Genomic DNA, 431,252 nt, shown 5'->3' on the forward strand with positions numbered 1-431,252 from the left:
AATAGTAGTCGTATACGACAATAAAATAATACCTGTAAACGTAATAATAACTCCTGGAATTATAACGAATGAATGACCTTTCGCATCATATAACTTTCCAGAAAATGGACGAGTCACAGCGATTGCAAGTGCATTAAATAAGAAGAAGAGGCTTATATCAGCAATGCCGACTTCCGTAGCAAATAACGTAATAAAGCTTCCGATTCCTCCGTACATTAATGTAATACATAATATTAATAATGAAGGAAGTAAAGCTTTGCGCTCAATAAATCCATCGAGAAAGGTACCGGATGTTTGCTTCGGTGGTTGTGGCGATTTTTTGATTTGAAGTAGTTTCGTTAATATTAATGAAACAATTGTACAGGAAAGTGCACATAAAAAAAGAATCGTGAAGTTATATGTTTGCATAAGCCAAAGTCCGATCAGTGGACCGAGCGCCATTGCAATTGTTCCAGAAAGTCCGAAATATCCCATGCCCTCACCGCGGCGAGCTTGCGGAATTAAATCTGAAACGACAGTTCCGTATGTAGTCGTTGTAATACCAAAACCAGCTCCATGTAAAATTCGAACGGCAAGCAATAGGAAAACAGTTGAAGCGAAAAGATAACTACCCATAGCGAGTAAACAAATAGCAGTGCCAATCATTAAAATGATTTTTTTATTGAATTTCTGCAAGGCGTTCCCAGTTAGCGGTCTAACAAAAAGTGCTGCAACGGTAAACATACCGACAACAAATCCGATATTGGAACTTGTGCCGCCAATTTCTTTCACATAAACAGGTAAAGTCGGAATTAACATTTGAAACCCTAAAAACATACATAAGTTTGCCAGAATTAGCGCGAAAAACTCTTTCGTCCATAACGGTTCTCGTTTTACGAGTATTGCTTCTCCCATATATTCATCCCCTATATAAAAAAATTCTCTTTTCTTTCGAGTATATGTATTGGTCAATGTAACAGTCAAGGAAGGTGCCTTGAAAACGTACAACAATTTTCGAGGTAAAAAAACTGACAAATTTGTGGAAAGACTACACAACTATGAAAAAAAGATGTAAAGTATAGATGTATAGACTAGTAATTATTATGAATGATAGAAATTATTTTTTCTTTAACGAAAGCGGATTCAAAGGATAGTGGAAGAGAAGGGGATATATACTTTTTCGCTACATATATTTGAAAAGGTTTACAATATGATGAAGAAAGAGGCGTGTACATATGAGACGATTAGGTATTTCTATTTATCCAGAACATTCAACAGTAGAGAAAGACAAGGAGTATTTAACATTAGCAAGTAAATACGGATTTAATCGTGTATTTACATGTTTATTATCTGTAGATGGTGAAAAAGAGAAAATTATAGAAGAGTTTAAAGAAACGATCTCTCATGCAAATGCATTAGGTTTCCAAGTGTTAGTTGATATTAGTCCAGCTGTTTTTGAACAACTAGGTATTTCGTATAATGATTTATCGTTCTTCCATGAACTAGGTGCGTACGGTATTCGTTTAGATGTTGGATTCTCTGGTTTAGAAGAATCGATTATGACTTACAATCCATACGGCTTAAAAATTGAGATTAATATGAGTAACGGTACGAAGTATGTAGATAATATTATGAGCCATAGACCAAATCGCGAAAATTTAATTGGTTGCCATAATTTTTATCCGCATCGTTATTCAGGATTATCATACGATCATTTTATTAAATGCTCGAAACAATTTAAAGATTACGGTATGAGAACGGCTACTTTTATTTCATCATTTGATGCCACATATGGACCTTGGCCAGTAACAGAAGGATTATGTACGTTAGAGAAGCATCGTGAATTACCAATGACAACACAAGCGAAGCATTTATTTGCGACGGAATTAATTGATGATGTTATTATTGCGAATGCATATGCGTCAGAAGAAGAATTAGAGGAACTAGGTGCATTAAATAAAGAGAAACAAACATTTGATATAGAGTTATATGATACAACGACAGAACTAGAAAGAATTATCGTATTAGACGAACCTCATTTTTATCGCGGGGATGTATCTGAATATATGATTCGCTCGACACAAAGCCGTGTGAAATATAAAAAAGAAGAGTTTAAACCTCATAATACGCGCGAAATTAAGCGTGGCGATCTTTTAATTGATAATGAGCAATATGGTCAATATAAAGGCGAATTACAAATTGCATTAAAAGACATGGTGAATACAGGAAAAACAAATGTAGTTGGCCGAATTGTGGAAGAGGAAATTTTCTTATTAGATTATTTACAAGCATGGGATAAATTCGGATTTACATTAAAGAAATAGATAAAATAAAAGGGAAAAACTACTGACTTCAGCAGCTTTTTCCCTTTTATATATATAGAGTGAGAGGAAGAGCTATGACAAAGGTGCATCAGCGATTAATTTCTATTTTAGAAGAGTTTTTAGAAGAGAAATCGATGTTAAATCGAGCTTTTTTAGCAAGCCGTTTACATGTATCAACGAAGACGATTCAAAAAGATATAAAATTATTAAATGATATATTGGTAGAAAACGGAGCGAAAATTGAATCGCAAAGAGGGACTGGATACGAACTAGAAATTATACAAACGAAGAAGTTTGAAGAGTTTTGCATGAGTCTATTTCAAAAGCAGACGGAAAAGATCCCATCTTCTTATGAAGAAAGGGTAGCTTACATTCTGCAACGTATTTTAACGACAGAGGGATATGTGAAGCTTTCACAGTTAGCAGAGGAGATTTATGTGAGTAAATCGACTGTGAATTTAATTATGAAAGATGTTACAGATATATGTGGTCGCTATAAACTGCAAATTGAAAAGAGACCGTATTATGGTATACGTATTGTGGGTGAGGAGTTTCATATTCGTTCTTGTTTATCACAATATGGTTTACCGCGTTATGACCATACTCCGTTTCATGAGCAATTTGAGCAGAGTGATACATATTTATCGTTACCTCATATACCGCTTATCCGTTCGGTTATATTAAAGTATATTGAGGGAGGGACGATATATTTATCAGATATAGAAATTGATAATTTAGTTATTCATATTGCAATCGCATTAAAGCGTTGTGAGGATCAGCATTATATGAAAGGGCTGAATAAGGAGCAAGCTGAACTTATAATAAAGAAAGAATATGCAATTGCGAAACAGATTGTAGGGGATTTAGAGAAAGAGTTGCATCTTTCATTTCCAGAAGAAGAAGTTTTATATGTGACAATGCATTTATTAAGCACTGCTGTTACAGCAAAAGATCGTTATGAAAATGTGGAAGAACTATTAGGGAAAGATCTATATGCATTCATGCAACATATTCTTTTTAAAGTAGCAGAAGAACGGAATCTTATTTTTTATTATGATGAAGAATTATTATTTGGATTTGGTGTTCATTTAAAAACGTTATTAAACCGTTTGAAGTATAAGTTAAATACGAGAAATCCTCTTTTGGCAGAAGTAAAAAAGAATTATCCGTATGCTTTTGAAATTGCGGTTCTCGTTGGAGATATAATTGGTGAATATACAGGTGAGTCGATTCCGGAAAGTGAAATTGGTTATATTGCGATTCATTTCGGTGGAGCGATGAGCCGTTTACAGGAACAGAATCAAAAGAAAAGATGCTTATTAGTTTGTGCGACTGGTCAAGGAAGCGCCCAGCTATTGAAATATAAAATTTTATCACAGTTCCGAGATAAATTAGAGATTGTAGGTATTACAGGTTATTATCAATTGAAAGTAGAAGAACTTTATAAAGATAAAATAGATTGTATTATTAGTACAATTCATATACCGAGTGGTTTGCCTGTGCCGGTTATAAAAGTGAACTCAATATTTGATGATAAAGAGATTAAATCGATTGGTCAGCAGTTGTTTACGCATGTGAATAATAGTGTACAGCAATATATTAAGAAAGATTTAATCTTTTTAAATCATAGTGCTTCTACGAAAGAAGAGGTAATTCAGTTTTTATGTGAGAAAGCTGCTGAGAAAAACTATGTACCAGAAAACTTTTATGGTTCTGTTATGGAAAGAGAAAATACATCTCCGACAGCGGTTGGGAATTTAGTTGCGATTCCTCATCCGATGCAGTTATTAAGTGCGGAAACATTTTTGATGTTTTGTACACTTGAAAAGGCTGTTGATTGGGGAGATAAAAAAGTACAACTAATTATTTTATTTAGTGTAAAGCGCAATAATAATGAAGATTTACAACGGCTTTATGATTTTTTATATGATATTATGTCTAGTCAAAGTACGATAGAGAAACTAACTCAAACTGAAGGTATTGAAGATTTTCAAGAGATTTTACTATTGGTTTAAAAAAGTATATAAAAACTTCCGTTACATAACGGAAGTTTTTTATGTTTAATTGTATGCGTTTTCATAATAAGATAAAAATATAGAAAAAAGATAGCTTGGGGGAATTTAAAATGACTGATATGCAAACTCCATTTGCGTTAATTTTACATGGTGGCAACGCGAGAAGCGCATCGCTTGAAGCAATTGCTTTTGCAAGACAAGGAGATTTTGAGAATGCGAGTGAAAAGATGAAACTTGCTAGTGAAGAAATTTCAGCAGCTCATCGTATTCAGACGGATTTAATTCAAGAGGAAGCAAGAGGAAATCATGCAGAAATAAGTTTACTGTTAGTGCATGCACAAGATCATTTAATGAATGCAATTACAGTGAAAGAACTTGCGGAAGAATTTATTACTCTTCATAAACGAGTGGAAGAGAAAGTGACAGTATAAGATGTACATTTTATTATGTTGTGCAGCAGGTATGTCAACGAGTATGGTCGTAAGAAAAATGCAAGAAGAAGCAAAGAAGCAAGGAAAGAATTATAAAATTAAGGCGGTTGATTCAGAACTAGTGAAGCTTGAAATTAAGGAAGCTGATGTCGTTTTAATCGGTCCGCAAGTGAAATATTTATTTCCAGCGGTAGAGTTTCTTGCAAATTCATATAATATACCAGTTGCGATTATAGAACAACGAGATTATGGCATGTGTGATGGTTTGAAAGTGCTTAAGCAAGCAGAACAATTAGTTTTAGCATAATTATATTTTTTTAAATATAAACATTATAATGTTATAACTTTATTTTGTTCTTTCGTAGAAAAGAGAAAGAGGAGGGGTATTGATGAATGGATTTATGAGTTTTATGGAACAAAAGATTATGCCAACAACGCAAAAGATTGCGGGACAGCGACATTTATTAGCAATTCGAAACGGGGTTATTTCTACATTACCGTTAACGATTGTCGGATCATTTTTCGTTATCTTTTTAAATTTACCGATTGATGCATATATGGAGTGGATTGCACCGTTTCGTCATATTTTAGATATTCCATTCCGATTTACAGTAGGATTAATGGCATTATACGCAGCATTTGGGGTAGGGGCTTCGCTCGCCAACTTTTATCAGCTCAATCAATTAAGTGCAGGATTATTATCCGTACTCGCCTTTTTACTAGCATCGGTTGAACCAATTCAAATCACGAAAGCTGTGCCAGGTGTTATTGATGCAGGTAGATATATTTCAGTAGGAACATTAAGTGCAACATCTTTATTCGGCGCAATTGTTACAGCATTAATTGCAGTAGAAATTTATCACTTTATGATTAAGCATAATATCTCGATTAAATTACCAGATAGTGTACCACCAGCAGTTGCAAACTCGTTTGCAGCATTAATTCCAACTCTAGTCGTTATTCTTTTATTCTGGGGCATTCGTTACGGTTTAAAATTTGATGTAAATACAACGATCACATATTTAATCGCACCATTAAAATCAGTATTAGTAGGAAATAATTTATTCGGCGGTTTATTAACAGTATTCTTAATCGTGTTCTTCTGGTCATTCGGTATACATGGACCAGCGATTTTAGGACCAATCATTCGTCCGATGTGGGATTCAGCAATTCTTGAAAATATGGAAGTATTCACAGCTACAGGAAATGCACATCAGTTACCAAACTTATTTACAGAGCAATTTATTCAATGGTTCGTATGGATCGGTGGATCAGGTTCAACGTTAGCTTTAGTAATTATGTTTATGTTCTCTAAATCTAAGTTCCTAAAAGAGTTAGGTAGATTATCATTTGTACCAGGTTTATTCAATATTAACGAGCCGATTATTTTCGGGGCACCAATTGTAATGAACCCAATCTTAATTATTCCGTTCGTTATTACACCGTTAGTGACAACGACAGTATCATATTTCGCAGTTGTTTCAGGTATGATTCCGATGATGATGGCGAAGTTGCCATTTACGATGTTAGCACCAATTGCAGCGATTATTAGTACGGACTGGACAATTATGGCTGGTGTACTTGTACTTGTTAACTTTGTTATCTCATTCGTTATTTACTATCCATTCTTCAAAATGTATGAGAAACAACAATTAGCAGGAGAGGAGAAAACAGAATGCTCGGAGCAATTATCATCTTAATTACATTTGTAGCGGGACAGTGTATCGCACATTATTCAAAATGGGTACAAAGTAAATCGTTATTAGTGTTACTACTCGTATCAATTTTATTTATCGGTAGTTCAATGGGTGCCTATGTAATGCTAAGCTTACAATCACCGTACGTTATCATCGTACCAACGATTTTATGTGCAACATGTTTATCTGCAAAATATAGATTTACGAGCATGGCATTAATACAACGTGTGAAGGAGATGCAAAAGCATGGAGCGTAAATTAGGAATTTCACTTTATCCAGAGCATTCAACGAAAGAAAAAGATATGGCATACATTTCGGCAGCGGCACGCCACGGTTTTTCAAGAATATTTACATGTCTATTATCTGTGAATCGTCCGAAAGAAGAAATTGTAGCTGAATTTAAAGAAATTATTAATCATGCAAAAGATAACAATATGGAAGTTATTTTAGATGTAGCTCCAGCTGTCTTTGATCAGCTCGGTATTAGTTATAGTGATCTATCATTTTTCGCAGAGTTAGGTGCAGATGGTATTCGTTTAGATTTAGGATTTGACGGATTAACAGAAGCGAAAATGACGAATAATCCGTATGGTTTAAAAATTGAGCTAAATGTAAGTAACGATATTGCGTATTTAGAAAATATTCTTTCGCATCAAGCGAATAAGCCAGCTTTAATTGGTTGTCATAACTTCTATCCGCAAAAATTTACTGGACTTCCGTATGACTATTTCATTCGCTGTAGTGAACGCTTTAAAAAACATGGTATTCGCACAGCAGCATTTATTACGTCACATGCAGCTAACATCGGTCCATGGGATATTAACGACGGATTATGTACGTTAGAAGGGCATCGTAATTTACCAATTGAAGTACAAGCGAAACATTTATGGGCAACAGGGCTAATTGATGATGTGATTATCGGAAATGCTTATGCAAGTGAAGAAGAGTTAGAGAAACTAGGAAACTTAAATCGTTACATGTTACAGCTAAAAGTAAACTTTGTAGACGAAGCGACTGAAGTAGAGAAGAGAGCGACACTGCAAGAATTACACGTAAGACGTGGTGACATAACAGAATATATGGTACGTTCTACAGAAGTACGTAAAAGATACAAAGACTATGACTTCCCGGTGCGCGAAAGTGTACTACAGGAAAGAGGGCAAGTTGTAATTGGTAACAACTCATTTGGTAAGTATAAAGGCGAACTACAAATCATTCTAAAAGAAATGCCGATAGATGAACGGAAAAATATCGTCGGCACAATAGCGGAAGAAGAGTTATTCTTACTAGATTATGTAGGAGCTTGGACACAGTTTACTTGTGTGGAATAGGGAAGTATAGGGGGCTGTCCGAATTTTGGGCAGCCTTTTTATCATAAAGTACTTTGTAATGTCAAAGTTTGTCGGTAAATCGATATCCCTTGTCGAATAGTTGATATATTATAAGTTACGATAGATATATTCGAAAAATCGTTGATATATTGTAGGTTACGATAGATATATTTGAAAAATCATTGATATAATTTCAGGTAGAAGTATATTTTCCTTTAGAAGGAATGCAAAAAGAGTCAGCCTCAATGAGACTGACTCTTTTTTATATGGTAACTAGTTTAATACTTTAACTGTAACTGTTTTACGTCCCCAGTTACTTGATGTGCCTTTATCAGGCATTAAAACATCAATTTTATTTCCTTTAATAGCTCCACCAGTATCACCAGCGATTGCTACTCCGTAACCTTCAACCCATACTTTTGAACCTAATGGAATGACACTTGGATCAACTGCGATTAGTTTCATGTTTGGATTAGCTGTTAGGTTGTGACCTAAAGCTGATTTTACTTGGTCGCCTGCTTTATAACCATTTTCAAGTGGATCTGCTGTGTAAGCTGTTGCTACAACGCGTAACTCACGAGAAGATGATGGTGCACTTGTTTCAGTTTCTTTTGCAACAGGTTGTTGTGTAGCTGGTTTTTGAGTTTTAGCCGCTTCACGAGCTTTAGCTGCCTCTTGAGCTTTAACTTCTGCTTGAGCTTCAGCTTCTGCCTGAGCTTTAGCTGCTTCACGAGCTTTAGCTGCTTCTTGAGCTTTAGCCGCTGCTTGAGCCTCAGCTGCTTCTTGAGCTTTAGCTGCTTCACGAGCTTTAGCTGCCTCTTGAGCTTTAACTTCTGCTTGAGCTTCAGCTTCTGCCTGAGCTTTAGCTTCTGCTTGAGCTGAAGCTACTTCACGAGCTTTAGCTGCTTCTTGAGCTTTAGCCGCTGCTTGAGCTTCAGCTGCTTCACGAGCTTCAGTTGCTGCCTGAGCTTTAGCTTTTGCTTGAGTTTCAGCTACTTCACCAGCTTTAACTGCTTCACGAACTTTAGCTGTATCTTGAACTTTAGTTGTTTTTTCAGCTTTAACTACTGGCTGTACTTTAATTGGAGCTTTACCTGTTAAGTAAGGAACATGAACATAAGCTGTTTTTCCGTTATATTCAAATTGGATCCAATCATTTTCAACTTGGTGTGTTGTTTCAATTACATCATCTTGTTTCAATTTACCAAGAATTTCTGAGTCTGTGTTTGCACCAGCACGTACGTTTAATACGTTTGCTGTTACGTAGTAAGTGTCTTTTGTGTAGTCAGCGCTAATGAAAGCTTCTTTACCGCTATTCAATTTCACTTTTGACCATCCGTTTTCTGTATGTAAAACGTTAACTTTATATCCATCTAATAATTTTCCTACAACTTTTGATTCAGTAGTTGGGTTTTCTCGTACATTTAGTACATCAGTCGTTACGATTGTTTCTGCTTTAGCAGATGTTGTGAAAATCCCAAGACCAAAAACCGCTGCTGTTGCTATACCCATAAATTTTTTCATAATAGCCTCCATTGCATTTGTTTTCGTTGACCTCATTATAGCAACCATTATTTTCTTATTTGCGAAAAACATCGAATTACAAAGCTTTCGTAACGGGGCTTTAATATTCTGTAATAATTCCAGTAATATCCTAAAAGCGCTTTCTTATAGTTTTTAGGGGAGGTTTGAGCATGTTATACATAAAATGGATGGTATTTCAATTTCTAATAGGTTAATAGTGTTTCTGTAGTGTTACATAAATATTTCTTAACTGTTACGAAAATGACGTATTTTGCTGTTGGAACAGGTGATTAGTTATGTAAAAATAACTATTTTAGCTGTGGAGGAATATAAATGAGGTGAAATTTAATAAAAAATCGCCGTAATTGTTACAAAATAAGTCGAGGTATGGAAAAAATTACGCCTTGATTTTGGTCTGTCACATATTATTTTTGCAATAATAGGATTCTATAATAGCTTTAGTAGGTTAAAATAATTAAAGGTGTTTATAACGTGAAACATATATAATAGAAGAAACACGATTTAATAGATAAATAAAAAACGTAAGAGTGTAAACTCCTACGTTTTTTATTTATTCATATCGTAAACATTCAATTGGATCCAGTTTTGCAGCTTTGTTAGCTGGTAGTAGACCGAATATGATACCGATTAACATTGAGATACCTACTGCAAGAAGTCCAAGTTCTTTTGAGACAACGAGTGGCCATCCGGCAAAGATTGAGACGATCCAAGCGAAGAAGATACCGAGCATGAATCCGATGAAACCACCGAGTCCTGTTAAAATACAAGATTCGATTAAGAATTGTGTTAACACTTTACCGCGCGTTGCACCAAGTGCTTTACGAATACCGATTTCACGTGTACGTTCTGTTACAGATACAAGCATAATGTTCATTACACCGATACCACCAACAAGTAAGGAAATAGCGGCAATACCACCGAATACCATCTTCATCATACCGATTGATTCATCTAATTGCTTTGTAAATTCACCTAAGTCTTGTGCTTCGAATTTATGCTCAAATTTAGGAGCTTTCATTTCGTTTAAAACAAAAACGGCTTGTTTTTCTACACTTTTACGCTCTGTCGGAGAGGTCATTGTTAATCTTACAGAGTCATACTCATTTACTCCTGAAATGACAGGCGCGTTTTCAAGTGACGTATAACCTTCAGGCATAGGCATTCCGAAGTCGTTTTTCGTTTCGTATACACCGACTATTTTATACGGCTTTCCTTTTATATCTGTGTATTGATTTGATTCCCAACCACTAAATAATTTGTTGAAAGCTTCTTCATTTAATATAACAGCAGGGATTGCTTGGTTTAATTCGCTGTCGTTTAATTCACGACCGTGAACTAATTTTATTTTCGAATCTGTCATAAAGGCGCCTGTTCCACCTTTTAAGTCAAGATTTACATCTTTTGAACCAGAAGATGCTTTTACTTTCATACTTACATCAGGATACACATCTTTAACGCCTGGTACAGTTTGCAGACGGTTTAGCATATCAGCTGTAATTTTGGCATTATCTGTTCCATAGTCAGGATTGTTGTAGTAAATCGTTACTTCGTTATCTTTTCCTTGGCCTAATTCTTTTTTAAACTTTGCGTTAGTACCATCACCCATTGAAATGATAGTAATAATGGCACTAATACCGATAATAATACCTAACATCGTTAAGATAGAACGCATTTTATGAGCAAAGATAGAGGAAAGGGCCATGCGTATATTTTCACTCGTGTTCAAAATTAACCTCTCCAATCTTGGACGATATTTCCGTCACGAATTACAATTTGGCGGGCTGCTGCTTCCCCAATTTCACGATCGTGGGTAATCATAATGATTGTTGAGCCTTGTTTATTTAATTCGTAAAAGAGGTCCATAATCTGTGTACTTGTTTTCGTATCAAGCGCTCCCGTTGGTTCATCGGCTAAGATGAATTTCGGGTTATTTACGATTGCACGTGCAACAGCGACACGCTGCTTTTGTCCACCTGATAATTCGTTCGGCAGGTGAGTGGCACGATCAGCTAAACCTACTTTTGTTAAAGCAGCTAATGAGCGCTCACGTCTTTCTTTTTTATCGACTCCAGCGTAAATAAGAGGTAGCTCTACATTTTGAAGTGCTGTAAGTCTCGGTAATAACATGAAGTTTTGGAATACGAACCCGATCTCTTTATTACGAACGCGTGCAAGTTCTGTCTCAGACATGTTTGAAATATTTTGACCAGCTAGTTCGTATGCACCTGTCGTCGGTTTATCTAAGCAACCGATAATGTTCATTAATGTTGATTTACCAGAACCAGATGGTCCCATAATAGAAGTGAATTCTCCTTGGTTCAGTGTTACGTCAATGCCGTGTAATATTTGAACGGATTCTGCACCATTTTGGAAAGATTTCGTGATGCCTTTTAAGTTAATCATTCAACGACAACCTCCATACCATCTTTTAAGTCTTTTTCAGGTTTAGAGATAATTTGTTCTCCTTTTTTCACTCCAGAAACTTTTGCTTCGCTATCTGTTTCGAATTCAATAGTAACCGCTTGTTCTTTCGCTTTGCCATCTTTTACAACGAAGACAATATTTTTGTCACCTTTTTTCACGATGCTACTTTTCGGAACAATCGTACCAGTTGCTTCGCCAGATTTACTTGTTACGTAAACGTGGAAGCCGTTTTGTAATTCTTCACTATTATCTAATGTGACAGTGAATTGATAGTTAGAAACTGTTTTGTTTTCATCCATACTCTTTAATGGTGTAGAACCGATTTCTGTTACTTTTCCTGTCCAAGTCTTACCAGCGACCGTTTTTGATGAAACAGTTACTTCTTGCCCAACTTTCATACTAGCAAGCTCATATTCAGAAAGTTGACCTTTTACTTTAAATGGACCAGCGTGACGAAGTGTAATGCCGCTCATACCTGTTTTTTCATCAGCAATTTTTACGATATCATCAATTACGCCATCAGCAGGACTTGTTACAGAAAGTGTATTTACTTTCTCTTTTGCTGCTTTAATCATTTCATCAGCTTTTTCAACTTCAAACTTTTTCATTTCAAGTTGTGATTCTAATTGTTGCACTTCGATTTCGGATGCTTTTAATGCTTCAGCGGGAAGGCCTGCATTTTTATCTTTTTGTAATTTTTGTTTCGCTGTATCAATTTGTTTTTGGAACAATGTTACTTCTTTTTGTGCAATTTTCTTTTGCATTTCTGCTTCTGTTACACCTTGTTTCGCAGTAGGGTCATTATATTTAAAAAGGAGTTGACCTTTTTTCACTTCATCATCTTTTTTTACAGATAATTCATACGTACCTTTTGTTGGATCAAATGAAATTGTTTCGATTCCGCTTGGAATGACTTCACCGCCAAATTTTTGCGCGTTTTCAATTTGTTTTTCTGTTACTTTATATCCGCTATATGCCATTGCAACATCTGAACCACCGCCAGAAAATGCAAAATATGATCCAGCTGCAATACCGATTGCTACTACACTAGTAATTAACACTTTATTTTTCTTCTTCATCTATTTATCACCTTTTCGTTCGTTTTAGTATCTACATTCAGTATAGAAGAGGTGAAGAATCTGACAAATCGTTTTAGCTTACAATAACCTTACAGTTTTGTAAGGTATGAATATGTAAATGTAAGGTAGAGGTTGTCCTAGCTTAAGCAAATGAATTGACGCGTCGTTTTTTTCTTACAATAATATTGTAGGAAGGAGAGGAAAAAAGATGGAAGCTTATTTTAGTGCACATCCATTAAAACCGTTTATTCCATACTCAAGGCAACATGCCATTATATTATTTATTATGTTGGTGGGGATCGTTTTTTTATATCAATACCAAGATGTATTACGTCAAAGTGAGTGGAATATAACGGTTCGATATGCGATTGCATTTCTATTTATAGGGAGTGAAATTGGACTTCATATGTGGGAGTGGAAAGCGGGGATTTTTGAGCTAGCCACTTCATTACCGTTTGAGTTGTGTACGATTAGTTTGTTGTTAGCGTCAATTATGATTGTAACGAAAAGTTATCGCATATATGAGATTGTATTTTTTACGGGAATTATTGGTGCATCACAAGCTATTTTAACGCCGAACTTGCAGTATGCTTTTCCGCATTTTCGATTCATTGAATATTTCATCGCGCATGTATTACTCATTTGGGCACCGCTCTTTACGACTTGGGTAGAAGGGTATCGTCCGACAGTACAATCTATTAAACGCACGATGATATTTTTAAACATATTGATTCCAATTGTTTCGTTTGTGAATTACAAAACGGGTGGAAATTATATGTTTTTAGCTCATAAGCCAGAAACTGCTTCATTACTTGATATGTTAGGACCGCATCCTTACTATATTATTTCATTAGAACTCGCAGCGCTTATTGGATGTTTTATTTTGTATATGCCGTTTGCGAAAAGAGAAAAACAGGTACACAAAGAATCGTTAGGGTCATAACCTAGCGATTTTTATATATTGAATATTTACAATTCAGAAAATTAAGAATAAAATTAAGGGGTAAATTATAGAGAGAGAAGGGCGAAAATGGTCAAAAAAGTATTTTTGAATGGAATGGAAGTGACGATTCAATTTCTTATTTCGATTTTGGGTATTATTATTTTAGGGGCTCTGCCGAAATTATTTTATGGATTTGAGCTGAACGCATCGAAGTACATACAGAGTTTAAAAGAAATATTTACGAACTTAATGGATATTTCCAATTTGCAATATGTGAGAGGTAAATTTTTATTTCCGCAGTTGTTCGTCCATTATAAAGAAACGATTATTATTTTTTTAGCCGCTTTTTTCATTTCATTATTGGTAGCATTTTGTATTGTTTATGTAATTATGAGTAGTTCATCGAGTCTACAACATCGAATTAAATCATTTCTCATCTTTCTAGAATCCATTCCAGATATTCTTCTTATTTTAGGTTCACAAATTTTAGTTGTATGGTTTTTTAAACAAACAGGTTTTTTACCTTTTCAAATTGCTTCAATTGGAGGCGAGTCGATTAGGGGGTTGCCAATATTGTGTTTGAGCATCCCGACTACGATTATGTTTGTAAAAATGGTCGTGCTTCGTTTTGAAAATGAACTAGAAAAAGATTATGTACTATTTGCTAAGGCGAAAGGGCTGGGGCGCTTTCATATTTTAAATCGTCATATTTTACGAAATGTGTTGCTTAGTACATTATTCTTTGCGAAAACGAATATCTTTTTTATGTTATCTAATTTATATATTATAGAATGGATTTTTAATACGGGTGGTATTTTTATGTTTTTGAAATCGTATGAGGGTATTAGAGTTGAAGTTTTTATCGTGAGTGTACTGCTTATTTATATTCCGATTTTTATTTTATTTAAATTGTTTCATTATCTCATTCCGGCTGCGATGAAGGAGAGATTATAATATGTGGACGTATATAAAACGTGATAAAAGATTTTGGATAAGCATTGGGTTTCTTCTCATATTAGTTCTGTTGAGCATTGGAAATACGTTATGGAATGATGGGCACATTAGACAAGTTACATTGCAATATGATGCGGATGAAAATCCACAAGTGCCACCTTTTTCACCTTCATTACAATTTTTACTTGGGACAGATCGGAAAGGGTATGACCTGTTACATTTAGTCATTGAAGGCGCGAAATGGACGATTGGTATATCTATTTTAATTGCGGCACTTAGAATGGTAATAGGTGTATTTTTCGGTGTCGTGCTCGGAACGTACATAAAAAGAGGAGTTTCAAAAATTGAAGCTTTCTTTGATAGTTTTACAGTTATTCCGACAGTTATGATTGCGTATTTTTTTCTTCAATTTGCAAGTACATTTGGAAGTGGGGAGGAAACAACAACCTTTTTTGAAAGGGCTTCGTTTCAAGTTATCTTACTTGTAATGCTTGTAATGCCAGTTATTGCACTGTATGTTGCGAAGGAAGTTCGTAAATTGCGAACGGAGGAATTTGTTGATGCCGCGCGCATATTAGGTGGATCGAGAAGACATATTGTTATAAAGCATCTTTTCCCGCATCTTTATATGACGTTTATACTTGTATTTTTTCAGCAGTTTACGCAGACTCTTACTATTTTACTGCACTTAGGGTTACTAGAAATATTCTTTGGCGGAACGGTTAAGTTTTTAGGACCGATAGAAGAAATAGAATCTTACACACATGAATGGTCAGGGTTAATTGGAGTCTATTTTAGATCATTAACAGTGAATCCGTGGATCCCTCTCGTTCCGATTACATTTTTTGGACTTACTATTTTTTCAGGAAATATGATTGTAAAAAGTATCGAAGAGGCGATGATGAAAGTAAGGTTAGGAGGAGAGCTAAAGAAGGATGTTGTAGAAGAGGAACAATCTGTTGTGCAGTCGAAAGAAGAGTTATTTACTTTTAAACATACGATGTGAAGAGAAAAAGAAGCAAGCATGGATTTCATGCTTGCTTCTTTTCTTTATTTTGTAGAAACTTCACCTTCAGCTTCTGTTTGGGGAATGTAGTATCCGATTATACCACCGATGATTGCTGGAATAATCCAACCAATTCCTAAGCTATAAAAAGGAATTGTGTGTACGATATTAGCAATAAAGCTTGGTATCATTTCCACATTATCCAGTGCATGAATACAGCTAATAAGGAATGCTGCGATCATTGCTCCGATGTAGACAGAAGGTTTACGTTTCGTATATTTGTCAATAAATGATACGAAAATTAAAATGATTGTAATTGGATATAAAATAATTAATACAGGTAATGTAATTTTGATTAATAAACTTAATCCTAAGTTTGAAATCACGAAGCTAAAAATACAAACGTATAGTACGAGCTTTTTGTAGGAAACGTTTGTTAGTACTGTTGCAAAATAGTTGGCGAATGCACTTACAACACCAATTGCAGTCGTTAAACATGCAAAAATAATTGCGATACTTAATAAAACATTACCGCTTGTCCCAAAGAACTGGTACATAACAGTAGCTAATAGTTGACCACCGTTCTCGAATTGTCCTAAGTTGCCGTTTGAAGCGCCGATATAACCAAGTAAGAAATAAACAATTGTTAAGAATAGAGCTGCAATGCTCCCACAAATAATTGTATATTTTGCGATCGATTTTTTCTCTTGTATACCGTTTTGGCGAATTGCATTTACAACGATTGTTGATAATACGAGAGCACCAATTGCATCTAATGTTAAAAATCCTTCAAGAAATCCTTTGAAAAATGGAATTTCTTTATAGTCACCAACAGGTTCTGCAAACGTTCCTGGTGAAAGAATCGCTTTTGTTGCCATAATTGCAATAATTACAAGTAGAATTGGCGTTAATATTTTTCCGATATGATCTACTAATTTTGATGGATTTAATGATAAGAAGTAGGCGACTGTAAAGAAAATTGCACTAAAAACTAACATAGAGTACCATTGGTCTGGGAAAAGTGGTGCAATCCCAATTTCGTAAGATACAGATCCAGTTCGTGGAATAACAAATAGTGGGCCGATTGAAAGATAAATAATGATAGCGAATACTGCTGCGAATTTTGGATGAACACGGCTTGCTAAAGTGTTAAAACTACCACCGGCAAGGGCAACAGCGACGATAGCTAGTAAAGATAAACCGACGTCTGTAATAATAAATCCTGTAATGGAAATCCACATATTTTCTCCGGAAGAAAGACCGAGAAGAGGCGGGAAAATCATATTACCAGCACCGAAGAAAACTGCGAATAGTAATAAACTAATCGAAAGTATTTGCGCTGGTTTTAAAGTTGTACGCATATAAAGAAACTCCTCCTAATGAGTGTTTTTGTCGAAAATTCAAACAATTTGTCGAGTAACTGTTATTATTTTAAAGGTCTGATGACTAGAAAGCAATAGGGAATTTTAAAAATATTTTAAAATAATGCGTAAAATTGAATAAATATACTATTTATATGCTTAATATAGGAAGGATTTAACTTTAAACGTAAAAAAACACATATCGCTAGGATATGTGTTTTAAAAAAATATTTTTTTATCACGTTCTTCTTTTAAAATTTCAACTGCTTCTCGGAAACGTTGTGAATGGACAATTTCTCGTTCACGTAAGAATCTCAAGCTATCATTTATATCGGGATCGTCAGATTGGTTAATAAGCCATTGGTATGTGGCCCGTGCTTTTTCTTCAGCCGCAATATCTTCGTATAGGTCGGCAATTGGATCGCCTTTAGCTTGTATATAGGTTGCAGTAAATGGAACACCAGCTGCGTTATGGTAGTGAAGTGCGCTGTCATGGTCGACGTAATGAGGATCGAGACCAGCTGCCTTCATCTGTTCAGGAGTCGCATCTTTCGTCAGCTTATAAACCATCGTAGCAATCATTTCAAGATGAGCAAATTCTTCTGTACCAATATCGGTAAGGAGGCCAATGACTTTATCGGGAATTGTATATCGCTGATTTAAGTAACGGAGTGCAGCAGCTAACTCTCCATCTGCACCGCCATATTGTTCAATTAATAATTTTGCGAGTGCTGGATTGCAAGTTCCTACTTTAACTGGGTATTGCAATTTTTTTTCATAAATCCACATAGTTTCTCTCCTTTATATTTGCCATGGCCAAGGACCTTTGCTCCATTCCCAAGGGGCATTAGAATAGCTATTTCCAAACTGTTGGAGTGGTCCGTATTTTTCTTCCATCTTTTGTTTTAATACTCTTCGTTTATAGGAAAAGTCATTAAATTGATTAATAGCAGCAGTGTCATCTGGATGTGTATCTAAATAAAGAGTAAGTTCAACTAGTACAAAGTCCAGTTCTTGAAGCTCCAGTAAAAGCTGATAGTATTCTTCTGGTAGCGATTGATTCACGTCAATAGTCACCGCCCTTTTTTATAAGGATTTTCATAATAGTCATAAAAAACAGGCCATAAAGTCCCTTTTTGTAGTGCTTCTTTTGGCGTGAATTGCGGTAAGTTTGGCGGTTGAAAGCCTAAAAATAAATTAGGAGGAGTAGAATAATATTTTTTTCCGATAGGAGGACAAGGATCGAGAGGACTATGATAGGGCACGAATGATCTCATATATTGATTCACGAATAAACCTCCTTAAATGTTCATTACTATGTATTCTATTCAGACATAATGAGCATTTATGACACATATAAAAAAGTAATAGGTACGGGGGGAATGAATGTGGAGACTGTGAAACAATTCATTGTATTGAAAGTGAAAAACTTAAAGGAAACTTTGTATTTTTACGAAGGGATTTTAGGGATCAAACCTAGTTTAGAAAGACCACAATCAGATGTAACAGGGGTTTGGTATGATGCTGATTCAACGAGAATTAGTTTTGTTATGAATCGCATGTTGGGTGGACAGGAGAAGAGTGTTATGAATTCATGTGAGGTTATAACATTTTCGATTTCTAACATAGAGAAGTTAAAAAAGAAGCTAGCGTTTTATGAAATTTTATATACAGAAAATAAACGTGAGAAGAGTATTGTAGTACAAGACCCAGATGGATATAAACTTGAAGTAATAGAAAAGGACGAATAAACGGAGGGGATTTAGTGGAGAGGAATTATGAAGAAAGTGCGTTATTTGAGCATCAATTTTGGCTAAAAGTGTTGAGTGATCATTCGCAATTTTTACTTGATGCGTTAGCTCCGAAGGAAAAAGAAGATATAAAAAAAGCTACTTATTTTGTTGAAACATTTACGAATTTGTTAAATAAAGTTCAGAATGTCAATCTTATTGTATTTTCAAAAGAGGCAGAACAAGCTGCAAAGGAAATACGAACGTTTAAATTAAATATTATACAGAAACAGTTGGAAGGGAAGATTACCATTCATTTTACGCCAACTTTTATTAATCATATGGTAAACGAAGTGGAAGAGTATATAATGGTTTTAGAGTTTTTGAAGAAAGGGGAAATTCCACCTGTTTTTCATGAACTGCATTATCATCTCGTTTGGTTAACAGATGCAGCTGGTCATGCAGGCTCTATTTCTGGTGGGTTAGATCTTGTTGAAAAAAGATTAAAAGAGAAAAGTGAAGAATTTGAGAAGCACTTTGAACAATTTTATTTGAAGGCAGTTGAAATGACAGGGTATTTAAGAACAGAGCTTCACCATTTTCCAGCGTTAAAGAAGTTTACAAAAGATGTTTCACTTGAACTAAAATTATTTTCACATTTTTTACATGAAGTTGAAGAATTGGAGTTATCAAATGAAATATTAAGTGAATTATCAGCGAGAATGGCAGATCATATGGCAAGAGAGGAATGTTATTACTTATTAAAATTAGCTCAATCGTCTGGGCTTGAAATGCCGAAGTGTAATCCGCTTTAAAGAACAAGAGGTCAATCTTATTTGGCCTCTTGTTCTTTTTTATTTTCTCTTTTTATTTTTGCTTGTTCAATACTTGCCTGTAATGTCTCCATAATATTGATGATGTTTGGAGCAGGAGAGATTGTTTCCGTTTTTTCCTGTTGTTCAACTTTATTTTCGATTAATTCGGTAAGAGCTTCTTTATACTCATCTGTATACATTTCTTGTTCAAAAGGATTTGTAAGATGGTGGATTAAATTGATTGCCGCGGTGAGTTCTTGTTTTTGGATAGGATAATTCTCGTTACTTGGTAAGTTAGGTGTTTTTGTTATATCGCGAATTTCATTAGGATAGTGAATGGTTTGTAATATAAGCCCATCTTCAAAGTTACGGATAATAGCTAAATGTTGTTTTTTTCTAATGGAAATATGGATCAGACCAAGTTTATTCGTACGTTCAAGAGCTTCTTTTAATAATAGATACGATTTTTCGTGTCCTGGAGTAGGGCCTATAAAATAAGAACGATCATAGAGAACTGAATCAATTTCATTATTTTGGACAAAAGATATAATTCGAATAGATCGTGGTTCGTGAGCTTTTTGCAATGCAGCTAATTCTTTTTCATCCATAATAATGTACTTATGAGGTGCGTATTCATAGGCTTTTACAATATCTTTATCATCAATTTCTTCATCCGTACAATCAGGAGCAAATTTTTTATATTTAATAGGTGTTAAGCATTCTTTATGGAGACTCAAAAATTTTATATCGTTTTCTTCTACGGCACTGTATAGTTTGATTCCTATATTTAATAGTCCAAGTGAGAGTGCACCTTTCCATACGGTATGCAAATAAAGCCTCTCCTTTCCTTAAAAATGATTATGTATATTATGAGATAGTAAGAAATTTCCTATACGTTTTTTGTTTTTACGGAAGGTTAAGCAGAAGGGTGTGGGATATAAAATATATTGACAAGCCCTCCAAAATATTTTAATGTGATTGTATAAAATTGTGTATATAAAGGGGAGTAACTTATTACAGTAAAGTCGTCATTACAGGGAGAAACCCTCGGCTTTATTGGCAACGTTTCGTTGTTAGTGAGACCTTTACCAGCAATGGTAAAGGCCCCTTATTGTCTTTTTTAGGACCCTTACCATATTTGGTAGGGGCCTTTTTGTATACAAGGAGAGGAGATATAAAAATGAAAAAACTTATTAGTAGATTAAGAGTTGTATTTCATGTTCGCCGATTTGTTCCATTCCTATTTGACTTTTTTACTTCAAAAGAGGTTTCAATAAAGAAGAAAATCTTATCCATTGCTTTTTTAGTTGGTTATGTAGTGATGCCGCTCGATTTAATTCCAGACTTCTTACCGTTTATCGGTATTTTAGATGATATTGGAATTGTGTTATTTATTTTGAACCGAATTGTAAAAATGGCGCCAGTTCAATTACAAGAAAAGCATAACGTAAACGTAGGATAGGAGTTGGGATAGAAAATATGGAGCAAATTATTTTAGATATAATTGAGTTTTTAAAGCAGTTTTCTTATTTTGGAGTTGTGTTAGCATTAACTTTTGAATTTATTCCAGCAGAGGTAGTTTTGCCTATGGTTGGATATTGGGTGTACGAGGGTGATATGAATTTTTGGCTAGCTGTATTGGCTGGAACACTTGGCGGAACGACAGGACCATTAACGTTATACGCACTAGGTTATTACGGTGGTCGTCCTCTATTAATAAAATACGGGAAATACTTCTTTATTAAAGAAGAACAAATTCAAAAAGCAGATGATTTCTTTGAGAAGTATGGACCAGTTGTAGCATTTGTTGGCCGCTTTGTACCTGGAGTTCGAACGCTTATTTCTGTTCCATGTGGTATGGCAAAAATGAATATATGGAAATTTAGTATTTATACATTTGTAGCAATGTTCCCGTTAACGACTTTATATGTCTATTTTGGAATGAAATTAGGTCCGCATTGGGCAAAAGCGGCGGATGTTGTTGGACAATATATGTTACCAATATTACTAGTCGTGGTTATTTTTGTAGGTGGTATTTTAATCTATAAATTTATGAAAAAAAGAAATAGAACGGAATCTATCTAGTCAGTAGTAATCAGGTTAAATTTTTGAAAATAGATGAATAGTACAGGCAAAAGACTCTGAAGGACATACACATATAGGGAATATAAAAGAGAGAGGGGAAACAACTATGTCTTGTGAGTGCTCAGGGACAGCATTAACTTGTTGTCCAGATAAAAATTATGTACAAGATAAAGTGTGTAGTCCGTGGTCTGCTACTGTAGTTGCAACAGCAATTGATAATGTTCTCTATACAAATAATATTAACCAAAACGTAGTGGGTACTGGTTTTGTTAAATATGATGTTGGACCAGGCCCAATTACTGTAGAAGCGCTGGATTCTGCTGGTGCTGTAATAGATACACAAACATTAAACCCAGGAACGAGTATTGCTTTTACGTATCGCCGCTTTGATAGTATACAAGTTGTGTTACCTGCAACACCTGCTGGAACGTATCAAGGAGAATTTTGTATTACAACACGTTATCCACTTTCATAGCAGAATAGGAGAGGATCAAAATGGGAATGAGAAGTTCCAGTTTGTCTTGTTGTTCTAATAAAACGCTTGTACAAGATCAAGTATGTACAGACTGGTCTATTACAGGTGCTGGTACTCAAATTGTATATACAAATAATATTACGCAAGAAGTATATGGTTCGGGTTACGTGAAATATGATGTAGGTGCGGCTCCAATTACAGTTGATTTTTTAGTAGGTGCTACAGTAGTTGATACCATTACTGTTCAACCGCAAAGTAGTGGTACTTTCACTGTACGATATTTTACTACCGTTCGAATTACTACAACAGGAACAACTGTTAATCAAGGCGAGTTTTGTATTACAGTACGTTATCCGATTTCATAAAAAAGCATACCGTAAATGGTATGCTTTTTTAATTAAGGAAGTAATGAAATTGGTATTCTATCATGCCTTTCGAGAGGACTCCCACCTCTAAACGTAAGTGAAGGTGGTGAGGTGAATCGAAAGAAATATTTTATTTTCAAGAAAAAAACAGAAACATACGTTCCGTTTTTGCTATAATATCCTTAACAAGGAGGTGAATAAAATGACAAAGGAAAATCCATCAAACTATAAAACTCTTCAAATTTGGATTAAAAAAGGGCATCGTATGTATTCTTATTTTCAAGAATGTTGTCATAACGCTAAGAACATGTACAACACCACAAACTTTTATATACGCCAGGTGTACACTGGATTAACACAAGAAAAAGAGTTGCAGCCTTTGCAAAAAGAAGTTCTGGATAATATTCATAAAAATATTGGTAAGATGAATGACACACAACGTCTTGCCTATCAGAAGAAATTGGAAAAAGAGAAATTAAAGCCTAAAGAAGAACAGAAAGAGATTAAATGTAATTTGTTTTCAGAACCTAATTTTGAAAAACCTTATGTAGATTACAACTTTCTAGATGCACTATTTAAGGCTATGATTCAAAATGATTATCGAGTTTTGCCTACGCAATGTAGCCAGTCAATCATGAAAGGTTTGTTCCAAAATTGGAAATCTTTTTTTGCTAGTTTAAAAGACTATAAAAAGAATCCAAAAAAATATGCTGGAATGCCTAGGATTCCAAAGTATATCCGTTCTTCTGAAAAAGAGATTCTGTATACAAACCAAGATTGCATCATTAAAAACGATAGATTTTTAAAGTTTCCAAAGACGAAATTGCAATTAAATATTGGGAAACTAGGTTTCACTGAAGGTAAACTGAAACAAGTTCGTGTGATTCCAAAATACAATGAATATGTAGTGGAATTGGTAATTGATGTTCCTTCTGAACAACAAATTATTGAAGAGAATGCTCGTTATATGAGTATTGATTTAGGGATTGATAACCTTGCAACCATCGTAACAAACACAGGTATGAAACCTGTCCTTGTTAAGGGCAAACATGTCAAAAGCATAAATCAATATTACAACAAAATGAAGAGTCATTTTACAAGCATTCTTAGAAATGGAAAACAAACTAATGAAGGACCTTTTACTTCTAAAAGGATAGAAAAACTTCATCAAAAACGTTACTTGAAAATAAAAGACGTCTTCCATAAAGTTAGTCACCACATCGTAAAACTAGCTCAAGAAGAAGTTTGTAAAATCGTTATTGGTCAAAACAAAAGTTGGAAACAAGAAACGAATATGGGAAAAAGAAATAACCAATCGTTTTGTCATATCCCGCATAATTTACTGCTTCAAATGATTACATACAAAGCAAATGCTGTAGGCATTCAAGTTGTTGTAACTGAAGAATCATATACATCGAAAGCAAGTTTTCTGGATAACGACTTCATTCCAACGTATGGAGAAAATGACCAAAATACAACTTTTTCAGGAAAACGAATAAAGCGCGGCATATATCGTTCAGCAAATAAAACTTTAATTAATGCAGATGTAAATGCTGCGGCTAACATTTTACGAAAAGTAATCCCAAATGCATGGACAAATGGGATAGAGGGGTTAGGCGTGAAACAGCTCGCTAATGTGTTAACTCCCCTGACGTTAATCGTCCGTTAGGTCGAAACGTTAGAAACCCCCACTTCAAGCTTTGCTAAGTGGGGGAGTGTTCATAAGCAGCATGTAAATTGGCAACAGTACTTGCCTTCTAAATATAGTGAAGGATTATTTTGTATATTAGTAAGACTGACTGACTGTAAGTCTTTTCCTGTGTACGATATTGTATTACCAGGAAACACGGTGAAAATATTGGTTACTGCTCCAACAATTTCAATTGTAATTGCTTCTGTGCTGCTAGTACTATTGTAAACCGAGACAGTACCTGATATAGGTAGTATTCCATCACTTTGCCACAGTATCATCGATTGCGATGCACCTTTGGCAGAGGGAATGGTGTTATTCGTTATGAGGAAATTTCCTGCAAATTCATTCGTTACTCGCTCGCAATTTGGGTTTGGAGGAGGGGTCGGTGGACAAGGGTCTGGGAAAATGATAGATAAAGGAGCAAAACAGCCGGTATTTTTTTTGTTATTCAATACAACCCCTCCTTTTTAAGTAGTCTTTTACTACTATTAAATGTAGAAGCATGGCCGATGTGTTAAAAAAAGAAGAAAATGTTAAAAATTAAGATTGTCTAATAGGCTTAAAACTTAAATTATTATTTATGTTATAGAAAAGATTATATGTGAATAGACATGGGAAAAGAATGCTCAGACTCTTTTAGACAAAAAGTGGTTGTATAAGATAATACAAGGAATGTTGGACTTCATTTCTAATTAACTATATATTTACAAAAGTCTAACAAAATTCATTTGTTATTTAAACGACATTAATATGTTTTAGATAAAATAGCCCTTGTAATGAATTAATTATTATGAGGAGGATTCACGTGGACAGAACTGCTTTACGAAAAGTAAAAGGTCTTATTGTATTATTAATGGTTTTTGTATTAGCGTTTGTATCATTTCCGTGGAGTACATCAGTTAAAGCGGAAGAGAAGAAGCAAGAAAAGGCACCTAGTGAAAAGAAGATAGTTTTTCCAGTTGTAAGTGATGTACATATTAAAAATAGTGGAACGGACGATACGTTTCGCTGGAAGCGAGCGATTGAACAGCTCAATACGCTTGCACCAAAGCAAGATGCTTTTGTTATCGTAGGTGATTTCACAGATACAGGGTCTGTGCAGCAATATGATCGTTTCATGCAAGTGTATAACGAAAATGCAAATAAAGATGCAGTACGAATGAATTCTCTAGGAAATCATGATTATTGGAACGGTTTATCTGTAGAGGGAGCGCAGAAGCGTTTCTTAGAAAAAACAGGTATGGAATCAATTTATTATCATAAAGTGATAAAAGGGTATCACTTCCTTGTTATGTCGCCAGAAAATGGGACAACACACGGATATTATTCAGATAAGCAAATTAATTGGTTAAAAGAAGAGATGGTGAAAGCACAAAAAGATGACCCAGAAAAACCGATTTTCGTATTTTTACATCAACACATTAAAGAGACAGTTTACGGTAGTCATGAATGGGGAACACAAGATAGTGCAAAAATTAATGCGGTATTAAAAGAATATCCGCAGGCTATTACGTTTTCAGGTCATTCACATTATCCGCTAGATGATCCAAGATCGATTCATCAAAAAGACTTTACATCAGTTGGTACATCTTCAGTAAGTTATATGGAAGTTGAAGGTGGTAAAGTACAAGGGAATATCCCGCCAGAAGCTAGCACGTTAAGCCAAGGTTTACTAGTAGAAGTAGATGATGAAGAAGTAACGATTAATCGTCGTGATTTCCATACAAATTCTTGGACAGGCGAGCCTTGGAAAATTAAATTACCATCAAAGAAAGAAACATTTACACATGTAGAAGATCGTGATAAAGAAAAACCATCTTTTTCGGCAGATGCGAAGTTATCAGTATCAAATATAACAGAAAATGCAGCAACAGTAACATTCCCGCAAGCTGTGGACAACCTTCTTGTTCACTCTTATCGTGTACAAGCTAGAGATAAGCAAACAGGAGAAATTAAGAATAAGTTGTTAGCATTCTCAGAGTTTTACCGTGACCCAGTGCCGAAAGACCTTACATTTACACTGGCAGGATTAGATGGCGGAAAAACATATACACTTGAAGTAGTTGCAATTGATTCATTTGGTAATGAAAGTGTGCAGCCTTTAACAGCAGAAGTTACTACGAAGAAAGATAATATTGATCCGAATGTAAAAGTGCCAAAGGCGGACGTTTTTGATGTGAATTTCTTAGACGGTACATTTAAAGATAACTCACCGTTTGGAGTAAAAGGTGATGTGAAAGGAAATGTATCTATTGCATATGATAAAGCTTTAAAAACAAATGTAATGAAATTGAATGGACAAGCTAATACATTTGGATATCTTCCGTTTTCAGCAGCACAAAAAGAGAAAGTAGTAAATACGTTCACGCTAGAAACTGTATTTTCAATGAATGAAATTCGCGGACAAGGTATTTTACAAAATACAGAGAGTGGCGGAGTTGGTTTTGAATCTACAGGAAGTGGAAATGTTGAATTATGGGCTCATATTGGTGGTAGCTATAAACGTGTTGGAGTTCAATTAGAAGCGAACAAAACGTATCACTTAACAGGAACGTATAACGGAAGTGAAGTAGCTATTTATGTCGATGGTAAAAAAGTAAATAGCCAGCCAGCTAAAGGGAAAGTGTCTCATCCGAACGTACCATTTGCATTTGGAGCTGACCCTGATAGTAATGGAAATGGCGGTATTCCGTTAAACGGACAAATTGCGCTTGCAAAATTATATAGTAAAGCGTTAAGTTCTTCAGAAGTATTAGCAGCTTACAATGAGTTTTCTAACCGCACGAAGTTAGAGCAAGTGAACGCGTTATATGAAGAGCTTGGAAAAGTAAAAGAAGTGTTAGCTGGTACGTATGAATTTGGTGATAAGCCAGGTCAATATTCAAAGGAAGCATTTCAAGAATTAGAGAAAAGCTATAATCATGCAAAGCAAGTGTTTGAAAATCTAGCAAGTACTGGGGAACAAATTGTTCAAACATATAATGAACTAAAAACTGCAAATCAAACATTTATACAATCTAAAGTAGTAGAACAACCGAAAACATTGAAAGAAAAATTACAAATTAATATTGAATCTGCAAAAGGAGTAGTGAAAAAAGCGCAAGATGCAAATGTAACGGACGGTTCAGTGAAAGCACTGAGTCAAAAAATTACGGTGGCAGAAGCTGTAGTGAAAGATGTAAAAGTAAAAGATGCACAGGTAGAAACGATGAATCGTACATTAGAGTATACGATTTCACTCGTTGAAAAAAGCATAAACAAATAAGAGAGAAGAAAAAGAAGCTTATCATGATAGGCTTCTTTTTTGTTATACTAAAAATAGCATAGAAAAAGGGAGCGAATAATTTGGAACAGAAAAAGCTAAAAAGAATTCTTGAATATGTATGGATCGCGGTTGTGCTCCTTGTAGGATATTATTTATTAAAAGATAAAAGTATATGGATTCTATTTTTAATGACGTTTTTATTAGCGGGTTTAGGCACGTTATTTATTAACTTTTTCTTTGATAGTTTGAATGCATGGAAGAAGAAAAAGAAGGGAACGAAGTAAAGGAGGGAATATATGCAAAAGTGGAAGCTTATATAACAGGTGAGTATTTTCATAGTACTTGTAGGTATTGGCGTTTTTAAATATTCTACACCAATAGGAAATTGGGCATGGTTTACAGCTTGCATCGGCATATTTTTCACTTTACAATCGTTAACGAAAAAGCATAATCAGACATGAAGAGAGCTCGCCGTTTTATCGGCGAGCTATTTTGTTATGCTTTTTTTTGTTCATCATTCTTTTTTTCGCTAGCTAAGTGACTATGTTTTCTAGAGTAGAAGAAATAGAAGCATAAGCCGACTAGAAGCCAAACTGCAAAGCTAATCCATGTCGTTTTAGACAAATTAATCATTAAATATAAACAGCAAAGAATTGCAACAACTGGTAATACAGGTACAAAAGGTGCACGGAATCCGCGTTTTAAGTCAGGATGAGTTTTTCGTAAAATAAGTACAGCGCAGCAAACGAATGTGAAGGCTGTTAATGTACCGATGTTCACTAAGTTAGCTAATACATGTAAGTCTAAAAGTCCTGCTAATAAAGCCGACACAACGCCAGTAATCCACGTGTTTAATAAAGGGATTTTTACTTTTTTATTCACACGTGCTAACGCTTTTGGAAGTAAACCGTCGCGGCTCATCGCATACGAAACGCGAACTTGTCCATACATAACGACTAAGAGAACGGTTGTCATTCCAGTCATTGCCCCAACAGCGAGTAACCCTGCAATGGCATCTTCACCAACGAAATGTAAAGCAAACGCAACTGGATCAGAAACGTCTAATTGTGTATACGGAACCATACCTGTTAAAACGAAAGATACAATCATATATAAAACGGTACAAATGAGAAGGGAACCGATAATGCCAATTGGTAAATCACGCTGTGGTTTTTTCGTTTCTTCTGCAGCGGTTGCGATTGCATCAAATCCTAAGAAGGCGAAGAATACAGTGGCAGCCCCAGTAATAATACCGTCGTATCCGAATGGAATAAACGGTGTCCAATTTTCAGGTTTTACATATTTTGCGCCTGCTACGATAAAGGCGATAATAACAGCTAACTTGATAAGAACCATAATATTATTAATGCGTGCGCTTTCGCGTATACCAAAGCTTAAAAGACCGGTAATGAGTAGTAAAATACAAACAGCTGGTAAATCGATGAGACCACCTTTTCCTACGCCAGGGGCCGAGGCGATTATGGCGGGCAGATGGATGTTAAATCCTTGTAGTAAAGATTGTAAATAACCAGACCAACCGACAGCCACTGCTGCGACTGCAAGTAAATATTCGAGCATTAAACACCAGCCGACGATGAAGGCGACGACTTCTCCAACTGTCATGTATGCGTAAGTATACACACTTCCTGAGACAGGAATAGAAGAAGCAAATTCGGCATAACAAAAGGCTACACAAGCACAAGTAAATGCAGCAATAAGAAATGATAGCATAATACCAGGACCAGAATGTTTCGCTGCGACAATACCTGTTAATACAAAAATCCCTGTCCCAATTACGGCGCCAATTCCTAAAAACGTTAAATCAAGTGCGGTCAATGTTCTCTCTAATTGCCGTGGTGATTCAGTACTAAGCGGTTTTTTTCGTAATAATGACTTCACTTTGGACTCTCCCCCCGTTTTTTCATTTCCATAACTGCGAATATAGTATGAGCCCACTAGAAAAGAGTATGTAAGTAAATGGAGGTACAGTTATGGTGCGTAGTTTTTTAAAATTGCTGGATTAATTTTAATACAATTCAGAATATTTTGTCAAATAAAAATATGACAAATAAAATGCGGATGAATAGGAGAAACTACTTGCAGGAATGGACGAGGGTTAACAGAGTGAAAAAAAACCACTCATAAAAGTTTCACTTTATAAAGTAGGAGAAGATGCTATGTTATTTTATTTTGAACTTGTCGTCATTTTACTTTGTACGAAATTAGCTGGTGATATTAGCGTGAGACTCGGCCAGCCTTCTGTACTTGGTAAGTTACTTGTTGGTATTATTATCGGTCCGGCTGTACTTGGTATTATTAATAGTTCTGAACTAATTGATGAATTGAGTGAGATTGGTGTTTTACTCCTTATGTTTATGGCGGGGCTTGAAACAGATTTAGAAGAGTTAAATCGAAATTTGAAATCATCATTTGCAGTAGCGGCTGGTGGAATTATTTTTCCTTTCATCGGTGGTTATGTAACAGGATTGTTGTTTGGATTGATGCAATCTCATGCGATTTTCTTAGGTTTATTACTTTGCGCAACGTCAGTTAGTATTACGGTGCAAACGTTACGTGATTTAGGGAAAATGAATACGAGAGAAAGTACAACGATTTTAGGTGCAGCTGTATTTGATGATGTCATCGTCGTTATTTTATTAGCGTTTGTGATGAGTTTTTTAGGAACACAAGATGTGAATATAACACTTGTTATCGTAAAGAAAATTATTTTCTTCGTCAGCATTGTTTTTATCGCATGGAAAGTTGTTCCATGGATTATGAAAATGCTTGTGCCACTTCGTGTAACAGAAGCGTTAATTAGCGCGGCTCTTATTATTTGTTTCTCTTTTTCGTACTACAGTGAAATGATGGGGATTGCAGGTATTATTGGAGCATTTGCAGCCGGAATTGCCATTTCTCAAACAGAGTATAAGCACGAAGTAGAACATAAAATTGAACCGATTGCTTATGCGATATTTGTACCAGTTTTCTTCGTAAGTATTGGAATGGAAATTACATTTCAAGGTATCGGAAGTCAGCTTTGGTTCATTATCATCATGACGCTCGTTGCGATCTTCACAAAGTTAATCGGATCAGGTTTAGGAGCAAGACTAACAGGATTCAACTTACAATCTTCTATTAGTATCGGTGCGGGAATGGTGTCGCGCGGAGAAGTAGCACTTATCATCGCAGCAAATGGACTTACGGCAAATCTATTAGCGAAAGAAAATTTCACAGCGATTGTTATTGTTGTTATATTAACGACAATTATTACACCGCCGCTTTTGAAGAAGTATTTTGTATAGAGGAGAAGAGCTTATCTGATGTAGGTAAGCTCTTTTTTTATTCTAAAAAGCAATGATCCTGTAGCATAGAAGGTTTGTAAGTATGGTAAAATCTATGTATATGATGTGGGCAAGGAGAGGGAAGTGTGAAGGTTATAGGTATAATGATACTCCTGTTGTTGTGCATACCATTTACTGCATGGAAAGAATCAAAAGTGAAAGATTTTCCGGTTTCTATTTTTTCTTTCTATGTAGAAGACGAAAACCTGAAAGACTATAAGTACACTGCTTTTGTACCTGACTTTGCAGTTTGGATAGGTGGTTGGGAAAAACAGCAATCTGAAGGTGAAATAACGTCATATAAAAAAGGGGATCGAACTGTAATTGTTCACCATCCACCGGGTAATGATGGTTTTTATCTTTATGATACAAAAGAGATTAGAGAATATACGCAACCGTAAGAAGTGGAGGTTAAATAGTGAAAGCTTCTACATTACTATTTAAAATTGAAAGTAATATGGATCAATTTTCACCAGCTGAAAAGAAGGTTGCCATGTACATAATGGAGAATGCAGAGATTGTTCCGAATTTAACGACGAAAGAAGTGTCAACGAATGCAGGCGCAAGTGAGGCGAGTGTTGTTCGCTTTTGTAAGTCGATTGGAATCGGAAGTTTTAAAGCATTTAAAATAGCGCTCGTTCGCGAATTAACGATTGCTGATTATAATATTAATGATTTTTCAGTGATGAATACGGAAGATGGACCGTACGACTTGTTTAATAAAGTTACATATGTGAATAAAGCTGCAATTGAGGCGAGCGTTACTGCTATTGATAAGAAGGAGCTTGAGAAAGCTGCAGATCGTATTGTAAATGTGGATAAAATTATATTTTACGGAGTAGGCGGATCAGCTACCCCAGCGATGGACGGGGCTTATAAATTTACAAGGCTCGGATTTACTGCAATGATGCTTTCTGATTTTCATATGATGTTGCCGCTTGTGACAAATTTAAAAGAAGGCGATATATTTGTGGCGATTTCAACATCTGGTCGAACGAAAGATGTACTTGAAATGGCGCAATATGCGAAGAGACAAGGTGCAACAGTTATTGCGATTACGAAGCTTGATCAATCATCACCTCTATATAAAGAGGCAGACATCCGTCTTTGTATGCCAGATGTAGAACAAGATCATCGTATTGCGAGTATTGCTTCAAGAATGACACAATTGAATATGATAGATGCTTTATATGTGATTACGTTTAATCGTATTGGTAATAAAGTGTTGGATCAATTTATGGAAACAAGAGAAGAAGCTTTGCGATTACGGAAGTTAAAATGAAAAGATGGGGAAACCCATCTTTTTTTGTACTGACATAAATTCGTCATGAAAAGAAATTAAATTTCATAAAATAATAAAGTAATGTTGATTTTAAATTTCTTAAAGTTATAATAAAAGTATGAAATTAAATTTCAAAGTGGGTGGTAATATGTTAGAGAATTTATCGACAGAACATCGTAATGAGAAGACGATGAATTTAGACGAGATGAGCATAAAAGAAGTTTTAAAAAGTATGAATGAAGAAGATCGAACTGTTGCATTAGCAGTTGAAAAAGAGATAGAACAAATTGAAAAAGTTGTAGAGGCTGTTATTCAATCTTTTGAAGAAGAGGGACGTTTAATTTACATTGGGGCTGGTACGAGTGGTCGTTTAGGTATTTTGGACGCAGTGGAATGTCCGCCGACATTTGGCACAGATGATAAAATGGTGCAAGGATTTATAGCAGGTGGTTTGAAAGCGTTTACTAAAGCGGTGGAAGGTGCCGAAGACCGCGAAGAGTTAGCAGAAGAAGATTTAAAAAGTATTGGATTAAACGAGAAAGATACTGTGATTGGAATTGCAGCAAGTGGTAGAACTCCTTATGTCATTGGTGGCTTGAAATACGCGCATAGCGTGGGAGCGAGCACGGCGAGTATTTCTTGTAATAAAAATGCTGAAATAAGTAAATATGCAAAACTAAATGTAGAAGTAGAAACAGGCGCAGAAATTTTAACAGGCTCAACGCGTTTGAAGGCTGGTACAGCGCAAAAATTAGTGCTGAATATGATTTCAACAGCTTCTATGATTGGTGTGGGGAAAGTATATAAAAACTTAATGGTAGATGTTCAGTCTACAAATGAAAAGCTAGTAGAACGATCAAAACGAATTATTGTGGAAGCGACAGGCGTCAGTTATGAAGTAGCAGCAGAGCATTATGAGAAAGCAGAACGTAACGTGAAAGCTGCGATTGTTATGGTGTTATTGCAGTGTGAGTATGGGGAAGCACTGAAGAAATTAAAAGAAGCGAAAGGGTTTGTGAAGAAGGCACTATAAAATAATAGGGAGGGGGATTCTATTATGAGGAAAGAAGAGAGAATGGCGAAAGAAATTTCAGAGCAACTTGGGGGAGTAAAAAATATTCGCGGCATTGCTCATTGTATGACGAGACTGCGATTAACACTTCATGATGAAAGTAAAGTAAACATGGACCTTTTGAAAAAGGTTGAAGGGGTTATGGGTGTTATTGAAGATGAGACGCTTCAAGTTGTTGTTGGGCCAGGGACAGTAAATAAAGTAGCAGCTGAAATGGAAGGTTTAACGGGACTCCGAATCGGTGAAGTGGCAGATCATCATCTTGAAGATCTTGGGCAAGAGATGAAGTCAGAGATTAAGAAGAAAAATAATACACCGGTGAAAAACTTTTTAAGAAAAATAGGAAGTATTTTCATTCCGTTAATTCCGGGTCTTGTTGCATCAGGTATTATAAATGGAGTTGCTAACTTTGCGAAAAACGCAGGTGCGGATCCGAATGCAACTTGGCTACAAATGTTACTACTTATCGGCGGCGGTATCTTTACATTTTTAGGGATTTTAGTCGGTTGGAATACAGCGAAAGAGTTTGGCGGGACACCAGTTCTTGGGGCAATTGCTGGTATTTTAATTTTTAACCCGGCGATGGCGAATGTGAAATTATTCGGTGAAGCGCTCGTACCCGGACGGGGCGGATTATTTGCAGTTATTTTTGCAGCGTGGCTTATGGTTGTAGTGGAAAGACAAGTTCGAAAAGCAGTGCCAAATGCAGTTGATATTATCGTGACACCACTCATTACTGTGTTAGTGGTAAGTATCGTAACGATGTTGGCAATTCAGCCGGTAGCAGGTTTCTTATCTGAAGGAATTACTAGCGGAATTAATGGCATTTTAAATATTGGCGGAGCGTTTGCAGGAGCAGTACTTGCTGGAACATTTTTACCGCTCGTTATGGTCGGATTGCATCACGGTTTAACACCGATTCATATGGAGTTTATTAATCAAACGCACGTAACGCCTTTATTACCAGTACTCGCAATGGCTGGTGCTGGGCAAGTAGGAGCAGCCATTGCGATTTTTGTAAAAACAAAAAACAAACGGCTTCGTAACGTAATAAAAGGTGCATTGCCAGTTGGATTTTTAGGAATTGGTGAACCGTTATTATACGGGGTTACATTACCACTTGGGAAACCGTTTCTTACAGCTTGTTTAGGGGCAGCTGTCGGCGGTGCATTCCAAGCAGTTATGCAAACAGCTGCACTCGGAATCGGTGTATCAGGATTATCTTTAATCCCATTAATTGCTGATAATAAATATTTATTATATTTCCTTGGATTAGTAGTGGCATATACTTTCGGATTCATCTTTACGTACTTCTTCGGATTCAAAGAAGAAATGGCAGAAAACATATAGAGAAAGGGATTCCTTTCTCTTTTTCTATTCATAGAAAGGAAGATTCATATGATCGGAGTTTCAATTTATCTTTCAAAAGAACGAGTAAAGAAGCAAGAAGAGTGGCTAAAAGTAGCGAAGGAAAATGGATTTTCATCTATTTTTACATCACTTCATATTCCAGAGGATGACCCTGGTACGTATAAAGATTTAATACAAATACTTGGGAAGCAAGCTCTTGAAAATGAAATGGAATTAATGGTCGATGTTTCTCCAAAATCGCTACAGCATTTAGGAATGACGTACGAAAATGTGGAAGAGTTAGTAGACTGGGGCATTACTGGTTTACGAATGGATTATGGCATCACGCCGAAAGAAATTGCACGCGTATCTCATAAAATGAAAGTAGCTTTAAATGCGAGTACGATTACAGATTCATTTTGGAAAGAGTTACTTTCAGAAAATATACGAGTAGAGAATGTAGAAGCGTGGCATAATTTTTACCCGCGTCCAGAAACAGGACTAGCAAAATCATTCTTACAAAACCAAAACCAATACTTACATGAATGCGGGATAAAAACGATGGCATTTATTCCGGGAGATGGTGAAAAACGTGGTCCGTTACATAAAGGCTTACCAACGTTAGAAAAGCACCGCAATATGCGCCTGCTTGAAGCATACTTAGAACTTGTACAAGATTGTGATGTAGATAAGGTGTTAATTGGAGATATAAGCGGAAGTCTAGAAAGTGTACAAGAAATAGCGAGTGCGAGTAGAGGGATTATTCCGCTGCGGTACAAATCGTTTATATGTGATAAAGAAGTATTAAAAGTGGTGGAGAGAGTGCATACAAATAGACTAGATCCGGCTCGTGATGTCATTCGGTCTGTAGAATCACGAGAAGAACATAAAGTGATGTTACAGCCGATGCATACCATTTCAAGAAAGAAAGGTAGCATTACAATTGATAATGAACTGTACGGTAGATATGCTGGGGAGATGCAAGTTGCCACACATGATTTGCCTGTAGATGAGAAAGTGAACGTCGTTGGCATGGTTGTAGAAGAAGACTTGTCTTTATTGCCGTTTGTTGGCGCTGGAAAAATGTTTCAAATTTTTTGTGCGATAGAGTAAAAGCTTGAATTAGCGCTACTTTGTAAGAAAACATTATCCGTAAAAGGGATAATGTTTTTTGTTTTGGTTAAAAAAGTATTTGACGAATGAAATGAAATACCGTATTGTTTTGACTTGTAAATAAAAGTTCACCATAACAAAACAAAAAGGAGAGAAAAAAATGAATCAATATATTGGGAATTTAATTATTCGTATCGTATTAGGAGTGACATTCTTTGCACACGGCTTAGCGAAGTTTCAATCAGGTATCGATAACGTAGCAGGCTGGTTTACAAGCATCGGCTTACCAGGTGGCCTTGCATATGGCGTAGCAACAGTTGAATTAGTGGGTGGTATATTATTAATTATTGGTTTAGGCGTACGATATGTAGGATTGTTATTTGCTCTTATTTTAGCTGGAGCTATCGTAAAGGTAAATGGAGCGTCAGGATTATTAGGAGATGGAAAGAATCCAGGATATGAATTAGACCTTGCATTATTATCAATGGGTGCGTATTTATTCGTTGTAAAAGCAGAAGGATATGTAGATCGTTTCTTAAAAGAGAAAGTAATGAAAACGAAGTAAACTTATTTATAAATTGTTGACTTGAAGAATGATTGTAACTATAATGATTACAACATATAGATTAAGAATGAAACAATTTAAATATTTTTTTACACAAGTTGTAACTGCAAATGTTACAACTTGTGTAAAAATAAATAAAACAGGAGGAAGTAATATGCCTAAATCAAATTTAGAAATTATTCAAAGCACGTATGAAGGATCCGCTTCTTCAAATGCAAAGCATTTAGCAGAAGCCTTCTCTGAAAAAGTGGAATGGACAGAGGCAGAAGGATTCCCGTACGGGGGAACTTATATAGGTGTAGAAGCAATAATGGAAAATGTATTTAGTCGTTTAGGATCAGAATGGGATGATTATAAGGCAAGTGTAAATACATATCATGAAGTAAGCGGAAAAGATGTAATTATTGCTGAAGGTATGTATTCTGGCGTTTATAAAGAAACGGGAAAATCATTTAAAGCAGAATTTGTTCATGTATGGCAACTTGAGAACGGAAAAATTGTAAAATTCAAGCAATATGTGGATAGTTATATTGTACGAGAAGCAATGAAGGTTTAAAATGAAATAAGGAAACAAATGGAATCGACTGTGCCCAGGCGATTCCATTTGTTTATGTGATTATTAGGGGAATGGGGAGTACATAATATGAAAAAATGGATAATAGGGACAATTACAATGATTGTAATTGTGATAGGAGCTGTATTCGGTACTACTAAACTTCTTAATTATATAGAGGAAGAGGAGAAGAGTCTTAAAACACAAAAAGTAATGGGCCAACAGGAAAAGAAAGTTGAGGCAGAGAAGCCACAATTTAGTGAAGATGAAATTATTTCTACCATGCATAGGATGGTACATCAAAAAGTGAAATCCTCTGAAAAATGGGGATTTATTGAAATGACAAATAAGGAAATTCGTAGTGCGAAGACCGCAGTAGAAAGCAGTACAAATTTTAAACATAAGTCAAAGCTACTTGCCACTTTAGAGCGCTGGGAGAAAGGGGATTTCTCACAAACGGTTGAGGAGCATAACTTTTTGTGGGAAATTCAAGGTGGTGATACTGGAAAGGCAACAGAACGTTTATCGCCAGAAGAAGAAAAGCAGTATGTGAAAGAAATGAAACGTAAATAAAAACATCGCCACTTTGGTGACGATGTTTTTTGATTAAGAATGTTTTCGCATTAAAGCTCTAGTTGGCTGAACAACAACAGTTTTGAAATGAGAAAATAAATAGCATCCTGTCACAACGATAATGGTCCCTAAAATTTGTATCCACGTTAATTCTTCTCCGAGGAACAGGAATGCTAAAATAGCTGTGAAAATCGGATTGAAGTTTAGAAAAATCCCTGATGTAGTTGCTCCTAATTTTTGTACGCCAATATTCCAAAATACCATACAAAGAACTGTGGAAATAAGTCCAGTATATAAAAGTGATGTGATGAAAGAAGTATTTATATTTGAAACAGTGAAACTCCCTATATTAAATGGCAGTAATAAAATAACGCCGAAAATACCAGAATATAATGTCGCCATAAGTGGTGTAGTTGTTTTTGTTGCCCACTTACTGCAAACAGAATACATTCCCCAAATACAAACTGCCCCAATCATCCATAAATCTCCGCTATTAAAATGTAGTGAAAATAATAGTGAGAAATCACCTTTTAATAGAACAAGAATAACCCCAAAGAATGAAAGAATCATGGATAGAATTTGAAGTGTATTTACTTTTTCTTTTAGAAATAATACTGAAAATAGTGCAATTGAAATTGCGTTCAATGTAGAAATAAGTCCTACATTTGTTGCAGATGTTTTTTCTAGTGCTAAAAATTGAAAAATGTTAAAAAGAGCGACCCCTGAAATCCCCATTAGTATTAAAGGAAGTATGGCAGCACGTGGTGGAATGATTTTCTTCTCTTTAAACCATACCATCGGTAATAAACAAACGATGGCAATCATCCATCTTAAGTTTGTAAGTGTCATCGGCGACGCATGATCAACGAGCGATTTTCCAACGACGAAATTTCCTCCCCATAATAAACTCGTTAATAATAGTAAAAAGACATAAAAATAAGGCATACTAAAATCCCCTTTGTTGTAATCAATGTGAATTGTAAATAATTTTAGCATTTTTCTTTATTGTGTAATATATTCTTTTGTATAATGGATAAAAGTCGATAAAATGTTTTGTTATGAATACCATTTGAAGAAAAATATTCAGTTTTATATAAGTTATAAGGTGTTTTTTCGAAGAATCATCGGTAAGAAAAAAGGGGAAATTATAATGGAGTCGTCTGTTATTAAAGTGTTGGATGATTTAGATGTACAAATTCTAGATATATTACAGAAGGAGTCACATGTAAGTAATGCAGAGCTTGCGCGGCGCGTTAATTTATCACCGGCTGCGATGCATGCAAGAATAAAAAGATTAGATGGAGAAGGGTTCATTGATAAGCAAGTAGCCATTTTAAATCAAGAAAAGCTTGGTTTTGATTTGTTATGCTTCATTTTTATGAGTACGAATATTCATCAATCGGATAAACTTGAGGTGTTGGAAAAAGAATTAGAGTCAATGCCTGAAGTGTTAGAATGTCACTGTTTAACAGGGGAGTATGATTATTTATTAAAGGTTGCAAATCGTGATCGTAAAGAATTAGAGCAGTTTATTAGAAAGCTGAATAAGCTTGGTATTACAAAGATACAAACGAGTTTGGCACTTCGTGAAATTAAATATTCGACGGTATTGCCGATACGAAATGAGGAACCAAGCATCGATTAGATTGCTTGGTTTTTTGTTTGTATAAAGTGATTGACGAGGAGAAAAGAGAGATGTATTATTATATGAAATTATGTATTAAAATTCATTTTAGGTTATAAATATTAATATCGGGGGTAAGGGGATAGAATATGAAAATCTGTAATGCGGTTACGAGTGATGTGAAAGGAATTTATAGTCTCATTGAAGTTTATGCAAAAGAAGGAGTGGTTTTACCGCGTTCTCTTTTATCTCTCTATCAATATTTACAGTGTTTATATGTTATGAAAGAAGGAGAGAACATCGTTGGAGTTGCTGGTTTACATGTGTTAGGGGAGGATCTTGCAGAAGTCCGGTCATTAGTCGTTTCGCATACATATGCAGGAAAAGGGATCGGACGTATGTTAGTGAATCATGTCATGAATGAAGCAGCGAAAATAAAAGTGAGTAGAGTTATTTCTTTAACCTATGAAACGGAATTTTTTCAAAAGTGCGGATTTGATTTTGTGAATAGAGATGCATTACCAGAGAAAGTATGGATTGATTGTAGACATTGTCCAAAGGTTGATTATTGTGATGAGGTGGCGATGATTCGGTATGTTGGGTGAAGCAAAAGAAAAAAGAGCAGCTAGCAAAAGCTAACTGCTCTATTTAAGGGATCTCTCCAAGGGGGAGTGGAGAAAATATTATGTTACTAGCAGTATTGACAGATTATTAGGAAATATACAAATCGGATGAAATAAATTTTTAAATAACTTTTCGATATTGACAGTTTTTAAAATATTCATGTACAATACATATGAATGACATTCAGTCATTTTTTGTGGCAGGATGTAGTTAGTTTGAAAACGGAACAAATATAAATGGTAAATGAGGATGATAGTTGTTTATATATAGTAGGGATGAAAGAGTATATTTTTTTAAAACAAAAATGACTGATAGTCAGTCATAAGAGGTGAGAGGTATGAAAAATAAAGCTTGGTTATATGTCATATTAACATGTATCTTTGAAATTTTTTGGGTGTTTGGTTTTAATACAGCTGATACGTGGTGGCATTGGATAATTATTTTAGGAGTTATTGCTGTTGATTTTCACTTCCTTTCTAAAGCGTGTGAACATCTTGCAACAGGGACTGTATATGCTGTGTTTGCCGGAGCCGGTACGGTAGGTACGTTCTTAATGGATGTATTCCTTTTTGGCGGCAGTTTCAGTGTAGGGAAATTATTCTTTATCATGATGGTTGTAGCCGGAGTTATCGGTTTAAAGCTAGCTGATAATAAAGAAGAAACTATGGAAGGAGCTGCTTAAAGATGGGTTGGTTTTTCGTATTTTGTGCTGCAATTAGTGAAATAGTCGGTGTAATCGGTCTTAAAATGTATAGTAAAGATAAGACGTTAGCAAATGGTGCAATTTATATAGGTGGCTTTGCTACATCCTTCGCATTCTTGTATACATCGTTCTTATTCTTACAAGTAAGTGTCGCGTATGCGGTTTGGATTGGTATTGGAACAGCGGGTGCCGTTTTATTAAATATGTTCTTGTTTGGTGAGTCAAAAAGTAAAGCACGTATCATTAGTGTGGCACTTATTGTATGCGGAGTGACAGGATTAAAGGCTCTTTCGTAAAGATATATTACATTTGATCTCCTAATGGTTTGTTAGGAGATTTTTAATATTAAAAAATGATTTCCTCGCAGAGTTCACTATCATTGACAGTACAATCGATTATCTTATAAAATGAGTGACAGTCATTCAATATGTGTGAAAGGGTTTAGATGATGAATAAAAAAGAAAAAATTGTCTATGCAGCGATTGAAGTGTTTCAGGAAAAGGGCGTTGAAAAAACGAAGATTTCTGATATCGTGAAATTGGCTGGCATTGCACAAGGAACTTTCTATTTATATTTTCCTTCTAAGTTATCTGTTATGCCTGCAATAGCAGAAGTGATGGTTGAAAAGATGATACTTACGGTGAAAGAGAAAGTGCAAAATGATGCGCCTTTCTCAAGTAAAGTTACGCAAGTAATAGATGCGGTGTTTCACTTCATAGAGGAATATCGTGAAATACAAGCTTTAATGTATGCGGGTCTTGCATCTACAGAACATATAAAAGAATGGGAAGCTGTGTATGAGCCTCTTTATATGTGGCTAAGTGAATTTTTAAGTGAGGCGAAAGAAGCCGGTGAAATTCGTGAGTCAGTACACGCAGAGCGAACAGCGAAGTTATTTATTGCTCTTGTTGAATCAGCAGCGGAACAAGTTTATTTATATGATCATAAAGATGATGAGCAAGTCGAGCTACAAAAGGCAGAAGTACTAGATTTTTTAACACATGCACTACATATAAAGAAATAGTGGGATGAACCTGTCTGAAAAGGTAGGTTCATTTTTGAGGAAAACTGAATGATAGTCATTCACCTAATACTTATGTATGTGTGGAAGGATAGAGTGAAATTCTAATGAGTGGAGCATCTCCACTCATTATTAGCCCACAAAGAGCAGGATAAAGAAAAAGCTTCTTGGGCATTATTTTTTGAGAGGAATTTACGGGAAGAGGTGTTAAAAAGTGAAGAAACCGATAAAAGAACAAAAGATGGTATTGGTCATTCTTTTGAGTAATATATTTATTGCTTTTTTAGGGATTGGATTAATCATTCCGGTTATGCCGTCCTTTATGAATGATATGGGTTTAACAGGGAAGACGATGGGTTATCTCGTTGCAGTGTTTGCAATGGCTCAGCTTATTGCTTCACCTATTACCGGTCGCTGGGTCGACCTTTATGGTAGGAAGAAAATGATAATCATTGGATTATTTATTTTTGGTGTTTCAGAGCTTCTTTTTGGATTAGGAACAGATGTATGGATGCTCTATGCAGCGAGGGTGTTAGGCGGAATTAGTGCAGCGTTTATTATGCCAGGTGTTACGGCATATGTTGCTGATATTACATCTATGCAGGAACGTCCAAAGGCGATGGGATACTTGTCTGCGGCAATTAGTACCGGATTTATTATAGGGCCTGGAATTGGCGGATTTATTGCAGAATACGGTATACGTGTGCCGTTTTTCGTTGCAGCAGTAATTGCCTTTGTAGCATGTGTGATTTCGATCTTTATTTTAAAAGAACCATTAACGAAAGAAGAGCTTGCAGAGATTTCTTCTAATACGAAAGAATCAAGTTTTATTGGGGATTTAAAGAAATCGTTACATCCAATGTATGCAATCGCATTTATTATCGTATTTGTACTTGCATTCGGTTTATCGGCGTATGAAACTGTGTTTAGTCTGTTTTCTGATCATAAGTTTGGATTCACACCGAAAGATATTGCTGCAATTATTACAATTAGTTCAATCTTTGGGGTAGTTGTGCAAGTATTTATGTTTGGAAAATTAGTTGATATATTTGGTGAAAAAGTGTTAATTCAAATCTGTCTAATTGTAGGTGCAGTATTAGCATTCGTTTCAACTATCGTCTTTAATTATTGGATTGTACTTCTCGTTACGTGCTTTATTTTCCTTGCATTTGATTTACTTCGTCCAGCTTTAACGACGTTTTTATCAAAAGCAGCTGGAAAAGAGCAAGGATTCGTTGCTGGTATGAACTCGACTTATACGAGTTTAGGAAATATCGCCGGACCAGCGATGGGCGGAATATTATTTGATATGAATATTCATTATCCATATGCATTTTCAGGAGTTGTTTTAATAGTTGGTCTCGGTATTACATTTATGTGGAGAGAGAAACAGCTAGCTGAGAGTTTTGCGAAGTAATAAAGCCCCTTACGATAGTAAGGGGTTTTTGTTTTATCCTGGTATTTATGGGAGTCGGGCTGCCCATAAACGCACGATTGGTGTGAACTAATACTGAGTGGGGATGAAGAAAATCCCCCACCGAGTACATTTTGTTTTTCATACAAATAAAAGAGGTTAACCAAAGTAGCTATCCTAATATACGTAAAGATTCTTCAATAAACGCCGGTATATCTTCTGGCTGTCTACTTGTGACCAGCTGATTTTGGCATACGACTACTTCTTTGTCGTGAAAGTTTCCGCCAGCGTTTTTTAAATCGACTTCAATAGATTTATATCCAGTTACATCACGTCCTTCAAGTGTTTGTGCAGTGATGAGTAGCTGAGGTCCGTGACAAATAGCGAAAACAGGTTTGTCCGCATCCATAAATGCTTTACTAAAGCGTACAAAACGCTCATCTGCACGAAGTATATCAGGGGAAAATCCACCTGGTATGAAGAGGGCATCAAAGTTCTCTGGAGAAACATCATCAATACTTTTATCAATCACGACCTCACTTTTTCCTTGCTTACCCTGTACCGTTTTATCCTTTTCCATTTCAATAGTTGTTAATTCATATCCCTTTTGATTAAAAGCTTCTACTGGCTCTGTGTATTCTGTATCCTCGAAATAATCCGTTATTAAAATAGCAATTTTTTTACTCATTCTAATTCGCTCCTTACATTATATTATCGGTTCCAGAATCTTCCTTGGGCAATGCCTTCTATAAATGATTCAATTGAAGTGTTTGTTAAGTTGTAAACTCCTGCTCCATCCAGTTTAATCTTACTATGGTCCAAAGCATGGGGATTACTAAGGACATGAGCTATCGGTTTAAAATGTTTAAAAGTAGTTTCTGCAAATTCTAAAACAGGGGGGTGAATGACAGACTCACTACTAAACACTAATACTGCATCAAAAAGGGAGGAATCTGTTGTTGTATAAGTATCAGTTACTTTAATGGAATCATTGAACTGATAAATTTTATTATCTATGATGCTATAGTTAATTCGGTGTTGTACAAAAGCTTGAATCCATTCGGACAGAAGTGAGACGCTTGGGTCGCCATTTAATAGAATTGCAACATTTTTGGAATCAGATTTAAAAATAGTATTGGACATGCTGAGTGCAGGTGATTTTGCATCTGAATTTACTTCGTGATTTTCCTTAGGTAAAGGGGCTCCAATAATGTTAGCGACTTCTTGTGCTAATTGACGATCGACGTGGTTTAGGAGAGCAATTACATTTGCTTTCACCATGTCTGATTTACACTTCCCAACTTCAAAGCAAAAAGCTTCTTTTATGTGCTGCTTTTCAATAGGGCTCATACTATTGTAGAAAAGTTTAGCCTGAGAATAAAAGTTAAGAAAGCTTTTACTGCGACCTCTAATTTTATGTCCATCAATCTTTTCCTGATAATGTTCATATCCTCCTTGTTCGGCTTGGACGGTTGCTGGTTGATTGTTATTTAAGCCATTAGGATGATAGCTTGTTTGACCGCGATGAATCTGCATTTGATGCATACCATCACGTTGATTATTATGAAAAGGACATACAGGCTGATTGATAGGAATTTGATGGAAATTAGGGCCCCCTAAACGAGATAATTGTGTATCTGTATAGGAGAATAATCTTCCTTGCAGAAGAGGGTCATTTGAAAAATCAATACCTGGTACGACATGACCAGGGTGGAAAGCTACTTGCTCCGTTTCCGCAAAGAAGTTATCAACATTTTTGTTCAATGTCATTTTACCAACTAGTTTTACAGGAACTTCTTCTTCCGGCCATAATTTCGTTGGATCTAAAATATCAAAATCAAATGTATGCTCATCTTCTTCTGGAATTAGCTGTAATCCGAGCTCCCATTCCGGATAATCCCCTTTTTCAATTGCTTCATATAAATCTTGACGATGGAAATCAGGATTTTTCCCAGCAATCTTTTGAGCTTCATCCCACACTAATGAATGAACCCCAAGGGCAGGTTTCCAGTGAAACTTTACGAAATGGGCTTTTCCTTCTGCGTTAATGAGTCGAAATGTGTGAACTCCAAAACCTTCCATCATTCGTAAACTACGCGGAATAGCTCGGTCGCTCATTTGCCACATGACCATATGAGTGGACTCAGGATTATGCGCAACAAAATCCCAAAAGGTATCATGAGCGCTAGCTCCTTGAGGAATATCATTATGTGGTTCTGGTTTAACTGCATGGACAAAATCAGGAAATTTAATAGCATCTTGGATAAAGAATACTGGCATATTATTACCCACTAAATCATAGTTTCCTTCATCTGTATAAAATTTTGTGGCGAATCCGCGTACATCTCTTACTGTGTCGTTGGATCCTTTAGAACCTTGAACGGTCGAAAACCGTACAAATACAGGTGTTTTCTTTGAAGGATTGGTAAGAAAATCTGCTTTCGTATATGTTTCTAACGATTCATAAAGCTGAAAATAACCATGAGCGCCAACTCCGCGTGCATGAACAATCCTTTCGGGAATTCGCTCGTGATCAAAATGGGTCATTTTCTCGCGAAAGTGGAAATCCTCCATTAAGGTTGGGCCTCTTAAGCCCATCTTTAAAGAAAATTCATCTTCGGCTATTTTTAATCCTTGGTTTGTTGTTAAAGCATGTTTGCATTGATTATTGGTAACGTGTTGTTCCAGTTGTTCCATTTTTTTATTCACAATATAGGCCCCTCCTTTGCCCTGTTAATTTAATAAATACCCTTTTTATTAGGACGTAAACATGTATTATTGTTTTTGTATGTGAAAATCATAAAATATCGGTTGTTTCAGTGATTCTTGTTTGAGGAAGAAAAATAAAAAAGCCAAGGAGATCATTTATTTTCTCCTTGGCTTTTAAGATAATTCTTTTCGTTAAAACGAAGAAATGCGTTGCTTCGTTTTTGGTACAATAATAAATTTGATCCAGAGTAACCCGAAGATCATAATGATAAGGCTATGTAAAATTTGTACGGTAGCAATGAGTATAACACTTGAAAATACAACGAGTTGAATGCTTAGTAATATAAAGATTAAGCTAAGAAATTGCTTCGTTTTTTCTTCAGTAGTAATTGGATATAATGCTGCAATAATATTTCCCGAAAAATATTTCCACAGGGAACGGAGCTGCATAGAAATCATATATAGGACGATGTAAGCGATAGCGCCCTTTACGTATATGTTGGGTATAAAATATAAGGCGAAGGCACCGATTAATCCTAAGCGAATATATATACCGAAATAATCATTCCCGCGTAAAAATGCTAGTGTATATAAATAGAAGAAAGTTGCTCGTTTTTTATGTAATAAAGGTTCAACCCAATTGGTAAGCCATTTTCTTTTATTTACTTGTTTATTCAGTTGCGGAACATCGGTGAAAATGCTAGCAAATTGATAGAAACGAACGTTCATTTTTTCTTCTTGTTCAATTATGTAATCCCACGGTATTCGTTTTGTAGGTTGCTTTTTCGTATATAGAAAAAGGAAAGTAAGTAGTAAGAGTAATCCGCCCAATATGAGAACATTTGCCGCATAAAACAGCATGTAAATAATGAGGGCGTTACAAGCAATACGAATAATTAACCATATGCTTTTTTCATGACTATCACGCCATATCCAATGTATGTATATGTTCCAAGCTTTCGTAATCATTAAAACGATAAAGATTGTACATAAGAAAGGCACAGTTAATTGTAATGATTGCAGTGCAAGCGGAACGAGAATAAGGAACGTAAATAATAATGGGAAAAGCTGAATGATGTAATTATATAGAAGAGATTTTTTGAAATAAGAAGTTAATTTCTCTTCTAATGCAAGCAAATAAACAGCATCAGGCTTTTGGATAAATGTACGTATTGGGGTTCTTGATATAACCACGGTTAGGACGATTGTAATAAGCAATAAGGATACTCCTGTAGTAGGAGTTGCCTTAAGAAACTTTGCGTAATAGTAAGCACCTATACAGGAAACAAAGATGAAGCTATATAGTAAACCGTTAATCATACGTGCAAAGTATGTAATGATATTTTGAATATATTGTTGGAAGCGACTGCTCCATAGCGATTCGATTGACATGTTTTTCACCTCTTTGTTCTATTATATATGTTTTACAAAAGAAAAAACGAGCAAATTGCGTTATGCAACTTGCCCGTTTTTCTTTTCGTTATTTTTTTTCTGATCACGATTCATTAATGGATAGAAGGCAAAACCGATTACGAATAAACCAATTCCAAGAAGGAACGTTTTAATATCGGAGGCCCCCGTTTTAATAACCCATAGTGCGTAACAAAGTGCAATAACGGCGACTATGCCATCTGTAATTCTTGCTCGCATTTCATTTTTATACGTTTCACCAGTTGCGACTAGTTTTAACTGGAAGATTGGTGAAACTAGATATGGAATGAGATAGGCCAGTGTTGATACGGTAATAACGAATGTATAAGCTTCCGCAATGGTTCCTGATAATGTTGAGAATAGGAACACTTGCGACATAATGTTTGTTAAGCGTAATGAATAAATTGGACTTCCTTTTTTATTTGTTTTTGTGAAGAAGGAAGGGAAGAAACCTTCTTTTGCTGCTTGATAAGGTACTTCTGAGCTTAATAAAATCCAGCCTAAGATCGAACCGAATAGGGAAGTAAGAGCAAGTAATGCCATCAGTTTCCCGCCGCCATGACCCATTGCAGCATTTAGTGCATCTGCTAATGGACGTTCTGAAGCTTGTAATTTATCAACGTGAAGTACACCCATTGTTAAAATTGTAATTCCTAAGTAAATCGCAACTGTAATAAGTAATCCTGCAACTGTTGCACGTTTTACTGTTTTTGGAGAAACAGCACGGTTTGATAAAAGAACCGCTGATTCAATTCCGATAAATGCCCAAAGTGTTGTAAGAGCAGCTAAGTTTACTTGTGAAAGAAGACCGTGTGATACACCTGATTTATCAATCATCGGTGTGTACCATTGTCCAAACTTAGAAGCTTCGAATGCAAATAACGTAACGACGATGAATAAAAGGAATCCAGTTACTTTCGTTGTTGTTGCTAAGAAGTTTAGTTTTCCAGCTCCGCTTACACCGTTTGTTAATATAATATGAGTTCCCCAAAGTAAGATGGAACAAATCGTAAATGTAATTAGTTTTCCGACTTCTATGTTAAAAGAACCGATTGAAAATAGTAGTCGTGTATCTTTCATAATTGGGAAGAAGAGTGATAAATATCCCGCGAAAGATGTAATAATGGCAACATTACTTGCCCAGTTTGCAACCCAATATCCCCATACCATACTGAAACCAGCCATTTTTTTCTTTTTTGGTGTTGAGAATAAAGCATATGCATGACTTTGTGGTCCTGTCGTTAAATCAGGACGACGAATTGCTAAATTACCGAAAACAAGAGCTAGCATTAAAACACCAAACCCTGTTGTTAACCAAGCTAAAGTGACACCGAGAGGGCTTGCTGTTTGTGCCAACGTACTTGGCACCATGAAAATCCCAGCGCCAACCATGTTACCGACAACGAAAGCTGTTAGTACCCAAAAGCCCCATTTTTTTTGTTGCATAGAAAATACCTCCAAAGTTAGTATAACCAAGTCAAGCGAGGAGATATGTATGTCTTCTTAGTAGAGAAGAGAAGTCCCAAACAAAACAAAAAAAGCACGTAATCTGCCGCTACATGCTTTCTATCTTATAAGAAACCCACGACATACCTCTCGATAGCTCTCCACAAACGAAACGTTTCGTTTGTGACAGTTCTGCACTTATTAAATGCAGACCCAGCAAGCGTGCATGGTGGACACGGGCTTACTTCGGCAATCATTCCTTTCTCATTCCTTCATCAATGCCACTACATCTCCTGAAATGATACTCTTAATGATTGCAACCTCTACCTCACCGAGATACGAATGAGGATTTAAATATTAAATTAACGTCTTTAAGAGTAACAAATGAATTTTTATACGTCAATGGATATATTAATAATCAGATTATAGAGAAGAGTTTGTGATTAAAAGGGAGAGGGATTATTATGTAATATTGAATTTTCATAATATAATAAATGTTATTGACGCTAGAAGATTGAAAAGGGGATGAAGTATATGTCTGTATGTCATAAACATTCAGTGATAGGTGTGTTAGATTCGGGAGTTGGGGGATTAACAGTTGCGAGCGAAATTATAAGACAATTGCCTAAAGAGAGCATTTATTATCTTGGTGATAATGAGCGTTGTCCGTATGGGCCAAGAAGTGTAGAAGAGGTACAATCTTTCGTATTTGAAATGGTTGAGTTCCTCAAACAATTTCCGTTAAAAGCTCTAGTGGTAGCATGTAATACTGCTGCAGCAGCTGCATTGACTGCGCTGCAAGAAGCACTGTCCATTCCGGTTATTGGCGTTATACATCCGGGAGCAAGAGCGGCAATTAAAGTGACAAAGAAAGGGGAAATCGGAGTAATTGGAACTGTAGGTACGATACAGTCTAATATGTACGAAAAAGCATTGCACGAGCTTGATACATATTTGGAAGTACATAGTCACGCGTGCCCGACTTTAGCTACAGTTGTAGAAAATCAATTAGAAGATATTGCATATGTAACGCAGCAAGTGAAACAAGCTTTACTGCCATTAACGAAAGAAGATATAGATACGTTAATTCTTGGATGTACGCATTATCCACTTTTAGAGTCCTATATAAAAAAGGAACTAGGGGAAGATGTAACGATTATTAGTTCCGCAGAAGAAACAGCGATAGAGTTAAGCACAATTTTACAGCACAAAGGAATCCTGTCTGATAACCTGAATCCGAAGCATCGCTTTTTTACAACAGGCTCTGCCTTATCATTTGAACAGATTGCTGAGCGCTGGCTAGGGTATCAAATTTCTGTAGAATGTGTGAATTTACCTATAAAAAAGGCTCGTATCTATAACTAGGATTTGTTAAAGTGCTTTTTGTTCAATTTGTATAAGAAGGAAAAAATGCACCTTTAATTGAAAGGATTAAGGTCATTTCAATTAAAGGAGAGGTTTGATTATGGATTTATCAAGGTCTCAATTATTTGCTTTAGAGTATATTTCAAAATATGCAGAGAACGAAAAACGCGGGGCTAAAGCAACAATTAATCATATACTTAAAATGTCTAATATTACAGATGAAATGTTTGAAGAAGCTGTTGTTAATTTAAAATCTCATGCAAGGATTGCTTTACACTTTCATCCAGACAGACTAGATTCGAATATGAAAAATATTGCTGAAGCACTGCTTGAGCAAGGCATATATAAAAGTCAGTTTGAAACATTGCTATCTAACGGAAGCGTATCTGCTTATCCTGGCGGTGAACGTGACCTTTGGGAAAAGAGAATATTTGGAGGAGCATATCAACTTGAGGGTGTAACGAATGATCAACGGCCAAAGTATGGAGCGCTAAATTTGATGTTACATCCAGATGGGCCTGCTCCGCGTTTTGGGTCATGTTACTTTCTCTTATCTCCAAAAGTTTCTTATCGCTCTACATATACGTATTTAGATTCGCATCAAGATCCAAAAGAAAAGGGGACTTATGAAGAGTTTGATATGATTTTAGCTGCTCTTTTGGAAGAGACATTCGTAAGAGAGTTTGCAATTGGGGAAGGGAATTTGAATCCAACAAGATTCATTAATCATTTACTGGCTAATCTGGAAAGGCCGTTAATAGATTCAGCAGACAAAGAGCCAGCCCGTAATCTTAATCATTATATTGAAGCGCAAGTTCATGGAGATATTTCTCTTAAAGAAGACGTGGAAGCGCTTGTTGCGGATCCTTCATTTAAGGGTACGGATGTAGGAAGAACTTTAGAAGAAATTTGCCTGAAGTATTCTATTGATTTGTATTGGCACATGGGCTTTATACTTATGGTAGACGAAATTCCAATGGATTTTAGAGGTTCAAAAATGCCATCTTTAGCAAGACGCATTGCACGGAATAATTGTATCGATGCAAATATAATTGGCTCTGCTGTAGTGGATTTGAAACAAAATCCATTATCTTGGAGTGATCGTGGAACTTATGAGGAAGTGCTTCAGGAATTAAAATTATTATGGCATGTTTTAGTTCGGTTTGGGAAACCAAATCAGAAGTAGAACTACATACTCTGTTTTTTGAAGTATGTATACAAAAAGAAGCTGATCTAAAACTAGATCAGCTTCTACATATAAGATTAAACGAAGTTTAATACAGTTACTTTTTCGCGTGTCATAGACTCAAGGCTCTTACGAATACCTTGTGCGCCCATACCTGAACCTTTTACACCGATGAATGGGAAGTGGTCAGGGCCGCGCTCTGTGCGTCCGTTAATTTGAACAGAACCAGTTTCGATTTTGTTAGCAATTGCAAATGCTTTGTTAATGTCTTTAGTGAAGACACTTGCTTGCAGGCCGAACTCTGATTTGTTAGCAATTTCAATTGCTTGTTCATCTGAAGAAACACGGATGATTGGAAGGATTGGGCCGAATGGCTCTTCCCAAGCAACTTTCATTTCTTCTGTTACGTGGTCGATTAATGTTGGGTAAATTAAATTACGCTCACGTTTGTTACCGATAACGATCGTTGCACCTTTTTCAACAGCGTCGTCAACTAAACCTTGAACGAAGTCAGCAGATTTGTCGTCGATTAATGGAACGATTGTGCTGTCTTGTTCTGGAGATCCAACTGATAGATCAGCTACTTGCGCTTTTAATAAGCTAACAAGCTCGTCCGCTACGTTTTCGTGTACAAGTACACGTTTAATAGCTGTACAACGTTGACCAGAGTAAGAGAATGCACCGCTTACGATATGGTTTGCAGCGTCTTGTAAGTCAGCATCTTCACGAACGATACCAGGGTCTTTACCACCAAGTTCTAATACAAGTGGAATCATTGAAGCTTTTTTCGCTAAATGTTTACCTGTGTTTGTACCACCTGTGAACGATACCATATTGATGCCTTCGTGTTCTACTAAGTAGTCACCAATTACAGAACCACGTCCTGTCGCTACGTTTACAAGACCTTTTGGAAGGCCAGCTTTATGAAGTGCTTCAACCATTTTAATACCGCTAATTGCACCTTGAGTTGCTGGTTTAAAAATAACAGCGTTACCCATAATTAATGCTGGTGCAAGTTTTGCAGCAGATAAGTTTACTGGGTAGTTAAATGGTGCGATTGCTAATACAACACCAAGTGGTGCACGTTGGATGATCGCAAGTTTAGATTTCGTTCCGCCAGGGAAGCTATCGCCCATCATGCTTTCTCCGTGCATATGTAAAGCTTCTTCGATTGTGTAACGAATAAAGTCAGCTGTACGAACAACTTCTTTCTTCGCATCTTTATATCCTTTACCGACTTCTTTCATAATGATATCGGCAATTTCATCTTGCATATTTACGAGCTCATCAGCCCATTTATATAAATACTTTGCGCGATCTTGTAGAGAAGCTTCCGCCCATGATTTTTGAGCTTCTTTTGCAGATGCAATTGCTTCATCTACTTCTCCGCGAGTAATTGCTTGTACTTGTCCAATTACTTCGTGTAAGTATGGAGATGGAATTTCAATTGTCTCTCCTGAAGAGCTTTCTCTCCATTCTCCGTTTAAATAAAATTTGTACGTATTGCTAGTTGTCATGATTAGTCCTCCTAAAATAGCAACTTGTAAGAGTGAGTATAAGGTGATTGTAGGGGGTTTGATAACATTTTTCAAATGAAATGTTTGTGAAAACGATTTCTTATTCTTTTTTTATTTTGTATGCCCTTTCTTACAGAAGATTCCCTTATTTCAAAATGGTGTATCATATATTTTTGTTTAATGTGTGAAAAAACAATTGACAGAATACTCAATAAAGTTGTAAGATTATAAATGGAAAATAAATGAAGGGGGTGTGCGTAATGATTGTAATCGTAAATGTAAAGGGCTTAGCTCTGTTAAATGGCAGAAAACATTTATATCATTACGCAACCCGTGCGGATATATAGGGCATCTTTGTCTTATAAAAAGCGTACGTTGCGTATATCGTAACGTACGCTTTTTATGCATTTTTGTGCATATCGTCAAGCGACGGTATGCTTTTTTTTGTTTATTTTCCATGTTACTATATAAAATTTTGGAAGGTGGAAAAATGTGATGAGATTGTATGGGTTACGAAATGTAAATGTGATGGGTCTGGATAGCGGATAAAGAAATGAGATTGAAACGAGAACGAGAAGGGAGAGGTTACATTGTTATCAGTATTACTAAAGTTAAAATGGTTTTTTCAAGAGCATTGGAAGAGATATAGTATCGCCATTGGAGCTCTTTTAATTGTGAATATAGTTGAGGTTATTCCCCCGAAAGTGTTAGGGGTTACGATTGATAATATAAAAACAGGAACGTTAACGAAAGAAGCAATTATGCAGTCTATTCTTATTTTAATAGGGGTTACAATCGTTGGATATGGTCTTACTTTTGTGTGGCAACATCAATTGTTTGGCGGAGCATTCGTACTTGAGAAAACGATGCGTTCTAAGTTTATGGGGCATTTACTTAAGATGACGCCAACATTTTATCAAAAAAATCGTACTGGTGATTTAATGGCGAGAGCGACAAACGATTTAAAAGCAATCGCTATGACAGCTGGTTTCGGTATATTAACGCTCGTTGATTCTAGTTTATATATGCTTACGATTGTCTTTATGATGGGATTTACAATTAGTTGGGAGCTTACATTTGCGGCACTTATACCGCTTCCGATTATGGCGTATGCAATGAATATATATGGAAAGAAATTGCATGAAAGATTTACAGTTGCGCAAGATGCGTTCGGTGATATGAACGATAAAGTACTAGAGTCAATAGCTGGTGTGCGCGTGATTCGTGCATACGTACAAGAAAATGCAGATCAAGAAAGATTTCATCATTTAGGAGATGACGTCTACGAAAAAAATATGAAGGTAGCTAGAATTGATGCACTATTCCAACCAACTGTGAAAATGCTTGTTGGCCTTAGTTATTTAATTGGTTTAGTGTACGGCGCATATCTTGTATTTCAATCAAAGGTGACACTTGGCGAACTTGTTTCCTTTAACGTGTATTTAGGGATGATGATTTGGCCGATGTTTGCAATTGGCGAATTAATTAATGTTATGCAAAGAGGAAATGCTTCATTAGATCGTGTGAATGAAACGTTAGCGTATGAACCAGATGTGAAAAATCCCGAAAATCCAAAGCTTGTACAAGAGCCGGATTATATTCAGTTTGATGACGTTACCTTTTCATATCCTTCATCAACTGAAACAAATTTAAAGAAGGTTTCGTTTACATTAAAACAAGGGGAAACACTTGGGGTTGTTGGAAAAACAGGAAGCGGAAAAACGACACTCGTACGTCAGCTTCTTCGCCAATATCCGCTTGGAGATGGGGATATTGCAGTCTCTGATGTGACGTTAGATAAAATAACGAATGAAAATGTACTTGGATGGATTGGTTATGTACCGCAGGAGCATATTTTGTTCTCTAAAACAGCGAAGGAAAATATTTTGTTTGGGAACAGGGAAGCGACGGAAGAAGAGCTTGAGAAAGCAATTGAAATTGCGGCGTTTAAAAAGGATTTAGAGTTTTTACCAGAAGGGTTAGAAACGCTCGTTGGAGAGAAAGGTGTTTCTTTATCAGGAGGGCAAAAACAAAGGATCTCGATTGCGCGAGCTGTTATTCAAAATCCAGAAATTTTAATTTTGGATGATTCTTTATCAGCTGTTGATGCTCGTACAGAAGCAGCGATTATCGAAAATATAAGAACAGAAAGAAGCGGAAAAACGACGATTATTACGACGCACCGTTTATCAGCCGTACAGCATGCGGATTGGATTCTGGTTATGGATGAAGGTGAAGTAATAGAAGAGGGTACGCATGATCAGCTTATCAAAAGCGGAGGCTGGTATGCGGAGCAGTTTGAAAGACAACAAGGTGAAAGTGAAAGTGCAGATAGTGGGGTGAAAATATGAGCGTTTCAAAACGATTGTTTCAATATGCGATGAAAGTGAAAGGAACGATTTTTGCAGCGATGCTAATGTTATTTATTTTCGTCATAGCAGAGCTTGCTGGTCCTTTCGTCGCGAAAACGATGATTGACGATCATATCGTTGGAATAGAGAAACCTTGGTATGAAACAGAAAAGAGTGAAGAGGCTGTTTCGTATAATGGCACCTTTTATAAGCGAAGCGATCGCTTTGAAGAAGGGGAGAAAAAAGGAAAAGAAGTACGCGTGATGCAGGTCGGTTTTCAATATTATTTTGTACCGAATAAAGTGAATGTTGAAGGATCACGTACTGTAAAAGGTGATATGATTACCGTTCAAAATGGTAAGGCAGTGCAAGTGTATAAAGCGAAAGCATTAACGAAAGAAGAAGTATTTGCGTTTTATAAACCAGAAATAAACCGTTTATTATTACTTGGTGGTGGCTATTTTGCTTTATTAGTAGTCGTGTCATTGTTTGCATATGGAAAGCAGTTCTTCTTGCAGAAGGCAGCGAACAAAATTATTCAAATTATGAGGGAAGATGTGTTTTCTCATATTCAAACGTTGCCGATTCGTTATTTCGATCATTTACCAGCAGGGAAAATTGTGTCGCGTGTAACGAATGATACGGAAGCCATTCGTGATTTATATGTAACGGTGCTGGCAACATTCGTTTCTAGTATCATCTATATTATTGGGATATTCGCTGCGCTATTTTTACTCGATGTAAAGTTGGCAACGTTATGTTTACTCATCATCCCAATTTTAATTGTTTGGGCTATTTTATATAGAAAGTATGCGTCTGTATACAATCATAAAATGCGTTCACGTTTATCAGATATTAACGGAACAGTGAATGAATCCATTCAAGGGATGCCGATTATTCAAGCGTTCCGTCAAGAGCGTGAAACGAAAAAAGAGTTTGAAGAATTAAATGGCGATTATTTTAAGTATCAAAATAAAATTTTGAATTTAAATGCCGCAACTTCGCATAACTTAGTGTCTGTATTAAGAAATATCGCTTTCACAGGTGTGATTTGGTATTTTGGTGGTGCTTCATTAAGTGCTACAGGCGTCATTTCTCTAGGGATACTGTATGCGTTCGTTGATTATTTAACACGATTGTTCTCACCAATTACAAATATGGTAAATCAGCTTGCTAACTTAGAACAATCGCGTGTTGCATCAGAACGTGTTTTTGAATTGTTAGAGGAAAAAGGGGAAGCGGTAGAAGAGGAACGTATGCCTCGCTTACAAGGGAACGTGAAATTTGATAATGTGTCGTTTTCTTATAATGGAAAAGATGAAGTGTTAAAAAATATTTCTTTTGAAGCGAAACAAGGCGAGACAGTGGCACTTGTCGGTCATACTGGATCAGGAAAAAGTTCCATTATGAATGTACTCTTTCAGTTTTATGAGTTTGAAAAAGGAAAGCTTACAATTGACGGTCACGACGTAAAAGAGATGCCAAAACAAGCAACTCGTGAACATATGGGAATCGTATTGCAAGATCCGTTTTTATTTAGCGGGACAGTAGCATCTAATGTTAGCTTAGAGAATGAAAAAATTTCAAAAGAGCGTATTGTAAAAGCATTGCGTGACGTTGGTGCTGAAAGATTTGCGAACAATATAAATGAAGAAATTACAGAAAAGGGAAGCACACTTTCTACTGGAGAACGTCAGCTTATTTCTTTTGCTAGGGCACTTGCTTTTGATCCAGCCATTTTAATTTTAGATGAAGCGACATCTAGTATTGATACAGAGACAGAAGCGATGATTCAACAAGCACTAGAAGTTGTGAAAAAAGGAAGAACGACATTTATTATTGCTCACCGACTTTCAACAATTAAAAGTGCAGATCAAATTATTGTGCTTGATAGAGGGACCATTTTGGAAAAAGGTTCTCATGATGAACTAATGAAAAAGCGCGGGCGTTATTACGATATGTACAAAACGCAAATGGAAGGAAATCAGAGCGCTTAATATGCACGGGGGGAGAACTTGCGATTTTCGCAAGTTCTTTTTATATGGGCGAATAGATCGATTCTTCGATAAATCATAATGGTTAAATAAGAAGTATTGTTTTACCTTTTTCTCTATAAATGCTATATTAAAAAATGTTACTTATTTTTTGTATGTAGCATTATTTTTCCCTTTTGTTTGATTATGAAGAAAAAGGATAAACTAAATAAGAACATTTTCATTGAAAAATTGTTCAAGATTGCATACAATCAATATAGTTTTTAAATTCCTATCAGAATACTTGGAGGATTACCATCATGAAAAAATTATTTTCAGTACTTGCAGTAACTACATTAGCGATCGGGATTGTAGCGGGCTGCGGTAAAGAAGAGAAAAAAGATACAGCTAGTCAAGACGCGTTACAAAAGATTAAACAAAGCGGTGAACTTGTAATTGGTACAGAAGGTACATATCCACCATTTACATTCCACGATTCAAGCAATAAATTAACTGGATTCGATGTTGAATTAGCAGAAGAAGTTTCAAAACGTTTAGGAGTAAAGCCTGTATTTAAAGAAACACAATGGGATAGCTTACTTGCTGGTTTAGATGCAAAACGTTTTGATATGGTTGCGAATGAAGTTGGTATTCGTGAAGATCGTCAAAAGAAATATGACTTCTCTAGCCCATACGTTTCCTCTTCAGCGGTATTGGTTATTGCAAAAGATAAAGATAAACCTGCTACATTTGCTGATGTAAAAGGATTAAAAGCAGCACAATCTTTAACAAGTAACTATGCAGATATTGCTAAGAAAAATGGCGCGGAAATCACGAATGTAGAAGGCTTTAGCCAAGCGGCAGAATTATTAAACACTGGCCGTGTTGATTTCACAATTAATGATAAATTATCAGTGTTAAACTATTTAGAAACGAAAAAAGATGCAAAAATTAAAATTGTAGATACAGAAAAAGAAGCGTCACAAAGTGGATTCTTATTCCGTAAAGGTAGCGACAAGCTAGTACAAGAAGTAAACAAAGCGTTAGAAGATATGAAAAAAGACGGTACGTACGACAAAATAGCGAAAAAATGGTTCGGTGAAAATGTATCTAAGTAGTGCATTGGCTTCAGATCGATTGTCTACTTGGATAGATATTATGCAGTCTTCCTTCATGCCTATGCTGAAGGAAGCTGTTTTTACAACAATTCCATTAACGCTTATTACATTTATTATCGGGATTATACTTGCGACGTTAACGGCGCTTGCACGTATTTCAGGTAGTCGTATTTTACAATGGATTGCTCGTATCTATGTATCTATCATTCGCGGAACGCCACTTCTTGTACAATTATTTATTATTTTCTATGGTCTTCCAACTCTTAATATTGAAGTTGAGCCATATACAGCAGCAGTTATTGGATTTTCATTAAATGTCGGTGCATATGCATCTGAAATTATTCGTGCTTCGATTCTTTCCATTCCGAAAGGGCAGTGGGAAGCAGCTTATACAATTGGGATGACATACCCGCAAGCGTTAAAACGTGTTATTTTACCACAAGCAACGCGCGTATCAATCCCGCCGCTTTCAAATACATTTATTAGCTTAGTGAAAGATACTTCATTAGCATCGTTAATTTTAGTAACAGAAATGTTCCGAAAAGCGCAGGAAATTGCGGCAATGAACTACGAGTTTTTAATTGTTTATTTTGAAGCAGGTCTTATTTATTGGGTTATTTGTTTCTTACTATCAATCGTACAGCAGATGTTAGAGAAGCGTTCAGAACGCTACACGTTAAAATAATCCTTTTACAAAAGGAGTTTTTGTTTTTATGATTTCAATTCAGCACTTACAAAAAAGTTTCGGAGATAATACCGTACTAAAGCATATAGATTTAACAGTTGAGAAGGGCGAAGTTGTTGTTATTATTGGACCGTCTGGATCTGGAAAAACGACATTCTTACGCTGTCTCAATGTGCTAGAAACGCCGAACGCTGGTAGTATCAGCATCGGTAATAAAGAGCTCGATTTCTCTCAAAAAGTATCGAAGAAAGATATTGTAAACCTTCGTACACAAACAGGTATGGTATTCCAGCACCATAACTTATTCCCGCATTTAACAGCACTTCAAAATGTAATGGAAGGTCTCGTTACAGTGAAAAAGATGGGGAAAGAAGAAGCGAAGAAAAAAGCAAACTACTTCCTTGAAAAAGTTGGTCTTGCGGATAAAGTAGACTTATATCCGTTCCAATTATCAGGCGGACAACAACAGCGCGTTGGAATTGCTCGCGCGCTTGCGATGGAGCCGGAAGTGTTACTATTTGATGAACCGACGTCAGCACTTGATCCTGAACTCGTTCAAGAAGTTCTGAAAGTAATGAAAGAACTTGCTAAAGAAGGCATGACGATGGTTATTGTAACGCACGAAATGCGCTTTGCACATCAAATTGCGAACCGTGTTATTTTCATGGATGGCGGTGTCGTTGTCGAACAAGGTACACCAGAAGATGTATTTACAAATCCAAAAGAAGAACGCACGAAGAAGTTTTTACAAATGTTGCAGTAAATAAGGAAGGTCTCAAGGCATATGCCTTGAGACCTTTTTGCCATATATATTTATTTTTGGAATCCGCCAAGGCTTTGCTCAGCCATTGCAACTAGACGTTTTGTAATTTCTCCACCAACAGAACCGTTAGCACGAGCCGTAGAATCTGCTCCTAATTGTACACCAAATTCTTGAGCGATTTCGTACTTCATTTGGTCGATTGCAGCTGTTGCTCCTGGTACTACTAATTGATTTGAAGAATTTTGGTTTGCCATAGGAATATATCCTCCTTAGAGTTATAAAAATTTTTTTTGGTTGGACTAGCTGGAGTTGAACCAGATTATCGCCCCGTTGGCGCTAATCCATCGGTAATTAAGTTTGTACTCATAGTATGGATGTTACCTAGAAAGATATACAAAAAAATAATTTGTAAATTTTGTAAAAAAATCTTAGTGATTTCGTAAAGTATGAAATAAGAGTAATCGTTGTATTTTTTAGAAAGAAGGCTAAACTAAGAGCAATATGAAATATATTTTTCTTTTTGTATCCTGCTATTGTGAGGCAAATCATTAACTTCTTATTTTAAGTAAGAATAGGGCAAGCCGCTCCTATACGTAGCTAGATACAATTATATGGAGGAATCGTGATGGGAATTTGCCCGCTTTGCAACGCATTAGAATCACAAACATATTCTTGTCAAAATTGCCAAGGTATACTCCAAGATTATGGGAAGGCTGTAGATTACATAGACGATTATAGTGCGTATATGGACCAAGAATTATTAAGTGCAGTAGATGGATTAACAAATAATAATTCAAATGAATACTGCAATCATATTTTTTATTGCGGAGTATGTAATGTGGAAACAGAGGTTGTAGTAAAACTTGTATAAATAGAAAACTTCCACCTTATGAATGAGGTGGAAGTTTTTGTTTTCGTATTTGTGAGTGAATCATAGGGGACGGGATATGCTCGGTGCTTGAGGAAGACGCTGATTTTATTTGAGACATTTTTTCTTTTGCATCGCGCAAAGAATGCTCAGTTAAGTAGATGGCATATTCGTAAAATAATTGGCGCGTCAGTTCACTTTGTTCTTTTAACTTTTCATCTTGGAATACAGTTCGCCCAGGTTTAGAATTTGCTTCAAAGAGCCACGGGTTTTCCTGCGTGTCTAAACCGATATCAAAACCAATTTCTCCAATATTTCCGGTTACTTGTTCATCGAGCGCGTAACTAATTTGTAAGGCTGTATGTTTTAATTTATTTTCAATTTGAACTTGTTTTGTTGAATCTGGAAAAAGTTCTTGCAGTAATTTTGTATCACCACCGCTATTTACATGCGTTGTTAAGCTACCTTTGCCAGCAATTTTTGCGACGATTGCACTGACCATCCATTGCCCGAAATGATTTTTATTTGTATGAATGCGGAAATCAACAGGTTGCCCGTCGAAGCGAAGTAAGGAAATACCTTGTTGTACGATAAACTTTTTTAAATCATGTCCTTTTAACACATGGTTCAGAAGCGTTTCTAATGATTGGTACTTTCTTAGTTTATTTTCTTCATTTTCGCGATAACGACAGTAGTAGCAATTCTCTGTTTGAGAATAAAATAGTTGATGAATATTTCTACCGAAGCTACCATGAATCGGTTTCATGTAAATGGATTTATACGTTCCAAGAAATCGTTCAACTTGTTCGAAGTGCTGAAATGTTTCTGTGTTTGGTAATAACGGCACAATGGATTCATCTTTCATAAGAAGTTGATGCACTTCCCATTTATTAAAAAAACCTGGGTTAAACCATGGAATAGCATAGTCATGCTCTAATTTTCTTTTTGCCCTTACGATTGGTTTATAATTTTCGGCTTTCCGATTTGGTAATCGGTCATAAATGACATTCGGCAAAGGGACTTTTTTCTTTATCCACTGCTGCTCTTGAAAGAAATATCCCTCAATTGTTTCGTCTTCCCAGTCAATATGTTGCACACCAAAAACAAATACAAATGGTCGCAAAGTGAATGGCGGCGTTAGTAACTCGCCAAGAGAAGTTGAACGGTTTCCTAAAGGATTAGAAGAGTCATCGTTAAAACCAGTTGTAAAAATCCCGATTAATGGTCCGAAAATAATGGTTTCATTTTGAGTGAATGCATGGATAGTAGTGGAATGAGGAAGTAAAAGCCTTTCTGCAATTTGTTGTCCGATAATGATTTCACGAGTAAAGGAATAATGAATTTTTACATCTTCACTTGCAACATGGCGTACGCCGAAGGAAAGGGATGTAATAGGTGGTGTAATGGAAAAAATATAAGGTAAAGTAATACTATTTGGATGCTCATTAGAAATGTTTAATGTATATATGTGCTCTTTCAAAATGGGTTTACCCCCTTTCATTATGGTGTGAAGCGACTAAATTTTAGTGGTCCATGATATATTTTTTCGGCTAATGAATCACTATGACGAATGTAATGTTCGTACGGGGGAATCGTGTTGACATACATAAGCCAAATAGCCCCCTTTTGATCCATAATGGTGGAAAGCTCTAGCTCGAATAATGAAGAGTAAGATTGATCTAGTGTTTGAAACACTTCATTTATAATGTCTTGTAAAGCGTCTTGTAATAGTTGTACACCGGTACTAGATAGTACGTATTTAATTTTTGAAAATGAATGCAGCGAGGAATCATCCGTTGCCGAAAGTAAAAGTTGATTTGGAAATGAGCTTTTTTGTATAAATTGACCGATAACGTTCCACTCTCGTTCTTTATTTTTTTGCAAAATGGTTCGAATATGGAGTGGGTATGTTAATTGATTTGGTGATTGTAGCATGGTATGGGTGATGTAACGTACTGAACGTATATTAGATTTGTACCAAGATATAAATTCATCAGTCCGTTTAATTGGAGTAGAAGTATGATAGGCGTCATTTATTGTATCAATATGAAACGTTTTATTTTTATAAGCGACCCGGTACAGACTATCATTGGAATGTGTATGAGTAGGACGTATAATAATATCTTTTGTTTTTAATAACAGTTTGAAAACGTTTTGTATCGTTGCTATTTCAAATTTTGGTATATAAGGAGATAATTTTTTATTCGTGAGAAATACATCATGTAGTTCGCTTAAGTCAATGAGTGTGTTATTTAAAAAGGTAGTGGAAGGACGGTTGTGTAATGAGTGAATAATTGACTTTGCTTTTTCGAGGTCTGTTTCCTCGTTAAAAGAAGAACGATCGTATATATAAGAAGGAATAGGGAATATTTGTTCTTTCCATTTTCCTGTATCCGTATCATAAATCAGACCAGAAATAAGATCTGTTTTAGGATCAATACCAAATGGCGTAAACTGGGCAACGACATTATGATAAAGCCGAGCACGTTTAGCGATTTCGGTGTAATACGTTTGCTCATAATGAGGCCAGCAAGTTAAAATACCGAGAACCAACGAAATCACTCCTTTACTAACAAAATGTTGACATAATAGGAGAAGCTATATATTGCAAATACGTTTTTATACCATTATACTTTTGTCCGTATGATGATATGCTATAGTTTTGGAGAAGCGAAAGGTTGATTGTAATGAATATATGGTTAAGTATGTTAACGACGACAGGGCTCGGAGCAATTATTGGGGGATTCACAAATCATTTAGCGATAAAAATGTTATTTCGTCCTCATCGCCCTATTTATATTGGTAAGTTTCAAGTGCCATTTACACCAGGATTAATTCCGAAGCGCCGTGATGAGCTTGCTGTTCAATTAGGGAAAATGGTTGTAGAGCATTTGTTAACGCCAGAAGGAATCGGAAAGAAGTTAACAAATGAAGAGTTTCAAAAAGGTTTAATCCAATGGGCACAAGTAGAAGTGGATAAAGTAATTACGAATGAACAGTCGTTAAGACAAATGTTAGAAAAATGGAACGTAGCGCATGTAGAAAAAGAGGCAACCGGGAAAATCGAACATGTGATTACAGAAAAAATAGAGGCATTTTTAGCGGAGTACTATACATATACATGGGAACAAGCCTTACCTCATTCTGTTCATGAAAAAATAGAGAATGCGATCCCAAATGTCTCGGCGTTTATTTTAGAGCGAGGAATTAGTTTTTTTGAAAGTGAAGAAGGGAAAGCTCGTCTTTCCAAAATGATTGATGATTTCTTTGCTTCCAGGGGAACGCTGCTTAACTTAGTCGGAATGTTTTTAGGGAATGTAAGTGTAGTGGATCGTGTGCAGCCAGAAGTTATTAAGTTTTTAGGGCAAGATGGCACGAAACAACTTTTAACTGATGTACTGCAAAAAGAGTGGGAGAAGTTAAAAGGAAAAGATGTAAAAGAGTTAGAAACGTTTGTAGAAAAAGAAATGATTGTAAGCTCCATATTGTCAGCAGTTAAAGTTGAGGAAACAGTGAGTAAGTTTTTAAACCAATCTGTACAGCAAGTATGTGAGCCAGTTCGAGAAACAATTATTGAAAAGGTAGTCCCGAATGCAGTAACGAAAGGCTTGAAGTGGGGAACAGAAAATGTAGCGAGTATATTAAATAATCTTCACCTTGCGGAAATCGTCCAGCAAGAAGTATCCACATTTTCAACGGAGAGACTAGAAGATTTAGTTCTGTCCATTACAAAAAATGAACTAAAAATGATTACGTATTTAGGAGCATTATTAGGCGGAATGATCGGACTCGTGCAAGGATTGCTATTGTTGTTTCTTAGATAATAAGGTGAGTACATAGAAATAAAAGTGAAATTTCTTCACATCTCTTGCATAGTTTGATATGGTAAGAAGAGGTGCGTATGTAAATGCACGTAAAAGGCAGTGCGAGAGAAAAGCGCTAGCCTTCTAAAGGAGGAAAAATAAAATGACAAAAAACATTCATGATGTAGCATATGAATTACAAAAAGCAATCGCTGAAAACGATGATTTCAAAACGTTAAAAGAGAGCTACGCAGCAGTTCAAGCTGATGCAGCTTCAAAGAACTTATTCGATGAGTTCCGTACAATGCAACTTAGCCTACAACAAAAAATGATGCAAGGTCAAGAAATCACTGAAGAAGACAACCAACAAGCACAAGAAGTTGTAGTTCGCATTCAACAAGATGCTAAAATTACAAAGTTAATGGAAACTGAGCAACGCTTAAATACAGTTATCACTGACGTTAACAAAATTATCATGAAGCCACTTGAAGAATTATATAACGCGCAACAACAAGCGTAATGAGAGAAGACGCTCCTAGTATAGGGGCGTCTTTTTTGTTTGTTATTTGTGGAAATACTCAGTCTCAATATTCTTCTCCTTCAAAAACTTTTCAATTTCTTTTTGCTTCCTACCATTAACTTTCTCAAAGCGTTTTGTAAAAGAAAAATCAGTCTTGAACAAGTTACCATCTTCAGCGAGTTTGTCTAATTCTTGCTCTAGTTCTACTGAAAGTGCCGTAGACGCTGAAATGTAATCATGAATTTCCTTTGAAGGCTGTTTATAATCATTAGGGATCGTATTGTTATTAATAAAATTAAGGAAATTCGCATCGTTTTGTTGCGCTAAATCTACTAGTTGTTTTAATTTCTCCCGATCGGATTCCGTGACTTCTTCGTCAGACATGGTTGACGAAAGTGGAACGATGTTTTTGTCTAACTCTCCGCTATAATCTAAATAAGTTTTTATATTTTGTTCCATCTCGTCTTCATTAATAGTTTCATTCTTTTTTGAAGAAGTGAATATAGTTTCTGGAATTTTAACCGTAACATCTTTAATAGATTGTACATCGTTTTCTTTCTTATGTTGTACACTGTTTGAACAAGCTGATAGAAATAAAATTGTAAGTAACGTGAGTAGGTATAAAATATACTTTTTCATATTAATCTCCTTTTACATTCATTAGTATCTTTGTAAAATAGCTATATTCCATTTCAAATACTTTACTAAAAGTGCGTATATATGTTTGACCATTTGATAACATATGACGGATATGAGTAAACCGACGCAAAAAGCGATGAACACATTATAAACATCGGAATAACTAATTTGATGAAACCCTTTAAAGAATCCTAATCCTATTAATAAAATAGGTGAAATAATTAATAATGGAGTGGCAATGATAAGTGCTAGAAGAATCGGTAATAAAAAGAGTAGTACGAAAAAGGTGATAATGATAAAGGTAAAGTTTAAAACACTTAAGCTCATAACAGAAAATAGTGCGGTTATCATATTTTTAACTCTTCGTTTCTTGTCAGCATTGCTTATTGCATAGGAAACAGTAAGTTCTTTAGCAATAGTTTTAGGGTTTCCTAGTTTTTTAGAAATTTCCTCTTCAGATTTTCCATCTTGTTTACCACTGATAAAATGGGTTTCATACTCCGAAATAATATCTTTCTTCTCTGCATTAGGCATATTCCGCAGGGAAGAACCAAGTTGTTCTAAAAATTCACTTTTGTTCATAACAATCACTTTCCTTTATTGAATGATGAATTAAAGTTGAGAATGCTATATTTTGAAAGGGGGATACGAATTATAAAGTGCATTCCAATTAATGGGTATTCCAATATTTACAAATATATCATTTGCTAGTGTTCTTTGCAAGGTACTGTGAAGTTTTTAATACTGTAACGAAATGGAAGTTTCTCTTACATTTATAGAGAAGTTATAAAAATATTATTTTAGGATAAACAAAGAGTTGTAAGCGCATTCTCTATTGGTTGTCAAAATAATGTCATATTCATATTCTTGGAAAAATAATGCATTTGTAATATAATGATAAATAATACTTCACCACATTAATTAACTAGGTGAAATTAAAAATCTTTATTACACACATTATGAAATAAAGGAATGATTAGTTTGAGTACAGATGTAAAAGCAAACGACGTGAAGACAAAAACAAAAGGAGCAGATCTTGTTGTTGATTGTTTAATTAAACAAGGTGTTACACATGTTTTCGGTATTCCAGGAGCGAAGATTGACTCTGTATTTGATGTACTGCAAGAAAGAGGACCAGAGTTAATTGTTTGTCGTCATGAACAAAACGCAGCATTTATGGCAGCCGCGATTGGTAGATTAACAGGGAAACCGGGTGTGTGTCTTGTAACTTCAGGACCAGGGACATCAAATTTAGCGACCGGTCTTGTTACTGCGAATGCGGAGAGCGATCCCGTTGTTGCTTTAGCTGGTGCAGTTCCGCGTACTGATAGATTGAAACGTACGCATCAATCTATGGATAATGCTGCACTATTCGAACCAATCACAAAATATAGCGTAGAAGTAGAGCATCCTGATAATGTGCCAGAAGCACTATCAAATGCATTCCGAAGTGCGACTTCTACAAATCCAGGCGCTACTTTAGTAAGTCTTCCGCAAGATGTTATGACTGCGGAAACGACTGTAGGGTCTATCGGTGCGCTTTCTAAGCCACAGCTCGGAATCGCTCCCACACATGATATTACATATGTAGTAGACAAAATAAAATCAGCGAAATTACCAGTTATTTTACTTGGTATGAGAGCAAGCACAAATGAAGTAACGAAAGCTGTTCGTGAATTAATTGCGGATACAGAACTTCCTGTCGTTGAAACATATCAAGCAGCTGGTGCCATTTCACGTGAGTTAGAAGATCATTTCTTCGGCCGCGTTGGATTATTCCGTAACCAACCAGGTGATATTTTACTAGAAGAAGCAGACCTTGTTATTTCTATCGGTTATGATCCAATCGAGTATGATCCAAAGTTTTGGAATAAACTTGGAGATAGAATAATTATTCATCTTGATGACCATCAAGCAGATATCGACCATGATTACCAACCAGAGCGTGAATTAATTGGCGATATTGCCTTAACTGTAAATAGCATCGCAGAAAAATTACCGAAACTTGTATTAAGTACGAAATCAGAAGCAGTGTTAGAAAGATTACGCGCGAAATTATCAGAACAAGCAGAAGTTCCAAACCGTGCTTCGGAAGGTGTTACGCATCCGCTTCAAGTTATTCTAACACTTCGTTCTTTAATTGATGACGATACAACTGTTACGTGCGATATCGGTTCCCATTACATTTGGATGGCAAGATGTTTCCGTTCTTATGAACCACGTCGACTATTATTTAGTAACGGTATGCAAACGTTAGGTGTTGCACTTCCTTGGGCAATTGCTGCTACTTTAGTAGAACCAGGTAAGAAAGTAGTTTCTGTATCAGGTGACGGTGGTTTCTTATTCTCAGCGATGGAGTTAGAAACAGCAGTACGTTTAAATTCTCCAATCGTACATCTTGTATGGAGAGATGGTACGTATGATATGGTTGCGTTCCAACAAATGATGAAATACGGTAGAACATCAGCTACAGAGTTCGGTGATGTTGATATTGTGAAATATGCAGAAAGTTTCGGTGCGACAGGTCTTCGTGTTAACGCGCCTGATGAATTAGAAAGTGTATTCAAATCCGCGCTAGCAGCAGACGGTCCTGTCATTATTGATATTCCAATCGATTACCGTGACAACATTAAATTAAGCGAGAAATTATTACCAAACCAATTAAACTAATGGAGGCAGATTTGAGATGACTGTTGCGCAATTAATTGATATTGATGCAAAAAGAACGAAAACGAATAACGAAGTATATCAAACATCTACAATGCTTGCGCTATTAGATGGTATATATGACGGTGTGATTAGCTTTGAGGAACTAAAAGAACGTGGTGATTTCGGCATCGGCACATTTGATCAATTAGATGGTGAAATGATCGCGTTTGATAATGAATTTTATCATTTACGTTCAGATGGTTCAGCAGAAAAAGTAGAACCAGAAGAAACAACACCGTTTGCGACTGTAACGTTTTTTGAAAAAGAAATGAGTTATACAGTAGAGCGTCCGATGAATCGCGAAGAAGTTGAAGCATTATTACATGAATTAATGCCTAGTAAAAACTTATTTTATGCGATTCGAATGGATGGTACGTTCCGTGAAGTAAGAACGAGAACTGTTCCAAGACAAGAAAAACCGTATACACCGCTCGTTGAAGTGACGAAATCACAACCAATCTTCTCATTTAAAGATACAGAAGGTACGCTAGCTGGATTTTGGACACCAGATTATGCGCAAGGTATTGGTGTAGCTGGTTTCCACTTACATTATATTGATGATGAAAGAAGCGGAGGCGGACATGTTTTCGACTATGTTGTTGAAAACTGTACGATCCAAATTTGTCAAAAAGCTCATATGCATTTAGCACTTCCAGAAACAGCTGACTTTATGACGGCTGAATTATCTAGAGAAAATTTAGAGGATAATATTGCGACTGCGGAAGGTGCGGAGTAAAAGGGAGGGACTGTTCCATTTTGGAACAGTCTTCTTTTATTCGTAATGTCATTATTTGTCGGTAAGTCGATATTCCTTGTCGAATCGTTGATATATTTTTAGTTATGATAGATATATTTGAAAAATCGTTGATATCGTTTATTTCTTTGAAACAAACGGATGTCCCTCATAATAAAAACGCCACGGATAATGCACAGCTTCTTCTGCATAGTCGATATTAATCCGAGGACCTGCTGTTATTTTATATTGTGATGATATGTGTTCTTCTTCTGGTACGAGTTCAATATGCAATGCGTCACTTTGTAATGATACGCCTCGTTCTTCTAAAGTAATTCCGAGTGCACGGCATAGTTTGCCAGGGCCATTTGTTAAATTTTTATACTGCGCCTTTGTAATGTCGGTTTTGTTGTAGCGTGCTAGTTTTATTTCTTCTATTCCATCTACTGGTTCAAGGGCTCGAATGAGCACGCCTTGCGGGGTACCAACTGGCGCTGTAATGACGTTAAAACAATGATACATACCGTAAATTAAATATACGTAAGCATGTCCTGGTGCACCAAACATAACTTCCGTGCGATCTGTTCGTCTGCCGCCGTAACTATGTGCGGCTTTATCATCGGGACCTTTATATGCCTCTACTTCAACAATGATTCCGCTTCGCCTTATTCCGTCTACAATATGAACCAGCTTTTGTCCGAGTAATTTCTTTGCTATTTCTAACGTATCGCCTTCATAAAAGGAAGGAGGTGCCTGCATTGTACTATCTCCTTTACTAAGTGTATATGTATATAGTAAACCAAATTTTCAGTAGTAATTCTAACTCGTTCTATTTGCTACATTTATTTCATAAATTATGGATAGAGTACAACAGCGAAGAGGGGGAGTGCGACATGATTTATCGCTTACTAGCTCTTAACATAGATGGGACACTACTATACAACAACGGAAAAATTGCAAAAGGATTAAGAGAAACAATTGAATTTGTGAAAAGAAAAGACGTATACGTTACATTATTTACGAGCCGTAATTTTCAATCTGCTCATAAAGTAGCAAAGGCGTTAAAATTAGATTCTATATTAGTGACACACGGTGGTGCTTTCGTTTCAGCAACGTTAGATAAGCCTTATGTTCAAAGAAGATTATCGGAAGAGAAGACGTTTAACATTGTGCAAGTATTAGAGCACTTTGATTGTAACGTCCGCATTTCTCATGAACGTTTTTCAATCGGAAATCGCGAGAGAAATACACCAAACTTAATTGCACGTACTGTGTTATCGAGTGCAGATCCGTTATTTTATCCAGTTCAATTTGTAGATTCATTAGGTGATGCGCTTCGTGATCATCCAGTAGCGGCGCCCAAAATTGATGTTCTTTTCCAAACAAAAGGTGAAAAAGAACGAGGGCTCAATACACTAGGAAAAGCGTTTCAAGATCTAGAGTATGTTGAATGTGATTCAAAACGAATAGAAATTTTGCCGCAAAACGTATCAAAATTACGTGGATTACAATTGCTTGGAGAGCATTTGAATATTTCGCTAAATGAAATGGTTGCGATTGGAGATAGCATGGAAGATTTAGAGGTAATTGAAAATGTAGGTCTCGGGGTAGCGATGGGGAACGCGCCTGTAGAGGTAAAACAAGCAGCCGACTGGATTACACGTTCAAATAGTGAGAACGGCGTAGAGTATATGATTAAAGAACATTTCCGTAAGCAATTCCCGCTTCCGTTTTTGAAAAATCATAAAAATACACCGAAACAATAAAGGAAAAACGTAGCTTTTGGCTACGTTTTTTATTGGTTTTATTCGAAAAGTGAAAGCGTTTTATAAAGGTGAATTGTGTCTAAAATGTATACAATTCACTTGAATCCTTTAGCAAACTATTGTAAAGTGGATGATGTTGCCAAAATAGTTACACCACATGAAATATTCTCCATGTTAATTTTATTGAGCTCCCATACGTAAAAAATACTTCGCATGTTAGTTTAGTTCACGTGTTATTTCAAAAATGAATTGTAGTAATGTTATTAATTAGTTGTAGAGTTTCTTTGGTTTGTTTAAATGGATTATTTTAAGTTAATGTGAGTAAGACCTGGTACATATGAAATGAGCTTCTTTTCGTAAATCTAGGAATTTTAAAAGGGGGAATGAATTTTTTGACGAAATCATATAATCAAAAAATAAAAAAATTAAGTAGTAGTTTTATAGTCGTGTTACTAGTATGTATGAATTTTTTAATCCATTTACCAAATAAAGCAGAGGCAGCTACAACAGAATTAAAAGGTTTAGGTGATGTATCTTATTACAACGCCGTCATTTTTGGAGATCATAGTGCAACGAGTGCAGATATTGAAGGTGCGATGGCCATTCAAAAAAATATGAATGCATCAAGTTATACAGTCTTAGCAGCTGCAACTGGAGCACATAACTTAGCTGGAGCAACATGGGTAGAGGAAGGATATCCATCATTATTACTAGGTGGTCAATTTACGAAAGCGGGAACAGGACAAGTAATTGTTCAAGATGGAACAGTGGCGATGACAAAAGATGGTGACCCAGAAGGTGCAATGAAGTCATCATATGACCGTATTTCTTATAAAGAGCAAGCGGAGATTGATGCTAAATTTAAAGAGTTTAGAAAAGACGTTGATAGCGTAATTGAGGATGCGGGCCAATTACATACTGATAAACCAAAATCGGGTATGACCTTTGGGATCGGTGAAGATGTAAATAATCCTAATATTTACGTTTCTTCAGGACAAAATGGAAAGAAAACATTTGATGTAAAAGACGTTTTCCTTCCGAATGTAGACAATAAAGATTTTATTGTTATTTATTCAGATGCGGAAACAGTTAATTTTGCTAGTGGTGCAATTTTGTATGATACAAAAAACACTGGGATGGCAACAGACTTAATTAATACATCTCAAGCATACGACCCTAATTCATCTTTTACTGAGTTAGCTAGTAAAGTCATTTGGGTATTCCCTAATGCTAAAAAGATAACAACTAAAGGCTATGGTGTAGTAGGGAGTGTATTTGCACCTAATGCAGTTGTAGAGACAAAGGGTGGCTCTATTAACGGACAAGCCTTTGTTGGTGGATTACACCAAAGAGATGGCTTTGAGGTTCATAACTTTAAATTTAATTGGCCGAAATGGAATAAGCCAACAGCTGAAAAAGGAAATTTGCAAATTAAAAAAGTTGATGAAAACAATGAAAACATTGTTTTAAAAGACGCAAAGTTTGATGTTATAGATAAAGAGAATAATGTTGTAGATACGGTTAAAACAAACGAAAAGGGTATTGCGGAAGTTAAAGATTTACCATTTGGTGACTATTTTGTAAAAGAAATAAGTGCACCAGAGGGATATATAAAAATCGATACACCAGTAAAAGTAACAATTGATAGCACAAACGTAATGAAAATTGTTATGAAGAATACAAAAAAAGTAGAGACTGGCCAATTTAAATTATTGAAAAAAGATAGTGAATCTGGTCAACTTCTACCAGGTGCAAAATTTGATGTTGTAGATAAAGATGGGAAAGTTGTGGAAACAATTATTACAGACGATAAAGGTGAAGCTTTATCGAAACAACTTCCAGTTGGAAGCTATACATTAAAAGAAGTAACAGCCCCGAAAGGGTATGAATTATCATCTAGTTCAGCTTCTGTTGATGTAGAGGCTAATAAAGTAGTTACTGTAGATGTGTTGAATAAAAAGATACAAGAAAAAGTAACAGGTCAATTTGAAATCGTAAAAGTAGATGCAAATGATAAAACGAAGCTATTATCGGACGCAGAATTCGCAGTGTATAAAGATGGTAAAAAAGTAGAGACATTACGAACAGATAAAACAGGTAAAGTAATCTCTCAGAAATTAGAACCAGGAACATACACATTAAAAGAAACGAAAGCACCACAGGGATATAAGTTGTTAAAAGAGGAAATTGAAGTCGTTGTGGAAGCAAATAAAGTGTTACAAGTACAAGTAGAAAATGCGAAAGAACTAGGAAGCTTACAAGTAATCAAAAAGGATGCAGAGAATGGAAAAGTTCTAGCAGACGCAGAATTTAAACTAAAAAACGAAGCTGGTCAAGTAGTTGAAGAAGCGAAAACAACGAATAAAGACGGTGTAGTAACATTCGAAAACTTAGTGCCAGGAAAGTATACGTTAGAAGAAACGAAAGCGCCAGAAGGCTACAAAGCAGTAGAAGTAACAGTGGAAGTAAACATTGTAGCAAATGAAGTAGTGAAACAAGAAGTATTGAATGAAAAAGTGAAAGAAAAGATTAAAGGTCAAGTAGAAATTACAAAGGTAGATGCTAATGATATAAATAAAACATTAGCAGGCGCAGTGTTTGAAATTTTGAAAGATGGAATAAAAATAGACACATTAACATCAGATGAAAATGGTAAAGCAACTTCGAAAGAACTGGTTCCAGGAGATTATATTTTAAAGGAAGTTCAAGCGCCAGAAGGTTATGAGTTATCTGATAAGGAAATCGAATTTACGATTTCTAATCAAAAATTTGAAGTTGTAAAACTTCAAATTACAAATAAAAAAGAAACAGAGAAACCAGGTGAAGAAACAGGAAAACCAGGTGAAGAGATAGGAACACCGGGTGAAGAAACAGAGAAACCAGGTGAAGAAACAGGAAAACCAGGTGAAGAGACAGGAACACCGGGTGAAGAAACAGAGAAACCAAGTGAGGAAACAGAAAAACCAGGTGAGGAAACAGAGAAACCAGGTGAAGAAACAGAGAAACCAGGTGAGGAAACAGAAAAACCAGGTGAGGAAACAGAAAAACCAGGTGAGGAGACAGAAAAACCAGGTGAGGAAACAGAAAAACCAGGTGAGGAGACAGAAAAACCAGGTGAGGAGACAGAAAAACCAGGTGAGGAAACAGAAAAACCAGGTGAGGAAACAGAAAAACCAGGTGAAGAAACAGGAAAACCAGGTGAAGAGACAGAGAAACCAGGTGAAGAAACAGGAAAACCAGGTGAAGAGACAGAGAAACCAGGTGAAGAAACAGGAAAACCAGGTAAAGAGACAGGAACACCGGGTGAAGGAACAGAAAAACCAGGTGAAGGAATGGAAAACGTAGATAAAGGAAAACCTACCTTACCAGAAAAAGGACAAGGTGCGTCTCATGCACAACGCCTTCCAGCCACAGGACATGATATGAATTATCTACCATTCATTGGTTTTGCTCTTGTTTTATTAGGAATACGTCTTAGATTTATGATTAAAAATAGCTAATAGTTTTATAAATTTTATAAAAGGCATAAGAGAAATGTTATCTCTTATGCCTTTTAGTTTTGTTGTTTAAGCTTCAATCACTTTAAGCATTCGGTTTAAAAATGCGGCTGATTCAGCGCGTGTTGCTGTGCCTTTTGGTACGAATTCATTCCGTTCGTTACCTTTTACAATTCCATATGCATAAACGTTTTGTAATGCTTTTTTATCGTATGCTAAGTTTTGGTCAGTGAATGGTAATTTCACTTCTTTTCTATAAATCCAGTTATATTCTAATGCACGGTCAATCATAATAACAGCTTCATCACGTGTTATTGTAGCATTGGGATCAAATTTATTATTCCCACGACCATTGATGATACCTGCACTAGCAGCACGTTTAATTCCATCCACTAAAGATGGATGTGCTTCGTTTAAGTCTGTAAATGTAGCGTTTCCAGCAGGTAATTTTAAAGCTCTCGACATTAAATTTGCAAACTCAGCTCGTGTGACAAGACGATTTGGCCAGTAAGAACCATTTCCGTCACCGAACATGATTTTTCTAGCTGCTAACTGACGAATGTCTTGCTCATACCATCCACCTGTAATGTCATCTTTTTCATGAGGGACTTCTGGCGGCGGAATAACATCTTTACGATGTTCATTATAGTAAGCGTTCGTGCCTTTTAAGAAAGCATCCCATTGTCCGCGTTGAATCATAAATGCAGGGCAGTTTTTTCCGCTCCAAAATTGATGTTTTTGAACGTGATCTAGAGATATGTTTAATTCGTTCATTAAATAGGCTGCTAATTTTCGTGCGTTTTCTACCGCTTTAGCATAATTCCCATCACTGTTCACAGCAATTTCAATTCCGATAGATTCATAGTTTCCAGTCTTATTTCCAGCATGCCAACCAACTTCATTTAATGGTAAATGTTGATAAATTTCTTTGTCGTCTACTGTGAAATGCCAAGATGCTGAACGGTCAGTCTTTCCTCGTGCTTGATTATCTAAGTACTTTGCATGATTTAACGCGTTAGCGCCTTTACTCGTATTAGCAGTTTCGTGAATTGTAATGTACTTCGGTTCCATTGCGTAGCCAGGGCGAATGTTTTCATTACCTTTTGGAACGATCATTTCTTTAAATGTAACACCATAAACGTTATTTGTAGGCAAATTAGATGGTGTTTTGAAAAATGTTGCACTTCTATTTTGGGTAGTAATTGGCTTTTCGAATAATGATGCTTTCGTACCTTCGAATGTAGCTGAAGGAGCATAAATCCATTTCTCAGTTCCGTTTATTTGAATTTTAAACCAATTCCCAGCTTGTTCAGTAGGAGCTACTGTTTGTGGCTGTAATTTCATTTCTTCTTTAAACGATTGGAAAGGGAATGAATATACTGATGTTTCTTCTGTTACAATTAGTTTTTGATTCGAGAGTTTATGAATCTCTTGTACTTCTAAACTATTATTTTTCTTATTAACCCAGCCAGAACCAAATGTAGTTTGTATATAATAGGCATGGCCTTTTTTCTTCGTTGCCTTTACTACTGGTTCAGCAATTTCAATATTTGTTTTGGTTTTTAAGTCGTTTGAATCGTATAGTGGAAGTTTTGTTGATAAGTGGAGAAGATATTCACCCGAGATTTCAAGGTCGTTTTCTTCTTCATGTCTATGCTGTTTTGCATGTTCTTCAATGCTTTTTAAAGCTTGTTCATCCATAGACAATTCCGCAGTTTTCTCTATATTTTCTGCGAATGAATGGGTAGGTGCTACAAATGTTTGTAATGCTAAAGATAGTGCTAAAATGTTGTAAAACTTTTTTTTCATAGTTGTTTTAACACGTGATAGTCTTTATTGCGTGTTAAGAGTCCTCCTTTATATGTATTTAAATTAGTAGCAAGTACTAATACGTTCTAGATTGTAACAAGAGTATATTCTAATGTCTATACAACTGGAGAAAGTTCGTTAAAAGTCAATATTCAGTTTGTTTTAAATAGAATATCTAAATAAGGTAAAACCTTCTGTATTGACCTGCAAACGCCCTTCAAGTAAACTAAAGAGAGTTTGCAAATGAAAAGGTGATAATGTTGTTAATTTCAATTAAAACGTTACAAGATGATCGTTTTTTACGTCCGCTACAAAATATTGGCGGCTTATTTTTTGAAGATAGTACGATTGGATTTGAACAAGAGGAAGCAAATCTTATCGTTGATATACACATTGAAGAGAATGTGAAAGCATCAGCTCGTTTAACAGATGTTGCGACTGGAAATGTGTATGAAGAAACATTCGCAAAAGATTTATCTGCTTTCACAGATGAAAAAGAGCGTATGAAGCAAGTGAAGCACGTTGTTTCTTATGTATATCTTTCTGTTCTTCAGCAGTTAACTGGGCTTGAACAAAGCTGGGGTATTTTAACGGGAGTTCGTCCGACAAAACTTCTTCATAAAATGCTTCAAAATGGTATGTCAAAAGAAGAAGCACACCAAGAACTTCGTGAAAGCTATTTAATTCATGAAGAGAAAATTGAGCTTCTTCAGCGTATTGTGGATTGCCAATTAGCAGTAGTTCCGGATTTATACCGTTTGAAAGAGGAAGTAAGTATTTATATCGGTATTCCATTCTGCCCAACAAAATGTGCATATTGTACATTCCCGGCGTATGCAATTAATGGACGCCAAGGATCTGTTGATTCGTTCTTAGGTGGTTTACATTATGAAGTTCGTGAAATTGGTAAGTTTTTAAAAGAAAAAGGTGTAACAGTTACGACGATCTATTACGGCGGCGGTACACCGACAAGTATTACAGCAGAAGAGATGGATATGCTGTATGAAGAAATGTATGAAGCGTTCCCAGATGTGAAAAATGTGCGTGAAGTAACAGTTGAGGCAGGTCGCCCAGATACAATTACGCCAGCGAAGTTAGAAGTGTTAAATAAATGGAACATTGACCGTATTAGTATTAATCCGCAGTCATACCATCAAGAAACACTAAAAGCAATTGGACGTCACCATACTGTAGAAGAAACAATTGAGAAGTATCATTTAGCTCGTGAAATGGGAATGAACAATATTAATATGGATTTAATTATTGGTCTTCCTGGTGAAGGGCTAGATATCTTCAAACATACGTTAGATGAAACAGAAAAGTTAATGCCAGAATCATTAACAGTTCATACGTTATCATTTAAACGTGCTTCTGAAATGACGCAAAACAAACGTAAATATAAAGTAGCAGGTCGCGAAGAAATTACAGCGATGATGCACGAAGCAGAAGAGTGGACGCAAAAGCATAATTACGTACCATATTACCTATATCGTCAAAAGAATATTTTAGGTAACTTAGAGAACGTTGGGTATGCAATGCCGACGCAAGAAAGTATTTACAACATTGTCATTATGGAAGAAGTACAATCGATTATCGGACTTGGCTGTGGTGCATCAAGTAAATTTGTTCACCCGAAGACGGGAGCAATTACGCACTTCGCAAATCCGAAAGATCCAAAATCATATAACGATGGCTTCGTAAAATATACAGAAGACAAACTGAAAATTTTAGAAGAGCTATTTGTATAAGAAGAAGGGGACTGTTCCGAATCGGGACAGTCTCTTTTTTATCCTGCTATTTGCTGGACAGTAAAACTCCCAGGATATCAGTTGCCCGTAACTGCCCGATTGGTGAGGATTGATTAAAGTTTTACTTTATATTGTTAGTTTTTGTCGGTAAGTCGATATAATTGAAAAATCGCCGATATAATTTCATTTACCATCTAGCAACGCTGTTTGTAAAACTATGTCGATAATAATCAGAAAAATTAGTCAAATCGATAGAGGACAATGTCTACTTATGGACGAAATGATAGATTTATGAAAGAGAAAAGGGGGAAATTGTTGGCATGTACATGACAATAGGGAGAATATTTGATTTATCTGTTGGTAAGTATCCGAATAAAGAGGCATTAGTAGAACCAGAAAAAAATATTCGCTGGACGTATAAACAGTGGGATGAGCAAATAAATAAAACGGCGCACGCTCTATTAGAAGAAGGGGTAAGAAAGGGAGAGACTGTATCTGTTTACTTATATAACTGCCGTGAATTTGTAAACGTTTACTTAGCGTGTGCGAAAATTGGAGCAATCTTTAACCCGATTAATTTCCGCTTAAAAGCAAAAGAAGTATCGTATATTCTCCAGGACGCATCCTCGAAAGTCGTTGTTTTTGAAAAAGCCGTTGAATCAACTGTCGCTATCATTGAACGAGATTTCCCAAATTCGTCTTTTTGGTATGTAGAAGACGATACACCTTCCTATGCAAGTTCTTATCATGAAAAAGTAAATGCAGCATCTTCTGAGAAAATAGATATCGAAATTGATGAAATGGATTATTGTTCTATGCTGTATACGAGCGGTACGACTGGTCATCCGAAAGGCGTACTTCATCGGCATCGTGAAATGACTGAGCATAGTATGATTTGTACGTATTTCCTTAAATACAATAGAGATAGTGCGGGGCTTGTCGTTGCACCTTTATATCATTGCGGTGAGTTAAATGCCGGGATTATTCCGCGCATTCAAGTTGGCGGAAAGAATGTTATTTTACATCATTTTGATACAGAAACAGTATTACATACGATTCAAGAAGAAAAGATTACGACGTTCTTTGCAGCACCGACGATGTGGAATATGTTACTGCAAAAAGATTTAGCACAGTATGATTTAACTTCGATGAAGATTGGTATATATGGCGGAGCAGCGATGGCTCCAGCACTAGTAAAGGAATGTAAAGAACGTCTTTATATTGATCTTGTTCAAATATATGGGATGACAGAAATGGGACCTGTTGTTGTGTTTCTCGTAGAAGAGGATCAAATTACGAAAGCTGGTTCAGCGGGAACACCATGCTTTAGTCATGAAATTCGAATTGTAAAACCAAGCGAAGATGCACCGGCAGAGCCAGATGATGTATTGCCTCCTTATGAAGTAGGGGAGATTATTTTGCGCGGCCCAACTATGATGGCTGGTTATCATAACCGAGAAGAAGCAAATGCAAAATCGATGTATAAAGGATGGTATCATTCTGGTGATTTAGGCTACTTCGATAAAGACGGTTATTTATTCGTCGCAGATCGCGTGGATGATATGGTGATTAGTGGCGGCGTTAATATTTATCCACGTGAAATTGAAGATTTCCTTCATAGTCATCCTGGTATATTAGATGTTGCCGTACTTGGTGAACCAGATGAATTATGGGGAGAACGTGTTGTGGCAGTCGTTGTAAAGAAAGATGAAACGATTACAGAAGATGATTTGGAAATATATTGTAAAGAAAGTGATGAATTAGCAGATTATAAACGTCCTCGTCACTATTTATTTGTGGATGAACTGCCTCGTAATGCGAGTGGAAAATTACAAAAATTTGTCCTGAGAGAGTCGTTGAAGGGTACAAAAAAATAGAAAGTGGGGGATACCCACTTTCTATTTTTATTTACGTGAAAAACCTTCTTCATCAAGGTATTCCGCAGCTTCTGGATAAGAGTTGAATGTACCGTCTAAGTTTACACCAGCGTACACGTTCCACATATCATCCTCTTGAATAAGAGTTAGGATGTGGCCATCTTCGTTCTTCCATTCTTCTTCTGCAGCAGGTTCCATTGGTGTAACAATTTCTTCTGGCTCCTGTGATAGACGTTCAATTACTTTTTCAATTAATGAACGCAGTTCTTCTTCTGAAAACTCACGGATGTTAATCATGCCTTTATCATCTGTTTTATAACCTTTAATGAAGTTTGCATATACAAAGCCGTTTCCATTTGGATGTAAGTGATAAACAACGTTCTTTTTATCTAAACGACTTTCTTCAAAGTGAAAGTTCACGCGTTTTAATGATACGTTTTTTCTTTCTAATTCAGGGAAAGATTCAATAATCGATAATTTTTCTTCAAAAGTTAGCATAGTGCCTCCAAATATATAATAAAAGATTTAATTTATCTATTATAGCATAGTTATAATGGTTTCCAAAGATGTGATGGGAGCTTACAATTGAATGCGTTTACGTCACGATACTGTAAAAAGTGGACTAACGAATGTATCTTTTTAGGTGTACAATGGAACGTGGACTTAATGTGAAGGTGGTTATTATATGTTTCAAAAAATAGCAAAGGAATGTTTAGCAGGTTTTACGGTTGCGATCGTTGCGTTGCCACTTGCCATTGCATTTGGTATTGCTGCAACAGGAACGTCTGAGGGAGCGCTAGTCGGATTGTATGGTGCGATTTTTGCAGGTTTATTTGCGGCGTTATTTGGTGGTACACCTGGGCAGGTTACGGGGCCAACTGGACCGATTACTGTTATCGCAACAGGGGTTATTGCGACGCACGGATTAGAGGCGAGTTTTATAGCCTTTATGATGGCGGGACTGTTTCAAATTTTATTCGGTGTATGCAAGCTTGGCTCTTACGTGAGGTACATTCCGTATCCTGTCGTTTCAGGATTTATGAACGGAATCGCATTAATTATTATTTTAGGTGAAATGAAGCATGTGCAAAATAGTTTTCTACTTGTCGTATTAACGATTATTGTAATGATTGTTTCTGGAAAATGGATTAAGGCAATTCCATCTAGTTTAGTTGCATTAGTTGGTGTGACAGCTATGCTTCCTTTATTTTCTTCTGCGTTAGAAGGACTTACAGTGAAGTTACCGATTATCGGAAACCTGTCATTAAATAAGGTGATTGAAAAGATTGGAACGATTCCAGAAGCGATGCCGACGCTTCATATTCCATCTTTAAGTGGAGCAGGCATAGCAGAACTTATTCTACCAGCGCTTAGTATTGCTTTATTAGGATCGATTGACTCGTTGTTAACATCGGTCGTAATGGATAATGTGACGGGTACACGTCATAAAAGTAATAAAGAACTGGTCGGACAAGGTATCGGTAATATGATGAGCGGATTGTTTGGCGGATTAGCAGGGGCAGGTGCGACTGTACGATCTATCGTTAATATAAGAAGTGGCGGTAAAACGGCGCTTTCAGCAAGTATGCATAGTGTTATATTATTTATTTTCATTATGGGACTTGGCTCGGTCGTACAATACATTCCACTTGCTGTATTATCAGGTATTTTAATTTTAACGGGTATTGGAATGTTTGATTGGGAAAGCATGAAGAAAATGCATGTAGCACCAAAAGGTGATGTCATAGTTATGCTCGTAACGATGGTTGTCACAGTGAAGTTTGATTTAATGATCGCTGTTGCGTTCGGAATTATTCTTTCTTTCATTATATACATGGTGAAATGTAAAGAACGTAAAGCTTCTATTGTAAAAGAAAAGGAAGCGACGTATACGATTCAAGGACCGCTCTCCTTCCTATCAGTAGACCGTATTTTTACTACTTTACAAGATGTGAAGTCACCGATTGTTTTACGTATGAAAGATGCGCGCTATATGGATGTATCAGGAGCTATGGCGTTATTGAATTTTATTGAGCAGTCGGATAAATCAGGAGTGAGTGTGACGCTAGAACAAGTGCCTACTCATATTGAAAAAACATTAGTAACGATGGCGAGTAATGAGCAGAGAGATAAATTACAGTTTGTAGAAGCTGATGTTATGTAAGGGAATGCCCTCGTATGAGGGTGTTTTTTTATTGTGTTTAATATCTGTATATAACGTTTTTTTGCGATTATTGACATTTATTAATCTTAGCAGTATAGTAACATTCTAGATTAGGTATGTGATATTATAATAATGTATATGAATTTTGAGATTCCTTTTTTTTAGAAGGAAGAGCTTTAAGCTGGAGGGAATAATTGATGTACAAACAGTTACCACATGGAGTGAAAATTGGGATTACACGCTCAATTGTTGTTTCTTTTGAGAAGTATATGAAAGAAATTGAATGGAACGAAGAAAAGTTTGATATGCAACAATTTGTTGAACAGTGGAAACAGTATTTATACACAAAATCAACTTGGATCAATAAAGTAGATGACGAGTTGAAAGGACATCCAGATTTCCATCAAGCATTGGCGATGAAAGTAAATGAAAAAATTAACGAGTTTATTAATGAAAAACCGAGCGAAGAGCAAGTGGAGCAATTAACGAGAAATAAAGTGAAGCATGCAGATGAAATGTGCAAATTAGAAGCCGAATATCATATTGAACGTTTATTAGTAACGAAATAAATTTTACATAAAGAAAAAGCCTGTCCGAAGAGATATGATGACCATCTTTTTGAACAGGCTTTTTTGTATGTAAAAGAAGAAGAGAGGTAGCTTTGGAAGCAACCTCTCTTTATGATTAGTCTTGTGGTACAAGTGCTTTCCAAGAAGATAGGTCTATATCTTCTTTTAATATAGATGAAGCAGGGAAGACAAATGACCATGGTTTCGTAGTGTTCGCTTTAATTTCAAGGTTAGGTAATGTGAAAGCGCCTTTAACAACAACTGCCCCCGTGGCATCCTCAATATGAAGAGGAAGTTGCTCTAGTTGAATGTTGTCTTTACAACCGTTACGAATAAGAAGCGTTGTATGTAAATCACCGTTTTCTTTTCTTGCAGCTTGCAGGCCTAGGAAGTTAATTTCACCTTCGCTTGGAGGTGTTAAATTGTCTACGAAATTACGTAAAGCTTCTTTGCTTACTTCAGGTAACTGAGCTTCCCAAGATGGATCTAAATCTAATGCATGCTTGCTTTCAAGTTCAAACGCTAATTCCCAATCTGTTTGCGATAATTCAGCATCTGTAATTGTCTCTTGCTCAAATGTAAAAATAAATGGCATATTTACATTTGCAGGAATATCTCCTAATGCAGAAAGGTTAAATGTTTTGCGTGCGCATAGTTTCTTCTCTTTATTTAGAAGAATTAATGTAACCTCTTCGAAAGAAATTGGTTTCGGAACAGTGCTGCGAATAAATACAGCTACGTCATAACCATTATCACGCTTTTCAATCTCAATTCCAGATAAAGAAATTTGATATTCTTGTAAACGTGGTAGTTCTTTATGTAAAAATTGATAGATGTATTTTTGTTCTTGCGCTACTGCACCCCAGCTAGGGTGAAAGTAAAGTGTTGGTTTTACAGTTTTACTTTCAGGGTTTGTTTCTTCTTGTCCAAATAATTGATTACTAGAGACAGTCGTATCTTTTCCGCTTTTCTTAGCTTTTTTTAGGAATGATAACATAATCTTTCACCTCGTTATTGTACGTTTTCAGGAACACCTAAATGTCTTGCAACATAGCGGCACATTTCTTTTTCGAAATTACCATATGTGTATAAAAAGATATCTAAACCTTCTTTTTGATAAAGACGAGTAGGGTCTTCTTGTTGATATTGTCTTAGCCCGATGCCTTCTTTTAAGTGGGTCATTGCATCTAAGTGATTTACCCAGTTCTGATCTAGGAAATGAAGGGCAACATATCGAAGCGACTCTTGTAAATCAGTATGGCTAGTTAGTTCATTTACGCGCTCTTTATAAAGAGATAATGTTTCTTTCAAAACGGATTGTAAATCTTCCGGTGAGTGTACATTATTCGCTGATAGTGATGGCATATTTTCTACCGGTAAAATTTCGTTTATATTTGCTGTTAAACTAGCAAAATCCCATTCTTCCGGAAGCATACCTTCTAAAAGATATTGCTTAGAAATGGCTTCTACAGCATGATCAATCATTGGAATAATAATTTCAATCATATTTGTATCTTCTTGTAACAAGTTATTACGTAATTTATAAATAACGTTACGTTGATCATTAATTACATCATCTAACTTTAAATTGTACTCACGCATTGAGAAGTGGCTACCTTCACAAATTAATTGTGTACGGTTCACGAAGTCATGCACTTTTGAAGTTAGAATAAGTCCTGTTTCATCTGTTTTCAGTGATTTAGTTAATTTCTCGACTTCTTCTTGTGCGAAACGTCGTAACATTTCATCTTCTAAAGAAAGGAAGAATTGAGAACTACCGGGGTCACCTTGGCGACCAGCACGACCTTTTAGCTGATTATCAACGCGTCTTGATTCATGGCGTTCTGTCCCAATTACATGTAATCCGCCAATTTCGTGAACACCCTCACCTAGTAAAATATCAGTACCTCGTCCAGCCATATTTGTCGCAATTGTAATTTGTCCTTTTCGTCCAGCAGTTGCGATTAAATCGGCCTCTTGCTCTACGCTTTTCGCATTTAATAATTGATATGTAATATTTGTTTCATCTAAGTAACGAGCAACGGTTTCAGATTGTAAAATAGACATCGTTCCAATTAAAATCGGGCGTCCTTGTTTATTGTGTTTTAGAACATCTTCACGTACAGCTTTATATTTAGCATCGGCTGTTACGTACACGACGTCATTTTTGTCTTCACGAATGATAGGACGGTTTGTCGGAATCGGCATAACTTCCATGTTATACACTCGGTTAAATTCTTTTTCTTCCGTTTTTGCTGTACCTGTCATACCAGATAATGCTGGATACATGCGGAAGAAGTTTTGAATTGTAATGGACGCCTGTGTTTGGTTTTCTTCGGTGATTTCTAGACCTTCTTTTGCTTCAAGAGCTTGGTGTAAACCGTCACTTAAAGAGCGACCATCCATAACACGGCCCGTGAAAATATCTACAAGTAGAATTTTTTCATCATGTACAATATAGTCAACATCACATTGGAAAGCGACATGAGCTCGTAATGCTTGAATCATATAATGATATAAAGTTTGATGCTCTAAATCATATAGGTTCTCGATATCGAATAAATCTTCTATTTTTGTAATACCGTCTTCTGTAAAACTAGCAGATTTCGATTCTGCATCGTACGTGTAATGAAGGGTATCCTGGAATGATTTAATAACTTTGGCACATAAATAGTGTAAATCAGAGCTGCTTGATTTCTTCCCAGCGATAATAAGAGGCGTCTTCGCTTCATCAATTAAAACGCTGTCAATCTCATCGATAATAGCAAAATGATAGGGACGTTGTACCTGCTCATTTTTTGAAGTAGCCATATTATCACGTAGATAGTCAAAGCCAAATTCTGTTCCAATACCATATGTAATATCAGCTTCGTAAGCAAGTTTCTTTTCGGCAGGATCGATTTGAGGAATATTCAATCCAACCTTTAAACCTAGAAATTCATGAACTTGGCCAATCAATTCTTTATCTCGTTTTGCTAAATAGTCGTTTACAGTAATAACGTGAACGCCTTTTCCTTCAAGAGCACGTACGTATGTTGGAAGAGAAGAAACTAATGTTTTCCCTTCGCCAGTTGGCATCTCTGCAATATTACCTTCCAATAGTACAAGGCCACCAATTAACTGCACATCGTAGTGGCGTAATCCAAGTACACGCTTTGCTGCTTCACGTACAACAGCGAACGCCTCTACTTTTATATCATCCACTGTTTTTCCATTATGTAGCATGTTTTTAAATATGATCGTTTTATTACGTAATTCTTCATCAGATAAATCAGATAGTTTTTCTTCTAGATTATTAATGTCTTGAACAAGTTGTTCATATTTTTTTAGTTTTCTCTTTTGAGAATCTCCTAACAGTTTTTTTACCGAATTCAGCATGTTGTAAACACTCCTCTTACTGACAATAGCTACATTATAGCACATGTTTATACTGAATAAGTAGAAGTAGTAAATTGAAGAAAAAACTGGATAAAAATAAGAAGTTATTGCACATACTATATTTAAAACCTAGAAAGAAAGAGAGTATTCAATATATAAGAAATTTGGTATGATAGCTAAATGAGATAAAGTGAAATTTTTCAAAAAAGAGAAGAATATAGCTATCTCGTTTTATGATGTAGTATGTATGTAAATTATATATTGAAAGAAAAGAGCTAGAAAATGAATAATAAGTTTGTGAAAGGCGCTGCGATTTTAACGATTACAACGTTTTTATCGAAAGTGTTGGGAAGTTTTTTTCAAATCCCATTACAAAATATAGCAGGAGATGAAGTGCTTGGGATCTTCCGCCTTGTTTTTCCTGTATATATGATAGCTTTAACTTTATCAGTAGCGGGAGTACCGCTAGCTATATCACAGTTAATCGCTGAACTTCATGAGAAGAATGATAAAGATGGGATTGCTAAACTATTTACGTCAGCATCTATTATTGGAGTAATATTTGGGGTGCTTGGATTTTCGGTTATTATGATTGGATCAAGTATGTTTGCAAATATGCTTGGTGGACAAGATACGAGAATCCCATTAATTGTTACCTCGTTTGCTTTATTAATTGCACCATATATGGCGGTATATCGAGGGTATTTCCAAGGTTTTGGAGATATGATTCCTACCGGGGTGTCACAAGTAATTGAGCAGTTCATTCGTGTTTTCTTTATGTTAGCAATTGCATTCTTATTTGTATATTGGAATAAAGAGAGTGATATTGTAACAGGCGGCGCAATGATTGGTTCTTGCCTTGGGGTAATTACGTCACTTATCTATTTGAGATTGAAGTATGTAAAAAGTATATATCGTTATAAAAGTAATACATATTCACTGCAAGATTTTAAAGATAATGCAAAAAAAATACTTCGGGTTTCGATTCCAATTGCAATTGGGGCATTATCGATGCCGGTGTTAAATTTAGTTGATTCTGTAACGATTCCACATATGCTACATGGATCCACTACAATGATTCAAGAACAATTTGGTATATATAGTCGTGGCTTTGCGTTTACACAATTAATTGTCGTGTTTGCAAGTGCGATGGTATTTCCGTTAATCCCATTGTTAACTGCTGCATTAACAAAGAAAGATATAGCGTTAGCAAAACAAACAATTGAACGAACAAATGAGCTTGCTCATGTTTTAACAACACCGATAACAATCTGGCTCATGGCACTTGCAATCCCGTTAAATGTTGGATTGTTTACAGATGCTAAAGGGAGCGGAATGTTAGCTATTTTAATTGGTAGTTCGTATTTCACATCACTTATGGTATTATCAATAGGAATTTTGCAAGGAATTAACCGTTCTAAGCAAGCGGCGTGGATAGTTGTTGGAGCGAGTTTTGTAAAAGTCATATTAAATATAGTACTCGTAAGTCAATTTGGCATAACTGGTGCGGCTTATAGTACACTTATCATATATATCATGATTTGTATCGTAAATTATATATACATCCGAAAAGAATTGGCTTATTCGATTCGAGTGAGGAGATTTTTTGCTGTAATTGGAGTATCTAGTATAGTAGGTATAGGATTGTATTTCACATCTACTTTAATAAATGTGGTAGATTCTAGATTTATTGCAATAATATATAGTGGTTTAGCATTTTGTGTGGCCTTGTTCATATATGGCATATGCGCATTAAAGTTGAATTGGATATCAAAAAAGCAAATTCCATTTTTACGTAAGTAAATTTGTTCATAAATGAGTATGGCTATTTATATGTTTGTGAAAGAAATCAATTTAAAGTTATCCAACTTTTCTTATTAAAGAGTTGATAGCAATTTGTTGAATGACAAAAAGTTGATTGCGAAATGTTGGAGGAGATTAAGAGTGCGGTTAGTTTTATCAGGATATTATGGTTTTTATAATGTTGGGGACGAGGCAATTTTGCAATCAATTATTAAAGCGCTACATGAAGAGGATCCTACTCTTGAGCTTGTTGTACTTTCGAATGACCCCGACTATACAAAAAAAATGTACGGTGTAGAGGCAGTAAATCGCTGGGATATAAGAGCGATTTATAAGGAAATCAAGAGAAGTAATGGCTTAATTAGCGGAGGGGGAAGTCTCCTTCAAGATAAAACGAGTATTAAAAGTATTTTGTACTATACAGGTATTATGCGGATTGCTCGTTTTTTGAAGAAGCCGTATTATATTTATGCGCAAGGAATCGGCCCAATTACGAAAAGACAAAATCGTTTATTAGTGAAATGGCAAGTATCAAAAGCGGAATATATATCAGTTCGTGATGAAGATTCATTTTTGTATTTAAAAGAAATTGGTATTAAGAAAGATATCGAACTAGTGCCAGATCCAGTATTGGCATGTCAACCAGAAGGAATGAAGTCGGAGTGGCTACAAAAACATTCGATTCAAGGGAAAGTAATTGCAGTTAGTGTGAGGTATTGGGACGCGAAAGAAGATTATATGAAGAAGCTAGCAGATACGCTGAAAAAATTTAAGCGTGATGGATACCATATTTTATTCGTACCAATGCATGGACCGTTTGATCAAAATGCATCACGCGATATTATTAACTTAATGGGAGAAGAAGCTCATATGCTTCCGTATAAGCTGGATATTCATGAGAAAATTGCAATTTTGTCGCAATGTTCGCTTCTAATAGGTATGAGACTTCATGCACTCATACTATCTGCGGTTGCTAATATCCCTATGGTTGGTATTTCATATGATCCAAAGATTGATTCATTTTTACAACAAGTCAATCAGCCAATCATCGGAAACGTAGATGGTGACTGGACAGCTGAAACTTTGTATAATGTGGCAGCGAAGCAACTAGAACAAAAAGAATATGTGCAAGCAACGTTGGAACAAAGAGTAGAAGAATTGCGAGAGCAAATTTCAACAGCATCTCGATACATCATAAGTGACTTGAATTCAAAAGAGTTTAAAAAAAGAGGAATGGAATCTTAATTTAAGAGGACATCCTCTTTTTTATTTTTTGAAAAAAAGAAAATGTCGAAAGAAAAAATATATTTGTAGAAAAATGTCGAAATATATAAGCGGTTTTAAACATAGGCTCATAAAAAAGAAGTTTGAGAGAAGATGTATGTTTTAAAATCCTAACATTAATATATAGGGAATGTTAGGATTTAGCGTTTTATTTAGTAAATTATAAGAAAATAGGTATGGTAATTTCAAAAAAACGAACGGTAAGAAAAAAGTCGAATCATATAAAAATATGGTGTCGATTAATGTCGTAATATCTTTATAGTTAAATATTGAAATTGGAATTGTTTTTCTGTTATAGTTGTAAATGGTTATAAGAAGATTGTTGGAAATGTAATTCTGACGCGTTTTACTATTTATTTAAAATATTCTGATTTTGTAATCTGGGTTTTTTAAAATGAAAGTCGAAAAAACGCTCGTTTAGAATTGTGAAAATTCACTTTTTTGTCGAATTTGAGATTTTAAATTGGATGAAAAGGGTGTATGATTTCTTTGTGATTCTTTAATATGGGATATTCTATTATTCTGTATAAAGAATATTTTAACCACATTTATATCTACTAGTTTCAAAAATAAATAGAATATCTATTTAAAACATTATGGAACTAGTATTACATTCCTAAGGAGGAAATATATAAAATGGCAAAGACTAACTCTTACAAAAAAGTAATCGCTGGTACAATGACAGCAGCAATGGTAGCAGGTGTTGTTTCTCCAGTAGCAGCAGCAGGAAAATCATTCCCAGACGTTCAACCTGGTTCTTGGAGTGCAGAGTACATTGATTATTTAGTAGCAAAAAAAGCAATCGAAGGTAAACCAGACGGAACATTCGCTCCAACTGAAGCAATTGACCGTGCTTCTGCTGCGAAAATCATGGCAATTACATTAGGTTTAGAAGTTAAAGATGGTGCAAAACCAACTTTCAAAGATGCTCAAGATTCATGGGCTGCTAAATATATCGCAGCTGTTGAAAAAGCTGGTGTAATTCAAGGGGACGAAACTGGTAAGTTTAACCCAAATAACCAAATTAACCGTGCTTCTATGGCAACAATGATCGTAAAAGCATACAAATTAGAAAGCAAAGTAAGCGGAGAATTAGAAACTAAATTCTCTGATTTAGAAAAGCACTGGGGCAAAAAAGCTGCTAACATCTTAGTTGCTTTAGATATCACTAATGGTACTGGTAATGGTTGGGAGCCAGATAAAGCTGTAACTCGTGCAGAAGCTGCTAAATTCATTGCTAAGACTGACAAAGAGTTCGGTACAGAAGCAGTAACAGTTGAATCTGCTAAAGCAGTTACAACTCAAAAAGTAGAAGTTAAATTCAGCAAAGCTGTTGAAAAATTAACTAAAGAAGACGTTAAAGTAACTAACAAAGCTAACAACGATAAAGCACTAGTTAAAGAAGTAACTTTATCAGAAGATAAAAAATCTGCTACAGTTGAATTATATGGTAACTTAGCAGCTAAACAAACTTACACTGTAGATGTAAACAAAGTTGGTAAAACAGAAGTAGCTGTAGGTTCTTTAGAAGCAAAAACAATCGAAATGGCTGACCAAACAGTTGTAGCTGATGAGCCAACTGCATTACAATTCACAGTTAAAGATGAAAACGGTACTGAAGTTGTTTCACCAGAGGGTATTGAATTTGTAACTCCAGCTGCAGAAAAAATTAATGCAAAAGGTGAAATCACTTTAGCAAAAGGTACTTCAACTACTGTAAAAGCTGTTTATAAAAAAGACGGTAAAGTAGTAGCTGAAAGTAAAACAGTAAAAGTTTCTGCTGAAGGTGCTGCAGTAGCTTCAATCTCTAACTGGACAGTTGCAGAACAAAATAAAGCTGACTTTACTTCTAAAGATTTCAAACAAAACAATAAAGTTTACGAAGGCGACAACGCTTACGTTCAAGTAGAATTGAAAGATCAATTTAACGCAGTAACAACTGGGAAAGTTGAATATGAGTCATTAAACACAGAAGTTGCTGTAGTAGATAAAGCTACTGGTAAAGTAACTGTATTATCTGCAGGAAAAGCACCAGTAAAAGTAACTGTAAAAGATTCAAAAGGTAAAGAACTTGTTTCAAAAACAGTTGAAATTGAAGCTTTTGCTCAAAAAGCAATGAAAGAAATTAAATTAGAAAAAACTAACGTAGCGCTTTCTACAAAAGATGTAACAGATTTAAAAGTAAAAGCTCCAGTACTAGATCAATACGGTAAAGAGTTTACAGCTCCTGTAACAGTGAAAGTACTTGATAAAGATGGTAAAGAATTAAAAGAACAAAAATTAGAAGCTAAATATGTGAACAAAGAATTAGTTCTGAATGCAGCAGGTCAAGAAGCTGGTAATTATACAGTTGTATTAACTGCAAAATCTGGTGAAAAAGAAGCAAAAGCTACATTAGCTCTAGAATTAAAAGCTCCAGGTGCATTCTCTAAATTTGAAGTTCGTGGTTTAGAAAAAGAATTAGATAAATATGTTACTGAGGAAAACCAAAAGAATGCAATGACTGTTTCAGTTCTTCCTGTAGATGCAAATGGATTAGTATTAAAAGGTGCAGAAGCAGCTGAACTAAAAGTAACAACAACAAACAAAGAAGGTAAAGAAGTAGACGCAACTGATGCACAAGTTACTGTACAAAATAACAGTGTAATTACTGTTGGTCAAGGTGCAAAAGCTGGTGAAACTTATAAAGTAACAGTTGTACTAGATGGTAAATTAATCACAACTCATTCATTCAAAGTTGTTGATACAGCACCAACTGCTAAAGGATTAGCAGTAGAATTTACAAGCACATCTCTTAAAGAAGTAGCTCCAAATGATGATTTAAAAGCTGCACTTTTAAATATCTTATCTGTTGATGGTGTACCTGCAACTACAGCAAAAGCAACAGTTTCTAATGTAGAATTTGTTTCTGCTGACACAAATGTTGTAGCTGAAAATGGTACAGTTGGTGCAAAAGGTGCAACATCTATCTATGTGAAAAACCTGACAGTTGTAAAAGATGGAAAAGAGCAAAAAGTAGAATTTGATAAAGCTGTACAAGTTACAGTTTCTATTAAAGAAGCAAAACCTGCAACAAAATAATTAAAAATCATTTGATACATTAAATGATTAATAAAAGCTTATGAGAAAATAGACAAAAGTCTATGAGTATCATAGGCTTTTTATTTTGATTTTATTTCATGTACATTTGAGATTGAAAGGAATAGTTTTATTGAGAAACAAATCGAAAACGTTTTCAAAAATAGAAGAATACCTCATCGATATGTAAATTATTTGTAAATTAAAACCTTTTTTTGTTAAAAAATCATTCGAAAAGAAGAATAAAATGTCGAATTATAATATTTTTAGTCAAATAAAGTCTGAAAATTGTATTTATTGTAAAAAATATTTAAGTGATGAAGTGGAAATATGTGCTATAATTCCAATTGTGTATTCGATATGAAAAATATACGAAGCGCAGTGAGAGTGGTTTATAGGAAAACAGTGTATTCATTTCTATATTTAAGTATTATTGACATCCTAATAATACGATTAAAAGACTGAATTATCAGAATGTGTCGAATCTTCTTTTGAGAAAGTTCTTGATAACGAATAGTTTTGTATAGTATGATGAACTTGTTTCAGAAAATGGTATTTAAACCTTATATTTACATCTGACGGTTTGTATCATTTTGTTATGTGAACTACTTTTCATTATAGTATTTTTGTTTATGTTTTTATTGTTTTTATGGCTTTTCTAACTAGCTAGTTTTCTAATTTAATATGATGTGAAACTAGTAGCATATTCCTGAAGGAGGAAATTTATAAAATGGCAAAGACTAACTCTTACAAAAAAGTAATCGCAGGTACAATGACAGCAGCAATGGTAGCAGGTGTTGTTTCTCCAGTAGCAGCAGCAGGTAAATCGTTCCCAGACGTTCCAGCTGGTCATTGGGGATTAGATTCTATCAATTACTTAGTAGATAAAGGTGCAATCGAAGGTAAGCCAGATGGTACATACGCTCCAGCTGAAGAGATTGATCGTGCTTCTGCTGCGAAAATTATGGCAATTACATTAGGTTTAAAAGTTGAAGAGGGTGCACAACCATCTTTCAAAGATGCTAAAAATCATTGGGCTTCTAAATACATTGCAGCTGTTGAAAAAGCGGGTGTTGTTAGAGGTGATGGTAAAGAAAACTTCTCTCCAGATAAAAAGATTGACCGTGCTTCTTTCGCTTCTATGATCGTAGGTGCTTATAATTTAAAAGATAAAGTTAACGGCGAGTTAGTTACAAAATTTGAAGATTTATTAGATCATTGGGGTGAAGAAAAAGCTAACATTCTAATCCACCTTGGACTTTCTGAAGGAACAGGAGGAAACAAATGGGAGCCAAATAAATCTGTATCTCGTGCAGAAGCAGCTAAATTTATCGCAGTAGCAGATAAAAAGTATGGCAAAAAAGATAATGCACAAGCATATGTAACTGATGTGAAAGTTTCTGAACCAACGAAATTAACATTAACCGGTACTGGTTTAGAAAAACTTTCTGCTGATGATGTAACTCTTGAAGGAGACAAAGCTGTTGCAATCGAAGCAAGTGCTGATGGTACTTCTGCAGTTGTAACACTTGGTGGTAAAGTAGCTCCAAATAAAAATCTTACTGTAAAAGTGAAAAATCAATCATTCGTAGCGAAATTCATATACGAAGTGAAAAAATTAGCAGTAGAAAAACTTACATTTGATGATGATCGTGCTGGTCAAGCAGTTGCTTTCAAATTAAACGATGAAAAAGGTAACGCTGATGTTGAGTACTTAAACTTAGCAGACCATGACGTCAAATTTGTAGCAAATAACTTAGACGGTTCAGCAGCAAACATCTTTGAAGGTGGAGAAGCTACTTCTACTACAGGTAAACTAGCTGTTGGTATTGAGCATGGTGACTACAAAGTAGAAGTACAAGTTACAAAACGCGGTGGTTTAACAGTTTCTAACACTGGTATTATTACAGTGAAAAACCTTGATACACCAGCTTCTGCAATTAAAAATACTGTATTTGCGGTAGATGCAGATAAAAACGGTGTAGTATACGGTAATAAATTGACTGGAAAAGACTTCAAACTAAACAGCCAAACGTTAGTTGTTGGTGAAAAAGCACAAATCCATAACGTAGTTGCTACAATTGCTGGAGAAGATAAAGTAGTTGATCCAAACTCAATTAGCATTAAATCTTCAAATCACGGCATTATCTCTGTAGTAAACAACTACATTACAGCTGAAGCTGCTGGTGAAGCTACACTTACTATTAAAGTAGGCGACGTTACAAAAGAAGTTAAATTCAAAGTAACGACTGATTCTCGTAAATTAGTATCAGTAAAAGCTAACTCAGATAAATTACAAGTTGTGCAAAGCAAAACATTACCTGTTACATTCGTAACAACTGACCAATATGGCGATCCATTTGGTGCTAACACAGCTGCAATTAAAGAAGTTCTTCCGAAAACAGGTGTAGTTGCAGAAGGTGGATTAGATGTAGTAACGACTGACTCTGGTTCAATCGGTACAAAAACAATTGGTGTTACAGGTAATGACGTGGGCGAAGGGACAGTTCACTTCCAAAATGCTAACGGTGAAACGCTAGGTTCATTATATGTGAACGTAACAGAAGGTAACGTAGCATTCAAAAACTTTGAACTTGTATCTAAAGTAGGTCAATATGGTGCATCACCTGATACAAAACTTGACCTAAATGTTTCTAACACAGTTGCATATCAATTATCTAAGTACACTTCAGAGCGAGTATACTCTGATCCTGAAAACTTAGAAGGTTACGCAGTTGAGTCTAAAAACCCGGCTGTAGCTGAAGCTAAAATTGATGGAAATAAAGTTGTTGTTAAAGGTTTAAAACCAGGTAAAGTTGACATCCACTTAACGAAAAATGGTGCAACTGCTGGTAAAGCGACAGTTGAAATCGTTCAAGAGAAAATCGCTATTAAATCTGTAAACTTCAAACCAGTTCAAACAGAAAACTTTGTTGAGAAGAAAATTAATATCGGTACTGTATTAGAGCTTGAGAAGAGTAACCTTGATGATATCGTAAAAGGTATTAACTTAACGAAAGAAACACAACATAAAGTACGTGTTGTGAAATCTGGTAACGACCAAGGTAAACTTTATCTTGATACAAATGGTAATGCACACTTCGATATATTTGATCAAGAGCTTGGTCATGTGACAGTATCTCAAACAAGTGATTCTGTACTTCCAAACTTCAATCCAGACATTTACAATACTTTAACTACTAAGTACACTGACAAAGGTACATTAGTATTCAAAGTATTAGGCGAGAAAGATGTTCTAACAAGCGAAATCGGTTCACAAGCTGTACACGTGAACGTGCTTAACAACCCAAATCTATAAGTCGATTATAGATAAAATGAAAAATCAGTGGGGATGAATCCCCACTGATTTTTTAATAGAAAGAAGGCTCTCGTATATATACAAGAGCCTTCTTTCTATTTCTTAAACTTAAACATATCTCCACTCAAATTCGAATCACTATACACAAACAATACCATGTTAATATTGTTGTCTTTAATGTATTGATATACATCTTTTTCGTGATAGTGACGCAGGTCGAGGATAGATGTATGTTTAAAGCTTTGTGCTAAGTGTGGCACGATTGCATTTGCGAAGGAGTCTTTTAGGACTAAGGCGCGTACTTCATTTGGTGCATTGTTATTTTCGATGACGATTTCTGGATAGTCATCCGTGTAATAACCTGCGTATGATGTTGTATCTTTTTGTTTTTCTACGCCGTATATGTCATCTAAATTTTGATGAACAGTACCTTTCACATCTTTTGCGTTTACGCTTGTGAAGTTGAAACCGTCTTTCGGTGTGTAGTAACACAATTTTTCACCATTGGCATCGATGAGTTGGTATAGTTGGTTGTTGAAGCTTCCAACTAAATGTTTATTTTGCGCACATGTACGAATGTAGTCTTCTTTTTTTATTTCTTTACCTTTATATATAGAAGATTGTTGCCCGATTGTGTTCATTATATATTGGTAGCCTAAGAAGGCACCGTCCATATTCCAATGATGATCTGTTTTGAAATACATGTCCTGTATTTCTTCGTTTGTATAGTTCTGTTTAAAGTGTTCCATAAGTTTTATTGGCTTTACGTCTGCTGGAAGTTTCTTTAGAAAGTAATTTAAATTTTCCTCTGCATATGTGTGAATATGAGAAGGTAATTTAAATGATAATGCATTCGTTTTTGACGGTGGTAAAGCAAAGTAAAACTCAACGTTTTGTTCTTTTGAAAACTGAGATAAGTCGTTTATAGCAGGCATGGATTGGTCAATTTCATTATATTTTTTTGTCCACGCCGGGTTTTTAAGGAGCCATTTATCATCAGTTAAAATAATGTCGTTAATGAGAGATTTGCCCATATTAATTTGAGCAATTGTATAGTTTTTAATAAGCTCATCTCGTCCGATTAGTTGATCATTTGTGTATGTTTCAAAATCTTTAAAGAAGCTACCAGTTAGGAGAGCTTCTTTCGTAAGTGCTGGTTTTTGAGCGAGTGGCCGATTTTCAACTGGTGAAATGTCTCGGTCTGTTTTGAGTAACGATAATATGCCAAATGAAAAGATAATGGTGAGAAAACCGATAAACAGGATGAGGTTCCCCAATTTTTTCATAATAACTTTTCCTTCCTACATCAGTTAAAACCTGAAATAAATAAATGGATTATATGTTGAGTTAATCAAGTACATAACCGAAATCATAAATAATGTTAGTAATAATATAGGACGTACAAATTGCATTGTGAACATATACGTGTTTGGCGCAAGTTCTAGTATGTTTTTAATTCGTTTTAAAATTGGTGTCGCGGCGATAAAGGCGATGATAAATACGATAATGTATTCATGTACGTATAACATTGTATTGTCATCGATGAAGGATTGCCCACCTATGCCGAACATCGCTTTTAAATATTGGAACGAGTAAGCGAAATTATCAGCTCGGAAGAAGACCCAACCGATCATAACGATTAGTAATACGTATGCATGTTGCAGCGGCTTCCATAGTTTATTTAATATTTTTTCGAATCCAGCTTTTTCAATTGAAATAATAAAGCCGTAATATAAGCCCCAGGCGATAAATGTCCAGCTCGCCCCGTGCCATAAACCAGTTAATCCCCACACGATGAAGAGGTTACGATAATTCGCTAGTTTTGAAACGCGGTTTCCGCCGAGCGGGATATATATGTAATCGCGGAACCAAGAGCCGAGTGTAATATGCCATCTTCTCCAAAACTCTGAAATAGATTTAGAGATGTACGGGTAGTTGAAGTTTTTCGGGAAATCAAATCCGAACATTTTTCCAAGTCCGATTGCCATATCAGAGTATCCTGAGAAATCGAAATAAATTTGCAAGGTATAGGCGATAATACCGATCCATGCCGTTCCAACACTCATTTCAGATGGTGGTAAGGCAAAGATTTTATCAGCAACAAATCCAACTTGGTTAGCGATTAATATCTTTTTTGCTAGTCCGAGCACGAAAATTTGAATGCCTTCTGTGAATCGTTCAAAAGAATGGATGCGCGTTTTAATTTGCTCAGCAACGATATTGTAACGAACAATTGGTCCGGCAATAAGCTGAGGGAAAATAGAGATATATAGCGCTAAGTTAAGTGGATTTTTTTGAACATCCCCATCTTTACGGTATATATCGATGACATAGGACATCGCTTGGAATGTATAAAATGAAATTCCAATTGGTAGTGGAATAGGTTCCACATGAATAGATAAGTGCAAGACGTTGTTTAAAATGTCTGTAAAAAATGAAATATACTTAAAATAAGAAAGTAATAGTATATTTCCGACCACAGCCATAATTAAAAATGTGACTTTCATATTTTTTCGTTTATCATAATGATGCACAAGTAGGCCAAAGCAGTAGTTTAATACGATGGAAAAGAGCATTAAAAGAACGAAACGCGGTTCGCCCCATGCATAGAAAATTAAACTAAATGCAAGTAATACGAAATTACGTAGCTCGGCACGCACTATAAAATAGAGAAATAATACGAGAGGTAAAAAGATAAATAAGAAAATCGAACTACTAAATACCAAAGGACTCTCCTCACTTTTTCGAAATACATTTCGTACAAAAAAACCGACATATCTATTATATAGTCTTTTTTATAATAGTGCCTTTAATATTTTAGCATGTTAATAATTCGATTAAAATAATTATTCCGTATAAACGGTTTCTAATGTCATACATAAGAAAAGCGGGCAATTAAGTGTTTTTTTATGTTGAATATAGAGGTGGTAAAGGATTGGAATAGAAAAAAGCAGCATCCAAATAGATGCTGCTTCTTTCTATTCTATTTCTAAATCAACAATTAAGTAAGCAAGTATCACAACAAAGAAAATACTAACGGCTGGTGCTGTTAAGACGTGTCCAGACATAAAGCCGATACCGAGCGATAGGACGAGTGTGCTAGCTAGTAGCATATGTTTTACGCTAAATAGTTTCTTGAAGTTTGTGATCAAGCGAATGAATATTTTTATACCGAAATAAAGAAGCGGCAATAGGTACATAAGGAAGCCGACAATTCCGAATGCAAAGAATAGGTCGTGGAAATCCATTTCGACTAACTTCATTTTCGTCGTATAGTTACCAGCGTAGCCCATTCCGAAGAGTTTTTGAGATAGTGGTGCTTCTTTATAGTATTGTTTATATACTTTTAAAAACTTGTCACGATCACTGTAAATTAAACTTTTCATTTCAGAGTCTGTTAGTTCGCCTTGCTTATGTTCTTCTTCTTTAACTACTTTTCCTTCTTTTCGGTCTTTTTCGTCTTGTACTGATTTTTTGTATTCATATATTTGTAAGTGGATACTCATGTTTTTTGCGATAGGGGTTTGCGGTGTAAGAACGAGTAAACCACCTAATACGACAGCAGCAACGATTGTATTTACAAGATATGTGAATCCTTTTCCTTCTTTTTTACGATGCATCATATATTCAATGAATAAGAAGAAAAGAGCGATGCCCAGTGTAATAACGATAGCACCATAGCCTACTTTCGTTCCGATCATAATGCTTGCATACATCGCAAGTACAGTTGGAATCCAGTAATACACTTTTGAGAAAGAAGTTGTTTTATGGACCGAGTATAAGACAACGATTGGGAACATAATTGCGAAAATGGAACTTAAATCATTTCCGGCAAAGAACCATCCTCTTGAACCAATTTTTGAGTTTGGATAACTTGGGAAATCTGTACCAGTTGCCATCGCTGCGATAATCGAAATACTTAAAATTAACGTTGCATATAAGAAATACGTAATAATTTTATGAAACGCAAATTCGTTATTTTTTAATTCTTTTAGTGCGATAATATATCCAAACAGTAGTACAATTGGATATAAACTTTTCATAATGAATTTCACTTCTTCTCCAAATGAAACTGGAGATTTGATCATTAAATTATTCACAAGGCCGATTGCGAGTACGATGCCAAATAGACATAAATAAAGAATATATTTCTTCGCGCCTTGTTGTTTATGATGAAGAAGTAGATAACCTAATGCAAGAAGCATAAAGGCGAAACGGACTACGATTCCGACTGTTGCGCTCATGTGTAATACATAGATTGAAAAAGACGTTAATAAATCTAAAATTGGTTGAAACACGATGAATAGCAGTAGGAAATGCGGGAAGTAGTTATCCGTCTGTTTTAACTTAGTAACCATATGTTCCTCCATTTCTTCATTCCTTTATTTCAGCACCCCTCTATATAATAGGAAGGGGAATGAATTTCTATATTTGATTTTTATATCAGACTTAAGAATACACCATTTCATTGCAATGGTAAATAGATGAAGAGAGGGGAGAAACCGACTTTAATTTCTATATTTTTCAACGAAATTGTATGTTTTATACAAGGTGATATACAAATTACGAGATTATTAGACAGAAAATTAAGAAAAAAGAAGGGTTTTTCACCCCCTTTCTATAATTATATAAGTATAATCTTTGTGTAGAAAAGAGGGGTATATATAATGGAAGTAACAAGTAAAACAGAATCTGTCATTGTGAAATATGAAGGGCACGTAGCAACAGTTATGGTCAATCGCCCAGAGGTGTTAAACGCATTAGATGAGCCAACATTAAAAGAGCTATTACAAAAACTGAAAGAAGTAGCGGAGAGTTCTGCACACATTGTTGTGTTATGCGGGAACGGCCGTGGTTTTTCTGCGGGTGGAGATATTAAATCGATGCTTTCAAGTAATGATGAAAGCAAGTTTGATGGTATTATGAATACTATTTCTGAAGTCGTTGTGACTCTATATACGATGCCGAAGCTTGTTATTAGTGCTATTCATGGACCAACTGCTGGTCTTGGATTAAGTATTGCATTAACAGCTGACTATGTGATGGCAGATATATCATCGATTATTGCGATGAACTTTATTGGAATCGCTTTAATTCCAGATGGAGGCGGCCATTTCTTCCTTCAAAAGCGCGTTGGTGAAAATATGACGAAGCAAATTATTTGGGAAGGAAAGAAATTATCAGCGACAGAAGCGCTGGATATCGGTTTAATTGATGAAGTAATCGGCGAGGACTTCCAAACGGCTGTGAAGCAAAAAATTAGTGAATGGTCACAAAAGCCGATTAAAGCGATGATTCAAACGAAGCAAATTTTATGTGAAGTAAATCGCTCCAATTTAGAACAAACATTGCAGCTTGAAAAACGCGGTCAATATGCGATGAGACAAACAGCGGATCATAAAGAAGGTATTGCTGCATTTTTAGAAAAACGTTTGCCGGCATTTAAAGGGGAATAAAGGGTAGTGGTAGTTTTACTGCCGGTTAATTTAGGGTAAAGGGGAGAAAGTGCTAACACATTTTAGTATAATTGTGTTAGCACTTTTTTTAGGAGTAATATATGAAGAAAATTATTGGTGTTATCGTTATTATCTTACTTACATATTATGCTTTGCATAGTACACCATCTCTTGCGGTACGAACTGCACTATTCTTTGAAGGGCATCCAATTGTTGCTTTCTCAGGTGAAGTGGAGAAAGAACGGGATGTGAAAAAAGAGGCGATTCCTGATGAGTACCAAACCTTATATGGCGATAAGAAAGAAGAACCAGAGCACTATTTCTTTCCGGTAGTAAGGGCGCACGGATCAGGAATTGATATGTTAAGTGCTTGTGTGAAAAAAGAGTGGTTATTTTATAAGGCAGAGCTCGGATGTTATTAAACATAGGAGGATGAATGATGTCAGCATATAACAAGTTAGTAAGAGACCGTGTTCCAGAGAAGATTTTAATGTCTGGAAAAACATATACAGCACAAAAATTAACAGGACAAGCATACATACAAGCTTTAGCGAAAATTGGAACAGAAGAAATTCGTGAGTTTGCTTCTATGAAAGAGCGTGAACATGCGCTTGATTCTCTTGCGGATGCACTGGAAGTGATCATTTCATTAGCGCGTGCAGAAGGTGCGACAATTGAAGATGTAGAACGTCTTCGTAAGCAAAAAGAAATAGAGCGCGGTGGGTTTGAAAGAGGCATTTATTTATTAGATGTTCCAGAAGAATAGTTTTGTAAAGGAAGCATAGCGTTAGTGAGTAACGCTATGCTTTTTTGTTGCAATTAAACTAATAATGAAGAAGGCAGCTGTTAATACCCAGCCAATTGTAATAGAAGTAGTAGTGTGGACTGCATAAGAAACTTGTAAACAAAATAATGATGCTAAAAACCAAATGAGTACAATGTGTACATATTGTTTTGATATATTCATATTGTATAACTCCTTTTGTATACTAAAGTGAATTTTACTATAATTTAGAAAATTAAGCTATATGAGTAGAGGTTTTATAGCAAATTTTGTATACTAAATAATAGAGAAAATGAGGAGGAAACGACAATGGCACATCATACGAAAGAAACGATGGAACTTATTAAGGAGCTTGTCTCTATTCCGAGTCCGTCTGGAAATACAGAGAAAATCATTCGTTTTATTGAAAACTATGTAAGTGAGTGGAATGTAGAAACGAAGCGTAACAATAAAGGTGCTCTTATTTTAACGGTAAAAGGGAAAAATGATGCACAGCACCGTTTATTAACAGCACACGTTGATACGTTAGGTGCGATGGTAAAAGAGATTAAGCCTGACGGTCGTCTGAGTCTTTCTATGATTGGCGGATTTCGCTGGAACTCTGTAGAAGGGGAATACTGCGAAATTGAAACATCAAGTGGCAAGACGTATACAGGGACGATTTTAATGCATCAAACATCTGTGCATGTATATAAAGATGCAGGTGAAGCGAAACGCGATGAGAAAAATATTGAGGTTCGTATTGATGAGCGCGTATTTTCAGCTGATGAAGTACGTGAATTAGGAATTGAAGTAGGAGACTTCGTTTCATTTGATCCGCGCGTTCAAATTACAGGGAGTGGATACATAAAATCACGTCATTTAGATGACAAAGTAAGTGTTGCGATTCTATTAAAATTAATTAAGAGATTACAAGATGAAAATGTAACATTACCATATACAACTCATTTCTTAATTTCTAATAATGAAGAGATCGGATACGGTGGTAACTCTAACATTCCAGAAGAAACGGTTGAGTATTTAGCAGTTGATATGGGAGCGTTAGGTGATGGACAAGCATCTGACGAATATACAGTATCTATTTGTGCAAAAGACTCCAGTGGTCCGTATCATTATGCACTACGTAAACATTTAGTAGAGCTTGCGAAAACGAACAACATTGAATATAAAGTAGATATTTATCCGTACTATGGATCGGATGCATCAGCTGCGATTCACGCTGGATTTGATGTGAAACATGCATTAATTGGAGCGGGTATTGATTCTTCTCATGCATTTGAGCGCACACATGAAAGTTCGATTGCACATACAGAAGCACTTGTTTATGCATATGTATTATCAGAGATGATTGCTGAATAAGAAAAGAAATAGGTTGCCTTTGGTAGCCTATTTTTTTGTTTGCAGAGAAATCGACTTTATTTAACAAAAAGTAAATTAATTGTAATTTATTTTACAATATTAAGAAAGTAGGTTTACTACATAATTCGAGTATTATAAAATGATAGAGGCGCACTAATTTTTTTTGTTCGGATTTTTCGAGATTTATATATTAAGATTACGCGTTATTAAAAGGTGATTGTCGAGAGGAGTATTATTTTTTATGAAGTATCGTGCAGTCGCGGCAGGTATTTTAGCCGCAAGTTTATTATCGTCTCCAGTAAGTAGTTTCGCAGCAGCGAAGAAGTTTTCGGATGTTCCTACATGGGCGCAAGAATCAGTTGATTATTTAGTAGGAAAGAAAGCGCTTGATGGAAAGCCAGATGGAACGTTTTCTCCATCTGAAGCAGTAGATAGAGGATCAGCTGCAAAAATTTTAGCAGTCGTTCTTGGTTTACCAATTGATCCAAAAGCAAAGCCATCTTTTAAAGATGCACAAAGCCATTGGGCAGCTCCGTACATTGCTGCAGTGGAAAAAGCAGGTGTAATTAATGGAGATGGTACTGGTAAATTCAGTCCATTCAACAAAATTAACCGTGCATCTATGGCATCTATGTTAGTACAAGCATACTCATTAGATAAGAAAATTATTGGAGAGCTTCCAACACAGTTTAAAGATTTGGAACCTCATTGGGGTAAGAAACAAGCTAATATTTTAGTAGCCTTAGAGATTTCTAATGGTACGGGAAATGGCTGGAATCCTGAAGGAACTGTAACTCGTGCAGAGGCAGCTCAGTTCATTGCGATGGCTGATAAAAATAAAACAAATACATCAAAAAGAATGTATATGAACAGAAACTTTATTACATATCATCAACCATCATTATCATCTGGCATTACTGACGTTCAACATAAGCCGCAAATGGTTGAAGTGACAGAACAAAGAGCGGACGGCTGGTTGAAAATTGTAACAAGTAAAGGTGAGAAGTGGACACCTCTAAAAGAAAAAACAGAAACGATTAATGAAGGATTTACTACTTATGAAACAGCTTCACATAGTTCTAAAGTGCTAGGTACATATGATGCACAAACAGTAACGGTTATGGAAGAGAGTGGCAGCTGGATTCGTATCCGCGTAGGCGCTGGTTTCCAGTGGGTTGATAAAAATCAATTAAATCCAGTAAAACAAGAGAACTTCTTAGAAGGTAAAGCAATTATTATTGATCCAGGTCACGGTGGAGTTGACTCGGGTAATCCTGGTTATTATGAGAAAGAAAGCCAAACAGTATTAGATGTATCATTACGATTAAAGAAAATATTTGAGCAAAAGGCACCATTTACTGTTATGTTCACTCGTACAGATAATACACGTCCAGGAGTAAACTCAACAGATTCATTGAAAAAACGAGTAGAGTTTGCACAGGAACATAATGGAGATATTTTTGTAAGTATTCATGCCAATGGTTCTGAAAAGAAAAATGGAGAAGGTACAGAAACATTATATTATAATTCAGCAAGAGCAAAAGTAACGAATCCGCATGTAGAAGACAGTAAGTTATTAGCACAAAAAATTCAAGACCGTCTTGTAGCAGCACTTGGAACAAAAGATCGTGGTGCGAAACATCAGGACTTATATGTAACTAGAGAAAATACAATGCCAGCTGTATTAACAGAATTAGCATTTGTAGATAACAAAACCGATGCAGATAAAATTGCTACACCAAAACAGAGACAAGCTGCAGCAGAAGCGATTTATCAAGGTATTTTAGATTATTACGAAGCAAAAGGTAATAGCGTATCTTCTTTCCGTTAATAAATTAAAAGAGATTGCCAACAGGCAGTCTCTTTTATTTATTAACGTTTCTCTTTATTTCCGGCATGTGATATCATTTAATTTTATACGAAAAGTATTGTAGCAATTGTAATCATAACAATTTTAAACGATAGAGGATGATCATAGATTGAATAATCATAGTAAAACACCTGCATGTATATATACGTATGCATTTCGCGAGGAGGAGCGTGCTTTATGTTACTTGGAAATGCGCTCGTTCTTTGGAATGGAGTCTCACGTTAATATTCTGAAAAGTAATGTCAAAATTGAACCGAGTAGAAGTGCGTTTATTAAAGAGCGCGTTGAGGTTATGTATGAAGGAGACGACCTAGAGAGTATTCTAAAACAAGTGGAACAAATTGATTTGGCGGGGGCGTCGTTTAAAGTTATCTTCGTTAAAATCAATGACCTGGTTGGAGAGAATAAAATTGAATATGGGGAAAGACGTCTGATTGAACGAGACCTTGGCATGCATATTGAAGGAGAAGCTGATGTTCGTAATCCAGAGCGTGTATTCGGGATTGTTCCTCTTGGAGGACGCTGGTACTTCGGGCACTATGTAGAAAGTGAACCAGTTTGGTATCATCACATAAAAAAACCGCATAGCTATTCGACTTCTCTTAGTACACGTGTTGCGAGATCAGTTGCAAATGTTGCGGTGCCTAATCCAGAGGGAGTACGAGCAATTGACCCGTGTTGCGGCATTGGAACAGTAGTAGTAGAAGCACTTTCTATGGGGATTAATATCGTTGGTAGAGATATAAATCCACTTGTGGTTCTTGGAACGAGAAAAAACATCGCGCATTTCGGGTTTGAAGGAACAGTAACAAAAGGCCCAATTGAAGAAATTACTGAGAACTACGACGTTGCAATTATCGATATGCCATACGACTTATTTACGCACGCAACACCAGAAGATCAATTCTCGATTCTTTCAAGCGCGCGTCGCATCGCTAAAAAGGTAGTCGTTGTCACGATGGAAACGATGGACGACATGATCCATGAAGCAGGATTTGAAATTACAGATCGCTGTATTACAAGAAAAGGATCATTTACTAGACAAATTCTTGTTTGTGAATAAGAAAGGAAGGTCACCCGTTTGGGTGCCCTTTTTTTGCTTTGTATTGATGTGTGATTAGTTGGCAGTTTGCGGGTATTGTTTGCTGAAATTTGTCGATAAGTCGATACCCTATGTCGAATCGTCGATATATTGTAAGTTGTGATCGATATATTTGAAAAATCGTTGATATATTTCGAGAATCGTTCGATATCGCTTTGTTAGTAAATTACTTTTCTTTTGTTTTTTCTTGTTCTGCAGTTAGTAAATTGCGTAAGATATGTCCGCGGTAACTTTCTAGTTTGCGTCCTTCATGATAGCGCACGCCTAATTTCTTTAGTTCAGCTACGTACCAGCCTTTTGTTCCGTAGTACATTGGATCACTTCCTTTTGCTTTTGAACAGTATATGTTGGGGGTGGAAGTAACTTTCCATTGAAAATAATAAGCCTGGTTGTATCAAGGTGTTCCATAAAATAGCTTCCGGATCGTGTATAAAAAAATAGACAGTAGTGTATGCTTTTTTAAACAATGTATACAAATTTATCCCCTACGCGTTGGCATGATATTTGCAATGAAAAGAGTATCAACATATAGGGGAGAGATGGAAATGAAGGTTAGTAAAGTGTATACGACAATTGATGCGCACGTAGCTGGAGAGCCACTTCGAATTATTACAGGAGGCGTGCCAGAAATAAAAGGAGAAACGCAGCTAGAAAGACGTGCGTACTGTATGGAGCATTTGGATCATCTTCGCGAAATTCTTATGTATGAACCGAGGGGACATCACGGTATGTACGGTTGCATTATTACACCGCCTGCAAGTGCCCACGCTGATTTTGGTGTATTATTTATGCACAATGAAGGCTGGAGTACGATGTGTGGGCATGGCATTATTGCTGTTATTACAGTCGGAATTGAAACAGGTATGTTTGAAGTGACAGGTGAAAAACAAAAGTTCATTATTGATAGCCCTGCTGGGGAAGTGGTTGCGTACGCAAAATATAACGGGAGCGAAGTAGAGTCCGTATCATTTGAAAACGTTCCTTCATTTGTATACAAAAAAGACGTTCCTATTAAAATAGATGACTATGAATTTCAAGTAGATATCGCATTTGGCGGAGCTTTTTATGCTGTAGTGGATAGTAAAGAATTTGGTTTGAAAGTCGATTTCAAAGACTTATCTGCTATTCAAACTTGGGGCGGTAAAATTAAGCACTACATTGAGAGCCGAATGGAAGTAAAGCATCCGCTTGAAGAAGGTTTAAAAGGAATATACGGCGTTATTTTCTCAGATGAACCGAAGGGGGAAGACGCAACTTTACGAAATGTAACAATTTTTGCTGACGGACAAGTAGATCGCTCTCCTTGCGGCACAGGAACTTCCGCAAGAATCGCAACCCTTTTTGAAAAAGATGCCTTGCAAAAGGGAGAAATTTTCGTCCACGAATGCATTACTGACGGAAAATTCGAAGGGGAAGTATTGTCGGTAACAGCGGTACATACATATGAAGCTGTCGTTCCGAAAGTAACGGGGCATGCATTTATTACAGGGTTTCATCAGTTCGTTGTAGACCCGAGAGATGATTTGAATCGGGGATTTTTGTTAGGATAAGAGGAGGAGGTGGAAAGATATGCTAGTTATAAGCGCGAACGAACAACGAAACTTAGTAAATATGAACGAAGTCATTGAATACGCGGCGCTTGCTTTACAAGAATTTTCCGCAGAAAGAACGATCACACCAATACGTACTTCACTGCCATTTGCGAATGAGAAAAATACGGCATTAATTATGCCTTCAGTAGCGGAAGGACTTGAGGCACTTGGCTTAAAAGTAGTAACAGTAGTCCCCGAGAACAAAAAGATAGGAAAGAAAACGATAAACGGGATTGTGATGCTATCAGACTTTCAAACGGGAGAACCGCTTGCACTTTTAGAAGGATCGTACTTAACGATGATTCGAACAGGCGCCTTATCAGGAGTAGCGACAAAACATTTAGCTCGTCATAACGCAAAAACTTTATGTATTATCGGGACCGGAGAACAGGCGAAAGGAATTGCCGAAGCTGTATTTGCGGTTAGAGGTATTGAAAAAGTCATTTTATACAATCGAACAGAAGAAAAAGCGTATGCATTTGCGCAATATATACAAGAGAAATTTGGTAAACCTGCTTATGTTCATACAAATCCAAATGAAGCAATAAGCGAAGCAGACATCATCGTCACAACTACGACCGCATCCACACCAGTCTTCTCAGAAAAACTACAAAAAGGCGTCCACGTAAACGCCGTCGGCTCATTCAGACCAAGCATGCAAGAACTACCATCCCACGCCATCGTAAGCGCAACAAAAGTAGTAATCGAATCAAAAGAGGCAGCATTAGAAGAAACGGGTGATCTTCAAGTTCCGATACAAGAAGGTTTATTCAAAGCTAGCGACATCCACGCCGAACTTGGTCAAATTATAAGCGGGGAAAAAGCAGGCCGCGAAAGCGATGAAGAGATTACTGTTTTCAAATCGGTTGGTTTGGCAGTGGTAGATATTATCGTTGCGAAGTATTTGTATGAGAAAGCGGTGGAGCAGGGAGTGGGGAATAGGATTGAGTTTTGATTGGGGGGCTGCCTTTTGGTGGTCTTTTTTTGTAGGGGTTGGGTTCTTCTGTGTTAATGGATCTTGTTTGGAAGAATTGTGACAAGTAATTATTAACATAAGATATAGAGGACAGGAGTACATGAGGGATGTATGAAGAATGCATAAAAATTGAATTTTTCTAGTATAAACATAGAAGCGGATTAAGAGGTGGAAATAGTAGATAGAGATGAAAAACCTCATTAAATCTAGTAGGAGAAGAATTTACAAGTGCAAAAGGGTTTTATTTTCTTTTGTGGAATGATATTTATAGTTCCCTTATTAAAATTTAGAAAGGAGAATATTTATGAAACATTCCTTATTGGAGACAAATACAGAGCCAGGAAAGAAAGAATCATTGCTTACACGGTGTGCAAATGTATTTTCGAGATGGTCTCAGAAATATGTCCCGGATGCCTTTGTTATTGCTGTGCTGCTTACTTTATTTACTTTCATTATAGCTTTGTTGATGAATCCCTCAAATCCGTACAAGATCGTAAAATCTTGGGGGGATGGATTTTGGACTTATTTAACGTTTACAATGCAAATGGTATTGCTAATGGTTACAGGAATGACGCTAGCTTCTGTCCCGTTTATTAATAGAGGTTTGCAGTCCGTTGCAAAGTTGGCCGATACACCTCAAAAGGCTTATACGATGACATTTTTGATTAGTGCAATTGCATACTATATCAATTGGGGACTAGCTGTAGTTGTGGGAGCGATCATTGCGAAGGAAGTGGCGAAAAAGAATCCGAATGCACATTTTCCATTACTTGTAGCAGCTGCTTATGCTCCGACAGCCTTATATAGCGCAGGTCTCTCTAGTTCTATTGGCCTGACAATTGCCACAAAGGATCATTTTCTTATAGATATGATTGGAATTATTCCTACCTCACAAACAATCTTTAGTTATTCTACTCTAATTATTTTTTTCGCTCTATTCATCACGATGCCAATTATTATTGTACTTATGGCTCCAAAAAGTGGGATTATCAGGTATAAAGCACTCGAAACAGATACAAATTCTTTTGTAAAACCTGCTCAAAAAAAATTAACTCCTGCGGAAAAACTGGAATGGACACCCGTTTTAGGAATAGTATTAGGCGTAATCGGCACGTTGTATTGTGTTTATGAATTCATAAACGGTCATAGTTTAGATTTAAATATCATTAATTTGTTTTTCTTGTCACTTGGTTTGCTCCTGCATGGTTCTCTTGGCAACTTTGCACAAGGATTCAAAGAAGCTGCGCAATCCATATCTCCAATTATCCTACAGTTTCCATTTTATGCGGGGATTATCGCTGTTTTAGGTAGTTCAGGATTGGGAAGCTCAATCATTGAATGGATGGCATCCATTGCGTCAAAGGATACATTTGATATATTTACATATTGGTCAGCGGGTTTGGTGAACTTATTGGCACCATCCGGCGGGGGACAATGGGCTTTACAAGGGCCACTGCAGGTCCCGGCAGGATTGAAGTTAGGTGTAGATCCGGCTACTATTGCTATGGCGGTAGGCTGGGGGGACGCATGGACAAATTTGATTCAGCCATTCTGGGCACTACCTCTTTTAGGAGTACTGGGATTGAAAATTAAAGATATCATGGGTTATTGTTTCATTCTCTGCATTTGGGTCGGAATTGTTACAAGTGTATTGATGTTATTTCTATATTAGTTTTAATAGGAATGCACATCACTATTAAGTAATACGATTAAAATGAAGGTGAAATGGATTTAGAAGCATAGACGAAGTATTTATGAATATCCTAGATTTCAGTATCAAATTTCTGGATATATATGTTATTCCATGTAGGAACGGCAATTACAAAAATCACTTGAAGTTGCATAACATTCATCTGTAAACATCTCATTTTCTATCTGTTAAGAAACTTTGCAATAGAACCATCTTTTGAGAAGTCATAAGAGATACTCGCAAGCCTTATTTGAAGTAAAATCAGTTAAGGATCTATCAATAGAGTAAATCCTATTGATAGATCCTTAATGTTGTAAATCCGCAAAATCTTGATGCTACCCTATGCCCATCTTTAGCTTAACCGTAGAAATCCCCAAAAAATCAAACTCACATATACCATCTTGGCACTCTTTCAGATAAAGTATTTAAAATCTAGTTCAGATAAATGAAAATCATAGAATACATACCCTTTTATAATTTTAGCTAGATTTATTATTAACTAATGTATCCCCACCACCAAGCTCCGCCTCAATCTGCGAAGTCTTCGATGACTCATCCATACGCCAATACGTAATAAAGCTGATGGCGATACATCCAGCTACGTAGAAGTAGAATAGTGATTCCATTCCGATACTCTTTAGCCATAATGCGATGAACTCAGCAGTTCCTCCGAATATCGCAACGGTTAGTGCATATGGTAAACCTACGCCAAGTGCGCGAATTTCGGTTGGGAAGAGTTCTGCTTTTACAATTGCGTTAATCGATGTGTAACCAGTAACGATAATGAGACCGACCATCATGAGTAAAAATGCTACGATTGGTTCTGTCGTTTTTTCCATGAAGAAGAAGATTGGTGCCGTTAGTAATGTTCCGAGAATACCGAATGCCATTAATAGTGGGCGGCGTCCAATTTTATCGGATAATAGTCCTGCAATTGGTTGAAGTACGACGAAAATAAGTAGTGCGACAAAGTTAATCCAGCTTACAATTTCTTTCGGAAGGCCGACTGTGTTTACCATGAACTTTTGTAAATATGTTGTGTACGTATAGAATGCAACAGTGCCTCCGAGTGTTAGGCCGACTACTGTTAATACTGCTTTCGGATGTTTCATAAGAGCGCTAATGGTTCCTGCGCTTTCGCGTTTTTGTGATTTTATGTTTGAGAATTGCTCTGATTCATCCATCGTGCGGCGAAGCCATAATACAGCTACTGCGCCCATCGCCCCAATAATGAATGGAATACGCCATCCCCAAGCTTTCATATCTGGTTCGCTTAGTAATTGCTGAAGAACAATTTGAACGCCTAACGCAACCATCTGTCCAGCAACGAGCGTTACATATTGGAAACTTGAATAAAAGCCACGGCGACCACTACTAGCCATTTCAGATAAATACGTTGCGGAAGTTCCGTACTCTCCGCCAAGTGATAATCCTTGCAGTAAACGGGCAAGAACTAAAATAATTGGTGCCATAATACCGATGCTTTCGTAACTAGGTGTACAGGCGATAATTAAAGAACCACCGGCCATAACCGTAATGGAAAGAGTTAATGCTGCCCGGCGTCCGTGCCGATCTGCATAACGTCCCATTAATAAACTTCCGATAGGACGCATTAAGAATCCAACTGCGAAAATAGCTGCTGTGTTCAGTAATTGACTCGTTGGATCGCCTTTAGGAAAGAACTCTGCTGAAAAATAAACAGCGAAAGCAGAGTAAACGTACCAGTCGTACCATTCAATTAAATTGCCGACAGAACCTTTAAAAATATTGCCGGCGACTCGATTAGATTTTGCTTGAGCCATAATCATTCCTCCTCTTGCTTATAAATAAAATGATAATTATGAAAGCGTGTGCATTGTAGTTGAATTGTACTGCCTGTTAGTTGAAATCTCAATATTGTGATAATTTTATTCTTTTTGTACTTTATGTACATGGGTATTTTTAATAGTTGCTTCATTTTCAGTTTTGTCATAATAATAGAAAAAGGAGATTGATAGTTTTGAATATTTTATCAAAGGATATGAAGCATGAAGAAATCACGAAAAGTGTCATTACAAACGAAAATAGTAAGCTTAATTATCGCTTTAATTTTATTTGTCGTTCTCCTATTAGCGGGAATATTTGTTTACATTCAGTCCGTTGATACGAAGCGCCAAGTGGAGCAGCTAGCACTGCAAACGGCGAAGTCGCTCTCTTTTATGCCAGCTATAAAAGAAGCTTTTCAAAATAACGAGCATAAAAATACCATTCAATCTATTGCGGAACAAGTTCGGGAGCAAGCTGGTGCAGATTATGTCATTGTAGAAGATCGCTCTGGGGTTATGTATTCCCATTCTAATTCTGAGTTGATTGGAACAAAGAGTAACAATCCATATAACTATGAAGCACTCACTTTTGGTGGTTATTATACGCTCGAAGGAAATGGTGTAAGTGGTCCGGCTTTAATGGCGAAGGCACCTATTATTGTTCATAACGGAGACTACGATCAAGTAGTAGGCGTTGTGACAGTAGAGTTTTTAATAAAAGGTATTGAATCTAACATATTGAGCAGAACGAAAGAAATTATACTCTTTTCCTTAGCGGTATTACTAGCCGGAATTGTTGGTGGCATTCTTTTAGCACGTAGCATTCGTAAAGATACACTCGGTTTAGAGCCGAATGAAATCGCAGCGTTATACCGGGAACGAAGCGCGATACTACTATCTATAAAAGAAGGGATTATCGCCATTGATCAAAATGGTTTTATTACGATGATGAACAGGTCGGCAGAAGAAATGCTACATGTAAATGATGATTATATGCAGCAGCACATTTCAAAAGTTTTACCAGATTTTAATATGGAAAGAGCGCTAGAAACCGATCAAGAAATCGCGTTTCAAGATAAAGTATTTATTTTAAACATGACACCAATACTCGAAAATGATAATACAGTAGGTATTGTATGTAGTTTTAGAGATAAAACAGAACTGCAAAACCTTGTGAACACAATATCTGAGGTAAGAAAGTATTCAGAGGACTTACGTGCTCAAACGCATGAATTTACAAATAAACTTTTCGTTTTATCAGGATTACTTCAGTTAGGACATTACAAAGAAGCAATTGAATTTATCCAACAAGAATCTAACATTCATCAAAGCCAAAACCATATTTTATTCCATCAAATTCATGATGCGAAAGTACAAGCTATTTTATTAGGAAAACTCGGAACAGCGTCTGAGAAGAAAATTGATTTTCATATTGAAGGAGATAGTGCACTTCATCCGTTACCAGACCATATAAAAGTGTCGCATCTTATTACGATCCTTGGAAACATAATCGATAATGCATTTGATGCGGTGAATGAACGAGAGGAAAAGAGTGTTTCCTTCTTTGTTACGGATATTGGGCACGATATTGTGTTTGAAGTGATAGATAGCGGGATAGGGATACCGGCAGAAAAAATAACGACCATTTTTCAAAAAGGATTTTCAACGAAAGGAACTGATCGTGGTTACGGACTAGCAAACGTGAAAGAAATGGTAGATCTACTAGAGGGAACAATTGAAATTCAAAACGAGAAAAATGGGGGAGTTATTTTTACAATTTACCTTCCGAAAACATTGAGAGAAAGTACATAACAAACAGGGGGATGGGCATATGTTGAAGGTTGCAATTGCAGAAGATGATTTCCGCGTCGCGCAAATTCAAGAGGAGTTTTTATTGAGAATAAAGGATGTAAAAGTGATCGGAAAAGCATTGAATGCAAAAGAAACGATGGAACTATTACAAAGAGAAGAAATCGATTTGCTTCTATTAGATAACTACTTACCAGATGGAATTGGTACAGACTTATTGCCGAAAATCCATGCTGACTTTCCAAACGTTGACGTCATTATGGTTACTGCGGCAAATGAAAACCATATGTTAGAAAAAGCAATTCGAAATGGTGTAAGCAACTACCTCATAAAACCGGTCACGTTAGAAAAATTTGTTCGCACAATTGAAGACTATAAAAGAAAGAAGCAATTATTACATAGTAACAATGAAGTAAATCAAGCGCTCATCGATAATTTTTTCGGTATTTCACAAACACAAAACATAAAAAACTTACCGACAGGTGTTGATCCGTTAACACTGCAAAAAGTGAAAGGCATTATAAAAGGGTTCGAAGCGGGCATTACAATAGAAGAAATGGGAGAACAAATGGGAGCCTCCAGAACAACCGCGAGAAGATACTTAGAATACTTAGTAGCGACAAACGAATGCACAGTAGAGTACACATACGGCATTATCGGACGACCAGAACGAAAGTACCGAATAGGACGAGGGCTATGAAAAAACGATTATTACTATGTATATGGATCATGACAGGAATAATAGCTGGTTGTTCCTCGGAAAAAAATCAAACGAATACAGTAAATATAGACAAAGTCGAAATCGTTGCGCCAAACGTTCAAGGAGCCGGATGGGACTTAACAGCACGGGCAATGCAAAAAACACTAACAGAAGAAAAAATCTTCACAAAACCAATCACAGTCACAAACAAAGTTGGTGGTAGCGGTGACGTCGGATGGAAATATACGAAACAAAAAGGCGGTCACGTACTGGCGATTAACTCAAGCTTACTCATAACGAACAACCTGCTAGGCCACAGTAAACTAACATATAAAGACTTCACACCGCTCGCGCTACTCGCATCGGACTGGGAAGTCGTAGTCGTATCAAAAGACTCAAACATAGAAAACGCAAATCAACTAATGGAACAACTAAAACAAGACAAGAAAAACTTTAAAATCGGCGTTGCCCCAGGCCTAGGAAACGACGATCACCTATCCTTCGTGCAAGTAAGCAAAGCCTTCGGCATAAATCCAGCCGAACTACAATTCTTCGTCTACGAAAACAAAGAAAAAATCATAAACGCCCTAACGAACAAACAAATTAATGCCGCAACCATGACACTATCTGAAGCCGAAAAACAATACAAAGTAGGCAAAATAAAAATATTAGCCGTATCCTCTGAAAAACGGTTAGACCGACTACCAGAAATTCCAACGTGGAAAGAACAAGGCATCGACGTTGTCTTCCAACACTGGAAAGGGATTATGGGCCCGAAAGATATGACGGAGGAAGAGGTTGCTTATTGGGATGGTGTGATTAAGAAGATGGTGGAGAGTGAGAGTTGGAAGGGGATTTTGAGGGAGCAGGGGTGGGAGAGTTTTTATAAGGGGAGTGGGGAGACTAGGGGGTTTTTGGAGGAGTGTGATTTTAGGTATGAGAAAATGGTGAAAAAAGAGGCGTAAGAGGGAAGTGTTCAATCGGGCTTTATTTTTGTAGTTACTTCTATATAATATAAAAGAGATGAGAGTGTTAGGCTAATTGCATTAAAAGGGCTAGATAGCGATAGATAAAATCTAGCTTACTGATTAAAAATATATTAGTCGTTAAAAGATATAAAAGGCATTTTTCAGTCTATAAAGTGTGGAAACATAAAGTATAGAGTTTCTGTGAGATTTAAGGAGGACATAATGAAGAAAAATATTTATGTTGTTGGAGCAGTAATTGTTCAAGATGAGAAAATTTTATGTGCACAAAGAGGACCATCTAAATCGCTACCTCTTATGTGGGAATTTCCAGGTGGGAAAATAGAAGAGGGAGAAACACCTCAAGAGGCGTTAAAGCGTGAAATTGATGAAGAAATGCATTGTAGCGTGCAGATTGGTGAGCAAATTGATTATACAGCCTATGAGTATGATTTTGGTATTGTTCATTTGAAAACTTTCTATTGTAAACTTGTTGAAGGAAGTCCGGTTCTAACTGAGCACGTAGCAATTAAATGGTTATATCCGAATGAACTAGCAGCTTTAGAATGGGCACCTGCGGATATCCCAACTATTGAGAAATTATCAAAAGAATCGATTGTAAAGTAATTTGATTAAAAACTATTCGTTTTATGCGGATAGTTTTTTTATTTTAATAAATTTGCACTTTAAATCAGTGAGTAATACAATTAGTATAAAAATTTGTCATAAATGGTGATCATATGGAGAATTTCATTCAAAAGTTAGAAGGGTCTTTATATAAAGGATTTATTAATCAAAAACATAATCATCCTGGAATATATAAGCCTAAATTATTAGTAAACAATACGAAGAAAAATGAAAATGTTTTAAGCTCATTGCTGGAAGAGCTTGAAAATAGTACAGCCTTTATTTTCTCGGTGGCTTTTATTACGGAAAGTGGGCTAGCGACTTTAAAGTCACATTTCCTTGATCTTAAACAAAAAGGGGTTAAAGGACGTATATTAACATCTACATTCTTAAATTTTAATACACCAAAAGTGTTTAGAGAGTTAATGAAACTTGAAAATGTAGAAGTAAGATTAACAAACTTATCTGGTTTTCATTCAAAGGGATACATATTTGATAATAAAACACATTGTTCATTAATTGTCGGTAGTTCAAATCTGACTGCACATGCTTTGAAGGTAAATTATGAATGGAACGTCAAGTTAACATCGCATGAAGATGGAGAGATAGTACAGCATTTTAAAAATCAATTTGAAGAAGTCTGGGAACATTCTCAAATTTTAACTGAAGAGTTGATTGGAAATTACGAAACAATATATGAACAAGTTGCAGAAAATAAGTTACTAGATCGAGTTATAGAATTACCTGGTCAATATCATAATGCAATTGAAGAAGCATTGAAAATTACTCCAAATAAAATGCAACAAGCTGCGTTAAAAGAAATACAAGCTATTCGAGACGCTGGAAAAGAAAAAGGATTAGTTATCTCTGCAACAGGAACGGGGAAGACATATCTTTCAGCATTTGATGTTAGAAATTTTGCACCTAAACGGATGCTATTTATTGTTCACCGAGAGCAAATATTAAATAAAGCAAAATCAGATTTTCAAAAGGTTCTTGGCGGAGCCGATGAGGACTTTGGAGTTTTATCAGGATCAAATAAGCAAGTGCATGCTAAATATTTATTTGCGACGATCCAAACTATTTCAAAAGAGGACACTTTACAACAATTTGATCCTGAGCTATTCGATTATATTTTAATAGATGAAGTTCATAAAGCGGGTGCTAGTTCTTATCATAGAGTTATTGATTATTTTAAACCAAAATTTTTAATGGGAATGACTGCTACGCCTGAACGTACAGACAATTTTAATATTTATGAGCTATTTGATTACAATATTGCTTATGAAATTCGATTGCAAGAAGCACTTGAAGAAGATATGCTTTGTCCTTTTCATTATTTTGGAGTTACTGATTTTGAATATAATGGTGAAAAGATAGATGACACTACTGCTTTATCTAAACTTGTTACGGAAGAGCGAGTGGATCATGTAGTTGAAAAAGTAAAATACTATGGTTATTCTGGTGAGAAAGTAACAGGATTAATGTTTTGCAGCCGAAAAGATGAGGCAGAACAATTATCATATGCCTTAAATAATAGAGGTTTTCGCACATTTGCATTAACCGGCGATCATTCCCAAGAGGAAAGAGAACTGCGGGTGAATCAATTAGAAAATGGCATACTGGATTATATTTTAACAGTAGATATTTTTAATGAAGGAATTGATATTCCGAGTGTGAATCAAGTTGTCATGTTAAGACAAACTCAATCAAGTATTATCTTCATACAGCAGCTGGGGCGTGGACTTCGAAAACACGATTCAAAAGATTTTGTTACGATCATTGATTTTATTGGAAATTATAAAAATAACTATTTAATTCCGATTGCTCTTTCAGGAGATAGATCACAAAATAAAGATAATATACGTAGATATACAAATGATACGAGTTATATTAAAGGTATTTCAACAGTTAACTTTGAAGAGATAGCGAAAAAGCAAATTTTTAAAGCGATTAATAATAGTAATTTAAAAGAAAAGAAAGTATTGAGGGAAGCTTTTGCTGAGTTGAAAAATAGAATAGGAAGAACTCCATATCTATATGACTTTATAGTAAACCATTCTATTGATCCAGTTGTACTTGCAGAAGGATATTCGAACTATTATCAGTTCTTATTGAAAATGAAAGAAGATGTCCCTACATTAACAGAGTACGAAAATAAAGTTTTAACGATGCTTTCATTGGAAGTACTAAATGGAAAACGTAAAAACGAAATCGTTTTGTTAGACTTATTATTAAAGCAAGAAAAAGTTGATAAGGATGAGTATATAAAACAACTTGAAGAATCTAATTGCTTAACAGATGATGATACGATTACGTCTGTGCAGCGGGTTTTTGAGTTATCGTTTTTCACACAGAATAACCAGAAAAAATATGGTGAAAAGCCAATTCTCGTACTGCAAGAAGATAATACGTACATGTTTAATGATCTAATCCGAGAAAGTTTAAAACAGAATGGATACTTTAAGTATATGGTAATGGACATCATTAAAAGTGCGAAAGAAAAGAACAAAAACTATGAGTGCGATAGTAACCTTACTATATATAAAAAATACTCAAGAAAAGATGCATGTAAACTTTTAAATTGGCACGTTGATGAGACTTCAACTATGTATGGCTATAAAACCAAATACTCTACTTGCCCAATATTTGTCACATATCATAAAAACGATGAGGTAGAATCGAGTGTGAACTATGGTGATGAATTCCTAAATCAAGATGTTTTGAAATGGTATACAAGAAGTAATAGAACATTAGAGTCAAAGGAAGTTCAACCAATTATTGATGCTAAAGAAAATAATATTGATGTTCATATTTTTGTGAAAAAAGATGATGACGAGGGAAGCGATTTTTACTATTTAGGAAAAGCGAAACCTGATAAAGCAAGTGTAGAACAAACTGAAATGCAAGATAAAAATGGAAAAGAACTACCGGTTGTTACGATGAATATGATTATGGAGAAATCGGTTGATAATAAGCTTTATGATTATTTAAAGGATGTTAATGTTTTGTAGGTAGATTGAATTTTTAATGCTTGTATAGCTCAAAAATGATTAGTGTGATAGTAGTATTAGTAGATAAGATAAGGCTGTATCAAAATGACATCGTAGTATGTTTTTGATACAGCCTTATTTATTGGATTAAAATGTATGGTTTAAGTAGCTATCCCATGTAAACAGAAAGAAAAGAATTAAATCTTATATGGTATAATTAGAGCATTAAAACCCTAATCCTGGAGGAATTCAAATGCCAATCTACAACAAATTAGTAAGAGATCGCATACCAGAAATTATTGAGAATAACGGAAAGACATTCACAACTAGAATACTAAATAAAAAAGAATATATAGAAGAAGTGAGCAAGAAAACACAAGAGGAGCTAGCTGAGTATTTAGGGGCTGAAAGTAAAGAGCATAAAGTAGAGGAATTAGCTGATTTATTAGAGTTAGTGAATGCATTAGCACAATATGAAGGCGTAACGTTAGAGGATGTTGAGCAAGTACGTAAACAGAAGGCAGAAAAGCGTGGTGGCTTTCAGGAGAGAATTTTTTTAGTTGAGGTACATGATGACTAATGTCCAGCTCGTTACGAATAATTTGATCCATAAGCTAGAGCGCTATATGGATGATGCAAAATCGATATATATTTTAACTTCGTTTGTTATGAAATCGGGGGTAGATGCCTTAGTCCCTCTTTTGCGGGCAGCAGCAGAAAAGAATATAGATATTAAGATTTGTACAGGAGATTATTTGTATATTACGCAACCAGATGCTTTAGAGAAATTGTATGACATTCATCCTGATATTGAGATTCGACTGTGGAGGAGTGCAGGGAAATCATTTCATCCGAAGGCTTATTTATTTGAGCGTGAGAGCGACGGAGTTATGATTGTTGGTTCTTCTAATATGTCTCGTTCCGCGTTAACAAGTGGTGTGGAATGGAGCTTGCTTGTGAAAGAGAGTGTTGGAGAGGAAGCTTTTTCAGAGGCGATTGATCAATTTTTACATATTCATATGAATGAAGCAACGCAGCCTATCAATATAGAAACAATTAAACAATATCGTAAAGAGTATGAAGAATTTCATACAACTCATTCGAATTTAGTCCGAACTTGGACAAAGCAAGAAGAGATTGAAATGATGATTCCCTCGGGACAAGAGGATTATACTGCGAGATCAGGAGTAGAAATGGAATTAGAGGAATCAGCTGTATATGAAACAAAGATTACACCACGCTTTGCCCAATTACCTGCATTGGAACAATTAGAGAATGTACTGGAAGAAGGATACAACAAAGCGATGGTTGTCATGGCAACAGGACTTGGTAAAACGTATTTAGCTGCTTTTTTTGCAAAACGTTTTAAGCGAGTTTTATTTATTGCGCATTTAGAAGAAATATTAAATCAGGCAGAAAAATCTTTTCTACGTGTAATCGATAATAAGGCTACGGGGATTTATAATGGGAAGAAAAAAGAAGGCGAGAAGGATGTTGTTTTTGCTTCTATTCAAACGTTGAGTAGAAAGCGTTACTTAGAAAACTTTTCACCTAATGATTTTGACCTTATTATTGTAGACGAGTTACACCATGCTGCAGCTAACAGTTATCAAAGAGTGCTAGATTATTTTAACCCTGACTTTTTATTGGGAATAACGGCAACACCAGATCGAAATGATTTTCGTGATATTTATTCGATTTGTGATGGGAATGTTGCATATCGAATTGATTTTATGGAAGCGATTCAGCGTGGATGGTTATCTCCGTTTCATTATTATGGAGTATATGATGATACCGATTACTCACAAATACGTTGGATAGGCAATAAGTATGATCGTGAGGAACTTGTGCAAATTCAGTTAAGAGAGGAACTTGCCTTAAATATTTTAGAAGCTTGGAAGAAATATAAGAAAACTAGAACAATTGTCTTTTGCTCTAGTATTAGGCAAGCAGTCTTTTTGTCTACATATTTTAATGAGAACGGTTATAGTACAATTTCACTCCATTCGGAAACAAAACATATTTCGAGAGAAGATGCGATTAAACAGCTGGATAATAATGAACTAGATGCTATTTTCACAGTAGATTTATTTAACGAAGGTGTTGATATCCCATCTGTCGATACACTTTTATTTGTTCGCCCAACAGAATCATTAACAATTTTTACGCAACAAATTGGTCGTGGTTTACGATTGCATGAGGATAAGGAGTATTGTGTTGTAATTGATTTAATTGCAAATTATCGAAATGCAGATATAAAAATGCAAATGCTTCGAGTTGATGATGGAAAGACGAAAGGAAATGGTACACAAAATATATTGCCAGATGGATGTACAGTAGAATTTGAATTAGAAGCAAAGCAGTTATTAGATGAATTACTGAAAAAGAAAATGCCGAGAAAAGAAAAATTGCAACATAGCTATCAAACTGTAAAAATGGATCTTGGACGTCGACCTACATATTTAGAATTACATAAACTTGGTATAGAAGAGAGTAAAGAATATCGCCAAGAGTTTAAATCATATGTTGGCTTTTTAGCATGGAATGATGAATTAACAGAACTTGAAAAAACAGTGTTTTTACATTGTGAAGCGTGGTTGCAAGAAGTTGAAAAAACAGGAATGGCAAAAAGTTATAAAATGCTACTATTGTTAGCGATGTTACAACGCGGAAAAGAGGAATGGTACCATCCTATCTCACCACAAGAAGTTGCATCATTCTTCCATCAGTTTTTAATGGAACAAGAATACCGCAAGCGAATAGATTTTAGTGACAAGCAAGCACAACGTATGTGGGAATATGATGAAGAAAAAGTTAGTAAACTAATCGCCACAATGCCAATGACAAAATGGAGTGGTAGTTCGAAAGGTTTACTATCATTTGATGGAAATGTATTTTCTCTAAATATGGATGTTAGAAAAGAAGATGAAGAGATTTTATTTGAATGGACGAAGGAGATATGTGAATATCGTCTTCATACATATTTTGAAAGGAGGACAGCAACGCTGAAATAAGTGTTGCTGTTTTTGAATTGAAATTCCCCTTGCACCTCCCCAAACGTCACCCCCTAACCTAAAGAAGACAAATCAAAAAGGGGGGACCAAACCACTCATGAAAACCACCACAAAAGAAAAAAGAAACACCATCATCATGCTACTACTCTCAGCCGTAATAGGAATCTTTTTACCACTACTCATGTACATCACGCTGGCACGTAAAAATGAGGTGTACAAATATCATTGCCGAAAGGCGTTCAATTTTCATTTGTTAATTTTTCTTCTATTTAATATTAGTTCGCGTATTAGTGATGTTTTGTTTTGGATCGTATTTGTCTTTGAGGTTGTCCAAGTGATCATTGTTGCGTGGAAAGTAATAAGAGATGAGCCATATCGTTATTTCATTCGAATTCCGTTATTTAAAGAAGATAAGTATGTAGTGGAAGGAGAATAGGTGATGAAACAAGAAGTGGAAATAAGGGGAAAGCGACTTTGGGTTATGATTGCTGTGTTGTTTATTGCGATTTATATCGTTTTACGAAGACGAAAGTATGAGCACTTTTATGATGGTATTAGTGAGTATGAACATCGTTATAGAGGGAGTGTTCCTTTTGGATTGCTTGTTGTAGGTTTGTTTCAATATTGTTGGCAGAATGAGATGAGTTTTTCTCATATGCTTCAGTATGTGAAAGAGAAGTTATCGGAGTAGGTGATGATATGGCGTGGATGATTAGTGAGTTTGCAGGTGTTGGGGATGTTACGGTGCGGACGCTTCGTTATTATGACAAAATTAATTTATTAAAGCCGAGTGATTATACTGAAGGCGGGCATCGGTTATATACGAAAGATGATTTGTATGTGTTACAGCAAATTCAATCGTTTAAGCATCTTGGTTTTTCGCTTGGGGAGATTCAAAATATTATATTGCAGCGTGATATAGAGGCTGAAGATTTTTTAAGAAAAATGCATTTTCAAAGAGAAGTGCTTCTGGCAGAGGAAGAAAGAATTACGAAGGTACTTTCGCATATGGATGAGATGACGAAGAAGTTTCAAAAGGAAGAACGAGTAGATGTTGCTTTGTTTTCATCTTTTCTGCAAACTTTTATATGGGAGAAAGAAAATAAGGAATGGTTAGAGGAACACTTTTCAACGGATAGTGTTCGAGCGTTTTATAATAATAAGGAACTAAAAGAAAAGTTTGATCAGCGTTTTATGAATGTGATAGGGACGTTGAAAAAGTATAAGGAAGAAGAGAAGGATCCTAGTCATCATGACGTTCAAGTTACCTTGGAGGAGTTTTTCAACTTAATCGAAGAGGTAACGAATTATCTTGATACGCCTCAAAGTGATATAGAGGATATAATCAAAAATCCCATTGGACGAATTTCCCGTTCCTTTTATGAGTGAGGAAGAACAGTATATAAAAGAAGCAATGAATAAAATATAGCCTGTAAGTAGACAGTTTCCCCATTAGTAATAAAATAGGGAAGCTGTCTTTCTATTTTATTAAGACTAAAAACTATTTCCGATAGCATGCTTTATTCTTTTTTCATTGAGTATCATCGTAATATAAATTCTTCTGTTTATTTCCTTTATAAGTATTTTTACAGGTAGTTCATTTGATGAATTTCAAATTATATTATCTGACAAATCAATTAAATAATTTAATGTTGAAAAAAATATTAAAACATGGGAATATATAGTTTGTATGAAATTAATTGTAATTAAATTGAGAAATGAGAGGGCTAAGCGATTTGAATACTTTATTTGCATTATTATTTTTTGTATGCTTAATAGCATTAATTATTGGGATTATTAAACCTCAATTAGTAGTTAGATGGGGATCAGAAGAAAAAAGAAATAGAAAAAGTGTATTAAAGTTCTATGGAATAGGCGTAATAGCAATGTTTATTTTATTTGGTGTAACTTCTGAGGATACGAAAAAGACAGAAGAAGCAAAAACTGAGGCTAAGCCAGCTAAAGCTGAGCAGAAGAAAGAGTTAACAGCAGAGGAAAAAGCAGCAGCAGAACAAGCAGCGGCAGAGAAAGCAGCGGCAGAGAAGGCAGCAGCGGAGAAGGCAGCAGCAGAGAAAGCGGCAGCAGAACAAGTAGCGGCAGAGAAAGCAGCAGCGGAGAAAGCGGCGAAAGAGGAAGAAGAGCGAATTGGATATGAAACAGGAATTACATATGATCAATTAGCTAGAACACCGGATGATTTTAAAGGAAAGAAAGCTAAATTTACAGGAAAAGTTCTTCAAGTAATGGAAGGGCAAGGTGAGACGCAATTAAGAGTAGCCGTTAATGGGGATTACGATAAAGTATTATATGTTGCTTATAAAAGCGATATTTTAAATTCAAGAGTGTTAGAAAAAGACAATGTTACTGTTAAGGGAAAATCAGCAGGTATCTTTACTTATAAATCTACTATGGGTGGCGAAATTAGTATCCCAGCAATGTTAGTAGAAAAGATTGATATTAATTAATAAGAAACAATGAAGCAGTTTAACAACTAGTTAAACTGCTTTTCCATTATAATAGAAGAAAAACCAAACGGAGGAAAATCCCATGCCAACCCACAACAAACTAATCCGAAACAAAATCCCACAAATAATAAAATCCAACGGAAAAACACTCACAACAAGAATCCTATCCCAAGACGAATACATAAAAGAAATCTGCAAGAAAACACAAGAAGAACTAATGGAATACATCGAAGCAAAAACAAAACCCGATAAACTCGAAGAACTATCCGACCTACTAGAACTAATAAACGCCCTAGCCGAACACGAAGGCACAACACTAGAAGAAATCAACAACATCCGAAAAAAGAAAGCAGAAGAACGAGGTGGCTTTTCAGATCGTGTATTTCTAATCGAAGTAACCGATAACTAACCCCTCCTAAGCCCCTTACAAGCCCCTACCAAGTAATAAATCACTAAGAAAAAACATAACAAAACAAAAACACCAACAAACACCGTAGTAGGAGTCGAAAAAAATTTTGAAATAACACGCCAAAACCCCAGCCCTCCTTCCTATATATAGTACAAAGAGGAAATTTTCATTTTTGAATTAGGACGGGAGGAATTGGGATGGCGGTGTATCGTAATGTGCAGGTGAATTTTTGGCAGGATGATTTTGTTTTGGATTTGACGCCGGAGGAGCGGTATTTTTATGTGTATTTGTTGACTTGTTCGAAGACGACGCAGTGTGGGATTTTTCCTTTTCCGAAGCGGTTAGCTGAGATGGAGACGGGTTATAATCGGGAGACTGTTGATAAGCTTGTGCAGCGCTTTGTTGATTATGGGAAGATTCTTTATGATGCGGATACGCGGGAGTTATTCGTTTTGAATTGGCTTCGTTATAATCCTGTGACGAATACGAATGTGGAGAAGTGTGTGCTTCGTGAGCTTAAGGGTGTGAAGAATAAGGAGTTTGTACATATGTTTCTTCAGAAGTGCGTAGAGGAGGAGCTGAATGTTCCGATGCTTTTAGCACATTTCGGTATGCCAAGTGATTTGGCTATGGATGATGTTGAGCCAGTTTGCGAGGAGACAGAGGAAGAAGAGGTTGTAGAGGAAGAAACGGGAAGTCGCGTGTTTTCTTTTTATGAGCAACATTTTGGTAGTTTGTCTCCGTTTGCGGTAGAGGAACTGAGTGCATGGATGGAAGATTTGTCAGAGGAGCTTGTGCTAAAGGCTCTTCAAATTGCGTATGAGAACAATAAGCGGACAATTGCTTATGTGAAGGGGATTTTGCGTGGGTGGCACGGGAAAGGGTTTACGAAAGTGTGTGAGGTTGAGGCGGATACGGCTAAGTTTCGGAAGAAGGAGTCGTCTGTTAGTACGGGGGAGACGGAGGAGTTTTTGGCGAGGTGTGAGGAGTGGGAGAAGAATGCGCCATCTGAGGAAGAGTTGCAGCGCTTTTTAGCGGAACGCGGGTGGCGGCCATGAGTATTCAAAATGTGGAGGCGGAGAAGACGGTGTTAGGTTCTCTATTAATTGATGGAGAGCTTATTAAGGAGTGCCGTTTGACGGAGCAGTATTTTTCTATGCCAGTACATAAGTCTATATTTCAGTTAATGCGAAAAATGGAAGGCGAGGGGCAACCGATTGATCTTGTGACATTCATTTCTAGGGTAGATCCGAAGTTTTTAGAGGGGATCGGGGGAATGGAGTATTTTATAGGGTTAATGGATGGTGTGCCTACAACTAGCAACTTCTCGTATTATGAGGGGCTTGTTCGAGGTGCCTGGAAAATGTATCAGGCGGGTGTTCTCGGGCACAAGATGGGAGAGCGCCTTATTGCGGAGAAGAGTGAGAAAGTTATCGGTGAGACGATTACGGCACTTTGTGAGTTAGAGGAGAAAGACTCTGTATGTGAATTTGATTTGAAGGATGCGTTAGTTGATTTGTATGAGGAGCTTCATCAAGATGTGAAAGAGATTACTGGTATTGAGACTGGTTATACATCGCTAAATAAAATGACGTGTGGATTGCAGGAAGGTGATTTTGTCGTTCTTGGTGCGCGTCCTTCTATGGGGAAGACTGCGTTTGCGCTAAATGTTGAACTGCATGCGGCAAAGTCTGGAGCGGCGGTTGGATTGTTTTCGTTAGAGATGAGTAGTAAGCAATTGTTAAAACGGATGGCGTCTTGTGTAGGTGAAGTGTCAGGGGGCAGACTGAAAAATCCGAAGCACCGTTTTACGATGGAAGACTGGGAAAGAGTGAGTAAGGCGTTTGCGGAGATTGGTGAGTTGCCACTTGAGATTTACGACAATGCAGGCATTACTGTGCAAGATATTTGGATGCAAACTCGTAAGTTAAAGAGGAAGCATGGTGATAAAAAGATTTTAATTATTGTAGATTACTTGCAGCTTATTATGGGCGATTCAAAGCATAAGGGTAATCGATTTCAAGAGATTAGTGAGATTTCGCGTAAGCTTAAGTTATTGGCACGTGAATTAAATGTTTGTGTAGTAGCATTATCGCAATTGTCTCGTTCTGTAGAGTCACGACAAGATAAGCGCCCTCTTTTATCTGACCTAAGAGAGACAGGACAAATTGAGCAAGATGCGGATGTCATTATGCTTATGTATCGCGAAGATTATTACGATAAGGAAACGAAGCAGAAAGAGATGACGGAGATTCATGTGGCGAAGCATCGGAATGGGCCAGTGGGGAGTTTTAATCTGAGGTTTTTGAAGGAGTATGGGCGGTTTGTGGAGGGGAAATAGTGAAAAGATTGGAGTATCACTTTGCAAATAAAATAAAGCATAAGTGTTCCATTTTATCCACTTATGCTTTATTTTTTGATTCTTTCAATATGTTTCTTATTTTCCCATAAAGAAGGATTTTCTCTCTTTAGTAATCCATTGCTCCAAGTCATCTTGGCTACGTCGGACAAGTCGATTTACTAAAACATCATGCCATACATAATCCTCTAATAGGTATATATGAACGGGGTCATCTGTATAAAAAGCAACATTGCGCTCTTCAAGTGATGGTCCATAAATCATTTCTTTAGAATCTATCGATAAAATAAACCAATGTTCTGTAGAGAGGGTTTCTGTATAAGCTGTTATACGGTGGGCTTCTAGATTTTTAATGGGATTTTCAACATGCAGGGTAATACCTTGTATTGTAACCTTATCAGCTACCTCAGCTAGATCCTCTTTTAACGCTTCATACATTTCATCCCACATCGAAATGACAATACGTTGTTCTGCTTTTTTTATTAATGTCTGACAATAGCTAATGATTGTTTGATTGTCTTTTAAAGTAATCACTCGATTATCCGTTTTTTCCTCGGAAGTTTCTAGTTTTTTTAATGAATCACTAATTCCTTCATAAGTAGACTGCCATTCTGATTGAGCCTTCTGTAAAAAGATTTCAACAGGTAGAGGTGAATAGCGAGTGGTGTCATTTATTTCTTCCTTCATGACAATGCCTTTTTCTACAAGGTTACCCAAAATCTCATAAATTCGCGCTCTTGGGACACCTGAATCTTTACTCACTTGGTAGGCTGTGACAGGCCCCTGTTTAACAAGAGATACATAAGATTTAGCTTCATATTCATTAAAACCAATTTTTTTAAGCTGTTGCACTATGTAGTCCACTTTTTTCGTCCTCCGATGTTTGCTTTTATATTTTAACGTTACAATAACTCTTTACATTTAGCAAATTGGTAGTTACTATTACAATAGTGACTAAAGGGGAGGCTACTAATATGGATTTTTATTTAGACCCATCTGTCTTAATTATTTTGATTATCTTTGGGTTTGTAGCTGCATTTATTGATTCAGTTGTAGGTGGTGGAGGACTCATTGCCTTACCAGCCTTATTATTTACAGGATTGAATCCAGCAAGTGCAGTAGCCACGAATAAACTAGCATCGACAATGGGAAGTGCAACTAGTAATATTGTGTTTTATCGTTCTGGTAATCTTGATTTGAAATCGGCGTTTAAATTATTTCCAATCACTTTCATAGGTTCCATAATAGGGGCATGGACCGTTCATTTAATGAACCCAGAAGTACTGAAGCCATTAATGCTGATCATGCTTGGTGTGGTCGCTATTTATACGATATTCAAGAAGGATTGGGGAAGTATTTCCACTCATAAAAAATTGTCTGGTCGACACGTCATTATTTTCACCTTTTTTATTTTTGTTATTGGTTTTTATGATGGATTTCTAGGTCCTGGTACAGGTTCATTTTTAATGTTTTCTCTTTTATTTATTGGGTATGATTTTTTAAAAGCAGCAGGTACTGCGAAGTTTCTTAATTTAGGAAGTAACGTTGGTGCATTGTTCATGTTTATGTATGTAGGGCAAGTAAACTATGCGTATGGCTTCATAATGGGGATTGCTCAAATTGCTGGAGGAATCGTCGGATCCAAATTTGCTATAAAAAAAGGCAGCGGGTATGTTCGCGCCCTTTTCATTACAGTAACTTGTTTATTGTTAGCAAAAAATTTGTATGACTATATTCAGTAAGTAATCAAAGAACGTAGAAAAGGTCAAATATGCAGATTATATAAAATATAAGAAGACACTAGGGGGAAATTCCTTTTAACATTTTTTAGATGCTATCTTATTCGAAGATAGCATCTAAAAAAGTCTCATTAAATAAGAAAATTTACGTGAAGAGAATGAAAATAATACAGACTCATATTTTCTAGGGTATGTTTATTGATCATAGTGAAATGTTTACTCTATATTCTTCTTTTAACTAGGCCTCAACAAACTCTTAAAATCCACCTCAGCAATTAACATACTCAACAGTATAAGCGTAGCGTCTAAATACCCTTTCCCGTTAAGTGTTTCACCTGTGAAAACAAAAGCAAAGCCTGCAGAAAAGACAGGTTCTAATGAAAAAATAAGGCCTGTAGGTGTAGTGTATTGCTTTGCAAAATATGCTTGGCCATGAGTCCGTAGTGCTAGAAATTTTCAACGTATTTTTTGCGGAAGCAACTTCTAGATAAGGACAACTAAAAACCCACTCCGCGCCGTAGGAAGCAGAAGGATGGGGTTCGTAAAAACAAATAACATATAATGACCACCACCCTATACGGTAGCACAGTTAGGGAAGAGATGTTAGCGCATCTCTTCTTTTTATTATATGCCATTTATTCGCTGCCACATTTATATCGTATTCTACTGAAAACATATCATGTTCCTATCTGTAGTCCTACTCTTTTTCAAACTGAAAAATATCCCGATTAATAAGTTGGTGGAGATACCTATCCATTTCAGCAGCAGAAACTTTTCTTTCATTTTTAAACCACCATGCGCTTAATGAGGTGATTGCCCCTGAATAAAATTCAATGATTAAATCATTTGACATCGTATGATTTTTACATAGTTGATTTAGCGCTTCTATTTCTTGTTTTCTCGTTTCGTGACTTAAATACTGTGTCCGGCTAATAAATTGTTCATCAGACATTTGCGTCTCTAATATTTTACCGATTTCTTCATGATGTAGGAATTGTTCCATTACTTGAAATGGTTTACTTAATCGATCTGAAACCGGTATTTCAGCAATCATCTTGCCATATCGTTTAAATCCAAATGCTAATAAAGCATCTTTATCTTCAAAGTGTTTATAAAAGGTTGTTCTGTGTACCATCGCACGGTCACATATTTGATTGATCGTGATAGTACTATATTTCTGTTTTGATTGCGTCATTAATTCAAATAAGGAATCCCATAGTAATTTATGTGTACGTCTAATACGTAAATCAAGCTGTTTTTCACTATCGTTCATCTACAATTCTCCTTTTTTGTAGATTAAGTATACAATGGCGGAAAATTGATTCTCCCTTTTTAATCTACATATGTATATTATATTACATGTGTTTGGGTTTATATAAAGCTTTTTAATTAAGAAACAGGAGGAGAATCTGTAAATGAATATGACAACTAAGAGCCCTGCAAGTGGCAAAGTTGATACTTCTAATATGAAACATACCCCCATTTTAATTGCATTACTTTTAGGGGCAATGGTTGCATTATTAAACGAAACGTTACTTGGTAATGCGTTAACGGTATTAATGAAAGAATTTGGCGTAACAGCTTCAACGATTCAATGGCTTTCTACAGCTTACATGTTGGTAGTTGGGGTTTTAGTCCCAATTACAGCGTTACTTCAGCAATGGCTCACAACGAGACAAATGTTTTTGATCGCAATGGTAACATTTTTAGTTGGTACATTAATTGCGGGATTCGCACCGACATTTTCCGTTTTATTAGTCGGCCGTATCGTCCAAGCTATAGCGACGGGCTTAATTTCACCGTTATTAATGAATACGATTTTAATCATCTGTCCGCCTGAAAAACGTGGTGCCACAATGGGATTAATCGCACTTGTGATGATGTCTGCTCCGGCAATTGGTCCTACATTATCTGGAGTAATCGTCGATTCACTCAATTGGCGCTGGTTATTCTACATTGTTATTCCTATCGTGATCATTTCAATTATGATTGGGATGAAATACATTCAAAATGTTTCAGAGTTAACAAGGCCAAAAGTAGATTATCCATCTATCCTTTTATCAACGTTAGGATTTGGCGGGCTTGTGTATAGCTTTAGTGCATCAGGTGATTTAGGGTGGTCTGATCCAAAAGTGTATGGTGCTTTAATTGTTGGGCTTATCTCATTATGTATTTTTATCGTGCGACAATTAAAAATCGATAATCCAATTTTAGAATTACGCGCATTTAAAGTTCCGATGTTTACATTATCAGTTGGATTAATTGTCATTGTGATGATGTCGTTATTTTCAACGATGACTTTATTACCGATGTTCCTGCAAACAGTTTTACTCGTTACAGCTTTTAAATCAGGAATTATCATGCTTCCAGGAAGTATTATTAGCGCCATAATGGGACCAATCGCAGGTAAACTATTTGATAAATTTAGTCCGAAAGTTATTATCGTTCCTGGTATTATTTTAGTGGGGATTGCAATGTTCTTATTTAAAAGCATTACTCCTGATACATCAATGGTACAAATTATTGTTATGCATAGCGTATTAATGGTTGGACTCATGTTTGTCATGACAGCACAAACATACGGCTTAAATCAATTAACACCAGATCTATATCCGCACGGAACAGCGTTGTTTAATACGTTACAGCAAGTAGCTGGCGCAATTGGTACGGCTATCTTTATTTCAAAAATGTCTTCAGGAACAACTCAGTATATGGAAAGCTCCGCAAATCCAATGGACCCAGTAGAGAAGTTAAACGGTTTAACGTCAGGGTTCCAAGGTGCATTTGCACTTGGATTAATCTTTATCATCATTGCTTTTATTGTATCGTTGTTCTTAAAAGAAGAGAAAAAGGGAGTAGAAGTAAAGGGGATTTTACAGAACGAAAATTAAGGTCTATATAAAAAGACATCTTTACGATTAAAGATGTCTTTTTATATTTCTTTCGTAATAATAGTTCAAACAGCTGAGGGAAATGTGGTGTATGTATTGTCTGTTTTTTAGTAAGAAGAACTATTGAGAATAACGATGCAAAGCCTTACTAATAACTAAAAGTCCAATAATGAGGGAAAGTGTTCTTATAATAAATTCTGCAACTAATAAGTCACCCATCGTTTTAGTGACATCATACATAGTCCCTGTAATGAGAATAGGTGCGATCATAATGATAATTCCAATTACTATTTGAAGAAGTAAATTCACGTTTTTACTCAAGGTAATCACCTCCAAAAAATAGTAAATACAAAATATGGAATTTTTTATTATACATTTATTATACTGTATCGAATTAAGATTATGGTAATGTTTCTAAAATAAAAAAGAGGTGTCACATAGTTATAAGGTGACACCTCTTTTTAGCTAGTAGAAATTAAAGATGCTTCAATGACAGTTCGATTTTCAGCGTCTGTTATGCAATGTTTGTTAATCCTACATTTCCTCCGTAACATCATACCGAAGCAACTGCTCTTGATCATAAAATCTCTCAAAAATAAGCCCCATAATATAGAAGAATACTAGACCGAAGCAAATATGAATGAGTGTAAAAGTAACTCCAAATGAAGAAAATTCATACACGAGAATTGGCAATTTCGCAGTTGTCCAAACGCCTAAGAAAAATACGATGTACCGAATGCTGGCACCTTTTTTTAAGAGTAGTGCTGCGATTGGAAAGGCGACGTAGAGGGGACCAGCTGCAATGCCTCCTAATAATAGAGAAAACAAGATACCATAGATGCCTGATTTTTCGCCCATATATTTCATGAGCGTTTCTTTTTTCACCCATTGATCAAGTAATCCTACAAATATTAGGACAGGAGGGAGGAGAAACAACATATCTAAAATGCTATTCCTTGTTAGCTGTAATGCAGTCCATCCTAAAGATTGATTTATAAAAGTCAATACAAAGAGTCCCAGTAATAAAATGAAAAAGAAGCGATATCTTTTTAGTTCTTTCATACCATCACCACCCAAATAATATAGGAGAATAGGAGTGACATGAGTAATGCAGATGCATTACGTGCGTAAGCAAAGCTTCGTCCGAATATCTTTTGTTCCATGGGCAAGGTTGTAATTCCTACTGACATGAGTGTAGACATAAGTGCCGCAACTTGAGGAAGGCCTGCACCGTGTTGTACCAACGTATTACCAAGTGGGAATACGACGAAGCTTGGAATAAGTGCAACGGAGCCAAGTATTGCTGAATAAATAATACCGATGAATCCAGATTGCTCCCCAATAATAGAAGAGATGAAAGACGGCGTTAATATAGAAAGCGATAAGCCGACGAAAAGCAGGATGGAGAGCATCGCAGGGAGAAGGTTGCGAAACATTTTCCACGACTTCATTAGAGCATCTTTCGTTTTCGTACGATCTTTCATAAAAGAAAGCCCCGTAAGGATAATGGCTAAAGGGTAAAGGATCACGCCGTTAATCATGATCGGATTCCTTTAAGTCTTTATATTTGTCTAAGAAGAAGGATAAGTTCTTCATTTTTTCTTCAATATCCATTTGAAAATCTGCCAGTTGTTCCTTTCCAGCAGGCGTGATTTTGTACATCTTTCTCGGTTTGTCTTGATGATCTGTGCTTACGTAAGATTCAATTGCACATTCGTTTTCTAATTTCTTTAGCGTACGATATAAAATGGCGCTATCGATTGGATTGACGGGAAGTTCTTCCTCGCACTTTTGCAATAATTGCCCGCCATAGTTATCTCCTTCAGCTAGAAATAACAAAAGAAATGCGCCCGTATGTCTTCCTGTATGTTTCATGGATATACCTCCTAGAATGAATTAGAATATATACTGTTAATGACAGTATACTGTCGTTAACAGTATAAGGTGTATGAAGTGTTATGTCAATTTTAAAAATGTGCAATTTTTCGGAGGAAAAATACAATTGGTTTATTGTAATTATTTTCTAATTTTGTTGAGTGACAAATTAAAAGCATGCGGTTTTCTCGTGCCAATGTTTATTGAGTGCCTCGGCTGAAATGCAAGTACCGGTGGCTTCATTTAATTTTGTGCAAAGATTAACTGAAGACTCAGAACTGATTGTTTATCCTACAAATACACAGAATGATACAAGATTCTGTGCCTGAAATTTTCGTTGAATCATACATGTTTAATACGCAAATTCCTCGACTGGTGTGTCACTGTTTATAGCCATAAATTAAAACACCCTTTCATACAGTACTGCATGAAAAGGTGTCCTAATTTCGTTATTTAATTCATTTTCTTAAGTTGATGGCTATACTGTTATGAGTGCCTACAGTGTTAGTTTTTAAGCTCTAAATTTTTAGAATGAGACATGGAACTTATATGATATTTTTCTCCACTATATTCTACATCTGCAGAAAAGGTTTTACTCTCATCATCTTTTATATGACCGTTTATAAAAACGGTTTGAAAATCACTTGGGGCAAATTTATGTCCTGTAATGACTACTTCTAAATTCTCTTTTTCTTTGAAATATTTAATAGTTACTTCTTCGGCTTTTTTTACTATTTTTTGTTCTTCTTGTTTCTTATCATCATTCATGTTACACCCTCCTAAAATGATTAATATAAAAATAATACTCAAACTGGAAAAGATTTTTTTCAATTCAATTCCCTCCATTAATGGTATCCTATATTTAGAATATATTAAATCTTCTGGGAGGGGAAATGTTTTGAGCAAAAATGATGAAGTTTTAGATTCGAGTTATTATCAAATGGCCAGAGCTGCTTATAAGAGTGATAAAGACTTAGAAGGAGTTTTTAGTGTTAAAGACCCTGAAGGAAAAACTATGCAATTATGGGATAGAGGAAAAACTTTTCATGATAAACAAACAGGAATGGATGCTGTAGTGTTTGAACGGGTAGTAGATGGAAAAACACAAGTAATGGTATCTTTCCGTGGTACAGAAGGAGGTGAAATTTTTGAAAAGGATTCTTTGAAACCTGGAGAAGGGATGAAGGATGCGTTAACAGATGGTAAGTTTTTTATTAGGAGAGACGGTGTTCATGATCCAGCACCAGCCCCAAAGGCAGGAGAAAGAGGGGAAGATCCAAGACGATATTGGAACGAAGAGAACGGACAATGGGAATATCACAGTCAATTTGAACAGGCTGAAAAAGTAATGAAACAAGTCAAAGAAGATTATAAGGAAAAAGATCTAGAATTATATGTTACAGGTCATTCTTTAGGCGGTGCTTTATCTGAGTATGTTGCAGCGTTTGATGAGAGTATAAGGTGTTTGACATGGAATGCACCGAGTGCGAAACACTTACTTCCTCCAGAGTTACAGGAACGAGCTAATAACGGGGAATTTACAGGTAGGATTGTTACAATTGTTCATGGATCAGATACTATTGGGTATGGTCCCTTTGGTCCTTATGATGGACATATTGGTTCTACATATGCTGTTACACCACCCGCTTCAAAAGAAGCAAGTTCTAAATTACCATTAGAACTAAGGATAGCGTTTGAAGCGAATCGATTTTTAGATTCTATAAAAGATAAACCTGGATACCATTATCAAAATGATAAATATTTCCCGATGGGAAAGGATGGTAATTTGGCAAGCCCATATCTTTTGAATGTAGATACAGGTGAAAGAGTATATGATTCACCCGGTAAGTTATTAGGTAGCGGAGAAATTCGTGTAGTTGTAGAGAACCTAGAACAAGCTGTAAGAGATATGAAGCGAAATGCACAAGAATTTCAAGATAAGGTACCGAGATTAATTTCAAATATGATGGCTTTATTAGAAACAGCTGAAAGTAAACGTTTAGAAGCCAAGATAACCGATATACGTGCCCATGTAGAACATTTAAGTTTTTGGTATATACGTACAGCAACGGAAATCTCTGATTTTATTGAGAAGAAAGCTGATGATTATAAAAAGACAGATGAAAATTATTAAGGGGATAGTATTATGCCACGAATTTATATAAATGAGGAAGCTTTAAACCAAGCCTTACAGCAATTTGAGAATATGATTCAAGATTTAAATCATAACAAAAGTGTAGTAAGTAATGTTCATAACTTACTTCTATCAAGTTGGTCGCAACTTGGAGTGGGAAAGAAGGCAATTAGTGATTTAGAAGTCTTCAGGAAAGATATTGGTACAAAGATGGAAGAATTAAAGTCTGACAAACAAGAATTAAAAAGTGCGATTGACTTATTTAAGGCATTGGATCAAAGTTATGATTATATGGGACCTAAATATTAAAAAACACTCGCTAGGAGTGTTTTTTAATATTTAAATCTATACTTTGTGGAATTGATTGAGCTATTAGATCAAAAAAGAGACGCTGTAATTAATGTTTCTTTACAATAAGTGTACTCTTACAGTTTAAGCATACTATTTCTTTTTGTTTGAATCCAAGGTGCTGCCTATTACAAGTTGGGAAAATAATACCAACAGAGGTTAAACGTAATGTATTATATTCATGACTCTAAAAACCCGTTGTTTAAGAGGAATTCATATAAGGGAGACGTAGTAATCAGTTCATAGGGCATTAACGAATTATATATGTAAATTGATTGCAGCTAGAGGGGAAATTAATTATTATAAGTAAAAAAAAGACACTCTCAAGAGTGCCTTCCTTTAGCAGCCGAATCCGCCGCCCCAACAGCTAGCCCCAACGATGATTAATAAAATAAAGAGTACAACAAGTAAAGCGAATCCGCCGCCGAAACCGCAGCCTCCACCACAAGTACCGCCATAGCCCATATTAACTCCTCCTTCCATAAAGACCATTTAATAATGGATTTAATTTACTTTATGTTTTTCCGGATAAACTTGAGCAGGTCCTTTTAAAAAATAAAAGGTGCTTAGATTTTAAAAGAGTTGACGACCTTATTTTTGTCACCGGTATTATGCTGATGACATATTGTATTTTATTCTGTGTATTGGGGGAAGGAGGATCTTTATGGCCAATTCTGAAATGATTTTACGATTACTTACGGATTTAAAGATTGAACAGCAAGCCTTAAAAGAGCAGTTGGAAAAAATACAAACAGCTGTGAATACTCTTGAAGAAAAATCAGCGATTGTGGAAGAAAAACCAACGACTATTGAAGAAAAACCAGCTGTTGCTGCTGCAAAGCAAAGAGCTCATTCTGGACGCCCAACATCTTTTCGTGCTTGGAGAGCATCAACTCAAAAAAATTCATAAAAATATAAGAAAAGAAGACATCTAGTAAGATGTCTTCTTTTGCTTGTACAATCCAAATGTGTTAAGAAGATATATCCATATTGCTTTAAAAATAAGAAGAAAATAACGATTGTCGACTCCTTTTTTAGTATAGCATGTAATAATGAAATTTTTCCATGTAATATTGCATATATATAGATTATGCAATTTTTATGTTATATATTTTAGTTGTCTGTTATTTGTTTTAATTCATTTACTTATATTATTTTTTGAGCGCCCCAGTGATGGGGCCTTTTTTTATAATTGTTTTAAAGCGGAAACCCCTCAAGTATAGTGAGGGGCTACATGACTAGGTAAATGAATGATTATTAGTGTTTAATGAGCTGAAGTTCAGGATATTGCTTCTGAATTTCTTCTAAATGATTTTCGTTTATTCCTTTTAAATTTTGATCAAAGAAGCTAGTTACTAGTTTATTAATGAGTGTATAATTTGCGGCTACATCTTCGTCTGGTTCGTTAATAATAGGTGAAAATGCTGCTAAATCTGTAAAACTAGTATGGTTTGTTTTTGGAATTACCACTGTGTACACGCCCGGTTTTTCAATAGTTTTATTTCTTAAATAGACTATTTCCAATAATTCATTTTGGATTCCGGTTATCTTTTGATTCTCAGCCTCTTTCATAAAATGAATCGTAGCTTCAGCATTCATCAACATGAATGGTTTTTGAGTACCGTCTTTAGGTAGTGGATCGCCATACAATCCGCCATCCATATCAATTGCAGCTTTAATACGCGCATCCTTTACTAACATTTGTGCGGAAGTTGCTCCGCCAAAAGAGTGACCGAACATTCCGATTTTGTCATAGTTAATTAAGTCTGCGATCGTTTTAAAACTTTTATCGAAATTACCTTCTATTACTTCGTTTAAAACAAAAGTAGTATCCTGTTCCCAGTTTTGAACTATGGTATTTAAGGCAGTAGGTGTATATTCAATTGGTATTGAGTCCACACGGTTTCCGTTAGGGAAAATCGTGGTTGCTGCATATCCTGTGAAGTTAAGAGCAATGATTACATAACCTTGACTAGCTAGCTCTTCTAACTGGAATGTATTTTGTTGACCATATAATCCCATCCCATGACCGAATAAAAGGAGGGGGAATTTCTCTTTATCTTGAAGTGGCTTAGCATCTTGATAAGAATGTGTTTTTGTCAGCCCTAAATGTGTTGTTACGATATAGGGAGCACCGTTTGTTACTGCCAATTGTTCAGCCAGCTCGTTTATGTTCTCAAAATAGGCAGAAGGGTTCCCTGATCCTTTTTCGGCAGGATAGTATACTTGTATCATTAACTCACGATTTCCATGACTATTTGGTACAGTGGTTTCTTTTCGATTTGTATCAATTAAATGAAAAGTTTTCGTTCCTACTGTATATTTTCCAGTAGGCTCAGGGAGTGTTATGATTGGAAAAAGTAAAGGTAATGTAAACATTGCGATAGCCGTTACGATAATTCCTAGACCTTTTAAAACTTTCATCACTAACTTTTTAGAAACGGCTGTAGTTTTGGGTTTCAAAAAAACTTGTAATGTTAAAACGAACAATAAGAAATAGGCGGGGATCATACGCCAGTTTGCGCCAATTACAATGATGGTGGCAAATAAGAATGCATAATTGATCAGTAAAATGACTACATTTTTTTTCGTCAAACCTCGTTCGATAAAGATGGGAGTGATGCTAGATAAAAGTAATATAGCAACAAAAATGATTTCTAACATTTTTAGTTTTTAGCTCCTTTCCAAATTATATAAAAATAGATTGATAATTTATAACCTTCTCAATTATATAACTATCATTGATGATTGTATGCATGTAAGTAAGTTTAGAATGTTTTTACATGACATCTTAAAAAAAGTACTCATACGAGTACTTTTTCTTAAATGAATTATTATTTGTTTTTAAACCGTTCCCCATAAATGATAAACCATACCGATAACAAAAAATGCGAGTCCTACAAATAAAACGATTAAAGCAAGCATTCCATTTTTATTATGTTCCATACAGTCAGCTCCTTTTTAGTTATATACAAAAAAGCCTTTAGTCGTAATTATGGCTAAAGGCTTTGATCTTCATACTTTGTATTTTATAAAAAAGTTGTACTTCTGTATTAATTTGGAATATGATTATTTAAAGAGTAGGTGATGAGTACATGCAGGAAACAAAACAATTCCCGCTTATATCTGGAAATCTCTCATTAGATTTAGTGAATACAGAGTTAGTTAGGCGTGGACAACGTTATGATTTATTAATAACGGATGAAGATGTATTAGAATGGCTACATGTAATAAAGGTTAATCTGCCTTTTTGGAATGAAAAAACACTTATAGGAATTCAAGAGCGCATGGATCAAGTTACATCTAGCATATTAGAGGCAAGAGAAGTAATGAGAAAACAGTTTGAGGCAATTGCTGATCAGCACGAAATTTCTAATGATTTTATTACGTATTTGGAAAAACAAATTGAGAAGGCACCATTTACATATAAGGTCATTGAACAGTGTCTAGTACCTGTCCCAGTTGGAGAAATTGAGGATGTACTTGTATCGATAATTGCATTGGATGCTTTAACCTTAATAACAGAAAATGAGCTTATTTCTCTTAAAAGGTGTTCAAATCCCGATTGTGTTTTATTATTTATAGATAAAAGCGGAAAACGAAAATGGTGTTCTATGAAAATATGTGGGAACCGGAAAAAGGTAGCAAAATTTCAGGATCGAAAATGTGAAGAAGTTTAGGGAATCAACTTATATGAGTTGATTCTTTTTTTCTGCACCCTTAAACTAACCTCTAAAATTAATATTGACCGGTTAGTTTGTTTGGAATATAATTGTTGGTAAATAAAGGAGGAGAATGATGAACAATATAACAGCAGCTAAGAAGAAAGATGCTCCACCAATAAGTGTACGATATTTTGCAAAAATGAAAGGGAAAGGAAGAAGTCCGTTACAAGTAAATATAAAGGACTCTTTGACAGGACTATTAGGGGGATTTTTAACAATTCTCACCTTAACATATTTAACGAGTATAACTTCTACAGAATTGTTAATGGCTCCATTTGGGGCGAGTTGTGTATTAGCGTTTGGAGTTTGGAATGCACCGCTATCTCAGCCGCGTAATATTATTGGAGGACATTTGATTTCAACTTTTATTGGTCTATCAATATATCATTTGTTCGGGAATGAATATTGGACAATTGCTTTAGCAGTTGGGATGTCGATTGCTATTATGATGTTAACGAGAACAACGCATCCTCCGGCAGGGGCTGATCCAATTGTCGTTATTTTAGGAGCATACAGTTGGAGTTATTTAGTAACACCAGTTTTAGTTGGTTCTCTTGTTATTGTAGTTATTGCTTTATTCATTAATAACATGAGTAGTAAAAGAAGCTATCCAACTTTTTGGATATAATTTGTAAAGCGAAAAACAATTTGAGTAAGTATTTCGTTTTTACTATGTTTTAATTTTTATATAGAAAAAAGCCTTTAGTCGTAATTATGACTAAAGACTCCATTTCTCAAACTTTTTTAGTTTATAAAGAAAAGACACCCATATAAGAGTGTCTTTTCCGATAGTTTGTTTAGCAGAAGCAAGCAGCTCCAACGATGATTAATAAAATAAACAATACAACTAATAATGCAAATCCTCCAGCAAAACCGCAGCCTCCGCCGCAACTACCACCAAATCCCATAATAGTTCCTCCTTTAATAAGAGGGGAAAACAAAGGGTCACTCGTGTTTTTTAACGGATTCCATTTACTTTATGTTTGACGCATGAATGTGAGCAGGTCCTTTTGAAAATAAAAAAAGACACCTTGAGGTGCCGTCTGTCCCATGTATGTAATTAATATTCGCTAGCATAAAACTCTTTTATTAGCTTTATTTCATTTGTATCCGGGTCAAATTTAAATATTTTAATTTGGTTAGATTCGTCTTTGGATGCAAATGTATTATCACCAACTTGGGTCATATTGCTGGTGTTTAAGATAGGATCACTACCATGATCAGTGATTTCTACAGTTTTCTCACGATCCCAAAATGCAATGACAATAATCAAGATGATAAGGCATATACGTATGTTACGTAGTTCTCTTGATACAGTATTCTCCATTTGATAGTCTCCTTTGTTGTTGAATAGATTTTGTTTATAAAAGAGATAATTCTTATGAAAATAAATAAAAAAGACACTTGAAAGTGTCTTTTTTATTTGAGTTATGCGCATTGCTTAATAAGACGCTAGTTCCTCAATCGGAATATGAGTAACTATGTAGGGTGATTTTATTATAACATTTTAACCAGTAATGGGTCTATATGGGATTTTTGTAATTATTACGTTTATTTATTCAGAATGATAGATGTATCATTCTGAATTTGATCTATTAAAAGCAGTGGAAAAGGCAAAGGGCATACTTTATTCAGTGTTATAGGAATGTATAGAGATAGATTTCCCTTTACACAAACATAACGGTATAATATAGTTAAGTTAACTTAACTATAGAAACCGAAATAACAGCATGGAGGAAGAGTGCTATGACGAGAACGTATAAAGAAGTAATTAATGAAATGAACCGGGCTTATAATGAATTTTACATTTTACTATTTCAGGAGTTAAAAGATGAGTACGGTCTTACAGGACAGCAAGAAAGCATGCTATTTCATATTAATTTAAATGAAAACACGACAGCGAATCACATTGCGACTACTTTTAATATATCGAAAAGTGCTGTCAGCCAAGTTTTATCGAAATTGGAAAAGCAGCAGATGATTTCAAAACAAGTAAATCCTAATAATAAAAGGGAGTATTTCCTTACACTTGGTCCAAACGGTAGTAAGTATATGGAGCAGTTGTCTGAGTTAGATGATGTGTTAATTGAGAAATACTTTTCTAAAATCGATATAAATGCTTTAGAGCAAATGACGGATACGTTAACGAAAATAAATAAGATTATATTGGAAGAAAAACAGAAGGATCTTAATTGTAATGAGTAAAAAGGAGGGGAAGCATGTGATGAGTTACATACCAAATATGATTACGATAGCAAACTTTGTATGTGGACTTCTCGCTATTTACGCTATTCTCGTTCACGATATGTATTTGGGAGCAGTTTTTATTATTACAGGTATGTTATTTGATTTCTTTGATGGCATGGTTGCCCGGAAGCTAGATTCTGTTTCTGAAATTGGCGGAGAGTTAGACTCATTTGCAGATTTAGTTACCTTTGGCGTGGCACCGTCTATTCTTGCCTATAGTGTCGCTTTAAAAGATTTGCAGTCTATCGGGATGATATGTGCACTCGCTTACAGTATTTGCGGAATGCTTCGACTTGCAAGATTTAACACGCAGCAAAGCAAACTCCCAACCTTTATCGGAATGCCCATTCCATTCGCGGCCATGTGTCTCCTCATTTTATGCTTTTTAAATAATCCAGTTTCCGTGGCGTTTGGTACATGCGTACTTGCTTATTTAATGGTGAGCAAAATCAAATTTCCTCATTTTAAAAAAGATATATCGGAAAGCTTAAAGTCCGAAAAATGGAATTGATGATACGGAATTACAATGAAAAAGATAAAGGAGCATAACATGATTCGTATGGCATTAAGATCATTTAACATACAAATATATTGTTTGCTAGGCGTGATGTTAGTAGGGTGGTTGCTGACCCCTTTTCGAGCCCAGTTTGTAGGGATAAGCATTGGCCTTTTAGTTAGTATGTACTGCGCCTGGATTTTAGGAAGGCGTATTGAAAAGTTCGGAGACAGCATCGTAAAAAAAGAAAAAGCACCGATGCTCGGAATGATGAATCGGTTCGCAGCCGCAATACTCGGTGCAATTATTATGTATGAAATTGAACACCATGAGTTCATGTGGACATTTGCATCTGGAATTATGGGTGGGTATTTCTTGGTTATTATTAATTTGGGGTATTATAGTATGAGAGATGGGAAGGAATAGATTAGTACACTTTAATTAGAAATTAAAACCCCCTCAAGTATGGAATTACATACTTGAGGGGGTTTGTTAACGATTACAATCAAACCATTTTTAAGTTATCTTTCTTCCGAAAAATGTAAAAACAAAAACATCTTTTGTCCATTTTCCTTTCCCATACATATATAATACGAACCCACTAATACTAGTCAGTATAATAAGTACAGCGAAATATATCGAATTTTTGTTATTACCATTCTTTAAGCTATCTATAATTTGCTCCTTAGTATGTCCAATATAAACAAATTTCCCGTATCTATTAGGTAATTCTTTTATTACTTTTCCATCTACTGACCCAAGTACAACTACATTTTCTTTATTTTCTACTGCTCTAAATGAATAAAAACGTTTTTTTCCATCTGCTAACTTTGTAGCATTCGCCTGAATATCATTTATTCTTGTTGAAATTACATTCTGATCATTTAATTCCATAAAGGGAGTTTCCAGAGACACATTTTCTTTATTTATTAATTTTAATTCTTTATTTCCTATATGTATGGGTTCATTATAAAAAGCTGTTACTTGACCGTTACTCCATAAAGAACGATTTGGTGCAGAAGTCTGTGTGTAGTATGTTGTTTTTTTCTTTTGAATTCGATTCACTACCGCATACCCATCAGCAAGTAGCGTTTCATCTCCTGTTACACGTTCAGAATATATCTCTCCCCTTACAAAATATATACCATTTGCAACCTTTTTTTCACTTGAAATCATCTGTATATCACCGAGTTCATTCCAGACTAAAAAACTATTTAAACTCTTATACCCATAAAAAACACATACAATTAATAAAATTGTAAACAATGCCCCTATTTTAATTGTTGCCTTTTTATTCACTGATTGTTATTCCCCATATACTATTAATATTTTCATCTTAATTATAATTAGAACTATTATTGATGTACATTTATTCATCTTTTTTGCCCTAAGCTAACTTTGTTTACTTCACTTTTTTTCGGCACTATACATCTAGACGGTAAATCCATTGACCACGGCAAGACTTTATCAATTTCTTCTTTATTGTTTAAATCGTTATTGGATAGCGCTTCAAACAAATAACGAAGATAATGATAGGAACTTAGATTGTTCTTTTTTGTGATTTCAACCGGAAGGTTCTGTACAGACTCATCCCCATGGCCGCGTTTCTTCTTACGACGATAGGTGATTGTGTCAACAGGTTGGTTCGGGAGATCAGAATCACTTTCTTTCTCAGCCTCATTAAATAGTTCTAAAGCGAGTTTATTATTAGGTGTCTTTTCATAAAAAAATCTCCACATGTAGTATGTAAGGAGATTATCTCATGGGGTATTTACAAATAGTGGGTGTGGAATATTTGACGCTTACTTTTACTTAGGTAGATTATTTTTTATGTTTTTTAAACATAAATTTGTAAATTAACCATGTAATAATTATTGCCACAGGAGTAATTAATGCACCGTTAAACATTTTTTGATATATGTATAACATATTTAAAAGTAATAAAGAAATAATTGTAATAATCATATTATATTTTGAAAAGGTTTCTACGAATTTAGAATGTGCAAATAACTTTTTGTATATAAAGTAAAAGATTACAAAAAGGATTGTTGTTACTAAACTAAAAACACTAATTTGAAGATAAAATATAACTATTAAATTTGTTACTGCTATTATCATTAACCAAAAAATTATAAACAAATTAGATAAAACTTCTACACTTACTAATAGAGCTCCTAGCGTTGCAATAAAAGCAGCAATTTTATTTGAGGAATCACCTTTGTTATGAGAAGAATTTTGTCTATTCATGAATAAAAATCAGCTCCAATTTTCTTTATCCCCTTTAAAATAGATAATCATTTGTATATCAAAAAAAATCCATATATAAATGATTGTCTATTTTATATTATCAGAATTTTATTTTGTGTGGAATTGTATTATGTGATTGTTAGGCTCTTTTACCTAGGTACAAGGTGAAAATTTAAGAAAAATTTTATATTTACCCCACTCTTTATTTTAAAAGTTTTTCCTATCCTATAAACAAGTTACATCAAGGAGGAGACTGAAAATGAAGAAGTGGGGATTTTTTATTTTTAATATATTCCCGATATTCGAAGAGAAAGTAGAAGATTAAATATATGAACAAAGTACCGGTTCTTAAACTATGTTCTAAAATAATAGATGAAAATGTAAAGTTAGGGGATTCTACATGCATACAGGAGTTTTGATTAGTTATTTGTATACGTATTTTTTTACTATTATTTTTTGTATTGTGTTTCAAATTGGATTTTATTTTAAAGCGAAAAACAATATATCTATTCGGCATTTTCTATGGGTGTATGTTTTTCTATTCTACCTTTCGTTAGTGTATAGGGTGACGCAGATCGCGACTGTATGGGATATAAGTAGATATGAAACGTGGATTCGTGTAAATCAAATCAATTTGACTCTATTTGATACGGCGGGTAGTACTACGTATCTTTTGAACATTGTACTGTTTATGCCGTTAGGTTTTTTATTGCCGACTATTTGGCCGCGGTTTAGAAAAATGAAAAACACCGTATGTGCAGGATTCTTTTTTTCATTGGCAATTGAGTTAAATCAATTGTTAAATAATAGAATTACAGATATTGATGATTTATTTACGAACACCCTCGGGGCGATTATTGGGTATTTATTATATAGCGTTTTATTTAAAATGATATTTAAAAGAGAGGAAAAAAAGTTTGATACGAACTCTTCTCTAGTCATAAAATACGAGGCTATTTTTTGTTTAGTGTGTTCATTTGTAGGTGCGATGTTAATTTATCATCCAGCTTTATTTGGAAGACCTGTAATCATTCAGTGAGGTGATTAAGAATTTTTTTAACGCTCGTACGATATTTCAATTTGCAAAAAGCCTTTAACTCATTATAGTTAAAGGCTTTTATTATCATAATTTTAGTTACCAACTACCCACTCGAGCATCCGTCTTCAACCACTTCACCCAATCCAAATCCTCTACTTTAAGCAAACTCAGTGAAACACCTTTCATATCTAAAGAAGTTAGAAGGGTACCAACTTTTACGAATGTAACTTGTAATCCTTCAAGCTCACATAAACGGCGAATGTCGTTTGCGAAAATGTATTGTTCCATTAATGGTGTCGCGCCGAGTCCATTAATGAGAATGGCGAAGTTGTCACCTTTTCTCCAGCGGTAAATGCTTTTTAATTTGTTCATTAGTTCAATCGCTAATATTTCAGAAGAGGATAGTGCTTCTTTACGGTAACCTTTTTCTCCGTGAATGCCGACGCCGTAAAAGACTTCATCTTCGTTTAATGTGAATGAAGCTTTTCCTTTCACTGGATCGTTTGCAGGTGAAAGGGCGACTCCTAATGTGTGTAAGTTTTCGGTAACAGAACGGCCGAGTGCTGTTAGTTCTTCTAAAGAATGTCCTTCAAGAGCGGCCGCACCAAGTATTTTTTGAACGAATACAGTACCGGCTACGCCGCGTCTTCTTTTATTAAAAGAAGCATCATCTTCAATTGAAACGTCGTCATTTACGATGATGTGGTCAATTTGTCTTCCTTCTTCTTTGGCAATTTGCTTTGCCGCTAGAAAGTTTTCAACGTCATCTTTAAAGTTTTTAATGATGAATAAAATACTTTTCTCTATTGGCATGAGTCGAGTAGCCGCTACAATTTGTTCTACTGTAGGCGGAGTGAAAATATTGCCGTTTACTGCCGCCGTAAGCATACCTTTTCCTACATAGCCAATATCAGCTGGTTCATGTCCGCTACCACCGCCGCTTATAATAGCGACGTTTTGCTTCAGTTTTTCAATGTTTTTTACATAAATGATGTTATTTGTTTCGTCGTAATTTACTTTGTCGTTATGTTCAAAATAAAAGCCATGCATCATATCTTGAACGATATTTTGTACATCATTCATAATCTTTTTCATTGCTTTTGCCACCCTTTAATTACTTTGCTGATTGCTCCAGTAATAGTAGTAATTGATTGTTTATCATATTTTTCATGAGAGAAGACATAATGGAAGGATCTACTTTGCACTTACTTTCAATCCAATCTTTAATCGTTCCAACGAAGCCGTGACTATAAAAGGAGGCAATCGTATTTTTTGTCTCATCAGAAAGGCTGAATCCGCAGCTCACGGATAGTTCATCAATAATTTTCATGTATAAGTTTTTCGTATGCTCAAATAAATAGTGATTAAACGAGTTTTGTTCAATGACTTTAAAAGCATTTCGGTAAAATTTTTGATTTTCATAAAAGTAATCAAATAATAAATCGAAAATGTTTTCCCATGTTTCATAGTCGAGAAAGTCGATAATGTTTTCTTTCGTTTCTTCTCTATAAATCCAGCTTAATAGTTCAAATTTATCTTTAAAATGATAGTAAAAAGTTTGCCTACGCATTTGACAGTGTAACATAATATCGCTTACTGATATTTTATGAAACGACTCTGTTTCCATTAAATACTTCAATGAGTTCGCGATTATCTTTTTAGAAATTATAGAAGAGGTCATCTGAATCATCCCTAGAATGTTATTAATATAAAAATCCTATCTATAAATGAGAGCGGTGTCTTTAGACAGATTGTCCATTTTGTCCGTTTACTATAAAACGCTTTCATTTTAACATGAGTAGTAAGAAGAAGATTTCAAATATATCACAATATATTAAAGGAATTGAGGGAGAACTACAATGAAAAAGATTATAAACAAACCAGAAACATTAGTAATGGAAATGTGTAACGGAATGGTTATGGCTCATCCGGAGCTTGAGCTTTTGAAAAAATATAAAGTAATTAAGAAGAAAGAAATGAACGAAAACAAAGTAACGTTAATTAGTGGCGGCGGTAGTGGTCATGAGCCGGCACATGCAGGATTAGTCGGAAAAGGAATGTTAGATGCGGCAGTGTGCGGAGATGTATTTGCTTCTCCTTCACAAATTCAGGTATACCAAGCGATTAAAGAGACAGCTAGTAAAAAAGGTACGTTATTAATTATTAAAAATTACAGCGGCGATATTATGAATTTCAAAAACGGTGCGCATTTAGCGACTGAAGATGGAATTGAAGTCGACTACGTAAAAGTGGACGATGATATTGCGGTAGAAGATAGTTTATATACAGTAGGACGCCGCGGCGTTGCGGGCGTTATTCTCGTTCATAAAATTGCCGGCGCAGCAGCGGAAGCAGGTATGGATTTAGGAGCGGTGAAAGCAGTAGCAGAAAAAGCAGCTGCTAACGTGCGCACAATCGGTTTAGCGTTAACGTCTTGTACTGTTCCAGCGAGCGGATTACCTACTTTCACACTTGCGGAAGATGAAATGGAATACGGCGTAGGTATTCACGGTGAACCAGGAATTAAGCGTGAAAAAATGTTGTCAGCAGATGAATTAGCGAACCGTATGACAAATGATCTTGTAAAAGATTTAGGAGTAAAAGATGGCGAAGAAATTGCACTTCTAGTTAACGGTTTTGGCGGAACACCACTGCAAGAACTTTACCTGTTTAACAACGCAGTTACGAGAGAACTAGCTGCCAGAAACATTAAAATTAATAGAGTATTTGTCGGTAACTATATGACGAGTATTGATATGGCAGGTATGTCTTTAACAGTGATGAAATTAGATGATGAGTTAAAAACATTACTATCTAAAGAGTGTAATACACCTGCGTTTAAAGTAGATGGACCGGTTGAAAGTGTAGAGTACGTGAATGTACTTGAAGAGACAGAAGAGAAGGAAGTTTCGTTCGAAATAGAAACAGCGGAAGAGCACGCTGTTATTAAAAATAATGTCATTACATTAAACAACATGATTTATCTCGTTGATAAAATGAGCGATATTATTATTAAAAATGAGGTACCGTTCTGTGAGTTAGACACACATGCAGGTGACGGCGACTTCGGAATGAGTGTGGCAAAAGGATTTAAGCAATTAAAACGTGAGTGGCATTCTATTGTAGAACAGGAGAATGTAACGATCGGATCATTCCTTGATGGCTGCTCAATGATTATTATGGAACATTGCGGCGGCGCATCTGGTCCAATTTGGGGCGGTGCATTCCGCGCAGCTAGTAAAGCAGCAGGCGAGAAGCGTGAGTTAACAGTGAAAGAATTCGCTGAAATGTTACAAGCAGCACTGCAAGGTATACAATCTATCGGTGAAAGATCATTCGGAAGAGGAGCAGTAGTTGGTGACAAAACACTAGTTGACGCACTTGCTCCATGTGTAGACTCTTGGTTAGCTAGCGCTTCAAACGAAGAAGACATGAAAGCTGCCTTTGAAAAAGGTGCAGAAGCAGCGGTTAAAGGAGCAGAGTACACGAAAGAAATCGTAGCTCGCATGGGCCGTGCCGGTACAGTTGGTGAAAGAAGTTTAGGCTATCCTGATGCAGGTGCGCATGCGCTTGGGGTTATCTTTACGGAGATTGCGGGTAGTTTGAAATAGAAGTTAGAAGATCCCCTCTGCCTTATGGTGGAGGGGATCTTTAATTATAACCATCATTCTTCCAGTGAAAAAATTTATTTGTTAGCCAATCTAGAAGCCGCCTCTTCAACTTCTTTATATGCGTTTTGTAATACTTCAGTTGGACCTAGTACTGCTGTTCCTTGTGCACGAACGATTTGATAATCTTCAATACCAAGAAAATTAAACATTGCTTTTAAATATTTATGAGAGTATTCCACTTCTGTATACCAATCATCATTTGTATAGATTCCTCCACTTGCTTGTATAACAAGCATTCTTCTTCCATCTTTAAGTAGTCCCACTGATCCAGTTTCAGTATATTTAAATGTTTCACGTGCAATCATGATATTGTCCATGTAATCTTTTAACTTTGATGGAATATTAAAGTTGTGCAAAGGTAATACGATAACATACGTATTTGCACTTTTAAATTGTTGTAAAATTTCGGACATACGCTCTGTTACTTTTTGTTCTTCATCAGTTAACTTTTGTCCATTTCCTTGCTTTTCCCATGCGCTTAAAACAGTTTTATCTATCATTGGTACTACATCATCGTATAAATTAATCTGTTCAATCGTTTCATTATTAGGAATTAATTCTTTATAAGATACTAAAAAGTGGTTAAGAACCTTAATGCTGACTGATGATGTATCATCCACTTTCGGATGTGCGTTTATGATAAGTGTTTTGTTCATTTGTATTTCCCCTTTTTAAAAGTTTTTACATTTTAATCGTCGACTAAGTTAATCGTCGATTAACTTGGTCTTTAATATAAACTCTGAAATTATTTTTGTCAAATGAAATACATACTATTCTAAAAGAGCCTTTTTTTATTTGACTAAAATTCTAAATGGTCCTAAGATACAATTTGATAACCCTTAAAATAAAAAGCAGGTGATTTGTATATGCAATATAGTGTTGGGGTTGAATATGCCTTGCATTGCCTAGTTTATTTAATTAATACTCCTTCTAAGGAAAGTGTTGGAATAAAAGATTTGGCAGAGTTTCAAGGACTTTCTGAAACATTTCTTTCAAAAGTTTTCGGTAAATTATCTAAAGCTGACATTGTGAATTCTGTCCCAGGTGTAAAGGGAGGATATAGGTTAGCTAAGTCCCCAGAAGATATTTCTTTTTGGGATGTGATAGAAGCTGTCGAAGGTCCAAAGCCTATTTTTCAATGTAAAAATATTGTGCAGAATGGTCTACTATATCGAGATGAGGCTTGTAATTCTTGTGAACCTAGCAATTCTTCTTGTACAATTAACTTAGTAATGCTTGAAGCAGAAGAATACATGCGTGAGTTTCTCCGTAAAAAGACTCTTGCATGGTTAGATAAAGAACTTGATATTGTTTTACCTGAAAAGACAAGGGTAGATACTCGTGAATACTTCAAACAAAAAAACTCTAACTAAATCGCCATGACGAATTAGTTAGAGTTTTTTTGTTTGTTTTTTAACATTAATTCCATCATGTGAGTACTTCATCATAAATTCCTTCTTTAAATATCACATTTAATTAACTCATAAAGTTTCAAATTGATTAACATTAAAATTCTAAAAAATACAATTTTATTTTCGTGAAAAGTAAATGAATTTATGTTTTCAGATATTTTAAACATATTGAAAATCACCTTTGAAAAAGGAGCAGAGTATACGAAAGAAATCGTAGCTCGCATGGGCCGCGCCGATACAGTTGGTGAAAGAAGCTTAGGCTATCCAGATGCAGGTGCCCATGCGCTTGGAGTTATCTTTACGGAGATTGCGGGTAGTTTGAAATAGGAATGAGAAAGTCCCTCTGTCTTAAGTCGGAGGGACTTTTATATAGTTGATATGTAGAAGACTTCTTTCAGTACTTTTTGCTTATTTGAGAGATTTCTTCAATCAAATTGTATGTTAGACTTAGTTTTTTTGTGATTGCAGCTTATCGATTTTCCAGTGTGCTCCTAGAGGATCTAAAGAGCTTTCAATATGAAACATATATTCATCTGCGGTACTTGGTACTTCAAAAACTATTTTTAATTCTGCCGTTTCATTTGGTTTAACTTGTATATCAGAAGGGTTTTGGTCAAGCACCTTTCCTTCATAAGTTTTTCCGTCTTTTTCATCTTTTAAGTTATATTTTAATTCTGATAGTCCAATCATTTGACCACGTACATTTTTTACAGAGACATTAACAACGATAGAATCGTTGCTATCATTTAAATATGCACTTTGAACAGCGCTCAAGTAATAGCCGCCCTTAACACTCTCACCAACTAATAAAATACCTTGTTCCAAGCGGCTCATATCTTCTTTTTCTTCAAAATTTATTAATTCTTCATTTTCATTTTTTGCGGTTGGTTCTTCTATTGGACCATTTTCAACGGCAATATCTTTTTTATCTTGTGTGCAAGCAGCCGTAACACTGACTAATACTAGAATGAAAGTAAATAATATGGATAATTTTTTCATAAAATTTATCTGTCTCCTTAAGTTTCTCAATTTTGTACAACGATACATATAAGATTAACATAATGTCTCATTATTGGCTCCAAATAGGGGGCTTTTAGACGCCTTATTCTTTTTACTTTTAATATACATTTGATTGGTTCTCACGATATTTGTTAATCTTTTAAAACATTGGCTTAGTAATACCAAGGATTATTATAGATATATTAATCACATAATTTGTCCCTATCAAAATGAGCGCCTTTTGCATCTAATATATTGTAAATATATTTTATTTTGAAAGGATGTGATTATATGGCTCATAAATCTACTGGAGTGTTTCGAGTTCCAGTTTCTGAAAATGGGATTATTCCAACTGCTCTCAACATTATGTTAAACAATGATTCACGCTGCCATACTAGTAATGTAACGGTAACTGTTAAGAGAAGTCCAAACACTTCTTTCCCAACTCAAAATGAATTAGTTGAAATCTCTCGTACTTTTGTTTCTTTAGAACCAAACAGAACAACTAAGATTGTGTTGTTTACTCCAGAATTCCAAATAGAAGATTTTCTTGATGTTATTATTAGTGGAAATAAAGACGATGTTAAGGATGTTCTTGTATATTCTTTCTTAGCAGATTCAGCAGGTCACAATCTGCCATCTACTGTTTTCAGAAATGCAGAATACACTTTTGCTTGCTGACAATGTGATGATGTATTCTTTACTATCATATCAAGGTGCCATCCTGCAGCTTGAATCATCTTAATTTTATTGTGTTGTTATTATATAAGAAAAGAAGACATCGATTAAGATGTCTTCTCTTACTTGTACACTTGGTGTTAAGAAGGTATTATATTGCTTAAAAACCATGAAAAAATATAACAATCATCGAGTAAGCCTATTATAGCATCAATAAATAGGTTTCAATATGTAATGTTACATATATATAGATTTATTTATATTTAATCTATATAGTTAAATTGTCTGTTATTTGTTTTAATTCATTTACTTATTGTATTTTATTTTATTTTTGAGTGCTCCAGCAATGGAGCCTTTTTTTATATTGGTGAGATTGTATTAATATGAAAGAATAGAATTAACTGTATATTGTAAGGGTGATATACCTATGGAGTTTTTGTTTGAGCTTCTAAAAGAATTGGTGAAATCCATTGTACGTGAAGTTTCTGCATATGTTTTATTTACATAAAATTCGCCTTTTTCTATAATCCTATTCATCTTTTTATACGTTTCTATCATGGCGGTACCCCATTTATAGGTTATGAGAAAGGGTATTTTTTGCACTATTATCTATTCTTGGATATTATTAATAATATCTATATGAAATTATTTTTTTATTAAAAAAGGTTTGGCGGTGTGTAAAATGATTAAAGGGATTAAAAATATTGAAACGAAAGAACCGATAAACATGTTTCTATTTATTCCCTGTAGTACTCTTTTGTTTGATAATATTTATCAACATTTTATTCTTAGAAAGGATTTTACACTAGAGAAGCTTTTATTTGAACTCGTATTTTTATTTATTTTCATTTCATTTTTTTTATGTAATAAGTGTTTACAAAAAATGGATAAACAAATGTTTACAAAATATATTTTTCTTGGCGTTAGTATTAGTTATCTTTTGGCATACGATCTTATGTTTATACGTAATCCAGGTGCTTCTTTACATATCCCTTATTTAGAGTGCTTCTTAGTAATTTCTGCACCTTTATTTTTAAGTATTCATTATCTTCTATCGGTATCTATCTGTATGATATGTAGATTTTTAATTGCTATTTATTATTTTGAAATTAACTATCCAATATCATTAATATTATTATTTCTAACAATTTTTATTACGTCATTTTTTGTATTTCTTTCATTAAAATTTTTAGTACAAAAAATTAAAGCATCCTATGAAAAGCAAATGAAAGAAACAGCTGTATCGATAATGAGGATAATGGAATTAAAGGATCAATATACGAAAGGACATAGTGAACGTGTAGCCAATTATGCTACTATTCTTGCTAAAGAAACAAATGAATATGATGATAATTCTTTAAAACAATTTCATTTTATTTGTTTATTACATGATATAGGGAAAATAGGTATTCCGGATGAAGTTTTAAAGAAAGCATCTTCTCTTACAGAAGAAGAATATAATATTATTAAGACACACCCACAATTAGGACTAGAAGTTTTTAAAAATATATCTTTAATAAAAGGTAGTGAAGACATAATTCTTTCTCATCATGAAAGATGGGATGGAAAGGGCTATCCTCAAAAACTAAAAGGAAATCAAATACCACTATGCGCAAGAATTGTTGCAATAGCAGATGCATTCGATGCAATGACTTCTTCAAGAGCATATCGTTCGGCTCTATCTCCTGAAGAAGCTTATAGACGTATTATAGAAGGATCTGGTACACAATTTGATCCTTCTATAGTAGCGGTTTTCAAAAAGGTATTTCCTTTGTGGGAAAAAATGGTCCCAAATTCTTTTAGTTAAAAGTTCATGTCTGAAATCGATTCATATTTGAGGTATGAAGAATGCGAAAAATGAAAAACCCGAATCCAATCGTGATAAAAGTTTGAAACTAGATAATGAATAAGGCACATAAAGAAAAGGTACCTATATATAGGTACCTTTTCTAATAGTTTTTTAGCAGAAACAACTGCATCCGATAATGATTAATAGAATAAATAATACAACTAATAAAGCAAATCCTCCAGCGAAACCGCAGCCTTCGCCGCAACTAACACCATATCCCATAACAATAGTGCCTCCTTTAGATAAAAGGGTAAAACTAGGGTTCATTCCATGGATTTTAATGGGTTCACTTTACCTTATGTTTTAAAGAATGAATTGAGCAGGTCCTTTTGAAAATAAAGAAAAGACGCCATTAGGCGCCTTCCTTTTAGGTAGATAAGACTTTAGTTTTCCAATCTAAAGAAATTTTGTATCAGTTCTTTGTGAGTATATCATAATATCTGATTGATTTATTATGCATTGTTACATACTTCTCTAAATCCCTCTATTTTTCATTTGATAAAATAAAATCCTAATATTACCAAAAAATAAATAAATATTTCTACATATTCAAGATATTTACATAAATTACAAAAGTGATACATTTAAGTTGTAAGTTATAAAAACTATTAAAGGGGGATTTATTATGTTCAAGAAATTAGTAGTAGGGCTATTAGCAACTGGTATTGCATTAACAGGAGGAATTGGAGCGGCTTCAGCTGATACGCAAAAAGCTGTGAGTTCTCCGAAGCAAGCAACATGCTCAATTCCTTATGAGTATTCTAATGGTAAATTCAAAAGAACTCTGTATTACTCAAATGGAGTATATGCTAATAGTTTTAATGAAAATGTTTGTGGCGGGACGATTACATGGTATTTAAAGCATGTTCAAAATGGAGTTGCTTTTTACGAAGGTAATTTAAAATAGTAGATTTTTTGAACCTCATTTATTGAGGTTCTTTTATTTTGAGTTTTTAAACTGATTCTCCATAAAAAAAGACACCTAAAGGTACCTTTCTGCGACTTAAATCATCTTAATTTTAATAATATAGTTTTAAGCTTAAAAACTATAGGGAGTTCTCCTATGTGCTTTTTAAATAGCTTTTGCGAAATTATGAGTGTTTTTTTATTTTGTATTTCAATAAGTTCATCTGGATCATTTTTAGATAATATTCTTTTCCTATTAGCTCAAATATAAATAATGCTATTTTCATGTTAGTAACAACATCTTCTCGAATACATTTTATTCTTTGAATGTATCTGGTTTTTCAACTCTGAATGATTTTACCTCACCGCATTCTAAACAGAATGTGGTTAATAGCTTAGAACGTTTCCCTCCTGAAAAGAACCTACTAGATTCATCTTCACAAACATATGCGTGATAAGCAGATCCAACCCTTCCTTCTTTAAATGTAGTAGAACCGCAATTATCACATCTTTTATTTTTCATATTACTAACACCTCTTTTGGTTCGTATTTATTTTGCTGTATTTTTATAATAGAAGCAAAGCAACTTGGTTATACATGATGTTTTCGACATGATACAACATACCCCTTCATATATTCGTAAGTAAAACAAGATAATACCCTCATGAACCGCTATAAAAATATGATTTCTTATATATCATTTAATTTTTATCGGAAAAATAAGTATTAAACAATTGATTTTTATTATTCTGATGATTATAATAAAAAAATCACAAAAAAAAACAATTCTTATGTTGAGAAGTGGAGGGACGGGCCCTATGAAACTTCGGCAACCTCGTTTTAGACGAAAGGTGCCAAATCCTGCAGGTGAAGAAAAACCTGAAAGATAAGAGCGGTTCAATTAGTCAAGAAGGCTACTCTTATTTCGATAAGAGTAGCCTTTTTTATGGCTAAAAGGTAAAGGGGGAATAGGTAGTGGAGTATGGTTTTTGGTTGCCGATTTTTGGGGGATGGCTTCGAAATGTAGATGATGAATCTATGCCGCCTACGTTTGAGTATGCAAAACAAACAGCGCAAGCGGCAGAACAATTAGGTTTTTCAACAACTCTTATTGCAGAATTAAACTTAAATGATATAAAAGGTGTTTCAGCACCAAGTTTGGAAGCATGGACAACTGCGGCAGCACTTGCAGCAGTGACGGATAGATTAGAGATTATGACAGCTGTAAGACCTGGTTTCCACAATCCAGCAGTTACAGCGAAAATGGCAGCGAATATTGATCAATTAAGTAATGGCCGTTTTACATTGAATGTAGTTTCAGCATGGTGGGAAGAAGAAGCTAGACAGTATGGCGGGGGATTTACTGCACACGACGAGAGATATGATCGTACGGAGGAATTTGTAACAGTTTTGAAAGGGCTTTGGAAAGAAGAAGAGTTTTCTTATAAGGGGAATTTTTATGAGATTCATAATACACATTTAAGTCCAAAACCTGTGCAGAAACAAGGGATTAAGATCTATGCAGGTGGTGAGAGTAAGCGAGGAAAAGAGGTAATCGTAAAACACGCGGATGCATATGTCATGCATGGTGGAACAGTGGAAGAAGTATCTGTGAAAATAGAAGATATGAAGAATCGTAGAAAGAAAGTTACAGAGGAGCCATTGCAGTCATTCGGGCTTGCGGCTTACGTCATTTGTCGTGATACAGAAGAAGAGGCATTAGAGGAATGGAGACGCATAACGGATGTGAAAGAAGGTGCGTTAGGTTATGCGGGTTACCAAGATTTTATTAGTAAATCGCATTTAGAACAGCAAGTGAAATTGAATGATTATTCCGTATCTAATCGCGGGTTACGTCCTAATCTAATCGGAACACCAGAACAAATTGCAGAAAGGATACTCGCTTTTGAAAAAGTAGGTGTTACATTATTACTTTTACAATTTTCGCCACAGCTTGAAGAGATGAAACGATTTTCTGAAAAAGTGATGCCATTAGTTGAATTGAAAAGAAAGGAATTGATTACAAATGAGTAAAATTTACATATTACATGAGAATAAGGAATGGACGGAACATTTAGTGAAAAGGTTGGAAGAACTGGAGTTACCGTATGAGGAATGGCATTTAGATAAAGGAACAATATCGTTAGAACAAGAGCCTCCTCAAGGTGTTTTTTATAGCCGCATGAGTGCTTCTTCACATACGAGAGGACATCGTTATGCACCTGAATTGACTGAGGGGGTTCTTGCTTGGTTAGAGGGATACGGGCGAACAGTATTTAATGGATCTCGTGCATTACGCCTTGAAGTAAGTAAATTGAATCAATATGCAGCATTAAGAAATTTTGGGATACAAGTGCCGAAAACAATTGGTGCTGTTGGCCGCGCTAATATAGTAAAAGCAGCAAGGGAGTTAGGGGAAGTACCGTTCATTACAAAGCATAACCGGGCAGGGAAAGGCCTTGGTGTTCAACTATTTCATTCCATCGATGCTTTAGAACAGTATTTGGATAGTCCGGCGTTTGAAGAACCTATCGATGGAATTACTTTAATCCAGCAGTATATTGAAGCGCCAGAACCATATATTACGCGTTGTGAGTTTGTAGGTGGTCAGTTTGTATATGCAGTTAAAGTAGATACATCAGAAGGATTTGAGCTTTGTCCAGCAGATGCATGCTCGATTCACGATGCTTTTTGCCCAGTAGGAGAAGAGAGTAAGAAAGAATCGTCAACAAAATTTGAAATTATATCGGACTTCCATGAGCCAATTATTGAACAATACAAAGAATTTTTGAAGAAAAATGAAATCACTGTTGCCGGTATTGAATTTATTCGCAGTTCGGATGGAGCAATTTATACGTATGATATTAATACAAACACAAACTATAATTCTGATGCAGAGTCTGTAGCTAATCAATTTGGTATGCTTGAGCTTGCTAAATTCCTTGGAATAGAATTAGAAAAACAAGTAGAGGCAGTTAATATATAAGATTCTAGTGAAAATCATTGTTAAAGTAATAGTGGGAGTACTTACAAGCTCTTATGTTTTTGTATTAGAACGAAAAGTATAAGAAACAGCCCAAGTTTCAATGAGGAACTTGGGCTGTTTGTATGTTGTATTTCTCTTTTATATATATTCGCAAGTAAAGTAGCATAATATTCCTATAACAATTAGAACAATAAAACGTAATAGTTCCTTGCCTGTTGATTTTGTTTTGATTGCCGATATACTTATTCTCCATCCAGCCATTTTTGGGTATGTTCGATAAAGCGTTTTGCCGCTGGTAATGCGTGTTTAATTGAAGTGAGTGACAACCCAAGTGATCGAGTAGGTCTGTCTTCCAATTCTACAATCGTAACATTTTCGCTTTGTCCTTGTAATGCGAGTTCAGACATGACGCTGATCCCAAGTCCATTCTCCACCATCGCGACAATTACATGATCATCGCCGGTTTCAAATTGAATATTGAGATGAACCCGAGCTGCTTCTAATACTTTCCTAACATCGTAACCGCACGAAGAAGCAGGCATAATAAAAGGCACTTTCTCAAGCTGAGCATACCGAATCGTGGATTGTTTACTTAACGGGTGATCTTTAGGGAGTACACATAGCATTCGATCTTTTCTTAGTGGAATAGATTCGAGATGACTTGAAGACGGTAGTGACATAAAACCTAAGTCAATTACTCCTTGTTGAATCCACGTTTCAATCGTGCCATAATCTCCTTCCATTAATTTGATTTCAATTCGAGGGTGTTCCAAGTGAAATCGATGTATGATTGCAGGCAGCCAGTGAGTGGACACGCTTGTAAAGGTGCCAATGCGCAAGGTTCCCGCCTCTATGCCATTAATCTCTGCAACAGCTTGCTTTAATCGCTCATTATGGTTTACTATTTCACGCACATGCGTTAAAATACGGTCACCATTTTCCGTTAATCGAATGCCTGTTTTATTCCGAGAAAGCAGTTGAAACCCATACTCTAATTCAAGACTCCTGATCGCATGGCTGACACCTGACTGAGTTATATTCAGTGCTTCTGCTGCTCTTGATAAATTTCCCATTTCAACCGTCTTCAGAAAAATTTCGAACTTAGTCAGACTCATCGAATCTCCTACTTTCTTATGTATGAATTTTGTTCAAGTATAGCATTAAATATATTCAATTTACTAATATTTCAATCATAAATATACTATGTACATAAAATTGAAAAGGGGAACTAAAAATGAAACCTATAAAAGCTGATTTTATGATCTTAGTTGTTACAATGACCTGGGGTTCTTCCTACCTTTTTATGAAAGTCGGATTGGAAACTGTTCCTTCATTTTCTCTTGTTGCATTACGCTTTGGTATTGCTTTTTTGGTTTGTGTCGCTGTTTTTTGTAAACAATTTCGTTCAATCTATTTTGTTACTCTAAAATATGGTTTTATTCTGGGGTTTTTACTATTTGTGGTATCTGCTTCAGTCATCTTAGGTTTAAAAACAACATCAGCTTCAAATGCCGGTTTTCTAGCCAGTTTGACTGTAATCTTTATCCCTTTATTATCTATCGTTCTGTTCAAAGAACGACTAAGTTATAGACTGATCATTAGTGCCCTTGTTGCAATGACAGGCATTGGTTTACTGACTTTGAATAATCAATTAACACTAAACTCTGGAGATTTACTCTGTATACTCGCCGCTTTCTTTTATGCTTTTCATATTATTGTCACCGGGAGGGCGGCTAAAGTTGCGAATACATTGCAGCTTGGTATTCTTCAATTGGGATTTGCAGGAGGCTTTGGCATACTCTTTGCCCTGATTTTCGAAAAGCCGCAACTTCCATCCACTAAAGAAAGTTGGATCGCTGTACTGGTGTTAAGCATTGTCTGCAGTGCTTTTGCCTACATTGTTCAGGCGATGGCGCAGAAATACACAACACCGACACATACAGGACTCATTTTTTCATTAGAACCTGTATTTTCTGCAATATTCGCTTACCTGTTCATGAACGAAGTATTGCCACTCAAAGGGTATATTGGAGCATTGCTTATTCTTAGCGGTGTTATACTGGCTGAGATAAAAGTGAAGCGAAAACATTCATTTAAAGTAAAGAAGAGAGACGTGAAATGTACAGAGTAGTACCACTGAGTGAAGTTTCGCTTTATTCCAATGATTTTTGAATGTTATATTCCCTTATTATTTATATATTCACAAGTAAAACAACATAATATCACTATGAACACCTATAACAATATGAGTTTTTGCATATTTCAAAACTTAGTATATCCTTCAAAAAATTTTAATAGTATAATATGTTTTGTCATATTATTTTAGATTTTTCGACAAAATATATAAATAGAGAACGTATTGGGAGAAGGAATTATGTACACAAAACTACTAAAATCAATTACATCATTATCACTTATAGGTGGTGCTTTACTATATACAAATGGCAGTGACGTGAGAGCTGCTGAGGCAGGTATTTTTTCTGATGTGCCTACGTCGCATTGGTCGTATCCGGCAATTAAAGATTTATCGAGTAAAAATATTATTTCCGGTTATGGAAATGGGAAGTTTGGTTTCGGTGATGTTGCGACGAGAGAGCAAGTTGCAGCTTTAATTTATCGTGCGCTGTTACCGAATAAGCAAGGTGGTGCGTTCAGTAATGAAGGTGCTCGTTATGTATTAAAAGATGGATCTACTTTAAACAATCCGTATCGAGATATTCGCGCAGGATCCACATTGTTTCCAGAAGAGGTTTTAACGTTAACGAAATTAGGAATTTTTAATGGGGATGGAAACGGAGGGTTTAGACCGAAAGATTCTGTTAGCCGTGCAGAAATGGCGCAAATTATTAAAAATGCTTTTCAAGTTTCAGCTAAGCAAAAGCATACATTTAATGATGTTCCGAATGGTTTTTGGGCAGAAGGTGCGATTAGTGCGGTGCAGTCAAACGGGATTGCATCTGGTACAGGCGACGGGAAATTTGAACCTGCAAAAACGGTAACGCGTGAACAGTATGCACAGTTTTTATATAATGCTTTGCAATATAAAAATCCTGCGGTTGCGGTGAAAGATACAGGAGATGCAGCATTATTAGCAGCATTTAAAGATGAAGTGCAAAAGCGTATTAATACATATGAAACAAATATTACACTTCCATATAAAACGAAAAATAGCAATATGCAAGAAGTGATGGATACGCTTTTTAACGCCTATAAAGAAGTGGCAAGTAAAAATGAGTATACAAATTATAATAGATCGAATGTTTCATATGGAATTTCTGGATCACCTGGAAATTATACGTTTACGCTGAAAATTACATATCGCGAAACGAAAGAACAAACGGAATATGTAATGAAGCAAGCAAAGGCAATTGTTTCTTCTATTACTCAAGTTGGAATGGATGATCACCAAAAAGTGAAAGCGATTCATGATTATGTCGTAAAACATATTTCTTACGATACGTCTTATAAAGCTTACACAGCATATGAAGCACTTGTAAATCGTTCTGCGGTTTGCCAAGGTTACGCACTATTAACCTATCAATTATTAAAAGAAGCGGGAATTGAGAATCATTTTGTAGTAGGAACTGGAGACGGTCAGCCTCATGCTTGGAATTTAGTGAAAATCGAAAACAAATGGTATCACCTTGATACAACATTCGATGATCCGGTGCCAGATGAGCAGGGCCGCGTAACATATTCATATTTCAACTTATCAGATGAGCAAATCGCAAGAAATCACGTGTGGAATAGAAGTGACTATCCGCAAGCTACAACAAATTATTATAGTACATTAACAAATAAAATTGCGGCAGGTGGTACGAAAACCACTGCATACCAACAAATATTAAAAGATACAAAGTTAAATTATTTAGGAAATGAATACATTGCAAACAACTATAATGAATTCAAAAATAAAATGCAGCAACGTTATAATGCAAAGTCACCAAAAATTGAAATCCTTTATAAACAATCAATGGATGGCGCATTGCAAGATGTGAAAAAAGTAATTGGAGAAATCGGTTATCCGCAAGGAGCGAACCGTGTTTCTTATAAAGCTGAGCCGTATAATGCGAAAGAAGGATATTCTTTAGTGACGATTACGTTTACGTATTGAGAATGAGAGAAAGCATCTGTTTCAGGTGCTTTTTTTATTGTTGAAAAAGAGATTTTAAAAATTATATAATTTATTGTAAACTGCATACAAAACAATGATTGAGAAGATTTGTTATAAAACATATACTTAAATGATTAAAAGGACACATAATACGGAGGACTAATATGACAAAGAATAAAAATGAGTTATTGGTAGAACAACGAGAAGAATTGTTAAAAGTATTAAAATCTCGTTTTGAGAAGAATATGAACCGCCATGAAGAACTTGAATGGGCTAAAGTTGAAGCGAAGTTGGACGCTAATCCTGAAAAATTGTGGTCACTTAATGAAATGGAAGTAACTGGTGGTGAGCCAGATGTTATTGCTTATGATAAAGAGAAGGATGAGTATACTTTCTGTGATTGTTCAAAGGAGAGTCCTAAAGGCCGCAGAAGCCTTTGTTATGATCGTGAAGCGCTAGAATCAAGAAAAAAACATCAACCAGAAAATACGGTTATTGATGTAGCAAATGCTATGGGTATTGAACTATTGACTGAAGAGCAATATCGAGAGTTGCAACAACTTGGGGATTTTGATATAAAATCATCAAGTTGGGTACAAACACCTTCAGATATTAGAGAGCTCGGTGGTGCGCTTTTCTGTGATTATCGCTTCGGACATGTTTTTGTGTACCACAATGGAGCAGATTCTTACTATGCTGCCAGAGGTTTTCGTGGTTCTTTAAGGGTTTAAGTTTTATGTGAATAAGAAAAGGGTCTGCATTCAAAGGCGAAGAATAAGCAAGGATAATAAGAAAAACGCTATCTTTTAAAAAGGTAGCGTTTTTCTTATGGCTTATAAAGTTATTTCTGCATTTGACATATACAGTTGAACTATATAGTTTAGCTATATATTTATCGTTACATTGGAGGTGTGTATGAATAGAGATAAAAATTTACCATTAACGGAAACAACCTATTACGTACTTTTAGCTTTATTAGAGCCAGCACATTATTGAGGTTACAAAAAGTATATTACACGTATAGTTAGGGGGAAACGATGATGTGGAGATTGAAATTTTTTTTAGAATTTGAGAAAGAGGAAAAATGGTTAGAAGAGATGGCTTGGAAAGGCTATCAACTAGAAAGCACTACATTTGGTTATACATTTAGATATACAGAACCCGAAGATGCGACGATTAAAATAGACCATAGAGTATTTAGTAGGACAAGTGATTTTATTAATTACTGCACACTATTTGAAGATAGTGGCTGGGAGCATATAGCTGGTAATCGGTGGTCAGGTACGTACTATTTTAAAAAGGTAAATGAGGAAAGTGAAGATGACATTTTTTCAGATCAAATGTCACGAGCAGGGAAGTATAAACGTCTATCTAAAACATTTTTAGAATTAGCGATATGTTATTTGCCGATATTATTTTTATTTATGTATAGTAATACGATGAATTTAGGAGCATTTGTAAATCCGAAAGAACTATACTTAACTCCAGGATTATGGGATAAGCAAGGCGTATCGTTTCTATGGTCATTCTTATTTGAAACGCCATTTGCATTAATGAGAGGACTTTTTTTAACATTTATCCCTGTTGCGACATGTATGTTTTTCGTTTGCTCGTATAAAGCAAATCGATTGTATGAAGAGAGAAGATGATAGGAGGGATCCCCTTAAAGCTGATGTTTTGAGGGGTTTTTTGCATTTGTAAATGGTATCTTTTTAAAATGGATAAAGGAAAAGAATGCGTATTGGAAGCAAATTATTATGATTTTAATGTAGTTGTGTACTCATTATCAACTGGAATAATCTTCTTTAAATATTCCATAATTAACCTACATATAACATCTTTATATGTTAATATAAAAGGGTATGCACGGTATTCTTTTCAACATATTATTTTAAGAATAAGGGGATTCAATTATGAATTTTAAACAATTAATTTTAGCAGGGACAGTTATTGCATCAACAACACTAACTCCTCTAACAAATGTGCAAGCAGAAAATACAATAGGATTTAAAGATGTTCCTGGAAATCACTGGTCTTATAAAGCAATTATGGATTTAAAAGAGAAAAATATTGTAGCTGGTTATGGAAACGGAATGTTTGGTTTTGGTGATAACATTACACGAGGACAAGTGGCTAAACTAATATATGCTTACTTGAAGCCAGCAGATGAACTTACTACACAAAATCCTTTCACAGATATAGAAGGGCATATGTTTGAAAAAGAAATTCTAGCTCTGAATAAAGCTGGTATTATGAACGGATTTGGTAATGGGAAATTTGGTCCAGATAATGTTTTAACACGTGAACAATTAGCTGTTGTATTAACAAAGGCATTTAATTTCCAAGCAACATCTACTACCACTTTCAAAGATGTAGATAAAAATTACTGGGCAACAAATGCTATCAGTGCATTACAAGAAAATAAAATCACGACGGGCACGGGTGATAATAAGTTTGAACCGCAAAGTCTCGTGACTCGTGAGCAGTATGCACTATTCTTATACAATGCAATTAATAAATCAGAAAAAGAGCCTGAGTTAAAGCCTACTGTTATACTGCAAGATTTAGCAGATGATGATATTTATTATTATGAAGGTTGGATGGAGAGCTCATCTGTACTGAAAAGATCTGTATCTAAGGAAGCACAAAATTTTGTTACTCAAATCAATACAAAATATAATGCGGAATTAAAGTATGCAGCGATAGGTGGTCCAGGTTCAGAGGTCGTTTTATTCTCTCCAGTATTAGAGGGGATTCCAGAATTTTATGGGAATTTCACTGTAAGGGGTGATGATGAAAATAACTTTACTGTTAATTTTGTAATTGAGAGAGGCCAAGGTAATAAGGCGTTACTAGAGTTAGGGAAAAAGTGGATCACTATGATAAATCCAAACTTAGATTTGAGTAAAGAGATTGATAATATAGTGGCTTCTAATACACGCACAGGTAATTTTGAAATAAATAAAAACAATCTTAAAATAGAGATAAGCTTAGAGAAGCAAAATTCTAGTAGTGATCTAATGCATGTTAAAATCAACAAGTAAAAAAGAGGAGTGAAGTTTCACTCCTTTTTTAATTATGCTATTTCTACTTTTATCCCGCTATTCTACCTATGATGCTAACAGGGATTATAAACCCGTAGATCAAATGAATCCTGAAGAAATCCAAAAGTGTCATCACTGCAATTGTTCTTTTATTAATGGCTGCATGGACTACAAAAGGACCTCATACAGACGACCAGCATAAATAAATTATTGTATTTCTCAATAAACAAAAACAACTTAACATGGTAAAATAATAGTTGGATGGGAGTCCAATACATATTATTAAAATTAAGATGGTTCAAGTCGGAGGAAGGCACCTTAGGGTGTCTTTTCTTTTTTACAAAAAAAGAAAATTTTACATTTAAACGCATTTTAAATACAAAATAACCGATTTCTTATACGTTAAGAAACCGGTTATTTATTTCTCTACTTTTTTAGGGAGCTTTTTCTTATAATGGTCTTAAATCACAAATAAAAGATAGAGTAAAAACTACATAAAAAATAAATGTAACGAAAACAAGAAAACATATAAACTGAGAATTAGATACATACTGTTCTATTCTTTTTTTCATGTTAATTCGTATTATTTTTCAAATGTGAAGTATCAATTGGAATTTGAGCTTTCCAAGATCCAGCTACTTTTCCAATTTTATTTATATTTATATCTAGCGTAAGAGGTTGTTTGAAAGAGTCTTTTCCTTCAGGACCTTCAACAAATGTAACGACACCTTCTGGTTTGTCTTTCTCACGAATGCCTACATGATCTAATTTTTTACCAGCTGCCATAAGTTCAAAAGGAAGAAGATCATCTGAATCTTGGATAAAAGATATTACCCCTACTTTTTTAAGCTCAGGGTTTTCTTCTTGTTGTCCATTAACCTTACCATCATTCCCAAGTTCTAATCCCGATGTATCAAATTCAAATGGTACTAAACTTCCGTCAGCTTTTTCCATTCTATAATGAACTGATATACGTGAATCTGCGATATATAATTCTTTGAAATGTACAGTAATACCTTGATCTGTAATTTTTTCATCAATAGGAATATATTTACCATTCTTCATTCCATCTATTTTGTTACCATTTTCATCTGTACCCCCCTCATTTACAACCTTATCGTTTATAACTGCATTAGAAAAATACGAGGCAACATTTGTAGCCGCCACTTGTACTTGTGGAATCATTGCTGTTGTGAAAAGTGCTGCTGCAGCTACTGCTGTATACATGAAACGTTTTGATTTTTTACTCATGTTTGTAAAGGTTCCTTTCTTCTGTTGTTTTTTGTGATTTATATTAGAAACATTCTCTAACTTGGAACGACTTTCAAATGTTTTCCATGCTTGTTCTATATCAATTTTGATTTCATGTGGTGAATTTGCACATTCTTCATCTAGCATTACGTTTTCCCATTGATTTAATTTACTAATTTCTACTAATAAATCTTGGCATGCTTCACATGTATCTAGGTGCTTTGTGAATTCCTTTCTTATATCATGAGAAAGTTCGCCATCAATATATGTTTGAATAAATCCGATATCATAACATTTCATTTGTTATGCCTCCTCTATTTGTTTATAAATCTTGCGAAATTTCATTTTGGCTCGGACCAATAATGTTCCAATAGAAGATATTTCAATTTGAAGTATTTCTGCAATTTCTTTATATTGAAAACCAGAGAATTTCATTAGTAAAAGGGTTCGTTCTCGATCATTCATTTTATTTAGTATCGTTTGGACCTTTGTAATTTCTTCTTTTCTTATCCAATCATCGTCTAACGATGAAACATTTTGTACGTCATGGTATTGGATTTCTTTATCAATTTTCGCTTGCTGCCTTTTTTCAGATCGGAAATGGTTATAAGCAACATAAGTAGAAGATTTAATCAACCATCCAGGTATGTTTTCAATTCCTTTCCAATCACTACGATATAATTGTAAAAATACTTCTTGTGCTAACTCTTCAGCTATAGATTGGTCTTTAACAATCCATATAATCTGTTTCACAGCATAAGCATAGTACTGCTTAAATAAATCTTCAAAGGTCATATTAGAAGTATGACTTTCTTCATTTTCTATCGTTAACATGTTAGTTTAAACCTCACTTTCAATTTGATACCTGTATTATAGAGAAACCAGAAAAACGGATTTTGTGACAGTTTTTCTAGTTATTTTTTTATATTTTTTATTATGTACTAAAAAAAGCATTCATCTGATTAAAAGATAAATGCAAAAAGGGAACTATAACTCTTACAGTAGTTGTCTATTCATGTATAAGAAAACAGTTAGTTTGTTGCCAAATTGTATTTAAGCGTACAATTTTCTTTTTTTCATATGGTGCCCCCATCGCTATTAACTTAAGAAATTGATTCTCCCCAAAACGAAAGAAACGGTTCTATCACATTAGATTTCACATTTAATGCTTCTGGACTACAAGGTAAAGAACTAGTAGTTTTTGAAGAACTGTATCAAGATAATATCTTAATAGCTATTCACGCTGAAATTGAAGAGAAGGGACAAACAGTGCAATTTAAAGAAGTAAAGCTAGAACAACTTAAACCAGAACAGCCGAATGTTACCCTTTTTATGGAATTAATTTATAAATGCCTCTAAATTAACCATATTCTTGACAATACTACTATTTACTTTAATATTAATTGCACTTTCTTATTGTAATCTTACATTCTTGTAAGGTAAATGTAAGACAATTCAATATGAAGACTATAACGCTTTAGATTAAATTGTAGATATCCAATAAACGAACAGGAGATAGCAACAATGAGTATATTAACAGTCCGTAACTTAAGTAAAATTTATAATACAGGAGAAGTATCTTATAAAGCTCTTTCCAATATTGATTTGACAATACAAAAAGGAGAATTTGTAGGGATTATGGGAGCATCAGGGAGTGGAAAATCAACTTTACTGAATATGATTTCTACTATTGATGCACCAACATCTGGGGAAGTATTTATTAACGAAAGAAATCCCTATTGTTTATCTTCTAATGATTTAGCTCTATTTAGACGTCGTGAACTAGGATTTGTCTTTCAATCTTTTAACCTCATGAATACTCTAACTGTAAAAGAGAATATTGTTTTACCACTTACATTAGATAATGTAAGTTTGAATGATATGAACGAAAAAGTAGAAGTTATTTCTAAACAACTGGGGATTGAAGAGATTTTAAATAAAAGAACCTATGAAATTTCAGGAGGTCAAGCCCAACGAACTGCCATTGCTCGTGCCCTCATTCATTCTCCTCAATTAATTTTAGCAGATGAGCCAACAGGAAATTTAGATTCAAAAGCGGCAAATGATGTGATGGAACTTTTAAAGAAATTAAATCAAGAAGAACAAGTAACTATGATGCTAGTGACACATGACCCTGTAGCAGCGAGTTACTGTGACCGAGTAGTTTTTATTAAAGATGGATCTTTTTATAATGAAATTTATTGCGGTGACAATCGTTCAAGATTTCACAAAAATATTATGGATGTAATATCTTTATTAGGAGGCAATCAACATGAATTTGCGTCAGTTCGCGCTTAATAACGTCATTCGTAATAAGCGATTATATTTAGGCCATTTTTTAAGTAGTACATTTGCCGTGATGATTCTATTCATTTATGAATTACTTGCATTTCATCCTAATTTCACTGGTAATCTTGTATCGACAAGTGCGGTCATAAGTGCCTTAAGTACACAAGGATTTAAAATTACTCAATATCTAATTATATTTTTCTCCTTCTTTTTCATTCTATATTCTATTACTATGTTTTTAAAAACAAGGAAAAAGGAATTTGGTATCTTAATACTCCATGGCATGTCTGACACACAATTAAAAAAGTTAATCTTCATGGAAAATATGTTAATTGGATGTTCTGCAATTATTGTTGGGATTGGAACTGGATTAGTCTTTGGAAAATTAATTTTATTGATATGTAGTTCACTTTTCCTATTAAAAGGTGGGCTTCCATTTTATTTTCCTACTAAGGCAATTTTAATGACATCTATTATGTTTTTTATTTTATTTATACTTGTCTCTTTTTTCACTTTACGAGTAATGAAAGTATCCCAGCTAATTGAACTCATGAAATCTGAAGAAAAACCAAAAACGGAACCAAAGTCATCTAAATGGCTAGCTTTCTTTTCAATTCTTTGTATTATCATTGGATATGCCTCAGCATTTTATTTAGATACAGCATTGGAAAAAGGAACCGATTATATATATGTTATGTTAATATGCGTTTTCTTATGTGTATTAGGAACATACTTTTTATTTACTCAGCTCAGCTTTTATGTCATTACAATATTGAAAAATCGTCAATACACTTTCTTTAAAAAAACAAATATGTTAACGATTTCGGAGTTAGCATATCGAATGACAGATAACGCAAGAACACTATTTCTAGTAAGTATACTTTCGGCAGTTGCCTTTACCTCTATTGGTGCTTGTCTTGCTATTGGAAATGGAGCATTAGCGGAAGTTGACAGCCCTTATGCGTTTGAGTATACATCATTGAAACGCAACAAGCAGGAGTCCTCTCATATTTCTCAAATCGAGAAACAATTACATGATGCTGGATTCTCATATAAGTTAGTAACTTCTACTGGTTTTAATACAGAAGGAGGTGCAACAATTATGAGCCTGACTGATTACAACGCAACTGCCAAAATACTAGGATACCCAGTAGAAACATTAAAAAAGGAAACGGATAGTCTAATTCTACCATCAAAAAAATATTTAAGAACAGCTTCTCAAGATGAATTAAAGAAAGTGTCTTCATCTCTTAAAATAGAACAGGGTAATATGCATTTTAATCTTTCGAGGAATAAGATATTAAGGGATAATATTATTGGCCCATCTTATCATTTTTCTGTTGTTGTTTCAGATTCAATGTACGAAACAATACTAAAAAAGCAATTAGCAGAAGGAAAGACTGATCAGCATAAAGTCTATCGTTTTTTAATTAAAAATATGCATGAAGCAGCAGATGTTGCTAAACAACTTGAGAAGGTAATTTTATATGATTATCAAAGTGGACAACCACCTTTTATATTTGATTGCTCGGTCTTACAATGGTTAGAACGTAAACAAATGAATGCAATGCTATCTATTCTTAGCGTACTAGTGGGGGTTGTATTTTTTATATTTGCAATTAGCTTCTTATACTTCCGTTTATTCACAGATTTAGATCGAGATAAAAGCCAATTTCAAACGCTTTCTAAATTAGGGTTAACTAAAAGAGAGTTAAAAAAAATTGTAACCCAACAAATTAGCATATTATTTTTTGTGCCTATTGTGATTTCTGTTATTCACAGTAGCGTAGCCTTTTTGGCAATAAGGGCTTTAGCACAGAGCAGGGTGGGCGTAGACTTACCTGTTGCAGGGAATTCTATTCTCATATTCACAAGCTTTATTAGTGTACAAATAATTTACTACCTTATTATTAGAAGAAATTATTTGCGTCAAATACTTCATTTTATAAAATAAAGCAAAAAGTATTATATTAATTAGATGGACAAAGGAATAGTATTTAAATTTATAAAACAATAATTTGATTTAATAGATTTTAGCGTATTGTTAAACGTGATAAAGAAATTCTTATATAAAAATAAGCACATCTGTTTTTTAACGAGATGTGCTTATTTTGATTTTAATAATTTATTCCTATTATTGATTCATACTTACCTGAAGTTCGTAACAGCTAGAGCAGAGGCTTAGACGTAGTTTAGTTTTGCTTTGAACGATATAACCACACTGTTTACAAGTCCGTTGCTCCAAACTTACTTTTCTACCATTTGGTAATGCAAGTTTTTGCTTATCAGATAGTTGTTTTTTTCTGATTTTGAGCGTTTATATAGCTGTATATACCTATTATTTACTCTCTGGAATACATTAGCTATAGGGCTTCTAAAGGATTTAAACCTTCTTTACTGAGTTTTAGTTTTATTTGCAAGTTCTAATGGAACCTCATTCTAATTTTTATAACTTATCATTTATCTTCACCCCATTGATTAAATTAGTTTTTGAAATAAATATGTGAATCTTTTTAGGTTTGTTATTAATCTTATATAAACTCTAATCTAATTCTAATTTATGGTAAAATTAAATGGCGGATAGGAAGAAAAAGGATAAATGGTAAGAGATTATTTGCATACCGGGGGAATAAAAATGTTAAACAATAATGTATTAGATGCACTATTTAATGAGGTAGCATATGAAGATGAATTGTATTTTTATTATTTTTACACTATGAAAATGGCAGCAACATCAGAATATCTTAAATTTGGACCTGGTGCATTTTTAGAAAATCAACATCAAGTGATTTGTTTTACTAATAAGAGGATAATGATGCTTGAATTGAATCCTTTAACTGGTAAGTTTAATGGTAATAAACTAATAATTAATATTGAAGATGTAGAGGGTATAAAAGTAAAAAGAGGGCTAATAAAGTCTAAAGTTATTGTTACATTAAAAGGTAACAAAGGAGATATCGTTATGAATCCCAATAGTTTTACAATTGGATTATCAAATCATAAAAAAAACTTAGTGAAACTCCAAGAGATGTATAGCTAAAAAACAGTCTCTATAAAGTTAAAAAATTCATTTTGATTATGATCTTGATAAAAGACTAATTAGAATGGATTTTTTGTTTCTTTTGGAGGATGGACAACAATGAACTTGGCTAGATATAATTCTGAGCATATTGCTACGGCTAGTTTATTGGACCCAGTTTTTGTATTTACGCAAATATCCATAAAGATGATTCTAGCATCTATTCCAGCTTCCGTTCCTATTGTACCTAAGTTTATAAGAGAAAAGATGTTAAGCTATGTTTCTGGAGGAGCAGAAATAAATGGCGATGAGCCGATCGCTAAGTTAATCGAGTCGGGTATGCGTAACTATAAACTTAAAACGTCAGCGCCTGATTTAGTTAGTAAAGAAGACTTGAAAAATATCAATATTCCAGTGCTTGCATTAATGGCTGAAAAAAGTACAATGCATAATTCGGTAAAAGCAGTTGAAACTGGGAAAAGATATGTGAAAGATATCGATATAGTGAACTGGAAAAATGCATCTCACGCAATCAATGGTGAATTCTCTAACTAGGTGAATGCTAGAATTCTTGATTTTATAGAAAAACATGCTAATGATAACTAAGTTGAACGTGGAGAATATGTTGTAATGACAATGTTACTTTTTCTATTTTCGTGAATATGTATAATTACATAAAATTTCAGAGAAAAAGAGAGTATACTTTCATATTGTGTAATAAAGATAAAGCTCGCCTACGGAAATAGGCGAGCTTTTTTAACATATAAAGAAAAGACAACTTTTCAGGTACCTTTCTTCGAGTTGAAACATTTTACTAGGTTAAGTTTTGTGGTGATTATTTCTATTAATTTAAATGAACTAGAGTAGTGCATCACTTTATTTTTAAGCATCCTTCTCAACAAATATGAATATTTTCATTATCCTTTTCACTACAAAGGGTAGTAATTTAGAAGCTAAAAATGCAAGTATGAAGGCAATTCCCCATGTTTTCAGCCATGATTTGAGAAATAAAGCTGTATACCCAACGTTCATTGAAACTATGACGAAAGAGATAATACTAGATATACCTAAAATCATAAAGAGATTAAAAATTATCGGTTCAAATTTTTTATTGATTTTCAAAATTAACACCTATTTTCTATATATACTTTGCTGCCCGATTTCACCAACATCTAATCTTACAGTTTGAAATCTAGGTTGTCCAGCTTGTTGTACTTTTCTGCAATAGCAACAATAGTTATATAACTAATATATTTCTGCTTTGGATGATAAGGAGCAGAACTCGTTTGCTCGTATAAAGCAATTAGGCTGTATGAAGAGAAAAAGGATCCCCTTAAAGGAGATTCTTTTTACATTTTAAAGAAATCTTTCATCATTTTAGCATCTTTAATGTTCACCGTTACACCTTCAACTTTATCTTTCTTCTCATCTTTAGCAATCGTAATTTGCTCCTTATTATCAACCCACACAAGAAACTCTTCTTTTGCGTCATCTTTATATGTAACGGTTATAGTAGAATGCACAGATTGTCTCTTTTTTTGATCTAATGTGATTGGTTTAGAGGTACCTTTTTGAACTGCTGAAACGATAGATTTTACCATTTCTTCATTACTTGTTTGAGATTTGGAAGTAGTATGATTTGTTGTTTTGAGTATTTCAATGTCTGTAATATTTGCGGAGTTTAATTGAAAGGTATTTTGTGTATGTTCTTGCTTAACTTGTGAAGCTTTATCTGTAGCTGAGGTGCTTGTACAACCAATTAAAGTGAAAGATAGAGCGGTTAGAGCGCATATAGATATGATTTTTTTCATAGTATCCCTCCTTACGTTTAATTATAAAAATTTTCTGTTAAATTAGGTAGTTATTGTAAGTTGGGTGAGATGTTTTAAAGTGGAAAATTACGCTGTTCATTCTCTATTAAAAAAAATCTAAATAACTTTTTTCATATTTTATGTTTAACATTGGGAAAATGGGTGTACTACATATAATATAACAAATAATTCATTTTAGAGGAGGAAGTTAAAGATGGAAACGAAGTATAGTAAACCTTTTGTATATGAATTTATTACGGAGAAAGAGGTCATGAATGCGGCGAATGATCTAGTGAAGAAAGGAATAGACCAAGAAGATATTTACGTATTAACACATGAGAAAGAAAGGACAGATAGAATCGCAGACAATGCAGACGTGAATACAATTGGAATAAAAGAGGAAGGACTTGGGACAAGTATTATTAACGTCTTTCAAAAAACGGGAGATCAGTTAAGAAATAAGATGCAAGAGTTAGGGCTTAATGAGGAAGAAGCTAACTTTTATGAAGAAAAGCTGGATGAAGGGAAAATCTTGTTATTCGTTAAGGATTTAGAAAGAGTCGGTGAATGGCTACAAGAAAGAAGATGCACGTATTCTCTTTAAATTTGTATCCTTTACATCTATAAATCTATTACGAAAAGGAGATTGGAAATATGAGTGAGAGCGGTCTAAAAGAACAAATTACGGGTAAAGTTGAAAAGAAAAAGGGACAAGTAAAAGAAGGAATTGGTGAAGTTACAGAAGATAGAGAGTTGAAAAATGAAGGGAAGTGGGAGAAGACGAAGGGAACTATAAAAGAAAAAGTCGGAAAAGTGAAACAAAGGATAAGTGATGGATTGGATAATAAAGAATAATACATGTTTATCAAGCTTTGGTTACACACCAAAGCTTGATAAATCAAATATAAAAACAATATAGGAGGTTTAATTGTGGGACTTATTATTACGTGTATTGTAGGTGGACTTATTGGTGCGTTAGCTGGAATGATTACGGGAAAAGACTTTCCTTTAGGTATAGTTGGTAATGTGATTGCTGGTTTAATTGGATCTTGGGTTGGTAGTGCATTATTTGGTCACTGGGGTCCTGAATGGGGAGGCATTTTTATTCTTCCAGCGTTATTAGGTGCAATCGTCTTTATTTTAATCGTTACATTCTTCTCTAGAATGCTACGGAAAGCGTAAGTATGATAATGAATAGTAATCTTAAGTTTATTATATATAGCTCTAAAGTTAATAAACTGATAAATATACATAAAAAAGCATCCAATTAAAATAATTTGGATGCTTTTTTTATGTAATCTGCATAGGAATGAGTGGGGGATGAAGACCCCCCACTCATTGAAATTACACTTTCTATTATGTATTAAACCATCGTTACTTTTTTACAATTATTTATTCTTACAACCTGCCTCGGTTCTATATGAGATAAGTCCTCGTTATTGCCTATATCAACTACAATTGTATTCGTTAGTATGTTAATAATGGAACCAACTAATTTTGTAGCATGATCGTGTCGATAAGAAAATTGAACGAAATCTCCCTTTTTAAAGCTGTGCTCTTCCATAGATAGATCCCCCTAAAAATAATGTTTATACATTATACATACACAAATTTATAAGGTTTAAACATTTGATAATATTTTTTTAGTGTTAAGCCGAGAAAGGTGTAGAAAATTTATTTATAATGAAAATAAAAAAATATGTTTAAAATTAATTTTTATGGGTAATTAAGATAGTAGTAGTTTGAGATAAGGGGGCGGAAATGATGAATTTGGCAATAAATATTTTGCAAAATGATTTAGGTTATACGGTACAACTTACTGGTGAAATTGATGCGTATACGGCATCAGATTTGAAAAATAAGATTATGCCTATTGCAAGCGAGAAAGAGGTTCATATTGTAGTAGATTTTCATAACGTAGATTATATGGATAGTACTGGTTTAGGCGTTTTTATAGCTTTATTAAAAGCAGTTAAGAAAAATGATGGAAAACTAGAGTTTATCGGTGTATCTAAAAGACTAAAAAGATTATTTGATATTACAGGGTTAACAGAAATATTAAATTTGAATTCCGATGCTGAAAAAGTAGAAAGAAGGTGACTAGGGATGATGGAGAAATTTGAAAAGATAGAAATGAAAATTCCTGCAAAAGCAGAATATGTGGCTATTATTCGTTTAACAATGGCTGGTGTTGCGAATCGAATGGGCTTTGCTTATGACGATATAGAAGATATGAAAATTGCTATTAGTGAAGCATGTACAAACATTGTCCAACATGCATACAAAGAAGATGTTGGAGAAATTACAATTGTCTTTGGTCTATATGAAGATCGATTAGAAATTATGGTTGCGGATAATGGGATTAGCTTTGATTTTAGCACCTTAAAAAATAAAGTTGGTCCGTATGATATTAGTAAACCAGTAGAACATTTGCCGGAAAATGGTTTAGGTTTATATTTAATCAATACGTTAATGGATGATATACAAATTATGCATGATGAGGGCATGACAGTTTTAATGACAAAATATATACAAAGAGAGCAGGTGGAGAATGATGGAAGTCCAATCTCAACCTACGAATCTTACTAAAGAAGACGTTATTAAACTAATTGCAGAATTCCAACAAAACCAATGTGATGAAGCGCAGGAAAGGTTAGTTGATCATTATAAAAATCTCGTATATTCCATTGCATATCGTTATTCAAAAGGCGGGCCTATGCATGAGGATATTATACAAGTAGGAATGTTAGGGCTCTTAGGCGCAATAAGAAGGTATGATTATTCGATAGGGAATGCTTTTGAGCCGTTTGCAATACCTACTATAGTAGGCGAAATAAAGAAGTATTTACGTGATAAAACTTGGGGCATTCACGTTCCAAGGCGAATTAAAGATTTGGGCGGGAAAATTAAACTTGCGATAGAGGAGTTAACAGATCATTTGCAGCGTTCACCGAAGATTATAGAGATTGCGGATCATTTAGGACTATCCGAAGAGGAAGTGCTAGAGATTATGGATGCTAAAAATAATTATCGAGTATCTTCCTTAGATGATGTAGTTGAAAATTCATCTGATGGAAGTTCGGTAGCGAGAATTGAATCTGTAGGTGAAGTAGAGCAAGGATATGAACAGACAGAAAGGCGTCTCGTTTTAGAGGATATTTTTAACGTATTAAATGAGACAGAAAAGAGTGTTATTCATTATATATTTGGAGAAAATTTAAATCAAAAAGATACAGGGGAACGGTTAGGTATTTCACAAATGCACGTTTCTCGTATTAAAAGACAAGCGATAAGTAAATTGAAGCAAGCAGCGTTTTTAGATACATAAAAATTTTAAATAATGATGTTTAAAACATGAGAAAAGGGGTACTTATTAAGTATAGGAGGAGATATTAAATGTCACACGATGTGAAAGAACTAATCGAAGGATTGAATGAAGATTTAGCAGGAGAATACTCAGCAATTATTATGTATAACCATAATGCAGCTACGGTTTCTGGTATATATAGACAAGTATTAAAACCTTTCTTTGAATCTGAAATTAGTGATGAACAAGGACATGCCCTATATTTAGCGGAGAAAATTAAGACGCTAGGTGGTACACCTACTACGCCCCCTTTACCAGTGAAACAAGTAGAAGATGTTAGAGAAATGTTAGAAGAAGCTAGACAATCAGAATATGAAACAATTAAGCGTTATGAAAAGCGAAAAGAACAAGCAGCGGAATTAAATATGACAGAGTTAGTTGTAAAGTTAGAAGATATGATTGCAGATGAAACAAATCATATGGAAGAATTAGATCGTCTTTTAAATGACAAAGCAATGGTGTTAAATTAAAAGTGGAAATTTATAGAGTGAAAGAACAAACTCTCATTTCTGGGGGTTTGTTCTTTTGCTGTGTAAATATGTTTGAGTAGGAAATTTTCATTTTATAACTGAGTATGTAATACTAGAAAAATAGAAAATGATAATAGATTTACATTTTAAATCAGAAAAGGGGAAATAACTTGTGTCCATTTTAATTGTCGATGATAATCCGGTTAATATCTTTGTAATTGAAAAAATTTTAAAACAAGCCGGATATCAGGATCTTGTATCGCTTAATTCTGCACAAGAGCTTTTCGAATATATCCATTTTGGAAAAGATTCTTCCAGGCATAATGAAATAGATTTAATCCTATTAGATATCATGATGCCTGAAATTGATGGACTTGAAGTTTGTAGGCGATTACAAAAAGAGGAGAAGTTTAAAGATATACCTATTATTTTTGTAACAGCTTTAGAAGATGCGAATAAATTAGCTGAAGCGCTTGATATGGGAGCAATGGATTATATTACGAAACCTATAAATAAAGTTGAACTATTAGCACGTATGCGTGTAGCGTTACGCTTGAAATCGGAATTAAATTGGCATAAAGAACAAGAAGAAAATCTTCGGAATGAACTAGATTTAGCTACGCAAGTACAAAGAAACTTATTAAGTAGTCCATTAAGGGAAGATCATATAAAAATTGAAGCAAGTTACTTACCTTCATTCAAACTAGCTGGAGATATGTATTACTGGTATAAAATCGATGAAAATCGCTACGGTATTATATTATTAGATGTGATGGGACATGGTGTATCTGCTTCATTAGTTTGTATGTTCATTTCGTCCGTATTACGTGAAACGATTAAATGTTTAATTGATCCAGAACTCGTCATTAAAGACTTAAATAAATATATGACTCTTTTACATAATGAGAATGACAATATTCCATATTATTTTACAGCGATATACTTAGTAGTTAATACAGAAAATAGAACAATTGAATATGTAAATGCAGGACATCCTTCTGGATACGTTTTAGTTGATGAAACAAATGTAGTTGAACTAGATCGCGGGAGTTGTGCGGTAGGATTTTTTGATGAAATAAAAGTTGAAAAGACAGTTATCCCTTTTGAGAAGAACGCTCAAATATTATTGTTTACAGATGGTGTACTTGAAGCAATTTCAAATGATGAATTTGAGTCTGAAGAAAAGTTACGTACTTTTACAGAAAGAAAATGGGGCGATTTAGAAGGAGAGATAGAAGGGTTTTATAAGGAAGAACAGAAGAAAGCACAATCAGATGATATGTGTCTAATTATGATACAAACGAATGCGAAATAAAAAGCGTATGAAATCCAAACAGAGGATTTCATACGCTTTTTATTGTATTTTTTGATAGATTTGTTCGTGTGGATTAAATTGGGTATAATGCGGCATTATATCCGAGAAACGAAGAGTTTCTTTATTTCCTAAACATAGGAATCCATTGTGACCTAAACTTTCATAAAATAGTTGCTGTACTTGGTTTTGAAGTTTACCTGTAAAGTAAATTAAAACGTTACGGCAAAGTATAATATGAAATTCGTTAAAAGATTGATCGGTTACTAAATTATGCTGCGCAAAAATAATGTTTTGTAAAAGAGATGGATTAAAATAAGCAAAGCGATTATCTGTTGAATAATAGTTAGAAAATGCTCGTGTACCGCCAGCTTGTAAATAGTTTTTCGTATAAGTTTGCATTTTATTTAACGGAAGTATACCTTGTTTGGCTTTTTCTAACACATTTGTATTCATATCTGTTGCGTAAATAACAGCTTTTTCACTTAATCCTTCTTCATGAAGTAAGATGGACATTGATAATACTTCTTCACCAGTTGCGCATCCAGCATGCCAAATTCTAATTTCAGGATGCTTTTTTAATTCAGGAATAACATGCTCTCTTAGCGCCTTAAAAAAGGTAGGGTTACGGAACATCTCAGTTACATTAATCGAGAAATCGTTTAATAACTGTTCTAAAAACGCTTCCTCATGAATTACTTTTTCAATTAATTTTGAAATGGTAGGGATATTAGAGAGCTGCATTCTATTGCAAATTCTTCTATAAATAGAAGTACGAGCATATTGGCGAAAATCAAATCCTGATAGTTTAAATACCGCTTCTAATAGTAATTCAATTTCTAAGTTCGTACGCTTATCCGTATCTACTGATGGATCAAAATTATAATACTTATTTTCCACTGAAACTAAACCTCACTTATTTTATTAACCATACACTCATTACCGAATAGAGTTGCTGTAAATTTAATGGTTTACTTATATAATCTGAAGCACCAGCAGATAAACATTTTTCCTTATCATTTGGCATTGCTTTAGCAGTTAATGCGATAATAGGTATTTCATGTAACTCTAAATTCATTCGGATATTTTCCATCGTTTCATAACCGTCCATATTTGGCATCATAATATCCATTAAAATAAGGTCGATATTTGTATTGCTTTTTAGTACTTCTAAACACTCTATGCCGTTTTGTGCAGTAATAATGTTGGCATGTTGTTTTTCTAATGCATTTTGTAATGCAAATATATTTCGATGATCATCATCGACAATTAAAATGGTTTTCTCTTGGAAGACGTTATTTGTTTCTGGAGTAACGATAGTTTCCTCGACAACTTCAGCAGGAATAACTTCATCTATCGTTGCTGCGATTTCTAAATTGGATAACTGTATATCATGTAATCCATTTGGAAGGTTAGGAATATATACTGTGAAAGTACTGCCTTCTCCTACATGACTCTCTAACGTAATCCAACCACCTAATAATCTAGCAAACTCTTTACAAATGGATAAACCTAAGCCTGTACCACCATACTTCCGAATCGTTGCACCATCTGCCTGTTGAAAGGCTTCGAAAATAAGTTGATGCTGTTCTTTAGCGATACCAATACCAGTATCTTTTACTGAAATTGTAATCCAATCTTTACTTACAGACTGCATATCATGACTTAAATTGGTTGTTTCTATTGAATCGAAATGTAAAGAGACGGATCCTTTTTCTGTGAATTTAAATGCATTGGATAATAAGTTTTTAATAATTTGCTCAATCCGTTTTGCATCTGTATAAAACAGATCAGGAATGGTATTACTGTCTTCAACAGTAAATTCAACATTTTTTTGTGCAGCTATATGTAAAAAGTTTTGATGCATACTTGCTGCCATGTCACTTATGTTCGTTGCTTCAAAAATGACGTCTAGTTTTCCGGCTTCTACTTTAGATAAATCTAGTATGTCATTAATTAAAGTAAGTAAATCTTTCCCTGATGAATGAATGACGGTTGCTAATTCAATTTCATCATCGGATAAATGATTATCATGATTTTCTCTTAACATTTCAGATAATAGTAAAATACTATTTAATGGTGTGCGTAATTCATGTGACATATTTGCTAAGAACTCTGATTTGTATTTTGAGCTACGTAACAACTCACTTGCTTTTTCTTCTAATTCTGATTTAGTAATTTGTAAGTCAGCTGTCTTTTGTTCAGCTTCTTCAGTTCTAGACTCTAATTGTTCATTCGTTGTTCGTAATTCTTCGGCTTGCATTTGTAGTTCTTCGGCTTGCGTTTGTAATTCTTCTGATTGAACTTGCAACTCTTCTGTCATTGCTTGTGATTCATGTAAAAGAGTTTGAATTCGCATACGTCCCATAATGCTATGGATTGTTAAACCTAGATTATCAACGGTTTGTTGAATTAAATCTTGATGTAAGTCTGAAATCTCAGTTACACTTACTAACTCCATTACTGCGATCACTTCATCCTCAAATAAGATAGGGATGACTAGTAGATTTTTAGGACGTATTTCTAATACGCCGCTAGTGACATAACGAAACTCTTCGGGTATGTCCCTGAGAATAAAACTTTTCTTTTCTAAGGCAGACTGTCCAATGAAACCTTCACCCATTTTAATGGATTGTTTTCCAATATCAGCACCTCGATCGGCGAAAGAAGCTTTCTTCACATAGTAGACAGTGTCTTCAATTTCTTCACGTACATAGAATGCACCGCAAGAAGTTTGTGTTTTTTGTATAACTCCACTAAGAATTTTTTTACCTAACATCTCAATAGAAGATACACCTTGATACATTAAAATTAATTCTGCAAGCTCGGTTTGTAACCATTCTCTTTTAGATATTTCGTCTAGTAGATGGTTCGTTGTATGAGCAAGATCTTTTATTTCATCCCGCGTGTTTACATGAATTCTTTCCGTAATTTTTTCTTTAGAAGAAATAGATTTAATAGCTTGAATTACATTTTTAATCGTTTTTGTAATGGAATTAGAAATATAAAGTGAAACGATAATGGAAATACAAGAAAGTAAGAACAATAAACTGTATAACCAAATCTCTAATTTATTATTTTCAGTATCTAATTGTGTAGCTCTTTTTTTCGTTAATTGCTCCTCAGTGCTGCGGAAGTCAGTTAGCTGTGATTGCAATGATTGGATTTCGGTAGTGTCGATTTCTTTTATGTTATTACTATTATGATTTGCAATTAACGGGTGAATTTCTTTATTCATCCAACTAGTAATGTTTTCGTTAATTTGTTTTAATTTTTCTTGCTGAGATGGATTATCTTCTAATAAAGAAAAAAGATCATGGTAATGTTTTTCATAATCTCTTTCGGCAGAGTTAAGAGATTGCAGATAGTTCGCGTTATTAGAAGTGATAAATCCTTTCGCTTTATTTTCAATTGTTAGCAGTTCTTTCTCCACTTGATTCGTTAAATTAAGAACTTTAAAATCGTGATCAATAATAAAATTACGAGATTTTTGTAAATTGGAAATCTCATTGTTTAACATAATGAAAGAAATAAGTAAGAACAAAATGATAACTAAATAACCAGCCATAATTTTGTAGCGAATACTAAATTTTGCTTTCGAGTTCATTAAAAATTCCTACCTTCAAGATTAGTAAAAGCTTTCTATTGTAAAGAATGAAAAACGTAATATATATTATATCAGTTTTCCTAAGGCCAAACTAGAAATCCCCCTATTGTATTAGGGGGTCTCGTTTTGAATAGAGGAAATCACTTTGAAATAACCATATATGAAAAGTAAAGATCGAGGGAATAGGGGATAACAAAACTGTTAAGAAGGAAAGAGTGTACTTAAAGCTCTTTTTGCATCTATTCCTTCAAAGATAAATAATACAAGCTCTCTCTTTTTTACAGTAAGGAAAAAGGATACTAATGTGCTTAAGTTTTTAATAGAAGTAAGTGTTCCGTGTTTACTTATAAATAAATTCGTTTGAAACGTTGTCATCAAAGCATAAAAATGATGAATCTGAGTTATTGTAGGTGTTTCATTATAAAGAATAGTAGTAGAGTGAATGGCATTCATCGAAATATTCCTTTCCATATAGTAAGCATAACAATATAAACATACCCGTTTTAAAAAATGTTAAACATATAAACGTAAAAAAATATAATTATAGTTTTTTACGTTTAGAAAGCGTTACGAAGGGTATACATATACTACAAAGAGATTGAATGAAGATGAATTGTAAGATTTCTAGTCTATAAAAATATACTTTTACTTTAAATAAAAAGGAGTCTGGTATACATGAATGAAATGATGATTGATATTACATTTGATTTAATTTACTTGTTAAGTAGTTCGCTTGTAATGCTTTTATTATTTGCTTTTTTCGTAAATGGTTATGTTAATAAGAAGATTAGTGTATACAGAAATGAAGAAAGATAAAGATACATTATATAAAACTTTAGGAGGTTAATAGTTATGAATGTAGATAGGAAAATAGTAGGTGTTTTTAGAACAATTGATGATGCGGCGTTCGTTATTAATGAATTAAAAGATAAAGGATACCCGGCGGATAACATTTCAGCTATTGCAAAGGATCAAAAGGAAATTGAACATCTGGAAGAAAAATCGGGTGAAAAAGTGAATCATGAAACTGCGCATAAAGCAGATATCTTTTCAGCGACAGGGCTTGTAGCAGGAGGAGTAGCAGGCGGACTCGGTGGTTTATTAACTGGCCTTGGTATACTTGCCGTATCTGGAATGGGTCCAATTGTAGCAGCGGGACCTATTGCAGCAGCTATTGGAGGAGCCGGTATTGGCGGAGGAGCTGGAAGTTTAATAGGAGCATTTATAGGATTAGGAATCCCAGAAGAACATGCTAAGAAATATGAAGAGTATATTTACGATGGGAATATATTAATTTTAGTAGATGCAAAATTAGATGATAAGTTAGAAATATATAAAATATTTGATAAGTATAATGCTTATAACTCTGATTTCTTTAAATAATAATTACTTCACATATCAGTTATGAAAAATGTAGACATAGTGAATATCGTTTTTTGATCTTACAAATTTGGCGCGGCCGAGGAGTCGTATGACTATAAGAGAGGAAGGGCTTATAGTAAAAGATCAAGTTCTATTATGTTATTTAAAAGGAAAGAGGTGTCTTTTCGTGATTGTAAAAATATTAAAGGATAGTAGTAATAGCTTCCTTTGTACAGTTCAAAATAAAAATGGAGATCAGTATGTGAAGAAATGGTTTCGTAAACAGAAAAACAATGAAGAATTAGGGCGACCAACTTTTAAAGAAGTAGAAAAGGACTGGAAAGAAAATAGAGAATCTTTTATGTATCCCAATATTAAAGCGCTTTATTAAAATTAAACATAATGCGCGTTTTATTCTTACAAAACTGTCACATTCCTGTAAGGTAATTCAATAGATTCGTTACTTTTTCCATGTCATAATAAAGACATAAGAAAGCTAATTAAAACTACAACTTATTAGGAGAGTGTCAGTCATGATTGTAACAACAACTTCTGGAATTCAAGGTAAAGAAATTATTGATTATATTGATATTGTAAATGGTGAAGCTATTATGGGTGCAAATATTGTCCGCGATTTATTCGCTTCTGTTCGTGATGTTGTCGGTGGTCGTGCTGGTTCTTATGAAAGCAAGCTAAAAGAAGCTCGTGATATCGCAATGGATGAAATGAAAGAACTTGCAAAACAAAAAGGTGCAAACGCTATTGTTGGTATTGACGTAGATTACGAAGTTGTTCGTGATGGAATGTTAATGGTTGCTGTAAGTGGTACAGCTGTACGTATATAAGTAAATAAAAACAGGCTCACCCCTTGAAGTTTATGCTTTGAGGGGATTTTTTTATTTTTCTTTTGTTCATAACTTAAAGTTAAGAGGGAGAAGAGCCGATGTACTAGCCTACTTATTTCAAATGTAGTATATTATTTTCAAAGATAAAAGTAATAATATGGAAATTATATATATTTAACGAAGGTGTTAACTTTATGACAAATAATAAAATTGTTATTTGAGGTACGGAGAAAATTAGTGGTATGAATAACTTTAGAGAGTGTATAGTTGATAGAAATAAACGATGGAGCATGTAAAGAGTTATATTACATAAAATTTATTATGAATGGAGGCGGTTTCAATATGTTTTGGTTAGGGTGCTTTTTAGGATACATTGTAGGTTCCGTTATTACATGTGCTCTACTTTACTTTGGATATAGATCCAGTGAAAACAAAAAAGCGGATATGCGAAAGAGGGAGGAGAGAGAAATCAATAAAAAAGGTGTATAGGATGTGAAAGGTAAGGTGATAGCGTTGATACAAAAATAAAGGACAGTACATATTGTATATGACTACCATGTACTTGTCCTGATTATTGTTTTGGATTATGAGAAGTTGTTTCCTGTCTTACTATAAAATTCATAAGCGAAAAATCCAAATAAATAGCCTATTCCAGCTCCTAAACCAACTGTAAACAGTGAATAATTTGGGGAAAATATGTCGACAATTATACCGATTAAACACCCTACAAGCATTCCCATTGGTATGAAACTATCCAATAAAACTTGAGCCTTTTTTGATTTTTTCTTACCTAATGTGCCGTTGTTATATTTATGCTTCAGCCTTCCAATCACATATACTACAATTCCCCCGGCTATTAAAACAGGAGCAATTGCTGTAAGTAACCACATGTTAGAGTCTCCTTTCACCTTTTAACAGAATTATACCAGATACTTACAATTGGGCATTCCTGAACGTACTATCTAGTCTATTTAAATGGCCAATCAAAAAGACTCCTTCAATTGTAGTTAATAACTCGTCAAAAACACTTTCCCTTTCGTTTTCTCAGCAGATTGAACAACATCAACCGCTGTTTTCACATCCGCTAAGTCATACGTAGAATGTACCGTCATAAAACGTAATTGCTTATTTTCTACTATACGAATTAAGTGACGAAATGTCTCCTGCCATTTATATGGTGACACTTCTTTATTCCAATGTCGTAAATGAAATATGTTTGCGTGCACTTTTGCTTTCGTGACAATCTCTGCCCAGTTTACTTGTACACCTGATAGAAGACCAATCGTCAAAAAGTGCCCGTTTGGACGTAAGGAAAAAGCTAATTCATCTCCAGCTGGTCCCCCGATAGAATCAATTGCAGCATCTGCACCAATCCCGTTTGTTAATTCCATAACTGTTTCGTGAAGCGGGGCAGTGGAAGTATCTATTACATAATTGGCACCAAGCTGAAGTAATTCCTCTGTATGTTTACTATTTCTTGTCACTGCAATGAGTCGGAAATTCAAAATTTGTGATACCTGTGCAAATAGGTGACCAATAGCGGATCCGCAAGCATTCACTAATAAAACATCATTCCGTTGTAAGTTTAGCGTTTCCGTACATGTAACCCACGCCGTAAGAGGATTAATGTACATTTGTGCCGCTGTGAAATCATCAATGGAATCAGGAATAGGAACTACAAAATCAGCTGCTGTTTTCACATACTCTTGCCAAGTACCTTCTCCGCGTACCGGTAAAACACGTTTGCCAATAAGGTCTTTAGAAACAAAAGCTCCCACATCTTCTACAATCCCAACACCTTCATAACCAGGTATGTTAGGTAAAGGAATTCTATGTGCATACGCTCCGGTTACGGGAATTAAGTCAGATGGATTAATTGGTCTAACTAACATACGAACGAGAACTTCATTCTCTTTTAATGGTTCTATATTTTTATATTCAATTTGTAATACGTTTTTGGGATTGCCAAACTTGTGAAATTGAATGCATGTTCCGCGCAAGATAAATGTTCCCCCTTAGTTTGATTGGGTTTATTATAGCATTTTTAGTTTGAGTAATTATTTCATTAGTACTAAATAAAAGGGAACAGAAAATCTTCTTTTATACTTTGAGGGGGATTTTGATTGTGTAAACTTTAAACAGATATATTAATTATGTAGTATTGTAGAATCGATTCTCTAAACAAGTTATTAGGTATATAGTAATATAAAAAAAGGCGCTCTTGTGAGCGTCTTTTTCCAACTTGAGATAGATGTATCATGCTGGGGTACATAATTTTCGTTTGAAGTTTTCTCACACAAATGATCTGTGTATCAATTTGTTTTTGATATACAGATCATTTGTATGATAACTCTTATAGATAATTGCTGAATAATAATCTTACATAAATGCTTTTAAAAGTTCTTGAACTAATGGAATTACCCCACCTACAAATTTTAAAACTGCCATTGCGATTTCCATATGAGTGCCTCCTTTTTTAATGGTAAGATGTAATGAATCTTTATACACCTATTATAGTAAGCGCTTACAAATACATCAATGCATTTCGATATGCAATATTTCATATTTGCATTCAGTAATGAGGATAAAGAGGAATTAATAATTTATCTCGCTATTTGTGGGGTGGATTGCCTGTAAAAGCACAATTGGTGAGGGTTAATAACCAATGGGGATAGACAAAAGCTCCACTGATTAAAGTTTCACTTTATCAAAATGTAAGCTGCATCTTGTATAATATAATGGTGGAGGTCGAATATGAAAAAAATAAATTCAAATATGGATTTGGATAAAAATGTATTGGAAGCGGTATTTATTCCGAGAAGGTTTATTGTTTTATGGATTACACTCGTATATATAGCTTCACTGCTTTTAGCATTTCGTAATAATATTCTCTCGATGGATAGTTTCTTCTTTACAATGGTCATTGTAATTCATACTGTTTTTCATTGGTATGCTAGTTCATTAAGGAATAGGCAATTGTTATATTTCTTTTTTGTACAACTGTTCATTGTGTTTTTGGCTGCATTCATTGCATCAAATGCTTCGATAGCAATTTTTGTTGGATTAACCCCTATTTTAATTGCCCAAAGTCTATATGTTTATCACAATATATTTAAAGTAATAGCAGTTTTTACTCTTATGTATGCAATATTTTGTACTGCAATTAGTATAAATTATGGTGTGAATAAATTAGCTATTCTTATCTCTATGTTTCTGTTAGTGTTAGCAATTATTATTCCTTTTTCTTATATTAATAAGCAGCAATATGATACACGGAATCGTATACAGAGCTACCTTCAAGAGTTAGAGTCTGCATATATGAGAGTAGAAGAATTGACATTAGCTAATGAAAGACAGCGAATGGCAAGAGATTTACATGATACGTTAGCGCAAGGTTTAGCCAGCTTAATTATGCAATTGGAAGCAATAGATGCCCATATGCAGAAAGGGAATACAGGACGATCTCAAGAGATTATGAAACAAACTATGATAAGGGCGAGACAAACTTTACATGATGCAAGGTTGGTTATTGATGATTTGCGTCATACTACTAATTCATTTAATGAAGCAGTAGAGGAAGAGATTCAACGTTTTTCTGAGGCTACATCTATACAAGTGAGATTTACTATTCAAAGTCCCCCGCATATTTCAAACTTAATAAAAGAGCACTGTTTATATGTAATTAGTGAATGTTTAACAAATATCGCAAAACATTCACAGGCCACAGATGTACATTTAAAAGTTGAATATATCAGTGATCTTGAACAACTTACTATTGAAGTTGAAGATAATGGAATTGGTTTTGACACTAGATATATCGGTAAGAATCCTGGACATTATGGTTTAATTGGTTTAAATGAGCGTGTTCGATTGATTAAGGGAGAAATACATATATTAAGTGAAAAGATAAAGGGTACGAAAGTGTATATTCAAGTGCCTATAAATAAAGAAGGAGATGGCCATGAAGCATAACGTATTAATTGTAGATGATCATTTCGTTGTAAGAGAAGGTCTAAAATTAATAATAGAAACGAGTGATTCATTTCAGATTATAGGTGAGGCTGCAAACGGAGAAGAAGCCCTTTCTTTCATAGAAGAAAAGAGACCTGATGTTATTTTAATGGATTTAAATATGCCTAAAATGAGTGGTTTAGAAACAATCGAGGCTTTGAATAAAAAAGAAAATCAGACGCCGATTATTATATTAACTACTTATAACGAAGATGAATTAATGTTAAAGGGAATCGAGCTAGGAGCAAAAGGATATTTGCTAAAAGACACAGATCGTGAGAATTTGTTTCGAACATTGGAGGCAGCTATTCGAGGTGAAATTTTACTACAACCAACTATTATGGAAAAGATAGTGAATTATAAAAGGAAAGAAATACATACTGATAAGGTTGAAGGAAACAATTTAACAGAAAAAGAATTGTTTGTGTTAAAAGCCATTGCGCGCGGATATAAGAATAAAGAAATTGCATTCGATATGGGGATAGCTGAGCGAACGGTAAAAGCGTATTTAACAAATATATACAATAAATTAGGTGTTAATTCACGGTCAGAAGCAGTAGCTGTATCTATTGAAAGGAAGTTAATTCATTTTTAAAATATTATATATGCCCAATCGTACATTATAGGCCTGCCCTTTTGTACGATTTTTTTATTTCTTTCTCATGTTATGCTTCAGAAAGTATGAGCGATTTAAGAACAATCTAATTGCATTACAATTACAGACGTTTCTAATGTAGGAAAGGAAGAAGAATAATTAAATGACAACTTTGTTTTTAATTTTTGTAGTAATTTTCTTTATCTGGCTGCAAAGCAAACAAAGAAAATTAAACTGGATAGATATTATAACTTTTCTAATGATGATAGGGATTATTACTTATACGGCGCCGCAACCAATGACTAGGGATTTACAAGCAGAGTTACTGGCAGTTACGCTTTTTTCTTTCGCTATTGGTGTTTGGCAAGGTGGGGGAATTACAGTCTGTTATGAGGATGAAATTTTATATATTACAAATGGAAAACAGTATTCCATTTCATGGATTCTCTTAATAATTGGTAACATAATTATTATTAATATATTTGAAGGTGGATTTACACTTAATGGATTGTGGGTTATTTTGTGTAGCATTGTTATTGCATCTGGGGTGAAAAAAGGTATTCTATGTATTCTGTACAAATTAACAGTGCGAAATTAAATATAAAAAAGGATATTTTTTTATCTTAATATAGAACGTATTACTTTAAGTTCATCAAAAGATTGTAGTCGATAAAAACGAGAAGAAAGAATGGGGGAGGTAGCTTAGATGTTTCTACCTATTACTACATTTGATAGGTTTAGTTGGCTAGGGAATATTGCTTTCTCTTCAGAAAAGGTTAGCAGGAATCGGGTGTTTTCGGTGGCAGAAGAGAGCAATATTAACTTATATAAAAAGAAATGTATAGGTTCAATTAATAATATGCATCAAAAAATAACGATAGATTCTGTGGAATATGATGATAATTGTGTGTTGGGCCGTGCAGAACCTCATTCAACAATTGTCATAACAAGTGGAGATATGTATGTTGGAAGCGGACGGGTCAATAAGTATGGGAAGTTTAAAATATACACGAATGATTATCTGGGAGGGGATTTAGTAATAGAGATTCAGTTGATAATGGGTGGTTTTTATCAAGAGAGTATAACGGTAAAGGTAGAATGTTCAAGATAGAATTATTTCTTTCCACCGCTAAATAAAAAGGAAGCAACCGTAGTTGCTTCCTAAACCTATTAAGCCGAAGCTTTCTTCATTCTCTCAAGTAAACTAGATAACACATGCGTACGATACGATTCTAGTTTTTTACCTTCATAAGTACGGATACCTAATTTTTTAAGTTCTTTTACATACCAACCTTTGCTTCCGAAATACATGTGATCGCTCCCCTTCAACTTTGTTTTTTTTGTTCTGATTGTACTTGGAGGTACAGGTAATATAATGAAGGAAATGAATTTCGCGCGAAAATGGTTAACTTTGTTGCAAAAGACATATATACTAAAGATAGTATACAACGAGGTGGACAAGACGTGATTATAGAGAAGCACGAAATTCAAATTGACCAAATTACGAGCGGTAAAGTGAATATCTTTACTTTCTATAGAAATAGAAAGCAAATTGATGATCATTTTTTACGATTGCAAGAACCATCGCTTACAGCAAACTACTTCTTCCATTTTCATTTTGATGCAGAGAGCTTGCATCTACTACAGGAAGAGTTTCCAGGCGTATATCCGTACGACGGTAGTGAAACGATTCACGGCTGGACGGAAAAGATGAAAGCAGAATTGCAACATCAGATCCAAACAGGTAAATGGAATAAACGCGTACGTATCGGTAATCGCATTCTAGATGTGGTGTTTACGTGGTGTGATGAAGATATAGTAGAGTGAAAAAGAAGCGGATGACGCTTCTTTTTTTAGCGCTGGAATAAAACGAGCTTACCTGCAGAAGATGTGCAGCGATGTGTTTTTTCATACAATCCTTTTTCTTGTAAAATAGATTCACCTTTTGCTTTCGCTTCTTTTTCAGTTGCCGCCTCGAATGATTCGTCGAATGCTTTAGAACCATCTTTTTCAAAGACTGTTAGAACGTATACTCCCATGAAATTCCCTCCAATAATAAAAATCAGAATCTTATAACTATTTTGGCATAAATCATTAGAATATGCAAAGAAATATATGACATTGCGTGTTAAAATAGAGTGAAAGTTTTATGGACACTAGATTTACTATTTGTAGTAAAGTACGGAAAAGAAAGGATCGTTATTTGTGAAACAAGTGAGGTTTATACATGCGGCTGATTTGCATTTGGATAGTCCGTTTAAAGGGATGGAGATGAATGTACCGCAGTCTGTTTGGGAGAGAATGAAGCAAAGTACGTTTGAATCGTTCGAACGTATTATTGATAAAGCGATTCAAGAGCGCGTTGATTTCGTATTACTAGCCGGGGATTTGTATGATGCGGAGACGAGAAGTTTGAGGGCGCAAGTGTTTGTGCGTGAGCAAATGAAGAGACTTTCGCAGTACGATATCCCTGTTTTTATTATTCACGGTAACCATGATCATTTAGGGGGAAGCTGGGCAGCGATTGAGTTTCCGGAAAATGTTCATGTGTTTACAGAGCCTTATGTAGAAGAGAAATCATTTTATAAAAATGGAGAGCTATTAGCTTCTATTTACGGGTTTAGTTATTTGCAGCAAGCGGTAATGGATAATATGACAGCGCAGTATACGAAAATGAGTGATGCGCCTTTTCATATTGGCATGCTTCACGGAAGTGTGGAAGGAGATGCAGAGCATAATCGCTATGCACCGTTTCAAATTCGTGAGCTGAAAGAAAAGCAGTTTGATTATTGGGCTCTTGGCCATATACATAAACGTGAAATTTTATCAGAAGAGCCATATATTATTTATTCGGGGAACATACAAGGGCGTCATCGTAAGGAAACAGGTGAGAAGGGTGCGTACCTTATTGAACTTACGAAACAAGGAACGCATTGCTCATTTTTCCATACGGCGGATGTTGTATGGGATGAGACAGAAGTAAATATTGATGGGCTTGAAACTGTCGATGACTTTATGACGGCAGCATCAAGTGCGATGAATGAGTGCCGAAGAGCAGAGGAAGGGACGCTACTAACTGTCGTATTCACAGGACAAGGCCCACTTTCTCCTTATTTGCGTGATGAAAAGCGTGTGGAAGAGATTTTTCATATTTTAGCGTCTGGAGAAAAGCGAAAAGATTTCGTATATGCGATGAAGTGGAAAAATGAGACGGTTTCTTTTGCAGAAATCGAGCGTTTGAAAGAAGAAAATCATTTCGTCGGTAGTGTGCTGAAGGAGTTAGAAGCTTTCACAAATATGGACGGCGTGATGCGCACGATTTGGACATCTCCTGTAGCGCGTAATAGTATTGAATCTTTTACAGAAGAAGAGAAGAGAGAGATTCAAAAGGAATCGGAAAATATTATTTTAGAGCAATTATTCCAGCAAGAGAGGGATAAGAAATGAGAATTGAAAAACTTCATATTTATGGATACGGAAAATTAGAAAATGTGGAAATGGATCTTTCCTTCCTGACGGTGTTGTACGGTGAAAATGAAGCGGGGAAATCGACAATTCGCTCGTTTATGAAAAGTATTTTATTCGGTTTTCCAATGAGAGGACAGCGCCGTTATGAGCCGAAAGAAGGCGGAAAGTATGGCGGTGCGATGACTGTACAAACAGAGAAGTACGGTCGTTTGAAAATTGAACGATTGCCAAAGACGGCAGCTGGTGAGGTAACCGTTTATTTTGAAGACGGGAAAACGGGCGGCGAAGAAATTTTACACGATATATTAAGCGGAATGAATGAAAGTTTATTTGAATCGGTCTTTTCTTTTGATATGCACGGTCTTCAAAACATCCATCAGCTTGGCGAATCGGATATCGGCAATTATTTATTTTCGGCAAGTGCAGTCGGAAGTGATGCATTATTGCAGCTCGATAAAAAATTAGAAAAAGAAATGGATCAGCGTTTTAAGCCGAGTGGTCGTAAGCCGGAAATTAACGTGTCACTGCAAGAGATGAAGAAGCTTGAAGAGAAGATGAAAGAGTGGCAAGGGAAAATTGGCACGTATGAAAAACAAGTCGAGCAGTTAAAAGAAAGTGAAGAGAAACTAGCGTCTGTTCGCGCGGAGAAAGAGAGTGCGGAAAAACGAAAGCAAGATTATGAAATATTAGCAGCGCTTGAGCCTCTCGTTATTGAAAAGCGAGCGCATGAGAAAGTGTTAGAAAACGAGAATGGGCGGTTTCCTGTAAACGGAATGGCGCGTTATGAAGCGATTAAGGCGAAAATGGAGCCGCTTCAGTTGCAAGTTGATTCGCTCCATAAAAAAATAACGAATGTGCAATCGGAAATAGAATCGATTCAAATAGATGAAGAGTTTTTACAAAAAGAAAGTTACGTGGAAGAACTTCGTATGCAGCATATGTCTTACGAAAATGCACGCCAAGAAATGCGTGATATGACAGGAACGATTACGAATATAAAAGAAGAACTGGCAGAACTAGAGCAACAAATTGGTGCTACTTTTGAAAAAGAAACAGTCCTTTCGTTTGATATGAGTTTGGCAACGAAAGAATTGATTACGCAAACAGTGCAAAAGGCACGCGAGTTAGAAACACAAAAAGTACAGCTTGATGATCGCTTTAAAGTAGCGCAGGAGCAATTAGAAGAACAAGAAGAAAACATAAGACAGATTAAGCAACAAATGTTAGCGGATGAAGAACGAAACACGTTAGTTGAGAAAGAAAAATCATTTCAAGATGCGGCGTTTATCGGTATGGGCGCTGAGCGAATGAAGCGCAAGTATGAGGAAAAAGCAGGAGCGGCGATGCAAAAGAAAAAACAGTGGCAAAGGGTTTGTCTTCTGTTACTTCTTATTAACACAGGCATTTTATTCATGAGCTTATTTATGGACAACCGCCCGCTCTTATTTATTAGCGTCATTGTTTTTGTAGGAATTGTTCTTGCCCTTGTTTTATATAAAGATCCGTCAAGTGGATTACAAGAAGAACTTCTAACTCTTCAGCAAAGTGCTGGCGGAAGACAAAGTGAAGAAGCAATGTCTGTGCGCTATCAGTTAGAAAAAGACGAAGAGGTTCGTAAGCTATTTGAGCGAGAGTCTTATAAATTGCAGCAGATGGAGCGAGCATATGATAAAGTCGTTTCATCGTATGAGGAATGGGAGAGAGAGACGTTCCGCGTCAGCGAACAAGTAGATGCATATAAAACGCGCTATATGTTCCCTGATTTTTATACGTATGCGCATATATTGCCGGCGTTTGAGCGTATGGAAAAAATGCAGCAATTATATCGTGAATTAGAGAAGCAAGGCGAGCGGAAATCTTCATTATATGAAATGATTTCGCAATTTGAACATAAAATAGAAACTGTTATCGGTAGCGTGGAGTATAGTAAGCTGTACGCAGCACAAAGTCGTATGCAACATGAGAAAGAGAAGCGCCAAACTTGTAAGCAGTTAAAAGAGAAGCTAGCTGAATGGCAAGAAGAATATGAGTTCATGCAGGAGCAATTGAAACAACTATTAGTAGAACGAGATGGATTATGGCATATCGCAGATTCTACAGATGAAGAGATGTTTTTAGAAGCAGGTAAACTGGCAGAAAAACGTGAAGATGCTGAGAAACAAGTAGGGCGTTTATTACCGCAAATTGATCTGTTAGAACAACGCTTAACGAGTTTATCATTAGCTGAACATTATGAGGCTGACGGTTATGATGAAAAATTAAAGCAAGAAATCACAGCCGCGCAAAACTGTCTTACGAAAGAGAAAGAACTGACAGAGCGCATTGCGAAACATCGTATGGAAATTGCGAATTTAGAAGAAGGTAGTACGTACGGTGATTTAATGCACGAATGGGAAATGAAAAAAGCGCAAGTGCGTGAACAAGTGAAGAAATGGGCTGCTTATGCGACCGCAAAGACAGTGTTAACAAAAACGAAGCAATATTATCATGAAGTACATCTTCCTCGTATTTTACAAAAATCAGAAGAGTATTTCATCTATTTAACAGGCGGACGATATAGTAAAATCTTTTCACCGTCAGAGGCGGAACCTTTTATTGTGGAACGTAACGACGGTATGCGTTTTTACAGTCATGAACTAAGCCAAGCGACAGCAGAGCAGTTATATTTATCGTTACGATTTGCATTAGCGAAAACATTCGAGCATGATTATCCATTTATTATTGATGATAGTTTCGTGCATTTCGATGCAATAAGAACGAATCGCACAATTGAACTAATAAAGGAAATTGCGAAAGATAGACAAGTCATCTTCTTTACATGTCACGCTCATTTATTATCGTTCTTTACAGAAAAGCAGATTATAAAATTAACGCATAAGCGTAAAGAAAATGAGTTGTAGTGTGCTATACTAAAAGTAACTGATTTGGTGGAGGAATTCGAATGAAAAAGAAAATTGCAGAATATGAAGTTGGTGAACAAGTCGATGTTTTCTTGTTAATTAAAACAGCGACAAAAGGTCTAGCAAGCAATGGGAAGCCGTTTTTAACAGTAATCCTACAAGATCCAAGTGGGGATATTGAAGCGAAGCTATGGGATGTATCACCAGAAGTTGAGAAACAATATGTAGCAGAAACAATCGTTAAAGTAGCTGGTGATATTCTAAACTACAAAGGACGTATTCAATTACGTGTGAAACAAATCCGAGTTGCGAATGAAAATGAAGTAACAGATATCTCGGACTTCGTAGAAAAAGCACCAGTGAAAAAAGAAGATATGGTCGAGAAAATTACGCAGTACATATTTGAAATGAGAAATCCAAACATTCAGCGTCTAACAAGACATTTATTAAATAAGCATCAAAACGAATTTTTAGACTATCCAGCAGCGACAAAGAACCATCACGAGTTCGTATCTGGACTAGCTTATCATGTCGTATCGATGCTGGATTTAGCGAAAGCTATTGCGGCTCTATACCCATCATTAGATAAAGATTTACTATATGCAGGTGTTATTTTACATGACCTTGGTAAAGTAATCGAATTATCTGGCCCAATTTCTACAACATACACGTTAGAAGGAAATTTACTTGGCCACATTTCTATTATGGTGAACGAAATTGGTAAGGCAGCAGACGAGCTACAAATCGATGCAGAAGAAGTATTAATTCTTCAACACATCGTTCTTTCTCACCACGGAAAAGCAGAATGGGGTAGCCCAAAACCGCCATTAGTAAGAGAAGCAGAAATTCTGCATTACATCGATAACTTAGATGCAAAAATGAACATGATGGACCGTGCATTAGGACGCACAAAACCAGGTGAATACACTGAGCGTGTCTTTGCACTTGATAATCGTTCGTTCTATAAGCCGTCGTTCCATAATTAATAGTGTGAATAAAGTGGCCTCATTAAGTGTTAATACGCTTAGTGAGGCTGTTTTTTTTATTAAAAATGAAATAGTTAAAAGGAAATAAGTGAAGAAGAGTCATTGCAAAGGGTAAGTTCTAAACATGCAAAAAAATGAGTTAGAACAGAAATTATTACAAGAAGAGGTGTCAAAGGACTTATATAGTTTAAAGGGTCGATTACCAAACGAATCGTATTGTTTCAATGAACAGGATGGAGTATGGGAAGTATATTATAGTGAGCGAGGAACAAAGAGTAATCTTAAGACATTTAATTCTGAGGCAGAGGCATGTGAATACTTCTATACTAGTTTAATTGAGATGTTAAAAGGCATGGGTGTAATTTAAACCTGAAATAAAAGGGTATTTCCGTTTGGGGATGCTCTTTTATTTTATTAACTTTATTTCACATACACATGGGTGCTATTTGCAATTAAGCAGATTTTATTTTACATGGACATTATTATACTAATCTAAAATTTCTGTTTTTAAATTTTTTTCTTTTTATCTCATGATTTTAATTGGGGAAAGGGAGGAAAGAAATGGTTCAAATCAAAGTGACACCTGAAATGCTAGAAGAAGTTGCTAATCGTGCAAGTAATACCCGAATCGCATTAGAATCTATACATAATAATTTATGTAATGAAATTGATCATTTGTGTTTTCAATGGATTGGTGCCTCTAATCAACAATTCATTCAAATGTTCAATGATGCGCGACCAAAAGCTTTTACATTTATCAATTCACTTGTACAAGTAGAAGAAGATTTGAAATGAATCGCTGAAAAATTTCGCAATGCGGATGATCAAGATGTTACAACGGAAGAAGGTGCAATGTGTGGTAAACCTTCTTCGGAGGAAAAAGGATTTGATGGTGGAAAATTAGCTCGTGACATAACTGGAGAATTGACCGGTGAATATGATCTCAGACGTGTTTGGGATGGCGTAGATCCCTCGACAGGCGAGAAAATTTCATGGTTGGATCGAGTTGGAGCTGGTGGAATGATGGTTTTGGGTATTACACCAGTTGGAAAACTTGCTAAGGTTGCTAAAGGTGCTAAGATGACTGCCAAGGCTGTTGAAAGCGCTAAGGCAGCTGAAGCTGCTAAATCTATTAGGGCTGCTGAAAATTATAAAAACCATCTTGAAAGACAAGATAAAGTATTATCTCGTAATGGTGCATACCGAAAAGCGAAACGTGATGCCGCAATTCCTAATTCTACTCCGCATCAAAAACCTGTTCATGTGTATGATGGAACAAGTGAAAATAGATGGGTAGAGGAATATACTAATTTTAAGGGGCAAAAGAGATTTATTGTTGAGCATCAAGAAGATAAAATGGGAAGAGGTCCTCATTTTCATATTGCAACAAATAGAAAAGGGAATCCAATGGATAAAGGAAGATATAATCAGCTTGACGGACATTATCCAGAAGATTTTGTCGGGTATAAAAAACAGGAAAAAAAATAAAAAATTAAAGGTGTGAAAAAGTTTGAGTAATTTAAATAAAAGTCGCATGGAGATTCTTAAAAGAAAAGCTCGAAGAAAAGAACTTATAAATGAACTATCTAGTCTTGTTACTGTTTCTGAAGAATCATTTATGGATGCCGAAACAAATGATTTATTTTGTAAAGGATTATTTAGTAAGCTAGAAAAAGTTTCAGACAAAAAGAAAATTGGTGATACCAATTATAAAGAAAATAGAAAGCTCTCAATAGAGCTATTAAGTGAACTTATTAATAGCATTAATTTCCCAGTTAACCAAGGGAGATTATTTTTCTTTACAGAATATGACCTTGAAGCAGTTGAACTGAATATTGATGAAATATTTGATAATTTAGAGGATTTATCAATCAAATCAGGTTTTTTAATTGGCAATGGAGATTTTGTATTAGTTGGTGATGATTTAGATTTCGGCTTATGTATTGAGAGAACGGAATATTACTATGAATTCAGTATGTGGGGATTAGCGAAAATTTAAAGTATGACAATAAACAAAACCACCTTTTTAATAAGTGGTTTTGTCTACTATTTCACATATAAAGTGGCTTCATTTTCCACAACTTCAACCTAGAAATCAGGAAATCATTTTCCTCGGACAACGCCAAACATGAAATTCAATATAAATAAAGGGGGCCTTATTTATGGCAATATGTTTATTAATGACTAAAGAATTTGAGAATGAAGAGATAGTTGTTTATCAATACTATCCTTCTGAATCACCCGCTAAAATAGGTAAGATGCACTATAATAAAAAGGAACGAATGTTTTATGACATAGAGCAAGCTCCAGTGGATTCATTAAATATGAGAGAACATTATTTTAATTGTGCGTGTATTAGGATTGTGCGATGTCTTAGAAAGAACGAGGAATTTCCAGATAGCATGGCATATCAAGCATAATGAAACGAACATAAAAGAAGCCGCTCAACAGGACAGCTCTTATTTTACTTAACCTCATACCACCAATATCTACGATCAAGGCATTCTTTTATTCCATTAAGTTGCCCATTAGGTGTTTCGTAGGGGGAGCAAGCTCCTGATTTGATGATGTTTGGTTTTGTTGATGGCGTTGCAACTTTAATCTAGATTGAAGGTTCTTTTCTCCACTCATGTTTTTAAAATTTACTAAACCATTCTCCAGTCCAAAATGTTATGCAATAAAAAAATGTCTCGAATTTGAGATATTTCTCTTGCTTTTTAATCACTTGAGGTGTAAAGTGATAGTAACGAAAGCGATTGAGTCATATGGAAAACATACACTCAGTTGCTTTCGATAAAAAACAAAGTAAGTTATGCAGTAAAAACTAAGATGAATTTACAAAAATATAATTAAGAATAAATTGAAACGTTAAAAACCATATTAGTTGTGGAAAATGTCATTTTTTTAGTTATCACTTGACTAGTAAAACGAAACGGAGGAATAAACAATGTATGAAATTAAAGGGCATCATCACATTTCGATGGTTACGAAAAATGCAAATGAAAATAATCACTTTTATAAAAATGTACTTGGTTTACGTCGCGTGAAAATGACAGTGAACCAAGATGATCCATCAATGTATCACTTATTTTATGGAGATAAAACAGGAAGTCCAGGTACGGAATTATCGTTTTTCGAAATTCCTTTAGTAGGAAAAACGTACCGCGGTACGAATGCAATTACTCGAATTGGATTACTAGTTCCTTCAGAGGATAGCTTGCATTACTGGAAAGAGCGATTTGAGAAATTTGATGTGAAACATAGTGAAATAACAATATATGCAAATCGTCCTGCTTTACAATTTGAGGATGCTGAAGGTCTTCGCTTAGTACTACTCGTTTCAAACGGAGAAAAAGTGGAGCACTGGGAAACTTGGGAGAAATCAGAAGTCCCTGCAAAACATCAAATTCAAGGAATGGGTTCTGTGGAAATGACAGTTCGTAGACTTGATAAAATGGCGAGTACACTTACAGAGATGTTTGGTTATACAGAGGTTAGCCGCAGTGAAGATGAAGCAATTTTTCAGTCCATTAAAGGAGAGGCTTTTGGAGAAATCGTTGTGAAATATTTAGAGGGTCCTACTGAAAAGCCGGGCCGCGGTAGCATTCACCATTTAGCAATTCGCGTGAAAAATGATGCAGAGCTTGCTTATTGGGAAGAACAGGTGATACAAAGAGGTTTCCAATCTTCAGGAATCATTGACCGTTTCTATTTTAAAAGCTTATATTTCCGCGAATCAAACGGAATCCTATTTGAAATTGCAACAGATGGACCAGGATTTACAGTTGATGGAGATGTGGAACATTTAGGAGAAAAACTTGATTTACCACCGTTCTTAGAAGATCAGCGTGCAGAGATTGAAGCGAATTTAGCACCTATTGAAGAGAAGTAATAGAAGAGAAAATATAATTTTAAAACCATTGGAGGAATATAAAATGAACCAATTAAAAGGAATTCACCACGTTACAGCGATTACAAGTAGTGCAGAAAAGAACTATGAGTTTTTCACTCACGTTTTAGGAATGCGTTTAGTTAAAAAAACAGTAAACCAAGATGACATTCAAACGTATCATTTATTCTTTGCAGATGATAAAGGTAGTGCAGGAACAGATATGACATTCTTTGACTTCCCAGGTATTCCAAAAGGAGTACACGGTACAAATGAAATTTCAAAAACGTCATTCCGAGTGCCAACTGATGCAGCGTTAGCATATTGGGTGAAACGCTTTGACCGTCTGGAAGTAGAACATACAGGCATTAAAGGGCAATTTGGTAAGAAAACTCTATCTTTCGTTGATTTCGATGATCAACACTATCAATTAATTTCTGATGAATTAGATAAAGGAATCGAATCAGGTACACCATGGCAAAACGGTCCAGTTCCATTAGAATATGCAATTACTGGTTTAGGACCTGTATTCATCCGTATTGCAAACTTTAGTTTCTTCAAAGAAGTATTAGAAAAAGTTCTATTATTTAAAGAGGTTGCGCAAGAAGGAGAATTCTATTTATTTGAAGTGAACAAAGGTGGAAACGGTGCATCTGTTATTGTAGAACATAATACGGTTCTTCCAGAAGCACGACAAGGTTTTGGTACGGTTCACCATGCTGCATTCCGCGTAGAAGATCGCGCTGTATTAGAAGAATGGATTGAGAGAATCAGTAGCGTAGGGCTTCCTTCATCTGGCTATGTAGACCGTCACTTCTTCGAGTCATTATACGCAAGAGTTGCACCACAAATCTTATTTGAATTTGCAACAGATGGCCCAGGATTTATGGGAGATGAGCCATACGAAACACTTGGCGAAAAATTATCTTTACCTCCATTCCTAGAGCCAAAACGTGAAGAAATCGAAAAATTAGTTCGTCCAATTGATACAGTGAGAAGTACGAAAGAATTTATTAAAGAGTAAAAATAGAGATAGTAAGTAGGAGAGCAAGTAGTTTTAGCTGACAGCTGAAATTGCTTGCTTTTTTTATTTTCGCTTTATAAGTATATTGAATAAAATAATTGACTTACTTTTTATATGTAACTATAATAGTTACAAAGCAACCTTTAATAATGGTAGTGAGTAATATTTTTTTAGTATAATTGTAACTGGTATGGTTACAATTAAAATTAATCATAAAATAACCAAAAAATGTAAAAACTTTAAATAGCAATTTGAGAAAGGAGACGGGAATGTTGAAACGGTTTAAGTTTTATATGATTAGCGGTATTGTGCTCGTTTTGTTAATTGTTTGTAACTTCGTTGATAAGCCGATTGCGAAGGTTGGAGAAGTGAAAGATACTGTTATGATGAAGATAAATACGAAAGAGAGTATGGCGCAGATTGACGGACAGACAATTTATTTTAAGCAAATTGGTGAGGGAAAACCACCTTTACTTATGCTTCATGGGTTTGGTGGTTCATCTGATGGATTTAGTGATATTTATCCGGAACTGGTGAAGGATCACACGATTATAGCGGTTGATATTTTAGGATTTGGGCGTTCATCTAAGCCGGTTGATTTTCAGTATTCGTTTCCTGCGCAAGTGAATTTATATTATAAGTTAATGAAGAAGCTCGGATACGATCAGTTTGCGGTGCTCGGTCATTCAATGGGCGGAGAGATGTCCCTTAATTTAGCGTATTTATATCCGGACGCAGTGACGCATCTCGTTTTAGCAGATTCTACAGGAATTGAGTCTTTCCAGCAAAAAGAAAGTTATGAAGTGCCGCCGCTATCGACAGACTTACAAACGGTAACAGAGATTACGGACTATAATAAAAATGCAGTGAAAAATAGCCGCGATGATAAAGAGCATTATGATCAGCTTACGAAAATGAGAGAGCGCCGCATTGCGATGGAAGCCGATAAAATTAAGGTGCCGACTTTAATTATATGGGGACGACACGATAAGAGCGTTTCCTGGAAAAATGGTGAACTGTATCACCAGCTATTTGCAAATAGTACGTTCCATATTATTGAAAAAGGATATCATGCGCCGTTTCGCCAGGAACCAATTGAGTTTATGGAGTATGTACAAGCGTTCTTCGCGAAGAATCCACTATAAAATTTTAAGCATAAATGCACTTCTTTCCTCATACAGTGAAACTAATAAGGCTTGTCTAAGGAAAGGAATGAAGTTGAGTGGAAACTTTACCATGGTGGGTGTATCTTGTAATCGTTGGGATCGTATTAAGTGGCTACATGGTTTTATATACTTCAAAAAAAGAGCAAGAGATGGATAATGAGTTTATTGAAAAAGAAGGCGAAGTTTATATGAAGCGCTTAGAAGAAGAGCGAGAGAAACGTAATCAGGATAGTGATAAAGATTCTGTATTGCTTTAATAGAAATTTTGAAATGCTACCATCTAGTAGAACTTTACATATAGGTGGTAGCATTTTTTCTTTATACGAAATTCATCATGAACTTTTATTGATGGTATTTATATATTTTTTTCCTCATAAGAATGGAACTAGCGGGGTATTTTACTGGGGGGGGATTAACAATGCATAGGGATGAAACTTCATTACATCCGGATACAGGTGTTACATCTGTAATGTTTGTTGAGCGTTCATTAAATGAAATTCGTTTTTGGTCTAGAATCATGAAGGAGCATTCTCTTTTTCTTCGCTTGGGATTTAGATGCGAGGATACGCAACTAATCGAAGAGGCGAATCAATTTTATCGATTGTTTGAACATATCGAACAAATAGCGCATTCCTATACAAATGAAACAGATCCTGAGCAAATCAAAAGATTTAATGCAGAAGTACAACAAGCCGCAACTAATATTTGGGGATTTAAACGAAAAATTTTAGGCTTGATTCTCACATGTAAATTGCCAGGACAAAATAACTTTCCACTGTTAGTTGACCATACAAGTAGGGAAGCTGATTATTTTAGAAAACGTTTAATGGAATTAAATGAAGGAAAATTAGATGCCCTTCCTGATGCTATTATTAAAGAAAATGTTTTCTTTTTGAGGATTATGGCAGACCATGCTAAATTTATTGGTCATCTTCTTGATCCATCAGAAAGAAAGCTTGTAGATACAGCACGGAATTTTAGCAATGATTTTGATGCATTAATGTATCAAGCAATTGACTTAGAATCTATGAAACCACAATCCCAAACAGTCCCTCTTTTAGATCAATTTTTAGATCAAAATCGTGTGTCGGTTGCATCTCTTCGGGATTTTAAGAAAACAGCACGTGACTTAATTGAGCAGTGTAAAATAAAGAGTATCATCCACCCATTATTGGCAGACCACGTTTTCCGTGAAGCGGATAGATTCCTTGAAATCATTGATATGTATGATGTTCATCTTACAAATATTCAATCACAACCTAGATATTAGAAGATAAGGAAAGATACTATTTTGCTTTCAGCTGACAAGTTAACAATGTATTGTTAGCTTCTTTTTTTTTGATGAAAAGGTTTGAAAATGAAACTTTACGTTATTCTTTCTGGAGAATGATAAGAAAGGATAGCGTATTTTTTATGCCTCATTTAGTCTTTATTAGTATTAATTCTTTGTATTATTGTTCGGGAAATTATTATAGAAGAAAAATATATGGAATTGACACAATACATAGCGCGATTACAACCTGTAACGCACAAGTTGCACAGGCTATGCAACGACAACTTGCTTTACTCTTCATCATGTATTTGTCCATACTAGGCGTAGAGAGGTGATAAACACAGTATGATTTTTAGTGAACGCTTAAAACAAGAACGAGAGAAACGGAATTGGTCGCAAAGTGATTTGGCTGAAAAAATTCATGTAAGTAGGCAGTCTGTTTCGAAATGGGAGACGGGAAAGAACTATCCGAGCATTGAAATTATTATTCATTTAAGCGATCTGTTCGGTATTACGATTGATGAGTTGCTAAGGAGTGATGAAGAGTTGACACAAAAAGTTATTGAAGATAGTAAGCAGTTGGCGTATCCAAAATGGACGGTGTTTTTTGATAGCTTATTTATGATGGGCGTATTTTTGTTTATTACAAAAATCGTTGTGTGGATGTTAAATAAGTTTGCAGGAGCGAGCATTACAATTATAGCGGATGCACCGTATATAATGAATTTTTTACCGCTCTTATTAATGGTTATAGGTGGTATGGGATCTGATAAGTTGAAGAAAATATATAGGTAAGAGAAAGTTTTGAAAGAAATCCCCGACACTAGCTGTTCTTTTTACTTAAATTGTGTACTATAAAGGATAGGATGACATAAAGAAGGGGACATATAGAATGGAATTTCATGAACAAAAGATTTTGCCGGCAGTGAGGCAAATTAAAGATTTGGAGAAGTTACTACATAGTTCGTATGAATATATCGTTATTTTAGATATTCATGTCGGTCAATTGAAGAGTGTTATATCACTTGCGAAGCAATATTGTAAAAAGGTGTTTTTACATGTGGATTTAATTCATGGTTTGCAGAGTGATGGGCATGCGACGGAGTATTTATGCCAGGAATTTAGACCATACGGGTTACTTTCGACAAAGGCGAGCGTAATTATGAAGGCGAAGCAAAAAGGTGTTGTGGCAATTCAGCGTATCTTTTTAATCGATTCGAGTGCAATGGAGAAGAGTTGCAATCTTTTAGAAAAGACGAAGCCAGATTATATAGAGGTGCTTCCAGGGGCAATGACGGACATTATCGCTGAAGTGAAAGAGCGTACTGGTGTACCGATTTTGGCGGGTGGTTTTATTCGTACAGTTGATGATGTGGAGAAAGCGTTAAATGCTGGTGCGACAGCAATTACGACATCAAAACGCGAACTATGGAAACATTACCAAAAAAAGTGACGAAAATGTGAAAAAATTCTGTTGACACCGCTTTCATGAGAGGTTAACATTATAGACAAGTTAATAAACGTGACGGAGAAAAGTAGAGATCCACATTTCATTGTTTCTATATAAACTTATATAGAAGCGTGCAAAGCTGTGGGTCTTTTTCTTTTGACAAAAACGAATGGCCATTCATTTTACCTCTATCACATTTGGAAGCGTTTAAATTGATTGTGGAGGGATACTATGTCAGCATTTTTAGGAGAGTTAGTAGGGACTGCGTTGTTAATCTTACTTGGTGGCGGCGTTTGTGCTGGTGTAAGTTTAAAGAAGTCGTTTGCGAAAGATTCTGGTTGGATTGTTATTACGATGGGCTGGGGCTTAGCAGTAGCGGTTGCAGCGTATGCGGTTGGATCAATTAGTGGGGCACATTTGAATCCGGCTTTAACGATAGGATTAGCATTTAAGGGAGCGTTCCCATGGAGTGACGTACCAGGTTATATCGCAGCACAAATGATTGGGGCAATTATCGGGGCAGTTCTTGTATATTTACATTACTTACCACACTGGAAAGAAACAGAAGATGCAGGAACAAAATTAGGTGTATTTGCAACAGGTCCAGCAATTCCGAATACATTTGCAAACCTTTTAAGTGAAATGATTGGAACATTCGTTTTAGTATTTGGTATATTAGCAATTGGTGCAAATAAATTTGCAGATGGATTAAATCCATTTATCGTAGGTTTCTTAATTGTAAGTATTGGTTTATCATTAGGTGGAACGACAGGATACGCAATCAACCCAGCACGTGATTTAGGTCCGCGTATCGCACACTTCTTCCTTCCGATTGCAGGAAAAGGCGGTTCAAACTGGAAGTATGCATGGATTCCAGTAGTAGGTCCGATTTTAGGTGGATCACTTGCAGGATTATTCCATCAAGTTGTATTTGAAGGAAAACAAAACGTAGCACTTATTTATGTGATTATTGTAACTGTGATTGTACTAGCAATCTCTTATATGACAAGCAAAAAAAGTGGAAGCAATACAAATAGTAGAAAAGTAGCATAAGGGGGAAACCGATATGAAAAAATATATTCTTTCATTAGACCAAGGAACAACTAGCTCACGCGCAATTCTTTTCAATAAAAAAGGTGAAATTGTTCATTCAGCTCAAAAAGAATTTACACAACATTTTCCAAAGCCAGGTTGGGTAGAGCATAACGCACAAGAAATTTGGGGATCTATTTTAGCAGTTATCGCAACTTGCTTAAGCGAAGCAGATGTAAAACCAGAACAAATCGCTGGTATCGGTATTACGAACCAACGTGAAACAACGGTTGTATGGGATAAAACAACTAGTAAACCAATTTATAACGCAATCGTATGGCAATCTCGCCAAACAGCTGAAATTTGTGATGAGTTAAAAGAAAAAGGTTATAGCGAAATGGTTCGCGAAAAAACAGGTCTTTTAATCGACGCATACTTCTCTGGTACGAAAGTGAAATGGATTTTAGATAACGTTGAAGGTGCAAGAGAGAAAGCAGAAAACGGCGATCTATTATTCGGAACAATTGATTCGTGGCTTGTATGGAAACTATCTGGTGGTAAAGCGCACGTAACGGATTACTCAAATGCATCACGTACATTAATGTTTAACATCCACGACTTACAGTGGGATGATGAGCTTCTAGATATGTTAACAGTACCAAAGAGCATGCTTCCAGAAGTACGTCCATCATCTGAAATATATGCTGAAACAATTGACTATCACTTCTTTGGTCAAAACGTACCGATTGCCGGTGTAGCTGGTGACCAACAAGCGGCATTATTTGGACAAGCTTGTTTCGGTGAAGGTATGGCGAAAAATACTTACGGAACTGGTTGCTTCATGTTAATGAACACTGGTGAAAAAGCAGTAGCTTCTGAGCATGGTCTATTAACAACAATTGCATGGGGAATAGATGGTAAAGTAAACTACGCATTAGAAGGAAGTATTTTCGTAGCAGGTTCTGCAATTCAGTGGTTACGTGACGGAATGCGCATGTTTAAAGATGCAAGTGAGAGTGAAGTGTATGCTTCTCGCGTTGAATCAACTGAAGGTGTATACGTTGTACCAGCATTCGTTGGATTAGGAACACCTTACTGGGATAGTGAAGTACGTGGCGCTATGTTTGGTGTAACGCGCGGTACGACGAAAGAGCATTTCATCCGTGCAACACTAGAATCTTTAGCTTACCAAACAAAAGATGTATTATGCGCAATGGAAGCAGATTCAGGTATTGAACTAAAAACATTACGCGTTGATGGCGGAGCGGTTAAAAATAACTTCTTAATGAAGTTCCAAAGTGATATTTTAGACGTTCCTGTAGAGCGTCCAGTGATCAACGAAACGACAGCTTTAGGTGCAGCATACTTAGCTGGTCTTGCGGTTGGGTATTGGAAAAACCAAGATGAAATTAAATCGCAGTGGCATATGGACAAACGTTTTGAACCAACGATGGAAGCGGAAACAAGCGAAGAGCTATATGCTGGATGGAAAAAAGCAATTGAAGCAACAAAAGCTTTCAAATAATCATAAACAGTGTTATAATGGTGACAAGTTAATAATTCGGTAGGAGATTTGGAGAGACCACAACGCGCTATAGAGGCGAAATCTATAGCGGAGTTTGTGGTCTCTTTTTTCGTTATCAAAGGGAGGAATTACCATGAAATTTTCAAGTAAACAACGTAAAGACGTATTAAACGGAGTAAATAAACAAGAGTTAGATGTGATCGTAATTGGTGGAGGTATTACTGGTTCTGGTATTGCATTAGATGGAGCAACACGCGGGTTATCAACAATTGTGTTTGAAATGCAGGACTTTGCAGCAGGTACATCAAGTCGTTCAACGAAGCTTGTACACGGTGGTCTACGTTATTTAAAACAACTTGAAGTGAAAATGGTAGCAGAGGTGGGGAAAGAGCGTGCGATCGTATATGAGAACGGTCCCCATGTAACAACACCAGAGTGGATGTTACTTCCATTCCATACAGGCGGTACGTTCGGATCATTTAGTACATCAATTGGTCTTCGTGTATACGACTTCTTAGCAGGTGTAAAACGAAGCGAGCGCAGAAAGATGTTTAACCGTGAAGAAACATTAAACAAAGAGCCTCTTGTGAAAAAAGAAGGATTAAAAGGCGGCGGTTATTACGTAGAATATCGTACAGACGATGCGCGTCTTACAATTGAAGTAATGAAAGAAGCAATTGAGCATGGTGCGAAAGCTGTTAACTACGCAAAAGTAGACAGTTTCTTATATAAAGATGGAAAAGTATGCGGTGTACGTGTAATCGATTTACTAGACGGTGAAGTGTACGAAGTTTACGGTAAGAAAATTGTAAACGCAGCTGGTCCTTGGGTAGATACACTTCGTGAGAAAGATAACTCGAAAAAAGGAAAAGTACTTCAGTTATCAAAAGGTGTTCACTTAGTAATTGACCAAAAACGTTTCCCATTAGGTCAAGCAATTTACTTCGATACACCAGATAAACGTATGGTGTTCGCGATTCCTCGCGGCGGAAAAACTTACGTAGGTACAACAGATACGTTCTATGATAAAGATGCAGCTGTACCACACATGACAACAGAAGATCGCACATATATCATTAACGCGATTAACTACATGTTCCCAAGTGTGAAAATTACAGAAAAAGATGTTGAATCAAGCTGGGCTGGTGTACGTCCGTTAATTTACGAAGAAGGTAAAAATGCATCTGAAATTTCTCGTAAAGATGAAATTTGGACTTCTGAATCTGGTTTAATTACAATCGCAGGTGGTAAATTAACAGGATACCGCAAAATGGCTGAAATGGTAGTAGACTATGTAACGAACTTACTACAAAAAGAAGGTCATAGTGCATATCCGAAGAGTGACACGAAACATATGCCAATCTCTGGTGGACATGTAAGTGGTTCACACGGATTCCCAGCATTCGTTGCGAAAAAAGCAGACGAAGGTACGAAATCTGGTTTAACGAAAGCGCAAGCAGAAGAGTTCGCGAAATTCTACGGCTCTAACGTTGATGTACTATTCGACTTAGCGAAAAAACATAAAGACGAAGCGAAAGAATACAACATGCCGCTAGACGTTCTAATCCCACTTGTATATGCAATGGATTACGAAATGACAGCAAAACCAGTTGACTTCTTCGTACGCCGTAGAGGCGCTGTATTCTTCAACATCCACTGGGTATATGAGTGGAAAGAAGCAGTAATCAACTACATGGCTACGAAACTAGGCTGGAGCAAAGAAGAGCAAATGAAATACACAGCTGAATTAGAAAAAGCATTAACAGATGCTGTCATTCCTGTAGATCAACAAGAGCAGGCAGCTGCGTTAGCGTAAAATAGAAAACCACCTGAAGGGGAACCTTTAGGTGGTTTTTTGTACGTTATTTATAGAATTTTAAATACTATACTTGTATTTTATAACCAAAAAACCTAATATTTAGTTTATAGAGATAAGTGTAATACAATAAATAAGATACCGATATGAGGTGTATCATGAAAAAATTAATTACTTATGATTCTGAAATTCAGATGGCATATTTGTATGTAATTCCATTCACTTCAGAAATTGAGATTGAATCGACTGAAGAATTGGAAGAAAATCCAAAACTAAATGTAGATATAGATCAATTTGATCGCATAGTGGGGATTGAGTTTTTTGGAGACAATGCTAGTAAATTAAAAGAATTAACAAATAAGAGTAAAATATATAAAAAGAAAACGTCAAGTGATAATACATACATATACTCATTTAGACTTTCTCAAGATACTCATTTGCAAAAAGTGTTATTTCATAATATCGTATTTTATTTTTCGGATAAGAAGTATGAAGAATTTATCGGTTTTGATATTATGAAGCCCTCTTTGTATGGCCATGAAATATTAGATTCTTTAAGTGAGCGTTAGGAAGAAGGAGGACTCGATTAAATGGGTTCTCTTTTTCATTTAGCGGTCTTTAGAGCTGAGGAGAATCTTGACTATAAAAATCCTTATTGCAAGATGAAAGAGCGCCTTGGGAGGAAGACGCTCTTTAGGTGAATGTATTGTGACGACTATTCGGTTTATTATATGTAATTTGCTGAGGAAGTGTTTTATAAAAAAGTTATTGTCAGCCGTATTTTTTTATGAATTTATAAAACTTTTCCATACAATGCGTCGTCTAATATATGGGAAGGAGGAAATGATGTGGATGAATTAACGATAGAAGCGTTTGAAATAGAAGATAAGGAGGACCTTATCGACGAAATAATGAACAAGTGTGGACAAGAAATCCTACAGCTTGTGTATTCATATGTGAATAATAAAGAGGTTGCGGAGGATTTAACGCAAGATATATTTGTGAAATGCTATAAATCTCTTCATACATATAAAGGGAATTCGAACTTAAAGACATGGTTATGGAGAATTACGATTAATCATTGTAAGAACTATTTAAAAAGTTGGTATAACAAAAAAGTTATCGTTACAGAGGATGACTTTACGTATATGGAGAGTCAAAAAGAAAGTGTGGAACAAACAGTTATTCAAAATGCTGAGGATAGTAGGCTTGCCTCTGCAGTAATGAGTTTACCGATAAAATATCGTGAAGTGATTTATCTATTTTATTATGAAGAGTTATCAATTAAAGAGATTGCTGCGGTAATAGAAGTGAAGGAAAACACAATAAAAACAAGGCTGAAAAAAGCAAAGGAACTTTTGAAGGAAGGATTGGAGGAATAATCAAATGGAAGATCGATTAAAAGGCTTGCGAAAATCAATGGAGAACACAACTTTTAAACATTTGAGTTTTTCTGATCAACATCGAAAGCGGGTGCGCGAAAAAATCAATCAATCGTCCGAAAAGGAAGAAGATATTCTTTTAGCAGTGTTGCAACTTCTTATGAATGAAAAAACAGGTTATGAATTAATGCAGTTACTGCGTGGGAGAGGGATTCAAAAATTCGAAGGTGATGAAGGTTCCCTATACACTGTATTACATCGTCTAGAACAAAATCGCTTTATCCAATCTAGCTGGGATCACGTGGGAGCTAAATATTATCAATTAAATGATAAAGGAAACAAAATGTTGCGAAAAGCAGAGAAGAATGCTACGAAAGTACGATTTATATTAAAAGGCTTAGTGCAGGAGTGAGAAAAAATTGAACAAAAAAGGGGAGCGTTTTTTAAAAGAAGTTACGAACCATATTAAATCAAAAGAAGCGAAGGACTTGGTGGCAACGGAACTAGACTTTCACTTGAAACAGGCGAAGAATATGTGGATGGATAAAGGGTTAAGTGAGAAAGTTGCGGAAGATAAGGCTGTTGAGCAAATGGGAAGTCCGATTAAACTTGGCGAAGAACTTAACAAACTGTATAAGCCAAAGGTTGATTGGTTCCTTATTATTTTATTAGTGGCTGCGATGGGGCTAGGATTTTTGCCGGTTATAACTTTTGGACATGCTGACTTATTCATGAATAAGGTGATATTTGTTATTCTCGGTGTTGTAACAGCTGTTGGGATTATGCTACTTGATTATCGGAAGTTAGAGAGACTCGGGTGGCTGTTTTATACAATCGGTGTACTTATCTTGTTAATGATAAAATGTTTTCCGACTGGTTACGTGATTGGGGAAGCAATAATAAAAATTGGTCCCATCACAATTGACTGTCTAATGGCGATACCATTCTTCTTTCTAGCTTGGGCTTCTTTTTTCAATAATGGTAGGTTAAAGTTTATGCATCTTCTCATGTTGTACGTATTTTCTTTATATCTATTTTCAACTACATCAATTCTTTTACCAATTTTCATCTATATTACGATGGTATTCGTTATGCTTTGGTGGAGTAAGCTAGGAAAGAAAACGGCATGGCTCATTACGATTTTACCAATTTTACCCTTTGTTATTAGGGATCTATTTTCTTGGTCTGCTGTAAAAGAATACCGTATGGCCAGAATTTTAGGATTTTTAAATTCAGAGCATGATCAATGGTATTTACGTTTAAAAGAGGCAATGTCATCGGCAGGTTGGTTTGGTACATATGGAAATATAAAGTCTATCCATGCTACCCATACTGATTTTGTATTTGCAAGTTTGACTTATTATTATGGATATGTGCTGGCGCTAATTCTTGTCTTAATTCTTTCTCTTTTTGTAGTAAGAATAATGAACATAGCTTATAAAATAAATGATGGTTATGGTAAATTGCTTCTCGTTGGTGGAGTAACTCTTTTTGTATTCCATTTTATTTATAACGTTGGCATGACCTTAGGATTATTACCACGTGCTTCTATATCATTACCTTTTATTAGCTACGGATTGATACCAACTCTGTTTCATGCATTTATAATGGGGATTGTGCTGAGTGTATATCGACGTAAAGATATTCCAGCGAGAAAATCAGCTTAAAAAACAAACCACCCATTCCCTATATTTTTTAGGGGATAGGTGGTTTTATTTGCACACTTAACAAGTTTTTCCGTTTTCAACTTCTCCGCATGAATCAGGAATTTTCTTATCTTTTATTAATTGTAATAGAAGTTCAAAAAACTGCTCACGCTGCTCTAATGTGAGGTTTTTCAGAATATCGTCTGCGACCTTGTCTTGGAAAGCGAGTGCCTGCTCCATATTGGAATGCGCGCGTTCAGTAAGTTGAATTAATGTAGCTCGGCGATCAGTTGGATCTGGTATACGAATTAGGAGCTTGTCTTGTTCGAGTGCATCGACAAAATCGGTAACTGTACGTGCTTTGACGCCTAATTTAGCAGCTAATGCGTTCATTCGAATGGGACCATTTTCAGAAACGGTAGATAGAACGCGTAGCCTTGGCCCTGTTAGATGATAAGGTGTGTCAAGGGCTGACAATTGAGATTGAAATTCTCTTTGAACATAGTTCGTTGATTGCATTAAAATATGGATGATATCTATTGCAGCTGGATTATTTAATTTCATGAATGGGATGACCTCCTCATTATTTTGTAGTTCATTTTTGCACGTTTCATAAATATATTGTATATTATTAGTGAGTATCCTCTCTATATTATAAACAATTAGTGAGTAAACTCATTATATTGTATACTCATAATGTGTAATAGCGGGATAATTACTATTATAACTGATGCGGGGGTCTATAGAAAACGATAATAGAGCGAGGTGTATGTATGTAAGGAATTTTAAATCGTTTCAACATTCAATAGCAATACCCTTAAAAAATATATAACGGAGGATTGTACATGACTATTGTAGCATTAGTACTTCAATGTTTATTAATTTTTGCATTCTTCTTTTCAAGTGTGAGTAAAATTGCGGGAGCAAAGATGCAAGTAGAGGCTTTCGCTCATTTAGGTTTACCTCAATGGTTTAGAATTGCGACAGGTTGGATCGCTTTGGCAGGCGTGGTTGGACTGATTTTTGGTTTCTGGAATGAGGTCGTATTAGTTTTAGCAGCATTATGGATTGCTTGTATTATGTTGGGAGCTGTATTGTCCCATATGCGTGTTAAAGATCCAATTGGAAAAATAATGCCGGCAGCCGTGCTTATGATTTTAGCGCTAATTCTTGCGTTCGTTCATTCTTCAGCAGTAACAGAACTTCTGTAAAGTAAATTGTAGATTAGTAGATTCGATTGAATAGAGGTAGAAACTGAGCACGTACGATAAAAATGATATCCTCATTATAATAAAATAGTGAGTATATTCATTATGTTGATACTCATTTAAATTTGTATAGATTATGGGAAAGAGAAAAGGAGGTCTACACGATGGTAGATAATTCATCACAAAATGCGGATAAATTGCTAGGAGTTTTAGTCGTTACGCTAATATTTTCGGTTATGAACGGTACGATGTTTAATGTAGCTCTTCCTGAAATAGGTAAAGAATTCAACCTTGTTCCTTCAGAGGTTAGCTGGATTATGACTAGTTATATGGTCGTTTACGCCGTTGGTTCTATCGTGATGGGAAAACTGGCGGATAAATATCGGCTAAAGGATTTGTTGACGTATGGATTACTTATTTTCGCTCTAGGTTCCTTGCTTGGTCTACTTGCTACTGAGTATTGGGTCATTATTTTGGGGCGTGTCATTCAAGCAGCGGGAGCTTCTGTTCTTCCAGCGACGGCGATGATCATTCCAGTCAGGTACTTTGCACCAGAGAAAAGGGGCCGTGCGCTTGGAACTTCAGCAGTAGGTTTGGCACTTGGTAATGCGCTAGGACCCGTTGCGGCAGGATTAATCACAAGCTTTGGAAGTTGGAGACTTATGTTTGTTCTTTCTTTACTACCGCTTCTAACGCTTCCTTTCTTTAGAAAGTATTTAGATGATGCAAAAGGGAAGGCGGGTAGTATTGATATTCTTGGCGGAGGACTATTAGCTGTATCGGTCACGTTCTTCTTGCTTGCCATTACGCAGATGCAAGTGCTGTTATTCCTTGGAGGATTTGTTATGTTAGCTTTCTTCATTTTGCGGATTAGAAAAGCTACAGAGCCCTTTATTAAACCAACTCTGTTTAAAAATAAGAATTTTTCGATTGGGTTACTCCTTGCTTTTATGACGACAGCGATGAGCTTTAGCATGACATTTATGACGCCGCAATTTCTATCAGCAGTAAATGGATTGACTCCTTCGAATATTGGTTTTGTTTTAGTTCCAGCAGCAATTGCCTCAGCAATTATGGGAAGAAAGGGAGGAAGGTTAGCTGATACTCGGGGCAATTTTGCACTCGTTTTTATTGCCTCAGTATTCATATTTCTTGCGTTCTCATTATTATCTACTTTCATCGGGGTCTCGGCTTTTGTCATTGCATTGATTTTAATTTTCGGGAATGTAGGACAAACTTTTATGCAGATTTCAATGTCTAATACGATTTCGCAAACACTGTCAAAGGAGGAGACAGGCGTAGGAATGGGATTATTGTCGATGATTAATTTCATATCTGGCGCGATGGCTATGAGTGTAGTAGGGAAATTGCTTGATAATGGTTCTACTTCGCTACAACTCAATCCTTTTGTTGCAAATCAAGCTGCAAATATGTATAGTAATATCTTCGGCGTGATGTCATTATTGATCCTACTTGTAGTTGTGCTGTATCGTTTTCAATTTGGTACGGGCGTTTCTACGTTAAATATGACTAGCAAAGGTAATAAAAGTTTATAAAAGAATACGAGGAGGTTTATGTATGAATGCTCAAACTGCATCTGTTTCTTCGCAGTCAACGGAGTTTGACAATGTGAAAAGACTCCCAATTTTAATATCGATGATCATTGGGGCGTTTTTTACCATTTTGAATGAAACATTATTGAACGTTGCTTTTCCACAATTGATGATTGAGTTGAATGTAACACCATCAACTCTTCAATGGCTTTCAACAGGGTACATGCTTGTAGTTGCTGTGCTAATTCCAGCTTCTGCTTTATTAGTACAATGGTTTACAACAAGACAAGTATTCATAGGTGCTATGGTAGTTTTTACTTTCGGTACACTTGTAAGTGCAATTGCGCCTGGATTTTCTATACTATTGATGGGGCGCTTGTTACAAGCAGCTGGTACGGGATTAATGATGCCCGTATTAATGAATACGATTCTTCTTCTATATCCTCCTGAAAAGAGAGGAGCGGCAATGGGGAGTATTGGGCTTGTAATCATGTTCGCTCCTGCCATTGGACCAACACTTTCAGGTATTATTTTGGAAACATTGAATTGGAGATGGCTATTTTATATCGTTCTTCCATTCGCAATTTTTTCTATTGTTTTTGCGTTTATTTATTTAAAAAATGTCTCAGAGCCTACTAAACCAAAGGTAGATGTATTATCTATTCTTTTATCTACAATTGGATTTGGCGGGATTGTTTATGGATTTAGTAGCTCGGGTGAAGGTTGGGATAGTTTCCAGGTGTATGGAATAATCCTAATTGGCCTTGTAGCAATTCTATTCTTCGTATTACGTCAATTAAAATTGAAAGAGCCATTACTAGACCTTAGTGCATTTAAGTATCCGATGTTTACGCTAACAACAATTTTATTGACGATCATGATGATGACGATGTTCTCGACAATGACGTTACTACCATTTCTATTCCAAGGTGCTTTAGGCTTAACTGTTTATGCAACTGGTCTTATTATGCTTCCAGGTAGCTTATTGAACGGTCTGCTTTCTCCAGTTTCAGGGAAGCTCTTTGATAAATTTGGTCCAAGAGCGCTTATTATTCCTGGTACGATATTATTAGCAGGTGTGATGTGGTTCTTTACACAAGTAACGGCAGATACGTCTAAAATAACTTTCATCCTATTACATGTCAGTATGATGGTATCTATTTCAATGATTATGATGCCGGCGCAAACGAACGGTTTGAACCAACTGCCGAAGCGATTTTATCCTCACGGAACAGCTATTTTGAATACTCTATCACAAGTAGCGGGTGCGGTAGGAGTTGCTTTCTTTATTAGTGTTATGACTTCCGGACAAAAGAAATATTTGGATGCATCTTCAAATCCAACTGACCCAGCTCAATTGACAGAAGCGATGGTTTCAGGCGTGCATAACGCATTTACGATTGGTTTTGGTTTAGCGCTACTTGCAGTCGTTGTAGCTTTATTTATTAAAAGTTCGCAGACCTCAGAAAATTAAGGGGCAAAGTAAAGAGGGTATGCTGAGAGCTACCCTCTTTATTACTTTGTTCTTACATATCAATTTGATTTCGGTTTCTTCTTATTAAAATAGTATTTGTCGGGTAGCGTAGCTTTTTAAATTTATAATGGAACAGCTCTAACTTAGTGATAAAGTTTCATTTTATGTTTAAATAAGTGAACTCGCTTTAATAGAAGTACATAATTCAGAACGAGAGATTGATTCAGCTAATTGTTGTAAATAAGCATATTCTGCCGCATTTTTTTCAGAAGTGTTAGGATCCAATAAAGGTGAAGAAAGAAGTACATCAATCGTAAGTATGTCTGCATCATGAGAAATGATGTTATAACCTGCAAATACAGGTCGTTTCAAGTCTTTTACTTTTTGAATCATCTGATGGAATTTTGTAACACTTATATTGATTTGTGCTAATGGAAAGCATTTTTGGGTGGGATTCTTGATGGTTTTTCTAATCTTATAATCATATACGTAATAATATTTCTCTTGCTGCTCAAGTGTTTGCAATTCTTTCGTTAATAAGTGGTATTTATCTGTAAGTCCAGTTGTGAGTGCGTTGTGTTCTTCGCCAACTAATAATGTGAAAGGTCTTGGTGATGAGATTGAAAGGGTGCGGACGTTTAGATCAGTAAAAGTGGGATTAGATTGTAAAAGGGTATGTAATTTTTCGGTAGGGAACTCACCGTTATAAATAGCAATGAAATAATGATTCATTTTTTCACTCCTTATTTTTTCTAAAATGATATATTCTACTTTAAAGGTGTAAATCCTGCATAAAAAAGAAACACCTTGATTCGTATCAAGGTGTAATAAGTTCAAAACTCTCCGAATCAGCCCCGAGCACAAAAGGACTAACATCGCCAACGCTATAAAGTTGTAATTCATGCATCGCGCGTGTACAAGCAGTGTAGAACAATCTACGAACGCTCTCATCGCTGTACACATCTTTAGAAGCATCGTAAATAATAACAGCATCAAATTCGATACCTTTCGCTAAGTAAGCAGGGATCACGACAATGCCTTGCTCATACTCGGCTGAGTTACTTTTCACGAGTTTAATATTCTCGATATGACGAAGTGCTTCGTAAGCAGCGGCGCTTTCAGCTGCGGATTTACATATAATTGCGATCGTGTTGTGATTTTGTTTTTGTAATTCAGCAACTTTGGCAGTAATATGCTCGTGCAGTTCGTTGTGATTAGATACTTTCGTCACTGTAGGTTTCTCACCGTCACGTTCAAATGCATGGATGTTCTTTCCTTCTGGTACGAGAGCACGTGTAAATTCAATAATTGGTTTTGTTGAGCGGTAGCTACGAGTTAAGTTAATACCGTTCGTTTCATCTGGTCCGTATAAGCTAGTAAGTGTATTGAAATTCACTGTTTCACTCGCGTGTGCAAATATCGCTTGGTTAAAGTCTCCGAGTACCGTCATTCTTGCGGCAGGGAAGAGGCGTTTTAGAAACTCGAACTGAAACGGAGAATAATCTTGTGCTTCGTCTACGAGTACGTGTTTAATCGATCTATTCGTTTGGAAGCCTTCAATTAATTCTTTTAAAAGTAAAAATGGAGTCGCATCTTCGTAATATAGCTTTCCTTCATCGAGCGTGTTTACTGTTAATGAGCAAATGTCATCCCATTCTTTCGGCTTTTCTCCAGTAACCCATGATGCATCTGTGAAAAGTTGTTTATATATGCCTGTGAAATTGATGAAACGCAATGTTTGAACACCTTTACGAAGTGGCTTCAATTTTTTACGGACAATCATACGTCCGAGTACTTTCGTTTCCTTCTCAAAATCATGAAAGGAGTTATCGTCAAACTCGCCTTTTTTCTGCAAGTATTTATAAGCCTTTTGATATTCATCTTTACTAAGTAGTTCAATTTCTTCTTCTACCCAAGGCTTTTTCAGTTCTGCTTTTTCAAGTGCATCTATTTGTTTATTTAGCCAATCCGTTAACTTCTCAATTCGACTATGGAAGCGGAGAGAGGAGTCGGTATTGTAAAATTGCTCTGTAATTTCTTTCGCAGAGACAATTAGCTTTCCTCTAAATTTCATTCCCCTAAATAGCATACCCGAAGATTCAAGAGATTGTCTGTACGTTCTAATCATCTCGAAAAATTGAGTAGATGCTTTAAATCGAATACTAGCATTTCTCGTTTTATAGATAGGGCTATTCGTTTCAGTTAGCATATATTCTAATTGCTCATAAGGATCTTCCACGTCAAATGACTTACTTAGTCTATGATTTAAATATTCCTGGAATGTAACTTGCTGCATATTTTCTTCACCGAGTTCAGGCAGTACGTTAGAAACGTAGCTGTTGAACATAGAGTTAGGGGAGAAGAGAATAATTTGATCCGCTTTTAACCATTCGCGATATTTATATAGTAAGTAGGCGATTCGTTGCAGGGCAGCTGACGTTTTACCACTACCAGCAGCTCCTTGCACGATAAGGAGTCGGCCTTCATCGTGACGAATAATTTCATTTTGCTCGCGCTGAATCGTAGCAACGATACTTTGCATATGTTTGTTTGTGCCTTTTCCGAGCGCTTGTTGAAGAATTTCATCGCCAATTGTAAGACTCGTATCGAACATAGAATCAATCTCGCCATTTTGAATAATGTATTGTAATTTTTTCTCTACATTACCGTGAATTACGCCTCCTGGTGTACTGTATTCAGCCGGTCCTGGTGGATAATCGTAGTAGACACTCGAAATGGGTGCGCGCCAGTCATATATAAGAAAGTTTTCTCCGCTTGCATCAGTAAGTGTAGCTACGCCGATATAAATTTGCTCTGCAGCAGATTCTCCTTCTTCTTTGAAATCAATTCGTCCGAAATAAGGTGCTTTATGCATGCGTCTTAATGCGGCAAGTCGATTAAAGGTGTGCTTATGGGTAATTTGTGTAACAGCTAGTGACTGAGCTTGTTGTCTTAAGTTGATAACTGTTTCAAGATAATCATCAAAAGTATCAGTATTCACTTTTACGTCATCCCAGAAATGTTTACGAATATTGATTACTTCTGCCCGGCGTCTGCCAGTTTCGTTTTCCAGTTTATCAATTTGCTGCGTAATCGTTTCGATTACGGTATCCAATCTTTTTTGCTCTAGATCAAGTTTTTTGTTCATACGGTAAGCACTCCTTTAAAAGTGAAAAATAGAGGTTGACTGAAGATGTGTTTTGGTGTACAATTAAGATACGGATAAATACGTTCTTTATATTTTTGGAAACGTGTTTCTGTACTAATTTAACATAGTTTTTTAATTTAATCAATGATAATAAGATAAACCTTGGTTCCATGTTACGTGGATCAAGGTTTTTTTGTTTTTGTCGGTAAGTCGATATATTTCGAAAATCGCTGATATAATTGGAGTTACGGTCGATATATTTTGAAAATCGCCGATATAATTTAGAGCTGAGGTTAATTTATTCAGAGGAGCAACTATATAATTTCATTTACTGAATCTAAACATAAATTAATAGGGGAGAAGAGGGGATAAAAAAAGATCGGGCCTAAGCCCGATCTTTTTATTTCGTTATTTCTTTTCTTCTTTTTTAGCGTCAGCTTTCTTCTCGTCGAAAAGATCTTTTAAATCTTTATCGTCAACTTTTACGTCAGCTTTTTTGATTTCTTTCATCATAAGATCGTTCATGAATTCGCCATCTTGTGATTTCTTCGCAACTAACTCTTTTTTCAAGTCAGCTTTTGATTGCTCGAATGATTTTTCTGGCTCTTTAATGTCTGTAACTTTAATGATGTGGTAACCGAATTGTGTTTTTACAGGTTCGCTTACTTCATCTTTTTTCAGTTTATAAGCAGCATCTTCGAATTCTTTAACCATTTTACCGTGTTCGAAGAATCCTAAGTCTCCACCTTTTTCTTTTGAACCAGTATCTTCAGAGTATTGTTTCGCTAACTCTTCGAAAGATTTACCTTGTCCAAGTTCTTCTTTAATCTTTTTCGCAGTCGCTTCATCTTTTACAAGAATGTGGCTTGCTTTAATTTGAGGCTTGTAGTTGTCTTTTAATTCTTTATCAGTGATTGTTTTCTCGATAGCTTTTTCTTGCGCTAATTGAGCCCGCACACCAGTTTTTAACGTTTCTTCTTTAATACCTTGTTGTTTTAATAGTGTATCGAATTGATCACCGTATTGTTTTTTCATTTCATCGTACTTTTTGTCTACTTCTTTGTCTTCGACTTTGTAGTTTTTAATAAGTACTTTTTCCATAACCATGTTGTTTAGTACTTGTTTACCAGCTTGTGTTTTCATTTGCTCGTAGAATTCGTCTTTTGTAATGTCACCAGCTTTAGATGTAACGATTTTGTCTGATGATGATGTTCCACAAGCTGATAGTGCGATTACACTTGTTGCGGCTAAGGCAAGCATAGCTTTCTTCATTCGATAAACACTCCTACTATTATGTATTTTTAATTTATCCTATACCAATGAATTTTAGTTCATCAGAGCCCGATTAAGTCTCACTGATACTTTTGCTTTTTATATTGGTAAAGCGCGCTTAACAGGGCTTACCGAGGCTTTAGGATAAAGTTAAGATGCGTGTCATTTATTTCATAGTATAAGCAATATGTACAGAATTTAATATATCATATTTCGACTAGATTTCATATTGATAAAGAAAAATTAACCATATCGTGTCAGATTTTGAAGGTGTGCCATATTGGGCGTATGCCGCATATACAGAATAGAGGAGGGGATGGGGATGAATTCTCAACTTATTTTATTACTTGTACTGTTTATTTTATTGGTTATAGTAGGTATAATTTGCTTATAGAGGAAAAAAGTGAGGAAGGGGCTTTCCTTCCTCACTTTCCATGAAATATAATTTCTATATAACTAGAAATTAATAAAATTGTTATACATACATTAATAACCCGAAAGACACCGGGTTGGCGGCTCGCAGTTATTTGTTTTCGTTCACACAGTGTATGTGTCATGAAATTCGTGTAAAATATAACAAGAAGTGCGAATGCGACAAAAACAACTGTTATAAGTGTCATGAGGCGAGACCTCCTTTTGGCTAAAATACATATACTTTATATATTGTATCATACGATATTTTGTTCGTGTTATAAAATTCAGAAATAGAAGACTTTGTGTTAGAAAGCGAGGGAGAAAATGGACGTTGTTAGAAGATTAGAACAAGCTGAATACTACGTAGACCTACTATTTAAAATGATTGATGAAGAAAAGTGTCCATTTTATTCTTTAATCATAAAGAAAAAAGCTCGTAAAAAAGATATTGAACGTATACTGAATCTTTGTGAAATACTGAACGAGCAATATGTAGTGGAGAAAGCAGAAGGGCTTCTTTTGTTCGATGCGCTGTTAGATCAATTTGAAAAAGCGCTTCCACATCAGCTCGAAGTACACGAAACTGCGGAAGCGCTAGCAAAACAAGGTTTATTTAAGCCGCTTATGAATGAATTCTTAAGCATGATTGCGAAAAAATAAATAGATTACTTCTTAACTAACTTCTGATCGGATTCTGTAAAGTTCTCTTCAATATCTTCTAATGATTTCTCAAAAATATCGATGAAGTCTTGTCCGTAAATATTACGCAAGATAGCAATCAGTTCGATATTTTCTGGGAACTTCCCATAAAAATTACGAAGTGCAAGAGCTCCATTAAACACTGAATTATTTTCAGGATCATACTCCTCCATTAAGCGAAGTAGTAACTCTTCCCCTTTGTCTGTAATCTCAATGTACGTATTTCGTTTGTCATCTTCTTTTTTTGAGAATACAAGATAGCCGCGTTCTTCCAGCTTTTTAGAGAAGTTAAACGCCGTTGATACGTGCATAACTCCAAACTTAGCAATCTCAGAAATAGAAGCCCCTTTTAAATGATAAGCGATTGTTAAAATATGATGCTCATTAATGTTTAAATCGTAAGGCTTAATCCACATCTGCCAATCTTTCTCTACACATTTCCATAACGCTTTCGATAATTGAGCAATGCGTTGGCTGAAAATCATCGCTTCTTTTACCGAGTAATCTTTTTCTCCACTTTTCATTTACTCACCCACTTTAACATTCTTTTTCATTACTATCTATTATGCCAGTAAAATAAAAATTAATAAAGTCTTTTTGTGAGAATTGTGAAAATTTTTTGGAAAAATGACATTCTATACAAATCATGCATAACTATGGAAGCGTTTTATGAGTCGTGAATACATGTGTTGTCCTTACATGTTAAGTGATAACATATATTGTAAATGCATAAAAACACGGCATATCTATGTGATATGCCGTGTTAAGGTCAATTTATATAAAAAATATTTGTTATATGCAAAAAACTAAGCAGGAATTTGTTTACGCTTTTTCCGGAACAGCTTCTTGTAGTTTCTCAATTGATTTTTGAATGTCCAAAATCTCTTGCTCAATATGTCGTTTGTTTTGAGAAATATCTTGCTTCCAGTTAGAAAGCGTATCGTGCATATCGTCTTTTAATTCTTGAAACACTTCTTTACCTTCTGAAGCAGTTTCAACGATTTGACGTTTTAATAATTTTGTATCAGCTGTAATATCAGCTAATGTCTTTTTAATATCATTTCCTTTTTCTTTTAACTTGCCGCGCATGTCTTTGCCAGAAGAAGGAGTAGAGAAAAGAACAGCTAATCCAGCAACTGCTCCGCCGCAAATGACACCTGTAATAAAGGATTTAGCTTTTGACATAAAAGGAGACCTCCTTATTTTTTGTTCGTATTCATGATGTGAAAAAATATGCATATCTTTAAGACAAGGGAAAGAAAAGTGTATTGTACATATTCCCTGGCATCTTGAATGGAGAAACAAGCCTTGCAATATTTAATCACTTTAGGAAAGTGGCTTGTTATGTATTACTTCTTATTATAGTGTCACTATTTCACACTATTTGCAATTTTACTTGCGATGTTTTGTAAATTTTCCATTGTGTATTCATTTTGATGTGATTTCCAAACAGCACCGAAACCATCGTTTTCACCGTAGCGTGGAATTAAATGAAGGTGGAAGTGGAATACAGTTTGTCCAGCTTTCTCGCCGTTGTTGTTAAGTAGGTTAAAACCAACTGGATTAAACTCTGCTTTAATCGCATTTGCGATTTTCGGAACGACAGAAAAAATGTGTGATGCGATTTCTGGCGTTAACGCAAATATGTCTTGTTTGTGAACTTTCGGAATAACAAGAGTATGTCCTTTTGTTACTTGACTAATATCTAAAAATGCAAGCACATGTTCATCTTCGTATACTTTTGAGCAAGGGATTTGCCCGTCAATGATTTTGCAAAAAATACAATTATCTGCTGTATGATTCATCGATCTCATCCTTTCAAATATCCTTAGCCGTATTTTACCATAATTACATAAGAGAACAAACACGAAAAACAGGAAGCTGACTCAGCTTCCTGTTTTCTGAAGAGGGATTGAAAAAGCATTATCGTAATTTACGTTTCGCAGACACCTCATTTATTTAAGAAATGCACGGTAAATCGGCTAAAGTTTCTGCCGTAGACACCCCATTTTCAAGTGAAATGAATTGCAATCTTTCATAAAAGGAAATTGTTTATTTTTTAAAACAGTATATGCTCTTTCGGAGACACCCCGTTTCGAAAATGAAACAAATGATCTGGTTATGTGTAAATTTCTTTGTCCAACATGGACACCCCATTTCATGATGACTTAACTATGTTGTTGTACTCATCAATTGGTGGTCGCTTTTTCAATGTGTTCCTTCTTCACTAATTATGATGTCCGCTTTCGTAAAAATATATGCTAACAAATTTAAATTTTTTTTAAGACATCGATACTATGTAGTACAGCGCCATTTTTGGTAAGATGAATATAGAATGAATACTAATGAAGAAAGTGGTGTCGTATGAGCGAGTTATTGCGTGTAGAAAATGTTACAGGAGGATATACGAAGCGACCTGTACTAAAAGATGTTTCGTTCTCTGTTAATAAAGGCGAACTTGTCGGCTTAATCGGTTTAAATGGAGCGGGTAAAAGTACGACGATTAAACATATTATCGGTTTAATGGAACCGAAAAAAGGAACTGTCACAATTAATGGGAAAACAATTCGTGATGATATGACAGCGTACCGTTCTAGCTTTTCGTTCATCCCAGAAACACCTGTATTATATGATGAGCTAACGCTAGAAGAACATTTGAAGCTAACAGCGATGGCGTACGGTGTCGATGAAAAACAATATGAAGAACGTGTAGGACAACTATTACAAGAATTTCGCATGAAAAATCGTTTGAAATGGTTTCCGTCTCATTTCTCAAAAGGGATGAAACAAAAAGTAATGATTATGAGTGCATTTTTAGTGGAACCATCTCTTTACATTGTGGACGAACCTTTCGTAGGGCTTGATCCGTTAGCGATTCAATCACTTCTTCAAATGATGGATCACATGAAAAAGAGCGGTGCAGGAATCTTAATGAGTACACACATTTTAGCGACAGCAGAGCGTTATTGTGATTCGTTCATTATTCTGCATCAAGGTGAAGTAAGAGCGAAGGGAACATTAGCTGAACTACAATCACAGTTTAATATGCCAGGTGCAACGTTAGATGATATTTATATTGCATTAACGAAGGAAGAAGATTATGAATAGCACAGCATTATGGAAAGAACGATTTCGTCACTTTCTAAAAGAAGTTCGTACATATAGTAAATACGTATTTAATGATCATTTGAAATTTATTTTTGTATTTATCATCGGCGCAGGAGCGTATTATTACCAGCAGTGGTTACAAACGCTAACACCGTCGTTTCCGACAGCACTCGTTATGGCAGTGTTGCTTGGACTCGTATTAACGGCCGGATCGATACAAACGTTATTAAAAGAAGCAGATCTCGTTTACTTACTGCCAGTGGAAGAAAAGTTAAAACCTTATTTCACAAAGGCATTTCTCTTTACGTTTATGATTCAGTTATACATAATCGCCATCGTAGCGGCAGCACTAGCCCCGTTATACTTTCAGCAAATGAAACAAACTGGAGCGGCGTACATATGGATTGTAATCGCGTTTGTCATTGTAAAAGCGTGGAATTTATTCGTGGCATGGGAAAAATCATTTTTAACAGACCAAAATATACAAAGAGCCGATTGGTTCATTCGTTTTATTTTAAACGGATTATTTGTTTACTTCCTTGTAGAACGTACTTCCATTATGTTTATTGGCGGAATCGTTCTGCTCATGGTGTTATACCTCGCTATCATGCATCAAATGGTGAAGGGAAAGCCGCTAAACTGGGAGTATTTAATTTCTGAAGAAGGTAAGAAGATGATGCTGCTGTACCGCATCGCGAATATGTTCGTTGATGTACCAGCATTAAAAGAGAGAGTATCCCGCAAGAAATGGCTTGATTTCATTCTTTCGATGATTGGCGAAAAGCGTACATATTTATACTTATATACGAGAACGTTTTTACGATCGGGTAACTATTTCGGCTTATATGTGCGCCTGCTCGCTCTTGGAGGAGTTATTCTGTACTTCATTCCGTTTTTATATGGACGATTTGTCGTAAGCCTTATTTTCTTATACTTAATCGGTTATCAGCTATTAACTTTATGGAAACATCACCGCATGAAGATTTGGCTTGATTTGTATCCGATAGGGGGAGAAGAGAAGAAGAAAGATTTTCTTACTTTATTAAATGCAATCCTTATTACAGGTAGTATTATCTTTACAATCATATTTGCACTTGCGACGAAAGATTTCATGATGACAGGAATTTTACTAGTCGTAAGCATAGTATTTAGTATCGGTTTCGTTTATCAATACGGGGCAAAACGTATTGAGCGTTTAAATTGAAGGGAATGAACCTATGATTACATATGAAGAAAAGGTTATAAAAGAGCTGGAGCAGTGGAAAGCTACATTCATGAAAGATTCTTCTATGATGACACGGTTCTCAAAGAAAGTGCAGACGAAAGTACAACAGCTTATTCCGGCGAAAGTGCAAAAAGTATTAACAGAAACGATTCGGATGATGGTGCAAACGATTAGTGCCGGATCAAACTTTATAAAGCCGAAATTAAAAGAGCCGAACTGGTCATTGCAACGACGAGACGATGAAGTACGTAAAAAAATGGATGAGTATAAAAAAATAGCAGCGGCAGAAGGAGCGGGGACGGGAGCAGGCGGTATTCTCCTTGGCCTTGCTGACTTTCCGCTTTTACTCGGCATTAAAATTAAATTTTTATTCGATGCAGCAACATTGTACGGATTTGATACGAGCGACAAAGAAGAGCGCCTTTTTATCCTTCACGTTTTCCAACTTGCCTTTTCAAGTGACGACCACCGAAAAGAAATATGGAAAGCCATCGAAACGTGGGATACAGAAGAAGAAAACCATATGGACTGGGAAAAGTTCCAAACAGAGTACCGAGACTATATCGATTTAGCAAAAATGCTTCAGCTCGTACCAATAATCGGTGCCCCGGTCGGCGCGTATGCGAACTATCAATTACTGCAAAGACTTGGGGAAGTAACGATGAATTGTTATCGTATGCGATTGCTGAATAGGAATTAAAAAGAAAGCATCCTAAATGTGTGATTTAGGATGCTTTTTTGTTTTAATGATTAATGCTTCAAAAGAAGAAGGTATAATTGAGATTGTTTTTCAGCGTTTTAGGCTGAAATTAGTGGTGGAGATAGAACCGATATTATAATCATCCTTATAATCAATTGAAGTAGTAAATTTCTTATTTGTATCATCTTTGATATGACCAGTTATAAAAATAGTTTCGATATCATTAGAAGGAAATCTATGATTCGTAATAGTCACTTCTAAATTCTCTTTTTCTTTGAAATACTGAATGGTTTCTTCTTTTGCTTTATTAACGATTTGTTGTTCTTCATTCTTTTGATCTATAGTACATCCACCTAAAAGGATAAGTGTAAAAATAAAGAATAATTTTGTACCGAATTTGTTCATGTATAATCACTCCATGGATCTTGCGTTATATTCCTTTTCACTAAATTTTATATTCACTGAACATTGTGGGGTGGGGTTATAAAGAAAAGCATTCTAAATTACCCGGGTACTTAGTTTTTAAGCTCTAAATTTTTTGAATGAGACATACGGCTTATATGATAATCTCCTACATCATATTCTTTGTCCATAGAAAAAACCTTATTTTTGTTATCTTTAACATGTCCGTTTATAAAAACTATTTGAACATTATTGGGAGCATATAGGAATGACTTAGATAAAAATTATGGGAAGTGTTAGTATTTTAATTTTAAACTTTTACTTTTAGAAATTGAACCTATCGTGTATTTATCTCCGCTATATTGAATAGTTATATTAAATGTTTTGTCTCTATCATCTTTGACATGTCCAGAAATATAAATGGATTGTAAGTCTTTAGGACCAAACTCATGCCCAGTAATTACTACATCCAAATCTTGCTTTTCCTTAAAGTATGTAATGGTTGTCGCTTTTGCTTCTTTTACTACTTGTTCTTCATTGTTTTTTTGATCCATGGTACATCCCTCTAAAGTACTTAAAATAAATATAAATAATAAACAAAAACTAAATTTTTTAATAATAATATCCATATGTATCCTCCGAAAATGTTATCTTAATTATAAGAATATATCAAATGTTGTAGAAGAAAAATGTTTTGAGTAACAAAAATGAAGTTTTAGATTCTACTTTTTATCAATTAGCAGACACAACGTATAAATCTGATAAAGATATTGAAGAAGTTGTTATTACCAATAAAGAAGGTCGAAGTTTACAAACATAGGAAAAGGGAGGAACATTCCACGATAAATTGGAATAGGCACAGTTGTCTTTGTACGAGATGTGAATGGGGAAAAGCAAGTTATGATAGCTTTCTGGGGGACAGAATGAGATAAAATTATAGAGAAAAACTCTTTAGGCGTTCTGATGAAGCTAGGGAAGGTATGAAGGATTTAAAAACGGATACAAATCATTTTGTATTACGAGAAGGTGTTCATGGACCAGCAGCACCTCCTGTAGCAGGGACTGAGAATGCAGGTTCAAAGAAATATTGGAATGAAGAGAATCAGCGCTGGGAAACACATAATCAATTTGAACAAGCTGAAAGGGTCATGAAACAAGTAACGGATACATATAAGGGCAGGGATGATGTGGAGATATATACGACGGGTCATTCATTAGGGGGAGCTTTAGCGGAATATGCAGCGGCATCTAATGACAATGTAAGATGTATGTCATGGAATGCGCCAAGTGCAAAACATTTGTTACCGCCTGATTTACAAGAAAAAGCAAATAATGGTGAGTTTAATAATAGAATTGTAAGTGTTGTTCACGGAAATGATTCAATTGGTTATGGACCATTTGGTGCATATGAAAGTCATATAGGATCTACTTATGCGGTAACACCACCAATTTCGAAAGAAGAAATGTCCGAGTTATCATTACAGCAAAAGCTTGGGATGGATGTTACTCGATTTTTGAATTCGATAAGTGGTCCTGGTTATCATTATCAAACAGATAAAAACTTCCGATTTGGGGAGAATGGGTCTTTATCAAATAAATACTTGTTAAATGTAGACACGAATGAAAGAGTTTATGATTCACCGGGCGCGTTATTAGGCGGGGGAGAGATTCGTGTAGTTGTAGAGAATTTGGAAAAATCCGTAAGAGATATGAAGCGAAACGCACAAGAATTTCAAGATAGAGTACCGAGGTTAATTTCTAATATGATGACATTATTAGAAACGGCTGAAAGTAGACGGGTAGAAGCTAAAGTAAATAATATACGTGCACATGTAGAGCATTTAAGTTTTTGGTACATACGAACAGCAACGGAAATTTCAGATTTTATTGAGAAGAAAGCCGATGATTATAAGAAGACGGATCAACAATATTAAGTGAGAAGATTAGGATGCCGAGAATTTACTTAAATGAAGAAGCATTGAACCAAGCTTTACAACAATTTGACCATATGATTCAAGACTTAAACCATAATAAAAGGGTTGTAAGTAATGTACATAATTTACTCTTATCAAGCTGGTCTCAACTTGGAGTAGGGAAAAAAGCCATTAGCGATTTAGAATCTTTTAAAAAAGATATCGAAAGAAGAATGGAAGAATTAGAGTCTGATAAAAGAGAGTTAAAGGGTGCGATTGATTTATTAAAAGCGTTAGATCAAAGTTATGATTACATGGGGCCTAAATATTAAATTACAAGAAGCACTCACAAAGGTGCTTTTTGTAGTTTAACTGGATTAAAGATTACTGTAGTAACTATGGAGGAATATGATTCTGCTTCATAAAGTAAATGGAGAAAGTAATATGTAGTTTTGAATCAAACTTGCAAACGATAATTTTTTATTTTACAATTTATTTACCGACCGGTAAGTAAAAACAAGTGAGGTACAGTATGACAAAGAATTTACAAACATCTCAAAACATTGTAGCGGCATCATTTAAACTCATGGCAGAGCACGGCATTGAGAAGATGAGTCTTTCCATGATTGCGAAAGAGGTAGGTATTTCAAAACCGGCTATTTATTATCATTTTTCTTCTAAAGAAGCGTTAGTGGACTTTTTATTTGAAGAAGTTTTTTCTGGATATTATTTCATGAGTTATTTTGATAAAGAGCAATATACGAGAGAAAATTTTGCGGAAAAGTTAATCGCAGATGGTTTACATATGCTCTCTGAGTATGAAGGGCAAGAAGGAATACTGCGCGTCATAAATGAATTTATCGTAACTGCGGCGCGAAATGAAAAGTATCAGAAACGTTTATTTGAAATACAAGAAGAGTTTTTAAATGGTTTCCACGATTTATTGAAGAAAGGCGCGAGACTGGGCGTCGTGTCACAGCATGCAACGGAAGAAAACGCTCATACGTTAGCGCTTGTAATTGATAATATGAGCAATTACATGCTCATGGGATTTCAGTTAAAGTATAAAGAAATTTGGATTCGAAATGTGAAAAACGTCATGAAGGAGGAATAAAAGTGAAAATGCAAAAAAACTGGTGGCTCGGTTTTCTTGGATTTATTGGGGTGTATAAAATTCCAGGCATGATAGAAGCTTTTCAAGCGGATGGAAATTGGATGAAGTTAATCGGTTTCATTTGGCTACTTTGGTTCGGATATTTTATTCCTGAGAAGAAAGAAGATTAAATTTCAATTTTCTGTAAAGTTATGTAAAATATAGATTGAGACTATTCATATATTAGATTACTAGATTTGGAGTGGTTACATGGATCCATTGAAAAATGAAATTCACCCTGACATGGTCAAGGTGTGGAAAGTTCGGGCTGTAATAGAAGAAGGGATCGGTATTCTTGTCATTTTAGCGTACCTTTTCCTCATGATAAAGTTTGATTGGTGGGCGTGGATTTTGTATGTGATGATTGGGCTAACAGTTGTGTTCGCACCATTTTCGTACTTCTTATTCCCGAAACTACGTCAACGTTATTACAGCTACCAACTAAATGAAGAAGAGCTTGAAATTCAGCACGGTCTTTTTGTCGTAAAGCGCGTATTAGTACCGATGATTCGTGTGCAGCACGTTACGATTGAACAAGGGCCGATTATGAGAAAATATGGCTTAGCAGAATTACACATTTCAACAGCAGCAACTTCTCACAGCATCCCAGGCTTAACGATGTATGAAGCGGAAATGTTGAAAACGAAAATCGCAGAATTAGCGAAAGTGAGTGATGAGGATGTATAAGAGGCAGCATCCAATCACGATGTTATTGGAATTAAAAATAAGAGATTTTATACCACTCTTTATTTTCATGTTTAGCTTAAATGGAAAATTCCCGTTTTGGTACTTAATTCCCGCTGCATTTGGTTTACTCACTGTCTTTTCAGCGTTTGAAAAATGGTATTACACAACATATTGGGTTGAAAATAACGTATTACATGTGAAACAAGGGCTCTTTGTAAAGAAGGAGAGCTACTTAAATAAAGAACGTGTTCAAACGATTCATACAAGTTCTAACGTGCTATATCAAATGCTCGGTTTAAAGAAAATTCAGATCGAAACAGCTGGCGGGGGCGATGATGCGGAGGTTAGCTTAGCCGGTATTACAGTAGAAGAGGCAACTGAGCTTATTGCTTTGCTAAATGAGCCAACTCCAGAAGTGAAAGCAGAAGGAACGCTAGACGAAAAAGCGGAACATGCAGTAAAAAAAGAAATCGTTACAGAAGAAAAACAAACAACAGAATATAAATTGACTTGGAAAGAAATTTTACTAGCCTCTGTTACATCGGGGCAGTTTGGACTATTATTCTCGTTAATCTTTTTCGTGTATCACCAAGTAGAGGAGTACATTCCGAAATGGATAGAGAATAGCGTAAAGTCATATGTAATGCAACATGATATATATGGCTGGATTTTCATGGTAGCTATTTTACTCGTCCTTTCGTGGATTATATCTACAATCGGTTATGCGCTAAAACATGGAGATTTCACAGTAAATCGAAGAAATGACGAAGTCCGCATTTCACAAGGATTACTTGAGAAAAAAGAACTCGTCTTAAAGTTACATCGTATTCAAGGGATTACGATAAAAGAAAGTATTTTACGTCAGCCATTCGGCTATTGTGCTGTGCAAGTAGAAGTTATTCAAAGTAAGGGAACGGATGATGAAAAAGAAAAAGTTACACTGCATCCAATCATTCGAAAAGACCGAGTACAACAGTTACTCGCGCATTTACAACTACCATACGAACTGGATACAAATATTATTTCATTACCAAAAGCAGCATTACGCCGCTATCTCATTGATAGCTTCATCTTCTTCACGATGCTAGCAATCCCGCTTATTGGAATAAGTATATACTTTGAAAAACACTTCATCATGTGGGCACTAATTCCGCTCACGATCCTCATCTTTACACTTGGTTACGCAACATTTAAAACAAATGGTTACAGTGTAAACGGAGAGCAAATTACACTTGTATATCGCAGCGTTGGAAAATATACAGGACTTGTTAGAAGAAGACACGTCCAATCGATGGAAAAGACACAATCATATTTCCAGCGCCGGGCAGATTTATGTACGTATAAGTTTTCGAGCGCATCATCGAGTTATAAATTAGAGCATACGAGAGTAGAAGATGCGGAGAGAATGCAGGATTGGTATAAGAAGAGAATAAGTGAGAATTAAATGGAATGGCTCGTCTTTTGCGGGAGGCGAGTTATTTTTCTATGTAAAAATGATAGGAAATAATTAATAATATATGTGACGCAAAAAAAGTGAGGTGAGCAGGATTGGGAAAATTTTTAATTCCGTATTCCCATTCTTTATTAAGCTTATTTATTTCAATGACGATAATTCAAATATACGATGAGAAGGGGATTTTTGAAGGAGAGCTATTTTCTATTTTTACGAATCTTTTTATTGCTATGGCCCAAATGTTGGCCGCTACTTTGATAGTTGGAGTCCCTGTTGTTTTAGTTGGATGTCTTCTTGGGGAGATATTGTTTAGGTGCGTTATTTTACCTATAAAGCTACATTTTATCCCATCCTTAATTTTATATATTCTTTTAGCCATAAGTATTGTTTTTTGCTATGAAGTTATATCTGACGGGGTTCCTACAACATATGAAAATACTCGTATTATTAAAATGATGTACTTTATGGGATTAACTATAATTTGCTCTATTACATTTTTAGTAAGTAGGACTACATATGAAGGGAAATAAGGTGATTATATGAAATACACCTGTCCATGCCGCGGATATAAAACAATAGAAGAAGAACCACCGGGTACATATGAAATTTGTAATATATGTTATTGGGAAGAGGATCCTGTTCAGCTTAAAGAGCCTGACCTTGAAGACGGAGCAAATGAAGTCTCGTTAAGACAAGCACAGAGAAATTTCATTGCATTTGGGGCTTGCGGGGAATGTTTTGTGAAATCAGTTAGAAATCCGACTAGTGAAGATGTGAAGGATGCTAGTTGGAAGCAAATTTGTTAAATAGATTAAAATAAAAATGTTATTACTCGATGTAACAGGAGTAATAACATTTTTTATGCAACGATGAAAGAATTAACGCCGTCTTATAAGGTAAAACAATAGAGATGATAAAGTAAAAAAAGGACTAAAACAGTAAATTTCACTAATGGATATATTAGGAATGAAAACAAAAGTATAGATGTATAGTCATCTTTGTGTATTTAATGTTATCATATTGAATGATATGAAAATTTTTAATAGAAGAAGCAACGAACAATTCAAAGGCGATGAAGCTTTTGTTGTATAAAGAAAATATTTATTATTACTCAGTGATATTAAAAATAAGATACGTATTTATATAAATTTAGTAGAAATGGGGTTTTAAAAAGGAATGAGTACAAGTATAACACGGCAAAAGATTTTAGAAGCCGCTTCTCAAATTGTGCAATGTAAAGGGGTTGCTAAATTAACCTTAGAAGCAGTGGCAAAAGAGGCGGGTGTAAGTAAAGGTGGATTATTGTATCACTTTTCAAATAAAGAAGCTTTAATAGAAGGTATGATAGTCAGAGGGGTAGAGGATTATGAGGGGGCCATTTACGCTAAAGTAGCGGAAGACTCAGAGAGGAAAGGAAGGTGGGTTCGCTCTTTTGTAGAGGAAAGATTAAGTAACGAGAGAAGAACAGAAGAGTTGTCTAGTAGTATGATGGCAGCATTCATGTTAAAACCTGAATTACTTGAGCCATTACAACAATCATTTCAGCAACTGCAAAAGAATATAGAAAATGATGAGATAGATTCAGTTTGTGCAACAATTATTAGATTAGCAGCAGATGGATTATGGTATGCGGAATATTTAGGGGTTGGAAGACTAAGGCCAGAGTTAAGAGAAAAAGTGATTCAAGCTCTTATTAATAATTCATATAAATAGAATATATTAACTATATAATATGAAAATAATTCACCATTGCTTCTTTAATGTAGTGGTGAATTATTTTTTTTATTAGAAAAATAGAACAATTTTATAGAGTATTGAATTATAACCGTCCAGACGGTATAGTAATATTTGGTTTAAGAGGAAAATGAAACAAAAAAAGAATAAAAGATATTTTTAGCACACTATTCGAAAGGATAGGCCGCAAAGCTTAGAGTCTACGGTAATACATATTGGTTACTAAGATCGTCTGGTTGCACATTTTTGATGCAACCAGACGGTCTTTTTTTGTTATATAAATATAAAAATTTAGGAGGGAACTATGCAAATGAAAAGTACTAAAAGGCACATTTCAATGGTTTCATTAGTTTTTCTAGTATTATTTTCAGTGCTGAATGTGTGGGCTCCAGTTATTCAAGCTGCTGTGATGAAAAGTCCAGTGGACGAAATTAATATTTCCCGTACTGATGGCACGACATCTGAACCGTATCAAGCCTCAGATGGAATGAAAGTAGAAGTGAAGTGGTCAGCTAAAGAAAAAATAAAAAGTGGAGATCAATTCACAATTGATATGCCAAAAGAGTTTCGAAAAGACCTTATGAATATGAGTTTTCCTTTAAAAGATGCTGAAGGAAAAACAGTTGGTACATGTGAGATGAAAAAGGGTCTATTGACGTGTACTATGGGTGATTACGTAGAAGGAAAGAATAACATTAAAGGTTCTTTATTCGTAGAATTCTACTTTGGTCTAGAAGCATATGATGGTGTTAAAGAAATTCCATTAGAATTTAACGTTGATGGTCAAATCGTCAATAAAGAAGTAAGTGTAAATAATACGACAGAGAGACCGAAGCCACAGCCCAATACAGATAATCTATTGAAATGGGGTTCTTATAATCAAGAAGATCCGTCCATTGCTGATTGGCTTGTATATGTAAATGCAACTGGAACAGAAATGCAAGATCTTAAATTAACAGATACATTAGGACCTGGGCATGAGTTAATTACAGACAGTGTAGTATTAGAAGAGGCTGTATTTGAAGATGGTTATGCACCAACAAATATTAAGCCAGCAGATTTATCTAACATTAAAATAAATGCAACAAAGACTGGATTTACAATTGAGTTTCCAGACAGTTCAAAAGGTTATATTTTAAGATATAAAACAAAGATTACTAATCCTGCTGCAAAGCCTCATAAAAATACAGTGAAATTAGAAGGGAAAAATATTAAAACTGAAGAAAAAGTAGGACAAGTATTCGTAAGTGGTGGGGGAGGAACCGGTTCAGGTGACGATCATCCACCTAGCATTGAAAAAAATATAGTTGATGAGAATGGCAAGCTTGTAGAGAATGAGCAGCTAACACAAATGGATCAAGTTATTCAATACCAAGTTGGTACACATATACCAAACGATCCTCCTAAATACACATCAATGGTAATTAGTGATGATTTAGAAGATGTTTTAGAAGTATTAGAGGCAAAAGTGTATGATCAAAATGGCCAAGATATTACTTCTAAAGGAACGTTAAATATAGATAAACAAAGAAGGGAAGTAACATTTACGTTTGGTGAGAATTTTGACTATAAGTCATATGAAGACCAGATAATTAACCTCAGTATCAAGGCGAAAATCAAAAATAATGCAGACTTATCTTCTTACGTAGATAAGAAGATTCCTAATAAAGCGGAATTACATTTTGATGATAAAACATTAACATCAAAAGAAGTAACCATTACACCGCCTGAAGCTCCAAAAGATGGTACAGTATCGATTCATAAAATAGATTCTGAGAATCCGAACAAAGGGTTAAAAGGTGCCGAATTTGAAGTTCGAAATAGTGCAAATGAAGTTGTTGCAAAACTGAAAACGGACGAAAAAGGTTTTTCAGTACCTCAAACTTTAGCTCCCGGGACATATAAAGTTTATGAAACAGTAGCACCAGAAGGATATCAAAAATTAACAAGCCCAGTAGAGGTTACACTTCAAGCTGGAGAAACAAAAACAATTGAAATTAAAAATACTATGCAAAAGGGTCAAATTGAAGTAAAGAAAATTGATTCGGAAAATGGTGAAAAACCATTAGCAAATGCAGAGTTTGATATAGTAAAAGACGGTGTAGTAGTCGAACATATTGTTACAGATAAAGATGGTAAGGTAATCTCTAAACCGTTAGCACCAGGGAAATATATTTTAAAAGAAACGAAAGCGCCTGAAGGATACCAATTAAAAGAAACAGAGTTCGAAGTAAATGTAACAGGGGACGGCATATTCCCAATACAAGTGGAAAATGCAATGGTTGACAAAGGTAATATAAAAATTACAAAAGTGGACAAAGAAAACGGGGCAGTATTAGCGGGTGTCGAATTTGAAGTCCAAGATGAGAAAGATGGAGTAGTAAGAAAAGTAGTAACAGATAAAGATGGAAAAGCAAACGTTTCAGATCTATCAGTAGGAAAGTACAAATTAGTAGAGACGAAAAGCTTACCAGGTTATAAAAAGCTAACAGAACCAGTACCATTTGAAATTGCAAAAGGTATGACAAAAGCTTTAGCAATAAAAGTAGAAAATGAGCAGTTAGACAAAGGCTCAGTAGAAATTACAAAAATAGATAAAGATAGTCAAAAAGTATTAGAAGGCGTAGTCTTCGAAGTGCAAGATGAGCAAGGTAAAATAGTAACAGAAGTAAAAACAGATAAAGATGGTAAAGCGAAAATCTCTGATTTATCAGTAGGAAAGTACAAATTAGTAGAGACGAAAAGCTTACCAGGCTACAAAAAGCTAACAGAACCAGTATCATTCGAAATTACAAAAGGTATGACAACAGTCCTATCATTGAAAGTAGAAAATGAACAGTTAGATAAAGGTTCAGTAGAAATTACAAAAGTAGATAAAGACAGCAAAAAAGCATTAAAAGGCGTAGTCTTTGAAGTGCAAGATGAAGCTGGAACAGTAGTAAAGGAAGTAAAAACAGATAAAGATGGTAAAGCAAAAATCTCTGATTTATCAGTAGGGAAGTACAAATTAGTAGAGAAAGAAAGTTTACCAGGCTATAAGAAATTAACAGAGCCAGTATCGTTTGAAATTACAAAAGGCATGACAGAAGTTCTATCATTAAAAATAGAAAATGAAATGGTAGATACGGGAAATATAGAGATAACAAAGATAGATAAAGATAATAAAGCACCGTTAGCGGGAGTAACATTCATCGTCCAAGATGAAAAGGGTAATGAAGTTACAAAAGTAACGACAGATAAAGATGGAAAAGCAAATATTTCAGATTTACCTGTAGGAAAGTATGAATTAGTAGAGGTAGAAAGTTTACCTGGTTATAAAAAGTTAGAAAAACCAGTATCATTTGAAATCAAAAAAGGCATGACCGAGGTTCTATCATTGAAAGTAGAAAATGAAATGGTGGATACAGGGAATGTAGAGATAACAAAAATAGATAAAGATAGTAAAGCTCCATTAGAAAATGTTGTATTTGAAGTACGTGATTCAAAAGGAAAAGTAGTTGCAAAAGTAACGACGGATAAAGAAGGAAAAGCAAACGTTGCAGATTTATCTATTGGGAAGTATGAGTTGGTGGAAGTAGAAACACCGGCAGGATACAAACCACTAGAAAAGCCAATTTCATTCGAAATTGAAAAGGGTAGAGTAACAGCGCTAAAGCTAACAGTAGAAAATGAATTAGTGGATACAGGAAATGTAGAAATTACAAAAGTAGATAAAGAAAATAAAGATGCTTTAGCTGATGCAGTATTTGATATTCAAGATGAAGCAGGACAAGTAGTCGCTAAAATAACGACAGATAAAAAAGGACAAGCACAAGTTACTAATTTATCAGTTGGAACATATAAGCTAGTAGAAGTGAAAGCACCAAAAGGATATAAGAAATTAGTAGATCCAATTACTTTCCAAATTGAAAAAGGTATGAAAAAATCTCTTGCTTTAACAGTCGAAAATGAAATGTTAGACAAGGGTAATGTAGAAATTACAAAAGTAGATAAAGACAGTCAAAAAGCATTAGAAGGCGTAGTCTTCGAAGTGCAAGATGAAAAAGGAAAAGTAGTAACAAAAGTAACGACAGATAAAGAAGGAAAAGCAACAATTTCAGATTTATCAGTAGGGAAATATAAGCTAGTAGAGGTAGAAAGCTTACCAGGATATAAAAAACTAGCAAAACCAGTATCGTTTGAAATTAAAAAAGGTATGACAGAAGTTTTATCACTAAAAGTAGAGAATGAACAGTTAGATAAAGGCTCAGTAGAAATTACAAAAGTGGACAAAGAAAGTGGCGCGTTATTAGAAGGCGTAACATTCGAAGTGCAAGATTCAAAAGGCAAAGTAGTAACGAAAGTAACGACAGATAAAGAAGGAAAAGCGAAAGTTTCAGATCTATCAGTAGGAAGTTACAAATTAGTAGAAGTAGAAAATTTACCAGGATACAAAAAATTAACAGAGCCAGTATCGTTTGAAATTAAAAAAGGTATGACAGAAGTCTTATCACTAAAAGTAGAGAATGAACAGTTAGATAAAGGTTCTGTAGAGATTACAAAAGTAGATAAAGACAGTCAGAAAGTATTAGAAGGCGTAGTATTTGAAGTGCAAGATGAGCAAGGCAAAGTAGTGACTGAAGTAAAAACAGATAAAGAAGGAAAAGCAAAAATTGCTGATTTATCAGTAGGTAAGTACAAATTAGTAGAGAAAGAAAGCTTACCAGGATACAAAAAATTAACAGAACCAGTAACGTTTGAAATTAAAAAAGGTATGACGAAAGTCTTATCACTAAAAATAGAAAATGAAATGGTAGATACGGGAAATGTAGAGATAACGAAGATAGATAAAGATAATAAGGCACCGTTAGCGGGTGTAGTCTTCGAAGTTCAAGGCGAAAAAGGAAAAGCAGTAACAAAAGTAACAACAGATAAAGAAGGAAAAGCAAACGTTTCAGACTTATCTGTAGGAAAGTACAAGCTAGTAGAAGTAGAGAGCTTACCAGGATACAAAAAATTAGAAAAGTCGGTACCATTTGAAATTAAAAAAGGTATGACAAAATCTCTAGTGTTCACTGTAGAAAACGAAATGGTGGATATGGGGAATGTTGAAATCACGAAAATAGACAAAGATAGTAAAGCACCATTAGAAGGTGTTGTATTTGAAGTACGTGATTCAAAAGGGAAAGTAGTTACTAAAGTAAAAACGGATAAAGAAGGAAAAGCAAACGTTTCAGATTTATCTATTGGGAAATATGAGCTGGTAGAAGTAGAAACATCAGCAGGATACAAACCGCTTGAAAAACCAATTTCATTTGAAATTGAAAAAGGTAGAGTAACAGCATTACAATTAACTGTCGAAAATGAATTAGTGGATACAGGAAATGTTGAAATTACCAAAGTAGACAAAGAAAATAAAGATGCTTTAGCTGATGCAGTATTTGAGATTCAAGATGAAGCAGGACAAGTAATTGCTAAAATAACAACAGATAAAAAAGGACAAGCAAAGGTTACTAATTTATCAGTTGGCACATACAAGTTGGTAGAAGTAAAAGCACCAAAAGGATATAAACCATTAGTAGATCCGGTTACTTTCAAAGTTGAAAAGGGCATGACAAAATCTATTGCTTTAACAGTAGAAAACGAAATGTTAGACAAAGGCTCAGTAGAAATTACAAAAGTAGATAAAGACAGTCAAAAAGTATTAGAAGGCGTAGTCTTCAAAGTACAAGATGAGCAAGGAAAAGTAGTAACAGAAGTAACGACAGATAAAGAAGGAAAAGCAAAAGTTTCAGATCTATCTGTAGGAAAGTACAAATTAGTAGAGAAAGAAAGCTTACCAGGATACAAAAAACTAACAGAACCAGTATCATTCGAAATTAAAAAAGGTATGACGAAAGTCTTATCAATAAAAGTAGAGAATGACTTATTAGACAAAGGTTCAGTAGAAGTTACAAAAGTGGATGCTGAAAGCAAAATTGTACTATCAGGGGCTGTTTTTGAAGTTCATGATAAAGGAGGACAAGTAGTAACGAAAGTAACAACAGATAAAGAAGGAAAAGCAAATATTTCAGATTTACCAGTAGGTAACTACACACTTGTGGAAGTGGAAGCACCAAAAGGATATGAAAAATTAACAAATCCAATTCCGTTTGAAATCAAAAAAGGAATGGTAAGTTCAGTTCAATTAGAAGTGTTAAATAAATTGCTTCCTTTAGCACCACCAGGTCCAGAGAAACCGGAAACAACGGATCCAGAAAAACCAGGAACACCAGATCCAGAAAAACCGGAAACAACGGATCCAGAAAAACCAGGAACACCAGATCCAGAAAAACCGGAAACAACGGATCCAGAGAAGCCTGGAACAACAAATCCAGCGAAGCCTGGAACAACGAATCCAGAAAGACCAGGAACACCAGATCCAGAGACATCTGGAAAAGAATTGCCGAAGACAGGGCAGAAAATGCCGGTGGAACCATATATGGGAGCACTTCTTGTAATGATGAGTTTTGGATTACTCGTATTAGGTAGAAAAAAACAAAGATAGTGAAAGTGAAAAGGTATTCTCAAAGTACTTGAGGATACCTTTTTTATATTATTTGGCATAAAAAAGACATTTAGCAAAAGAACTCGATGTAAATAAAAAACAAAAAGGAAGACAAAGTTCATCCTTTTTTCCTCATGCGGTTATATCAAAAAAGTTAACTTTATTATATATATTTAATGTGAAAGCTATGAAAGTAAAAGGTCTTCGTAATGTTTGGGTGAAAAAAGAGTTATCTATGTAACTAATTTGAGGACTTTAAGAAAGAGGGCTTTTTCCTAAAGTATTCAAAGGATGATAGGTCCAATAGCAGGTGGGAGATGAAACTCGTTTTAGCACTGTATTAACACCTTAAAATGTAGATAGGGGAAAATAATGTAAAAAAACTATTGTATATTCAAAACTCTTATGTTACATTTGCGTTACAGATAAGTTACAAACTGTAACTTATGTTACATTTTGTTTTCTGTTGTTTTTCGGTATGTTACGAATTGAGGTGCGTATCGAATCGACCGATAATATATAAAGTTAAAAAAATACAAAACTAAAAATAGCTTTTCTATGTGTATAAGAGTGTGTGTAGTAAAGAGCCTGGTGAGAGCTTTACGCACATTATTAAAATTCCTTTCTGTCTTAAAAGAAGAAGAAAACCAACTACCAACTATTTAGGAGTTTTAAGTAATGATAGTAAATGAAATGTACTTCCTTTCCCACACACAATGTAGTACATATTTACTTTCAGTCTAATTACTACACAGACTTTTATACATATGACGTTATTGTTTTAGGAATGCATAGGGGGAGAAACATTGGGGAAGTTATTAACGGTAATTGGAATTATATTTTTAATGTTAGCAGGATGTAGTAATGGAGATTTTGAAAAAGAAATAGATGCAGGGAAGACCGCGTTAACGAATAAAGAATATAAAAATGCCTTATCATCATTTGAACGAGCGCTGGATGAGAAAAAAGACGATTCAGATACAATAGTGCTTGTAGAACAAACGAAAATCATGATGGAAGCAGTGAAGTTAAAAGAAGAAAAAAAGATAGAAGAATCAATTAAGTCATTTGAAAAAGTAGAGAACATGAAGGATGGAAATACTACACTTATAAAGCAGGCCAAGGAAGAACGAACAGCATTATTAGCCATTTTAGAACAAAAAAAGAAGTATAGCGAGCAACTGACGAAAAGTGAAGAGTTAATAAATAAGAAAAGTTATGCAGAAGCGAAAGAGCTATTAAATAAGCTAGTTTCAGAAACAAAAGATAACAAGAATCTTGAAGAATATAATAAAAAGGCTGTAGGATTAATCACTAAAATTGGTGAAGAAGAAAAAAATGCAAAGAATGTAACGGCAGCAGCAAAGGCACAAAAAACTGATGCAGTAACGAGTCAAAAGGTAGCAACAGAAAAGAACCAAAAAGCAGAGCCAGAAAAAAATCAGAAGGCAGTAACAGAAAAGAACCAAAAAGCAGAGACAGAAAAGAATCCAAAAACAGAGACAGAAAAGAACCAAAAAGTAGAGACAGGGAAGAATCAAGATGCATTTACTTTTGAGAAAGCTACAGCATATATCAAAAATGAATATAAAGAAGACTATGATTACACGCTAGAGAATACGCAAGTAGAGAATGGAAAGAAATATTATCAAATTAGAGTGCGTACGACATATAAAATAGAAGGCGCAGCTGGATCAGGATTTACTGGAGTATTCAAGGTATATGAAGATGGTACAATTGTTGAAATGTACTAAATTGATGAAAAGAATACGATACAAAACAGTAATAAAAATAGAGAGAATAAAAAGGTATCCTTCAAGTATGAGGATACCTTTTTACGTTTTAAATCGTTCTTTTTGACTAATCTTTAATAATCAATCCCAATAAAGATGCAAACTGAATAGCTTGGTGTGGTGACACTTTACATCCTCTTAGGTTGTTCACTGAAACCGTAAGTGTATCAAAAGTAGAAGAACTAATATCGATTCCTTTTAGTGATGTTTGATCGAAATTTGCTTCGTCAAGGCTGCATGAATCAAATTCAACCTTCTTTAGCTTACAGTCAAAAAAGTCTGCATTATTTAATGAAGTTTCATTAAATATAATCTTTTCTAGTTTAGAATTTCCAAATGAGGCTAAATTCAAAATTGAATTTTCAAATTCAACATTCCCTAAGCTAGATTCTGTAAAATTAACTCCAATTAATTTACTGTTTTTAAATTCGACTCTGTGAACAGAAGAATTGCTTAAATTAACATTTGATAAATCACAGTTTTCAAAACAAACATCTGTAATATCAATATTGCTAAAGTCTGTATTTGTGAACTTACAATTCTTTATCACTGCACTATATAAACGCACTCTATCTACAGATTCATTTTCAAAAGTGGAATCGATAATTTCACACATTTCTAATGTTGAATCTTCTTCATAAAAAATATCGTGAAAATTCTTTAAAGATAACTCTGGTGAAATTTTTGGTCTATCAATTTTCATATTATGTCCTTCTTTCATTGAATTAGTTAGCTAGAAAAAATGGTATGTCCTATAGAAAGAGCTGTGTAGAAATTTCATCTCTTTTTATACTACGCTTTTATTAACTTTAGCAATAAATGCATAGTCGTGTATTCTCTAAAAGTTAACGGTTCATTTCACGTTGCAGTATTTCAAAAAATAACGATACATGATAGCCATCTACTGTTGCATGATGAACCTTAATATTCACTGGCATTAACAACTGTGAACCAACTTTTTCGTATTTTCCACTAGTAATCATTGGTGTTAAATTATTTTTGATAGCTCCTTGATGAGATGAGAAATGTTCAAAATGCATCCAAGGAATGGATGAAATATTCACCACGTTTGGCGGAACAACTCCCATTGGTACGATATCTGTTGTATTTGTGTAGTCTTTTATAAGCCTTTTGTACTCACGATCAACTGATTTATAATCTGTTAATTCTTCTAACCATAAATTATAAAATAGCCCTGTGTCTTGATTAAAGTTCGTAAATGTTGGCACTAATTCTTGCCATTCTACTAATTGTTTATCCCTATGGGCATACTTCAAATTCGGGATCTTGTTAACCGATTTAGTCAAATTAAAAATGGAGTAAGCATAAAAACTTATAGATTCGTCTTTGCATTTTTTAACTGCACGAGTAACATCAATTTTGACTGTCATTTCAAACGTTGTGTCTGTCAACATAAAATACTCATAGTAGTTTCTTCTTGGGAAATTCTCTAAATCAATGATTTGATAATCTATCATCTATTTTAACCTCTTTTTTTTATAAATTCGATGATTGTAATGGCACCCATTTTTTATTACCCTTCCATTAACTTTAACGATAAAATAATAATGTCTCCCTTAAGAGGAGAGTCAAGGATAAGGGGGCAATATAAATTGGGAAATTTATTTTCTATTGGTGAAGTTGCTAAAATGAAAGGTGTTACAATAAAAGCTTTAAGATATTACCATCAAACAGGTATTCTTGTCCCGGTATATATTGATACGAAAACGGGTTATAGATACTATTCGGTAGATCAATTTGTTTATATTGATATAATTAAAGTTTGTAGAGATTTAGGAACGAGTACGAAAGAATTGCAAAAAATTTTTACGGAAAAGAATATGGATGAATTATTAAAATTTTTAGCATTAAAAAGAGAAGAAACTGAGCAAAAGATAAAAGAGATGCAAGCAGTCATTCATACAATTGATAAACTAAATAATAGTGTACAAGTCGCTAAAAAGGCACTAGTACATAATCAAATAACAATACAGTATTTTGAGCAACGTTATATCGTCACTGCTCCATGCAAAGAAGTGGGTAATTTTAAAGAATTCCTTTATTATTCAGATGTAGATAAAATTATTCAGGAGAGAAATTTAGAAACAACGATGGAAATTGGTATAGCATATACCATTCATTCAAAATACAGATTTGAACCAAAGTATGCTTTTTCTGTGTTATGTAAATATGATTACACACAGAAAGAGCAAAATATAGATATATTACCAGAAGGTAACTATTTGATACTGGCCTATAAAAAGAATAATAAAGAAGAAAGTATGGAGAAATTAAAAGATTATATAGAGAAAAATAATATAACAATCAAAAATTGCATTGAAGTGGAATTATTAGATGAGTTTTTTAGTACAGATTCTTACAGTTGCCAAATGCAATTGCTTATAGAGAATGAGTGAAAACGCACTTTAGAGCATACTCAGAAATAATATAAACTAAGAGATGAGGTTGGGTTATGTAAGTACAATTGTTGAAAAGGTATCCTCAAAGTATGTGAGGATGTTTTTTTAGCATAAAAAAAGCATCTAGCAAAAGTACTAGATGCAAATAAAAACACAAGGGAAGACAAAATTCTTCCCTTTTCCCGTAAGTAATTATATCAAAAAATTTATAAAAAACTAGCTTTATTTTTAATATAATTGATGTTTGAAGCTATGAAAGTATAAGATTACACTGTTTTTGTAGTATTTTGTTGAAAAAAGGAGCTGTATATATGATTAATTTTAAACCAGAAAATTTGAACCAACTATTAAAAGTGATGCTCATTAGTGCGAATAAGTCCTATGATGCGATTACAGATTATGAATTTACGGGAGAAGCGGTAGTATTCCGTATAGACTTCGAATATATTGACGTTTCTTTAATGATTGTAGATATGCTAGGAAGATCAGCGGCGAGATTTAACATTTTGCCATTTGCTAAACCAGATACGAATGAGATAGATTACATTCAGTTTCAAGTGTATTCCATTAATGAAGGGAATTTTAAAGAAATGATCGATACGATGTAGAAAACTATAAATTTACAAAAATGTATATAACAACTAATATATAAGTAATAAATTCATATAATTGGAGTGATGAGATGCAGCCGTTAGAAAGGGAGATTCATTCTAATATGCTGAAAGTGTGGCGAATTCACGCTTTAATTGGGGCGGCAGTTATACTAGCAGTCGTAATTGCGTATTTCTTTTTTATGATCAATTTTAATTGGTGGGGTTGGTTGTTTGGCTTGTTAGTAACAGGAGCTATTACGTTTATCCCACTTGATTATTTTGTGTTTCCAAATTTACGTCAACGTTATTATAGTTATAGATTAAATGAAGAAGAGATTGAGATTCAAAAGGGAATGTTCGTTGTAAAACGCGTGCTTATTCCGATGATTCGTGTGCAGCACGTAACGATTGAACAAGGCCCGATTATGAGAAAGTATAATTTAGCAGAATTACATATTTCAACAGCAGCAACTTCTCATAGTATCCCAGGCTTAACGAAGGAAGAAGCAGAGCAGCTGAAAAGACAAATTGGAGAACTTGCGAAAGTGAGTGATGAGGATGTATAAGAGGCAACATCCGATTACGATTTTATTAGGTATTCGAATTGCGGGTTTATTGCCTTTTATTTTTCTTGTTTTATTTCGGTCAGATGGTGAAGTGAAACCTTGGTATTTATTTCATTTTGTTCTTTTGGCCATTTTATTTATTATGGCTATTTTCTCAGCTATAAAATGGTATTTCAAAGTGTACTGGGTTGAAAATAATATTTTACATATAAAGCACGGTGTGTTCGTTAAGAAAGAAAGTTACTTAAATAAAGAACGTGTACAAAATATTAGTACGTCTTCTAACATCATTTATCAAATACTTAGCCTAATGAAATTAAATATTGAAGTAGCAGGCGGCGGTACTGAGCCAGAAGTGATGTTAGCCGGTATTAAAGAAGATGAAGCGAAGGAACTAATGGCTTTATTACATAAAGAAAGCAGCGTTGTCAGTGAAGATGTGCTTGCGGAAGAAGGTAGTAAGGCAGTTTATCAGTTAACAGCGAAAGAAATTTTATTCGCATCGATTACATCTGGTCGATTTGGATTAGTGTTTTCTATGTTGGTAATCCTTTACACAGAGTTCAATCAATTTCTACCAGAATGGCTCATCAATAAAGTAGAAGCGTATGTGATAGATAACGGTGTATATGAATTAATCGTTATGGCGGCGATTTTAATGGCAGTCTCGTGGGTCATTTCTACAGCTGGCTATGCGTTAAAATATGCGAACTTTAAAATAGAGCGAAACGGAAAAGAAGTTCGCATCGTGCAAGGATTATTTGATAAGAAAGAGTTTGTTTTAAAATTACACCGCATTCAAGCGATTACAGTGAAAGAAGGCATTCTTCGCCAGCCTTTCGGTGATTGCTCTGTTGAAGTAGAAGTCATTCAAAGTACAGAAGCGGCAGGGAATGAAGTGATGCTACATCCTTTTATGAAGAAAAAAGATGTGCAGCAGTTACTTACGTATTTGCAGTTGCCGTATGAAATGGAAGAGGAAATCGTTCATTTACCGAAAGTAGCATTGCGCCGTTATGTGATCATGGGATGGATTACAAGTGCTGTGCTTGCTGTGCCGATTGTCGGTGCGAGTATATATTTTAAACAGAATATTGCGTTGTTCATACTGATACCATTATTTATTGTATTTACGTTACTTGCATACGCTCGGTATACAAGTGGTGGTTATATGATACGAGACAATCAGTTAGTAATGGTGTACCGAGGACTCGCGAAATATACAGGGATCATGCGAAGAAGGCATGTTCAAGCAGTAGGATATAGTCAGTCGCATTTTCAAAAGAAAGACGAGCTATGTACAGCTGTTGTATCGGTAGCGGGGCATCCTTACAAAGTGAAGCATATGCAAAAAGAAGATGCGCTTCTAATATATAATTGGTACAAAGAAAAAGGAAACACCAGCGTGTAATGGTGTTTCCTTTTTTGTGTCGTGATTTGTCGATAAGTCGATATATTTGAAAAATCGCTGATATAATTCGAGATACGCCAATATATTTGAAAAATCGCCGATATAATTTCATATACCGCTGTCTCCAAACTCCAAAACTTAAACTAACACATCAAAAGTAGTCACGAAAGACGGACGAGAGAAAATACTCTTTTGCTGTTCTGCATGTGGATGCGCCGGAGCTTGTCCTTCTGCTTGCGTGGGGCGTTTTTTATGAGCGTTTTCAAATGAACGTGATTCTGTCCAGTCTTTAAAGTTTTGCTCTGTTTCCCACATCGTTAAGATGACATATGTATCGTTACTTAATGGGCGTAGAACGCGGATCGCTTGGAATCCTGGTTCGTTTTCGATAAGGCCTGCGCGGTTTTTAAAACGGTTTTCAAATACAGGGCGACCTTCGTCTGTTACAGAAATGTTGTTACAAACGATATAGCCAGGTCGTCCTTTAAATTCTCCAACAGCGTCTAGTACGTCATATTGAAGAGAGCCGTCTACAGATTCTTCTGTATCTTCTTTATAAAACATATCTTTTTCATCATTTTTTGCAGTGAAATGTGCTTGTTCTAGAGGTGTTTCGTATGAAATAATAGCCTTCATTTTAATGCCCCCTTAATTGTTTGTTTCTATTATATCAACTCTCTTAAAAAACTTCGAAGATTATATACATAAAGATACTTCTTTTTCAAATAATAAATGTACCATCATTTGGAAAGAAGGCCGATGTATGAAGAAAGTAAAGTGGACTTTATTAGGTGGGTTAGCAACGCTAGTATTAGCGATTGTACTGTATAAACTTATCGTGTTAGCTGGTGGCTATATGATGGATGAAAAGCAGCTCGTTTTCCACTCTTCATCACGTATCGTTGACCAGAAAGGGAAAGAAATTACGAAATTATACGTAGAGAATAGAGATCTCGTACCAGTCGAGCAAATTCCGAAGTACGTGCAGCAGTCGTTTATTGCAGTGGAAGATTCCCGTTTTTATGAGCATCAAGGAATTGATTATCCGTCTATACTTCGCGCTCTTTATAAAGATACGTTAGCTGGAGAAAAAGTAGAGGGCGGTAGTTCGATTACGCAGCAACTTGCTAAAAACGTCTTTTTAAATCGTGAAAAAACATTTACGCGCAAGTTGAAGGAAGTCGCAATTTCCCTTCAACTCGAGCAAAAATATACGAAGCAGCAAATTCTTGAAATGTATATGAATCATATTTATTTTGGACATGGGGCGTACGGTATTCAAGCGGCAGCAAAGCTGTATTTTAATAAAAATGTAGAAGATTTAACAGTAGAAGAAGGGGCAATGCTTGCAGGTCTTCCAAAGTCGCCAAACGGATATTCACCTTATTTCTCTCCAGAAAAGAGTAAGGAGCGCCGCGATCTCGTATTGTCACTGATGCATAAACAAGGGTATTTAACTGCCGAAGAAAGTGTTCGTTATCAAGGAAAGACAATTGCTCTCTATAAAAACTTAGATGAGAATGAGCTAGCATATATGCCGTATATTGATATGGTCATAGATGAAGCAGCGCGTTTGTACGGTTTGTCTCATCAAGAAGTACTCCGAGGAGGATATACGTTTGTCGTACCGATGGATGAAAAGATTCAAAAGGTAGCGTATAACCAGTTTCAGGATGCAAAGAATTTCCCTGGGAAAGAAGAGGGTGCGCAAGGTGCATTTTTATTAATGGATAATCGTACAGGCGGGATTAAAGCAGCGATTGGCGGAAGAAAGTATGTCCCGAGAGGGTTTAATCGTGTTTTTGCAAAAAGACAGCCGGGTTCTGTGTTAAAACCGCTTATCGTCTATGCACCAGCACTCGAAACGAAAAAGTATAATCCGTATTCTTTATTAACGAATGAACGAAATTCTTTTGAAGGCTATGAACCTCGAAATTATAACCATGAGTATTCGAAAGAAATGACCATGTACGATGCGATTTTAGAATCGGCAAACGTACCAGCAGTTTCTTTATTAAATGAGTTAGGGGTAGAAGAAGGAAAGCAATATTTAGAGAAAGGTAATGTTCATATTGCTGATGCTGGTTTAAGTACAGCGCTTGGCGGATTGAAAAATGGTGTCTCACCATTTGAGCTTGTAAAAATGTATCGTGCATTTTTAGCAAATGGCGATATTATTGAGCCGCACGTTATTGATAAAGTGTTAAATAGACACGGCGCAGTCATTGGAGAATCGCCAAAAGTAGAAACGAAAATTTTTTCGAAACAAACGGCGTGGTATATGACGAAAATGTTAGAAGGAGTTGTGAAGGAAGGGACAGCGAAAGCTGGTGTATATAGTGGGGCATTAGCTGGGAAAACAGGTACAACTTCCTTACCAAATGACGATAATGGAGCTAGAGATATGTGGTTCGTTGGTTATACGCCAAATTTAGTAGGTGCTGTGTGGATTGGTTATGACCGTACAGATAAAGAGCATCAGCTGCAAGGAGAAAGTGCGTCAGCAACGAAATTGTTTAAGAAAATTTTAACGAAAGCAAATGTAGAACAGAAAGAGCAGTTTATGAAACCAGAAGGTGTGGAAACAATCGGTGCTCCGATTCGGCTGCATAAGATTGAAGATGTGAAAATGAAATTAGCGTTTAGCCCTTTCGGTTTATTTAAAGCGAAATTAAGCTGGACACCACTTCCAGATGAAAGAATTATGTATCGTATTTATAGAGTAGAAAATGGAATTCATACGCATGTAGGTACTGTAAACGGTGCCGGGGAATATGAGGAAAAGTTCGTTAACATCTTTTCAAAACCGAGCTTTTACGTTGTGCCATATAACACACAAACGAATCGCGAAGGAGAAAAGTCAAAAGTAGCTAAACCATAGTTTTTCTCTGTGTTATAATAAGAATGTTGTGAAAATAGTAAGCGTTTTTACGAATGTTTGTGTCAATTTAATGAACAACGTACATAATATTATGCATTTTGTTTTTACAAGCTGTATAGTAAAAAAAGATAAATATCGGAATAGAACGTATTTAGAGCAAAAGCATTGGCAAGGAAGGGAGCAAGGGTCTTGGTAAGAACTATAAATGAGACATTTTTAAAAGCATGTAGGGGGGAACGCACTGATTATGTACCAGCATGGTATATGCGTCAAGCAGGTCGTTCGCAGCCGGAATATAGAAAGATAAAAGAAAAGTATTCTTTATTTGAAATTACACACAATCCAGAGTTATGTGCTTACGTTACAAAGCTTCCAGTTGATCAATATAACGTAGACGCAGCAATTCTTTATAAAGATATTATGTCACCACTACCTGCAATTGGTGTGGATGTAGAAATTAAATCAGGTATTGGCCCAGTTATTGATAATCCAATCCGTTCTTTACAAGACGTAGAAAAACTAGGGGAAATCAATCCAGAAGATGACGTACCGTACATATTAGATACGATTCGTTTATTAACGACTGAAATGTTAGACGTACCGTTAATCGGTTTTTCAGGAGCTCCATTTACACTAGCGAGCTATATGATTGAAGGCGGTCCGTCTCGTAACTACCATAATACGAAAGCGTTCATGTATGCAGAGCCGAAAGCTTGGTTCGCTTTAATGGATAAGCTAGCAGATATGGTTATTACATATTTAAAAGCGCAAATTAACGCAGGAGCAAAAGCAGTTCAAATTTTCGATTCTTGGGTTGGAACAGTAAATGTAGCAGATTACCGCGTATTTATTAAACCGGCAATGGAGCGTATTTTTGCAGAAGTTCGTAAGGTGGGTGTTCCGATGATTATGCACGGCGTAGGAGCGGCACACTTAGTAAATGAATGGCAAGACTTACCGCTTGATGTAGTTGGCTTAGATTGGCGCTTACCGATTGAAGAGGCACGTGCACGCGGTATTCACAAGGCGGTACAAGGTAATATGGATCCTTCATTCTTACTTGCGCCATGGTCTGTTATTGAAGAACATGTAAAAGCTATTTTAGATCAAGGGATGAAACAGCCAGGTTACATCTTTAACTTAGGTCACGGTGTATTCCCAGAAGTAAATCCAGATACATTAAAACGTTTAACTACATTTATTCATGAATACTCTAAAGGGCAGTTAGCGAAGTAAAGGAGAATTGCTGTATGAAAAAGAAAATTGGTTTGCTTGTAATGGCATACGGAACGCCATATAAAGAAGAAGATATTGAACGTTACTATACACATATTCGTAGAGGAAGAAAGCCAAGTCCTGAAATGCTAGAAGATTTAACAGAGCGTTACCGTGCAATTGGTGGTATTTCTCCTTTAGCTACTATTACATTAGAGCAAGCTAAGAAGTTAGAACAGCGTTTAAATGAAGTACAAGATGAAGTAGAGTACCATATGTACCTTGGCTTAAAACATATCGAACCGTTTATTGAAGATGCAGTGAAGGATATGCATAACGACGGTATACAGGATGCAATCGCACTTGTTCTTGCGCCGCACTATTCTACATTTAGCGTGAAATCGTATGTAGGACGAGCACAAGAAGAAGCTGAGAAACTTGGAAACTTAACGATTCACGGCATTGATAGCTGGTATAAAGAACCGAAATTTATCCAGTACTGGGTTGATGCAGTGAAAGGTATATATAACGGTATGTCAGACGCAGAACGTGAAAAAGCAGTATTAATCGTATCTGCACATAGCTTACCAGAGAAAATTATTGCAATGGGCGATCCATATCCAGATCAGTTAAATGAAACAGCGGACTATATCGCGCGCGGAGCTGAAGTAGCAAACTATGCAGTAGGATGGCAAAGTGCAGGAAACACGCCAGATCCTTGGATTGGTCCAGATGTACAAGATTTAACGAGAGAATTAAATGAAAAGTACGGTTATACTTCATTTGTTTATGCACCAGTTGGATTTGTTGCGGAACATTTAGAAGTTTTATATGACAATGACTTTGAGTGTAAAGTGGTGACTGATGAAATTGGCGCGAAATATTATCGTCCAGAAATGCCAAACGCATCGGATGCATTCATTGATTGCTTAACGGATGTTGTATTAAAGAAAAAAGAATTTGTAATGTAAGAAGAAAGGGGGAGCATGCTTGAGGAAAAAAGTTGTAATCATCGGCGGTGGCATCACAGGATTAACAACAATGTATAACTTACAAAAAGATATTCGTGAGAAGAACTTGTCGATTGATATATTACTTATAGAAGCATCGGGTAAACTTGGCGGGAAAATTCAAACGGTTCGAAAAGATGGATTTATAATTGAACGCGGACCGGATTCTTTCTTAGCACGAAAAGAAAGTGCAGCTAGATTAGCGAAAGAACTAGGACTTGGCGAAGAACTTGTCAATAATAAGGCCGGTCAATCATTTATCCTCGTAAACAATCGGTTACATAAAATGCCGAGTGGATCAATGATGGGAATTCCAACGCAAATTACGCCGTTTCTATTTTCCGGGCTGTTCTCTCCAATTGGTAAACTAAGAGCTGGTTTTGATCTGTTAATGCCGAGATCAAAACCAGTATCTGACCAATCACTCGGGCATTTTTTCAGACATCGCCTCGGAAACGAAGTAGTTGAAAACTTAATAGAACCATTACTCTCTGGTATTTATGCAGGAGATATTGATGAAATGAGCTTAATGTCAACATTCCCGCAAATGTATCAAATTGAGCAGAAACATCGCAGTATTTCACTTGGTATGCGTACGCTCGCTCCGAAAACAGAGAAAGCTGAACCGAAAAAGGGAATCTTCCAAACAGTGAAAACCGGTTTAGAATCTATCGTAGAATCTCTCGAATCAAAGATGCATGAAGGCACGATAATAAAGGGAACCCGCATTGAAAAAGTTGCAAAACAGGGTGATGGCTATGCGATTACTCTTAGTAACGGAAAAGAAATAGAAGCGGATGCGATCGTAGTGGCAAGCTCACATAAAGTATTGCCGTCTATGTTTGCTCAGTATAAGCAATTTCGTTTCTTCCGCAACATTCCATCCACATCAGTTGCGAATGTGTCAATGGCTTTCCCAAAATCAGCCATTCAGCGCGATATTGATGGTACAGGATTTGTCGTATCTCGGAATAGTGATTACACAATTACAGCATGTACGTGGACACATAAAAAATGGCCACATACAACGCCAGAAGGAAAAACGCTTCTTCGATGTTACGTTGGGCGACCTGGTGATGAAGCAGTTGTAGAACAAACAGAAGAGGAACTTGTTCAGCTTGTACTAGAAGACTTACGAAAGACGATGGATATTACAGAGGATCCAGAGTTTACAGTCGTAAGCCGCTGGAAAGAAGCGATGCCCCAATATACAGTAGGCCATAACGAGCGAATGAAGAAACTCACAACATTTATGGAGAAAGAGTTGCCAGGTATATACTTGGCAGGTAGTTCTTACGCTGGTTCTGGTCTTCCGGACTGTATTGATCAAGGTGAGAGAGCTGCAAAGCGTGTACTATCTCATTTGGAGAAAGTAATGGATGCGGAATTAATCGCACAATAAAGTGAAACGCCTTCAATCATATTGAAGGCGTTTCGTTTATTATATAAAACACTTATTCACCAATAAACATATACAAGTTATTTGGTTTTATCACGGCATCTCCTGCATAAATAGCCCACTCTGTTAAGTCATCAAAATCTAAATGATAACTATTTCCTTCACTCATATCTTCTATAAAATATGGTTCATTAATGAGTATTCCTTGAATAAGGTCTTCCGTAATATCTTGCATTTCAAACCACATATGTTCGCTTTTACCCTCTTCATAGGAAACACCAAACTTAGCTAGAAAACGAAAATCTTCATTTGATTGTTCAATTTGAAAAATGTTTCTGAAATACCCGAAAGTATTCTTCGCGTTGTAAGCCATACGAGCCGTTTCGCTATTTGTTTTATAGAACATGAGCCCTGTAGCTTCCTCGTGTTCCTTGAAAAAGCTTTCGATACATTCTTCTGAAGTATCAAATTTGAACAAGAGAACAGATGGAGATTGATGGTATTCATCACGGTCATCCATCCCGCCAAGAAATACGTATTGTGCATCAATTGGTTGTAGCTTCACTTCTTCATCCTCAATTGAAGATAATTGATCCATACTCGTTTTATGTCCGATATAAGATAAGCCTTTTTCCCACGGAACAGCTACTGTATGTATAGAACCTTGCTGACTATGTGCGATAACGATAGGCTCATTCATTGGGACTTGGCCATTCTCAACGGCATTATTAGCAAAAGTTTGGAAAAGATCTCCAATGCCATAATAAGAAGAAATGCGATTTGGAATAATTAATTCTATTTCTGTTACGCCCGCTCTTAAAAGACCGTGTGTATGAAACCAATATTGCGTAGGCTCGCCTTCTTTATCGTCTTCATAAACGGAATGAATAACGTATAAGTCAGGAATATCAGGTAATAATTCATTTTCAACGTGATATTCAATATAGTTTCTAGATATCACTTTCATTGCTGCGCTTGAATCAATTACAAATAACAAGTCTGGAGCAAGGTTCCATAAAAATTGTATTTGCTGGAAAAAGCAGTCCAGTACATCACCTACAAATAGCGTACGAGTGCAAATTTCAGTACCATAAGCTGCACCTTCAAAAGTACGGTCTACGATTGTGGAATCTTGTCTATTGTACAGTTTATATTCTTCAGGATCATCCGTTTCATCAATATGCAGTTCATACGGTATGATTGTTTCATCCATATGTAACTCAACAATAAGGCTTGTCTCATCACTATAAACAATTTTTAACTCATCAACTTTAGTAGAGACAGTTTCTAGCCGCTGTTTTAACTGATCAATTGTAATTCTAGTTGGTATAACAGCAATCATATCTGAAAAATGACGTTCTAATGTTCCATTCATAGCTGCGCGGTATGTTTCTGTTTGCACTTCCATCCAATCACTCCTATTCAAATGAATCCATTTACATGCCAAGGAAATTTCGATATTTTCTGTTTTCTCTCTTTAACATTATAAAGTGCATTCATAGAAGGTGTAAAATTATTATTTTGTATTATAGTTTGAAAACGAGTAAATTAGATTAATTTTTTGTAAAACTTGTCGAAATATCATTCTATATAACGAATCATTTGATATGATAGAAATGCTGAGAAAATATGAAATAGGGAGAGGAAAATGGCTGTGAAGAAATTGTTAAGTGTCTTTTTATCATTCATACTATTGCTTTCATTTACTGGAACTTTAGTACAAGCAGAAGAAGCTACTTCTATGTCAGTAGAAAAAGCAATTCAAGTATTTAAGCAGCAAGGGAAAACGAAGGGGACAGTGGAAGGATATATTATCGGATATACGCAAAGTCCTTCTAAGTACACGAAGGATCCGGCTAAGTTTGATGATACAAACGTAGCAATTGCGGATTCGCCAAATGAAACAAATCCAGACAAAATCATGCCTGTTCAGTTGCCAAAAGGCGATGTGAGATCGGCAGTAAACGTGAAAGATCATCCTGAAAATATTGGGAAGAAAGTTAGTTTAACAGGAACGCTTGAATTATATTTTAGTAGCCCAGGTTTAAAATCGGTAACAGCTCATAAGTTTCAAGGAGAAGGACAAAACCGTGTTAGCGATGTAGTAGCTTCACCTTGTGGCGGAGAAATTACGAAAGGCACAGCTGTAACGTTAACAACGAATACAGAAGGAGCAACAATCTACTATACGTTAGATGGCTCTAACCCTACAAATAAAAGCGTTCTTTATAACGGACAAATTGTAGTGAATGAAAATAGTGTAATTAAAGCAATTGCAGAGAAAGAAGGGCTTACTTCTTCAGCAATTTCAACTTTTTCATTTGTTATCGTAAACAATGAACCGGTTCGTATTCATGATATTCAAGGGAAATCACATCTTTCTCCTTACAACGGGAAGAAAGTATACAATGTGGAAGGCGTTGTAACAGCGCTTGATAAAAATGGTTTTTATATAGAAGACAATCAGCCAGATAATGATCCAGCTACTTCAGAAGGTATGTACGTATACAAAAAAGATGCGAATGTAGCAGTAGGAGATCTTATTCAAGCTGATGGGGTAGTAGAAGAATATGTTGGGCCTGGATATGCAGAGCGATTTGAAACAGACTTAACGACGACAGAAATTAAAGCGAGCCGCGTTGCTGTAATCGCAAAAAATCAAGCTTTACCAGCACCGATTGTACTTGGAGAAAACGGTGTGAAAATTCCTGATCAAATTATCGATAATGATGCATTTGGTTTATTTGATCCAAGTGAAGATGCAATTGACTTTTATGAAAGTGTAGAAGGTATGCGCGTTACGATGCCAACGCCAAAAATTATTGCTCCTCAGAAAAACGGGAATTTATATGTAACAGTAAAAAATGGTGGAGATAAAGTCGTAACGAAATATGGTACACCTCTTTTAGATGAAAATCAATTAAATCCTGAGCGTCTTTCTGTAAAAGTACCTCGTGATTATGTAGCAAAAGTAGGAGATACTTTCACTGGAGATATAACAGGAGTAGTCGGATATGATTACGGTTCGTTCCGCATTGCGCCAATAACGGAATTACCATCTGTAGTAGACGGCGGATTTAAGCAAGTAGGGGCAAATATTCAGCCGCGTCTTGATAAGTTAACAGTTGCTACATATAACATTGAAAACTTCTCGGCGAATAAAAAAGAAACAACAGATGAAAAAGTAAAAGCATTAGCGTATTCTATTAAATACAATTTAAAAATGCCAGATATTATCGGTGTAGAGGAAATGCAAGATAATAACGGAACGCTTAATGACGGTATAACAGATGCTTCGTTAAGCGCAAAACGTATCATTGATGCAGTGCTAGAAATTCGTGGACCGAAGTATGAGTATGTAGAAATTGCTCCAAACAACAATCTAGACGGAGGAGCACCAGGAGCGAATATTCGCGTCGGTTTCTTCTATAACCCATCTCGCGTAAAACTAGCAGCAGTACCGAAGTTGCTAGATAAAAATGTTGTTCGTATTGGAGACGAAAATCCATTGTTTGAAAGTACACGTAAACCGCTAGCCGCAGAATTTACGTTCCAAGGACAAAACATTGTTGTCGTTGCAAATCACTTAAACTCAAAAATAGGAGATGCAACGCCATTTGGAAAAGTGCAGCCGCTCGTATTAAAGAGTGAAGAAAAACGAATTCAATTAGCTCAAGAAGTAAATCATTTCGTACAAGGTATTCAGAAAAAGAACACGAATGCACCAGTTGTTGTGTTAGGGGATATGAACGATTTTGAGTTCGCTAAACCACTAAAAACACTAGAAGGAACAAACTTAAAAAATATGTTAAACACAGTGCCGAAAGAAAATCGCTACACATACATTCATGAAGGAAATGCACAAGTGTTAGATCATATTTTAGTAACCAACAACATCGCACCACATACAATTTTAGATCCAGTACACTTAAACACAAACATTATGAAAGAGCACGGACGTGTAAGCGACCACGATCCAGTACTTGCTCAAATTGATTTGAAGAAAGCTTCTTAAATAGTCATGAAAGAACGTTTAGAGATATACTAAGCGTTCTTTTTCTGTAAAAATCATGTTAAAATTATTTGAAAGTTCAGTGTTTTTAATGAGGAGGTTAAAGATGCAAGCATGGTTAAATGGAAAGCTAATGAATCAGCTTGCAATTTTTTTTAGTACAATCGTCATGCTTCAATTTCTAGCTGATGTAACAGGACTCACACAAACTTTAGATATTACATATAACTTAATACATACAGCAGTATCTTATATAACGTTTAGTTTGGCAGTTATTTTTACTTTAATCGGCGCAAGTAGAGAGTTAAGTAAATATGCAATTATTTTATTATGTTTAGTGGTAGGTATTAAAGCGATTTATTTTACGGCGGTCGTTATTTTATGGGGATTGGCTGGCGCGCCGTAAAAGGATAGTAAATAAAACCCCTAATTTCCAAGATAGTAAGGAAATTAGGGATTTATTATACTTGAAATGCTTTTCTACACCGATCTCTTCTTTGCAGTCTTCTTTTATATTTTTTTCTATCGCGCTTTACGCCTTGTATATATATGAATAAGCTAACGAGAAGGAAGAAAGCACATTGCATCGTTAAAATGTATGGTGACATGCCTTGCAACGGTTGCTTTGGGTCATATAAATGAATAGGTGCTCCGCCTATTGTAGGGAATATTGTATTTAGCAGGACGTACGGAATGGAGTTAACTGCAAATGGAAATAGAATCGCCATATAGTCCTTTTGTGACCATGCAGATGCAGCAAGTCCTAAGAGGGCCATTAAACCTGCAAATAAAAAATTAATTCCGATATATACCGTAATGTAAGTGAGAGGCGCATCTAAATATAGGTTTGCGAACATTCCATCATCATTTATGATGCCTGAACCAGCTATAGGTTCTCCGTCTGGAATGGTTAATTTGCAAAATAATAACGATAAGATGAATGGAAATGTATAAAGAAATCCTCCGCAAAAAAACGTAACGATATATTTCGTTACTGAATAAGGAAATAAAGAAATTCCTTTACTCACGAACGGTTTAAAGCCATCTGACTTATCGGAATTGTAACTTGTACTAAAGGGGAAACTCGCAATAACTGGCATTAATAATAAATAAACATCCATTTCATTGTCACGAAATCCAATCCATTTTATATCTGTTGATATAGGTCCGCTCGCAGCGTCTCCTAAATAACGAATAACATAATAATAGTGATAAATACAAATAAGAACAAATCCACTAAACATAATAATTAAAGAAACACGATTACAAAAAGCTTGCTTTATATTTAAACGAAGCGCACGCATCATGACTGAAAAAGCCTCCACTATTTTGATAAACTTGTCTATTTTATATATTACTATTAATTGTAAAGTTTTTCTTGTTTTTTTATTTGATTATTTGAAAAAAGGGAAATTTGCTCTTGTTAAGTAAGGTTTAGTTGAAATTAGTTTTTTCTAAAATATGGTTGACAATTAAGTATTACATTTGTAATCTTAATTATAGATTACAAATGTAATACGAGGGAGTGAAATATACTATGACAAATCAATTACCTAAAATATCTGAAGCAGAATTAGAAATTATGAAAGTACTTTGGTCGAAATCTCCACAAACAGCGAATGAAATTATAGAAGAACTGGAAGATGCAATGGACTGGAAACCGAAAACAATCCGTACATTAATTAATCGGTTAGTACAAAAGGAAGCCGTTTCTTATCATCAAGATAAAGGGCGTATGTACGCTTATTATCCGTTAGTATCACAAGATAATTATTTACAAGTTGAAACGAAGTCTTTGCTAAAGCGTTTTTGCGGCGCGGCGTTTAAGCCGTTACTTGTCAATTTCTTGAAAGAGGAGAAATTATCTTCAGAAGATATTAATGAACTAAAACGCATTTTAGATGAGAAGACAGAGGAGAATAAGAGGAAGGATCGATAACAATGATAGACATGCTTATAAATGTATACCTTCCTCATTTTTTTGATTGGCTTATAGAAACATCACTTATGGCTAGCATATTAGTTGGATTTATTTTATGTATAAAAATTCTACTTAGAAATAAGTTAACACCCCGGTGGCAATATATGCTGTGGATTGTATTAATGATTAGACTCCTTTTACCATGGTCACCAGATAGCTCTTATAGCATTTATTCATTACTTTCCTATCGTTCTAGTGTATCGGAAGTTATTCCAAAAAATATGCCGTCGTCTACTGAGAGTATGATGAACATAGAAAGTGATTATACAGTGGAATTAGAATCAAATGCTGAAACTGTGACAAAAAATAGTAAACCTGAAGTAAATGTGAGTGCGAAGCAACAGACTACATTGTCTTTATATAAAATTGCTCTATATGTTTGGCTAGTTGGGGTAATCGTATTAGCAGCTATAACGTTTATTACAAATAGACGGTTATATTCGTACATAAAGAAACAACCGGATATTACGGATGAACAGATCGTTACAGTATTTAATCGCTGTAAGCAGTCTATGAAAATGAAGAAGGAAGTTTCATTACGTTTAGCAGGAAAGATTGCGAGTCCAACTGTGTTTAGTTTCTTTCGTCCGAAAGTATTACTATCAAAAAAACATATGAAAGTATTAAATGAGCAACAATTACAATATGTCTTTTACCATGAGTTAGCTCATATTAAAAGAAACGATGTAGCTGTAAATTGGGTTATGTACAGTTTAATTCTATTAAATTGGTTCAATCCGATTCTTTGGTACGCCTATTTTTGTATGCGAGAAGATCAAGAATTAGCCTGTGATGCATATGCACTTACTTTTATAGATAAAGAGGAACAACTTGCATACGGTCATACAATTATTACCCTTCTAGAACACTATTCCTATCAAGCACCAAGCCTAGCAAATTTAAGTAGAAATAAACGAACACTAAAAAGGAGAATCGTTATGATTAAAAAGTTCCAAAAGAAATCGTATCGTCTTTCTTTACTTGGGATTATTGTTATAGTTGCTATTGCATCTCTTTCTTTATTCAACGCACGTGCAGCGGAAGGGAAAGAAAAACAAGAGGATAAAGTAGAGCAGTCAAAGGATGCTTTCCAAAATGCTGTAGATATGCTGTTTGGTACAGAAGAAAATGCGAGGAAAGAATTCAGCTATTCAAACAGGGTATATGAAAAAAAGACAGATTATTTATATTTAGCTGAAAAGGCTTTAACGAAAGATGAGTTCGAACAGTACATAAAATTGTATAAAGACATTCTTAATATACAGAAAAAAGGTACTACAGGAAATTATGAATCCGATACATCATATTTTGAAGAAGAGCGTTTAACAAAAGACGATCGTGACAAATTATATGCACTTTATGATCAATCAAAACCATTTGATGACAAAGTGCACGAATCTATAAATTACACGGTAAAGGAAGCGCAGCAACATGTTGATTTTCAAATTAAGAAGCCAAGGTACACAATTGAAGGATACAATCTGAAGGATGAAAATGTAGGTTATTTTATTAAGAGAAGACCTGAGTTAATTATTGAATTAGAGTATACAAACGGAAAAGGAAACTATACAACTTATCAATCACAAGTATTCGGAGAGAGTAAAGATCCGTTTCATGCTTTATTTGTTGTAGAAGAAAACATTGAACAGTACGAATTAGAAGGTAATCAAATATTCTATGCGACTCATAACTCGGATAGTAATTTACAAGGTATGAAGATGATTGTTCCTGCAAAAGGGAAAGATAGTGCATATCAAATAGTCATTATTAATCATAGTTTAGAGGATCCAGGAGAAGCAGTATTTGATAAAAATGTAAATAAAGAAGAGTTAGAGAAGGTTATGCTTGCTATGTTGAAATAATAAAAAGGTGTTCTTGAGACGTATATCTCTAGAACACCTTTTCCTTTTCTCTTTTCTTCTGATAAACTATGGACAGTATGATATAACTTGACTGGAATTTTTTTATACTGGAAATAATAAAAAAGAGAACTTGTCTAGAATGTAAGCGTGTGGTAATATCAAAGATGTACTGATTGACTATATTATCCAATTGGTCATTTTTGGAGGTGACGATGTGGCGATAGATCGAAAACGTTCTATTATTGAAGCTGCAACAAAGTCTTTTTCAGCGTTCGGTTATAAAGCAACAACGATGGATCAAGTAGCGAAGTTAGCGAATGTAGGAAAAGGAACGATTTATACTTTTTTCAAAAATAAAGAAGAGCTATTTGGTGAAATTATTTCTAATTTAATTACAGAAATGAAGCAAGTTGCAGAAAATGCAATTCGTTCAGATGTTTCATTTTTTGAAAATGTACATAGAGCATTATATAGCATATTAGAATTCAGAAAAGAACATCAGCTCATGATTAAGTTAATTCAAGAAGAGCGTGATATGGGAACGAAAGAAGTACAAGAAGTGATGCAACAAGTAGATGTGGAAATTGTTTCTGTCATTCAATCGTATTTAAAGATTGCGATTGATAAAGGTGAAATTAGCAAATGTGATCCAGAAATTACAGCATTTATTATGCTTCGCTTATACGTATCGCTTATTTTTGATTGGGAAAAAAATCATGAACCGCTAGAAAAAGAAAAAATCGCAGAATTATTTGAACTTTATTTATTAAAAGGATTGTCAAACTAAGATAATCCTTTTATTATTATAGAAAGTGACCAATTGAACAAAATGGTCATATATTTATTTTAGGAGGGATAATAGAAATATTCACTTCATAGTAAAGAACAGTTGCATAGTATAAATTCGGGGATAAGGCATATGTATGAATAAGTATAGCCTTTTTGTTTGGGTAAGAATGACCAAATGAACGTTTTGGTCATTTAATAAAGGGGGAGAAATGATGAAATGGAATCAGTTACTTCGTAAAGAGTTTACTGAAATTATAAAAAGTAAAAAAATATTAATTCCAATTATCGCGGTTCTATTCGTACCGATTTTATATGCGGGTATGTTTTTGTGGGCCTTTTGGGATCCGTATAAACAGTTAGATGATTTACCAGTGGCGGTAGTTAATTTAGATAAAGGTGCAGTATTTGATGGGAAACCAATTGAGGTCGGAAAAGGACTCGTTGATAATTTAAAAGATAATACAAGTTTTAAATGGGAGTTTGTAAGTGAAAAAGAAGCGAAAAAAGGAATGGAAGGTAGAAAGTATTACATGTTAGTACGCATTCCAGATGACTTCTCAAGTAACGCTACAACGTTATTAAAAGATGATCCAAAGCCATTAAACTTAGAATATATTCCAAACGAAAGCTTAAACTTCTTATCTTCACAAATTGGCGGGACAGCAATTGAAAAAATTAAAGGTGAAGTATCAAGTACGTTAACGAAAACATATGCAGAGAAAATGTTTGATTCTATTCAAGACGTCTCAAAAGGATTAGCAGATGGGGCGGAAGGTGCAAGTAAACTGCACGATGGATCAAGTGAGCTGCATGATGGTTCAAGTAAAGTGACGGATGGCCTTCATACACTGCAAGGAAAATCTGGGGAGATGAAGGATGGAGTTGGGAAATTAGCAGATGGATCTAATAAATTAGTGGATGGCTCCGGAAAAGTAACGAACGGTTTAAATACGTTAAATAGCAAAACGGGTGAGATGCAAACAGGTATCGGGAAATTATTAAATGGGTCCGGAAAAGTAACTGACGGTTTAAATACGTTAAATAGCAAAACGGGTGAAATGCAAAAAGGAATTGGTGAATTGCGTGATGGATCTAAGAAAGTGACCGGTGGCTTGAACAAACTAGTAAGTAAATCTGGTGAATTAAAAACAGGAACAACTGATCTATCAAATGGTATGGAAAAACTTGTTGTAGGGCAAAGTCAATTAGAAAAAGGGTCTCAAGAGATTCAAAAGGGATTGCAAGATTTAAATAGTAACGTACAAAAGTCTGTTGCAGGCTTAGAGGAAATGCAGTCGAAAGTTCCTTCTATATTGAATACAGTAAATGAGAAAATAGATGGAGCTGGGGCGAATGTAAATCAGTTAACTGAACTTACACAATCAACAGCAGGAGATGCAAAAAATGCAGCGCAAGATGTAGCGAATTTACAAAAGCAAATTGAAAGTTTACCAAAAGAATATCAAGAGCAGTTACAACCATTCATAACAAGTGCTGTAAAAAATACAGCGACAGTTCAGCAAAAAGCTGCTGGAGTAGCAGGTGGAACAAATAAATTAAATGAAGAAGTAAAACAATTAAAAGGTGAAATACATCAAAAAACAAATGGATTGAAAAACAAATTACCAAACCCTGCAGGGGTGAAAACTCTAGCTGATGGTGTTGAGAAACTAACGAACGCACAAAATAAATTTGTTAGTAAGTTTCATGCATTTGGTGAGGGATTAGAGAAAGCAAAAATAGGTACCGATAAATTAAAAGATGGATCAGTTCAATTAATTGATGGAGTAATGCAATTACAAAGCGGATCTGAAAAAGTGACAGCTGGATTAGGTCAATTATCTGCGGGAGCAAACCAAATGGCAGGTGGTGTAAATCAACTGGCAGATGGCTCAAGCCAAGTAACAGGCGGTTTAGGTACATTATCTGTAGGAGCAAACCAAATGACAGGTGGCATAACGCAATTAGCGGACGGTTCAAGTCAAGTAACAACTGGCTTAGGTACTCTAAATGGTGGCCTAAATAAAATGTCCACTGGCTCAACACAGCTAATCGATGGAGTAAATAAACTAGCAGACGGATCAGGAAAAGTAACAGATGGCCTCGTAAAAGTAAACGATGGTTCAGGTGAACTTGCTGAGAAACTTGGCGAAGGGGCAGAGAAAACTGGTGAAGTAAAAGGAACGGATAAAACGTATGATATGTTTGCAAGCCCTGTAAAAGTGAAGACGGAGAAAATGGCGGAAGTCCCAAACTACGGAACTGGATTTACACCGTATTTCTTATCACTTGGTTTATTTGTTGGGGCATTACTACTATCTATCGTATACCCATTACGCGATACAGTCGGCGTTCCGAAATCAGGATTTAGTTGGTTTATTAGTAAGTTCGGCGTTTTACTATCAGTCGGTATTATTCAAGCGATAGTAGCAGATATCATATTACTATTCGGATTAGGTGTAGAAGTACAAAGTATTCCATACTTTATACTCTTTAGCATCGTTACAAGCTTAGCGTTTATCGCACTAATTCAATGTTTAGTAACAGCATTTGGTGATGCAGGCCGTTTCATTGCCATCATCACATTAATTATTCAGCTTACAACGAGTGCTGGAACATTCCCACTAGAATTGATTCCGAAGTTTTTACAACCATTTAATGCTTGGCTACCGATGACATATTCTGTATCAGGATTGAAAGCAGTCGTATCAAGCGGAGACTTTAACTTCATGTGGCAAAACATTGGAATACTCATGATCTTTATCGTTGTGTTATCACTTGGAACAATTGCTTCATTAACTTGGATGCACAAACGACAATTTAGAAATATTGCTGAAAATCAATCGGTTGAAGCGTAGGAAAAAGCACCTATTCGGTGCTTTTTTATTGTAATGCAGGGCATCTTTTCTGTAGTTCGGATATGAACCTTTCAGGATCTTTCGGTGAGATTTTTACACTTCCTAAAGTTCCTGACGTATAAAAAATTTCATAACAATCTTTTGAAGAGAGAATACGGTATCCAATTAAAATGTTATCTGTTTTCGAGATATTCGTTATATGGCCGTAGGGAATCTTACTTCGAAATGGGCCACCTTTCACGAATAAGTAATCCTCATAGAATGTATATGTAATAGAAAAGGAGCACCATAATAGGAAGCCAGAAGATAGAAAGAAAATAGATAGTAGAATGTATGCATTTGTTGTAGTAGCTTCATCATCAAATATGAGAGGAAGTATTGTTACAGCACCAGTGGTGAAAATAGCAAAACTGATGATAGATAAGAAGAATGTATCCATTTTAGAGTGAAATGTCATTTGCAACCCTCCTTCTCCTTAATTTTACCATATTTCATGTGTAGGGCTAAATAAAAGGACAGGAATTGCAACTATTTGAACAGAAGTATATTACATAGTAGCTGATATGATGAAAGGAAATCTTACTTATTATTTTATCTTATATCCACTAATCTTCTTTCTCGTTTTCACCCTTTCGCTTATCGTATTTCATAAAGAGGAATTTACAAGTATGAAAGATACACTAGGGATACTTTTATTTTACTATGTGCTAATCAGTGGATATTGCTTTATAGATGTTATAAGTGAAAGAATGAAGAAAAAATAGTAAGGACAAACAATAAAAACCGATGGAGGATAACAAATTGACCGAAAGTGAAATGAAATTCAGAGATACAACGATCCGTAACTTTTTCGATAAAGAGGACCGTCTAAAATCGATTCCAGGTCAAAAGAAGAAAAAGCTAGTATTGTTAGAGCATTTAGTTAGCAAGTTAGATGCGGAGAAACAGTATACGGAAAAAGAAATGAATGCATTCATAAAACAATATCATGATGATTTTTGTACGATTAGGAGAGAATTTATCGTCCATAGGTTTATGGATCGCGAGGATAATATGTATCATATAAATGGGAGAGAAGTGTGGGCGAAGTGGGAGGAGTTAAAATAATGAATTTCACGTTATCTATTCTTCTTTGTAGTTTTTAGAAAAAGGTACGAGGTGATTTAGTGATACGATTAGCAAAAGAGATTGATGCGGAAGCAATTATGAATATTAGAAAAGAAATTATATTATCGGAAACTACTACAAAGTTTTTCATAGTATCTCCAAAGAAATTACCAAATGATAGTAATGCAGAAAGAGAAAAAATACGGAAAAGTAATGAGAAAGGCAATCTTTATATAGTTTATGAAGTAGATAAAAAAGTGGTTGGCTTTTTAATTTTCAATCGATATGAATTAGAACGCTTACGACATGCAGGCACAATGGGAATGGGAATTAAAGAGGCGTACTGTAATCAAGGTATTGGTACGAAGCTAATTGAATTTCTTATTCGTTGGGCTAAAGAGCAGAAAGGTTTAGAGAAAATTTGCTTAGGCGTAGTTTCTGTTAATGATAGGGCGATTAAGGTGTACAAACGTATGGGATTTGTAGAAGAAGGCAGACAAAGAAAGCAAATAAAATATGAAGATGGATCATACGGGGATGACGTATTGATGGGGTTTTCTATTGACTAAAAAAGAGTCTACCATTACTAGCAAGTAACATGCCTAGATACGGAACTTTATAAATAACGGTATAGTCAGTCAACATTTTAGTGAAGAGACTGCCAATATTGGCAGTCTCTTTTTAGTGGAATGTTTACACTTAGCAAACCTTAAGTTCCAGTCGATCTTTCTGATGTAAATGATGTGCAAAATGCATAGAAATAAGCTGGAACCATTCTGCTGCATTTAAGTAACCAAGCCCAGGATGTTCGAATTTACAATCACTTGGAATAGAAGAAAGTGTTGGTTCAATGTCTTTAACAACTGTAATTAATTCTAGAATACGTTTTTGTATTTCTTCTTTATTAGAGGGATTTTCAGGTGTATATCCAGGATGATTTGGTACTTTGATTTGTATATCCGGGAAAGCACCAAGTTTATATACTTTCTCACCCATATCCGTTTTCTTGTTAGTTGCTGATGGTGTTTCAGTTTTACATTTCGCGATTGCATCTAACTGCATATATGTAGAGGCAATTAAATGATTATACATTTGACCAAGAGACCATTCTTCGCTAGACGGCTTCGTCCTAAATTGTTTTATAGAGTACCTTTCTAATTCTTCTATGTAATACTCTGCTAATTCCTCAAATTTCTTCATACTACTAACTCCTTTTTATGAAAATGTATTTGTTAATACCTACTATAAAGGAGGGCTACTGACAACATTATGTCAGTAGTGAAATTAAAGTTTTAACATTTTTTTTGCTTCATCACGGATTTTCTCAGAAAGAATTTTTGGCTCAAGTACTTGTACTTGGCTTCCCCAGCTTAATACCCATTGAAACACTTCGTCTATGTTTCTTGATTTCAACAAGACATGAAAGCCATTGTCTTTATGTTCGTATGAATCTATAAAAAAGTAGCGGGATTCAATAATCTTATGTGCAATATGAGATGGAAACAATAAATGAATCATAACAGTGCGATTGCTTTCAGATTTGTAGTTTTGTAAAGAAAAGTCTTTCGGTTTTGTAAAGAATTCTTGATCTTGCTGTAATTCCTCCATACGATCTAAACGAAAATTACGTATTTGTTTTCGAAGTAAGCAATGTGCAACGATGTACCAAATTCCCGAAATATTGATTAAACCGTAAGGATAAACGGTCCGCTGCATTTTTGTAGTTTCCCTCGGTTTACGATAAGAAAAGGAGATAGCTTGTTCTTTTAGAATAGATTCTTGCAACAGGATCAGTTGGTTTTCAAGTTTTTCTTGTTCAGGTTGCTGCTGCGAAAATATAGGAGAAAGAAAACGAAAAGTTCCTCGTAATTCCCGGGCTTTCTTTTGTTGATCAGCAGGGAGTACAACCTCAAGTTTCTCTTTTGCTGATTGCGCATGTACAGAAAAAGAAGAAGTGAAAGTTTTCTCGATATAATCACCGCCTAGTAAAAGAGTAACAGCCTCTTCAGGCGTAAGTTGAATGGGAGGCAAGAAATAGCCATCCATTAAGGAATAACCGTAGCCAGTCATTGAATAGATTGGAACACCCGACTCATTAAGTGCATCCATATCTCGATAAATAGTTCTTATACTTGTTTCAAATTTTTCGGCTAAGCTTTTTGCTGTAACAGTTTGTTTTCTTTGTAATTCAATTAATATAGCTAATAAACGATCTGTCCGATTCATGAAATATCACCTTCAATTTTTATAAATATGCCCACTGTAAACTTCTAAAACTAATATAAATTCCCCTCCCATTAACATACTTTTCCCTATGTATAATATTAATATAGTAAAATCATAACAACCCGTATTGCAGTTTCCAATAATATACTATATAATCAATTTAAGAAAACGTTTTCATGCAAAGGGGGAGAATTTCGTGTCGACTATAGAGGACGTGGCGAAATTAGCGGGGTTATCAAGGACAACGGTTTCTAGGGTGATCAATAATCATCCATATGTTTCAGATGAGAAGAAAAAAAGGGTTCAATTAGCAATGAAGCATTTAGGCTTTGTTCCTAATTCTGCGGCGAGAAGGCTTCGTAAACAAAAAACGGAAACAATTGCGGTGCTAGTTCCAAGGATTACAAATCCTTTCTTCAGTAGATTTATTGAAGCAATCGAGATTGCTGCTTCTGAACATAAATATAAACTGATTATTTGTCAAACAAGATATTTACCGGAAAAAGAGATGGAGTATTTACAATTATTATCTACGAAACAAGTAGATGGGATTATTCTATGTTCACTAGAAAATCCGTGGGAAGATGTAGAGCCATACTTACAGCACGGTCCAATCGTGTTATGTAATGAATATATTGAGGAAGCAAACGTTCCAACAGTGAAGTTTGATCATGCACAAGGAGCGTACATAGCTGCTAAGCATGTGTTAGAACAAGGATATCGCAATCTTATTTTTTGTCGTGGTAACGAAACCAAAGTTGTTAGCCAACAGCGAAAAATGGGCTTTTTACGTGCCATAACGGAGAAGAGCCGCCAAGTAGAAGCGATTGATTTTCTTGAAAACGCTTTCTCTTGGGAGGATGGAAAACGAATATTCCATGAAGTATTAAAAGACAAAAAAAATCCTACCGCGATTTTGGCAGGAGGCGATGAGGTAGCAGCTGGAATTATCTCAGAGGCTAAACGCCATGACTGGAGTATTCCAGATGATCTCGCTGTTATCGGTTTTGATAATCAAATTTTATCACAGATTACAGAGCCAGGCATTACGACAATTGAACAGCCAATCGATGAGATGGCCCGAAAAGTTGTCGACCTGATGATGGATAAAATCCATACGAAAAATTATCGAAAAAAAGAATTGTATGAGTTTGAACTGGAGCTCTTGGTGAAAGGTTCAACGATGAAGGATACGATGTTATTAGCCTAGTAGACTATGTCTGCTAGGTTTTTTTCTGTTCACAAACTACTATTCTTCGTGGACGCAGTCATCACATTTGTTATGGTATGCTTCGTGCTGCTCATCAATTTCTTTCCCGCAGTGCGCACAAGTTTTCGTCGGTAAATTTCTGAAGAACTCCATTGGTTGATCGATCATGTCAATCCCTCCATTTCCATTTCTTACTATCATTGTATTAGTACAAAAAACAAAAGTCAACAACTGTTTTATAACAAAATTGAAAATTAATGAAAAAGTTTAGGAAATGGATTATAGTTAACAATGTAGGATGTAAGTAAAACATGCATTCCTACTCGGTTTTAGAAAGGATGGATACATATGAAAATGACTGTTGTCGGCTTTTGGGGCGGCTTTCCAGAAGCGGGAGAAGCAACGTCGGGGTATTTGTTTGAACACGATGGTTTTCGTTTACTTGTAGACTGTGGTAGTGGTGTACTAGCACAGATTCAAAAATATATAACACCATCTGATATAGATGCAGTTGTATTGTCGCACTATCATCACGATCATGTTGCAGACATTGGGGTATTGCAATATGCGAGATTAATTACGAGCGCGACAAAGGGACAACTACCAGAACTACCAATATACGGTCATACGTTTGATGAGAATGGATTCCACTCTTTAACGCATGAACCACACACGAAAGGAATCGCGTACAATCCAGAAGAAACACTTCAAGTTGGACCGTTCTCGATTTCATTCTTAAAAACTGTTCATCCTGTTACATGCTTTGCGATGCGTATTATAGCAGGGAATGACGCTGTAGTATATAGCGCTGATTCAAGTTATATTCCTGAATTTATTCCATTCACGAAAGATGCTGATCTTTTCATTTGTGAGTGTAATATGTATGCACATCAAGAGGCTGCAAAAGCAGGGCATATGAATAGTACAGAAGTAGCAAGTATTGCGAAAGATGCAAATGTAAAAGAACTTTTATTAACGCACTTACCGCATACAGGCAACCCATCTGATTTAGTAACAGAAGCAAAACAAATTTTCAGTGGCCATATTACGCTAGCGCATAGTGGCTACGTATGGAACTCATGAGGTGATATGATGTTATTTATTGATAATAAAGGAATTACAGATCCTAGAATAAACTTAGCGATTGAAGAATACTGTGTGAAGAATTTAGATATTAACGAAACATATTTACTGTTCTATATTAATGAGCCTTCGATTATCATTGGTAAAAACCAAAACACAGTAGAAGAAATTAATGCGGATTACGTAAAAGAAAAAGGTATTCATGTCGTTCGTCGTCTATCAGGCGGAGGCGCAGTATATCACGATTTAGGAAACTTAAACTTCAGCTTTATTACGAAAGATGATGGAGATAGTTTCAGCAACTTCAAAAAATTCACTGAGCCTGTAACGAAAGCACTTGGTAAATTAGGTGTAAATGCAGAACTAAGTGGTCGTAACGATATTTTAGCTGAAGGTAGAAAAATTTCAGGTAACGCGCAGTTCTCAACGAAAGGTCGTATGTTCAGTCACGGTACGTTACTATTTGACTCTGAAATCGATCACGTCGTATCAGCGTTAAAAGTAAAAATGGATAAAATTCAATCAAAAGGTATTAAATCAATCCGTAGCCGCGTTGCGAACATTACAGAGTTCCTAAACGAAGAAATGACGACAGAAGAGTTTAGACAACTTCTTCTAGAAACAATTTTCGAAGGAGAAACAGAAATCCCAACGTACGAATTAACAGAAGAGGATTGGAAAGAAATCCATAAACTTTCTGAAGAGCGCTACCGCAATTGGGACTGGAACTACGGAAAATCTCCGAAGTTCAACTTACAACATTCACACCGCTTCCCAGTTGGACAAGTTGACGTTCGTCTTGAAGTGAAAAAAGGAACAGTAACAGAATGCAAAATTTACGGTGACTTCTTCGGTTCACTAGATGTTCATGACATTGAAGAGCGTCTAACAGGCGTACAATTTGATAAAGATGCATTCACAGCAGCTTTAGAAGGCGTGGATATCGCGCGCTACTTCGGTAACATCACAACAGAAGATTTCTTACATTTATTCTTCTAAAAATAAGGGAGGCTGTCATAACGGGCAGCCTCTTTTTTTGCGTTGATTGTCATGTTTTGTCGGTAAGTCGATATATTTTAAAAATCGCTGATATGTTTCGAGTTACGACCGATATATTTGGAAAATCGCTGATATATTTCGAGTTGCGGTCGATATATTCGAAAAATCGCCGATATAATTTCATTTACCATAAAATCATAGGGCATTTGCCCCTTATAACGGAATATATATATTCAAAAGGAGGCGGATCGAAATGAAAAGGGTAATGTACGTTGTATTATTGCTCAGCTTCCTCATCGTAATGACAGCCTGTAACGATGAAACGTCCTCAAGTCGCACACTTTTATCTATTGGAAAACCAGCGAAAGATAATGTTATATATTTTACGCATACAGATAGCAGACGAAAGATACAGGAAATACAAGACATGTTTCAAAATAAGAAGTGGAAAAGAAATGAAACATTCAGCACTGTTAATAAAACACCAGATGTTGTCTTTTCAATAGATGACAATACAGGGTTACCGACATTATATGTGACGGTGTATTTTCATGAAGATGGAGCGGACGCAATCAACTTGTTTGGAGAGCATACGACGTTAAATAAAGAGGAACTTACTAAAATTAGAGAAAAGATGAGTGCATATTATCCTAAAATGATTTTTGGTCTAGTTTCATAAATTACTTGCAAATAAAATTCCCTTATCCTTCCAAAGTAAACTAAGAGGAGGTGATCTGTGTATATGCAGTTAATAGAATATTACTTGCCACTTTAATTTTCTTTTAATATAATTAATTTAGAATTTTTAAATATTCTAAATTTTATAAAGGTGGGGTTTGTGTGAATCTCGTTCAATCTTTGGCTGAAACGGCGAAAAAGAAGGGGGATAAACCGGCTTATATATTTATGGATCAGTCGGTCTCATATGACCAATTAAACAAAATGGTCACAAGGTTTTCTAGCAATTTAGCAGAAATGGGCATTGGAAAAGGGGACAATGTCGCATTAGTTGTTGGGAATTCACCACATTTTTTGGTCGGTTTATACGGAACAATGAAAGCTGGAGCAACTGTTATTCCAGTTAATCCAATTTATACAGCAGACGAAATGCATTACATTTTACAAAATGGAGATGTAAAAACAATCATCATACTCGACGTCCTTCTACCTGTTATACAATCTCTTACAACAAGACTTCCTTCACTTGAAAACATCATCATATGCGAAACCTCATCAGATTTTAACCATACAGAAACCGAAAAAATGAAAACGTTTACTAGAATGATAGGGGCTGGAGATTTAACTTTCGAAGGCCCAGAGCTAGATGAAGAAGATGTAGCGGTTATTCTATACACTTCGGGCACAACTGGAAAACCAAAAGGTGCTATGTTAACACATAAAAATTTATATAGTAATGCGAGCGATGTGGCTTCGTATTTACAATATACTGCTGATGACCGCGTCGTTGCGGCATTGCCGATGTTCCATGTATTTTGTTTAACAGTCGCAGTAAATGCACCGATTGTGAACGGGGCGACTATTTTAATGTTACCGAAATTTAGTCCGAAAGAAGTATTCCGTATTTGTCGCACGTATGAACCGACGATTTTTGCCGGTGTACCGACAATGTACAATTATTTATATTTATTCGAAGAAGCAAGCGCAGAAGATGTGAAGACACTTCGTCTTTGTATTTCAGGTGGTGCGTCAATGCCTGTTGCTCTTCTACAAAACTTTGAAAAACGTTTTGACGTAATTGTTTCAGAAGGATACGGTTTATCAGAAGCATCACCAGTTACTTGTTTTAACCCACTAGATCGTCCGCGTAAACCTGGATCAATCGGTACAAATATTTGGCATGTAGAAAATAAAATTGTGAACGAACTTGGGGAAGAAGTACCTGTTGGCGCAGTCGGTGAATTAATTGTTCGCGGACCTAACGTTATGAAAGGTTACTATAATGCACCAGAAGATACAGCTGCGACATTAAAGGACGGCTGGTTGTATACAGGAGACTTAGCGAAAATGGATGAAGAAGGTTACTTCTATATTGTTGATCGTAAAAAGGATATTGTTTTAGTTGGTGGTTATAACGTATATCCTCGTGAAGTGGAGGAAGTATTGTATACACACGAATCAGTAGCAGAAGTGGTCGTAATCGGTGTTCCTGATGAAAACTTAGGAGAAGCAGTGCGAGCTTACGTCGTTCTGAAACAAACGAACGTAACAGAAGAAGAGCTTATGCATTATTGCACATTACATTTAGCAAAATATAAAGTGCCAATGAGTATCGAATTTTTAACAGAATTGCCGAAGAATACGACAGGCAAGTTGCTGAGAAGAGCTTTGAGAGAAAAAGCGATGCAAGTTTAAAAATAGGGCAACCATCTTTATGAAGATGGTTGCCTTTCTATTTTTTAGCATTGGTTAAGCTATGGTGCCATATATTTAAACCGTAATATGACTAATAAGGAGGAGATATAAGTGGAACAAAAGGAATTACGTTTGCGGCGAGTGCAGTATCTTATTTGTGACATTATGGATGAAATGAATGCTGAAAGTGAGAAGAAAAACTTAGAGATTTTGCAGCAAGTCATTGATCACCTTTCAGGAGCGATAGGTGATTTAGTTGATCCATCAAGCTCGTATTCTATCGATTATTTAGAACGGAAAGTTCATACGGCGCATTATTTACTATTTAAAAATGAGCGGAAAGCGTACTTATGTAGGAAATAATAGTATTATTTTCATTTGACATTGATAATCATTATCAATATGATAGTTATGTTGGATACATTCATATAAAGGGAGATGTCATACTGATAATGATTAAGAAAAAATATATTAATGCATTCGTTATAGCGGCAACTTTAGCAGTTCCATTTAGTAGTATTATGGCACCAATTGCGAAAGCAGAAGCGGCAGTAGAAATAAAAGCAGCTAGCAAACTAGCAGATGGCACGTATGACGTTATTTTAAAGACTTATAAAGATCAAACGAATGAAACATCTGTTGCTTCTACATATTTAAAAAATGCAAAAGTAACGATTCAAGGTGATAAAAAAATCGTTACGTTAACAATTCAAGATAGTAGCTATTTCCAGTATCTTAGAGTAGAAGACCAAAAAAAATTAGGGACATTCCATGATGTAAAAGTAATTTCCGAAGATAAAGCAAATAACAGTACGAAAGTTGTTCAATTTGAAATTGATGAGTTTTCGAAAAAATATAATATGCAAATGCATATATTAATTCCAGCAATTAAATATGATCATAAATATCAAGTACAGTTTGAAATTGATGCGAGTGCAATTGAACAGAAGCCTAAATTCTCAGATGTACCAGCTTGGGCACAAGAGTCAGTTCAATATTTAGTAGATAAAGAAGCAGTGCACGGTAAGCCAGATGGTACATTTGCACCGACTGAAAATATCGATCGTAGTTCAGCTGCAAAAATATTAGCAACTGTTTTACGGTTAGAAATTAATAAAGATGCAAAGCCATCATTCCCTGATGCACAAAACCATTGGGCAACTCCATACATTGCTGCTGTTGAAAAAGCAGGTATTGTAAAAGGTGATGAGAAGGGTAACTTTAATCCAAGCGGGTTAATTAACCGTGCATCAATGGCTTCTATGTTAGTAAATGCATATAAATTAGAAAGAAATGAAAATATAAAACTACCAAAAGAATTTGCTGACTTAAACAATCATTGGGGTGCGAAGTATGCCAATATTTTAATCCAAGAAAAGATTTCGGTGGGAACAGATAATGGCTGGGCTCCAGATAAAGCGGTAAGCCGTGCGGAAGCAGCACAATTTATTGCGAAGGCGGATAAGTTGAGGAAATAAATGAAATAGAATGAGAAATGAAGGCGCACAACGTTCACTTTTGTGAATGGATTGTGTGCTTTTTTTATGTTTCTATTATTAATAGGATTGTGTGGAAGATAGTATTAATCCGTTATATGAGACGGATGGTAGTGGAAATGTACCTCGTCAATATGTATACTCTACAGATGCGTATGTCTAGCAAGGCTTGTAATTGGTCAAAATGGAAAAACATATTATACAAAAAATCACTATGAAATTTTTGTTCAATTACCACATAAAAAAAGGATGATAAGATCATGCGAATTGATAATAAAATAAAATCGTTAACTCCTCCATTTATACATTTACTATTTATAAATGAATTTAATCGTTCCAAACATTTAAATATAGAAGAGAATAGCCAATTAATATCTATTGATGGTAGTAAATGTATGGATATGAGTGGGTTATTCAGCGAATTCTCAAAGAAAATGAATTTCCCAGATTATTTCGGTGGTAACTGGAATGCTTTTGATGAGTGTATGAACGATTTAAGTTGGTTAATATCTAAGCAATATGTAATTTTGATTAGTGCAACAGATAAATTGTTGGTGAATGACAATGAGAATTTTAAAGTGTTAATAAACATATTGTCTGATACGTGTATGGAGTGGGTAGAAGGTAGGGAATATGGGGAGTTAGTCACTTTTCCAACCCCTGTGCATGTGTTTTTTTGTTGTACAGATAACAAAGAGAAACATATAATTGAGAGGTTTGAGTCTACAGGCATAATTGAATTTGATATTATAAAATAAATTTGCAGTTATAAAAAGCATTGTGGTAGTACTCACAATGCTTTTTATAAATATCCCTCTAAATATTACAGCTTGATAATATTTAAAATGTAGCTAGTAATTGTTGAAACGTATTATAAGGCGAAAGGCGGAGTTTCTATGAGCGATGCGTCTTTATTTATAGAAAGGAAAAATCAACTTGTACAATTTTAAGCAGGATACAAAAGAACTATTGCAAAAAATATTAATGGAAAATGCGCCTGAACTAGTATGGGTTGTAGATTGTAAGGATTTTCGTATATTAGAAATTGAAACAATACATGAGTTGAGAGACATTTTAGCAGATGAGTTAATTGAAAAAGGCTTTGATGAACAAGATAATATTAATGATTTTGGTAGAATTTTAGAGGAATGGATTGATATATTTGGGGATTTGCTAGCTTAGAATTTTGTGCTTTATTGCGAAGTTCTTTTTCTTTGCTAAACAATGAGTATAATGTCGAGATAGTACTATGGAAAGAAAGCTGAATGTATTAGAGTGTTAAGTTTGTATGAAAAGAGTTGAAATTATGCACAATATTATTATAAAAAAATTGGAACCTGTATATAGAAAAGATACAAAAACTGTAAGAACTGGAACTAGGGTATTTGGAAATGTAGATAAAGTTAATTGGATGAACGTGGTGAATCCGCCACTTAGTAAAGAAGAGATTCAAGTATTTGAAGATGAGATGGAAACTGTATTTCCGGAGCCATATAAATATCTACTATCTCTTATGAACGGAAGCTTTTTGGCAAATTTAGTTCGTATAGCAGGGCAGCCGAAAATTGGTGGTCTTTCTAATGAGGAAGAATATTTTCAACCATTTGATTTGTATAACTTTCAACAACTATATGCTTCTAAAAAAATTCCTGATTCATATTTTGTCTTTGCAGATTCAATGGATTTGGGCACAATATATGCTATTAATGAAGAGAATAGAGTATTAGAATTACATTTAAGAAATAAGAAAGTTTTACGAGATATAGGAACTATGGAAGAATGGTTGGATTTGTTATTAGAAGAAGCGGTGCGTATAGATTATAAGTAAATGTAATGGTCGGGGAGTAGTGTATGAACTTAAAATATAGAAATGGTTTTTATTGTGAAGATCGCTGTGCTTAATATTTACGTTATAAGTGCATAACAAGTTATAATAGAAGAAATGAATAAGGAGGCTAGTTGTGAAGAATCTTCGTTATCTCAATATATTTACTATATTAATTATATACACACTACTTATGCTTTACATCGGCTGGAACGGCTGGGTTTGGCTTCATGCGGTATTTGGCTGGGAATCTTGGGGATATTACGCTTTCGTAGTCGGATTTATTTCATATGCGTACATTCTCGTGCAAGTGTTTAAGTTTTTGCCGTTCCTACGAACGATAGGTTCAATTTGGTTTGCGGTCATACAATACGCGCTTATGTTATTGCCGTTAGCTAATATTACAGTCTTTCTTTTACAGTTTTCAGTGGAGAAAGAAGCGGCAATTATTTGGACAGGGGCGGCTGTGTTAGCTGCATTTATTTTTATCTTTGCGTACGGAGTATTCAACGCATATAGCCCGGTAGTAAGAAAATATGAGGTGCACATACCGAAAAAAGTGGAGGGACGTAAAAGCTTACGCATTGCGATGGCTTCTGATATGCATTTTGGTAAATTATCTGGCGTTTCGCATTTGAAAAGGCTTGTTCGTCATGTAAATGAAATGGAGCCTGATATTATTTTACTGCCTGGTGATATTATAGATGATCATCCAGGTGTGTTCATTCAAAAAAATATGGGACGTGTTATGAAACAAATGAAAGCTCCATTAGGCGTATATGGTGTGTTAGGAAACCACGAATATTACGGACGAGCGGTTCCTGAATTTTTGCAGGAGATGGATAAGATCGATGTTCGTATTCTTTTAGATGAAGTGATTACAATTGAAGATGAGTTTTATATCGTTGGAAGAAGAGATAAAACAGAGCGAGATCGTCAAAGTTTTGAGAAGCTTATGAGTACGGTAGATAAATCGATGCCTGTTATCGCAATGGATCACCAGCCGTTTGAATTGAAACAAGCAGCGGATGCTGGTGTAGATTTACTATTATCCGGTCACACGCACCGCGGACAAATGGCGCCGAATCATATTGTAACGAGAAGAATGTACGAACTAGACTGGGGATACGCACAAAAAGGTGCATTCCACGCAATTGTTTCTTCTGGTTTCGGATTCTGGGGGCCACCATTAAGACTTGGAAGTAGGTCGGAGATTGTACAGGTAGAGGTTACGTTTGAATAAGTGTATGTAATAGAGAGCTAATGGCTCTCTATTTTTACAAATAAAAAAAGGCTCCACATAAGGAGCACTCAATAAAAATAAATGAATTAAAACAAATAACAGACATGTATAATATACAACATTTGCAATCTAATATCAATATATTAAGATTTATAATTCATATTGGTGTCGATTTCATAAAAGAGGTACGATTATAAGACGCGGCTGAAATAAAGGGGGATTATAAGTGATCATATCAGATGTACTATACGGAGAATTTGAAGTGGATCAAGTAGTAGAAGAATTAATTGTAAGTAAGTCTGTGCAAAGGCTGAAAGGCATTCATCAAGCTGGCGCAAGCTACTTAATAAATGACAACTGGAATGTAACGCGCTTTGATCATTCAGTTGGCGTTATGTTGTTAATTAAGAAACTTGGTGGTTCAGTAGAGGAACAAATTGCTGGTTTACTGCACGACGTATCACATACTGCTTTTTCTCATGTGATTGATTATGTTTTTGATAACAAAAATGAAAGTTATCACGAAGAGATATTTAGTTCTGTTGTGAAAAACTCAGAAATTCCAGCGATTCTTGCGAAGTATGGCTATAACTATGAAGAAAGTTTGTTAGATGATTCGAAGTGGACGTTACTCGAAAGGTCCGCGCCAGAATTATGTGCAGACCGAGTGGATTATACGTTACGAGATATGTATACATACGGATATATTTCTTTAGAAGAGGTTCATAGATTTTTAGAGGATATTATCGCAGTAGAGGGGAAAATGGTCCTTCAAAGTATCGAAATGGCAGAGTGGTTTACAGAAACGTATTACAAAGAAGTAATCGATTTCTTTATGAAACCAATGAATATTTATGGAAATGATATGTTAGCGAAAACGTTAAAGTTAGCTCTTTATAAGAGGGTTATTCATGCAGATGATTTTCTTTTTGAAGATGAAGAGCTTATTTCAAAATTGAAGCAATGTAGTGATCCAGAAGTACATGCTTTATTAGGCAAAGTTCATCCGAATGTAAAAGTAAAAGAAGATAGAAACGATTATGATTTACAACAGAAAAATAAAGTCCGTCTTATTGATCCGCCATTACTTCGCGAAGGGGAAGTTGTTCCCTCTTCTGTTGTGTCAGAAAACATAAGGCAGATGAGGGATAGCGCTTATGAAAAAGCGGTGAGAGGGATGTATGTGAAAGTGATTTCGGATTAAAAAAGGAGAGCATCACTCCTAGATGCTCTCCTTTTTCACATCACTGATCAGACCAATTCCAAACCTCAATATCCCCAAGAGTCGCATAACGAACGTGCGGTGAGTTTTGTAATTTTAATAACTCTTTTGACGGGCCGGTAATGACAATGCCATATACTTTTACGCCGTTATCTTTTACATACGGATAGCGCTTATCTAAGTTCAGCTCTTTTTCAGGAGTCCGAGTAGTTTTACTTACAGTTTCTTTATGTGTAGAAAGAATACGCATCATTTCGATTACTTCACCTTCTTTTGTCTTCGGTCGTTCTGCTTCATTATCAGGGAGATTTATATGTTCTGGAAATCCGATAACCTCTCCGCCATGTAGGATGAAATCTTCCTCATCTATTCTCTCTTGCCCTGTGTCTAAAGCATACCATAAAGGATTGGGCGGCATTTCTTGTGCTTCAAATACGCTATATAAAAGGGATTCTACTTCTTGTAAAGTGTAAGGTTTGTCAAAAGATATCGCTACTTCTGCAACGGTGCCCTCATGTATCTTTCCAAGTGTATCCCAAACTTTTTTAGATATTTCTTTCAAATGATCATCTTGCTTGATTCTCGGGTGAACAAAGGAAAGTTTTTTTGAATAGGGTTTATTTGCCCAAGATTGATTTGTGTCAGTTACAGATGATAAGAAACTACGCGTTGTTACTGTGCCAATTGGAAGTTCTTTTTTGCCAACAGTTTTAACTAAATTCATTTCATTTTCTGTACGAAAAAAGGGTTTTATTTTTGCACTGCCTCCAGTGGAACGACTATTTGGAATTGTTGCTTCTAGTGCGAGTGCTGGAATCTCATCTACTTCGACTAACTTTTTCATATTATAGAAGTAAAGAGAAGATGAAAAATGACCGGCAAAATAGATTGCTATACAAACAGCAAGGACAAAACTAACGGTTTGCCAACGTTGTTTCCATTTTATTTTCCAAAACGGGACTTTCAGATTTTGTGGTGGTAGTCTTTTCTTTATCGGTTCACTCTTTGAAAGCAACTCATCTAAGTAAGCTTCACACTCTTCACATGTTTCAATGTGACTTTCTAACAGTTCTTGTTCATCACGTGTGAGTGTTCCGTTTTCGTACTTCTCCCATAGTTTTTTAAATTCTGTACAACCCATCTCTATCACTCCCTTATGCTTTTCGTTTCTTTTCGTCCCCTGTGTAATTCAATTTTCACTTTCGCTAGTGAGAGACCAGTCATCTCTGCTATTTCCTTATACGAGAATCCGTAGTAATCTCGTAGTAATAGGACATTCCTTCTTTCAAGCGGAAGAGAAGATAAACTGTCTAACCAACTAGCAATCTCATGTTTTACGAAATAAGAGTGCTCTGTACTTGGTACGTTTGGTAAATGGAATTCTGCAATTGTCGTTGTTTTATATCTTTTTTCTTTTCGATACCAATCGATAAAGGCGTTGTAGGCAATTGTAAATAACCAAGGCCTAATTTCTTCTCCTTTATAATAGTCAATATGGACGAGCATTCGGTAAAATGTTTCTTGCATGAGATCTTCCGCACAGTGGGAATCTCCGGTTAGGGAGAGAAGATAGCGAAATAAATCTTGCATATGCTCTGAGTAAATTTCTTCTAATGATTGTTTATGTTTCACTACATTTCCCTCCCTTCATACATAACAACGAAATACATATAAAAAAGTTACATTTGTTTTTGGAATTATAGTAAAAAACGTCAAGAATTGGATAAGATTCTCTTTTATCATAATACATATAAGGCGGGTGAACAGAGATGGAAAGCTATGAAGCACAAATTCAAAGGTCAATTGATTATATTGAGGAAGATGTAATGGAAAAACAGACGCTGCGTAATTTAGCACGTATTGCAGGTTTTTCTGAGTCGCATTTTCATCGTGTATTCCAGGCGTTAGTAGGTGATACGGTAATGGAGTATGTTCGAAAGAGGAGGTTAGCCCGGGCTGCTTATCAACTTTCTCATACGGATGAAAAAGTTATTGATATCGCATTTGAGCATGGCTTTCAATCTCACGAAACGTTCACGAGAGCCTTTAAAAAATTATTTCAAATGACACCGAGTGAATATCGAAAGCAAGAAATTGAAACGCCGATGTATTACAGCGTGAATGTAAAGCAAAGAAAATTAAATCCGTATTTAGGAGGCATACAAATGGAATATCGTATTGTAAATAAACCAGAATTTTTAATGGCGGGTTATGAACTGAAGACGACAAGTAAAGAAGGGAAGAACCATCAAGACATCCCAGCATTTTGGCAAGAATATTTACAAAAAGGTCTTGGAACGACGATTCCGAATCGTAAAGATACGAGCCAATGGGTAGAGCTTGGATTATGTACTGATTTTAATTTAGAAACAGGAGACTTCACTTATATTATCGGAATGGAAGTTACAGACTTTGAAAATGTACCAAATGAAGTTGCAAAGCGTACTTTCCCAGCAGCGACATATGCTGTATTTACAACGCCGAAAGTTCCTCATGAAGAAATGGTATCGTCTATTCATCAAACGTGGAATGCAGTATTCTCAGAATGGTTCCCGCATTCAGGATATGAACATTGCGGCGTTACTGAGTTTGAACTATATGATGAGCGTTGCCATGAAGATAAGAGTGAGTTTGCTCAAGTAGAACTTTGGATACCGGTGAAGAAAAAATAACAGATTGAGAGCGAGTCATTGAGAAATGGTTCGCTTTTTTATAAAAGGGGAAATGGGAAGATGTTCAAAAAACTAGAATGCGTATCTATACATACGAAGGATATAGAAAGGTCAGTTTCTTTTTATAAAGAAATGGGAATGGAGCAAAACTGGGTTATAGAAAGAGAATTAGAAGAAGGGACTATTTGGACGTTAATAGGATTGAAGTTTCCAGATGAGAAAAGTTCCGAGTTAGTAATAAGTAATCATCCGGATATTAATTTTACGGAAGTCGAAGTATTAGTAGAAGATGTGCAACAAGTGTATGAAAGTTTAAAAGATAATAAAGATGTAAAATGGATTCGCGAACCATTTCCAACAGAATCAGGGCATGTTGCGGTAATGGAAGCGCCTGATGAGAATGTATTTGTGTTAGTAGGGAAATAGCTGAAATATGGAGTAACCTTTCATAGTGAGTTATGGAAGGTTATTTTTAATTTGTATAGCAGGGGAAGTAGGTTAGTATTGTCGATTTTTGTTGGTAAGTCGATATATCTTGAAAATCGCTGATATATTTTGATTTGCGCTGATATATTTGAAAAATCGCTGATATAATTCGAGTTGCGCCGATATAATTTCATTTACCGCTGAACTCTCCCAGAAAAGAAAAAAGAAAAGACGCCATATAGCGCCTTTTCTACGAACGAAACGGGAACACAAGTATAATTGTCGTTCCTTTTCCAAGTTCGCTATCGATAGAAATCGTTCCGTTATGAGCATGAACGAGCTGTTTCGTAATGGCGAGGCCAAGTCCAGTTCCGATGTTGCTTTCTTCTGTATTTGTTCCTCGGTAATACCTTTCAAATAGAAGCTCTTTTGTTTTATCATCCATTCCTTTTCCGTTATCTGAAATAGAGAGTGAAAATGAAGTAGCGTTTTGCGAAAGTTTTACCATGACATTAGTCGTTTCATTATTATGTTTTACAGCGTTTACGAGTAAGTTTTCGATAATACGCTGGAACCATTTTTCTTCAATGAAATATTGAATTTTGTTTGAGCTTGGTACGAATTCAATATTTTGATTTTCAAGTGTCGGGTTATTAATAAATTGTAATAATACTTTTTGGACGAATTGATTCATTTCAATGTTCACGTGCTGCCCAGGAAGACTGTTATTTTTTAATTGATACGTTAAGCTTAAGTCATCAATTAATGTAGTCATATATTGAGATTTTTCTTTCATAACGCTGCCGAATTGCTGAATGTCACGATCGGTCCATTTGTACTGATTGGATTCTAGTAATAATGCGTAGCCGTATATAGAACTAAGTGGTGTTTTTAAATCGTGCGTTAGACCAGTAATCCATTCTTCACGTGTTTGCTGTAGTACTTGCCTCATTGCATCATTTTTTTTGAGTGTAATAGAAAGATGCTCTAGTGAATTTGTAACATCACTAAATAAGCGGAATGACCATTTTTCTTTACCAGATTTCCTGAACCTAATAGGTTTCCCTTTTTTACTAACAGGCTCTTCGTACTTTCCACCAGCGATGTTTTTAAGCCAGCGCATTGCATGTAATAACGGTTTTCCGAATTTATTACCGTACCAAATAGAAAGAATGACTAAATAAACAAATACGATAAGAAGGATTAATCCACATCCGATTAGAAACTTTTTAGTAAATACATCGTCTATTTCATCATCTGGGTAGTAGTGCTCATTTTTAGCAGTTACAACAAGAAGATGATTACTATTTGTGTCGTAAAAGCTAGACGTGTTTTCTTTATGATTCCACGGTTCTTTTTCATTAAGAGCGGCTTGTATAACAGAAAATGTTTTTTTCTTTCCATTTGGATAGGAGAATACTTCATCGCCCTTACTATTAAAAATTTGAAGTGTTGCTTTTTCTTTAGAAAGTAATTGCTGTTCTTCTTCCGTTAATGTGAACGAATCCGTAGATACAGAAGGGTGCTCTTTCTTGATTGTTTTCAGTAATGCATTGCTTTTTAACATACCGCCGTAAATAACGAGTACGTTCTTTTCTTCTAATTCAATTTCCCAATATGTAAATGTATAAGGATTTTCTATATGATTCTGTATATATGAGAATAAAGATGCTTTCGTGTAAGATGTTGGTACGTCACTTGGCGTATTAAAGTGATAGAGAACTTTTCCGTTTTCCTCCACAACTTGAATCCAATCATTTTTTTCTTTAATTAAGTCTTTTACTTCAGCTTTTAACGAAATATCGCCATCTTCTGAAGAGATGTATCTTGCAATCATAAAATTATCAGAATCTGGAATGTTCGGTTCATATGAAGTGCTAGTAACAAGAAAAATTAAATAAGTGAAAGCAGCTACTACAGCAATTAGTAATGTAACTAAAACAAATACGTGTTGCAGGATAAACTGGATAATAAGTCGTTTATTAAAGTTCATATCGTCACCCTACTTTGTAATGAATTTATAGCCAAGTCCGCGAACGGTTTTTATATATTCTGGTTTACTTGGATCTTGTTCAATTTTTTCACGTAGTTTTCGAATGTGGACCATTACGGTATTATCATCGCCATTATAGGCAGGTGCTCCCCAAACTTTTTCGTATATTTCTTCTTTCGAAAATACGTAGTTCGGATTCTCGCAAAAGAAGAGTAGTAGCTGAAATAGCTGGGCGGAACATTCGACAATACGTCCATTTACTGTAAGTTCTGCGGAATGTTGATCAATTGCAAATCTGCCAAATGAACTGGAGTGTGCTTTTTGTTCGTGTGGTACTGCTTGTTTCATATGTCTTCGGAGTTGTGCTTTCATACGAGCTACTACTTCAAGTGGATTAAATGGCTTCGTAATATAATCATCTGCACCGTGTGAAAATCCAGATATTTTATCTAAATCAGATGTTTTAGCTGTGAGGAAGAAGATAGGGCAATCTGTTTTTTGGCGAATGATTGGACAAATATCAAAACCAGATTGTCCAGGAAGCATGACATCTAAAAGAATTAAATCGTAATCATTTTGCTCAGTGAGAGATAATGCTATTTCAGCCGATGTTGCAGTTGTAATATGAGAAAAACCTTCTTTTTCAAGAATGGTAGTTAGTAATTGTAAAATTGCTGTTTCATCATCAACGAGCAAAATATTTGCTTGATACATAAAAAATCCCTCCTAATTTTCTCGAATATCATATCATCTTTCTGTAACTTATGGAATTTTTAAGGAAATTTTAAGGTTTTCTTTCTCAAAAAATTAAGAATCAGATGATATGATAAAAGTAACATAGGGGAGGAGATGAGTGTGAATCCGTTTCAAACGATGCGAGCTAGATATTTTTTAATTGTATTTGCACTATTAACGTTAGTTGTAAGAGCCAGTAATGCATTGATAGAAAATACATTTCATATGCAAAATTCTACTTTTATAAATATTCTTATATTCTATATCCTTCCGATTACATGGATTTTTTTTGAGTATAGAAAACACAGTGTTTCATTTTCATTATTTATTAATAAAAATGAAACATTTAACCTGGTGCAAGTTTTATACATTACGATTATGTTATGCGTGTTTAGTTATGGATATCTTATTTTGTACATGTATAGTTTTGCATGGATTACACCAGCATTTATTATGAATGCATTACGTGAACCGATTATAGATAGTACCGGGGGATATGTATATCAAATTATTATGGTCGTATTCATCGCACCAATTATTGGTGAATTTGTTTTTCGGGGATTTTTACTGCAACGCTTTGCAGCAAAATGGGGAACGAGTATAGCGATCATTGTTGTAGCAATATTATTTGCATTGTTACACGTTGATTTCCTAGGCGCAGTTGTATTTAGCGTTGTACTATCAATCGTATATATTCGTACGAATAGCTTACTCATGCCAATTGCTATTCACATGTTAAACAATGCGTTTGTAATCGGTGTTTCTTTTCTAATAAATAAAGAAGAGATAATGAGTTTTGCAGATTTCTCAAATTATACGACGTTCTTTCCAGGACTTATTATTTTTATAACAGGATTAAACTTAGTACTCATCTTTTTATTTGTTAACCGCAAATATTGGAGTAAAGAAATGCCAGCTATATATGTAGAGCAGGAAAAAAGCTTTTCAGACGTAGTGGGGAGTAAATGAGATGAAGAAGACGATTGAAAAATATTGAAAGACATTATAGATTCTACGTCTATTACAGATATTTGTGATAAAAGCGTTTGTCATTGGGTGCAACCTGTAGTAGATACGATTGTGTTTCCAGAGTATTACTTATTTTCTAGTACTCATGTAAAAGAAAATATTATTTCTCTTCTTATTGTATTAAGGGGTTTACTAATATTTGGTCTAATTGTAGAAGAAATGATGAAGCGCATCTTCAGAAAAAATGAAGAGAAGTATATGTGGGTTCATAAAGTATTCGTGAAAGTAATAGTGGCTTTCCTTTTGTTTTATAGTATGAAAACAATCATTTACTTTATAGCTTTGAAACATCATTAATTCTAAATTTGAAAGGGATGTATAAAATTATATGAATGAAACAATATCATCAAATAAGTTTTTTTATTTGATTTTGCTTAGTATTGTGCTGATAACGACAGTCAATGTTATTCTTCGCTGGGAGGAAGCTTATTTCTTCATGTATTTAGCGCTCCATTTGTTAGGGATTTTATGTATAAGTGGCGGAATAGTTGCTGAAAAAAAGAGTGAAGAAAGTATTAATTATATGTGTGTGACCGGTCTTATTTTACTATTAGCTGTACAAGGTATTATGAAATATAGTTCTTTTTCTTTACAAGATTTTAGTTTGTTAATGGATGTACTTCCTTAAGGAGGCACGTTATGTTTTCTAAGAAGCAAATAGGATACGTACTAGTTTTAATTGGATTTTTTACGCTTATTGTAACGACTTTATTTTTTCAAGACTATGAATATATACGCTATATAAAAGGCGCTGGTTTCATATGTTGGTTTGTAAGTGCGTTTCTTATCCCAAATTATGAACCGAAGAAAGTGTCTAAAGGTAGGTAAAACTCTTCTTTTTGTAGAAGAGTTTTTTTATGTAAATAGAAGGCTCTCGAGCAATTCGCGTAATAAGCTTGTTCTAATTTAGCATGTACGAACTTACAATAATAATAGACAGGCAGCATAGAGGAGGGAATAGCGTGAGGAAGGTTATTGGGTGGTCGCTTTTTTTGTACGTTGGGTTTGCATTGCTTATATACTGGTATTTATTTGGATGGAATCATGAACTTATTCCGGACATGTATAAAGGAACGAGTGCAGATCCAGAAACGTTTATGAATGCAAGAGAGCTTACGCTAAGCCAAGATTATTCGCGCGTGAAAAATTTACTGTATTTTTTAGCGACGCCTCTTGAATGGATTATTTTATTATTTGTGCTTGTGCTCGGTATTTCAAAGAAGTTTGAGAAATGGTCGAAGGAAACGACGAAAATAAGTGTCCTGCAAGTTGCGATTTATTTCTTTTATTTATCATTACTTACAACAGTTCTTGCCCTGCCAATGCAATGGATTAGCCGAAAAGTATCCGTTGATTACGGCATTTCAACGCAAAGTACACAAAGCTGGATAAAAGATCACGTTATCGGTTTTTGGGAGAGTTATGCGACTATGTTAATCGTAGTTACCGTTCTGTTATGGCTTATCCGTAAATTCCCGAAGAGATGGTGGCTAGCAGGGTGGGCACTCTCTGTTCCATTTACAATCTTTTTAACATTCATACAGCCTGTCGTTATTGATCCACTTTATAACGACTTCTCGACGCTGAAAAATAAAGAATTAGAAACGAAAATTTTAGAGATGGCAGACAAAGCCGATATTCCAGCTAAACATGTATATGAAGTAAATATGTCGGAAAAAACGAATGCGTTAAATGCATATGTAACAGGAATAGGGCTTAACTCGCGTATTGTAATGTGGGATACAACGCTTAAGCAATTAAAAGATAAAGAGATTTTATTTATAATGGCTCATGAAATGGGGCATTATGTTATGAAACATATATATTGGGGCGTGGCGAGTTATGTGTTGCTATCGTTTATAGGGATGTATCTCATTAGTCGTATTATAAATATGTGTATTCGAAAATGGGGAGATACGCTGCAAATTTCAAAAGTAGCATGTTTCTCAATTTTACCTTTATTTTTCTTAATTTCTTCTGTTCTCTCTTTTGCATCACAACCAGCAACAAACTATGTATCTCGTATAGAAGAACGAGCGGCAGATCAATACGCTTTAAATATGACGAAGGACGGGAAATCTGGTGTGAAAACTTTTCAATATTTATCAAAAACGAGCTTAAGTCAAGTAAATCCGCCTGCGTTAGTGAAGTTTTTCTTATACACACATCCACCAATTTTCGAAAGAATTCATACGTTTGAACAATATGAGAAACAAAGCAAAAAGAAGTAGCTATTATGCTACTTCTTTTTTTATAGAGATATAAGTTTGATATTGGGAATATTTATCATTGCTTTTTATTGTGATTTTGTAAATAATAAGCTATAAAATTCTAAAAATCTATATATAAAGGAATAAAGGTGGAAAAATGTATTTTTTAAAAAATTTAAAAGTGAAATATAAATTATTGTCACTTATCTCATTAGCAGTTTTAGGCATGGCAATTATGAGCTGTGTAGCAATTAATTCTATTAATAAGATCAAGCACGATACAGAAATTGTAGTAGATGATTATCAAAATTCTGCAGTTTTATTAGAAGGAATGCTTCGTACACAAAATTCACTAGAATATAACTTGCTAGAATTAATTACAACGTCACAAAATGAGGGGGCAAATAAAGAGGGAATTATTAGTAATGTTGAAAAAGATCTTAAAAAATATGATTCTTTATTAAAAGAATATGATGATGGCGTTAATTTAAGTAAGCAAGAGGATGAGCTGTTTCAGAAGATGAAGAAATCTTTGCCAAGTTATATGGAGACATATAAGAAGTTGTTTGACAAAGCGAAGGGAACAAATGAATCTCAAATGGTAAATGAATTTCAAAAGGACTTAAAACCGAAGGGAGTAGAGTTAGCTGGTTATGCTATAGATTTAGAAACTTATGTTTCAAACTTAGCTGATCAAGTATTTAAAGATTCTCAAAAAATGATAGATCGGTCCGTTATTACCTTTATCATTCTTGCAGTAGTTACTACAATCATTATATGTATAGTAAGTTATATTATTAGCAAGCTTATAGTTGCTCCTTTACAAACGGTTAGTCGTATGATGGAAAGGGCGAAAGAGGGAGATTTAACTGTACATGGCGATTATAATGCTAAAGATGAATTAGGTATACTAGTAAGTGATTTTAACGAGATGATTGCAGGGCTAAGAACAAATATGCAAGAAGTAGAGAATAATATTCAGCTTTTATTCCAACATGCAGACGGAGTAGTATCTGCATCGGAGGTATCTAGCGGTGCAGCAAAGAAAATCACTATGGATATTGAAGAAGTTGCCAATGGTGCAGAGAGTCAAATGCAAGCAATGGAACAGACCGCGGGTGCGATGGAAGAGTTGACACAAGGAATGCAGAGCATAGTGAATACATCATCCTCTGTAAATGAATTGTCTGCTCAATCAGCATTAGATGCAGAGAGTGGTAACAAATTAATGAAACAAATGATTCAACAGATGGATACAATCCAAAATTCAGTACATAGCGGTGTGAAACAAGTAGAGACTATGAAAGAACAATCAGAAGAAATTGTTAAAATCATTGATGTTATGCAAGGTATTACCTCTCAGATTAACTTATTAGCATTAAACGCCGCAATTGAGGCTGCACGTGCTGGGGAAAGTGGTAGAGGATTTGCAATTGTGGCAGATGAAGTACGAAAATTAGCAGAACAATCTAGTGATTCTGCAAAACAAATTGAGAAGCTTATTACTCAAGTTATGGGAACAACGAACCATACGGTACATATGATGGGGAAAGTAGATAATGAGGTACAGGCAGGTACTCAAGTAGTAATGCATACAGAAAAAGTATTTGGAACAATTACAGAAAAAGTGCAGCAAGTATCTGAGCAAATTCAAACGGTATCTATGTCTACAGATGAAATTGCAGCGAGTAGTGAGGAGATTTCTGCTTCTACAGAAGACATGGCGCAAATTTCTCAAAGGTCATCTGATCGAACTGATAGGGTAAAAGAGTCTATTCAACAGCAAGAAAAATCTGTTCAAGAGATCTCGGCTTCAATTGAACATCTGCACAACGTAGCAGGAGGACTAAAACAGATAGTTTCCCAATTTACTCTTCAAAAATAGTAGAGTATATGTAAGTCTTTATATAGAGAGAGTCCTCTCAATAAATATAAAAAATCATCCTGTGGAATACAAAAGGATGATTTTTTATTATGAAAATTTTGTGTGATGTCGCTCGTTATATTCTAATTTTTTTGCAATTTTTCGATTGTAATATATAATAATATGTAATGTTTTTACAATTTTTAGTTTATAAGAGAGTAATTGTAGGAGGAGAGAAAGATTGTACAATAAAAAATCAATGCCGGCTATAAAAATGATCCTTTCAATGTCTATTTTCGGGTCAATTGGATTCTTTTCTGTTCAAACGGGTTTACCGTCTTTTGAATTAGTATTCGTTCGTTGCATTTGTGCGACTATATTTTTAGCATTATGTTGGCTCGTAACAGGGCAGTATAAAAGTGAGCAATGGAATAAAAAAGAAGTTGTACAAATATTAGCATGCGGTGTATTTCTCGTTTTCAACTGGGTATTTCTATTTAAAGCGTTTGAAGTTATGTCGATTACAATTGCGATTTCAGTTTATCATCTTGCACCAATCATCGTATTAATGATTGGTAGTATCGTATTTAAAGAGAGACTTACAATGTTTGCTGTTTTGTCTATTGCTATTTGTTTTATCGGTACAGTTTTAGTAGCTGGGGTAGATGGAAATGTATCGCTTGAGAAACTTATGTCATCTGGCATGGTATGGGCACTTCTTGCAGCACTATTTTATGCTTTTACCACTTTATTAGGAAAAGGAATTCGGCATACGAGCGCATATGCGATGACATTTTTACAAACATTTTTAGGTATATTTTTATTGCTACCATTCGTAGATTTTGGCAAGTTTCAAGGATTAACAGAGATGAACTGGATGATGATTACAGCGACAGGTCTTATACATACTGGATTTGTATATTACTTATTTTTTGACAGTTTAAGAGATTTATCGACTAGAATGATCTCTGTATTAGTATTTTTGGATCCTGCTGTTGCGATACTATTAGATACAGTCTTTACCGGATTTAGACCGACTAGTATGCAAGTAGTAGGGATTATCCTTATATTTGTAGGAATGGCCTTTACTTTTCGGAAAACGAAGGATGAAAAAATAGCGGTGAAAGAAAAAATGTATTCATAATTGTAAATAATTAGATCATATTCTATTGATAATTTTCTTATTTTTTGTACAATATAAAAGATAGGAAAATAAAGGAAAAGGTAGATGAGAGTGATGAAAAAGCTAGTAAAGGTAGCGACATCGTTAACTTTAATGGGAGGAATATTTGTAGGTGCAAATGGTGTGTCTGCAAATACAGATGTTATCGAAAAATCTGGTCCTAATATTATGATAGAATTTGATGATGTAACAACAGATCATTGGGCATATGATGAAATTACGAATTTAGTATATCATCGCATTATGTATGGCTATGGGAATGGTAAGTTTGGGACAGAAGATAATATAACACGCGAACAGGCAGCGGCAGTACTACATCGTGCACTGGGTTTAAAAAGAAGTGTATTTGATGCGAATCCATATGGGGATATTAGCGGGAAGTCAACAATGTTTCCTTACGAAATTTTACATTTAACAAATATCGGTATTTTTAAAGGCGACGAAAATGGAAACTTCCGTCCGAAAGATACACTGACTCGTGCAGAATTGGCAAAAATTTTAACGAAAGCATATGAGTTGAAAGCGAAGAGTCCGCATACATTTACAGATATACCAGAAAACCATTGGGCAAGGGATGCAATTAGCGCATTACAGTCTAATAAAGTAGCGGTAGGAACGGGAGATGGCAAGTTCCAGCCTGAAATGCTCGTTACACGTGGGCAATTTGCGAAGTTTTTACAACGATCAATTGATAATGCTACAGGGAAAATGGAATAGATAAAGAGAAAGCTCATAATGTGTAGAAGAGATATCTTCCGCTTATTATGAGCTTTTATTAGTAGATAGGTTATTATTTTCTTATTTTGCAGCTAAGTTGATATCCTTTATCGAAACGTCGATATATAGGGAGTAACAACATATATTTGCGTTTTTTGTCTAGAAAATGAACTTTTAAAATGTGAAGGATTTCTTTTGAAAAAAGTAGAATATTTAATGTATAGAAACACCTTTAAATGACCATAGGAAAGAGAAATGATTTGCGTACAATTCGGTATAAAAATTGAAATTGAGAGCGAATTGGCTCTCCTTTAGTAGTGATTTTCACAATAATAGATTTTTTAAATGTAATATATTGCATAAATGGTGCAAAGGCAACATATGTAATATTGGGAAGGATTTCAGTCTATTATTTTCCGTTTTTTCAAATGGAGATAAAGGGGAGAGGGCAATGAAGAAGAACATGTTACGTATAATGGCCACGGTAACTATTATGGGCGGCTTGTTTGTAAGTACAAATGTTCCAAACGTAAAAGCAGAAGAATATCCAGAAATGATTGTTTTTGATGATGTTCCAGTAAACCACTGGGCATATGACGATATAATGGACGTAGTATACAATAAAGTAATGTTAGGCTATGGAAATGGTAAGTTTGGTGTAGGTGATAATGTAACAAGAGAACAAGTAGCAGCAGTACTGTATCGTACATTGAATTTGAAAAAAGAAGGACCTTTAAAAAATCCATACAAAGATATTTCTGAGAGGGCAACAATGTTTTTAGATGAAATTTTAGTATTGACAAAGCATGGTATTTTTAAAGGTGATGAAAAAGGAAACTTTAGACCAGCCGCACCAGTGACACGCGCAGAAATGGCGCAAATTCTTACAAACGCATTTACATTTGAGATGAAGAAGAACCATACATTTAAAGATGTACCAAATAATCATTGGGCAAAAAATGCGATTAGTGCACTGCAGTCTAATCATGTCATAGTAGGGACAGGAAATGGGAATTTTGAACCGAGTAAAGTTGTAACGCGTGAGCAATATGCAACGTTTTTAAATAGAGCTGTTTTTTATTTTCCTGTAAAAGATGAAGATTATGAATGAAAGTTAAAATATAAGGACATTTAAATTATATCGATATAATATAAAACAAGAAAAAAGCGCGGAAATCCCACGCTTTTTTCTTGTTTTATATTATTTATAAGTATATCAATTTTCTGTTCATAGTTTATTTGTTGGAATTTAGTGGATAAGAAGAGATTGAATAAAGTAACTTTTTCTTGTTTAAATATGAGATTTAGTAACTTTATTATTAATAGAGTGTAAATAAAAGTATATGAAATATAGTTCATAAATTAGACAAAAATCACATGGGAATTGTATTGTTACGCTTTCGTTAATTCTTTATATTAGAAAAAAATATGTTTTTAGGGAGAGAGTACTTTGAAGAAAAAAATTTTAAAAGTAGCAACAGCTTTAACAATTATGGGTGGAATAGCATTTAGTGCTGAAGGGACTACAGCAAAAGCTGAATTAGCTGCAAAGCCACAACAAGCAAGTCAAGCAATCTTTAAAGATGTACCAGCAGGACATTGGTCTTATGAAGCAATTCAAACTTTAGCAGAACAAGAAATTATGCTTGGTTATGGAAATGGTGTGTTCGGTTTTGGACATAACGTAACTCGTGAACAGGTAGCCGCTTTAATTTATCGTGCACTGGATCTTGATGAAGAATTTGGTGAAGATGAGGAATTAGAAAGCCCGTATAATGATATTGTTGATGATAACTCAACGATGTTTCCTTTCGAAGTGTTAGCAGTAACAGAATTAGGTATCTTTACAGGTGACGAGAAAGGAAACTTCAGACCAAAAGATACGTTAACACGTGCAGAAATGGCGCAAGTTCTTACGAGAGCATTTGGATTAAAGGTACAAGGACCAGCAGGATTTAAAGATGTACCAAAGGGACATTGGGCAGAAAATGCAATTAATGCAGTAGGTTCAAATGGTATTTCAGTAGGAGATGGGAATGGTAACTTCGCTCCGAACATGAAAGTAACACGTGAACAATATGCGCAGTTCTTATTTAGAGCGCTTTAATAAACAGGGGTCAGTGTTGTATAACACTGGCCTTTTTTTTATGTGTAATGCTGGTGGCAGAATACAGTTTTATAAAAAATCAATTAAATTTTCAAAAAAAACTTCCTTTTCTGAAGATTTGTTATATAATATAAAACATAAAATCAAATCTGTTATAAAACAGTTTAAGAAGGGGATGCTAATATGTCGACGCAAACTTCACGGGTTACACTCGTCGGAGAAATGTTATCAGCGTACAACGAAATATTGACACCTGAGGCGCTTAGTTTTTTAAAGGAACTACATGAAAATTTCAATGAGCGCCGCATAGAACTTTTACAAAAGCGTGCGGAGAAACAAAAGAGAATTGATGCAGGAGAGTTTCCGAAGTTTTTAGAAGAAACAAAGCGCATACGTGAAGCGGATTGGACAATTGCTAAATTGCCAAAAGATTTAGAGGATCGCCGCGTAGAGATTACTGGACCAGTAGATAGAAAGATGGTTATTAACGCTTTAAATTCAGGAGCACATCTTTTTATGGCGGATTTTGAAGATTCGAATTCACCAACTTGGGAAAATGCGATTGAAGGTCAAATAAACTTACGAGATGCAGTAAAGGGAACGATTTCACATAAAAATGAAAACGGAAAAGAATATCGTTTGAATAGTAAAACAGCAGTATTAATTGTGCGCCCAAGAGGATGGCATTTAGAAGAAAAACATATGCAAGTTGATGGGAAGAATATGTCTGGTAGCTTAGTAGATTTCGGACTTTATTTTTTCCATAATGCGAAAGCTCTTTTAGCAAAAGGAAGCGGGCCATACTTTTACTTACCGAAAATGGAAAGCTATTTAGAAGCAAGGTTATGGAATGATGTTTTCGTATTTGCTCAAAAATATATCGGTATTCCAAATGGAACGATTAAAGCAACGGTATTACTGGAAACGATTCACGCTTCGTTTGAAATGGATGAAATTTTGTATGAGCTTAAAGATCATTCTGCTGGATTAAATTGCGGAAGATGGGATTATATTTTTAGCTTTCTAAAGGGATTCCGTAATCATAACGACTTTTTACTTCCAGATAGAGCACAAGTCACGATGACGGCGCCGTTTATGCGCGCGTATTCTTTGAAAGTAATTCAAACATGTCATCGTCGTAATGCACCAGCTATTGGAGGAATGGCAGCGCAAATTCCGATTAAAAATAATCCGGAAGCAAATGAAGCTGCTTTTGAAAAAGTGCGTGCTGATAAGGAGCGTGAAGCTTTAGACGGTCATGACGGGACTTGGGTTGCCCACCCGGGACTTGTACCAGTCGCGATGGAAGTATTTAATCACATTATGAAAACACCGAATCAAATTTTTAGAAAACGAGAAGAAATACATGTAACAGAAAAAGATTTACTAGAAGTGCCAGTGGGAACGATTACAGAAGAAGGCCTTCGTATGAATATTAGTGTAGGCATTCAATATATTGCATCTTGGTTAAGCGGACGGGGAGCAGCACCAATTTATAACTTAATGGAAGATGCGGCAACAGCCGAAATTTCTAGGGCACAAGTATGGCAATGGATTCGTCATGAAGGTGGAAAACTAAATGATGGCCGTAATATTACGTTTGAACTAGTGGAAGAGCTAAAAGAAGAAGAATTAGCAAAAATAGAAAGAGAGATTGGTAAAGAAGCCTTTAAGAAAGGGAGATTCCAAGAGGCGACAACGTTGTTTACAAATCTCGTTCGGAATGATGAATTCGTACCATTTTTAACATTACCGGGTTATGAAATTTTATAAAAAGTGAAAAGGGGATGGAACAAATGAAAAACGAAAGAATCGAGAAATTACAAGAGAGCTGGGAACTAGATAATCGCTGGAAAGGGATCACACGTCCATATTCGGCAGAAGATGTAATTCGCCTGCGCGGGTCAATTGATATTGAACATACGTTAGCTCGCCGCGGTGCTGAAAAGCTTTGGGCGTCGCTTCATACGGAAGATTACATTAACGCACTTGGTGCATTAACAGGAAACCAAGCAATGCAACAAGTAAAAGCTGGGTTAAAAGCAATTTATTTAAGTGGCTGGCAAGTAGCGGCTGATGCGAATCTTTCTGGCCATATGTATCCAGACCAAAGTTTATATCCAGCGAACAGTGTACCTGCTGTAGTAAAACGAATTAATCAAACGCTTCAACGTGCGGATCAAATTCAGCATATGGAAGGAAGTGGTGATACAGATTATTTCGTGCCGATTGTAGCAGATGCAGAAGCTGGATTTGGCGGACAATTAAATGTATTTGAACTGATGAAAGGTATGATTGAAGCAGGTGCATCTGGCGTGCATTTTGAAGATCAATTATCTTCAGAGAAGAAATGCGGTCATTTAGGCGGAAAAGTATTACTACCAACGCAAACAGCGGTGCGTAATTTAATTTCTGCACGCCTTGCTGCAGATGTAATGGGAGTGCCGACAATTATCGTTGCAAGAACAGATGCGGATGCGGCAGATTTAATTACGAGCGATATAGATCCTGTTGATAAAGCGTTTATTACAGGAGAAAGAACACCAGAAGGATTTTACCGTACGAAAGCAGGTCTTGATCAAGCGATTGCACGTGGTTTAGCATACGCTCCTTATGCAGACCTCGTTTGGTGTGAAACATCTGAACCAAATTTAGAAGATGCAAAACGATTTGCGGACGCAATTCATAAAGAGCATCCAGGGAAATTGCTTGCATATAACTGTTCACCTTCGTTTAACTGGAAACAAAAACTAGATGAGAAAACAATTGCGAGCTTCCAAAAAGAAATCGCATCTTACGGTTATAAGTTCCAGTTCGTAACACTTGCTGGATTCCACTCATTAAACTACGGCATGTTCGAATTAGCACGAGGCTATAAAGAGCGCGGTATGGCAGCGTACTCTGAACTACAGCAAGCAGAATTCGCAGCAGAAAAACATGGCTACTCTGCAACTCGTCATCAACGAGAAGTAGGAACAGGTTACTTTGATGAAGTAGCACAAGTTATTACAGGCGGTACTTCATCAACGACAGCATTAAAAGGATCCACCGAAGAAGCACAGTTTACGAAATAAAAGGAAGGGGCACCTTTTGAATGGGTGCCTCTTGTTATTTTGTTTGAGATGCGAGAGTAAATGAAATGATATCAACGATTTTTCTAATATATCGACTTACCGACAAAAAAGACAATAGTATCAAATCCACTCAGCTCTATGCTCACGAATAAACTGCATATCTTTTTCATAATGCTCCAGATGTCCTTCATCAATCATTCTTTTGAAATTTAAGTCGCCTTCTTGTGCTTTTCCGTTCATATATGTACATAACGCTTCTAGACGTAGTAGCACCATTCCTAAGTAATCTTCGTCCATACTTTTACCGTAGGACTGGACAAATAATTTCACTCTTTCTTTTATAGAGTCAGCATGTTGTGCCGATTCATAATGAACTGCCTCACCCGATTCTGTATAATACACTCTACTTAAAGGTACACAAGTATACAGCGTATAAGCGATATCCCAAATTCTTGGTCCAGGAGCAGCAACATCGAAATCAATAATGCCTACTGGTTTTTCTTGATTAAAAATAATATTGTATATGGCAAAATCGTTATGGCATAAAACCTCAATGTTATTTGGAGTATGATCCATCGTTTTCCAATCATCGGATAACGGGAAGTCACTTACAGCATCATGATAAAGGCGAAGTATCTTTGCTATTTCTTTTAACGTATCATTAGACCGCATGTATTCTTTTAAAGGATAATTCCCAGCTTCTCCTTCAATAAAAGATAAAATCTCTCTATTTTTCTCATCTATACCTAAAAACTTTGGAGCATGATGAAAACCTTTGTTTTCTAGATGCTGTAATAACTTATGAATTTTTGCACTGTCTGGCTTCAATTCTCGCCGCACAGTATTTTCAGAACGATATACGTTTGAGACGTTTCCGCCAGTTAGTTTTTCTTCGTTAGCGTAGTTTGACATGTAAAAATTCCTCCTATAATTAAAAAATCCAATTCCATATAGTGAATATACCAACAATGGCAGAAAAAAGAAGGAAAGCAAGAAATACTAGACAGCTAAGTGGGACCAACTTATCTTGCCATGTTTCCTGATACTCATAAACTAATTCTTCTACTACTGTTTTCTGTACTAAAGATAAATTTTGATCTTTATCTAACCTCTTTATATGGATAGAATCTCCTTTGAATTTTAAAGCACGTGAAATATGATAAGGATCATTTCCCATTGATTTTTCAAATAATAAACATGATTCATGCATAATGTCTGTTTTATGTTCCTCTAAATACCAGTAACGTCCAGCCATTTCTGGATATTGCAATTTATAATAAATGTCTCCAAGTTGTTTTCGAAGATATAATTCATTCGGGTATGTAGAGATGAGGCCATGTAGTCTATCTCTTGCCTTACCAAGATTATTATTTTCAATATCCTCTTCAATTTTCTTTAATGTTTTTTTAGGGATTTTGGCTGTCATGAATTCCTCCTTATTTGGAATAGAGATGATTATATTTTAAAAGAAATACTAAAAATTAGAAATTCTATTTTTAAAAAAGATTGTACATTTCATTTTAAATATGCTATGATAATGTCAGTTGAATAGTTAAATTAAGCAATCCATATATTATCAAGTGCTGAAAACGAACGAGAAAAAGTATGTGAGAACTAGTTTATGTTTCGTATTTGATAATGTGTGGATTCTTTTTTTAGATAGGAAAACTAAAAAAATTAAAAATGTATTTTCTTAGGAGGAAATAATCATGGCAGTAACAGGACAAGTAAAATGGTTTAACAACGAAAAAGGCTTCGGTTTCATCGAAGTTCCAGGCGAAAACGACGTATTCGTACATTTCTCTGCAATCGAAACTGAAGGTTTCAAATCTCTAGAAGAAGGTCAAAAAGTTAGCTTCGAAATCGAAGAAGGTAACCGTGGACCTCAAGCTAAAAACGTAATCAAACTATAATTTTATAGTTTATTATGGAAAAAAGGATGGCTGCTGCCATCCTTTTTTTTGTTGTCATATACGAGCATAATGATTATATTAGGGGAAAACGGGGGATATATATGATCGAGAGGTATACAAATGAAGTAATACTCGATGTTCGCAGGGGAAATAAAGAAGACTTACACAATACGATTGAAGAGATAAAAGCATATGCGAAAACGTATGAACATGATAAAGTGACCTTAATTGATTTGAAGAAATCGCATTCTTCTGTTTTGGATGAGGAGCGATATATAGTTCTCTTACAAATTAAAAGAGATACAGAGAATCTTGGAAGAAAATATGAATATGAAGAAGAAAAAATCGTCGGTTTTTTTGAGGATGAAGAAGAGTAAAAGGTCTTCCAAAAATGGAAGGCCTTTTACTCTTCTTTTTCAACTTTTTTCTTCTCGCGTTTTTTACATTCAGAGCATTTCGATTTACGAAAAGGTTTTGCAAAGAATAGTAGTAGGAAAAATAAGCCGAAAATAATACTAGCTGAGTTTTTCACAATCACTATGCTACTATTTTTCATTTGAATCGTGGGTTGAATTTCTTTTTCTTCCATAGTGGACCTCCATATATTGGATTTTTCTTTTAATTATAGCAAAGTTAATTGTCGTAATGATACGAAATGAGGAAGCAATTGTAAATATTTATTAATAGTATAAATACAGTTTATGTGGATTTTTATTATTTAATCACTATATTTGTTTTTTATAATTTAAAAGAAATTTGATAAATGATAAAGTATTGTAAAAAAGCGGAATCTGTAAGCCATTTCCTTTTCATAGATGCTAAAATTATACATGCAGCTGCTAAAATAAATGGAAAAAGGAGATAGTGGAATATGGAAAGTAAAGTGGAACGCTATGTCGAAAACTACGTTGTTAATAAAAATACAATGGCCTTACTTCCTGTAATTCTCAGTGAAAAGAAAATTGTTACGCGAGTTGTTGAAGTGCAAGACTCTTTTTTCGTATTTCAAAAGCCTCTAGATATTATAGAAAGAAGTTGCCGCAAGCATGGTTCTAGTTTTTTAGGCAGAAAAGAAGGAACGAAAGAGTTAACTCATATTACACATAAAGCGCCGATTGCCATTAGTCCGACCGATCAAATTTATTTTTTCCCTACCTATTCTTATTCTAGAAAAGAGTGCTCGTGGTTGTCGTACTTTTATATTGAAAGTAATAAAGAATTAAAAGATGGAAACCTTATTATTAGATTTATAAATGGCTTTGCGGTGAAGTTAGAGATATCTAAAACTAGTTTTGAAAATCAACAAAATCGTACAGCGAAATTGCGTACTGAATATGAAGATCGTAGGAAAAAACAAGGGAACCCTTGCTTTAAAGAGATTGATAAAAATGAAGAATCTAGATTAAGACCAGCATATGAGAAAGTGTATTTTGTGAAAGAAGACGAGGTGTGAGAGGATGGGGAACTCCCATCCTTTTTATTTGTTGGTAAGTTGATATATTGGAGAAATCGCACATGCAAAAAAACTGCCATTCCCTAAATAACAAAACGTACGACACGTCCTGTCGAATATTGATAGATTATCATAGCATAATAATGAAGGAATTCTAATGAAAGATATGGAAACTTAATAATTACATCTCCATATGTCGTATCTACCATTTCCTCTTTTATATAAGCAATGATACAGTAGAGGTAGTACTTAGAGTAAAGGGGTAAAGTGTAGAATGGATTTTCAGACAATCAAAGAGTATTTTTCACCAGAAAATATGGATCATATTGTTGAAAGTTATAAAGCGTTCGGACCACTTCTTGGTATTGGTTTACCGATGATAGAGGCGCTAATTCCGGCATTGCCACTCATCGTATTTGTATTGGCGAATGCTGTTGCATTTGGATTTTGGCTCGGTTTTCTTTATTCATGGCTTGGATCAGTAATGGGTGCCTTACTTGTCTTTTTCATTATTCGCCATTTTGGCCGAAGTCGTTTCTTTTCTTTTGTAAATAAGCATGAGAGAGTACGAAAGGCAATGGGATGGATTGAAAGGAAAGGGTTCGCACCGATTTTCGTCATATTTTGTTTTCCGTTTACACCGTCTGCGCTTATAAACGTTGTCGCTGGTTTATCTCGCATAAGTGTAAAGCAGTTTGGCCTCGCGCTTGCGTTCGGAAAGCTTGTGATGATTTTTATTTTAACGTATATCGGTCATGATTTAATGTCATTTATTCATAATCCAGTGAAATCAGTCATTGTAGCAATTGGTATTTTTATTTTATGGTATGTCGGTAAGAAAATTGAAGTAAAGTTAGAACTACATTAAGAATAGTCTTCTTTGTAAAGGAAAGCTTCATGATTAAAGGATAAGGGGAGAAGCGGATGAAGAAAACTTTGAAAAAAGAAGGCATAGAGTGGATACGAACAATTTTAATTGGTGTATTATTAGCTGTATTTTTTCGAACGTTTTTCTTTTCAACGTACGTTGTAGAGGGGAAGTCAATGATGCCGACATTACAAGATGGCAATATGCTCGTTGTAAATAAGGTGAGTTATCAAGTGGGGGACTTGAATAGGTTTGATGTTGTTGTGTTTCATGCGAATAAAAAAGAGGACTACGTAAAACGAATTATCGGTTTACCTGGGGATCAAATTGAATATAAGCATGATAAACTATATATAAACGGACAATTCGTGGATGAACCTTATTTAGAAACGTATAAGAAAGAGATAGATGGACGACAACTAACAGGTGATTTTAAACTAGAAGAGTTAACGAAAGAAAAAACGGTGCCACCGGGATATATTTTTGTGGTAGGTGATAATCGCCTCGGGAGTTGGGATAGTAGACACTTTGGGTTTGTAAAAGCTGATACAGTTGTCGGTAAAGTTGATTTACGATATTGGCCACTTCAAGAGGTGCAAACGAATTTTTCAAAAGGTTGATATAATAGGTAGAAGTATAGAAAAAGACAAACTACTCTGTTTGTCTTTTTTCGTGTCCTATAATACAATTATAGTAGCAAACTAACGTTCGTTATGTAAGTGAAAGGTGGGGTTACATGTCACTTCGATTTGTGATTGGTAGAGCGGGAAGTGGAAAAAGTACACTTTGTTTACACGAAGTGCAAGAAGAGTTAAAGCAGCGTCCAAGAGGGAAAACAATATTATATCTTGTGCCAGAACAGATGACATTCCAAACGCAGCAGGCGTTAATTGGTAGTGAGGATGTTAGAGGTTCTATTCGGGCACAAGTTTTTAGTTTTTCACGGTTAGCGTGGAAGGTATTGCAAGAAGTTGGTGGAGCGAGTCGTCTTCACATTGATGAAGCGGGCGTACATATGTTACTTCGTAAAATTGTAGAGTCTCGTAAAGATGGATTATCGGTGTTCCAAAAGGCAGCGGAGCAAAACGGTTTTTTTGAACATCTTGGCAGCATGATTGCGGAGTTTAAACGATATAACGTGACGCCATCTAACGTATATGAAATGTGGCAACAATTAGATGCACATAGTAGCAGTGCCGAACAAAAGCTATTAGCGAATAAAGTGTATGATTTACAATTACTATATGATGATTTTGAGCGTGCTTTAATCGGAAAATATTTAGATTCAGAAGACTACCTGCAATTGCTAGTCGAAAAGCTTCCGCAGTCTGAATATGTAAATCAGGCTGAAATTTATATAGATGGATTTCATTCGTTTTCACCGCAAGAGCTAGAAATTGTAAGACAGCTTATGATTTGCGGAGCGAGAGTTACGATTACGTTAACGATAGATGAAAAGACGTTAGCACAGCCAGTAAATGAACTAGATCTATTTTATGAAACGACGTTAACGTATGAAAAAATAAAACAAGTAGCACGTGAAGAGAAGATAGAAATTGAAAAAACGATTCCGCTTATGGAACAGCCACGTTTTCATTCGCAAGCATTAGCGCATTTAGAAACGCATTACGAAGCACGTCCAAATGAAAAGTTTCACGGTGAAGCGAGTGTAACGATTAGTACAGCAGCTAATTTGCGAGCTGAAGTAGAAGGTGTTGCTCGTGAAATTCGTAGACTTGTGGCGGACGAAGATTATCGTTACCGCGATATTGCAGTTCTTCTTCGTAACGGGGAAAGTTATTACGATGTGATGCGAACGTTATTTACAGATTATAATATCCCGCACTTCATCGATGAAAAACGACCGATGTCACATCATCCGCTAGTAGAATGCATTCGGTCAGCACTCGAGATTATTAGCGGGAATTGGCGTTATGATGCAGTGTTTCGCTGCGTGAAAACAGAGCTTTTATATCCATTAGACGTAAGAAAAGAAGCAATGCGCGAAGAGATGGATGAGTTTGAAAACTACTGTTTAGCGTACGGTGTACAAGGGAAGAGATGGATTTCTGAGGATCCGTGGATGTATCGACGCTATCGTTCTCTTGACGATACGAACGGGATGATTACAGACAGTGAACGTGAAATGGAAGAGAAAATAAATCGATTGCGCGACGTTGTAAGAACGCCTGTTATTCGTATGCAAAAAAGACTGAAGCGTGCGGGAACAGTTATGCAAATGTGTGAAGCTGTTTACTTATTTTTAGAAGAGCTGGATGTTCCGAAAAAACTAGAAGCATTACGTATTCGTGCAGAAGAGAGCGGCGATTTCTTATTTGCGACAGATCATGAGCAAGTATGGGAAGAAGTAATGAGTCTTCTTGATACGTTCGTTGAGATGCTTGGCGAAGAGAAAATGTCACTTTCTATGTTCACAGACATTATGTCGACAGGTCTTGAGGCGCTTCAATTCGCAAACATTCCGCCGTCATTAGACCAAGTGTTAATTGCTAACATTGATCGTTCTAGGTTATCAAATGTGAAAGCAACATTCGTCATTGGGGTAAATGAAGGTGTCATTCCAGCAGCACCTATGGATGAAGGTATGCTTTCTGATGAGGAAAGAGATGTTCTTGGTGCGGCAGGAATTGAATTAGCACCAACGACGAGACAAACTTTATTAGAAGAACAGTTCGTTATGTACCAAATGGTAACGAGAGCAACTGAGAAATTATATATTTCCTGTCCGCTCGCAGACGAAGAAGGAAAGACGTTACTTGCGTCTAGCTTTATTAAGAAAATAAAAAGAATGTTCCCTGATGTGAAAGAATCGTTTATTACGAATGACGTAAATGATTTATCACGTTCGGAACAAATTTCATACGTAGCAACGCCAGAAGTAACGTTGTCATATGTTATGCAGCAACTTCAAACGTGGAAACGATATGGATTTGAAGGGAATTTAGACTTTTGGTGGGATGTATATAATTTCTACGTCACTTCAGATGAATGGAAGCAAAAAAGTAGCCGCGTGCTATCAAGTTTATTCTACCGAAATCGTGCGCAGAAATTAAGCACAGTTGTAAGTAGAGATTTATACGGAGATACAATTAAGGGAAGCGTCTCTCGTATGGAACTATTTAACCGTTGTGCGTACGCTCATTTCGCGCAGCACGGTTTATCATTAAGAGAGCGTGATATTTTCAAATTGGATGCGCCGGATATCGGGGAATTATTCCATGCAGCGCTGAAGAGAATTGCAGACAGGCTATTACGTGAGAACCGTACTTGGGCGGATTTATCAATAAAAGAGTGTGAACATCTTTCTGCTGTAGTAATAGAAGAAATTGCACCGTTATTACAAAGACAAATTTTATTAAGCTCAAATCGTCATTTCTATTTAAAACAAAAACTACAACAAATTATTTTCCGTACGTCAATTATTCTGCGTGAACATGCGAAGTCGAGCGGTTTCGTACCAGTTGATTTAGAAGTGCCATTCGGTATGGGCGGTACAGGATCACTTCCGCCGATGGAATTCTCATTACCAAATGGTGTGAAGATGGAAGTAGTTGGTCGTATTGACCGTGTTGATAAGGCAGAAGACGAAAACGGGACATTCCTACGTATTATTGACTATAAATCAAGTTCAAAAGCGTTAGACTTAACGGAAGTGTATTACGGATTAGCTCTTCAAATGTTAACGTATTTAGATGTTGTTACTTCAAATGCACAGACGTGGATGAAAAAAGGCGGCACAGCATCACCAGCTGGTGTATTGTATTTCCACATTCATAACCCAATCGTTGAGGTGAAAGGTGACGCATCTGAAGCAGAAATTGAAAAGGAAATTTTAAAGAAATTCAAAATGAAAGGGCTCGTACTAGGAGATGCTGACGTTGTTCGTTTAATGGATAACAAACTTTCAACAGGAAGCTCAGATATTATTTCTGCTGGTTTGAAAAAAGACGGTAGCTTTAGTGCGCGTTCTAGCATTGCAAGTGAACAAGAGTTTAACGTACTCCAAAAATACGTACACCATACGTTTGAAAATATCGGAAAAGATATTACAGAAGGTGTAATCGATATTGCTCCTTACAAAAAGGGGAATAAAGCGGCGTGTACGTTCTGTAACTTCAAATCGGTTTGTCAGTTCGATGAATCACTTGAAGATAATCAATTCCGTACGTTAAAAGATATGAAAGATAGTGAAGCGATGGAGAAAATTAGAGAGGAGGTTGGCGGAGAATGATAGAAAATTGGCCTAAAAAACCAGAAGGAAGTCAATGGACAGATGACCAGTGGAAAGCCGTTGTAGCGAACGGACGTGATATTTTAGTAGCAGCAGCAGCCGGATCAGGTAAAACAGCAGTATTAGTTGAACGTATTATTAAAAAGATTATAAACGAAGAAAACCCAGTCGATGTCGACCGCCTGCTCGTTGTAACATTTACAAATGCAGCGGCGCAAGAGATGAAAAATAGAATCGGAGAAGCGTTAGAAAAAGTATTAATTGATGAACCAGGATCTCAGCACGTAAGAAAGCAGCTGAGCCTATTAAATAAAGCTTCTATTTCGACGATCCATTCATTTTGTTTACAAGTCATTAGAGGATACTATTACATGCTTGATGTGGATCCTCGTTTCCGCATTGCGAATCAAACAGAAAACGAATTATTAAAAGAAGAAGTGTTAGATGACATATTAGAAGAAGAGTATGGAATTGAAGATAATGCGATATTCTTTGAACTCGTTGATCGTTATACGAGTGACCGTAGTGACGATGATTTACAGCGTATGATTTTAGCGCTTCATACAGAATCAAGAGCACATCCAAATCCGGAAAAATGGCTTGATAAATTAGTAGAGGCATACGATGTGGAAGGAAAGACAATTGAAGATTTAGTATATGCTTCGTATTTATTAGAAGATGTGAAATTCCAGATTGAAACGGCGGAAGCGCATATTCGTAAAGCGACTGAACTTGCAATGCATCCTGACGGTCCAGCACCTCGCGTTGAAACCCTGCAAACAGACTTAGCTTTACTTGGAACGTTATCATCAGCTGCTCGTGAGTCATGGACAAGTGTGTATGAAGCGATGCAAAGTGTATCGTGGCAAACGTTAAAACGGATTAAGAAAAGTGATTACAACGAGGATGTTGTAAAACAAGTAGACTCTCTTCGTAATAAAGCGAAAGATGAAGTAAAGAAATTGCAAGAAGAGCTATTTAGCCGCAGACCTGAAAGTTTCTTGCGAGATTTTCAAGATATGCATCCTGTATTAGAAAAACTCGTACAGCTTGTAAAAGTATTTACAGAGCGTTTCCAAGCGATGAAGCGAGATAAAGGCATGGTCGATTTCACAGATTTAGAGCATTTCTGTTTACAAATTTTAAGTGAACAAAGTGAAGATGGTGAAATGAAGCCATCAGCAGTAGCGCTTCAATATCGTAATAAATTTGCTGAAGTATTAGTCGATGAATATCAAGATACGAACTTCGTACAAGAATCGATTATTAAATTCGTAACGAAAGACTCAGAGAGTGAAGGAAACTTGTTCATGGTAGGTGACGTGAAGCAGTCGATTTATCGTTTCCGATTAGCAGAACCAGGACTATTCTTAGGAAAATATAAACGTTTCACGCAAGAAGGATTGGGCGGCGGAATGAAAATTGATTTAGCGAAAAACTTCCGTAGTCGTCATGAAGTGCTAGCAGGCACGAACTTCATCTTCAAACAAATTATGGGCGAAGAAGTTGGGGAAATCGATTACGATGCTGACGCTGAATTAAAGTTAGGTGCTAGCTACCCAGAAGGTGAAGATGTAGCGGCTGAGCTATTATGTATTCAGCAAACGGAAGAAGAAGTACTAGACGGTGAAGAAGGTGCGGAAGTAGAAAAGGCACAGCTTGAAGCTCGTCTTATGGCGCAGCGCATTAAAGCGATGGTCGATTCAGGTTATGAAGTGTATGATCGTAAAACGGATAGTATGCGCCCTGTACAATACCGCGACTTCGTTATTTTACTTCGCTCCATGCCGTGGGCGCCGCAAATTATGGAAGAGTTAAAACTGCAAGGAATTCCAGTATACGCTGATCTTGCGACTGGTTACTTTGAAGCGACAGAAGTAAATATTATGATGAACGTCTTCCGCGTTATCGATAATCCGATGCAAGATATTCCGCTTGCAGCAGTGCTTCGTTCACCGATCGTTGGATTAAATGATGAAGAACTTGCGACGCTTCGTGCTCACGGAAAGAAAGGTTCGTTTTATGAAGTAATGAGCTCATTCTTAAAAGGGGCACCACTTGAAGAAGAGCAAGAACTACATGATAAATTAGAGTGGTTCTATAACTTACTGCAAGGATGGCGTGAATTCGCGCGTCAACAGTCACTTTCTGATTTAATTTGGAAAGTGTACGGTGAGACAGGTTATTACGATTTCGTTGGTGGTTTACCAGCTGGAAAGCAAAGGCAAGCAAACCTGCGTGTACTATATGACCGCGCGAGACAATATGAAGCAACATCATTTAGAGGGTTATTCCGCTTCTTACGCTTTATTGAGCGTATTTTAGAACGCGGTGATGATATGGGTACAGCGAGAGCTTTAGGTGAACAAGAAGACGTCGTTCGCATTATGACGATTCATAAAAGTAAAGGACTTGAGTTCCCAGTCGTATTTGTAGCTGGACTTGGTCGTCGTTTTAATACACAAGATTTAATGAAACGTTTCTTACTGCATAAAGACTTCGGTTTCGGTTCGCAGTTCATTGATCCGCGTAAACGAATTAAATATACGACATTATCGCAACTAGCAATTAAGCGTAAAATGAAAATGGAATTAATCGCGGAAGAAATGCGCGTATTATACGTAGCATTAACGCGTGCAAAAGAGAAGTTAATTTTAATCGGAACAGTGAAAGATGCAACTAAGGAAATGGAGAAATGGCTTGATGCGAGGGAGCATAGTGAATGGTTATTACCAGATCATATACGTGCCGGGGCATCTTGTTATTTAGACTGGATTGCACCTTCATTATATAGACATCGTGATAGTGAAATGCTTCTTGAATTAGGACAAGGAAGCATTCCAGATGAAGTTTATGGGTATGACACTAGCTGGAAAGTAGAAGTTGTAGACGGTAACACGTTACTTGCACCAGAGCCAGTTCAAGAAGAGAAGCAAGAGTTGTTAGAAGCACTTCGTGAGAAAAAGGCTGTTCCGTTAGAAAGTGAACGGAAAGAAGAAGTGTACGATAGATTAATGTGGAAGTATGGATATGAGGAAGCGACATCTCATCGTGCGAAGCAATCTGTTACAGAAATAAAGAGAAATTATCAATCTGAAGAAGGTAGCGATAACGCCTTTATTAAAAAACTACGTGCGCCAATTAAAACACGTCCACGCTTTATGGAGAAGAAAGGGCTAACATACGCAGAGCGCGGAACAGCAGTCCATGCTGTTATGCAACATGTTGATTTGAAGAAGCCGATTACGATTGAAGTTCTTCAAGAGCAAATTGCTGGAATGGTAAATAAGGAATTATTAACATTTGAGCAGGCGGAAGAAATTACGATTGAAAAAGTCATTTCATTCTTTGACAGTGACCTAGGTAAAAGGGTATTAGCGGCGAAAAGTGTTGAGCGTGAAGTACCCTTTACGATGATGCTTGCAGCAGAAGAAGCATATCAAGATTGGCAAGGGAAGAGCGACGAAACGATTCTTGTCCAAGGTGTTATCGACTGTATGATTGAAGAGGAAGATGGCATCACGTTAATCGACTTTAAAACGGATACGATTGAAGGGAAGTTCCCAGGTGGATTCGATCAAGCGAAACCAATTTTAGAAGAGCGATATAAAGTGCAGCTTTCGCTATATGCAAAAGCACTCGAGAAAAGCTTACAACATCCTGTAAAAGAGAAATGTTTATACTTCTTTGATGGCAATCACGTTATAAAAGTTGAAGAATAGAGGGACTTGCAAATGGCAACGGAAAAAACGTTAAGAACTTGTGAAAAGGGACATGAGTATTATAAAAGTAGCGATTGTCCAATTTGCCCAACCTGTGAGAAAGAGAAAATGCCAAAAGAAGGTTTTCTTTCTCTTCTTTCAGCGCCAGCAAGAAGGGCGCTAGAGCATCACGGAATTTATACTGTAGAAGAACTCTCAAAGTATAGCGAGAAAGAAATATTAAAACTACATGGTATGGGACCCGCATCTTTACCTAAATTGAGAGCGGTTCTAGAGGAAAAAGGATTATCATTTAAATAAAATTGTAATTTCGTGTAGAAAGAAGAAAAAAGTAGGAGATATCTCCTACTTTTTTTATGCTGTTCCAATCTGATCTTGATCGGCCACATCAGAATCGAACGTATTTGTTGCACTAACACCACTAAACGTATTTACGACAAATCCAACGTTAGAAGCTCCAGATCCATTATACGCTTTCGTGTTTTCTTTCGGAGACACGTTATAAAAATCTCCTAAATTGAAAGAGCCATTACTGTTTTGAACGACGAGATTTCCAACAACAGAAGGCATACCATCCACCTACTTTACTCAGCTTTTTAATTACTATATGAATTATTGAGCGGAAGGTTCATCCGTAATATATTGGCGGATTTGCATAATACGAGAGTTATTGAAAGCATAATCAACATTTCCGATTTGAAAGCAACCGGAATTTAAAAGTGTTCGTAATTCAACATCCTTCACTTCAATAAAGGGACATTCATTTACAATGTTTAGTTTTACATCTGTCGAACGTTTTGGGATTGTGATGTGTTCATCTGTAAAAATTTCAAATGCATCTAAGCGACCTTCGTCTTTTATATAGCAAGGAAATTCCCTGTGGACGGCAAGAGCCCTACTTTTTAATTCCATTTGATTTGCGTCTCCCACTTGAAACACGGCAGTAATCCCTAAAGAAATAATAGAAACATTTTGGACAACAGACACATGATGCAACATAATTTCTCAGCCTCCTTAACCTGGAGTAGGAGGGACGTCTGTTACTAACGGTACAAACGGACCCTCTGTTACAGTTTCAAACGGTGTATCAAGAATAGAGGATAGAATGAGGAGATTCGCATCTCCAATTAAAAAGAGTGCGGATGACGATACACCGTTCATTTTAATCTGTCCGACTTTTAATTCACGATTGACAACGTTAAGGTTCATACATACTTACTCCTTTCGGAAATTGCCCGGTATGTGTTGAATAAAAGAGAGGAAGGCTTTATCGATATCATGTTTCATTGCTTGAATAATGATATCTCGTAAATAATCTGGATCTGTTGAAATCCCTTCATATGATTGCGCTTGTGATAAATAATAAGGAAGTCTATGCTCCATCTGTTTTTTTATGTCATCAACCATCATTTGTCGGTACATTTCATCGAGCGGTGTTCTCTCTTCTTGTTCAAAATGGAGAATTCGATTATATGCTTCTTCATCTAAGTAACGATGCATTTCTTGAAGGATTCCTTGGTAAAAATCTGGATTGGTGTCAGTTTCAGGATTGACCTTCAAAGTTTCTGTATCAACTTGAAAATCCTCAATTTGTTGTCCTTTGGCTGAAAACGGGTTTAAACCAATATTTAAAGTACCATTTAAATTTTCTACTTTTAATTGATCGAATTTGTATTCCACTTTTCCTATAGAAGAGGAGGGGCGATTTTTTAATTCGTTAAGCTCTTCTTGGAGTTGGCGCACTTGATCTTCCAAATTCAGGATGACTGCTTGTTGTGTTTGAAGAGCTTGCTGAAGTTGGTGTAAGTAAGTATATATATCTTGATTCATTTGTGAAACCTCCTTTTCAATAGGGAGGGTAAATATATTCCTGCTATATATTTATGACAAGGATGTCTTAAGAAGAACTAGTTGATGGTTTGATAGAAATAATTTGTCCTTTCGACTGTAATGGGCGAAGAGGCTCTGTAAATCCGCCAGTATTTGAGAATTTAGATAGAGCTTTAATACTTCCAGCAGTACCAATTTGGAATACGGAAGAGGTTGTAATACTATCAATTTTAATGCTATTGATGATAATGCTTTGGTTTACATAAAAGTTCAACACAATCGCCTCCTTTAAGTTGAACCAATTATCGCTTGATCAACGATATCTGAATCATTAACAGTCGTTGCGCTTTGATAATTGTAGACAGAAACGTTATCTCCAACGTTAAAAGAGCCGGCCCCGGCGAAAGCACGTGAATAACTAATAGGCCTAATTGCAAATACATCCCCAATATGAAAAATACCACTTGATCCAATATTGACGATACGAATATGTCCGACCATAGCTGGCATACAAAACACCCTTCGTTTTTAAAATTTTCTTTTCTACTATTGTATGGGCGTTTTCAATAAAATGTGTATTTTTTTGAAATAAAAGAAACACACACGTTATTGCGTGTGTGTATCGAGTGTTTGATTAGTGTTAAAATCCGTATGTACATGCCAAATTGCATTTAAGAGCCTGTCCAGTTCTTGGCTACAATCTACTGTTTTTTGAGAAGTCATTCCATAGCGTTCAGCAAAATAAATCATTTTTTCACGTTTTTTTTCAATCGCTTGCTCAAACATTGAAATCGGCTCCATCTCTAAATGAAATTTTTAGTATATATGTAGTACATATTATACAAAAATCCCATAAAAAAGAAACGTCTTCGCTAAAAAAAGTAAAATTTCTACATTTTATGCCAAATGATAAAGGAGTAACGAATAGAATATGCGAAGAATATTGTAAAAATTAGCGTGCATGAGAAGGTTTTTTTCTTGCAGATGCGAATACAATTAAAAGGTATGAGTTTTAGGATGGAGAGTGGAAATATTGCGTTTGGTAACGGCGAAAAAAGAAGAAAAGGTATTTGTAGGTATTGTAGATGAAGAGAGAGAAAAGGTATTGCACTTAAGGGAAGCGCAAAGGCAAAAGGGAGAAAAGGTTACAATCCCTATTACAATGTTAGAGTGTATTGAAAGAGGAACCGAATGTTTTGAAAAAATATGTGATATTGTAAATTGGACGAAGGAAAATGAAGGAACGGCGTATTATCCGTTAACTGAGGTGAAAATATTAGCACCCATTCCAAGGCCAAGGAAGAATATTCTTTGCGTTGGAAAAAATTATCGTGAGCATGCGATAGAAATGGGCGGAGTAGAGTCCATTCCAGAAAATATAATGATCTTTACGAAAGCGCCAACGACAGTTATTGGAATGGATGAAAAAATTAATAGTCATCCTCACGCAACAAATGAACTAGACTATGAAGGCGAACTAGCTATCATCATTGGTAAGCGAGGGAAACAAATAAAAAAAGAAAAAGCGCTTGAGCATGTTTTTGGTTATACCATTATAAATGATATAACTGCTCGCGACATTCAAAGGAAGCATAAACAATTTTTCCTTGGAAAAAGTTTCGATACATTTTGTCCGATGGGACCGTATTTAATTCATAAATCAATGGTTAGTGAGCCGAATGCGTTACACATTGAAACGATAGTAAATGGGGAAGTAAGACAAACTTCAAATACAAATAAAATGATTTTTTCAATAGAAGAAATTATTTCAACGATAAGTAAAGGAATGACGTTAGAACCAGGAGATATTATCGCAACAGGAACGCCGGCTGGTGTCGGAAAAGGTTTCACACCACCGAAGTTTTTGCATGCTGGTGATGAAGTGGTCATTACAGTAGAAGGAATTGGTACTTTGCGAAATATAGTGAAATGAAAAAAAGAGCTATCTTATCGAAGATAGCTTTTTTTATGGTCTTGGGTTATAGAGATAATCGATAACGGAAAAAGTGTAAAGACCAATAAATGCAAGCGTGCAAATGCCCAATAGTATAACCGTAAGTGCGCTTTTTTCTCGGCCAAATCCAATAATAGTAAGAATAACAGCAGTCCAAAATGATGCTTTCAGTAGTGTGAATGTAGTAGAAGTTAAGTAGTGACTAAGCAAAGTTGTGGAAAGTAGGAAGCCAAAGAATGTAACTAAAATAAAAGACGTAGCTAAATAGTTAATATGTTTGCCATATCTTAATAACAATATATCGTACCTCCTTTACAGAATGTAAATACAGAAAATTACAATTTTATTTTAGTATAAATCAATATAAAAATAAAGAGGTTGTCCTAACATGTAGGACAACCTCTTTATTATTACGATAATACCGCTTTAATTTTTTGGAATGCCCACTCTAAATCTTCTTCAGAGATTACTAGAGGTGGTGCGATACGAATTACGTTTTCGTGTGTTTCTTTACATAAAAGACCAGCTGCTTTTAGTTGTTCACAGTAAGGACGAGCTGGCTCGTTTAATTCGATACCGATGAATAAACCTTTACCGCGAACTTCAGTGATCATTGGGTTATCAATTTCTTTTAATTGCCCAACTAATTTTTCACCTAATTGAAGAGAACGCTCTGTTAATTTTTCTTCTTCTAACACTTCAAGAGCTGCGATAGAAACAGCACATGCAAGTGGGTTACCACCGAATGTAGAACCGTGAGAACCTGGCTCAAATACGCCTAAAATGTCGCGGTTTGCTGCTACGCAAGAGATTGGGAATACGCCGCCACCAAGAGCTTTACCAAGTATGTACATATCAGGAGTTATACCGTCCCAGTCACAAGCAAATACTTTACCAGTACGGCCTAAGCCTGTTTGGATTTCATCTGCTACGAATAAAACGTTTTCTTTTTTACATACTGCAAGAGCTTCTTTTAAGAAACCAGCTGGTGGGATATTAATTCCTGCTTCACCTTGGATTGGTTCTAAAATGAATGCAGCTGTGTTTGGTGTAATAGCAGCTTTTAATGCTTCTAAATCACCGTAAGGAATTACGATAATGCCAGGAAGCATTGGGCCGAATCCACGCTTGTACTCTTCGTTTGAAGACATAGAAACAGCACCCATTGTACGTCCGTGGAAGTTATCTTCACAAACGATGATTTCAGCACGGTTTGCTTCTACTTTCTTCACGTCATAAGCCCAGCGGCGAGCTGTTTTAATTGCAGTTTCAACAGCTTCTGCACCTGTATTCATTGGAAGTACCATTTCTTTATTAGTTAGTTTCGCAACTTTTTCGTACCAAGGACCTAATTGATCGCTATGGAAAGCACGAGAAGTTAACGTAACACGATTAGCTTGGTCAATTAAAGCGTTAATGATTTTTGGGTGACGATGACCTTGGTTTACTGCAGAATATGCACTTAATAAGTCCATATAACGGTTTCCTTCAGGATCTTCTACCCAAACGCCTTCTGCTTTAGAAATAACGATTGGAAGTGGGTGATAGTTATTTGCTCCGTATGTGTCTGTAAGTTCGATAATATCCTTAGTTTGAATCATGATTGTTCCCCCTTTTGTTATTACAAGAAGTTTGTAAATACTCTAAATATTATATCATTTAAATGTAAAAAAGCGAAACATTTCCTGAAAATAAATGAACATGTTATCATATAGAGTGAAAAAGTGTGAAAAGAGGAGGTAAGGGATACGATGGTACATATGCATATTACAGCATGGGCGTTAGGTTTAATTTTATTCTTTGTGGCGTATTCACTTTATTCAGCAGGGAGAAAAGGGAAAGGTGTACATATGGGGCTTCGCCTAATGTACATTATCATTATTGTGACAGGCTTCATGTTGTACATGAGTATTGTAAAGACAGCAACAGGTAGCATGCACATGTGGTATGGCTTAAAAATGTTAGCTGGTATTTTAGTTATCGGTGGAATGGAAATGGTTCTTGTGAAAATGAGCAAAAACAAACCAACAGGGGCGGTTTGGGGCTTATTTATTGTCGCGCTAGTAGCGGTATTATACTTAGGACTAAAATTACCGATTGGCTGGTACGTATTCAAATAAAAATAAAACCACCTTATAATCTCAAATGTTTGGGAGATAAGGTGGTTTTTATTTTTATGTCGCATCAATATGCAACTCTTCTCCGTTTACTTTCGTAAAACGAAACATATTTTTATTTGACGTAGCGTGACGAACGAAATGGTGCTGCAGTGTACAAATCATTTCTTCATTATCGAACAATAGAATATTTACTCCTGCACGTGCTTCCTCTTTCGGTAAGAAAGATAAATAATTATGACAATACATGCAATCATATAAAGAGTAGTGAAGTGATTGCAATGCCTCTGTTAATAAGGCAAAGACAGAGTCAGGTAATTCTTCAAGCCATTCTGTATAGCTAAGAAGTAATTTTTTACGAATACGTATCATTTCACCATTTTGCAAATGGTGCTGTTCGTTGGCGATTTGTAATATATCTTGTTCATAGAAACGAGCTGGTAGCCAGTTGTTGTTATATAAAATCTCAAATCCATCTTCGGCAATATCTTCTAATAAAAATGCTTCCTCATTTTCGTCATCAAAGAATATCCATTCATTGTTTATATATTCTACATTACCGACTGTATGAGCGCGGGGCTGGTTATATAAAATATGTTTACGTTGTATCATACATGATTTCTCCTTTATGAAAAGTAGTTATTCCTGTTATAGACAGTTCGTGCATTCTTTATAACTAGACACATCTAGACATAGGTGGGCATACAATAAAACACGTTTTACTGAGTGAAAATGCTATTCCATATGTGGATAGTAGGTTATCGTCAAGTTTGTCATTTTTTTGATCCGCACTTTTAGAGTGGGGATTACTGCACGTTCAGGAAAAGTAATAAGATGGAAGGATGATTTATATGTGCGGGATTACAGGATGGGTGGATTATAAACGCTCATTAGAAGGAGAAAGGGCCACCGTTACGAAGATGGCTGAGACGTTAGCGAAGCGTGGCCCAGATGATAATAAAGTTTGGATTAAAGGCAATGTCGCATTTGGGCATAAACGGTTAATCGTTGTTGATCCTGAGGGTGGTAAACAGCCGATGACTTGTTTAAAAGACGAAACGAATTATGCAATTTGTTATAATGGCGAACTGTATAACACGGAAGATATTCGAAAGGAACTCTTAAGAAGAGGATATACGTTCAAAGGTCATTCTGATACGGAAGTACTATTAGCATCGTATATTGAATGGAAAGAAGAATGTGTCGATCATTTAAACGGTATATATGCGTTTGCGGTATGGGATGAACAGAAAGAACAAGTATTTATTGCACGAGATCGATTAGGTGTAAAACCGCTATTTTATAAATACGATAGTGGACGATTACTATTTGGTTCAGAGTTAAAAGCGATATTAGCACATCCAGATGTAAAGGCAGAAGTAACGTTAGAAGGTTTATCAGAAGTATTCGGTCTCGGACCATCCAGAACACCAGGTCATGGTATTTATGCTGGTATAAAAGAATTACGTCCAGGTCATGCGATGACATTTTCAAAGAACGGTTTATGTATATGGAGATATTGGAATGTGGAAAGTAAAAAGCATGAAGACTCCTTTGAAGAAACAGTAGAGAAAACACGCTTTTTATTACAAGATGCGATTACAAGGCAGCTCGTTTCTGATGTACCACTGTGCACTTTTCTATCAGGTGGTGTAGACTCGAGCGCGATTACAGCAATTGCTGCGAAAGAATACGCAAGATCAGGAAAAGGTCAATTACACACGTATTCGGTTGATTACGAAGATAATGACAAATACTTTAAAGCAAATACGTTTCAGCCAAATTCAGATGCACCATTTATTAATTTGATGACTGAAACGTTTCAAACAATTCATCATCGCTGCGTCATTTCAAATGAACAATTAGCACAGTATTTAACAGAAGCAGTACTCGTTCGTGATTTACCTGGTATGGCAGATATTGATTCGTCATTATTATGGTTTTGCCGCGAAATTAAACAAGATTTTGTCGTCGGTTTATCTGGGGAATGTGCAGACGAAATATTTGGTGGATATCCGTGGTTTTATAGAGAAGATGATTTACAATCGAGTGTATTTCCGTGGATGCGTTCTACAGAAGCGCGTGAACAATTGCTAAAGAAAGAATGGAGAAATAAATTAAATTTACAACAATATGTACAACAGCGCTATGAAGAATCCATTCAAGAAGTTCCTATTTTAGAGGGAGAAAGCCCAATTGAAGCAAAAAGAAGACAATTATTTTATTTAAATATGGTATGGTTTATGACAACATTATTAGACAGAAAAGACCGTATGAGTATGGGTGCAAGTTTAGAAGTACGCGTTCCATTTGCGGATCACCGACTTGTCGAATATGCGTGGAATATTCCTTGGGAAATGAAAATGTATAAAAACCGCGAAAAAGGTCTATTGCGTAAAGCGTTAGAAGGGTTACTTCCAAATGACATCTTATATAGAAAGAAGAGCCCGTATCCGAAAACACATAATCCACACTACACAAAAGCAGTAACAGTATGGCTACAAGATTTATTAACAGATAAAGGCTCGATTTTACACGAACTATTCGATAAGGAACAGCTGAGTGGATTAATTGAGTCAGGCGGCAGTGCATTTCAAACGCCTTGGTTTGGTCAATTAATGACTGGGCCGCAACTTTTAGCTCATTTAGCGCAAATTCATGTTTGGTTTAAAGAATACGGGGTAAATATTAAAGAATAGGAGAAAAGCGACTTACATTTATGTAAGTCGCTTTTTATTAAATGAATTGTCATATAAAATTTAAAATCATATTAGAAATAATACTTATTTATAATAATTATTTTGACGTACTTATTATTAGTTGTTATAATTGGAAACAAATGTTCTTGAAAAAGATTCTCATTTATAAAATTGAGGTGTTATATAGATGACAAAGAAAAAAATAGGTTTACTCGTAATGGCGTATGGGACGCCAGAATCATTAGATGATGTAGAAGCGTATTACACACATATTCGCTATGGGCGTAAGCCATCTGAAGAAGCACTCCAAGATTTAATTAGTCGCTATAAAGCAATTGGCGGAATTTCACCACTTGCAAAAATTACGAAAGAGCAAGCGCATAAATTAACAGATGCAATGAATAACATATTTACAGAGTATGAATTTACTTGTTACTTAGGCTTAAAACATGTTGCTCCATTTATAGAAGATGCTGTAGAAGAGATGAAGCGCGATGGAATTGGGCAGGCAATTAGTATCGTATTAGCGCCGCATTATTCTACTTTTAGCATTAAAGCGTATAATGACCGTGCTATTCGTCTTTCAAAAGAAATCGGTGGGCCTGTTATTGAACCAATTGAACAATGGTATGATGAACCGAAATTTATTTTGTATTGGGCAAATCAAATAAAAGAGACGTTTACTAATATTGTAGATAAAGAGAAGACTGTCGTAATTTTTTCTGCACATAGTTTACCAGAAAAAATTATTGCAGCAGGTGATCCTTATGTGGAGCAATTGCAGCATACAGCGGATTTGATTGCAGCAGCTGCAAACATTCAAAACTATACAATTGGTTGGCAAAGTGCCGGAAATACTCCAGATCCATGGATTGGACCAGATGTGCAAGATTTAACAAAAGATTTATATAAAGAGCATGGATATGAATCTTTCATATATTGTCCAGTTGGCTTTGTGGCAGAGCATTTAGAGGTTTTATATGACAACGATTATGAATGTAAAGTTGTAACGGATGAACTAAATGCCAAATATTTTAGACCAAATATGCCGAATGCACAATCTGTTTTTATCGAATGCTTAGCTGAAATTGTTTCCAAAAAAATGAAGGAAATAGTTGACAAAGATTTAGTTTTGAATAATAATTAGTTTATAATAATTATAAATAAATAGTAATTACTACGAAATAAAGAGGAGGATCCCCCCTAGATGAATCCAAATAATCGCTTAACAACAAACCAAGGTGCTCCAGTTGGAGATAACCAAAATTCTCGCACAGCTGGTCGCCGTGGACCGGTATTATTAGAAGACTATCATTTGGTAGAAAAACTGGCTCACTTTGATCGTGAACGTATTCCAGAGCGCGTGGTGCATGCGCGTGGTGCAGGTGCTCACGGTGTATTCGTAACGAAAAATAGCATGAAGCAATATACAAAGGCAGCATTTTTACAAAATGAAGGAACTGAAACACCTGTATTCGTTCGTTTCTCGACAGTTATTCATGGTCAAGGTTCTCCGGAAACAGCTCGTGATCCACGCGGGTTCGCTGTTAAATTTTATACAGAAGAAGGAAATTACGATATCGTAGGTAACCATTTACCAGTTTTCTTCATTCGTGATGCAATTAAATTCCCTGATATGGTGCATTCTTTAAAACCGGCACCTGATACAAATATTCAAACGCCAGATCGTTACTGGGATTTCATGACGTTAAGTCCAGAATCTACACATATGATGACATGGGTGTTTTCTGATTATGGTACACCAGCAAGCTATCGTGAAATGGAAGGTTTCGGTGTCCATTCATTCAAATGGATTAATGCAGAAGGCAAAATCGTTTATATTAAATACCACTGGAAACCGCAGCAAGATGTACGTAATTTAAGTGCGAAGGAAGTGCAAGAAGTACAAGGAAAAGACTTCAACCATGCAACTCGCGATTTATTCGATGCAATTGAAAAAGGAAATTATCCGAAGTGGGATTTACACGTACAAGTGATGCAACTAGAAGAAACGGATTCTTTAGATTTCGATCCATTAGATCCAACGAAAGTATGGCCAGAAGATCGCTTCCCATTAATTGAAGTAGGGACAATGACGTTAAATCGTAATCCGAAAAACTTCTTTGCGGAAGTAGAACAAGTCGCGTTCTCTCCAAGCGCAACTGTAAATGGCATTGAACCATCTGAAGATAAATTATTACAAGGTCGTTTATTCTCTTACCCAGATACACAGCGTTACCGTCTTGGGGCAAACTACTTACAAATTCCTGTGAATTGCCCATACGCAGCTGTTCATAACCAACAACGTGATGGTGCGATGCAAATGAATCAAAACCCATCTACAATCAACTATGAACCGAGTCGTCATACTGAAAATCCAGTTGAAGACCCAACTTACCGCGATTCAACTATGAAAGTAGAAGGCTATGTATCTCGTGAAAAAATTGACAAACCAAATGACTTCAAGCAAGCAGGTGAGCGTTACCGTTCATTCTCTAAAGAAGAGCAAGCAAACTTAATTGCAAACTTAACAAATGACTTAAAAGACGTAAATGAACGTACGAAATTACTAGCTGTTTGTAACTTCTTCCGTGCAGATCAAGAGTACGGTATGCGTTTGGCGCAAGCGTTAAATGTTGATATTACGCAATATGTAGGAAATGCTCCGAAATAAATAGGGAAAGACGACCGGATTTCGGTCGTCTTTTTTGTGTGTAAAGTTACTCGGGGGTATTTTACGTTTAGGTCATGTCAGAATTTGTTGGTAAATCGATATCCTGTGTCGAAACGTCGATATATTGGAAGAATCGCTGATATATTTAAAAAATCGTCGATATATCCAAAAAATCGCTGATATATTCACGAATATATCAACTAGGGTATGCCGCCGACAAGTCTAATAAAAAGAGATACAATCTACTACTAATAGATTGCATCTCTTTTTTAGTTTACTCGCTCTGTATACTCATAAGCCTTCTCGCCGTGCATCGAAATATCAAGCCCCATATGTTCCTCGTGCTCATCGACGCGAACAGGGAGGAAGAAGTTAATTGCTTTAATAATGGCGTACGTCATTATGATTGTAAATGCATAGGTTGCTCCAATTGCTACAAGTTGTTTAAAAAGTAAAGTAGCGTTTCCGTAAAATAATCCATTAGCACCATCGCCGTTTACAGTAGTAGTTGCGAATAGTCCTGTCGCAATACCGCCCCAAGTTCCTCCAATGCCATGGCATCCAAAAGCATCAAGTGTATCGTCGTATCCGAATTTTGTTTTTAAGAAAAAGACCGCTCCGAAGCATAATATACCGCCGATTGCTCCGATAAGAAGGGCGGAGAAAGGTGTAACGAACCCGCAAGCTGGTGTAATTGCGACTAGACCGGAAACAACTCCGCAAGCAGCTCCCATCGCAGTTGGTTTTGATTGGAAGAACCATTCTGAAAGCATCCAAGTTAATGCTGAGGCAGCGGCGGCTATATTTGTATTAATAAATGCAGTTAAAGCTACGTCGTTTAAAGATAATGCGCTTCCGACGTTAAAGCCGAACCAACCGAACCATAGTAAGCCAGCACCAAGCATCGTAAATGGTAAATGATGAGGAGATGGACCGTTTATATTTTTTCGTTTTCCGAGGAAAATAGCTAATACAAGACCAGCCACACCAGATGTGATATGAACGACGTTACCACCAGCGAAGTCTAACGCGCCAAGTTCTCTTAGCCATCCGCCAACACCCCATACCCAATGAGCAACAGGATTGTAAACGATCGTTGTCCATAGAAGGATGAAAATAAGGAAAGCTGAAAATCGCATTCTCTCGGCGAATGCACCTGAAATTAAAGCTGGAGTTAAAATGGCGAACATGAGTTGAAACATCATAAATAAATTGTGAGGAATAGTAGATGAGTAGTCTGGATTTGGTGCGTAGGTAACTTCGTTTAAAGCGAACCAATCGAGTGTACCGATAAGTCCGTGCCAATCTGGTCCGAATGATAAAGAATAACCAATTACAATCCACTGAATTGAAACGATAGCCATTGCACTATAACTATGCATTGTTGTACTGAGTACATTTTTACTGCGAACCATGCCCCCGTAAAAAAGTGCCAATCCTGGTGTCATTAACATGACCATTACTGTCGCTACAAACATAAAAACCGTATCTCCCGTATTCATTCTCTCTCCTCCTATAATGTTAGAAAAAATAACATCAATTTGTTATGTTTCATATCATATTCGAAATAAATATAAAAATCAACTAAAAATTCAGAAAAATTTATACTTCATGTTATAAAATCTAACATGAAGTATTTTGAGGAGAAAGAAATCAACATATGCGATTTGTTCGGATAATTGGTATAATATTCTTACAATTAAAAAATATGGGGGATGCGTGTGGGAAAAATACGGACTAGGAAACTATTCATTTGTTTTTGTTTAGCTGTCGTCTTATTTGTACCAATACATACGTTTGCAGACGAAAAAAGAGAGTGGAGAGACGAAGTTATATATTCCATTATGATTGATCGCTTTAATAATGGAGAACCTAAAAATGACAAACAGTTAGAAGTTGGAAATTTAGAAGGATATCAGGGTGGAGATATAAGAGGGATTATCAAGAGACTAGATTACATAAAAGAAATGGGATTTACCACTGTTATGCTTTCACCCCTTTTTGAAAGTGGAAAGTACGATGGGTTAGACGTGCGCAATTTTCAAAAGGTAAATGAACATTTCGGAACAGAAAATGATGTGAAAGAACTTGTAAAAGAAGCTCATGCAAGGGGAATGAAAGTTATATTTCAATTTCCGCTTAGAGAAAACGAACAACAAGTAATCGACTCGATGAAATGGTGGATCAAAGAAGCCGATTTAGATGCAAGTTATGTAATGCATAGTGAAAAAAAGTCACCTGCTTTCTGGGATGGCGTGCAAAAAGATATGCAAGTGATAAAGAAAGATTTTCGTGTTATGACAAAAGAAGATATTGAATACAACGAAAAAATAGTAGAATCGTTTTCCAAAGTGGACGTATCGGTAAAATCTTTATATGATGTGAGTAAAAAAGACGAGGAATTCGTTACATTTTTAGATAATCAAGGTACAAAAAGATTTGCTCGTATTGCAAAAGAGAATATGAATTATCCACCATCTCGTTTGAAACTAGCTCTTACATATGTATTAACATCACCAGGTATTCCGAATTTTTATTACGGAACTGAAATCGCATTAGATGGAGGGGATACTCCAGATAATAGACGGTTAATGGATTTCAAATCAGATGAAAAATTTATGCAGCACATAACGAAACTTGGTGAACTTAGACAAACGAGACCATCTCTAAGGCGTGGTACGTTTGAACTTTTATATGATAAAGATGGAATGAGTATACTGAAACGGAAGTATAAAGATGAAGTGACATTAGTAGCGATTAATAATACGAAAGAAACACAAAAGGTTGCTTTACCTGTAAGTGTGATTGGTGAAAAACAAGAGTTAAAAGGATTGTTAGAAGATGAAATTATAAGAGAAGAAAAAGGAAAGTTTTATCTCGTTTTAAAGCGCGAAGAATCAAATGTGTATAAAGTTAATGAAGAAACAGGTGTGAATTGGTTATTTATCTCTTTAATCGTCGGTGTGAACGTATTGTTTATTGCTTTTTTAATTGTGGTTAAAAAGAGACGGAAATAAGGGAACATTCTCTTTTGTGTGCAATTAAAAGTGCGTGATGAGGTGAGATGTTTGAGGGGAAAGAAGTTGTTCGCTATATGTTTGAGTCTTCTTATCGTATTCGTAATTCTGTATTTCTGGGACAACGGTGACGATGGGGAATTTGTTCGGTGGGGCGATAGTGTTCATTCTGTTGACACAGCAATTCTGAAGAGAAATAATATTAAATACAAAATCGAAAATGATAAAGTATACATTCCTGAAAAATCATTTGATAAAGCGATATGGTGTTGCTCTTAATAAATCTAAAAACTTCTCTAATGAGAGAAGTTTTCCAGGTTAGGGAGAAAGTCTTCTTCCTAGCCAGTTTTTTTGTCAACACCGATAGGAAAAGAGAAGGGGAGGCTTCTTATAGTGGGAGGAAAAGACCTTTGGAATAAACAATCGTTGCAACTATATTAATTTTACATTACATTAAAATTTAGAGAATACTCTTATACTAATACAGTACTAAATAGTAGGAGGGAAAATGGAATTTTACGATTTGGGTATTACCATTAAAGAACTCAGAATTAAAAAAAATATATCACAATCCGAATTATGTCATGGAATATGTTCACAAAGTCAAATTAGCAAGATCGAAAAAGGTGTGATTTATCCATCTAGCATATTGTTATATCAATTATCAGAAAGACTTGGTATTGATCCAAATAATATATTTGCACTAACTCAAAACAAAAAATTTAAATATATAGAAAATGTAAAATGCGTAATGAAGGATTGCATAAGACAACATCAATATAAAGAGCTTTATGAAATAGTAACAAAAGAAAAAAACTTAAATAATTTTCGAATAAAAGAAGATAAACAATTTCTAATATGGCATGAAGCAATTGCTATATATCGTGTGAATAACTCAATAAAAACGGCTTTAACTCTTTTAAATAATGCATTAAAAATAACAGTAACGAATATTGATTTTTTAACAGAGAGAGAAATAGATATTATGCAGACAATGGCTATATTTCATGCAGAAAATAAAGAATATAAAGAGAGTATTAATATATTAAAAAGATGTTTAAATAATTTTAATAAGTTAGATTTTCCTAGAGATAAAGAAATTAAATTGAAAATCATTTATAATTTAGCAAAATGTTTAAGTTACACATATCAATATGAAGAAGCAAAAAAATACATTGATAAGGGTATCAAATTAGCTATTAATCTAAATACTTTATACTTATTGGGTGAACTATACTATGAAAAAGGTTCGAATTTATTAAAGCTTAAACAATCTAATAAAGAAAAAGTTGCCAATAACATGAAAAAAGCGTTATTTATATTTGAATTAACAAAAAACGAAAAAAAATTACAAATAATTAAAGAAGAATATTTCAAAAAACATAATTGCTAAATAAATACTTATAGTACAATAAAACCCACAGGAAAAGTTCCTGTAGGTTTTACACTTATAAACCTCTTAATATTTTTTATAAACTTGATTCTAAAATATTATTACTTAATATGAATTTTTGAATGAAAGTTTACTTAACGTACTTTCTATTTTGAAATCTGCATCCTTATTAACACTTTATACTTCTTTTCCTTCCATATTAAAATTAAGATGGTTCAAGTAAGAGGAAGGCAACTTAAAGTGTCTTTTTTATGACCTTTATCATCAACTATTTAGTGTTTCTTTAAATTATTACATAACATAGGTTTTTTGTACCAAGCTTTGTGAATGCAATTAGATTTATCCTTTAGTGTAGTCATATTATTAGAACATCCTTTAATATTTAGAGAGAATATAGCCAATAAAAAACATAATATTAATTTCTTCAAATAACCACTTCTAACTCTTTTATAATTAACTTTTTTCACAAAATAAGATCCCTTATTAATTTTACATTACATTGAAGGGTGGAAAATATTCTTATACTCATAAATTGTTACGCTTAATTAGGGAGAGAGATTTTGGTTTATGGAGGTAGTTGTGGTGACTTTGGTTTAGGATTCAATTGATAAGGAAAGTGATTCAAGTTGAAGGGAAACGTCCTAAGAAGTCTTTTCCTTGCGGTCACCTGTAAGATATTCGTATGAATAGACTCTGTTCGCTCAGCAATTTTCACCGCAAATACCCGCTTGTCCTTGTCATATTGTTCCTACATGACAAAAAGAAAAACTCCTCTAATTAGAGGAGTTTTTCTTTTTAGCGGTAGTTAATAAATTGTACGTCAATCGGTAAATCAGCGCTGCGAACTGCTGCGATAACTGCTTGTAAGTCATCACGGCTTTTCGCTGTTACACGTACTTGATCATCTTGTACTTGTGTTTTTACTTTTAATTTCATTTCTTTAATGATGTTGTTAATTTTTTTTGCATTATCTTTATCGATACCTTGTTGAAGTGTTGCGCGTTGGCGAACTGTGTTACCAGTAGCAGCCTCAACTTTTCCGTAATCTAAGTTCTTAATTGGAACGTTACGCTTTACAAGTTTAGAAATTAGAACGTCTTTTACTTGGTCTAATTTGAACTCGTCATCAGAAGTTAAAACAAGTACTTCTTTTTCTAATTTAATATCACTTTTACTTCCTTTAAAGTCATATCGGTTTTGGATTTCTTTTAATGCGATGTTAATTGCGTTTGTTACTTCAGGTAATTCTACTTTCGAAACGATGTCAAAAGAACTGTCTTTTGCCATAGTTAGCACCTCCAAATAAATTTCTAATCTTTTTATGTACTGTACATACTAAAGTATAGCTGAAAACGAGCTTAGACTTAAGTGTTTTCATACTTATAATGATGTAACCTCATTTTATTATAGTGAATTTTAGGCAGTTGGACAAATAAAGAAAGAATCGTGTTATAATTAACTTTTGTTTGGAATGATAAAAAAGATAATTTTATATATATAGAAGGGAATTAAAAAATATGTATTTGCAAATAGGATCGATTGAACAGGTAACTGTTTTACGCGAAACGGAAATCGGATATATGGTTGGGAATGAAGAAGAAGAAATTTTCCTACATAAAAACGAAGTAGCTGGAGAAATCGCAGAAGGCGATACGATTGATGTATTCTTATACCTTGATCACCAAAATCGTGTTTCAGCAACAATGAAGGAGCCGCTTATTACAACTTTTGATTGGAACTGGGTAAAGGTTGTAGAAGTTATTCCTAGTTTAGGTGTGTTTGTTGATATTGGTGTATCAAAAGATATACTAATCCCAGCTGATGAGTTCCCGATTTATATGCCAGTATGGCCAGAGGTTGGAGACGAATTATATTGTACGTTAAAATTAACGAATCGTGATCGCCTTATCGCTCTTCCGGCAAGAGACAGTGATATGCAAGAAATTATCGTAGATGCGACGCCATCTATGCGTAATAAAAACGTAAATGGACGTGTGTATCGTTCGCTTCAAGTTGGTTCATTCATACTAACGGATGAGCATTTCCGTGCTTTCTTACACCACACAGAAAGAAAAGAACAAGTCCGCATCGGTGAGCGTGTAACGGGCCGTATTATTGACGTGAAAGATGACGGTACAATTAACATTTCACTTCTTCCTCGTAAAGAAGAAGGAATGGAAGATGACGCTGCTGTAATTTATGCATATATGGAAGAACGAGGCGGAGCAATGCCGTTTTGGGATAAGAGCCACCCAGAAGATATTAAAGAACGTTTCAATATGAGTAAAGCTGCATTTAAGCGTGCACTTGGTAAGTTGATGAAGGAAGAAAAGGTTTACCAAGAAGAAGGTTGGACGTACTTTAAGAAATAAAGTAAATAAAAAGCACCACCTTATATTTGTAAAATATAAGGTGGTGCTTTTTTAATTTCCTTGCTCATGTGCAAGAGTAAACGTATCTTCCAACTCACTATCGTTTATTTTAATATTTGCCTTTTTTAATTCTTGTTGTAATAATTTTTGACCAAATGTAGGATCGGCAATACGTTCTGCTTCTAAGTTTTTGCGGATGGAGTCTTTCACTTCATCGTAAGGTTTTAAATCTTTTTTACCAGTTAGTTTAATAATGTGATAGCCATTTGGTGATTTGACGGAATCGCTAATTTGACCAATTTTTAGTTTGTAGGCAGCTGTTTCAAATTCAGGTGTCATTGTACCTGAATTGAAGTATCCGAGGTCTCCGCCTTTCTCTTTTGATAGTAGATCTTGTGATTCTTGTTTTGCTAATTCTTCGAATGAAGCACCAGCATCTAGTTTTTTCTTTATTTCTTTCGCTTCATTTTCGTCACTTACTAAAATGTGACTCGCTTTAATTTCTGGTTTATAGTGATTTTTCACGTCTTTTTCTGTAACACTTTTCTTAATTGCTTCATTCATAGCAAGTTTGAACTTAATTTGATTTTTGAAATCAGCTTCATCTTTTAAACGATTGTTTTCTAATACTGCTGTGAATTGATCGCCGTATTGATTTTTCGCTTTTTGTACTTCTTTATCCACATCATCATCAGATACTTTATATTTTTTCGTAATAACGTCTTGTGCCATCATTTCGTATAGCATGTCTTTTCCGTAACGATCTTTCAACTGCTTTTCGAAGTCGCTCTTCGTAATGGTTGAGTCTGTTGCTGTAGCGACTGTAGCTGAACTATTTTTTTGTCCGCAAGCAGCTAGCATTAATATACTTATTAGTGCAGTAATAATGAAAATGTGTTTCCCTCTCACGCTAACACCTCATCCGAATATGTTATCGCTATTGTAGAATATAGAAGTGAACATGAAGTGAATTTTTAATGTTTTTTTCCTGTAAAATGTAAAAAAAGTACACCGACAATATGTCGGTGTACGATGGAATTAAAGGTGATCGGTCTTTTTGGAATAGGCACGCTTACCTTGCTCTATATTCTTTTGTTCTTGTTCATTTTTTTGTGCGCGTTTTGCATTATTATCGCGTGCTTTTTTGTCGTTATCACTCGTATGTGGCATATGTATCAACTCCATTTCTAAACGTTGTACGTTTATCATTTCCTTTTTCGTAAAGACTATGTATAGTGGTGCATTCATGAATAATAAAGGTGGATTAGAAATGGATTTGAAGTTGAATTATACCGAACTTATAAAGAAGTTAATCGTTGTAATCATTGCAGGTTTATTAAATGCGATTGGAATGAATTTATTTTTAACACCAGCGAAAGTGTACGCGAGTGGTTTTGCTGGATTGTCTCAATTATTATCACAAATACTAGGAGATTTTTTATCTATTCATATATCTACAGGAGTATTGTTTAGCTTATTTAATATTCCTGTCGTTATTTTAGCGTGGAAAAAGGTTGGGAAAGCTTTTACGTTTTTTAGTTTTTTGTGCGTTATATTTATGACGTTGTTTTTAGAAATTATCCCAGTTCGAGCTGTTTCGAATGATATCATCTTGAATGCAATTTTTGGAGGGCTTATTTCGGCAATTGGAGTAGGGATTGCGTTAAAGTGGGGGGCTTCTACAGGTGGTTTAGATATTATCGCCATGATTTTATCCAAAATAAAAGATAAGCCTGTCGGTACGTATTTTTTCTTCTTTAATGCACTGATCATTATTGCTGCTGGCTATGTGTATGGGTGGGAAAAAGCATTATATACTTTGGTGACTTTGTATGTGTCAACGCGAATCATCGATGCGATTCATACGCGGCATGTGAAGATTACAGCATTAATTGTTACGAAGAATGGGGTAGATGTAAGAAAGGCAATTCACTCACGCTTAGTGAGGGGGATTACAACTATACCGGCAACAGGTGCTTATACAAATGAAAATAAGGAAATGTTAATGATTGTTATTACGCGTTACGAACTGTATGAATTAGAGAGGGTTATTAAGCAAGTGGACCCAGGTGCATTTACAAACGTACTGCAAACTGTTGGGGTGTTTGGACTGTTCCGAAAAGATTAAAGAGGACCAAAGCTGGTCCTCTTTTTTAATGTAAATTCGTAATATTTTGCAACTGCTCCTGCATTTCGCGTAGCTGAACTTTTTCAGCTGTTGAAGAGTTTGCGTAAGCAGAGTGCAAAGCGTTTTTGGCTCTGTATACGAGATCTTGTTGCTCAGCACCGCTTGAACAAGATACGGCATTTGCAACAGCATCTCTAGCTTGTTGGAATAGTAAGTTCCCCATTTAGACCCCTCCAAAAGAAGAGTTGCTTCTCGCTTTTTCTGCCTCAGCTAATGTACCACGGTACGGGAATCTTGCATCATGCTTCATAACAGCATCGGCTCCTTGTTGGATAAAACGTTTTGATTTGTTCTTTTTACCCATTCGAAAAACCCCCTTTATTTAGCTGAAAACAATCGACGCGCTGACTTTTGCGTCTAATCATAGTATGAGCGTTTGGCGAGAAACTATAAGTAGGGAATTTTTAGATTACAACCCAAGAACCTCTTCTAAATATAGTGCAATACCATCTTCTTCGTTCGTTAACGTCGTATGGTTTGCGAGTGATTTTAATTCAGGAATTGCATTCCCCATTGCGATGCCGTGACCAGCAAATTCAATCATTTCAAAGTCGTTATCTTCATCACCGAAAGCAATAATTCGTTCTTGTGGAATGTTGTAATGACTAGAAATTTTTTGTAATCCGACAGCTTTATTTAACCCACTTTTTACAATTTCAATAATCGGCCAAGGTGCGCCCCATTTTCTATGGTCAATTACTTCAGCATGCATATCAGTTAAGTGTTGACGAATTGCACTGGAATGCTCGTCATGTGCGTCTATTAATAAGCAAGTTGGATGATCGTTTAAAATATTTAATAAGTCTCCTGTAAAAATCTTTGGAGAACCGAATTCGAAAATATGTTTTTTATCTTCATCAATTTCACGAACATACACATCGTCCATTACTTCAGCGTATATATTTTTTACGCCAAAATCAAAGCAAGCTCGGACAATTTCTTGGGCTGTTGCTAGCTCAAGAGGAGAGTGATGTGTTCCCCACTTTGAATCAAGAGGGTGATGTACGTAAGCGCCATTAAAGTTTACGATTGGTGTATTAAGACCAAGTTCTTTATAGTAATCATAACTAGCGCGGAAGGGACGTCCTGTTGAAATAACGACAATATGTCCTTGTTCCTTTGCTTTTGCAATTGTATATTTCGTTCGAGTGGAAATTATTTTGTTGTCTGTTAATAATGTGCCGTCTAAGTCTAATGCGATTAAATGTTGTTTGTTCATAATTTCACCTCTTATAATAATTTTTTGTTTTTATCTGTATTTCCGTTTTTAATATGCAGAAATAAGAGGTTAGACTGGGTGAGATCACTAAAGATGGAAAGTTCACTATATATCCATCTTACGTCGCAAAGTGCTGCGGTGTCTACTATTTCTCGCTGGAAATTAAGAAAAGTCAACATCTTTTTAGAAAGTTCAAACAATGTTTCTTTCATTATGTATAAATTGTGAAAAGGGTTACATTGCTCGTATGATGATGCTTATAATGAACATGTAATCTTCTCGTATATGTTTGACTCTCCTTTGAAACTGGCCTATAGTAGGTTGGTTTCTTTTTTTCTACAAATAGGAAGGGAATCCCTGCTTTAAGCTTGTGTCATTCATGTATATGTACAAGAACGAAATGTAGTACTTGTTTCCTAAACATGACAGAAAAGCTTTCTTTTAAAATGGATATACTAATGAGGCAAAGACGTCATGGAAGGAGAATGGAAATGGGACAAAATCGCAGGTTTCGTTCTGGACAAAAAGCGCCGAATGATGGCATTTACGTAGAAATTGGTGAAACGGGAAGTATGGTGAAAGATCCGCAAATGGTAAAGTTAACTGCCGGTGACAAGTTTCCAGATAATACGAATCATAACCGTCAGTGGACATATAAAAGAAAACCGTAACAGAAGCCGCAATCGTTATTGCGGCTTTTTTGTCATCACACATTATAATTTCATTTACCGTATATTTTTCAGTCGTATCATGCATGCTCCCTTTTTCTTTTTCCAATAATAAGTTTGAAAATACATAATCAAAATTATTGTATAAAAAAGTCAGTTGGCGTATAATCAAATCAAAGGTCAAAGAAAGTCAAACATTTGGAGGACTGTAAAGATGGACTTAAATCAAATGACAACAAAAACACAAGAGGCGATTATGAGTGCCCAATCTTTAGCGGTATCTCATCATCATCAAGAAGTAGATACTGTTCATCTCTTGTTTACATTATTAGAAGAGCAAGATGGGTTAGCAGTACGTATTTTTCAAAAAATGAATGTCGATATAGAAGCGTTAAAACAAGGCGCCGAAAGTTTAATTAAGAAAAAGCCTTCTGTAACGGGAAGCGGTGCAGAAGCAGGCAAATTATATATAACAGGTGCTCTGCAACAACTACTTGTAAGAGCAGGAAAAGAAGCAGAGAAATTACAAGATGACTATATTTCAGTCGAGCATGTATTGCTTGCTTTTTCTGAAGAAAAAGGCGATATAAACCAATTATTCACAAGATTTCATATTACGAAAAATAACTTATTACAGTCTTTAATGACAGTTCGGGGGAATCAAAGAGTGACTAGTCAAAATCCAGAAGCAACTTATGAAGCGTTAGAAAAATATGGTCGTGATTTGGTGGCGGAAGTAAGAGCGGGGAAAATTGACCCTGTTATCGGGCGTGATAGTGAAATTCGCCGCGTCATTCGTATCCTTTCACGTAAAACGAAAAATAACCCGGTTTTAATTGGTGAGCCAGGTGTTGGTAAAACAGCAATCGTTGAAGGATTAGCGCAGCGTATTGTGAAAAAGGACGTACCGGAAGGATTAAAAGATAGAACAATCTTTGCGTTAGATATGAGTGCACTTGTAGCTGGCGCGAAATTCCGCGGTGAGTTTGAAGAGCGTCTGCAAGCTGTATTAAATGAAATTAAAAAGAGTGAAGGCCGCATTTTATTATTCATTGATGAACTGCACACAATCGTCGGCGCTGGTAAAACAGAAGGCGCAATGGACGCAGGGAATATGTTAAAACCAATGCTTGCGCGTGGTGAACTGCATTGTATCGGGGCGACAACACTAGATGAATATCGCAAATATATTGAGAAAGATCCAGCGCTAGAAAGACGTTTCCAACAAGTATTAGCAGAAGAACCAACTGTTGAAGATACAATTTCCATTTTACGTGGTTTAAAAGAGCGTTTTGAAATTTATCACGGTGTAAATATTCATGACCGCGCGATTGTAGCAGCATCTGTTTTATCAGATCGATATATTTCAGATCGATTCTTACCAGATAAAGCGATTGACCTTGTTGATGAAGCATGCGCAACAATTCGTACGGAAATTGATTCTATGCCAACAGAATTAGATGAAGTAACGCGCCGCATTATGCAGTTAGAAATTGAGGAAGCAGCTCTTGGAAAAGAAAAGGACTTTGGTAGTCAAGAACGTCTAAAAACATTGCAACGTGAATTATCGGATTTAAAAGAAATTGCAAGTGGTATGAGAGCGAAATGGGAGAAAGAAAAAGAAGATATTCACAAAGTTCGTGACTTACGTGAACATTTGGAGCGTCTGCGCCGTGAATTAGAAGAAGCAGAAGGTAACTACGATTTAAATAAAGCAGCGGAACTTCGTCACGGGAGAATCCCTGCTATCGAAAAAGAGTTAAAAGAAGCAGAAGAAATGGGCGCGCATAATAAACAAGAAAATCGTTTATTACGTGAGGAAGTAAGTGAAGAAGAGATTGCTGATATTGTTTCACGCTGGACTGGTATTCCTGTCGCAAAACTCGTTGAAGGTGAACGCGAGAAATTATTACGCCTAGAGCAAATTCTATCAGAGCGTGTAATCGGACAAGAGGAAGCGGTAAGCTTAGTATCAGATGCAGTTCTTCGTGCGCGTGCTGGTATTAAAGACCCGAACCGTCCAATTGGTTCCTTCATCTTCTTAGGACCGACTGGTGTTGGTAAAACAGAACTTGCAAAAACATTAGCGCAGTCTTTATTCGATAGTGAAGAGCAAATGATTCGTATTGATATGTCTGAGTATATGGAGAAACACGCTGTGTCACGCTTAATTGGTGCACCTCCTGGATATGTTGGATATGAAGAGGGTGGTCAATTAACAGAAGCAGTAAGACGTAAACCGTATTCCGTTATTTTGTTAGATGAAATTGAAAAAGCACATCCAGAAGTATTCAACATTTTATTACAAATGTTAGATGATGGACGCATTACAGATTCACAGGGTCGTACAGTAGACTTTAAAAACACGGTTATTATTATGACTTCAAACATTGGATCTGCTCATTTATTAGATGGTTTAGAAGCAGATGGCTCAATTAAAGAGGAATCAAGAGAACTTGTTATGGGACAATTAAGAGGGCATTTCCGACCAGAGTTTTTAAATCGTGTCGATGAAATTATTTTATTCAAGCCTCTTACAGCGAATGAAATTAAAGGTATTGTTGATAAAATTGTAAAAGAATTACAAGGTCGTTTAGATGATCGTCACATTACGGTAGAATTAACAGAAGCTGCGAAAGAGTTTGTTGTAGAAGCTGGTTTTGATCCGATGTACGGAGCTCGTCCGTTAAAACGATATGTACAGCGTCAAGTTGAGACAAAATTAGCACGAGAATTAATTGCAGGAACGATTACTGACAATAGTCATGTAGTTGTTGATGTAGCAAATAATGAGTTAGTCGTTTATGTGAAGTAAAATAAAAAAGAGTTCGGATAAAATCCGGACTCTTTTTTTAGTGTTGTTCTACTGGCTCGTTTGGAATTGCAGCTGCAATTGCTAGTACCAATACCGCAAGAACAACTGAGAAAATAGACGCTTGGTTAAAATCGTATGTACCGCCAGTCATAGAGCCGATTACATAGCTCATCATATGTACAAGCAAGAACGACCAAATTAATGCCCAAATGAAACGCATATTTTACACCTCTATTCGTTCAATCTGTCCTTATTGTAACACAATTGAAAAAAGAATATAGAAAAATATTTGTAGATTTTTCAACGCAAATTTGCATTCCGTTCATACATTATAAAAGAGTACTTTTATACGTTTAGAAAATAAGGCGGGGGAAAAATGAGTATTACGGAACGTTTTTTTTACTTAGAAAAAGAACCATGCGTCATTTATTTACCGGAGAAGCCAAATGGATTTTCTGTCATGCTTCTTGGTGATTACAACTACTTTATTGAGAATGGTACAAGTTTATGGACACAGCATGCGGGTAGATCTTATTTTTTAAATGGCCTTATTGAGAAAGGCTACACGGTCTTTTCTTCTAATTTATACGGAAGACACTGGGGAAACGACCAATCTGTTCGTCTAGCAAAACGCTTATATGATGTTGTATTGAGAAAAGAGACATTAAATGCGAAAATGCACATTATGGCAGATGGTATGGGTGCGCTTGTAGCACTTGAAATGATGAACAAATACCCTGAATGTATACGCTCTGTCATTATGTTAAATCCGTGTTTAGATTTACCAGAGTATGTGGAGTTTGAGAAAGAGCATAAGTTTTTTTACAAGAGGCTCGTGAAGGAATTAAGTTTGGCGTATGATTCCAAAGAAGAAGAATTAGAATCAAAAATAAATAAGAAATCATTTACGCTTCTTCCGTCTTGTGTACCTGTTAAAGTTTTCGTATCAACACAAGAAAAAAGAGGAAGAAAACAGCTGTTACGTAAATACGAGAAAATGAGGCAATTTAATCAATGCGATACTTCTGTCTTATTCCATCTGCAAGATGTGAAATATAAAATGGTTAGGCAAACGACTGATTTCTTTAAAAAATATGAAGAAGAATTGTGAAGCTCCCATATACATAAATGAGGAGCTATTTGTTTCAAGGAGAAAGGGTTGGTGGTATGGAGCGCGTACTAATTATAGGTGCACTTACATTTGTAGGTTATCACCTTGTGAATAAAATGATTGCAGAAGAAGTAGAAGTGTACGGTCTTGATTTTGATGAATTCGAGAATATGAAAAAAATTAATGAAGAGAAGTTATTGTTAATTGGGCGAAATGCGTTATTTACGTATTATTCGATAAGAGATGAAGATGGCTGGAAATCAGTAGAAGGAGAGAAGTTCGATACAGTTTACTTTTGTTTGTATGAACCAAATCAACAAAGCGGCTTTCGAAATGAAAGAGTTATATTGCAGTATTTAAAGCGAATTATAAGACTGTGTGAAGAGCATAAAGTGAAGTTAAATCTAATTTCTTCTATTGAAGTAGGAAACGCAGATGAATCCGAAAATAAACGTCTATTTTCAAGAGTGGAAGAAGGATTAAAAAAAGGAGAGGTACAATATAGTGTATTTCGAGTTCCTACATTATATGGACCATGGCAACCATCTTTTATGATGTATCATCAGCTTATTTTAGCAGAACTTGGTGAGAAAGAGTGCCTTTATGCGAGTGAGGAAAACGGAAGTGATTTACTATACGTTGAAGATGTATGTGAATGCTTATGGGAAAATGGAATGAACGAGGAGTATCTTGGCATATACAATTTACTTAGTGGTAAAAAGTCATTATGGAAAAAAGGTATGAACCTTTTACGTGCAGAGGATAAAGTAAATAAAGAGAATAAGGAAGAAAGAGATGAAGCTGTAGAGGTTATTTCGATAAAAAGAAATACCCCGTTAGAATACGGTTTAAATAAACAATTGGCACATATGAAAAAATATAAAGAGTTATACGAAGGATAGCGAGCGTGTTACACTATGTATGTGAAAGTTTTAATGGAGAGGAAGAACGTAATATGAATGAGAAAAGCATGCAATTTTTACAAATCGCAATGAAGCATTTACCAGAAGCAAAGGCCATTTTAGATGATAATGGAATTGCGCTTGATATGGAGAAAGCGCAGCCGGTGTTAGAGTTATTGATGAAAGTTATGAACGAAGCATATGAGCTTGGGAAAGCAGATCAAGAATAAAACCCTTCTTTTTTGAGGGGAGAGAGGCCCGAACCGTAAGTATAAGCGGTTCGGGCCTTTTTATATTTTGAAAAGACAGGGAAAGGTATTTTTCTGTTTCTTTTAATGAACAATAAAGTGAATAATGCGCTAGCTTTATGTTTTAGCTGAAATATATTCTAGACAAAAATACATTTATGTTTTAAAATTAGTACCAAGTCATAATAATTGATATAAAACGGAGGGCTGCGGTGTGAACGTGGGCATTTTAGGGATCGGAAGATATGTGCCAGAAAAAGTAGTCACAAATCACGATTTAGAGAAAATAATGGAAACATCCGATGAATGGATTCGTACGAGAACGGGAATTGCAGAAAGACGCATTGCCGATGATACAATAGATACTTCATATATGGCCGTAGAGGCTTCTAAAAAAGCACTTGAAAACGCAGGGATTAGCGGAGAGGATATCGATCTTATTTTAGTAGCAACAGTAACGCCAGATCGTGCTTTTCCAGCAGTAGCTTGTGTCATTCAAGAAGCAATTGGCGCAAAGCATGCAGCTGCAATGGATTTAAGTGCAGCATGTGCTGGTTTTATGTACGGAATGATTACAGCACAGCAATTTATTCAAACGGGAACTTATAAAAATGTATTAGTAGTTGGTAGTGATAAACTATCTAAAATTGTAGACTGGAACGATCGAAATACAGCAGTACTATTTGGGGACGGAGCCGGTGCTATCGTAATGGGAGCTGTTTCAGAAGGTAAAGGCGTTCTATCCTTTGAATTAGGAGCAGACGGAAGTGGCGGTAAGCATCTTTATCAAGACGAGTATGTTATGATGAATGGCAGAGAAGTCTTTAAATTTGCCGTTCGTCAACTTGGTGATTCTTGTCTTCGCGTTTTAGATAAAGCTGGTCTTACGAAAGAAGATGTGGATTTCTTAGTACCACATCAAGCGAACATTCGTATTATGGAATCCGCAAGAGAGAGATTAAATCTACCACAAGAAAAAATGAGTATGACAATTGAGAAGTTCGGTAATACATCAGCTTCTTCAATTCCAATTGCAATGGTAGAAGAATTGCAAAATGGACGTATTCAAGATGGTGATTTAATTATATTGGTTGGTTTTGGCGGCGGATTAACATGGGGAGCAGTCGCTCTTCGTTGGGGTAAATAAGGACTGAGAGAAAAAAAGGAGTGTATTTTGTATGGAAAAAAAGAGGGTCGTAATTACAGGACTAGGGGCTGTTACACCGATCGGTACAGATGTTGAAACAGCATGGGAAAACATTAAAAAGGGTGTATCTGGAATCGGACGACTTACAAGAATTGATCCAGAACTGTTTCCAGCAAAAGTAGCAGCAGAAATTAACGACTTTGAAGTCGAGAAATATATTGATAAAAAAGAAGCGCGCCGTATGGACCGCTTTACACAATATGCAGTAGCAGCAGCGAAAATGGCAGTTGCAGATGCAAAGCTTGAAATTACAGAAGAAAACGGACCTCGAATTGGTGTATGGATTGGTTCGGGTATTGGCGGTATGGAAACATACGAAGAACAATTTAAGATTTTTACTGAGAAAGGCCCGCGCCGCGTGAGCCCATTCTTTGTACCGATGATGATTCCAGATATGGCAGCAGGCCAAGTATCGATTGCAACAGGAGCAAAAGGAATTAACACTTGTTCTGTAACGGCTTGTGCATCTGGTGCAAACTCAATTGGTGATGCATTTAAAGCAATTCAGCGCGGTGATGCAGATGCAATGATTACAGGCGGAGCAGAGGCGCCGTTAACAAGTATGGCATTCGCAGGATTTAGCTCAGCGAAAGCATTAACATTTAATGAAGATCCAGCAACAGCTTGCCGTCCATTTGATAAAAATCGTAGCGGTTTCGTAATGGGTGAAGGTTCAGGTATTTTAATTCTTGAAGAATTAGAGCACGCATTAGCTCGTGGTGCTCACATTTACGCGGAAATTGCTGGTTATGGTGCAACTGGTGATGCATTCCATATTACAATGCCGGCTCCTGGTGGTGAAGGAGGCGTGCGTGCAATGCGTCAAGCGTTAGCTGATGCAGGTCTACAGCCAGAAGATATCGATTACATTAATGCGCATGGTACAAGTACGGATGCGAATGAAAAGTATGAAACGATGGCAATTAAAGAAACGTTCGGTGAGCATGCGTATAAAGTAGCGATTAGCTCAACGAAATCAATGACAGGTCACTTATTAGGAGCGGCTGGTGCTGTTGAAGCGATTTTCTCGATTAAATCAATTACAGACGGAGTAATCCCTCCAACAATTAACTATGAAACGCCAGATCCAGAATGTGACTTAGATTACGTACCGAATAAAGCGAGACAACAAGAAGTAAATGCAGTATTAAGTAACTCACTAGGGTTCGGTGGTCATAACGCAGTGTTAGTATTTAAATCGTATAAATAATAGATGGGATAAGGAGTTTTTTCGCAATATATTGCGAAAAAACTCCTTATTTATTTTACGTCTTTTTCTCTTTTTGCATATACATAAGAAAAAGGAGGGATAAAGATGGGGGTTATTGAAACAGCTGAGTGGTTACATCTATATTATGGACGGCCAGAAAAGCTTTGTGAGAAGTTTACGAAGTATATCCCGCTGCCAAAAGAAAGGTTGTATCGCTTTTTAATTTCTAAAGGTATGTATCGCCCGGTTATGCGAGGAGAACAGGAAATTAAAGAGTTAGAGAAAAAGGAAATTTGGAAAGAGTTACGTGCGGAGTATGAGAAACTAAAAAGTTGGTTAAAAGGTCCAGATGTCCCTGTCTTTATTTTATTATCAGATTCTTATAATCGAACTGTACAAGAAGAGTATAACGGCAGGGCTGGATTATCTATGCGTCACGTTATTTTCTTATTCGTATGTGGACGGAATTCGGTAGAAGAATTAAAAGTTTTATTGGCGCATGAATATCACCACATATGCAGGTTACATCAAATTGAGACGAAAGAAACAGAATATACATTGCTTGATACGATGATTATGGAAGGGCTAGCTGAGCAAGCAGTAACGGAAAGATATTCAGAAAAATACAATGCACCGTGGACGACGTATCTTTCAAAGGAAGAGGCTATGTATTATTGGAAAAATGTTGTACATGAAAGAATAAGTATAAAACGAGGAACAAGGGAGCACGACATCTTATTAAATGGACTTCATTCTTACCCGAAGATGCTTGGCTATGCACTTGGATTTCATATTGTCAAAGACTGTGTAGCTTTTGAAGGAGAAGATACACTTTCTTTATTATCTATAGATGCGAAAGAAATATTGAATAAAGCAAATACATTTCATATATAAAAAACAGGAGCTCTATTTCCTGTTTTTTTCGTATTAATAGAAGAAAAAATAATAATTAGAATATATTTCCTTAGGTGGAATAAAGTTAAGAAAAATTGAACATAATGATTGATACAAACAGTAGTGAAGTGAGGGGTAGTGAATGTTATATCTACATGATGTATGGGTAAATTGGTTTGAAGGTGAAGAGAATGGGTATAACGTTTGTCATTTTTACGAATGGCGAAAAGATGATACGATTGAACTATTAGATCAAGTGCCATTATTAAAAGTAGATTCCACATTATATCATTACATCGAGGACGAATTGTTAGAGCTTCCGCAAAAAATGTTGGAAGACGTACATCATAAGGCTTATATTCGTAAAAATCATGAACGTTTGCAGCAAGAGTATTGCTTTGTAGTTACAGATGGAAAAGGAATTATTGCGATCGACACAATTGGTTACAATGTGCCAATTCGAAAGAGCAGACTTATACCGCGCCAAGAGCAGATGGTATATGAGATGGTAGAAAACGTACAAGCAGAAAAGTATGAGTTCCAAGTAGAAGAAATGGAAAAAGAACATCATATTTTATCACCATCACCTTTCATTATGAATGGCTTAACTCGTAAAGAAAGACAGCTTAAACAATTATTATTTATGGCGTTAGATCAATTACATACAACGAAAAACACAGCAGAAATTCGCTATTGGTTCACAGAGTGGGATCCATCAGCATACGGAATGGTACAACATATGGAATTTGAAGATATTTGGGCTAAACTGTATGATGAAGCGAAAACAGGCTGGTCTGAGAAGCACGAACAATTATGCGAGCGTCTCGTAAAAGGACAGCCATTTTTTGAAAAGTTATGGGAAATGGAAAACGAGCAAAAGGTAAATTAAAAAAACCGCCAATTGGCGGTTTTTTTAATTGGTACAACTTAGCTCCGGCTCCTAGCCCTTCGCGTCTAAGAACCTTCCCCACGAGAAGGTAAAAAGCACCTTCTGTGGGAAAGAACCTTAGCCGTCAGGGCTAAGCAGTCGCCTCCGCTTTTTATGTTACCTACGTTTTCTGCTTAGTCCCATTGCGTTTTCTACTTTGCGTAGTTGCTTGAATGCAACGCGGTTTGCTTTTTCGGCACCTTTGTCTAGAATTTCGTCTAGTTCTGGTGAGCTGATTAGTTCGTTATATTTGTCTTGGATTGGACGAATTGCTTCTACGACTACTTGTGCTAGGTCGCCTTTGAAGTCTCCGTATCCTTTGCCTTCGTACATTGCTTCGATGTCTTCAACTGTTTTTCCAGAGAATGAAGAGTAGATTGTTAATAAGTTAGAGATACCAGGTTTGTTTTCTTTATCGAATTTCACGATACCTTCAGAATCAGTTACGGCACTCTTAATTTTCTTTTCAATTGTTTTTGGTTCATCAAGCATGCTGATCATTGATTTTGGATTTGGATCAGATTTACTCATTTTTTTCGTAGGTTCTGTTAGTGACATAACGCGAGCCCCTACTTTTGGAATGCGAATTTCAGGAATTGTGAATACTTCACGGAAGCGCTTGTTGAAACGCTCTGCTAGGTCACGTGTTAATTCCATATGTTGTTTTTGATCATCACCAACAGGTACGATTTCAGTGTTGTAAAGTAAAATATCAGCAGCCATTAATGGTGGATACGTTAGTAATCCAGCTGGAACTGAATCTCTACCTGATGCTTTATCTTTATATTGCGTCATACGCTCTAATTCTCCAACGTAAGCAACTGATTGCATAATCCATCCTAGTTGAGCGTGTGCTGGCACTTCTGACTGTACAAATAAAGTAGCTTTTTCAGGATCGATACCGCATGCTACATAAAGTGCAGCAAGACTGCGGATATTTTTACGAAGTTGTACGGGATCTTGAGGTACTGTAATCGCATGTTGGTTTACAATACAGAAATAACAGTCGTGTTCATTTTGAAGCTCTGTAAATTGCTTCATAGCTCCTAAATAGTTTCCAAGTGTAATCGTTCCACTCGGCTGAATACCAGAAAAGATAACTGACATAAGTAATTCCTCCTAAATTTGAATGCGTGATGGGGGAAGAGAAGGCAAACAAAAAAGCCCATTCATCCCAAAAACTATAGGGACGAATGGACCGCGGTACCACCCTAATTATTTCACTACTGTGAAATCTCTCTAATCCATAATAACGTTTGGATATAACGCCAAAGCCTACTACTTTCGGTTCGGTTTGGTGCTCAAAAGCCCATTCCACATTGTACAATTACTTGTTCACACCAGCCACAAGCTCTCTGAAATTGCCTCAATATGTACTCTTCTTTATCATCGCATACATATAAATTTATTTATTGTTACCTGAGCTCTTTTAATATGAAAGAACTAAAGTTTTATAACAAAATGTTTTGCTGATTATTATATCATATGGGATAGTGTTTGCAAACTACATCAAAATAGTAAAGCTAATGAGAGTCGAGAACAGCCCAAGAACGATACCGGTAATGCAAATTGGATACGTCCATTTGAATGAATATGTTTTATAAATACGTTCTTTCTTATCGGTAGGTTCCTCTACTTCTTCAATTAAAGAGTCAATTTTTTTGTTCGTACCAAATACTCTTTGGAAAGCGTAAATTGTTACGTTAAAAAATCCATTTTGAAATATGAATAAAAAACCGCCTATAAGAATAAAAAATAGTGCGATATAAAACGAGATGTTGACAAAATTCAACAAAAATTGCGATGAAACGAGGAATGCGCCAATACTAGAAGCGATTATCGCTATGAAAATTAGTATACAAGTATGAAAAAAAACTTTATTCAAAATGTTCCCCTCCGTCAAAATATTACTAGAATTATTATACTATAAAAGCTATAATATGTACTAGAATTAATTTTTTGAAAATTATACGCAATTAAAGGTCTGATTTCAAGATGATAGTAGCAATGTTAACGTATCCCTTTACAAAAAAATTAAAAAATAAACATTTTATTAAAAATTTTAACAAAAAAACAAAAAACTATATTCACAATTGTTATATTATATGTATAATGAAAATTGTAGAAACTTGGAGATTATTCTTTCAATTCTACTTTTTTACAAGTGAGGGTACAGGAAGTGCAATTAGGGGAGGTAACACAACATGAAGAAAAAGATACCGTTAATACTTGCATCGACGTTGACAGTCAGTATGTTAGGGGCTTGTAGTTACCAAAAAGAGGATAATAAAGCAGGCGCAAAAGAAAAATCCTCAAATAAGCAAGTTTTAAATCTAACTGAGACAGCTGAAATTCCAACTATGGATACGACGTTATCGACAGATGCAACATCTTCTAACATCATGAATAACACAATGGAGGGATTATATCGTCTGGGGAAAGACGATAAACTTGTTCCAGGTGTCGCTAAATCTTATGAGAAATCAGAGGATGGCAAAAAGTATGTATTTAAGTTACGTGAAGATGCGAAATGGTCTAATGGTGAACCTGTAACAGCGAAAGACTTCGTTTATTCTTGGAGAAGAGCTGTAGATTCCAACACGGGTGCCAAGTTTGCTTACATACTATTTGATGTTAAAAATGCGGAGAAAGTTAACAAAAAAGAATTGCCAGTTGAAGAACTTGGTGTAAAGGCAATTGATGATCATACACTTGAAGTGGAATTAGATAACCCTGTTCCTTATTTTGTAAGTTTAACAGTCTATCCAACATTGTATCCTTTGAATGAGAAATTTGTAACAGAACAAGGAGCGAAATTTGGATTAGAATCCAATACGACACTTTACAATGGTCCATTCGTATTAAATGAATGGAAGCATGAACAAAGTTTCCAACTTAAGAAAAATCCAACGTATTGGGAAAATAAAGAAGTAAAACTTGAGGAAATAAACTTCAATATTGTTAAGGATCGTTCAACTGCTATAAATTTATATGAAACGAAAGCAATTGATCGTGTAGTGTTAACATCAGAGTTTGTAGATAAATACAAATCAGATGCTGATTTCAAAACGATTAAGAGACCATCTACACAATTTATTCGCTTAAATGAAAAGAATAAATTTTTAGCAAATAAAAATATCCGAAAAGCAATTGCAATGTCCTTTGAACGTGAAAATATCGGAAAAGTTATCTTAAACGATGGTTCAGAGGGTATATATGGTTTTGTTCCGAAAGGCTTAGCAAAAGGTCCGAATGGAAAAGACTTCCGTGAAGAAAACGGAAAGCTTATAAAAGAGGATATTAAAGAAGCTCAAAAATACTGGGAAGCTGGTAAAAAAGAACTTGGTGTAGACAAAGTAGAGTTAGAGCTATTAAACTTTGATACTGATGATGCGAAAAAAATCGGAGAGTACTTAAAAGGCCAATTTGAAAAGAACTTACCAGGTTTAACAGTTCCAACTAAAATGCAGCCATTTGCACAAAAATTAAAACTTGAAGCAAGTGGAGATTATGCAATGTCATATGCGGGATGGAGTCCAGATTATATGGATCCAATGTCATTCCTTGAAATGTATACGACAGGTAATGCACAAAACAAAGTAAATTATGCAAATCCAGCATATGATGATTTAATTAAAAAAGCAAAAACAGAAGTTGATGTACAAGCTCGCTGGGATGCTCTATTAAAGGCAGAAAAACAACTGCTTGAAGATGCAGCGATAGCTCCAGTATATCAACCAGGAAAAGCTTATTTACAACGCCAATCTATTACAGGTCTATTAGAACATAAATATGGCGGGGAATTTAGCTATAAGTGGGTTGAACTCAAAAACTAAAAATGGTTTCCATCATGAATAAGGGTATATGCCTATGATGGGCATGTGCTCTTATTTTTAAAAAATAAAAGTAAGAATATTTTAAACTATCTTATTGCTTTTGAGAAAAACGGGGAGGTGCTTGACTATGGGACGTTATGTATTAAAACGTTTCGTGTACATGGCTTTGACATTATTTTTAATTACTACACTGACTTTCTTTTTGATGAAATTACTTCCGGGTTCTCCGCTTAAAAACCAGGAGAAGTTATCACCGGCACAAAAAGAAATCATTCTTGAAAAATATGGTTTAAATGATCCAGTGCCAGTTCAATATGCACGTTACTTAGGTAACTTAGCAAAAGGTGATTTAGGGGTATCATTCCAATATGATAACCGTCCAGTAACAGATATGATTGTGGATCGCATTGGACCATCAGCACAACTTGGTTTACAAGCGATTATATTAGGAACATTTATCGGTTTAATTTTAGGAATCATTGCGGCACTTCGTAACAATACGTGGGTCGATTATGGGGCGACAATTATTTCCGTACTCGGGATGTCGGTACCATCGTTCGTATTCGCCGCATTACTACAATATTTCGTAGGGGTAAAACTTGGATGGTTCCCAGTAGCATTCTGGAAAGGACCAGAGTTTACAGTAATGCCTACAATCGCTTTATCGATGGCAGTTATCGCAACAATTGCACGTTTCGCTCGTGCGGAGTTGATTGAAGTTATGCAAGCTGACTACATTTTAACAGCGAAAGCGAAAGGAATTAGCCAAGGCGTTATCATTATCAAACACGCACTTCGCAACGCGTTAATTCCAGTTGTAACAATTTTAGGACCAATGGTTGCAGGATTAATTACAGGTACATTAGTTATTGAGCAAATTTATGCTGTACCAGGACTAGGGGAACAGTTCGTTAAATCTATTACAGTGAATGACTATACAGTTATTATGGGAACTACAATTTTCTATAGTGCGATTTTCATCTTAGTTATTTTCATTGTTGATATTTTATACGGAATTATTGATCCTCGTATTCGTTTAGCGGGAGGGAAAAAATGATGAAAGATGTACAAAAATTATCTCCAGATTTATTTCAACAAGCCAATCAAAATAATGTTGATAATGAAGTCATTGCCCGTCCAAGCTTAACGTTTTGGCAAGATGTAAGAAGACGTTTGTTCCAACATAAAGGGGCAATGTTCGGTTTAGTTTTATTAGCGCTTATTATCTTACTAGCAATTTTAGGACCGATGGTAAGTAAGCATTCGTATAAAGAGCAAGACTTAGGTCGTGCGAAATTACCACCGAAAATTCCAGTTATTGAAAATGTTCATTGGCTACCATTTGACGGTACAGATCAATATGGCGTTGACCAATATGAAAAACGTGATATTAAAGAGTATTTCTGGTTTGGTACAGATGATCTTGGCCGCGATTTATGGACAAGAACATGGGAAGGTACACGTGTATCGTTATATATCGCTCTTTTAGCAGCAGCGATTGACTTAGTAATTGGGGTTGCTTATGGAGGTATTTCAGCGTTCTATGGCGGTAGAGTAGATAACATTATGCAACGTGTTATGGAGATTATTAACGGTATTCCATACTTAATCATCGTTATTTTAATGGTAATCATTATGGGATCTGGTATATGGTCAATTACACTCGCAATGGCAATTACAGGTTGGATAGGGATGTCGCGTATCGTTCGTGGACAAATCCTAAAATTAAAAAACCAAGAATATGTATTAGCATCTCGTACATTAGGTGCAACAAATACACAATTAATTGTAAAACACTTAATCCCGAACGTAATGGGACCAATTATCGTAATGACAATGTTTACAATTCCAACAGCGGTGTTTGGTGAGGCGTTCTTAAGCTTCATCGGTTTAGGTATTCAGCCACCATTCGCATCACTTGGTTCTCTTGTAAATGACGGTTATAAATCAATTCAAACGTATCCACATATGATGTTCATCCCAGCGGTTGTCATCAGTATGTTAATCTTAGCATTCAACTTAATGGCAGACGGATTACGCGACGCGTTAGATCCAAAAATGCGTAAGTAAAAGAGGGGAGAAGTAAAAATGAAAACATTGCTAGAGGTAAAAGATTTGCAAGTCTCCTTTGATACACATGCAGGTGAAGTACAAGCTGTACGCGGTGTTACTTTTGATTTGAAAAAAGGAGAAACATTAGCGATTGTAGGAGAATCTGGTTCTGGGAAATCAGTTACTTCTAAAGCGTTAATGGGATTAATTCCGAATCCTCCAGGTCGTATTAAAAACGGTGAAATCATATTTGAAGGTCGTGACTTAACGAAATTAACAGAAAAAGAAATGCAACAAGTGCGCGGTAAAGATATCGCGATGATTTTCCAAGATCCAATGACATCATTAAACCCAACGATGACAATTGGAAATCAAATTATGGAAGGCCTTATTAAACACCAAGGAATGAGTAAAGCAGATGCACGTAAAGTTGCATTAGAATTAATCGACCTTGTAGGTATTCCAAATCCGGAAGCGCGCTTAAAACAATATCCTCACCAATTCTCAGGTGGTATGAGACAGCGTGTAGTTATTGCGATGGCGTTAGCTTGTAACCCAAAATTATTAATTGCCGATGAGCCGACAACAGCGCTAGACGTTACAATTCAGGCGCAAATTTTAGAGCTTATGAAAGACATTCAGCAAAAAACAGAAGCGGCAATCATTTTCATTACGCATGACTTAGGTGTAGTGGCAAACGTTGCTGATCGCGTGGCAGTTATGTACGCTGGTAAAGTTGTTGAAATCGGAACTGTAGATGAAATTTTCTACAATCCAAAACATCCGTACACTTGGGGCTTAATTGCATCTATGCCAAGTTTAGATGGTTCAGAAGAAGAGCTATATGCAATCCCTGGAACGCCTCCAGATTTATTGAAGCCGCCAAAGGGAGATGCTTTTGCACCACGTAACCCACAGGCACTGAAAATTGATTTTGAAATGGACCCACCTTTATTTAAAGTAAGTGATACACACTATGCGGCAACTTGGTTACTTCACGAGCAAGCTCCAGAAGTAAAACCGCCGGCAGTCGTTGAAAAACGCATTCTTCAAATGAAAGCAGGTGAACAACATGACTAAACAACGTGAGAAATTAATTGAAGTAAAAAATGTAAAGCAGCACTTCGACGTGAGTGGTGGTGTTGTCAAAGCGGTTAATGATATTTCATTTGATATTTACCGCGGAGAAACATTTGGTCTTGTAGGAGAATCAGGTTGTGGTAAATCGACAACTGGAAGAACGATTATTCGTTTATATGATGCAACTGCTGGTGAAGTATTGTTCGATGGTGAAAATGTACATGGTAAAAAATCACGCGCAGAACTGAAGAAGTTCAACCGTAAAATGCAAATGATTTTCCAAGATCCATATGCATCATTAAATCCTCGTATGACAGTAGGGGATATTATCGCAGAAGGTATTGATATTCACGGATTAGCAAAAGGCAAAAAAGAGCGTATGGAACGTGTTCATGAGCTGTTAAATACAGTTGGTTTAAATAAAGAGCACGCAAACCGTTTCCCGCATGAATTCTCAGGTGGACAACGTCAACGTATCGGTATCGCACGCGCACTTGCTGTAGAACCTGAATTTATCATTGCCGATGAGCCAATCTCAGCACTTGACGTATCAATCCAGGCGCAAGTTGTAAACTTACTGAAAAAGTTACAAAAAGAAAAAGGTTTAACATACTTATTCATTGCCCATGATTTATCAATGGTAAAATACATTAGTGACCGCATTGGCGTAATGTATCGTGGTCAAATCGTTGAGCTAACAACAAGTGATGAGTTATATGCGAATCCAATTCATCCATATACAAAATCACTATTATCAGCAATTCCACTTCCAGATCCAGATTATGAGCGTAATCGTAAACGTATTGTATACGATCCGTCACAGCATGATTATGGTAGTGAAGCACCAACAATGCGTGAAATTCGCCCAGGACATTTCGTGTTATGTTCTGAAGCGGAATATAAGAAATATAAAGAGATTTATCAATAATCAAAAGAGCCATTCTTCCGTTACAGAAGGATGGCTCTTTTTCTACTATATAAACAGTTGTATTGTTAACATTTGTTGGTAAGTGAATATAAATGTTATTTACCAATGAATTCATCTTGATTAAACGAGTGTTATTGCACCTGAACAGAAACAGTCTCTTCTTTTTCTTCAGGTGTAACGAGTGCATAACGCTCCCATGCTCTGCTTTTCCAGCGGAAGAACATAATAATGGCACGCGTCCATTCGTCAATAGCAATCGCTAGCCAAATACCAATGAGCCCCATATCTAAATGGAAGGCGAAAAAGTAACCGAGTGGTAAACTCATTAACACCATAGAGAATGCACCGATTAAAACTGGGTACTTTGCATCACCAGCTGCACGAAGTGAATTGATGATAACGATGTTCATCGTACGTCCCGTTTCAAGTAGTACACTTAGTAAAAGAACTGACGCACCTAATGTAATAATGTGCGGATTATCTGTAAATAGCCCCATTAATTGTGTGCGGAATGTAATAACGAGAGCAACCATACATAAAGTGACTCCAATTGCCCATTTTACACTTTTCCATACACGTTCATACGCTTCATCTTTTTCACCACCGCCAACGAGGCGCCCGATAATAATTGCTGTTCCCATACCGATTGCAATAGCGAATAAATAAGTAAACATAGAGATGTTAGTAGCGTATTGTCTAGCCGCTAATGATTCTGTTCCTAAGTATGTTGCATAGTATAAGAAGACAATTTGGCAAGCTTGATACATAACCTGCTCAAATGCAGATGGAATCCCGATCTTTAAAATTTTCCCGATGTATTCTTTTGATAAGGTGAAGTAATATTGTAATTTCACACGGTATTCCATAACGCGGTACAGTAACCAGAAGAAAACGATAAGTGCGATTAGCCTGCTGACAGCAGAAGAAATGGCAGCCCCTTGTACACCGAGTTCTGGAAAACCGAATTTCCCGAAAATGAGTACGTAGTTTCCAGCGATATGAATAATATTCATTCCAAGTGAAATAAACATCGCTTGCTTTGTGAAGCCATGTACGCGGATAATTGCGGCTAATGAATTAATAATAGCTTGAAGGAAAATAGCTCCTCCGACGATAGATAAATAGCTTTGTGCATACATGAGTACATCGCCTTGTAAGTTCATTGCCATCATCATATGTTTTGAAAATAAAAGAAAACCAGCGCTTATAACGAGTCCGACCACTAAATTTAATGTGACGGCTAAAGCTGATATTTTAGATGCTTCCATAAAACGTTTGGAACCGAGGTATTGAGATACGACGATAGCTGCGCCGTTCCCGATGACTTCTAGTACCAAAATAGCGATATGGAGATATTGATTCGCTGCACCAACCCCAGATACAGCATCGTCTGATAATGCACTTAACATGAAAGTATCAGCGATCCCCATTAACATAAATAGAAAAACTTCTAGAAAAATAGGCCATGTTAATAAGAATAAACTTAGTTTCTCAGTAGGCCCGTTTTTTGCCTGAATTGCTGTCATGTCCGTCCCCTCTTTACCGATATCTATTTTTAGCAAAGTGTATCGTAACATACTTTCTTATCCTTTGCACTCATTTTAACCTACATATCTTTATTATGAAGGGAGCGCTATTTTATGATAAAAAGAGAAGGATAATTATGCGAAAAGTATTATGAGATATAAATTTTGTTTTTCTCTGATAATTTAGAAAAATATAAAAATAACTATTTTCAACGCTTTAGTAAGGAAAAACAGCAATATGAAACGTTTACAAAGGTTTATTTTTTAACAGAAAATTTTAATGAAATAGAAATATAAATATACAAAAAATATATTTGTGTGTATAATATGAATTATTAGAACATATATATATTTCTTTTTGTTTGAAAATGAAAGGGCTAACATTTTTGTGGAGGGTGGAAGTATGAAAAAAAAGATGCCAGTTTTTGTAGTATCAACAGTAGCGATGAGCATGATGTTAGGGGCATGTAGCTACCAAAAAGATGAGCCGCAAGCGAACGCAAAAGGGGATAGCGGGAAAAGCGGTGCGAAGCAAGTCATTAATCTAACAGAAGTGTCTGAAATTCCGACAATGGATACAACACTTGCCTCGGATGCTGCTTCTTCAAAAGTTATGAATAATACAATGGAAGGGCTATATCGACTTGGGAAAGGCGATAAGTTAGTTCCGGGGGTAGCGAAATCCCATACGAAATCTGAAGATGGTAAAAAATATACATTTAAATTGCGTGAAGACGCTAAATGGTCGAATGGTGATCCTGTAACAGCAAAAGATTTTGTATATGCATGGCAAAGAGCAGTTAACCCTGATACGGCAGCGAAATCAGGATATATTATGCTTGATGTGAAAAATGCAGAGAAAATTAATAAAAGAGAGCTATCACCGGATCAATTAGGTGTAAAAGCGATAGATGATTATACATTTGAAGTTGAATTGGATAATCCAGTTCCATATTTTCTTGATTTAACGGTGTACCCACTATTTTTCCCATTAAATGAGAAGTATATGAAAGAACAGGGAGAAAAATTTGGTTTGGAAGCAAATACAACTTTGTATAACGGTCCATTTGTATTAAATGAATGGAAACATGAACAAAGTTTCCGATTAAAGAAAAATCCAAGCTATTGGGATCAAAAAGAAGTGAAATTAGAAGAAGTTAATTTTAATGTTGTAAAAGATACAGGAGCAGCTGTTAATTTGTATAATACGAATGCGATTGACAGAGTTGGTTTATCTGCGGAATTAGTTGATAAGTATAAAGGGCAACAAGATTTTAAAACAATTAATGATCCAACTGTATTCTTCTTACGTTTTAATCAAAAAAATCCAGCTTTAGCTAACAAAAATATTCGTAAGGCTATTTCTAGTGCATACGATCGAGATGGTATTGGTGAGGTTATTTTAAACAACGGTTCTAAGGGAGCTTACGGTTTAGTACCATCTGATTTTGTTAAGGGACCAGATAAGCAGGATTTCAGAAAAGAAAATGGAAAACTTTCAAAAGTCGATGTGAAGGAAGCTAAAAAATTCTGGGAAGCAGGAAAGAAAGAATTAGGTAAAGATAAAATAGAAATAGAATTTTTAAACTTTGATAATGAAGAATCTAAGAAAATTGGTGAGTATGTAAAGGGAGAATTAGAAAAGAATTTACCGGGTCTAACAGTAACAATTAAGATGCAGCCATTTGCACAAAAATTAAAACTTGAAGATAGTGGACAGTTTGATATTTCATTTACTGGATGGGGACCTGATTTCCCTGATGCAATCACATTCCTTGATATGTTTATAACAGATGGTTCACAAAATAAAATGAGTTATTCTAATGCCCAGTATGATGACCTTATTAAAAAGGCAAAGCAAGAAGGTTCGGATGTAAAAGGACGTTGGAATGACCTGTTAAAAGCAGAAAAAATCTTATTTGAGGATGCAGCAATTGCACCAGTATTCCAACGTGGTAGATCTATATTAGAAAGAGAAACAATTAAAGATGTATATATCCACAAATATGGCGGCGAATTAAGCTTTAAGTGGGCATCTGTAGAAAAATAAAAAAAGCAGGCTAACCGCCTGCTTTTTTTAATACGTACGTTTCTTATAAATGCCTTTCCCGCCAACTTGATTCCAGCCGGATTGGACATCCAAGCTTTTATTAACAAACTTCATCTTTTCTTTTCCGCCAAAGAGTTTTTCACCGATGCTATTTGTAATGACACCAATCAATGCTGTTATTCCGATGATGAGGGCCGCAACAGTGACAAAATCAATAAAAAAAGCAATCATTTGCAAATTCCCCCTTTGCCTGTCTGTATTTTTATTGTATGAGATAAAAGATAAAAAAGAAAGAAATGTCAGAAAAATAATTGATTTATTTTAGAAATCGTATAGACATAAATGAGAATGTTTGTTAAAATGAGAACAAATGTTCTTTTTGATTCTCACTTATATAGTCTTACATTTCTTAATTGATTTATCAGGAAAAGGTAAGAAAACGTTCTCTTTTTCATAGGAAAGATTATGAGAAAATAATTATATATCACATGAAAAATCTATGAAAAGCAAGCGTTAAGAGGGTTGGAGATTAGTGTTAAAGAACAGTTAATGTAAGTGTGGTCATGTTACATAGCAGTGGAATACACGGAAGAGTTTTCTCAATTAGAAGGAAATTTACTGTATATTTCTTGCAAAATCTATTGTATAATGATTATAGAAGTTACTTATTAAAAGTAATTGTTGTTTGCTAAAAGTTGTTGCTTACATGAAATGCGATTTTTGCACTTTGTTTTAAGACAAGGTATCGCAAAAAATTGCTGGATTTAGAAATTTAAACTGTAATTAGTACAGAATTTGTACTCTTTAAGGAGAGTGAGCTTTGTATGGTAACATTATATAGTTCTCCAAGCTGTACGTCTTGTAGAAAGGCGAAGTTATGGCTAGAGGAAAATCATATTCCTTATACAGAACGTAATATTTTCTCAGATCCATTAACAATTGAGGAAATTAAAGAGATTTTACGTATGACAGAAAGCGGAACGGATGAGATTATTTCTACTCGTTCGAAAGTTTTCCAAGAATTAAATGTAAACTTAGAGTCTTTACCACTTCAAGATTTATATAAGATGATTCGTGACTATCCAGGGATTTTACGTCGTCCAATTATGATTGACGAGAAACGCCTTCAAGTAGGTTACAATGAAGACGAAATCCGCCGCTTCTTACCCCGTACAGTAAGAACGTTCCAATTGCGTGAAGCACAGCGTCTTGTAAATTAATTATAATAATATGAAAACCTTCTACCTATTATATAGTAGAAGGTTTTTTTTAATGTTTCACATTGCGTAATCGAACTTGTTGAACGATAAAGCCGATGCATAAAATGGTAAAAATAAACAAGTACGGAATGTTTGCAGTGAAACTCGGGTTGTTATGAAAAAAGGTTGCAAGTCGGTCTTCATGTGTGACCATTTTCCCTGCTGTATAGGAGAGAATCGCTGCCCCGCAATAAATGAGGAATGGAAAGCGTTCCATAAGTATTAAAATGAGTTTGCTGCCCCAAATAATAATCGGGATAGAAATGAGTAAGCCGATTATTACGAGTGAAAATCTTCCGTGAGCTGCTCCTGCAATGGCAATAACGTTGTCAAATCCCATAACGAGATCCGCGAATACTATTGTACGCACAGCTTGAAATAAAGTTGTTTTTCCTTGAATAGAAGAAAGATCGTTGCTATTATCAGTTAGTAAATTTACTGCAATTAATGTAAGTAAAACGCCCCCGGTCAGTTGCAGAAATGGAATGTCGAGTAAATAGACAGCTAGTATAGTAAGGACAATTCTTAGTACGATTGCTAAAAGAGTACCAATCAAAATGGCTTTATTTCGCTTTGGTTCAGGTAAATTTCGGCTAGCTAGTGCGATGACAATTGCGTTGTCACCACCTAATACAACATCGATACCGACAATCATTAGTACAGATGTTAAAAACTCTAAGTCCATTCGTCTGCCTCCATTTATGATGTTTTAATAAGCGAACTATATGTATGTTGTGAAGAGAGAGACTAAATAATCTTCTCTAATAACAGTTTCACTTTATTACAGTGTACGGGGGAAGGTGGAAATGTATGTCCAAATTTTTTATTAGTGAGAAATCGCTATAATGATATATTTGTGTAGATGGTTGAATAAAGGTAGGCATATAACTATTTTTGTAAAATAAATCGATTTTATTTCCATTCTGGAGAATCTTATCATAAAATGAGAGTACAAGAATCTATTGATTTGTCATATGAGTGGGGAATCCCTTCATAACAATTCTAAGCAGGAAGGGAGAGTTGTATTTTGGATATTGAAAGAATCAATGACCATACGATGAAATTTTTTATTACGTACATTGATATAGAGGACAGAGGGTTTAATCGTGAAGAGATTTGGTACGACCGCGAACGAAGTGAAGAGCTCTTTTGGGAGATGATGGACGAAGCTCGTGATCATGATGATTTCTTTATTGATGGGCCGTTATGGATTCAAGTGCAAGCAGTCGATAAAGGGATTGAAGTACTTGTCACGAAAGCAGAGCTTTCAAAGGATGGACAAAAGTTAGAACTACCGATAGGTGTAGATAAAATTATAGACATTCCTCTAGATGAAGGTATTGAATCATTATTCCAGCAAGAATTAGTGGAAGAGGTAGAAGAACAAGCAGGAACAAACTTTAACGAAGATGGTACGTTTGGCTTTTTAATTAAGTTTAATGATTTTGAAGATGTCATTTCATTAAGTCATCGTCTTATCTTTGAGGATATAAAAGATGAGCTATATTCATTTGAGAACCGCTATTATGTATATGTGGAATTCGATGAAGTGCTACATGATGAAGAAGAAATTGATCGTATTTTAAGTATTGTTTTAGAATACGGAGAAGAATCAACTTTAACAATTCATCGTGTAAGTGAGTATGGGAAACAAATTGTGAAAGAGCATGCGCTTGAAACAATTCGCAATAATTTTCCTGCTAAAACGTAGGCCGATTTCTGTAGTATGAAATCGGCTTTTTATATGAAGAATAGGAAAGCTTTCTTAGTAAGGAGGTAAGAGATGAAAAATACGTTAAAGTTGATTTTCTTTGTTTTACTATTGTTCGCATTATTTGTTTCGTTACGTATGTTTATTGATGTTGCATTTTATTCGGATGTAATTGGGATAAAAGATGTTTCGATTTTAGGTATTATTAGTATTTTATTTACGGTATCTGCATTTTTAATTGGCTGCGTTATTTTCTTAGAGAACCGTCATCCGTCTAAAACACTTACATGGCTCATTGTGTTAGGTATTTTTCCGGTATTTGGATTCTTCGCTTATTTATTATTTGGACAGAACTTTCGGAGGAAGAGAATGTTCCAAAAGAAGGCGCTGCTCGATGAACAAGCGTTTTTACAATATAAGGGGCATGAAGATTACGAAGAACGGATTTTGCGCAATCATAAGCATCAAGAGTTGTTATTTCGTTTAGCGGATCGCTTAGGCGCTTTAAATATTTCATTTCAAACTGAAACGAGAACATTAACAAATGGAGATGAAACGTTTCAGGCCATTTTAGATGGATTAAAACGAGCGAAACACCACATTCATATGGAATATTACATTGTGCGTGATGATAAGCTTGGAACAGAAATTAAAGATATTTTAATACAAAAATCAAAAGAAGGCGTAGTCGTTCGTTTTTTGTATGATGCGGTTGGTAGTTTTAAATTATCAAAATCGTATATTGCAGAATTAAACGATGCAGGTGTCGAAATGATTCCGTTCTTTCCTGTGCGCTTTCCGATTTTAAACGATAAGATTAATTATCGAAACCACCGGAAAATCGTTATTATTGATGGAAATGAAGGATTTGTAGGAGGTTTAAATATTGGTGATGAATATTTAGGGAAGGATAAGTACTTCGGCTTTTGGCGAGACACGCATTTATATTTGCGTGGTGAAGCTGTACAAAGTTTACAGCTTATTTTCCTTCAAGATTGGTTTTATATGACTGGTGAGGCTGTGCTAGCCCCTGAATATTTACAAGCGAAAGCAGTTGAGGGGGATCATTGGGGAGGTGTGCAGCTCGTTGGAGGTGGACCAGATAATAAATGGGAAACCATTAAACATTTATATTTTGCCATGATTGCTTCAGCGCGGAAATCCATTTGGATTGCGACGCCGTATTTCATTCCGGATGATGATATTTTATCCGCATTAAAGGTAGCGGCACTTGCTGGTATTGATGTTCGTTTGTTAATGCCGAGTAAGCCTGATAAGCGCACTGTCTTTTACGCATCGAGATCGTACTTCCCAGAGCTTTTAGATGCAGGGGTAAAGATATATGAATATGAAAAAGGTTTTCTCCATAGTAAAGTTGTCATTGTCGATTCTGATTTAGCTTCAATTGGGACAGCTAATATGGATATGAGAAGTTTTCATTTGAACTTTGAAGTAAATGCCTTTTTATATGATACAGATAGCATTCGAAAACTTGTTCAAGATTTTAAAGACGATTTAGAAGAATCCAGTGAAATTCATGTCGATCGTTTTCATAAAAGGCGTCTTCATAGACGAATTGTTGAATCAACGTATCGCCTATTATCGCCTTTATTATAAAAAGAGATGTCCGAAATTGGGACATCTCTTTTTTAAAGGAATTTGTAACAAATTGTAGAATATAAGGAGCTGAAAGGGTGTGATTCCGATATTTATCGCCAAAAGAGAAAACGGAGAAAAAATTCATCTACTCTATCATCATGATGAAGAGCTTTTACACCGTATGCGTAAAATGGAGAGCTTCTTTTGCATAGCTTGTGGGAAGGAAGTGCAAATGAAATTAGGGAAACAAAAAAAGTGGCATTTTGCTCATAAGAAAGTGGATTCATGTTTAGCATTTTATGAAGCAGAATCTATATATCATATGCATGGTAAAGAATTGTTATATAGGTGGTTCGAACAGCAAAATTTTCATGTAGATATAGAGCATTATCTTCCAGAGATTCAGCAACGACCAGATATTTTCATAGAGAGAGCAGGGAGAAAAATTGCGATTGAATACCAGTGTGCAAATCTTTCTATAGAGCAGTTGTACAAACGAACCTATTCGTATTGGCAAGTTGGTATACAGGTCATTTGGATCATTGGTGGAAATCAATTGAAAAAGCAATCTGCCTATTGGATGAAATTCTCCTCACTTATGGCTTTCTCCTTACAATCTTATCCTCAGCCACTTCTTATTTTCTTCTGTTCAAAACAAAAATCATTTATGAAATGCGCATTTATCACTTCATTTTCTACAAGCGTCTCTTTCTCGCATATTATATATTTACCAATTGAAACGACTACTTTTGAAATGCTCTTTTCTTCTGTTCCTTTCCAAAAGGAAATATTAGACCGAGAATGGAAGAAGCGAAAGGACTATTTTCGTCAAAACGCTCTGCCTATTTGGAATTATAATCATAAGTCATTATTACGCCTCTTATATCAATGTAAATGTACCCCAGCAAATTTTCCTTCTGAAATCGGTGTGCCGCTCCCGTCTTCATTTGCTTTTCAAACAAATCCATTTATATGGCAAGCTTTTCTATATATGAAGTGTGTAGGTGAGCTTATGGTAGGGGATTGCCTTTCCCTTCAATATGTGTGTAGTTATGTGAAAAAGTATACGAAAAGGTGCATGCTCCCGTACTTTTCACAGCATATATGGAAAGTGGCGGTTACTGAATATATGACATTTTTATGCTATACAGGTATATTGCAGAAAGTAGGGACTTATAAGTACCGAAAAATAAGGGGGATAACTATGTTAAAAACAGAGCAGGAAGTTATGAAATATGATGAAGTTTGCTTAGCGTATGCCTTATCTTTATTTGAGGCAAAGTACAACATGAGAGAAGGAAAAGGGGATATAATAAAGACTGATCCTGAAGGAATTACATAAGAAAAAATCGAATTGTATGTAAGTAGAGATATTTAAAGGAGGGCTTAAAGGATGTCTGAACAAAACACAGCAAAAACATTACCAGATCGCAACGAGATTGAAGAATCAAGTACGTGGCGATTAGAAGATATTTTCCAAACGGATGCAGAATGGGAAAAAGAATTTCAAGCTATTAAAGATTTATTACCGAAGTTAACTGAATTTAAAGGGAAACTTGGTGACTCTGCGAACAATTTACTTGAAGCATTGCAATATGAAGATGAAATTTCAATGCGATTAGGTAAGCTATATACATATGCACATATGCGTTACGATCAAGATACAACAAACTCTGTGTATCAAGCATTAAATGATCGCGCGACAAATTTATATTCACAAGTATCCAGTAGTACAGCATATATTGTGCCTGAAATTTTATCGATTTCAGAAGATACACTGCAAACATTCTTGAAAGAAAATAGAGACTTAAGTATATATGAACATGCATTAGAAGAAATTACGCGTCAACGCCCGCACGTATTATCTGAAGCAGAAGAGGCTCTATTAGCAGAAGCATCTGAAGTAATGAGTGCATCAAGTAATACATTTGGTATGTTGAATAATGCGGATTTGAAATTCCCATCTATTAAAGGTGAGGATGGAGAAGAAGTAGAAATTACACATGGTCGTTACATTCAGTTTTTAGAAAGTGATGATCGTCGTGTACGCGAAGATGCATTCAAAGCTGTATATGAAACGTACGGAAAATATAAGAACACATTTGCAAGTACGTTAAGCGGAGCGGTGAAGCGTAATAATTTCAATGCGCGCGTTCGCAAATACGATTCTGCACGTCAAGCTGCATTAAGTAATAATAATATTCCTGAAGCGGTGTATGATCAACTTGTTGAATCCGTAAATGATAATTTACACTTGCTACATCGTTACATTGATATTCGTAAGCGTGCACTAGGACTTGATGAGCTTCATATGTATGATTTATATACACCACTTGTACCAGAAGTGAAAATGAACGTGAAGTATGAAGAAGCACAAGACATGTTATTAAAGTCTTTAAACGTCCTTGGTGATGAGTATGTTGACATTTTAAAAGAAGCATATGAAAATCGCTGGGTAGATGTGTATGAGAATAAAGGAAAGCGAAGCGGAGCATATTCATCTGGTGCATATGGAACAAATCCGTATATTTTAATGAACTGGCATGATAATGTAAATAATTTATTTACGCTTGCTCATGAGTTTGGTCATTCCGTGCATAGTTACTATACAAGAAAAACGCAGCCGCACGTATACGGTGATTATTCAATCTTCGTTGCGGAAGTAGCATCAACTTGTAATGAAGCGTTACTAAACGATTATTTATTAAAAACGACAGAAGATAAGAAAGAGCGTCTATACTTATTAAATCATTATTTAGAAGGATTCCGTGGTACTGTATTCCGTCAAACGATGTTCGCAGAGTTTGAGCATATTATTCATAAGAAAGTACAAGAGGGGCATGCGGTTACGCCAGACATGTTAACGGAGATCTACTATGGTTTAAATAAGAAATATTTCGGTGATGCTTTAGTAATCGATGAAGAAATTGGTTTAGAGTGGTCTCGTATTCCGCACTTCTACTATAATTATTACGTATACCAATACGCAACAGGATTTAGTGCTGCAACGGCTCTATCTAAACAAATTTTAGAAGAAGGGCAACCAGCAGTAGAACGTTACATTAATGAGTTCTTAAAAGCAGGAAGCTCGGATTATCCAATTGAAGTGCTGAAAAAGGCTGGAGTAGATATGGCATCTCCAGAACCGGTAAAAGAAGCACTACAAGTATTTGAAGAGAAATTAAATGAATTAGAAGCATTATTATTTGAAGAGAAGTAATAAAAAGACGAGGGATTTACCTCGTCTTTTTGTTTGGATGTTATTTTGTCGATATTTGTCGAGGGAATAAAACGAATTTCCTTCTTTTTTCTAAATTAGAAGGCAGTTTTGCAGTTGGTTTTTGTAGTTAAAACCCTTTAAAGCGTTTTTTATGGTTGAAATAAGAGAGAGCGATGACAATGACTCCAAATAAAAGAGGGAAGGCGATAATTTTAGGGAAAGCTTGTAGTAGAGAGAGGATGTACAAGAAAAAAGAAACGATGATAGCTAGTAAAATTAGTAAAATATACGTTTTTTTCATACAGAACACCTCCAAAAGAGCTTTTTTATAGCTTATTCAGAAATGAAAACGTTTAGAATGTGACAAAAGTGTGAAATTCGACAAAAGGGGTTGTCATCTGACGTCGAATCTTGTAATATAATAAGCGTGAACGAATTCACATACAAACATATACCCCTTTGTTTGAACGTGAAAATTTCTCCCATCCCCTTTAATATTTTTATAAGCCGTAAAGAAAAAGACCTGGTGTTTACACCAGGTCTTTTTCTTTTGCTATCCATTTCCAATAACGCTCACATTTTACGTCAATCATTTGTACTTTTCGTTTCAGTTGTAATTTTTTTAGTTCACGCTCGATCTCTTGCTGCGAACAGTCGTATATAAATGCAACTTCTTTTGAAGATATAAATTGTGTTGCTTCTAGTAACACTTCTAAAGGCGGTAATGGTTCTGGCCCGATTTCACATTTTACAAGTTCTTTTAATAATTGTACGTATACATCATAGGAATAAGTTCCAGCGATTTTAATACCTTCTTCATCTGAATTCGCATGAAAAAATACGAGAGAAGGTATTTCGGTAATATGCATCTCATTTGTGAATTTCAAGTCACATTGGAAAGCTTTTTTTGCGCTGGCGGAATATAGGTCTTTTTTAAATTCCTCTACATCAATGTCGCTATCTTTTGCACATGCAAGTAATAATTCGCAGTCTGGGTTTGATACATTTTCAAGGAAAATGTATTCTTGGAGTTTTCGCAAAAACTTCGAACCTGCTTTTCGACCCTGTAACTCCGCTGCCTTAATTGCCATCGAAACTAAATATGGTGTTGATGATGCCTCTTGCATATGTACTTTTCCATCACATGAAAAACCTTGTAAACTTGTCGTCTTTTCCCACACAAATCGAATATTAGCAGGTTTATTCCATTTGTGTGAGGAAGCGTTCGTTCCGTCCACTTTTCCAGTTACAATATGACGAATAGAGAAGTATCTCCCATATTCAAGCCATAGTTTAATAATAAAGGGTTCAATTTCCCAGCAATCTTTACAAAGTGGATCAATAAATAAATATGCTTCTACAGACTTATGCTCACATGCGGAAGGAGATGGCATATTGATATGCTTTGCTTCCTGTTTATCCATTATATTTCACCTGTTTCGTTTGGAGTATTAACCATATGCTGAGCAGTTAATGCTAAACGTTCAAAAACGAACTCTCTTATATGACCGTGCACTCCTGTGTCATCCATTGCTTGCTCCATGCATGATAGCCAAGCCTCTGCTCGTTTTGGCGTAATCTCAAACGGAAGATGGCGTGCTCTTAACATAGGATGACCATGTTCTTCAGTGTACAAATTAGGACCACCTAAATATTGTGTTAAAAATTGTTTCTGCTTCCTAGCGGTTTCTGTTAAATCATCCGGGAAGATGGGAGATAGGTCAGGGTGCTTACTGACATAGGAATAAAATGTGTCTACTAATATTGCAATGCATTGTTCACCGCCAATTGCTTCAAATGGTGTCATCGGTTGCTTGCTCATCCTTTATAAACTCCTTTTTCCATGAAATGTATATCTATTGTAGCAATGGAATGTTAGGGAGGGCAAATAAACAGCCTTCATAACATTCTTTGCTTATTCTACAGATGTAAAAGAATCTTTTCTTTTTTAAAGTGAGATGTATCCACTAGTAGAACGTATTCACTAGTGGAATTTTCACTTTAGCGTGCTTTGTTTTGTTTGGCAAGGAAAAAGCGTTTTACTTTATTATTTGTATGACGGATTGGTATGTCGTGTTGCTTTAATAAATGAATAAATGCAGCTTTTCCTGTTTCTTCATCTTGCACTTCAAATTCAATTTCATAATCATCGTGATTGTAATAGAAACTATGATCAAAGACAAGCGTTCCGTCTTCAAATAACGTTTCAGCTCTTTCAGTTGTTAAACTACCCATATAAGCTAAAGTAGAAACAGGAATTTGTAGTTTGCGTAGTTGATCCATTACAGCCCCTGAAATAATTACGTTTGTTTCCATCATCATTCTTGCTTCGTCTTCTGTTACGACTTGATGCGTTTCCAACAAGCCAACTTCTGCAGGTTGTTTCAATGTTAATGTATAAGTTTCTTCTTTATGACGAATACGAAGTGCAGAGCCAGCTTCTTTTAACGAGAAGTTCGGTGTTTCAAAGTAGTGATTCACTTGTTTCGTAAATACCTCAATAGAAAACGATTTACATAATGTAACGAATTCTTCTTCTGTAACTATATTTTTAAATTCAATTTCAATTTCTTGTTTCATTGTATGCACTCCCTTTGATAAATAATTCTTTACACATTATCGCTTTTTCACAAATTTGGTTCAATGTTTTATTTGTTTGCGTCCATGTTATGATACAATAATACTGTTAAGTAAGACAGGAAGTTGAGATGGAGGAGTTAGAGCATGCAAAATAAAATCCAAGTTAAGAGCGTAGAAAAGAGAGAGAATGCTCTTATTTTTTGTGCGGAAAATAGTGAAATAGAGGTAAAGGAGTTAAGTACGCGTAATCACGTACTTGTAGACTCAGACAATTTATCATTTTTATATATCTTAGAAAACGAATCATCTTTCATTTATGTAAGTATTCCGCACACATGCTGGGAAGCAATGCATGAAGCGATGAATAACGATGTGGTAATGTTCGTTCGCGTAAATGACATTGAAATGGAATTAGAAGGATTAAAAGAAGAAGTAGAATATTTAGTTGAAAATATTGAAGGTAATGCAAATTATGGAGAAGAATTAGTAACTGCTGTAGAAAAGGTATTTCTATAAGCAAATGGATTGATTTTGGTGGTGGTTGAAATGAATCGAAATTGGGAAGAATTTTTAGCACCTTACCATCAAGCGGTGGCAGAGCTGAAAGTGAAACTAAAAGGAATGCGTACTCAATTTGCAATGTTAACAGAGCATTCTCCAATTGAGTTTGTAACAGGAAGGGTAAAGTCGGTTGCGAGTATTATTGATAAAGCGGAGAAGAGAAATGTACCGTTAGACCGGCTGAGAGAAGATATGCAAGACATCGCGGGTCTTCGAATGATGTGTCAATTTGTTGACGAAATTAAGCCTGTTGTAGAATATCTTCGAAAACGAAATGACTTTGAAATCGTGGAAGAACGTGATTATGTCACGCAAAAGAAAGATAGCGGTTATCGTTCTTATCACGTTGTTATTAGTTATCCTGTTCAAACGATTCAAGGAGAACAAAAAGTATTGGTAGAAATCCAAATACGCACGTTAGCAATGAACTTTTGGGCAACAATTGAGCATTCTTTAAATTATAAATATAGTGGACGTTTTCCTGAAGATATTAAAATACGCTTGCAACGTGCAGCGGAAGCAGCATTTTTATTAGATGAAGAAATGTCTTCTATCCGTCTTGAAATTCAAGAAGCGCAGAAAGCTTTTTCAAGAAAGCAAGAAACGAAAGATTCCGAATCATAAACTAAAGGGTGTTGGGCGATGAAATTTACAATTATGTCAAAGGGAGATCAATCATCAGATACACTGGCAAGCACGATGAAAGAATACTTGCTAGATTTTGGATTTATAATGGATGAACAGGAACCCGATATTGTAATTTCTGTTGGAGGAGATGGAACGCTTTTGTATGCGTTTCATCGTTATTATAATCGATTAGATGAAACAGCATTTGTTGGCGTACATACAGGGCACTTAGGTTTCTATGCAGATTGGTTACCGACAGAAGTAGAGAAATTAGTAATTGCAATTGCTAAAACGCCATTCCAAGTGGTGGAATACCCGCTTTTAGAAGTGATTATTCGCTATGTGAATGGGAGTAAAGAGTCACAGTATTTGGCGATGAATGAAGCGACTGTAAAAAGTGCAGAAGGTACATTAGTAACAGAAGTGGAAATACGCGGAGAGTACTTTGAAACGTTCCGCGGGGATGGCCTTTGTATTTCTACCCCTTCAGGAAGTACTGCGTATAATAAAGCGCTTGGTGGAGCGATTATTCACCCTTCTATTGAAGCGATTCAAATTGCAGAAATGGCATCTATTAATAACCGTGTGTTTCGTACGGTAGGTTCGCCGCTTGTACTGCCAAAGCATCATACATGTGTGTTGAAGCCTGCTGCAGGAATGAACTTACAAATTACGGTGGACCATTTAACGATGGTTCATCAAGATGTGAAATCAATTCAGTATCGCGTTGCAAACGAGAAAGTACGATTTGTTCGTTTCCGTCCATTCCCGTTCTGGAAACGAGTTCGTGACTCGTTTGTTGCAGATAAATAGAAAGGGTTTATATATTTGAACAGATTTACATTGAAATGGGATATAGAATCGGCTGAAGAGGGAACTTTAGTTAGAGAATTTTTAAAAACAAAAGGGATTTCTAAAGCCGCATTAACGGATATAAAGTTTCGCGGCGGAGCTATTGAAGTAAATAGTCAACATACGAGTGTCCGTCATCAGTTGCAAGTTGGTGAAGAATTACGTGTCTTTTTTCCGGTGGAGGAAAGAAGTGAAGGGATGATTGCAGAGGATATCCCTTTATGTATTGTATATGAAGATGATGCAGTTCTTGTCATTAATAAAGAGACGAACATGTCAACGATTCCGTCTAGAGAACATCCATCAGGAAGTGTTGCGAATGCGCTCTTATCTCATTATGATAAACAGCATCTTGCAAGCACGGTGCATATTGTAACAAGATTAGATCGTGACACTTCAGGGCTTATGCTTATTGCAAAAAATCGTTTCGTACATCACCTTTTATCGAAACAGCATCAACAAAAAGCTGTGAAAAGAACGTATGAAGCAATCGTTCATGGGGAGATGATAGAACGAGAAGGGACGATTGATGCACCGATTGGACGAAAATCGGATAGCATTATTGAGCGAAAGGTTTGTGAAGATGGGCAAAGAGCAGTTACTCATTTTAGAGTAATTGATAGTGCGAATCATAAGACACATGTATCGCTTGAGCTTGATACAGGAAGAACGCATCAAATTCGTGTGCATATGGCGCATATAGGGCATCCGTTACTTGGCGATAATTTATATGGTGGAAAAAGGGATGAAATGAAACGACAAGCACTTCATAGTACATCTTTGACGTTTTATCATCCTATTTTAGAGAAGGAAATGTCTTTCGCTACAACGATTCCAAGTGATATGCAAGAGGTATTAAAGCATGATTAAAAAGGGAACAAAATTCTTCTGTAATGAAGAATTTTGTTCCCTTTTTTCTTAGCGGAATAATATTAAAATTTGATTTTCACCCGTGCGCTTTATAACGAAAAAACCACTTTCGGATTTTGTAGCAATGCCATCGTCATTTGGGCGGCAATATCCATGGGTTTCGCAAGTGCCGTCATCACGTACTAACATTTGTCCAATTAATCCGACAGGAAGCCACTCGGTACGATCTTTCCTTGCTATATATTTGCAAGCTGGATCCCATTTTGTATTTAAAAGAGGTTGTATGTCTTGCGATTCCGAATGTACATATTGGCGTTTTCCAAAGTCATCTGTTTTGTAGCGCTTTTGCCAACTTAAAGCACCGCTATTTCCTATAAGAGCGGGGGTTGCACTAGATATACCTAAAATGAATGAATCATTTGAAGTAGCGATTCGAATTTTTTCTTCGCTACTAAATGTAACGAAATAACCGACATCAATAAGAGTATTGTCTGCTGTTTCAAACATTTGTGCAAAATCGGTTCCGCTTGCATTATAAGAAGCGCCATCAATATACATTTCTCCATTATGAGCAAGCCACTTTGCACCGATATTATGATCGGTTTCATTTGATCCGTTTGCAATAAACCAAGAATATGATTCTTCTGCTGTGCCGAAGCGTCCCATAATATGGCTACCTGCAAAATGAGCTGTTGATGTATGATTACCTTCCGCATGAGAAGAGAATCCGTTAGCGATAGTAGCGGTTCCTTCTGCATGTGCTGCTTCGCCTAAAGCGATTGTATGTTTACCTTCCGCATGAGAATAAGAGCCACCTGCTATCGTTTCACTTCCTTCACTATGGGAACTATGTCCAGTTGCTTTTGTTTTTGATCCTTCTGAATGGGAGAAAGAAGCTTTTGCGTGTGTAAGAAGCCCTTCTGCATGTGAAGCTGTACCCTCTGCATTAGAGTGAAGTCCTTCTGCATGTGCATACCGTCCCCCTTTTTTTACTTTTGTATTTTCAGGTGTAGGGGTTTGAATTATGATAGTTTTTTCTGTTTGTATATCATTGGATGGTGCTAATGCTTCTTTTATTTTCTTCACTTGATTTATAATAGCAGCTGGAATTTCTGATTCCGCTTTTTTATTTATTGCTACAGGGATGTTTTCTTCTGTATTTTTCTCTGTTTGTTCAGAAGATACAATCTGTTCATTATGAGTAGGAAGAGAGTGGTTTTTTTGCTGCATCTTTGTTTTTTTATTATCAATTATGCGGCTCATTACAGCATTTTCTAAAGAGACATATTTTGGTCTAGCTTTGTTTTTGGGGGAAGCTTCTTGTCCTTCCAATTCTTCTAAAGCTGCAGCTCGAATGCTGCACCAGTTGTTAATTCCGTACATGGGCAGATAAAAAGGCGGGCATTTTCTTTTTTGTTTAGAAGATTTTTTCTTCATTCTGTCACCTCCTGCGACAGTATATGCCGTGTAATGAAAAAAAGATGCACTTTATTGCATCTTTTTTTCATTACTTTACCTAGTTTTTATATGAGAGCCGCCTAAATGGTACGATAATCCCTCGTAATTTATGGATGGTACGTAAATAAGAGGTGTTATGAAATTGGGCGGAATTTCTCAGGGACAAAAGGCAGGGAGGAAGGGACGGAAACGGTCTCCATTTCGGGATAACGTAGCCCGGTTAGTTTGCCACCAAATACAGCGCCAGTGTCAATATTGACTGTATGATTTACAAAGCGAGGTTCTTTTACGGGTGTATGTCCATATACAATCCAAGCTTGTCCTTTATATTCCTTCGCCCAGTCGCGACGGACAGGTGAGCCGTCAGCATGTTTTTCTCCTGTAATATCGCCATATAATACAAAGGTTTGTACTTTTTTATCTTGTCTTCCTATATAATCTTGCCGAATTCCGGCGTGACATACAAGTAACCTTTTCTCATCGAGTACGTGATATAAAGGGGATTGCTCGTAAAGTGTGATGAATTTTTCTTTTATAATGTTTTGTTTATGAGAAGGCAGTGCTTCATATTCAGCAACAGTTGTTTCGAGTCCATGAGCGATTGTTACATTACGCCCAAGGAAAAATCGGTATAGTTTATTACAGTGATTTCCCGGAGCGTAATAAGCTACTTTTTTATTTATGACAAGTTCCCATACAATTTCAATCATACGTAATGAATGAGGGCCTCGATCAGTAATATCACCAACAAACGCAATTTGGCGTTGATCAGGGTGAATTGGCAGGTCACTATTCCAGTTATATCCGAGTTTCGTCGTTAAATCTTGAAACTCTTGGAAGCATCCATGTATATCCCCTATAATGTCATATTTCATATTTAAACCTCCATCATATTTTTCATTAGTATATCTAAAAAAGGATAGAGATAAAAATATACCGTTTTTGTACGTCAGTTGAACATAAAGATTTTCGTTCTTGAGCGAACGTTTAAAACAAATCCAATCGCTATCATGTATGTGAGTAAGGAACTTCCTCCGTAGCTCATAAGGGGTAATGTGATTCCTGTAATAGGCAGTAATCCGATGGTCATCCCGATATTTTGGAATACTTGAAAAGTAAACATTCCGATTGTACCAGCACAGATGTAACTACCGAAAGGGTCATTACTTTCTAAAGCGATATGAATCATACGGAAAATAAGTAGGAAAAAAAGTGCAATAATGACACTTGCGCCTAAAAAGCCGAATTGTTCAGCGACATTAGTGAAAATAAAATCTGTATGTGGTTCTGGAAAGTATACTTGTCCATTTTCCCAACCTTTTCCTTGCATTTCCCCTGATCCAGTAGCTAAGAAAGCTTGTCTTAATTGATAGCCTTGCGCATCATATTTGTAGGGCGCTAACCAGCCGTAGAAGCGATTTAGTTGATATTCTTGTAAAATGTGTGCTTTAAAGAATTTTGTATGAGTAAAAAAAATATACGTTAATGTAACGCCAGTTGCAAAAATACCGGAAACTAATCCGAAAATAAAACGCCAACGTATACCAGAAACTAGTATCATTGCTGCGAGCATAGCTGAAATTACCATCGTGTTTCCTAAATCAGGCTCCTTTGCAATAAGTAGTAGTGGTGGCAAACTTGTTGCGCATATTTTGCCGAGCAATAAAAAATCATCGTGTATTGTCCGGCAAAAATATTTCTCATTGTGATTTGCTATAATTCGTCCGGTGACGATAATTAAAAACAATTTCATAATTTCAGAAGGCTGGAAATTTCCGATACCTGGGAGCCTGTACCAAGCGGTTGCACCTTTAATTGTAATGGCACCTGGTACTTGAAGTTCTAGTCCAATAAGTAGTACCAATGCAAAGCTATATAAATACCAAGCAATTTTTTGATAACGATCGAAATCAATAATCATAATCATACCAATGGCTATAAATCCAATGAAGTACCATTGGATTTGCTTTAATACAAAATTTACATTTTGCAAAAATGTTGGTAAAGAGGCTTGTGCACTTGCAATTGCAAAGCAACTAACAATCCCAATGGCAAATAAGATGAATAGTAATACGTAGTCTATTTGATATTGAGAATTTGGATCTTTCAATGTATGTATTCCTTTCTATCGCCTAGTAAGTGTATGAATCATGTCATGATAAAAATAATATACAAGCAGACTATGCATACATTTATTCCACTATTTGTGGGAAGCCATACATCACAAAGAAGGAATAGCTCCTTCCTTGTGATGGACTATATGGCACGGAGTTCTTTTGTAATTATATTTAAACAATAGGAAAGACGTGTATGTGTATTTATATCTGGAATGAGGTTCGGAAATAGATTGTAATATTTGAACGCATTTTTATACCATCCGTAAGCTCTTATCAAACCCTTTTTATAATGTTTAGGGTCTTGTAAGAAACCATACTTTTTTGAGGTTAAAACGAGATGAGAAAAATCTTCACAGCCTTCAAGGAATTTGTGACGTACTTGCTGTCCAGTATGAACGCGGAAGGAACTTAAAGGCTCAGTGATATACATCGCATCACCTTTTGAAAGTAAATTGATCCAAGAGGCCATATCAACACTACAACCATATTTTCTGCCATTTAAAGTGCCGAAAGGTTCTGTTAATAGACTTTTTCTAAAGAGTACGATTGTAGGTTCGCCGATAATATTTTGTCCCGCTAAAAGCATACGGTTTCCAAAATCTTTCCCATTTAGTAGAGTATTTTCATCATATAATTTTTTCATGGAGGGGTGTTGTTCAATTATATCTCCATCATCATTGATCCAAGTACGATAGGATGTGATAAGTGCAAGATTTTTATTTAAGTCTTGTTGGAAATAAAACATCATTTTTTCAATTTTATTATTATAAAATATATCATCGTCCATTAAGAAATTTATGTACTCTCCATTTGAATGTTCTAAGAGCGTAAGGGCGTTATGAAATTGTCCTAAAGTAGAGGGATTTCGAATGTACGTTATATGTTTATGCTTATGTAAATAATCTCTGTATATTAATTTTTCTGTTTCATTATTTGTGCTATCGTCTCCTACAATAATTTCAATATTTGAATACGTTTGTGCTAATGCACTTTCTAGAGCAATTTTAAAATAATGTGGTCGATTATAGGTGGGAATAAGGATGGAAACGAGAGGTGGATTTTTTATAGTATCCATATACAACTACCTTTCAGAAATTTTTTGTGTAAGAATAATATCTTGATAACTGGTGTGTTCAGTTCTGCCACACCATGAACCATAATGGGGAGGAGTCTGTACTTCTAGCCCATATTTATTTAATAGAGTACGAATATCTTCCTCAGGATAGGCAACTGCGAAATTCGGGATATCTTTATTTAGAACATAACAATTGTCAATTTGATGATAAAAACCTAACGTACTTAGTCCTGCATTTAAGTAATAGGAAGATTCAGGATTAATTAAAAAGAAAGTAATAAAACATCTCCCATCTTTTTTCAGAACTCGTGCAATCTCGCATACGTAATGTTCTAATTCTTTCGGAAGGAGATGGGTAAATACAGACGTTAAAAAAATAAAATCGAATGATTCATCTTCATATGGAAACTTGTATTGGGAAGCATCTTCTTTTCCATCGGGATTGTAGAATTGATTATATATATCGACATGTTCAAAATGGAAGTTGTTACGTCGTGTTGAAATGTTATTTTTGCACCATGTAATTCCCTTATTAAATAAGTCAAATCCATAATAAGTACCATCATCGCTTAAATAGTTCATTAATGGAACCGCCATCCGGCCGATACCACAGCCTATATCTAACACTGTTTCATTTGATTTTAAATTGCCAATTTCAATAAAATACTGCATAAACTCTTTTCCAACTTCTTCAAAGTCACCACCTACATATTGAACGAGTTCTGGAGGTGGAATTAATGTGATTTTTTTCTCATTTTCGTTCATACATTCACTCCGTCCTTGTAGTAAAGTAAGAGATTTTTATTGCATATATAAGTTAATTATTTATAGTGAGGGGAACTTTACACGATTGGTTCTTACGAATCAGTAGTGTGATAGAACCCCTCAAAAGAATAAAATTGTATTCTATTCTTTTCGCCAATAAATACCGAAATCATCAATTTGAGTCATAGGAGCTTTTATGTTTCTTTCGCTTCTGAAATCTGTTACAGCCTCTGCGCATGTTATCAATCCATAATCATCAATAATAATAAAGCCACCTGTTGAAACTTTATCATATAAATTTACAAGACTATCCATCGTTGATTCATACATATCACCGTCAAGGCGAGCAATTGCAATTTTTTCTACCGGTGCTGAAGGCAGTGTGTCTTTAAACCAACCCTTTAAAAATTTCACCTGATCATTTAATAAATCGTATTTTTTAAAATTTTCTTGTACTGTTTCTAAAGAAACTCGTAAGTAATCGAATGTGTGCAAATAATCACCATAATCTTTTGGATATTGTTCTAAGTTAGGTGCGGGCAGACCTTCAAATGAATCGGCAACCCATACAGTACGATCCTTAATGTTGTTTGCTTGTAAAAATCCATTCATAAAAATGCATGATCCTCCGCGCCATACACCAGTTTCAATAAAATCGCCTTCTATATTTTCCCTGACTACAGTTTCCATAGCCTCTTGTAATTGATTCATACGCTTTCGACCAACCATACTGTGTGCAGCTCTTGGCCAATCCTTGCCACCTTGACGCTCATTGTTTGAAACGTTAGGATTAACGATTTTTAAATTGTGATTTTCTACATACTGCTTAAGAAATAAAGGAAGTGGAACCGTAACTGGTTCATATGATAGTTCTTTAGATATATGTAACGAAGCAGGTAAGTATGGTTCGTATTCTAACCATATTTCAAATAAAATTGTTTTCTTTAGTAACTCAAGATAAAGCTGGACAGCCGATTTATTTTCCATATAAGTGCCTCCTGCGGAATGTCATACAACATTATGACTATGTAGAAAAGGAAGATTTAATGATTGAATTTAAAAATGAAAAAGCAGTAAAACTGATATCAGTTTTACTGCTAAGTAAAAAATTAAGCAACTTTTTCAATAATAATAGATGCACTCGTACCAAGAGCTAATGATAGCCCAAGCCCTGTAACAATTACTTCAACTAATGATGGAGTTGTCGTAATTTGCGTAATTGCTTGAATAACGATAGGTGCTCCAAGTGAGATTAAACTTGATCCAGTACCTGGTACAGGTACTCCATTCACTTGGATTGTAAGACCTCCTAATGCACTGACTGTTGCAGTATTAGCGATAACAGTAATTTTATAGAATCCAGTTTCACTAATTACGAAAGTATCAGCATCTAATTGAGAAATTGCTGTACCAAACTGAGATCCAACAGTATTAAATGGTAGTGGATCATTAATTCCTAGATCTAAAGAAATTCCACCGGAGTTAAATGCATATAATCCTGCTGGAAGTCCTAGTCCGGATGGCCCAGTTGGTCCAGTCGGTCCAGTTGGCCCAGTCGGTCCGGTAGCACCAGTTGGTCCAGTAGCGCCAGTGTCACCAGTTGGCCCAGTTGGTCCAGTAGCACCAGTGTCACCAGTTGGCCCAGTCGGTCCAGTAGCACCAGTGTCACCAGTTGGCCCAGTTGGTCCAGTAGCACCAGTGTCACCAGTTGGCCCAGTTGGTCCAGTAGCACCAGTGTCACCAGTCGGTCCAGTCGGTCCAGTCGGTCCAGTTGGCCCAGTTGGTCCAGTTGGCCCAGTTGGTCCAGTCGGCCCAGTTGGTACAGTTGGCCCAGTCGGCCCAGTTGGTCCAGTCGGCCCAGTTGGTCCGGTAGGAAGGGTAAACGGTGGTATTGGTGGTAATGTTGGTCCTACAAGATTAGGGTCAAATGCACTAGCTGATAAAGATTCATCGGGATTCAATCCATCTGAATAATTATTATTTGACATAAATTCACCTCCATAAAGCGTTCATTATATAGTAGATGCAAAACCGGAAGAAAATGACACGGACATTTGAATTATTGAAAAGAAATCTTAAACTGCTTGTGCAAGTTAAAAAAGTGGAAAGTTTATTGTATGTATAACATATGATTGATTTGGAAGAGGGTGATTATGTTGAACAAGCAAGGAATTACAATTAGTTTATGTATGATTGTTCGGGATGAGGAAGATACAATAGGTCGATGTTTAGATGCAGTCGAAAAAATTGTTGATGAAATTATTATAGTTGATACAGGTTCTATTGATCGAACGAAAGAAATTGTAGCTCAATATACCTCTAACATATATGACTTTCCATGGATTAATGATTTTGCGGCAGCGAGAAATTTTTCTTTTTCAAAAGCAACACAAGAGTATATATTGTGGCTAGATGCAGATGACGTATTATTAGAAGATGCTCAAGAAGCATTGAAACTCTTGAAAAGAGAATTAGATCCTAAAATTGATGCTGTTTCGATGCCTTATCATCTTGCAATGGATTCTAACGGAAAACCTTTATATTGTACAAAAAGAAATCGACTTGTAAAGCGTGAAAAACAATTTCAATGGTATGGAAAGGTTCATGAGTATTTAGCTATTTCTGGTGAAACTTTTAGTAGTAATGTTGCTATTACACATAAAAAAGAGAAAAAGGTAACAAATCGTAATTTGAAAATTTTTCAAAATGCTGTAGCTGCAGGAGAAGAATTGAGTCCGAGAGATTTATTTTATTACGCAAATGAATCTATGGATAACCAAAAATATGATGATGCAGTTATGCTATATGAAACATTTCTTAATCAAGACGAAGGATGGTACGAAGAGAAAATTTATGCATGTGGTAAGTTAGGAGATTGCTATGCAAAGCTTGGATCATGGGAAAAGGCAGTTGAATCTTGCGTGAAGTCGTTTCGATATGATGTTCCTAGAGGAGAGAATTGTACAAGAATAGGATATATATATATGGAACAACAAAAATATAACGAAGCGATATTTTGGTTTAAACTTGCAACAGAAGTACCAATGGCAACGGAGAGTCCATTTCATAGTCCAGCGAGCTACACATGGCTTCCCTATTTACAAATGTGTATTTGTTATAGCAAGTTAGGAGAGCAAGACAAAGCTTATTATTACAACGAATTAGCAGCTGCTTATGTTCCAAATAATGCTGCAATCGAATATAACCGCAAATATTTTCGGGATGTTTTTGATAAACAATATAAAGTGTAATAAGTTTCGTTTTGTTAGAAATGGTTTATCGTTATTCTAACTCTAATAGATTGGTTATATATTAGTGTATCAGTAATGGAACCAATATTAGGTGAATGAGATTTATATTTCAAATTCAATTTGCATAAGGAGTGTGTAAAATGAATCGTGAAAAAAGTTCTCTATATGAAGAAAAGTCCGAGCATTATTACAATGCAGCGAATCCGAATTTATTAAAGCACATAAAAAAGGAATGGAAAGAAGTTCTTGATATTGGTTGCTCGGGCGGTGCATTGGGAGCAGCTATAAAAGAAAATGGCACACGTGTATCTGGAATTGAGGCATTCCCAGAGGCGGCAGAAAAAGCAAAAGAAAGACTTGATCATGTGATTTTAGGGGATATAGAAAAAATAGTTCTTCCTTATGAGGAGGAGCAATTTGATTGCGTCATATTTGGGGATGTATTAGAGCATTTATTTGATCCTTGGGCTGTAATAGAAAAAGTAAAGCCATATATAAAAGAAAATGGTGTAATTTTAGCAAGTATACCAAACGTTGCTCATATTTCAGTATTAGCGCCGTTACTTGCTGGGAATTGGACGTATACAGAATATGGTTTATTAGATAAAACGCATATTCGTTTCTTTACATTTAATGAAATGCTCCGAATGTTTTTAAAAGCAGGATATTCGATTAGTAAAGTAGATCGTGTATATATTGATCATAAAATGTATGAACCGTTAATTGAGGAGTTATATGGAATTTGTAAGAAATATCGTCTTGGAAGTGGCTTCATGGCTGAGACGGTCGTATTTCAGTATATTATTGAAGCAGAAAAATCGCAGTTATGAGTGCTGCTGAAAAAACAATATTATTTGTTACGTGTATAAATGATCGGAAAATGTATGCACAGTGCGTGCGGCATATATTGAGATTGGGAGTGCCTCCAGGATATATTGTACAATTTATGCCAATTCGGAATGCGAAAAGTATGACGAGCGGATATAATCAAGCGCTTTCGCATCCAGCGAAATATAAAGTATATATACACCAAGATGTTTTCATTATGAATGTGGCATTTTTATATGGATTACTTCAATTATTTAACGAACATGAACATCTTGGAATGATTGGAATGATTGGAGCCCAATATGTTCCTCCAAACGGGATATGGAATGAAGGCAGAGGAGTTGTTGGGAAAGTAATTGGTTATATGAACGATTTATTTTATATGGCAACTCAAGAACAGCCGTACCATGAGTCAAAAACATTTATGCCTGTGGAATGTATCGACGGTTTATTGATGGCAACGCAATACGATATTCCGTGGCGAGAAGACTTGTTTGATGGATTTGACTATTATGATGTATCTCAGTCATTTGAATTTAGAAAAGCTGGCTATACAGTTGGGGTTCCTGTACAACGTGATGCGTGGTGCATCCACTATCATATTGATGTGAATATGACCAACTATGACAAGTATAGAAAGATATTTGTGGAGAACTATATGTCAGATGTAAATCAAGACGAATAGAGGGGCTACAAAATGAAGGATCGTACAATATTAGTTGTTGTTTGTGTAAATAATGAAGAGCTATTTGAACAATGCGAGAGACAAATAAGAAACCTTTTTGTTCCCCCTGATTATGTCGTACAAATTTTTCCGATACGAGATGCAAAAAGTATGGCAAGTGCATATAACCGAGCACTTTCATATCCCGCGAAGTATAAGGTTTATATACATCAGGATACTTATCTTATTAATCGAGAGATGTTTTATACACTTATTTCTCTTTTTAAAGATAACGAAAAACTTGGTTTAATTGGGGTAGCTGGTGCACAGTTTTTACCGAGTAACGGGATATGGTGGGAAGGGAAAAATTTAGTAGGAAAAGTAATTGAGTATAGAAGACGGAATTATCAATTATTAAATTTAGATCAGGGGTTTTATGGAAGCCAATCTTTTATGTCGGTGCAGGCAATTGATGGCCTATTCATGGCAACGCAGTATGATATTCCGTGGCGAGAAGATTTGTTTCAAGGGTTCCACTTTTATGATGTATCACAGTCTTTAGAGTTTCAAAGGGCTGGTTATTTAATTGGTATCCCAAATCAATCAAATTTATGGTGTATTCATTATAACGGAGATGAATTTGATGCGGATACATATGAGAAAGATCGAAAAGTGTTTGTAGAACAGTATAAATATATATTATCTCCATCATAAGGGAGAGATGCAGAGTGAAAGGGATTATTTTAGCAGGCGGTACTGGATCGAGGCTATATCCAATAACGAAAGTAACGAATAAACATTTGCTTCCTGTTGGACGTTATCCAATGATTTATCATGCGGTATATAAGCTAAAACAATGCGAAATTACAGATATTATGATTATTACAGGTAAAGAGCATATGGGAGATGTTGTTAGTTTTTTAGGAAGCGGTCAAGAGTTTGGGGTGTCCTTTACGTATCGTGTGCAAGATAAGGCTGGCGGCATTGCACAAGCATTGGGGCTTTGTGAGGATTTCGTTGGGAAAGATCGTATGGTAGTTATATTAGGGGATAATATCTTTTCAGATGACATTCGTCCGTACGTGGAAGAGTTTGCAACTCAAAAAGAAGGTGCGAAAGTACTGCTGCAATCTGTAGATGATCCGGAGAGATTTGGTGTGGCGCATATTCAAAACCGAAAAATAATTGAAATTGAAGAAAAGCCGAAAGAGCCGAAAAGTTCCTATGCAGTTACAGGAATTTATTTGTATGACCCGAAAGTCTTTTCTTATATAAAAGAATTAAAACCTTCCGCAAGGGGAGAACTTGAAATTACAGATATTAATAATTGGTATTTAAAGCGAGGGGTACTTACTTATAATGAAATGAGTGGTTGGTGGACTGATGCGGGAACTCATGTTTCTCTTCAAAGGGCGAATGCGTTAGCGCGGGATATAAACTTTGGTAAACAGTTTAACGGAGAATAGGTGAGAATATGAAAGTTCTAGAAACAAACTTTACCGACGCAAAATTGTTGGAACCGAGGTTATTTGGAGATGAGCGGGGCTTTTTTACTGAAAGTTATAATAAGAAGGTGCTAGAAACATTAGGGGTTACGTATTCATTTGTACAGGATAATATTTCTTATTCAGCAGAAGCGGGAACGATTCGGGGATTACACTTTCAAAAAAATCCGAAAGCACAAACGAAACTTATTCAAGTTATGCAAGGGGCAATCTATGATGTTATCGTTGATTTACGAAAAGATTCACCAACGTTTAAACAGTGGAGAGGATATATTTTAAGTGCGGATAATCATCGGCAATTATTAGTGCCAAAAGGATTTGCACATGGTTTTTGTACACTTGTCCCGCATACTATTGTTATGTATAAAGTAGATGAGTATTATAGTGCCGATCATGACTCAGGGGTAATTTGGGACGATAAAGAATTAGCAATTCCATGGCCGGTAACAAGTCCTATTTTGTCTGATAAAGATCGAATATTACCGTTACTTCAGGAATATGAAGATAGCTTTTGAGTAGGAGAGTTGCTTATGAATATATTAGTAACAGGTGGGGCCGGATTTATTGGGAGTAATTTTGTTCATTACATGTTACAAAGCTATGAAACATATAAAATTATTAATTTTGATGCATTAACATATAGTGGAAACTTAAATAATGTAAAGTCTATTCAAGATCATCCGAATTACTATTTTGTAAAAGGGGAAATTCAAAATGGAGAGCTGCTGGAATATGTTATTAAGGAACGTGACGTGCAAGTAATTGTAAATTTCGCAGCTGAATCACATGTGGACCGTAGTATTGAGAATCCGATTCCTTTTTATGATACAAATGTAATTGGGACAGTCACCTTATTAGAATTAGTAAAAAAATATCCACATATTAAACTCGTGCAAGTATCAACAGATGAGGTGTACGGCTCGTTAGGTAAGATAGGTAGATTTACCGAGGAAACCCCGTTAGCTCCAAATAGTCCATATTCTTCAAGCAAAGCGAGCGCCGACATGATAGCTTTATCTTATTATAAAACATATCAATTACCAGTTATAGTAACGCGTTGCTCCAATAACTATGGGCCGTATCAATATCCTGAAAAATTAATTCCGTTAATGATTACGAATGCGCTGGAAGGAAAAAAATTACCGTTATATGGTGATGGATTAAATGTAAGAGATTGGTTACATGTAACGGATCATTGTAGTGCGATTGACGTTGTTCTACATGAGGGGCGTATAGGAGAAGTATATAATATAGGTGGAAATAATGAAAAAACAAATATAGATGTTGTGGAACAAATCATTACTCTCTTAGGAAAAACGAAAAAAGATATTGAATATGTGACAGACCGTTTAGGACACGATCGTCGTTATGCGATTGATGCAGAGAAAATGAAGAATGAATTTGATTGGGAACCGAGGTATACGTTTGAGCAAGGATTACAAGAAACAGTGCAATGGTATGAGAAGAATAAGGAATGGTGGAAACCATTAAAACAGTAAGGGGCATATAAATGAAAGAGCGGGTTATCATAACAGGAGCAAATGGTCAATTAGGAAAGCAACTACAAGAAGAGTTAAATCCTGAAGAATATGACATATATCCATTTGATAAAAAGTTACTAGATATAACAAATATATCCCGAATGCAGCAAGTGGTACAAGAAATAAGGCCACATATAATTATTCATTGTGCGGCGTATACGAAGGTTGATCATGCTGAGAAAGAACAAGATCTAGCTTATAGAATCAATGCAATAGGAGCTCGAAATGTAGCGGTTTCTTCACAATTAGTAGGAGCGAAGTTAGTTTATATTAGTACTGATTATGTATTTCAGGGCGATAGACCGGAGGGATACGATGAATTTCATCATCCGGCGCCGATCAATATATACGGAGCTTCTAAGTATGCGGGAGAGCAGTTTGTCAAAGAGTTACATAATAAATACTTTATCGTTCGTACATCGTGGTTATATGGTAAGTATGGAAATAATTTTGTGAAAACGATGATGCGATTAGGTAAAGAAAGAGCGGAAGTATCTGTTGTAGCGGATCAAATCGGTTCTCCTACTTATGTGGCGGATTTAAATGTAATGATTAATAAGCTCATTCATACTTCTTTATACGGTACGTATCATGTATCAAATAGAGGTTCATGTTCTTGGTTTGAATTTGCCCAAAAAATATTTTCGTATGCAAAAATGAAAGTGAATGTATTACCTGTTTCAACCGAAGAATTTGGGGCGGCAGCAGCGCGGCCAAAATATTCTATTTTTCAACATAACATGCTACGATTAAATGGTTTTTTACAAATGCCTTCTTGGGAGGAAGGATTAGAGCGGTTTTTTATAGAAACAAAAAGTCATTAACAAAATTTACGTTAATGACTTTTTTGTTTGCCTTTAAGAGGTTTTATGGTACTATAATTATAGTATCAGGTACTAATAACAAGTATAAGTATTTCTGGGAGGATATATCATGGAACTATTACAAGGGAAAACATTTGTTGTTATGGGCGTTGCGAACCAAAGAAGTATTGCGTGGGGAATTGCTCGCTCTTTGCATAATGCAGGTGCAAAATTAATCTTCACATATGCAGGAGAACGTTTAGAGAGAAACGTTCGTGAATTAGCGGATACATTAGAAGGACAAGAATCACTTGTATTACCTTGTGATGTAACAAATGATGAAGAACTTACAGCTTGTTTTGAAACAATCAAGCAAGAAGTTGGTACAATTCACGGTGTTGCACACTGTATTGCTTTTGCAAATCGTGACGATTTAAAAGGTGAATTTGTAGATACTTCTCGCGATGGATTTTTACTTGCACAAAATATTAGTGCATTCTCTTTAACAGCTGTAGCAAGAGAAGCGAAGAAAGTAATGACAGAAGGCGGAAATATTTTAACGTTAACATATCTTGGCGGCGAGCGCGTTGTGAAAAATTATAACGTTATGGGTGTTGCGAAAGCTTCATTAGAAGCGAGCGTGAAATATTTAGCAAATGATTTAGGTCAACATGGCATTCGCGTTAACGCTATCTCTGCGGGACCAATTCGTACGTTATCTGCAAAAGGTGTAGGCGACTTTAACTCAATCTTAAGAGAAATTGAGGAACGCGCACCACTTCGTCGTACAACAACTCCAGAAGAAGTTGGGGATACGGCAGTATTCTTATTCAGTGATTTAGCACGCGGCGTAACAGGAGAAAACATTCACGTTGATTCAGGGTATCATATCCTAGGATAAATATAATATTAATTTTTAAAGGACAATCTCTACATGTTGAGATTGTCCTTTTTATTTGTTCTTAGAAAGAACGATTTTTAACGAAAGTTCTTACCACGTTATGAATATAACTATAATAGTACACGATTTATTCAGCTACGTATGGAAGTGGGAGGGACGAGTGTGAAGAATAAAAATAAAAGTTCAACAGTTGGAAAACCGTTGTTATATATTGCACAAGTAAATTTGGAACTTGCTGCACCGAAAATAAAAAGAATTATTTTAACAAACTTTGAAAATGAGGATCGGAAAGAGGAAAGTAATGGAAATGAAAATGTTGTAAGTAGTGCTGTGGAAGAGGTAATAGAACAAGAACAGGAACAACAAGAAGAGCAGCAAGTAGAAGAAAAAATAGAAGAAGAGGAACAAGTACAAGAACAAGTACAGAAAGAGCCAGTGAGAACTGTTCCGTATAATAAATCATTTAAGGACATGAATAATGAAGAGAAAATTCATTTTTTATTAAATCGCCCTCATTACATTCCGAAAGTAAGGTGCAGAATAAAAACGGCTACAGTCTCATATGTTGGATCAATCATATCGTATCGTAGTGGAATTGTAGCTATTATGCCGCCAAATAGTATGAGAGATATTAGGTTATCTATAGAAGACATCAAATCGATTGATATGGCCGGTTTTTAAATATGTAAAGGTGGTAGAAAGCTTCTACCACCCCAATAGTTTTTTAGTTTACTTGTTAAATAGTAACATCGCGTAAGCACTGAATAGCACAGAAGCAGTTTAAATCAACAGTAATGCAAGTAGATGTTGATATTAATCTTGCATTTGGTACATTTAAAAACGTACAGATTGGATCGTTATCAATTGGTACAGGGGATCCATCACCTAATACTACAGTTAACACACGTAGCACAGCACAGCTATCATCATCTACACTCTCAACGCGGAAAATTGGAGATCTGCAGCTAGTAAGACTTCCTGATGGTGCAAATGCTTGAAAAGGGTCTCCAGTTTTTGTGTATACAATAAAAGGGCGTGTATTTGCTACTGATGTAGTGTTATGAGCTCCTAAAAATGGAATTTCACAACCAGAACCACATGTTGAACTAGAACAATCTTGTAATTCATTGATGAATTTTACAACGTCAACTACACAATGAGAAGAGCTATGGTGTTTATTTTCGTTACAACTCATTAATGTCACTCCTTATCTTCTTGTTTGTATTTACATTAATAAGATATTGGAGTCGAGGAGATTTGGTCACAATCTCAAGACCTTTTTTTTTAAATAGGCGAAAGAAGATAAGGGAAGGTGGAATTATGCTGTTTACAAGCTGGCTTTTATTTTTTATTTTCGCGTTAGCTGCTTTTAGGCTCACTCGTTTAATTGTTTATGATAAAATTACAGCTTTTTTGCGAAGACCATTTATTGATGAGTTAGAGGTTACAGAGCCGGATGGGAGTGTATCAACGTTTACAAAAGTAAAAGGGAAAGGATTAAGAAAGTGGATTGGCGAATTATTAAGTTGTTATTGGTGTACAGGTGTATGGGTTAGTGCTTTTTTATTAGTTTTATATAATTGGATTCCTATCGTTGCAGAACCGTTACTTGCATTATTAGCTATTGCAGGAGCCGCAGCAATCATTGAAACGATTACAGGATATTTTATGGGAGAATAGTATATTTGTATAATACGAGAAAAAGCGGAGTTTAAAAGAATGAGGGAACGGAAATAAAGAGTTGTTCATATAGTAAATAGACAGAATTGACAGTAGAGGAGATGTTTGCTGTGAGCAATAATCCAAGGCAAAATTCATATGACCTGCAGCAATGGTATCATATACAGCAACAACACCAATTGCAACAACAGGCATATCAAGAACAATTGCAACAACAAGGATTTGTAAAGAAAAAAGGATGTAATTGTGGGAAAAAGAAGAATACAATAAAACACTATGAAGAATGAAACACTCATGTTATTGTGAGTGTTTTTTATTCTACATATAAAAAGCGGTATTTCTAGTGAAGAAATACCGCTTTTTACTAGCTAATTTGTGCAACTGTTAATGCTGCCGCACGGATGTCTACAGTTCCAATCAATTCAACTGGTACAATTTGAACTAAGTCACCAGGGTTTAAGTTAATAAGAATAACACCACTGGATACGTCTACTTCACCAGTACCAATAACGTTAGAACGAACCGCTGTACCTGATCCAGGAATAATGTTAGCTGGTGTATTTAATGATAAGAAGAAACGACCAGCTTCTGGTGCAACAGGTGCGTTATCAAGACTAATTGTTAATGTATAACTGATTTGATAAATACCAGCTCGTAGAATTCGGATACCATCTCCAACACTTACTGTATCATTTATTACAGGAACAGTAATATTGGGGTTTGGACTTACACTAGGTAATAGTAATGGTGTAAATAGTGAAGCGAACTGAGGTGCAGAAGCGTTGAAAGCAAAACCGAAGGCAGGTAGTGAACTAGCCGGTTTTGCCTCGCAATCGATTTTCGTAAATTCGCAATCAGAAGAGTACATGTTTTTCACTCCTTTATCTGTTTCTACTTTCAGTTAATGAAAAGGACAGGTTCTATGTTCTAGACAAGTTCCCAATTTTATAAAAAATACATAATAATACCTTTTAAGCATGGATTGGGTGGCAGAGAATTCTGCCACCCAATCCATGCTTAACTCATTATTTAGTTTTAAATTGTAACATCACGCAAGCATTGAATAGCGCAGAAGCAGCTTAAATCAACAGTAAGGCAAATAGATGTCGATATTAACCTTGCATTTGGTACATTTAAAAACGTACAAATTGGATCGTTATCAATTGGAACAGGGGAACCATCACCCAGTACTACAGTTAATGCACGTAACACAGCACAATCATCATCATCAATGCTTTCAACACGGAAAATTGGAGTTCTACAGCTAGTAAGACTTCCTGATGGTGCAAATGCTTGAAAAGGATCGCCAGTTTTTGTGTATAAAATAAAAGGACGTGTATTCGCTACTGATGTAGTGTTATGTGCTCCTAAAAATGGAACTTCGCAACCAGATCCGCATGTTGTAGTTGCGCATTCTTGTAATTCATGTATAAAACGAACGACATTTGATACACAGTTGAAATCACAATCATGGTGATGATGGTCTTCGTTACAATTGCAGCTCATTATGTTCACTCCTTATCCTGAGTTCTGACATACACTATTACAATATGAGTGAGATATGGTTGATATTACGTTAATTCTTACGATAAAAGCAGGGAATTTATATAGTAGGGATGTACATAATACAATATAAAAAAAGACATCCTTATTTAGTGGATGTCTTTTCAGGTAAATCTTTTCGCACAGTGTATAAAAAACGAGATATGTCTAATTTTTTTCCTCTAAAAAATTGCGGAGAGGAAATATAAAGTTCTTCTTTCGCCCGTGTAATTGCGACATAAAGTAGTCGGCGTTCTTCTTCTAAAGCTTCAGAAGTCTCTGTAACACGATCGTTAGCATCTTTTAAAGAAGAAGTGTGGGGCAGAATACCATCGCTCGCTCCAAGTAAAAAGACGCATGGAAATTCAAGGCCTTTTGCGTTATGAATAGACATAAGCGAAACAGCATCTTTTTGCGGCATTGTTTTTAATGCTTCCATTTCCTTTTGACCTTGAATTGCATCACTAATAAATTGTAAATAAGCTGGAATATCGGTGAAACGATTTGCCGACTCCATTAATTCTTCTAACATTTCTTCTTGTATATCTTTATGCATCGTAAAGGAAGAACGATCGTTACTTTGTAAGTACTCTAAATACTTTCCTTTACCATGAATAATTTCTTTTAATGCTTTTTTCGGTTCTAATTCTTTTATAAATTTAATAAAATCGATACGCTCATTTACTTTTTTCACTTGAAAAGGCTTCAAGCTTGGATTTAATAGTAAGAAATGAAGAAGAGAAGGAAAACGACCTTCACCATATTTCCATTGTTCACGTTCAATAAATGAAATACAATCATCACGCCCGATATACATCGTTGGCAATATGTTTGAAAGGGATTCTAATCGAAACGGCTCAATCACCAGTCTTAAATGGTCTAATACAGGCTTAATTAAAGAATGTTCATAAAATGACTGACTCGCACCGTGCTTAATAAATGGGATTTTATGAATTGTAAGCTGATCAAGTAACGAACGGCTTACAGAATGTGTGCGATACAGTAAACAAAAATCTTTATAGTTTCGTTCACCGCTATCTACCTTTTCTTGAATGAGCTGTAAAATTTGGTTTGCTTCATCAAGAGTCGTAGCCGGTCTTGCGTAAAAAGGTTGTACACCTTCTTCGCGCACAGAATATAGCTCTTTATCAAAACGCTCTTGATTTAGTTTGATAACTTCATTTCCAAGTCCGACGATAAAAGGATTGGATCGATAATTCGTATTAAGTGCGATAATCGTAGTGTTATCAAATTCTTTCGGAAAAGATAAAATAATTTGGTGACTTGCTCCTCGCCAGCCATATATCGCCTGATCGTCATCACCTGCGATAAACAAATTATTTCTTGGCGAAGCTAACAATTTTACAATTTCATATTGTGCATACGATGTATCTTGGAACTCATCTACTTCAATATAGTGGAAACGTTGTTGTAATTGAGTAAGCAAAGGAGCATTATTTTCTAACATATAATATGTTTCTAATAAGATGTCATCGAAATCGATATAATTATATCGTTGTTTCACTTCTTCAAAACGCTCATATACTTCTTTAAATTCTTGTTCAACGGGTGTTTTTGCTTTTACATCTTTCGGACGATTCAATTTGTTTTTCTCAAGTGAAATCATCGCGAGCATCGTTTCAGCATCATAATCATCTTTTAAACGTAACTCTTTTAAAATTTTCTTTATCATAATTTGTTTATGTTTTTCGTTTGCTAAAATTTGCTGATTATATCCTTGACTACGAAGCAATTTTAAAAAGACAGAGTGGAACGTACCAGCAACAACGTAGCTACTTGCCGCATGATTCATACCTGGTAAATTCGCTACACGATTTCGGATTTCTTCAGCCGCTTTTTGTGTAAATGTAAGCAATAAAATATTTCGCGGATGAACTTGTTTTACATTTACTAAATAACCTACGCGGGTTGTTAAAACAGATGTTTTTCCGCTTCCAGCACCAGCCAATGTAAGAACAGGACCTTCTGTCGTTCGGACGGCCTCTAACTGTTTTTCGTTTAAAAATACATTTTGCTGTTCGAGCGCGCGGAAATACGCCGCATCTGCATCCTCTTCCATAATTAAATGGGTAGATGTTTTCGGAATATGATATGTTGCACGTGGAATATCAGCGTGCGTTAATGATTTTTGTGAAAATTTTTCTTGTGTCATATATTCACCTTCAAAACTATAGCATCAACATTTAACTTTAGCGGAAGAAAAAGAAAATAGCAATGTAAAAAACAGGAGGGGATACCTCCTGTTTTCAAATTACAATTCTTTTATCATAACGATGTGAGGAATATTTGCTTCCATAAATACATCAGAATTCGTTACATATCCAAGTTTTTTATAGAAGTCTTCAGCATGTGTTTGGGCATGCAGCTTCAATTTTGGTAGCGAGTGTTCCTTCGCATGTGCTTCAAGTGCATCCATAATAATTTTTCCAATGCCTTTTTTGCGATGGGAAGCTAGTACACAAATACGCTCCATTTTTCCAATGCCATCAATGGTGCGAAAACGACCAGCACCAACGGGAATATCATTATCGTATATAACAACGTGTATCGAAGTTTCTTCAAACTCATCATACTCTTCTTCGGCAGAAACTTGTTGTTCATTCACAAATACTTGCTTACGTACAGAGAATGCATCTCTTAGTTGTTCGTCTGTTTGTACGATCTGTGCGTGCAAATTAGTTGTTCCCCTTTCCAAGGCGGAATGTTTCATGTACAGTCCATGTCCCATTTTCTAATTGATATAGAAGATGGAAGCGATCAATTGGTTGTTCATAATAGAAATCTTTCATACGTAATCGACCTAATACATCAGCATGCTCTGCATCTGATAAGCCTTGTCCGATTGTTAAATGGGGTACGAAAGCGTATTCGCGTTCTTGTGTGAAGAATTCGCTATGCATTTCCTCATTTAAGAAAGTAAGTTCAGGTGTTTTTTCTACTTTAAAATAAAGAACATTATTAACAGGTGCGAATGAACCAACTTTTCCGACATGAAGGGTGAAAGGGTTCGTTTTACTTGCGATTGTATGTAACTCGTTTACAATCGATTCTAGTTGATCTTCTTGCGTCTCAAAGGGTGTTTTCAATGTAATATGTGGCGGAACTAATGCGTAGTGCGGATCATAACGTTTACGCAATCCGTTCGCTTTATCTTGAATCATTTTAGATGGAAAAATTACAATGCCTAATTTCATGTTCCAATTCCTCCCTTTGTAAGTCTAGTTAGATTTTGAGAAAATAACTCTCTTAACCTATTATATCAAATTATTCTGAATACTGCTCTCTATTATTTCATTGATAGCATACGAGAGAAAGCTTTCGGTAAATCAGTTTGCCAATATTTCCACGTATGATTACCTTCAAACTCCTCGTAATGCGTGATGAAATTTCTATCTGTCAGAAGTGTATTGAGCTCACGGTTCGGTTGTACGAAATCAGATACTTGCCCATCAGTGCGCTTTACAGCTGTTTCTTCTGTCCCAATGACGTGATAAAGCTCTAGTGCCTCTGGATTTTTGAAGTCTTTTGCTAAGTTCATCACTGTTTCGTCCACAAATGGTGATTGCATAACGACTTTACCGAATGTATGCGGATACATAAGTGCAGTCATAAAGGAAACTGTTCCGCCAAGAGAATCACCAATTAACACACGACCTTTTCCCATTTGGTACGTTGGATAATTTTCATCAATATACGGTGCAAGTTCATGAGCAAGGAAACGAATATAAGCAGCGTTTTTTACTTCATTTGGGAAATATTTTTCTTTACGATCGTGTACATTTTTATATGGAATACCGACGATAATTGTACGGTCAATTTCTTCAGTTTCACGAAGGCGCTCAATTACACGGTGCGCTTTACCAAGCTGAAAATAATCTCTACCATCTTGTGCAATTACAACTGTATGTTTGTGCAGTGGTGTGTAATTTACTGGTAAATAAACGAGAAGTGTAACGTCTTCTTGAAGTGATGCGCTATAAAATGAAATTTCTTCAATTCTCCCTATTGTTTGACTCATGTAGATCCCCCTAAATAAAAATTTACTGTAACGATTGTAAGAGCGACGCTTGTAGTGAAAAGGAAAGAAATATTCACTAATTGGTGCCTTAATTTCTATTTTACCATAATGGTACGAAGAATCTAAAAAATTAGTATTTAAGTTACGAAAGAAAACGGATATAATGAAGTGGGATTTTTGACAGGTGAGAGGGGAGACAGGATTTGAAACAAGAAAAATCAATCGCACTACCATTGGCTATTTCTATAATTGCCATTTCCTTTGCAGCAGTTTTTGTAAAGATGTCCTCAGCACCATCTTCAATATTAAGTATGTACCGCTTATGGATTATCGTATTTATTATGCTGCCTATCGTATGGAAAAAAAGAGAGGAATTTAATAGGATTCAAATGAAAGATTGGGGCTTTTTAATTGGATCTGGTTTCTTTTTAGCACTTCATTTTCTTTTATGGTTTGAATCTTTAAAGCATACGACAGTTGCTAGTTCGACGATCATTTTAGCGCTTCAACCGATCATATCTTTAGTTGGGGGTTTTTTCTTATTTAAAGAAAGAACAACATACTCAGCTATTGCGACAATGGGAATTGCGATACTAGGCGTAATGTGTATTGGGTGGGGAGATTTAGGGCTAAGTGAACAAGCAATTTATGGAGATATATTATCCTTTTTAAGTGTAATAGCGGTTGTCGGTTATTTATTTATCGGGCAAACGACAGTAAAGAAAGTATCACACTGGATTTATAGTTTTACAGTCTTTGCGTTCGCAGGTCTTTTTATGGGGATTTATAATGTCATATTACAAGTACCTTTTACAGGTTATACGAAGTGGGATTGGACCGTTTTTCTTTTACTTGCGGTCGTGCCGACAGTGTCGCACGTCATTAATAATTGGTTATTAAACTACGTAAATGCAACGACAATTTCAATGAGTATTTTAGGAGAACCTGTTGGAGCATCTATACTTGCGTTCTTCTTACTTGGAGAAAAATTAAATGCAATGCAAATTATCGGTAGCATGCTCGTATTGTTTGGTGTATCTGTTTTCTTATTACAGCAACAAAAGCGAACAGCAAAAAATGTCGTAAACGAGCCGGTGTATACACAGGAATTATAGTGTTAGGGGAGAAAAGAGAAGTTGTGATACTTCTCTTTTTGTTTTATAGAAATACGGGTGTAGAAGGGGGAGTGCAATGGAATTTCCATCAAAAAAGGATGCATGGTTATATCCAATCTTTTTTATTGTTGTAGGTGCCTGTTTTGCTCCAATATTTGCAGGAAGAGAACATTTTCTTTTGTTTTTCACAATCCCATTAGCCATATTATTTATTTGGAGTTGGTTTTCAACAAAATATATTGTCGGAGAAGAAACAATTACTATTAGATCAGGTTTCGTTAAAAAGCGCATATTTATACGAGATATAAAACAAATTTCAAGTACGAAAAACCCAATATCAGCTCATGCTTTATCATTTGACCGACTTGAAATTGTTTACTGCACACATAAAACAGAAATTATTTCTCCTAAAGATAAGGAACAATTCATCAATTTAGTTAAAAGTAAAAATCCACACATTGAAACAAAGTAAAAGAGTGGCTACGAAGCCACTTTTTTACTTTGGATTTGTCATATAAGGTTGTACATGAATGATACATAGGTCACGGAACTTTCCTTCAGTGGTTGTGACAATTACGACTGCTCTTCCGGCACTTTTTCCAGTAATCGTTACCGTATCACCTTTTGGATACATTGTGATGACATCAGCATTCATATTTGTCCAAATAAGTTCTTTATTCGTTGCTTGCACTGGCAAAACGGAAGCTGATAACTCAATGCTTTGTCCCGTTCTTACTTTCAACTTATTTTTTTCCATATGAACACCGATGACTGAAATAACAGAAGGAGCAATTGAAATTTTAGGTGGATTAGGTTGTATGTTCAAACAAGACGCAGAAGTATTTGTGATAGGTGAAAATTTTCGTATTTGTTGTTGCTGGAAAGCTGCTAACATGTTGGAGTCCCCTTTCTGTATAAGTGCTGATAGTATTACTATAAAGGAGTAGTGTTATGTTTAATTTAACGAAACATAAAGAAATTGTTAAATTCGAACAGAAGATTGTCGAACTTTGATAAAAAGAAAGCTCTGCTGATACGATAACAGCAGAGCTTTCCCTTTATAGATTATGTTGTTTTTCAAAATCCTCAAATTGTTTTTCAACTTCTTTTGAAGGTTGCGTTAGTAAACTAACAATTATGATCACTAGTAAACTAATAGCGAAACCAGGAATCATTTCATATAAGAAGTCTTTTAAGAATTTAAATTGTGTCCATATAATAACAGTCGCAGCACCAGAAATCATACCAGCAAGTGCGCCCCATTTTGTCATGCGTTTCCAATATAAGCTTAATAAAATAGCAGGTCCGAATGAAGAACCAAATCCAGCCCAAGCGTATCCAACAAGAGCTAAAATCGTATCATTTTGTTTAAACGCTAATGCACACCCAACTAATGCAATAACAAGTACAGCCATACGACCGACAAATACAAGTTCTTTATCAGAAGCAGAACGTTTAAAGAATGTACGATATAAATCTTCTGTTATAGCACTAGAAGTAACGAGTAACTGAGATGAAATTGTACTCATAATCGCTGCTAAAATCGCAGCTAATAAAAATCCAGTAATAAGTGGATGGAATAAAATTTTTCCTAGTTCAAGGAAAATTGTCTCTGGGTTAGATAATGTTAACTCTTGTTGTGAGTAGTAAGCAATACCGATAAGACCAGTAAACATAGCTCCGACAACAGAGAAAATCATCCAGCTCATACCAATTCTTCGTGCGCTTTTAATTTCTTTTACAGAGGAAATCGCCATAAAGCGTACGATAATATGAGGTTGTCCAACATAACCAAGGCCCCATGCGAATAAAGAAATAATCCCTAAAGTAGAGGCACCTTTAAAAATATCCAGACGTGTTGGATCAACAGATCGAATTGTATCAAATGCAGGTCCAAGTCCGTTCGAATTCATAATTGTTACGATAGGAACAAGAATAAGAGCAACAACCATAATGATTCCTTGTACGAAGTCTGTCCAACTTACTGCTAAGAAACCACCAAATAATGTGTAAGCGACAACAACGCCTGCAACAATGAATAATCCCACATGGTAGTTCATACCAAATGAATTTTCAAATAATACAGCGCCTGAAACTAATCCTGAAGCTACATAAAAAGTAAAGAAAATCATAATAACAAGTCCAGATACTAAGCGTAGCATGTGAGATTTGTCGTGGAAACGATGTTCCAAAAATTCTGGGATAGTAATAGAGTTGTTTGCCATTTCAGAGTAGGTACGTAAGCGAGGAGCGACATAAAGCCAGTTTGCGTATGCGCCTAGTGTTAGGCCGATCGCAATCCAACTACTACTTAATCCAACGCTAAACATTGCACCGGGTAAGCCCATTAAAAGCCAACCACTCATATCGGAGGCTCCAGCACTTAATGCTGTTACTGCGGGGCCTAGTGTACGCCCGCCAAGCATATAATCTGTTAAGTTGGACGTTCGTTTATAGGCGAAATAGCCAATTACTAACATCCCGAGCATGTAGATAGAGATTGAAGTTAAAGTTAACATCTGCGTACTCATGTAGTTCCCCTTCCTTTTGTCATGTCTTTTGATGCGTTATGCATATTTATAATCTATCATGATTATTCTGAAAAATCCATACAGAAATATGAATTTTCAGAAATGTAAGCGTTTTTTGACGTCATTTTACTTTTTTAATATATAACATTCAGACAAAAAAACTTAATTTTAATAGAGTATTTATTATATTTACATAAAAAGAGGTTGTTTTGTCAATATAATATTGAAAGGAGAGAAAAATAAAATTTTTTAAAAAGTATTGACTTGTGAAAAAAGTTAGGTCTATAATGAGTGCAACTTAAAAAAATGCAAGCGTTGATGAAGAAGAGTACACATGATGAACATGTCAGAGAGCTGATGGTTGGTGCGAATCAGTATGGAATTGATGTGGAATGGGCTTCGGAGCTTCCAAACCGAAACGAAAGAAGTAGGCTTTGGCGACATGATCTCATCGATACAAGAGACACGTATTGTTTTTGATACGGTAAAGTGCGTTACGTTCGTAACGAATTAAGGTGGCACCACGGGAGTACCCGTCCTTTCTATAGGATGAGTACTCCCTTTTTGTGTATAAAAAATTAAATAAATGAAATCGTTTAAGTAAGAAGAGTACGTATATTGGAGACGTTACAGAGAGCCGGGGATAGGTGGGAGCCCGGTGCGGTGCCATATGCGGAATGGGCTTACGAGAGGTATGCTGAACAATTATTTTCAGTAGGCAACCCGGGTTCCGCCGTTACAAGGATAAGGTATATATTTTGTACCTGAATAAAGCGGGATGCTTTTGCGTCCAACATGAGGTGGTACCACGGTAAACTTATCGTCCTCTACATATTTTTGATATGTAGAGGACTTTTTTATTTTTCAGGATGAGGTGAAAGACATGATGACAAAAGAGGAATTTATAAAACAAAAAGAACAAAGAAAAACATTTTTAGTAATCGCTGAAGAAGAAGGAGATAGCATTACGCCAATTTCTTTATATAGACGTATGAAAGGTAAGAAGAGGTTCTTATTAGAAAGCTCACAACTTCATCAAGATAAAGGACGCTATTCTTACTTAGGGTGTAATCCGTATGGTGAAGTGAAAAGTATCGGTACAGAAGTGGAACGAACGATTTACGGTCAAACAGAAGAGTTGCAAGGTAACGTACTACAAGTGTTAGAAGAAGTAATCGTGTCAACACAAGTAGACAGTCCACTTCCATTTTGCGGAGGAGCAGTTGGTTATATTGGCTATGATGTCATTCGGCAATATGAAAATATAGGCGTGGATTTACACGACCCATTAAATATTCCAGAAGTACACCTTTTACTATATCGTGAGTTTATCGTATATGACCACTTACGCCAAAAATTATCATTTGTATATGTATGCAGGGAAGATGATGTAGCTTCTTATGAAGAAGTATACGAAAGGCTGCGAGCATACAAAGAGGAATTGCTACAGGGAGAAGAAGCTGAAGTAACTGAAATAAAATCAACATTATCATTCACTTCTTCTATAACGGAAAAAGAATTTTGCGCGATGGTAGAAACGGCGAAAGAACACATTCGAGCCGGGGACATATTCCAAGTCGTATTATCTCAGCGTTTGCAAAGTGAATGTATTGGTGATCCTTTCGCTTTATACCGCAAACTGCGCATTGCAAACCCATCACCATATATGTTTTATATCGATTTTCAAGATTATGTTGTACTCGGTTCTTCGCCAGAAAGTTTGTTATCAGTAAGAGACGAGAAAGTGATGACAAATCCAATTGCGGGTACGAGGCCAAGGGGAAAAACGAAGGAGCAAGATGCTGTAATTGAAAAAGAACTGTTAGAAAATGAGAAAGAGCGAGCAGAGCATATGATGCTTGTAGATCTTGGGCGAAACGATATTGGTAGAGTGAGTGAAATCGGCTCAGTTACGATAGATAAATATATGAAAGTAGAAAAATATTCTCACGTTATGCACATTGTATCTGAAGTTTACGGAATATTGCGAAAACTAATGAGTGGATTTGATGCATTAGCGTACTGCTTACCAGCAGGAACCGTTTCAGGCGCTCCGAAAATTAGGGCAATGGAAATTATAAATGAACTAGAGAATGAAAAAAGAAATGTATACGCCGGTGCAGTTGGATACGTTAGTTTTTCTGGAAATCTTGATATGGCGCTTGCCATTCGAACAATGGTCGTAAAAGATGAAAAAGCATACGTTCAGGCAGGAGCGGGCATCGTTTATGATTCAGAACCAGTAGCTGAATATGAAGAAACGTTAAATAAAGCGAGAGCGCTTTTGGAGGTAATGAAATGATTGTACTGATCGATAATTATGATTCATTCACATATAACTTGTATCAATTGTTAGGGGAATACGAAGAAGAAATTGTAGTCGTAAGAAATGATGAAATAACGATAGGGCAGTTAGAAGAGATGAACCCAAAAGGAATTGTGCTTTCACCAGGACCAGGAAAACCAGAAGATGCTGGGATTTGTATTGATGTCATCCATCATTTTTATAAGAACGTTCCCATATTAGGTATTTGCCTTGGTCATCAAGCAATTATATCGGCATTTGGAGGAGAAATTGTTAGAGCGGAACGCATTAAACATGGAAAAACATCACGTGTGAAACATAATGGGGCTTCAATCTTTTCATATGTAAAACAGCCATTAACGGCGATGCGCTACCATTCGCTTGTTGCAGCACAAACGAGCTTACCAGAGTGTTTTGACATACTAGCGACAGCGATGGACGACGGAGAAATTATGGCAGTTCGTCACAATTATTATCCGCTCTTTGGATTACAGTTTCATCCGGAATCAATCGCAACAGAAGAAGGCGGAAAGTTAATACGTGCCTTTTTAGGCGAAGTGAAAGAGGAGGAAAGAGTATGAATAACTATCTTCGTAAATTAGTGGAGGGGCAACATTTAACAGAAGAGGAGATGTATAGAGCAGGGCTTCTTTTATTAAATGAAAATATATTGGAAAGTGAAATTGCAGCTTTCTTAGTCTTACTGAAAGCGAAAGGTGAAACAGCAGAAGAAATATACGGTCTTGTTCGAGCTCTTCACGAAAAGGCATTACCGTTTTCGAATCATATACAAGGTGCGATGGACAATTGCGGGACAGGTGGTGACGGTGCTCAAACGTTTAATATTAGCACAACATCGGCATTTGTACTGGCGGGATCAGGTGTAAAAGTTGCAAAACATGGTAATCGTGCTGTTTCTAGTAAAACAGGAAGTGCGGATTTATTAGAAGAACTCGGTGTAAATATTAGTAGTACGCCAAACGAAATTGATTATTTATTAGAGCATGTCGGAATCGCATTTTTATTCGCACCAGCGATGCACCCAGCATTAAGGCGCATTATGAAAATAAGAAAAGAATTAAATGTTCCGACGATCTTTAACTTAATAGGCCCTTTAACAAATCCGGTGAATTTAGAAACACAATTTGTCGGCATTTATAAACGAGATATGTTACTACCAGTTGCACAAGTATTACAGAAACTAGGAAGAAAACAAGCACTTGTCGTAAACGGAAGTGGATTTTTAGATGAAGCATCATTGCAAGGAGAAAATCATGTTGTTATTTTAAAAGATAATGAAATAGTAGAAACGAGTATTGAACCTGAGAAATATGGTTTTCCAATAGTGAAAAACGAAGAGATAAGAGGTGGGAATTCGAAAGAAAATGCAAAGATTACGCTTGGAGTATTAAGCGGAGAAAAGAGCGTCTATCGCGATACTGTTTTATTAAATGCAGGTCTGGCCCTTTTCGCAAATGGAAAAGCAGAAACAATTGAAGAAGGAATTAAACTCGCAGCACATAGCATTGACGCTGGAAAAGCATTAGCGAAACTAAACTTATTAATTACAGCAAGTAATGAAAAATTAGAAAGGGTGAATTAAAGTGGGGACGATTTTAGACAAAATTGTAGACCAAAAGAAAACGGAAGTTGCGGCATTATATGAAACGTATACACCAATAAAAGAAAGTAGAAAGACACATTCACTTGTAGAAGCATTACAGCAGTTTACTGTCATTGCAGAAGTAAAGCGAGCATCACCATCAAAAGGAGATATTAATTTACACGTTGATGTACGAAAACAAGTAAAAACATATGAAGATTGCGGCGCAGGAGCAGTTTCGGTTTTAACAGACGGACAATTTTTTAAAGGATCTTTTCATGATTTACAAACGGCAAGAGAAGAAAGTAACATTCCTCTTTTATGTAAAGATTTCATAATCGATAAGATTCAAATCGATAGAGCGTATGAAGCTGGTGCAGATATTATTTTACTAATCGTAGCCGCTTTAACGAAAGAGAAATTAAAAGAGCTGTATAGCTACGTACTAGAAAAAGGATTAGAAGCGATCGTTGAAGTTCATGATGAACAGGAATTAGAAATTGCAATCCAATTAAATCCACACGTTATTGGTATTAACAACCGTAATTTGAAAACATTTGAAGTCGATTTAGGCCAAACAGAAAAGCTTGGAAAACGATTGAATGGGGAGAAATTACTTTGGATTAGCGAAAGTGGTATCCATTTAAAAGAGGATATTATTCGTGTTAAAAAAGCAGGAGCAAAAGGTGTATTAGTTGGAGAAGCGCTTATGACATCATCTTCTATTCGTACCTTTTTTGAAGATTGTAAGGTGAACGTATGAAAGTGAAAATTTGCGGCATCACTGATATGGAAACAGCAAAACGTGCTTGCGAATACGGAACAGATGCACTCGGATTTGTTTTTGCAGAAAGTAAGCGAAAAATCAATCCAGAGCTAGCGAAAGAAATCATTCAGGAGCTTCCAGCAAATGTGTTAAAAGTCGGTGTTTTCGTAAATGAATCAGTTGAAGTAATTCAAAAAATTGCAGATGAGTGCGGGTTAACACATGTGCAACTACATGGGGATGAAGATAATTATCAAATCAGAAAATTGAATATTCCGTCTATAAAAGCGCTCGGAGTAACTTCAGAAGAGGATATGAAAAACGCTCAAACATATGAAGTGGATTATATATTGTTTGATAGCCCAAAAGAAAAGTTTTACGGAGGCAATGGAAAGAAATTTTCATGGGAACTACTTGGGCATATGCCAAACGAGTTGCGATCAAAAACGATATTAGCTGGTGGATTAAACATTTCTAATATAGAAGAAGCAATTCGAACTATTCAGCCATATATGGTGGATGTGAGTAGTGGAGTAGAGACTGAAGGAAAAAAAGATCTAAAGAAAATAAAACAATTTATTATAAAAGCGAAGGAGTGTTCCAAATGAACTACGCATATCCAGATGAAAAAGGACATTACGGTATATACGGAGGACGATACGTTCCAGAAACGTTAATGCAATCTGTATTGGAACTAGAAGAAGCATATAAAGAAGCGATGCAAGATGAAGCGTTCCAAAAGGAATTAAATCATTATTTAAAAACGTACGTAGGGAGAGAAACACCGCTTTATTTCGCTGAAAATATGACGAAGTATTGCGGCGGTGCAAAGATTTATTTAAAACGTGAAGATTTGAACCATACAGGAGCTCATAAAATTAACAATACAATCGGTCAGGCACTTCTTGCAGTAAGAATGGGTAAGAAAAAAGTTGTCGCTGAAACGGGGGCAGGACAACACGGAGTTGCAACAGCTACTGTATGTGCCCTTCTCGGATTAGAATGCGTCATCTTTATGGGAGAAGAAGATGTGAGACGTCAAAAATTAAATGTGTTCCGAATGGAATTACTCGGAGCGAAAGTAGAAAGTGTAGCGGCAGGTAGCGGTACATTAAAAGATGCGGTGAACGAGGCGCTTCGCTACTGGGTTTCACATGTGCATGATACGCACTACATTATGGGATCCGTTCTCGGACCGCATCCATTCCCGCAAATTGTCCGTGATTTCCAAAGTGTAATTGGGAAAGAAACGAAAAAACAATATGAAGCGTTAGAAGGAAAGTTACCAGAAGCGGTCGTTGCTTGTATTGGCGGTGGTAGTAATGCGATGGGAATGTTTTATCCGTTCGTACACGATGAAGAAGTTGCTCTTTACGGCGTTGAAGCAGCTGGAAAAGGCGTTCATACAGAAAAACATGCAGCCACTTTAACGAAAGGAAGTGTCGGTGTTTTACACGGATCGATGATGTATCTTCTGCAAAATGAAGAAGGACAAATTCAAGAAGCTCATTCTATTTCAGCAGGACTAGATTATCCAGGCGTTGGACCAGAACATAGTTTATTAAAAGATATTGGGCGTGTTTCTTATCATTCGATTACAGATAATGAAGCGTTAGAAGCATTTCAATTATTAACGAAAAAAGAAGGGATTATCCCAGCGTTAGAAAGTTCACATGCTGTTGCATATGCATTAAAATTAGCTCCGAAAATGAAGCAAGATGAAGGACTTGTCATTTGCTTATCTGGCCGTGGTGATAAAGATGTAGAGAGTATAAAACGTTATATGGAAGAGGTGTAAAAAATGGGAGTAGAAAAAATTAAAGCAGTGTTTGAAAATGGTAAAAAAGCATTTATTCCGTATGTAATGGGTGGAGATGGTGGCCTTGAAAAACTAAAAGAAAGAATTCGATTTCTAGATGAAGCAGGGGCAAGTATCGTTGAAATTGGCATTCCATTTTCAGATCCAGTTGCAGACGGTCCAACGATTCAAAGAGCAGGAAAAAGAGCGTTAGATAGTGGTGTAACAGTAAAAGGTATCTTTCAAGCGCTAGCAGAAGTAAGGAAAGAAGTACAAATTCCATTTGTACTCATGACATATTTAAATCCAGTACTTGCATTCGGAAAAGAACGATTCATTGAGAGATGCTTAGAGGCTGGTGTGGATGGTATTATCGTTCCAGACTTACCGTATGAAGAACAAGACATTATTGCACCGCTTCTCCGCACTGCAAATATCGCTTTAATCCCACTCGTTACCGTTACGAGCCCAATTGAGCGAATCAAAAAAATTACGAGTGAATCAGAAGGGTTCGTCTACGCCGTTACAGTAGCGGGCGTAACAGGAGTACGTCAAAACTTTAAAGATGAGATTCATAGTTACTTAGAAAAAGTAAAATCACATACGCATTTACCGGTAGTGGCAGGGTTCGGTATTTCAACAAAGGAACATGTAGAAGAAATGATTACAATATGTGACGGTGTTGTCGTTGGAAGTAAAGTTATTGAGCTTTTAGAAAATGAAAAACGAGAAGAAATATGTGAATTAATACAGGCAGTAAAACAAAAAGAAGAGGCATGAGTCTCTTCTTTTTGTTTTGAGTAATAAATGATAAAATATACAGAAAATACATATAATTTAGAGGTGAGAAGGCATGCTAAGACGTAAACTACTATATCTACTTTTAACTGTACCACTATACGCTTGGCTTATTAGCATGACGAAAATAGAGTTGATGGCTCTATTTTTAGGATATGTATTCATCTTTTCCAACTTAAATCGGATTCAAGAGCAATCTATTTTAGAAATATGTATATTTTCGATTAGTATAGAATTATTTAGTATCGTTTCGATTGTATTATTAAATGAATTATTCAGATGGATTCATTCATTTGAATTAATGAAATTTGGGAATATTGTAATGCAAGCAATATGTGTTTATATTGTATTTGTTGTGTTAGGAAAAATAATTGGGAAGCAAACAGTTTTTCAGGATAATAGAAAATGGGAGTGATTCAAAAAGGAGCTAAACAGCTCCTTTTTTGAATCTGTTGTAAAAAAAATTGAAAAATATGACATCTGTTATATAATAGTTAAAAATTGTATTTTAAATGAAATGAGATGATAACATGGCCATATTGTTGGCACTTATCCCAATTATGATGATTTTCATTTGTTTATTTTTATTTAAACAAACGTCATTAAGATCCTCGTTAATTTCTTATGCGGTATGTGTTGGAATCGTTTTACTCTCGCCAACGTTTCAACTAGGGATAAGTGAAACTGTGCACGCAACGATTAAAGGATGGTTAATTTGTTTCATTGTCGGGTACGTTTTATTTTTCGGTATTTTTTTATTTCACCTCATGAACAAAATGGGGTACATCGACCAAGTAGCACGTTTTCTAGAAGAGGTTACGCATGATCGTTTATTACAAATGCTTCTTATGTGTTTCGGTATTTGCCCACTAATTGAATCAGTAAGTGGATTCGGAATCGGCTTCATGGTTGCAGCACCTATTTTTCTTTCATTAGGTTATAAACCGTTTCAAGCTGTACTGCTCTCTTTTATCGGCTTACTAGCTAGTTCGTGGGGCGCAATGGCAACTGGTACGATTATTGGTTCGCAGCTTATCAATATGCCGCTTACAATACTTGGTACAAATACAGCATTACTAAGTATTCCGATGTTTGCTTACTTCGTCATTCTCTCTTTACACGTTGTTGGCGGCTGGCAAGCGGTTATAGAAAAGTGGAAGGAAGGACTTGGTTTCTTTCTATTATTTTCTCTCGGAATCTATCTGTCTAATGCGTACGTAAGTGTTGAACTAGCAGGTATATTAAGTTCTATCGTTACCATTACATTGGGCTTTCTTATCATTAAATTAAAAGGAAAAAGTGGGCAAAATCTAATGACAGAACATGCTGCGGCAACGGAGAGAGAAGTATCTATTATAAAAATTATTAGCCCTTATATATTTCTAACCGTTTGTATTTTGCTTTCTCGCCTCGTTCCAGCATTCCATGATGTATTCAGATCATATGCGGTTCTTGATTTAAAATCATACTCTTACAAACTAGAGCTACTATATTCGCCAGGTTTTTGGCTAGGTATGACTTGTTTATTTACAATCATTTTCTTCCGAATTCCATCTAATATTATGAAACAATCAATCTCACAAACGATAAAACAATGGATCCCGTTCGCTATTACAACGACAATGTTTATTGCTATTTCAGAACTAATGGGCGCATCTGGCATGCATTCATTACTAGCAAAAACAGCTGGTGAAACATTTGGAACATTTTTCGTTTTCGTTGCTCCATTCATCGGTGGTATCGGTGGCTTTTTAACAGGTAGCAATGCAGGATCAAATGCGATGTTCATAAAACTACAAATGCAAACCGCACAAAACGTAGCACTCCCGTGGCAATACGTCACAACACTGCAAAACACCGCATCGTCAGTAGCGACAATCGCTTGCCCGTCACGGATTACACTGGGGGCGTATTTATGTAACATACCATATCGTGAAAATGAACTATTAAAGAAGACGACGTTAATGATTTTTGGAGCGGTGTTACTTATAGTAGTGGAAGTTATTTTCTGGTATATGTTGAGAAATTAAAAATTCTCCTATATTTAGGAGGATTTTTTTTGTTACTGGATAATGCTTTAAATTATGAAAAGCTTCTACTAAATGAATAGGAGATGAAATGTATGCCCTTAAAAAACTATGGTGTGCTAAAAGGTACAGTTATACAATCAAAGATTGGAAAAGGGAAAACTCCTCATTATCAAGTTCATTTACAAGGCGAAGCAGAAGTAGATTATCGTATTGCAATTAACGTGAAATCGCAAAGTTATCCGTCAGAAGTTTTATATTTTGCGAGCGACAATATTCGGTCAGAGGCGATTCGTATTTTACCGATGTTACCATTCGGTTTTACAGAAATAAAAAACAATGAACCGAAAGTAGCTTTAGACTACGTAAGAGGTAATTTATTTGATTCGAAACAAATGATTCCTTTACCTGCTGAAAAAGCAGGAGTAGATAATGATTTAAATGAAAAAATAGAACATTATATAAAACGAGCAATAGAAGAAAAAGCGACTATTTATGCGTTTGGTGAAAGGTGGGGACCAGAAGAAAATATACCGGATTCCTATTTTCATTTCGAACCAGGAAACGGTATACACGATATTCATATGAATCAAGGGAATGTAGAGAAATGGAAAGGTGATAATGGTATATGGCAAGACGGAGGCATACTCATTCACTTTGAGAAGGAAGAAAAATGGATCGGTATCTTTCTTGCCTTCCAATCACAGTCATGGTGTACCGATGAGGAGGGGCATGCTCGTGTTCCGGTTGAGCATTGTAATTATAAGAGAAATAACTGATGAGAAGAGCTAGTTCAAAATGGACTAGCTCTTCTCATTGTATACAAGATATATAGTGATGAAATTATGTTTGTAATATTAAAAAATGCTGATAGGGTTATTGATTTTTATTCGTATTAGAAAGTAGGTACTAATTAGCAGTGCAAGGAGGTCTAGCTTTGAAGATAACGGAAGAAAATGTTGTGCAACAAATAAAAAAGCGTGATGAGAAAAGCATTACGTTTATTATTCAAACATACGGCGGTTTACTAAGCGCTATTATTAAAAGATATGTACAGAGCAATCAACAAGATTATGAAGAATGCTTAGATGATGTATTATTAGCGATTTGGTTTCATATCGATTCATTTGATTCAAGTAAAAATACGTTTAAACAATGGATAGCAGCCATTGCAAAATATCGGGCAATTGATTATCAGCGGAAAAATGTGAGAAATCAGCAACAAACTGTCTGTACAGAGATTAATGATCGTCTGTATCAAGAACAAAGAAAACAAAATGACTTCTTAGACGTACAGGAACTGCTTAGTGAGTTGTCAGTAACAGATCGTAACATTTTTGAAAAGTATTATTTAGAAGGTGTACCGTCTCGTGAAATTGCATCCCATCTTAACGTGAAGGAGTCATGGATTCATAACAAACTGTCACGCGGACGAAAAAAGCTCAAACAGATTTTTATTTTTAAAAATGGAGTGTGAGGGCATGTCTATTTATAAAGAGTTAAATGATATTCAGTTGGATATCACAGAGTTTGAGGAGACTCCCTTAACCAAACTAGAGGAAAAGCAGTGGGAAAAACGTGTGAAAAATAAGCTCCGTAAAAACAAACATTCAAAAAAATGGTTCGGAGTCGCAGCAGCTTGCATGCTAATTGTCAGCATTACAGTGCCGCTTGGACAAACATCTTTAGCAAATATGCCATTTATCGCGGGATTAATTGAAAAATATATTGATAAACAGCAACCACTTGACTATTCTCCCTATAAAACGGCTATTGGGAAAACCGCTGAAAATAAATACGGTAAACTGACTTTAAATGAGGTACTAATGGATGAAAATAAATTATTCATCAGTTCAACATTTGAGCCAGCGAAGGGTGTAAAATTTGATTATCAAACATATTTAATTCCACAGGTACGAATAAATGGGCGTGACTTTTCTAATACAAAGGATGCACAATCAATTGAAGTACAGGATTCTATGTATACAATCTACGGTGGTATCGAGTTAAGTGAAATGCCACAAACCGATGAACTTCAAATCGAAATTACTTATGATACATTCAACAGGGATACTGTAATTGAGCAACCATGGATATTTGATATTGAAGTATCGCAAGCTCAGTTGATACAAGAGAAGCGGACGTTTGATTTAAATGAAACAATTGCTTTATCCGATGGTAATAAAGTAACTGTTAACAAAGTAGTTTCTACGCCGATTTCTACAACAATTTATTATGATGTGACACAAAGTGCAAATGAAGATATTTATTTTAAAATCGAATCAGAATCTGGAAAAACACATACATTTAAAGAAGCATCTATATCGAGTGAAGATGGTGGTATTTCTTTTAGTAGATTTGATGGAATTAATATATCAGTAGGGAAATATTCACTTGTACCTTATTCGGGGAAAGAAAACACAACAATTGGACCACCTATTTCGATTCAATAAATTATTAAAGCTGATAAATAATTATTTAAGGAGAGAAGAGGGCGTTCAAAAAGAACGCCCTCTTCTTATTTTAGAAAACCCAAAACTAACAAGTGTAGAAATACAAGAGAAAAGCAGTGCCACGCTAGAAAACGCAATGAGGTACATATTATATTTCATAACCTGTCCAATTAGCTGGTTACTGTCGTACTGAAAAAGTCCTGCTATTATATTGAATAAAAATAACACGATAAACATGACGATGACACCGTCTATGGATCCTTTAATGTCTGGTTTACTTAAAGCGATATGTGCAGAAATACAAATGGCGATAAATAAAAATAACCAAAAGGAAGGATTTAATAAATTGCTTATTGTAAATAAGCTTTTCAACAATACAAACGTCGACAAGAGCATGTTTTGAACCATTTCTATATTAATAGAAGTAGAAGCGATTGTCTTTTCGAGAGTTGTATTAAATAAGAAATATGAATCTGGTACGAAATAGCGCATTAAAAGGATTAATGCTGTAATACCCGAAATAATAGGACCAATTCCAATGAAGAAGTTCCCAATTCGTTGATAGACACTTTTTTGATTGTATTGATGTTGTACGTAACCTAAAGCACCTTGACTTGTATCTGTTGGGAAAAACTGCGTTGCTACAATTTTATGACGAAATAGTACACACATAATGGCATGTCCAAGTTCGTGAATAGGGACACCAATCCACGCTGTTAAAAGGAATCCTTTTCTTCCGAAAGCTCTCGACCAATACATTCGTGTGAGAGATTCTAAATAGCCTAATAGAAATCCGATTACAATAATAATGCCAATTAAAGAAAATAATTGGATTACGCTTGTAAGGAGTATTTGAACAATTGAGTTTACAAATTCCATTGTTTTTCATCCAATCTGTTAAAAATGTTATTTGCTCTGTTTCATAATAGCATTATTTCTCAAGATTGCTAGCATATATATTCTTTTGAAAGAAGGATTTCATAATCTTTTTCTTGTAGTCATGTTTTATGTCCAAAGTCATATATTGAATTTGTAACACCCTATACGGTATATGCTTAAAGGAGGGATGAGAGAATGAAATGTTCGGCGTGTCATACGGAAAATACAACAGAGGCAAGGTTTTGCGGGAATTGTGGACATTCGTTAACGGAAGAAGTAGTGGTAAGTAGTGGCCAAGAAGAAGAGCCGGAACAAGTGCGTGTAGCACAAGCAAAGGAAACTCGAACGAATGAAACGGTAGAGCAAGCGAAGCGATTTGCGAGTGGGTATTTTCAGTTTTTTAAACATGCTTTCAAAGCACCGACAGCGATTATGAAAAGCGGCAAGGTTGAAGTACGAAATGGAATTGTAAGTCTTGTTCTTATTTGTTTTTTAGGGGCATGTATTTTTTATAGAATGATGAGTGCTGCAGCAGCTGTTACGAAAACATTTGCACCAGATATACCTACTCCTACATTCTTTTTGGACTCTGTAACGGTCTTTTTATTTTTATTAATTTTAACTTTATTTGTCGGATTTATTATTTTTGTAAGTGGGAAGATGATGAAATCATCTTTTTCGTTTCTTGAAGTATTCGGTATATGGGGAACGATAGCAACGCCTGCTATTGCTATATTAGTACTTTCTTTTCTGTTTAGCTTTTTATTAATCTTTTTCTTACCAATCTTATTAGGTCTGGCTACAACGTATATGTCAATTAGTATAATTGTAGCTATAGTAAAACTAGATAACGGCGGATTAGATCCTATTTACACACTTCTTATCGCAAATGTTTTAATCGGAATTGCAACATTCATTGTACTGTGGTCTTACATTAGTACGATAATTCAAACCTTTACACAGGGATTAACTGGCTTCTAATGAAAAGGTGGTTGAATGGATGAATGTATGTACAAAGTGTGGGACTCAGTTTGAAGATGGTGTACAATTTTGTCAAAACTGCGGGATGAAGAGGGGAAGTCCAGTAGTAAAGAAGAACATGAGCGGTGGTGCAAAGATTGGCATTACGTTGTTAACGCTATTTGTTATAGCGAGTGTGGGACTGTATTTGTATGGATTATCGTATTATAAGCAGGCGGCACAAGTGGACCGGATGATTACGATTTTACAAGAGAAGGACGGGGAAAAGTTAGCTGAAATCGTCACCGCAGATGATCCATCAGTTACTGTAACGAGAGAGAGTTTAACGCCTCTATTTTCATATATAAAAGAAAATCCATCCTACGTGAATGAATTGAGAGAACATTTGAGGATAGGTGAAAAACAAGGGAACGGAATCGAAAGAGCAGATTTTTCGTTAACGAAAGACGGAAAGTATTTCTTTTTATTTGATCGGTATAAATTGAAAGCGAGGACGTATTATACGACGTTGCTTTCAAATGAAAAAGGTACAACTTTAAAAATGAACGGAAAAGAAATTGATAAAACAGATGACAAAAAGTTTGAGAAGCAATATGGACCGTTTCTTCCAGGAAATCAAGTATTTCAATCAGAATATAAAAATGACTATGTAAAACTATCACGTGAGGAAAAGGTTGTACTTATGAAACAAAGCCAAAATAACGTAACGATAGATTTAACGTTGCAAGGACAATATATTACAGTGCAAACGAACGTGCCTAGTGCGACATTATATGTGAATCAAAAGCCAGTTACAGTGCTGGTGGGAGAAGAAATTACGTGGGGACCGGTAGCGACTGATGGAAGTACGACAATTTATTTAGAGCGAAATGGAGAAAGTGGACGGGAAACGACAAAAGTAGAAACGGTAACAGCATTTTCAACTTATAATCTTCCATTCCAAAAGAAAAGTACAGAAAAAACAGTTGTTTACAATGTTACTCCGCCAGCTACGACTCAGTATGTATATAATGGCTTCATCTTTCCTGATAGTGATATTCGAAAATTAACGAGTGGGGACTTAACATATTTATCGAAAGAACAATTGAAAATAGCGAGAAACGAAATATACGCAAGACATGGACATATGTTTCAAACGAAAGATATGCAAGCGTATTTTTCAAAACAGTCTTGGTATAGAGAAAATCCGTATTATACAGGAAAGCTAACGGATATTGAATCTTATAATGTTGAACTCATTAAATCAAGAGAATAGAACACGTGAAAAAGGTACAGTGCATAACTGTACCTTTTTTATAGTTATTTATCTGAACCAGGATCCCTTGAGAAAAAGATGTGAAAGAGAAATGTGACTTTACTTGATCCTCCAGATGTACTAGCTTGTATATGGGATAAAGGACCACACGTTAAAGCTGCCTCGGAATGGGGTGGTACGACTATTTTGAGCGCATGATCTGATTCTGGTGAAGCAGTAACAGTTATTGTATCATCAGAAAAGTTAAGAATTTTAACAGAACCGACTGGAAAGATGGACTTGCCAGCATGTGATGCTGAAGCGAATTGGGTAGCTTTCCATATATCTTGCGCAAACGTATCATCGTTAGATAACCAAGCACGAGCGCTGTATATTGTTGCATTAATGGAAAATTCTTGGTCAAGGGAGAGGGCGGGTTTCGGTTCTTTTGGTTCTTGCGGTTCATCTGGAAGCTGAGCGAGAAGGCCGGCGCACATGTATGTTTCACCTACTTTCAATTGTTACTGTTATAGCATATTAAACATGTTGTTTATAAGACACGACGGTTACCTATTAAAGTATAGGTTTGTGCACCAAATTTGAAGATGAAATTATCTTTCTTTACAATAGAAGTAGGTGTTATTTCTATAAAATATGGAAAGCGTAAAGAGTATGTAAAAAAAGAAGGAGTGGTAAAGTGAACTATGTCATTATTGGCGGAGATGCAGCTGGTATGAGTGCAGCTATGCAAATTGTTAGAAACGATGAAAATGCAAATGTTGTGACGTTAGAAAAAGGTGAAATTTATTCGTACGCTCAGTGTGGATTACCGTATGTCATTAGTGGTGCTATCGCTTCAACGGAAAAATTAATCGCGCGTAATGTGAAGACGTTTCGTGATAAATACGGAATTGATGCGAAAGTACGACATGAAGTAACGAAAGTAGATACGGAAAAGAAAATGGTGTACGCAGAGCATACGGAGACGAAAGATGTTTTTGAATTTTCGTATGACCGTTTATTAATTGCGACCGGAGTACGTCCTGTCATGCCAGAATGGGAAGGACGAGAGTTACAAGGCGTTCATCTTTTAAAAACAATTCCGGATGCTGAGCGCATATTAAAAACGCTAGAAACGAATAAAGTTGAGAATGTAACCATTATTGGCGGCGGTGCAATTGGGCTGGAAATGGCAGAAACATTCGTCGAACTTGGTAAAAAAGTGAGAATGATTGAGCGAAATGATCATATCGGTACGATTTATGATGCAGATATGGCGGAATATATACATAAAGAAGCAGATAAACATCATATTGAAATTTTAACGAATGAAAATGTAAAAGCGTTTAAAGGGAATGAACGAGTAGAAGCAGTTGAAACTGATAAAGGAACGTTTAAAGCAGACCTTGTTTTAGTATCTGTTGGAGTGAAGCCAAATACTGATTTTCTTGAAGGAACAAATATACGTACAAATCATAAAGGGGCGATTGAGGTAAATGCATATATGCAAACGAATGTGCAAGACGTATATGCAGCTGGTGATTGTGCGACACATTACCACGTTATAAAGGAAATTCATGATCATATCCCGCTCGGAACGACTGCCAATAAACAAGGGCGACTTGCTGGACTGAATATGCTTGATAAACGAAGAGCCTTTAAAGGAACGTTAGGTACAGGCATTATTAAATTTATGGATCTGACGCTTGCAAGAACAGGCTTAAATGAAAAAGAGGCGAAAGGGCTACATATCCCGTATAAAACAGTCAAAGTAGATTCGACAAATATGGCGGGCTATTATCCAAATGCAAAACCACTTTACTTGAAATTACTCTATCGCTCTGACACGAAACAATTATTAGGCGGACAAGTAATTGGAGAAGAAGGCGTAGATAAACGTATTGATGTAATCGCAATGGCACTTTTCAATAAAATGAGCATTCACGATTTAGAAGATGTCGATTTAAGTTACGCACCACCATATAACAGCGTTTGGGATCCAATTCAGCAAGCGGCAAGACGAGCGGAATAGCACTTTTTAAGTGCTATTTTTTCGTTAAAGGGGAATCGTCATTTTTGTCGAATGAAGAGGATTGGGAAATAGTTACATATAGGGAAGGGGATCATTAAAAATGTTTGTAACACTTCAAGCAGTTCAAGAATCAGAAAAAGAGATATTACGTAATTTGTATGCACTATATCTTCATGACCTCTCTACATTCACTCCTCATATAACGATTGGGACAAATGGTTTTTTTGAATACGAAGATTTACACATGTTTTGGGTAAATGATGGAATTACTCCGTATTTTATTAAAAGTGATAATGATATTGTAGGATTTTTATTACTACTGGAACGTCCATTCTTAAAGAAGGAAAATGACTTTGGTATTAATGACATTTTCATATTGAATCAATACAAGGGGAAAGGAATCGGTAAACAAGTTATTAAGAATGTACTAAAAGAGAAACGAGGATAATATTTCGTTATCGAACTTGTGAAAAATATACCAGCAGTTTCTTTTTGGAAGAAAGTATATAGGGAGCTAAACATCGAATTTGATGAGAAAACACAGTTAATCGATGATGAAGAATGTCTCGTTCAAACGTTTAAAATATAATGAGATGGATGCTCCTAGTATATTACTTTGAAATTTAATTTTATTTTGAATATACCGTTCACCCTTGAAAACATAGTACATATGGCTTATATTGTCATATAGTATTTATTTTTAAATAAAGCAATGAACGAACCAGGGGGCACAGTATGGCAATTAACATGAAAACAATCGAAGAATGGATTGCTGAATCAAACGCAAGACATGAAGAAGACTTTGGAAATGTTGTTGAAGAGATGAAAGAAGTATGTGTCGGACTTGATAATGCGACATTAATTTATACGAAAAATGTATTTTGTTTCGGTAAGAAAGTAGAAGTATTGTTCTTCTTCCAAGACCATGTCGTGATCGGACAAGAAAAAGACGAATATATTGAAATTGAAAAGTTAAAGTATGATGCCATTACACATAGCAACTTAAAAACAAATGACAAAAATACAACGTTAGAAATAAAGTTTGCTAACGGACAAGCTATCAATTTAGATAGTTTAAATGATAACTACGGTACGAAAAATTGGTTATTTGCAAGACAAATTAAGAGTATCTTTAAATTAATCTAGTAAAAAAGCACGCCGATAGCCGGCGTGCTTCTAAATACGTAAATCCCCTTTTAACCAATTCCGCGCTCGATAGGCTCCAACAGGAATTTGAATAAGTGACGTTTCATTTCCAACATCTATCCCGTACAACTGATTACATGAATTTGTATCAAAACTAAGTAAAGGATGCCCGCCCATCCCCATCGCGGTCGCTGCAAAAACGAGTTTATGAACGAGTATACCAGCTTCCATTTGGTGAATACGGTATCCTCTATAGCCTAATGCGCGTGTATAGTAATCTTTCTTTCCGATTACATGTAGGCAAAGCGGTACTTGAAAAAGGCTTACGTTATCCATCGTCATGCTGGATTGAAGGGGATAACGAAGATCTCCGTATCGTATAGGTTGTATGGAATGAGTTTTACTGTTATAAGCGTAAGCACCGTTTTCTATATCTTTTACGTTATAAAAACATCCATATAATGAGACACGTGCATTTTCATTTATATACTTACCATCAAGGTCGTTGTAATAAGGGAAGGAGAGTCTCGCTTCTTGTAGTAAAGTAGCTAGACTGGTTGCATCCCATTTCGTTAAAATAAAGTCAGCATCAGGGGAATACCGTTGTTTACAAAGTTGTAAGAAATCGTATGATAACCGCTCTACTTTCGGTAGCTGTACAGCGTGCGCATTATGTTGAGAGCGCTCTTCATGAGCGAATGTTTGGAAGTGTGCTGTCGATTCAATCATAGAAGCTTCATTTATTTTTGATATCATTGGATATTCATCTACATGTTTTGAGCGAACGAGATGTTCATGTGCTAACGGCGGAATTTGCTGCAACAGGTCATGAGAAGTAACTGTTTTATTTTCACGGTAATCATTGTGAAACCAATCAGTTTGTAGTTCTGTACTTAAAGGAACAACAGCATACACGCTTTCTTCACTTTCTGACAGTCCGAGTAAATGATTTATTGCACGGTCTAAAAACTGAAAATATACGCCATTTGTGTAACCAAATTGTTTGGCACATTCAAGTAATTGGCCGATGAGAACACCACTATCTAATCCTTGAAGACGATATGAAAAATTATTGTATTTAAAGAAATTTTTCCAAAACATGGTGGATACAAATGCAGCACCAAAACAAGACTGTATGTTACAACGATTGCCAAGTGCTTCTGTAATATAAGAGTCGAAATTTCCTTCGCGTAGTAAGATAAGTCGATGATGTGCGACGTCGTAATGGTAAATGCCGTATGGATAATCGTCAATCTTTAAATATATATACAATTCATTTGGATATAAAGCACCGCCTGAAGGAATAGACCTTCGGAATAAAATTTTCTCGCTATTTAGTTGGCACAATTGTGTTAAACCAAATGAATACCAAAGGTAATGACCAATTTCCTCCAAAGTAGGTGTAGTAGAAGGGTTAGGTAAAGATAATGGGATTTCTAAAGAGAGAGGAATTGCAGGTACATTTCGATATATTTTATAAGGAAGCGGTGCATCTTCCCAATCCACTTCATGATCTGGCATAATTTCATCAATAGAAAAATGGAGATGATGTAAAAAAGTATCTAGCTGCATGAAATCCCTCCTTTACTATGGAAACGGATGCGGATGTGGATTTAATTGTTCATTCGTTAAAGGTTCGGCTGTATATCCAAGTGTCATCGGTATAGTATAAACTCGGTCCAGCCCTGTAATCCGGGTGAGATGGTGACCGAACGTCATCGGTAACATGCCAGGTATAATGACTTTTACACAATGTAATCCGTTCTTTTCTATAAGGGGTACGGTTTGATCTACAACGATTACTTCCAGATCAGATTGATGCAAACGATTTACAAGTTGATGAAGATCGGATGTTAAATCTATATCAAACGATTGTAATGCATTCATTTCTTGGAACGTTTGTACCGGTGCATCGTCACGTAAAAGAAAGTGAAGACGTTCTTCTGCTTCTTTCAATCCGTACAGCATACTATGGTCTTCCATTTTATTTACGAGATAAGGGTCTTGTAAGCAGTTTTCGTAGTGCTCTCTTTTTTGTTCGAGTTCATCGTCTGTTATTAGTAACATGCCTGCTATTTCATGAATGGCACTCTTTAGAGCGCGAATTGGGTCTAAATGAGAGCCTCCTGCACAAACAACGTTCATTCCTTTTTTACGCGTATTTTTCGCAATTACCCATAGGCTTGGGATGCCGTGTTCCATCGTCGCGTTAAAGGTGTGTAATTCATATCCAGTAATCGTGTACAGCCGCTGAATCATTAATTGTAATTCCGTATCATTTGCCGAATCAAGATCAAGGCGGGGAAGAGGTAATTCTGTATACCAAGTGAGCAAAAAGGCGTCACGCTCTACAATTTCTAAAATGCCGTGAAAAATTGCTTCTTCTAAACTACCACCAATGGCACATCCATTTGATGTTTCATATACGAAAGCATCTCGATGACCAAGGCTATAATAAGCAATTGATTCAGGAACTAAAATTGGCCGGTTTTGTGATAATGAATATCCCCATACCCAGTTTTGGTCATAGTCAGGATCAAACGGTTTAAATGGAAAATTATCACGATTGTAATGTTCGTTTGTATGCACACCGAGTGTGATAGGGTTCAGTGCGTGATCCTCTACATCATGAAAACTGCCGTGTACAGTTGTCTTTTTCCCGCGCGGTGACATACCACAATATCTTTCTAAACCTTCTAAAATAGCAGTCGCTTCACTTATTGCAAATGAATGAGTTCGACCTGCAACACCTTCATTTCCAAACATTAACGGCATGTTTATAATAACGTCAGCAAACGGCAATAAAGAATGCTGCATTTTTCCGTTCAGCATACCGACTCGGTAATCTAAATAATCTTTTGTTAAAAATGTGTTGAGTTCATGAATCGAACGACAGCGATATGTCGCATCACTTGTTTTTAAGCTCGGTTGTAAAGAAATCTCTGCTGCATCTGCCGTATCATCAGGTAAATTGCTACATACAGGACAGAGCGGATCTGGAAGAAAAGAATGCCGCGTACATTGCAGTGTTTGTAAGTTGAGTAAAAGGAGTTTATTTTCTAATGAAGAATGGTTATGAGTTAATATTTTCTCTGTTTCTGCACGAATAAGATGACACATTTGCAGAATGCCATTTTGAGTGGCACGTACATCGCGCCTCGTCAAGTTCTCTTCTTTTACTGCATATTTCCGCTTTAGTTCCCACATTTCTTGTTGATCAAATCCAGCGATAAAGCGTCGTCCATCGGCGCAATTGGTACATCCCTCTGCAAGGGGATGAATGTAAGGACCGATAATACCTTCACCAAATGAAGTAAACGCACGTAGCCACGGAATATGATTGGAACGAAAAATTAGCTCAGCATCATGATGAATAGTAGAAGGAGAGCCGTCATGTAATACGAGAGCAAGGTTGATATTTTCAGGGAGTTCGTTTGCAATTGTATGTTGGCGAGTGATGGAATATTGTTCGCGCAATTGATCATGTACATAGTCTGCAAGTAGGCCATCTCCTATAAGTAATATATTTTGACTCATAGACCGTCCTCCTTTGCAATTAATACCCCGTACACACCATCTAGGTTTTCTTTCAAAAATGATTCAATCGCTAAATCAAACACGAATGGATAAAAATTATGTTCTTCTAAATGTTGTAAGGCAAGCTGTAAAGATTGCACACTTGGAGTTCCTTCTTCCGCTTGTATTTCCACTCTAAAAGAATCTGTGTCATATAAAATAATAGATGATTCAGGCAAAATATTAGCTCTGTAAGGAGTTTCTTCATTTTGAATGTGAAGAAGTGATAGTTGTAGTGCGTTTCGTAACGCTAACGTCATATTTATATTAGATGCACCGTACCATCGATTATTTATACCGACCCAAACGACTGGGAAGCTGAGAATCTCTTCACTCATTGCTATTTTAGGAGTTTCATGAATTGTAGTGAGGGCATCGTAATAAAATCTACAATGTTTATCATGAATTTCAGTTAAATCGATTGTTGTAATCTCTTCTAGCATATGTGACTGCCGTTCATACAATTTGTTATTTAAATGTTGTTGTAGCGCCCGGTATACACCTTCTGTCATCGTTTCTCCAGCACCAATACCGATATCATTATGTTCAGGAATAAGGCGGTGCATAATTTCCGCTACGTATGTTTCAATTCCTGCTAAACCAGCTTCTCGTCGCGCTTCATTATGAGTTAATCCGCTGAAAGTCATAAGAGGCAGGATGGAAGTAGGCCCATCTGATAGTGGAGTAGCTACTTGAATACTGCATTGTGATAACGGTAATTGATATAAATCTTGTTCATCCCACACATGGAATATACCAGCTTCTTTAGAAGTTAATGAATCGAAAAAACGGAATAAATCAGTTGAGGTATGTTGGTTGGACCGATGCTCAAGTGTTTCAGAAAGGTTTTCTATCGTATCAATTGTAAAGCTTTCATCAGTTGCGAGAGGATGTTTTATAAAAGGATGCCATGTACCTTCAAGTGTTTCATAGTTTAATAAAAAGAATTGTGGATTCTTTTCTCGATGTGAATCATCAGCAACATGTTTAAATAATTCAAAAACGATTATATTTGCTAACATTGCAGATGTAACTGGTGAAAATGATGCTGATGAATGTTCATTTTGTAAAGCTGTTTCATGTAGCCGATGCCATGCGGATTCCCAGCATTCTTCACGATTAGCTGTTACGACAGGACCAGCTATACCAAGTGTTGATAAACAGACGGCAGGTATGAAGTTCTTTCCTATTTCCTTGCAAATTGTATGAACTGCTCTTAGGCCATCAATATCTCCATTTTGAGAAACGTACAAAATCCAGTCGAAAGGTTCGAACACTTCATGCAGGGGACGATCAATTGTCGTGTCTATTTCTTCAACAAGTACAGTATCATCTACTTCATGTGCAAGTTCTACTAGCTCGTGAATACGGTCGTAATTCGTTTCCGCATAATCTGTCACAAGGTAATGAAATGTAGGTAATCCGGATTTTAATAAAGAAGAAACTAAGGAGGTAAGCATATCTCCAGAACCAATTATAAGTACATTCGCAGTGCGATACGTTTCAAATTTTAAAGCGCCTGAATGGGAATCAGCTTCTAGAAATTCAATTTGCGAAGCATACCTGTCAAGTAATGCACTGTTTAATTCATGAGGTGCATCTTGGCTTACATCACGGACAAACCCATTTGTATATAAAATTTCTCCAATTTCAAATACACGATTTTGATAGGGAAGAGGGAGACCATCCGTTATTTCTGCTAAAGAATAATTACCGTTAAACATTGGCATTAATTTTTCGATCCAGCTATAAATTCCATCACCGTCCATGCGAAATGAACTGGCGTTATTTCGAAAATAGACACCCCCGTTTGAGTCGGGGAGGAAGAAAGTATCCTTATTTACTTTAAGTTTTGCATGAATTGGAAGGTTACTCATTTTAATCCTCCTTACGTTTTAGGCATACGTTATTAGCTTATGTCATGCAATTTGTCCCGTATGAACGCAATAAAAAAAGGCTGTAGAATGATGTATTCTACAGCCTGTAATAGATTATTAATCTATCAACCTTCTAATAATAATGATTTTGGATCTTCAAGCATATCTTTAACAGCAACAAGGAAGCTAACTGCTTCTTTACCATCAACAATACGGTGATCGTAAGATAAAGCGATGTACATCATTGGACGGTTTTCCATACGCTCGTTATCAATTGCAACTGGACGTACTTGGATTTTGTGCATTCCTAAAATACCAACTTGTGGGCTGTTTAGGATCGGTGTTGACATTAGAGAACCGAATACACCACCGTTTGTAATTGTAAATGTACCACCTTGTAGTTCTTTTAATGAAAGTTTGTTATCGCGTGCTTTCATACCTAAATTACGAATTTCGCTTTCGATTTCAGCGAAGTTTAATTGGTTAGCATCGCGTACAACTGGAACAACTAATCCATCTGGAGCTGCTACTGCAATACCGATATCATAGAATTTTTTAATGATAAGCTCGTCGCCTTGAATTTCAGCATTTAATAATGGGAATTGTTTTAATGCTGCAACAACTGCTTTTGTGAAGAATGACATGAAACCAAGACGTACATCATGTTTTTTCTCGAAAGCATCTTTACGCTCTTTACGTAATTCCATGATTGCAGTCATATCAACTTCGTTAAATGTTGTTAACATTGCAGATGTTTGTTGAACTTCTACAAGACGTTTTGCAATTGTTTGACGGCGGCGGGACATTTTCACGCGCTCAACTGGTTTTTCGAATTCCGTTTTTGTAACTGGAGCAGGAGCTGGACTTTTTGGAGCAGCGGGTGCTTCTTTTGGTGCTGCAGCATGGGCTTGTACATCGTGTGGTCTCACACGTCCAAGTGGATCTGTGCTACGTACGTCGTTTAAGTCGATTCCTAATTCACGAGCCATTTTTCTAGCAGCTGGTGATGCGATAGGACGGTTTGTATTTGGTAAACCTTGTAGAGTTGCAGTTTGCTCAGCACTTGGAGCTGCTGCTTTCGGTGCTTCTGTTGTTTCTTGTTTTGGTTGCTCAGCCAATGGAGCAGGTGTACTAACTGCAACTGGTGCTCCGTTTGCATCTAAAATTGCGATAGTTGCGCCAACTTCAACCGTATCCCCAGGTTCGCCTAGTAATTTCGATACAATACCTGAATCTTCTGCAATGATTTCTACATTGACTTTATCAGTTTCAAGTTCAACAACGCTGCCACCTTTCTCAACTTTGTCGCCTACGTTGATAAGCCATTGTGAGATAGTTCCTTCAGTAATAGATTCTGCAAGCTCAGGTACTTTAATTTCGATCATTTTAAATGTCCTCCCCTTATTTGCCTAACGGTGTGTTTTTTCTTCTTTTGTCTTCGGTAATCTCCATTTGTTAGCCTGACCTTGGGCAGAATATCTGCCCAAGAACAAGCTAGAAACCTTCATTGTTACTTTTTAGTTGCTGAAAACTTCAATTTCTTGTTTATCTTGGCGGAAGTTATACTTCACATCTAAAGCGTGTGCAACAATTAGTTCTTGCTCAGCTTTGTGAGCGAATGGATCGCCGCCAGATGGGCTAGAGCGATCTGGGCGTCCAATGTAACCTGTTTTCACTTTATCTCCAGCTAGTTCGAACAGAATTGGAGCCATGTAATGCCATGCGCCCATATTACGAGGCTCTTCTTGAACCCAAATAATTTCTTCTAAGTTTTTAAAGCGTTTAATAATAGATTGAACTTTTTCAGCAGGGAATGGGTACAATTGTTCAATACGAACAACATGAACTTCATCTAAATTGTACTCATGCTTACCAGACTCGATTTCTGCTGCTAAGTCAATCGCCATTTTACCTGTACTTAAAACAAGACGTTTTACTTTGTTTGGTTTTGTGCCAAGGTTTTCTTGTTCTAATGCAGGTTGGAAACGTCCTTCGCTTAACTGGCTAGCAGTTGAAAGCGTAAGTGGGTGACGTAATAAGCTCTTTGGCGTCATCAGTACCAATGGTCGAACAGCTTCGGTTCCTAAGATAGATGCTTGACGACGTAAAATATGGAAGTATTGTGCCGCGCTCGTTAAGTTTGCAACTGTCCAGTTGTTCTCAGCAGCTAGCTGTAAGAATCGCTCTGGACGTGCACTAGAGTGCTCTGGTCCTTGACCTTCATAACCGTGTGGTAATAGAAGAACTAAACCAGATTTTTGACCCCATTTTGCTCTTCCAGCTGAAACATATTGATCAAATAATGCTTGCGCAGTATTTGAGAAGTCACCATATTGCGCTTCCCACATAACAAGAGTTTCTGGAGCGAATACGTTATAACCATACTCGTAACCAACAACAGCAGCTTCTGATAACGGACTGTTATGAACAGAGAATGAAGCGTTGATGTTTGGTAAACGATGTAATGGTGAATATGTTTCATTTGTATCAGTATCGTGTAATACGATATGACGGTGCGCGAATGTACCACGCTGTGAATCTTGACCAGTTAAACGAATTGGCGTACCTTCTTGTAAAATAGAAGCGAATGCTAATGACTCAGCAAGTGCCCATTCAATTTTACCGTTCTCTTCAAGAGCATCTTTACGGCGCTCAAGAATTTTCTTCACTTTCGGATATACGTTAAAGCCTTCTGGCCAAGAGAGTAGACCTTCATTAATTGCACGAAGTGAGTCAAGCCCAACACCAGTATCAATTGGCTGAATACCTTTTGCAACAACATCTGGTACTTTAACGTGAATTGTTGCATCGCTCGTATCAGCTGGTGGTACTTGTGCATAGTCAGATTTTAATTGCTCTTGCGTAAACTGTGTAATTGTTTCAATCTCATCTGCATTTAGAACACCAGCAGCTTGTAATTGATCTGCATAAATTGCTCTTACAGTTGGGTGATTTTTAATCTTTTTGTACACTTGTGGTTGAGTAACTGCTGGGTCATCCATTTCGTTATGACCGTAGCGGCGGTAACCAATTAAATCGATTAAGAAATCTTTTTTGAACAATGTACGATATTGAATCGCAAGGTTAGCAGCAGCAAGACAAGCTTCCGGATCATCAGCGTTCACATGAACAATCGGAATATCGAAACCTTTTGCAAGGTCACTTGAATATTTCGTAGAACGAGAATCATAGCTATCAGTCGTAAAACCAACTGCATTGTTTGCGATAACATGAATTGTTCCGCCCGTTTGATATGCGTTCAATCTGCTTAAGTTCAATGTCTCAGATACAATACCTTGACCAGGGAATGCAGCATCACCATGAACTAAAATTACGAATGATTTTGAAGTATCTTGTTCTGGCAGACCAGATTTTTTACGATTTTCTTGAGCCGCACGTGCGAAACCTTCCACAACAGGGTTAACGAACTCAAGGTGACTTGGGTTATTTGCTAATGTAACGCGAGTGCTAACTTCATCGTTACCAACGACTTGTTCTCTACCTAAATGGTATTTCACGTCGCCAGTCCAGCCAGAATTTGCCACTGTGCCTTCTATTTTTGCATGTTTGAACTCAGCAAACATGTGACTATAAGGTTTTTCTAATACGTGAGCAAGTACGCTTAGACGACCGCGGTGAGCCATACCAATCATGACATCTTCTACGCCGTCCTTGGCACCTTCTAGAACAATTTCATCTAGAACAGGTACAAGCATATCAACGCCTTCAATAGAGAAACGCTTTTGCCCAACGAATGTTTTATGCAAGAATTGCTCGAAACCTTCAACAGCTGTTAAACGTTTTAAAAGAGCAGTTCGTTTTTTATTTGATAGTGGTTGACGCAATGAATTTGATTCCACCATTTGATGCAACCACGCGCGTTCTTCACTATCTTGTATATGAGAAAATTCATAAGCTAAAGATTGTGTATACACTTCTTTTAATCTATGAATTACATCAAGTGCAGTGTGAATACCTTCTGGTGCATCTTGCCATACTGTTTTTGCTGGAATCGCTTTCAAATCAGCATCGCTCAGTTCGTTCATTGCTTTCTCAAGAAGAGATTGTCCATTTGCAGCATCTTCCATCGGATTGATGTGAGCCAACGTATGTCCGAAAGAACGAATCTGCTCAACAAGCTGAACAACTTTAAGAATTTTTTCAATGTTCCCTGTGTTTTGAGGAGAAAAATGTGTTGCTGTGTTGTCCCCTGTTACGACATCATCTTGAAACGAAGGAGCTCCAAAAATTTCAAAAAGCTCTTGTAATTCCGGATCAACAGAACCTGCTCCAGTTACGTAAAGATCATACTGTTCAATAACATAACCAAGGTTCGGACCGTGGAACTTGGCCCAAGGGTTTGTCGTTGTATTCTTCCTCGTCATTTGTTTAAACCTCCCAATGCATATAATCCTTTTTCCATACAAAAAGGTGCATTTTGCTCTTTTCAATAATTAATGAACCAATAATCAATGTAAATGTTTTCTTTACTCTTATGTTATTACAATAATTTACATAATACCAAACACTATTACTTATCTGTTTTGTAAAAAAACATTCACAATAACTTATCACCCAAGTTAATCTTTCATGTTATAAAGTAATTTTACAGAAAAATGGGGTGGATATATTTGGTATACCTATACGAATAGCTAAAATTATTGCATGTAAATATAAGTATAATAGTTAGAATGTTTCGATAAAAATGAGTTCGAATTATGTATATTGAAATAATAAGCGCTTTCATTGATATTATACAACAATATAACGGAATATAGTATAAAAAATAAAAAATTATGAATTTAGCGTAAACTTTATTTAGATAGTGTTAAATATCGAAAGGAAAGTGAAGGATTTCTACAAAAAAAGTTGCTAAACATAAAAAATGCTTCATAAACAGTTAGTTTCTATAAATATGCTGAAAAACACCGTAAAACTAATAACACATTTCGTGGAATAAAGGGATAAATGAAATATTTTAAAAGGGTAAAACAAATATGAAGATATTAAATTTTAAAAAAAGAGAGGAGGAGATATAGTAACGGTTATTTACAGTGTTCCGTGTTTTGTTTCAAAATAGACGTACTGAAATTGAAAAAGTTTCTTCTATATAAATAGCGTGAATAATAATCAAAACTAATGTAAAGGAAGCTTGACGTAAAGTTTACTTTACATATATACTCGGTATAAGGAAGGAGGGAGAAATTTCCTTGGAAAATAAAATGGTCGAATACCGAAAAAAATTTGGACTATCTCAAGAAAAATTGGCTGAGAAACTTGGAGTTTCCAGACAAACCATCATTTCAATTGAAAAGGGAAAATACGATCCATCACTTCCGTTAGCATTTGAAATAGCAAAAACATTTCAGACAACGATAGAACATGTATTTATTTATGAAGGAAAAGAAGGGGAGGAGTAAAGATGAACTATTCACAAAAGTACTTTTTAATCATGGGAATTATTTTTTTTATTATGAGTGGAACTATGGTATTAGCAGGTATAATGACGCATTCAGCACCACCGACTCCAACTTATACAGTTCTTGCAATGATGATTATGTGTTTCTGCCTCAGCTACTTACACCCACAATTTAAAGAAAAAGACGAGCGGATGAAATTAATTCGTTATAAAGGCATGTTCTTCAGCTTTTTTGCGTTAACAGCATATTATCTTCTTTTCTCTATTGGCTTAAACTTGAAAATAATTACACTATCTGCTACTGAACTATTGAATATACTTATGGCACTCACGATGAGTACCGTCTTTATCTCGTTTGTTGTTTTGGCAAAAAGATATTAAGATGGAAGAGAGAAAGGAAGATTAACATATGCAAATGATGTATGCTTTTGGCATTGGGCTTGTATTATTTTTAGCCGTATTCTTATTTATTCGTAAAGACGTGCAAGGTGGGACGTTAACGAAACGAGGATTTTATAAAATGATCGGCTGTTTAGTTGTTATGTTTATAGCGATTATCGTAATGATCGTTTTAATAAATCAGTCACTATAGAATGTAAAAATGGAACCTTACTATTAGTAAGGTTTTTCCTTTTTGGTTTAAAATCCGAAAATTCCCGCATAATCCATTTACTGCATATAATGGATATTATATAATTTAATAAAATGATGGATAGGGAGAATAGTATATGAATAAAAAAACTATCTTCTTTTTATTAACATGTCTACTACTTGTAGCTAGTACTACTTATATAATATGTAAAAAACGAGAACAAGTGCCACCTATGTTAGTATGGGAGGGGCAGGAATACTACGTAACGAATGAACCTGCTAAAACTGAAAAAGTGGGGCAAAGGCTCGGAAAAGTTACAAAGAAAATTGAAACAAGTAAAAAACCTACTAAAAATAGTGAATCCAACATATTACAAGAAAAAACAGAAGTGTTCACAATGATAGAAGAAAAAGATCCCCATTTACCTTTAATTATAAAGGAGCCGTATAATGACGAATATAGAATAGTGAGGCCAATGTTAAAAGTACTATAAAGTGAAAAGGAGATTCCTATGCAGACAGTAACCTCATATCCATGGTCGTTAAGAAAAATGTTTGTCTTTTTTCTTTGTTTTATCCTTCCACCAATCGGTGCAATCTACATTGTAATGAATAGAGGGGAGCTACAAAAGAGAGACTTCATTTTATATGTATTATTTGCTGTTATTAATATATCGCTTTGGGTGTCAATTATGATTTTTGATCGGAGTATGTGGCTGGTGTCGGGGCATTATGTGCTTGGGGCAATTGTTATTGTTTTTTCGAATATAAATAAGAGATAACCCAGCAATCTTAAAGTTGCTGGGTTTTATTTTGCTATTTATAATGAAGAAACATATAAATCAATATGTAAAGAAGGAATGGTATAGATAAAAGTAACGCCTGAACGGTTAGAACAGACTGCAAAGACAGTAAGTAACATCAGGCACTTCTTAGAATACTTACATAATGACACCTATACAATCAAATTAAGAATATCGCTACACAATGGAATGGAGCGAGTAGAGAACAATTTTAACAGAGATTTAACGAAGTAAAACCAAAAATGTTTACTGTTTTAATAGAAGTTAAAAACTACAATGTTATGACATCTAGTGGTAGACGTTCATTAATAAACATTGTAGTAAAACAGTTTGAAGATAGATTGAAATATTTGCCCGAAGGTTCACATCAGCCTGTCGTGATAGATGTGAGAGGACCAGATGAAACGAGAGAAATATTGAAGCAAATAAGAGAAGGAATAAATCAAAGAACATTTGGCCAGGCAGAAATTATCATTAAAAAGATACAAAAAAGTAGGTTATATTACAGAGTTAGCACGAATGCAACTGCAACACAGGAGCGACTAAAACGAGATATTGATATGATTTCTAGTAATTGGTTGGGCTCAACCTATATGAAATTTAATACGGATTTCCGTGATTCATCATTTAAAATGACACAATTTAAAACCATATTAGAGCCGCTTGAGAAGTTTCTACTTGCAACCGCAAAAAATTTGAAGAAACTGATAATATGGAGGTTGCTAGTTTTGTGGGGGCATTGTATCTACAAGACCGCGTAAATGGTCAAACTGAGTTTCAGCTGAATGGAAAGAAGATGGCCGCCTTGGCGGGAAAGCAGATGGGGATTTAGTAACAGGGAAGTTTGATATTTCAGAAAACACTAAATTCATGTTTAAGGCAGGACATGGTGAGATTGATGTAAATGCTCCTTATTCCTTTGATACCATAAAGGAAGACTTGTTTACAGGCAACATTATTGGAGGAAAAGCAGGTGTTACAGGTCTAGAGAATACCATTACAACTAGTGCTATATTCGATCAGGAGATGAAGGCAACGCAAAAATTCCTAGATGGTTCTGTAGCTTTTGGAATTGAGGATTACACCTTAAAAGATGATGCAGAGTTAACGGTTCAAAAATATGAATTATCAACAAAAATTGATATCCCAGACTTTATCCCAATAATAGGTGAATATGATTTTGAAGTACGTGGAGAATTAGGGTTGGGAACATTTGGTTATAAGCTTCATGCTGGCCAAGAAACTGGTGCGTATGTTGGTGGTGGAAAAGTTGGTGGTGGTTTGTTTGGTAAATTTGTTAAGGAAGGACAAGAGTAATTATGTTTAAACAAGCAAGAGTTATAAAAATTTTTGGGTTTTCAGCTTTACTTATATTTAGTTTATTTTCTCCTTATGGGTGGGGAAAAAAATTAGCATTAATTGCTTTTATAATATTGCTAGCTCTTTTGTCTTTTGGTACAACGAACTTATTAGAATACATAACTAATAAATTTAAAAAAAATAGAGATAAGTAGTTTACTTAAACAAGGAAGAATTCAATTATTGTAAGTATGCTCTGTGTATTATGATAGGGGGTACCTATGGTCACAAATACAGAGGAATTATTTGTGATTTTGAGGGTACTTTAACTTGTAGATTTTAATAATATTTAATTGGTTTTTATAATAATAAAAAGGAGAATATATATGAAACTTTTACCAATAGGAACAGTAGTAAAACTAGAAGAAGTAGAACCGATTATTATGATCATTGGAAGAATGGTTGTATCAGCAGATAAACGTGATTTTGATTATGTGGGCATCCCTTATCCAGTGGGCTATTTAGGTGATGAAAAAGCACTGTGTTTTAATCATGATAAGATTGTAGAGGAAATGCATAGAGGGTATATGACTGAGAGTAATTAGTTCTACGTGAGAAATTAGTCGAATTGTAGATTAGTTTAAAAATACATATAGATTTAAAAAACACGATAGGAGAAACAAAATGGGTAAGATAATGAGAACTCTTGTAATCATAGGTATACTTATCCCTCCGGTACTACTGTGGAGTGCACCTGATATTCCTCTAAATGATAAACTGCTGTTTATAGGTTTACAACTGACTGTAGGATTCACCACAGTAGTAGTGTTAGAGGTAATATTTAGAAATCGAAAAAAGAAGAGGGCAAAATAGATATAAATTGTATAGAATGTCAGATGAGAATATTGGTAGCTAATCTTCTCAATAAAAGAAATTAACAGAAGCAGGGAGAAATCCTTGCTTTATTTTTTGTATAGAATTACTAAGTAGGGTATCGTTAAATTAGGATGTTCGAGTTGGCTCGGCAGGTATTATCTATTAAACGTATCGTTGATTATCTCCTCAGTTAATTCGTCTAGATTAAAACTAAGAGTTTCAGAGATTTTTCCAGCTCGTATGCTAACTACAATTGTACGAGGAGACAGATTAGCGAACTCTTTTTCCTCTTTGAAATCTTTCATAACAAACTTAAGTAGCATTTTCTTTTCAGTCCTTTCTCAGTTTTATGGAAACAAAAAGAGGACTACCCCTGAGCCAGCTGGTTTGCTGACTAGAATTAGTCCTCTCTTAACTTGTGGTGTCTGATGGAGATCTCCACAGTTTTAGTTTTTGAGAATACCCTCTCAATCCTTGATAATATTAGGTTTTATGACCCCGGAGAGGCTCGAACTCACGACCTCCACCCTGTCAAGGTGGCGCTCTCCCTGCTGAGCTACGGGATCTTCAAAAATGCTTATGTAATAACATCTTTAATTTTTATGCTAAAGTAATTATAAGTAATTAACTGAAATTTTACAATATTTTTATATTAATCTTTTGAAAGGAAAGTATTTGGAATTACGTTAGTAGTGTATTAAGGAATATATAAATAGAAAGTTTAATTAAAAGTGGGTTCGAATAAAACGGTTATATTATTTTTTTCGATACCAATCCAAAGGACCTTCATCACTCAAATCAACAAGAAAAGGTAATAAGAAGTGTAAAGGTAGGCTTAAAAGTTCTGGCATAGCGTTCACTGTTTTCTTTGATAAATATTGCCTTCCGAAACAATACGGACAATCTTTTTCAAATGTCACGAGTATCGACCATACATCTTTTACTTTCCATTTCGTTTTACAATACGTACAACGCGCCATGTAGTTCCTCCTTGTCTTTAGGTGTTTTCTAATATATTCCATTCTATTGTACTAAAGTCAAGTGTATTTGGTGTGATAAAATGCAAGTGTTTTGTTTTTTATAAAAAGATAATAAAGCTATTAAATTTCATCACCTAAAAAAAAGCATAACCCCGGTCTGAATTTAAGACCGGGTTAAAATATAGTTGTTTAATATTCGATATAAGATACTTCACTGTACTCAAAATATAACAAAGCTAAGGTTTATTCAATGATCGTGCCCGATTGGTGAGGGCTGATTAAAGTTTCACTTTATGTCCAGCTGTTTACACATTGCCCATATAGCTTCGCGTTAAGTTTGGGAGAACAATTTTTCCATTCTTACTGTATTTTTCGAATAACTCTGATAGGAGAGAAATAAAGTTTTTATATTCTTCGTCATTTTCTTTCGGAGCATAGGATCCTGATAAATTTCTTCCTAGAAAACCTTCATAGTCAAAAAGTAAATCATTTTGATATTCTTTAAACTCATACTTTGCATCTTTAAAAAAGTTTTTAAAAATTTCTGGCGTTTCCTCGATTCCACCGCTAAATCCTTTAAAGTTTGGGCAGGTTTTTTGGCAAATTTCTGCATTTTCTTTAATAATCGGACTAGTTACATCTCTACTATTCCAAACAAGAGCAACATTTGCCTTTTGTTTCAAAATTCGTTGGCATTCGATTTTGAAAGCTTTTTTATTAAACCAATGAAATGCTTGAGCAACAGTTATTAAATCCACACTATTTTCTTTTAAAGTGGTATGTTCGGCAGTTGCTTTTATTGATTGAAAACGAGAAAAATGGCTTAACGATTGTTCTGCCATTTTTCTCATGTCATCATTTGGCTCAACTCCAATAACATGTAAACCACTTGTAAGCAGCTGGTGGCTAAATATCCCCGTACCTGAACCGATATCGGCCACAATTTGATTCTCATTCAGTTCGTTAGCCGAAAGCAAATAATCAATATATTCTTTAGGATAACTAGGGCGATATTTCGCATATATATCGGCCTTATCAGTAAAATTTTCTGTTGTTTTCACAGTACTACCTTCTTTCCAGCGATATTATGTACAGAAATAGTAATTTCCGCATCAGTCTCTAAGTCTACAACGTAAAAGTCCAGCTAAATGGAGCTGCCTTAGTTCTCTTATTCAAATTATACTATTTTGCATGATATCTTCCAAAAGACCATGATTTCTTATTCATCTAAATGGTCTAATTGTTGAATAATATGACCATTCGTATATCGCACGAGGGTAATGTAGGATAAGAGATTTCCATTTTCAATATCCAAATTGGCCAATATATCCTTTTTACAATTTACTTAAAATCATGTATAACAGAGATACAAGATTATTTTATAAATATTCAAGAGTAGAGGGAGAATTATTGTAATGGTAAGGAAAACGTTCAAGATGCGCGTATCTAGAAATAGAACGATTTCAATTAATGGCTCGATTCTTGATGTGGATGTTACACATGATGAGTTTTTACAAGAGTTTGTTGAGTGGGTCGATTCTAAAGGTTGGTCGTTTATGGGGATGACAGATGAGATTACACCTGAGGAAGCTAGTCAAAATTTAATAGATTCATTGATTGATGAGAAGGATAAGAAAGAATAATTCTTTCTTATTTTTTATTGTATATTTATGTTCTTTATCGTAAAAGTATGATATAGTAAAAAACAGTGAATGTTCTTCCAATTTAATACAAATTACATATAGATTGGTAGATTCAGTTTTTAAGCTATGATAGTATAGTGAAAAGGGAGAGTCATATGGTAAATTTTAAGAAAATTTTGGCTTTTATTACCGTTATTTGTTTATTTTTTTTGACACCTATGACGTTACGTGCTGAGACGAATGTTGGAGTGAATCCAGAACAAGTGGCACCACCACCTAAGGAAGGGCCAAATGTTTTTAGTCAGTTTGCAACTACGATTGATGCGAAAACTGGAGATGTTTTGTATGATAAAAACGCACATCATCGTGCATTTCCGGCTAGTATGACGAAAGTGTTAACGGCGATTTTACTTATGGAGCATACGAAGCCAGAGGATCAATTTACGTTTTCACAATTAGCATTAGATCAAGAGAAGAGTAATTATCAAATTGAGTTTCAACCTGGTGAGACGATTAATAGAAATACTGCACTTATGATTTTAATGGTGCTAAGTGCGAATGATGTGTCGTATGCGATTGCGGAGCGTATTGGCGGAAGTGTTGAGAATTTCGCTAATATGATGAATGAGAGAGCGAAGCAATTAGGGGCGACAGATAGTCATTTTGTAACACCGAATGGATTACATGATCCGAATCATTATACAACTCCATTTGATATGGCTATGATTACGAGAGGTGTGCAAAAGTATCCTGAAATTTTACAAGCGATGAATACGAAAAGAACGACAGTTACGACATCTAGACAGACGGTGTCTATTTTTAATAAATCTACTTATTTTGAAAACCCATATAGTATTGGCGGTAAGACGGGTTTTACAAATGAAGCGCGCAATACGCTCGTTTTATTAAATGAGAAGGATGGAAATTGTATTATAAATGTAGTAATGGCTTCTCAAAGACCTGAAATTTATGAAGACTTGAAGCAGATGGCGGAATATTCTTTTGGTCAATTTGTGAAGCAAACTGTACTAGATAAACATAGTTGGCATCAAAAGACAACGTATTTAAATAAAGATATTGATAGCGAGCTTGAAAAAAGTGCAGAACTGATGCTTAAGAAAGATGAAGGAAAAAATGTGAGAACGACTTTCCGTGCGGCTTCATTAGATAAAGATTCTTTGTATCATAAAGGAATTCATCGTGGTGAGGTAGTTGGGGCAGTTGATATTACGAAGAATAATCAAACAATTGCGACGGTAAATGTTCTTTCTAAAGAAGATGTTACTTTTGCGATGCCTAAAAAAGATACGGTCGAGCCTGAAGTAAACGAATCAAACGTGAAAATAATAAGCATTGGGATAGGTGGTGCCATATTATTTGGAGCCATTTTATTTGTAGTGCTGCGCCGAAATACAAAAGGAATGAAATCAGAAGAAAAATAAATTACTAGTTTAAAAGGCTGTGAAGAGACTTTGTCACAGTCTTTTTTTGTTGGAAATAACTAATAATTGTAAATTTTATTATTGCATTTCCTTTTTGTTCGTTATATTATTTACTTGTGTTCTTGTTAAAGAACTAAGGTGGATATTGCATACTTCAAATAATATAAAACAACGGAGAGGGAGAGAAACGATGAAATTAATTTGGAAGGTGATTAGCAACGTTATCTCATTTGTTTTATTTGCGTTAATGGTTTGCTTAGCTTTTGTAGTTATTTCTTCAAAAGCGAGCGGTGGTGATCCAACTGTGATGGGATATCAATTTAAGAGCGTTCTTTCTGGATCGATGGAACCAACATTTTTAACAGGATCAATTATTGCGATAGAGCCGAAGAAAGATGGTTCTAAATATCAAAAAGGTGATGTTATTACCTTTAAAGAGAAAGATGAAAAAATTATCACTCACCGTATTATTGGTGTGAAAGATACAAATGGAAAAGTAATGTATGAAACAAAAGGGGATAACAACAATGGCCCTGATCTAGAACCAGTACTTGCGGAGAATGTCATTGGGAAATATGCAGATATTACAGTTCCTTATGCAGGGTATGCACTAAATTATGCGAATTCAAAAGCTGGAGCAGCTTTGCTTCTTATTATTCCAGGAGTCTTTTTACTAGGCTATTCTGCGATTTCTATTTTTAGTGCTATTCGTAGCATAGACGGAGAAAAGAAAGAGAAAAAAGTAGAACAATCCGTCTAGTTCGTTTGGTTATACTTTCCGGTTAGGAAGTTGACAAATATATAGATTAAGGGGATATGGACATGACTTTAAAGAAAAAATTAGGAATGGGTATCGCATCAGCAGTATTAGGGGCTGCATTAGTTGGCGGAGGAACATTTGCATTTTTCAGCGATAAAGAAGTGTCAAATAATACATTTGCGACTGGTACGCTTGATTTAGCATTAAATCCATCAACAGTTGTTAATGTATCGAATTTAAAACCTGGTGATACAGTTGAAAAAGAATTTAAATTAGAAAATAAAGGGACATTAGATATTAAAAAAGTACTACTAAAAACAGATTACAATGTAGAAGATGTGAAGAAAGATAATAAAGATGATTTTGGTAAACATATTAAAGTAACATTCTTAAAAAATGTAGACAAGCATGAAACAATCGTAAAAGAAACAACGCTAGATAAATTGAAGGGTGACACACTTACTGCGGTAAATAACGATTTAGCTGCTTGGTTCTGGGATGAAAAAGGTATTTCAGCAGGTAAATCTGATAAATTCAAAGTGAAATTTGAGTTTGTTGATAATAAAAAAGATCAAAATGAATTCCAAGGTGATAAGCTACAATTAACTTGGACGTTTGACGCACAACAAGGCGATGGTGAAACAAAATAATAAGGACAACAAAAAGAGACTATCAAAAGTGGAGTGACCCCTGTCAAGTAGACAGTATTTAAAAAGCGCAACTAAGCAACCTGAGTTCTATATTTATATGGACTCA

Annotated in this window: 429 protein-coding genes, 1 tRNA gene, 16 pseudogenes, 3 riboswitches and 3 other annotated features (1 of these 452 only partly in view); of the genes and pseudogenes, 297 read left to right on the forward strand and 149 right to left on the reverse strand. The window is 35.6% G+C overall.

Annotated features, from left to right (window positions below; genetic code table 11):
- Positions 1-894, reverse strand: the 5' portion of a protein-coding gene (locus tag ACQVV1_RS09655) for an MFS transporter (RefSeq protein WP_242255846.1). The gene continues 309 nt to the left of window position 1, outside the view; the window shows 894 of its 1,203 coding nt (coding positions 1-894); the start codon lies at positions 892-894; its stop codon lies beyond the left edge, outside the window.
- Positions 895-1,214: 320 nt separating this feature from the next.
- On the opposite strand from ACQVV1_RS09655, the gene ACQVV1_RS09660 reads away from it, so the two are divergent.
- From ACQVV1_RS09660 to ACQVV1_RS09690, 7 genes are all read left to right on the forward strand, one after another.
- Positions 1,215-2,303 carry a DUF871 domain-containing protein gene (locus ACQVV1_RS09660; RefSeq protein ID WP_309259746.1) on the forward strand — a complete coding sequence of 363 codons (1,089 nt, stop codon included), beginning with the start codon at positions 1,215-1,217 and terminating at the stop codon, positions 2,301-2,303.
- A 74-nt stretch (positions 2,304-2,377) separates the two neighbouring features.
- Positions 2,378-4,318 carry a BglG family transcription antiterminator gene (locus ACQVV1_RS09665; RefSeq protein ID WP_242255850.1) on the forward strand — a complete coding sequence of 647 codons (1,941 nt, stop codon included), beginning with the start codon at positions 2,378-2,380 and terminating at the stop codon, positions 4,316-4,318.
- Between the two features lie 110 nt (positions 4,319-4,428).
- Positions 4,429-4,749, forward strand: a complete 321-nt coding sequence (locus tag ACQVV1_RS09670; protein WP_199677941.1) for a PTS lactose/cellobiose transporter subunit IIA — start codon at positions 4,429-4,431, stop codon at positions 4,747-4,749.
- 1 nt (position 4,750) lies between these two features.
- Entirely contained in the window at positions 4,751-5,056 is a 306-nt protein-coding gene (locus ACQVV1_RS09675; protein ID WP_242255852.1) for a PTS sugar transporter subunit IIB, read from the forward strand.
- Between the two features lie 82 nt (positions 5,057-5,138).
- Positions 5,139-6,449, forward strand: coding sequence for a PTS sugar transporter subunit IIC (locus ACQVV1_RS09680; RefSeq protein ID WP_071747814.1), 1,311 nt, complete (start codon positions 5,139-5,141; stop codon positions 6,447-6,449).
- Positions 6,425-6,703, forward strand: coding sequence for a hypothetical protein (locus ACQVV1_RS09685; RefSeq protein ID WP_151631572.1), 279 nt, complete (start codon positions 6,425-6,427; stop codon positions 6,701-6,703). Before ACQVV1_RS09680 ends, ACQVV1_RS09685 begins: the two co-directional genes overlap by 25 nt.
- The gene (locus tag ACQVV1_RS09690; RefSeq protein ID WP_242255854.1) at positions 6,693-7,778 is read left to right on the forward strand and encodes a DUF871 domain-containing protein; all 1,086 of its coding nucleotides are present in this window, start codon (positions 6,693-6,695) and stop codon (positions 7,776-7,778) included. Before ACQVV1_RS09685 ends, ACQVV1_RS09690 begins: the two co-directional genes overlap by 11 nt.
- Before the next feature lie 273 nt (positions 7,779-8,051).
- On the opposite strand, the gene entC is transcribed toward ACQVV1_RS09690, so the two are convergent.
- The 4 genes from entC to ACQVV1_RS09710 all read right to left on the reverse strand — a co-directional run bounded on the left by entC (position 8,052) and on the right by ACQVV1_RS09710 (position 12,826).
- A complete protein-coding gene (entC, locus tag ACQVV1_RS09695; protein ID WP_431168901.1) occupies positions 8,052-9,425 on the reverse strand; it encodes a cell wall-binding protein EntC in 1,374 nt (457 codons plus the stop codon).
- A gap of 448 nt (positions 9,426-9,873) precedes the next feature.
- Positions 9,874-11,025 (reverse strand): ABC transporter permease, encoded by a 1,152-nt coding sequence (locus ACQVV1_RS09700; protein ID WP_431168902.1) that lies wholly within the window; start codon positions 11,023-11,025, stop codon positions 9,874-9,876.
- 26 nt (positions 11,026-11,051) lie between these two features.
- Complete coding sequence (locus ACQVV1_RS09705) at positions 11,052-11,726, reverse strand: ABC transporter ATP-binding protein (protein WP_000609098.1); 675 nt, start codon at positions 11,724-11,726, stop codon at positions 11,052-11,054.
- On the reverse strand, positions 11,723-12,826 hold the full coding sequence (locus ACQVV1_RS09710; RefSeq protein ID WP_431168803.1) for an efflux RND transporter periplasmic adaptor subunit: 1,104 nt from the start codon (positions 12,824-12,826) through the stop codon (positions 11,723-11,725). Before ACQVV1_RS09710 ends, ACQVV1_RS09705 begins: the two co-directional genes overlap by 4 nt.
- Positions 12,827-13,034: 208 nt before the next feature.
- On the opposite strand from ACQVV1_RS09710, the gene ACQVV1_RS09715 reads away from it, so the two are divergent.
- The 3 genes from ACQVV1_RS09715 to ACQVV1_RS09725 all read left to right on the forward strand — a co-directional run bounded on the left by ACQVV1_RS09715 (position 13,035) and on the right by ACQVV1_RS09725 (position 15,729).
- Positions 13,035-13,769, forward strand: coding sequence for a YwaF family protein (locus ACQVV1_RS09715; RefSeq protein ID WP_242255856.1), 735 nt, complete (start codon positions 13,035-13,037; stop codon positions 13,767-13,769).
- Between the two features lie 87 nt (positions 13,770-13,856).
- On the forward strand, positions 13,857-14,723 hold the full coding sequence (locus ACQVV1_RS09720; RefSeq protein WP_431168804.1) for an ABC transporter permease subunit: 867 nt from the start codon (positions 13,857-13,859) through the stop codon (positions 14,721-14,723).
- Between the two features lies 1 nt (position 14,724).
- Positions 14,725-15,729: an ABC transporter permease gene (locus ACQVV1_RS09725; protein WP_431168805.1), complete on the forward strand. Its 1,005-nt coding sequence runs from the start codon at positions 14,725-14,727 to the stop codon at positions 15,727-15,729.
- Positions 15,730-15,773: 44 nt separating this feature from the next.
- Here the strand turns inward: ACQVV1_RS09725 and brnQ2 are convergent, their stop codons facing one another.
- The 4 genes from brnQ2 to ACQVV1_RS09745 all read right to left on the reverse strand — a co-directional run bounded on the left by brnQ2 (position 15,774) and on the right by ACQVV1_RS09745 (position 18,379).
- Entirely contained in the window at positions 15,774-17,090 is a 1,317-nt protein-coding gene (gene brnQ2, locus ACQVV1_RS09730; protein ID WP_242255861.1) for a branched-chain amino acid transport system II carrier protein BrnQ2, read from the reverse strand.
- A gap of 219 nt (positions 17,091-17,309) precedes the next feature.
- Entirely contained in the window at positions 17,310-17,879 is a 570-nt protein-coding gene (gene cotJC / locus ACQVV1_RS09735) for a spore coat protein CotJC (protein WP_000265276.1), read from the reverse strand.
- 12 nt (positions 17,880-17,891) lie between these two features.
- Positions 17,892-18,155 carry a spore coat protein CotJB gene (locus ACQVV1_RS09740; protein ID WP_001076510.1) on the reverse strand — a complete coding sequence of 88 codons (264 nt, stop codon included), beginning with the start codon at positions 18,153-18,155 and terminating at the stop codon, positions 17,892-17,894.
- A gap of 8 nt (positions 18,156-18,163) precedes the next feature.
- Positions 18,164-18,379, reverse strand: a complete 216-nt coding sequence (locus ACQVV1_RS09745) for a spore coat associated protein CotJA (protein WP_242255862.1) — start codon at positions 18,377-18,379, stop codon at positions 18,164-18,166.
- Between the two features lie 48 nt (positions 18,380-18,427).
- Between ACQVV1_RS09745 and ACQVV1_RS09750 the strand changes: the two genes are divergently transcribed.
- Together ACQVV1_RS09750 and ACQVV1_RS09755 are read left to right on the forward strand one after the other, a co-directional pair.
- Entirely contained in the window at positions 18,428-18,841 is a 414-nt protein-coding gene (locus ACQVV1_RS09750) for a VOC family protein (RefSeq protein ID WP_142332735.1), read from the forward strand.
- Positions 18,842-18,855: 14 nt separating this feature from the next.
- Positions 18,856-19,635 (forward strand): DUF2935 domain-containing protein, encoded by a 780-nt coding sequence (locus ACQVV1_RS09755; RefSeq protein ID WP_242255864.1) that lies wholly within the window; start codon positions 18,856-18,858, stop codon positions 19,633-19,635.
- 17 nt (positions 19,636-19,652) lie between these two features.
- Here ACQVV1_RS09755 and ku read toward each other — a convergent pair whose 3' ends face one another.
- Positions 19,653-20,465, reverse strand: a complete 813-nt coding sequence (ku, locus tag ACQVV1_RS09760) for a non-homologous end joining protein Ku (protein ID WP_242255866.1) — start codon at positions 20,463-20,465, stop codon at positions 19,653-19,655.
- A gap of 350 nt (positions 20,466-20,815) precedes the next feature.
- Here ku and ACQVV1_RS09765 point away from each other — a divergent pair, with 350 nt between their 5' ends.
- From ACQVV1_RS09765 to ACQVV1_RS09785, 5 genes are all read left to right on the forward strand, one after another.
- Entirely contained in the window at positions 20,816-21,097 is a 282-nt protein-coding gene (locus ACQVV1_RS09765; protein ID WP_048526326.1) for a YkvA family protein, read from the forward strand.
- Positions 21,098-21,114: 17 nt separating this feature from the next.
- Positions 21,115-21,720, forward strand: a complete 606-nt coding sequence (locus tag ACQVV1_RS09770) for a DedA family protein (RefSeq protein ID WP_086420865.1) — start codon at positions 21,115-21,117, stop codon at positions 21,718-21,720.
- 106 nt (positions 21,721-21,826) lie between these two features.
- Positions 21,827-22,195: a DUF3992 domain-containing protein gene (locus ACQVV1_RS09775; protein WP_242255869.1), complete on the forward strand. Its 369-nt coding sequence runs from the start codon at positions 21,827-21,829 to the stop codon at positions 22,193-22,195.
- 20 nt (positions 22,196-22,215) lie between these two features.
- Complete coding sequence (locus ACQVV1_RS09780) at positions 22,216-22,560, forward strand: DUF3992 domain-containing protein (protein WP_000525812.1); 345 nt, start codon at positions 22,216-22,218, stop codon at positions 22,558-22,560.
- A gap of 202 nt (positions 22,561-22,762) precedes the next feature.
- Entirely contained in the window at positions 22,763-24,229 is a 1,467-nt protein-coding gene (locus tag ACQVV1_RS09785) for an RNA-guided endonuclease InsQ/TnpB family protein (RefSeq protein ID WP_431168806.1), read from the forward strand.
- Positions 24,230-24,279: 50 nt separating this feature from the next.
- Here ACQVV1_RS09785 and ACQVV1_RS09790 read toward each other — a convergent pair whose 3' ends face one another.
- Positions 24,280-24,705: an S-Ena type endospore appendage gene (locus tag ACQVV1_RS09790; RefSeq protein WP_242255872.1), complete on the reverse strand. Its 426-nt coding sequence runs from the start codon at positions 24,703-24,705 to the stop codon at positions 24,280-24,282.
- Between the two features lie 353 nt (positions 24,706-25,058).
- Between ACQVV1_RS09790 and ACQVV1_RS09795 the strand changes: the two genes are divergently transcribed.
- The 3 genes from ACQVV1_RS09795 (at position 25,059) to ACQVV1_RS09805 (ending at position 27,979) form a co-directional block, all read left to right on the forward strand.
- Positions 25,059-27,518, forward strand: coding sequence for a LamG-like jellyroll fold domain-containing protein (locus ACQVV1_RS09795; RefSeq protein WP_242255873.1), 2,460 nt, complete (start codon positions 25,059-25,061; stop codon positions 27,516-27,518).
- A gap of 80 nt (positions 27,519-27,598) precedes the next feature.
- Positions 27,599-27,802 (forward strand): hypothetical protein, encoded by a 204-nt coding sequence (locus ACQVV1_RS09800; RefSeq protein ID WP_063223751.1) that lies wholly within the window; start codon positions 27,599-27,601, stop codon positions 27,800-27,802.
- Positions 27,803-27,841: 39 nt separating this feature from the next.
- A complete protein-coding gene (locus ACQVV1_RS09805; protein WP_242255875.1) occupies positions 27,842-27,979 on the forward strand; it encodes an RpiR family transcriptional regulator in 138 nt (45 codons plus the stop codon).
- Positions 27,980-28,013: 34 nt separating this feature from the next.
- Here ACQVV1_RS09805 and bcaP read toward each other — a convergent pair whose 3' ends face one another.
- Positions 28,014-29,417, reverse strand: a complete 1,404-nt coding sequence (gene bcaP / locus ACQVV1_RS09810; protein ID WP_063223753.1) for a branched-chain amino acid transporter BcaP — start codon at positions 29,415-29,417, stop codon at positions 28,014-28,016.
- A gap of 278 nt (positions 29,418-29,695) precedes the next feature.
- On the opposite strand from bcaP, the gene ACQVV1_RS09815 reads away from it, so the two are divergent.
- From ACQVV1_RS09815 to ACQVV1_RS09855, 9 genes are all read left to right on the forward strand, one after another.
- Positions 29,696-30,823 (forward strand): cation:proton antiporter, encoded by a 1,128-nt coding sequence (locus tag ACQVV1_RS09815; RefSeq protein ID WP_060633091.1) that lies wholly within the window; start codon positions 29,696-29,698, stop codon positions 30,821-30,823.
- Between the two features lie 143 nt (positions 30,824-30,966).
- Positions 30,967-31,263 (forward strand): outer surface protein, encoded by a 297-nt coding sequence (locus ACQVV1_RS09820; RefSeq protein ID WP_242255955.1) that lies wholly within the window; start codon positions 30,967-30,969, stop codon positions 31,261-31,263.
- Positions 31,264-31,280: 17 nt separating this feature from the next.
- A complete protein-coding gene (locus tag ACQVV1_RS09825; protein WP_242255876.1) occupies positions 31,281-32,144 on the forward strand; it encodes a MurR/RpiR family transcriptional regulator in 864 nt (287 codons plus the stop codon).
- Between the two features lie 148 nt (positions 32,145-32,292).
- On the forward strand, positions 32,293-33,177 hold the full coding sequence (gene murQ, locus ACQVV1_RS09830; RefSeq protein ID WP_242255878.1) for an N-acetylmuramic acid 6-phosphate etherase: 885 nt from the start codon (positions 32,293-32,295) through the stop codon (positions 33,175-33,177).
- 24 nt (positions 33,178-33,201) lie between these two features.
- A complete protein-coding gene (locus ACQVV1_RS09835; RefSeq protein ID WP_063223761.1) occupies positions 33,202-34,566 on the forward strand; it encodes a PTS transporter subunit EIIC in 1,365 nt (454 codons plus the stop codon).
- A 48-nt stretch (positions 34,567-34,614) separates the two neighbouring features.
- Positions 34,615-35,679, forward strand: coding sequence for a DUF871 domain-containing protein (locus ACQVV1_RS09840; RefSeq protein ID WP_242255880.1), 1,065 nt, complete (start codon positions 34,615-34,617; stop codon positions 35,677-35,679).
- A 160-nt stretch (positions 35,680-35,839) separates the two neighbouring features.
- A complete protein-coding gene (locus ACQVV1_RS09845; RefSeq protein WP_242255882.1) occupies positions 35,840-36,244 on the forward strand; it encodes a DoxX family protein in 405 nt (134 codons plus the stop codon).
- 154 nt (positions 36,245-36,398) lie between these two features.
- Positions 36,399-36,800: a nuclear transport factor 2 family protein gene (locus ACQVV1_RS09850; protein WP_199677935.1), complete on the forward strand. Its 402-nt coding sequence runs from the start codon at positions 36,399-36,401 to the stop codon at positions 36,798-36,800.
- A gap of 87 nt (positions 36,801-36,887) precedes the next feature.
- Positions 36,888-37,370: a PRK06770 family protein gene (locus ACQVV1_RS09855; protein WP_242255884.1), complete on the forward strand. Its 483-nt coding sequence runs from the start codon at positions 36,888-36,890 to the stop codon at positions 37,368-37,370.
- Positions 37,371-37,403: 33 nt separating this feature from the next.
- Here the strand turns inward: ACQVV1_RS09855 and ACQVV1_RS09860 are convergent, their stop codons facing one another.
- Complete coding sequence (locus ACQVV1_RS09860; RefSeq protein ID WP_063223769.1) at positions 37,404-38,315, reverse strand: DMT family transporter; 912 nt, start codon at positions 38,313-38,315, stop codon at positions 37,404-37,406.
- 205 nt (positions 38,316-38,520) lie between these two features.
- On the opposite strand from ACQVV1_RS09860, the gene ACQVV1_RS09865 reads away from it, so the two are divergent.
- From ACQVV1_RS09865 to ACQVV1_RS09890, 6 genes are all read left to right on the forward strand, one after another.
- The gene (locus tag ACQVV1_RS09865; RefSeq protein ID WP_098555725.1) at positions 38,521-39,015 is read left to right on the forward strand and encodes an Lrp/AsnC family transcriptional regulator; all 495 of its coding nucleotides are present in this window, start codon (positions 38,521-38,523) and stop codon (positions 39,013-39,015) included.
- 128 nt (positions 39,016-39,143) lie between these two features.
- The gene (locus tag ACQVV1_RS09870; RefSeq protein WP_242255886.1) at positions 39,144-39,599 is read left to right on the forward strand and encodes an N-acetyltransferase; all 456 of its coding nucleotides are present in this window, start codon (positions 39,144-39,146) and stop codon (positions 39,597-39,599) included.
- A 356-nt stretch (positions 39,600-39,955) separates the two neighbouring features.
- A complete protein-coding gene (locus ACQVV1_RS09875; RefSeq protein WP_242255889.1) occupies positions 39,956-40,300 on the forward strand; it encodes a DMT family transporter in 345 nt (114 codons plus the stop codon).
- Between the two features lie 2 nt (positions 40,301-40,302).
- Positions 40,303-40,617, forward strand: a complete 315-nt coding sequence (locus ACQVV1_RS09880; protein WP_000539670.1) for a DMT family transporter — start codon at positions 40,303-40,305, stop codon at positions 40,615-40,617.
- A 149-nt stretch (positions 40,618-40,766) separates the two neighbouring features.
- Entirely contained in the window at positions 40,767-41,345 is a 579-nt protein-coding gene (locus ACQVV1_RS09885) for a TetR/AcrR family transcriptional regulator (RefSeq protein WP_003293190.1), read from the forward strand.
- Positions 41,346-41,556: 211 nt separating this feature from the next.
- Positions 41,557-42,759: an MFS transporter gene (locus ACQVV1_RS09890; RefSeq protein ID WP_431168807.1), complete on the forward strand. Its 1,203-nt coding sequence runs from the start codon at positions 41,557-41,559 to the stop codon at positions 42,757-42,759.
- A gap of 169 nt (positions 42,760-42,928) precedes the next feature.
- Here ACQVV1_RS09890 and ACQVV1_RS09895 read toward each other — a convergent pair whose 3' ends face one another.
- From ACQVV1_RS09895 to ACQVV1_RS09910, 4 genes are all read right to left on the reverse strand, one after another.
- Positions 42,929-43,444 carry a type 1 glutamine amidotransferase domain-containing protein gene (locus tag ACQVV1_RS09895; RefSeq protein ID WP_242255893.1) on the reverse strand — a complete coding sequence of 172 codons (516 nt, stop codon included), beginning with the start codon at positions 43,442-43,444 and terminating at the stop codon, positions 42,929-42,931.
- Positions 43,445-43,467: 23 nt separating this feature from the next.
- Complete coding sequence (locus ACQVV1_RS09900; protein ID WP_309259757.1) at positions 43,468-45,465, reverse strand: catalase; 1,998 nt, start codon at positions 45,463-45,465, stop codon at positions 43,468-43,470.
- Between the two features lie 192 nt (positions 45,466-45,657).
- A complete protein-coding gene (locus ACQVV1_RS09905; protein WP_431168808.1) occupies positions 45,658-46,857 on the reverse strand; it encodes an ABC transporter permease in 1,200 nt (399 codons plus the stop codon).
- Positions 46,858-46,917: 60 nt separating this feature from the next.
- Positions 46,918-48,342 carry an amino acid permease gene (locus tag ACQVV1_RS09910; protein ID WP_001186292.1) on the reverse strand — a complete coding sequence of 475 codons (1,425 nt, stop codon included), beginning with the start codon at positions 48,340-48,342 and terminating at the stop codon, positions 46,918-46,920.
- Between the two features lie 146 nt (positions 48,343-48,488).
- A riboswitch (Lysine riboswitch) is annotated at positions 48,489-48,676 on the reverse strand.
- Between the two features lie 200 nt (positions 48,677-48,876).
- Between ACQVV1_RS09910 and racE the strand changes: the two genes are divergently transcribed.
- Both racE and ACQVV1_RS09920 read left to right on the forward strand, forming a co-directional pair.
- Positions 48,877-49,707: a glutamate racemase gene (racE, locus tag ACQVV1_RS09915; RefSeq protein ID WP_431168809.1), complete on the forward strand. Its 831-nt coding sequence runs from the start codon at positions 48,877-48,879 to the stop codon at positions 49,705-49,707.
- 100 nt (positions 49,708-49,807) lie between these two features.
- Positions 49,808-50,893: a DUF3626 domain-containing protein gene (locus ACQVV1_RS09920; protein WP_431168810.1), complete on the forward strand. Its 1,086-nt coding sequence runs from the start codon at positions 49,808-49,810 to the stop codon at positions 50,891-50,893.
- 77 nt (positions 50,894-50,970) lie between these two features.
- Here the strand turns inward: ACQVV1_RS09920 and gapN are convergent, their stop codons facing one another.
- Positions 50,971-52,410 (reverse strand): NADP-dependent glyceraldehyde-3-phosphate dehydrogenase, encoded by a 1,440-nt coding sequence (gapN, locus tag ACQVV1_RS09925; RefSeq protein WP_242255924.1) that lies wholly within the window; start codon positions 52,408-52,410, stop codon positions 50,971-50,973.
- Positions 52,411-53,000: 590 nt separating this feature from the next.
- Here gapN and ACQVV1_RS09930 point away from each other — a divergent pair.
- From ACQVV1_RS09930 to ACQVV1_RS09950, 5 genes are all read left to right on the forward strand, one after another.
- Positions 53,001-54,761, forward strand: coding sequence for an ABC transporter ATP-binding protein (locus ACQVV1_RS09930; protein WP_242255926.1), 1,761 nt, complete (start codon positions 53,001-53,003; stop codon positions 54,759-54,761).
- Complete coding sequence (locus ACQVV1_RS09935; protein ID WP_063223809.1) at positions 54,758-56,758, forward strand: ABC transporter ATP-binding protein; 2,001 nt, start codon at positions 54,758-54,760, stop codon at positions 56,756-56,758. The genes ACQVV1_RS09930 and ACQVV1_RS09935 overlap by 4 nt, the downstream gene beginning before the upstream one ends.
- 296 nt (positions 56,759-57,054) lie before the next feature.
- Positions 57,055-57,852, forward strand: a complete 798-nt coding sequence (locus ACQVV1_RS09940; RefSeq protein WP_000732853.1) for an amino acid ABC transporter substrate-binding protein — start codon at positions 57,055-57,057, stop codon at positions 57,850-57,852.
- A complete protein-coding gene (locus ACQVV1_RS09945; protein ID WP_063223811.1) occupies positions 57,839-58,537 on the forward strand; it encodes an amino acid ABC transporter permease in 699 nt (232 codons plus the stop codon). The genes ACQVV1_RS09940 and ACQVV1_RS09945 overlap by 14 nt, the downstream gene beginning before the upstream one ends.
- Before the next feature lie 28 nt (positions 58,538-58,565).
- Entirely contained in the window at positions 58,566-59,300 is a 735-nt protein-coding gene (locus ACQVV1_RS09950; RefSeq protein WP_063223813.1) for an amino acid ABC transporter ATP-binding protein, read from the forward strand.
- Positions 59,301-59,350: 50 nt separating this feature from the next.
- Here the strand turns inward: ACQVV1_RS09950 and sasP are convergent, their stop codons facing one another.
- Positions 59,351-59,554, reverse strand: coding sequence for a small acid-soluble spore protein, SasP family (sasP, locus tag ACQVV1_RS09955; RefSeq protein ID WP_000013339.1), 204 nt, complete (start codon positions 59,552-59,554; stop codon positions 59,351-59,353).
- Positions 59,555-59,925: 371 nt separating this feature from the next.
- Here sasP and ACQVV1_RS09960 point away from each other — a divergent pair, with 371 nt between their 5' ends.
- Positions 59,926-60,171 carry a hypothetical protein gene (locus ACQVV1_RS09960; protein WP_242255929.1) on the forward strand — a complete coding sequence of 82 codons (246 nt, stop codon included), beginning with the start codon at positions 59,926-59,928 and terminating at the stop codon, positions 60,169-60,171.
- A 16-nt stretch (positions 60,172-60,187) separates the two neighbouring features.
- Here ACQVV1_RS09960 and ACQVV1_RS09965 read toward each other — a convergent pair whose 3' ends face one another.
- Complete coding sequence (locus tag ACQVV1_RS09965) at positions 60,188-61,648, reverse strand: YheC/YheD family endospore coat-associated protein (RefSeq protein WP_242255931.1); 1,461 nt, start codon at positions 61,646-61,648, stop codon at positions 60,188-60,190.
- 20 nt (positions 61,649-61,668) lie between these two features.
- Positions 61,669-62,721: a YheC/YheD family protein gene (locus ACQVV1_RS09970; protein ID WP_242255933.1), complete on the reverse strand. Its 1,053-nt coding sequence runs from the start codon at positions 62,719-62,721 to the stop codon at positions 61,669-61,671.
- A gap of 134 nt (positions 62,722-62,855) precedes the next feature.
- On the opposite strand from ACQVV1_RS09970, the gene ACQVV1_RS09975 reads away from it, so the two are divergent.
- Together ACQVV1_RS09975 and ACQVV1_RS09980 are read left to right on the forward strand one after the other, a co-directional pair.
- Positions 62,856-63,992, forward strand: coding sequence for a DUF445 domain-containing protein (locus ACQVV1_RS09975; RefSeq protein ID WP_242255936.1), 1,137 nt, complete (start codon positions 62,856-62,858; stop codon positions 63,990-63,992).
- A 142-nt stretch (positions 63,993-64,134) separates the two neighbouring features.
- Positions 64,135-64,491: a YlbF/YmcA family competence regulator gene (locus tag ACQVV1_RS09980; protein WP_060629704.1), complete on the forward strand. Its 357-nt coding sequence runs from the start codon at positions 64,135-64,137 to the stop codon at positions 64,489-64,491.
- A gap of 42 nt (positions 64,492-64,533) precedes the next feature.
- Here ACQVV1_RS09980 and ACQVV1_RS09985 read toward each other — a convergent pair whose 3' ends face one another.
- Positions 64,534-65,130: an NDxxF motif lipoprotein gene (locus ACQVV1_RS09985; RefSeq protein WP_309259762.1), complete on the reverse strand. Its 597-nt coding sequence runs from the start codon at positions 65,128-65,130 to the stop codon at positions 64,534-64,536.
- A 21-nt stretch (positions 65,131-65,151) separates the two neighbouring features.
- Positions 65,152-65,712: an HAAS signaling domain-containing protein gene (locus ACQVV1_RS09990; RefSeq protein WP_431168811.1), complete on the reverse strand. Its 561-nt coding sequence runs from the start codon at positions 65,710-65,712 to the stop codon at positions 65,152-65,154.
- A 399-nt stretch (positions 65,713-66,111) separates the two neighbouring features.
- Between ACQVV1_RS09990 and alsS the strand changes: the two genes are divergently transcribed.
- Both alsS and alsD read left to right on the forward strand, forming a co-directional pair.
- Entirely contained in the window at positions 66,112-67,800 is a 1,689-nt protein-coding gene (gene alsS / locus ACQVV1_RS09995; protein ID WP_431168812.1) for an acetolactate synthase AlsS, read from the forward strand.
- A gap of 16 nt (positions 67,801-67,816) precedes the next feature.
- Positions 67,817-68,575, forward strand: a complete 759-nt coding sequence (alsD, locus tag ACQVV1_RS10000) for an alpha-acetolactate decarboxylase (protein ID WP_431168813.1) — start codon at positions 67,817-67,819, stop codon at positions 68,573-68,575.
- 138 nt (positions 68,576-68,713) lie between these two features.
- Here the strand turns inward: alsD and ACQVV1_RS10005 are convergent, their stop codons facing one another.
- Positions 68,714-69,331: a DNA-3-methyladenine glycosylase gene (locus tag ACQVV1_RS10005; RefSeq protein ID WP_431168814.1), complete on the reverse strand. Its 618-nt coding sequence runs from the start codon at positions 69,329-69,331 to the stop codon at positions 68,714-68,716.
- A 134-nt stretch (positions 69,332-69,465) separates the two neighbouring features.
- Here ACQVV1_RS10005 and ACQVV1_RS10010 point away from each other — a divergent pair, with 134 nt between their 5' ends.
- Both ACQVV1_RS10010 and ACQVV1_RS10015 read left to right on the forward strand, forming a co-directional pair.
- Positions 69,466-70,338 carry a Cof-type HAD-IIB family hydrolase gene (locus ACQVV1_RS10010; RefSeq protein WP_242255949.1) on the forward strand — a complete coding sequence of 291 codons (873 nt, stop codon included), beginning with the start codon at positions 69,466-69,468 and terminating at the stop codon, positions 70,336-70,338.
- A 392-nt stretch (positions 70,339-70,730) separates the two neighbouring features.
- Positions 70,731-73,838 (forward strand): SpaA isopeptide-forming pilin-related protein, encoded by a 3,108-nt coding sequence (locus tag ACQVV1_RS10015; protein WP_431168815.1) that lies wholly within the window; start codon positions 70,731-70,733, stop codon positions 73,836-73,838.
- Positions 73,839-73,904: 66 nt separating this feature from the next.
- Here ACQVV1_RS10015 and ACQVV1_RS10020 read toward each other — a convergent pair whose 3' ends face one another.
- Entirely contained in the window at positions 73,905-75,644 is a 1,740-nt protein-coding gene (locus tag ACQVV1_RS10020) for an S-layer homology domain-containing protein (protein ID WP_309259764.1), read from the reverse strand.
- A gap of 257 nt (positions 75,645-75,901) precedes the next feature.
- On the opposite strand from ACQVV1_RS10020, the gene ACQVV1_RS10025 reads away from it, so the two are divergent.
- Both ACQVV1_RS10025 and ACQVV1_RS10030 read left to right on the forward strand, forming a co-directional pair.
- Entirely contained in the window at positions 75,902-77,392 is a 1,491-nt protein-coding gene (locus ACQVV1_RS10025; protein WP_002047350.1) for a coproporphyrinogen III oxidase, read from the forward strand.
- Positions 77,393-77,712: 320 nt separating this feature from the next.
- Positions 77,713-79,269 carry a fatty acid--CoA ligase gene (locus tag ACQVV1_RS10030; RefSeq protein ID WP_431168816.1) on the forward strand — a complete coding sequence of 519 codons (1,557 nt, stop codon included), beginning with the start codon at positions 77,713-77,715 and terminating at the stop codon, positions 79,267-79,269.
- A gap of 27 nt (positions 79,270-79,296) precedes the next feature.
- Here ACQVV1_RS10030 and ACQVV1_RS10035 read toward each other — a convergent pair whose 3' ends face one another.
- Positions 79,297-79,767, reverse strand: coding sequence for a hypothetical protein (locus ACQVV1_RS10035; protein WP_000955002.1), 471 nt, complete (start codon positions 79,765-79,767; stop codon positions 79,297-79,299).
- A 187-nt stretch (positions 79,768-79,954) separates the two neighbouring features.
- Between ACQVV1_RS10035 and ACQVV1_RS10040 the strand changes: the two genes are divergently transcribed.
- Positions 79,955-81,433 (forward strand): SulP family inorganic anion transporter, encoded by a 1,479-nt coding sequence (locus tag ACQVV1_RS10040; RefSeq protein ID WP_098555811.1) that lies wholly within the window; start codon positions 79,955-79,957, stop codon positions 81,431-81,433.
- Between the two features lie 197 nt (positions 81,434-81,630).
- A complete protein-coding gene (locus ACQVV1_RS10045) occupies positions 81,631-82,002 on the forward strand; it encodes a hypothetical protein (protein ID WP_060629718.1) in 372 nt (123 codons plus the stop codon).
- 115 nt (positions 82,003-82,117) lie between these two features.
- On the opposite strand, the gene ACQVV1_RS10050 is transcribed toward ACQVV1_RS10045, so the two are convergent.
- Positions 82,118-82,999: an accessory Sec system S-layer assembly protein gene (locus ACQVV1_RS10050; protein WP_431168817.1), complete on the reverse strand. Its 882-nt coding sequence runs from the start codon at positions 82,997-82,999 to the stop codon at positions 82,118-82,120.
- A gap of 14 nt (positions 83,000-83,013) precedes the next feature.
- Positions 83,014-85,380 (reverse strand): accessory Sec system translocase SecA2, encoded by a 2,367-nt coding sequence (gene secA2, locus ACQVV1_RS10055; protein ID WP_431168818.1) that lies wholly within the window; start codon positions 85,378-85,380, stop codon positions 83,014-83,016.
- 282 nt (positions 85,381-85,662) lie between these two features.
- On the opposite strand from secA2, the gene ACQVV1_RS10060 reads away from it, so the two are divergent.
- From ACQVV1_RS10060 to ACQVV1_RS10075, 4 genes are all read left to right on the forward strand, one after another.
- Positions 85,663-87,183 (forward strand): putative polysaccharide biosynthesis protein, encoded by a 1,521-nt coding sequence (locus ACQVV1_RS10060; protein WP_431168819.1) that lies wholly within the window; start codon positions 85,663-85,665, stop codon positions 87,181-87,183.
- Positions 87,184-87,324: 141 nt separating this feature from the next.
- Positions 87,325-88,428 (forward strand): polysaccharide pyruvyl transferase CsaB, encoded by a 1,104-nt coding sequence (gene csaB, locus ACQVV1_RS10065; protein WP_063222066.1) that lies wholly within the window; start codon positions 87,325-87,327, stop codon positions 88,426-88,428.
- 675 nt (positions 88,429-89,103) lie between these two features.
- Positions 89,104-91,548 (forward strand): S-layer protein Sap, encoded by a 2,445-nt coding sequence (sap, locus tag ACQVV1_RS10070; RefSeq protein WP_242256707.1) that lies wholly within the window; start codon positions 89,104-89,106, stop codon positions 91,546-91,548.
- A 727-nt stretch (positions 91,549-92,275) separates the two neighbouring features.
- A complete protein-coding gene (locus ACQVV1_RS10075; protein ID WP_242256709.1) occupies positions 92,276-94,864 on the forward strand; it encodes an S-layer homology domain-containing protein in 2,589 nt (862 codons plus the stop codon).
- Positions 94,865-94,959: 95 nt separating this feature from the next.
- Here ACQVV1_RS10075 and patB1 read toward each other — a convergent pair whose 3' ends face one another.
- From patB1 to ACQVV1_RS10090, 3 genes are all read right to left on the reverse strand, one after another.
- The gene (gene patB1, locus ACQVV1_RS10080; protein ID WP_242256711.1) at positions 94,960-96,150 is read right to left on the reverse strand and encodes a secondary cell wall polysaccharide O-acetyltransferase PatB1; all 1,191 of its coding nucleotides are present in this window, start codon (positions 96,148-96,150) and stop codon (positions 94,960-94,962) included.
- A 24-nt stretch (positions 96,151-96,174) separates the two neighbouring features.
- Positions 96,175-97,590, reverse strand: a complete 1,416-nt coding sequence (locus ACQVV1_RS10085; protein ID WP_431168820.1) for an MBOAT family O-acyltransferase — start codon at positions 97,588-97,590, stop codon at positions 96,175-96,177.
- A gap of 252 nt (positions 97,591-97,842) precedes the next feature.
- Positions 97,843-99,222 carry an O-antigen ligase family protein gene (locus ACQVV1_RS10090; RefSeq protein ID WP_431168821.1) on the reverse strand — a complete coding sequence of 460 codons (1,380 nt, stop codon included), beginning with the start codon at positions 99,220-99,222 and terminating at the stop codon, positions 97,843-97,845.
- A gap of 309 nt (positions 99,223-99,531) precedes the next feature.
- Here ACQVV1_RS10090 and ACQVV1_RS10095 point away from each other — a divergent pair, with 309 nt between their 5' ends.
- From ACQVV1_RS10095 to ACQVV1_RS10105, 3 genes are all read left to right on the forward strand, one after another.
- Entirely contained in the window at positions 99,532-100,320 is a 789-nt protein-coding gene (locus ACQVV1_RS10095; RefSeq protein WP_000454174.1) for an enoyl-CoA hydratase, read from the forward strand.
- A gap of 101 nt (positions 100,321-100,421) precedes the next feature.
- Complete coding sequence (locus tag ACQVV1_RS10100) at positions 100,422-100,742, forward strand: hypothetical protein (RefSeq protein WP_242256718.1); 321 nt, start codon at positions 100,422-100,424, stop codon at positions 100,740-100,742.
- A gap of 17 nt (positions 100,743-100,759) precedes the next feature.
- Positions 100,760-101,086 carry a nucleoside triphosphate pyrophosphohydrolase gene (locus tag ACQVV1_RS10105; protein WP_242256720.1) on the forward strand — a complete coding sequence of 109 codons (327 nt, stop codon included), beginning with the start codon at positions 100,760-100,762 and terminating at the stop codon, positions 101,084-101,086.
- A 21-nt stretch (positions 101,087-101,107) separates the two neighbouring features.
- On the opposite strand, the gene ACQVV1_RS10110 is transcribed toward ACQVV1_RS10105, so the two are convergent.
- Positions 101,108-101,287, reverse strand: a complete 180-nt coding sequence (locus ACQVV1_RS10110) for a hypothetical protein (protein ID WP_242256721.1) — start codon at positions 101,285-101,287, stop codon at positions 101,108-101,110.
- A 126-nt stretch (positions 101,288-101,413) separates the two neighbouring features.
- Here ACQVV1_RS10110 and ACQVV1_RS10115 point away from each other — a divergent pair, with 126 nt between their 5' ends.
- The 3 genes from ACQVV1_RS10115 (at position 101,414) to ACQVV1_RS10125 (ending at position 105,396) form a co-directional block, all read left to right on the forward strand.
- Entirely contained in the window at positions 101,414-102,463 is a 1,050-nt protein-coding gene (locus ACQVV1_RS10115) for a M42 family metallopeptidase (RefSeq protein WP_242256723.1), read from the forward strand.
- Between the two features lie 241 nt (positions 102,464-102,704).
- Positions 102,705-104,294 carry an N-acetylmuramoyl-L-alanine amidase gene (locus ACQVV1_RS10120; RefSeq protein ID WP_242256725.1) on the forward strand — a complete coding sequence of 530 codons (1,590 nt, stop codon included), beginning with the start codon at positions 102,705-102,707 and terminating at the stop codon, positions 104,292-104,294.
- Between the two features lie 148 nt (positions 104,295-104,442).
- Complete coding sequence (locus tag ACQVV1_RS10125; protein ID WP_431168822.1) at positions 104,443-105,396, forward strand: TRM11 family SAM-dependent methyltransferase; 954 nt, start codon at positions 104,443-104,445, stop codon at positions 105,394-105,396.
- A gap of 205 nt (positions 105,397-105,601) precedes the next feature.
- Here ACQVV1_RS10125 and ACQVV1_RS10130 read toward each other — a convergent pair.
- A pseudogene (locus ACQVV1_RS10130) lies at positions 105,602-105,843 on the reverse strand (YflJ family protein).
- A gap of 89 nt (positions 105,844-105,932) precedes the next feature.
- Here ACQVV1_RS10130 and ACQVV1_RS10135 point away from each other — a divergent pair.
- The 3 genes from ACQVV1_RS10135 to ACQVV1_RS10145 all read left to right on the forward strand — a co-directional run bounded on the left by ACQVV1_RS10135 (position 105,933) and on the right by ACQVV1_RS10145 (position 109,675).
- Complete coding sequence (locus tag ACQVV1_RS10135; RefSeq protein ID WP_431168823.1) at positions 105,933-106,985, forward strand: proline racemase family protein; 1,053 nt, start codon at positions 105,933-105,935, stop codon at positions 106,983-106,985.
- A 19-nt stretch (positions 106,986-107,004) separates the two neighbouring features.
- The gene (locus ACQVV1_RS10140; RefSeq protein WP_431168824.1) at positions 107,005-107,982 is read left to right on the forward strand and encodes an ornithine cyclodeaminase family protein; all 978 of its coding nucleotides are present in this window, start codon (positions 107,005-107,007) and stop codon (positions 107,980-107,982) included.
- A gap of 325 nt (positions 107,983-108,307) precedes the next feature.
- Complete coding sequence (locus ACQVV1_RS10145; RefSeq protein WP_242256682.1) at positions 108,308-109,675, forward strand: short-chain fatty acid transporter; 1,368 nt, start codon at positions 108,308-108,310, stop codon at positions 109,673-109,675.
- A 497-nt stretch (positions 109,676-110,172) separates the two neighbouring features.
- Here ACQVV1_RS10145 and ACQVV1_RS10150 read toward each other — a convergent pair whose 3' ends face one another.
- Positions 110,173-111,495, reverse strand: a complete 1,323-nt coding sequence (locus ACQVV1_RS10150; protein ID WP_242256680.1) for an MFS transporter — start codon at positions 111,493-111,495, stop codon at positions 110,173-110,175.
- A 225-nt stretch (positions 111,496-111,720) separates the two neighbouring features.
- Here ACQVV1_RS10150 and ACQVV1_RS10155 point away from each other — a divergent pair, with 225 nt between their 5' ends.
- From ACQVV1_RS10155 to dnaB, 14 genes and pseudogenes are all read left to right on the forward strand, one after another.
- The gene (locus ACQVV1_RS10155; RefSeq protein WP_431168825.1) at positions 111,721-113,310 is read left to right on the forward strand and encodes an ATP-binding protein; all 1,590 of its coding nucleotides are present in this window, start codon (positions 111,721-111,723) and stop codon (positions 113,308-113,310) included.
- A gap of 19 nt (positions 113,311-113,329) precedes the next feature.
- Positions 113,330-114,007, forward strand: coding sequence for a response regulator (locus ACQVV1_RS10160; protein WP_242256676.1), 678 nt, complete (start codon positions 113,330-113,332; stop codon positions 114,005-114,007).
- Positions 114,004-114,972 (forward strand): tripartite tricarboxylate transporter substrate binding protein, encoded by a 969-nt coding sequence (locus tag ACQVV1_RS10165; RefSeq protein ID WP_242256674.1) that lies wholly within the window; start codon positions 114,004-114,006, stop codon positions 114,970-114,972. Before ACQVV1_RS10160 ends, ACQVV1_RS10165 begins: the two co-directional genes overlap by 4 nt.
- Positions 114,973-115,197: 225 nt before the next feature.
- Positions 115,198-115,599 (forward strand): (deoxy)nucleoside triphosphate pyrophosphohydrolase, encoded by a 402-nt coding sequence (locus tag ACQVV1_RS10170; protein ID WP_000739608.1) that lies wholly within the window; start codon positions 115,198-115,200, stop codon positions 115,597-115,599.
- 113 nt (positions 115,600-115,712) lie between these two features.
- The gene (locus ACQVV1_RS10175) at positions 115,713-118,613 is read left to right on the forward strand and encodes a DEAD/DEAH box helicase (RefSeq protein WP_336376807.1); all 2,901 of its coding nucleotides are present in this window, start codon (positions 115,713-115,715) and stop codon (positions 118,611-118,613) included.
- A 232-nt stretch (positions 118,614-118,845) separates the two neighbouring features.
- Positions 118,846-119,172, forward strand: a complete 327-nt coding sequence (locus ACQVV1_RS10180; RefSeq protein WP_242256670.1) for a nucleoside triphosphate pyrophosphohydrolase — start codon at positions 118,846-118,848, stop codon at positions 119,170-119,172.
- On the forward strand, positions 119,165-121,606 hold the full coding sequence (locus ACQVV1_RS10185; RefSeq protein ID WP_242256692.1) for a DEAD/DEAH box helicase family protein: 2,442 nt from the start codon (positions 119,165-119,167) through the stop codon (positions 121,604-121,606). The genes ACQVV1_RS10180 and ACQVV1_RS10185 overlap by 8 nt, the downstream gene beginning before the upstream one ends.
- 97 nt (positions 121,607-121,703) lie before the next feature.
- Positions 121,704-122,042, forward strand: a complete 339-nt coding sequence (locus tag ACQVV1_RS10190; RefSeq protein ID WP_242256668.1) for a DUF4870 domain-containing protein — start codon at positions 121,704-121,706, stop codon at positions 122,040-122,042.
- A 3-nt stretch (positions 122,043-122,045) separates the two neighbouring features.
- Positions 122,046-122,297 carry a hypothetical protein gene (locus tag ACQVV1_RS10195; protein ID WP_242256666.1) on the forward strand — a complete coding sequence of 84 codons (252 nt, stop codon included), beginning with the start codon at positions 122,046-122,048 and terminating at the stop codon, positions 122,295-122,297.
- A gap of 8 nt (positions 122,298-122,305) precedes the next feature.
- Positions 122,306-123,035: pseudogene (locus ACQVV1_RS10200) on the forward strand (MerR family transcriptional regulator).
- Positions 123,036-123,342: 307 nt separating this feature from the next.
- Positions 123,343-124,071: a hypothetical protein gene (locus ACQVV1_RS10205; protein ID WP_242256664.1), complete on the forward strand. Its 729-nt coding sequence runs from the start codon at positions 123,343-123,345 to the stop codon at positions 124,069-124,071.
- An 82-nt stretch (positions 124,072-124,153) separates the two neighbouring features.
- Positions 124,154-124,480, forward strand: coding sequence for a nucleoside triphosphate pyrophosphohydrolase (locus ACQVV1_RS10210; protein WP_431168826.1), 327 nt, complete (start codon positions 124,154-124,156; stop codon positions 124,478-124,480).
- A gap of 197 nt (positions 124,481-124,677) precedes the next feature.
- Complete coding sequence (locus tag ACQVV1_RS10215; protein WP_242256661.1) at positions 124,678-125,538, forward strand: DnaD domain-containing protein; 861 nt, start codon at positions 124,678-124,680, stop codon at positions 125,536-125,538.
- Positions 125,535-126,821 (forward strand): replicative DNA helicase, encoded by a 1,287-nt coding sequence (gene dnaB, locus ACQVV1_RS10220; protein ID WP_431168827.1) that lies wholly within the window; start codon positions 125,535-125,537, stop codon positions 126,819-126,821. The genes ACQVV1_RS10215 and dnaB overlap by 4 nt, the downstream gene beginning before the upstream one ends.
- Before the next feature lie 96 nt (positions 126,822-126,917).
- Here the strand turns inward: dnaB and ACQVV1_RS10225 are convergent, their stop codons facing one another.
- On the reverse strand, positions 126,918-127,703 hold the full coding sequence (locus ACQVV1_RS10225) for a TrmB family transcriptional regulator (RefSeq protein ID WP_242256658.1): 786 nt from the start codon (positions 127,701-127,703) through the stop codon (positions 126,918-126,920).
- A 110-nt stretch (positions 127,704-127,813) separates the two neighbouring features.
- On the opposite strand from ACQVV1_RS10225, the gene ACQVV1_RS10230 reads away from it, so the two are divergent.
- The gene (locus ACQVV1_RS10230; protein ID WP_242256656.1) at positions 127,814-128,581 is read left to right on the forward strand and encodes a TSUP family transporter; all 768 of its coding nucleotides are present in this window, start codon (positions 127,814-127,816) and stop codon (positions 128,579-128,581) included.
- 231 nt (positions 128,582-128,812) lie between these two features.
- Here the strand turns inward: ACQVV1_RS10230 and ACQVV1_RS10235 are convergent.
- Together ACQVV1_RS10235 and ACQVV1_RS10240 are read right to left on the reverse strand one after the other, a co-directional pair.
- A pseudogene (locus ACQVV1_RS10235) lies at positions 128,813-128,995 on the reverse strand (EamA/RhaT family transporter); the annotation flags it as partial.
- A gap of 280 nt (positions 128,996-129,275) precedes the next feature.
- Positions 129,276-129,851, reverse strand: a complete 576-nt coding sequence (locus ACQVV1_RS10240) for a TetR/AcrR family transcriptional regulator (protein ID WP_242256654.1) — start codon at positions 129,849-129,851, stop codon at positions 129,276-129,278.
- A 142-nt stretch (positions 129,852-129,993) separates the two neighbouring features.
- Here ACQVV1_RS10240 and ACQVV1_RS10245 point away from each other — a divergent pair, with 142 nt between their 5' ends.
- A complete protein-coding gene (locus tag ACQVV1_RS10245; protein ID WP_431168828.1) occupies positions 129,994-131,469 on the forward strand; it encodes an MDR family MFS transporter in 1,476 nt (491 codons plus the stop codon).
- Positions 131,470-131,589: 120 nt separating this feature from the next.
- On the opposite strand, the gene ACQVV1_RS10250 is transcribed toward ACQVV1_RS10245, so the two are convergent.
- From ACQVV1_RS10250 to ACQVV1_RS10270, 5 genes are all read right to left on the reverse strand, one after another.
- Positions 131,590-131,790 carry a hypothetical protein gene (locus tag ACQVV1_RS10250; protein ID WP_242256693.1) on the reverse strand — a complete coding sequence of 67 codons (201 nt, stop codon included), beginning with the start codon at positions 131,788-131,790 and terminating at the stop codon, positions 131,590-131,592.
- A gap of 213 nt (positions 131,791-132,003) precedes the next feature.
- A complete protein-coding gene (locus tag ACQVV1_RS10255) occupies positions 132,004-132,531 on the reverse strand; it encodes a permease (protein ID WP_242256648.1) in 528 nt (175 codons plus the stop codon).
- The gene (locus tag ACQVV1_RS10260) at positions 132,528-133,010 is read right to left on the reverse strand and encodes a hypothetical protein (protein ID WP_431168829.1); all 483 of its coding nucleotides are present in this window, start codon (positions 133,008-133,010) and stop codon (positions 132,528-132,530) included. Before ACQVV1_RS10260 ends, ACQVV1_RS10255 begins: the two co-directional genes overlap by 4 nt.
- The gene (locus ACQVV1_RS10265; protein WP_242256644.1) at positions 133,003-133,344 is read right to left on the reverse strand and encodes a PadR family transcriptional regulator; all 342 of its coding nucleotides are present in this window, start codon (positions 133,342-133,344) and stop codon (positions 133,003-133,005) included. Before ACQVV1_RS10265 ends, ACQVV1_RS10260 begins: the two co-directional genes overlap by 8 nt.
- Positions 133,345-133,848: 504 nt before the next feature.
- The gene (locus tag ACQVV1_RS10270; RefSeq protein WP_000997171.1) at positions 133,849-134,112 is read right to left on the reverse strand and encodes a hypothetical protein; all 264 of its coding nucleotides are present in this window, start codon (positions 134,110-134,112) and stop codon (positions 133,849-133,851) included.
- 130 nt (positions 134,113-134,242) lie between these two features.
- On the opposite strand from ACQVV1_RS10270, the gene ACQVV1_RS10275 reads away from it, so the two are divergent.
- Together ACQVV1_RS10275 and ACQVV1_RS10280 are read left to right on the forward strand one after the other, a co-directional pair.
- Positions 134,243-135,478, forward strand: a complete 1,236-nt coding sequence (locus tag ACQVV1_RS10275; RefSeq protein ID WP_431168830.1) for a lipase family protein — start codon at positions 134,243-134,245, stop codon at positions 135,476-135,478.
- 12 nt (positions 135,479-135,490) lie between these two features.
- Entirely contained in the window at positions 135,491-135,787 is a 297-nt protein-coding gene (locus ACQVV1_RS10280) for a hypothetical protein (RefSeq protein ID WP_242256640.1), read from the forward strand.
- 378 nt (positions 135,788-136,165) lie between these two features.
- Here the strand turns inward: ACQVV1_RS10280 and ACQVV1_RS10285 are convergent, their stop codons facing one another.
- Positions 136,166-136,291 carry a YjcZ family sporulation protein gene (locus ACQVV1_RS10285; protein WP_000540385.1) on the reverse strand — a complete coding sequence of 42 codons (126 nt, stop codon included), beginning with the start codon at positions 136,289-136,291 and terminating at the stop codon, positions 136,166-136,168.
- Positions 136,292-136,490: 199 nt separating this feature from the next.
- Here ACQVV1_RS10285 and ACQVV1_RS10290 point away from each other — a divergent pair, with 199 nt between their 5' ends.
- A complete protein-coding gene (locus ACQVV1_RS10290; RefSeq protein ID WP_060629775.1) occupies positions 136,491-136,736 on the forward strand; it encodes a hypothetical protein in 246 nt (81 codons plus the stop codon).
- A gap of 347 nt (positions 136,737-137,083) precedes the next feature.
- Here ACQVV1_RS10290 and ACQVV1_RS10295 read toward each other — a convergent pair whose 3' ends face one another.
- A complete protein-coding gene (locus tag ACQVV1_RS10295; RefSeq protein WP_431168831.1) occupies positions 137,084-138,490 on the reverse strand; it encodes an alpha/beta hydrolase family protein in 1,407 nt (468 codons plus the stop codon).
- A 431-nt stretch (positions 138,491-138,921) separates the two neighbouring features.
- Here ACQVV1_RS10295 and ACQVV1_RS10300 point away from each other — a divergent pair, with 431 nt between their 5' ends.
- A complete protein-coding gene (locus ACQVV1_RS10300; protein WP_242255741.1) occupies positions 138,922-139,506 on the forward strand; it encodes a CGNR zinc finger domain-containing protein in 585 nt (194 codons plus the stop codon).
- Between the two features lie 118 nt (positions 139,507-139,624).
- A complete protein-coding gene (locus ACQVV1_RS10305) occupies positions 139,625-140,179 on the forward strand; it encodes an HPP family protein (RefSeq protein ID WP_063222031.1) in 555 nt (184 codons plus the stop codon).
- Positions 140,180-140,348: 169 nt separating this feature from the next.
- Here the strand turns inward: ACQVV1_RS10305 and ACQVV1_RS10310 are convergent, their stop codons facing one another.
- Both ACQVV1_RS10310 and ACQVV1_RS10315 read right to left on the reverse strand, forming a co-directional pair.
- Positions 140,349-140,459 carry a YjcZ family sporulation protein gene (locus ACQVV1_RS10310; protein WP_000505679.1) on the reverse strand — a complete coding sequence of 37 codons (111 nt, stop codon included), beginning with the start codon at positions 140,457-140,459 and terminating at the stop codon, positions 140,349-140,351.
- 152 nt (positions 140,460-140,611) lie between these two features.
- Positions 140,612-140,878, reverse strand: a complete 267-nt coding sequence (locus ACQVV1_RS10315; RefSeq protein WP_431168832.1) for a YmzC family protein — start codon at positions 140,876-140,878, stop codon at positions 140,612-140,614.
- A gap of 419 nt (positions 140,879-141,297) precedes the next feature.
- Between ACQVV1_RS10315 and ACQVV1_RS10320 the strand changes: the two genes are divergently transcribed.
- From ACQVV1_RS10320 to ACQVV1_RS10330, 3 genes are read left to right on the forward strand one after another with little or no spacing between them, the layout of a single operon-like run.
- Positions 141,298-141,756: a MarR family winged helix-turn-helix transcriptional regulator gene (locus ACQVV1_RS10320; protein WP_242255738.1), complete on the forward strand. Its 459-nt coding sequence runs from the start codon at positions 141,298-141,300 to the stop codon at positions 141,754-141,756.
- A complete protein-coding gene (pssA, locus tag ACQVV1_RS10325; protein ID WP_142332746.1) occupies positions 141,749-142,309 on the forward strand; it encodes a CDP-diacylglycerol--serine O-phosphatidyltransferase in 561 nt (186 codons plus the stop codon). The genes ACQVV1_RS10320 and pssA overlap by 8 nt, the downstream gene beginning before the upstream one ends.
- Before the next feature lie 39 nt (positions 142,310-142,348).
- Positions 142,349-142,720 carry an ATP synthase subunit I gene (locus ACQVV1_RS10330; RefSeq protein ID WP_063222028.1) on the forward strand — a complete coding sequence of 124 codons (372 nt, stop codon included), beginning with the start codon at positions 142,349-142,351 and terminating at the stop codon, positions 142,718-142,720.
- 90 nt (positions 142,721-142,810) lie between these two features.
- Here ACQVV1_RS10330 and ACQVV1_RS10335 read toward each other — a convergent pair whose 3' ends face one another.
- Positions 142,811-143,593, reverse strand: a complete 783-nt coding sequence (locus ACQVV1_RS10335) for a hypothetical protein (protein WP_242255737.1) — start codon at positions 143,591-143,593, stop codon at positions 142,811-142,813.
- 522 nt (positions 143,594-144,115) lie between these two features.
- Positions 144,116-144,541, reverse strand: a complete 426-nt coding sequence (locus ACQVV1_RS10340) for a hypothetical protein (RefSeq protein WP_242255733.1) — start codon at positions 144,539-144,541, stop codon at positions 144,116-144,118.
- Positions 144,542-144,941: 400 nt separating this feature from the next.
- On the opposite strand from ACQVV1_RS10340, the gene ACQVV1_RS10345 reads away from it, so the two are divergent.
- On the forward strand, positions 144,942-145,580 hold the full coding sequence (locus ACQVV1_RS10345) for a VanZ family protein (protein WP_431168833.1): 639 nt from the start codon (positions 144,942-144,944) through the stop codon (positions 145,578-145,580).
- 96 nt (positions 145,581-145,676) lie between these two features.
- Here ACQVV1_RS10345 and dhaQ read toward each other — a convergent pair whose 3' ends face one another.
- Positions 145,677-146,675: a DhaKLM operon coactivator DhaQ gene (gene dhaQ, locus ACQVV1_RS10350; RefSeq protein WP_431168834.1), complete on the reverse strand. Its 999-nt coding sequence runs from the start codon at positions 146,673-146,675 to the stop codon at positions 145,677-145,679.
- Between the two features lie 19 nt (positions 146,676-146,694).
- On the reverse strand, positions 146,695-147,261 hold the full coding sequence (dhaS, locus tag ACQVV1_RS10355) for a dihydroxyacetone kinase transcriptional activator DhaS (RefSeq protein WP_000204222.1): 567 nt from the start codon (positions 147,259-147,261) through the stop codon (positions 146,695-146,697).
- Between the two features lie 178 nt (positions 147,262-147,439).
- Between dhaS and dhaK the strand changes: the two genes are divergently transcribed.
- Positions 147,440-149,191: a dihydroxyacetone kinase subunit DhaK gene (gene dhaK / locus ACQVV1_RS10360; protein ID WP_431168835.1), complete on the forward strand. Its 1,752-nt coding sequence runs from the start codon at positions 147,440-147,442 to the stop codon at positions 149,189-149,191.
- Positions 149,192-149,265: 74 nt separating this feature from the next.
- Here the strand turns inward: dhaK and ACQVV1_RS10365 are convergent, their stop codons facing one another.
- Positions 149,266-149,907: an FMN-dependent NADH-azoreductase gene (locus ACQVV1_RS10365; RefSeq protein ID WP_309259794.1), complete on the reverse strand. Its 642-nt coding sequence runs from the start codon at positions 149,905-149,907 to the stop codon at positions 149,266-149,268.
- Between the two features lie 210 nt (positions 149,908-150,117).
- Between ACQVV1_RS10365 and ACQVV1_RS10370 the strand changes: the two genes are divergently transcribed.
- Positions 150,118-150,624: an Rrf2 family transcriptional regulator gene (locus ACQVV1_RS10370; protein WP_309259795.1), complete on the forward strand. Its 507-nt coding sequence runs from the start codon at positions 150,118-150,120 to the stop codon at positions 150,622-150,624.
- A gap of 204 nt (positions 150,625-150,828) precedes the next feature.
- Positions 150,829-150,990 carry a DAK2 domain-containing protein gene (locus ACQVV1_RS10375; RefSeq protein WP_431168903.1) on the forward strand — a complete coding sequence of 54 codons (162 nt, stop codon included), beginning with the start codon at positions 150,829-150,831 and terminating at the stop codon, positions 150,988-150,990.
- A gap of 120 nt (positions 150,991-151,110) precedes the next feature.
- Here the strand turns inward: ACQVV1_RS10375 and ACQVV1_RS10380 are convergent, their stop codons facing one another.
- Entirely contained in the window at positions 151,111-151,662 is a 552-nt protein-coding gene (locus ACQVV1_RS10380; protein WP_309259797.1) for a DUF4352 domain-containing protein, read from the reverse strand.
- A 291-nt stretch (positions 151,663-151,953) separates the two neighbouring features.
- On the opposite strand from ACQVV1_RS10380, the gene ACQVV1_RS10385 reads away from it, so the two are divergent.
- Together ACQVV1_RS10385 and ACQVV1_RS10390 are read left to right on the forward strand one after the other, a co-directional pair.
- Positions 151,954-152,343: a hypothetical protein gene (locus ACQVV1_RS10385; protein ID WP_029437700.1), complete on the forward strand. Its 390-nt coding sequence runs from the start codon at positions 151,954-151,956 to the stop codon at positions 152,341-152,343.
- A 679-nt stretch (positions 152,344-153,022) separates the two neighbouring features.
- Entirely contained in the window at positions 153,023-154,147 is a 1,125-nt protein-coding gene (locus ACQVV1_RS10390) for an HD-GYP domain-containing protein (protein ID WP_309259798.1), read from the forward strand.
- Positions 154,148-154,300: 153 nt separating this feature from the next.
- On the opposite strand, the gene ACQVV1_RS10395 is transcribed toward ACQVV1_RS10390, so the two are convergent.
- Positions 154,301-154,411: a YjcZ family sporulation protein gene (locus ACQVV1_RS10395; RefSeq protein ID WP_309259799.1), complete on the reverse strand. Its 111-nt coding sequence runs from the start codon at positions 154,409-154,411 to the stop codon at positions 154,301-154,303.
- A 403-nt stretch (positions 154,412-154,814) separates the two neighbouring features.
- Here ACQVV1_RS10395 and ACQVV1_RS10400 point away from each other — a divergent pair, with 403 nt between their 5' ends.
- A complete protein-coding gene (locus ACQVV1_RS10400; RefSeq protein ID WP_000473837.1) occupies positions 154,815-155,096 on the forward strand; it encodes an LCI fold-containing protein in 282 nt (93 codons plus the stop codon).
- Positions 155,097-155,411: 315 nt separating this feature from the next.
- Here the strand turns inward: ACQVV1_RS10400 and ACQVV1_RS10405 are convergent, their stop codons facing one another.
- Entirely contained in the window at positions 155,412-155,618 is a 207-nt protein-coding gene (locus ACQVV1_RS10405; RefSeq protein WP_097949949.1) for a hypothetical protein, read from the reverse strand.
- A 263-nt stretch (positions 155,619-155,881) separates the two neighbouring features.
- Positions 155,882-155,988, forward strand: a riboswitch (SAM riboswitch).
- An 82-nt stretch (positions 155,989-156,070) separates the two neighbouring features.
- Here ACQVV1_RS10405 and ACQVV1_RS10410 point away from each other — a divergent pair.
- Both ACQVV1_RS10410 and ACQVV1_RS10415 read left to right on the forward strand, forming a co-directional pair.
- Positions 156,071-157,129, forward strand: a complete 1,059-nt coding sequence (locus tag ACQVV1_RS10410) for an LLM class flavin-dependent oxidoreductase (RefSeq protein ID WP_431168836.1) — start codon at positions 156,071-156,073, stop codon at positions 157,127-157,129.
- Positions 157,122-158,081 carry an ATP-grasp domain-containing protein gene (locus ACQVV1_RS10415; RefSeq protein WP_431168837.1) on the forward strand — a complete coding sequence of 320 codons (960 nt, stop codon included), beginning with the start codon at positions 157,122-157,124 and terminating at the stop codon, positions 158,079-158,081. Before ACQVV1_RS10410 ends, ACQVV1_RS10415 begins: the two co-directional genes overlap by 8 nt.
- A 242-nt stretch (positions 158,082-158,323) precedes the next feature.
- Here ACQVV1_RS10415 and ACQVV1_RS10420 read toward each other — a convergent pair whose 3' ends face one another.
- A complete protein-coding gene (locus ACQVV1_RS10420; protein ID WP_431168838.1) occupies positions 158,324-159,196 on the reverse strand; it encodes a LysR family transcriptional regulator in 873 nt (290 codons plus the stop codon).
- 119 nt (positions 159,197-159,315) lie between these two features.
- Here ACQVV1_RS10420 and ACQVV1_RS10425 point away from each other — a divergent pair, with 119 nt between their 5' ends.
- From ACQVV1_RS10425 to ACQVV1_RS10450, 6 genes and pseudogenes are all read left to right on the forward strand, one after another.
- Positions 159,316-160,212 carry a DMT family transporter gene (locus ACQVV1_RS10425; RefSeq protein WP_431168839.1) on the forward strand — a complete coding sequence of 299 codons (897 nt, stop codon included), beginning with the start codon at positions 159,316-159,318 and terminating at the stop codon, positions 160,210-160,212.
- Between the two features lie 243 nt (positions 160,213-160,455).
- Positions 160,456-162,195 carry an S-layer homology domain-containing protein gene (locus tag ACQVV1_RS10430; protein ID WP_242255713.1) on the forward strand — a complete coding sequence of 580 codons (1,740 nt, stop codon included), beginning with the start codon at positions 160,456-160,458 and terminating at the stop codon, positions 162,193-162,195.
- Between the two features lie 164 nt (positions 162,196-162,359).
- On the forward strand, positions 162,360-162,926 hold the full coding sequence (locus tag ACQVV1_RS10435; RefSeq protein ID WP_431168840.1) for a DUF4256 domain-containing protein: 567 nt from the start codon (positions 162,360-162,362) through the stop codon (positions 162,924-162,926).
- Positions 162,927-163,110: 184 nt separating this feature from the next.
- A pseudogene (locus ACQVV1_RS10440) lies at positions 163,111-163,185 on the forward strand (PadR family transcriptional regulator); the annotation flags it as partial.
- A 47-nt stretch (positions 163,186-163,232) separates the two neighbouring features.
- A complete protein-coding gene (locus ACQVV1_RS10445) occupies positions 163,233-163,844 on the forward strand; it encodes a DUF2812 domain-containing protein (RefSeq protein ID WP_431168841.1) in 612 nt (203 codons plus the stop codon).
- A 264-nt stretch (positions 163,845-164,108) separates the two neighbouring features.
- Complete coding sequence (locus ACQVV1_RS10450) at positions 164,109-165,239, forward strand: S-layer homology domain-containing protein (RefSeq protein WP_431168842.1); 1,131 nt, start codon at positions 164,109-164,111, stop codon at positions 165,237-165,239.
- A gap of 573 nt (positions 165,240-165,812) precedes the next feature.
- Here the strand turns inward: ACQVV1_RS10450 and ACQVV1_RS10455 are convergent.
- Both ACQVV1_RS10455 and ACQVV1_RS10460 read right to left on the reverse strand, forming a co-directional pair.
- Complete coding sequence (locus ACQVV1_RS10455; protein ID WP_242255705.1) at positions 165,813-166,790, reverse strand: DUF4179 domain-containing protein; 978 nt, start codon at positions 166,788-166,790, stop codon at positions 165,813-165,815.
- Positions 166,791-166,793: 3 nt separating this feature from the next.
- Complete coding sequence (locus ACQVV1_RS10460) at positions 166,794-167,324, reverse strand: RNA polymerase sigma factor SigX (protein WP_242255703.1); 531 nt, start codon at positions 167,322-167,324, stop codon at positions 166,794-166,796.
- 294 nt (positions 167,325-167,618) lie between these two features.
- Here ACQVV1_RS10460 and ACQVV1_RS10465 point away from each other — a divergent pair.
- The 5 genes and pseudogenes from ACQVV1_RS10465 to ACQVV1_RS10485 all read left to right on the forward strand — a co-directional run.
- Positions 167,619-167,810, forward strand: a pseudogene (locus ACQVV1_RS10465) (VaFE repeat-containing surface-anchored protein); the annotation flags it as partial.
- A 204-nt stretch (positions 167,811-168,014) separates the two neighbouring features.
- On the forward strand, positions 168,015-168,788 hold the full coding sequence (locus ACQVV1_RS10470) for an ABC transporter ATP-binding protein (RefSeq protein ID WP_242255701.1): 774 nt from the start codon (positions 168,015-168,017) through the stop codon (positions 168,786-168,788).
- The gene (locus ACQVV1_RS10475; RefSeq protein WP_309259804.1) at positions 168,763-170,733 is read left to right on the forward strand and encodes an ABC transporter permease; all 1,971 of its coding nucleotides are present in this window, start codon (positions 168,763-168,765) and stop codon (positions 170,731-170,733) included. The genes ACQVV1_RS10470 and ACQVV1_RS10475 overlap by 26 nt, the downstream gene beginning before the upstream one ends.
- Before the next feature lie 681 nt (positions 170,734-171,414).
- A complete protein-coding gene (locus ACQVV1_RS10480; RefSeq protein ID WP_309259805.1) occupies positions 171,415-171,819 on the forward strand; it encodes a PH domain-containing protein in 405 nt (134 codons plus the stop codon).
- 75 nt (positions 171,820-171,894) lie between these two features.
- A pseudogene (locus ACQVV1_RS10485) lies at positions 171,895-172,353 on the forward strand (alpha/beta fold hydrolase); the annotation flags it as partial.
- Between the two features lie 327 nt (positions 172,354-172,680).
- On the opposite strand, the gene ACQVV1_RS10490 reads toward ACQVV1_RS10485, so the two are convergent.
- Positions 172,681-172,920, reverse strand: coding sequence for a DUF2798 domain-containing protein (locus ACQVV1_RS10490; protein ID WP_431168843.1), 240 nt, complete (start codon positions 172,918-172,920; stop codon positions 172,681-172,683).
- 227 nt (positions 172,921-173,147) lie between these two features.
- The gene (locus tag ACQVV1_RS10495) at positions 173,148-173,609 is read right to left on the reverse strand and encodes a hypothetical protein (protein WP_309259806.1); all 462 of its coding nucleotides are present in this window, start codon (positions 173,607-173,609) and stop codon (positions 173,148-173,150) included.
- Between the two features lie 214 nt (positions 173,610-173,823).
- On the opposite strand from ACQVV1_RS10495, the gene ACQVV1_RS10500 reads away from it, so the two are divergent.
- From ACQVV1_RS10500 to ACQVV1_RS10510, 3 genes are all read left to right on the forward strand, one after another.
- Positions 173,824-174,213, forward strand: coding sequence for a YflT domain-containing protein (locus ACQVV1_RS10500; protein ID WP_242255695.1), 390 nt, complete (start codon positions 173,824-173,826; stop codon positions 174,211-174,213).
- Positions 174,214-174,263: 50 nt separating this feature from the next.
- Positions 174,264-174,464: a CsbD family protein gene (locus ACQVV1_RS10505; RefSeq protein WP_431168844.1), complete on the forward strand. Its 201-nt coding sequence runs from the start codon at positions 174,264-174,266 to the stop codon at positions 174,462-174,464.
- Between the two features lie 75 nt (positions 174,465-174,539).
- Positions 174,540-174,791, forward strand: a complete 252-nt coding sequence (locus tag ACQVV1_RS10510) for a GlsB/YeaQ/YmgE family stress response membrane protein (RefSeq protein ID WP_000522902.1) — start codon at positions 174,540-174,542, stop codon at positions 174,789-174,791.
- A 181-nt stretch (positions 174,792-174,972) separates the two neighbouring features.
- On the opposite strand, the gene ACQVV1_RS10515 is transcribed toward ACQVV1_RS10510, so the two are convergent.
- Positions 174,973-175,173 carry a hypothetical protein gene (locus ACQVV1_RS10515; RefSeq protein ID WP_000391018.1) on the reverse strand — a complete coding sequence of 67 codons (201 nt, stop codon included), beginning with the start codon at positions 175,171-175,173 and terminating at the stop codon, positions 174,973-174,975.
- A gap of 197 nt (positions 175,174-175,370) precedes the next feature.
- On the opposite strand from ACQVV1_RS10515, the gene ACQVV1_RS10520 reads away from it, so the two are divergent.
- The 5 genes from ACQVV1_RS10520 to ACQVV1_RS10540 all read left to right on the forward strand — a co-directional run bounded on the left by ACQVV1_RS10520 (position 175,371) and on the right by ACQVV1_RS10540 (position 178,761).
- Complete coding sequence (locus ACQVV1_RS10520) at positions 175,371-175,709, forward strand: STAS domain-containing protein (protein WP_063222004.1); 339 nt, start codon at positions 175,371-175,373, stop codon at positions 175,707-175,709.
- Positions 175,710-175,715: 6 nt separating this feature from the next.
- Positions 175,716-176,198: an anti-sigma B factor RsbW gene (gene rsbW / locus ACQVV1_RS10525; protein WP_242255693.1), complete on the forward strand. Its 483-nt coding sequence runs from the start codon at positions 175,716-175,718 to the stop codon at positions 176,196-176,198.
- On the forward strand, positions 176,161-176,937 hold the full coding sequence (gene sigB / locus ACQVV1_RS10530) for an RNA polymerase sigma factor SigB (RefSeq protein ID WP_431168845.1): 777 nt from the start codon (positions 176,161-176,163) through the stop codon (positions 176,935-176,937). Before rsbW ends, sigB begins: the two co-directional genes overlap by 38 nt.
- A 68-nt stretch (positions 176,938-177,005) precedes the next feature.
- A complete protein-coding gene (locus ACQVV1_RS10535) occupies positions 177,006-177,446 on the forward strand; it encodes a ferritin-like domain-containing protein (RefSeq protein WP_431168846.1) in 441 nt (146 codons plus the stop codon).
- 172 nt (positions 177,447-177,618) lie between these two features.
- A complete protein-coding gene (locus ACQVV1_RS10540; RefSeq protein WP_063222000.1) occupies positions 177,619-178,761 on the forward strand; it encodes a fused response regulator/phosphatase in 1,143 nt (380 codons plus the stop codon).
- A gap of 39 nt (positions 178,762-178,800) precedes the next feature.
- Here the strand turns inward: ACQVV1_RS10540 and ACQVV1_RS10545 are convergent, their stop codons facing one another.
- The 3 genes from ACQVV1_RS10545 to ACQVV1_RS10555 form a co-directional block, all read right to left on the reverse strand.
- Positions 178,801-179,658 carry a CheR family methyltransferase gene (locus tag ACQVV1_RS10545; RefSeq protein WP_242255681.1) on the reverse strand — a complete coding sequence of 286 codons (858 nt, stop codon included), beginning with the start codon at positions 179,656-179,658 and terminating at the stop codon, positions 178,801-178,803.
- A gap of 16 nt (positions 179,659-179,674) precedes the next feature.
- Positions 179,675-182,365, reverse strand: coding sequence for an ATP-binding protein (locus ACQVV1_RS10550; RefSeq protein ID WP_242255679.1), 2,691 nt, complete (start codon positions 182,363-182,365; stop codon positions 179,675-179,677).
- Between the two features lie 201 nt (positions 182,366-182,566).
- Positions 182,567-182,818: a hypothetical protein gene (locus ACQVV1_RS10555; RefSeq protein ID WP_242255747.1), complete on the reverse strand. Its 252-nt coding sequence runs from the start codon at positions 182,816-182,818 to the stop codon at positions 182,567-182,569.
- 222 nt (positions 182,819-183,040) lie between these two features.
- Here ACQVV1_RS10555 and ACQVV1_RS10560 point away from each other — a divergent pair, with 222 nt between their 5' ends.
- The 4 genes from ACQVV1_RS10560 to ACQVV1_RS10575 all read left to right on the forward strand — a co-directional run bounded on the left by ACQVV1_RS10560 (position 183,041) and on the right by ACQVV1_RS10575 (position 184,572).
- On the forward strand, positions 183,041-183,181 hold the full coding sequence (locus tag ACQVV1_RS10560) for a hypothetical protein (RefSeq protein ID WP_016089038.1): 141 nt from the start codon (positions 183,041-183,043) through the stop codon (positions 183,179-183,181).
- Between the two features lie 36 nt (positions 183,182-183,217).
- Positions 183,218-183,748, forward strand: coding sequence for a general stress protein (locus ACQVV1_RS10565; RefSeq protein WP_242255677.1), 531 nt, complete (start codon positions 183,218-183,220; stop codon positions 183,746-183,748).
- Positions 183,749-183,914: 166 nt separating this feature from the next.
- Positions 183,915-184,118, forward strand: coding sequence for a DUF4028 family protein (locus ACQVV1_RS10570; RefSeq protein WP_063222075.1), 204 nt, complete (start codon positions 183,915-183,917; stop codon positions 184,116-184,118).
- A 142-nt stretch (positions 184,119-184,260) separates the two neighbouring features.
- Entirely contained in the window at positions 184,261-184,572 is a 312-nt protein-coding gene (locus ACQVV1_RS10575) for a YbjQ family protein (RefSeq protein WP_000637502.1), read from the forward strand.
- A gap of 584 nt (positions 184,573-185,156) precedes the next feature.
- Here the strand turns inward: ACQVV1_RS10575 and ACQVV1_RS10580 are convergent.
- The 3 genes and pseudogenes from ACQVV1_RS10580 to ACQVV1_RS10590 form a co-directional block, all read right to left on the reverse strand.
- The gene (locus tag ACQVV1_RS10580) at positions 185,157-185,462 is read right to left on the reverse strand and encodes a hypothetical protein (RefSeq protein WP_242255675.1); all 306 of its coding nucleotides are present in this window, start codon (positions 185,460-185,462) and stop codon (positions 185,157-185,159) included.
- 117 nt (positions 185,463-185,579) lie between these two features.
- Positions 185,580-186,575: a zinc-dependent alcohol dehydrogenase family protein gene (locus ACQVV1_RS10585; protein WP_431168904.1), complete on the reverse strand. Its 996-nt coding sequence runs from the start codon at positions 186,573-186,575 to the stop codon at positions 185,580-185,582.
- A gap of 376 nt (positions 186,576-186,951) precedes the next feature.
- A pseudogene (locus tag ACQVV1_RS10590) lies at positions 186,952-187,136 on the reverse strand (hypothetical protein).
- 190 nt (positions 187,137-187,326) lie between these two features.
- Between ACQVV1_RS10590 and ACQVV1_RS10595 the strand changes: the two are divergent.
- The 4 genes from ACQVV1_RS10595 to ACQVV1_RS10610 all read left to right on the forward strand — a co-directional run bounded on the left by ACQVV1_RS10595 (position 187,327) and on the right by ACQVV1_RS10610 (position 190,289).
- The gene (locus tag ACQVV1_RS10595) at positions 187,327-188,544 is read left to right on the forward strand and encodes a sensor histidine kinase (protein ID WP_431168847.1); all 1,218 of its coding nucleotides are present in this window, start codon (positions 187,327-187,329) and stop codon (positions 188,542-188,544) included.
- A complete protein-coding gene (locus ACQVV1_RS10600; RefSeq protein ID WP_242255671.1) occupies positions 188,534-189,178 on the forward strand; it encodes a response regulator in 645 nt (214 codons plus the stop codon). The genes ACQVV1_RS10595 and ACQVV1_RS10600 overlap by 11 nt, the downstream gene beginning before the upstream one ends.
- A gap of 163 nt (positions 189,179-189,341) precedes the next feature.
- Positions 189,342-189,776 carry a hypothetical protein gene (locus ACQVV1_RS10605; RefSeq protein ID WP_242255669.1) on the forward strand — a complete coding sequence of 145 codons (435 nt, stop codon included), beginning with the start codon at positions 189,342-189,344 and terminating at the stop codon, positions 189,774-189,776.
- 108 nt (positions 189,777-189,884) lie between these two features.
- Positions 189,885-190,289 (forward strand): Ig-like domain-containing protein, encoded by a 405-nt coding sequence (locus ACQVV1_RS10610; protein WP_431168848.1) that lies wholly within the window; start codon positions 189,885-189,887, stop codon positions 190,287-190,289.
- A 59-nt stretch (positions 190,290-190,348) separates the two neighbouring features.
- On the opposite strand, the gene ACQVV1_RS10615 is transcribed toward ACQVV1_RS10610, so the two are convergent.
- Positions 190,349-190,489, reverse strand: a complete 141-nt coding sequence (locus ACQVV1_RS10615; RefSeq protein WP_000273536.1) for a YflJ family protein — start codon at positions 190,487-190,489, stop codon at positions 190,349-190,351.
- Positions 190,490-190,642: 153 nt separating this feature from the next.
- On the opposite strand from ACQVV1_RS10615, the gene ACQVV1_RS10620 reads away from it, so the two are divergent.
- Positions 190,643-191,005, forward strand: a complete 363-nt coding sequence (locus ACQVV1_RS10620) for a hypothetical protein (RefSeq protein ID WP_142254740.1) — start codon at positions 190,643-190,645, stop codon at positions 191,003-191,005.
- Positions 191,006-191,031: 26 nt separating this feature from the next.
- Here ACQVV1_RS10620 and ACQVV1_RS10625 read toward each other — a convergent pair whose 3' ends face one another.
- Complete coding sequence (locus ACQVV1_RS10625) at positions 191,032-191,217, reverse strand: YhzD family protein (protein WP_242255665.1); 186 nt, start codon at positions 191,215-191,217, stop codon at positions 191,032-191,034.
- A 166-nt stretch (positions 191,218-191,383) separates the two neighbouring features.
- On the opposite strand from ACQVV1_RS10625, the gene ACQVV1_RS10630 reads away from it, so the two are divergent.
- From ACQVV1_RS10630 to ACQVV1_RS10660, 7 genes and pseudogenes are all read left to right on the forward strand, one after another.
- The gene (locus ACQVV1_RS10630; protein ID WP_431168849.1) at positions 191,384-192,625 is read left to right on the forward strand and encodes a metallophosphoesterase family protein; all 1,242 of its coding nucleotides are present in this window, start codon (positions 191,384-191,386) and stop codon (positions 192,623-192,625) included.
- On the forward strand, positions 192,622-195,546 hold the full coding sequence (locus ACQVV1_RS10635) for an ATP-binding protein (RefSeq protein ID WP_431168850.1): 2,925 nt from the start codon (positions 192,622-192,624) through the stop codon (positions 195,544-195,546). Before ACQVV1_RS10630 ends, ACQVV1_RS10635 begins: the two co-directional genes overlap by 4 nt.
- A gap of 41 nt (positions 195,547-195,587) precedes the next feature.
- A complete protein-coding gene (yhaM, locus tag ACQVV1_RS10640) occupies positions 195,588-196,532 on the forward strand; it encodes a 3'-5' exoribonuclease YhaM (protein WP_063221986.1) in 945 nt (314 codons plus the stop codon).
- A 124-nt stretch (positions 196,533-196,656) separates the two neighbouring features.
- Positions 196,657-196,899: a hypothetical protein gene (locus tag ACQVV1_RS10645; RefSeq protein ID WP_063221985.1), complete on the forward strand. Its 243-nt coding sequence runs from the start codon at positions 196,657-196,659 to the stop codon at positions 196,897-196,899.
- A 194-nt stretch (positions 196,900-197,093) separates the two neighbouring features.
- A pseudogene (locus ACQVV1_RS10650) lies at positions 197,094-198,020 on the forward strand (WXG100 family type VII secretion target).
- Between the two features lie 22 nt (positions 198,021-198,042).
- On the forward strand, positions 198,043-198,531 hold the full coding sequence (locus ACQVV1_RS10655; RefSeq protein WP_431168851.1) for a YxiF family protein: 489 nt from the start codon (positions 198,043-198,045) through the stop codon (positions 198,529-198,531).
- A gap of 163 nt (positions 198,532-198,694) precedes the next feature.
- The gene (locus tag ACQVV1_RS10660; RefSeq protein WP_000952063.1) at positions 198,695-198,952 is read left to right on the forward strand and encodes a hypothetical protein; all 258 of its coding nucleotides are present in this window, start codon (positions 198,695-198,697) and stop codon (positions 198,950-198,952) included.
- A gap of 44 nt (positions 198,953-198,996) precedes the next feature.
- Here ACQVV1_RS10660 and ACQVV1_RS10665 read toward each other — a convergent pair.
- Positions 198,997-199,113 (reverse strand): annotated as a pseudogene (locus tag ACQVV1_RS10665) (N-acetylmuramoyl-L-alanine amidase C-terminal domain-containing protein); the annotation flags it as partial.
- A 366-nt stretch (positions 199,114-199,479) separates the two neighbouring features.
- On the opposite strand from ACQVV1_RS10665, the gene ACQVV1_RS10670 reads away from it, so the two are divergent.
- From ACQVV1_RS10670 to ACQVV1_RS10735, 14 genes are all read left to right on the forward strand, one after another.
- A complete protein-coding gene (locus ACQVV1_RS10670; RefSeq protein ID WP_242255645.1) occupies positions 199,480-200,424 on the forward strand; it encodes a ring-cleaving dioxygenase in 945 nt (314 codons plus the stop codon).
- Positions 200,425-200,467: 43 nt separating this feature from the next.
- Positions 200,468-201,445: a ring-cleaving dioxygenase gene (locus tag ACQVV1_RS10675; protein ID WP_431168852.1), complete on the forward strand. Its 978-nt coding sequence runs from the start codon at positions 200,468-200,470 to the stop codon at positions 201,443-201,445.
- A gap of 272 nt (positions 201,446-201,717) precedes the next feature.
- Positions 201,718-202,590, forward strand: a complete 873-nt coding sequence (locus ACQVV1_RS10680; protein WP_431168905.1) for an alpha/beta fold hydrolase — start codon at positions 201,718-201,720, stop codon at positions 202,588-202,590.
- Between the two features lie 77 nt (positions 202,591-202,667).
- Positions 202,668-202,868 (forward strand): sporulation YhaL family protein, encoded by a 201-nt coding sequence (locus tag ACQVV1_RS10685; protein WP_000449229.1) that lies wholly within the window; start codon positions 202,668-202,670, stop codon positions 202,866-202,868.
- A 161-nt stretch (positions 202,869-203,029) separates the two neighbouring features.
- Positions 203,030-203,881: a DUF2935 domain-containing protein gene (locus tag ACQVV1_RS10690; RefSeq protein WP_000554487.1), complete on the forward strand. Its 852-nt coding sequence runs from the start codon at positions 203,030-203,032 to the stop codon at positions 203,879-203,881.
- A gap of 348 nt (positions 203,882-204,229) precedes the next feature.
- Positions 204,230-204,679: a helix-turn-helix domain-containing protein gene (locus ACQVV1_RS10695; protein WP_242255642.1), complete on the forward strand. Its 450-nt coding sequence runs from the start codon at positions 204,230-204,232 to the stop codon at positions 204,677-204,679.
- 97 nt (positions 204,680-204,776) lie between these two features.
- On the forward strand, positions 204,777-205,337 hold the full coding sequence (gene glpP, locus ACQVV1_RS10700; RefSeq protein WP_060629825.1) for a glycerol uptake operon antiterminator GlpP: 561 nt from the start codon (positions 204,777-204,779) through the stop codon (positions 205,335-205,337).
- A gap of 228 nt (positions 205,338-205,565) precedes the next feature.
- Positions 205,566-206,387 (forward strand): glycerol uptake facilitator protein GlpF, encoded by an 822-nt coding sequence (gene glpF, locus ACQVV1_RS10705; protein WP_242255640.1) that lies wholly within the window; start codon positions 205,566-205,568, stop codon positions 206,385-206,387.
- A 13-nt stretch (positions 206,388-206,400) separates the two neighbouring features.
- Positions 206,401-207,891, forward strand: coding sequence for a glycerol kinase GlpK (gene glpK / locus ACQVV1_RS10710; protein ID WP_242255638.1), 1,491 nt, complete (start codon positions 206,401-206,403; stop codon positions 207,889-207,891).
- A 133-nt stretch (positions 207,892-208,024) separates the two neighbouring features.
- The gene (gene glpD, locus ACQVV1_RS10715) at positions 208,025-209,707 is read left to right on the forward strand and encodes an aerobic glycerol-3-phosphate dehydrogenase (RefSeq protein WP_063222410.1); all 1,683 of its coding nucleotides are present in this window, start codon (positions 208,025-208,027) and stop codon (positions 209,705-209,707) included.
- A 158-nt stretch (positions 209,708-209,865) separates the two neighbouring features.
- On the forward strand, positions 209,866-210,276 hold the full coding sequence (locus ACQVV1_RS10720; RefSeq protein WP_242255636.1) for a DUF2283 domain-containing protein: 411 nt from the start codon (positions 209,866-209,868) through the stop codon (positions 210,274-210,276).
- A gap of 279 nt (positions 210,277-210,555) precedes the next feature.
- Positions 210,556-211,089 carry a sigma-70 family RNA polymerase sigma factor gene (locus ACQVV1_RS10725; RefSeq protein WP_242255634.1) on the forward strand — a complete coding sequence of 178 codons (534 nt, stop codon included), beginning with the start codon at positions 210,556-210,558 and terminating at the stop codon, positions 211,087-211,089.
- Between the two features lie 4 nt (positions 211,090-211,093).
- Positions 211,094-211,501 (forward strand): PadR family transcriptional regulator, encoded by a 408-nt coding sequence (locus ACQVV1_RS10730; RefSeq protein ID WP_242255632.1) that lies wholly within the window; start codon positions 211,094-211,096, stop codon positions 211,499-211,501.
- 7 nt (positions 211,502-211,508) lie between these two features.
- Positions 211,509-212,756 (forward strand): FtsW/RodA/SpoVE family cell cycle protein, encoded by a 1,248-nt coding sequence (locus tag ACQVV1_RS10735; protein WP_431168853.1) that lies wholly within the window; start codon positions 211,509-211,511, stop codon positions 212,754-212,756.
- A gap of 57 nt (positions 212,757-212,813) precedes the next feature.
- Here ACQVV1_RS10735 and ACQVV1_RS10740 read toward each other — a convergent pair whose 3' ends face one another.
- Complete coding sequence (locus ACQVV1_RS10740) at positions 212,814-213,299, reverse strand: MarR family winged helix-turn-helix transcriptional regulator (protein ID WP_309259813.1); 486 nt, start codon at positions 213,297-213,299, stop codon at positions 212,814-212,816.
- Between the two features lie 281 nt (positions 213,300-213,580).
- On the opposite strand from ACQVV1_RS10740, the gene ACQVV1_RS10745 reads away from it, so the two are divergent.
- The 3 genes from ACQVV1_RS10745 to ACQVV1_RS10755 all read left to right on the forward strand — a co-directional run bounded on the left by ACQVV1_RS10745 (position 213,581) and on the right by ACQVV1_RS10755 (position 216,970).
- Positions 213,581-213,946 (forward strand): DoxX family protein, encoded by a 366-nt coding sequence (locus ACQVV1_RS10745; protein ID WP_242255629.1) that lies wholly within the window; start codon positions 213,581-213,583, stop codon positions 213,944-213,946.
- Positions 213,947-214,107: 161 nt separating this feature from the next.
- Positions 214,108-215,499, forward strand: coding sequence for an MFS transporter (locus ACQVV1_RS10750; protein ID WP_242255627.1), 1,392 nt, complete (start codon positions 214,108-214,110; stop codon positions 215,497-215,499).
- A 22-nt stretch (positions 215,500-215,521) separates the two neighbouring features.
- Complete coding sequence (locus ACQVV1_RS10755; protein ID WP_431168854.1) at positions 215,522-216,970, forward strand: MDR family MFS transporter; 1,449 nt, start codon at positions 215,522-215,524, stop codon at positions 216,968-216,970.
- A gap of 168 nt (positions 216,971-217,138) precedes the next feature.
- Here ACQVV1_RS10755 and ACQVV1_RS10760 read toward each other — a convergent pair whose 3' ends face one another.
- The 4 genes from ACQVV1_RS10760 to ACQVV1_RS10775 all read right to left on the reverse strand — a co-directional run bounded on the left by ACQVV1_RS10760 (position 217,139) and on the right by ACQVV1_RS10775 (position 222,010).
- Entirely contained in the window at positions 217,139-217,702 is a 564-nt protein-coding gene (locus ACQVV1_RS10760) for a hypothetical protein (RefSeq protein ID WP_242255625.1), read from the reverse strand.
- A gap of 85 nt (positions 217,703-217,787) precedes the next feature.
- On the reverse strand, positions 217,788-220,118 hold the full coding sequence (helD, locus tag ACQVV1_RS10765; protein ID WP_242255623.1) for an RNA polymerase recycling motor HelD: 2,331 nt from the start codon (positions 220,116-220,118) through the stop codon (positions 217,788-217,790).
- Positions 220,119-220,526: 408 nt separating this feature from the next.
- The gene (gene prsA, locus ACQVV1_RS10770; RefSeq protein ID WP_242255621.1) at positions 220,527-221,390 is read right to left on the reverse strand and encodes a peptidylprolyl isomerase PrsA; all 864 of its coding nucleotides are present in this window, start codon (positions 221,388-221,390) and stop codon (positions 220,527-220,529) included.
- Positions 221,391-221,815: 425 nt separating this feature from the next.
- Complete coding sequence (locus tag ACQVV1_RS10775) at positions 221,816-222,010, reverse strand: hypothetical protein (RefSeq protein ID WP_048656387.1); 195 nt, start codon at positions 222,008-222,010, stop codon at positions 221,816-221,818.
- Between the two features lie 118 nt (positions 222,011-222,128).
- On the opposite strand from ACQVV1_RS10775, the gene ACQVV1_RS10780 reads away from it, so the two are divergent.
- Positions 222,129-222,464, forward strand: a complete 336-nt coding sequence (locus ACQVV1_RS10780) for a DUF1878 family protein (protein WP_000383651.1) — start codon at positions 222,129-222,131, stop codon at positions 222,462-222,464.
- Positions 222,465-222,469: 5 nt separating this feature from the next.
- On the opposite strand, the gene ACQVV1_RS10785 is transcribed toward ACQVV1_RS10780, so the two are convergent.
- The 3 genes from ACQVV1_RS10785 to ACQVV1_RS10795 all read right to left on the reverse strand — a co-directional run bounded on the left by ACQVV1_RS10785 (position 222,470) and on the right by ACQVV1_RS10795 (position 224,308).
- Positions 222,470-223,027, reverse strand: a complete 558-nt coding sequence (locus ACQVV1_RS10785; protein WP_000834918.1) for an HTH-type transcriptional regulator Hpr — start codon at positions 223,025-223,027, stop codon at positions 222,470-222,472.
- 298 nt (positions 223,028-223,325) lie between these two features.
- Positions 223,326-223,688, reverse strand: coding sequence for a YtxH domain-containing protein (locus tag ACQVV1_RS10790; RefSeq protein ID WP_000030301.1), 363 nt, complete (start codon positions 223,686-223,688; stop codon positions 223,326-223,328).
- A gap of 185 nt (positions 223,689-223,873) precedes the next feature.
- Positions 223,874-224,308, reverse strand: a complete 435-nt coding sequence (locus tag ACQVV1_RS10795; RefSeq protein WP_242255619.1) for an HIT family protein — start codon at positions 224,306-224,308, stop codon at positions 223,874-223,876.
- Positions 224,309-224,867: 559 nt separating this feature from the next.
- Between ACQVV1_RS10795 and ecsA the strand changes: the two genes are divergently transcribed.
- From ecsA to ecsC, 3 genes are read left to right on the forward strand one after another with little or no spacing between them, the layout of a single operon-like run.
- Positions 224,868-225,611 carry an ABC transporter ATP-binding protein EcsA gene (gene ecsA / locus ACQVV1_RS10800; RefSeq protein ID WP_088062328.1) on the forward strand — a complete coding sequence of 248 codons (744 nt, stop codon included), beginning with the start codon at positions 224,868-224,870 and terminating at the stop codon, positions 225,609-225,611.
- Positions 225,604-226,815 carry an ABC transporter permease EcsB gene (ecsB, locus tag ACQVV1_RS10805; RefSeq protein WP_309259814.1) on the forward strand — a complete coding sequence of 404 codons (1,212 nt, stop codon included), beginning with the start codon at positions 225,604-225,606 and terminating at the stop codon, positions 226,813-226,815. The genes ecsA and ecsB overlap by 8 nt, the downstream gene beginning before the upstream one ends.
- A gap of 13 nt (positions 226,816-226,828) precedes the next feature.
- Positions 226,829-227,536 (forward strand): ecs operon protein EcsC, encoded by a 708-nt coding sequence (ecsC, locus tag ACQVV1_RS10810; protein WP_242255607.1) that lies wholly within the window; start codon positions 226,829-226,831, stop codon positions 227,534-227,536.
- Positions 227,537-227,626: 90 nt separating this feature from the next.
- Here ecsC and ACQVV1_RS10815 read toward each other — a convergent pair whose 3' ends face one another.
- Together ACQVV1_RS10815 and ACQVV1_RS10820 are read right to left on the reverse strand one after the other, a co-directional pair.
- Complete coding sequence (locus ACQVV1_RS10815; RefSeq protein ID WP_242255605.1) at positions 227,627-227,941, reverse strand: DUF1433 domain-containing protein; 315 nt, start codon at positions 227,939-227,941, stop codon at positions 227,627-227,629.
- A 293-nt stretch (positions 227,942-228,234) separates the two neighbouring features.
- The gene (locus ACQVV1_RS10820) at positions 228,235-228,567 is read right to left on the reverse strand and encodes a hypothetical protein (protein WP_242255603.1); all 333 of its coding nucleotides are present in this window, start codon (positions 228,565-228,567) and stop codon (positions 228,235-228,237) included.
- Between the two features lie 200 nt (positions 228,568-228,767).
- Here ACQVV1_RS10820 and ACQVV1_RS10825 point away from each other — a divergent pair.
- From ACQVV1_RS10825 to ACQVV1_RS10875, 11 genes and pseudogenes are all read left to right on the forward strand, one after another.
- Positions 228,768-229,872 (forward strand): annotated as a pseudogene (locus tag ACQVV1_RS10825) (lipase family protein); the annotation flags it as partial.
- A gap of 14 nt (positions 229,873-229,886) precedes the next feature.
- Entirely contained in the window at positions 229,887-230,183 is a 297-nt protein-coding gene (locus ACQVV1_RS10830; RefSeq protein ID WP_001137435.1) for a hypothetical protein, read from the forward strand.
- Positions 230,184-230,383: 200 nt separating this feature from the next.
- Positions 230,384-230,965 (forward strand): TetR/AcrR family transcriptional regulator, encoded by a 582-nt coding sequence (locus ACQVV1_RS10835; protein ID WP_431168855.1) that lies wholly within the window; start codon positions 230,384-230,386, stop codon positions 230,963-230,965.
- Positions 230,966-230,967: 2 nt separating this feature from the next.
- Positions 230,968-231,135, forward strand: coding sequence for a hypothetical protein (locus ACQVV1_RS10840; RefSeq protein WP_000783813.1), 168 nt, complete (start codon positions 230,968-230,970; stop codon positions 231,133-231,135).
- Positions 231,136-231,214: 79 nt separating this feature from the next.
- Positions 231,215-231,691: a PH domain-containing protein gene (locus tag ACQVV1_RS10845; protein WP_000371358.1), complete on the forward strand. Its 477-nt coding sequence runs from the start codon at positions 231,215-231,217 to the stop codon at positions 231,689-231,691.
- Positions 231,684-233,135, forward strand: coding sequence for a PH domain-containing protein (locus ACQVV1_RS10850; protein WP_336376607.1), 1,452 nt, complete (start codon positions 231,684-231,686; stop codon positions 233,133-233,135). Before ACQVV1_RS10845 ends, ACQVV1_RS10850 begins: the two co-directional genes overlap by 8 nt.
- 104 nt (positions 233,136-233,239) lie before the next feature.
- On the forward strand, positions 233,240-233,674 hold the full coding sequence (locus ACQVV1_RS10855) for a hypothetical protein (RefSeq protein ID WP_000514471.1): 435 nt from the start codon (positions 233,240-233,242) through the stop codon (positions 233,672-233,674).
- A gap of 9 nt (positions 233,675-233,683) precedes the next feature.
- Positions 233,684-233,950: a CPCC family cysteine-rich protein gene (locus tag ACQVV1_RS10860; RefSeq protein WP_309259817.1), complete on the forward strand. Its 267-nt coding sequence runs from the start codon at positions 233,684-233,686 to the stop codon at positions 233,948-233,950.
- A gap of 370 nt (positions 233,951-234,320) precedes the next feature.
- Positions 234,321-234,857 (forward strand): TetR/AcrR family transcriptional regulator, encoded by a 537-nt coding sequence (locus ACQVV1_RS10865; RefSeq protein WP_242255595.1) that lies wholly within the window; start codon positions 234,321-234,323, stop codon positions 234,855-234,857.
- A gap of 172 nt (positions 234,858-235,029) precedes the next feature.
- Positions 235,030-235,122: riboswitch (cyclic di-GMP riboswitch) on the forward strand.
- Between the two features lie 60 nt (positions 235,123-235,182).
- Entirely contained in the window at positions 235,183-241,404 is a 6,222-nt protein-coding gene (locus ACQVV1_RS10870; protein WP_431168856.1) for a SpaA isopeptide-forming pilin-related protein, read from the forward strand.
- An 806-nt stretch (positions 241,405-242,210) separates the two neighbouring features.
- Positions 242,211-243,158: a hypothetical protein gene (locus ACQVV1_RS10875; RefSeq protein WP_431168857.1), complete on the forward strand. Its 948-nt coding sequence runs from the start codon at positions 242,211-242,213 to the stop codon at positions 243,156-243,158.
- A 106-nt stretch (positions 243,159-243,264) separates the two neighbouring features.
- Here ACQVV1_RS10875 and ACQVV1_RS10880 read toward each other — a convergent pair whose 3' ends face one another.
- Both ACQVV1_RS10880 and ACQVV1_RS10885 read right to left on the reverse strand, forming a co-directional pair.
- The gene (locus tag ACQVV1_RS10880; protein ID WP_098556853.1) at positions 243,265-243,900 is read right to left on the reverse strand and encodes a pentapeptide repeat-containing protein; all 636 of its coding nucleotides are present in this window, start codon (positions 243,898-243,900) and stop codon (positions 243,265-243,267) included.
- 142 nt (positions 243,901-244,042) lie between these two features.
- The gene (locus tag ACQVV1_RS10885) at positions 244,043-244,675 is read right to left on the reverse strand and encodes a CatA-like O-acetyltransferase (protein ID WP_098556851.1); all 633 of its coding nucleotides are present in this window, start codon (positions 244,673-244,675) and stop codon (positions 244,043-244,045) included.
- Positions 244,676-244,810: 135 nt separating this feature from the next.
- Between ACQVV1_RS10885 and ACQVV1_RS10890 the strand changes: the two genes are divergently transcribed.
- The 4 genes from ACQVV1_RS10890 to ACQVV1_RS10905 all read left to right on the forward strand — a co-directional run bounded on the left by ACQVV1_RS10890 (position 244,811) and on the right by ACQVV1_RS10905 (position 248,187).
- Positions 244,811-245,614 (forward strand): MerR family transcriptional regulator, encoded by an 804-nt coding sequence (locus ACQVV1_RS10890; RefSeq protein WP_309259820.1) that lies wholly within the window; start codon positions 244,811-244,813, stop codon positions 245,612-245,614.
- A gap of 314 nt (positions 245,615-245,928) precedes the next feature.
- Entirely contained in the window at positions 245,929-246,225 is a 297-nt protein-coding gene (locus tag ACQVV1_RS10895) for a protoporphyrinogen oxidase (RefSeq protein WP_242255588.1), read from the forward strand.
- A gap of 74 nt (positions 246,226-246,299) precedes the next feature.
- Positions 246,300-246,776: a PH domain-containing protein gene (locus tag ACQVV1_RS10900; protein WP_001182711.1), complete on the forward strand. Its 477-nt coding sequence runs from the start codon at positions 246,300-246,302 to the stop codon at positions 246,774-246,776.
- Entirely contained in the window at positions 246,769-248,187 is a 1,419-nt protein-coding gene (locus ACQVV1_RS10905) for a PH domain-containing protein (RefSeq protein WP_431168858.1), read from the forward strand. The genes ACQVV1_RS10900 and ACQVV1_RS10905 overlap by 8 nt, the downstream gene beginning before the upstream one ends.
- A gap of 138 nt (positions 248,188-248,325) precedes the next feature.
- Here ACQVV1_RS10905 and hmoB read toward each other — a convergent pair whose 3' ends face one another.
- Positions 248,326-248,823, reverse strand: coding sequence for a heme-degrading monooxygenase HmoB (gene hmoB / locus ACQVV1_RS10910; protein WP_242255584.1), 498 nt, complete (start codon positions 248,821-248,823; stop codon positions 248,326-248,328).
- Between the two features lie 127 nt (positions 248,824-248,950).
- On the opposite strand from hmoB, the gene ACQVV1_RS10915 reads away from it, so the two are divergent.
- The 4 genes from ACQVV1_RS10915 (at position 248,951) to hemY (ending at position 254,695) form a co-directional block, all read left to right on the forward strand.
- A complete protein-coding gene (locus ACQVV1_RS10915; RefSeq protein WP_242255582.1) occupies positions 248,951-251,068 on the forward strand; it encodes a transglycosylase domain-containing protein in 2,118 nt (705 codons plus the stop codon).
- Positions 251,069-251,257: 189 nt separating this feature from the next.
- On the forward strand, positions 251,258-252,304 hold the full coding sequence (gene hemE, locus ACQVV1_RS10920) for a uroporphyrinogen decarboxylase (RefSeq protein WP_242255580.1): 1,047 nt from the start codon (positions 251,258-251,260) through the stop codon (positions 252,302-252,304).
- Positions 252,305-252,318: 14 nt separating this feature from the next.
- Entirely contained in the window at positions 252,319-253,254 is a 936-nt protein-coding gene (hemH, locus tag ACQVV1_RS10925) for a ferrochelatase (RefSeq protein WP_431168859.1), read from the forward strand.
- 19 nt (positions 253,255-253,273) lie between these two features.
- Positions 253,274-254,695, forward strand: a complete 1,422-nt coding sequence (hemY, locus tag ACQVV1_RS10930) for a protoporphyrinogen oxidase (RefSeq protein WP_431168860.1) — start codon at positions 253,274-253,276, stop codon at positions 254,693-254,695.
- A gap of 52 nt (positions 254,696-254,747) precedes the next feature.
- Here the strand turns inward: hemY and ACQVV1_RS10935 are convergent, their stop codons facing one another.
- Positions 254,748-256,100 (reverse strand): DUF4026 domain-containing protein, encoded by a 1,353-nt coding sequence (locus ACQVV1_RS10935; RefSeq protein ID WP_431168861.1) that lies wholly within the window; start codon positions 256,098-256,100, stop codon positions 254,748-254,750.
- A gap of 240 nt (positions 256,101-256,340) precedes the next feature.
- On the opposite strand from ACQVV1_RS10935, the gene ACQVV1_RS10940 reads away from it, so the two are divergent.
- Positions 256,341-258,707 (forward strand): DUF6359 domain-containing protein, encoded by a 2,367-nt coding sequence (locus tag ACQVV1_RS10940; protein ID WP_431168862.1) that lies wholly within the window; start codon positions 256,341-256,343, stop codon positions 258,705-258,707.
- A 103-nt stretch (positions 258,708-258,810) separates the two neighbouring features.
- A complete protein-coding gene (locus ACQVV1_RS10945) occupies positions 258,811-259,110 on the forward strand; it encodes a hypothetical protein (RefSeq protein WP_431168863.1) in 300 nt (99 codons plus the stop codon).
- A 55-nt stretch (positions 259,111-259,165) separates the two neighbouring features.
- Here the strand turns inward: ACQVV1_RS10945 and ACQVV1_RS10950 are convergent, their stop codons facing one another.
- Positions 259,166-260,011: a hypothetical protein gene (locus tag ACQVV1_RS10950; protein WP_431168864.1), complete on the reverse strand. Its 846-nt coding sequence runs from the start codon at positions 260,009-260,011 to the stop codon at positions 259,166-259,168.
- A gap of 230 nt (positions 260,012-260,241) precedes the next feature.
- On the opposite strand from ACQVV1_RS10950, the gene ACQVV1_RS10955 reads away from it, so the two are divergent.
- The 4 genes from ACQVV1_RS10955 (at position 260,242) to ACQVV1_RS10970 (ending at position 266,194) form a co-directional block, all read left to right on the forward strand.
- Positions 260,242-260,643 (forward strand): BlaI/MecI/CopY family transcriptional regulator, encoded by a 402-nt coding sequence (locus ACQVV1_RS10955; protein WP_063222371.1) that lies wholly within the window; start codon positions 260,242-260,244, stop codon positions 260,641-260,643.
- Positions 260,644-260,645: 2 nt separating this feature from the next.
- Positions 260,646-262,547: a M56 family metallopeptidase gene (locus ACQVV1_RS10960; RefSeq protein WP_431168865.1), complete on the forward strand. Its 1,902-nt coding sequence runs from the start codon at positions 260,646-260,648 to the stop codon at positions 262,545-262,547.
- Positions 262,548-262,761: 214 nt separating this feature from the next.
- On the forward strand, positions 262,762-263,334 hold the full coding sequence (locus ACQVV1_RS10965) for a TetR/AcrR family transcriptional regulator (protein ID WP_000963375.1): 573 nt from the start codon (positions 262,762-262,764) through the stop codon (positions 263,332-263,334).
- Between the two features lie 214 nt (positions 263,335-263,548).
- A complete protein-coding gene (locus ACQVV1_RS10970) occupies positions 263,549-266,194 on the forward strand; it encodes a YhgE/Pip family protein (protein WP_431168866.1) in 2,646 nt (881 codons plus the stop codon).
- A gap of 25 nt (positions 266,195-266,219) precedes the next feature.
- Here ACQVV1_RS10970 and ACQVV1_RS10975 read toward each other — a convergent pair whose 3' ends face one another.
- Positions 266,220-266,651 carry a PH domain-containing protein gene (locus ACQVV1_RS10975; protein ID WP_242255563.1) on the reverse strand — a complete coding sequence of 144 codons (432 nt, stop codon included), beginning with the start codon at positions 266,649-266,651 and terminating at the stop codon, positions 266,220-266,222.
- Positions 266,652-266,760: 109 nt separating this feature from the next.
- Here ACQVV1_RS10975 and ACQVV1_RS10980 point away from each other — a divergent pair.
- The 3 genes and pseudogenes from ACQVV1_RS10980 (at position 266,761) to ACQVV1_RS10990 (ending at position 267,870) form a co-directional block, all read left to right on the forward strand.
- A pseudogene (locus tag ACQVV1_RS10980) lies at positions 266,761-266,974 on the forward strand (hypothetical protein).
- Between the two features lie 21 nt (positions 266,975-266,995).
- Positions 266,996-267,301, forward strand: coding sequence for a DUF2087 domain-containing protein (locus tag ACQVV1_RS10985; protein WP_242255562.1), 306 nt, complete (start codon positions 266,996-266,998; stop codon positions 267,299-267,301).
- A 59-nt stretch (positions 267,302-267,360) separates the two neighbouring features.
- Positions 267,361-267,870: a GNAT family N-acetyltransferase gene (locus tag ACQVV1_RS10990; RefSeq protein WP_242255560.1), complete on the forward strand. Its 510-nt coding sequence runs from the start codon at positions 267,361-267,363 to the stop codon at positions 267,868-267,870.
- Here the strand turns inward: ACQVV1_RS10990 and ACQVV1_RS10995 are convergent.
- From ACQVV1_RS10995 to ACQVV1_RS11005, 3 genes and pseudogenes are all read right to left on the reverse strand, one after another.
- Positions 267,863-267,943, reverse strand: a pseudogene (locus ACQVV1_RS10995) (PH domain-containing protein); the annotation flags it as partial. The gene ACQVV1_RS10990 and the pseudogene ACQVV1_RS10995 sit on opposite strands and share 8 nt — an antisense overlap.
- Positions 267,944-268,000: 57 nt before the next feature.
- Positions 268,001-268,501, reverse strand: a complete 501-nt coding sequence (locus ACQVV1_RS11000; RefSeq protein WP_242255558.1) for a DinB family protein — start codon at positions 268,499-268,501, stop codon at positions 268,001-268,003.
- Positions 268,502-268,585: 84 nt separating this feature from the next.
- The gene (locus tag ACQVV1_RS11005) at positions 268,586-269,527 is read right to left on the reverse strand and encodes a helix-turn-helix transcriptional regulator (protein ID WP_309259827.1); all 942 of its coding nucleotides are present in this window, start codon (positions 269,525-269,527) and stop codon (positions 268,586-268,588) included.
- A 196-nt stretch (positions 269,528-269,723) separates the two neighbouring features.
- On the opposite strand from ACQVV1_RS11005, the gene ACQVV1_RS11010 reads away from it, so the two are divergent.
- The gene (locus tag ACQVV1_RS11010; RefSeq protein WP_000103726.1) at positions 269,724-270,737 is read left to right on the forward strand and encodes a LacI family DNA-binding transcriptional regulator; all 1,014 of its coding nucleotides are present in this window, start codon (positions 269,724-269,726) and stop codon (positions 270,735-270,737) included.
- A 39-nt stretch (positions 270,738-270,776) separates the two neighbouring features.
- On the opposite strand, the gene yhfH is transcribed toward ACQVV1_RS11010, so the two are convergent.
- Positions 270,777-270,905 carry a protein YhfH gene (yhfH, locus tag ACQVV1_RS11015; RefSeq protein ID WP_000567010.1) on the reverse strand — a complete coding sequence of 43 codons (129 nt, stop codon included), beginning with the start codon at positions 270,903-270,905 and terminating at the stop codon, positions 270,777-270,779.
- A gap of 180 nt (positions 270,906-271,085) precedes the next feature.
- On the opposite strand from yhfH, the gene ACQVV1_RS11020 reads away from it, so the two are divergent.
- From ACQVV1_RS11020 to ACQVV1_RS11070, 11 genes are all read left to right on the forward strand, one after another.
- The gene (locus ACQVV1_RS11020) at positions 271,086-271,820 is read left to right on the forward strand and encodes an MBL fold metallo-hydrolase (RefSeq protein WP_309259828.1); all 735 of its coding nucleotides are present in this window, start codon (positions 271,086-271,088) and stop codon (positions 271,818-271,820) included.
- A 9-nt stretch (positions 271,821-271,829) separates the two neighbouring features.
- Positions 271,830-272,819, forward strand: a complete 990-nt coding sequence (gene lplA / locus ACQVV1_RS11025; RefSeq protein ID WP_000897258.1) for a lipoate--protein ligase — start codon at positions 271,830-271,832, stop codon at positions 272,817-272,819.
- 253 nt (positions 272,820-273,072) lie between these two features.
- Positions 273,073-273,498, forward strand: a complete 426-nt coding sequence (locus ACQVV1_RS11030) for a hypothetical protein (RefSeq protein WP_242255552.1) — start codon at positions 273,073-273,075, stop codon at positions 273,496-273,498.
- 161 nt (positions 273,499-273,659) lie between these two features.
- Entirely contained in the window at positions 273,660-275,192 is a 1,533-nt protein-coding gene (locus tag ACQVV1_RS11035) for a fatty acid--CoA ligase family protein (protein WP_431168867.1), read from the forward strand.
- Positions 275,193-275,303: 111 nt separating this feature from the next.
- Positions 275,304-275,555 carry a hypothetical protein gene (locus ACQVV1_RS11040; RefSeq protein WP_000435468.1) on the forward strand — a complete coding sequence of 84 codons (252 nt, stop codon included), beginning with the start codon at positions 275,304-275,306 and terminating at the stop codon, positions 275,553-275,555.
- A gap of 89 nt (positions 275,556-275,644) precedes the next feature.
- A complete protein-coding gene (locus ACQVV1_RS11045; protein WP_431168868.1) occupies positions 275,645-276,670 on the forward strand; it encodes an S-layer homology domain-containing protein in 1,026 nt (341 codons plus the stop codon).
- A 278-nt stretch (positions 276,671-276,948) separates the two neighbouring features.
- A complete protein-coding gene (locus tag ACQVV1_RS11050; protein WP_431168869.1) occupies positions 276,949-277,446 on the forward strand; it encodes a barstar family protein in 498 nt (165 codons plus the stop codon).
- A gap of 226 nt (positions 277,447-277,672) precedes the next feature.
- Positions 277,673-277,870: a hypothetical protein gene (locus tag ACQVV1_RS11055; protein WP_242255543.1), complete on the forward strand. Its 198-nt coding sequence runs from the start codon at positions 277,673-277,675 to the stop codon at positions 277,868-277,870.
- 124 nt (positions 277,871-277,994) lie between these two features.
- Positions 277,995-278,516 carry an SMI1/KNR4 family protein gene (locus ACQVV1_RS11060; protein ID WP_313897244.1) on the forward strand — a complete coding sequence of 174 codons (522 nt, stop codon included), beginning with the start codon at positions 277,995-277,997 and terminating at the stop codon, positions 278,514-278,516.
- Between the two features lie 133 nt (positions 278,517-278,649).
- Positions 278,650-279,756 carry a metallophosphoesterase gene (locus ACQVV1_RS11065; protein ID WP_431168870.1) on the forward strand — a complete coding sequence of 369 codons (1,107 nt, stop codon included), beginning with the start codon at positions 278,650-278,652 and terminating at the stop codon, positions 279,754-279,756.
- 226 nt (positions 279,757-279,982) lie between these two features.
- Complete coding sequence (locus tag ACQVV1_RS11070) at positions 279,983-280,960, forward strand: HD domain-containing protein (protein ID WP_431168871.1); 978 nt, start codon at positions 279,983-279,985, stop codon at positions 280,958-280,960.
- Between the two features lie 40 nt (positions 280,961-281,000).
- Here ACQVV1_RS11070 and ACQVV1_RS11075 read toward each other — a convergent pair whose 3' ends face one another.
- Positions 281,001-282,119: an anti-sigma factor gene (locus tag ACQVV1_RS11075; protein ID WP_242250935.1), complete on the reverse strand. Its 1,119-nt coding sequence runs from the start codon at positions 282,117-282,119 to the stop codon at positions 281,001-281,003.
- A gap of 5 nt (positions 282,120-282,124) precedes the next feature.
- Entirely contained in the window at positions 282,125-282,610 is a 486-nt protein-coding gene (locus tag ACQVV1_RS11080) for an RNA polymerase sigma factor (protein ID WP_242250936.1), read from the reverse strand.
- A gap of 137 nt (positions 282,611-282,747) precedes the next feature.
- On the opposite strand from ACQVV1_RS11080, the gene ACQVV1_RS11085 reads away from it, so the two are divergent.
- Both ACQVV1_RS11085 and ACQVV1_RS11090 read left to right on the forward strand, forming a co-directional pair.
- On the forward strand, positions 282,748-283,650 hold the full coding sequence (locus ACQVV1_RS11085) for an AraC family transcriptional regulator (protein WP_242250937.1): 903 nt from the start codon (positions 282,748-282,750) through the stop codon (positions 283,648-283,650).
- A 60-nt stretch (positions 283,651-283,710) separates the two neighbouring features.
- Positions 283,711-284,076 (forward strand): VOC family protein, encoded by a 366-nt coding sequence (locus ACQVV1_RS11090; protein WP_098556963.1) that lies wholly within the window; start codon positions 283,711-283,713, stop codon positions 284,074-284,076.
- A gap of 250 nt (positions 284,077-284,326) precedes the next feature.
- On the opposite strand, the gene ACQVV1_RS11095 is transcribed toward ACQVV1_RS11090, so the two are convergent.
- On the reverse strand, positions 284,327-286,069 hold the full coding sequence (locus tag ACQVV1_RS11095) for a sensor histidine kinase (RefSeq protein WP_431168872.1): 1,743 nt from the start codon (positions 286,067-286,069) through the stop codon (positions 284,327-284,329).
- Positions 286,070-286,078: 9 nt separating this feature from the next.
- Positions 286,079-286,783, reverse strand: coding sequence for a response regulator transcription factor (locus ACQVV1_RS11100; protein ID WP_063224662.1), 705 nt, complete (start codon positions 286,781-286,783; stop codon positions 286,079-286,081).
- 141 nt (positions 286,784-286,924) lie between these two features.
- On the opposite strand from ACQVV1_RS11100, the gene ACQVV1_RS11105 reads away from it, so the two are divergent.
- From ACQVV1_RS11105 to aceA, 13 genes and pseudogenes are all read left to right on the forward strand, one after another.
- Complete coding sequence (locus ACQVV1_RS11105) at positions 286,925-287,773, forward strand: CPBP family intramembrane glutamic endopeptidase (RefSeq protein WP_309259833.1); 849 nt, start codon at positions 286,925-286,927, stop codon at positions 287,771-287,773.
- A 24-nt stretch (positions 287,774-287,797) separates the two neighbouring features.
- Entirely contained in the window at positions 287,798-288,130 is a 333-nt protein-coding gene (locus ACQVV1_RS11110) for a hypothetical protein (RefSeq protein ID WP_431168873.1), read from the forward strand.
- A 31-nt stretch (positions 288,131-288,161) separates the two neighbouring features.
- Entirely contained in the window at positions 288,162-288,461 is a 300-nt protein-coding gene (locus ACQVV1_RS11115; RefSeq protein WP_064476854.1) for a hypothetical protein, read from the forward strand.
- Between the two features lie 11 nt (positions 288,462-288,472).
- Positions 288,473-288,661, forward strand: a complete 189-nt coding sequence (locus tag ACQVV1_RS11120) for a hypothetical protein (protein WP_431168874.1) — start codon at positions 288,473-288,475, stop codon at positions 288,659-288,661.
- 134 nt (positions 288,662-288,795) lie between these two features.
- Positions 288,796-290,064, forward strand: a complete 1,269-nt coding sequence (locus tag ACQVV1_RS11125; protein ID WP_141439113.1) for a M48 family metallopeptidase — start codon at positions 288,796-288,798, stop codon at positions 290,062-290,064.
- 136 nt (positions 290,065-290,200) lie between these two features.
- Positions 290,201-290,980: pseudogene (locus ACQVV1_RS11130) on the forward strand (MCP four helix bundle domain-containing protein); the annotation flags it as partial.
- Positions 290,981-291,136: 156 nt separating this feature from the next.
- Positions 291,137-291,928 carry a methyl-accepting chemotaxis protein gene (locus ACQVV1_RS11135; protein WP_431168906.1) on the forward strand — a complete coding sequence of 264 codons (792 nt, stop codon included), beginning with the start codon at positions 291,137-291,139 and terminating at the stop codon, positions 291,926-291,928.
- A 220-nt stretch (positions 291,929-292,148) separates the two neighbouring features.
- On the forward strand, positions 292,149-293,051 hold the full coding sequence (locus ACQVV1_RS11140; protein ID WP_431168875.1) for a DMT family transporter: 903 nt from the start codon (positions 292,149-292,151) through the stop codon (positions 293,049-293,051).
- Positions 293,052-293,135: 84 nt separating this feature from the next.
- Complete coding sequence (locus ACQVV1_RS11145; RefSeq protein WP_431168876.1) at positions 293,136-293,807, forward strand: S-layer homology domain-containing protein; 672 nt, start codon at positions 293,136-293,138, stop codon at positions 293,805-293,807.
- 451 nt (positions 293,808-294,258) lie between these two features.
- Positions 294,259-294,918 (forward strand): S-layer homology domain-containing protein, encoded by a 660-nt coding sequence (locus tag ACQVV1_RS11150; RefSeq protein ID WP_063224655.1) that lies wholly within the window; start codon positions 294,259-294,261, stop codon positions 294,916-294,918.
- Positions 294,919-295,257: 339 nt separating this feature from the next.
- Positions 295,258-295,914: an S-layer homology domain-containing protein gene (locus ACQVV1_RS11155; protein ID WP_063224654.1), complete on the forward strand. Its 657-nt coding sequence runs from the start codon at positions 295,258-295,260 to the stop codon at positions 295,912-295,914.
- 183 nt (positions 295,915-296,097) lie between these two features.
- Positions 296,098-297,687 carry a malate synthase A gene (gene aceB / locus ACQVV1_RS11160; protein WP_431168877.1) on the forward strand — a complete coding sequence of 530 codons (1,590 nt, stop codon included), beginning with the start codon at positions 296,098-296,100 and terminating at the stop codon, positions 297,685-297,687.
- A 23-nt stretch (positions 297,688-297,710) separates the two neighbouring features.
- On the forward strand, positions 297,711-298,988 hold the full coding sequence (aceA, locus tag ACQVV1_RS11165) for an isocitrate lyase (protein ID WP_060629908.1): 1,278 nt from the start codon (positions 297,711-297,713) through the stop codon (positions 298,986-298,988).
- Positions 298,989-299,108: 120 nt separating this feature from the next.
- On the opposite strand, the gene ACQVV1_RS11170 is transcribed toward aceA, so the two are convergent.
- Both ACQVV1_RS11170 and ACQVV1_RS11175 read right to left on the reverse strand, forming a co-directional pair.
- Positions 299,109-299,900 (reverse strand): phosphotransferase, encoded by a 792-nt coding sequence (locus ACQVV1_RS11170; protein ID WP_242250948.1) that lies wholly within the window; start codon positions 299,898-299,900, stop codon positions 299,109-299,111.
- A 19-nt stretch (positions 299,901-299,919) separates the two neighbouring features.
- A complete protein-coding gene (locus tag ACQVV1_RS11175) occupies positions 299,920-300,414 on the reverse strand; it encodes a DUF6584 family protein (RefSeq protein ID WP_431168878.1) in 495 nt (164 codons plus the stop codon).
- A gap of 283 nt (positions 300,415-300,697) precedes the next feature.
- Between ACQVV1_RS11175 and cspA the strand changes: the two genes are divergently transcribed.
- Entirely contained in the window at positions 300,698-300,901 is a 204-nt protein-coding gene (gene cspA, locus ACQVV1_RS11180; protein ID WP_000301522.1) for an RNA chaperone/antiterminator CspA, read from the forward strand.
- Between the two features lie 101 nt (positions 300,902-301,002).
- The gene (locus tag ACQVV1_RS11185; RefSeq protein ID WP_063224649.1) at positions 301,003-301,278 is read left to right on the forward strand and encodes a hypothetical protein; all 276 of its coding nucleotides are present in this window, start codon (positions 301,003-301,005) and stop codon (positions 301,276-301,278) included.
- A 26-nt stretch (positions 301,279-301,304) separates the two neighbouring features.
- Here the strand turns inward: ACQVV1_RS11185 and ACQVV1_RS11190 are convergent, their stop codons facing one another.
- Positions 301,305-301,490, reverse strand: a complete 186-nt coding sequence (locus ACQVV1_RS11190; RefSeq protein ID WP_431168879.1) for a hypothetical protein — start codon at positions 301,488-301,490, stop codon at positions 301,305-301,307.
- Between the two features lie 282 nt (positions 301,491-301,772).
- On the opposite strand from ACQVV1_RS11190, the gene ACQVV1_RS11195 reads away from it, so the two are divergent.
- The 6 genes from ACQVV1_RS11195 to ACQVV1_RS11220 all read left to right on the forward strand — a co-directional run bounded on the left by ACQVV1_RS11195 (position 301,773) and on the right by ACQVV1_RS11220 (position 311,496).
- Positions 301,773-302,354, forward strand: a complete 582-nt coding sequence (locus ACQVV1_RS11195; RefSeq protein ID WP_431168880.1) for a competence protein ComK — start codon at positions 301,773-301,775, stop codon at positions 302,352-302,354.
- A 274-nt stretch (positions 302,355-302,628) separates the two neighbouring features.
- On the forward strand, positions 302,629-303,222 hold the full coding sequence (locus ACQVV1_RS11200) for a TVP38/TMEM64 family protein (RefSeq protein ID WP_000347517.1): 594 nt from the start codon (positions 302,629-302,631) through the stop codon (positions 303,220-303,222).
- Between the two features lie 56 nt (positions 303,223-303,278).
- The gene (gene lepB, locus ACQVV1_RS11205) at positions 303,279-303,842 is read left to right on the forward strand and encodes a signal peptidase I (protein WP_431168881.1); all 564 of its coding nucleotides are present in this window, start codon (positions 303,279-303,281) and stop codon (positions 303,840-303,842) included.
- Between the two features lie 116 nt (positions 303,843-303,958).
- Entirely contained in the window at positions 303,959-307,474 is a 3,516-nt protein-coding gene (addB, locus tag ACQVV1_RS11210) for a helicase-exonuclease AddAB subunit AddB (RefSeq protein WP_242250952.1), read from the forward strand.
- Complete coding sequence (gene addA / locus ACQVV1_RS11215) at positions 307,471-311,196, forward strand: helicase-exonuclease AddAB subunit AddA (RefSeq protein ID WP_431168882.1); 3,726 nt, start codon at positions 307,471-307,473, stop codon at positions 311,194-311,196. Before addB ends, addA begins: the two co-directional genes overlap by 4 nt.
- A gap of 12 nt (positions 311,197-311,208) precedes the next feature.
- Complete coding sequence (locus tag ACQVV1_RS11220) at positions 311,209-311,496, forward strand: RNA polymerase alpha subunit C-terminal domain-containing protein (RefSeq protein ID WP_431168883.1); 288 nt, start codon at positions 311,209-311,211, stop codon at positions 311,494-311,496.
- 54 nt (positions 311,497-311,550) lie between these two features.
- On the opposite strand, the gene gerPF is transcribed toward ACQVV1_RS11220, so the two are convergent.
- From gerPF to ACQVV1_RS11255, 7 genes are all read right to left on the reverse strand, one after another.
- Positions 311,551-311,766 carry a spore germination protein GerPF gene (gene gerPF / locus ACQVV1_RS11225; protein ID WP_001141570.1) on the reverse strand — a complete coding sequence of 72 codons (216 nt, stop codon included), beginning with the start codon at positions 311,764-311,766 and terminating at the stop codon, positions 311,551-311,553.
- A gap of 42 nt (positions 311,767-311,808) precedes the next feature.
- Complete coding sequence (locus ACQVV1_RS11230; RefSeq protein ID WP_063224641.1) at positions 311,809-312,195, reverse strand: spore germination protein GerPE; 387 nt, start codon at positions 312,193-312,195, stop codon at positions 311,809-311,811.
- Positions 312,196-312,210: 15 nt separating this feature from the next.
- Complete coding sequence (gene gerPD / locus ACQVV1_RS11235) at positions 312,211-312,405, reverse strand: spore germination protein GerPD (RefSeq protein WP_001052807.1); 195 nt, start codon at positions 312,403-312,405, stop codon at positions 312,211-312,213.
- 6 nt (positions 312,406-312,411) lie between these two features.
- A complete protein-coding gene (gene gerPC, locus ACQVV1_RS11240; protein ID WP_431168884.1) occupies positions 312,412-313,026 on the reverse strand; it encodes a spore germination protein GerPC in 615 nt (204 codons plus the stop codon).
- A gap of 67 nt (positions 313,027-313,093) precedes the next feature.
- Entirely contained in the window at positions 313,094-313,300 is a 207-nt protein-coding gene (gene gerPB / locus ACQVV1_RS11245; RefSeq protein WP_063224639.1) for a spore germination protein GerPB, read from the reverse strand.
- Between the two features lie 14 nt (positions 313,301-313,314).
- Positions 313,315-313,536: a spore germination protein GerPA gene (gene gerPA, locus ACQVV1_RS11250; protein WP_001111186.1), complete on the reverse strand. Its 222-nt coding sequence runs from the start codon at positions 313,534-313,536 to the stop codon at positions 313,315-313,317.
- A 96-nt stretch (positions 313,537-313,632) separates the two neighbouring features.
- Positions 313,633-313,812 carry an aspartyl-phosphate phosphatase Spo0E family protein gene (locus ACQVV1_RS11255; RefSeq protein ID WP_063224638.1) on the reverse strand — a complete coding sequence of 60 codons (180 nt, stop codon included), beginning with the start codon at positions 313,810-313,812 and terminating at the stop codon, positions 313,633-313,635.
- Between the two features lie 247 nt (positions 313,813-314,059).
- Between ACQVV1_RS11255 and ACQVV1_RS11260 the strand changes: the two genes are divergently transcribed.
- A complete protein-coding gene (locus tag ACQVV1_RS11260; RefSeq protein WP_431168885.1) occupies positions 314,060-314,959 on the forward strand; it encodes a fumarylacetoacetate hydrolase family protein in 900 nt (299 codons plus the stop codon).
- Positions 314,960-314,992: 33 nt separating this feature from the next.
- On the opposite strand, the gene ACQVV1_RS11265 is transcribed toward ACQVV1_RS11260, so the two are convergent.
- Both ACQVV1_RS11265 and rocD read right to left on the reverse strand, forming a co-directional pair.
- A complete protein-coding gene (locus ACQVV1_RS11265) occupies positions 314,993-315,277 on the reverse strand; it encodes a hypothetical protein (RefSeq protein WP_063224636.1) in 285 nt (94 codons plus the stop codon).
- A 113-nt stretch (positions 315,278-315,390) separates the two neighbouring features.
- A complete protein-coding gene (rocD, locus tag ACQVV1_RS11270) occupies positions 315,391-316,581 on the reverse strand; it encodes an ornithine aminotransferase (RefSeq protein WP_063224635.1) in 1,191 nt (396 codons plus the stop codon).
- A 150-nt stretch (positions 316,582-316,731) separates the two neighbouring features.
- On the opposite strand from rocD, the gene ACQVV1_RS11275 reads away from it, so the two are divergent.
- On the forward strand, positions 316,732-317,100 hold the full coding sequence (locus ACQVV1_RS11275) for a YisL family protein (protein WP_242250960.1): 369 nt from the start codon (positions 316,732-316,734) through the stop codon (positions 317,098-317,100).
- Between the two features lie 54 nt (positions 317,101-317,154).
- Here ACQVV1_RS11275 and ACQVV1_RS11280 read toward each other — a convergent pair whose 3' ends face one another.
- A complete protein-coding gene (locus tag ACQVV1_RS11280) occupies positions 317,155-317,709 on the reverse strand; it encodes a DUF2777 domain-containing protein (RefSeq protein WP_242250961.1) in 555 nt (184 codons plus the stop codon).
- Positions 317,710-317,948: 239 nt separating this feature from the next.
- Here ACQVV1_RS11280 and asnB point away from each other — a divergent pair, with 239 nt between their 5' ends.
- The 3 genes from asnB to katB all read left to right on the forward strand — a co-directional run bounded on the left by asnB (position 317,949) and on the right by katB (position 322,470).
- A complete protein-coding gene (gene asnB / locus ACQVV1_RS11285; protein WP_242250962.1) occupies positions 317,949-319,796 on the forward strand; it encodes an asparagine synthase (glutamine-hydrolyzing) in 1,848 nt (615 codons plus the stop codon).
- Positions 319,797-319,983: 187 nt separating this feature from the next.
- Positions 319,984-320,943, forward strand: coding sequence for a ferrochelatase (gene hemH, locus ACQVV1_RS11290; RefSeq protein ID WP_309259840.1), 960 nt, complete (start codon positions 319,984-319,986; stop codon positions 320,941-320,943).
- A gap of 60 nt (positions 320,944-321,003) precedes the next feature.
- Positions 321,004-322,470, forward strand: coding sequence for a catalase KatB (gene katB, locus ACQVV1_RS11295; RefSeq protein ID WP_063224631.1), 1,467 nt, complete (start codon positions 321,004-321,006; stop codon positions 322,468-322,470).
- A 269-nt stretch (positions 322,471-322,739) separates the two neighbouring features.
- Here the strand turns inward: katB and ACQVV1_RS11300 are convergent, their stop codons facing one another.
- Positions 322,740-323,972, reverse strand: coding sequence for an ammonium transporter (locus ACQVV1_RS11300; RefSeq protein WP_098556340.1), 1,233 nt, complete (start codon positions 323,970-323,972; stop codon positions 322,740-322,742).
- A 213-nt stretch (positions 323,973-324,185) separates the two neighbouring features.
- Here ACQVV1_RS11300 and ACQVV1_RS11305 point away from each other — a divergent pair, with 213 nt between their 5' ends.
- From ACQVV1_RS11305 to ACQVV1_RS11315, 3 genes are all read left to right on the forward strand, one after another.
- Entirely contained in the window at positions 324,186-325,487 is a 1,302-nt protein-coding gene (locus ACQVV1_RS11305) for an alpha-amylase family glycosyl hydrolase (protein WP_431168886.1), read from the forward strand.
- Positions 325,488-325,538: 51 nt separating this feature from the next.
- Positions 325,539-325,766, forward strand: a complete 228-nt coding sequence (locus tag ACQVV1_RS11310; protein ID WP_242251897.1) for a hypothetical protein — start codon at positions 325,539-325,541, stop codon at positions 325,764-325,766.
- A gap of 229 nt (positions 325,767-325,995) precedes the next feature.
- Positions 325,996-326,880 (forward strand): helix-turn-helix domain-containing protein, encoded by an 885-nt coding sequence (locus tag ACQVV1_RS11315; RefSeq protein WP_309259842.1) that lies wholly within the window; start codon positions 325,996-325,998, stop codon positions 326,878-326,880.
- A gap of 795 nt (positions 326,881-327,675) precedes the next feature.
- Here the strand turns inward: ACQVV1_RS11315 and ACQVV1_RS11320 are convergent.
- Positions 327,676-328,167, reverse strand: coding sequence for a YajQ family cyclic di-GMP-binding protein (locus ACQVV1_RS11320; protein WP_001040146.1), 492 nt, complete (start codon positions 328,165-328,167; stop codon positions 327,676-327,678).
- 230 nt (positions 328,168-328,397) lie between these two features.
- On the opposite strand from ACQVV1_RS11320, the gene ACQVV1_RS11325 reads away from it, so the two are divergent.
- On the forward strand, positions 328,398-329,252 hold the full coding sequence (locus tag ACQVV1_RS11325) for a CvfB family protein (RefSeq protein WP_063224626.1): 855 nt from the start codon (positions 328,398-328,400) through the stop codon (positions 329,250-329,252).
- A 51-nt stretch (positions 329,253-329,303) separates the two neighbouring features.
- Here the strand turns inward: ACQVV1_RS11325 and prsA (ACQVV1_RS11330) are convergent, their stop codons facing one another.
- Positions 329,304-330,161, reverse strand: a complete 858-nt coding sequence (gene prsA / locus ACQVV1_RS11330) for a peptidylprolyl isomerase PrsA (RefSeq protein ID WP_063224625.1) — start codon at positions 330,159-330,161, stop codon at positions 329,304-329,306.
- Between the two features lie 129 nt (positions 330,162-330,290).
- Complete coding sequence (locus ACQVV1_RS11335; protein ID WP_001120845.1) at positions 330,291-330,422, reverse strand: DUF3941 domain-containing protein; 132 nt, start codon at positions 330,420-330,422, stop codon at positions 330,291-330,293.
- 100 nt (positions 330,423-330,522) lie between these two features.
- On the opposite strand from ACQVV1_RS11335, the gene ACQVV1_RS11340 reads away from it, so the two are divergent.
- Positions 330,523-331,380: a YitT family protein gene (locus tag ACQVV1_RS11340; RefSeq protein ID WP_242251899.1), complete on the forward strand. Its 858-nt coding sequence runs from the start codon at positions 330,523-330,525 to the stop codon at positions 331,378-331,380.
- Positions 331,381-331,405: 25 nt separating this feature from the next.
- On the opposite strand, the gene ACQVV1_RS11345 is transcribed toward ACQVV1_RS11340, so the two are convergent.
- The 3 genes from ACQVV1_RS11345 to ACQVV1_RS11355 form a co-directional block, all read right to left on the reverse strand.
- A complete protein-coding gene (locus ACQVV1_RS11345) occupies positions 331,406-331,603 on the reverse strand; it encodes a DUF3813 domain-containing protein (protein ID WP_000527393.1) in 198 nt (65 codons plus the stop codon).
- Positions 331,604-331,744 carry a hypothetical protein gene (locus ACQVV1_RS11350; protein ID WP_000516816.1) on the reverse strand — a complete coding sequence of 47 codons (141 nt, stop codon included), beginning with the start codon at positions 331,742-331,744 and terminating at the stop codon, positions 331,604-331,606. It abuts the gene before it with no gap.
- Between the two features lie 105 nt (positions 331,745-331,849).
- Positions 331,850-332,659, reverse strand: coding sequence for a Cof-type HAD-IIB family hydrolase (locus ACQVV1_RS11355; RefSeq protein WP_063224624.1), 810 nt, complete (start codon positions 332,657-332,659; stop codon positions 331,850-331,852).
- A gap of 491 nt (positions 332,660-333,150) precedes the next feature.
- Here ACQVV1_RS11355 and ACQVV1_RS11360 point away from each other — a divergent pair, with 491 nt between their 5' ends.
- The gene (locus ACQVV1_RS11360) at positions 333,151-333,330 is read left to right on the forward strand and encodes a YjzC family protein (protein WP_000531418.1); all 180 of its coding nucleotides are present in this window, start codon (positions 333,151-333,153) and stop codon (positions 333,328-333,330) included.
- 211 nt (positions 333,331-333,541) lie between these two features.
- Positions 333,542-336,142 carry an ATP-dependent chaperone ClpB gene (gene clpB / locus ACQVV1_RS11365; RefSeq protein ID WP_431168887.1) on the forward strand — a complete coding sequence of 867 codons (2,601 nt, stop codon included), beginning with the start codon at positions 333,542-333,544 and terminating at the stop codon, positions 336,140-336,142.
- Positions 336,143-336,179: 37 nt separating this feature from the next.
- On the opposite strand, the gene ACQVV1_RS11370 is transcribed toward clpB, so the two are convergent.
- Positions 336,180-336,362, reverse strand: coding sequence for a YjzD family protein (locus tag ACQVV1_RS11370; RefSeq protein WP_063224622.1), 183 nt, complete (start codon positions 336,360-336,362; stop codon positions 336,180-336,182).
- Between the two features lie 156 nt (positions 336,363-336,518).
- Here ACQVV1_RS11370 and ACQVV1_RS11375 point away from each other — a divergent pair, with 156 nt between their 5' ends.
- The 7 genes from ACQVV1_RS11375 (at position 336,519) to ACQVV1_RS11405 (ending at position 342,603) form a co-directional block, all read left to right on the forward strand.
- The gene (locus ACQVV1_RS11375; RefSeq protein WP_063224621.1) at positions 336,519-337,253 is read left to right on the forward strand and encodes a lipase family protein; all 735 of its coding nucleotides are present in this window, start codon (positions 336,519-336,521) and stop codon (positions 337,251-337,253) included.
- A gap of 29 nt (positions 337,254-337,282) precedes the next feature.
- The gene (locus ACQVV1_RS11380) at positions 337,283-338,155 is read left to right on the forward strand and encodes an NAD-dependent epimerase/dehydratase family protein (RefSeq protein ID WP_242250967.1); all 873 of its coding nucleotides are present in this window, start codon (positions 337,283-337,285) and stop codon (positions 338,153-338,155) included.
- A 53-nt stretch (positions 338,156-338,208) separates the two neighbouring features.
- The gene (locus ACQVV1_RS11385; RefSeq protein WP_009879752.1) at positions 338,209-338,385 is read left to right on the forward strand and encodes a ComZ family protein; all 177 of its coding nucleotides are present in this window, start codon (positions 338,209-338,211) and stop codon (positions 338,383-338,385) included.
- A 232-nt stretch (positions 338,386-338,617) separates the two neighbouring features.
- Complete coding sequence (fabH, locus tag ACQVV1_RS11390; protein ID WP_063224620.1) at positions 338,618-339,550, forward strand: beta-ketoacyl-ACP synthase III; 933 nt, start codon at positions 338,618-338,620, stop codon at positions 339,548-339,550.
- A 31-nt stretch (positions 339,551-339,581) separates the two neighbouring features.
- A complete protein-coding gene (fabF, locus tag ACQVV1_RS11395; protein ID WP_000412643.1) occupies positions 339,582-340,820 on the forward strand; it encodes a beta-ketoacyl-ACP synthase II in 1,239 nt (412 codons plus the stop codon).
- A gap of 105 nt (positions 340,821-340,925) precedes the next feature.
- Positions 340,926-341,714 (forward strand): DUF2268 domain-containing putative Zn-dependent protease, encoded by a 789-nt coding sequence (locus tag ACQVV1_RS11400; RefSeq protein WP_199677684.1) that lies wholly within the window; start codon positions 340,926-340,928, stop codon positions 341,712-341,714.
- A 142-nt stretch (positions 341,715-341,856) separates the two neighbouring features.
- Positions 341,857-342,603, forward strand: coding sequence for a YjbA family protein (locus ACQVV1_RS11405; RefSeq protein WP_063260232.1), 747 nt, complete (start codon positions 341,857-341,859; stop codon positions 342,601-342,603).
- A 156-nt stretch (positions 342,604-342,759) separates the two neighbouring features.
- On the opposite strand, the gene trpS is transcribed toward ACQVV1_RS11405, so the two are convergent.
- Both trpS and ACQVV1_RS11415 read right to left on the reverse strand, forming a co-directional pair.
- Positions 342,760-343,749, reverse strand: coding sequence for a tryptophan--tRNA ligase (trpS, locus tag ACQVV1_RS11410; protein WP_098557372.1), 990 nt, complete (start codon positions 343,747-343,749; stop codon positions 342,760-342,762).
- Positions 343,750-343,824: 75 nt separating this feature from the next.
- Positions 343,825-344,041 (reverse strand) — a binding site (T-box leader).
- Positions 344,042-344,146: 105 nt separating this feature from the next.
- Positions 344,147-344,527, reverse strand: coding sequence for a DUF3899 domain-containing protein (locus ACQVV1_RS11415; protein ID WP_199677683.1), 381 nt, complete (start codon positions 344,525-344,527; stop codon positions 344,147-344,149).
- A 319-nt stretch (positions 344,528-344,846) separates the two neighbouring features.
- Between ACQVV1_RS11415 and ACQVV1_RS11420 the strand changes: the two genes are divergently transcribed.
- The 5 genes from ACQVV1_RS11420 (at position 344,847) to ACQVV1_RS11440 (ending at position 350,538) form a co-directional block, all read left to right on the forward strand.
- Entirely contained in the window at positions 344,847-346,478 is a 1,632-nt protein-coding gene (locus ACQVV1_RS11420) for a peptide ABC transporter substrate-binding protein (RefSeq protein ID WP_063224614.1), read from the forward strand.
- 127 nt (positions 346,479-346,605) lie between these two features.
- Positions 346,606-347,535, forward strand: coding sequence for an oligopeptide ABC transporter permease (opp3b, locus tag ACQVV1_RS11425; protein ID WP_063224613.1), 930 nt, complete (start codon positions 346,606-346,608; stop codon positions 347,533-347,535).
- Positions 347,532-348,548, forward strand: a complete 1,017-nt coding sequence (opp3C, locus tag ACQVV1_RS11430) for an oligopeptide ABC transporter permease (protein WP_063224612.1) — start codon at positions 347,532-347,534, stop codon at positions 348,546-348,548. Before opp3b ends, opp3C begins: the two co-directional genes overlap by 4 nt.
- Before the next feature lie 18 nt (positions 348,549-348,566).
- On the forward strand, positions 348,567-349,610 hold the full coding sequence (locus tag ACQVV1_RS11435; protein ID WP_046958313.1) for an ABC transporter ATP-binding protein: 1,044 nt from the start codon (positions 348,567-348,569) through the stop codon (positions 349,608-349,610).
- Positions 349,603-350,538 carry an ABC transporter ATP-binding protein gene (locus ACQVV1_RS11440; RefSeq protein WP_199677682.1) on the forward strand — a complete coding sequence of 312 codons (936 nt, stop codon included), beginning with the start codon at positions 349,603-349,605 and terminating at the stop codon, positions 350,536-350,538. The genes ACQVV1_RS11435 and ACQVV1_RS11440 overlap by 8 nt, the downstream gene beginning before the upstream one ends.
- A 131-nt stretch (positions 350,539-350,669) precedes the next feature.
- On the opposite strand, the gene ACQVV1_RS11445 is transcribed toward ACQVV1_RS11440, so the two are convergent.
- Positions 350,670-352,115: an MATE family efflux transporter gene (locus ACQVV1_RS11445; protein WP_242250969.1), complete on the reverse strand. Its 1,446-nt coding sequence runs from the start codon at positions 352,113-352,115 to the stop codon at positions 350,670-350,672.
- A 352-nt stretch (positions 352,116-352,467) separates the two neighbouring features.
- Here ACQVV1_RS11445 and ACQVV1_RS11450 point away from each other — a divergent pair, with 352 nt between their 5' ends.
- Entirely contained in the window at positions 352,468-354,114 is a 1,647-nt protein-coding gene (locus tag ACQVV1_RS11450; RefSeq protein ID WP_199677680.1) for a peptide ABC transporter substrate-binding protein, read from the forward strand.
- A 27-nt stretch (positions 354,115-354,141) separates the two neighbouring features.
- Here the strand turns inward: ACQVV1_RS11450 and ACQVV1_RS11455 are convergent, their stop codons facing one another.
- A complete protein-coding gene (locus ACQVV1_RS11455; protein WP_000559978.1) occupies positions 354,142-354,345 on the reverse strand; it encodes a hypothetical protein in 204 nt (67 codons plus the stop codon).
- Between the two features lie 593 nt (positions 354,346-354,938).
- Here ACQVV1_RS11455 and spx point away from each other — a divergent pair.
- The gene (spx, locus tag ACQVV1_RS11460) at positions 354,939-355,334 is read left to right on the forward strand and encodes a transcriptional regulator Spx (protein WP_000258267.1); all 396 of its coding nucleotides are present in this window, start codon (positions 354,939-354,941) and stop codon (positions 355,332-355,334) included.
- Between the two features lie 49 nt (positions 355,335-355,383).
- On the opposite strand, the gene ACQVV1_RS11465 is transcribed toward spx, so the two are convergent.
- A complete protein-coding gene (locus tag ACQVV1_RS11465; protein WP_242250971.1) occupies positions 355,384-356,058 on the reverse strand; it encodes a TerC family protein in 675 nt (224 codons plus the stop codon).
- A gap of 342 nt (positions 356,059-356,400) precedes the next feature.
- On the opposite strand from ACQVV1_RS11465, the gene mecA reads away from it, so the two are divergent.
- The 4 genes from mecA to pepF all read left to right on the forward strand — a co-directional run bounded on the left by mecA (position 356,401) and on the right by pepF (position 361,903).
- A complete protein-coding gene (mecA, locus tag ACQVV1_RS11470; protein ID WP_000350711.1) occupies positions 356,401-357,084 on the forward strand; it encodes an adaptor protein MecA in 684 nt (227 codons plus the stop codon).
- 72 nt (positions 357,085-357,156) lie between these two features.
- On the forward strand, positions 357,157-358,701 hold the full coding sequence (locus tag ACQVV1_RS11475; RefSeq protein ID WP_063224608.1) for a cardiolipin synthase: 1,545 nt from the start codon (positions 357,157-357,159) through the stop codon (positions 358,699-358,701).
- Between the two features lie 79 nt (positions 358,702-358,780).
- A complete protein-coding gene (locus ACQVV1_RS11480; RefSeq protein ID WP_431168888.1) occupies positions 358,781-360,025 on the forward strand; it encodes a competence protein CoiA in 1,245 nt (414 codons plus the stop codon).
- Positions 360,026-360,076: 51 nt separating this feature from the next.
- Positions 360,077-361,903 (forward strand): oligoendopeptidase F, encoded by a 1,827-nt coding sequence (gene pepF / locus ACQVV1_RS11485; RefSeq protein WP_063224606.1) that lies wholly within the window; start codon positions 360,077-360,079, stop codon positions 361,901-361,903.
- Positions 361,904-362,030: 127 nt separating this feature from the next.
- Here the strand turns inward: pepF and ACQVV1_RS11490 are convergent, their stop codons facing one another.
- The 4 genes from ACQVV1_RS11490 to ACQVV1_RS11505 all read right to left on the reverse strand — a co-directional run bounded on the left by ACQVV1_RS11490 (position 362,031) and on the right by ACQVV1_RS11505 (position 364,483).
- The gene (locus ACQVV1_RS11490) at positions 362,031-362,204 is read right to left on the reverse strand and encodes a hypothetical protein (protein WP_080468697.1); all 174 of its coding nucleotides are present in this window, start codon (positions 362,202-362,204) and stop codon (positions 362,031-362,033) included.
- A 229-nt stretch (positions 362,205-362,433) separates the two neighbouring features.
- A complete protein-coding gene (locus tag ACQVV1_RS11495; RefSeq protein WP_431168889.1) occupies positions 362,434-363,327 on the reverse strand; it encodes a ClpXP adapter SpxH family protein in 894 nt (297 codons plus the stop codon).
- Positions 363,327-363,725: a globin domain-containing protein gene (locus tag ACQVV1_RS11500; protein WP_000043381.1), complete on the reverse strand. Its 399-nt coding sequence runs from the start codon at positions 363,723-363,725 to the stop codon at positions 363,327-363,329. The genes ACQVV1_RS11495 and ACQVV1_RS11500 overlap by 1 nt, the downstream gene beginning before the upstream one ends.
- Before the next feature lie 179 nt (positions 363,726-363,904).
- Positions 363,905-364,483 (reverse strand): CYTH domain-containing protein, encoded by a 579-nt coding sequence (locus ACQVV1_RS11505; protein WP_063224604.1) that lies wholly within the window; start codon positions 364,481-364,483, stop codon positions 363,905-363,907.
- Positions 364,484-364,627: 144 nt separating this feature from the next.
- Here ACQVV1_RS11505 and ACQVV1_RS11510 point away from each other — a divergent pair, with 144 nt between their 5' ends.
- From ACQVV1_RS11510 to ACQVV1_RS11525, 4 genes are read left to right on the forward strand one after another with little or no spacing between them, the layout of a single operon-like run.
- On the forward strand, positions 364,628-364,999 hold the full coding sequence (locus ACQVV1_RS11510) for a UPF0738 family protein (protein ID WP_048564983.1): 372 nt from the start codon (positions 364,628-364,630) through the stop codon (positions 364,997-364,999).
- A 30-nt stretch (positions 365,000-365,029) separates the two neighbouring features.
- Positions 365,030-365,668: a GTP diphosphokinase gene (gene yjbM, locus ACQVV1_RS11515; protein WP_001081482.1), complete on the forward strand. Its 639-nt coding sequence runs from the start codon at positions 365,030-365,032 to the stop codon at positions 365,666-365,668.
- Positions 365,669-365,686: 18 nt separating this feature from the next.
- Positions 365,687-366,484 (forward strand): NAD kinase, encoded by a 798-nt coding sequence (locus ACQVV1_RS11520; RefSeq protein WP_000673195.1) that lies wholly within the window; start codon positions 365,687-365,689, stop codon positions 366,482-366,484.
- Between the two features lie 15 nt (positions 366,485-366,499).
- A complete protein-coding gene (locus ACQVV1_RS11525) occupies positions 366,500-367,393 on the forward strand; it encodes an RluA family pseudouridine synthase (protein WP_309259846.1) in 894 nt (297 codons plus the stop codon).
- A gap of 48 nt (positions 367,394-367,441) precedes the next feature.
- Here the strand turns inward: ACQVV1_RS11525 and ACQVV1_RS11530 are convergent, their stop codons facing one another.
- From ACQVV1_RS11530 to ACQVV1_RS11560, 7 genes are all read right to left on the reverse strand, one after another.
- Complete coding sequence (locus ACQVV1_RS11530) at positions 367,442-368,830, reverse strand: peptidase G2 autoproteolytic cleavage domain-containing protein (RefSeq protein ID WP_431168890.1); 1,389 nt, start codon at positions 368,828-368,830, stop codon at positions 367,442-367,444.
- 155 nt (positions 368,831-368,985) lie between these two features.
- Entirely contained in the window at positions 368,986-369,726 is a 741-nt protein-coding gene (gene prpE, locus ACQVV1_RS11535) for a bis(5'-nucleosyl)-tetraphosphatase PrpE (protein WP_098555427.1), read from the reverse strand.
- Between the two features lie 74 nt (positions 369,727-369,800).
- The gene (locus tag ACQVV1_RS11540) at positions 369,801-370,961 is read right to left on the reverse strand and encodes an FtsW/RodA/SpoVE family cell cycle protein (protein ID WP_431168891.1); all 1,161 of its coding nucleotides are present in this window, start codon (positions 370,959-370,961) and stop codon (positions 369,801-369,803) included.
- A gap of 146 nt (positions 370,962-371,107) precedes the next feature.
- Positions 371,108-372,043 carry a glycosyltransferase family 2 protein gene (locus ACQVV1_RS11545; protein WP_063224599.1) on the reverse strand — a complete coding sequence of 312 codons (936 nt, stop codon included), beginning with the start codon at positions 372,041-372,043 and terminating at the stop codon, positions 371,108-371,110.
- Positions 372,044-372,049: 6 nt separating this feature from the next.
- On the reverse strand, positions 372,050-372,808 hold the full coding sequence (locus ACQVV1_RS11550; RefSeq protein ID WP_242250979.1) for a class I SAM-dependent methyltransferase: 759 nt from the start codon (positions 372,806-372,808) through the stop codon (positions 372,050-372,052).
- 141 nt (positions 372,809-372,949) lie between these two features.
- Entirely contained in the window at positions 372,950-373,795 is an 846-nt protein-coding gene (locus ACQVV1_RS11555; protein WP_060629959.1) for a TylF/MycF family methyltransferase, read from the reverse strand.
- A 122-nt stretch (positions 373,796-373,917) separates the two neighbouring features.
- On the reverse strand, positions 373,918-374,796 hold the full coding sequence (locus ACQVV1_RS11560) for a BclA C-terminal domain-containing protein (protein ID WP_242250980.1): 879 nt from the start codon (positions 374,794-374,796) through the stop codon (positions 373,918-373,920).
- A gap of 165 nt (positions 374,797-374,961) precedes the next feature.
- On the opposite strand from ACQVV1_RS11560, the gene ACQVV1_RS11565 reads away from it, so the two are divergent.
- The 10 genes from ACQVV1_RS11565 to ACQVV1_RS11610 all read left to right on the forward strand — a co-directional run bounded on the left by ACQVV1_RS11565 (position 374,962) and on the right by ACQVV1_RS11610 (position 382,982).
- Positions 374,962-376,059: a glycosyltransferase gene (locus tag ACQVV1_RS11565; RefSeq protein ID WP_212957553.1), complete on the forward strand. Its 1,098-nt coding sequence runs from the start codon at positions 374,962-374,964 to the stop codon at positions 376,057-376,059.
- Positions 376,060-376,199: 140 nt separating this feature from the next.
- On the forward strand, positions 376,200-376,889 hold the full coding sequence (locus ACQVV1_RS11570) for a class I SAM-dependent methyltransferase (protein ID WP_431168892.1): 690 nt from the start codon (positions 376,200-376,202) through the stop codon (positions 376,887-376,889).
- Positions 376,886-377,572 (forward strand): glycosyltransferase family protein, encoded by a 687-nt coding sequence (locus ACQVV1_RS11575; RefSeq protein ID WP_001271201.1) that lies wholly within the window; start codon positions 376,886-376,888, stop codon positions 377,570-377,572. The genes ACQVV1_RS11570 and ACQVV1_RS11575 overlap by 4 nt, the downstream gene beginning before the upstream one ends.
- Before the next feature lie 12 nt (positions 377,573-377,584).
- The gene (locus ACQVV1_RS11580; protein ID WP_431168893.1) at positions 377,585-378,265 is read left to right on the forward strand and encodes a glycosyltransferase family protein; all 681 of its coding nucleotides are present in this window, start codon (positions 377,585-377,587) and stop codon (positions 378,263-378,265) included.
- A gap of 14 nt (positions 378,266-378,279) precedes the next feature.
- Positions 378,280-379,017: a sugar phosphate nucleotidyltransferase gene (locus tag ACQVV1_RS11585; RefSeq protein ID WP_098555433.1), complete on the forward strand. Its 738-nt coding sequence runs from the start codon at positions 378,280-378,282 to the stop codon at positions 379,015-379,017.
- Positions 379,018-379,025: 8 nt separating this feature from the next.
- Positions 379,026-379,571 carry a dTDP-4-dehydrorhamnose 3,5-epimerase gene (gene rfbC / locus ACQVV1_RS11590; RefSeq protein WP_098555435.1) on the forward strand — a complete coding sequence of 182 codons (546 nt, stop codon included), beginning with the start codon at positions 379,026-379,028 and terminating at the stop codon, positions 379,569-379,571.
- A gap of 15 nt (positions 379,572-379,586) precedes the next feature.
- Positions 379,587-380,555 (forward strand): dTDP-glucose 4,6-dehydratase, encoded by a 969-nt coding sequence (rfbB, locus tag ACQVV1_RS11595; RefSeq protein WP_098555436.1) that lies wholly within the window; start codon positions 379,587-379,589, stop codon positions 380,553-380,555.
- 11 nt (positions 380,556-380,566) lie between these two features.
- Positions 380,567-381,421 (forward strand): dTDP-4-dehydrorhamnose reductase, encoded by an 855-nt coding sequence (gene rfbD / locus ACQVV1_RS11600; protein WP_098555438.1) that lies wholly within the window; start codon positions 380,567-380,569, stop codon positions 381,419-381,421.
- A gap of 109 nt (positions 381,422-381,530) precedes the next feature.
- Positions 381,531-382,301, forward strand: coding sequence for an enoyl-ACP reductase FabI (gene fabI / locus ACQVV1_RS11605; RefSeq protein ID WP_000421885.1), 771 nt, complete (start codon positions 381,531-381,533; stop codon positions 382,299-382,301).
- A gap of 141 nt (positions 382,302-382,442) precedes the next feature.
- Positions 382,443-382,982 carry a spore coat CotO family protein gene (locus ACQVV1_RS11610; protein ID WP_063224591.1) on the forward strand — a complete coding sequence of 180 codons (540 nt, stop codon included), beginning with the start codon at positions 382,443-382,445 and terminating at the stop codon, positions 382,980-382,982.
- A gap of 55 nt (positions 382,983-383,037) precedes the next feature.
- Here ACQVV1_RS11610 and ACQVV1_RS11615 read toward each other — a convergent pair whose 3' ends face one another.
- Complete coding sequence (locus ACQVV1_RS11615) at positions 383,038-383,496, reverse strand: CotY/CotZ family spore coat protein (protein WP_063224590.1); 459 nt, start codon at positions 383,494-383,496, stop codon at positions 383,038-383,040.
- A gap of 125 nt (positions 383,497-383,621) precedes the next feature.
- Here ACQVV1_RS11615 and ACQVV1_RS11620 point away from each other — a divergent pair, with 125 nt between their 5' ends.
- Positions 383,622-383,981 (forward strand): DUF1360 domain-containing protein, encoded by a 360-nt coding sequence (locus ACQVV1_RS11620; RefSeq protein WP_063224589.1) that lies wholly within the window; start codon positions 383,622-383,624, stop codon positions 383,979-383,981.
- 101 nt (positions 383,982-384,082) lie between these two features.
- The gene (locus ACQVV1_RS11625; RefSeq protein ID WP_063224588.1) at positions 384,083-384,268 is read left to right on the forward strand and encodes a hypothetical protein; all 186 of its coding nucleotides are present in this window, start codon (positions 384,083-384,085) and stop codon (positions 384,266-384,268) included.
- A gap of 77 nt (positions 384,269-384,345) precedes the next feature.
- Here the strand turns inward: ACQVV1_RS11625 and exsF are convergent, their stop codons facing one another.
- The 6 genes from exsF to ACQVV1_RS11655 form a co-directional block, all read right to left on the reverse strand.
- Entirely contained in the window at positions 384,346-384,849 is a 504-nt protein-coding gene (gene exsF / locus ACQVV1_RS11630; protein ID WP_063224587.1) for an exosporium protein ExsF, read from the reverse strand.
- 167 nt (positions 384,850-385,016) lie between these two features.
- The gene (gene cotY / locus ACQVV1_RS11635; RefSeq protein ID WP_242250981.1) at positions 385,017-385,487 is read right to left on the reverse strand and encodes a spore coat protein CotY; all 471 of its coding nucleotides are present in this window, start codon (positions 385,485-385,487) and stop codon (positions 385,017-385,019) included.
- Between the two features lie 142 nt (positions 385,488-385,629).
- Positions 385,630-387,696, reverse strand: a complete 2,067-nt coding sequence (locus tag ACQVV1_RS11640) for an ATP-dependent helicase (RefSeq protein WP_242250982.1) — start codon at positions 387,694-387,696, stop codon at positions 385,630-385,632.
- Positions 387,697-387,795: 99 nt separating this feature from the next.
- Positions 387,796-388,218, reverse strand: a complete 423-nt coding sequence (locus tag ACQVV1_RS11645; RefSeq protein ID WP_242250983.1) for a GNAT family N-acetyltransferase — start codon at positions 388,216-388,218, stop codon at positions 387,796-387,798.
- Position 388,219: 1 nt separating this feature from the next.
- Positions 388,220-388,738, reverse strand: a complete 519-nt coding sequence (locus ACQVV1_RS11650; protein ID WP_242250984.1) for a YjcG family protein — start codon at positions 388,736-388,738, stop codon at positions 388,220-388,222.
- 92 nt (positions 388,739-388,830) lie between these two features.
- Positions 388,831-389,562: an alpha/beta hydrolase gene (locus tag ACQVV1_RS11655; RefSeq protein WP_242250985.1), complete on the reverse strand. Its 732-nt coding sequence runs from the start codon at positions 389,560-389,562 to the stop codon at positions 388,831-388,833.
- A 203-nt stretch (positions 389,563-389,765) separates the two neighbouring features.
- Here ACQVV1_RS11655 and ACQVV1_RS11660 point away from each other — a divergent pair, with 203 nt between their 5' ends.
- Together ACQVV1_RS11660 and ACQVV1_RS11665 are read left to right on the forward strand one after the other, a co-directional pair.
- A complete protein-coding gene (locus ACQVV1_RS11660) occupies positions 389,766-390,677 on the forward strand; it encodes a DMT family transporter (protein WP_242250986.1) in 912 nt (303 codons plus the stop codon).
- Between the two features lie 76 nt (positions 390,678-390,753).
- Positions 390,754-391,149 (forward strand): PH domain-containing protein, encoded by a 396-nt coding sequence (locus ACQVV1_RS11665; protein WP_242250987.1) that lies wholly within the window; start codon positions 390,754-390,756, stop codon positions 391,147-391,149.
- A gap of 24 nt (positions 391,150-391,173) precedes the next feature.
- Here the strand turns inward: ACQVV1_RS11665 and ACQVV1_RS11670 are convergent, their stop codons facing one another.
- Positions 391,174-391,572, reverse strand: coding sequence for an Ig-like domain-containing protein (locus tag ACQVV1_RS11670; protein WP_242250988.1), 399 nt, complete (start codon positions 391,570-391,572; stop codon positions 391,174-391,176).
- A 163-nt stretch (positions 391,573-391,735) separates the two neighbouring features.
- Positions 391,736-393,208, reverse strand: coding sequence for a sodium/proline symporter PutP (putP, locus tag ACQVV1_RS11675; protein WP_242250989.1), 1,473 nt, complete (start codon positions 393,206-393,208; stop codon positions 391,736-391,738).
- A 306-nt stretch (positions 393,209-393,514) separates the two neighbouring features.
- Positions 393,515-393,752, forward strand: a binding site (T-box leader).
- A 42-nt stretch (positions 393,753-393,794) separates the two neighbouring features.
- Positions 393,795-394,039 (forward strand) — a binding site (T-box leader).
- A gap of 52 nt (positions 394,040-394,091) precedes the next feature.
- On the opposite strand from putP, the gene trpE reads away from it, so the two are divergent.
- The 12 genes from trpE (at position 394,092) to ACQVV1_RS11735 (ending at position 404,958) form a co-directional block, all read left to right on the forward strand.
- Complete coding sequence (gene trpE / locus ACQVV1_RS11680; protein WP_431168894.1) at positions 394,092-395,510, forward strand: anthranilate synthase component I; 1,419 nt, start codon at positions 394,092-394,094, stop codon at positions 395,508-395,510.
- On the forward strand, positions 395,507-396,094 hold the full coding sequence (locus ACQVV1_RS11685) for an anthranilate synthase component II (protein WP_242250993.1): 588 nt from the start codon (positions 395,507-395,509) through the stop codon (positions 396,092-396,094). Before trpE ends, ACQVV1_RS11685 begins: the two co-directional genes overlap by 4 nt.
- Positions 396,091-397,116 carry an anthranilate phosphoribosyltransferase gene (gene trpD / locus ACQVV1_RS11690; protein WP_309259849.1) on the forward strand — a complete coding sequence of 342 codons (1,026 nt, stop codon included), beginning with the start codon at positions 396,091-396,093 and terminating at the stop codon, positions 397,114-397,116. The genes ACQVV1_RS11685 and trpD overlap by 4 nt, the downstream gene beginning before the upstream one ends.
- A gap of 1 nt (position 397,117) precedes the next feature.
- A complete protein-coding gene (trpC, locus tag ACQVV1_RS11695) occupies positions 397,118-397,879 on the forward strand; it encodes an indole-3-glycerol phosphate synthase TrpC (protein ID WP_242250997.1) in 762 nt (253 codons plus the stop codon).
- A complete protein-coding gene (locus ACQVV1_RS11700; protein WP_242250998.1) occupies positions 397,876-398,490 on the forward strand; it encodes a phosphoribosylanthranilate isomerase in 615 nt (204 codons plus the stop codon). The genes trpC and ACQVV1_RS11700 overlap by 4 nt, the downstream gene beginning before the upstream one ends.
- Positions 398,487-399,680: a tryptophan synthase subunit beta gene (gene trpB / locus ACQVV1_RS11705; protein WP_242250999.1), complete on the forward strand. Its 1,194-nt coding sequence runs from the start codon at positions 398,487-398,489 to the stop codon at positions 399,678-399,680. Before ACQVV1_RS11700 ends, trpB begins: the two co-directional genes overlap by 4 nt.
- A 3-nt stretch (positions 399,681-399,683) precedes the next feature.
- The gene (gene trpA / locus ACQVV1_RS11710) at positions 399,684-400,460 is read left to right on the forward strand and encodes a tryptophan synthase subunit alpha (RefSeq protein WP_309259851.1); all 777 of its coding nucleotides are present in this window, start codon (positions 399,684-399,686) and stop codon (positions 400,458-400,460) included.
- 73 nt (positions 400,461-400,533) lie between these two features.
- Complete coding sequence (locus ACQVV1_RS11715; protein ID WP_063224570.1) at positions 400,534-400,893, forward strand: DUF4029 domain-containing protein; 360 nt, start codon at positions 400,534-400,536, stop codon at positions 400,891-400,893.
- Between the two features lie 115 nt (positions 400,894-401,008).
- The gene (locus ACQVV1_RS11720; protein WP_242251001.1) at positions 401,009-402,508 is read left to right on the forward strand and encodes an L-lactate permease; all 1,500 of its coding nucleotides are present in this window, start codon (positions 401,009-401,011) and stop codon (positions 402,506-402,508) included.
- A gap of 92 nt (positions 402,509-402,600) precedes the next feature.
- On the forward strand, positions 402,601-403,284 hold the full coding sequence (locus tag ACQVV1_RS11725; protein WP_309259852.1) for a DUF2278 family protein: 684 nt from the start codon (positions 402,601-402,603) through the stop codon (positions 403,282-403,284).
- Between the two features lie 158 nt (positions 403,285-403,442).
- Positions 403,443-403,982: a sigma-70 family RNA polymerase sigma factor gene (locus ACQVV1_RS11730; RefSeq protein ID WP_309259853.1), complete on the forward strand. Its 540-nt coding sequence runs from the start codon at positions 403,443-403,445 to the stop codon at positions 403,980-403,982.
- A gap of 4 nt (positions 403,983-403,986) precedes the next feature.
- The gene (locus tag ACQVV1_RS11735; RefSeq protein ID WP_431168895.1) at positions 403,987-404,958 is read left to right on the forward strand and encodes a DUF4179 domain-containing protein; all 972 of its coding nucleotides are present in this window, start codon (positions 403,987-403,989) and stop codon (positions 404,956-404,958) included.
- A 45-nt stretch (positions 404,959-405,003) separates the two neighbouring features.
- Here the strand turns inward: ACQVV1_RS11735 and ACQVV1_RS11740 are convergent, their stop codons facing one another.
- Positions 405,004-405,837, reverse strand: a complete 834-nt coding sequence (locus ACQVV1_RS11740; RefSeq protein ID WP_063224567.1) for a hypothetical protein — start codon at positions 405,835-405,837, stop codon at positions 405,004-405,006.
- 195 nt (positions 405,838-406,032) lie between these two features.
- On the opposite strand from ACQVV1_RS11740, the gene ACQVV1_RS11745 reads away from it, so the two are divergent.
- On the forward strand, positions 406,033-406,818 hold the full coding sequence (locus ACQVV1_RS11745; protein WP_242251005.1) for a zinc ribbon domain-containing protein: 786 nt from the start codon (positions 406,033-406,035) through the stop codon (positions 406,816-406,818).
- Positions 406,819-406,837: 19 nt separating this feature from the next.
- Positions 406,838-408,073: a TcaA 3rd/4th domain-containing protein gene (locus ACQVV1_RS11750; RefSeq protein WP_431168896.1), complete on the forward strand. Its 1,236-nt coding sequence runs from the start codon at positions 406,838-406,840 to the stop codon at positions 408,071-408,073.
- Positions 408,074-408,117: 44 nt separating this feature from the next.
- Here ACQVV1_RS11750 and ACQVV1_RS11755 read toward each other — a convergent pair whose 3' ends face one another.
- Positions 408,118-408,549, reverse strand: a complete 432-nt coding sequence (locus ACQVV1_RS11755; protein ID WP_063224565.1) for a hypothetical protein — start codon at positions 408,547-408,549, stop codon at positions 408,118-408,120.
- A 200-nt stretch (positions 408,550-408,749) separates the two neighbouring features.
- Here ACQVV1_RS11755 and ACQVV1_RS11760 point away from each other — a divergent pair, with 200 nt between their 5' ends.
- From ACQVV1_RS11760 to ACQVV1_RS11770, 3 genes and pseudogenes are all read left to right on the forward strand, one after another.
- The gene (locus ACQVV1_RS11760) at positions 408,750-410,084 is read left to right on the forward strand and encodes a CoA-disulfide reductase (protein ID WP_242251007.1); all 1,335 of its coding nucleotides are present in this window, start codon (positions 408,750-408,752) and stop codon (positions 410,082-410,084) included.
- Between the two features lie 100 nt (positions 410,085-410,184).
- A pseudogene (locus ACQVV1_RS11765) lies at positions 410,185-410,673 on the forward strand (GNAT family N-acetyltransferase).
- Positions 410,674-410,819: 146 nt separating this feature from the next.
- Positions 410,820-411,230 (forward strand): DUF3908 family protein, encoded by a 411-nt coding sequence (locus ACQVV1_RS11770; RefSeq protein ID WP_431168897.1) that lies wholly within the window; start codon positions 410,820-410,822, stop codon positions 411,228-411,230.
- A gap of 30 nt (positions 411,231-411,260) precedes the next feature.
- Here ACQVV1_RS11770 and ACQVV1_RS11775 read toward each other — a convergent pair whose 3' ends face one another.
- The 5 genes from ACQVV1_RS11775 to odhA all read right to left on the reverse strand — a co-directional run bounded on the left by ACQVV1_RS11775 (position 411,261) and on the right by odhA (position 421,068).
- The gene (locus ACQVV1_RS11775; RefSeq protein ID WP_242251009.1) at positions 411,261-412,802 is read right to left on the reverse strand and encodes a SagB family peptide dehydrogenase; all 1,542 of its coding nucleotides are present in this window, start codon (positions 412,800-412,802) and stop codon (positions 411,261-411,263) included.
- 15 nt (positions 412,803-412,817) lie between these two features.
- Positions 412,818-414,767 (reverse strand): TOMM precursor leader peptide-binding protein, encoded by a 1,950-nt coding sequence (locus ACQVV1_RS11780; protein ID WP_242251010.1) that lies wholly within the window; start codon positions 414,765-414,767, stop codon positions 412,818-412,820.
- Positions 414,764-416,683: a putative thiazole-containing bacteriocin maturation protein gene (locus ACQVV1_RS11785; RefSeq protein ID WP_242251013.1), complete on the reverse strand. Its 1,920-nt coding sequence runs from the start codon at positions 416,681-416,683 to the stop codon at positions 414,764-414,766. Before ACQVV1_RS11785 ends, ACQVV1_RS11780 begins: the two co-directional genes overlap by 4 nt.
- Before the next feature lie 125 nt (positions 416,684-416,808).
- A complete protein-coding gene (odhB, locus tag ACQVV1_RS11790; RefSeq protein ID WP_431168898.1) occupies positions 416,809-418,068 on the reverse strand; it encodes a 2-oxoglutarate dehydrogenase complex dihydrolipoyllysine-residue succinyltransferase in 1,260 nt (419 codons plus the stop codon).
- A 132-nt stretch (positions 418,069-418,200) separates the two neighbouring features.
- Positions 418,201-421,068 carry a 2-oxoglutarate dehydrogenase E1 component gene (gene odhA, locus ACQVV1_RS11795; RefSeq protein WP_431168899.1) on the reverse strand — a complete coding sequence of 956 codons (2,868 nt, stop codon included), beginning with the start codon at positions 421,066-421,068 and terminating at the stop codon, positions 418,201-418,203.
- Between the two features lie 825 nt (positions 421,069-421,893).
- Here odhA and ACQVV1_RS11800 point away from each other — a divergent pair.
- The 10 genes and pseudogenes from ACQVV1_RS11800 to ACQVV1_RS11845 all read left to right on the forward strand — a co-directional run bounded on the left by ACQVV1_RS11800 (position 421,894) and on the right by ACQVV1_RS11845 (position 425,668).
- On the forward strand, positions 421,894-422,103 hold the full coding sequence (locus ACQVV1_RS11800; protein ID WP_000428510.1) for a helix-turn-helix transcriptional regulator: 210 nt from the start codon (positions 421,894-421,896) through the stop codon (positions 422,101-422,103).
- Between the two features lie 2 nt (positions 422,104-422,105).
- Entirely contained in the window at positions 422,106-422,483 is a 378-nt protein-coding gene (locus ACQVV1_RS11805; protein WP_063224556.1) for a hypothetical protein, read from the forward strand.
- A 28-nt stretch (positions 422,484-422,511) separates the two neighbouring features.
- On the forward strand, positions 422,512-422,694 hold the full coding sequence (locus ACQVV1_RS11810; protein ID WP_001178300.1) for a DUF3976 domain-containing protein: 183 nt from the start codon (positions 422,512-422,514) through the stop codon (positions 422,692-422,694).
- Between the two features lie 136 nt (positions 422,695-422,830).
- Positions 422,831-423,187, forward strand: a complete 357-nt coding sequence (locus ACQVV1_RS11815; RefSeq protein WP_242251016.1) for a hypothetical protein — start codon at positions 422,831-422,833, stop codon at positions 423,185-423,187.
- Between the two features lie 18 nt (positions 423,188-423,205).
- A complete protein-coding gene (locus ACQVV1_RS11820; RefSeq protein WP_242251017.1) occupies positions 423,206-423,475 on the forward strand; it encodes a hypothetical protein in 270 nt (89 codons plus the stop codon).
- Between the two features lie 488 nt (positions 423,476-423,963).
- Positions 423,964-424,221, forward strand: a pseudogene (locus ACQVV1_RS11825) (WXG100 family type VII secretion target); the annotation flags it as partial.
- Positions 424,222-424,366: 145 nt separating this feature from the next.
- Complete coding sequence (locus ACQVV1_RS11830; RefSeq protein ID WP_309259859.1) at positions 424,367-424,813, forward strand: hypothetical protein; 447 nt, start codon at positions 424,367-424,369, stop codon at positions 424,811-424,813.
- A gap of 2 nt (positions 424,814-424,815) precedes the next feature.
- Positions 424,816-425,010 carry a hypothetical protein gene (locus ACQVV1_RS11835; RefSeq protein WP_242251020.1) on the forward strand — a complete coding sequence of 65 codons (195 nt, stop codon included), beginning with the start codon at positions 424,816-424,818 and terminating at the stop codon, positions 425,008-425,010.
- A gap of 171 nt (positions 425,011-425,181) precedes the next feature.
- Positions 425,182-425,429: pseudogene (locus ACQVV1_RS11840) on the forward strand (DUF4176 domain-containing protein).
- 50 nt (positions 425,430-425,479) lie between these two features.
- A complete protein-coding gene (locus tag ACQVV1_RS11845) occupies positions 425,480-425,668 on the forward strand; it encodes a hypothetical protein (RefSeq protein ID WP_242251021.1) in 189 nt (62 codons plus the stop codon).
- A gap of 496 nt (positions 425,669-426,164) precedes the next feature.
- Here ACQVV1_RS11845 and ACQVV1_RS11850 read toward each other — a convergent pair.
- From ACQVV1_RS11850 to ACQVV1_RS11860, 3 genes are all read right to left on the reverse strand, one after another.
- Positions 426,165-426,237, reverse strand: a tRNA-Val gene (locus ACQVV1_RS11850).
- A 189-nt stretch (positions 426,238-426,426) separates the two neighbouring features.
- On the reverse strand, positions 426,427-426,651 hold the full coding sequence (locus ACQVV1_RS11855; protein ID WP_212956578.1) for a hypothetical protein: 225 nt from the start codon (positions 426,649-426,651) through the stop codon (positions 426,427-426,429).
- Positions 426,652-426,956: 305 nt separating this feature from the next.
- Positions 426,957-427,712 carry a class I SAM-dependent methyltransferase gene (locus ACQVV1_RS11860; RefSeq protein WP_431168900.1) on the reverse strand — a complete coding sequence of 252 codons (756 nt, stop codon included), beginning with the start codon at positions 427,710-427,712 and terminating at the stop codon, positions 426,957-426,959.
- 354 nt (positions 427,713-428,066) lie between these two features.
- On the opposite strand from ACQVV1_RS11860, the gene ACQVV1_RS11865 reads away from it, so the two are divergent.
- The 4 genes from ACQVV1_RS11865 (at position 428,067) to ACQVV1_RS11880 (ending at position 431,146) form a co-directional block, all read left to right on the forward strand.
- Positions 428,067-428,294, forward strand: coding sequence for a hypothetical protein (locus ACQVV1_RS11865; protein WP_000251865.1), 228 nt, complete (start codon positions 428,067-428,069; stop codon positions 428,292-428,294).
- A 155-nt stretch (positions 428,295-428,449) separates the two neighbouring features.
- Complete coding sequence (locus tag ACQVV1_RS11870) at positions 428,450-429,736, forward strand: D-alanyl-D-alanine carboxypeptidase family protein (protein ID WP_242251023.1); 1,287 nt, start codon at positions 428,450-428,452, stop codon at positions 429,734-429,736.
- Positions 429,737-429,926: 190 nt separating this feature from the next.
- Positions 429,927-430,496, forward strand: a complete 570-nt coding sequence (gene sipW, locus ACQVV1_RS11875; protein ID WP_063224542.1) for a signal peptidase I SipW — start codon at positions 429,927-429,929, stop codon at positions 430,494-430,496.
- A gap of 62 nt (positions 430,497-430,558) precedes the next feature.
- Positions 430,559-431,146, forward strand: coding sequence for a CalY family protein (locus ACQVV1_RS11880; RefSeq protein WP_000172840.1), 588 nt, complete (start codon positions 430,559-430,561; stop codon positions 431,144-431,146).
- Positions 431,147-431,252: the final 106 nt, after the last annotated feature.

The organism is Bacillus basilensis, from assembly GCF_050630465.1.
In the GTDB taxonomy this organism is placed as follows: domain Bacteria; phylum Bacillota; class Bacilli; order Bacillales; family Bacillaceae_G; genus Bacillus_A; species Bacillus_A basilensis.

What these genes read in the sequence shown, in the direction of transcription:
- ACQVV1_RS09660 (WP_309259746.1), top strand. Translation starts at nt 1,215, where the DNA reads ATGAGACGATTAGGTATTTCTATTTATCCAGAACATTCAACAGTAGAG.
- ACQVV1_RS09665 (WP_242255850.1), top strand. Translation starts at nt 2,378, where the DNA reads ATGACAAAGGTGCATCAGCGATTAATTTCTATTTTAGAAGAGTTTTTA.
- ACQVV1_RS09670 (WP_199677941.1), top strand. Translation starts at nt 4,429, where the DNA reads ATGACTGATATGCAAACTCCATTTGCGTTAATTTTACATGGTGGCAAC.
- ACQVV1_RS09675 (WP_242255852.1), top strand. Translation starts at nt 4,751, where the DNA reads ATGTACATTTTATTATGTTGTGCAGCAGGTATGTCAACGAGTATGGTC.
- ACQVV1_RS09680 (WP_071747814.1), top strand. Translation starts at nt 5,139, where the DNA reads ATGAATGGATTTATGAGTTTTATGGAACAAAAGATTATGCCAACAACG.
- ACQVV1_RS09685 (WP_151631572.1), top strand. Translation starts at nt 6,425, where the DNA reads ATGCTCGGAGCAATTATCATCTTAATTACATTTGTAGCGGGACAGTGT.
- ACQVV1_RS09690 (WP_242255854.1), top strand. Translation starts at nt 6,693, where the DNA reads ATGGAGCGTAAATTAGGAATTTCACTTTATCCAGAGCATTCAACGAAA.
- ACQVV1_RS09700 (WP_431168902.1), bottom strand. Translation starts at nt 11,025, where the DNA reads ATGGCCCTTTCCTCTATCTTTGCTCATAAAATGCGTTCTATCTTAACG.
- ACQVV1_RS09705 (WP_000609098.1), bottom strand. Translation starts at nt 11,726, where the DNA reads ATGATTAACTTAAAAGGCATCACGAAATCTTTCCAAAATGGTGCAGAA.
- ACQVV1_RS09710 (WP_431168803.1), bottom strand. Translation starts at nt 12,826, where the DNA reads ATGAAGAAGAAAAATAAAGTGTTAATTACTAGTGTAGTAGCAATCGGT.
- ACQVV1_RS09715 (WP_242255856.1), top strand. Translation starts at nt 13,035, where the DNA reads ATGGAAGCTTATTTTAGTGCACATCCATTAAAACCGTTTATTCCATAC.
- ACQVV1_RS09720 (WP_431168804.1), top strand. Translation starts at nt 13,857, where the DNA reads ATGGTCAAAAAAGTATTTTTGAATGGAATGGAAGTGACGATTCAATTT.
- ACQVV1_RS09725 (WP_431168805.1), top strand. Translation starts at nt 14,725, where the DNA reads ATGTGGACGTATATAAAACGTGATAAAAGATTTTGGATAAGCATTGGG.
- brnQ2 (WP_242255861.1), bottom strand. Translation starts at nt 17,090, where the DNA reads ATGCGTACAACTTTAAAACCAGCGCAAATACTTTCGATTAGTTTATTA.
- cotJC (WP_000265276.1), bottom strand. Translation starts at nt 17,879, where the DNA reads ATGTGGATTTATGAAAAAAAATTGCAATACCCAGTTAAAGTAGGAACT.
- ACQVV1_RS09750 (WP_142332735.1), top strand. Translation starts at nt 18,428, where the DNA reads ATGAGCATTTATGACACATATAAAAAAGTAATAGGTACGGGGGGAATG.
- ACQVV1_RS09765 (WP_048526326.1), top strand. Translation starts at nt 20,816, where the DNA reads ATGAAAAAACTTATTAGTAGATTAAGAGTTGTATTTCATGTTCGCCGA.
- ACQVV1_RS09770 (WP_086420865.1), top strand. Translation starts at nt 21,115, where the DNA reads ATGGAGCAAATTATTTTAGATATAATTGAGTTTTTAAAGCAGTTTTCT.
- ACQVV1_RS09775 (WP_242255869.1), top strand. Translation starts at nt 21,827, where the DNA reads ATGTCTTGTGAGTGCTCAGGGACAGCATTAACTTGTTGTCCAGATAAA.
- ACQVV1_RS09780 (WP_000525812.1), top strand. Translation starts at nt 22,216, where the DNA reads ATGGGAATGAGAAGTTCCAGTTTGTCTTGTTGTTCTAATAAAACGCTT.
- ACQVV1_RS09785 (WP_431168806.1), top strand. Translation starts at nt 22,763, where the DNA reads ATGACAAAGGAAAATCCATCAAACTATAAAACTCTTCAAATTTGGATT.
- ACQVV1_RS09815 (WP_060633091.1), top strand. Translation starts at nt 29,696, where the DNA reads ATGTTATTTTATTTTGAACTTGTCGTCATTTTACTTTGTACGAAATTA.
- ACQVV1_RS09820 (WP_242255955.1), top strand. Translation starts at nt 30,967, where the DNA reads ATGATACTCCTGTTGTTGTGCATACCATTTACTGCATGGAAAGAATCA.
- murQ (WP_242255878.1), top strand. Translation starts at nt 32,293, where the DNA reads ATGTTAGAGAATTTATCGACAGAACATCGTAATGAGAAGACGATGAAT.
- ACQVV1_RS09835 (WP_063223761.1), top strand. Translation starts at nt 33,202, where the DNA reads ATGAGGAAAGAAGAGAGAATGGCGAAAGAAATTTCAGAGCAACTTGGG.
- ACQVV1_RS09840 (WP_242255880.1), top strand. Translation starts at nt 34,615, where the DNA reads ATGATCGGAGTTTCAATTTATCTTTCAAAAGAACGAGTAAAGAAGCAA.
- ACQVV1_RS09845 (WP_242255882.1), top strand. Translation starts at nt 35,840, where the DNA reads ATGAATCAATATATTGGGAATTTAATTATTCGTATCGTATTAGGAGTG.
- ACQVV1_RS09850 (WP_199677935.1), top strand. Translation starts at nt 36,399, where the DNA reads ATGCCTAAATCAAATTTAGAAATTATTCAAAGCACGTATGAAGGATCC.
- ACQVV1_RS09855 (WP_242255884.1), top strand. Translation starts at nt 36,888, where the DNA reads ATGAAAAAATGGATAATAGGGACAATTACAATGATTGTAATTGTGATA.
- ACQVV1_RS09860 (WP_063223769.1), bottom strand. Translation starts at nt 38,315, where the DNA reads ATGCCTTATTTTTATGTCTTTTTACTATTATTAACGAGTTTATTATGG.
- ACQVV1_RS09865 (WP_098555725.1), top strand. Translation starts at nt 38,521, where the DNA reads ATGGAGTCGTCTGTTATTAAAGTGTTGGATGATTTAGATGTACAAATT.
- ACQVV1_RS09870 (WP_242255886.1), top strand. Translation starts at nt 39,144, where the DNA reads ATGAAAATCTGTAATGCGGTTACGAGTGATGTGAAAGGAATTTATAGT.
- ACQVV1_RS09875 (WP_242255889.1), top strand. Translation starts at nt 39,956, where the DNA reads ATGAAAAATAAAGCTTGGTTATATGTCATATTAACATGTATCTTTGAA.
- ACQVV1_RS09880 (WP_000539670.1), top strand. Translation starts at nt 40,303, where the DNA reads ATGGGTTGGTTTTTCGTATTTTGTGCTGCAATTAGTGAAATAGTCGGT.
- ACQVV1_RS09885 (WP_003293190.1), top strand. Translation starts at nt 40,767, where the DNA reads ATGATGAATAAAAAAGAAAAAATTGTCTATGCAGCGATTGAAGTGTTT.
- ACQVV1_RS09895 (WP_242255893.1), bottom strand. Translation starts at nt 43,444, where the DNA reads ATGAGTAAAAAAATTGCTATTTTAATAACGGATTATTTCGAGGATACA.
- ACQVV1_RS09905 (WP_431168808.1), bottom strand. Translation starts at nt 46,857, where the DNA reads ATGTCAATCGAATCGCTATGGAGCAGTCGCTTCCAACAATATATTCAA.
- ACQVV1_RS09910 (WP_001186292.1), bottom strand. Translation starts at nt 48,342, where the DNA reads ATGCAACAAAAAAAATGGGGCTTTTGGGTACTAACAGCTTTCGTTGTC.
- racE (WP_431168809.1), top strand. Translation starts at nt 48,877, where the DNA reads ATGTCTGTATGTCATAAACATTCAGTGATAGGTGTGTTAGATTCGGGA.
- ACQVV1_RS09920 (WP_431168810.1), top strand. Translation starts at nt 49,808, where the DNA reads ATGGATTTATCAAGGTCTCAATTATTTGCTTTAGAGTATATTTCAAAA.
- gapN (WP_242255924.1), bottom strand. Translation starts at nt 52,410, where the DNA reads ATGACAACTAGCAATACGTACAAATTTTATTTAAACGGAGAATGGAGA.
- ACQVV1_RS09935 (WP_063223809.1), top strand. Translation starts at nt 54,758, where the DNA reads ATGAGCGTTTCAAAACGATTGTTTCAATATGCGATGAAAGTGAAAGGA.
- ACQVV1_RS09940 (WP_000732853.1), top strand. Translation starts at nt 57,055, where the DNA reads ATGAAAAAATTATTTTCAGTACTTGCAGTAACTACATTAGCGATCGGG.
- ACQVV1_RS09945 (WP_063223811.1), top strand. Translation starts at nt 57,839, where the DNA reads ATGTATCTAAGTAGTGCATTGGCTTCAGATCGATTGTCTACTTGGATA.
- ACQVV1_RS09950 (WP_063223813.1), top strand. Translation starts at nt 58,566, where the DNA reads ATGATTTCAATTCAGCACTTACAAAAAAGTTTCGGAGATAATACCGTA.
- sasP (WP_000013339.1), bottom strand. Translation starts at nt 59,554, where the DNA reads ATGGCAAACCAAAATTCTTCAAATCAATTAGTAGTACCAGGAGCAACA.
- ACQVV1_RS09960 (WP_242255929.1), top strand. Translation starts at nt 59,926, where the DNA reads ATGGGAATTTGCCCGCTTTGCAACGCATTAGAATCACAAACATATTCT.
- ACQVV1_RS09975 (WP_242255936.1), top strand. Translation starts at nt 62,856, where the DNA reads ATGAATATATGGTTAAGTATGTTAACGACGACAGGGCTCGGAGCAATT.
- ACQVV1_RS09980 (WP_060629704.1), top strand. Translation starts at nt 64,135, where the DNA reads ATGACAAAAAACATTCATGATGTAGCATATGAATTACAAAAAGCAATC.
- ACQVV1_RS09985 (WP_309259762.1), bottom strand. Translation starts at nt 65,130, where the DNA reads ATGAAAAAGTATATTTTATACCTACTCACGTTACTTACAATTTTATTT.
- ACQVV1_RS09990 (WP_431168811.1), bottom strand. Translation starts at nt 65,712, where the DNA reads ATGAACAAAAGTGAATTTTTAGAACAACTTGGTTCTTCCCTGCGGAAT.
- alsD (WP_431168813.1), top strand. Translation starts at nt 67,817, where the DNA reads ATGACTGTTGCGCAATTAATTGATATTGATGCAAAAAGAACGAAAACG.
- ACQVV1_RS10005 (WP_431168814.1), bottom strand. Translation starts at nt 69,331, where the DNA reads ATGCAGGCACCTCCTTCCTTTTATGAAGGCGATACGTTAGAAATAGCA.
- ACQVV1_RS10010 (WP_242255949.1), top strand. Translation starts at nt 69,466, where the DNA reads ATGATTTATCGCTTACTAGCTCTTAACATAGATGGGACACTACTATAC.
- ACQVV1_RS10020 (WP_309259764.1), bottom strand. Translation starts at nt 75,644, where the DNA reads ATGAAAAAAAAGTTTTACAACATTTTAGCACTATCTTTAGCATTACAA.
- ACQVV1_RS10025 (WP_002047350.1), top strand. Translation starts at nt 75,902, where the DNA reads ATGTTGTTAATTTCAATTAAAACGTTACAAGATGATCGTTTTTTACGT.
- ACQVV1_RS10030 (WP_431168816.1), top strand. Translation starts at nt 77,713, where the DNA reads ATGTACATGACAATAGGGAGAATATTTGATTTATCTGTTGGTAAGTAT.
- ACQVV1_RS10035 (WP_000955002.1), bottom strand. Translation starts at nt 79,767, where the DNA reads ATGCTAACTTTTGAAGAAAAATTATCGATTATTGAATCTTTCCCTGAA.
- ACQVV1_RS10040 (WP_098555811.1), top strand. Translation starts at nt 79,955, where the DNA reads ATGTTTCAAAAAATAGCAAAGGAATGTTTAGCAGGTTTTACGGTTGCG.
- ACQVV1_RS10045 (WP_060629718.1), top strand. Translation starts at nt 81,631, where the DNA reads ATGTACAAACAGTTACCACATGGAGTGAAAATTGGGATTACACGCTCA.
- ACQVV1_RS10050 (WP_431168817.1), bottom strand. Translation starts at nt 82,999, where the DNA reads ATGTTATCATTCCTAAAAAAAGCTAAGAAAAGCGGAAAAGATACGACT.
- secA2 (WP_431168818.1), bottom strand. Translation starts at nt 85,380, where the DNA reads ATGCTGAATTCGGTAAAAAAACTGTTAGGAGATTCTCAAAAGAGAAAA.
- ACQVV1_RS10060 (WP_431168819.1), top strand. Translation starts at nt 85,663, where the DNA reads ATGAATAATAAGTTTGTGAAAGGCGCTGCGATTTTAACGATTACAACG.
- sap (WP_242256707.1), top strand. Translation starts at nt 89,104, where the DNA reads ATGGCAAAGACTAACTCTTACAAAAAAGTAATCGCTGGTACAATGACA.
- ACQVV1_RS10075 (WP_242256709.1), top strand. Translation starts at nt 92,276, where the DNA reads ATGGCAAAGACTAACTCTTACAAAAAAGTAATCGCAGGTACAATGACA.
- patB1 (WP_242256711.1), bottom strand. Translation starts at nt 96,150, where the DNA reads ATGAAAAAATTGGGGAACCTCATCCTGTTTATCGGTTTTCTCACCATT.
- ACQVV1_RS10090 (WP_431168821.1), bottom strand. Translation starts at nt 99,222, where the DNA reads ATGGTTACTAAGTTAAAACAGACGGATAACTACTTCCCGCATTTCCTA.
- ACQVV1_RS10095 (WP_000454174.1), top strand. Translation starts at nt 99,532, where the DNA reads ATGGAAGTAACAAGTAAAACAGAATCTGTCATTGTGAAATATGAAGGG.
- ACQVV1_RS10100 (WP_242256718.1), top strand. Translation starts at nt 100,422, where the DNA reads ATGAAGAAAATTATTGGTGTTATCGTTATTATCTTACTTACATATTAT.
- ACQVV1_RS10105 (WP_242256720.1), top strand. Translation starts at nt 100,760, where the DNA reads ATGTCAGCATATAACAAGTTAGTAAGAGACCGTGTTCCAGAGAAGATT.
- ACQVV1_RS10110 (WP_242256721.1), bottom strand. Translation starts at nt 101,287, where the DNA reads ATGAATATATCAAAACAATATGTACACATTGTACTCATTTGGTTTTTA.
- ACQVV1_RS10115 (WP_242256723.1), top strand. Translation starts at nt 101,414, where the DNA reads ATGGCACATCATACGAAAGAAACGATGGAACTTATTAAGGAGCTTGTC.
- ACQVV1_RS10120 (WP_242256725.1), top strand. Translation starts at nt 102,705, where the DNA reads ATGAAGTATCGTGCAGTCGCGGCAGGTATTTTAGCCGCAAGTTTATTA.
- ACQVV1_RS10135 (WP_431168823.1), top strand. Translation starts at nt 105,933, where the DNA reads ATGATATTTGCAATGAAAAGAGTATCAACATATAGGGGAGAGATGGAA.
- ACQVV1_RS10140 (WP_431168824.1), top strand. Translation starts at nt 107,005, where the DNA reads ATGCTAGTTATAAGCGCGAACGAACAACGAAACTTAGTAAATATGAAC.
- ACQVV1_RS10145 (WP_242256682.1), top strand. Translation starts at nt 108,308, where the DNA reads ATGAAACATTCCTTATTGGAGACAAATACAGAGCCAGGAAAGAAAGAA.
- ACQVV1_RS10150 (WP_242256680.1), bottom strand. Translation starts at nt 111,495, where the DNA reads ATGGCTCAAGCAAAATCTAATCGAGTCGCCGGCAATATTTTTAAAGGT.
- ACQVV1_RS10155 (WP_431168825.1), top strand. Translation starts at nt 111,721, where the DNA reads ATGAAGAAATCACGAAAAGTGTCATTACAAACGAAAATAGTAAGCTTA.
- ACQVV1_RS10160 (WP_242256676.1), top strand. Translation starts at nt 113,330, where the DNA reads ATGTTGAAGGTTGCAATTGCAGAAGATGATTTCCGCGTCGCGCAAATT.
- ACQVV1_RS10165 (WP_242256674.1), top strand. Translation starts at nt 114,004, where the DNA reads ATGAAAAAACGATTATTACTATGTATATGGATCATGACAGGAATAATA.
- ACQVV1_RS10170 (WP_000739608.1), top strand. Translation starts at nt 115,198, where the DNA reads ATGAAGAAAAATATTTATGTTGTTGGAGCAGTAATTGTTCAAGATGAG.
- ACQVV1_RS10175 (WP_336376807.1), top strand. Translation starts at nt 115,713, where the DNA reads ATGGAGAATTTCATTCAAAAGTTAGAAGGGTCTTTATATAAAGGATTT.
- ACQVV1_RS10180 (WP_242256670.1), top strand. Translation starts at nt 118,846, where the DNA reads ATGCCAATCTACAACAAATTAGTAAGAGATCGCATACCAGAAATTATT.
- ACQVV1_RS10185 (WP_242256692.1), top strand. Translation starts at nt 119,165, where the DNA reads ATGACTAATGTCCAGCTCGTTACGAATAATTTGATCCATAAGCTAGAG.
- ACQVV1_RS10190 (WP_242256668.1), top strand. Translation starts at nt 121,704, where the DNA reads ATGAAAACCACCACAAAAGAAAAAAGAAACACCATCATCATGCTACTA.
- ACQVV1_RS10195 (WP_242256666.1), top strand. Translation starts at nt 122,046, where the DNA reads ATGAAACAAGAAGTGGAAATAAGGGGAAAGCGACTTTGGGTTATGATT.
- ACQVV1_RS10210 (WP_431168826.1), top strand. Translation starts at nt 124,154, where the DNA reads ATGCCAACCCACAACAAACTAATCCGAAACAAAATCCCACAAATAATA.
- ACQVV1_RS10215 (WP_242256661.1), top strand. Translation starts at nt 124,678, where the DNA reads ATGGCGGTGTATCGTAATGTGCAGGTGAATTTTTGGCAGGATGATTTT.
- dnaB (WP_431168827.1), top strand. Translation starts at nt 125,535, where the DNA reads ATGAGTATTCAAAATGTGGAGGCGGAGAAGACGGTGTTAGGTTCTCTA.
- ACQVV1_RS10230 (WP_242256656.1), top strand. Translation starts at nt 127,814, where the DNA reads ATGGATTTTTATTTAGACCCATCTGTCTTAATTATTTTGATTATCTTT.
- ACQVV1_RS10240 (WP_242256654.1), bottom strand. Translation starts at nt 129,851, where the DNA reads ATGAACGATAGTGAAAAACAGCTTGATTTACGTATTAGACGTACACAT.
- ACQVV1_RS10245 (WP_431168828.1), top strand. Translation starts at nt 129,994, where the DNA reads ATGAATATGACAACTAAGAGCCCTGCAAGTGGCAAAGTTGATACTTCT.
- ACQVV1_RS10255 (WP_242256648.1), bottom strand. Translation starts at nt 132,531, where the DNA reads ATGAAAGAACTAAAAAGATATCGCTTCTTTTTCATTTTATTACTGGGA.
- ACQVV1_RS10260 (WP_431168829.1), bottom strand. Translation starts at nt 133,010, where the DNA reads ATGATTAACGGCGTGATCCTTTACCCTTTAGCCATTATCCTTACGGGG.
- ACQVV1_RS10265 (WP_242256644.1), bottom strand. Translation starts at nt 133,344, where the DNA reads ATGAAACATACAGGAAGACATACGGGCGCATTTCTTTTGTTATTTCTA.
- ACQVV1_RS10270 (WP_000997171.1), bottom strand. Translation starts at nt 134,112, where the DNA reads ATGAATGATGATAAGAAACAAGAAGAACAAAAAATAGTAAAAAAAGCC.
- ACQVV1_RS10280 (WP_242256640.1), top strand. Translation starts at nt 135,491, where the DNA reads ATGCCACGAATTTATATAAATGAGGAAGCTTTAAACCAAGCCTTACAG.
- ACQVV1_RS10285 (WP_000540385.1), bottom strand. Translation starts at nt 136,291, where the DNA reads ATGGGCTATGGCGGTACTTGTGGTGGAGGCTGCGGTTTCGGCGGCGGA.
- ACQVV1_RS10290 (WP_060629775.1), top strand. Translation starts at nt 136,491, where the DNA reads ATGGCCAATTCTGAAATGATTTTACGATTACTTACGGATTTAAAGATT.
- ACQVV1_RS10295 (WP_431168831.1), bottom strand. Translation starts at nt 138,490, where the DNA reads ATGTTAGAAATCATTTTTGTTGCTATATTACTTTTATCTAGCATCACT.
- ACQVV1_RS10300 (WP_242255741.1), top strand. Translation starts at nt 138,922, where the DNA reads ATGCAGGAAACAAAACAATTCCCGCTTATATCTGGAAATCTCTCATTA.
- ACQVV1_RS10305 (WP_063222031.1), top strand. Translation starts at nt 139,625, where the DNA reads ATGAACAATATAACAGCAGCTAAGAAGAAAGATGCTCCACCAATAAGT.
- ACQVV1_RS10310 (WP_000505679.1), bottom strand. Translation starts at nt 140,459, where the DNA reads ATGGGATTTGGTGGTAGTTGCGGCGGAGGCTGCGGTTTTGCTGGAGGA.
- ACQVV1_RS10315 (WP_431168832.1), bottom strand. Translation starts at nt 140,878, where the DNA reads ATGGAGAATACTGTATCAAGAGAACTACGTAACATACGTATATGCCTT.
- ACQVV1_RS10320 (WP_242255738.1), top strand. Translation starts at nt 141,298, where the DNA reads ATGACGAGAACGTATAAAGAAGTAATTAATGAAATGAACCGGGCTTAT.
- pssA (WP_142332746.1), top strand. Translation starts at nt 141,749, where the DNA reads ATGAGTAAAAAGGAGGGGAAGCATGTGATGAGTTACATACCAAATATG.
- ACQVV1_RS10330 (WP_063222028.1), top strand. Translation starts at nt 142,349, where the DNA reads ATGATTCGTATGGCATTAAGATCATTTAACATACAAATATATTGTTTG.
- ACQVV1_RS10340 (WP_242255733.1), bottom strand. Translation starts at nt 144,541, where the DNA reads ATGAATAGACAAAATTCTTCTCATAACAAAGGTGATTCCTCAAATAAA.
- ACQVV1_RS10345 (WP_431168833.1), top strand. Translation starts at nt 144,942, where the DNA reads ATGCATACAGGAGTTTTGATTAGTTATTTGTATACGTATTTTTTTACT.
- dhaQ (WP_431168834.1), bottom strand. Translation starts at nt 146,675, where the DNA reads ATGAAAAAGATTATGAATGATGTACAAAATATCGTTCAAGATATGATG.
- dhaS (WP_000204222.1), bottom strand. Translation starts at nt 147,261, where the DNA reads ATGACCTCTTCTATAATTTCTAAAAAGATAATCGCGAACTCATTGAAG.
- dhaK (WP_431168835.1), top strand. Translation starts at nt 147,440, where the DNA reads ATGAAAAAGATTATAAACAAACCAGAAACATTAGTAATGGAAATGTGT.
- ACQVV1_RS10365 (WP_309259794.1), bottom strand. Translation starts at nt 149,907, where the DNA reads ATGAACAAAACACTTATCATAAACGCACATCCGAAAGTGGATGATACA.
- ACQVV1_RS10370 (WP_309259795.1), top strand. Translation starts at nt 150,118, where the DNA reads ATGCAATATAGTGTTGGGGTTGAATATGCCTTGCATTGCCTAGTTTAT.
- ACQVV1_RS10380 (WP_309259797.1), bottom strand. Translation starts at nt 151,662, where the DNA reads ATGAAAAAATTATCCATATTATTTACTTTCATTCTAGTATTAGTCAGT.
- ACQVV1_RS10385 (WP_029437700.1), top strand. Translation starts at nt 151,954, where the DNA reads ATGGCTCATAAATCTACTGGAGTGTTTCGAGTTCCAGTTTCTGAAAAT.
- ACQVV1_RS10390 (WP_309259798.1), top strand. Translation starts at nt 153,023, where the DNA reads ATGATTAAAGGGATTAAAAATATTGAAACGAAAGAACCGATAAACATG.
- ACQVV1_RS10395 (WP_309259799.1), bottom strand. Translation starts at nt 154,411, where the DNA reads ATGGGATATGGTGTTAGTTGCGGCGAAGGCTGCGGTTTCGCTGGAGGA.
- ACQVV1_RS10400 (WP_000473837.1), top strand. Translation starts at nt 154,815, where the DNA reads ATGTTCAAGAAATTAGTAGTAGGGCTATTAGCAACTGGTATTGCATTA.
- ACQVV1_RS10405 (WP_097949949.1), bottom strand. Translation starts at nt 155,618, where the DNA reads ATGAAAAATAAAAGATGTGATAATTGCGGTTCTACTACATTTAAAGAA.
- ACQVV1_RS10415 (WP_431168837.1), top strand. Translation starts at nt 157,122, where the DNA reads ATGAGTAAAATTTACATATTACATGAGAATAAGGAATGGACGGAACAT.
- ACQVV1_RS10420 (WP_431168838.1), bottom strand. Translation starts at nt 159,196, where the DNA reads ATGAGTCTGACTAAGTTCGAAATTTTTCTGAAGACGGTTGAAATGGGA.
- ACQVV1_RS10425 (WP_431168839.1), top strand. Translation starts at nt 159,316, where the DNA reads ATGAAACCTATAAAAGCTGATTTTATGATCTTAGTTGTTACAATGACC.
- ACQVV1_RS10430 (WP_242255713.1), top strand. Translation starts at nt 160,456, where the DNA reads ATGTACACAAAACTACTAAAATCAATTACATCATTATCACTTATAGGT.
- ACQVV1_RS10435 (WP_431168840.1), top strand. Translation starts at nt 162,360, where the DNA reads ATGACAAAGAATAAAAATGAGTTATTGGTAGAACAACGAGAAGAATTG.
- ACQVV1_RS10445 (WP_431168841.1), top strand. Translation starts at nt 163,233, where the DNA reads ATGATGTGGAGATTGAAATTTTTTTTAGAATTTGAGAAAGAGGAAAAA.
- ACQVV1_RS10450 (WP_431168842.1), top strand. Translation starts at nt 164,109, where the DNA reads ATGAATTTTAAACAATTAATTTTAGCAGGGACAGTTATTGCATCAACA.
- ACQVV1_RS10455 (WP_242255705.1), bottom strand. Translation starts at nt 166,790, where the DNA reads ATGAAATGTTATGATATCGGATTTATTCAAACATATATTGATGGCGAA.
- ACQVV1_RS10460 (WP_242255703.1), bottom strand. Translation starts at nt 167,324, where the DNA reads ATGTTAACGATAGAAAATGAAGAAAGTCATACTTCTAATATGACCTTT.
- ACQVV1_RS10470 (WP_242255701.1), top strand. Translation starts at nt 168,015, where the DNA reads ATGAGTATATTAACAGTCCGTAACTTAAGTAAAATTTATAATACAGGA.
- ACQVV1_RS10475 (WP_309259804.1), top strand. Translation starts at nt 168,763, where the DNA reads ATGAATTTGCGTCAGTTCGCGCTTAATAACGTCATTCGTAATAAGCGA.
- ACQVV1_RS10480 (WP_309259805.1), top strand. Translation starts at nt 171,415, where the DNA reads ATGTTAAACAATAATGTATTAGATGCACTATTTAATGAGGTAGCATAT.
- ACQVV1_RS10495 (WP_309259806.1), bottom strand. Translation starts at nt 173,609, where the DNA reads ATGAAAAAAATCATATCTATATGCGCTCTAACCGCTCTATCTTTCACT.
- ACQVV1_RS10500 (WP_242255695.1), top strand. Translation starts at nt 173,824, where the DNA reads ATGGAAACGAAGTATAGTAAACCTTTTGTATATGAATTTATTACGGAG.
- ACQVV1_RS10505 (WP_431168844.1), top strand. Translation starts at nt 174,264, where the DNA reads ATGAGTGAGAGCGGTCTAAAAGAACAAATTACGGGTAAAGTTGAAAAG.
- ACQVV1_RS10515 (WP_000391018.1), bottom strand. Translation starts at nt 175,173, where the DNA reads ATGGAAGAGCACAGCTTTAAAAAGGGAGATTTCGTTCAATTTTCTTAT.
- ACQVV1_RS10520 (WP_063222004.1), top strand. Translation starts at nt 175,371, where the DNA reads ATGATGAATTTGGCAATAAATATTTTGCAAAATGATTTAGGTTATACG.
- rsbW (WP_242255693.1), top strand. Translation starts at nt 175,716, where the DNA reads ATGATGGAGAAATTTGAAAAGATAGAAATGAAAATTCCTGCAAAAGCA.
- sigB (WP_431168845.1), top strand. Translation starts at nt 176,161, where the DNA reads ATGATGGAAGTCCAATCTCAACCTACGAATCTTACTAAAGAAGACGTT.
- ACQVV1_RS10535 (WP_431168846.1), top strand. Translation starts at nt 177,006, where the DNA reads ATGTCACACGATGTGAAAGAACTAATCGAAGGATTGAATGAAGATTTA.
- ACQVV1_RS10550 (WP_242255679.1), bottom strand. Translation starts at nt 182,365, where the DNA reads ATGAACTCGAAAGCAAAATTTAGTATTCGCTACAAAATTATGGCTGGT.
- ACQVV1_RS10555 (WP_242255747.1), bottom strand. Translation starts at nt 182,818, where the DNA reads ATGAATGCCATTCACTCTACTACTATTCTTTATAATGAAACACCTACA.
- ACQVV1_RS10560 (WP_016089038.1), top strand. Translation starts at nt 183,041, where the DNA reads ATGAATGAAATGATGATTGATATTACATTTGATTTAATTTACTTGTTA.
- ACQVV1_RS10565 (WP_242255677.1), top strand. Translation starts at nt 183,218, where the DNA reads ATGAATGTAGATAGGAAAATAGTAGGTGTTTTTAGAACAATTGATGAT.
- ACQVV1_RS10575 (WP_000637502.1), top strand. Translation starts at nt 184,261, where the DNA reads ATGATTGTAACAACAACTTCTGGAATTCAAGGTAAAGAAATTATTGAT.
- ACQVV1_RS10580 (WP_242255675.1), bottom strand. Translation starts at nt 185,462, where the DNA reads ATGTGGTTACTTACAGCAATTGCTCCTGTTTTAATAGCCGGGGGAATT.
- ACQVV1_RS10595 (WP_431168847.1), top strand. Translation starts at nt 187,327, where the DNA reads ATGAAAAAAATAAATTCAAATATGGATTTGGATAAAAATGTATTGGAA.
- ACQVV1_RS10600 (WP_242255671.1), top strand. Translation starts at nt 188,534, where the DNA reads ATGAAGCATAACGTATTAATTGTAGATGATCATTTCGTTGTAAGAGAA.
- ACQVV1_RS10605 (WP_242255669.1), top strand. Translation starts at nt 189,342, where the DNA reads ATGACAACTTTGTTTTTAATTTTTGTAGTAATTTTCTTTATCTGGCTG.
- ACQVV1_RS10610 (WP_431168848.1), top strand. Translation starts at nt 189,885, where the DNA reads ATGTTTCTACCTATTACTACATTTGATAGGTTTAGTTGGCTAGGGAAT.
- ACQVV1_RS10615 (WP_000273536.1), bottom strand. Translation starts at nt 190,489, where the DNA reads ATGTATTTCGGAAGCAAAGGTTGGTATGTAAAAGAACTTAAAAAATTA.
- ACQVV1_RS10625 (WP_242255665.1), bottom strand. Translation starts at nt 191,217, where the DNA reads ATGGGAGTATACGTTCTAACAGTCTTTGAAAAAGATGGTTCTAAAGCA.
- ACQVV1_RS10635 (WP_431168850.1), top strand. Translation starts at nt 192,622, where the DNA reads ATGAGAATTGAAAAACTTCATATTTATGGATACGGAAAATTAGAAAAT.
- yhaM (WP_063221986.1), top strand. Translation starts at nt 195,588, where the DNA reads ATGAAAAAGAAAATTGCAGAATATGAAGTTGGTGAACAAGTCGATGTT.
- ACQVV1_RS10645 (WP_063221985.1), top strand. Translation starts at nt 196,657, where the DNA reads ATGCAAAAAAATGAGTTAGAACAGAAATTATTACAAGAAGAGGTGTCA.
- ACQVV1_RS10660 (WP_000952063.1), top strand. Translation starts at nt 198,695, where the DNA reads ATGGCAATATGTTTATTAATGACTAAAGAATTTGAGAATGAAGAGATA.
- ACQVV1_RS10670 (WP_242255645.1), top strand. Translation starts at nt 199,480, where the DNA reads ATGTATGAAATTAAAGGGCATCATCACATTTCGATGGTTACGAAAAAT.
- ACQVV1_RS10675 (WP_431168852.1), top strand. Translation starts at nt 200,468, where the DNA reads ATGAACCAATTAAAAGGAATTCACCACGTTACAGCGATTACAAGTAGT.
- ACQVV1_RS10690 (WP_000554487.1), top strand. Translation starts at nt 203,030, where the DNA reads ATGCATAGGGATGAAACTTCATTACATCCGGATACAGGTGTTACATCT.
- ACQVV1_RS10695 (WP_242255642.1), top strand. Translation starts at nt 204,230, where the DNA reads ATGATTTTTAGTGAACGCTTAAAACAAGAACGAGAGAAACGGAATTGG.
- glpP (WP_060629825.1), top strand. Translation starts at nt 204,777, where the DNA reads ATGGAATTTCATGAACAAAAGATTTTGCCGGCAGTGAGGCAAATTAAA.
- glpF (WP_242255640.1), top strand. Translation starts at nt 205,566, where the DNA reads ATGTCAGCATTTTTAGGAGAGTTAGTAGGGACTGCGTTGTTAATCTTA.
- glpK (WP_242255638.1), top strand. Translation starts at nt 206,401, where the DNA reads ATGAAAAAATATATTCTTTCATTAGACCAAGGAACAACTAGCTCACGC.
- glpD (WP_063222410.1), top strand. Translation starts at nt 208,025, where the DNA reads ATGAAATTTTCAAGTAAACAACGTAAAGACGTATTAAACGGAGTAAAT.
- ACQVV1_RS10720 (WP_242255636.1), top strand. Translation starts at nt 209,866, where the DNA reads ATGAAAAAATTAATTACTTATGATTCTGAAATTCAGATGGCATATTTG.
- ACQVV1_RS10730 (WP_242255632.1), top strand. Translation starts at nt 211,094, where the DNA reads ATGGAAGATCGATTAAAAGGCTTGCGAAAATCAATGGAGAACACAACT.
- ACQVV1_RS10740 (WP_309259813.1), bottom strand. Translation starts at nt 213,299, where the DNA reads ATGAAATTAAATAATCCAGCTGCAATAGATATCATCCATATTTTAATG.
- ACQVV1_RS10745 (WP_242255629.1), top strand. Translation starts at nt 213,581, where the DNA reads ATGACTATTGTAGCATTAGTACTTCAATGTTTATTAATTTTTGCATTC.
- ACQVV1_RS10750 (WP_242255627.1), top strand. Translation starts at nt 214,108, where the DNA reads ATGGTAGATAATTCATCACAAAATGCGGATAAATTGCTAGGAGTTTTA.
- ACQVV1_RS10755 (WP_431168854.1), top strand. Translation starts at nt 215,522, where the DNA reads ATGAATGCTCAAACTGCATCTGTTTCTTCGCAGTCAACGGAGTTTGAC.
- ACQVV1_RS10760 (WP_242255625.1), bottom strand. Translation starts at nt 217,702, where the DNA reads ATGAATCATTATTTCATTGCTATTTATAACGGTGAGTTCCCTACCGAA.
- helD (WP_242255623.1), bottom strand. Translation starts at nt 220,118, where the DNA reads ATGAACAAAAAACTTGATCTAGAGCAAAAAAGATTGGATACCGTAATC.
- prsA (WP_242255621.1), bottom strand. Translation starts at nt 221,390, where the DNA reads ATGAAGAAAGCTATGCTTGCCTTAGCCGCAACAAGTGTAATCGCACTA.
- ACQVV1_RS10775 (WP_048656387.1), bottom strand. Translation starts at nt 222,010, where the DNA reads ATGACACTTATAACAGTTGTTTTTGTCGCATTCGCACTTCTTGTTATA.
- ACQVV1_RS10780 (WP_000383651.1), top strand. Translation starts at nt 222,129, where the DNA reads ATGGACGTTGTTAGAAGATTAGAACAAGCTGAATACTACGTAGACCTA.
- ACQVV1_RS10785 (WP_000834918.1), bottom strand. Translation starts at nt 223,027, where the DNA reads ATGAAAAGTGGAGAAAAAGATTACTCGGTAAAAGAAGCGATGATTTTC.
- ACQVV1_RS10790 (WP_000030301.1), bottom strand. Translation starts at nt 223,688, where the DNA reads ATGTCAAAAGCTAAATCCTTTATTACAGGTGTCATTTGCGGCGGAGCA.
- ACQVV1_RS10795 (WP_242255619.1), bottom strand. Translation starts at nt 224,308, where the DNA reads ATGAATCATACAGCAGATAATTGTATTTTTTGCAAAATCATTGACGGG.
- ecsA (WP_088062328.1), top strand. Translation starts at nt 224,868, where the DNA reads ATGAGCGAGTTATTGCGTGTAGAAAATGTTACAGGAGGATATACGAAG.
- ecsB (WP_309259814.1), top strand. Translation starts at nt 225,604, where the DNA reads ATGAATAGCACAGCATTATGGAAAGAACGATTTCGTCACTTTCTAAAA.
- ecsC (WP_242255607.1), top strand. Translation starts at nt 226,829, where the DNA reads ATGATTACATATGAAGAAAAGGTTATAAAAGAGCTGGAGCAGTGGAAA.
- ACQVV1_RS10815 (WP_242255605.1), bottom strand. Translation starts at nt 227,941, where the DNA reads ATGAACAAATTCGGTACAAAATTATTCTTTATTTTTACACTTATCCTT.
- ACQVV1_RS10820 (WP_242255603.1), bottom strand. Translation starts at nt 228,567, where the DNA reads ATGGATATTATTATTAAAAAATTTAGTTTTTGTTTATTATTTATATTT.
- ACQVV1_RS10830 (WP_001137435.1), top strand. Translation starts at nt 229,887, where the DNA reads ATGCCGAGAATTTACTTAAATGAAGAAGCATTGAACCAAGCTTTACAA.
- ACQVV1_RS10835 (WP_431168855.1), top strand. Translation starts at nt 230,384, where the DNA reads ATGACAAAGAATTTACAAACATCTCAAAACATTGTAGCGGCATCATTT.
- ACQVV1_RS10845 (WP_000371358.1), top strand. Translation starts at nt 231,215, where the DNA reads ATGGATCCATTGAAAAATGAAATTCACCCTGACATGGTCAAGGTGTGG.
- ACQVV1_RS10850 (WP_336376607.1), top strand. Translation starts at nt 231,684, where the DNA reads ATGTATAAGAGGCAGCATCCAATCACGATGTTATTGGAATTAAAAATA.
- ACQVV1_RS10860 (WP_309259817.1), top strand. Translation starts at nt 233,684, where the DNA reads ATGAAATACACCTGTCCATGCCGCGGATATAAAACAATAGAAGAAGAA.
- ACQVV1_RS10865 (WP_242255595.1), top strand. Translation starts at nt 234,321, where the DNA reads ATGAGTACAAGTATAACACGGCAAAAGATTTTAGAAGCCGCTTCTCAA.
- ACQVV1_RS10870 (WP_431168856.1), top strand. Translation starts at nt 235,183, where the DNA reads ATGCAAATGAAAAGTACTAAAAGGCACATTTCAATGGTTTCATTAGTT.
- ACQVV1_RS10880 (WP_098556853.1), bottom strand. Translation starts at nt 243,900, where the DNA reads ATGAAAATTGATAGACCAAAAATTTCACCAGAGTTATCTTTAAAGAAT.
- ACQVV1_RS10885 (WP_098556851.1), bottom strand. Translation starts at nt 244,675, where the DNA reads ATGATAGATTATCAAATCATTGATTTAGAGAATTTCCCAAGAAGAAAC.
- ACQVV1_RS10895 (WP_242255588.1), top strand. Translation starts at nt 245,929, where the DNA reads ATGATTAATTTTAAACCAGAAAATTTGAACCAACTATTAAAAGTGATG.
- ACQVV1_RS10900 (WP_001182711.1), top strand. Translation starts at nt 246,300, where the DNA reads ATGCAGCCGTTAGAAAGGGAGATTCATTCTAATATGCTGAAAGTGTGG.
- ACQVV1_RS10905 (WP_431168858.1), top strand. Translation starts at nt 246,769, where the DNA reads ATGTATAAGAGGCAACATCCGATTACGATTTTATTAGGTATTCGAATT.
- hmoB (WP_242255584.1), bottom strand. Translation starts at nt 248,823, where the DNA reads ATGAAGGCTATTATTTCATACGAAACACCTCTAGAACAAGCACATTTC.
- ACQVV1_RS10915 (WP_242255582.1), top strand. Translation starts at nt 248,951, where the DNA reads ATGAAGAAAGTAAAGTGGACTTTATTAGGTGGGTTAGCAACGCTAGTA.
- hemH (WP_431168859.1), top strand. Translation starts at nt 252,319, where the DNA reads ATGAAAAAGAAAATTGGTTTGCTTGTAATGGCATACGGAACGCCATAT.
- ACQVV1_RS10935 (WP_431168861.1), bottom strand. Translation starts at nt 256,100, where the DNA reads ATGGAAGTGCAAACAGAAACATACCGCGCAGCTATGAATGGAACATTA.
- ACQVV1_RS10940 (WP_431168862.1), top strand. Translation starts at nt 256,341, where the DNA reads ATGGCTGTGAAGAAATTGTTAAGTGTCTTTTTATCATTCATACTATTG.
- ACQVV1_RS10945 (WP_431168863.1), top strand. Translation starts at nt 258,811, where the DNA reads ATGCAAGCATGGTTAAATGGAAAGCTAATGAATCAGCTTGCAATTTTT.
- ACQVV1_RS10950 (WP_431168864.1), bottom strand. Translation starts at nt 260,011, where the DNA reads ATGATGCGTGCGCTTCGTTTAAATATAAAGCAAGCTTTTTGTAATCGT.
- ACQVV1_RS10955 (WP_063222371.1), top strand. Translation starts at nt 260,242, where the DNA reads ATGACAAATCAATTACCTAAAATATCTGAAGCAGAATTAGAAATTATG.
- ACQVV1_RS10960 (WP_431168865.1), top strand. Translation starts at nt 260,646, where the DNA reads ATGATAGACATGCTTATAAATGTATACCTTCCTCATTTTTTTGATTGG.
- ACQVV1_RS10970 (WP_431168866.1), top strand. Translation starts at nt 263,549, where the DNA reads ATGAAATGGAATCAGTTACTTCGTAAAGAGTTTACTGAAATTATAAAA.
- ACQVV1_RS10975 (WP_242255563.1), bottom strand. Translation starts at nt 266,651, where the DNA reads ATGACATTTCACTCTAAAATGGATACATTCTTCTTATCTATCATCAGT.
- ACQVV1_RS11000 (WP_242255558.1), bottom strand. Translation starts at nt 268,501, where the DNA reads ATGAAGAAATTTGAGGAATTAGCAGAGTATTACATAGAAGAATTAGAA.
- ACQVV1_RS11005 (WP_309259827.1), bottom strand. Translation starts at nt 269,527, where the DNA reads ATGAATCGGACAGATCGTTTATTAGCTATATTAATTGAATTACAAAGA.
- yhfH (WP_000567010.1), bottom strand. Translation starts at nt 270,905, where the DNA reads ATGATCGATCAACCAATGGAGTTCTTCAGAAATTTACCGACGAAAACT.
- ACQVV1_RS11020 (WP_309259828.1), top strand. Translation starts at nt 271,086, where the DNA reads ATGAAAATGACTGTTGTCGGCTTTTGGGGCGGCTTTCCAGAAGCGGGA.
- lplA (WP_000897258.1), top strand. Translation starts at nt 271,830, where the DNA reads ATGTTATTTATTGATAATAAAGGAATTACAGATCCTAGAATAAACTTA.
- ACQVV1_RS11030 (WP_242255552.1), top strand. Translation starts at nt 273,073, where the DNA reads ATGAAAAGGGTAATGTACGTTGTATTATTGCTCAGCTTCCTCATCGTA.
- ACQVV1_RS11045 (WP_431168868.1), top strand. Translation starts at nt 275,645, where the DNA reads ATGATTAAGAAAAAATATATTAATGCATTCGTTATAGCGGCAACTTTA.
- ACQVV1_RS11050 (WP_431168869.1), top strand. Translation starts at nt 276,949, where the DNA reads ATGCGAATTGATAATAAAATAAAATCGTTAACTCCTCCATTTATACAT.
- ACQVV1_RS11055 (WP_242255543.1), top strand. Translation starts at nt 277,673, where the DNA reads ATGGAAAATGCGCCTGAACTAGTATGGGTTGTAGATTGTAAGGATTTT.
- ACQVV1_RS11060 (WP_313897244.1), top strand. Translation starts at nt 277,995, where the DNA reads ATGCACAATATTATTATAAAAAAATTGGAACCTGTATATAGAAAAGAT.
- ACQVV1_RS11075 (WP_242250935.1), bottom strand. Translation starts at nt 282,119, where the DNA reads ATGGGTTGTACAGAATTTAAAAAACTATGGGAGAAGTACGAAAACGGA.
- ACQVV1_RS11085 (WP_242250937.1), top strand. Translation starts at nt 282,748, where the DNA reads ATGGAAAGCTATGAAGCACAAATTCAAAGGTCAATTGATTATATTGAG.
- ACQVV1_RS11090 (WP_098556963.1), top strand. Translation starts at nt 283,711, where the DNA reads ATGTTCAAAAAACTAGAATGCGTATCTATACATACGAAGGATATAGAA.
- ACQVV1_RS11095 (WP_431168872.1), bottom strand. Translation starts at nt 286,069, where the DNA reads ATGAACTTTAATAAACGACTTATTATCCAGTTTATCCTGCAACACGTA.
- ACQVV1_RS11100 (WP_063224662.1), bottom strand. Translation starts at nt 286,783, where the DNA reads ATGTATCAAGCAAATATTTTGCTCGTTGATGATGAAACAGCAATTTTA.
- ACQVV1_RS11115 (WP_064476854.1), top strand. Translation starts at nt 288,162, where the DNA reads ATGAATGAAACAATATCATCAAATAAGTTTTTTTATTTGATTTTGCTT.
- ACQVV1_RS11120 (WP_431168874.1), top strand. Translation starts at nt 288,473, where the DNA reads ATGTTTTCTAAGAAGCAAATAGGATACGTACTAGTTTTAATTGGATTT.
- ACQVV1_RS11135 (WP_431168906.1), top strand. Translation starts at nt 291,137, where the DNA reads ATGCAAGCAATGGAACAGACCGCGGGTGCGATGGAAGAGTTGACACAA.
- ACQVV1_RS11145 (WP_431168876.1), top strand. Translation starts at nt 293,136, where the DNA reads ATGAGAGTGATGAAAAAGCTAGTAAAGGTAGCGACATCGTTAACTTTA.
- ACQVV1_RS11150 (WP_063224655.1), top strand. Translation starts at nt 294,259, where the DNA reads ATGAAGAAGAACATGTTACGTATAATGGCCACGGTAACTATTATGGGC.
- aceB (WP_431168877.1), top strand. Translation starts at nt 296,098, where the DNA reads ATGTCGACGCAAACTTCACGGGTTACACTCGTCGGAGAAATGTTATCA.
- aceA (WP_060629908.1), top strand. Translation starts at nt 297,711, where the DNA reads ATGAAAAACGAAAGAATCGAGAAATTACAAGAGAGCTGGGAACTAGAT.
- ACQVV1_RS11170 (WP_242250948.1), bottom strand. Translation starts at nt 299,900, where the DNA reads ATGTCAAACTACGCTAACGAAGAAAAACTAACTGGCGGAAACGTCTCA.
- ACQVV1_RS11175 (WP_431168878.1), bottom strand. Translation starts at nt 300,414, where the DNA reads ATGACAGCCAAAATCCCTAAAAAAACATTAAAGAAAATTGAAGAGGAT.
- cspA (WP_000301522.1), top strand. Translation starts at nt 300,698, where the DNA reads ATGGCAGTAACAGGACAAGTAAAATGGTTTAACAACGAAAAAGGCTTC.
- ACQVV1_RS11185 (WP_063224649.1), top strand. Translation starts at nt 301,003, where the DNA reads ATGATCGAGAGGTATACAAATGAAGTAATACTCGATGTTCGCAGGGGA.
- ACQVV1_RS11190 (WP_431168879.1), bottom strand. Translation starts at nt 301,490, where the DNA reads ATGGAAGAAAAAGAAATTCAACCCACGATTCAAATGAAAAATAGTAGC.
- ACQVV1_RS11195 (WP_431168880.1), top strand. Translation starts at nt 301,773, where the DNA reads ATGGAAAGTAAAGTGGAACGCTATGTCGAAAACTACGTTGTTAATAAA.
- ACQVV1_RS11200 (WP_000347517.1), top strand. Translation starts at nt 302,629, where the DNA reads ATGGATTTTCAGACAATCAAAGAGTATTTTTCACCAGAAAATATGGAT.
- lepB (WP_431168881.1), top strand. Translation starts at nt 303,279, where the DNA reads ATGAAGAAAACTTTGAAAAAAGAAGGCATAGAGTGGATACGAACAATT.
- addB (WP_242250952.1), top strand. Translation starts at nt 303,959, where the DNA reads ATGTCACTTCGATTTGTGATTGGTAGAGCGGGAAGTGGAAAAAGTACA.
- addA (WP_431168882.1), top strand. Translation starts at nt 307,471, where the DNA reads ATGATAGAAAATTGGCCTAAAAAACCAGAAGGAAGTCAATGGACAGAT.
- ACQVV1_RS11220 (WP_431168883.1), top strand. Translation starts at nt 311,209, where the DNA reads ATGGCAACGGAAAAAACGTTAAGAACTTGTGAAAAGGGACATGAGTAT.
- gerPF (WP_001141570.1), bottom strand. Translation starts at nt 311,766, where the DNA reads ATGCCTTCTGTTGTTGGAAATCTCGTCGTTCAAAACAGTAATGGCTCT.
- ACQVV1_RS11230 (WP_063224641.1), bottom strand. Translation starts at nt 312,195, where the DNA reads ATGTTGCATCATGTGTCTGTTGTCCAAAATGTTTCTATTATTTCTTTA.
- gerPD (WP_001052807.1), bottom strand. Translation starts at nt 312,405, where the DNA reads ATGAACCTTAACGTTGTCAATCGTGAATTAAAAGTCGGACAGATTAAA.
- gerPC (WP_431168884.1), bottom strand. Translation starts at nt 313,026, where the DNA reads ATGAATCAAGATATATATACTTACTTACACCAACTTCAGCAAGCTCTT.
- gerPA (WP_001111186.1), bottom strand. Translation starts at nt 313,536, where the DNA reads ATGCCAGCTATGGTCGGACATATTCGTATCGTCAATATTGGATCAAGT.
- ACQVV1_RS11255 (WP_063224638.1), bottom strand. Translation starts at nt 313,812, where the DNA reads ATGTTTGAGCAAGCGATTGAAAAAAAACGTGAAAAAATGATTTATTTT.
- rocD (WP_063224635.1), bottom strand. Translation starts at nt 316,581, where the DNA reads ATGATTCAAACTAAGGATATTATCGAACTTACAGACACATACGGAGCA.
- ACQVV1_RS11275 (WP_242250960.1), top strand. Translation starts at nt 316,732, where the DNA reads ATGGTACATATGCATATTACAGCATGGGCGTTAGGTTTAATTTTATTC.
- ACQVV1_RS11280 (WP_242250961.1), bottom strand. Translation starts at nt 317,709, where the DNA reads ATGATACAACGTAAACATATTTTATATAACCAGCCCCGCGCTCATACA.
- asnB (WP_242250962.1), top strand. Translation starts at nt 317,949, where the DNA reads ATGTGCGGGATTACAGGATGGGTGGATTATAAACGCTCATTAGAAGGA.
- hemH (WP_309259840.1), top strand. Translation starts at nt 319,984, where the DNA reads ATGACAAAGAAAAAAATAGGTTTACTCGTAATGGCGTATGGGACGCCA.
- katB (WP_063224631.1), top strand. Translation starts at nt 321,004, where the DNA reads ATGAATCCAAATAATCGCTTAACAACAAACCAAGGTGCTCCAGTTGGA.
- ACQVV1_RS11300 (WP_098556340.1), bottom strand. Translation starts at nt 323,972, where the DNA reads ATGAATACGGGAGATACGGTTTTTATGTTTGTAGCGACAGTAATGGTC.
- ACQVV1_RS11305 (WP_431168886.1), top strand. Translation starts at nt 324,186, where the DNA reads ATGCGTGTGGGAAAAATACGGACTAGGAAACTATTCATTTGTTTTTGT.
- ACQVV1_RS11315 (WP_309259842.1), top strand. Translation starts at nt 325,996, where the DNA reads ATGGAATTTTACGATTTGGGTATTACCATTAAAGAACTCAGAATTAAA.
- ACQVV1_RS11320 (WP_001040146.1), bottom strand. Translation starts at nt 328,167, where the DNA reads ATGGCAAAAGACAGTTCTTTTGACATCGTTTCGAAAGTAGAATTACCT.
- ACQVV1_RS11325 (WP_063224626.1), top strand. Translation starts at nt 328,398, where the DNA reads ATGTATTTGCAAATAGGATCGATTGAACAGGTAACTGTTTTACGCGAA.
- ACQVV1_RS11335 (WP_001120845.1), bottom strand. Translation starts at nt 330,422, where the DNA reads ATGCCACATACGAGTGATAACGACAAAAAAGCACGCGATAATAATGCA.
- ACQVV1_RS11340 (WP_242251899.1), top strand. Translation starts at nt 330,523, where the DNA reads ATGGATTTGAAGTTGAATTATACCGAACTTATAAAGAAGTTAATCGTT.
- ACQVV1_RS11345 (WP_000527393.1), bottom strand. Translation starts at nt 331,603, where the DNA reads ATGGGGAACTTACTATTCCAACAAGCTAGAGATGCTGTTGCAAATGCC.
- ACQVV1_RS11350 (WP_000516816.1), bottom strand. Translation starts at nt 331,744, where the DNA reads ATGGGTAAAAAGAACAAATCAAAACGTTTTATCCAACAAGGAGCCGAT.
- ACQVV1_RS11355 (WP_063224624.1), bottom strand. Translation starts at nt 332,659, where the DNA reads ATGAACAAACAACATTTAATCGCATTAGACTTAGACGGCACATTATTA.
- ACQVV1_RS11360 (WP_000531418.1), top strand. Translation starts at nt 333,151, where the DNA reads ATGGGACAAAATCGCAGGTTTCGTTCTGGACAAAAAGCGCCGAATGAT.
- clpB (WP_431168887.1), top strand. Translation starts at nt 333,542, where the DNA reads ATGGACTTAAATCAAATGACAACAAAAACACAAGAGGCGATTATGAGT.
- ACQVV1_RS11370 (WP_063224622.1), bottom strand. Translation starts at nt 336,362, where the DNA reads ATGCGTTTCATTTGGGCATTAATTTGGTCGTTCTTGCTTGTACATATG.
- ACQVV1_RS11375 (WP_063224621.1), top strand. Translation starts at nt 336,519, where the DNA reads ATGAGTATTACGGAACGTTTTTTTTACTTAGAAAAAGAACCATGCGTC.
- ACQVV1_RS11385 (WP_009879752.1), top strand. Translation starts at nt 338,209, where the DNA reads ATGAATGAGAAAAGCATGCAATTTTTACAAATCGCAATGAAGCATTTA.
- fabF (WP_000412643.1), top strand. Translation starts at nt 339,582, where the DNA reads ATGGAAAAAAAGAGGGTCGTAATTACAGGACTAGGGGCTGTTACACCG.
- ACQVV1_RS11400 (WP_199677684.1), top strand. Translation starts at nt 340,926, where the DNA reads ATGGGGGTTATTGAAACAGCTGAGTGGTTACATCTATATTATGGACGG.
- ACQVV1_RS11405 (WP_063260232.1), top strand. Translation starts at nt 341,857, where the DNA reads ATGTTATATCTACATGATGTATGGGTAAATTGGTTTGAAGGTGAAGAG.
- trpS (WP_098557372.1), bottom strand. Translation starts at nt 343,749, where the DNA reads ATGTCAGTTATCTTTTCTGGTATTCAGCCGAGTGGAACGATTACACTT.
- ACQVV1_RS11420 (WP_063224614.1), top strand. Translation starts at nt 344,847, where the DNA reads ATGAAGAAAAAGATACCGTTAATACTTGCATCGACGTTGACAGTCAGT.
- opp3b (WP_063224613.1), top strand. Translation starts at nt 346,606, where the DNA reads ATGGGACGTTATGTATTAAAACGTTTCGTGTACATGGCTTTGACATTA.
- opp3C (WP_063224612.1), top strand. Translation starts at nt 347,532, where the DNA reads ATGATGAAAGATGTACAAAAATTATCTCCAGATTTATTTCAACAAGCC.
- ACQVV1_RS11435 (WP_046958313.1), top strand. Translation starts at nt 348,567, where the DNA reads ATGAAAACATTGCTAGAGGTAAAAGATTTGCAAGTCTCCTTTGATACA.
- ACQVV1_RS11440 (WP_199677682.1), top strand. Translation starts at nt 349,603, where the DNA reads ATGACTAAACAACGTGAGAAATTAATTGAAGTAAAAAATGTAAAGCAG.
- ACQVV1_RS11445 (WP_242250969.1), bottom strand. Translation starts at nt 352,115, where the DNA reads ATGTTACGATACACTTTGCTAAAAATAGATATCGGTAAAGAGGGGACG.
- ACQVV1_RS11450 (WP_199677680.1), top strand. Translation starts at nt 352,468, where the DNA reads ATGAAAAAAAAGATGCCAGTTTTTGTAGTATCAACAGTAGCGATGAGC.
- ACQVV1_RS11455 (WP_000559978.1), bottom strand. Translation starts at nt 354,345, where the DNA reads ATGATTGCTTTTTTTATTGATTTTGTCACTGTTGCGGCCCTCATCATC.
- spx (WP_000258267.1), top strand. Translation starts at nt 354,939, where the DNA reads ATGGTAACATTATATAGTTCTCCAAGCTGTACGTCTTGTAGAAAGGCG.
- ACQVV1_RS11465 (WP_242250971.1), bottom strand. Translation starts at nt 356,058, where the DNA reads ATGGACTTAGAGTTTTTAACATCTGTACTAATGATTGTCGGTATCGAT.
- ACQVV1_RS11475 (WP_063224608.1), top strand. Translation starts at nt 357,157, where the DNA reads ATGAAAAATACGTTAAAGTTGATTTTCTTTGTTTTACTATTGTTCGCA.
- pepF (WP_063224606.1), top strand. Translation starts at nt 360,077, where the DNA reads ATGTCTGAACAAAACACAGCAAAAACATTACCAGATCGCAACGAGATT.
- ACQVV1_RS11490 (WP_080468697.1), bottom strand. Translation starts at nt 362,204, where the DNA reads ATGAAAAAAACGTATATTTTACTAATTTTACTAGCTATCATCGTTTCT.
- ACQVV1_RS11495 (WP_431168889.1), bottom strand. Translation starts at nt 363,327, where the DNA reads ATGGATAAACAGGAAGCAAAGCATATCAATATGCCATCTCCTTCCGCA.
- ACQVV1_RS11500 (WP_000043381.1), bottom strand. Translation starts at nt 363,725, where the DNA reads ATGAGCAAGCAACCGATGACACCATTTGAAGCAATTGGCGGTGAACAA.
- ACQVV1_RS11505 (WP_063224604.1), bottom strand. Translation starts at nt 364,483, where the DNA reads ATGAAACAAGAAATTGAAATTGAATTTAAAAATATAGTTACAGAAGAA.
- ACQVV1_RS11510 (WP_048564983.1), top strand. Translation starts at nt 364,628, where the DNA reads ATGCAAAATAAAATCCAAGTTAAGAGCGTAGAAAAGAGAGAGAATGCT.
- yjbM (WP_001081482.1), top strand. Translation starts at nt 365,030, where the DNA reads ATGAATCGAAATTGGGAAGAATTTTTAGCACCTTACCATCAAGCGGTG.
- ACQVV1_RS11520 (WP_000673195.1), top strand. Translation starts at nt 365,687, where the DNA reads ATGAAATTTACAATTATGTCAAAGGGAGATCAATCATCAGATACACTG.
- ACQVV1_RS11530 (WP_431168890.1), bottom strand. Translation starts at nt 368,830, where the DNA reads ATGAAGAAAAAATCTTCTAAACAAAAAAGAAAATGCCCGCCTTTTTAT.
- prpE (WP_098555427.1), bottom strand. Translation starts at nt 369,726, where the DNA reads ATGAAATATGACATTATAGGGGATATACATGGATGCTTCCAAGAGTTT.
- ACQVV1_RS11545 (WP_063224599.1), bottom strand. Translation starts at nt 372,043, where the DNA reads ATGGATACTATAAAAAATCCACCTCTCGTTTCCATCCTTATTCCCACC.
- ACQVV1_RS11550 (WP_242250979.1), bottom strand. Translation starts at nt 372,808, where the DNA reads ATGAACGAAAATGAGAAAAAAATCACATTAATTCCACCTCCAGAACTC.
- ACQVV1_RS11555 (WP_060629959.1), bottom strand. Translation starts at nt 373,795, where the DNA reads ATGGAAAATAAATCGGCTGTCCAGCTTTATCTTGAGTTACTAAAGAAA.
- ACQVV1_RS11560 (WP_242250980.1), bottom strand. Translation starts at nt 374,796, where the DNA reads ATGTCAAATAATAATTATTCAGATGGATTGAATCCCGATGAATCTTTA.
- ACQVV1_RS11565 (WP_212957553.1), top strand. Translation starts at nt 374,962, where the DNA reads ATGTTGAACAAGCAAGGAATTACAATTAGTTTATGTATGATTGTTCGG.
- ACQVV1_RS11570 (WP_431168892.1), top strand. Translation starts at nt 376,200, where the DNA reads ATGAATCGTGAAAAAAGTTCTCTATATGAAGAAAAGTCCGAGCATTAT.
- ACQVV1_RS11575 (WP_001271201.1), top strand. Translation starts at nt 376,886, where the DNA reads ATGAGTGCTGCTGAAAAAACAATATTATTTGTTACGTGTATAAATGAT.
- ACQVV1_RS11580 (WP_431168893.1), top strand. Translation starts at nt 377,585, where the DNA reads ATGAAGGATCGTACAATATTAGTTGTTGTTTGTGTAAATAATGAAGAG.
- rfbC (WP_098555435.1), top strand. Translation starts at nt 379,026, where the DNA reads ATGAAAGTTCTAGAAACAAACTTTACCGACGCAAAATTGTTGGAACCG.
- rfbB (WP_098555436.1), top strand. Translation starts at nt 379,587, where the DNA reads ATGAATATATTAGTAACAGGTGGGGCCGGATTTATTGGGAGTAATTTT.
- rfbD (WP_098555438.1), top strand. Translation starts at nt 380,567, where the DNA reads ATGAAAGAGCGGGTTATCATAACAGGAGCAAATGGTCAATTAGGAAAG.
- fabI (WP_000421885.1), top strand. Translation starts at nt 381,531, where the DNA reads ATGGAACTATTACAAGGGAAAACATTTGTTGTTATGGGCGTTGCGAAC.
- ACQVV1_RS11610 (WP_063224591.1), top strand. Translation starts at nt 382,443, where the DNA reads ATGGAAGTGGGAGGGACGAGTGTGAAGAATAAAAATAAAAGTTCAACA.
- ACQVV1_RS11615 (WP_063224590.1), bottom strand. Translation starts at nt 383,496, where the DNA reads ATGAGTTGTAACGAAAATAAACACCATAGCTCTTCTCATTGTGTAGTT.
- ACQVV1_RS11620 (WP_063224589.1), top strand. Translation starts at nt 383,622, where the DNA reads ATGCTGTTTACAAGCTGGCTTTTATTTTTTATTTTCGCGTTAGCTGCT.
- ACQVV1_RS11625 (WP_063224588.1), top strand. Translation starts at nt 384,083, where the DNA reads ATGTTTGCTGTGAGCAATAATCCAAGGCAAAATTCATATGACCTGCAG.
- exsF (WP_063224587.1), bottom strand. Translation starts at nt 384,849, where the DNA reads ATGTACTCTTCTGATTGCGAATTTACGAAAATCGATTGCGAGGCAAAA.
- cotY (WP_242250981.1), bottom strand. Translation starts at nt 385,487, where the DNA reads ATGAGCTGCAATTGTAACGAAGACCATCATCACCATGATTGTGATTTC.
- ACQVV1_RS11640 (WP_242250982.1), bottom strand. Translation starts at nt 387,696, where the DNA reads ATGACACAAGAAAAATTTTCACAAAAATCATTAACGCACGCTGATATT.
- ACQVV1_RS11650 (WP_242250984.1), bottom strand. Translation starts at nt 388,738, where the DNA reads ATGAAATTAGGCATTGTAATTTTTCCATCTAAAATGATTCAAGATAAA.
- ACQVV1_RS11655 (WP_242250985.1), bottom strand. Translation starts at nt 389,562, where the DNA reads ATGAGTCAAACAATAGGGAGAATTGAAGAAATTTCATTTTATAGCGCA.
- ACQVV1_RS11665 (WP_242250987.1), top strand. Translation starts at nt 390,754, where the DNA reads ATGGAATTTCCATCAAAAAAGGATGCATGGTTATATCCAATCTTTTTT.
- ACQVV1_RS11670 (WP_242250988.1), bottom strand. Translation starts at nt 391,572, where the DNA reads ATGTTAGCAGCTTTCCAGCAACAACAAATACGAAAATTTTCACCTATC.
- putP (WP_242250989.1), bottom strand. Translation starts at nt 393,208, where the DNA reads ATGAGTACGCAGATGTTAACTTTAACTTCAATCTCTATCTACATGCTC.
- trpE (WP_431168894.1), top strand. Translation starts at nt 394,092, where the DNA reads ATGATGACAAAAGAGGAATTTATAAAACAAAAAGAACAAAGAAAAACA.
- ACQVV1_RS11685 (WP_242250993.1), top strand. Translation starts at nt 395,507, where the DNA reads ATGATTGTACTGATCGATAATTATGATTCATTCACATATAACTTGTAT.
- trpD (WP_309259849.1), top strand. Translation starts at nt 396,091, where the DNA reads ATGAATAACTATCTTCGTAAATTAGTGGAGGGGCAACATTTAACAGAA.
- ACQVV1_RS11700 (WP_242250998.1), top strand. Translation starts at nt 397,876, where the DNA reads ATGAAAGTGAAAATTTGCGGCATCACTGATATGGAAACAGCAAAACGT.
- trpB (WP_242250999.1), top strand. Translation starts at nt 398,487, where the DNA reads ATGAACTACGCATATCCAGATGAAAAAGGACATTACGGTATATACGGA.
- trpA (WP_309259851.1), top strand. Translation starts at nt 399,684, where the DNA reads ATGGGAGTAGAAAAAATTAAAGCAGTGTTTGAAAATGGTAAAAAAGCA.
- ACQVV1_RS11715 (WP_063224570.1), top strand. Translation starts at nt 400,534, where the DNA reads ATGCTAAGACGTAAACTACTATATCTACTTTTAACTGTACCACTATAC.
- ACQVV1_RS11720 (WP_242251001.1), top strand. Translation starts at nt 401,009, where the DNA reads ATGGCCATATTGTTGGCACTTATCCCAATTATGATGATTTTCATTTGT.
- ACQVV1_RS11725 (WP_309259852.1), top strand. Translation starts at nt 402,601, where the DNA reads ATGCCCTTAAAAAACTATGGTGTGCTAAAAGGTACAGTTATACAATCA.
- ACQVV1_RS11735 (WP_431168895.1), top strand. Translation starts at nt 403,987, where the DNA reads ATGTCTATTTATAAAGAGTTAAATGATATTCAGTTGGATATCACAGAG.
- ACQVV1_RS11740 (WP_063224567.1), bottom strand. Translation starts at nt 405,837, where the DNA reads ATGGAATTTGTAAACTCAATTGTTCAAATACTCCTTACAAGCGTAATC.
- ACQVV1_RS11745 (WP_242251005.1), top strand. Translation starts at nt 406,033, where the DNA reads ATGAAATGTTCGGCGTGTCATACGGAAAATACAACAGAGGCAAGGTTT.
- ACQVV1_RS11750 (WP_431168896.1), top strand. Translation starts at nt 406,838, where the DNA reads ATGAATGTATGTACAAAGTGTGGGACTCAGTTTGAAGATGGTGTACAA.
- ACQVV1_RS11755 (WP_063224565.1), bottom strand. Translation starts at nt 408,549, where the DNA reads ATGTGCGCCGGCCTTCTCGCTCAGCTTCCAGATGAACCGCAAGAACCA.
- ACQVV1_RS11770 (WP_431168897.1), top strand. Translation starts at nt 410,820, where the DNA reads ATGGCAATTAACATGAAAACAATCGAAGAATGGATTGCTGAATCAAAC.
- ACQVV1_RS11775 (WP_242251009.1), bottom strand. Translation starts at nt 412,802, where the DNA reads ATGCAGCTAGATACTTTTTTACATCATCTCCATTTTTCTATTGATGAA.
- ACQVV1_RS11780 (WP_242251010.1), bottom strand. Translation starts at nt 414,767, where the DNA reads ATGAGTCAAAATATATTACTTATAGGAGATGGCCTACTTGCAGACTAT.
- ACQVV1_RS11785 (WP_242251013.1), bottom strand. Translation starts at nt 416,683, where the DNA reads ATGAGTAACCTTCCAATTCATGCAAAACTTAAAGTAAATAAGGATACT.
- odhB (WP_431168898.1), bottom strand. Translation starts at nt 418,068, where the DNA reads ATGATCGAAATTAAAGTACCTGAGCTTGCAGAATCTATTACTGAAGGA.
- odhA (WP_431168899.1), bottom strand. Translation starts at nt 421,068, where the DNA reads ATGACGAGGAAGAATACAACGACAAACCCTTGGGCCAAGTTCCACGGT.
- ACQVV1_RS11805 (WP_063224556.1), top strand. Translation starts at nt 422,106, where the DNA reads ATGAACTATTCACAAAAGTACTTTTTAATCATGGGAATTATTTTTTTT.
- ACQVV1_RS11810 (WP_001178300.1), top strand. Translation starts at nt 422,512, where the DNA reads ATGCAAATGATGTATGCTTTTGGCATTGGGCTTGTATTATTTTTAGCC.
- ACQVV1_RS11815 (WP_242251016.1), top strand. Translation starts at nt 422,831, where the DNA reads ATGAATAAAAAAACTATCTTCTTTTTATTAACATGTCTACTACTTGTA.
- ACQVV1_RS11820 (WP_242251017.1), top strand. Translation starts at nt 423,206, where the DNA reads ATGCAGACAGTAACCTCATATCCATGGTCGTTAAGAAAAATGTTTGTC.
- ACQVV1_RS11830 (WP_309259859.1), top strand. Translation starts at nt 424,367, where the DNA reads ATGTTTAAGGCAGGACATGGTGAGATTGATGTAAATGCTCCTTATTCC.
- ACQVV1_RS11835 (WP_242251020.1), top strand. Translation starts at nt 424,816, where the DNA reads ATGTTTAAACAAGCAAGAGTTATAAAAATTTTTGGGTTTTCAGCTTTA.
- ACQVV1_RS11845 (WP_242251021.1), top strand. Translation starts at nt 425,480, where the DNA reads ATGGGTAAGATAATGAGAACTCTTGTAATCATAGGTATACTTATCCCT.
- ACQVV1_RS11855 (WP_212956578.1), bottom strand. Translation starts at nt 426,651, where the DNA reads ATGGCGCGTTGTACGTATTGTAAAACGAAATGGAAAGTAAAAGATGTA.
- ACQVV1_RS11865 (WP_000251865.1), top strand. Translation starts at nt 428,067, where the DNA reads ATGGTAAGGAAAACGTTCAAGATGCGCGTATCTAGAAATAGAACGATT.
- ACQVV1_RS11870 (WP_242251023.1), top strand. Translation starts at nt 428,450, where the DNA reads ATGGTAAATTTTAAGAAAATTTTGGCTTTTATTACCGTTATTTGTTTA.
- sipW (WP_063224542.1), top strand. Translation starts at nt 429,927, where the DNA reads ATGAAATTAATTTGGAAGGTGATTAGCAACGTTATCTCATTTGTTTTA.
- ACQVV1_RS11880 (WP_000172840.1), top strand. Translation starts at nt 430,559, where the DNA reads ATGACTTTAAAGAAAAAATTAGGAATGGGTATCGCATCAGCAGTATTA.